We start from the raw sequence: 452,337 nt of genomic DNA on the forward strand, positions 1-452,337 counted from the left end.
GCCTCGGTGGCGCCGACGATGCTGGCGAACTCCAGCAGGAATCCGTCGCCGGTGTTCTTCACGACGCGGCCGCCGTGATTGAGGATGATGGGATGAATCGCGGCGCGATGGGCCTTGAAGACGGCATGGGTGCCGGCCTCGTCATGGCCCATCATGCGCGAATAGCCGGCGACGTCGGCGCAGACGATGGCGGCCAGGCGTCTTTCCATGATCTTGCGGCTCCAAGGGATCGAGGACCGGCCACGGCGTGGCGGTCGCCTCGAATCCGGCATTTCAAGAACCCCGCCTTTATAGAGCAGAAGAGGCCGAGCGGAAGTATGAACGTATTGCAAATTCGATACAAATCCTAAGCAATCCCGGCGGTGGACGCAGGCCGGCGAACCGATTAAGCCCGGGTTTCCCTCGTACTGTCTGGCTCGGGCCAGAGGGGATTTCAGGTATGCTCGGCATTCACGAACTCTGGCTCTTCATCCTGTCGGGTGTGTTGCTCAACATCACGCCGGGGCCGGATTCCGTCTATGTCATCGGCCGCAGCATGCAGATGGGATGGCGGGGCGGGGCTGCGGCCGCTTTTGGCATCAGTTTCGGCTGCTTATTCCACGTCACGGGCGCGGCGATCGGGCTGTCGGCGCTCCTGATGGCCTCATCCACCGCGTTCGCGATTCTGAAGCTGGTCGGCGCGGCCTATCTCGTGCTGACGGGCCTCACGATGCTGTGGTCGCGGCCGGCGCTCGCCGCGGCCGTGACAGACAAACCCGAGCGGAGCTCGCTGCGGCGGGTCTTTCTCCAGGGCGTCTTCACCAATGCGCTCAATCCCAAGGTGGCGCTGTTCTTCCTCGCCTTCCTGCCGCAATTCGTCGCAGCCGATTCGTCGCACAAGCCGCTCGCCTTCCTGACGCTCGGCCTGATCTTCATCTGCACGGGCACGCTGTGGTGCCTGTTCCTCGCGGCATTCGCGGCCGGGGCCGCACACCGACTGCGGCAGTCTGAAGGCGTGATCGCCTGGATCAACCGGGCGCTCGGTGGGCTCTTCGTCTATCTCGGCATCCGCGTCGCCATGCTGGAGACGCGCTGACTCTTTACGCGACTTCCTTGAGCAGCGCGCTGCCCGCCAGATAGAGGCCGAGCAGGATCATCGCGATCAGGAACCAGCGGCGAAATGCCTCGGCCGGCATCCGCGCCCGCAACGATTGGCCGATGAACATGCCGATAAAGGCGCAAGCCATCGCGATGGCGCCGGGCACGGCGTTGGCGGGGGTCAGCAGGCCACCCGCGGTGAGGTTGAAGGCGAGCGCCAGCGTTGCGACCGTGAAGAACACGCCGAGCGCCTGCACGAGTTCGTCCTTCTCCATGCCGATCGCCTGCATGAACGGCATCGACGGGATCACCTGCACGCCGGTCGAGGCGGAAATGACGCCGGTGATGACGCCGACCACGCCGCCGACCCATTTCTCGTTCTTCGGCGCGACGCGAAAGTGCAATTTGTTCAGCCCGATCACCGCGTAGATGATGAGCAGGACTCCGAGCACGACGGTGCCGTAGCGCGCATAGGGACCGGTGAGCGCGCCGGCATTGAGCCAGCATCCGATCACGGTGCCGACCATCAGCGGCCACAGGCGCTTGAGGATGTCGCGCAGATAAGGACCGACGAAGGTCTGCCAGAGGTTGGTGATGATGGCGGGCACGATGACGATGGCGATGGCGCGGCCGGGCGCCATGCTCACGGCGAGCAGGCCCATCGAGACGGTCGGCAAGCCGAGCCCAATCACGCCCTTGACGAATCCGGCGATCAGGAAGACGGCGGCGATGAGGATGAGGAACGGGTCGATCATGCCGTGCACATTGACCGAAGCCGCGCTCCGGCACAATCTGGAGGTTACGGAGACAGCCTTCGCTTGGGGCGAAGGCTGAGTGGAGGAGACAACGCCGTGCGTTTCGATCTTGTCGATCTCCAGCTTTTCATCGCGGTTGCCGACCAGCGCAGCATCACCCGCGGCGCCGAGCGGTCGCATCTGGCGCTGGCCTCGGCCAGCGCCAGGATCAAGGGGCTGGAGGACGCGCTCGGCGTTGCGCTGCTCAAGCGCGGGCGCCGTGGCGTCGAGCTGACGCCGGCCGGCGAGAGCCTGCTCGATCACGCCCGACTCGTCATCCACCAGATCGACGCCATGCGCGGCGATCTCGCGGGCTTTGCCAGCGGCGTGCGGGCGAGCGTGCATTTGCTCGCCAATACCTCCGGGCTGTCGGAGCATCTCCCCAAGGCGCTGGCCGGCTTCCTGCACGAGCACCGCGATGTCGCCGTCGACATCGAGGAGCGCGAGAGCACCGACATTGCGGCCGCGATCACCGCAGGTGCCGCCGATCTCGGCTTCGCCGCCGAACACGCGCTGCCCGACCACATCGAGCGTTTCGTCTTCAGCGAGGACCGCTTGACGCTGGTGACGTCGCGGCGCGGGCCGTTTGCCGGCCGCCGCCAGATCGATTTTCAGGAAGCGGCTAGTTGCGATTTCGTCGGGCTGACCAGTGCCACCGCGCTCCAGCTCCACATCTCGAAGCACGCCGCCCGGCTCGGCATGCGCCCGCATTATCGCGCGCGCCTGCGCGATTTCGATGCGATCTGCCAGATGGTTTCTGCCGATGTCGGCGTCGCTCTCGTGCCGGAATCCGCTGCCCGCCGCTGTGCCAAGCTGATGCCGCTCGCCATGGTCCGCCTGCGCGACACCTGGGCCAACCGCAGACTCGTGATCTGCGCGCGAAGTTTCCGCGCGCTGCCGCGGCCGGCCAAGATGCTGGTCGAGCATCTCAGAGCGGAGGCGATGTGAGGGCCAGTGTGGCCGTACGCTCTGCTCTGCCCCTCCCCCGCAAGGAGGGAGGGAACGCAGATGGGTTTGTGGTGAGGTCTGTCCTTCAGTCGTCCGCTACTTCGCGGTCTCCACCCCGGCGTCCTTGATCACCTTCGCCCATTTCGCGGTCTCATCCGCGATGAAGCTTCGAAAATGCTCGGGCGTGTCGCCGACAAGCGTTGCGCCTTGCGCGGCGAGTTTTTCCTTCACGGCGGGATCGGCCATCGCCTGCGTCGCGAGGCGGTGAAGCGCCGCCACGATCTCCTTCGGCGTGCCCTTCGGCGCCACCATGCCGTACCAGTTCTCGATGCGTAGGCTAGGCAAGCCCGCCTCCGCCATGGTCGGCACCTCAGGCGCGGTCGGGGCGCGTTCGGGCGAGCCGACCGCGATGGCGCGCAAGGCGCCGGCCTTGATCTGCGGCAACAGCACCGGCAAGTCGAGGAAGGTCATCTGCACCTGCTGGCCGAGGAGATCGTTCACCGCCGGGGCCGCGCCGCGATAGGGCACGTGCACGATGTCGATCTTGGCGGTCAGCTTGAACAATTCGCCGGCCAGATGCGGCAGGCTGCCCGGACCGGAGGAGGCGAAGTTGAGCTTTCCGGGCTGCGCCTTCGCCAGCGCAATCAGTTCGCCGAGGTCCTTGGCCGGCACGTTGGTGGCCACCACCAGCATTTCCGGCACGGTCGCGACCAGCGTCACCGGCGTCAAATCGGTCAGCGCGTCGTAGGCGACCTTCTCCATGCTCGGGCTGATCGCAAGCGCGCCGGCGCTGGAGATGGCGATGGTGTAGCCGTCGGGCTGGCTCTTTGCGACCGCATCGGTGCCGAGCACGCCGCCCTGTCCGCCGCGATTGTCGATCAGCACCGGCTGGCCGCTCAATTCGGACATGCGCTGGCCGATCACGCGGGCAATGATGTCCATTGGGGCCGCCGGCGGGGAACGGCACCACCAGCTTGATCGGCTTGGCCGGAAAATTCTGGGCGGACGCCAGCGTCGGCAGCAGCAGGAGAATTGCAAGGATGAGCTCGCGCCAGTTTTTCATGCAAGCTCCTCGCCCGCTTATCCGTTGAGCAGCCTCAAGGCTTCTTCATGCACGCGCGGATCGCCGGCGGCAATGATGCGGCCGCCGGCTTGCGCCGGCTTGCCTTCCCAGGTGGTGACGATCCCGCCGGCACCGGTGATGATCGGGATCAGTGCCGCAATGTCGTAAGGCTTCAGCTCGGTCTCGACCACGAGGTCGACATGGCCTGCGGCCAGCATGCAATAGGAATAGCAGTCGCCGCCGTAGCGCGACAGCCGCGCGCCCTGCTCGATGCGGCCGAAAACGGCGCGGTCGCTCTCGTTCATCAAGAGCGGGCTCGTCGTGTAGGTCGTCGCCTCGCTGAGCGATGCACAGCGGCGGACCTGGAGCCGGCGCTCGCCGGAGGGGCCTTTATAATTGGCCGAGCCGTTGTCGCCGGAAAAGCGTTCGCCGATGAACGGCTGGTGCATCATGCCGAACACCGGCGTGCCCTTGTGCAACAACGCGATCAGCGTGCCCCAGATCGGAAAGCCCCCAATGAAGGATTTGGTGCCGTCGATGGGATCGAGCACCCAGACATAGTCGGCGTCCTCGTGCTCGTTGCCGAACTCCTCGCCGACGATGCCGTGCTGGGGGAAGTTGGCCTTGATCAGCCGCCGCATCACCGCCTCCGCCGCGCGATCGGCTTCGGTGACGGGATCGAAATCCTTGGTCTTGCTCTTGTCGTCGATGGACAGCGAGGTGCGGAAGAACGGCAGGATGGTCTCGCCGGAGACGGTAGCGAGCCGCCCGATGAAGGCTGAGAAGTCGATCACCGTCACGGCGAATCCTCGAAACGAAAGTCGGGTGAAGCTCGCATCTGCCTAACTCAAATCGACCTCGGCGTGCAGCGTTGTCTTGATTTGCACCCTGGTATTTTGGATGCCACGCCGGGCTGCCCTATCCGAGCCATATGCTGGCCAAATATCGATCACAACGTTGAGAGCTTAGTTCCCCGGATGCCTTGTTTGTATGCAAATGACAATCAACCCATTGAAATCCCTTATCAAAGAAACTGAATCTGGATTTCGCTGGAAGCAAATGAGCCCTGTGTTTTTTGCATGGGAAATGGCTCAAAAGCCCTTGCACTTTGTGCGGCGCAGTCGCATATTGTTGCGGTGCGGTAGCGCTCTGCGTTACCGCTGCCCTCCTTGGGCGTTTCCTCCCTAGACTTGGGCCGCTTGTTCATCACAAGCGGCCCTTTTTTCTTGAGGCGCCTGTTTTCATTTCGACGCGCGTACGAAGGCTAAGCGAAAACCCGGACGCGCGACGCGTCCGTTGCGATGGCGTGACGGAGAATGCGAATCGCTATTCCGCGGCCGCCTGGAACGGGCCGAGATCAGCGAAGGAAATCGTCGTCGCCAGCACATCGGCGAGAACCGCGAAGTCGGCAGCGACCTGCGAAAAGCGCGGCCCGCGCTCGCGCCGCCGCTCGTCCATGTAGATCGCGCGGTTGAGCTCGAGCTGCACCGCATGCAGGCCGCTGGCCGGGTTGCCGTAGTGCTCGGTGATGAAGCCGCCGGCATAGGGCTTGTTGCGGCCGACAGAATAGCCGAGCCCGCTCATGGTTTCCTCGACCCGGTCGGGCAGGAGCGGCGTGCAGCTCGTGCCGTAACGGTCGCCGATCACCACGTCGGGCCGCCGCGGCTCGTCGCGGGAAACGCCGACCGACGGCATCGAGTGACAATCGACCAGCACCACCGTGCCGAACATCTGGTGCACCTTGTTGATCAGCCGGCGCAGCGCGCGGTGGTACGGCTTGTAGAGCGCCTCGATTCGCGCCAGCGCATCATCGACCAGGATGCGTTCGCGATAGATCTCCTGGCCGTCGCCGACTACGCGCGGGATGGTGCCGAGGCCGCCGGCAACGCGCATCGAGCGGGTGTTGGCGAAGCTCGGCAGCCTTCCTGAGAACATCCGAGGGTCGAGCTCGTAGGGCTCGCGATTGACGTCGACATAGGAGCGCGGGAAGTTGACACGCACGGTCGGAAAGCCGCGACCGCTGAGATGGCCGATCAGCTCGTCCATGAACGAGTCTTCCGAACGCCGCAGCGTCGGCAGGTCGATCCGGGAGGCCAGCAGAAATTCGTCCGGGTAGGTAGAGCCGGAATGGGGCGAGTTGAAGATGATCGGCGCCCGCCACTCGGTGGGCTCCAGGATCTCGAACGCTGGCGACACGTCGCCGTCAAACCGGGTCATCGGAGGGGCTTCGTCCCTTTGCAGCCGCAGGATCCGGCGAGGCTCGGATCGATTCGATTCGATTCGGCCGGTGAGCGGCTCTTATGTGCGTTCATTGTCTGGAATCGCAACCATTCTGCCAAGCGAAAAAGTATGAAAGCGCCCCTGGAACGTGTCTTAACCGTGCGAGGTTACCTCGCCCTACGGCTCAATTGATTCACGACCTATTCCGGTTCACAAATAGCCGGTGGCACGCGGGCCCAGGGTAAACTTTTTCACCTCAAATTTACCCTCTATCGGGCTTAGTGACCTCTGCTGATGTCCTCCTGAGGATTCGACGTTTCCTGCCATGCCAAAGATCCTGCTCGCCGAAGACGACAACGACATGCGCCGTTTCCTGGTCAAGGCGCTGGAAAACGCCGGTTTTCAGGTCTCTTCGCACGACAATGGCATGGCCGCCTATCAGCGGTTGCGCGAAGAGCCGTTCGAGATGCTGCTCACCGACATCGTGATGCCGGAGATGGACGGCATCGAACTCGCCCGCCGTGCCTCGGAACTCGACCCCGACATCAAGATCATGTTCATCACCGGCTTCGCCGCGGTGGCCCTGAACTCGGATTCGGACGCCCCCAAGAACGCCAAGGTGCTGTCCAAGCCCGTGCACCTGCGCGAATTGGTCAGCGAAGTAAACAAGATGCTGGCGGCCTGAATCGGCGCCGTTCCGTCCTTGCGCAGGCTCCCCTGAGCCGTTATAGGGACCCCACCCGATCTAGACGACCTCTAGGGCACGTAGCTCAGCGGGAGAGCACTACCTTGACATGGTAGGGGTCACAGGTTCGATCCCTGTCGTGCCCACCATCCTTCGCTCGCACAGCGAGAGAAGGATGCCGCGCCGAAGCCCAACCGGCGCAGGGGGCTTTTCGCCGCGAGCTACGGCTCGGCAAGCCACGATCTTACGTAGCGGCCGCCAATCCCATCAATGCGAAGCGTGTCTGGCGTAGCTCGAGCGTAGCGAAAGCGAGACGGACCTATCACGCCTCGATCAGGTCGAGGCATAGAGATCGGCAAAGCGTTCCCGCAAGAGGTTCTTTTGAACCTTACCCATGGTGTTGCGCGGAAGCGTCTCGACAAAGACGACGCGCTTGGGTTGCTTGAATTTTGCCAATCGTCCCGACAGCGCGGCGAGAATGGCGCGTTCATCCACCGTTGCGCCGGATGACCGCACGACCGCAGCCGTAACGCCCTCGCCGAAGTCGGCATGCGGCACGCCGACGACGGCGCTTTCGAAGACTCCCGGGATTGCGTCGATTTCCGTCTCGATCTCCTTCGGATAGACGTTGAAGCCGCCGGTGATGATGAGATCCTTGCCGCGGCCGACGATGTGCAGATAGCCGTTGGCATCGAGCTTGCCGAGATCGCCGGTGATGAAGAAGCTGTCGGCGCGGAATTCGGCGGCGGTCTTGTCAGGCATGTTCCAGTAGCCTGCGAATACGTTCGGTCCCTTCACTTCGATCATGCCGACTTCGTCCGCGGGCAGCCCGGCACCGCTCTCGGGATCGGTGATGCGAACCTCGACGGCGGGCAGGGGACGGCCCACCGAGCCCGGGATGCGCGGACCGTCATAGGGATTGGAGGCGATCATGCCGGTCTCGGTCATGCCGTAGCGCTCGAGGATCTCGTGTCCCGTCCGCTCCTTCCAGGCGCGGTGGGTCTCGGCCAGGAGCGGCGCCGAGCCGGCGACGAACAGCCTCATGTTGGCGGTGGTGCGCTCGCTCAAATTCGTGCTCTGGAGCAGGCGAACGTAGAAGGTCGGCACGCCCATCAGCACGCTCGCCCGCGCCATTGCGACCAGGATCCGTTCGGCGTCGAACTTCTGCATGAAGAGAATGCGCGAACGCGCGGCGAAGGTCACGTTGCCGGCCACGAACAGCCCGTGGATGTGATAGATCGGCAGGGCATGGATCAGGACATCCCGCTGCGAGTAGCGCCATTGCTCGACGAGCGTCAGGGCGTTCGAGACCAGATTGCCGTGCGTCAGCATGGCGCCTTTCGAACGGCCGGTCGTGCCTGACGTGTAGAGAATGGCCGCGAGGTCATCCTTCGCTCGGGGCACGGTGTCGAATTCTGCGGGAAAGCCCGCCGCGGCGTCGACGAGCGAGCCCTTGCCTTGCTCGTCGAGCGTCTCGACGCGTCCGCCGGCTTTTGCGGTGATGGCGCGCAGGTCAGCTTCCTCCCTCGGATCGCACACGATCAATGTCGGCCGGGCATCGCGGATGAAATACTCGGTTTCAGCCGGCGTATAAGCGGTGTTGAGCGGCAGATAGACCGCACCGGAGCGGAGTGTTGCCAAATACAGCGCGATCGCCTCGACGGACTTCTCGACCTTTGCAGCGACGCGGTGGTTCGGGCCGATGCCGCTCCTGGCAAGGAAGTTTGCAAACCTGCCGCTCAGCGCCGCGAGTTCGGCGTAGCTCAATGTCGCGCCGTTCTCCTTCTCGATGCAGATCGACTGGTCGGAATCCGCAGAAGCAAGCAGGCGGCCGTACAGGTTCCAGGTCATGACGAGATCTTCCGTTGGGAGTTGGTTTGGGGGCTGGGAACAAGTTCGCGCGACGACAGCCTTGCGCGGAGCGCCTTCTTCACCTTGTCGGACGTCACCACGGTGCCGTGCTCCGCAAAAGCTTCGTGGTTCGCCTCGATGTGATCGAGTGCGTAGAGATAGTTGACCATCAGGCCGTAGGATTGCTTGATGCCCTTGGCGGAAGCGTCGCCGAGGAAATTCAGCCGTTCCAGGCGCGCGCCGTTGCCGAGATGGAAGCGGGCGACCGGATCGGCCGGCTTGCCTGACGGCAGCTTCGCCTTCAGGAAGTAATAGGCGGCAAGAGCGGTGATGGCCTCTTTCGCCTGCGCGATGTCGCCGCCGCCATCGAGCGCGGTCATCGCGCGCCGCGTGTCCTCATCGACCGCACCGGAGGCCTCGGCCTTGAGTTCGCGCCGCACCCAGCCGGCAAAGCCGGGGACCGGCGACAGGGTGACGAAGGTCTTCAGGTTCGGGAGCTCGCGGGCGAGGTCCTGCACCACCTGCTTGATCAGGAAACTGCCGAACGAGACGCCGGCAAGGCCCTTTTGCGTGTTCGAGATCGAGTAGAACACGGCGGTCGTGGCTTCACGTGCGGCGATCGCCTGGCGGGATCTGTCGAGCAGCGGACCGATCGCGCCGGGAATCTCCTTCGCGAGTGCGACCTCGACGAAGATCAAGGGCTCGTCGACGAGCTGGGGATGAAAGAACGCGTAGCAGCGGCGGTCCGACGGCTCGAGCCGATTGCGCAGATCGTCCCAGTCTTGGATGGCGTGGACGGCTTCATACCTGATGATCTTCTCGAGGACGTTGGCCGACGTGGTCCAATCGATCGGTCGCAGCACGAGGAAGCCCCTGTTGAACCAGGACGAGAACAGATGGACGAAATCGTCGTCGACCGACTGGAGCTCGGGATGCTCACGTAGGAGCGAGAGCAGCACCTCCCGCATGCGCACCAGGGAGGCTGTCCCGCCGGGTGCCAGATTGAGACGTCGGATCAGCTCCTGCCGGCGCGGCTCCGCCGCGGCATGGAGCGCCTCGAGCTTGCTGCCGTCGCCGCCCTCCTTGCGCTGGTAGGCAGCAATCGCAAGCTCGATCGCGCGACGGTCGGGTCCGAACCGGTCGGCGAGCGAGGAGAGGAATTTCAGCCGCTGGGGCTCGCCCGCCCGCTCGAAGGCTGCGAGCAGCGATTGCGCGATCGCAACGCCGGAGGCTTCGCCGCGCCGGGACAGCAGCGCCTCGCCCAGAAGCTCGAGATCGCGACCCTCGCCTGCATCGTGTTCCGGCTTGATGCCCAGAACCGCGCGGCCACGTTGCGTCAACGTATCGATGAGCCCTTGCAGGAATTCGGGCGCCGTGATCCGTCCGGACCTCGTGTCGTTCAGCATGGTTCATGCCTCCTCGGTTAACGCGACGGGGCGCCCATCACCAGATTGGGCAGAAAAGTGGAGATCGAGGGCACCAGGCAAAGCAGGACGACCGCGAACGCCATCAGCAGCACGAAGGGCAGCGTTCCCCAGATCACGTCCCGCAACGGGATGTCGGGCGCGATGTTTCTGATGACGAAGATGTTGAGGCCGACCGGTGGATGGATCAGGCCCATCTCCATCACGATCGTCATCACCACGCCGAACCAGATCAGGTCGAAGCCTGCGTCCTTGAGCGGCGGCAGGATGATCGGCGCGGTCATCAGGATGATCGAGACCGGCGGCAGGAAGAAGCCGAGCACGACCACCAGCACCAGGATCGCTCCCAGCAGCACCCATCGCGAGAGCTCCATCGCCACGATCGCCTGCGCCGCCGCCTGGCTGATGTGGAGATAGCTCATCACGTAGGAGTAGAGCAGCGACATGCCGATGATCAGCATCAGCATGGTCGATTCCTTCAGCGTCGATTCCAGGATCGGGCTGAGATCCTTGGGGCGCCACACACCATAGATCGAGGCGATCAGAACGAGCGCCAGGATGCCGCCAAGGCCTGCGGTTTCCGACGGCGTGGCATAGCCGCCATAGAGCGCAATCATCACGCCGCTGAGCAGCACGACGAAGGGCAGGACGCGCGGCAGCGCGCCAAACCGCATCGCCATGGTGAAGCGCTCGTTCATAAGGATCGGATGCTGCACAGGGTCCGCGGCATAGGCCCGTTGCGCTGCTGCGTATTCAGCCTTGAACCTCAGCACCGCGTAGGTCGCAAACAGGACCACCAGGAGAAGACCCGGTCCGATGCCCGCGAGGAACAGACGCCCGAGCGACTGCTCCGCCGCAACCGCATACAGGATCATGGTGATCGAGGGCGGCAGCAGGATGCCCAGCGTGCCGCCGGCCGCGATGACGCCCGCAGCAAAGCCGCCGGAATATCCCCGCTTGCGCATTTCGGGAATGCCAGCCGAACCGATCGCCGAGCAGGTCGCCGGAGACGATCCGGCCATCGCCGCGAACAGCGCGCAGGCAAATACATTGGCGATGCCGAGTCCACCAGGGATGCGGCCCATCCAGACGTGCAGCGCGCTGTAGAGGTCCTGTCCCGCCTTCGACTTGCCGATCGCAGCGCCCTTGAGGATGAAGAGCGGGATGGCCAGCAGCGTGATCGAGGCCATCTCCTCATAGACGTTCTGCGTCACTGTATCGAGCGACGCGGCAGGCATGAAGAAATACATGAAGATCACCGCGACGGCGCCGAGCGCCAGCGCAATCGGCATCCCCGAGGCCATCACGGCAAGCGTGGCTCCGCCATACATCAGTCCGACGGCAAACGTGCTCATTTGCTCCTCCATCCGTCGATGCCTGAGGCGAGCTGAAGCGCGATCTGCAGCGTCAGCAGCGTCATGCCGAGCGCCATCATGCTGTAGGGAATCCACAGTGGCGGTGCCCAGGTCGAGCCGGACACCTGTCCGTCGACCCATGCCTCGTGGAACAGCGTCCATGATTTCCAGGCGAAGAAGCAGCAGAACAACAAGCTTGCCGCGTCGACCGCGAGGATGCGGATCGCGTTGCCGCGCTTCGTGAGATAGCCCGTGAGGGCTTCGATGCCGATGTGGCCGCGGCCGGCCTGCACGAACGCGGTGGACAGGAACGTAGCGCCGACCAGCAGGAAAACTGCGGCCTCGTCCTGCCAATAGGTTGCGGCGTTGAAGAAGTAGCGCGCTGCCACGCTGTAGCTCAGGATCGCGCTCGCGATGATGAGCGCGATCGAGCAGAGGACGACGATCGTCCTGTTGAGCAGGGTCATGGCGCGGTTGATCCGCCCGACCGGAGAGCCGGGCCGCGCTGCCGCCGTCACGACGACGGAATGGCCGAGATCGACGCCGTGCGCGCTCATGAGCCGGCCTCCATGGCAAGCTTGATCAAGCGGGCGCAGTTCTCGTTCTTGCTGGCGTAATCCTTCCAGGCCGTGTCGCGCGCGAGGTCTCGCCACGCCTGGACCGCCTTGGCGTCGAGATCGTGGACGGTCGCGCCGGCGGCTCCGTAGACCTTCGCCACGCGAACATCGTCCTCTACCGCCGCAGCGCGACCGAACTCTTCGAGCTCGGCGCCGACCGAAACGATGACGTCGCGTTCCTCGTTCGAAAGCCGGTCGAACACCGCCTTCGACATGACCAGCGGCTCGAGCATGAACCAATAGCTCTTGGCCCGCCCGGTCGTCAGATGCTTGGCGAGCTCCTCCAGGCGGAACGAGGTCAGGCTGGTGGACGAGGTGAGGGCGGCATCGCAGGCGCCGGTCTGCATCGCCGCATAGAGTTCGTTGGAAGGGAGCGACAGGACCGAGGCACCGGCGGCCTGAAGCACGAGATCCATCTCGCGCGAGCCGCCGCGGATCTTCATGCCCTTGGCATCGCCGACTTCGACCAGTGGACGCACGCGGCTGGCGGCACCGCCGGCCTGCCAGATCCAGGTGACGATGATGACGCCTTTGGCTGCAAGGTACTTGCTGAACTCCCGGCCGATCGCCTTGTTCTTCCAGCCGAGACCTTCGTCGTAGCCGGTCACGAGGCCCGGCATCAGACCGATGTTGAGTTCGGGAAGATCGCCGCCGGCGTAGGAGATCGGAATGAGGCTCATGTCGAGCGCGCCTTTGCGCATCGCCGAGAACTGGGCGTTGGTCTTCATCAGCGATGAGCCGGGATAGATCTCGGCGATCATCGCTCCCTTGCTGCGCTCCTGGATCAGGGCGGCAAAGCGTCGGCAGAGCCGGTCGCGGAAATCGCCCTCGGTCGCGGTGCCACCCGGAAACTGGTGCGAGATCTTCAGTGCCGTGGCAGCACGCGCCGCCCCGAACCGGAGCAGCGCCGGTGCGGCTATTCCGAGGGCCAGGGCTTGGCGTCTTGAGAACCTCATTCCATACCTCCCGTTCTAGATTGCATTTTTTAATAACAATATTGCATACAATCTGTAGGTCAACTGCATGCTGTATGTTTTGTCAAGGCCATGGTATGAAATTGGGCCGACGAGTGTATACAATGAGCCAGGCCTTCAGACTGAAACAGTCGATCGAAGACGCTGTAATTGCTGGGGAATTTCTGCCGGGCGATCGCCTTGACGAGGCGTCGCTGGCCGAGCGATTCGGGGTGTCCCGGACCCCCATCCGGGAGGCGCTGCTTCAGCTCGGCGCCGAAGGCTTCATCGATGTCCGCCCACGCCGCGGCGCGATTGTCAGTGTCCCGTCACCGACCCGGCTGTTCGAGATGTTCGAGACCATGGCCGAGATCGAAAGCGCCTGCGGCAGGCTGGCGGCGCGTCGCCTTACGCCGGAGAACGATGCGGCGATGGAAGCTGCGCATCGCGCGTGCGAAGTGGCTGCGCGGGAAGGCGACAGCGAGCAGTACTATGCCGACAATCGCAATTTTCACGAAGCGATCTACCGCGCGAGCCGCAACGGCTTTCTCGCCGATCAGGCCTTCGCGCTGCATAAGCGCTTGAGCGCCTATCGCCGCATCCAACTGCGAGCGCGCAATCGTCTGCTGCAATCGCTCCAGGAGCACGCCGGAATCCTCGAAGCGATCCGCGCCGGCGATGAGCAACTCGCGGCAACGCGGCTTCATGACCACGTGCTGGTGCAGGGCGAGCGGTTCTCGGACATGGTGCTCGGACTCGCAGGGGATCGACGATCAAGCACGGCCGGGAGCAGGAGCGGGACGGCGAAATAGAAGCGGACCTATCGCAATTGGGCGCGACCGCTGGAACGGCCCGGCCCCGGCCGGCATTGATGTTCCATGTCCAAGACGCCTGAAAAGACATTTAAGGTCGGCGACCACGTGAGCTGGAATTCCGAGGCCGGCCGTGTGCGCGGCCATATCCTGCGTGTGCACAAGAAGGATGTGGACTACAAGGGTTACGTCCACCACGCGAGCCCGGATGATCCGCAATACGAGATCAGGAGCGACAAGACCGACCACGTCGCCCTGCATAAGGGCCGAGCGCTGCGGCTGCTGCGGAGCTGAACGACCGCGGCCGAGCTGACAGGCAGGGTATCCCATGGCTCATCCGTTCTATACGCTTGGCCACGCCACCCGCCCGATCGACGATTTCGTCGCGTTGTTGCAGAGCGCCTCCGTCACGCGCGTTGTCGACGTTCGCACGGTGCCGCGTTCGCGCACCAATCCGCAGTACAACTCCGAGATCTTGCCGCAATCGCTCGCTGCGCATGCGATCGGCTATGAGCATATCGCCGCCCTCGGTGGCCTGCGCGGCCGCAAGCGCGAGGTGCCGCGCGCGACCAACGCCTTCTGGCAGAACGACAGCTTTCACAATTACGCCGACTATGCCATCAGCGACGCCTTTCGGATGGGCCTCGCGCATCTGCGCGAACTGGGGCACGCGCAGCGTTGCGCCATCGTTTGTGCGGAGACGGTGTGGTGGCGATGCCACCGGCGGATCATCACCGATTATCTCATCGCCGCCGGCGAGACCGTGTTTCACATCCTGGGACCCGGCAAAATTGAGCAGGCCGAGATCAATCCGGCCGCGCGCATCGAGCCTGACGGCCATCTGACCTACCCTGCGGAATCCTCGGTTAGCTAATCGTCTCGGGTCGGGATATGCTTGCCGCAGCGAAAACGAGGAGGCGTGGATGAGCGTTTCCGTGATCGAACAGGCGAAGATCCAGGCAGAGGTGCTGATCCCGCTGGTCAAGGCCTTGCAGGCCGAGCTTGGCGAAGCGCGGGCCAACGCGCTGGTGCGCAAGGCGCTCGGCGATCTCTATCGCCGCTATGGCGAGGAGTTTTGGAAAGCCAAGAACGAGACCAAGTCGGCAAGGCCGTCGCGTCGGCCTTCAAGACCTACGCCCATGATGATGCGCTCGCCTACGACGTGATCGAGCAGAGTGAGGACTCATTCGCCTTCGATGTGAAGCGGTGCGCTTACGCCGAGTTCTACAAGGCGCTTGGCGAGCCGGAGCTCGGCTTTCTCCTGATCTGCACCGCCGACTTTGCGACGGCGGCGGGATTCGGTTCCGACATCAAGCTGACGCGCACGCAGACGATCATGCAGGGCGCGACCCATTGTAACTTCCGCTACCGGCGCGACCCGGCCGGGCCGAAATAGAGGATGCTCCGGCCATGAAGGTGACCTGTCTTGCAACCGCGATGCTGGCGCTGATCGCCTCGAGCGCCCACGCGCGCATCATCGATTGGCAGGCCGAGCTCGATCGTTGCCGCGCATTGCGCGAGAATGTCGCGCCGCTGCTCCAGGCCGGCGAGGGCATCTCCGCCGTCGCACGCTCCGGCGCCACGGCGCGCCGCTGCGCCTGGATCGAGCGCAGGGCGGCCCGCAAGAAGATCTCCGGTGTGGAGGCGCGATAGAGGCGGCCGTCGCGCTTTTGCGGTGGCGACCCCGCATCGGGTGTGGGTGCGACCACGTTAGGCGCTGATGCCTTGGGCCTTCGCAAGAGCGGGCGGTGCGATGCCCAATGTCTGTGATGGGTGCTCGCCGAACATCATGAAATAATAGTGTGCGAAACGCCCGAGCTCGTAAAAGCCCTGCTGCATCGCGACCGCCGCCACGGTGGTTGAGCCGGGCGCGCTTTCGCGCAGAATGGAATAGATGGTGCAGAGGCGCTTGTGCCGCAGAAAGGTGACGGGCCCGAGGCCGAACACCTCCTGAAAGGCGCGATGCAAGGTGCGTCGCGAGACCCCCAGCTCCGCGCAGATCGCCGAAACGTGCACCGGGCGTGGGCCGGCCTCGTCCAGATAGTCTTCGACCCTGCGGATGAGCCGCCTTGCCGACGGCAGCCAACCGCTGTCATCGGGCGGAAGAGACGACATGACGTTGGCGGCCATGCATTCGGCGATCGACCGCTTCCAGAAATTCGCGTTCGACGGCATCAGCGCATATCTGTGGGTGCGCAGGTGAGACATGATCTGCACCAGACGGCGCGAAGCGAGCGCGCCGGTCGCGGTGTCCGCCCGGAAATGGCCCCGGCTGCGCCACATCTCAGGATCGCCCAGCCGCGTCTCGCCGCCGAACAGCGACGTCACCTCGTTGAGGTCGAGCCGCATGGCCGCGTAGGCCGATGCACCGTGAAAGACGCCGTCATGCTCGAGCAGGGGTGGAATCACGAGCACATCGTTGAGCTGCATGTCGAACGACCAATGCGCCACGCGCTGCTCCGCCCCCAGCAGCATGCCGATGATCAGCTTGTCGTCGCTGGAGATACGCTGCGTGCGCATGCCGACGTTGAAGGCGCCGATGCTGAGGGAAAAATCGCCGATCCCGATATGGGACAATGTCCCGCGCAGCCGACCGCGTCCGAGCTGCATGACGTCGACGTGCGAACCGTGAACGGCCTGGTGAAGGCCCTCGAAGCCATCAAGCTTCTGCGAATCAACCAGAAGGAATCGCCCCATGGTTGGACGGTCATACCGAAGCGCGACAATTGTGCGGCAAACTGCAGAATACTACCGCAACGGGAGGCGGGTGCGACAACGTGGCTTCGCATTTTGAGGTAAGTCATCGCCGAATTTGACGCGATATCCCCCCGTAACCACTGTCGGTTGAAGGGGTTTGCGCGTGCGTCGTCAAGGCTCGCCGGCCGTCGCGAGGTGCTGGCACAATCTGCACATCACAGCTAACCAATCTTCGGATACCGTTTGCAACCTAGGCGATATTTGCGTGGGACTTCGACGCCAGGAAGGGGGACCAGCCAATGTGTCCAGCGTACAGGGCGGACCGTCACCGTCGACGCTCCCTGAATTCCGCTCCGTAGCATCAGGTGGAATGCGCGTATCGGGGTTTCCACCATGCTGCGGGCGGGTCTGGATCGTTGCGAATGGTTGCCGGATGACGTGAAGACCGGCGAGATGGTCTTCATTCCCGGCGGCACCTTCCGGATGGGCTCCGACCATCATTATCCGGAAGAATCTCCGAGCCATCGCGTATCCGTCGACGGTTTCTGGATCGACCGCACGCCGGTGACCAACCGGCAGTTCAAGAAATTCGTCAATGCGACCGGCCACGTCACCGAGGCGCAGATCGTCCCTGATCCCAAGGACTATCCCGGCGCGCTCAAGGAGATGCTCTACGCCGGCTCGCTGGTGTTCTCGCCGCTGCCGCGCATCACCGATCTCTGCGATTGGAGCCAGTGGTGGAGCTTCATGCGCGGTGCCGATTGGCGCCATCCCTATGGCCCCGGCAGCAACATCAAGGGGCTCGACGATCACCCCGTCGTCCACGTGTCCCAGAGCGACGCGATCGCCTATGCGCGCTGGGCCGGCAAGGATCTGCCGACCGAAGCGGAGTGGGAGTTCGCCGCGCGCGGCGGCCTCGACGGCGAAGAGTTCGCCTGGGGCGATGCGCTGATGCCGGGTGGCAAGCACATGGCCAACATCTGGCAGGGAAACTTCCCTGTCCAGAATCTCTGCGAGGATGGGTTCGAGCGTACCTCGCCGGTCATGGCCTTTCCGCCGAACGGCTACGGCCTCTACGACATGATCGGCAACGTCTGGGAGTGGACCTCCGACTGGTGGTCGGCGCGGCACGAGGCGGACGCCAGATGCATCCCGCACAACCCGCGTGGCGGGCGCGAGGAGGCGAGCTTCGACCCAAGCGAGCCCAACATCAGAATTCCGCGCAAGGTTCTCAAGGGCGGCTCGCATCTCTGCGCACCGAACTATTGCCGGCGCTATCGTCCCGCCGCGCGACATGCCGAGCCGATCGACACCTCAACCAGCCATATCGGATTCAGGTGTGTGGTGCGGCTGCCGGGCCGGACAACTGATATGTCCAGAGCTGGCGCAGCGTGATCAGCATGGTCCGACGCGTGTCGCGCCGCCACGAACCATCCAGATAAAATCGTCAGGACTCCGCATCGCCGCGGATCGGCTGGAGGAAAAAACGCCTATCCTCCCAGCTCTATATGTGGCTCGCAACGGGCTTGCTTCAAGACCCCGGTCATCCCGTAGAACCCCCGGCCTCAGCCACAACCTTGGGGGGTCACGAGATGAGCGTATTGATGTCGACGGAGCGGACGCAGGCGGCCGGGCGGATCGCGGGAACGGCGATCATTGGCCATGCGGTGGTGATCGTCGGGGCAGGGCCGACAGGACTGATGCTCGCAGGCGAGCTGCGGCTTGCGGGCGTCGACGTCGCCATCGTCGAGCGGCGCGTCAGCCAGGACCTCGTCGGCATGCGTGCCGGCGGATTGCATGCGCGCAGCATCGAGATTCTCGATCAGCGCGGGCTCGCGGACCGCTTCCTTGGCGAGGGGCAGGTGGCCCAGGTCGCGGGCTTCGCCTGGAATCATCTCGATATCAGCGATCTCCCCACCCGGCACCCGTATGTACTCGCGCTGCGGCAGAGCCGCATCGAGCGCATTTTGGCCGACTGGGCCAGCGAACTCGGCGTACCGATCTATCGCGGGCGCGAGGTGAGGGCCATCTCGCAGGACGAGGCTGGCGTCGATATCGACGCGGCCGGTGGCCCGCCGCTCCGGGCGGACTATCTCGTCGGGTGCGACGGCGGACGAAGCCTGGTCCGCAAGGCTGCGGGCATCGACTTCCCCGGCTGGGATCCGACCATAAGTTGCCTGATCGCCGAGGCTGAGATCACCGAGGAGCCGGAATGGGGCCTTCGCCGCGACGACAAGGGCATCCACTCCTTCGCGCGCCTTGAGGATGGGCCGGTGCGGATCATGGTGACCGAACCGCTCGACGGAGCGACCGGACGGAGCGAGCCGTCCTTGCGCGATCTCAGCGACGCCCTCATCGCCGTCCACGGCACCGACTACGGGATCCACACGCCGACCTCGATCTCGCGATTCACCGATATGACCCGGCAGGCGGCCACCTATCGGGACAGGCGGGTGCTGCTGGCCGGCGACGCCGCGCATGTGCATTCGCCGGTCGGTGGGCAGGGCCTCAACACCGGCATGCAGGATGCGGTGAATCTCGGATGGAAGCTGGCGCAGGTCGTGAAGGGGACGTCGTCGGAAAGCCTGCTGGATAGCTACCACGCCGAGCGCCATCCGGTCGCCGCGTGCGTCCTGCGCAACACCATGGCACAAACCGCGCTGCTTCGCCACGACGATCGCATCGACGCCTTGCGCGACACCGTGTCCGGACTCTTGCGCATGGACGAGCCGCGCCGACGCTTCGGTGCGATGATGTCGGGCCTCGACATCCGCTATGACCTCGGCGAGGGACATCCGCTGCTTGGGCGCCGCATGCCCGATCTTGATCTCGTGACCCGCTTTGGTCCGCTCAGAATGTTCAGCCTGCTGCATGGCGGGCGCGCCGTGCTGCTCAATCTCGGCGCGCCCGGCAGCTTCGAGATCGCGCCTTGGGCGGATCGGGTGCAGTTGATGGATGCCGACTATGCCGGCTCGTGGGAGCTTCCCGCGCTGGGCGCGGTCGCTGCGCCGCGTGCCGTGCTGGTGCGGCCTGATGGCTATGTCGCGTGGGTAGGAGACACAGGCCGGAGCGGACTCACCGAGGCGCTCACCACCTGGTTCGGCCCGCCTGTTGCGGAAATATGAAGGTGTGCTTGCGATCGAGAGTGTGAGTTGGGCGAACTGTGACGCCACACCTTACTCCGTCATTGCGAGCGCAGCGAAGCAATCCAGACTGCGGCCGCGGAAAGACTCTGGATTGCTTCGCTGCGCTCGCAATGACGATATGGCAGCATTTCGCGCAACTGCTCCAACATCGATCGCGTCAGCGATCACGCAATGAAGTTTCACCCCGCCAGAACGCCGTTTGCAGTGGGAGCTGATGCCGGATCATGGCAACACCGTCGATGACCTTGAGGCCGCGCGCGGCGCTCGCCTCCATGAACTCGGTGCGGCGTGCGGCGATGATGTCGAACACCGCGCAATCGCGCGGTAACCTCATAGGATCCATCGGCAGTGCGTCGGTCGCATGCAGGCCGAGCGAGGTCGCATTCACGCAGAGGCCGGCGTCGTCGAAGCGCTCCTCGAGGTCGATAGCGAGATCGGGAAATTGTCCGCGCAGCCGTGTCGCGAGCGCTTCGACCGGGCCGGGCGCCTCGTTGAGGATGCGCAGCCGTTTCAGGCCGGCCGTCGCAAGCGCGTGGCAGATCGCGCGGCCGGCGCCGCCCGCGCCGATCACGACACAGCGACGGTTTGGATCGAAGATCCCGGCCTGGCGCGCCGCATTCAGAAAGCCGCCGCCGTCGAAGGACTCGCCGACCAGCCTGCCATTCGCCTCGATGCGGATGGTGTTGACCACGCCCTCGAACTTGGCGGCGGGGCCGACCTCGTCGCAGAGCTCGAACGCGGCCGGCTTGTGCGGCATGGTCAGGTTGAAGCCCGCAGTGCTCGGCGACTTCGCCAGCGCCCGGATCGTCTCGGCGAGATCTTTTGGCGTCACATCCATCGGCACCATGTGCCAGTCGAGCCCCTGCTCCCCAAAATAAGGCGTGTAGTAACGCGGTGCGCCGACATGGCCGGCGGGGTGGGCGAAGATGAAGACGACGCGCGAGGCGCCGGTCGGAAGCTTCATGATGTCACCCTTTGACCGCACCGGCCGTGAGACCGGAGACGAGATAGCGGCGCACTGCGAGCGAAAAGATCAGCACCGGCGCCATCACCAGCGAGCCGCCGGCGGCGATCTTGCCCCATTCCCAGCCCTCGTAGTTCATGAAGTTGACGACGGCGACCGGCGCGGTGCGCGCATTGGTGCGGGTCAGGATCAGCGCGAAGAAGAAATCGTTCCAGGCGTAGAGGAAGCAGAGGATCGCGGTCGCGGCGATGCCGGGCGTCACCATCGGCAGCACGATCTTCGTGAACACCGTGCGCGTCCGCGCCCCGTCGACGAGGGCAGCCTCCTCCAGCGAGATCGGCACCGTGTCGAAGAACGGCTGCATCATCCAGATCACCAGCGGCAGGTTGAAGCTGGTGTAGACCAGCACGAGACCTGTGATGGTGTCGAGCAGGCCGATCCACCGATAGAACAGGAAGAATGGGATCGTGAACGCGATCGGCGGCGCCATCCGCGTGACCAGGATCGCAAAGCTGAGGCCATGTTTGCCGCGCCCGGCCCAGCGCGACAGCGCGTAGGCCGCAGGGATCCCGAACAGCAGCGCGAGCGCTGTCGAGAGCGAGGCGCTGAGCAGGCTGTTGACGAAGGAGGCCGAGAACGCGCTGTGCCAGAGCGAGATGTAATTCTCCAGCGTCGGCGTGAAGATCAGCGGCGGCGGGAATTGCAGGATCTGGTCGTTCGACTTGAAGCTCATCTGCAGCAGCCACAGGAAGGGCGAGAGCAGGATGAGCAGCGTGATGGTGATCGCGACCAGCCGCCCCGGCGTCGCATGGCGTCCGGAATGTTCGCTCATGCCATCGCCTCCCGGCGGCGGCCCATCCAGACCAGGCCAAGGCTGATGCCGGCGACCAGCAGCAGCATCACGACCGTCACCGCGCTGGAATAGCCAATCTCGTTGGTGTCGAAGGCGAGCAGATACGCATAGTAATTCGTGACCTCGGTGACCGTGCCGGGACCGCCGCTGGTCAGGAGGAAGATCAGCGGAAACGCCTTCACGCTGTCGATTAGGCGGAACATGCCTGAGATCACCAGGATCGGGGTGATGAAGGGGAGCGTCACGTACCAGAAGATCTGCAGGCGGTTGGCGCCGTCGACGAGGGCGGCCTCCGAATATTCGTCCGGAATGGTCTGGAGCGCCGCCAGCACCATCAGGAAGGTGAAGGGCAGCCACTCCCAGGTGTCAGCGATGATGATCGCGGTCAGCGCGAAGTCGACGCTCGAGGTCAGCGCCGGCATGGTGAAATGCAAGGCCTGCGCGGCGTAGTAGAGCGGGCTGATGTCGGGCGTGTAGATCAGCTTCCAGATCACCGCGACCACGATCGGCGGCAGCACCATCGGAATCAGGAAGAAGGTGCGCGCGAATTCGACGAAGCGCGACTGCACGTTCAAGAGCAGCGCGAGCAGCATGCCTAGCAGCACCTGGAACAGCACGCCCCAGAACGACAGCTTGGCTTGCACGACGAGCGAATTGACGAAACGGGGATCGCCGGGCAACAGGCCATAGTTGCGCAACGGTGCGCTGAAATCGGTGGCCGAGCCCGGCGCCGTCAACTGGAACGGCGTCAGGCTCGTCACGACGAGGTAGATCGCCGGCAGCACGGCGACCGCGAACAGCACGATCAGGCTCGGCGTGAGCGCGAAGGCGATGAACCTGCGGCGCTCTTCGTCAATTCCACCCTGCTTCAAAGCTGGGTCCCGGCTCTGCGAAGTGCTGCGATCGCCTGGTCCTGGGCGGCGTTCATCGCGTCCTTGGCGGGGAGCTGGCCGGTCGCCACCTGCTCGAACGCCTTGTTGAGGACGTCGCCGACGATCGGAAACTCCTTCACGGTGCGATAGGCCATGTAGTTCTCGCCCTTGGCCGGCAATTCCAGCACTTCGAGATAGAGCGCGCCGAGGTCCTGGCCGTTCACCGTATTCAGCTTGCGATAGGCATCGCTGGTGATGATCGAGCGTCGGCAGACCGAGGAATGACCATGCTCCTTGACGAGCCGCATCGAGATGTCGGGGGAGAGCGCCCATTTGATGAATTCCCACGCCGCCTTCTTGTTCTTGGCGTTCTTGGGAATGCCGAGCCCTTGGCTGTTCGACGCCGGATGGTCGTGCACGGGGCCGGCCGGCATCCGCACCACGCGCGAGGTGTCCTTCACCTTGCTCTCCTCGGAGAGCAGGATCGGCGTCACCCAGGCGCTGGAATGGATGAAGATGTTGGAACGGCCGGTGAGCAGCGACTGCCGTGCCTGGTCTTCGGTATAGGTGAGGACGCCCTTCGGCGCGCTCTTCAGCAGCTTCGCGTAGAACTCGATACCCTCGATGGTCTCGGGCTTGTTCAGCGCAGGCATGATGTCGCCGGGCGGATTGCGGAAGATGTTGCCGCCGAAGCCCTGGATGTAGGGCGGCAGGTTCCAGTGGTGGAGCCGGAACGCGACGATGCCGCTCGCGCCGTCGGTGCCGTTGATCTCGGCGCAGACCTGCTGCAGCTCGGCAAAGGTTTTGGGGATCTTCAGCCCCTTCTTCTCCATCAGGTCCATCCGCGACAGCCCCATCACCATCGCGCCGCCTTCCCAGGAATAGCCGTAGGTGCCGCCCTTGGCGTCGCGATAGGGCACCTGCGCGCCCTCGACGAAGTCCTTCGGATTCCACTCGGCCGGCGTCAGGTTGGGATCGCCGGTGAACTCGTCGAGATTGGAAAGCAGCCCCGCCGCGACCCAGCGCGCCGCCAGGATGAAGGTGACGTTGACGAAATCATAGGCCGAGCCGCCTGAGGACAGTTCGAGATTGGCCTGCTGGTTGTAGACCGGAAAGGCGGAGAGCTGGAGATCGACCTTCATGCCGGTCTGCTCTTCGAATTCCGGAATGTATTTCTGCAGCAGCGTGAAGAAGCGATGCTGGAACGAGGCGCCATGCAACGTGACGCCGGCAAACGGCTTGGTCTGCGCGATCAGCGGCGCCGGAAATGCCGCGAGCGCCGCGCCCGCGGCGCTCGCTTTCAGCAATTTGCGGCGGGTGATTGCACGCGCGGGTTGGTCCGCCCTGTTCTTCATGATGTCCTCCCTCAATACGGCTTGGTTTTCAACGCGTCCGCTTGGAGCGGGCGCTATCATCCTCGGCGTCCTTCTTCCGTTGGCGCGACAAGGCCGAGATGATGTTCTGTTCGGTGAGATCCATGAGCTTGTGCATGGCCTGGCGCGCGGCGTCGGGATTGCGCGCCCATATCGCGTCGAGGACCGCGCGGTGATAGGGCAGACTCTTGCGCGGCGCGCCCGGGTTTTGGGTCGACATGTTGAACGACATGCGCAACGCCGCGGCGACGGTAGCGCCGAAGGCGATCAGGAAATCGTTTCCCGTCGCGATGAGAATGCCGCGGTGAAACTGCAGGTCCGGTTCGGCATAGGCGAGGCGGTCCATTCCGGCTGCGTCCATGCCGCGATAGGCGCGTTCGATCCGGGCGAAGTCCTCGTCAGTGCCGCGCACGGCGCAGATCGCGCAGGCCTCGGGCTCGACGATCCTGCGGATCTCCAAAAGCTGCTTGGCGAACTCCCGTGTCGGCAATTCGGACAAGGTCCAATTGAGCAGCTCCTCGTCGAGCATGTTCCAGTCGATGCGCGCCCGCACATGCGTGCCGGCCTTCTGCTTCGAGGCGATCAGGCCCTTCGCCTTGAGCAGCGAGAGCGCTTCGCGAATGGACGCGCGGCTGACGTCGAAGCGAGAGGCAAGCTCGATCTCGCGCGGCAAGGTCGTGCCCTCGCGCCACACGCCGGTCAGAATCAGCCTTGCCACCTCACGGGCGACCAGGGCGCTCGACTGCGGGCTGTCGTTGCTGTCGGGTTTTGCCACGTTGGTTGGGCCCTGCGAGTTCAAATGTCTGAGTTATTTCAGATGAATGGGAAAAGTTGGCTCTCGACGCAAGATAATCCGAACAGGCGAGGTTTGACAAGAATTATTATGTCAGACATATCCTCTGCTAACTCAACGCCGCGTAGGACAAAACAACCGTGACAAAGCCCCATATCGTCCTGGTCATGACCGATCAGCAGCGCTTCGACACGATCGCGGCGACGGGCCACCCCTATATGAAGACGCCGAATCTCGACCGCCTGGCGCACGAGGGCGTCTATTTCGACAATTGCTTCATCAATGCGCCGAGTTGCGTTCCCTCGCGCGCGGCGCTGTTTTCCGGCCTCTATCCGCACGCATCCGGCGTGCTGCGCAACGGACAGGCTTGGCAGAAGACCTGGGTCAGCAAGCTGGCGGAGGCCGGCTATCACTGTGTCAATGTCGGCAAGATGCACACCATCCCCTATGACGCCAAGGCAGGCTTCCACGAGCGCTTCGTGGTCGAGAACAAGGATCGCTTTTTCGAGGGACGATGGTTCGCCGATGAGCTCGATAAGGCGTTCGCTGCGCACAAGCTCACAAAGCCGTCGCGCGCCGGCTACCGCAGCCTGCCGGATTACGGCGACAGGATGGGCGCATTCACCTGGCAGATGCCGAAGTCGCTGCACCCGGACATTTTTGTCGCCGAGACCGCAATGTGGTGGTTGCAGACACGCCCCAAGCCCGATGCGCTGTTCATGCAGATCGGCCTGCCCGGACCGCATCCGCCCTATGACCCGTTGCCCGAATATCTGGAGCACTACCTTGGCCGCAACGACCTGCCGGTGCCGCAGCCGACAGAGGCCGAGATCGACGGGCTGCCGGCCTATCTGAAGGAGAAGCGGCGTCACGACACCGAGGTCGACCACGACGCCGTGTCATGGAAGCTTCAGCCGACGCATGAGGAAATGCGGCGTCTGCGCGCCCATTATTATGCGAACGTCACCATGATCGACGAGCAGATCGGCCGCCTGCTTCAAACGCTGGAGGAAAAGGGTTATCTCGACAACTGCGTCCTCATCTTCATGTCGGACCACGGCGACAATCTCGGCGAACACGGCCTCAGCCAGAAATGGTCGATGTACGAACCTGTCACCCGCGTACCGTTGCTGTTCTGGTCGCCGGGGCGGTTCACGGGCGGGCGGCGGATTGCCGGGAAGTGCCAGCTATTCGATCTCGGCCCGACCATCCTGGATCTCGCCGGCGCGCAGCATCCAAAGCCGTGCCAGGCCCGCAGCCTGCTTTCCCCGCTCGAGGGCGAAGACTGGACAGGTCGCGATTTCGTCTTCAGCGAGCAGGCCGGCGACGTCGCCATGACCGGCGCAAGGCTGATCACGATGGTGCGCGACGATAGGTGGAAGGCCGTCTTCATTCACGGCGCAGAGGATGGCCAGCTCTTCGATCTCGAGAATGATCCGCTCGAACAGCGCAATTTGTGGCATGCGCCCGAACACGCCGACGTCATCAGCCGCTTCAAGGATGCCTTCATCGACTGGCGCCAGAACAGCTTGCTGGAGACGATGGATCTGAATGCGGCGGTGCGCTGATTGAGCTGATTCTTCACCTCGCCCCGCTTGCGGGGAGAGGTCGAATTTGCGCGGAGCGCAAATTCGGGTGAGGGGGCTCCGCGAGTCTAACTGCTAGCGTCCCTGCGGAGGCTCCCCCTCACCCCAACCCTCTCCCCGCAAGCGGGGAGAGGGAGCGCATCTTCGCCGCGGATGCAGTGTAATGTCATCCCACTGAGCGATCACGCCACCAAGTACTTCCTCACCGCCGCTTCGTCCCATTCGATGCCGTTGCCGGGTGTCTCGTTCGGCAGTGCGAAGCCGTCCTTGATCGCGAGGCGTGTTGCCAGCACGGCGTCAGCCCAGTCGACATATTCCAGCCAATGCGCGGTCGGCGTCACGCACAGCAGATGCGCGCTCACCTCCGAGAACAGATGCGTCGACATCTCGATGCCGGCGGCATGGGCGAGCGAGGCGGCGCGCAGCCAGCCGGTGACGCCGCCGATACGCTGGACGTCCGGCATGACGAAGTCGCACGCCTCCGCGGCGAGTGCGGCCTGCATGGAAAAGGCGCTGTCGAAATTCTCGCCGATCTGGACCGGCGTGCGGAGCGCGTCCGCTATGCGGGCGCAGCCGGCATAGTCGTCGTGGCGGATCGGCTCCTCGATCCAGGTCAGCCCCTCGTCGTCGAGCATCTCGCCGCGGCGGATCGCTTCAGTGACCGTCAAGGCCTGATTGTAGTCACACATCAGCGTCACGTCGTCGCCGACGGCCTTGCGCACCGCGCGCACCACATTCAGGTCTTCACGCGCATCGGGCCGGCCGACGCGGATCTTGGCGGCGTGAAAACCTTCGGCGAGCAGCTTGTGCGCCTCGTCCACCGCGGCGGCGGCCGGCATGATGCCGAGCCCCTTCGAATTGTAGGCCCGCACCGGCTTTGGCGCGCCGCCGAGCAGGCGTGCCAGCGGCAAGCCGCGTGTACGCGCCAGCGCGTCCCACGCCGCCATGTCGATGCCGGATTGTGCCAGCCGCTGCAGGCCGGCAAGTCCCAGCAACGTGAAGCGCTGGGTCAGCTTGCGCTCGATCTCGAACGGCAACAGGTCGTCGCCGGCGATCATCTCTGACATCTCCGCGACCATCGCGGTCAGCGGCTTCAAGGCCGCCGGCGTGATCGAGAACAGATAGGCATGCCCCCGCGCACCCTGGTCCGTCTCGCAATCGACCAGCACCAGCGGCGCCTTGGCGACCGCACCGGTCGAGGTCTGGAGCGGCAGGTTCATAGGCACGATCACGGGGCGCACAGTGAAGCGCTTGATGCGGATGGTCTCGGTCATGGGGTGTCTCCCGGCGGAGCGAATGCAGGTCGGTGCCGATCTTAAACATTCGCCATGAAACGAAAAGGCGTTTGCCACGGCCACCATAAGATGCGGTTGCGCCGTTGGTGAAATCGGGTGCGTTCGCTGCTCGAAAGCGCGCTGGCCTCGCTCAAGCCTGCCCGAGGCGGCTCATCGCGCCGCGCCTTCCGTGAATGCGGTCTCGATCACCGCGCCGAATGGTTGCCAGGTGCGGCCGTCGAACTGGACAAGCCGCATCTGCTTGATCGGCAGATAGCTGTCGGGCGAGGTATTCATCCTGATGTTGGGCAACGCCACAGAGGGCTGATAGTCCCTGAGCGAAGCCGCGTGACGCATGATGTTCTCGCGCGACAGGTCGTCGCCGCATTGCTTCAGCACCTGCGTCAGCGCCTCGGCCGCAGCGTAGCCATACAGTGCAGCGTTGTTGTTCGTGCTTTCGACGTGATGGTACTTGTCCATGAAGGCGAACCAGTCCTTCATGCCAGGATCGTTTTTCCACGCAGGATCGCTTGGATCCTTCAGAAAGGCCGCCGAGATCACACCGGCCGAATTCTCCAATCCTGCGGGCGCCATCGCATTGGCGATCGAGGCGGAGGCATCGTTCACAATGACGACCGGGTGCCAATTGAGCGACGCCGCCAGCTTGATCGCTTTGGATGCCGTCGATGGCACGCCGAGAAAGACGAAAATGTCGGCGCCCGCGCGCTTGAGGATCGAGACGTGCCCTTCGAGATGCTCATCGGTAATGTCGAAGGCGATGTCGACGAGGACAAGACGGTTCAGATCGCCAAGACCTTCCTCGATGCCCTTGAAGACCATGCGCCCGAACTGGTCGTTCTGCCAGAGCACCACGATCTTGCGATGCGGATAATAGGCCTGAATGTAGTTGGCGTAGATGCGACCCTCGGCCCTGAACGAGGGCTGCCAGCCCATGGTCCAGGGAAACCGGTTGGGCCGGCTCAGCTCCTCGTCACCGGACGCAACGAAAAGCTGCGGAATCTTCCGCTCGTTGAGATACAAGCGCGTGGCGAGATTGCCGGGTGTGCCGAACGCGCCGAACATCAACAGCACGTCGTCCTGCTCGACCAGATTGCGGGTCAGCTCCAGCGCGGTCGATGGATCGGAGTTGTCGTCGCGCGTGATGAAGCGGATCTTGCGGCCGTTGATCCCGCCGCGATCGTTGATCATGTCGAAATAGGCGGCCTCTGCCTTGCCGATCGCGCCGAATTCCGAGAGCGGCCCCGAATACGGCATGACGTTGCCGATGCGGATTTCACTGTCGGTGACGGATTGCTCCGCATGTTGCTGCGACATCGCCCCGAGCGAGGCTAAGGCGACCAACACAACGAACAGCATTCTGCCGGTGACGCGCATGTTCGATACCTTGATGTTGGCCCCTCCCGAGGTCGGCTCACCCTGCACCAAGGCCGCTTGATCTAGGTCAAGCGTTTGTCAATCCTGTGGCTCGACGTGTCGTTTCGAGATCCGTGCCGTCGAGGCGAAACGGCAGGCGTGTTGACGCGCCGCAGTACGTTCGCTGCTCGAAGCGCGGTGACCTCGCTCAAGCCGGCTTAGGGATGCGCGGACTTTTGATTGAGAGAGTGTGCCGTGTGGCACCCCCTCCCTAACCCTCCCCCGCAAGGGGGGAGGGAACGCACCTTCATTTTGACGAATGACTCCATTCTTTGGCGCCATGGCATTGAGGCACAGCGCAGCCTCGCGCTACGCTCTGCTCCCTTCCCCCTTGCGGGGAGGGAGCAGGCGAGGGGGTTAGCCCAGCAAAAGGTGCGATTCAGTCGTCATGCTGCGGGCAACGCGCCGCTATGGCAGCCCTCGCGCCTCGAGCTGTCGCACGAGCAAAAGCGTCGGCCCGGCGAGGCTGTCGCCGGAGCCGTCGAGCCCGAACGCCGCGGCGATGCCGTCGCGGCTGTGTAGGATCGTGGTGCGCGGGCAGTGGCCGGCGGCGCAGAGCGCATGTTTCAGGGATTCGCCTTGCGCGACGAGATGTGCGGGATCGCCTGCCGCCCAGGCCAGCACGATCGGCTCATCAACCGTGAGGATGCCGGGAAAGATCGATCGCTTGTCATATTGGCTGGCATCGGTGCCGAAATAAGCCTTTTCGCTGTCGCTCGCGTCCTTGCCGGCGCGGTAGATCCCGGACACCAGTACGAGGCCGGCGACATCGGCCCGGTCGGCCTGGAGTTCGGGATGCGCCAGCAGGCTCGCGACATGGAAGGCGCCGGCGCCATAGCCGACCGCGACGATCTCGCGGGCATCGCCGTTGAACAGGTCGATGTTCTGGTGCAGCCAGGACAGCGCCGCCGCCACGTCGGTCGCGCCGGTCGGCCAGGTCGCCGCGGGTGCGAGGCGGTAGTTCACGCGCACGCCGATCATGCCGTTGCGCGCGGCAAAGCACATGGCCTGATCCTGGACCTCGCGCGACAGGTCCGGGGCGGCGGTATCGCCGGTGAAGGTATCGCCGGCCACGAACACCAGCACCGGCTGCGGCATATCCGCCTTGGTCTGGCTGGTGGCGACATCGAGCACGTTCTGCTCGCTCTCGCCGTAGCGCAGGCCGCGCGAGAAGGCGACCTGCTCGCACAGCCGGGCCGTGCCGCCGGCGCTGGTGTCGGCATCGGTGAGGCCCACGCGCACAAGATCGGAAGAACCTTGCGGCCGTACCGGCACGGGGCCATGGGCGGAGGCCGTCGTCATGATCAAAAGAAGGAAAAAAGCGAGACAATTCTTCATTGTTGTGGTGCCGCCTCGCGCGGACATCGCATTAAACGGGTTCAGAGATGAGCGTGCCTTGGGGCGATTTAACGGCAGGCGCGGCCGGCCCTGCAAGTCTTGTCCAAGTCTTGTCCAAGTCTTGGTCCAAGGCCAGCGCGCCCTGTGACCCTGTTGTCGGCCATGCCGTGGAAGGCGCACACGCAATCGAGCAGGCCATTGGAGGGCAAGCTTGCAAACCGCGCGATGATATATCGGTGCCGCTGTTTTGCCCGACGTGTCAACGACTTTGCAGCGCGCAATGCCTTGTGCCGGCAACACCCGGCTACTTTGCATGGGGTTGTTTTTCGGTTTTTTTGTGGGGCATGCGAACCGCTCCGCATCGCCCCCCGCGACTGCCGGCCGGCAGCCGGTCCTCGCATTTCCGTGATGGAACCTTATGGCGGCTGATGCGACTTACATAAGACGCGGGAAAAAACGCGCGAGGCTGTCATGGCAGAGCATTGGAAGCACACCGCCGATCCGGCCGAGATCATGCGGGCGACCGGTCACCCTGAACTGGAATATGCGGCGGGTTGGACCATCGCCGGTCTGGTCACGATCGGCACCATCATTGCTGCCTGGGTATTCGCGATCTAGCCCAATGGAAACCAGAGCTCGAAGGCCGCGCCCTCGTCGGTCGGCTTGAGCCTGATCGAGCCGCCATGGCTCGCCATTACCGCCCGCGCGATTGCGAGGCCCATTCCGGTCCCACCCTGGTCGCGGCGGGTGGTGAAGAAAGCGTCAAATATCCTGTCACGATTGGGCACTGAGATCGGCTCGCCGTCATTGCTGACCGTCAGCCGCAGGGTGGCGCGTTCGTCGACCGCCTCGAGCCTGATCGTCCTGGCCTTGTGCCGCATCGCATTGTCGGCGAGGTGCGACAACACGATCAGGGCTTTCTCGCCGGACATGCCGATCGGCCGGTCGAGGCTGCCGCAGGCCGAGATCGAGCCGCCGGAAACCGGGTCTTGAGGTCGGCAATGACGGGCGCGAGCTCCGTGCGTTCGTTCTGCGGCAGGCTTTCGGCGCGGGCCAGCTCGCGCAGCCGCTGTGCCATCGCTTCCAGCCGCTCGGTATCGGACAGGATGTTCGCCACGAATGTCTTCTGCTCGGCGGGCGTCAACGCATCGGATTTGCCCTGAAGCGAATCCTGCAACAGCTCGGCCGCGCCCTTGATCGAGGTCAGCGGCGATTTCAGCTCGTGAGTGAGGTGCGCCGAGAACGTCGCAATGTAGTCCGAGCGCCGCGCGAGCTGCTCGGCCATGCCGAGGAAGCTGTGCGAAAGCTGGGCGAACTCCCGCGTGCCGTAATGCCTGAGCGGCTGGAACGCCTCGCGGTCGCCGCGGCCGATCCGCGCCGCGCGGTCGATCAACTCGCGCATCGGCAGCGTGATGGTGCGGGAGAACACCAGCCCGATCGCGATCGTGCCGAGGATCACGGCGAGCCCCGCCAGCACGAACTTGCCGCGCGCCTGGTAGAGATGGTCGAAAATGTTGCTCGGCGTCCGCGTGGTGTAGATCACGCCGGCGACGCGGCTGTTGACGATGACGGGCATCGCCGAAAACACGTGCACGCCGAGGCCGCGGCTGAACGAATAGATCGGCGGCGGCGGCTTGTCTGGTACGCGGTTGCGCAGCGTGGCGCGATATTGGCCGTGTAGCGCGTCGGCGACTTCCTCGATATGAGCGAGCGACTGCCCGACCTCCTGGCGGCCGGCGATCACCACCCCTTGCGGATCGAGGATCCTGAATCCTGCCAGCGTCACCTTCTGGGTCTCGCGAATGATCGGCGTCAGTTTGGCGCCGATCTGGACATAGGCCTGCTCCGCGGGCCGGGCCGCGGCCTGAGCATCGGGGCGCCGCCGCAACAGGTCGTTGGCGGTCAGGTCGAGCGCAGGCCGGATCGGCGTGAACTGGTCGCCGGGATCGGGCAGCACGCCGGGCGGCACCTCGGCGCCGAGCGTCAGGTCGTTGCCCAGCCGCGCCTCGACCTCCTGCGCATAGATCGTCGCGAGCACGCGGCTCTGCGCGATCAGCTCGGCCTGGGTCTGGCGGATGAGCTGGTTGTCGTAGAGGCGGAAAAAGAACAGACCGACCAGCGGCAGCACGCCGACTGTGGTCAGCACCGCAAAAATGACGAGGCCGAGCGATGGCCGCCACTTGTCGGGCGCAGTGCTCATGCCTGCTTCTCGCAGCGGCCGAGCTTGAAGCCGACGCCGTGAATGGTCTCGATCACGTTGTCGCAGGCCAGCGCCGCGAGCTTGGCGCGGATGTTGCGGATATGGCTGTCGATGGTGCGGTCGGAGACCTGAATGTTGAGCTGATAGGCCGCCCGCATCAACTGCTCGCGGTTGAATACGGCAGTCGGTCGGGTCAGGAACGCGCGCAGGATGCCGAACTCGATCGCGGTCAGTTTCAGCGCGGTGCCGGCGAAGGATGCGACGTGCTGCTCGGGATCGATCAGGAGACTGCCCTGGATGAGCGCCGCTGGACCTGCCTTGGTCTCGCCGTTGCGCGGGCTGAGGCGGCGCAGGATGACGTTGACCCGCGCCACCAGCTCGCGCGGGCTGAACGGCTTCGTTACGTAATCGTCGCCGCCGATCTCCAGGCCAAGCACGCGGTCGATCTCCTCGTCGCGCGCCGACAGGAACAGGATCGGCACGTCGGAGTGTTTGCGCACTTCGCGGCAGACGTCGAGGCCGTCGAACTCGGGCATGCCGACGTCGAGTACGATCAGGTCGGGTTTGTCGGTGGCAAAGCGGCTGAGCGCCTCCTTGCCGTCGCGCGCCTCGATCACGTCCATGCCGGCCCTTTTGAGTGCAACCCGGATGACCTCGCGGATGTGGCCCTCGTCGTCGACGATGAGAATGCGATGCGCCAAAGATCTCTCCGCGTCCTCGTCAGCCTGCAGCCTTCGCCTGCGCATCGAGCCTGCGTTGCAGCCGCCAGCTTCGAAAGCTCCAGGCCCGCCAGGCCATGTCCTGGCGCTGCTGTTCTACAAGCCGATCGCGGCGTGAAACAAGGCAGCTATCGCCCGCCAGCGCCCGAAGCTGGATCGCCTTGCCGATCGCAGGCAGCGCCTACGGTCCGAGCGTGAGAAGGTAGTTGATGTCGATCTGCACGCCTTTGCCCGACATCTCGCGGCTGTGGGTCAGATTGTAGTCGGCGATGAACGCATCGAAGTTCACGAGCGAACAGGCATATAGCACGCTCGTTAACGCGATCAGATTGGCGCCGACGAGCCATCGGTTGGAACGGCTGAGCACGATGCGGGCCATGATCAGGATCAGCCCGAGCGCCACCAGCCCCATCCAGATGAAGGCCGCGATGCGCCAGTAGGTCAGCATGTAGATATCCACGTAGAGATCGAGGCGGAGGATGGAGGAGGCGACCAGGAGGACGTTCTGACCCACCCAGAGATAGACCAGCGGCCGGATCACCTTGGATTTCTCCGCCGGCCCGCCCGGGCGCATCGCGATCAGCACGAAAGCGGCGGCGAGCAGTGCGGTTGCGATCAAGGGGTAGGCGCCACGATGGGCGTAGGCCGCATAGGTGAGGCCCGTGGGCAGCGCCACATGGCCCCAGAGATAGATCCCATCGAGGATGGACTGCGCGGCGAACAGCACATTGAACAGGACCAGCGAGCGCAAAATCGTCGCTTGGCCCAGGAACTCGGCCGGCACGAAGGGCGCGAGGGGCTCCGGCTCCGCGACATCGGCCGCGGCAGTGGTAACGCTCATCTTGCGCCGCCAGCGCACATGGATGAACGGCCAGACCAGCGCCAGGATCGCCGTCCAGAACAGCACGCGCCAGAAGCTGACATATTCGAGAATGATCTTCGGATTGAGCAGGGATACCCATTGCTCGATTACCGGATTAGCCGCGGCGAACAGCGCGACGAAGACGGTGCCCAGCACCGCAGGCGCCAGCCAGAGCGCGACACCCCGGGTGAACGCCGACATGTTGAAGACCTGGAGTGCGTCGGGAAAGAATCTGAAAGGTCCGAACAGGACGAAGTTGCGCAAGGCGCGGGCGCGGTCCGCGAATTCGGTCGTCTCCGGATTGGTCGCAAGCAGCAGGCCGACCGCCAGCGCGAAAGTGAGGATCAGGAACGAGAGCGGGTTGAGCTCTTCGATGGCTGGCACGAGGCCGGCGGCGAGAATGGCTGCACAAGTCAGACCGCGCCGCAGGTCCAGCGTGGCACGATTGACGATCGACGCGACGCAAGCAATCGCGATGGCAAAGAGTGAGAACGACAACCCGATCCGCTCACCATAGAACAGCCAGTCGGCGAGCGCAGCCAGCGCCAGCGCGAGCCCGAGCTTGACCGGAATCGGGGAAGGCCTGATCGGTTGGATGTCCGTCGTCGACGTCGAAGCCAGGCTCGTCATGTCCAGAAGACCTTTTGTGGTTGATGGCGCCACGAAGTCTGGACGCTGCTTGTGCAGAAGCCGGGATCATCGTCTGCACGAGTTCAGGAGTTTCGTGCAGTTTTCGTGCAGGCGCGCTTTTGCCTCTCGCGCGACGTGAACCGCCTTGATAGGTGCGAGGCATTCGTCGCCTCGCACCTGTCGCAACCCCATGCAGCTCATTCGTCGTATCGGTCTCACCCTGCTCTGGCTGGCCGCGCCTGTCCTCGCCTTCGCTGCCGCGAACAAGAACGATCCCTATCTGGTCGTGCTGCGTGGTGCGGGAAACATCGCGCTTGTCGCCGTGAACATCGTCGTTGTCATCGTCCTCTTGCGCCGGGGGCGCTGGCGCGGCGTGGCCGGCAAGCTCCTCGTCCTTCTCTGGTGCCTGCCGCCGCTGCTGATGGCGGCGGCGCATCTGCGATTCGAGCTGCGCAAGCACGATGTCCTCAGCGCGAGCGCTGCAGAGGCGCGGCAGCTCGGGCCTCGCTTCACGGTCGGCTATTCGTCATTTCCCGAGGTCGCGCGACTTGCCGAGCAAGGCTTGATCGGCGGCATCTACGTAACCCGGCACAACATCAGGGACCGGACCGTCGATGCCCTGCGGGCCGAGATCGCGGCGCTGCAGGACAGGCGGCGCGCCGCCGGCCTGCCGCCGCTCATCGTCGCCGCCGATCAGGAAGGCGGTATCGTCGGCCATCTCTCTCCGCCGCTGACAAAGGTGCCGGCGCTGGCGACGCTCGTCGGACTCGCGCCGGATGGCCGCCGGGCTAAGGCGGAGGAGTTCGGCCGCATTCACGGGCGTGAGCTTGCAGGGCTCGGCGTCAATCTCAATCTCGCGCCGGTGCTCGATCTCAAGCCGAAGGTTCAGCGCAACCGCCTCGACTTCCACACGCTGATCGGCCAGCGCGCGATCGCGAGCGATCCGGCAGTGGTCGGCGAGATCGCGAGCGCCTATGTCCGCGGTCTCGAGTCTTTCGGCGTCGGCGCCACGCTCAAGCATTTTCCGGGCATCGGCCGGTTGCGAACCGACACGCACCATTTCAGCGCCAATCTCGATACGCCAGTCGAAGAGCTTGAAGCATCCGACTGGCGCCCGTTCCGGGAGGTGCTCGCGCAGTCGCACAGCGCGCTCATGATCGGTCATGTCACGCTGACCGCCATCGATGCCGGTCGCGCTGCCTCGCATTCCAAACGCGTCGTCGAGGGGATCATCCGCGACAAGTGGAATTATCAGGGCGTCGTGATGACCGACGACCTCGTCATGGGCGCGATCTACCAGCACGACGTCTGCAAGGCCGTGGTGGAGGCGATCAACGCCGGCGTCGATCTGCTCTTGGTCGCTTATGACGGCGCGCAATTCTACCGGATTTTTTCGTGCGCGCTCGATGGCGCGCGGAAGGGAAAGCTCGATGCAGATGCCTTGCGTGGAAGTGAAGCGCGCTTGGTTCGGGCGTTTCCGGCCGATTAATTGTCGGTTGCCATTTCAGTCCTCGCTGGCCTTAGGAGGTTACGGCGTCACCGCTCCGCGGCTCTCGGCGCGCGGGGCGGTCAGCTCCTTCCAGGTGGAGTTCGCAACGTGGACCGGCATCCGAGCCGACCGCGATCGAAATTTTAGTCATTTTGCCGCCCGCGATTTTGCGGCGTCTGCGCTGCGCATCGTCCCGCAATGGCTCACTTGATGGCGCTGTTGCCTCAGCTTGCCGATTGTGATTTCGACGCAGGTGCGATATGGCTCTCGCGCTTTCAGAGGCGGAGACGAGCTTTGTCGAAACAATCCCTGCGAGAGGAGGCCGAGCGCCTGATCCGCGAGTCGATGGAGAAGAAGACCATCGTCGTCAAGCAGGGCACGACCCGCATCGAGGCGGTCTGCGGCAAGTGCGGCGCGCCGAACCGGGTGCAGGCGCCCAAGGGTCAGTCGCGCGTCAAGTTTGCCTGCAAGCAGTGCGGGCACCAGCAAGAGACGCTGTAGGCATTCTCGACTGCACCCTCTCCCCTTGTTGTGGGAGAGGGTGGCGCGCCGCGGAGCGGCGAGCCGGGTGAGGGGTCTCTCTCCGCAAGTTGCTCTCTCAGTTGTATCCGCGGACGGAACCCCTCATCCGGCGCTTCGCGCCACCTTCTCCCACAAGGGGAGAAGGGAAGGCGTCTAGTTGCCCTCCACGAATCTCTTGAACGCCTCCGCATGGTCCGGGTGCCAGCGCGACAGTGGTGGGCGGTTCTCGATGATATCGCCGGCGGCCCAGAGCATGCGCTTCTCGTCGAGTGCGCGCGGCACGTCGTTGTCCGGACACAGAATATAGAAATCGCCGGCCTCAAGCCGCGTCAGCATGAAATCGACTGTCTGCTCCGGCGTCCAGGCGCCAGCCGGCTTTTCGGTGCGCCCCTTTGCGGTGAGACCGGTGAACACGAAACCGGGGATGAGCAGATGCGCGGTGATCCGGCAGCCCCTGGTGTTGCGCAGCTCGTGCTGGAGTGCCTCGGTGAATGCCTTCACGCCGGCCTTCGAGACGTTGTAGGCGGGATCGCCGGGTGGTGTGGTGATGCCCTGTTTCGAGCCGGTATTGATGATGATGCCGGCCTTGCCGCGCGCGATCATGCCGGGCGCGAAGATGCGCGAGCCGTGGATGATGCCCCACATGTTCACGCCGATGATGCGCTGCCAGTTGTCGGGCTCGCCGAAGAGCGTGCTGCCCGGCTGGATGCCGGCATTGTTCATGAGGATGTCGGCGCCGCCGAAGCGCTCGCGCACCGCACGCTCCAGTTCCGCCACGCTCTCAGGCTTGCTGACGTCGGTGACGGTCGTCATCACATTCGCGGCACCCGCGACCGATGACAGTTTTGTCGCGGCCTCCGTCAGTCGTGCCTGGTCCACATCGACGATGCAGAGTTTCATCCCGGCCTGCGCGAAGGCCATGGCGGCGGCAAGACCGATGCCGGACGCGCCGCCGGTGATCACGGCAACGTTGTCTTTGGCAATGGCGGCATGTGGCATGGATGGTCTCCGGGGCAGGGGCGTTGCACACGATCGACCCATAACATGGCGGTCTCGCGACCCTGCTCAACTGGGCATGGGAGGTCTTCGTTCCACGCCGACTTTACGCCCAATCCGCACCGCTGTAATCTTTCCGACCTAACGATCCCGCCCAGATCGAGCCAATCAATTACCTCACAGGGAGTGCAGCCATGGCTGTGTCGCAGGCTATTCCGATCACGCGCCATCCGTTCGCCAACGGGTCCTACAAGCAGATGCTGATCGACGGGGAGTGGGTGGATGCTGCTTCCGGCAAGCGCTTCGAGACGCGCAACCCTGCCACCGGCGAGCTGCTCGCAACCGTCGCCGAGGGCGATAAGGAAGACATCGATCGTGCGGTCGCCGCTGCCCGCCGCGCCTTCGAAGGTCCCTGGAGCAAGATCAAGCCGTTCGAGCGGCAGAACCTGCTGCTCAAACTCGCCGACCTCGTCGAGAAGAATTTTGACGAATTGTCGCAGCTCGACACGCTCGACATGGGCGCGCCCGTCAGCCGCACCCGCGCCTACCGGCTGCGCGCCATCGGCATGCTGCGCTACTATGCGGGCCAGACCACCGCGATCCACGGCGAGACCATCGAGAACTCGCTGCCCGGCGAGATCTTCTCCTACACGCTGAAGGAGCCGGTCGGCGTCGTCGGCGCCATCATTCCCTGGAACGGCCCGCTGACCGCGACGATCTGGAAGATCGGCCCGGCGATCGCGACCGGCTGCACCGTGGTGCTCAAGCCCGCCGAAGAAGCGCCGCTGACCTCGCTGCGCATCGCCGAGCTCGCGATGGAAGCGGGCGTGCCGCCCGGCGTCATCAACGTCGTTCCCGGCTATGGCGAGACCGCCGGCGCCGCACTCGCCTCGCATTACGATGTCGACAAGGTCGCCTTCACCGGCTCGCACGTCACCGGCCAGTCGATCATCCGCGCTTCGGCCGGCAACCTCAAGCGCGTCTCGCTCGAGCTCGGCGGCAAGTCGCCGGACATCGTGTTCGCCGATGCCGATCTCGATGCCGCCGTGCCGGGCGCGGCGATGGCGGTGTTCGCCAATTCGGGGCAGATCTGCAGCGCCGGCACGCGTCTGTTCGTCGAGCAGTCGATCTACGAGGAGTTCGTCGGCCGCGTCGCCGAGTTCGGCAAGAAGCTGCAGGTCGGCAACGGTCTCGATCCCAATGTGCAGATCGGCCCGCTCGTCTCCGAGCAGCAGCTCGAGCGCGTCACCGGCTATCTCGACATCGGCCAAAAGGAAGGTGCGCGCGCGCTCGCCGGCGGCGGCCGCGTCACCGAAGGCCCGCTGGCCAAGGGCTTCTTCGTCTCGCCGACGGTGTTCGCGGGCGTCCAGGACAACATGCGCATCGCGCAGGAGGAGATCTTCGGTCCCGTCATCTCCGCGATCGCCTTCAAGGACATGGACGAACTGGTCAAGCGCGCCAACGCCACCACGTTCGGCCTCGGCTCGGGCCTGTGGACGCGCGACGTCAGCAAGGCGCATGCGGTCGCGAAGTCGTTGCGCGCGGGTTCGGTCTGGGTGAACTGCTACCAGGCGATGGACCCGGCCGTGCCCTTCGGCGGCTACAAGATGAGCGGCTACGGCCGCGAGTCCGGCAAGCAGCACGTCGAGGAATATCTCAACGTGAAGGCCGTCTGGATCAAGACGGCGTAATACTCGCATTTCCTTCCGCGTTTCGCGGGAAGGAATATTGCCTAGCAGGGGCGGTGCCTTTTTCGGTAGCCGCCCCTCTTATATGATCCGCATCCTTCCGTAGCCATTTGGGGCAGACATGAAATCTCCGGCGTTGTTCAAACCGTTGCAGGTCGGTCCGTACAAGCTTGCGCATCGCGTCGCGATGGCGCCGTTGACGCGCATGCGGGCGGAGCGCGAGAGCTTCGCGCCGCGTCCGCTCAATGCCGAGTATTACGGCCAGCGCGCGACGCAAGGCGGCCTGATCATCGCCGAGGCTTCGCCGGTGCAGTCGAACGGCCGCGGCAATCCTGCCACGCCCGGCATCTATTCGGAGGCGCAAGTATCCGGCTGGCGTAAGGTGGTCGATGCCGTGCACGCCAAGGGCGGCGTCATCTTCCTTCAGCTCTGGCATGTCGGCCGCGTTTCGCACTCTTCCTTCCATGGCGGTGCGCTGCCGGTGGCGCCGTCCGCGATCCCGATCCGCGCCGAGGGCATGAGGGCGATGACGGCCGACGGCAAGGTCTCCGAGTACGAGACGCCGCGCGCGCTGGAGACGGACGAGGTCAATGACATCGTCAAGGCATTCCGCCAGGCCGCTAAGAACGCGCTCGCCGCGGGCTTCGACGGCGTCGAGATCCACGGCGCCAACGGCTATCTGCTCGAGCAGTTTTTGCAGTCGCGCAGCAACCAGCGCACCGACCAATATGGCGGTTCGATCGAGAACCGTGCGCGGCTGCTGCTGGAGGTCACGCAGGCCGCGATCGACGTCTGGGGCGCGAACCGCATCGGCGTGCGGCTGTCACCTTACGGCATCGCCAACGATTCCGGTGAGCCCGATCCGATGCCGCTCTACACGCATGTGGTGAAGGCGCTCGACAAGCTTGGCCTTGCCTATCTGCACTTCATCGAGCCGCGCTCGAGCGGCTCAGGCCGCGCCGAGGTCAACTGGCAGAACGTGCCGTCGGCGATGGTGCTGTTCCGCCCGCTCTATAGCGGCGTGCTGATCACCGCCGGCGGCTTCACGGGCGAGACCGCGAATGCAGCGATCGCCGATGGCCACGCGGATGCCATCGCCTTCGGCCGCATCTTCATCTCCAACCCCGACCTGCCGCGCCGCCTGCAGCATGATTATCCGATCACGCCCTACAATCGCGCGACGTTCTACGGCGGTGAGGAGAAGGGCTACACGGACTATCCGGTGTATGACGAACTGACCCCGGCGTAAGGTCGCTGCAGCCATCATAGCCGGCTGGAGCGCAGCGAAATCCGGTCCTGTTCAGGCGTGTCGGCTCCCGGATTGCGCTTCGCTTCATCCGGGCTGCGCGATTATTGTGTCGCTCCGACCGCAACAAGAATTCCGTCATTGGGAGCGCAGCGAAGCAATCCAGAAATGTGCCCGCGGAAAGATTCTGGATTGCTTCGCTGCGCTCGCAATGACGATTGAGGAAACACCATGGCAAAAGCCGCAGTCGCTGCAGGGATCGCCACCGGGCAATGCCTCTGCGGCAAGGTCACCTTCGAGATCGACGTTCCCGCGCGCTGGGCCTGGCACGATCACTCCGCCGCCAGCCGCCGCGCCCACGGGGCGGCTTACGCCACCTATGTCGGGAGCTGGAAGAAGCGGTTTCGCGTCACGTCTGGAAAAACGGCGCTGACCCGCTACGAGGACAGAGCGAGCAAGACCACGCGCAGCTTCTGCTCCAACTGCGGCACGCCGATCACCTATGAACGTCCGCGCGGACCGCACATGATCAACATTCCGCGCGCGCTGTTCAAGGAACGCACGGGCCGCCAGCCGCTCTATCACATTGCCATCGAAGAGCTGCAGGAATGGGCCTACACCGGCGAACCGCTGGTGCCCTTGAAGGGATTTCCCGGCGTGGTGTGGCAGCGCTCGAAAAAGAAGAAGCGCGCACGCGGCGAGGATCCGTTCGAACTGGGGCGCGAGGAAATGTAGCCATGTCGCTCTCCGCTCGTACGCAACGCAGCCATGAACGCGCTCCATTGCGCGCATCCCCGCACTTCGGCCATCATGCCGCCTGTCCTTGCGGCAACGTCCGCGAGGCCTGGAGGAAACGTGAAGAACAAGATCACCGGCCGTTCCGCCTTTCTCGCGCTGCTCAAGGACGAGGGCATCACCCATCTGTTCGGCAATCCCGGCACCACCGAGCTGCCGATCATGCATGCGCTGAAGGACCATCCTGACCTCACCTATGTGATGGCGATGCAGGAGAGCCTGGTGGTCGCGATCGCCGACGGCTACAGCCGCGCCTCCGGAAAACTCGTGGCCTGCAATGTCCATGTCGCGCCCGGTCTCGGCAATGCGATGGGCTCGCTCTACAACGCCCAGTTCACGGGCACGCCGATGATCCTCACCGCCGGCCAGCAGGAGCAAGGGCATGGCCTGATGGAACCGGTGCTGTATGGCCCGCTGGTGCGGATGGCCGAGCCGCTGGTGAAATGGGCGGTGGAAGTGACGCGGCTGGAGGACCTGCCGCGCATCGTGCGCCGCGCCGCCAAGATCGCGACCACGCCGCCGACCGGGCCGGTGTTCATCTCGTTGCCGGGCGACATCCTGAACAGCGAGGCCGGCATCGATCTCGGCCGCTCCACCCGCATCGATGCCCGCACCAAGCCGTCCGACGAGGCGCTCAGGGCCTTCGCCGCGCGGCTGCTCAAGGCCGAGCGCCCGGTGGTCGTGACCATGGACGAGGTGGTCAAGAGCGACGCGCTCAAGGAAGCCGCCGAACTCGCCGAGCTGCTGGGAGCTGCCGCCTATCAGTCCTCCACGCCCTATGGCGCGCATTTCCTCTCGGAGAGCCCGAGCTTCATGGGCACGCTGGCACGCGTGCAGAAGGTCGCGCGTGATACGCTCGCGCCCTACGATCTCCTGATCGCGCTCGGCGGCGATCCCCTGCGGATGTCGGTCTATAGCGAGGTCGATGCGCTGCCGGACGGCCTCGGCATCGTGCAGATCGGCCTCGTCGACCGGGAGATCGCCAAGAACTACGGCGCGGAGATCGCTCTGAAGGCAGATTTGAAGGAGACCCTGCACGCGCTGATCCCCGTGCTGAAAGAGATGGGCGGTGCTGCGCTGGCGCAGCGCGCCAAGCAGCGTCTCGCCGAACTCGTGCCGAAGAACTGGACCGCGCGGCGCCCCGCGCTGGTCGAGCAGATCGGCAAGAGCGCCGGCCGCACGCCGATCGATCCGGACTGGATGGTGCTGCAAATGGTCGAGGCCATGCCTGAGCATGCGATCCTCGTCGACGAAGGGCTCACCTCCGGACGCCAGATCACGAACCTGCATCCGCATCGCGACCGCTACGGCTATCACGGTCTTGCCTCCGGCGGCATCGGCTGGGGCCTGCCGGCTTCCGTCGGCGTCAGCCTCGCCAATCCGGATCGCCCCGTCGTGTGCTTTTCCGGCGACGGCAGCGCGATGTATTCGATCCAGTCGCTGTGGACCGCCGCGCACCACGAGCTGCCGCTATCAGTCGTCATCGCCAACAATGGCGGCTACCGCATCATCAAGCAGCGCCTGCTCGCCTTCCATGGCGACGACAATTACGTCGGCATGGATTTCGTCGACCCGCCGGTGGATTTCGCAGGGATCGCCAGGTCGCTGGGCTGCGAGGCGATCAAGGTGAGCGATCCCCGCGAGCTGAAGGCGACGCTGTCATCCGCGTTCAACCGGCCGGGGACGAAACTGATCGAGGTGATGGTGGACGGGAAGGTGTAGGCGGCGCGGCGCACTCCGCTCTGCTCCCTCCCCCCTTGCGGACCCTTGCGGGGGAGGGCAGGGAGGGGGAGGGGAGTAGCCCAGGAAAAAGTGTGGCCGTCGACGAGAATGAGGCCCGCCTCACTGCGAGAGTGTGCCGTGTGGCGCCCCCCTCCCCCGCAAGGGGGGAGGGAACGCAGTTGTATCTGCGGCGCTGACCGAACGAACCGACGACCTCCGCAAAATCAAAACAACACCTTGCAAAGAAGCGTCCTACCCCTTCTTTCCGACCCGATACCCCGCCGCCGGATGTGGCGCGCCGAGCCGCGCTCGGCCGGCGCCGAACAGCTTCTCCCGCAGCGTGCCCTTGGCGTAGTCCGGCTTGTACCTTCCGCGCTTGGTCAGCTCGGGAACCAGCATGTCGGCGATATCCTCGAAATCGCCGGGCGAAATCGCAAAGGCGACGTTGAGCCCGTCGACGTCGGTTGCCTCGAACCACTCCTCGATCTTGTCCGCGACCATCTCCGGTGTGCCGACCACGACCGGACCGGCGCCGCCGATGCCGACATGCTCGATGACGTCGCGTACGGTCCAGACGCGGTCGGGATCGGCGCGGGTGACGTTGTCCATCGCGCTGCGACCGGCATCATTCTGGACGTGGCGCACCTGCTGGTCGAGGTCGTAGCCGGAGAAGTCGACGCCGGTCCATCCCGACATCAGCGCCAGCGCGCCTTCGGGGCTGATGTGGCGGCGGTAGTCGGCGTATTTCTCCTTTGCTTCGGCTTCCGTCCGCCCGAGGATGATCGTCATCATCGAGAACATCAGGATCTCGGCCGGGTTGCGGCCGAGCGCAGCAGCCTCCTGGCGGATCGCGGAGACGCGAGGGCCTATCACCTTTGCCGAGGGTCCCGACATGAACACGCATTCGGCGTGGCGCGCTGCGAATTGCCGGCCGCGCGGCGAGGTGCCGGCCTGGTACAACACCGGCGTGCGCTGCGGTGACGGCTCGCTCAGATGGATGGTGTTGTTGATGCGGTAGTTCGCGCCCTCGTGGTTGACGCGATGAACTTTAGCCGGATCGGTGAAGATGCCGCGCGTGCGGTCGCGCACCACCGCGTCGTCCTCCCAGCTTCCTTCCCAGAGCTTATAGACCACCTCCATATATTCGTCGGCGATGTCGTAGCGGTCGTCATGCCCGGTCTGCTTGTCCTTGCCGGCGCCGCGCGCAGCGCTGTCGAGATAGCCGGTGACGACGTTCCAGCCGATCCGTCCCTCGGTGAGGTGATCGAGCGTCGACATCCGCCGCGCGAACGGGTAGGGCGGCTCGAAGGACAGGTTGCTGGTGACGCCGAAGCCGAGATCTTTCGTCACCGCGGCCATCGCCGACAGCAGCAGCAGCGGCTCGTTCGACGGCGTCTGTGCTGCATTGCGCAAAGCCGCGTCCGGACTGTTGCCATAGACGTCGTAGACGCCGAGCACGTCGGCCAGGAACAGCCCGTCGAACCGGCCGCGCTCCAATGTCCGGGCGAGATCGAGCCAGTAGGGCAGGCGATTATATTCGGCGGTGCGGTCGCGCGGATGGGTCCACAAGCCCGGCGATTGGTGTGCGACGCAATTCATCGCGAATGCATTGAGCCGGATTTGCTTGGCCATCGTTTTGTCCCTCGGCGCCCTTTGCCTGTCGCTCTTCGAATGCTAACAATGCGGGGCGAATTTGGCGAAGTTCTTGCATGGTCCCGCCATTGGCAAGGCCAAAATCGGAAAAGCACTCCTGCCTTGGCAAGCCAATCTCAAGAGCGCACAACCAGATCCCAACGCCCCGCCACTTCGAACGCCTGCCGATCTCGGCTAGGCTCCTTCGCCTCCAAACGTCGAAAAAAGCAAGTTCATGACCAGAGCCGACGCCATCGCCCGCGCCCGCAACGAGATTCAGTCCGGCGCGTTCCTCACCGAGCTCGACCGCCGTGTCGCGTACCGGACCGAGAGCCAGAATCCGGCGCGCGGTGCCGAGCTGTGCGCCTATCTGGAACAGGAGATGCGGCCCGCGTTCGCCGCGCTGGATTTCGAAAGCCGGCTGGTGGAATCCCCGAGCGGCAAGGCGCCGTTCCTCGTTGCCGAGCATCACGAGAGCGCCTCAGTGCCGACCGTGCTGATCTATGGCCATGGCGACGTCGTCGACGGCATGGAAGGCGAGTGGCGCGACAACCGCGATCCCTGGCGCACCACCACGGCCGGTGCGCGCGTCTATGGCCGCGGCACCGCCGACAACAAGGGCCAGCACAGCATCAACATGGCGGCGCTGCGCGCGGTGCGCGACGCCCGTGGTGGCAAGCTCGGCTTCAACGCCAAGTTCATCGTCGAGATGGGCGAGGAGATCGGCTCACCCGACCTCGGCAAGGTTTGCGATGCCAATCGCGACGCCCTGAAGGCCGACCTCTTCATGGCTTCCGACGGGCCGCGCCTGTCCGCCGACCGGCCGACGTTGTTCCTCGGTTGCCGCGGCGGCATCCGCATCCATCTCGACGTCAACTTGCGCGATGGCGGGCACCATTCCGGCAATTGGGGCGGCGTGCTCGCCAATCCCGCGACCATTCTGGTCAACGCCATTTCCACGCTGGTCGATGGTCACGGCCGCCTCCAGCTCGAAGCCCTGAAGCCGCCGCGGCTGACCAACCAGATCCGCAGCTATCTTGCGGACGTGCAGGTCGTGCCGACCGAGGACGAGCCGGCGCTCGCGGACAATTGGGGCGAGGAGGGGCTGTCGCCCGCCGAACGGCTCTATGCCTGGAATACGCTCGAAGTGCTGGCGATGTCGTCAGGCAATATCGAGAAGCCGGCGAACGCCATCCCCGGCCATGCCAACGCCGTGCTGCAACTGCGTTTCGTGGTCGGCACCAAGGTCGATGGGCTGGTCGAAGCCATCCGCGCCCACCTGGTCGCCAAGGGCTTTCCGATGGTCGAGGTGCGGGCGGCACAGAGCTTTGCCGCCTCGCGCACCGATTTCGACAGCCCCTGGATCAAATGGGCGGCGGACTCGGTTGAGAAGACCACCGGCAAGGCGCCGGCCGTACTGCCGAACTTTGGCGGGTCGTTGCCCAATGACGTGTTTTCCGAGATACTTGGCCTGCCGACGATCTGGGTGCCGCACTCCTATCCCGGCTGCTCCCAGCATGCGCCCAACGAGCACATCCTGCTTCCGCTGACCGAAGAGGCCTTGACGGTGATGGCCGGCCTGTTCTGGGATCTCGGCGAATTGCCGCGGCCGTTAACCTGAGCCGCTGGTCCAGTCGAAAGTTACATTCTATTTCGGCCCGATTTGTGCTTGCATCCGCCCGCATCATCCTGAAAGGGGAAGAAAAGTGAGACATTTCCGTAGCATCGGCCTCGCCCTCGCCGCGACCTTCGCCGTCAGCCAGGCCAGTGCCCAGGAGCTGACCGGCACGCTGAAGAACATCAAGGACACCGGCGCCATCACGCTCGGCTTCCGCGACTCCTCGATCCCGTTCTCCTATCTCGACGACAACCAGAAGCCCATCGGGTTTGCGATGGACATCTGCTACAAGATCGTCGACGCGGTGAAGAAGGAGCTCAAGCTCGACAAGCTCGAGGTCAAGCTCAACCCGGTGACCTCCGCGACCCGTATCCCGCTGATGGCCAACGGCACCATCGACCTCGAATGCGGCTCCACCACCAACAATGCCGAGCGCCAGAAGCAGGTGTGGTTCACCAACACCCATTTCCTCACCGCCAGCCGCTACGTGTTCAAGAAGTCGAGCGGCCTGAAGTCGATCGACGACCTCAAGGGCAAGACGGTGGTCTCGACCGCCGGTACCACCAACATCAAGCAGCTCACCGAAGCCAATGTCGCCCGTAGTCTCGGCGCCAACATCATCCCGGCCAAGGACCACGCCGAAGCCTTCCTGATGGTCGAGACCGACCGCGCCGTCGCTTTCGTGATGGACGACATCCTGCTCGCGAGCCTCGTCGCCGGCTCGAAGAATCCATCCGACTACGTGATCTCCAAGGACGCGTTCTCCAAGCCCGAGCCCTATGGCATCATGCTGCGCAAGGACGACACGGCCTTCAAGAAGGTGGTCGATGCGGCGACCGCGGCGCTCTACACCTCAGGCGAAGGCCAGAAGATCTACGACAAGTGGTTCACGCAGAAGATCCCGCCGAAGGGCCTGAACCTCAACACGCCGATTTCGGACGAGCTGAAGCACGAGTTCGCAAAGCCCTCGGACTCGCCGAACCCGGACGACTATAAGTAAGCATTGCTCGCCCGCCGCCGAGCAATGGCCCGATCATTGCATGAGCGGCGCCGCAACTTTCGCCTCTCCCCGCTCGCGGGGAGAGGCCGGATCGTGTTGTAAGATGCGATCCGGGTGAGGGACTCCGCAGCGGCTCGGCGGCGGAGATGTCCCGACGGGACTGAAACCCTCATGGTGAGGAGCCGCGAAGCGGCGTCTCGCGGACGATGCTCCGCATCGCCTGGAGAACCATGAGGCCCGAGCCGTGGCCTTCATCCTTCGAGACGCGGCGACGACGCCGCTCCTCAGGATGAGGATCAGCTTCGATCATTCTGGAGGAGAATGGTCGAAGACCTGAACAGTTCGTATCATCGACGCGCTCGCGCGGGGGACACGTGAACTACAACTGGAACTGGGGAATCTTTTTCCAGCCGAACCCGATGGGGACCGGCACTTATCTCGATTTGCTGTTGTCGGGACTGGTGCTGACCCTCGAGACCGCGGTGCTGGCCTGGATCATCGCGCTGATCACCGGCTCGATCGTCGGCGTGATGCGCACGCTGCCCTCAAAGGGCGCCTACTGGTTCGGCTTTGCCTACGTCGAATTCTTCCGCAACATGCCGCTGCTGGTGCAGCTCTTCCTGTGGTTCTTCGTGCTGCCGGAAATCCTGCCGAGGGCCGCCGGTCTGTGGCTGAAGCAATTGCCGAACGCGCCGTTCTGGACCGCCTCGATCGGCGTCGGCCTGTTCATGTCGGCGCGCGTGGCCGTGCAGTTGCAGGCCGGCATCGGCTCGCTGCCGCGCGGGCAGCGGCAGGCGGCCACCGCCTTGGGTCTCACCACCGTGCAGGGCTATCGCTATGTGCTGCTGCCGATGGCGTTCCGCATCATCCTGCCGCCGCTGACCTCCGAGTTCCTCAACACCATCAAGAACACCGCAGTGGCGATCACGATCGGCCTGCTCGAGCTGACCGGACAGGCGCGCTCGATGCAGGAGTTCTCATTCCAGGTATTCGAGGCCTTCACCGCCGCGACCATGCTCTACCTCCTCGTCAACGCCGTCGTCGTGACCGCCATGCGCATCCTCGAGCGCTATGTCGCGATCCCCGGCTACATCACGGGGAAATAGCGATGCTCGGCAGTTTCGATTTCGACGTCATCCGCCGCTCACTGCCCTACCTGTTCTACGAGGGCATGACGTTCACGCTGACGCTGACGGCGCTCTCCGCGCTCGGCGGCCTGATCTTTGGTACCGCGATCGCCCTGATGCGGCTGTCCGGCTACAAGCTCCTGGGACGCATCGCCGGCCTCTATGTCGACTTCATGCGCTCGCTGCCGCTGGTGCTGGTCATCTTCTGGTTCTACTTCCTGGTGCCTTATATCGGGCAGTGGCTGACCGGAGCCTCGCGCCCGATCAGCGTAGGCGCGTTCGCATCCTCTCTCATCACCTTCATCATGTTCGAGGCGGCGTATTTCTCCGAGATCATGCGTGCCGGCATCCAGTCGATCTCGCGCGGCCAGCCGGCAGCGGCAAACGCTCTCGGCCTGACCTATGCTCAGACCATGCGCTACGTCGTGCTGCCGCAGGCCTTCCGCAACATGCTGCCGGTGCTCCTGACCCAGACCATCGTGCTGTTCCAGGACACCTCGCTGGTCTACGTGCTCTCGATCCCGGATTTCCTCGGTGCTGCCAGCAAGGTCGCGCAGCGTGACGGCCGTCTGGTCGAGATGTATCTGTTCGCGGCCTTGGTCTATTTCACCATCTCCTGCGTTGCCTCGTTCGGCGTCCGCCGCCTGCAATCGCGCATCGCCATCATCCGCTAGAGCCCGTCATGATCCAGATCAGCCACGTCGACAAATGGTACAGCGCCGCATTTCAGGTGCTGAAGGATTGCACAACCCACGTCGCCAAGGGCGAGGTGGTGGTGGTCTGCGGCCCCTCGGGCTCGGGCAAGTCCACGCTGATCAAATGCGTCAACGCGCTAGAGCCGTTCCAGAAGGGCGACATCATCGTTGACGGCACCAAGGTCAACGACCCCAAGACCGATCTGCCGAAGCTGCGCGCCCGCGTCGGCATGGTGTTCCAGCACTTCGAGCTGTTCCCGCACCTGAAGATCATCGACAATCTCTGCCTCGCCCAGGAGAAGGTGCTGGGCCGCGCGCATGACAAGGCGGTTACTAAGGGCATGATGCTGCTGGAGCGCGTCGGCTTGAAGGAGCATGCGCAGAAATTCCCGGCGCAGCTCTCCGGCGGCCAGCAGCAGCGCGTCGCCATCGCACGCGCGCTGGCGATGGATCCCATCGCCATGCTGTTCGACGAGCCGACCTCGGCGCTCGATCCCGAGATGATCAGCGAGGTGCTCGACGTCATGGTCGACCTCGCCCGCGAGGGCATGACCATGATGGTGGTCACCCACGAGATGGGCTTTGCGCGCAAGGTCGCCAACCGCGTGATCTTCATGGACCGCGGCGAGATCGTCGAGGACGCGCCGAAGGACGACTTCTTCGGCAAGCCGCGCAGCGACCGCGCGCAGAAGTTCTTGTCGAAGATTTTGTCGCATTAACTCCCATCGTCATTCCACATTGCGCGCTTGCGCAATGGGGATGGCCCGAAAGGGCCAGGCCCGGAATCCATACCCCCGAGCGGTGGTTATGGATTCTCAGATGCGCAATTGCGCATCAGAGCTTGCCGCTTCGCGTCGCCCCATTGCGCGATTGCGCAATGTGGAATGACGGGTTGAGGGTTTCGTGGCATCAGCAAATCTCGTATAGAAGCTGCGAAATCCCCATTTCCCGCCAGGAGACCTGCCTTGGACTCGATCGCCTACGTCAACGGCTCATTCGTCCCGCTTTCGGACGCCAAGATCTCGATCCTCGACCGCGGCTTCCTCTTTGCCGACGGCATCTATGAGGTCGCGGCCGTGCTCGACGGCAAGCTGGTCGACAATGCCTCGCACCTGGCGCGGCTGGAGCGTTCGGTCGGCGAGATCAAGCTGAAGATGCCGGTGACGGTCGAGCGCATCACCGAGATCCAGAAAGAGCTCGTGGCGCGCAACAAGGTTGCCAACGGCCTCGTCTACCTCCAGGTCACGCGCGGCGCCGACAAGGGCCGCGACTTCGCGTTCCCCAAGGGCGACGTGGAGTCGAGCCTGGTGATGTTCACCTCGGAGAAGGACATCGTCGGCGCGTCCTCGGCCAAGACTGGAATCAACGTGATCACGGTGCCCGACATCCGCTGGGAGCGGCGCGACATCAAGAGCGTGGCGCTGCTCGCGCAGGTGCTGGCGAAGCAGGCCGCGGCGGAAGCCGGTGCCGGCGAAGCCTGGATGCTCGAAGACGGTTTCGTCACCGAGGGCGGCTCGTCGTCGGCGTTCATCCTGACCCAGGACGACGTCATCGTGACCCGCCAGAACTCCAACGCGATCCTGCCGGGCTGCACCCGCAAGGCCGTGGTCGCGCTCGCCGAAGAACGTCAGCTCCGCGTCGAGGAGCGCGCCTTCACGGTCGCCGAAGCGCTCGCCGCCAAGGAGGCTTTCATCACCTCGGCCTCGCTGTTCGTGCAGCCGGTGGTCGCGATCGACGGCAAGAAGGTCGGCGACGGCAAGCCCGGCCCGATCGCGACGCGACTGCGTGAGATCTACGTGGAGTTCGCCAAGGCGACGGCGGTGTAAGAGGGCGTCGCTAACCGGCGATGACGGTCGCCGCAGCCACACACTCCGCTGTCATCGCCCGCGAAGGCGGGCGATCCAGTACGCCGCGGCCGTGCATGAGACGTCAGGCGTCTCTGGAATACTGGATGCCCCGCTTTCGCGGGGTATGACAGTCGAGAGTGTGGCAGTGGCATCGTCACGCCACGGACGCCTTCACCTTCACCGGATGCACCGAGCGGAATGCGATCGCGAGCCTGTTCCAGGCGTTGATCGTCGCGATCAGCATGGTCAGGTTGACCGTCTCCTCGTCCGAGAATTGCGCGCGTACCTGCTCGTAGACGTCGTCGGGAGCGTGCGTTTCCGAGATCATCGTCACGGACTCGGTCCAGGCCAATGCGGCGCGCTCACGATCGGTATAGAGCGGGGATTCGCGCCAGGCGTTGAGCAGATAAATGCGCTGCTCGGTCTCGCCGCGCTTGCGCGCATCCTCGGTGTGCATGTTGATGCAGAACGCGCAGCCGTTGATTTGCGAGGCTCGGATCTTGACGAGCTCGATCAGCGATTTCTCGAGGCCGGTCGACTGGATCTGCTGTTCCAGCGCCGTCAGCGCCTTGAGCGTATCGGGTGCGGCCTGGTAGAAATTCATGCGGGGTTTCATAGTCGTTCTCCTTGCTTCTCGGGTTGATCTTAGTGGGCTTCCCCGGCCGAGATATGGCCGGGCTTCTTCAGGAAGAGGGCGGCGACCAGGGCCACGATCAATGCCATGCCGAGCAGATAGAAGGTGTCGCTGAAGGCGAGGATATAGGCCTGCTTCTGCACGATATGACCGATCGCGACAAAGGCGCGATGTGACGCGTCGGCGCGGTCGAGGACGCCGTGATTGACGAAATATTGCGTGAGCTGCTCGAGCCGCGTCCGGGTCGCCTGCTCGAACACCGAGACCGACTGCATCAGCACGTTGGAGTGATACTGTTCGCGTTTGGTCAGCACGGTCTGCAGCAGCGCGATGCCGACGGCGCCGCCGAGATTGCGCATCATGTTGAACAGGCCGGAGGCTGAGCCGGCATTTTCCGGCTCGATGCCGGCGGTCGCGACCGCCGACAGCGGTGCCATCACCAGCGCCTGACCGATCGCACGGACGATGTTGGGCCACAGGAGCTGGTCGGCCGCGTAGTCGCTGGTCATGTAGATGTTCATGAAGTTGGAGCCTGCGAACAGCACGAAGCCGACGCCGATGATGATCCGCGCATCGAATCTCTGCATGAGACGCGGCACCAGCGGGATCAGCACGAGCTGCGGCAGGCCGGTCCAGGCCAGCACCATGCCGATCTGCTCGGCATTGTAGCCCTGAATGCGGGACAGGTATTGCGGCAGGATGAAGACCGAGCCGTAGAGCGCGATGCCGAGCAGGAAATTCGCGAGCATGCCGAAGCCGAAATTGCGGCGAACCAGGAGGCGCAGGTTCAAAAGCGGCTTCTTCACCGTGAGCTCGATGATCAGGAAAGCAGTCAGTGCGACTGCCGCGATTACGGACAGCTTGACGATGAAGGGCGAACCGAACCAGTCGTCCTTGTTGCCTTCCTCGAGCACGGTCTGAAGTGCGGACAGCCCGATCGCCATGGTGATGATGCCCGCCCAGTCGCCGTCGCGCAGGAGTGACAGCTTCATGGGCTTGGCTTCCAGGGCGTACCAGAGCATGCCGACCATGACCGCACCGGGAACGAGGTTGACGTAGAAGATGTACTCCCAACCGAAATTCTCGGTGAGATAGCCGCCGATGGTCGGGCCGATTGCGGGGGCGAATGTCGCCGAGAGCGCGAACAGCGCAAGTCCGACCGGCTGCTTGGCGCGTGGCAACAGCGTGATGATCAGGGTGAATGCCATCGGGATCAGCACGCCGCCGGTAAAACCTTGCACCGCGCGCAGCACGATCATCTGCGGCAGGTCCTGCGCCAGCGCGCAGGCCGCGGACAGAGTCAGGAACAGGACCGCGTTGGTCAGCAGATAGATGCGGATCGAGAACACTTGCGCGAGCCAGCCGGAGAGCGGGATCACCACGATCTCGGCGATCAAATAGGAGGTCGAGATCCAGCCGCCATCGTCGATGCCGGCGCCGATCGCGCCCTGGATGTCGGCGAGCGAGGCGTTGACGATTTGGATGTTCAGCACCGCCATGAAGGCGCCGAGCGTGGCGCCGACCACCGCGATCCAGGTTTTTGCGGAGACTGCGGGCGTCGCGAGCGCGGTCGAGGCGGGAATGCTGGCGGCCGATGCGGCGTTGAGGGCGGGTTGGAGCGTGCTCATGGAAGCCTCGTCTCGGTTTCTCTGAGGCAGGATGCATTAGGCGGATCGTTTCGATAATCGGGGAAGCCTTGGAAAGATCGTCCGGCAGGACTTGATAATCCTGCCGCAAGCTATGGACGACCTCAGCTTCCGTTCGGGCGTGCGGCGTTGTCAGCGAGGCGCTTGGCCCTGTCGCGCTCGGCCAGCACCGTCGCCTTGGTGTTGACCGTCGGCACCGCCGACATGCCGGGCCGCAACAGGCCTGTCAGGCGGTGGTCATCGAGTACGATCTTCACCGGCACGCGCTGAACGATCTTGGTGAAATTGCCAGTGGCATTGTCGGGCGGCAGCAGCGCGAATTCGAGCCCGCTCGCCGGCGACAGGCTGTCGACATGGCCGCGCAAAGCCTCGCTGCGGAAGCTGTCGATGTGCAGCTCGACCGGCTGGCCCGGGCGCATATGGGTGAGCTGCGTCTCCTTGAAATTCGCGACCACGTAGACCGCATCGAGCGGCACCACCGCCATCAACTGCGTGCCGGCCTGCACATACTGGCCGACGCGCAACGATCGGGCGCCGACCGTGCCGTCGACCGGCGCGGTGATCTCGGTATAGGACAGGTTCAGCGAGGCCTGCTCGGCGACTGCACGGGCACGGTCGAGCTGGGCAGCGGCCTGGGCGCGCTGCGTGGTGAGCACGTCGACCTTGCGCTGTGCGGCCAAGAGGCCCGATTTCGCGTGCTGCAATTGCGCGTTGCTGGCGCGCAGCGCCGCATCGGTCTGCTGTGCGCGCTGGATCGTGCCGGAGCCCGACTTCATCAGGTCGTCATAGCGGGCGCGCTCCTCCTGCGCGAATTTCAGATTGGCTTCCGCGGCGCCAACGTCGGCCGTGCTTTGCTCGATGATCGGCTGCTGCAATTCGAGCTGGGCATCGATGTTGCGCACGGAGGCTTCCGCGGCGGCGACGTCGGCGCGGGCCTGCTCGAGCGCGGCCTTGAAGTCGCGGTCGTCGATCTTCGCCAGCACCTGGCCCGCCCTGACCTTCTCGTTGTCGCCGACCAGGACCTGGGCGATGTAGCCCGAGACTTTCGGCGCGATGATCGTGGAATCGGCCTTCACATAGGCGTCATCGGTGGATTCCAGGTAGCGACCGGTGGTCAGGTAGCTGTAGCCAAAGTCGCCGGCCGCGGCGACGCCAAGCACCAGCGCCAAGGCGAGGGCTGCTCGCTTGATTGCTTGCCGTGATGGGCGGAGGCTGATTTTGTCTTTTGTTTCAGTGACGTAAGAAGCGTTCGACATGACATCCTCCGGATCGCCAGACGTCCCGTTCCGAAGGGGCGCTGCTGTCGAGCGTGAAGATGCGCTGTCCTAGTGCTTGTGATAATCCCGGAAGGATTGGAAGCATTATCCAGCAATAGCGGATAATCGGAGCCTCACGAGATGGACCGCTTCACCAGCCTCACGGCCTTCGTCCGGGTGGTCGAGAATGGCGGCTTTTCCGCCGCCGCCCGCCGGCTCAACATGTCGACGACCATGGTGAGCAACCATGTGCAGGCACTGGAGGATCGGCTCGGGGTGAGGCTGCTCAACCGCACCACGCGCAAGGTGAGCCTGACCGAAATCGGCAAGGCCTATTACGACCGCTCCACGCAGATCCTCGCCGATCTTGAACAGGCGGACGACATCGCGAGCGAGTTGCAATCGGTGCCACGGGGCACGCTGCGCATCCACTCGGCCACGCATATGGTGCCGTTCGTCGCGCCGGTGGTGGCAAAGCTCCTGTCCACCTATCCGGAGATCAAGGTCGATCTGCGCATGGGCGAGGCCGAGGTCGATCTGATCGAGGACGGCTACGACGTTGCCCTGCGCATGACCTCGCCGCCGGATTCGAGCCTGATCGTCCGCAGCCTCGCCACCTGGCGTCACGTGCTGTGCTGCTCGCACGACTATATCGAGAAGCATGGTCGCGTGCAGAAGCTCGATGAGCTCACCGCGCATAATTGCGGTCGTCATCTGAATTACCCCTTTGGCGACGACTGGCGCTTCTTCGATCGCAAGGGAACGCCGACATCGGTGCGCATCTCCGGCAGCTTCGTCACCAACAGCGGCGAGGCGTTGCGGAAAGTGGCGCTGGAAGGCGGCGCCGTCTGCCTGATGGCCGGCTTCCTCGTTCGCGACGATCTCGAAGCCGGCCATCTGGTTCGGCTGTTGCCCGAATACCGGCCGGTCGAGATGTCAATGAATGCGGTCTACCCGCACCGGCATCATCTGTCCGCGAAGGTCAGGACCTTCATCGACATGCTGGTGCAGCACAGTGCGGAGCAGCAGAAGCTGATCAATCCTTATTCTTGATGCGCCGGATCCTTTTCCAACACGGCAGGTGTCCATTGTGGGGCCAGCCTTCCCCGCACGTTCGTGGTGCGAACGTGCCTGGCCTCATGGTTCGAAAAGCGCCGTAAGGCGGCGCTCCTCACCATGACGGTCTGGGATTTCGCCGCGAAACAAGACCTCATCCTGAGGAGCCCGCGACAGGCGGGCGTCTCGAAGGCTGGGCCGCAAGGAGGAGGCCGCCTGCCCCTCCTGCATGCAGGGGAGGGAGCGCCCCCTCCGCCGCGGTTCGCAACCAGACTTGATCTCACCATGCTCTAGCGCGCCGGCGGCGGCAGCCGCCCGAACACCTTCTCCATTGCCATTCCGATCGCCAGCAGCCTCCTGTCGCTTCCAGCGGGCCCATCGAGCTCGAGTCCGACCGGCAATTTGCTCGACGCGCCCAGCGCAACCGGAATCTGGATGCCGGGAATGCCGGCATTGCTGCCGGGGTCGGTGTTCTGGATGAAGAGCAGGAAATTCGGCAGGCTGCTGGAATCGGGGTTTGCGGCGATCGCGACTTTCGGTGTGGTCGGGAAGGCGATGGCATCGAGCCGGTTCTTGGCGAATGTGTCCCGATAGAGCGCCCGGAGCGCCGGCCGCCCGGCCTTCATGGCCGCATCATAGGCCGGCTTGGCGTCAACGACCGTGTTGTCGGGACCAGGCAATTTGCGTGGGATGACGAGGCCGTCATAGGTGCCCTTCACGTCAGGGCTCGCGATCTCCTTCGCGAGTGCCGCGATGGTGAGCCCGGTACCGGTGTGCCTGAGATAGGCGACCATGTCGTCGTTGGCCTCGAAGATCGCCACGGGGAAGCTCACCTTGCCGTTGAGCTCGGCGAGCTCCGGCATCTCGACATCGACCACGCTCGCGCCTTGCGCCCTCAGCTTGTCGATCGCTCCTTTGAAAGCGGCATCGGTATCGTCGTCGAGATTGGTGAGCATGGTCTTCACCACGCCGATGCGCACCTGCTTCAGATCGGCCGGTGCGATCGCGCCGCCGCCGACGATGATACGGTCGAGCGCCGCCACATCCGTCATCGTTGCGGCCATCGGGCCGGCGGTATCGCGGGTATGAGAGATCGGCGCGATGCCCGCTTGCGGGTAGCGGCCGACGGTCGGCCGCAGCGACGCGCAGCCATTGAGTGCGCAGGGAATCCGGACCGACCCGCCGGTGTCCGTGCCGAGGCCCGCGGTGACGATCCGCGCGCCGATCGCGGCGGCCGTTCCGGACGATGAGCCGCCGGCGATCTTGCTGGTGTCATAGACGTTGCGCACGCCGGGCTCGCCACCGGTCTTGAAGCCGGCATTGTAGCCGGAGATGCCGAAGGCGAGCTCGTGCATGTTGGTCTTGCCGATGATGATCGCACCGGCCGCGCGCAGCTTCGCCGCGACAGGAGCATCCTTCTTCGGCACGAAGTTCTTGAGGGCCGGCGTGCCGGCGCTGGAGGGCAGCCCCGCGACCTCGATATTGTCCTTGATCACAACCGGTACGCCGCCGAGCGGCCGGCACGCGCCCTTCCTGCGCCGCGCGTCGAAGGCCTCGGCGGCCTTTGTAGCGCCGGCCTCGTCCAGCGTGATGAAGGCGTTAAGGTTGGGGTTGGCCTTGGCGCGCGCCAGCACTGCCGAGGTCAGCGCCTTGCTGGTGATCTTGCCGGCACAGAGATCGGCCGCGGCCTGGGTCATGGTCAACTGGTCGAGATCGATCACCGGTTGGGCGAGGACGGATGCAGGTAGCGCGCCGGCGACAAGGATGAAGCTTGCGATGGCTGAATTCAGCGGAAATGGTCTGCGTTGCATGAGGCTCCCCATCGATGAAAGTGACGGGGCAGCTTACCTCGCCGCCATGGCGACGCGTGTCCCATTTTTGAGGAGGAAGCACGCTCCTCAGGCTGCCTTGGCGGCGGCGGGCCGGTCCAGCAAGGACGCGACCTCGGCTTTCACTTTCGCGATGGCGGCGTCCTTCACCGGGCCGTAGCCGCGGATTTCCATCGGCGCCCTGGCGATCACGACCATGTCGGATAGGCTGGTCGCATCAAGCCGGGCGAGCATCGTCTCGATCAAGCCTTCATACCAGCCGATCAGCTCGCGCTCGGCGCGCCGCTCGGCCGTGTAGCCGAACGGATCGAACGGCGTGCCGCGCAGCAGCTTGAGGCGAGCCAAGATTGCCAGCGGCGTCTGGATCCACTGGCCGAAGGCGCGCTTGCGCGGCCGACCACGTGCGTCGCGCTTTGAGGCGAGGAAGGGGGGCGCGAGATGGTATTTGATCTTGAAATCGCCGTCGAACTCGCGGTTCAGCGTGTCGAGGAAGCCCGTCTGCATGTGCAGGCGCGCCACTTCGTATTCGTCCTTGTAGGCCATCAGCTTGAACAAGGAGCGCGCAACCGCATCGGTCAGCGCCTCGCTGCCGAGCCTGGACTCGGCACGGCGCACCTTCGCGATCGCCCCACGATAGTGCGCGGCATAGGCCGCATGCTGATAGCCGGTCAGGAATTCGGCGCGACGATCGATCACCTGATCGAGTGTCTCGGCCACGGGATCATCTTCGGGTTTGGTGAGAAACTCCGGATCGGCGGCGGCGATCCGGCCCCAGGCAAAGGCCTGCTTGTTGCGCTCGACCGCGACGCCGTTGAGCTCGATCGCGCGCAGCAGCGCTTGCAGCGAGAGCGGCACCAGCCCGCGCTGCCAGGCAAAGCCAAGCATGATGATGTTGGCATAGACGGCATCGCCGAGCTGGCTTTCGGCCAGCGCGTTGGCGTTGATCGTGTCGAGATTGCCCTCGCCAATGACCCGACCGATGGCGCGCAGGCGGGCAGGCGAGGCGAGATCGGCGTCGCGGAAGCGCACGACGTCGCCGGTCGGCATTTCCGCGGTGTTGATCGCTGCGCGCGTGCCGTGGCGATAGGTGCCGGACGCCTTGGGCGAGGAGCTCACCACGAGATCGCAGCCGATCAGCGCATCGGCTGCACCCTGATCGATGCGGACCTGATGCAACGCCTGGGGGGACGCGGCCAGGCGGATGTAGCTCAGCACGGGGCCGAATTTTTGCGCAAAGCCCGTGAAGTCCAGCACCGAGACGCCACGGCGTTCGAGGTGCGCTGCCATGCCGATCAGCGCACCGACGGTGATCACGCCGGTGCCGCCGACGCCAGTTACGAGCAAATCGTAAGGACGCTCGAGCATTGCCGGGGTGGGCGGGGCAAGCGTGGCGGCACGGCCGATCGCGTCGATATTGCTTGCGGTCCTCGCCCGGCGCGTGGCGCCTTCGACGGTGACGAAGCTTGGGCAGAAGCCGTTGAGACAGGAGAAATCCTTGTTGCAGGCCGACAGATTGATCCGGCGCTTGCGGCCGAGCGGAGTCTCCTTCGGTTCGACGCTGAGGCAGTTGGATTCGACCGAGCAGTCGCCGCAGCCCTCGCAGACGAGATCATTGATATAGGCAAAGCGTTTCGGATCAGCCATCTGTCCGCGCTTGCGCTGCCGCCGCTTCTCGGTGGCGCAGGTCTGCTGGTAGATCAGCACGGAGACGCCGGGGACGTCGCGTAGCTCGCGCTGCACGGCGTCCATCTCCTCGCGCGGATGGATGGTGACGTCAATGGGCAGGTCCGCCAGCGAAAACTGCGAAGGCTCGTCCGACGCCAGCGCGATGCGCGAAACGCCTTCGGCGCGGACGCTGTGGGCGATGGCCTGCACGCTGACGGGGCCGTCGACCGGCTGGCCGCCGGTCATGGCGACGGCGTCGTTGAACAGGATCTTGTAGGTGATGTTCGCGCCTGCCGCGATCGCCTGCCGGATCGCCATCGAGCCGGAATGATAATAGGTACCTTCGCCGAGATTCTGGAACACGTGCTTGTCGCCGGTGAATCTCGACGAGGCCGCCCAGTTCACGCCTTCGCCGCCCATCTGGATCAGCGAGGACGTTTCGCGATCCATCCAGCTCGCCATGAAATGGCAGCCGATGCCGGCCAGCGCCTTCGATCCCTCCGGCACCTTTGTCGACGTGTTGTGCGGGCAGCCTGAGCAGAAGTACGGCGTGCGCGTTGCACCAGTGACGCTGATCGTGCGCTCTGGCTCCGGCACCAAGGCGGCCGCCCGCACGGCGAGATTGAGGCCCGGAAACATCGGATCGAGCCGGCGCGCGAGCACGCCTGCGAGCGCCCGCGGAGACAATTCGCCGATCCAGGAGATCAGCCGCGCGCCGGTCTCGTCATGCTTGCCGACCATGCGCTCGGGCTTCGCGCCGGGATAGTCATAGAAATACTCCTTGAACTGGCTCTCGATGATGCCGCGCTTCTCCTCGACCACGAGGATCTCGCGCTTGCCCTTCACGAATTCCATCGCGTCGTGCAGCGCCAGCGGCCAGACCATGCCGACCTTGTAGACGTCGATGCCGATGCTGCGGCACGCCGTTTCATCGAGGCCGATCAACCGCAGCGCCTCCATCAGGTCGAGATGGGCCTTGCCTGTCGTGACGATGCCGTAGGTGGCATTGGGAATGTCGTAGATGTGCCGATCAATCGGATTGGCTTTTGCGAAGGCATAGACCGCGTGCTTCTTCGCCTCCAGCCGCTCCTCGATCTGCGGGCCCGGCAGGTCGGGCCAGCGATAGTGCAGCCCTCCGGGCGGCGGCGTGAAGTCAGGCCTGCGGAAGAGGCGCGACGGGCGCAGTGCGACCGAGGCGCCGGATTCCACGATCTCCGAGATCGCCTTGAAGCCGACCCACATGCCGGAGAAGCGGCTCAGCGCGTAGCCATACTCGCCGAACTCGAGATACTCGCTGATGCTGGCCGGGTGCAGCGTCGGCATGAACCAGCTCATGAAGGCGACGTCGGACTGGTGCGGCATCGAGGAGGAAACGCAGCCATGGTCATCGCCGGCGACCACCAGCACCCCGCCATGCGGCGAGGAGCCATAGGCGTTGCCGTGCTTCAGCGCGTCGCCCGAGCGGTCGACGCCGGGGCCCTTGCCGTACCAGAGCCCGAACACGCCATCGACCTCGCGATCTGCCTGCGTCTCGACCTGCTGCGAGCCGAGCACTGCGGTTGCCGCGAGGTCTTCGTTCACAGCGGGGAGGAATTCGATGCGATCCCGCTTCAATTGCTCCTTGATGCGCCAGAGTTCGAGATCGATGCCGCCGAGTGGTGAGCCGCGATAGCCGGAGATGAAGCCGGCGGTGTTGAGCCCGCTCGCGCGGTCGCGCCTCGCCTGGTCGAGCGCGACGCGGACGATCGCCTGCGTGCCGGTGAGAAAGACGCGGCCCTCCGCGCGGTCGTAGCGGTCGGATAGTTCGTAGGCGTCGAGTGACGGAATGGCGTCCATGCGGACCTCCCGCGGCATCCCTGCCGGATCTGCGAAGGTTAAGCCCGGGCCGCTGGTAGGTTTTACCTATTTGTTCCGATATGATGCCGAAATCGGTAAATTTTTGTGCATTGTGGCCAAATGTGGTATAAACTACCGACCTGAGAGGTTTTCATGATCGAGGACCAGGACGCCCGGATACTCGCCCATCTTCAGAAGGATGGCCGCGCCACAAACCAGCAGCTTGCGGATGAGGTCGGCATGTCGACCTCGGCCTGCTGGCGCCGGGTGCGCGCGCTCGAGGAGAGCGGCGTCATCCAGGGCTATGCGGCGCTGGTTGCGCGCGAGCGGGCGGGGTTTGCGATGTCCGCCATCCTCCACGTCTCGCTGGAGCGGCACGACGCAAAATTCGTCGATGAGTTCGTTGCGCGGGTGACCAAGCGGCGGGAGGTGCTGGAATGCTTTGCGACCACCGGCGACGCCGACTATCACCTGCGCGTCGTGGTGCAGGACATGACCGCCTACAACAGGTTTCTCGACGAATTCATGTTCCGCATTCCCGGCATCCGCTACGTCCGCAGCAACGTGGTGCTGAAGGAGATCAAGACCGGAGTGGCGCTGCCATTTTGATTTCGCGGCGCTTGCAAGTCTATCCCCTCATCCTGAGGAGGCTGCGCAGCGGCCGTCTCGAAGGGCGAGGTCACCAGCGGGCCTTCATCCTTCGAGACGCTTGCTTCGCGAGCTCCTCAGGATGAGGATCAAGAGCTACCGCCCCTCCCGCACAAACCGATTGCGCAGCGTGCCGATGCCGGTGATGTCGATCTCCACGACGTCGCCATGCTTGATGTCGGGCGAGGCGCCGTCCGTGCCCATCCAGATCGCGTCGCCCGGCCATAGCGTAAAATACTTCGTCAGCTCGACCAGGAACGGAACCACGCCGAAGATCATGTCATTGGTGCGGAAGCGGTTGGTCTCCTTGCCGTTGACCCTGACGACGGTTTCCATGGCGCCGAGATCGGCCTCCGTCTCGATCCACGGTCCCATCGGCTTGAACGTGTCGGCGTTCTTCGACCGCCACAGGCCGCGATCGGCCTTCTGCCAGGTTCGCTCGCTGACGTCGTTACCGATGGTGTAGCCGAACACGCAATCCATCGCGTTCGCCTCGGTGAGGTGCTTCACCTTCTTGCCGATGACGACGACGAGCTCGGCTTCATAGTGGATCTTCTCGGTCGCGAATGAGGGGATCACGACGTCCTCGTCATGCGCGATCAGCGCATTCTGGGCGCGATAGCCGATCTCGGGTCTATCAGGGACGGCCGGAATCTCGCCGCGCTTGTAGGCGGCTTCCTTGAGATGCTTCAGGTAGTTCAACCCGACGCAATAGAAGGTGCGCGGCACCAGCGGCAGCTCGATCTTCACCTCCGACAGCGGATGCGTGAGCGAGGTGCGACGCCAGTCACTGAGGGGATCGCCATCGACCGCGATCACCTGGTCGCCTTCAATGACGCCCCAGGAGGTCTTGCCTGAGGCGGTGAATTTCAGCCAGCGCATAGTGTGTCCCCGTTTTATTCCGCGGCATCACGCGGCTGTGCCTTCCACGCACCCGCCGCCGGCCGCTTCAGCCCCAGATTCTCGCGCAGCGTCTTGCCGCGATAGTCCTTCTGGAACAATCCGCGCCGTTGCAGCTCCGGCACGACGTGGCGCACGAAATCGGCGTAGGAGCCGGGCACGTAGGTCGCGGCGATGACGAAGCCGTCGCAGCCGCGCTCGACGAACATCTCCTCGAGCTTGTCGGCGATCTCCTTGGGCCCGCCGACCATTGCGTCCTGCACCTGGCCGCGTCCGGAGAAGGTGACGAAATCGCGCGCGCTCGGATTGCTCTTGCCCGATGTTTTCAGCACGCCGTCGCGAATGCCCAGGATGCCCTGCATGCTCTTCAGTTCGTCTGTGGTCAGCGGTTCATCGAGCCCCTTGGACGCGAAATCGTAATTGAGGGCTTCGGCGAGCAGCGACAGCGCGTCGATCTGGAGCGGCAGCTTGTTGATCAGCGCCATCCTGTCCTCGGCCTCGGCTTTGGTCGCGGCGCAGACCGGCGTCGTCAGGTTGCAGAGGAACATCTGGTCGGGATCGCGGCCGGCCTTGGCGGCTTCGCTGCGCACGGCCGTGTAGCCGTCCTTGGCGCTCGCGAGGTTGCGTGCGGCGGTGAAGATGACCTCGCCCCAGCGGCCGGCAAAGCGCTGGCCGCGGCCGGATGCACCGGCCTGGATGATCACGGGATGGCCCTGGTCCGAGCGCGGCACGGTGAACGGCCCGCGCGATTTGAAGAACTCGCCCTTGTGGTCGAGCCGCTTCACCTTGGTCGGATCGGCAAAGCGGCCGCTCGTCTTGTCCATGATGAGCGCGCCATCTTCCCAGGTGTCCCAATGGCCGAGCACGACCTCCATGAACTCATCGGCACGATCGTAGCGGGAGTCGTGCTCGGGATGGGAGTCCTTGCCCATGTTGAGCGCCTCGCCGTCGTTCAGCGAGGTGACGACGTTCCAGCCCGCGCGTCCGCCCGACATCAGGTCGAGGGTCGCAAAGCGGCGAGCGACATCGAACGGTTCGTAATAGGTGGTCGAGCAAGTCGCCCCTAGCCCGAGCTTCTCGGTGACCATGCCCATCGTGGTCAGCACGACGATCGGGTCCATCTTCACACAGCGGATGCCGTATTCGACGGTGTGGGCGTGATCGTTGCCGTAACGGTCCGGCATCGCCAGGCGATCGTCGAAGAACGCCATGTGGAACTTACCGGCCTCCAAAATTCTGGCGATCTCCTGGTAGTAGTCCGCGGACATCGAATCGTCGCGCGAGTCCGGATGCCGCCAGGAGCTCGGCAAGTTGGTGCAGTTCTGTGCCTGGAGGAATCCGACCAGTGCCATCTGCCGCGTCATGCTGCTGCTCTCCAAAATTCGGTCAGGCCAGATCGAGCTCTTTGTCGAGCTTGTAGTCGCGCGCGAGCGCACGCAGTTTGTCCCAGGTCGCATCCTCGATCTCGATGCCGTCGCGCAGCCGCTGCTGCTCGCGCTGGTGCTCGATCTCGCCGGGGTAGAACACGCCCTTGCTTCCCTCGGACGGCGGCGTCGATTTCAAATAGCGCGCGAACTCGGCGACCTCGCGCTTGAACTCCTTTAGCGGCCGGAACGCCGCGACATTGAACACCGCCATGAAGCAGCCGTCATTGTGCCGGCCGGTCGGCTCGACACCGAAGCCGAGCCCCGTCAGCAGGCCGCAAAGCACTTCGACCATGGCGGCGAGGCCGCTGCCTTTGTAGCCCTCGGTGCCGCCGAGCGGCAGCAGCGCGCCGCCCTTGCGGTACTGCGTGGGATCGGTGGTGTGCCGCCCCTCCGCATCGATGATCCATCCTGTCGGGATCTGCTCGCTGCGGGCCACCGCAAGCTGGATCTTGCCCGCGGCCACCGCTGAGGTCGCCATGTCCAGATAAAATGGCGCGTCGAGATCCGAGGGGACCGCGATCGAGATCGGGTTGGTGCCGAGCCGCGCCTCCCGGCCGCCAAAGGGCGCCACGTGCTTTGGTGAGCGACCGGAGTCCGCCGTCGCAATCCCGATCATGCCCTCGCGCATCGCCATCATCGGATAGGCGGCGAGCCGGCCGACATGGCTCTGTCGGAACACGGTGCAGGCGGCGACATTGGCCGTCTTCGCCTTCTCGATCGTGAGCGCCATCGCCTTGGCGTTGACGTGGAAGCCAAAACCCCAATTCCCGTCGATCACGGTCGTGGTCGGCGATTCCTGGACGATGGTCCATTGCGCGCCGGGGACGATGTGCCCGGCCTTGATGCGGTCGATGTAGGTGGGAACAGCGATGACGCCGTGCGAGTCGTGCCCCGCGAGATTGGCATTGACGCAACCGATCGCGACCGCGTCGGCTTCCTCGGTGGATGCCCCGGCGGCGCTGAGCAGCGCGGCGCTGATGCGCGTGAGGCGCTCGGCCTTGACGATCGGCATGGCGTTCCCTCGGTTCTCGCCCTGTGGCGCTGGTTGTTGCACCATCGTCTCAAAGCGCAGGTGCGATATCAATCTCCCGTAAACCAATACAGGGCTGCAAATTCGTAAAGAGAACGCGCCTTTCGTCGTGAGGCTGCGCCCGTGCACATCCCGTGAGGCGGTATTTTCGACAGTTTGCTAAGGGCTGTTCGCAGCTCGTTCACTTTGATCAACGGTTTGCATCGCGCAATAACGACCACTTAGTTGATCGGCGGCGATAACGTCCCGGGAAAAAACGGCAGAAATGCCCGGGAGTTGAGACCTTGCAGACGACCCTCGCGCGCACATTTGCAGCGTTGAGCGCCATCAACGAAGCCATTCTGTATGCGAAATCGCCGGACGAGCTGTACCAGAAAGTCTGCGACGCCGGGTTTTCGAGCGGGGATTTTTTGGCTGTCTCGGTGTTCCTGGTCGAGCCCGACAGCCCGCGGCTTCGCTATGCGGCCGGCTGCGGCGAGGACGTTGCGCGGCTGAGGTCGATCGAGATTACGATCGAGGAGGGGACCCCGGAAGGATCGGGCGTCGGCGGCGAAGCGTTTCGCAGCCAGAAGCTATGCATCAGCAACGATTTTCTGAACGATCCGCGCTCGCAGGCGTGGCGCGAAGGCGCGGTCAAGGCGGGCGTCGGCGCAGCGGCGGCGCTGCCGCTGCTCTGCAACGGCAAGAGCGTCGGCGTGCTGTTCGTCATCCGCAGAGAGGCCGGCTCGCTGAACGAGCAGATGGTATCGCTGTTCGAGCGCATGTCGGCGAATATCTCTTATGCGCTGGACAATTTCGCGCGCGAGACCGCGCGGCAGACCGGCGAGCGGGCGACGCGGCGGCTCAATCGCATGTTCGGCGCGCTGAGCGCGACCAACGAGGCCATTCTGCGCGCCAAGACCGAACAGGAGCTGTACCAGCTCGTGTGCGATGCCTCCGTGCACGGCGGCAAGTCGCTGGCGACCTTCGTTCTGCTCAAGGAGCAGGATTCTCACTGGCTGAAGCCGGTCGCCGGCACCGGCCAGAACCTCGATCTGGTTGCCCAGACAAAGTACTCCGTCGATCCCGACAATCCCTATGGTCGCGGCATCTCCGGCAATGTCTTCCGCACGCAGAAGGCATACGTCGAAGAGGACCTCGCCCGCCGCACCAAGGGAACGCCGTGGGAGCAGGCCAACGTCAACACGGGCGTCGCGGCGTGCGTGGCGGCTCCGCTGATCAAGCGTGGCGAGAGCGTCGGTGTCATCCTGTCCTTCATCAGCCGATCCTGGGCGAAGGACGAAGAAGTCGTCGCACTCATGCTGCGCATGGCCGAGAACGTCTGCTTTGCGATCGAGAATTTCGACCGGGAGGCGGAAAAGGCGCGGATCGCCGACGAGGAGGACCGCCTGGCGCGCATGTATGCGGCGCTCAGCGCGACCAACGAGGCGATCCTGCGCGCGCGGTCGCGAAACGATCTGTTCGACCTCGTGTGCGAAGCGACGGTTCATGGCGCCAAGTTCGCCTCGACCTCGATTGCGCTGGTCGATCACGATGCCGAGCTGCTTCGCGTCGTCGCGAGCTACGGCCCGAACAAGGATGAGGTCCGCCGCTTCAAGCTTTCGACATCGGACAAGATTCCTGAGGGACGGGGGCTGGTCGGGACGGCGTTCCGCACGCGGCAGCCAAGCGTCAGCAACGATTTGTCGACTGATGAACGCATGACGTCATGGCGTGAAATCGCCCGGCGTGCCGGCATTTCGTCGGCGGCCGCCCTGCCGCTGTTCAACGGCAACAGGATCGAAGGCGTATTCCTGTTCCATGCGTTCCAACGCGACACCTTCACCCCCGAATTCATCGAGCTGTTGCAGCGATTGCAGGCGAACGTCGCCTTCGCGCTGGAAAACTTCGATCGTGCGGAGGAGAAGGCGCGGGCCGACAGGCAGCGCAACCGCCTGAGCGGCATGTTCGAGGCACTGAGCGCCACCAACGAAGCCATCATGCGCGCCAAGACGCGCGAGGAGCTGTTCGAGGCGGCGTGCCAGGCGGCGGTGCTGGGCGATGTGTTCGCCTCGGCAACGATTGGCATTCTGGACGAAAGACATGAGCTCGTTCGCGTCGTCGCTGTGAAGGGACGGCTTCAGGAGCGAATGGTCGGACGTACCTGCGCTGTTTCCGCCGATCACCCAGAGGGCCAGGGGATCATCGGGACATCGTTGCGGACCCGCCGGCCGAGCGTCATGAACGACTACATGAACGACCCGGGATCGGCGCACTGGCGCTCCAAGGCGTTCGAGGATGGAACCCGGGCCGCCGCGAGCTTCCCGCTTCTGCGGTCGGGCCAGGAGCCGATCGGCATTCTGCTTTTCCTTGCGCCAGAAGAAAACACGTTCACGCCCGATCTGGTCGAACTGCTGGGGCGCCTGGCCGAAAACGTCTCCTTCGCCCTCGACAATTTCGATCGCGCCGAGGAGAAGGCCCGCACCGAGGCGCAGAAGGAACGTCTGAGGCGCATGTTCGCGGCGCTCAGCGCCACCAATGAGGCGATCATGCGGGCCAAGTCCCGCGCTGAATTGTTCGATCTCGTCTGCCTCGCCGCATCGACCGGCGGCAAGTTCACCTCGACCACCGTTGCCCTCGCCGTGGCCGACAGCGACCTGCTCCAGATCGCCGCCGCCGCCGGCCCCGCCGCCGACACGACACGCAACGTCAGGCTTTCAGTCGACGCCGAGCGCCCCGAAGGCCGAGGCATGGCCGGCACGGCGTTCCGGACAAGGCAGCCGTGCATCAGCAACGACTATCTGAACGACAACCGCGTCAGTGCGTTTCATGCCATCGTCCACAAGGACGGAGCGAGGTCGGGCGCAGCGTTCCCGCTGATCGTCCACGACCAGCCGGTCGGCGTCATGATCTACATGTCGACCGAAAAGGACACCTTCACGGATGAATTCGTCGAGCTGTTGCAGCGCCTGGCCGACAACGTCTCGTTCGCGATGGAGAATTTCGATCGCGCCGATGAGAAGAACAAGGCGGACGAGCGGGTCGAATATCTCGCTTCGCATGATAGCCTGACCAACCTGCCGAACCGCGAGACCTTCAACGGCCTGTTGCGCGAAGCGATCGACGCGGCGCAGCGTCACGACCACTGCTTCGCGCTGCTGTTCATCGATCTCGACCGGTTCAAGGTCATCAACGATTCGCTCGGCCACGAGGCCGGCGACTTGCTCCTGCTCGAAGTCGCCGACCGCTTACGCAACGCGCTGCGGGCGAGCGACGTCGTGGCGCGGCTTGGCGGCGACGAGTTCGTCGTCATCCTCGACCAGTGCGGCGAGATCGACGCCGTCCAGCACATCGCGACCGAACTCTTGACGGCGCTCGGCAAGCCCATGGAGCTCGCCGGCCACGAGTGCCACACCACCGCCTCGATCGGCATCGCGATGTATCCGGCGAACGGCGCCGATGCGCAGACGCTGACCAAGAACGCCGACATGGCGATGTATCTCGCCAAGGAGGACGGCAAGAACGGCTATCGCTTCTTCTCCAAGGAGGTGAGGACGCAGTCGATCGAGCGACTGTCGCTCGAAAGCGCGCTGCGGCGCGCGCTGGAGCGCGACCAGTTCTCGTTGAACTACCAGCCCAAGGTCGACATGGAGACTGGGCAGATCACGGGCGTCGAGGCGCTGTTGCGCTGGACGCATCCCGATCTCGGCAGCGTCTCGCCGGCGCAGTTCATCCCGCTCGCCGAGGAGACCGGCCTGATCGTGCCGATCGGCCGCTGGGTGCTGAAGGAGGCGTGCGCGCAGGCGATGGCCTGGCAGCGCCGCGGCTTGTTGCCGCTGTCGATGGCGGTCAACCTGTCGCCGCGCCAGTTTGCCGACGAGCACCTGTTGCAGGACGTCGATGAGGCGCTTGCGGCGAGCGGCATGTCGCCGGTGCTGCTCCAGCTCGAAGTCACCGAGAGCATGATGATGCGCAATGTCGGGCGCGCGCTGAAGGTACTCGATGCCATCCAGAGCCGCGGCATTCGTCTGGCCATCGACGACTTCGGCACCGGCTACTCGTCGATGTCGCTGATGAAGCACTTCCCGATCGACACCATCAAGATCGACCGTTCCTTCGTGCGCGACCTGCCGCAGGATTCGGAGGATCAGGCGATCGCGCAGGCGATCATCAGCATGGGCAAGGCGCTCGGCATGACCGTGGTCGCCGAAGGCGTCGAGAATGCCGAGCAGGAAGCATTCCTGCGCACCCATGGCTGCGACGAGATGCAGGGCTATCTCATCTCCAAGCCGCTTCCGCCGCGGCAGATGGCCGAACTGCTGCGGCCGATGGTGCTGCCGGTCGCGCCGCCGCTTCTGCCGGAGCTTGATGCGGCCGCCGACGAAAGTGCGGAGTCACGGCTGAAACGCGCTGTCGTCTGACGGCTGCGGACGCAGATCGCGCACGTCGCGATCGCCGCTTTCCGCCTTGCTCGGAAAGTCGTGCGCCGGCGGCAGCGAGGTCTGCGTGGCGAACAGCGCAAGCAACCGGCGTGCGCCGTCGGCGAAGCTCGCCCCTTCGCTCAAGCCAAGCTCGGAGCACCATGTACTGCTCATCGGCTCATGGTCGTCGAACACGGCCATGGCAGGGCCCCACCACCAGGCCGGCGCCGCCGATCGTTCGTTCTCCGGCACCGACTGCCAGCGCGCGAACTCGTCCATCACGCGCTCGAACTCCAGGCGGACAGCCCGATGCATTCGCTCCATCCTCCTCGGCTTCCGCGCGTGAAAATGCGCGGGAAATCGGATCGTGGCCTCGACGCTCGAAAGAAAGCCGCCTCGCGCATTGGCGCCGCCAGGCTAGGCCGGCATCGTGCCAGCGCTGCAAAAAAAATTGGACGCCGGGACTCGTGCCGACGTCGACCGGGATTGCCGATTTTAGCCGTTCACGCGCCCAGTGGGCAAGATATCGGCGGGAAGTCGCCTAACGCGACCTTAGAGGATGCGCTTTCTGGTGCCAGCTCCAGGCGGTCCGGATCACGGTCGGCAAGTCGGAGTGACGCGGCACGAAGTTCAGCACCTTTCGCGCAGCGGAGGGGTCGGCGACCAGATAGGTCGGATCGCCGGCGCGCCGCGGCTTGATGGTGTGAGGCACCTCGCGTCCGGTCTCCTGCCTGATGGTGGTCAGGATTTCGCGCACCGAAAAGCCAGAGCCGGTACCGAGATTGAAGCTGGCGCCGGAATGACCCTGCTCGAGGAGCTTCAATGCCGCGACATGCGCCGCGGCGAGGTCGGTGACATGGATGTAGTCGCGGATCGCGGTGCCGTCGGGCGTGTCGTAGTCATCGCCGAACACGGCGAAGTCGACATGGCCCTGCAACGCCATCATGGCGCGGGGAATGAGATGTGTCTCGTTGTCGCGCAGCTCACCGATGCCGCCGGCGGGATCGGCGCCGCTGGCGTTGAAATAGCGCAGGCAGAACGCGCCGAAGCCGTAGGCCGAGCGATAATCGGCGAGCATGCGCTCGATCATCAGCTTCGAAGCACCGTAGGGATTGATCGGGTTGCACGGGAAATCCTCCGGCAGCGCCTTGGAATCGGCGTTGCCGTAGACGGCGCCGGTCGAGGAGAACACGATGCGCTGGCAGCCAGCGTTGCGCATCGCCTGCAACAGCGACAGCGTGCCCTGCACGTTGTTGATGTAGTATTTCTGTGGGGCGGTCATGGACTCGCCGACCAGGCTCGCTGCTGCAAAGTGCATCACCGCCGCGATCTCGTGCTCGTTAAAGGCGCGCGCGAGTGCCGCGCCGTCGAGCAGATCGCCGGTCACCAGCGGGCCGGTGACAAAGTCACGATGGCCTGTCGAAAGATTGTCATAAACCACCGGCTGATAACCGGCAGCGGCCAGCGCCCGGCACGCATGCGAGCCAATATAGCCCGCGCCTCCTGTGACGAGGACAGTCGGTCGGTCGGTCATGTCGTTACTCTACGTCTCTCTCAGCGATTGGATGGCCGGTTGCGGCTGAAGAGAAGATAGAGCGCGCGGGGGTTAGTGGTCAAATAGCGCCAGAACAGACGGCGTGGTTCGAGCCAGGTTCGCCAGGCCCATTCGAGTCCGATCTTCTGCATCCATTGCGGCGCGCGTGAGCGGCTGCCTGACAAAAAGTTGAACAGGCCACCGGAGGTCTTAATGACGCCAACATTGGTCAGCAGCGGCGTGTATTCCTCGACAAATGCCTGCTCGACCGGCACGCCGAGAGCGACCCACAGATAGTCGGGCGCGAGCGCATTGATCTCCTCGACCTTCGCGCGCAGCGCGTCGCCGCGCAGATAACCGTGGCTGCGTCCGACGATCCTAAGATTGGGATACAGCTTCTGGACATTCTCGACCGCAGTGGCGTTCTCGGCTTCGCTGGCGCCAAACATGTAGAAGGTGCGGCCGGCCGCTTCGGCCTTGCGCGCGACCACATGGAACAGATCCGTAGTTGCGACGCGCTCCGGCAGCGGGAACCAGGATTGCAGCTTCGAGGCCGCGACCAGCGGCTGGCCATCGGCGTTGATGAGATCGGCGGCGCGAAACAGACGCTCGGTCTGCGGCTCGGTCGAGCAGCGCGCCAGCACCTCGCCGTTGGCCGACGTCAGGAACAACGGACGGCCGATGCGATGACGCGGGTCGGTCGCCTCGATCATGAAATCGGCGGTTGCTTCGAGATCGAGCGCGGCCATGCGAAGGCCGCCGACGGTGATCCGTGGCACGTCGGCGGTCGCTTCCCGCCCGTCCAGATTGACGCGACGCTCAAGCATATTGCCTGCCTCGCTGGCGCGTTTGAGTTTCAGGGGTGAGCTCGTCGAGCACGACGCCCACGAGCTTGCGCTCGGCGCCGCCGAGCGCGCTCAGGATCTCTTCCAGACTGTCGTTGATGTCGAGGCTGGTCGGCAGCACCGCCACCACCGCATCAACGCCGTCGAGCAGCTTGCGGCCCGCGCCAGAGAGCGGCATCGCCGGACCATCGAGCACGACGAGATCATAGCCACCGGTGGAGCGCGCCTGCGCGACCGCTTTGCGGATGGCCTCGGCCGTCTTGCCGGCATCGCTCTCGGCGACCGGCAGCACCGAGATGCCATTGACGGTCTTGATCTCGCGCGCGCCCTTGCTGCCGATCGAGAGCCAACCGAGCTTGCTCGGCTCGCTCTTGCCGGGCCGGCTGAGCTTGCCCGACAGATTGTGCGCCTGATGGTCGGCGTCGATCATCAGCACGCGGCTGCCATCGCGCGCGGCCGCCAGCGCGAAATTCAGCGCGGTGACGCTGCGCTCGGTGGTTTCGCCGGCGCCGACCAGCGCGACGACCGGCATCGCCTTGGCGCCGGCGCGCCGTGCCACGGCGGTGCGCATGTCGCGCAACGCATTCAACAGCGTCGTCAGCGGAAATCCGGGACGCAGCGTCGGCCAGCCGAGCCGGGTGAGATCGGTGCCGCCTCCGGACGCGAGGATGGCGCCGAGCGTGCGGATGACGTCTGCCTCCTGGAGACGTGCGATCAAAGGCTTTTCGATTGGGATCAGAAGCGCGTCGACCGGTGCGAGCGGCGGCGCCTGCGGCACGGTTTCGATCGGATGGGACAGCGTCGTCTCAGACACAGCCGGCGACCGCGCCGGAGGCTCTCTCGTTGGAGGCACACTGGCGGTCTCCGGCTCAGGCGTCCGTTCACGACGTTTCGGCTCGGGCGCGGTGGTGGCGCCGGAGAACAGGTGCTTGGCGGCGACAAACCAGAAGGCGGCGAGGAGTCCGCCAAAGATGAAGCCGATCATGGCGAACAGGCTCATGGCCGGCGGGAACGAGCGCCGCTGCGGCACTGTGGCCTCGCCGATGACGCGGGCCGCCGACGTGTTCAGGCTCTCCTGCTCCTCGGTCTCGCGCGAGCGCTTGAGGAAGGATTGATAGACGTCGCGGCTTGCATCGGCTTCGCGCTCGAGCTCGCGCAGGCGCACGGCGGCTTGGCTAAGCTGGACGCTCTGCCGCTTCTGCGCTTCCAGCGCCCGGTTGAGCGATGCCTCGTAGTCGCGGGCACGCGTCAAGTCGTTCTTGGCCGACTGGGCGATGCGGTCGATCTCCTCGTTGATGGTGCGCTTGAGATCCTCGACCTGCTTTTCGGTCTGGCGCAGGGTCGGATGCCGCGGCCCGAGCTCGCCGGTCTGCTCCGCGTACTTCTTGCGGGCATCAGCATATTGCGCGCGCAGATTGGCGATCGTCGGCGATTGCAGGGCTTCGGGGATCGCACCTGCATCCGCCGCTGTGCGCCGGCTCGCTTCGATCTGGTCGAAGCGTGCCTGCGCATCCAGCGTCGCCGCGCGCGCCGCGGCCAGCCGCTGGTTGCTCGCGGAGAGCTGCTGGTCGCTGATCAGCGTGTCCTGCGTGCCGACGAAATTGTTCTGGGCTTTGTAGGTGGCAAGCGCGGTCTCGGCGTTGCGGAGCCGCTCGCGCAGCTCCTTCAGTCGGCCGGACAGGTCATTGGTGGCGCGCCGCGCTGCCAGGGCCTGCGAGTTGCGCGACTCCGTCAGGTACGCGTTGGTCAGCGTGTTGGCGAGCATTGCCGCCTTGGCGGGGTCGGTCGACCAGACCTCGATATCGACGATGAAGCTCTTCTCGGTCTTGCGGATCGTGATGTGCTTGTTCAGCGCATCGAGGGCTGCAAGCTGCACCTCCTTCTGCTCCCCAGCGGAGGGGGCGCGGGCCTGGAGACCGACGAGGCCGAGCAGCGACGACATCAACGTCTTGCCGTCGCCGCCGCCGAATTCCGGATCCTTGTCGAGATTGGCCTGCTGGATGACTTTCAGCAGCACGCTGTTGGACGTGATCAGGCGAGCCTGGCTCTCCACCACCATGGACATGCCGGACACGTCCTGCGCGCGCGGCGTGAGCTCGCGATCGACGAGCTGGAGCTCACGCGGATCGACATAGAGCTGGGCGGTGGCGGTGTAGCGGGGTGTCAGGCTCTTGCCGACGGTGACCGCGAGCGTTGCACCGAGGAGAGCCGCACCGACAATGGCAACCTTGCGCCGCCAGAGCAGGCTGACGAGCTCCAGCACATTGAAGCCGGCGTGCGGCCGCGGCTGCACCGCCTCCGACACGGCCCGATTTATCGGCTGGTTGTAGTCAAGCATGATCCCCAGCTTTCATTCCAATTGCCGCGGGCTGAGGGGTTACTCTTCGGGTCACGCCACGCACCAGGGATATGGGCGCCAAATCAACGCAACAGGGAAAATTAACCATACTCATTGAGGGACTATTCACCGAAATGGCAAACAAAGCGTTTAAACGCAGGGCACTCTTCGACGCGTCGTCGTGACGCTGCCGATGCGCAAGTTCCTCAGAGATTAACGGTTCGTTACTGGCGAGCAGCGCAGCGTCATGGAGCGGCGCCGCGTGTCCGGCGATTGACCGCGCGCTCACCATGTTCGTCAGCGCTTCCGCAGGATGACGTGATAGTCGCCGCGCCGGACGTCGGTGCCGCGCGGAAGCGCGGCATTCAGTACGGCCGCGCCGGCGTCGACGAGGGCGGCGAACAGCGGCTTGCGTTGGCGCATCTCGGGATAGCGCGGGCTCTCGACCTCGCGGCGGTAGATCATCTCGAGGCCGTGGCTCGCCGCAAATGCCTCGAGCTTGGCCAGCGTCACCAGCGGATGGAAGAAGGTCGGGAACGGCGGCTCGCCCGGTTCGCCCGCATTCTTGATGCCGCGGACGTGCCGGTAGAACCAGACGTGAAACCAGTGCGGCGAATATTTGGTGACGACGCCCGACAGCGAGTGCGGATTGGGTGCGCCAATCAGGATCATTCCGCCGCGCTTGAGCGCCTCGCCGAAGTTCAGGAGCGCGGCCTCGACGTCCGGCAAGTGCTCGATCACGTTGTAGCAGATCACGAGATCGAAGCTCTCCGGCGCGAAGCGATAGGTCTGCACGTCGCCGAGGATCGCCTCGTGCGCATAGCTGTTGTTGCGGACCTGGTCCTCGTCGATGTCGACGACGGTGACGTGGCTGCGGTTAAGCACGTCCAGCGGCAGGAAGCTGCACGAGCCGCCGCCGGCCTCGTAAGTGGCGAGCCGGCCCCTCGGCAGCTCACGGCGCAGGACCTCGTGGATGGCGAGCAGGCTGTCGCGCGCTTCACCGGCGACCATGTCGAGCAGCGGCTGGGTATGGGCGGGAGCGTCGATCTCGGTGGCTGTCGCGAAATCGATCGTGGCTGGCTTGTTCATGGTTCTTGACCGCGCTTGTTCGAGTCAAATTACAGCAAATATGTCACGTGCCCGAAGAGCAAATCCGATGCCGCGCCACCCGACCGGTTGCGGTGCTTTCGGTCGGGTTAATGCGAAGGCGCGTTAACTACGGCATTCTCCGCATTGCACCGTTCTCAGGGCAGTGGACCGCAAATTGCAGTATCACGCGCGCAAGGAATAACAGGAGAAGCGCGCCAAAGCGGTTAAGCGCATGGTGATGCGTCTGCATCGCTGAGACAGCGGCGGCGTGGCGACGTCTTCTTGCAGCTCGCTCATTTTTTGGGACGGATCTGTCCCGCGGCGCTGTGCCGGCGTGGGACGGAGGTGGATGCATGCGATTGACGCAGGGCTTTTTCAATAAATCTCGGACATCTAGGACGCCATGACTCTGATCCCGACAGACCTGTCCGCCAGCCGGATCCCGGACGCCGTGCGCGATCCCAACCGGGAGATCGCGGCGAGCTCGCGCGTTCTCGACCTGTCGGTCGGCATCGTTGTTTGCATTCCCTGCTTTCGTCGCCCCCAGCATCTGCGGCTGACGCTGGAGTCGCTCGTCCGCCAGCGCACCCCACGCTCCTTCGCCGTGGTCATGATCGAGAACGACGCCAACGGCCGTGAGAGCGCGCCGGTTGCCGCGGAGTTTCTCGCCAGCGGCAAGCTCCAGGGCGTCTGCCTCGTCGAGAAACGGCAGGGTAATTGCCAGGCGATCAACGCCGCGTTCGAGACGGCCCAGGCGCTGTTCCCTGCCGCGACCCGCTTCCTGATGATTGACGATGACGAGATCGCCTCGCCCGACTGGCTCGAGCTGATGGTGCGCACCTGCGAGGCAACCGGCGCGGACGTGGTCGGCGGGCCGGTGCTGCCGGCCTTCGACGACAACAGCAAGCCATGGCTGTCGCGTCATCCCGCCTTCTGTCCCGCTTATGACTATAGCGGTGCGGTGCCGCTGATCTATGGCTGCGGCAACTGCCTGATCACGCGCGCCGCGTTCGACCGGTTCGGCACTCCCGCCTTCGATCCGCGCTTCAATTTCCTCGGCGGCGGCGATACCGATTTCTTCGTGCGGTGCCGCGATGCCGGCATGACGTTCCACTGGACAGCGGAGGCCGTCATCACCGAGACCGTGCCGCACAGCCGCACCAGTCTCGGCTGGATCGCGCGACGTGGCCTGCGCATCGGCGCGATCAACTATCGCGTTCAGTACAAGGCTGCGCAGAGCGCGGCCGTGCGGGCGCGCGTGTTCGCGCAGATGCTCGTACGGCTGCCGCTGTCGCTGGTCCGCGCGGCCCGTCTGCTGACGACATCGAAGGCCGTCGTCGCGATGCACCCCGTGATGGTCGCGCTCGGCGCAGCGCTTGCCGCTTTCGGCATCGAGCCGAAGCCCTATGAAGCCTCGAAGATCGCGTCCTGACGAAGCAGTGACGGACTAGATTCCCAAATAGGCCAGGACGATCCTGATCGCGGACCGCGGCATCGCTTTGAGCGACCGCCGGCCGACCATCCCGAGATAGGCGAGGGCCTGGCGATATCTGCCGAAGCGGATCGCTTGCATCGCCGAATAGGTGACCAGATGAATCTCGGCGGCCTGACGCAGGCGGGCTGCGGCGCCCTGAGGCAGCCTCGCCAGGATCAGCCCATCGTCAAAGACCCGTGTGACCGCGGGGAGGAAATCCTGCGGCGTCCGCACCGTTGCGTTCATGGTGTTGGCGGTGTGCAAGCGATAGTCGAGCAGGAGTTTTGGCACGAACTCGAACTCGCCGATGGCGGCAAGGCGGCACCAGCAATGCCAGTCCTCGCAATATCTGAGGGTGACATCGAAACCGCCTACGGCGCGGAAGGCCTCGGCGCGCGTGAGCACGATGCCGCCATTGACGATGAAGTTACCGCTCGCGAGCCGCTCCAGCACGTCGCCGGACGGCTTGCGGCGTCCCTTGAGAAGCTCGCGTCGACCGATCTGCTGTCCTTCGCTATCGATCGTGTTGTAGTCGCCGTAGACGAGAACCGCGCGGGGAGCACCACGCGCTGCCGCGAGCAGCGTCGCCACCGCGCCGGGACGCAGACGGTCGTCGGCATCGAGAAAGACCAGCCAAACGCCTGCAGCATTTTGTGCGCCGAGATTGCGCGCGGCTGATACGCCGGAGGATTTGTTCGTCATCAGGCGCAATCGTGGATCGCGGATGGAGCGGACGATTGCGATCGTGTCGTCGGTCGAACCATCGTCAACGACAATGATCTCTCCGACGCTGCTTTGCATCAGCGCGCTGTCGATCGTTTCGCGGATATAGGCTGCGGCATTCTTGGCCGGAATGACGACGGAGACTGGCCCGACCGGTGAGGGCGCGCGGACGCCGGTCGACGGCAGCGCGGCGGTCGGCAAGTCGATAATGGCGTCGGCAGTGATCACGGTGCGGCTCGTCTTTAATGATCTGTTAACCAGGCCGTATCTCGAAGCCGGCAATCCCGGCGATCGCAGTCTCGGCGGTTGCGGATGATACCCGCCTAACGGTCAAATCGTTGTTGCGAAGGCCGGCGCGACGCCGGTTTCGTCAATTAGCGTTAAGCGTGTGGCGTTAAGTCTGTCGCGGATTCTTGATAGGTGCGACACCCGGCCTCATGCGAAATAGCGGCCTGATTGCGGCGGATGGACTGAAGTGCGCGCGAAGACGTTCGAATACGATCCCGATGAGATGATCCTCAACCTGTTCTACGAGGACAAGGACGATCGCTGGTTTCCTGGTGATCGGCACGTGCGGCGCATGGCGCGCAAGCTGCTGTTCGGCGAGCCGCGCATGAGCGGGCAGCTTCGGGTGTTCCTCAATCTTTGCGCGGGCTTGGACCGTCTCGGCATCCGCTATCGCGTCAACGACTATCGCCATATCGCCCAGCATCCCGACGAACTCGCCTGCATCATCGGTCGCACGTTCCTGCTCGACAAATTCGCGTGGAAGAACCCGATCCTGCTCGGGGTTGCCGCGCACAATCATCCGCTCGACGATCCCGACTTGTTCAAGCGCCTGCCGGTGAAGAAGGTCGTGGTGCCGGGCCAATGGTACGCCGACATGTACCGGCCGCATTGGCCCGAAACGGAAGCCTGGCCGATCGGCATCGATACAGATCTGTGGGCGCCGTCGGGCACCGCCGACAAGACCATCGATGTGCTGATCTACGACAAGGTCCACTGGGATCGCGAGCGCTACGCACCGGAGCTCATCGAGCCCATCCGCGCCCGGCTCGCCAGCGAAGGCCGCTCGTTCACCGAGCTGCGCTACGGCAGTTACAAGGAAGATGACTTTCAGGCGGCGCTGGCGCGTTCGCGCGCGATGATCTTCCTCTGCCAGAACGAGAGTCAGGGGATAGCCTACCAGCAGGCGCTGTCCTGTGGCGTGCCGGTGTTCGCCTGGGATCCCGGTGGCCCGTGGCGGGACCCAGACTATTATCCACACCGGGTCACGTTCGCGCCGGTGTCGTCGGTTCCCTATTGGGATGAGCGCTGCGGCATGAAGTTCATCGACCTCGCCGGCTTCGAGGCGGGTTGGGCGGATTTCTGGGCCGGGTGCACCGAGACGTCGTTCGATCCGCGTGGCTATGTGCTGGACAATCTCACGCTGGAGCAGCGGGCGCAGCAATATTACGACATCGCGCGGAGCGTGGCGCAACGGCATGCGGCATCTGCCGGGTCCGGCATGCTGGTTGACGGATGCTTAACAGGGATGGGTTAGAACCCAAGACTTCCCTACGCGTGCCATGTCGGCCTTCAGGAATGAATCGCAGCGCCGCAGACATGATTGACGTCGAGGCCCGGTCGCTGGGCGAGGGCCTACGCACCGTGCTGGTGAAGCTCAATGTCGTGAACGCGGCGCGCTGCCTGGTCGCCGTCGCAGCCCTGCTGCTCGTCCTGGTGACGCTCGATCCGTTCCCGGACCTGCGCAATCCCGACGTCGCCACCGTCGTCGGCGGACGCATGGCGCTGAACTACGTCTCGTTCGGATTGCTGGCTGCGGTGGCGGTGCTGCTCTGTGCCGCGAGTGACGCGCCCTCGCTGAAGACCCTGGTGACGCCGCTGCATCTTTGCCTCGTCGGCTGGATGCTGATCAACGTGGTCTTTTCCGAAAGCCGCGAAGTGTCCATCCAGCGGTTCGTGCTGGCGGCCAGCGTGACCTCGCTCGCGGTCCTCCTGCCGTTGCTGCCGCCGACGCAGCGGAGCTTCAACCTGTGCCTCGGCGGCGCCGCGCTCGTGCTGCTCGTGCTGTGCTATCTCGGCGTCTTCCTCGCGCCGCAATATTCGATCCACACCGCGCTCGACATCACCGAGCCGCAGCTCGCCGGCGACTGGCGCGGAAGCTTTGGCCACAAGAACGTCGCATCCCCGGTGATGACCATCCTGGTCTATGCCGGGATCTATCTGAGCGCTGTCGGCTCGTTCGTCATGGGGCCTGCGATCGCGGTTCTCGCCGGCATCTTCCTGGTCTTCACCGGCGGCAAGACGTCGACGGTGCTCTGCCTCTCCATCTACGCGCTGGCCTCCCTGGTCTATGTGACGCGGAGTTTGTGGTTGAAGCGGATGATCTGCTTCGTGCCGCTGATCGTGATGAACCTGCTGACGGTCGGCAGCGCCCTGAGCCCGGCTCTCGGCGCTATCACGCGGCAGCTTCCAATCGATCCGACCTTCACCGGCCGGTCCGACATCTGGGAATTCGCGCTCGCAGCCGTCGCGGAAAAGCCGATCGTCGGCCACGGCTATGCAGCGTTCTGGGACGACGTGACCGACCGGCAGACCGCCAAGGGCGCCGAATGGGCCGTGACCGCGGCGCACAGCCACAACAGCTATCTCGACCTTGCCGTTACCATCGGCCTGCCCGGGCTGTTGCTCGTCGCTCTCATCTTCGCGCTGGCGCCGCTGGTCAATTTCCAGGAGGCGCAGACTCACAGCCGCAGCGGAGTGCTCGCCAAGCTGTTTCTGACCGTCTGGCTGTTCGGCCTTTATTACGGGACAACCGAGACCTTCCTGCTCGAACGACAGAATCCGATCTGGTTCATGTTTGCTCTTGCCGTTGCCGGGCTGCATTTCCTCGCCAGGTTCCAATGCGTCGAGGCTGTGGAACCTGGCCGTCAATGACATCCTGTCGCAGGCTCACGTTTCATAAGGGGACAGAGCATCGTGCCGTGATGGGTATCACTTAACGATAAGCAGCTACGTCGCTTGTGAGCTGCGACAAAACATAATCTATCTGGAAACATTCAGTAACTGTATGCCCCGCGAATGGCGTCTCTCAGCGTCGAGCAATTAGATGGTCGGGTGTCCGGCACGTCGCAAATCTCAGTCGATTTCGTGCGTGACTGGTCGCAGGCCGCATTGCGCCTGAAAGCAGGGCACCGCACCCCCTTTCAGCACGGTTACTGGCTCGGCGCCTGGTACGAGGCGTTTGACGACCTCGCGCCGCTGATCGCCGTGATCTCCGATGCCGTCACCGGCAAGGACATTGCGGTGGTGCCGATGATCAGCCACGTCAGGCGTGGCATCCGCGTCGTCGAGTTCGCCGATCTCGGCGTATCCGACAACAATGCGCCGATCCTCGCGCTTGACGCCCCGATGGACGCGGCCGGTGCACGGGCCGTGGGCGCGGCCTTGGCCCGAGGCTTGCGCGCCCTGCCGGACCGCTTCGATCTCCTGCGCCTCAAGAAGATGCCGGCCCATGTCGGCGGCAAGCCGAACCCGCTGGTGACACTCGGCCGCATCGGCTCCTGCTCGCTCAATGGCAATCTCTTGCTGACCAGCGACGACTATGCGGACTATCAGGCCTCGATCAAGCGTATGCAGATGCCGCGCTGCTGGCGCGTCTTCAGCCGCCATGCCGGTGCGCGTTTCGAGATCGCCACCGATGTCGATCGCGCGCGCGAGTTGCTGGACGTGATGGACGTCCAACAGCAGGAGCGCATGAATCAACTCGGCTCGAAGTTCGTCCTGAACGACGACGCCTATGCGCATTTCTACCGCGCCGTGGCGCGGCGGGGCGTTGCGGAGGGTTACACGATCGTCTCGGCGCTCGTCTGCGACGAGGGCATCGTCGCGACCACGCTGGGCGTCCGATACGGCACGACCTACTTCCTGCTGCGCATCAGCCACGCCGGAAAGAATTGGTCGAACTGCTCGCCCGGGCTGCTCGTGACCGAGCGCACCATGGCGGCGTTGCATGCGCAGGGCGTGCGCCGCTTCGACCTCAGCATCGGCAATCAGGATTACAAGCGCCGCTTCGGCGCGGTGCCGGTGCCGCTCACCGATGTCAGCGTCGCGCTGTCGTGGCGCGGTCTGCCCTATGTCCTGCGCGACCACGCCGCGCAGGGCCTGCGCCGCCACCCGAGGCTTGCCGCCTTCGCGGCACGCGCTTTGCGCAGGGCACGTTGAAACGAACGGCGGCCCGCGATCACCGGCATCTCACGACCCCGTGCACCCGGCACAGCGCAGCCGGCCGCGCGAGGCGCGGAACAGGCTTCGGCAATACCATCGCCGAGCCAGCACCTGTACCGGTCTGCGGATGATCTGCGCGATCAAGAGAAGTTCGAAAGCCATACGCGTCGCTCCAAGCGCAACAGATGGGGCGGCATTCCCGCAAGGGGAATGCCGCCCGCATCACACCAGCCATGCAGTTCACCGCGGCGATCAGCCGCTACGTCTCGCTCTGAAGTTCAGCCGTGAAGCTTCCTGGCGGTTTCGGCGATCGCGCGCCCCTGATAGCGGGCGCCGGCGAGTTCGTTGGCGCTGGGTTGCCGGCTGCCGTCACCGCCGGTGATCGTGGTCGCGCCGTAGGGCGCGCCGCCCGTAATCTCGTCGAGCTTCATCTGGCCGGCAAAGCCGTAGTTCAGGCCGACTACCACCATGCCGAAATGCAGGAGGTTGGTGATGATCGAGAACAGCGTCGTCTCCTGGCCGCCATGCTGGGTCGCGCTCGAGGTGAAGGCGCCGCCGACCTTGCCGTGCAGCGCGCCCTTGGCCCAGAGCCCGCCGGCCTGATCCAGGAAGTTCGCCATCTGCGAGGACATGCGGCCGAAGCGGGTGCCGGTGCCGACAATGATCGCGTCGTAATTCGCAAGGTCCTTGATCTCGGCGATCGGCGCCGCCTGGTCGAGCTTGTAGTGGGAGGCCTTGGCAACTTCGGCCGGCACCAGCTCGGGCACGCGTTTGATGTCGACCGTCGCGCCGGTTTCGCGTGCGCCTTCGGCAACCGCATTCGCCATCGCTTCAATGTGGCCATAGGCGGAATAATAGAGGACGAGAACTTTGGTCATGGTGGTCTCCGTTGTGTGGATCTGATGGGCTAGTTGTTGGGGATGTCATGCCCGGGCATAGCCATCCGAAGGACGGCGTCGCTCACGCTCGCCTATGTCCCGGGCATCCACGTTCTTGTTCGCTCGCGCAGCGACGGGGTAGCCGGGACAAGTTACGCCGCGTCGACGAGCACGAGCTCTGAATCTTCCAGCGCCGTGATCTTCAGCCTGTCCTCGTCGCGAATCGCGGCGCCGTCGCGGGCATTGACGCGCACGCCGTTGATCTCGACTGAACCTGCCGCCGGCACCAGGTAAAGGTGACGGGCCTTTTGCGGCTCGTACTCCGCGCTCTCGCCGGCCTTCAGCGTGGTGGCGAGCACCCGCGCATCGGCGCGGATCGGCAGCGCGTCCGTGTCGGCCTCGAACCCGCTTGCGATGGTGACGAGCTTGCCCGAGCGGTCCGCCTTCGGAAACGGCTTTGAGCCCCAGGTCGGCTGACCGCCGCGCACCGTCGGCTCGATCCAGATCTGGAAGATCCGGGTATTCGTCGGCTCGAGATTGTACTCGGAGTGGCGGATGCCGCTTCCCGCGCTCATCACCTGCACGTCGCCCGCTTCGGTACGGCCCTCATTGCCGAGGCTGTCCTGATGGGTGATCGCGCCCTCGCGCACATAGGTGATGATTTCCATGTTGGCGTGGGGATGGGCGGGAAAGCCGGTGTTCGGCGCGATCTCGTCGTCATTCCACACCCGCAATGCGCCGTGACCCATGTTGTTCGGGTCATAATGGCTCGCGAAGGAGAAATGATGCTTGGCCTTGAGCCAGCCGTGGTCGGCGCTGCCGAGCTTTGCGAAAGGTCTTAGTTCGATCATCTGTGTATTCCCTGGTTGAACGGTTGAGGTCCGGATCAGGCGCCAAAACCCCCGTCGACATTGAGCACGGTGCCGGTGACGAAGGAGGCTTCGGGGCTCGCGAGGAACACGACGCCGGCGGCGACTTCCTCGGGGCGGCCGAAGCGCTGCAACGCGTGTTGCTTGCGCTGCGTCTCGGCAAACTCGCCGCCGTCCTTCGGGTTCATGTCGGTGTCGATCGAGCCGGGCTGCACCACGTTCACGGTGATGCCGCGCGGACCGAGGTCGCGCGCCGCGCCCTTGGTGTAGCCGACGACTGCCGCCTTGGTGGCGACGTAGTCGGCAAGTCCCGGGAACGAGGCGCGGTCGGCGAGCATCGAGCCGACGGTGACGATGCGGCCGCCTTCGCCCATCAATTGCGAAGCAGCGCGGATCGCCGCGATCACGCCATGCACGTTGATGGCATCCTGGCGCGCCAGCGCGTCCACATCGGCATTGGCGTCGTCGATCGCGCCGGCGGCGGCGACGCCGGCATTGTTGACGAGAATGTCGAGATGGCCGAACTCCTTCGCCACATCGTTGACGAGCTTGGTGACGTCCTTTGCGGAAGCCTGGTCGGCCTTGAAGGCGCGTGCCTTCACGCCCCTGGCCTTCAGCTCGGCAACGACCGCTTCCGCCTTTTCGGGCGAGGCGACATAGCTGATGGCGACGTCTGCACCTTCGTCGGCGAGCGCGCGGGCCGATGCTGCGCCGATGCCGCGCGAACCGCCGGTGACGAGGGCAACCTTGCCTGAGAGCTTCTTGGTCATTGGATTTCTCCAGTCCATGAAATTGCGATGGGCTATTGGATATGCGTTCGCCTGTGGTATAGAAATAGAAACTGTCGAAACGCATTGTTTCCTTAAGTTGAACGATTGGATCGTCCCCATGGCAAAACTCCCCGATTTCGAGGCGCTCGCGATCTTCGCAAAGGTCGTGGAATTACGGTCATTTGCGGCGGCGGCCGGCGAGCTCGCGATGTCCAAGGCGACGGTGTCCAAGGCCGTCACGCGGCTGGAGGAGCGGCTCGGCGCGCGGCTGTTCAACCGCACCTCGCGGCGGCTCGCGCTGACCGATGCAGGGCACAAGCTCGCCGAACGCGCGACGCGCCTGCTCGCCGACGGCGAGGCGGCCGAGAACGAGGCGCTGGCGCAATCGGTGGCGCCGCGCGGGCTGGTTCGGCTTGCTGTGCCCATGACGTTCGGGATCAAGGCGGTGGCGCCGCTGTTGCCGGAGTTCTTCCAGACCTATCCGGAGGTCTCGGTGGATCTGCACTTGAGCGACGCGACCATCGACCTGATCGGCGAGGGGTTCGACATGGCGGTGCGCATCGCGCGGCTGCCGGACTCCTCGCTGATCGCGCGGCGGCTGTTCACCATGCCACGCTTCACCGTGGCCGCGCCATCCTATCTCAAGCGTCACGGCCGGCCGACGCATCCGATGCATCTCGCCCAGCACAAGTGTTTCAGCTACGCCTATCTGTCGACGCCGAATGTCTGGCACTACACCAATGCAGCAGGTGAGCAGGCCAGCGTGCGGCCGGGCGGACAGCTCCGCGTCAACAATGGCGAAGCGGTGATGCCGTCGCTGATCGCCGGCCTCGGCATCGCCGAGCTTCCCGAATTCATCGTCGGCGACGCCATCTCCTCCGGCGAGGTCGAAGTGATCCTGAAGGACTGGAAGCAGGCCGAAGGCGCCGTGCATCTGGTGACGCCGCCCGGCGGTCCGCGCCCCGCGCGCGTCGAGGTGCTCGGCGATTTTCTCGCGGCGAAACTGCCGGGCACCTGCAAGCGGCGGGCGAGGAAAGGGGGGAAGGCGTTGTAGAGCGGACGCTGTATCATCGGGCTCGTCATTGCGAGCGAAGCGAAGCAATCCAATCGGTCCCTGCGGTTGTTTCGCTACGCTCGCAATGACGGAGACTGTTGAGACGGCATTTCCTCACAAGCCACTTTGCCGACTCGGCGAGAGCCGCTACTCTCCCCCCAATAACAAAATCATATTGGGGGAGCCGCCGATGAACCGCCGTGACTTGCTGCGCGCCGCCGCAGCATTGCCGCTTGCACAGACTGTGATCTCGCGTCCGGCTCTCGCCCAAGCCTATCCATCGCGCAACATCACCATGATCGTGCCGTTCCCGGCCGGCGGCCAGGCCGATCTTGCCGCGCGCCCGGTGGCCATGGCGCTGGAAAGAATCCTGGGCAAGCCGGTCATCGTCGACAACCGCGCCGGAGGCGGCGGCGGATCGGTCGGCAATGCTGCGGCCGCCCGCGCAGAGCCCGACGGCTATACCCTGCTGATGACGCTGTCCTCGCTCGCAGTGTTGCCGGAAGCCGACCGGCTGTTCGACCGTCCCGTCGCTTATGAAGTCTCGCAGTTCATGCCGATCGCGCGCGTGCTTGCCGATCCGACGCTGCTCGCTGTGCCGGCCTCCGCGCCGTGGAAGACTGCGCACGATTTTGTCGAGGATGCGAAGAAGCGCCCGGGCCAGATCACCTATGGCTCGTCCGGTCCTTACGGCACATTGCACGTGGCGATGGAGATGTTCACAAACAGCGCCGGGATCAAGCTGCTGCACGTGCCGTTTCGCGGCGCAGGGCCCGCACTGACCGCGATCCTCGGCGGCACCGTGCAGGCGATCGCGGCCGCGCCCGGCACGCTGAAGCCGCAGGTCGACGACGGCAAGCTGCGCGTCCTTGGCAATTGCGGCGCGCAGCGTATCGCCAGCTTTCCCGATGTGCCGACCTTCCAGGAGCTCGGCTACAGGGATGTCGAGATGTACATCTGGGCCGGCCTGTTCGCGCAGAGCGCGCTGCCGGCGCCGATCGCGACCCGGCTGCGCGAGGCGATGGCGCAGGTGATGACGCGCCCGGACGTACTCAAGTCGTTCGAGGCCTCGGGCAGTCTCGTCGCCTATCAGGACGCGCCGGCCTTCACACAGTTCGTGGCAACCGACAGCGCGCGGCTGATTGCGGCGGTCAAGAAGATCGGTCGGGTGGAATAGGTTCCAACGGCGCTTTCACGTTTTGTTGTTGGTCCAGAACCTGCCCGCGCCTCATTGATTGAAGACTATTTGAGGGAATCGGGAAGGATCGGGACATGCGAACAGAGCGGATGGCGCTGGGTGTGGCGCTTGCGATCGGCGGCATCGTCGCGCAGGGCGCAGCATTCGCACAAGAATATCGCGGCACAATGGAACAGCAGATGGCCTGCACGCCCGATGTGTGGCGCCTGTGCAGCGACCAGATTCCGGACACGAACCGCATCGTGGCCTGCCTGCAGCAGAACACGCAGCAGCTCTCGAGTGCATGTCGGGCGGTGTTCCAGTCCAACAACCAGACCCAGCCGCAGCAGCCGGTACCGCGCAATCGCGCCGCGCCGCAGCCGCGCTATAATAACTACAATAGTGCGCCTCCGCCGGCGCCACGATCTTATTACGATGAGGATGACTAGAGGCCTCTAGGGTCGGTGCTCGCAGACGTCGACCCATTCAGCCGCGACCAGCTCGGCCATCCGGTCGGGCGTGATGCGAACCGCGCTATGGGTCGAGCCCGCGGCCGGCACCACGACGTCGAACGCTTTCAGCGAGATATCGCAATAGACCGGCAGCGGTGCCTTCAGCCCGAACGGGCAGACGCCGCCGACCTCGTGGCCGGTGATGTCGGCGACCTCTTCCAGCCCCAGCATCTTCGGCTTGCCGCCGAACTGCGCTTTGACCTTCTTGTTGTCCATACGCGACGTGCCGGCGGCGACGATCAGGATCACGCGCTCGCCAATCCGCAAGGACAGTGTCTTGGCGATCCGTCCGGGCTCGACGCCATAGGCTTCGGCGGCCAGCGCCACCGTTGCGGAGCTGATCGGGGATTCGATGACGGCGATATCGGGGGCCTTCTCGGCGAAGAAGGCGCGAACGGATTGAAGGCTCATTCCAGACTGCTCATTCCGAACTTACCGGCGGGCAGCGATCCCGGGCAGCTCGGAAAGCGCGCGGATGCGGTGATCCGGCGCAAACCCAAGCTCATCCATCTGGGTCCGGATCGCCTTGAACATGGTGAGCGGTGCCACGAGTTCGTTCTCGACGCAAGCCAGCGCCATGGCCTCGGGCGTCACCCGTTCGATCCAGGCGACGTTCAGCCCGAACGCCTTCGCGCCCGCCACATCCCACGGGTTGGATGAGACGAACAGCACCTCGCCCGGCTCGGTGCCGAGCGTCTCGCCGATCAGCTCATAGGCCGCCGGGCTCGGCTTGAAGATCTTCTTCGCGTCGACGCTGATCGTGGCATCGAGCAGCCGGTCGAGGCCGGAGTTGCGCACCAGCGCGCCCAGCATGTCCGGGCTGCCGTTGGAGAGGATGGCGAGCTTGCACGGCTTGAGCGCTGCAAGCGCGGCCGCCGCATCCGGATAGAGGTCGAGATGCAGGTACTTCTCGATCACGCGCTCGAACGCCTCGCTGTCGTAGGCGAGGCCGAGCACGCGCAGCGTATAGGCGAGCGAGTCGCGTGTGACCGCGGTAAAATCCTGGTAGCGCCGCATCAGCGAGCGCAACCAGGTATATTCGAGCTGCTTGATGCGCCAGATTTGCGTGATGATCTCGCCGTAGCCCGGAAACGCATCTTCGGTGACCTCCGCGACCGACTGGATGTCGTAGAGCGTTCCGTAGGCGTCGAAGACGACGGCTTTGATCGTCACGTTGACTCCTTCGTTAGATCCCCAACAGCTTGCGCGCGTTGGCCTTGAGCACCTTCGGCCGGATCTCGTCGCGGATGTCGATCTTGGAGAAGTCCGACAGCCAGCGGTCCGGCGTGATCACCGGCCAGTCCGAGCCGAACAGCATCTTATCCTGAAGGATCGAGTTGATATAGCGCACCAGGATCGGCGGGAAATATTTCGGCGACCAGCCGGACAGGTCGATATAGACGTTCGGCTTGTGGGTCGCGACCGAGAGCGCTTCCTCCTGCCAGGGAAAGGAGGGGTGGGCGAGGATGATCTTGAGGTCGGGGAAATCCGCCGCGACGTCATCCATGTACATCGGGTTGGAGTATTTCAGCCGCATGCCCATCCCGCCGGGCATGCCAGAGCCGACGCCGGTCTGGCCGGTGTGGAACAGCGCGATTGCGCCGCCATTGTTGATCTCTTCATAGAGCGCATAGGCCATGCGGTCGTTGGCGTAGAAGCCCTGCATGGTCGGATGGAATTTGAAGCCGCGGACGCCGTACTCCTCGATCAGCTTGCGCGCCTCGCGCGCGCCGAGCTTGCCCTTGTGCGGGTCGATCGAGACGAAGGGAATGAGGACGTCGAGATGGTCGGAGGCGACCTCCAGCATCTCGTAGTTGTTGTAGCGGCGGAAGCCGGTCTCGCGCTCGGCGTCGACCGGGAAGATCACGGCGGCGATGTTCTTGGAGCGGTAATAGGCCGCGGTCTCCGGCACGGTCGGCGGATGCTTGTTTGGCGATTTGAAATACTCCGCCATCTGCGCCTGGAAGTCGTCATAGCCGTCATCGGGATGGCAACCGCAGGGCTCCTCGGCGTGAGTGTGGATGTCGATCGCCACAACGTCGTCGATATTGGGCAGCTTCAATTTCGGCATTGGTTTCCTCCCGAGGTCGCAAATTGATTATATGATATAACGAATTTGGCAAGCGTCGGTTCGGGACGCCGAAGCTGGTCGCGTTTTCGGCCGTGGGCGGGCCGATTGGGGCCGTTTCAGCCCAATTCCCCCGTTAATCACTCGCCGGCGGGCCGATCGCATTGACATCCGGTCCCGCCATGGCTTAGAAACCGCCCCGTCCCGGGCGGTCGGCCCGCCGGCGGGAAAAATCCCATTTTGCCACATTCGCGCGTGCCGAAACGGTAGTGCCGAAAACGGCCTTTCGAACGTTCAGGATTCTGCCATGAAGGTCCGTAACTCGCTGAAATCGCTGCGCGGTCGCCACCGCGCCAACCGCCTGGTTCGCCGCAAGGGCCGGGTTTATGTGATCAACAAGGTGCAGCGCCGCTTCAAGGCGCGCCAGGGCTGATTTTGCCCCGGACGCGCTTTCCGCGCGCCCCGCAAGACCCGGTCTCACAGGACTTTGACGCCGTCCTTGCTATGCAAGGGCGGCTTTGCGCGTTTACACTTTCACCATGGCTGTGAGATTCTCGTTCGCACGTACCTTGTGTCTGGCCGCCGTTCTGGCCGGAACCGCCATTCTCGCTCCCGCCGTCGCGCAGGATGATCTGGTCGGCCCGCCCGGAAAGCAGAAGAAGCTCCCTGAAGCGCCGGCGAAGCTTCCCAAGGTCGACCGCGGCAAGAATCTCGATTTCCTGTTCGGCGCACTGAAGGCCGCCCCCGACGATGTCAGCGCCAAGCATGTCGAAGCGCGGATCTGGGCCATCTGGCTGCAGACCCCGAGCGACACTGCCGCTTTGTTGATGACCCGGGCCAAGGCCGCGGTGGACGCACAAAAGATCGACGTTGCGATCAAGCTGCTGGATGCCGTCATCAAGCTCAGGCCCGACTATATCGAGGCCTGGAACCGGCGCGCCACGCTGTACTACATGCAGAACGACTACGGCCGTTCGCTCGCCGACATCCAGCAGGTGCTGATGCGGGAGCCCCGCCATTTCGGCGCGCTCGCGGGCCTCGGCATGATCATGCAGGAGATCGGCGACGAGAAGCGCGCGCTCGATGCCTATCGCAAAGCGCTCGCGATCAATCCGCACCTCGACAAGGTCCCTGAGCAGGTCAAGGCGCTGACCGAAAAAGTCGAGGGTCGCGACATCTAGCCGACAAATCGAGCCGTTCTCGAGCGATTGCGGCGCGCGGGCGTTAACTACGATTCCAGGGTGCGCTTCGTCAGGACTATTGTTGCTGACGCCGCGGGCGTACGTCCATGGCGGGAGCAAAAGCCATGAATCGTTTCATCTTGGCAGGTGCGTTGCTGCTGGCGTCAGGCATGGCAGGTCTGGCCGACGGTTTGTTCTGGGTGGTCGGTAACCGCGCCACCGGCAAATGCGACATCGTGACCAGTAACCCGGTCATCGCAGGCGACATCTGGTTCGGAGACGGTCCGTACACGTCCAAGGCCGACGCCAAGCTTGCGCGCTCGACCATTCGTGCCTGCCCCGCGGTCACTCCCGACGACGAAAAGGACGAGGACAGTACGAACTAGCCCGATTGTACGGTCTAGTGCAGGACGCTGGTGCCACGTTCGGCGAGGCTGCGATCGGCGGCTGCGGCATAGAGTTTTGCAAGCTCCGCCTCGAGATGTTCGTTGATCAGGAGAAGCGCCCGGACCGCGCCGCGCAGGTCGCCGTTGCAGCTCGCGACGATCTCGTCGATCGCGGTGTCGTTTGATCTAACGCTCATCGAAAATCCTCCGGTTCAAACCATGACAATCCTGCCGGTCTTTCCCGCGTCCCTGTGGATTGCGAGGAGGATCGGCGCCCATCCGTCGCTAGATGGCCGAACCGACCGTGGCGATTATATGGAAGTCGCCATGACGGACGCATGAAGCTGTCCCGAGGCTTGCGCGCGGGCGCCGAAGACCTCTGATTCTATTGGTTTTTTCCCGGCGGCAATTTTGCACATATCCACAGGCCCGGTATTTCGTGTGGAGGTCGCCGGCCACTCGGAGCGAAACTGCCGCGTCCAAGACCCGTAGCTGCCATGTGCCCAAGATTGCCCGGAATCTCTTCATGATCGTGCTTTCAGTCGTGGTGGCGCTGGCCGTGCTGGCGCTCGCCACGCAAGCCGGCGTCCTCGCCGTGCAGCGCGCCTTTCCGCCCCAGGGCCGGATGGTCGAGGTCGACGGTGCGACGCTTCACGTCGTCGATATCGGCCCGCGCGATGCCGGCCCGCCGATCGTGATGCTGCACGGGGCGAGCTCCAATCTCGAAGCGATGCGGCGCCCGCTCGGCGATCTCCTGGCGAAGGACCATCGCGTCATCCTGATCGACCGTCCCGGCCACGGCTGGAGCACGCGGGCGCGGCGGCGGGATTCGACGCCGGAGATCCAGGCCCGGATGATCGACGAGGCGCTGGCAAGGCTCGGCATCGCGCGCGCGATCTTCGTGGTGCATTCATGGAGCGGAGCGCTCGGCGCCCGCCTCGCGCTCGATCATCCGCAGCGCGTCGCCGGCCTCGTCATGCTGGCGCCGGTGACCCATCCCTGGCGCGGCGGCGTCGGCCGCTACAACGAGCTGATCGCAATGCCGGTGATCGGGCCGCTGCTCGCCTACACCATCACGCTGCCGCTCGGCTATGTCCTGGCCGATTCCGGTGCGCGCAACGTCTTCCTGCCGCAGGTGATGCCGGACGGCTTTGTCAGGGATTCCGCGACCCCGCTGCTGCTGCGCCCGCGCGAGTTCATCGCCAATGCCGTCGATCTGGTGACGCTGAAGGCGTCGGTGGCCGCGCAAGCCCCGCGTTATCGTGAGATCTCGGCGCCGACCGTGATCATCGCCGGCGAGCCAGACAAGACCGTGTCGACCAACATCCACGCGCGCCCGTTCGCCGCGATGGTGCCGAATGCGAAGCTGATCGTGCTGCCCGGTCTCGGCCACATGGTGCAGAACGCGGTGCCGGATCTCGTGAAGAGGGAAATCGAGACGATGATCGGTGCAATTGTCGCGATGCAGGCGGCCGCCGATTAGCGGCCGCCTCGCTACCTCAGCTACTTCTTGATTTTGCCGTCCTTGTCGAACTGCGACACATAGGCCCAGAGATCGTTGATCTCCTTCTCGTTCTTGATGCCGGCGAACGCCATCTTGGTGCCGGGGATCTTGGCCTTGGGATCCTTGATGTACTCCTTGAACTGCGCCTCACCCCATGTGATGCCGGAATTCTTGTTCGCATCCGAATAGTTGTAGTCGGGCGCGGTGCCCGACTTGCGGCCGTCGAGGCCGTTGAGCTCGGGGCCGACCTTGTTCTTGGCGCCTTCGCCGATCGCGTGGCAGGCCAAGCATTTGTTGAACGATGTCTTGCCGGCCGCGGCATCCTGCGCCATCGCGGCGGGCGCAGTGGCAGTCACGGTGAGGGTCAGCAGTGCGCCAAAAGTCAATTTTTTCATCGCGTGCTCTTCGTCTCTTCCCTGTGGTGGGGCTCATGGCTGGTCGGCGTCGTCGGGGCCTTTCCGGTTTTGGCATGGCCCGTGCGGCTTGGACAAGCCACGAAACCATGACAGGTTTCACGGTTCCCTACTTGTCTCAGAGCGAACTCGGTCGCAATTGCCGATCCAACTTTCGGATGGCCTACCCAAAACACCGCGGACGTGCTTGATTTGTCCCGATAAATCGATCGTACGGCGCGGAGCCGGAAGGAACGTCCAATGGCCATCATGATGCCGGCAGCCGACCAGGCCGTGCTCGCGCGACGCGCGGAGATCGTTGCCGCGCTGCGCGCAATCGTCCCCGGCGAGGGCGTGATCGACAGCACCGCCGAGATGCGGGCCTATGAATCCGACGGCCTGACCGCCTATCGGCAGCCGCCGATGGTGGTGGTGCTGCCGGATACGACCGAGCAGGTCTCGCAGATCCTGAAATATTGTGCAGCCCACGGCCTCAAGGTGGTGCCGCGCGGCTCCGGCACTTCGCTGTCCGGTGGCGCGCTGCCGCTCGAGGACGGCGTGCTGCTTGGCCTCGGCAAGTTCAAACGCATCCGCGAGATCGATTTCGACAATCGCGTCGTCGTCACCGAGCCCGGCGTCACCAATCTGGCAATCAGCCAGGCGGTCGCGCATGCCGGCTTCTACTATGCGCCCGATCCGTCGTCGCAGATCGCCTGCTCGATCGGCGGCAACGTCGCGGAGAATTCCGGCGGCGTGCACTGCCTGAAATACGGCATGACCACCAACAACGTGCTCGGCTGTGAGATCGTGTTGATGAGCGGCGAGATCCTGCGCATCGGCGGCAAGTCGGCGGAAAATCCCGGCTACGATCTGATGGGCGTCATCACCGGCTCCGAAGGGCTGCTCGGCGTCATCACCGAGATCACGGTGCGCATCCTGCAAAAGCCGGAGACGGCGCGCGCGCTGATGGTCGGCTTTGCGCAGGTCGAGGCGGCCGGCGAATGCGTGGCGCGGATCATCGGCGCCGGCATCATCCCCGGCGGCATGGAGATGATGGACAAGCCCGCAATCCACGCCGCGGAGGCCTTCGTCCATGCCGGCTATCCGCTCGATGTCGAGGCGCTGCTCATCATCGAGCTCGACGGCCCGTCCATCGAGGTCGACGAATTGATCGGCCGCGTCGAGGCGATCGCCAACGCTTGCGGCTCGACCACCTGCCAGATCTCGACCTCGGAGGCAGAGCGCAACCTGTTCTGGGCGGGCCGGAAAGCGGCATTCCCGGCCGTCGGCCGCATCTCGCCCGACTATCTCTGCATGGACGGCACCATCCCGCGCGGCGCGCTTCCAAAGGCCTTAGCGCGGATCCGGGAGCTCTCGGAAAAATACCAGCTCGGCTGCGCCAACGTATTCCACGCCGGCGATGGCAATCTGCATCCCCTGATCCTCTACGATGCCAACAAGCCGGGCGAGATCGAGCGCGCCGAGGCCTTCGGCGCCGACATCCTGCGCGCCTGTGTCGAGTTTGGCGGCGTGCTCACCGGCGAGCACGGCGTCGGCATCGAGAAGCGCGACCTTATGGGCGACATGTTCACCGAGATCGACCTCAACCAGCAGCAGCGGCTGAAATGCGCCTTCGACGCGCAGGGTCTGCTCAACCCCGGCAAGGTGTTTCCGACCCTGCATCGCTGCGCCGAGCTCGGCCGCATGCATGTCCATGCAGGCAAGCTGGCGTTTCCGGACATCCCGCGATTCTAGGGGATCTGCGGAGGGAAGGGCTCGCGACGCAAGCTCTTCCCTCCAAGGCACTTATAGCAGCCCGTATTGAGTCCGCTCCCGCTTCGCCAGCAGCGGCAGCGCTTCGCCGGCGATGTAGGTTTTGAAATGCGCGCTCTCCTGGTGGGCCTTGAAGGCCGCCTCGTCGCGGAACAGTTCGTAGAACAGGAACTGGGCCGGATTGTCCTTGGCGCGCGAGATCAGGAACAGTTTCACGCCTTCCTCGCGTTGCGCCTCCGGGAGGAAGCTGCGCAAGATCCCGGCGACCCGGTCGGCCTCCTCGGTCTTCGCTTCCCATTGCGCCACGACCAGAAGGCCGCCGCCGCTGGTCACGTCGTGGATGGTGTTCATTGTCTGTTGGCTCATGGTGGAACTCCTCGCTTGCAGGACCCCGCGGGCGTGGCGAACCCGGCAACCCGCAAGGGACAGTTCGACAGATAGCGAAGTCTGCGCGTCAATGATTCGATGTTGATCGAAGTGCGAATGTCCCAGCCAGGGCCAATGCGGGTTACCATCCAGATCCCCACGGTGAGGAGGCCGCCAACGGGTCCCGCGCGAAGCGCGGCCCGATGAAAGGCTCCGCGGTCATCTCGAACCACGAAAGCCCGGTGGTTGCAGTTCGGCCTTCATCCTTCGAGAGCCCTGTTCCGCGAGCTCCTCAGGATGAGGGGCGGCACCACCCCAGCCGCAACGCTCCGAGGCCCTGTTGCCATGCGTCGAATTGATTTCCGACGTAAATTTCGCTACCGCCTTTTCCCGTGGATACGCTCAAGGTCAGAGACGCCAAAGACGTCGAAGAGGCGGTGCGCGCGGCGATTGCCAACGAGCAGCCGCTCGAGATCATCGGTCATGGCACCAAGCGCGCCATCGGGCACACGATGGCGACCAATGCCGTGCTCGATGTGTCCGCGCTGAGCGCGGTGACCTCCTATGAGCCCAACGAGCTGATCATCACGCTTGCCGCCGGTGCGCCGGTCGCCGACGTGCTGTCGCTGATCGATTCCAAGAACCAGCAATTCGCCTTCGAGCCGATGAACACGGCCCCGCTCCTCGGCACGCCGGCGCTTGGCACCATCGGCGGGATGATCGCCACGGGCCTCGCCGGCCCGCGCCGCATCAGGGCAGGCGGGGCGCGCGATCACCTGTTGGGGGCGCACGCCGTCTCCGGCTTCGGCGACAGCTTCAAGACCGGCGGCAAGGTGGTGAAGAACGTCACCGGCTACGATCTCTGCAAGCTGCTCGCGGGCTCCTGGGGCACGCTGTCCGTCATGACCGAGGTCACGCTCAAGGTCATGCCGAAGCCGGAGGCCGAGCGGACCTTGTTGTTGCGCGGGCTCGACGATGCCGCCGCCAACAAGGCCATGACCGCGGCGCTCGGCTCGCCCTATGACGTCTCCGGTGCAGCGCATCTGCCGAAATCGGCGTTCCGCGGCAGGACAGAAGGGCTTGGCGACATTGCGAGCCAGGGCGAGCCGCTGACCGTGCTGCGGCTCGAGGGCATCAAGGCCTCTGCCGTTCACCGCGCAGGCTCGCTGCGCGAGTTGCTGGCGCCGTTTGGAGCCGCGACCCTCGTTGAGGATGCGGCGTCCTCGGCGCTGTGGGCCACGATCCGCGACGTCCTGCCGTTCGCGGCAGATGGCACGCTCGGCGCCTGGCCGGTCTGGCGGATCGTCTGCCCGCCGGCATCGGGGGGCGCGCTCGGCGCGCAATTGGGGCGCGAGACCGGTGGCGACGTGATCTACGACTGGGGCGGTGGGCTGATCTGGGCGGCGCTGCCGCCCAAGGGCGATGCGCACGCGCCGATCGTGCGTCACCGCGTCAATGCCTTCGGCGGGCACGCCACGCTGGTCCGGGCGGCCGACGACGTCAGGCGCAATGTCGACGTGTTCCATCCGCAACCGGCAGGCATCGCGGCCCTGAGCGAGCGGGTCCGCGCCAGCTTTGATCCGAAAGTCATCCTCAACCGTGGACGGCTGACGCGGGGCGCTGCAGCATGAAGACCGAATTCTCACTCGCGCAGCTCGCCGACCCCGACATTGCGGAAGCCGACAAGATCCTGCGCGCCTGCGTCCATTGCGGCTTCTGCACCGCGACCTGTCCGACCTATGTGCTGCTCGGCGACGAACTCGATAGCCCGCGCGGCCGCATCTACCTGATGAAGGAGATGCTGGAGAAGGACTTGGCGCCGACGGCGGAGGTGGTCAAGCATATCGACCGCTGCCTGTCGTGCCTCGCCTGCATGACCACCTGTCCGTCCGGGGTGCACTACATGCACCTGGTCGACCAGGCCCGGGTCAGGATCGAGCAGCGCTACCAGAGGCCGCTGGCCGAGCGGCTGTTGCGCGCGGTGCTCGCCTTTGTCCTGCCGGACCCGCAGCGCTTCCGCGCCAGCATGTGGCTGGCCCGGCTGGCGCGCCCCTTCACAGTGCTCCTGCCGACCCCGCGGCCGTCGCCCACGCCGGGACTGATCCAGCGGATCCAGGCGATGCTGGCGCTGGCCCCGAACCGCCTGCCGTCGCCGGGCCCTGCCGCCGGCAGCGTGTTCGCGCCTCTTGGCAAGAAACGGGGCCGGGTCGCGCTGTTGCAGGGCTGCGCGCAGCAAGTGCTGGCGCCACGCATCAACCAGGCCGCCATCAACCTTTTGACCCGGCACGGCATCGAGGTCGTCCTGGTCAAGGACGAGCAGTGCTGCGGCGCATTGACCCATCATCTCGGCCGCGACGACGATGCGCTCGCCCGCGCCCGAGCCAACGTCGCGGCATGGCGCGCGGAAGCGACGGGGGAGGGGCTCGACGCCATCCTGGTGACGACGTCCGGTTGCGGCACCGTCATCAAGGACTACGGCTATCTCCTGCGCGAGGATCGCGACTTCGCTGCCGACGCGGCGCAGATCTCCGCGCTGGCCAAGGACATCACTGAGTACGTCGCCGGCCTCGGCCTCGCGCCGACCATGCGAGCTGACAACATCGTCGTCGCCTATCACTCCGCTTGTTCATTGCAGCACGGCCAGAAAATCACTGGACTTCCGAAAGAATTGCTTTCCAAGAATGGATTCGTGGTGAAAGATGTGCCGGAGAGCCACTTGTGTTGCGGTTCGGCGGGGACCTACAACATTCTCCAGCCCGACCTTGCGGGCAGGTTGCGCGATCGCAAGGTCGCCAACATCGCGAGCGTCAAGCCGGACATGATTGCCGCGGGCAATATCGGCTGCATGGTGCAGATTGCCAGCGGCACGTCAGTTCCGGTCGTGCACACGATTGAGCTTCTCGATTGGGCTACGGGCGGTTCGCGGCCGGCATTGAACTAGTCGAGCGGCGCTGCGTCCCGAGGTGACGACTGAAGACGCCCGATCGACCATTGTTCGGCGGCAACAGGAGGACCACGATGGCGAAGGCGAAGAAGAAGAAAAGCAAGAAGGCCAAAAAGGCTAAGAAGGTTGTAGCGGCGAAGAAGAAGACCGCGAAGAGGGCGACGAAGAAAGCCGCCAAGAAATCAGCGAAGAAGTCTGCAAAGAAATCGGCCAGGAAGGCCGCCCCGAAGGCGGCAAAGAAGACTGCCAAGAAGGCCGCGAAGAAAGCTGCGCCCAAGAAGCGCGCGAAGGCTGCTCCGACTCCGAAGGCGCCGCCACCCACGGAGGCTCCGGCTCCCGAGCCCGCACCGGAAACAAGCTGGGCGATGCCTTCGTCAGGGGATTCGACGCCGGCCGAAGGTCAGGGGTAGTCCGTCCCGTATCCTCCGGAACGACGTGCAGACAGGAAGGCCGCAGCCAACGCTGCGGCCTTTTCGCATCGCAGGGAGCGGCGCCGAATCATGCTCCTGGTTGATCCGTGACCTTAAGTCCCCACAGCTTCGCGATGTCCGTAACCCCACGGGACCGGACGCAGGGCGGAATGCAAAAGCTGTGTTCGGGGTGCAACACATCGCAACAACCTTTCGTGGAAAGGCTTGAACGCCCAAAAAGTCAGCAGTTGCCCGTGATTTTTGCTTCCGGGTTAATTGCCCCCGCTCCAGATTGTGACTGTCATTTTTCGGTCAGGTATCGCGCCCTTGGGGGCTTTCGGACCTGACGGGGCTTAAGACTGGTGATGGGGATCGTAATGAAAAAAGTGACTTTGTTGGCAACGGCGCTGGCAATGGTGACGGGTTCGGCTCTGGCGGCAGATCTGCCGGTGAAGGCATTGAAGGCTCCGCCGCCGCCTGCCTTTGAACCGTGGGACGTCGCCTTCGGCGGCGGCATCATGAACGACTACATCTTCCGCGGTATTACGCAGTCGAACCACAAGCCGTCGGTCACGGCCTATTTCGAGCCGCGTTACAACGTCACCAAGGACCTCCAGCTCTACGTCGGCGTGTCCGGTGAGAGCATCTCCTTCCCGAACCGCGCCGCGGCCGAGATTGACGTCTATGGCGGTATCCGTCCGACCTTCGGCGCCTTCGCCTTCGACATCGGTGTCTGGGGTTACCTGTATCCGGGTGGGAGCTGCTTCTTCGGCGGCAACGGCTTCGACTTCGCGGGTAACTTCCAGGGCGCCGAGTGCGCTTCGCAGGCCCTGATCAACGGCAACGTGATCAAGAAGGACCTGAGCTTCTTCGAAGTCTACGGCAAGATGACCTACACGGTGAATGACAACTGGGCATTCGGCGTCAACGAATATTACACTCCGAGCTACCTGAACTCGGGCGCCTGGGGCAACTACACCTCGATTACCGGCAAGTACATCGCGCCCAGCACGATCTTCGGTTCGAGCGGCGTCGGCATGTATGTCTCGGGTGAGTTCGGCCGTCAGTGGCTGGGCACGTCCGACAGCTTCTACGGCACGGCTGCCTTCCCGAACGGGATCAAATATGCCGACTACAACACCTGGAACATCGGCATCGGCTTCACCTACAAGGTGTTCACGCTGGACCTGCGTTACTCCGACACCGATCTTTCCAAGGGTAACTGCAACGCCTTCACCAGCGACTTCTCCGCGCGCGGCAACATCACTGCGAGCTCCGGTACCGACCTGACCCCGATCAATCCTTCGGGCGTCGGCTCCAACTGGTGCGGCGCGGCCGGTATCGCCAAGCTGTCGTTCGACCTGACGGCGATGACCAACTTGAAGTAAGTTTCTTCCCGAGACTTGGCTGAAAGGGCGGCAGGACAACCTGCCGCCTTTTTGCTTTGGGGGTATCAGTTGCACACTCGTCATGGCCAGGCTTGTCTCGGCCATCCACGTAGCCGCGCAAAGAACGTGGATGCCGGGGACACAGGCGAGCGTAAGCGACGCCGTCCCTTGGACGGCTATGCCCGGGTATGACGACGTGGAAGCTTCAGCGCCCCAACTCTCAGCGCGCGGCGGTCGGCTCCGCCTCGACCGGCTCGCCGCTGCTGCCGAGAACGTGGAGCTCACCGCTTTCCACCATCGCCACTTTGCGCGTGTGGAAAGCGTCGAGCGTCGAACGGTGCCCGATCGAGACGATGGTCGCCTGCGGCAGCTTCTCGGCCAGCAACCGGTAAAGCCGGGCCTCGGACAGCTCGTCGAGCGAGGCGGTGGCCTCGTCGAGGAACAGATAGTCCGGCGCATGCAGCAGCGCGCGAGCCAGCCCCAGGCGCTGCTGCTCGCCCAGTGACAGCGTCCGGTTCCAGTGGCCTTCCTCGTCGAGCCGTCTCGACAGCCGCGGCATGCCGACCGCCGTTAGCGCCTCCTTGATCTTGTCCGGCGCGATCGTGCCGTGCTCGGCGGGGTAGATCACGGCGTCCCCGAGCGGGCCGACCGGGAAATACGGCCGCTGCGGCAGCATCATCAGCCGGGCCTTCTCGGGGATGGAAATCGTTCCGGTGCCGAACGGCCAAATGCCGGCGACGGCGCGGAATAGCGTCGACTTGCCGGAGCCCGACGGCCCGGTCACCAGCACCCGCTCAGACGGCTGGATCGTGAAAGCATCGGCCGTGACCAGAGGTGCGCCGTTCGGCAGCTTCACCAGCAAGTGCTGGAGCGCGACCGCCTTGCTTGCGCCGGATCGCACCACGCCGATGGTCGGCTCGTGCGCCGCGATGTTGGCGGCCGCGCCGACCGACATCTCGAAGCCGTCGAGACGGGCGACCACCGCGCGCCATTCGGCGAGCGAGCGATAGGCCGTGACGAAGAACGACAGCGCATCCTGCACGCTGCCGAACGCCGAGCCGGTCTGCATCATGTCGCCGAGCTGGATCCTCTTGGCGAAGAAGGCGGGCGCCACCATCACATAGGGGAAGACCACCGCCGCCTGCTGATAGCTCGCCGTGAACGCCGTGAGGCGCTTGGTCCGGCTCATGATCGCGTACCAGTTGCTGATGACGAATCCGAAGCGGTGCAACAGGCGCCCGCGCTCGGCCGCTTCGCCCTTCAACAGCGCGATCTGCTCGGAATTTTCGCGCACCCGGACCAGGTTGAAGCGGAAATCGGCTTCGAACCGCTGCTGCTCGAAATTGAGATTGACGAGCGGTACGCCGATCCAGTGCGTCAAGGCCGTGCCCAGGATCGCATAAACCAGCGCGCACCAGACCAGAAAACCGGGGACGACGAGATCGGTGCCGTAGATGTGCAGGGGCGCCTTGTTGGACAGGCCCCAAAGGATGACGATGAACGAGGCCAGCGTCACGATCGACGACAGCAAACCCAGGCCGATGGTGAGCGTCTGCTCGACGAACGTCTTGACGTCCTCGGTGATACGCTGGTCCGGGTTGTCGGCGGCCTCGCCCCTGAGCTGCATGCGATAGTGCGTGGCGCCGTCGAGCCATTCGCCGAGATAGTGTCGCGTCAGCCACCGCCGCCAGCGGATCTGCAGCCACTGGTTCAGGTAGAGCTTGTAGACCGCCAATGCGACGAAGGTGAAGGCGAGGCCGAGGAAAATCCATATCTCCTTGACGAACTCCTCCAGATCGTAGGCCTGGAGTGCACTGTAGAACCGGTTCTGCCACTGATTGACGAGGACGTTGATCGCGACCAGCGCCAGCTCCATCGCGATCACGGCGGCGAGCAGGCCGCGGCCGGCCCATTTGTCCTCCGATCGGAAATAGGGGATGGCGATTCGCCAAACGGTCGCGAGCGTGGCGCGGATGTTCTTCACAGAGTGGTCTCCTGCGGGGGTGTGCGCAACTGCCTGTAGCAACGGCGAAAATAAGCGCGCTTAGACTAAGGTTGTAAATCCTGCAATTCGCGTTGGCTTGTCCCGGCCCGCCAGTCGACCCTAGCATGGTCGAAACGGCGCGGGACGAGAGGTCTCCGGACTTCGCGAGGAAGTGAGCACCGCCCGGCTGGGCCGATTTTGCTCAGCCGCCATCGTCCGTGGAAGCCGTGAATAGCCGCTGATCCTAGTCTTAAGCGGCAAGAGAAACCGCCCATAAGGGCGGAATACGGCGACCATAAGGGAGGATGCCATGACCCACGGAACCACCAAGCCAAAGACCACCCGTCGCAAGTTTCTTGTCGCGGCCGGCACGGCTGCCGTCGCCGCGCCCTACATTCGCGACGCCGAAGCTGCCGAGACGACGACATGGAAGGTGCAGACCTCATGGCCGGCCGGTGTGGGGCTGGCCACGTTCAAGCAGTGGTGCGGTACCATCAAGGAAAAGACCGGTGGCGAACTCGAGTTCAAGCCATTCGCCGCGAAGGAGGTTGTTGGCGATTTCGAGCTGCTGGACGGCGTGAAAAACGGCGTGCTCGAAGCGATGAACTCGTTCACGCTCTATTGGGCCGGCAAGGTGCCTGCCACGGCATTCCTGTCGTCTTATCTGATGGGGCTGCGCTATCCCCATGAATGGGACGTTTTCTTCTACGGCAATGGCGGACTGAAGCTTGCGCGTGACGTATTTGCCAAGCAGGGGCTGATGTATGTCGGTCGCATTCACCACGGTCCCAATATCATTCACTCCAAAAAGCCGATCCGGTCGATCGAGGATTTCAAGGATCTGAAGCTGCGCGTGCCGGGCGGCATGATCGCCGAGGGCTTTGCCGCGATCGGCGCGAAGACAACCCTGCTGCCGGGCGGCGAAGTGTTTTCGGCCCTTGAGAAGGGCACAATCGAGGCGGCCGACTACACCGGCCCCGCGGTCAACTGGGACCTCGGCTTCCAACAGGTCGCGAAATACATCTGGATGGGTCCCCCCGGCCTGGAGTCGATCTATCAGCCGGTCGACCTGATGGACTTCTGCGTCGGCCTGAACCACTGGAACAAGCTGTCGCCGAAGATGCAGCTCTGGGTAGAGAACGAGATCGAGGCCTATTCGGCCCTCCACCATGGCGCGATTCAGAAGGCCGACATGGACGCCTGGGGCAAGTTCGAGAAGGCAGGTGTTCAGATCAATCGCCTTCCAGCGGAAGATCTTGAGGAATTCCAGAAAGTCGCGGTCCCGATCTGGTTCAAATGGGCCAACAAGGACAAGGACGCGGCGCGCATTTTCAAGGCGCAGCTTGAAGTCATGGAATCTCCGAGCTTCGGTTACGTCACCCCCGAGATGTACCAGGGCCAAAAGCTCGATCTTTGAGGTCTGCTCGATCTGATCGAAAAAAGCGGAAGGAGGCACTTTCGATGCCTCCTTCGACGGGGGTCGAAAAGGCTCTTTCCAATCGTCTCTTTGCCTTAGCCCACTCTTACCGAGGCCTCGATGCCAAGTCTGAATTTCGTGCTGCCCCATTGGCTCTATTGGGGCACCCTGATCGTATTCCCCTTGCTAGCCATGTACTTCGTCAAGCGCCAGAAGCAGCGCGGGACCCCGCAAGGTCCATCATTGTTCATCGCCTACATGTTCTGCCTGTGCGCCGGCTTCATGGGGCTGCACCGCCTCTATCTCCGCAACATGTGGGGCCTCATCTTCATTCCGGTCTTCCTTGCGATCCTCTATACGAATGATGAAATGCGCGACCGTCGCGAAGACGTCTCGCGCACTCGCGCCGCCGTCGAGAGATCGCATACCGCCATCAGGCGCGCGGAGATACCGCCGAATGTGTCGGCCACGCCGCGGATGACCGAAAGGCTGAAAAGAGCCCAGAGCGAAGGCTCTGCCGCCGAACAGCAATTCGCGCAAGCACAGGCCGATCTCGACCGGTGGCGCGGCTACTCGCGGTGGCTCGCGATTCTGATGGCGGCGATGCTGCTGACCGATGCGGTGCTGTTGCCGGGCACTGTGAGGCGTGCATCCGAAAGTGAGGCCGCCGAGCGCAGGCTCCATCCCCCTGCTGCGGAGGCTCCCCCACATCTCGATCAGCAGGGTACCGGAGAGGATCCCACCCTTGCCGTGCATACCCGGCTTACCGACAAGATTGAACTACTGAACATCCGGGTTGGCGAGTTCGCAGCCTACTGGGCCGTGATTTCGGTGTTCGTCTACTATTACGAGGTGATTGCGCGATTTGTGTTCAACTCGCCGACCAACTGGGTGCACGAAAGCATGTTCCTGATGTACGGCATGCAATACATGCTGGCCGGCGCTTACGCCTACCGCGAAGATCAGCACGTTCGCGTCGATGTGATCTACACCAAGTTCTCGCCGCGCGGCAAAGCCGCGGCCGACATCGTCACGTCCGTCTTTTTCTTCATCTTCATCGGGGTCCTGTTCTGGACGAGTTGGCGTTTTGCCGCAGACGCGATCAACAACAACGAGCACTCGTTCACCGAATGGGGCGTCCAGTACTGGTCGGTCAAGCTGATGATGCCCATCGGCGCGGGGCTGCTCTTCCTCCAGGGAATTTCGAAACTCATCAAGGACGTTGCGTTCCTCGCGCGCGGGAGAGCCTGACCCATGGGGTGGAATATCGATATTGCGTGGCTCACGCTCCTGATGTTCGGGTCGCTGGGCGTGCTGCTGGCGCTCGGGCTTCCGATGGCGTTCTGCACCGGAAGCCTTGCGGTGGTTTTCCTGTTCCTGTTCGGCAACTCCGCCGTCCTGAACATGACTCCGGCGCGCATCTTTCCGTTTATGACCGACTACCAGCTTTCGGCCGTGCCGCTGTTCATCTTCATGGCGGCGATGCTGGAAAAGGCCGGCATCATCGAAGAGCTGTTCGACGCCGTCTACAAGTGGCTGGGATCGATCAAGGGAGGGCTCGCCTCAGCGACCGTGCTGGCCTGTACGGCGCTTGCCGCCATGGTCGGTGTGGTCGGCGCGACCGAAGTCACGATGGGCATGATCGCCCTGCCGGCCATGATGAGGCGCGGCTACGATCAGAAGCTCGCTTGCGGCGCTCTGCTTGCCGGCGGCACCCTGGGCATTCTGATTCCGCCTTCGGTAATGGCCATCGTGTATGCAGTGGTGGCACAGCAATCGCTTGGCGAATTGCTGGTTGGCTCGATCCTGCCGGGCTTTCTGCTCTCGGGCATGTACATCGTCTACATCACGGTTCGCTGCTACATCAATCCCAAGCTCGGTCCGGCGCTTCCGCCGGAAGAGCGTGTCGATATGAAGGAGAAGCTGCGGCTGCTGAAGAATACGATCGCGCCGTTGCTTCTGATCGTTCTCGTGCTCGGCATCATCTTCTTCGGCATCGCGACACCGGTTGAAGCCGCCGGTATCGGAACGTTCGGCGCTTTGTTCGTCTCGGCGCTTCACCGGCGCTTGAACTGGCCGGCGGTGGAGGAAGCGGCCATTGCCACGCTGAAGGCGACGGCGATGGTGATGTGGATCTTCTTCGGCGCCACGATGTTCGTCGGGTTCTTCATCCTCAAGGGTGGTCAGGAATTTGTCGCCAATTCGATCCTGGGCACCGGTCTGCCGCCGTACGGAATCCTGGCTCTGATGATGGTGATCCTGTTTGTGCTCGGCATGTTCCTCGATTGGGTCGGCATCTTGCTGCTGACCGTGCCGATCTTCCTGCCGATCATGAAGAGCCTGAACTGGAGCGGCGTGCTCGGGATTCCCGGCGTGGAAGCCACCGACGTACCGCTCTGGTATGGCGTGATCTTCATGATCAATATGCAGATGGCGTTTCTCAGCCCGCCGTTTGGTTATTCGCTGTTCTATCTCAAGAGCGTCGCGCCGCCCGAAATCAGCATGGCCACGATCTTCAGGGCCTCAGTCAACTTCATGGTGCTGCAGGCGATCGGCGTCGGGCTCTGCATCATCTTTCCACAGATCATCCTTTGGCTGCCAAGCCTCGTATATGCTCGTTGAACGCAGCACATCACCGGCGCTGCGTGATGTATTCTGGCGCTCGTTCGCGCCATCGCCGGCCCTGAAGGAGCAGTACAGGCCGCACTTGCAATGAAATCTCCGCGAGCTTCAGCTCTCGCGGGAATTCCTGCATTCGGGCGCCAGCGAACCTTCTCAACGCCGTCGCCATCCTATAGAAGGTTCGGCAAGCCATGGCGCCTTCGGATTCGCGGGCCTGGGAGCGGGTGGGAGCCGCCGTGCATCGCAGGGGAATTCGCTTCCGGCTCAGGGGTTATCGCTACCAGCGTCAAGCAGGCTCGGCTCTCCACGCTGGCTGTCCTGCCACACGAATGCGTGGGGGGAGGAAGACATGTGGAATCAAATCTATAACCCGCTAAACAACGCGGCGCTGTCCACCATCGCGGCGGCCATTCCGGTCGTCTCGCTCTTGGTCATGATCGCGAGCGGGCGCGTGAAAGCGCATATCGCGGCCGTGATCGCAGTGATCATCACCAATCTGATCGCGATCTTCATCTTCACCATGCCGGCCGGCATGTCGCTCCGCGCGTCGGCGCTCGGCATCGTCACCGGCTTCTTCCCGATCGGCTGGATCGTCCTCAACGTCATCTTCCTCTACCAGGTGACGGTGAGCACTGGGCGCTTCGAATTGCTGAAGCGCGCGATCGGCGGCGTTACCGAGGACCGGCGCCTGCAGCTCTTGCTGGTCGCGTTCTCGTTCGGCGCCTTCTTCGAAGGCGCCTCGGGCTTCGGCACGCCGGTCGCGATCACCGGTGCCGTGCTGATCGGCCTCGGCTTCTCGCCGCTCGCGGCGTCAGGCCTGTCGCTGATCGCCAACACCGCGCCGGTCGCCTATGGCGCGCTTGGCACGCCGATCCAGGGCCTTGCGTCTGTCACCGGGCTCGATCCCTACATCCTCGGCGCGATGGTCGGCCGGCAATTGCCGTTCTTCTCGCTGATCGTGCCGTTCTGGGTGGTCTGGGCGTTCGCGGGCTGGCGCGGCATGAAGGACGTCTGGCCGGCGATCCTCGTCACCGGCGTGTCGTTCGCGGTCCCGCAATACGTGATCTCGAACCACATCAATCCATGGATCGTCGACATCGGGGCCTCGCTGATCTCGATGGGCGCGCTCATCCTGTTCCTGAAAGTGTGGCAGCCGAGGCAGCTCTGGCTGTCGCCGGAACTGCGCGGACACGACGAATCGGCCGCGCAAATGGAAAAGGCGACGCCGCTCGACAAGACTCCGCTCACCCAGTCCGAACTGTGGAGCGCGCTTTTGCCGTGGATCATCGTCTGCATCGTGATGCTGATCTGGGGCAATGGGGCGTTCAAGACCTGGGCGAATTCGATCTTCACCTGGAACTACGCTGTTCCCGACCTGCACCAGATGATCAACAAGATGCCGCCGGTGGCCGCCAAGCCGACGCCGGAAGGCGCGGTGTTCGCGTTCACCTATCTGTCGTTCACCGGCACCGGCATGCTGATCGCGGGGATCATCTCCGGCTTCCTGATGGGAGTAGGGCCCGGACGCTTGCTGGCGGAGTATGGCCGCACGATCCGGCTGTGCGCGATCTCGCTGATCACGATCTCGGCGATGCTTGCAATCGGCACGCTCACCCGCCTCTCCGGTGTCGACGCGACGCTCGGTCTCGCCTTCGCGGCAACCGGCGTGCTCTATCCCTTCTTCGGCACGCTGCTCGGCTGGTTGGGCGTGGCGTTGACGGGATCGGATACCGCTTCGAACATCCTGTTCGGCAACCTGCAGAAGATCACCTCCGAGCAGATCGGCCTGTCGCCGGTGCTGATGGCGGCGGCGAACTCCTCGGGCGGCGTGATGGGCAAGATGATCGACGCGCAGTCGATCGTGGTCGCCTCCACCGCGACGCGGTGGTACGGCCACGAGGGCTCGATCCTGCGCTTCGTATTCTGGCACTCGATCGTGCTGGCCTGCTTGGTCGGCGTGCTCGTGACGTTGCAGGCCTATGTCTGGCCGTTCACAGCGCTCATGCTGAAGTAGCCCGGAACGGTTTGCTCTGACGCAAATCCCCGCGGGATCGCTCCCGCGGGGATTTTGCGTCGAGGGTGCGCGAACCTTCTCATTGTCGCCGCGGTCTTATAGAAGGTGCGGCAAGTCAGGACGGTCGAGAGGTGTCATGGGTTCAGGTTTCGTGGGTTCAGGTGTCGTGGATTCAGGTGTCGTGGGTTCGCTCAAGCAGGTGATGTGTGCGGCGGTCGCGGTGCTGCTGATGTCGGGTATCGCGTACGGCGAGGAGGGGTTCCCGTTCGGCACCGAGATGACGCTCGAGGCGCTGCCGCAGCCCGGCTCGAAGCGGATTCCGAACATCGAGATCGGCGACAATGGCGAGGTCGTGCTGGAGCTCTGGTGCAAGGGCGGCAAGGGCCAGTTCTCCGTCGCCGGCAACACCGTGATCTTCGTCGCCGGCCAGATCCAGGACCGTTCCTGTCCGCCCGCCAAGGCTCAGGCCGACGACGATCTCGTCGCGGCGCTCGCCGCCACCGAGACCTGGAAGCGCCAGGGCGAGGTGCTCACGCTGATCGGCCCGAAGCCGCTGCGGTTTCGCGTGAACGGCAATTGAACCTCGCGGCGGCGGTTACGGCGTCGCAATCAATCCGTTGGCGGTCGCGACGATCCAGCGACTGCCCCAGCGCACGATGGAGTCTATTCGCCCAAGCCCGGGAATAATGTCGCCGCGCGCGGCCATCCGAACTCCGTCAGGGCCTTCGAGAACCGCGGTTCCGTCCCGAACGTCAACAACCGTCCAGCCGGGAATGGTGGTGGGCCTGGTTTCAGGTGCCGGCGCCAAAGGCTGCCTCATTGCGACCGCCGGCCCGGATGGGCTCGTATGTACTTGCGAGGCCGTCGACGGGCGTACGCCCGACGTGGCGGAAGTCTTGGGGATGCTTCCAACAAAGGCGGGTACGGTTGCTTGCTCGGAGGTAGAGGCCGTCTTTCGGATGCCTTCAATCTTGCCCGCGGACCTTGTTTCAGGACCTCGCGATGGGGGCGCTGCTTCCTGGGCAATTGGGCCGGCGTCGAACATGCTTGCGAACGCAGGCCAATTCAGACCTCCGGCCCAACCCAATCCAAAGCTTGCCACAAGTGCGATTGCGACCAGCAGAACGGTGCGCGCCCGAACACCATACGGGTCTCGTAGCACCAGCACGTCTTCGCGATCGTGGCTTAAGATATCCCACAGACTGGCCGGCGGCCTCGGCAGCTCGCCGCCAACCACATTCCCGGGCCGGATGTCTCCAAGGGTACTCAGCTCGTGGTCTTGCATGATGCGACCCACGTTCGGTTACCCGATGATGGCCGCTTAGACTGAATCGAATCTTAACAATCAGGCGAATGGCTGCGGCAGCTCAGCCTATTTCCACAGCGACTTGTCAGCGTCCCAGCGCTGGCCCTTGAGCTCCTTGGTGAGCGCCTCGACCGAGCCGTTGTCGTCGGGCTGGTCGCCTTCCTCGTCGGTCGCCGCCTCGTCCGACAGGTTGAGCTTCGCGCCGGTGCCCTCGTCGGTAGTTGTGGTCGAAGGGCTGCCGATCCAGAGCATCAGCTTGTCGGTCGAGCCCGGCTTGTCCGCAGAGACGAGGCCTGCGACCTCGATCGTATCGGTGAGCTCGAGCGCCGGGAAATCCTGGTTCGGCCGCTTGAAGACGAGCTTGAGCTTGCCGGTGATCGGGCTGAAGCTCTGCGCGACCGGCTTTGCCGCGAGCGTCCTGCCCAGGACGTTCGAGACCGCGCTTGCGAGCTTGTCACGGTTGATCCTGTCGCCATCGCGCCAGTCGGCGGCGGGGAAACGGATGGTGCGATCCATCTCGGTCATCCCCGCGGTCCAGCCTGCGGCGGTGACGCCCGGCATCGCCTTGAGCTTTGCGAGCAGCGCGGCGGCGCGCTCCGGGTCGACCGACATGTTGATGGTCTGCTCGCCGGCGCGCAGCGCGTCGCAGCCGACCGAGAGGCTCGCCAGCGTCACCTCGACGTCCTGGCCCTTCAGGCTCTTCAAGAGGTCGGTCGCCGCGTCGAGCTTGACCTTGACCGCGATCGCTTCGGGCGAGACTTCGGTAAAATCCTTCGGCTGCGGCGTGATGCCGTCGTCCGAGGTCTGGTTGTCGAGGAATTCCCTCTCGCTGAGATCGGAATTGTCGGGGGAGGCGACCTCGGTCACGACCTGGCCGATCGAGATCTGGCCGCGGAACTCGAAGGTGTCGCCGGTCGGCTTGCGCACCAGCTTGATGCTGACCGGCGCTTTCTCGCCGAGGCTCTGCGTCGTGCCGGTCAGAGTCTGGCCCGCGACCTGGAGGTTGGCGACGAAGCGGTCCTTGCGGTCGGAGTTCCTCGAGACGGGGTAGCAGACGTCGAGCACGGCCGCCGTAACCGCCTTGCCCTGCCGCGTCTCCTTCAGGATCACGTCGGCATTGCCCTCCATCAATCCGTCGATCGAAGTGAAATAACGCGTCTCCGCACCGCCCGGGGCGGCGGCCTTCGGTGACAGCTTCATCTGGCCGGATGCGACTTCAGGCGAAACGGCAAGCAGAGCCGCCAAGAAAACTGTCGGGCAGACCAGAAGCGCGCGCATCGACGAAATCCTCGAGCAATAGAATCGGCGCCACCGTAGTGGGTTTTGGCCGTCGGTTGAATTGGAAAGCGCAAGACAAAGCGCAAGACATCGTCGGCAAAAAAGAAGGCCGCCAGGAGGCGGCCTTCGCATCAATGTGTGGGAACGATGGGCTTAGAAGCCGCCCATGCCGCCGCCGGCCGGCATCGCCGGGGCCGCTTCCTTCTTCGGCAGTTCCGCGACCATTGCTTCGGTGGTGACCAGCAGGCCCGCCACCGAGGAGGCGTCCTGCAGCGCGGTGCGCACCACCTTGGCGGGATCGATGATGCCCTTCTCGACCATGTCGACATAGTCCTCGTTCTGGGCGTCGAAGCCGAAGGTCTCGGACTTGTTCTCCAGGATCTTGCCGACGACGACCGAGCCTTCCAGGCCCGCGTTCTCGGAGATCTGGCGGACCGGAGCTTCCAGCGCCTTCAGCACGATGTTGATGCCGGCCTGCACGTCGGCATTGTCGTTGGAGAGCCGGCCGACCGCCTTCTTGGCACGGAGCAGCGCGACGCCGCCGCCGGGGACGATGCCTTCCTGCACGGCGGCGCGGGTGGCGTTGAGCGCGTCCTCGACGCGGTCCTTCTTCTCCTTGACCTCGATCTCGGTCGCGCCGCCGACGCGGATCACCGCGACGCCGCCTGCGAGCTTGGCGAGACGCTCCTGCAGCTTCTCACGGTCGTAGTCCGAGGTGGTCTCCTCGATCTGCGCCTTGATCTGGCCGACGCGGGCTTCGATGTCGGGCTTCTTGCCCGCGCCGTTGACGATCGTGGTGTTCTCCTTGTCGATCACCACCTTGCGCGCGCGGCCCAGCATCTTCACCGTGACGTTCTCGAGCTTGATGCCGAGCTCTTCGGAGATGAGCTGGCCGCCGGTGAGGATCGCGATGTCCTCGAGCATGGCCTTGCGGCGGTCGCCGAAGCCCGGCGCCTTGACGGCGGCGACCTTCAAGCCGCCGCGCAGGCGGTTGACGACCAGCGTCGCCAGGGCCTCACCCTCGACGTCCTCGGCGACAATGACGAGCGGCTTGCCGGACTGCACCACGGCTTCCAGCACCGGCAGCATGGCCTGCAGGCCCGACAGCTTCTTCTCGTGCAGCAGGATGTAGGCGTCCTCGAGCTCGACGGTCATCTTCTCGGCGTTGGTGACGAAGTAGGGCGACAGATAGCCGCGGTCGAACTTCATGCCTTCGACGATGTCGACTTCGGTGTCGAGCGACTTGTTCTCCTCGACGGTGATGACACCCTCGTTGCCGACCTTCTGCATCGCCTGCGCGATCATCTTGCCAATGGCGGCATCGCCGTTGGCCGAGATGGTGCCGACCTGGGCGACCTCGGAGGAGGAGGCGACCGGCTTGGCGCGCTTTTCAATGTCCTTGATGACGGCCGCAACCGCGGTGTCGATGCCGCGCTTCAGATCCATCGGGTTCATCCCGGCGGCAACCGCCTTGGCGCCTTCGCGCACGATGGCCTGGGCCAGCACGGTCGCGGTGGTGGTGCCGTCGCCGGCGAGGTCGTTGGTCTTGGAAGCGACCTCACGCACCATCTGGGCGCCCATGTTCTCGAACTTGTCCTCGAGCTCGATCTCCTTGGCGACGGTGACGCCGTCCTTGGTGATGCGGGGCGCGCCGAACGACTTCTCGATGACGACATTGCGGCCCTTCGGGCCGAGCGTCACCTTGACGGCGTTGGCGAGAATGTCGACGCCGCGCAGCATGCGTTCGCGCGCGTCTCCGGAAAATTTGACGTCCTTGGCAGCCATGTTCTAACTCCTGAAAAAACTTGGATCGATGGGGCGCCGCGCTTGCCCTCGTCATTGCCGGACCTGGTCCGGCATCCATCATCATTCGAAGAACGATGGATGCCCGGGTCATCTAGCGCGAAGCCGCGCTTCGCGCTTCCGCCCGGGCATGACAGTGGAGCATTCAGCGGCTATTCAGGCGGGTGGCCTTAGGCCAGCACGCCCATGATGTCCGACTCCTTCATGATCAGGAGCTCTTCGTTGTCGATCTTGACCTCGGTGCCCGACCATTTGCCGAACAGCACGCGGTCGCCGGCCTTGAGGTCGATCGGAATCAGCTTGCCGGTCTCGTCGCGGCCGCCAGGGCCGACGGCGACTACCTCACCCTGGGACGGCTTTTCCTTGGCGGTGTCCGGAATGATGATGCCGCCCTTGGTCTTTTCCTCGGCTTCGATACGTTTGACCACGACACGGTCATGCAGCGGACGAAATTTGGATTTAGCCATGACGTTTCCCTTTGGAGGCTCGCTTTGTCGAAAGCAGCGGAAGTGGGTGAGGGCGGCGCTCCCGTCAACCCTCTCCCGAGGGTCAAGCGGCGCGCGCTTAGCAATCGGCCTTTCCGAGTGCTAATAGTGCGCCCGGAAATATGGCTTGGCCGCGATCCTGTCAAGCAAAGCTGGTTAAGCGATTGGTGAGGCGGATATAGGATGGTGGCACTGGAAACTCGTCCGGGGAGCTGGCGCATCAAAGGACGTCATTGCCCCGGCAGCGGTTTTGCGCTTGGCTGCGGGAGGGGTGTGGCCAAGGTCTTGTTCGGGGGAATGCCATGATCAGTTCAGCTCACGCGCGGACGGCTGCCAGTCTGGCCGCCGCCTCACTGTTGGCGCTGTTGCTGGGCGCCTGCGGCGGCGGCACGAGCCTGCCGTCGTTCTCCTCGTCCCAGCCGCCGCCCGAGGCCGAACCCGGCACCGGGCCGGAAATGCCGGCGACGATCCGCGCCGACGAGATCGTCGGCCGCTGGGGCCTCGCCTCGTTCCAGAACCCGGCCGACCGCGCCCGCACCGAGGCCGCCGCACGCGCGCAGTGCAAGAATCCCTACGTGATCGGCGCCGGTTCTTCCGGCGGCGTGATCATGCATCTGGCCGACCAGGCGACCCCGCAGGAACTGCGGCTCAAGGGCTCGCCCAGCGGCAAGAATTATATCGGACCGCCTGGTCCGACCCCCGGCGAGCAGGACCGCGAGATCGTCTCGTTCGACGGCCGCGTCATGATCACCCGCTTCATCGACAAGGACGCCGCCACCCGCTACGGCAACATGGTCTACGTCCGCTGCGCGCCGAGGGCGTAGACTCTCGCCTTCGTCATGCCCCGCGAAGGCGGGGCATCCAGTAATCACCGCCGCGGCTTGAGCCGAGACGCTTGCGTATACTGGATCGTCCGCCCCAGTGCGCAATTGCGCACAAGGCGGACGATGACAGCCGAGGGGATGGCCAAAACAAAAACGCCGGCTTCGCGCCGGCGTTTTGTTTTTTTTCGCAATCTCTGTCCAATCAGTCGAACAGCGCGTCGATGTCGTCCTGCGAGGCGTGGCCGACGTCGCCGGCGAGCTTCGGGCCGTTGAGCAGCTTGGCGTCCTCGTCGCGGGTGTCGACGATCGGCGGCGTATGCGCCTTGATGGCGTCGACGCCACCCCAGATGTCCATCATCGCATTGATGTGCTGCTCGATGAACTTCATCGTGCCCATCACCTTGCTGATGCGCTGGCCGGTGAGGTCCTGGAAGTTGCAGGCCTCGAAGATCGAGATGACGCGTTCCTGGATGTCGTCGGCGAGCCGCTTCTGCTGGTCGACCGAGTCGACCTTGGAGAGCGCGGATGCCGCCTGATCGATCGATTCGGCGGCTTCGAGGATCTGCTGGGTCGCCTGCTCGGTGCCGCCGACGACCGCGCCGAGCTCGCCGTTGACCTTGGCCATCTCCTCGCCGTTGAAGCTCTTGCCATGCAGCACCGCGATCTCGCGCTTGGTGCGGTTGATGGCGTCGTGAATGAGGTCGAGCTCGACCTTGAGCTTCTCGCACTGCTCGATCTGGGCGCGATAGGTTTCCAGCATCGCGCGCGTCTCGGCAACTTCCTGCGCCACGACGGATTCGCTCGGCGGCAGCGCGGCGTGCCCTGCATGACTGCCGCGGGCCATCTGTGCACGGATCGCGCGCAGCTCGGCCATGATCTCGCTATGCATCGGAAGAGCCTCGTCGATTACTTCAGGAATTGGCATCTCGCCGACGACAGCTTCCTCGACGCGAAAACGCTTGCGGTGAACAGCCATTAGGATACTCCCCCCACCTCACTCACGCGTCTTTGTAGGCAGAAGCGATTTAACACGAAGTTCACAGCAGGAACTGTGATGCGGCCGCGCGCGACGGCGCGCAAAGGGGCGATTAACCATGCGAGATCGCCGTTCATCGAAAATAAACGCTGATCGCCAAATTGCGCCTGTCTTGACGGCGTGGTGAATCGAAACGCGCTCTGCGTTTACCAAACCGATTTGCTTTTGATCTTTATTGACCACGTCGCGAGCGCGGATCAGCCAACCGCTCCACGACGAATGTGATCTAGACGAAACAGTACAGAGTACGTCGATGTTCAAGAGAATGTCTGTCGCGCTGCTCGGCAGCGCTTGCACCTTCATGACCGGCGCCGACCGCGCGATTGCCTTCGACAACAGCGTGCCTTCCGATCCGCCCGTGGTGCTCTATGCGCCGCAGGTCCCGCCGGCGCCGGTGCGCGTCGCCTCCAATTCGAACATGGGCGGGGGCTTCATCGAGTTTCTGTTCGGCGACGCCCCCGGCCGCGGCCAGACCTACTATCCGCAGCAACAGCAGCCGATGTATCAGCAGCAGCCCGGCTATTACGACCAGCGGCGGCTGCCGCCGATGGGCGAGCCGCAGATGCAGGGCGCCGGCGTGCAGCAGGATGCGGTCGATCCGCGGCAGCGTCCGTTCGATCCGAGATTCGAGAAACAGCTCGTTGATTATAGCGGCAAGGAAAGTGCCGGCACCATCGTGGTCGATACGCCGAATAAGTTCCTCTATCTCGTCGAGGGCAACGGCAAGGCGCTGCGCTACGGCATCGGTGTGGGGCGTCCCGGCTTCACCTGGTCCGGCGTCAAGACCATCTCGGCCAAGCGCGAATGGCCGGACTGGACGCCGCCGGCGGAAATGATCGCGCGCCGTCCCGACCTGCCGCGCCACATGGAAGGTGGTCCGGAAAATCCGCTCGGCGCGCGCGCGATGTATCTGGGCTCGACGCTCTACCGCATCCACGGCTCCAACGAGCCCTGGACCATCGGCACCAACGTCTCTTCCGGCTGCATCCGTATGCGCAACGACGACGTCATCGACCTCTACGGTCGCGTCAATGTCGGCACCAAGGTCGTGGTGATGTGAGTCCATGCGCTCGCCGCTTACCCTCTCCCCTTGTGGGAGAGGGTGGCTTCGCGGAACGCGAAGCCGGGTGAGGGGTCTCTATCCGCGAGTAGAACTGTATCCGCATGCGCGGAGAAAACCCCTCATCCGGCGCTTCGCGCCACCTTCTCCCACAAGGGGGGAAGGCAAGAATTCCGAGCAAGGGCGCGACATCAAACAAGAACGGCCGCCTCATTGGCGGCCGTTCTGTTTGGTGCAAGAAAGAGAGGTAGCGTCACGCGTAATCGTTGCCGCCATCGTCGCCGCCGCCGAAATCGCTGTCGTCGGCCATGTCCATGTTGTCGTCGTCGTGGTCATCGTCGTAGTTCTGATCGTTGTCGTTGCGATCGTCGTTCGATGCCTGGTCGACGAAGCCCTGGCGCGAATCATCGCCGCGGTCGCGGTTCGATCCGATATCGTTGATCCCTGCGTCGCGCGCGAGCGAGCCGCCGGACTGGTCGCCGCCGCCCCACGGGCTGCCGCTGCGGTCACCCAATGCGTTGGTGTCGCCAAAAGCCTGATGCGGTCCGCCCATCATGTTGCGGATGCTGGAGAGCAACAGCGAGCCGCCGACGACACCGGCGGCCGCAGCCGCGGCCGTGCCGAGGAAGGAGCCGCCGCCACCGCCGACCGGCGCAGCGCCATAGCCCTGACCTTGACCGTAAGCCTGTCCGTAAGGCGGCTGGCCGTAACCCGGCTGCGTCTGCTGCATTGCCTGGCCGCTGTTCCACACCGGCCGCGAGTCGCGCGGCGGCACGTTGGGAACCGAGCCGCGCGACGGGCTCGAGCCGAACAGGCTCTCGCGCATGGAATCCAGGAAGCCGCCGGACTGGGGCTGCTCCGGCGCGTGCGCCGCCTCCAGCTCCTCGATCCGGGCATTGGCGCGCTTCAGCGCTTCGTCCTGCAGCAGCGCGGTCTGCACCAGCGCATAGACCGCGCCGGGCGCCTTGCGCAGCCCGTCGGAGATCGCGGCGATCGCATCGGGATCGCGCGGTGCATTCTCAAGTTTCGAAAGCCGGTCAAAAAGCTCGTCGACGAGCTGGCGTTCCTGCGGCGTCATGATCAATCTCCTTTGCGCGAAACAAGCGCGCAGAAAATGTAGGGTTCCAATGTGGCCCCAACAGTGGCCTGCGGATTAAATTTCCGTATGCGACAAGCTGCCCGACCGGCCCGTCTCGGCCAGCTTCATTGGCCGGCTTCATCCCAATGTCACGTTTCCTGACGCAAGCAGGCGCGCGAACGCCTCGCTGGCGAGATAAGCGTGCTCGCGCTCGCGCACGTCGGTCATCGGATCGAGGCCGGTGAGGACATCGTCGACGAAGCCGGGGTGGCACATGATGAGGCCGCCATCCGGCAGGTCCTTGATGAATTGCTGCATCAGCGCGCCGTAATCGGTCGCCCGCGTGAAGTCATAGGCGCCGGCGAAACCGGGATTGAAGCTGAGGTCGGCACGGCGCGCGCGCTGGCGGAATTGCGCGCTGAGGATATCGAGCACCAGCGCCTTCGGCGAGGTGAGCCGCTGCGCCAGCGGCAGATCGCGGCCGCCCTGGCGCACCCAGGCCTTTGGCGCGACCTCGCTGACCGCATCGACGAAGCCGTCGCGCACCTGGGGATAGAGTTGGACATGCTGGTGCCCGTCGACGAAATCCGGCGCACGCGCGAAGGCCTCGGCAAAGGCCGCGAGCTGCGCCTTCACCTCATTGCGAAAGAATTCGCGGTCGAGCCGCCGCGCCAAACCCGCGCGCAGCAGTTTCGGGAACGGCAAGAACATGTCGCCGTCGAGCGGGCGGAAATGCATGGTGAGCGGCCGGAATGGCGCCGACAGCGTCACATGCAGTCCGATCGCGCAGCGCGGGCTTTGCTTTGCCGCAGCGTTCAACGCGTCGATCTCGCCGCGATCGATCGCGGGGCCGACCATCATCACCGAGGTAGCGTTGAGGCGGCCGCGTTCGATCAAATCGCGGATGGCGCGGTTGACGCCCGGGCTGATGCCGTAATCATCGGCGCAGAGCCAGATCCGCCGCGGCGTCGCGGCCTCGCTCATTCGGCCGCCGTCCTCTTCGAGGCGTCGTCGGCCGTGTCGGTCTCGAAACGCTTCTCGCTATGCTCGGCGACGAAGTAGATCGGACGCGCCTTCAGCTCGGAGAGGATCTTGCCGATATATTCGCCGACAATGCCGATCATGATGAGCTGCACGCCGCCGATCGTCATCAGGCCGACCACCAGCGAGGGATAGCCGGGAACCTGCTTGCCGGTGGTCCAGACCTCCCAGAGGATCGAGAGGCCGAACAGGAAAGCGCCGGCGGCAAGCAGCACACCGAGCAGGCTCGCGAAGCGCAAGGGCGCAACGGAGAACGAGGTCAGGCCCTCGATTGAAAGACCGAGCAGGCGTGCGGCATTGAACGTGGTCACGCCATGGGCGCGCGGCGCCGGCTCGTAGTCGACGCGGATCTGGCGGAAGCCGATCCAGCTCGCCAGCCCCTTGAAGAAGCGGTTGCGCTCCGGCAACTGGCGAAGCGCGGCGACCGCGCGCGGCGACAGCAGGCGGAAGTCGCCGGCGTCCTCGGGAATCTTCTGGCGCGCACCCCAGTTGATCAGCGCGTAGAAGCCGTGCACGGCAAGGCGCCGCATGAAGCTCTCGTTATCGCGATGCGCCTTGGCGGTATAGACGACATCATAGCCGTCCTCGATCCAGTGCCGCACGAGCTGCTCGACCAGCGCCGGCGGATGCTGGCCGTCGCCGTCCATGAACATCACGGCGCCGAGCCGTGCATGATCGAGGCCGGCCATCAGCGCCGCCTCCTTGCCGAAATTGCGCGACAGCGAAACCACCTGCACGTCGATCGCGTCGGCCGGCAGCGAGCGGGCGATCGACAGCGTCGCGTCCGCGCTGCCGTCATCGACATAGACGACCTCGCAAGCGAGGCGGTAGCGCTGCCGCAGCGACGCGGCGAGCTCGCAGATCCGCTGGTGCAGCGAGGCCAGTCCCGCCGCCTCATTGTAGACGGGGACGACAATCGACAGCCCTTTGGCCGCGGCGCTGGCCACGGTGGTCGTCAGGGCGGAAACGTCAGAGCCGAATGTCATCGATCAAGGTTCCAGAGACCTTCAATAGTTCCAAACGGCATATGGTAGCCGTCGCTTGCTGTCGCTACGCTGAACGGACCTGAGGTTCACCGCCGCAGGAACGCCTCGAGCTTGGCGAACAGCGGGTTCTCCCGGTCGAACACATAGTCGAGCGAGCCGACCGACACCGTCTCGGCGCCATGCTCGCGCAGGAAGCTCGCGAGCGCATAGAGCTGTCCCGGTGGGCAGTGCAGCGTAAGCATGCCCGACGAGGTTGGCCCGCCGAAAGGAGTCTCGACGCCGAAACGCTGGTGGGCTTCGCTGAGCAGGGCGGCGTCGCATTGCCGGAAACGGGTCCGCACCTCGCGGTACTTGTTGGCCCGCGCCCGCGCCGCGATGTGATCCAGGATGACGCGCGCGGTCTCCCGCGCCTGCGGCGACCAGTCAGCCTCTCTGGAGGCGACCAGATTGGCCTGGCTGCGCAGGATCACGCCGTCGTCCAGCACCCTCAGTCCGTTGGCAGCGAGCGTCGCGCCGGTCGTGGTGATGTCGACGATCAGCTCGGCGGCGCCGGCCGCCGGCGCGCCTTCCGTCGCACCAGCGCTTTCGACGATGCGGTAGTCGACGATGCCGTGGCTCGAGAAGAACGCGCGGGTGAGGTTGATGAACTTGGTCGCGACCCGCATCCGCATGTGATGCTGCTCGCGGAAGCCGGTGGTGACGTCGTCGAGGTCGGCCATGGTGCGGACGTCGATCCAGGCCTGCGGCACGGCGACGACCACGTCGGCGTAGCCGAAACCGAGCCCCTCGATCAGGGATACGCGCTTGTCGGCGTCCGCAATGTTCTCGCGCACCAGATCTTCCCCGGTGACGCCGAGATGCGCGAAGCCGCGGGCGAGCTGCGAGGCGATCTCGCTCGCCGACAGATAGGCGACCTCGACATTGTTGAGGCCTGCAATCGTGCCGCGATAGTCGCGGGCGCCGCCGGCCTTCGACAGCTTGAGGCCGGCACGGGCGAAAAAGGCTTCGGTGTTTTCCTGAAGACGGCCCTTGGAGGGAACGGCCAGGACGAATGGCGCGCTCATGACTTAAGCTCCCAGCTTGCGGCCGATCCGGGTCAGCGCATCGACCCAGACCGAGAAGCCGACGGCGGGGATCGGTTCGCTCGATCCGAGCTGGGTCATCAGCCCGTCATAGCGGCCGCCGGCGACCAGCGGTTCGGCGCCGTTGCCCCTGTGATGCAGTTCGAATTCGAAGCCGGTGTAGTAATCGAGCCCGCGCCCGAACGCGGTCGAGAAGCGCGTCTGCTTCACGTCGATGCCGCGTGCCGCCATGAAGCCGACCCGGCTTTCGAACTGGTCGATCGCAGCGGTGATGTCGAGCTTTGCGTCGATCGTGAGCGCGCGCAGCTCGGCAATGGCCTCATCGGGATTGCCCGAGATCGCCAGGAAGCGCTTCAGCACCGCAAGCGCCTCGCGCGGCAGCGCGCCGCCCTTCAGCGTCGATTGTTCGAGGAAGCGGTCGGCGATCTCCGCCGTGGTGCGGCCGCCGACATTGGTGGTGCCGGCGATCGACATCAGGTCGGTGACAAAGGCGAGCGCCGCCTTGCGGTCGGAGCCGGCGAGCGCGGCGAGCACGCCCTCATATTCGCTGCGGGTCGCGGTCGTGGCGAGCGCCAGCCGCTCCAGGTCCTGCTCCAGGCTGATCTTGCGGTTGAAGTCCTTGATCAGGCGGCGGCGCCAGACCGGATAGAGCTCGAGCGCGTCGAGCAGCGCGTTGAACAGCGCCACATCGCCGGTGCGGATTTCGACCTCCCGCACGCCGAAGGCGGCGGTCGCCTCCAGCGCCAGTGCCAGCATCTCGGCGTCGGCTGCGGCGCGGTCCTGGCGGCCAAAGGACTCGATGCCGGCTTGCAGGAATTCGCTGGCCTGTCCACCGCGGTAGCGGAACACCGCCCCGAGGTAGCTGAAGCCGGCCGGCTGGCCGGCGCGTCCGGAGGCCAGGTAGTCGCGCGCCACCGGAATGGTCAGGTCCGGGCGCAGGCAGAGCTCTTCGCCGGTCGGATCCGTCGTGAGATAGAGGCTCTTGCGGATGTCCTCACCGGAGAGATCCAGGAACGGCTCGGCCGGTTGCAGGATAGGCGGCTCGGCCCTGAGATAGCCGGCCTGCGCGAACGACAGGAGCAGCGTATCCGCCCAGGCGGAGCCGGCAGCGTTCGGGGTGGCAGTCGCGGTCATCTCAGGTCCCATGTCCCGGCGGAACCGGGCGAAAAAGGGGAAGGGGTGTTGGCGCAGCCCCTTAGCATGGCCGGAAGGCGGTTTCGACCTCCAAAGGATCAATCGCTTAACGGTCGGCCAATGTGGCGACTAGCCGGCCCGGCCGCCCCAATCGCCCAGCACCGCCTGGACCAGCGCCATGGCCGCGACCGCGGCCGTGTCGGCGCGCAGGATCCGGGGGCCAAGCGCCAGCCGCAGAATTTTGGATTGCCGCAGCAGCAGGGCCCGCTCCTCCTCGGCAAAACCGCCCTCGGGGCCGATCAGCACGTCGATGCCGTGCCCCGCCTCGTGCGCGCTCTGCAGGCTGCGAATCGGGTTCTCGACCTCGGTCGCCTCGTCACAGAACACCAGCAGGCGGTCGGTTGGGCGCTGGCTGAGGAAGCGCTCCAGCGGCACAGGTTCGGCCACCGCGGCGAGGCTCAGGATGCCGCATTGCTCGGCCGCCTCGATCACATTTGCGCGCATGCGTTCGCTGTTGACGCGGGACGTCTGGGTGAACCGGGTCAGGACCGGCTGCAGGGTGGCGGCGCCCATCTCCACGGCCTTCTGGACCATGTAATCGAGCCGGGCGTGCTTCAGCGGCGCGAAGACATAGGCGAGGTCGGGCAGGGTGTCCTGGGGGCGGGTCGGCTGTAGGATCACCAGACTGTCCGGGCGCTTCCGGCCCTCGATCGCGGCCTGCCACTCGCCGTCGCGCCCGTTGAACGCGAGGATCGAGGCACCGGCGCCGAGTCTCAATACATTGCCGAGATAGTTGCTCTGGTCGCGGTCGAGCGCGACCCTGCCGTCCTGGGCAAGCGGGGCGTCGACGAACAGGCGAGGGGCGCGAAAATCGTGAGAAGGCATTGCTTTGGGGTCCGTTTTGACGCCGTTCTTAACCGAAAGCAGCAGTTTCGGGGGTAATTATTGCCCCATCGGTGCGTCCCAGCGCCGCGCTCTTGCCCAATTCGACGGGTTGTTAAGCGGTGGCGGGAATCGTAAAAGCGCGAACACGCTGGTTGCGCTTCAATTGGGAAGGCGCCGAACCCCGTAGCTCCCGCCGGAGAGAGTGCCTTGATGATCCGTCGTTTGATGGTTCCGATCACTGTCGCCATGGTGACCATGGGCGCCGCAGGAGCTCATGCGCAAGGCGCGTTCCCGGCGCCGCTGCCCAACCAAGCCGCCAGCGATCCCGCCTTTCCGCCGGTCAACGGCTCGGCTCCGGTCGCCTCGGTGGGCGCGCCGCCGCAATCATCTTTCCCCGTGAACGGTGCGGCGCCCCTCGGCGGTGCAGGCGCGTTCAGCGCGGCGCCGCCGACGCAAAGCGGTCCCGGTGAGGAATGCATGAAGGCGTTCATTCCCCTGCGTGAGGAGGCGGAGAAGCGCGGCAAGCTGATCAAGGCCGCGAGCGATCGTCACGCCCCGCCGGACGAGGCCTGCAAGCTGATCGGGGCCTTCAGCCAGGCCGAATCCAAGATGATCAAGTACATCGACAGCCACGCGGCCAAATGCGGAATCCCGCCGCAGATCGGCGATCAGATGAAGGCCGGGCACAAGAATACCGAAGCCATGCAGAAGAAGGTCTGCAACGTGGCGCAGCAAATGCAGCAGCGCGGGCCAGCCGGCCCATCGCTGAGCGAGGTGCTCGGTTCGTCGGCTTCGGTACCGGAGGCCAATGCCGGCAAGAAGGGAGGCAGCACCTTCGATACGCTCAACGGCAACGTCCTGACCCGATGAGGCCACGTGCCGCCGATTTGAAGTTCCTACAGTGCTTGTCGCGAACTCCTCACAGGAACTTCAAATCGATAAGCGGCACGTGAGCTATGATTTCCAGATAGTGCCCTGTTATAGTTTTCGAAGTTCGTACCGGAATGTATTGCGATGGAATACGAACTTCGAAAACTGGGCACTAGCGCATCCGCCCGCGTTGCCGATTCTACCGGCAACTGGGTCGATACGCTCGCGCCGCAATGGGCGCGGCCCTATTTGCGGCTGTCGCGCTTCGATCGTCCGATCGGTTCCTGGCTTCTGTTGATGCCGTGCTGGTGGTCGGCGGCGCTCGCCGCCGGCATGGCACACGATGTCAGCCGCCTGCCGCTCACCATCGTCCTGTTCTTCATCGGCGCCTTCGTGATGCGCGGTGCCGGCTGCACCTGGAACGACATCACCGACCGTGACCTCGATGCCAGGGTCGAGCGCACGCGCTCGCGGCCGCTGCCCTCGGGTCAGGTGAGCGTGACGCAGGCATTTGCCTTTCTGGTCGCGCAGGCCCTGATCGGCCTCATCGTGCTGCTGCAGTTCAACCGCTTTGCGATCATGACCGGGATCGCCTCGCTCGTGATCGTTGCGATCTATCCCTTCATGAAGCGCATCACCTGGTGGCCGCAGATCGTGCTCGGCCTCGCCTTTTCCTGGGGCGCGCTGATGGGATTTGCCGTCACCTTCGCCCGCATCGATGTAACCGCGCTCGTGCTCTATGCCGGCGCGATCGCCTGGGTGATCGGTTACGACACCATTTATGCGCATCAGGACACCGAGGACGACGCGCTGATCGGCATCAAGTCCACCGCGCGCCTGTTCGGTGCGCACACGCATCAGGCGCTGATCATGTTCTATGGGCTCGCGGTGATGCTGATCGGCGTCGCGCTCGCATCGGGCGATGCGCGCTGGCCGGCCTGGCTCGGGCTGTTGGCCTTCGCCCTGCATATGGTCTGGCAGATCGCGCGGCTCAGGATCAACGATCCCGCGCTGTGCCTGCGCCTGTTCAAATCGAACCGCGATGCAGGTCTTCTGTTGTTCGCGGGATTGCTGGCCGACGCGGTGATGCGGGCGGCGTAGCGCTTGTAGGGGGATCGCCGAAGGCGTAACCCACTTCTTTGTTTTTCCGCGCGGATAGAAGCTGGTGGGTTACGCTTCGCTAACCCATCCTACGGAACCTCTCTCAATTCCGCGCGATGATCTCGCGCTCGCCGCGATGAACCGAAAGCTCGCGTGCGATGCCGGCGCGGCGGCGCATCAGGAATTTGGGACGGCGGGCGCGGATCGCATTGCGGCGGCGGCGCCGCGGCGCGGACTTGCGCGTGCCTTCGTCGAGCTGCGGCAGCGCGAAGATCTCGCTCCACCTCGCCCAGGCCTCCGTGATCTCGTCACCATCGGTGCTGACGAGCAGCGGAACGGACAGCGAGGGATCGCGGTGGACCAGGACGAGGGTCTTCGCCTCGTCGTCGCCGCGCAGCGCAATGCCGGCAAAATCACTGACGCGGACGTTGACCGCCATCTGCATGCCGCGGATCGCACGGCGCAGCACGACACGTTCGCGATGAAGCTCGATCTGCCGGGTGTGACCGTCGGCGCGCGGATCGTGCGCGTCGAAGCGGACGGGAAGAGAAAGAGGGTCGAGCCGCAATGCGCGGCTCGACCCGGCGGGAGCGACCCCGCATGTTACTGTTTGACGCCTCACGGCTTTAGTCTCCCCGCCGGGATTATGTTCCCGGTCGATGCGAAGACCTTAGCGCGGGAAGCTTCCGAAACCGCTTAAAAAGGCTGGTTAATCCCCCGTCACTGCCGCGCATGATTGACAAGACCTTGGCGCGCATGATTGACGAGACGTTGCCCGGATGCCGCGAATCTGAGCTTTTGGCAGACTGAAAGTGCTTGAAGTCCGTTCCAATCGGGCACATCTGGTGGGTTCGGCCCCTCGGCCCGCCCCCAACAGGATTTCCTTCGTGAACTCTTCACCATCCGCAAGCTCGACGCTTTCGTCCAAGGATTCGTCCAAGTCCGGCCGCGACCTGTTCGACCAGTCTCAACTGTCGGATCTCGCGCAGCGGCTGGTGGATGCGGCGAAGCGGGCCGGTGCGGATGCTGCAGATGCCGTCGCGGTGCGCGGCATCTCGCAGGGCGTCGAGGTACGCGACGGCCGCGTCGAGGAATCCGAGCGTTCCGAAGGTGACGATGTGGGCTTGCGCGTGCTGGTCGGCCAGCGCCAGGCGGTGGTGTCGACCAACGATGTCAGCGGTGATGCCGTCGCCAAGCTCGCCGAGCGTGCGGTGGCGATGGCGCGCGTTGCGCCGGTGGACAAATATGTCGGGCTCGCCGATCCCGCGCTGCTCGCGCGCGACTTCCCCGATCTCGACCTGCTCGATTCCAATGTGCCGGCGACTGCCGAACTCGAGCGCCGCGCGCTCGAAGCCGAGGCCGCGGCGCTCGCTGTGAAGGGCGTGACCAAGTCCGGCGGCGCATCGGCTTCCGCCGGCATCGGCGGCATGGTGCTCGTCACCAGCACCGGCTTCCACGGCTCTTACCTGCGCTCGAGCCAGGGCATCTCCGCGACCGCGATCTCCGGCGAAGGCACCGGCATGGAGCGCGACTATGATTTCACTTCGGCGCCGCATGCCGCCGATCTGCTGTCGCCCGAATACGTCGGCCGTTCCGCCGGCGAGCGCACGGTCAAGCGCTCCAATCCGCGCAAGGTCGAGACCTGCAAGGTGCCGGTCGTGTTTGATCCGCGCGTGTCGGGCTCGCTGGTCGGCCATCTCGTCGGCGCCATCAACGGCGCCTCGATCGCGCGCAAGACGAGCTTCCTGAAGGACAAGCTCGGCCAGCAGCTCTTCGCCAGGAACATCCGCATCATCGACGATCCCCTGCGCAAGCGCGGCCTGCGCTCGCAGACCTTCGATGCGGAAGGCGTCGCCGTGAAGCGGCAGGCGCTGGTCGACGAGGGCGTGCTGACGACCTGGCTGCTGGATTGCGCGACCGCGCGCGAGCTGGGGCTCACCACCACCGGCCACGCCCATCGCGGCGTGTCGTCCTCGCCATCGCCGGGGCCGTACAACCTGCACCTTGAGGCAGGCACGCCGACGCCGGCCGAACTGATCTCCGACATCAGCCAAGGCTTCTACGTCACCGACCTGATCGGTTCCGGCGTCAACGGCGTCACCGGCGACTACAGCCGCGGCGCCTCCGGCTTCTGGATCGAGAACGGCGAGATCACCTATCCGGTGAGCGAGGTCACGATCGCCGGCCATCTGTTCGAGATATTCAGGACGATGCAGCCCGCAAGCGATCTCGATTTCCGCTACGGCATCAATGCGCCGACGGTGCGCATCGAAGGTTTGACGCTTGGCGGACGCTGACGCGAACTCCCTGGACGAGACCATCCTCGTACGCGACGCGGCGCTGCTGAAAGACACGGTGCGGGAAGCAGGCGCGCTTGCGCAGTCGATGTTCCGCACCGAGCTGAAGAAGTGGATCAAGGGCGTGTCCTCGCCGGTCTCCGAGGCCGACATCGCCGTCAACGATCTCCTGGAGGCGCGCTTGCGTGCAGCGACGCCCGATTATGGCTGGCTGTCGGAGGAGAGCGCCGACGACGCGGCGCGGCTCGCGCGGCGCCTGGTCTGGGTCGTCGATCCCATCGACGGCACGCGCAACTATCTGGGCGGCCATGACGACTGGTGCGTCAGCGTCGCGCTGGTCGAGAATGCCTCACCCGTCCTCGCCGCGGTGTTCGCGCCGACGAGCGGCGAGTTCTTTTTCGCCGCGCGCGGGCAGGGCACGACCCTCAATGACGTGCCGGTGCGGACCACGCCGGGGGCCGAGCTCGACTTCTCCCGCGTGGCCGGTCCGAAGCCCCTGGTCGAGCGGCTCAAGCCGTCGCCGGGCGAGATCAAGCTGCATCCGCGAATCGGTTCGCTCGCGCTTCGGCTTTGCCGGGTCGCCCACGGCGCGCTGGATGCGGCTTTTGCGGGGGGCAATAGTCATGATTGGGATCTTGCGGCGGCGGATTTGATCGTGCAGGAAGCGGATGGTAGGATGAGCGACCTCTCCGGAGAACCCATCCTCTATAACCGCCGGGAAGTGGCGCACGGAGTGCTGGTGGCAGCGGGCCGCGATCGTCATGCGAGCATTGTCGCGCATTTTCGAAACCGCCCCTTGCCCTGAGCGCGTCCGCTGTGCTGTCGAACAATGTTTGCCGGGCAGCCTGTTAGGAAGAGAACCCATGCCAGATAACGCCCCGCAGCAACAACTGCTTCATCTCGTCATCGGCGGCGAGCTCGTCGACCTCGAGCACAACACCTTCAAGAACCTGGACGACGTCGATATCGTCGGCCTGTATCCGAATTATGCGACCGCCTACACCGCCTGGAAGGCCAAGGCGCAGATGACGGTCGACAACGCGCAGATGCGCTACTTCATCGTCCATCTCCACCGGCTGCTCGACCCGGGTCAAGAACCGAAGCCGGCACGTTGAAGAGACTGCTTCGCAATACGCTGCGAAGCAGCTTGTTTCAGCGTGCCGTCGGGATCCTGGCGGCCGAATATCTGCGGCTGGTCTGGCGGACCAACAAGTTCACGTTCGATCCGGCTGATGTCTATGAGCGCGTCGAGCCGCAGATCCCGGCGATCTTCGCCTTCTGGCATGGCCAGCATTTCCTCACCCCCTTCATCAAGAACAAGGACTGGTACAAGGCCAGGGTGCTGATCTCGCGCCACCGCGACGGCGAGTTCAACGCGATTGCCGCCGAGCGGCTCGGGATCGGCACCATCCGCGGTTCCGGCGATCATGGCGGAGCTTTCCACCGCAAAGGTGGGGTCGGCGCCTTCAAGGAGATGGTGCGAACGCTCCAGGACGGTTGTAATGTCGCTCTCACCGCCGATGTCCCGAAGCGCTCGCGCGTGGCCGGGCTCGGCATCATCATGCTGGCACGGGAATCGGGGCGGCCGATCATGCCTTTCGCGATGGCGACCAGTCGCTTCATCCGGCTGAAGAACTGGGACCGCACCACCATCAATTTGCCGTTCGGACGCGGCGCATTGGTCGGCATCAAGGAGATCCACGTTCCACCGGATGCCGACGCGGCCACCATGGAAGCGCTGCGGCAGGAGCTGGAAGACACGTTGAACGAAGCGACCCGTCGCGCCTATGCGCAACTCGGCCGGCCGGGACCCGAAGATGCCTAATTCGCTGCCGATGACGCTGCGGATGTATCAACGCCTCGCCAGCGGCCTGGTGCCGCTCGCGCCTGCATTGATCAAGCGGCGGCTGAAGCAGGGCAAGGAAGACCCCGCGCGCGTCGGCGAGCGGCGCGGCCTGTCCCAGGATGTGCGGCCGCACGGGCCGCTGGTCTGGATCCATGGCGCGAGCGTCGGCGAGGTCTTGGCCGCGGCCGCGCTGATCGAGCGCTTACGCGATTTCAATCTGCGCATCCTGCTCACCTCGGGCACCGTGACCTCCGCCGCCGTGGTGGCAAAGCGCTTTCCGCCCGACGTCATCCATCAATACGTGCCGTATGATTCCCCGCGCTATGTCGCGCGCTTCCTCGATCACTGGAAGCCGTCGCTGGCGCTGTTCATCGAATCCGACTTGTGGCCGAACCTGATCCTGGCGAGCGCGGCGCGCCGGCTGCCGATGGTGCTGATCAACGGGCGGATGTCACACCGCTCCTTCCCGCGCTGGCGGCGGATGCACGGCACCATCTCGGCGCTCTTGTCGCGCTTCGACATCTGTCTCGCGCAATCGAAGACCGATGCCGAGCGCTTTTCTGCGCTCGGCGGCCGTGACGTCGTCACCACGGGCAATCTGAAGCTCGATGTGCCGGCGCCGCCCGCCGACTTCGTCAAGCTCGAGCGTCTGATGGCAATGACGCGGGGCCGTCCGATCATCGTCGCGGCTTCGACCCATCCGGGCGAGGATGAGATGCTGGTGGCGGCGCATCGCAGCCTCGCTGGCTTCTTCCCGCAGCTCCTGACCGTGATCGTGCCGCGCCATCCGGACCGCGGCGAATCGATTGCGGGCCTGGTCACGGCCTCGCGCTTGACCCCGGCCCTGCGCTCGCACGAGGAGCTGCCGAGCGCCACAACCGACATCTACGTCGCCGACACCATGGGCGAGCTTGGCCTGTTCTACCGCCTCTCGAGCATCGTGTTCATGGGCGGATCGCTGATCCGACATGGCGGGCAAAATCCGATCGAGGCGATCAAGCTCGGTGCGGCGATCGTTCATGGTCCGCACGTCTTCAACTTCACCGACGTCTATGAGGCGCTCGACGGAAGCGGCGCGGCACGGCAGGCGGAGACGCAGGAAGCGCTGGTGAAGCAACTCGGCCAATTGCTGGCTGATCCCGCCGTGCGCGACAAGATGCAGCGCGCTGGCGCGGGCGTGGTCGAGCGGCTCGGCGGTGCGCTCGATCGCACCATGATCGCGCTCGAGCCGTATCTGATGCAATTGCGGATCGAGATGGGAGCCGCCAATGCGTGAGCCGGCCTTCTGGTACCGGCCACGTTCCGCGAAGTCGCATCTCCTCCAGCCGTTGGGCACGCTCTATGGCGCGATCGCGGCGCGACGCATGGCACGCAAGGGTTTTGACGCCGGCATCCCCGTGATCTGCGTCGGCAACTATCATGTCGGCGGCGCCGGCAAGACGCCGACCGTGCTGGCGCTGACGAACGTCTTGCGCGAGCTCGGCGAAACGCCGGTGGTGCTCAGCCGCGGCTATGGCGGGCGCCTGAAGGGTCCGGTGATGGTCGATCGCGAGCGGCACACTGCGGCCGATGTCGGCGACGAGCCTCTGATGATGGTGCGCGACGTGCCGGTTGCGGTCGCGCGCGACCGCCTCGACGGCGTGGCGCTCGCCAAATCGAAAGGCGCGACCGTCATCCTGATGGACGACGGCTTCCAGAACCCGCGCCTCATGAAGGATGTCTCGCTGGTCGTGATCGACAGTGAGCGGGGTCTCGGCAACGGCAAGGTGTTTCCCGCCGGTCCCCTTCGCGCGCCGCTGAAGGGCCAGCTTGCGCGCACCGACGCGCTGGTGCTGATCGGCGACGGCCATGCCGCCGAGGGTGTCGCGGCGGAGATCGCCGCGCGCGAGAGGCCGGTGCTGCGCGCCCGCCTGAAGCCGGACGCCGCCTCAATTGCGCGGCTCTTCGGCAAGCAGGTCTTGGCCTTCGCCGGCATCGGCGATCCCGAACGCTTCTTCCGCACGCTGCGGGCCAGCGGCATCGATGTCGCGCGGACGCGTCCCTTCGCCGATCATCACATGTTCTCGCAAGCCGAGATCGCCGCACTGGTGGCGGACGCCAGACGCGAGCAGCTCACGCTCGTGACCACCGAAAAGGATTTTTCACGCCTACGCGGCAGCGAGGGCGTGCCTGATGGCATCGTGCCGTTCGCGGTCAAGCTCGAGTTCGGCGACGCGGCGGCGCTCCCCCGCTTGATCAGCGACCATCTCTACAAGGCGCGCGAGCGACGATTCAGCGCGCGATGATCGCGCAAGCTGGGCAGGGCGACTTGTCCGCCGGCAGCTCAAAGAGCGAAGGCGGAAGCCTGTGTCCTCACATTCCGCAAGTCAGAAGAACATACCGCATCAACCGGATTGATGTGATGCATGCGGATGGTGCTCCGGCTGCGGTCCAGCGGCCCACGCGGGCTCTTCGCGCCGGCGCGCCACCAGATCCTGCCGCATTGGTTTGAGCACGAAGATGGCCATCAGGGCGGCAACGACATTGAAGAGCGCGGCGATGATAAAGGCGCTTCTCCAGCCTCCAGTCTCCATCACCAACACGTTGGCGAGCGGCACCAGCAACGAGGCCGTTCCTTTCGCGGTGTAGAGCAAGCCCGCATTCGTGGTGGCGTAGGCGGCGCCGAAGCAATCGGTGCAGGTGGCTGGGAAGAGGCTGTAGATCTCTCCCCAGGCGAAGAACACGACCCCGCTTAGAAGCACGAACCCCAGGGGGTTCTGCCCATAAACGTACAGAGCCCAAATGCCAGCGCCCTCCAGCAGGAAGGCGATGAACATGGTGTTTTCCCGCCCGAGGAAATCGGAAACCCAGCCAAAGAACGGTCGCGTCAATCCGTTGAGAACGCGATCGATCGTCAATGCAAATGTCAACGCGGGCAGAGTGATGCCAATGAGCGTGACCGGCACGGTGTCGAGATGGAAGTCCTTGGCGATGGGCTTGAGCTGCGCCGTTGCCATCAGCCCGCCCGCCGCCATCAGCACAAACATCGCATACATGACCCAGAACGTCGGCTCTCTGAGCACCTGCAGCGGTTCGTATTGAATGCGACTTTGCTGGACGAGCCCGCTGGTCGAGACCTCCGGAGTCTGTCCATGACGCGGTGCGAACAGCAACAACGACAGCACCACCACGATCAAGCCCTGACCGATACCGAAGGTGAAGAACGTGGCCTCGTACCCATGTGTGGAAATCATCTTTTGAATGGGAATGATCGTGAGAGCTGAACCAATGCCGAAGCCTGCGGCCGTCAGCCCGGCCGCGAGGCCGCGGCGGTCGGGAAACCATTTGAGTGCGTTGCCGATGCAGGTGCCGTAAACGGCGCCCGCGCCCAGGCCGCCGATGATCTGAGCGATGTACAACATAGCAAGCGAATCTGCGGCGGAGTTGAGAACCCAGGCGAGTCCGGTAAGGCACCCGCCTGCAAACACCACAATCCGCGGCCCGAAACGATCGACGAGGTAGCCCTCGGCTGGCACGAGCCAGGTTTCAAACAGCACAAAAAGCGTGAATGCCACCTGGATCGAGGCCAGGTTCCAGCCTTGCTTTTGACTGATGGGAATTGTGAACAGCGTCCAGCCGTATTGGAGATTGGCGATCATCACCATGCAGATGATGCCGACAATCAGTTGGCTCCAACGGATCGCTTCGGAGGCCCGCTCCGCGGGCCGATCGGTAGGTGACATTGCAGTCATTGGGGTGCTCCCTCGCCCCCCTGACTCTTTTAGTCTCGCTCAGGTTCGGCAGGATCGCCATTAGACGGAAGGATGAAGCGACGAGGCGTCCGCAAACGGATCATTCCACATGGCAACTCGGCAGTTCGTGCTCTTCGCAAAAACGGAACCTGCGAATCCGACAATGTGAGCAGACTGCTCTTGGCGCAAGACGAAGTGCGGCGGCAGGCGATGATCGCGTCGGGTGGGCAAGCGGCCTGTCCACGAGCTCAACTCGGAAAGCATGCCCGGGCAGTCAGCATCACTGGGGACAGATTGAGAATTTGCGGGAATTGAAACGAATAACTCGCGCTTACCTGGTTGCCGCATGTTGAGCTGGAATAGGTGAATGTCTCCGCTGGGAGCGTGAGGCCGAACGCCTGCTGGGCAGCATAATTCGTTATGGCGCTGCCGCTTGGGCAGAGCGTGCTGTTGACGGTTGCGCAACGCGCAGCCATCTCAGTTCCATGTTGAAGCCCGAGCTGGGTCCAAAACAGCAGTCCGAATTCGATGATCCCAAATATGAACAGGAAAAACACCGGAGCGGTCAGGGCAAATTCCAGCGCGGACGCTCCCCGAATGTCTTGCCATAACGCCGTGAGTTTCACTGCAGCCTCGCGGTGGACTGGGCGCTGTAAGAGTATGTCGCCGCCACGATCTGGTAGTTGATGAGCGTATAGTACGTCGCTTGCGCCGAAACCGTCGCATATGTTCCGGCCTGCGCGCCGCCGGTGCAAACCGCACCGCAACTGACAGCGCTAACTCCCGTACTCGTTGGGCATCCGCAAAATTTGACCGGCCCGGGTGAAGCAGTGATGGCTGTGGAATTCGTGGCGTTTGTTACGGCGCTGGAAATGCCATTCGTATCAAAGCCGCGCGCGATTGCGTATTGCGCTCCCGCTTGTGCGGCATCTTCAACCTGCATCTTGCGATAGAGTGCGAGCCCGATATCGGTCACTGAAACGACCATCAGAGACAGCAACGGGATCATAATGCCGAATTCGACGGCCGCAACCCCACGTCTGTCGCTGACGGCAGCGTGCAAGTGCCCCGCTAGAGACTCAAGCAATCGGCTGCGGCTCTGGGATGAGGACTTCTGGGTTTGCATTGGGGCTAACCTCATTCGATGAGTTGCGCGGTTTGCGAGCCGATCGTCGCGGTGCCGAGCGCGGTACAATTGACCTGAAGATTCGAGGTGCCACTGAACGTCAGCGTATCCGCGATGATCTTGGTGCAGGACGTGCTGGTGCCGTTACCGCCACTGAAGCTCAGGTTGGCCTTTGGCAGGTAGATGGCACCGCCGAAGTTCTGGGTGCTGCCACCGGTGAGATTAAAAGCAGTCCCGGCCGGCATATTGCGGTCGCCATACATGACGATGCCTTTCGTGGAGCCGGTAGTCGGTGCCGTCAAATTGATGGTCGCGTTGCTGCCGATTGAAGCGGTGCCCCAGTTGCTTCCCGAACCTGTAAAGACAAGGGTCACGTTGTTACCTGTGATCGTGGCATTGCCTGCCACGCTCAAGTTCGCGCCGTCGAGATAGTAGATCGCGGGATTAAGGTTTCCGGGGTTCAGATTTAATGTCGCACCAGCATTGACGGTGATGCTGCCGCTGTAACAGCCGGGATCAAGGGAGTTTGTCTTTCCATTGGCGTTGATCGTGTACTTCTTGTTATCGCAACTCGGCTCCGATGGAGGAGAGACGTTCGCATAGGGGTCAGCGACCGCCAGTATGTGCGTTTTAATGCCGTTGGTCGCCGTGATGCTGCTCGCGCCGGAGACGTCGCCAACCACTCCGACCTGATTGGCGGAGACCGACGCACTGCCGGCAACGTTGAGCGACGGGCTCGCGCTCGAGTTGCTATAGAGGTTGCACTTGATCAGGTTGAGCTGGTTGCCGCCGCTGACGTTGACGGCGGGACTCGCGCTCGCGTTCAGTGCAAGTACGCAGCCCGTCCCGGAATTGGGCAGGGCGACCGCGCGCGCGGTGATGAGTACGGGATCCGAGCCGAACAAAGCTGACAGCAGCCGCGGTTGCGGTTGACTCACGATGACTTCGACCGCCTGCGGGTTCGATGTGAAATTGCCTGTTTTCGGCGGTTGATTCACCGTAACCGTGACGTTGTTCACCGCGTTCGTATAACCGTAGTTTGCCGTAACCGCATTGGCTTCGGACAAAAGATCGGTGCCTGCACTTGCCGCTGTTGCAGCGCTTACGGCGCCAGAGTCAGCCGCGCTCTGCATATTTTTGTGTTTGTAGTACCACCATCCCACTTCAGTGCCGAGCCCTGCTGTGCCGACCAGGACCGGCATCAGCAGTGCTGAAATGATGACATAGCTGCCCGACTGGTCTCGAGCGAATTGCCGAAACAGGCCGGCCGTCCGTTCGTGCCTATGAGCATTACCCCATGGCCGGCACAATGGTGCATTGAATGAACGGCTGCAGAGTCTCCGGCGCTCCATGTCTTCTCCCTGGGAGGCTTGCTACTTTTTCCCGGACGCAGGTTGATGCAGGACGACTTAAGCTCGCCCCAACGCGAACGAGACAATTTTAGAGAAACTGTGCAGGAAGAAGGATTGAGGCCTCAGTCTGCCAAGACTTGCCGACGCCGCAGTCGATGAGGCCGGCGCGGCGGAAGAGCAGGGAAGCGATTAGGCTGGACAAAGGAATTCGCCGCAAACGGCAGTAGCAGCAGCTCAAGAGGGCGATCTGGCATGGACCAGGACACCGATGCAAGCAGGAGCGGGACGTGCTCACCCGGCAAACAGGTCGGGAGCTCCGGACCGTGGCGTCTCCTGGATGCTATTCCGCTCGGATCAATGGCGGTCGTTGAAGGCGCTTTGCCATTTTTGCCTTGGCTGATGGTGCGAGCTCTGGATTGAGGCGGGCCGGCTGATGTCTATGTCGGGGGCACAACCTGAAAGGCTTCGCGCATCACACCGTTCTCGTCGGGAAGCCAGAGGTTATGCTGTCGCTCACCCGGTAAACGTCGAATAGAAACTCCTAGATGACTCAGATGACAGCTCCGGCCAGCAAGAAGGCGCCGCCAAGCGCGACCATCACAAGTCCAGGCCAATTCGCTTTAATGCCGAAGTCGCTACCCGGTCTTGTAGGTTCCAGCGTGTCGCGCCCGGGAAGCCGCCTCGTGCTACTTAATCGGCCATGCCAGATCGGCTGAGACGCCATCTGGAGCACGCCGCCGAAAACAAGGAGCACACCAAGCCATACGAGGGTCATGCTCGCCTCCTGCACCGGTGAACGCCGACAAGTCGCTGCGCCGGAACCGTGACCCCAGAACACCTTACACCTTTTTCGGAAGGTCAGACACGGAATTGGCGGTCGCCCTACGGCACCTGGTATTCACCCGACATTCATCGCGCAGCTCCTATCGAGTTAAATTCGATCAGGAGAGTTCGATGAAACTGCCGTCCGCGACCGTTGTCGGCGCCCTTGTGTGTCTGATTGTTGCGTCCGCCCTTGCGCAGACGGCCTCGCCGCCTGCAGCCGCGCCGACTTCCCCGAGCGCTACGGTGCCGGTTCCCGCGACCAAGCGCGTGACGTGTCTCAGCTCGACGCAAAACCTGAAGGGACAGGACAAGCGGGACCAGATGCAGCTCTGCATGGCCCAGGCGCGGCTCGACTGCCTGAAGCAGGCGATCGATCAGAAGATCGTTGGTGAGCCCCGCAAGACTTTCGTCAAAACCTGTGTTGGCACCGATGGCGCGGAGCAATAGGCACCAGGCGCGATCCTTACGGCTGCGGCTTCAGCGCGCCGGGAAAATGCCGCTGCAGCACCGCGGCGGGAGTGGCGTAGGCCTCCTGCAGGTCCACGCTCCAATATTTCAACTCGTCGAGCGGGATCCGCGTGTCGGTTACGGCGCAGCGCACATAGGTCCCCGGCGAGATCACGCGGAAGTCGCCGTCGAGATATTGCACCTGCGCCTCGCCATGGCCCGAGGGACCGAACTTGTTCAGCACTGGTCGAAAGTCTCCGTGGAAGGCCCATTGTGGGCGAATGTGATGAGTCCGATTAGCACAAATAGGGTGCCTTGTCCGCCCGTTAAACCCACCGGTTTGTGATGTTTTGCCGCCGTTCCCGCATGATAGTGCTCACGCGAAGGATCGCTGGCCCCACTTACTCACGGCAAAGTCTGATGCGCCTTCCGTCAATCGCGCTGTTCCTGGCGCTTGTGCTGCCCGCCGCCCATGCGGCGCCGGCGCCCGTGCCGCAACAGGTTGATATTCCCGTTTCGAGCGGGATCCTGCATGCGCAGCTTTACAAGCCCGACGGTGCGGGACCATTTCCGACCGTGATTGCGCTGCATGGCTGCGACGGGCTCGGCGGCCATTCCGATCCAGTGCTGCCACGCTATCGCGACTGGGCCCTGCAATTGCTCAAGACAGGTAACGCGGTGCTGCTGCCCGACAGCTACGGCTCGCGCGAGGTCGGGGCGCAATGCCGGGTCAAGGAAGGGCACGTCAAGGCGCGGCGCGAGCGCGTCGCCGACATCGTGGCATCGCGTGCCTGGCTGATGAAGCAGACCTGGGTGGCGCATAATCGCGTCAGCCTGATCGGCTGGGCGAACGGCGCCAGCGCGTTGCTCTGGGCGGTGCGCCCGCAGAATGCGGCGCGCGACGCCGGGCCCGATTTTCGCGCCGCCGTCGCCTTCTATCCGGATTGTCGGATTTCGGCGGGCCTCGGCTGGAGTACCAGAGTGCCGACGCTGGTCCTGATCGGCGGCAATGACGACGTGTCGTCGCCGCCGGCCTGCCGTCAGATGGTCGACGGCGCGCATGGCCGCAGCGCGCTCGCGCGCATCGTGGTCTATCCCGGCGCCTATCACGATTTCGACCGCGCCAACCTGCCGGTGCACGCCCTCGCCGGCAGCACCGACGCCACCACGCCCGACCGCGGTCATCTCGGCACCGACACCGAAGCGCGCGCGGAAGCGCAGAAGGAAGTCGCGGAGTGGTTGGCGCGGTGAGCGCCTTTCGTAGCCCGGATGAGCGAAGCGACACCCGGGACCTCAATATGCGGCACGATCCTGCATATCGCTACGCTCATGCGGGCTACGCGTTCCTGCCCTTTCCGGCGAAGCGGGGCCACCCGAGGAACAATGTGAGGCGGGCGGCCCCGCATCGGCCACCGCCCTGCACGGAACATGATGGCCGACCGGGAATCTACGGATGGAACCAAGGCCTGTTTCAGCGCAAACGGTGACGCCATAGTTCGACCATGAAGTCGATTAAACGCAGATCCCATGCGCCACCGCGTCCTGCTCTTTTCCTCGGCACTGGTCGTCTTCAGCATCGCGATCTTCCTCTTCGAAGCCCGCGCCGGCGCGCCGCAACTCGCACCGGAACATTGCGGCTTCTGGACCACGATCGACGCGGGATTGTCCTGCCGCTGAGGCGACGCCCGGTCGCTGCCCCGCCTTCCGTCATTGCGAGCGCAGCGAAGCAATCCAGAATCCCTCCGCAGAGAGACTCTGGATTGCTTCGTCGCTGCGCTCCTCGCAATGACGGCGTTGAGAGACCGCAAAACACTGTCCTCAACGCTGTCCCGGCCTTCGCCGGGACGACAGGGAGTTTGTGGTATGCGCGTCCCACTCGCTGTCATCGCCCGACTTGATCGGGCGATCCAGTATTCCGAGACGTCCGTAGTTCATTGAGAAGCTGCGGGGTACTGGATTCCCCGCTTTCGCGGGGAATGACAGAGTGCGCCGCACTCAGAACAAGCTGCCCTGATCCACCGGCTTGGCCACGCGCTTCTGCGCCGGCTTTGACTCACGCGACGCCGGCTTCGGCTGTGCTGCTGGCGCCGGGTTTGCGGCCGGGGCGGGGCGATCGGCATCCGCTGTCGCGCCCACGCGTCCATCCCCAAACTCGATCTCGAGCCGTGCATTCGGCCCGACTGCGCCAGCCGAGTGCAGGGGATGGCCGGCCTCGTCGCGCACCAGGGCAAAGCCGCGCGCGAGCACGCTGCGATAGGACAAGGCGGAGAGCAGCTTGCCGCTGTGTTCGACGCGGGCATCGAGCCGCTGCAGCAGCGTCGCCAGCGCGCGGCCGGCGCGCTCGGCAAGCCGCTGCGTGCGTTCGCATTGCCGCGCGATCGCATTGCGCTGCGCCTGCGCGTTGGACAGGCGCGAGGCGCGCAGCCGCACCTCGAGCCCGCCGAAACGGTCGCGCCGCTGCCGCAGCAGCGAACGCGCGGACAGGCCGAGCCGCTCGCCGCAGACGGTGAGCCGATGATCGGCCTGCGCGATCTGGCCGTGCAGCACGCGCAGCGTCAGCCGCGCGCTGCTCGCGGCGAAGCGGCGGAAATGCGCATGGGTATTGGCCTTGAGCCCGCGCGGCAAGGCAGCACCGGCAGAGTCCAGCCGCTGCCGCGGAATGGCGAGGAGATCGCCTGCGGCCGGCAGCGCGCGTGCGGCGGCGCGCAGCTCGTTGCGGCGGCTTTCCTGGCCGCGTTGCCAGCAGGCGCGGGTGCGGCGGGCGAGGTCGGCGACCTCGACGAAGAGATCGCTGCGCACCGGCACGGCCATCTCCGCCGCCGCCGTCGGTGTCGGCGCGCGCTTGTCGGCGGCAAAATCGATCAGCGTGATGTCGGTCTCGTGCCCGACCGCCGAGATCAGCGGGATCATGCTCTCGGCCGCGGCACGCACCACGATCTCCTCGTTGAACGACCAGAGATCCTCCAGCGAGCCGCCGCCGCGCGCCACGATCAGCACATCGGGCCGCGGGATTTTCCCGCCCTCGGGCAGCGCATTGAAGCCGCGGATCGCGGCCGCGATCTGCTCGGCCGAGCCTTCGCCCTGCACGCGCACCGGCCATACCAGCACGCGACGGGGGAAGCGGTCCTCGAGCCGGTGCAGGATATCGCGGATGACGGCGCCGGTCGGCGAGGTCACGACGCCGATCACCTCGGGCAGCCAGGGCAAAAGCTGCTTGCGCGCTTCGTCGAACAGGCCCTCGGCGGCGAGTTTTTTCTTGCGCTCCTCCATCAGCGCCATCAGCGCGCCGATGCCGGCCGGCTCCAGCGCCTCGATCACGATCTGGTACTTCGAGGACCCCGGATAGGTGGTGAGCTTGCCGGTGGCGATGACCTCGAGCCCTTCCTGGGGCTTGAAGCGCATCCGGCTGTGCACACCCTTCCAGATCACTGCCTCGATCTTGGCGCTGTCGTCCTTGAGCGCGAAATAGCAGTGCCCGGAGGAATGGGCGCCGCGAAAGCCGGAGATCTCGCCGCGGACCCGGACATGGCCATAGGCGTCCTCGACCGTCCGTTTCAGGGACAGCGAGAGCTCGGAGACGGTGAATTCGGGCGCGTTGAGCAGTTGTTCCGCAGGCGGCATTCAGGCTCGATTCGGGCTGTTTGCGCAGGGTTACCGGCCCAGGGCTGCGCGGGCAACCATATATCCACACGGCGAGGCGGCAGCCTTGTTGCGGTGGAACGGGACCATGCTAAACCGCACTGCCGCATTGCGGCAACAACATCTGGGCCTATCATGCACATCCTTCTGCTCGGTTCTGGCGGCCGCGAACACGCCCTGGCGTGGAAAATCGCCGCCTCTCCCCTGGTGACCAAATTCTGGTGCGCGCCCGGCAATGCCGGCATCGCGCGCGAGGCTGAATGCGTGGCGCTGGATGTCGCCGACCATGCCGCCGTGATCGAGTTCTGCAAGAAGAACGGGGTCGAGCTCGTGGTGGTCGGCCCGGAGACGCCGCTTGCGGCCGGCATCATCGATGACCTCACCGCCGCCGGCATCAAGGCATTCGGGCCAAGCAAGGCGGCGGCGCAGCTCGAAAGCTCCAAGGGTTTTACCAAGGCGCTGTGCACTGAATTCGGCATTCCCACGGGCGCCTACAAGCGTTTCACCAAGGCCGCTGATGCGCTCGCTTACGTCCATAGCCAGGGCGCGCCGATCGTGGTGAAGGCCGACGGTCTTGCCGCCGGCAAGGGCGTCGTCGTGGCCAAGACCGTGCGCGAGGCGGAGGACGCCATCGCCATGATGTTCGAGGGCGCCTTTGGCGAAGCCGGCGCCGAGGTCGTCATCGAGGAATTCTTGCCGGGCCGCGAGATCAGCTTCTTCGCGCTGTGCGACGGCGAGACCGCGATACCCCTGGCCTCCGCCCAGGACCACAAGCGCGTGTTCGACCACGACGTCGGCCCGAACACGGGCGGCATGGGCGCCTATTCGCCGACGCCGCTGGTCACGCCTGCGATCCATGATGCGATCATGGCCAAGATCATCCTGCCGACGGTCGCCGGCATGAAGCAGCGCGGCACGCCGTTCCGTGGCGTGCTCTATGCCGGGATCATGCTGACCACGCAGGGCCCGAAACTGTTCGAGTTCAACGTGCGCTTCGGCGATCCCGAGTGCCAGGTGCTGATGCTGCGCATGATGTCGGACATCGTGCCGGCGTTCATCGCCGCCTGCGACGGGGAGTTGAAGCATTTTGATCTGCGCTGGTATCCGGAATCCGCGCTCACCGTGGTGATGGCCGCCAAGGGCTATCCCGGTGACTACCGGAAGGGTACGCGCATCGACGGGCTCGACGAGGCCGCCAAGGTCGACACCGTCGAGATCTTCCACGCCGGCACGGTCGCGAAGGACGGTGCGATCCTCGCCAATGGCGGCCGCGTGCTCAACGTCTGCGCGCTCGGCAAGACCGTAACGGAGGCGCAGGTGCGCGCCTATCAGGCCATCGACCGCATCAACTGGCCGGAAGGCTTCTGCCGCCGCGACATCGGCTGGCAGGCGGTGGAAGCGGAGAAGTCCAAGGGCTGACAGCCGTTTTTCCCATCGGCGCGCGATGCGCGCCGATCCGGAATCGGGATTTTCGGATGTCACCGTTCCGCCTCATCGACATTCCGAAAAAGCGCAATTAGGGATTGGGGTTAGCGTCCCTCGCCGGCGACCACCATGCTACTTTGCATGGGGTTGTTTTCGACATTTTGTTGGTTGGGGGCGCTCGCAAATGACCATTGGAAGGAACGAAGCCATGTCCGATCTTGCCGACCTCTATCCGGGCTTCGCCTCCGAGTGGATTAACACCTCCTTCGGCCGCGTCTTCGCGCGCATCGGCGGCAAGGGGCCGCCGCTCCTGCTGCTGCACGGCTTCTCCGAGACGCACGTGATGTGGCACCGCGTGGCGCCGCAGCTTGCGGACGCCTTCACGCTGATCATCGCCGACCTGCCGGGCTATGGCTGGTCCGACATGCCCGAGAGCGATGCGCTGCATATCCCCTACAGCAAGCGCGCGATGGCGAAGGCCATGGTGGAAGCGATGGAGCAGCTCGGCCATGTGCACTTTGCGCTGGCCGGCCACGATCGCGGCGGCCGCGTCTCGTACCGCCTCGCGCTCGATCATCCCGGCCGGCTGTCGCGGCTTGCCGTGCTCGATATCCTGCCGACCTATAATTACTGGGAGCGGATGAACCGGCAGTATGCGCTGAAGATCTATCACTGGACCTTCCTCGCGCAGCCCTATCCGCTGCCGGAGACGCTGATCTCAGGCAACGGCGAGTTCTTCCTGCGCTTCAAGATGGCGAGCCAGACCAAGTCGAAGACGCTGGACGCGATCGACAAGCGCGCGCTCGAGCACTACATCGCGCCGTTCCGCGATCCCGCCCGCGTGCACGCGATGTGCGAGGACTACCGCGCCGGCGCCTATTTCGATTACGACCTCGACAAGGCTGATTTCGCAGCCGGCAAGAAGATCACCGTCCCGATGCTGGCGCTGTGGGGCAATGCCGGCGTGGCGCAAGCCGCCGCCACCCCGCTCGACACCTGGAAACAATGGGCCACGAATGTCGAAGGCATGCCGGTGGATTCCGGACACTTCCTGACGGAGGAGAATCCGGAAGTCATCGCCAAGGCGTTGCGCGAGTTCTTCTCCGCTTGATCCACACTGGACGCCCGGCTTGACCGGGCGATCTAGTACTCCGAGACGGTAGTGATTGGTCGAGAGGCCGCGGCGTACTTCATGCCCCGGTCAAGCCGGGGCATGACAGCGGTGCGCGGGAGGGACTTACCGCCGCTCCCGAAAGAACTCCCGCAGCAGCCGCGCCGCCTCGCTCTCGCCGACCGCGGAGTAGACCTCCGGTGCATGGTGGCAGGTGGGCGAGGCGAAGAAGTGCACGCCGGACTCGATCGCGCCGCCCTTGGGGTCGGCGGCGCCGTAATAGAGTCGCCTGACCCTTGCAAACGAGATCGCGCCCGCACACATGGTGCAGGGCTCCAGCGTCACGTAGAGATCGCAGTCCACCAGGCGCTCGCTGCCGATCTTTTTCGCAGCCTCGCGCAGCGCGATGATCTCGGCATGGGCCGTGGGGTCGTGGTCGGTCAGCGTCCGGTTGGCCGCGGTGGCGATCACCTCGTGATTGCGGACCACCACGCAACCGATCGGAACTTCGCCCGATTTTCCGGCGTTTTCTGCCGTCTTGAGCGCCAAATCCATGAAAGAAGGGGCTTTCATGCCTCGTATCATCGCCAGAAACCTGCTACTAGCTCCGCCTTCAGCAAGAGTGGATACCGGTTTTGCCTGAGCATGCGGCTCGGAATGAGCGCGCATAATGCCCTTTGACCATTCCCTAAGTGAGACGATTCATGCCCCGCGACAGCGACAAACACAACGATTCCCCGCGCGGCCGGCGTGACCGAGGCGGGCCGAAGGGATCATTCAAGGGCCGCACCGGCAAGCCGAGGGGGCCGGAGAAGAAGTTCGCCAAGCGTGGCCTTGCCGGCAAGGGCGACCGCGACGAGCGCCCGTCCCGCGGCGACCGCGACAGCCGCCCGTTCCGCCGCCGCGAGGAGGGCGACGCGCCGCGCCGCGAGTTCGGCGACCGGCCGCGCTTCAAGCGTGACGACCGCGGGCGCGAGGATCGCGGCGAACGCAGCTTCAAGCCGCGTGGCGACCGTCCGTTCAAGGCGCACGGAGATCGGCCGAAATTCGCTTCCGACGAGCGGGCGCCGCGCGGCGAGCGTTCCGAGCGGCGATTCGAGGACCGCAAGTTTTCGCGAGGCGGCTCGGACCGGCCGCGCAAGGAGTTTGGCCGCGATCGCGACTTCGAGGGCAAAGATCGCAAACGCGACTTCGGCGATCGCAAGCGCAGCTTCGGCGACCGCCCGCGCGACCGGGACGATCGGCCTCGCAAGAATTTTGGCAAGAGCCTGGGCAAGGATTTTGGCGGCCGCGACCGCAGCGACGAAAAGCCCTGGCGTCAGCGCGACGACCGCCGCGAAGGCGGGCGCGGAGAGGACCGTCCGCGCTTCTCCCGGCGGCGCGACGAGGGTGGTGAGGATCGTCCACGCTTCCCGCGCTCGCGCGAGGAGCGTTTTGGCGACGACCGCCCGAGGTTCGGTCGCTCGCGCGAGGATCGCGCAGGAGGCCGCTCCGACTGGCACGAGCATCCGCGCAGCGAGGGCCGCTTCCGCGACCGTCCGCGCCGCGACAATGAGGACGACAGCCAGATCTTCACCAGGCGCCCGGCCTTTGGCGGCCGCGGCGCCTATCGCGAGCGCGATCGTGATTTCGAGGGTCGGCCGCGTCGCGACGAGGCGCCGAAGCCGAAGAAGGCCGGCGAGCGCATCGCCAAGGTGCTGGCGCGTGCAGGTCTCGCTTCGCGCCGCGATGCCGAGGAGATGGTCACGCAGGGCCGTGTCACCGTCAACGGGCGCGTCATCAACTCACCGGCGCTCGACGTCACGCAGAACGACGTCGTCGCCGTCGACGGCAAGCCGTTGCCGCCGCGCGAGCGCACCCGGCTGTTCCTCTATCACAAGCCGCGCGGACTGATGACGACGCATGACGATCCCGAGGGGCGTCCGACCGTGTTCGACAATCTGCCCGAAGGCCTCCCGCGGCTGATCTCGGTCGGCCGGCTCGACTTCAACACCGAAGGTCTCTTGCTGCTCACCAATGATGGCGGACTCGCGCGCACCCTCGAGTTGCCGGATACCGGCTGGCTGCGCCGCTATCGCGTCCGCGCCCATGGTGACGTCACGCAGGCACAGCTCGACGAGCTGAAGAACGGCATCGAGGTCGAGGGCGTCAAATACGGTCCGATCGAGGCGACGCTGGAGCGCGACCAGGGCGCCAATGTCTGGCTCGTGTTCGCGATCCGCGAGGGCAAGAACCGCGAGGTGCGCAACGTCTGCGCCCATCTCGGGCTCGAGGTGAACCGGCTGATCCGCGTCTCCTACGGCCCGTTCCAGCTCGGCGAGATCCCCGAAGGCCAGGTCGACGAGATCAAGTCCCGCGTGCTGCGCGAGCAGCTCGGCGACAAGGTGATCGAGAAGTCGGGCGCGCAGTTCGATGTGCCGCAGAAGTCTTCGTCGCGCGATCACGACGATGCACCGCGCGAGAAGAAGCCGGTGAGCAAGAGGGCGGTGATCAACGACCGCAAGGGCCGCCGCGTGCTGGTGCAGCGCACCGGCAGCGAGGAGGCACGGGAGCGCAACGAGTGGGAAGCCAGCGGCTACGGCCCGCCGCGCCGGCCCAAGCGCGGCTATCACGGCAAACGCGACCTGAAGCCGCGGGAGGATTGAGGTGAATTGCGCTCGTTCATTCGGCACTCTCTCATTCCCTCCCCCCTTGCGGGGGAGGGTTAGGGAGGAGGGTGCCCCGGGCGAGGTCTGCGCTTGTGGCACCTTCCCCAACGCCTCCCCGCAAGGGGGAGGGGAGCGCACCTTTCGTGTTGCCGCAGGGTGGCCCAGCTAATGCGCGTCGTCGGCGGCCGATTGAAGGGGCGCAATCTCGCCTCACCGTCCTCGCGCGACATCCGCCCGACCGCGGATCGCCTGCGCGAGTCCGTGTTCAACATCCTCGTGCATGCGTACGACGATCCGATTCAAGATGCGCGTGTGCTCGATCTCTTCGCCGGTACCGGCGCGCTCGGGATCGAGGCAGTCTCGCGTGGAGCGAAGTTCACGCTGTTCGTCGACAACGGTGCCGAGGCGCGTGCGCTCCTGCGCAACAATGTCGAAGCGCTCGGCCTCGGCGGGGTGACCAAGGTCTATCGTCGCGACGCGACCGATCTCGGTCCTGCGCATCCGGTCGAGCCGTTCTCGCTGGTGTTCCTCGATCCTCCCTATGGCAAGGGTTTTGCCGAGCAGGCGCTCGCGAGCTTGCGCGACGATGGCTGGCTCACGCCGGGCGCATTGCTGGTCGTCGAGGAGGCGAAAGCCGCACAGTTCGCTGCACCGGAAGGATACGAGGAGTTGGAGCGGCGCGCTTATGACGATACCGAGTTCGTGTTCCTGAAGAAATCGTAGGGTGGGCGAAGGCGCGCTCTTCGCGCGCCGTGCCCACCGCTTCTCTCGCAATCATGGAAAGATGGTGGGCACGGCGCAAGGCGCCTTTGCCCACCCTACGAGTTCGAGCGCTACCTTCGCCCGAACAGCTTCTCGACATCCGCAAGCTTCAGCTCGACGTAAGTCGGCCGGCCGTGATTGCACTGGCCGGAGTTCGGCGTCTCCTCCATCTCGCGGAGTAGCGCGTTCATCTCCTCCGGCTTGAGCCGGCGGCCGGCGCGCACCGAGCCGTGGCAGGCCATGGTGGCGGCGACGTGCATCAACCGGCGCTCCAGCGGCAGCGCCTCGTCCCATTCGGCCATGTGCTCGGCGAGGTCGCGCAACAGGCCGCCCGCGTTGGTCTTGCCAAGCAGCGACGGCGTCTCGCGCACCGCGACCGCGCCGGGGCCGAAGGATTCGATCGCTAGCCCGAACGAAGCAAGCTCGTCGCCGCGCGCTAGCAGCCGCTCGACCGTGGCTTCGTCCATCTCGACGATCTCGGGGATCAGCAGGATCTGCCGCTGCACGCCGTTCGCTGCCAGCGACGCCTTCAGCCGCTCATAGACGATGCGCTCATGCGCAGCATGCTGGTCGATGATGATCAACCCGTCGCGGGTCTGCGAGACGATGTAGGTCTCGTGGATCTGCGTGCGGGCGGCCCCGAGTGGGCGATCGACCAGATCTCCCACGGGCTGTGTCTCGATCCGCACGTCGGCCATCGGCGCGCCGACATCGAACGCGGCTTGCGCGCGTTCTGCGAAAGCGGGCGCGGCGGCGCCATCGAACGAGGGCAGCGGCGCCGTTGGTGCCGACGGCGACTGCCGCCAGTCCCAATTGCCGGGCCGCGGTGTGAAGGCCGGTCGGAACGAGGACAGCGCACTGCCGCCGCTGTTGGCGGCCGTGCGCCGGCCCTCGCGCGCGAGCCCTTCCTTCAATCCATGCACGATCAATGCGCGGACGAGACCCGCGTTGCGGAAGCGCACTTCGGTCTTGGCCGGATGCACGTTGGCGTCGACCTCGCGCGGGTCGAGCGTGACGAACAGCGCCACCACGGGATGGCGGTCACGCGGCAGATAATCGGAATAGGCCGCGCGCACCGCGCCGAGGATCAGCTTGTCGCGCACCGGACGGCCGTTGACGAAGAGATATTGCCCGAGCGCGTTGGCTTTCGTCAGCGCCGGCGCTGCGGCGTAGCCAGCCACCACCACGCCCTCGCGCTCGGCGTGAACCTCGATGGCATGGCTGCGAAACTCCGCCCCCAAAATATCGCCGAGCCGCGTCAGGCGGCCGGCCGCGCCGGGCAGCGCCGCGGCCCAGGTCACAGGCGCGCGCTCTTCACCGGCCAGCGTGAAGGCGATATCGGGCCGCGCCATCGCCAGCCGCCGCACCACCTCGCGGATAGCCTCGGCCTCGGTGCGGTCGGTCTTCAGAAATTTCAGCCGGGCCGGCGTCGCGTAGAAGAGGTCGTTGACCTCGACGCGGGTGCCGTGGGCCAGCGCCGCCGGCATGATCTCGGACTTGTCGCCGCCTTCAACCGATAGCGCCCAGGCGTGAGGCTCGCTCGCATGCCGCGTCGTGATCGAAAGTCGCGCGACCGAGCCGATCGAGGGCAGCGCCTCGCCGCGGAACCCGAGCGTGCGGATCTGCAGGAGGTCCTCATCATCGAGCTTGGACGTGGCATGGCGCTCGACCGCAAGCGACAGATCCCCCGCGGTCATGCCGCCGCCGTCGTCGGTGATGCCGATCCGCCGCCGTCCGCCGCCATCGGTGAACACGTCGATCCGGCTCGCGCCGGCATCGATCGCGTTCTCGATGAGTTCCTTGACCACGCTCGCCGGGCGCTCGACCACCTCGCCGGCGGCGATGCGGTTGACGACTTGCTCTGGAAGTTGGCGGACGGGCATGGCTCAGTGTTGGATTCGCGTGTCGCTGCTATCTTAAGCCGTGTTGCGTCAAAAGCATGTGTTGAGCAACAACATCGTGCCGGGCTGGGGAAGGAGGGTGTCTATCACATTGAAGACATTGGACGTTCGAACAAATCGCGCGCCGGCGATGGGCCGATCTCCTGCGGCGGGTCATGATTGTGAGGCGTCGGGCGCGGGTGTAGCATCGTGAAAAAATGGCAACAGGACGGGAGGACGCCATGTGCCATCTCTTCGCGCATCAGCCCCAACGCGACTACGAGTCCCAGACCCGCTCGCTACGAATAGACGGGCATTGCACCTCGATCCGCCTGGAGATGGCCTTCTGGGACACGCTGGAGGAGATCGCCGCCAAGGAGAGCATGAGCCTCGGCAAATTCCTGACGACGCTCTATAACGAGGTCCTCGACCACCATGGCGAAGTCAACAACTTCGCCTCGCTGCTGCGCTGCTCCTGCCTGATCTACCGTTCCAGAAGCGTGACGCCGGTGCAGGAATTCAAGGTCGCGGTGACGCCCATTCTCGATGCGGCCGAGTAGGCCGATCTGTCGACGGCTCGGGCGCTCCTTCGAAAGCAAAAGCGGCTCTGTCCGGCAGGACAGAGCCGCTTCGCTATATCGGGTCTCAGATCTCCTTCTTCTGCATCGCGCCGGCGATGTAGTCGGCCTGCCGGATCGCGAGCGCGACGATGGTCAGCGTCGGATTGCAGGCTGCACCGCTGGTGAACTGGCTGCCGTCCGAGACGAACAGATTCTTGATGTCGTGGGTCTGACCGAACTTGTTGACGACGCCATCGCGCGGCTTCTCGCTCATCCGGTTGGTGCCGAGATTGTGGGTGCTCGGATAAGGCGGCGTCGGATAAGTCACGGTGGCGCCGACGGCGTCGTAGACCGCCGCCCCTTGCTTGTAGGCGTGAGCGCGCATCGCAACGTCGTTGGGATGGTCGTCGAAATGCACGCTCGCGACCGGCAGTCCGAACTTGTCCTTCACGGCCGGATCGAGCGTGATGCGGTTGGTCTCTTGCGGCATGTCCTCACCGACCAGCCACATGCCGGCCATCCGCGAATAGCCGTCGAGGGCGGCGGTGAACGGTCGTCCCCAGGCGCCGGGATTGAGGAAAGCCGCCATGAAGGGCAGTCCGACGGACAGCGTCTCCATCTCGTAGCCGCCGACGAAACCGCGCTTCGGATCGTTGGCCGCCTCATCGCGGATGATGCCGGCCATGGTCGTACCGCGATACATGTGCACCGACTTCTCGAACACTGCGTAGACGCTGCCGGTCATGTGGCGCATGTAGTTGCGGCCGACCTGGCCGCTCGAATTGGCAAGGCCATCGGGGAACATGGTCGAGGCGCTGTTGAGGAGGAGCCGAGGGCTCTCGATCGAGTTGCCTGCCACCGCAACGATACGCGCCTTCTGGCGCTGCGTCGTGCCGGTCTCGTCGGCATAGACCACGCCGGTCACCTTGCCGCTCGCATCGTGCTCGATCTTGATCACCATGCTGCTCGGCCGGACCTCGAGATTGCCGGTCGCTTCGCCCTTCGGGATTTCGGTGTAGAGCGTCGACCATTTCGCGCCGGATTTGCAGCCCTGGAAGCAGAAGCCGATCTGCTGGCAGGAGCCGCGTCCGTCGCGCGGCTGGCTGTTGATCGCCATGTTGCCGGTGTGCACGGTCTTGTAGCCGAGCTTCCTGGCGCCGGCCTCGAGTACCTTGAAGTTATTGTTGCCGGGGAGGCCGGGAATGCCGTTGGTGCGGGTCACGCCCATCTTGTTCTCGGCCTTGGCGTACCACGGCTCCATTTCCGCGAGCGTGACCGGCCAGTCCAGAAGATTCGCGCCGGGAATGTTGCCGTAGGTGCTCTTCACCTTGAACTCGTGCTCGTCGAAGCGGAGCGAGGCGCCGGCCCAATGCACCGTGGAGCCGCCGACCGCCTTGACGATCCAGGCGGGAAGATTCGGGAAGTCCTTGGCGACGCGCCATGTGCCCGAGGTGGTGCGCGCGTCCGACCACGCGAGCTGGGAAAAACTGTCCCACTCATCGTTGATGAAGTCCTGGTTCTCGATGCGGGGACCTGCCTCGAGGATGACGACCTTGACGCCCTTCTGCGCGAGCTCGTTGCCCAGCGTGCCGCCTCCGGCACCCGAACCGACGATCACCACAACGCCGCTGTCGTTCAGATCGAATTTTGCCATATGCGTTCTCCTGAACCGTTGGGGTGCGACTTAAGCCTTCGGCAGCCAGTCGATGTCGGCGAAGCCGCGGTTGATGTAGCCGCCGTGCTCGGCGGAGGAGCCCTCGTAGCCAAACCGCGGCCAGACCGCTTTCTGGTTGTAGAGCGACACGATGAGGTCTCCGCGTACCTTCTGGAAGAAGTCGCTCTGCTCAATCTCCTTCAGCAGCACCACGCGGTCGGCTTCCCAGGGCACCTCGGCATAGGGCACCTTGTGGCGGTCGCGCGCATTCTGATCGAGCCTGGCGACGCCGTTGCTGATGAGGGACTTGACGGCGGGGTCCTTGGCCGCCTTGCCGTCCCACGGCTTGATCGCGATGATGTAGTAGCTGTCGCCGAGAACGTCGTGCGGGTAGATGTCGCGTGCGACCTTCAGCAGGGTCTTCATCGTCGCGGGTGAGAGCGCGCTCGCATCATCGGCCCAGGCGCTCTCGATGCTGACACTGAGGCTGGTTGCCACGGCCGCGACTGGCACGGCCGTCGCCGCGCCCTTGAGAAAGACGCGGCGGCTGTGCTTGCTTCGACGATCGACTTCTCTCATGGATTTCCTCCCTGGATATGTGATTTGGTCAGTTGAAACGTCCGCCCCGCTGGATCACCTCGATCTTGTAGCCCATCGGGATCACTGACGAAGAAGAAGCGCGCCAGTGTCCTGCCGTCGTGCTTGAAGTCGCGCAGCGGTCCCGGCGCGAGCTTCTCGCGCTCGAAGCGGGCATGCTCGGCGTCGAGATCCTCGACCACCACGGCGAGATGGCCGTAGCCGTCGCCGAGCGCATACGGTTCCTTGCGATCGAAATTCACGGTCAGCTCCACCTCGAAAGGTGAGGAGGGGTGACGCAGATAGATCAGGGCGAAGTCTGCGAACTTCAGGTGATCGGCGACTTCGAGGTCGAAGGCGCGCTTGTAGAAGTCGAGAGATCGCGCCTCGTCGAGCACGCGGATCATGGAGTGAACCGGTTTCGCCATTCAGTTCTGCTCCTTGAGATAGGCAATGATGGCAGCGCGCGTCTCCGGCCTCGCCTGCCGGTAGGTCATGACCGCGCCGGGAATGACGGCTTGCGGATTGGTCAGCCAGGCATCGAGCCTGGCCTCGTCCCAGACGAAGTCCGCGTTCCCGAGGTTCTGTGAATAGCGAAAGCCGTCGACTTTGCCGGCCGGTCGTCCGACGATCCTGACCAGTGGCGGGCCTTGCCGCATCGGTGCTGACGTGTCCATCGTGTGGCACACCGCGCATTGCTGCTTGAACAGCGTCGCGCCATCCGGCGGCGTTGCGGCGGGCAACGGCATTTGCGCGTCGGCGACCCGCACCACCAGCACCACCGCGGTGCACAATCCCAGCACGGCGCATCGCCAAGAGTCCGCTCATCCAGATCAACGTCGACTTGCGCGAACTCTAGGCGGCGTCAAATGAGCGGTGGTAGTAGCGGGCTGTTTCGCTGCAAGCGGAGGCGCTCGCGGTCTGCGTGTGTTCCGCGCTGCCGCATATGAGGAGCAGAATTCCGCGAAATAGCCCCGAAATCCCTAAACGATGACCACACGACGCGGATTGCATGACGACCGCGCCGTTCGAGCTCTCTACGCGATGAAATGGTCCGGTGCAGACGAGCGGCGCAGGAAGCAGCCGATCCGTTCATCGCGAAAAAATCCAGGAGAAATGGATGAAGTTGGTGAAGACCTCTGTGATCGCATGCGCTCTCTCGGCTCTCATTGCGACGCCCGTTTTTGCACAAGGTGCGTCACCCGGCGCGACTACACGCGGCACTGTGCAAAGCAAGCCCATGCAGGGCGGCGCGGTAGGCAGCGAGGATGACGATGTCGGCGCACAGCCGGGTGCTGCTGGCGAGAAGACTGGCATGAAGTCCACCAAGGGGACGAAGGGCGCGGCCGGCACCACGGGCAGCGCAGCGCCCAGAGGGTCGGTCGATGGTTCCGCTTCGGGCAATGCCGCCGGCGGCAAGCGCTACTAACGCCGAGACGCGAAACAGCAAACCTCCAGTCGCTTTGCGGCTGGAGGCCTTCTTGTCACTCAATCGTCGAAGCGCCCGCCGCGCTTCGCCTTGATGTCGCTGCGACGCTTCTTGCCTTCGAGCCGGCGTTGCTTGGAGGCGAATGTCGGCCGGGTCGCGCGCCGCGGCGTCGGCCGGACCATGGCCTCGGTCAGCATCCCGACGAGGCGGTCGACGGCGTCCTGCCGGTTGCGCTCCTGGGTGCGGAAGCGCTGCGCATGGATAACGATGACGCCGTCCTTGGTCATGCGCTGGCCGGCGATGCGGGCAAGGCGCAGGCTGGCGTCTTCCGGCAGGGTCAGCCTGCTTGTGTCGAAGCGCAGTTGGGCCGAGGTCGCGACCTTGTTGACGTTCTGCCCGCCCGGCCCGGAGGCACGGACGAAGCTGATCTCGATGTCGTCCTCGTCGATGGCAAGATCGCGGGATATCCGCAGCATGGTGGCACCAGGAAAAGATTCGGGTGCGCGCAACATAGCGGTTTTGGGTGAACTTGCCTTGCTGCGCTCTATCCGTTCCCTCCTCCCCTTGTGGGGGAGGGAGCGCAGTGTGTCATGTGTCTGAGCGCGGAGTACTACGACGCCGGCTCAGTTCGACTTCGTCACCGGTGCTGCCGCGGGCTGCGCGGCGGCCTGCGGGGCGCGGCCGACGACCACGGTCAGGAGCCCCTGACCCCACAGGCGCTTGGCGGCCGCCTTCGCGTCGTCCAGCGTCACCGCATCGACGATCGCGTTGCGCTTCTCGATATAGTCGATCGGCAACTTGTCCTGCTGATACTGCAGCAGCGCCTGCGCGAGCTTGGAGGAGGTGTCGAGCGCCAGCATCTGCGAGCCCTTGAGGTAGGACTTGGCCTCGTCGAGCTCCTTCTGCGTCGGGCCCTCCTCGGCGATGCGGCGCACCTCCTTCTCGATGGCGTCGATCGTCTCGCCGGCGCGGTCGGCGCGGGTGCCGGTATTGCCGATGAACAGCGCCGAATGCTCCATCCACAGCAGCGATTCGAACACCGAGTAGGCGAGACCCCGCTTCTCGCGGACCTCGCGATAGAGCCGCGAGGACAATCCGCCGCCGCCCAGGATATGGTTGACGACATAGGCCGCCATGAAGTTCGGATCGTTGCGCTTGAAGCCGGGCCCGCCGAAGGTGATCACGGTTTGCGGCACGTCGAGCGGTACGAAGGCGCGCTGCGGCGGCTTTGCGGCTTCGATGTCGGGGACCGGTGTAAGGTTGGCCTTGGCGGGCAGGCTGCCGAAGGTGTGGTCGAGCAGCTTGCCCAGGGTCGCGGGATCGACGTCGCCGACGACTGCGACCTTCAGCGTGTCCCTGGCAAGCACGCGGCCGACATAGTCCTTCAAGTCTGCGACCGTGATGGTCGGTACGCTGTCCAGCGTGCCGTTGGTCTGCCGCCCGTAGGGATGATCGCCAAAGGCGGTCTCCAGGAACTTGCGGCTTGCCAGCGACGTCGGGTTGGTGGTCTCGCGGCGCAGCCCCGAGATGACTTGCGAGCGGATCCGCTCGACATCGACGGTGTCGAAATGCGGCGAGGTCAATGCCATCCGCAACAGATCGAAGGCTTCGTCCTTGTTGTCGCGCAGCATGCGCAGGCTGCCGCGGAAAGTGTCGCGGCTGGCGCTGAAGCTGAGCTCGATGGCACGGCGGTCCAGCCGTTCGTGGAACGTCTTGGAGTCGAGGTCGCCTGAGCCTTCGTCGAGGAGGTCGCCGACGAGATTGGCGACGCCAGCCTTGTCCTTGGGATCCTGGGACGAGCCGCCCGCGAACGAATATTCCATGGCGATCAGCGGCACCGTCGCGTCCTGGACGAACCAGGCCTCGATGCCGCCCGGCGAGACGAGATGCTGGATCTTTGCGGCGGCCTCGGACGGCGAAATCGCAGCCAGCGCCAGCGCAGCGCCGGTGACGAAGGACAGGGCGATCTGTCGTGCGGCAAGGAAGGGATGGGTCACGAACGCTTCTCCTCGCGCTTGGCGGCAGCGGTGTCCTTGATCAGATAGCCCGTCACCGAGCGCTTCTTCTCGAGCCACTTCTGTGCGGCGGCGCGAACCTGCTCGGCGGTGACGGCGCGGATGCGGTCCGGCCAGCTCCGGATGTCTTCGATCGACAGGCCCGTGGTCAGCGCGCCGCCATACCAGCGCGCCAGCACAGCCTGGTTGTCCTGGGCGTAGATCGCTTCGGCAATGAGCTGGGTCTTGACCCGTTCCAGGTCTTCGGCGCGGATCGGGTTCCGCACGATATCGGCGATGACGCCGTCGACCACCTGCTCAACCTCGGCAAAGCTGACGCCGGGCTTCGGCGCGGCCGAGATCGAGAACTGCGTCGGATCGAGCGAGATGCTCGAGTAGCTGGCGCTGGCGGAGACTGCGAGCGGCCGATCGACGACAAGCGCGCGATAGAGATAGGAGTTGCTGCCGCTTCCCATCAACTGCGCGAGCACGTCGAGGGCTGCGCTCTCACCAAGCGCTGCCGTCGTCGCCGACGGCACCAGATAGTAGCGTCGCAGATTGGGCTGCTCGACGCGTGCGTCGGCGAGCGTGACAGTACGCGGGGCGCTCGGCTCCGGCTCCTGCGGACGGATGCGCCGCGCCGGGATAGCGGGCTGGGCCGGGATCGGTCCGAAATTGCGCTCGATGAGCGGACGGACATCGGCGAGCTCGACGTCGCCGGCGATCACCAGGATCGCGTTGTTCGGCGCGTAGAAGCGGCGGTAGAAGGCGAGCGCATCCTCGCGGTCGAGCTTCTCGATCTCCTGGTGCCAGCCGATCACCGGCCGGCCATAGGGATGGTTGAGATAGAGCGCAGCCATGATCTGCTCGTTGAGCCGGGCATCGGGATTGTTGGCGACGCGCATGTTGTACTCTTCGAGCACGACGTCACGCTCGGGCAGCACGTTCTCGTCCTTGAGGATGAGGCCGGTCATGCGGTCGGCCTCGAATTCCATCATGGTCGGCAACTGCTCGCGCGGCACGCGCTGGTAATAGTTGGTGTAGTCGACCGAGGTCGATGCGTTCTCGTTGCCGCCGACGCGGAGCACGGTCTGGGAGAACTCGCCGACCGGATGCTTCTGCGTACCCTTGAACATCAGATGCTCGAGGAAATGAGCAAGTCCGGACTTGCCCGGCGTCTCGTCGGCCGAGCCGACCTTGTACCAGATCATCTCCGTGACCACGGGCGTGCGGTGGTCCGGGATGACCACGACCTCGAGGCCGTTGCTGAGCGTGAAGCTCGCGGGCGGTGCAGATGTGACCGTGGTCTGGGCGAGCGCGCTGCCGGCCGAGAGGGCACATGTCGAGAGCAGCGCGGTGAGGAGGCAGGCAATCGATCGGTATGAGGGCATCACGATCCTTGTGAAAGCCCGGATCCTGATGTCCGGGCGTAAAAGCGCGGCATGCTACACCGCGCGGCTTTGAGCTTCGCGTCACGAAGCAGAGAACGCCGTCAAGTTGAACTTAAAAATAGGTCATCTGCCGCGTCCAACCTACACCGGACAATTGCGGCAGTTCCACGCGTCCAAGCGCGCGCAGGCAAGGAGCCTATTGCTCCTTCTCCTTGCCGGACATGATGTCGTAGTACATCCGTCGCGACTTGTCCGGCCCGGCGCCATAAGCGTAGTTCGGAGACGGCGTCTGATATCCCGGCGGTGGCTCGACCAGCGACTGACGCGGGGGTTCGGACGTAAACTGCTTCTCCTCGGAGCTGTTGCCCTTGAACATGCCCAAGAGGCCGCCGGAATAGCCGAGCTCGGCCGGCATGAGCGAGGGGTTGCCGTTGGTGCCGGGCTGGATCGGATCGTTGTTCTCGCGGGTGGGCGTGGCCGTCTTGGCGGCATTCATTTCGGCCGGCGTCAGCGGCCGGGCGGCCTCCCAGTTCTCCTTTGCCTTGCTCGCCTTCTTCCGCGCGGCGATAGCCTCCTTGCGGCGTTTCTCGTCGGGATCCTTCGGCCAGTTCGGCGCAACGCTGGCTTGGGTCGAGGCGGGCGGCGGCAGATCGAGCTTGGGCGGCACGACGAGCGGCGAGCGCTCGCGGTACTCGATGCCGGGCTTTTCCATGCTCTTGGCGCCGAGGCCGGACATCAGGTTGTCGATGAGCTTCTCTTCGAAGGTCATGTCGTCATCGTCGTCGTCATCGCCGGCGCGGGCCGCGCCCGTTGCCATGACGAGGCCGATGCCAAGTGCGACGGCAGACAATTTCAGCACCCGCCAGATCCCCTGCTTGGGGTCTCGAACCATCGAACCGCTGGTCTCGGAGCTGCGCATTACTGTACCTGTTCCATATTGTGGCAGATCGCCGCGCCAGGCACGGCCGACCCTCGCAAGCACGGTTCCACCCCCGGCCGTATCGGCCGGGATCAGGGCGCTTTTGCGGCGGGTACCCCCAGGAAGGAATCATACAATAGGGCCGCCACCCCAGCAACGATGGCCACGTCCGCCAGGTTGAAAACGTACCAATTATAGATCGTTTCGCCGATCTGGATGTGAAACAGGGCAAAATCGACCACCGCGCCGTAGGCCAGGCGGTCGATGCCGTTGCCGATGGCGCCGCCGATGATGAGCCCCAGTGCCACCGTCGCGAGCCGGGTGTGCGACCGGGCCATCCAGACCGCCAGCGCGACCACGGCGACCGCCTTCACGACCATCAGCGCGATCTGTGCCGCCTGACCGTCGTTCTGGAGCCAGCCGAAGCTGATCCCGATATTCCAGGCCAGCACCAGGTCGAAAAACGGCGTGAGGCGCACCACACCGCGATGGGCGAGGTCGAAGATGTTCAGCAGCCAGAGCTTTGAAGCCTGGTCGAGCACGACCGTGGCCACGGCCGAGATGATGCCGGCGCGGAGTGGGGTCATGCGGAGGTGCTCACTCCCGTGGCCAGAAACTCCGCCATCGTCCCGGCGAAGGCCGGGACCCCCGCGCGAGCGCTCTGCGCTCGTCGCGGTAACCCCGGGTGATAGTTGTTTGGAAGACTCGGGGTCATCGACCTTCGCTACGTTGGACAGCGGTGGTAATGGGTCCTGGCTTTCGCAAGGACGGCGGGTGGAGATTTAGACCGCTACCCCCAGCGCCTTCCACTCGCGCAGCGCCTTGGCGTCGCGCGGGGTGACATCGGGATATTCAGGATCTTCGCCAACCGTCGGTGAGATCTTCCAGGAGCGGGCGCATTTGGTGCCGACCGCCTTTTCGACCACGACGGCGACGCCGGGAACGGCATCAAGGCGGAACGCAGTAGCGGGCGCCTCGCCCTCACGCACCTCATAGCTCGAGGTGATGCAGACCTCGGCGAGATCGGTGTCGAACAGCGTCATCATCGTGTTCCGGTCAGCCACGTAGATCACCGGCGAGGCCTCGAGCGACGAGCCGATATTCTTGGCGGCGCGCTCGAGCTCCAATGCGCCGGTGACGACGCGGCGAACGTTGCGGATCGTCTCCCATTTCGCGGCGAGCTTGTCGTCGCGGAGTTTTTCCAGACCTTCCGGGAACAGCGTCAGATGCACAGAGGGCTCGGCATCCGGTCTGTACATCCGCCAGGCTTCCTCCGCGGTAAAGCTCAGGATCGGCGCCAGCCATTTCAGGATCGCGTTGCAGAGCAGGTCGATCGTGGTCAGCGCCGCCTTGCGCGTCAGCGAGGACGGCGGATCGCAATAGAGCGTGTCCTTGCGGATGTCGAAATAGAACGCGGAGAGCTCGCTGTTGAGGAAGGCCGACAGGATCGCGACCACTGTCTTGTAGTCGAACTCCCGGTAGGCCTTGCGGACTGCGCTGGCGCGCACCGCGAGCTCGTGCAGCATCAGCCGTTCGAGCTCGGGCATCTCGGCCGGCGCGACCGCGTAGGCCGGCTTGTAGTGATGCAGCGTGCCGAGCATCCAGCGCACGGTGTTGCGCAGCTTGCGATAGGTCTCGACCGTGTTCTTCAGGATCTCGGGGCCGATGCGCTGGTCGTCGGTGTAGTCGCAGGCGGCGACCCAGAGCCGCAAAATGTCGGCGCCGGATTCCTTGATGACCGCTTGCGGCTCGATCGTGTTGCCGAGCGACTTCGACATTTTGCGGCCGTGCTCGTCCTGGGTGAAGCCGTGCGTCAGCACGATGTCGTAGGGCGCGCGCCCCCGCGTTCCGCAGCTTTCCAGCAGCGAGGAGTGGAACCAGCCGCGATGCTGGTCCGAGCCCTCCAGATACATCACGGTGTCCTTGCCGCCGTCGACCTTGCGCTTGATGCCGGCAAGGCCGGGGAAATGCACGGGGTCTTCGAGCACGAAGGCGTGCGTCGAGCCGGAATCGAACCAGACGTCGAGAATGTCGTCGACCTTCTGCCAGTCCTCGCTCGCGCGCGGGCCGAGGAAGCGTTCGCGCGCGCCCTGCGCGTACCAGGCGTCGGCGCCTTCCTTCTCGAAGGCCTCGCCGATCCGGACGTTGACCGCGTCGTCCTGGAGGATCTCGGCGGACCCGTCGCCCTTCTCGCGCACGAATACGGCGATCGGCACGCCCCAGGCGCGCTGGCGCGAGATCACCCAGTCAGGCCGCGCCTCGATCATGCCGTTGATGCGGTTCTCGCCCGATGGCGGCACCCATTGCGTCACCGAGATCGCCTGCAGCGCGCGGGCGCGCAGCGTGTCGCCGGATTTGGTCTTGCCGTTTACCGCGACGTCCTTGTCCATCGCGATGAACCATTGCGGCGTGTTGCGGAAGATCACCGGCTTCTTGGAACGCCAGGAATGCGGATACTGGTGCTTCAGCCGGCCGCGTGCGAGCAGCATGCCCCTGTCGACCAGCGCCTTGATCACGGCGTCGTTGGCGTCGCCCTTCTCGCCCTTGTCGTTGATGACGCGTTTGCCAACAAAACCCGGCGCATGATCGGTGTAGGCGCCGTTCTCGTCGACGGTGTAGGGGATCGCCGTGTTGATGCCGCGCGCATCCAAATCGCGCGCCTGCGCCATCCAGGCATCGAAGTCCTCGCGGCCATGGCCGGGCGCCGTGTGCACGAAGCCGGTGCCGGTGTCGTCGGTGACGTGGTCGCCCGGCAGCAGCGGCACGATGAACTCGTAGCCGCCGGCAAGGCCCTTCAGCGGATGGGCGCATTCGATCGCGTCCATGGTGTCGCCGGGAATGTCGCGCACCTTTTCATAGGCGTTCACGCGTGCCTGCTTGAACACCTCTTCGGCGAGCGCATCGGCGAGGATCAGGAGATCGCCTGTTTTGGCCCAGTTATCCGCCGGCGCATCCGTGACCTTGTAAAGGCCGTAGGCGATCTTGGGCGAGAACGAGATGGCGCGGTTGCCCGGCAGCGTCCAGGGTGTGGTGGTCCAGATCACGACACTTGCGGAGGCAAGCGCACCGTGTGCCGGAGAGATCACCGGGAATTTCACCCAGACCATGTCGGACGTGTAGTCCTCGTATTCGACCTCGGCTTCCGCCAGCGCCGTCTTCTCGACCACGCTCCACATCACCGGCTTGGAGCCGCGATAGAGCGTGCCGTTGGCGGCGAACTTCATCAGCTCGCGCGCGATCTGGGCTTCCGCCGGATAGTTCATGGTGGCGTAGGGATGCGCCCAGTCGCCGATCACGCCGAGACGCTTGAATTCCTCGCGCTGCACGTTGAGCCAGTGCGTCGCATAGGCGCGGCATTCCCTGCGGAAGTCGATCATCGCGGCACTGTCGCGAAAATCCGGCTTCTGCTTGCCCTTCTTGCGATAGTTCTCCTCCTCGACCTTCCACTCGATCGGCAGGCCGTGGCAGTCCCAGCCCGGCACGTAGTTGGAATCGAAGCCGAGCATCTGCTGGCTCTTGGTGACGAGATCCTTCAGGATCTTGTTCAGCGCGGTGCCGATATGGATGTTGCCGTTGGCATAGGGCGGGCCGTCATGCAGCACGAATTTTTCGCGGCCGCGTGCGGCGGCCCGCAGCTTCTCGTAGAGGCCGATCTCGTACCAGCGCTTGAGGATCTCCGGCTCGCGCTGCGGCAGGCCTGCGCGCATCGGGAATTCCGTCTGGGGCAGGAACAGCGTCTTGGAATAGTCTTTGGCGTCGGACTTTTGCGGCTTTTCGGACATGAGGATGACTGGCTCGGAAGGGCGCGGGAACGGATGGCGACTGGAATCGCGGGGGTGAAACGACAAAATCCCGGTCTTGCGCCGAGCCGAAAGGCTCAGGCGGAAGCCGGGCCGCTAATCCCTATGATGCGCCGCGCAAACATGGGCTCTCCATAGCAGGCGGGCCGGGGAAGCGCAAAGGGGGCGGGCAGCAGGCCGTGGGCCCCTCAATCGATCGTTCCCAGCCTCGGAAATGCGTCCGGGGCGGCGGCCAGCATGGCGCGGGCGCGGGCGGAATCGTCGTCCATCTGACGGATCAGGGTCTCGATGCTGTCGAATTTCAGCTCTTCGCGGATGAAGCCTATGAAGGCACAGTCCAGCACCTGCCCGTAGAGGTCGCCCTTGAAGTCGAACAGGAATATCTCCAGGAGCGGTGCGCCGTTGTCGAAGGTCGGGCGTCGGCCGAAGCTCGCCACCCCATCCAGGCGCTCGGTGCCGCGTCCGATCCGCACTGCGTAGATTCCGTGCTTCAGGCCGCAATTGTCATCCAGGCGGATGTTGGCCGTGGGATAGCCGAGGTCCCGGCCGCGTTTTTCGCCATGGACGACCTCGCCGGTCACGAACCAGGGGGCGCCGAGCATGGCGGTGGCCTCGTTGAGCTGCCCCTCCGCGAGCGCGATCCGGATAGCGCTGGAGGAGACCGGCCGCTCGTCGATATCGACATGCGGCTGCACGTCGACCTCGATGCCGAGCCGGGGCGCCTCGTTGACCAGCAGGCCCGGCGAGCCGACCCGGCCCTTGCCGAAATGGAAGTCGTAACCGACCGCGATCCCGCTGACGCCGAGACGGCCGATCAGGTCATGGTGAATGAAATCTTGCGCGCTGGTCCCGGCGCGGGCCTTGTCGAAGGTCATGACCACGGCGCCGGCAAGCCCGGTGCCGGCCAGCAGCCGCAGTTTTGCCGCCTCATCGGTCAGGCGGAATTGCGGGGTGTTAGGGCTGAAAAACCGCCGCGGATGCGGCTCGAAGGTCAACGCCAGCGCCGGACGGCCATGCGTCCTGCCCATTTCCAGCGCCGCGGCAATCACGGCGCGATGTCCGAGATGAACCCCGTCGAAATTGCCCATGGCGACCACTGCGCCCCTCGGAATCGCGGAGGCCGGTGTGGTGTCGCGGATAACGGTAAAATGCGGGGCCATCAGGGGAATTCTCGAGGCGGCGGGACCGGTCCGGACCGTGGCTTGACCCGCCGGATGAAGTCAAGCGGGGGATACGGCCGCGTTGGAGACGATTTCAGACCTTGGTCGATAGGCCCAGTTAACGCGCTGTTTAACGCCTTGATGCTAGTCCTTGAAACGTGGAACTGCGGGATCTTCGGTCCGGCGGGTCCGATCATAATATTCCTGGGTATGCGTTGGGGGAGTCGAGATGGCGGTTGATTTGTCGATGCCGGTCCTGGTGGTGGATGACTACAGCACCATGATCCGTATCATCAGAAATCTGCTGAAGCAGCTTGGCTTCGAGAATATCGATGATGCCAGCGACGGTTCGGCGGCGCTGAACAAGATGCGCGGCAAGAAGTACGGGCTCGTGATCTCCGACTGGAATATGGAGCCGATGACGGGTTACGACCTGCTGCGCGAAGTGCGCGCGGATCCCAACCTCGCCACCACGCCCTTCATCATGATCACGGCGGAATCCAAGACCGAGAACGTGATCGCGGCCAAGAAGGCCGGCGTGAACAACTACATCGTCAAGCCGTTCAACGCGGCGACGCTGAAGACCAAGATCGAGGCGGTCTTCCCGGATATGGCGAGCGCGTAAGCGCCCCATCGTCATCAGAGAGAAGAGAGATTTGGATGCCCGGGCTTGTCCCGGGCATTTGCGTTTCTCGATGTCATTCCGGGTTGCGCTTCGCGCGTCCGGAACGATGACGAAAGGCTAGATGTTCACCACTTCAATTCGCGGATCAGCGCCTTCGGCGGGTGGCCGAACAACTCCATCACGGAGGCCGGGTCGAGCTGGTCGAGACCCTCGAACTCCTCGGAATGGATGCCGCGGGTGACGAACAGGCAATCGATGCCGAACTCGCGCGCCCCGGTGAGGTCGGTGCGGACGGAATCGCCGATTGCCAGCACCTTCTTCCGGTCGATCTGGTGACCCTGGCGTTCGCCGGCGAGCGACATCGCGCGCTCGTAGATCGGCCGGTGCGGCTTGCCGTAGAAGATCACCTCGCCGCCGAGCTCGCGATAGAGTTCGGCGATCGCACCCGCGCAATAGATCAGACGGTCGCCGCGCTCCACCACGATATCGGGGTTGGCGCAGACCAGCGTCAGCTTGCGCTCGCGCGCCTGCAGCATCATGCCGCGATAGTCTTCCGCCGTTTCGGTCTCGTCGTCATAGAGGCCGGTGCAGACGATGTAGTCGGCCTCCTCCAGCGGCGCGAGCACCGCGTCGAGACCGCGATAGATCGAGTTGTCACGCTCGGGGCCGAGCCAGAACATCTTGCGGCCGGGATGGTCGGCGACATAGAGCCGCGTCAGATCGCCCGAAGAGACGATCGCGTCATAGGTCTCGTCGGCGACGCCGAGCTTGCGCAGTTGCCGCTGCACGGAATCGGCGGGGCGGGGCGCGTTGGTGATCAAAATCACCGTACCGCCGCGGCTGCGATAGGTGTGCAGCGCCTCGCACGCCTCGGGGAAGGATTCCAGGCCGTTATGGACCACGCCCCAGATATCGCTGAGCACGACGTCCACGCCGCCCACGAGATCGCGCAGGCTTTCGACGAAATGCAGCGTGGTCATGATGCGCGCGGCCGATCAGATGCGGCGCGCGAGTGCCGCATTGCCGGTGATACGTTGTGACGGAGGCGCGGCAGGCGTCGCCACGGGGCTGGGGGTACCGGAGACATTGGATCCCTGAATGTCCTGCGCCGGGTTCGGCGAGGCTCCGGCCGTAGCAGATGCACCCTCCGGCCGCAATGGCCGGGGCGGCGCGAACAGGAAACCCTGGCCGAACCGTACGTCATAGTCGAGCAGATCAACCACCGCGCGCTCGCCCTCGATCCGCTCGGCGATCAGGTCGATGCCGAAACGGCCGAGCAGGTCGGACAGGTCGGACGGGTGGATGTCCGAGGCCGAGGCCTGCTTCGGGTCGAGCAGAAGGGCGGCCGGCACCTTGATGAAGCGCACGCCGCGGTCGGCCAGCTCGCGCGGCTCGATCCGCAAGTCCGTGACATGGTCGATCGAGAAGCGGAAGCCGCGCTGGGCGAGCGCCGCGAGATTTTCGGTCTCGGCCGGGCCGAGGTTGCGGAGCGTCGACTGCTTGAACTCCAGCACCAGCGAGGGCGCGAGTGCCCGGTTGGCTTCGAGGAAGTCGAGGCATTGCGCGAAGGTGGTGGAGTTGCTGAGCGTGGAGGCGGCGACGTTGCAGAACACGCCGACATCCCTGTTGCGCACCATGAGCCGGCGCAGCACCTGCACGCAGCGCAGCATCACCATGTTGTCGATGCGTCCGATCAGCCCCGAGGTTTCGGCAATGCTGATGAACTCCTCCGCCGCGATGAGCTGGTCGCGCTCGTCGCGCACCCGCGTCACCGCCTCGTAGAAGCGGACCTTGCGTTGCGGCAGCGTCACCATCGGCTGGAGGAAGATGTCGATGCGGTTCTCGTCGATCGCGCTCCGCAGCGTGGCCAAAAGCTGGGTCTGGCTGCGCCCGCCTGCGGTCTGCAGGGCTGCCGTCGGTCGTGGCGCGGCCGGCGGCAGGGGCGGAGCGACGGGCTTCTCCTCGCTCGTCGCGACAAATTCGAGCGGTGCGCCCGGTTCCGGCTTGGCAACCGGGGTGGCAGCAACCGGCGGGGCGCTGGTCAGCAGGTCCTCATGGGCCGATACGGTCGCGGCGAGCTGCTTGACCAGCCCGCCGAGCTCATTGATCTCGCCGACGACGGACTGGATCCGGTCGGAGTTGGTCGAGTTGGCCGAAGCGATGCGCCCTTCGATTGCCGCGAGCCGGCGCCCGAACTCGGCGACCTGGCGAGCAAGGTCGGCGGTGCCGCGCGACAGGTCGGCGATCTGGGTGCCGACGTCGCTGCGGTCGCGCAGCCGCATCGAGACCGCATTGTAGAGGATCAGGAAAGTCAGCGCGGTCAGCGCCACGATGGCTGACTCCGTGCCGCTGATGCCGGCGACCGAATACAGTACGAGCCCGAGCGAGGCCGCGACCAGAACCATGCAGATGGCGATGAAGATCGTCGAAATGCGAATCATGCCGCGCGTCACGCCCCAAGAGCTGATTGCCTCTTCCGGGAAAGCACGGGCTGCCGTTCCGACCCGTCACGCCGCATGCTCCCCCAAGCGGGGTGAGCTTAACATCATTGTTGATTCGAGGGGATAGCGGCCTCGTTGCGGCTCACGTCAGGCCGGCACGGCGGAAGCCTTCCAGGTAACGCTCGCGATCCGGGGCGAGCTTGATCGGCATGAACTCGGCGATCCAGGCGAGTGAGACATTCGGCTGGGCGCGGCGGAGTTCCAGCAGTGCCGCACGGGCGATCTCGGTATGTCCCGCCATGCCGGCGGCGGAGGTCAGTACCCTGTGCGCGCCGACGAAGTCGCCGCGCTGGCGTAAGGACTCCTGCGCCAGCCGGATCGCCTCCTCGTAGTCGGCGCCGAGGAAGCGGGCATAGGCTTTGATGCCGAAATAGACCGGCGCATAGGGGTCGCGTGGGCTGAGGCGGATCGCGCGGCGCGCAGCGGTGTCGGCGTCCTGCCAGCGGCCGCAATAGCTGAGGGCCAGCCCGTAATAGCCCTGCGCCAGCGCGAAGTTCGGATTGAGCCGCAGCGCGGTCTCGAATTCGGCGAGGCAGTCGTCGAACCGCCGCGCGAACAGATGGACGTGGCCGAGCGCGTTGTGCGCCCAGGCGTCCTCGTCGTCGGCGTGGATCGCGGCACGCGCGGCGCGTTCGGCGGCCGACATTGCCGATGCCATCTCCATCCAGCCCATATGGGCCGTGAACATGTAGCTGGTGCCGAGCAGCCCGAGTGCCTTGCCGTAATTCGGGTCGAGCGCGATGGCCTTTTCGAGCAGCGCCTGCGCGACCACATGATCCTGTCGCGTCACCCGCCAGTAATGCGACAGCGCCCGCATCAACAGATCCCAGGCGTCCATGCTGTCGGTCGGCTTGCGCTGGGCGCGGAAGCTTTCGGCGGCATAGAGCTGCGGCTCGATCGCGGCGACGATCGCCTCCGTGATCTCGTCCTGCACGGCGAACACATCGGCAAGCTCGCGATCGTAGCGTTCGGCCCAGAGATGACTGCCGCTGGCGACGTCGTTGAGCTGGGCCGTGATGCGGACGCGGCCGCCGCCCTTGCGGACGCTGCCTTCGACGACGTAACGCACGCCGAGTTCCTTGGCGATCTGCCGCAGATGAACGGTGCGGCCCTTATAGATGAAGGAGGAGTTGCGCGCGATAACGAAGAACCAGCGCAACTTCGACAGCGCCGTGATGATGTCCTCGCTGATGCCGTCGGAGAAATAGTCCTGCTCGGCCTCGCCGCTCATGTTGGTGAAGGGCAGCACCGCGATCGCAGGGCGATCGGGCAGCGGCAGGCCGGCCGGAGCCGCCTCGACCGGCTGTATCGGGATGGCGGGACTGCCGGCGATGGCGGCTTCACGCACCTCGCCGACGAAGCGTACGCCCTTGCGCGCCACGGTGCGGATCAGCCGCTGCTCCTCGCCGGAATCATTCACCGCGCGCCGCGCCGCGTTGATCCGGCTCGTCAGCGTGGAATCCGAGACGACGCGGCCGTTCCAGACCGCATCGAGCAGATTGTCCCGCGTCACCACACGCTCGCGGTTGCGGACCAGATAGATCAGGAGATCGAACACCTGGGGCTCGAGCGCAATCAGCGTGTCCGCCCGCCGCAGTTCGCGGCGCGCGGGGTCAAGTACGAAGTCCTCGAACCGGAACGCCACCTTCGCCTCGGCTCCCGCTCGGAAATAAAGCGGCTCTCAGGGTAAAATAACGAGCCTCTCAAGGCCAGCCGATCGCGTGCGCCCTATCGTCCCGGCACTCTCAACCACAGGAGATGGCCATGTCGACATCCGCAGCGCTCAGCAACAAGATCGAAACCCAACCCGACCTTGCCGCCGTCAAGCAGCGTCAGCACGGCGCCTGGTCGTCCGGCGATTATGCCATTGTCGGCACGACCTTGCAGATCGTCGGCGAGCAGCTCTGCGAGGCGCTCGACCTGCGCGCCGGTAGCAGAGTGCTCGACGTCGCCGCTGGCAACGGCAATGCCACGCTGGCCGCGGCGCGGCGCTGGTGCGAGGTCACATCCACAGATTACGTGCCGTCGCTGCTCAGGCGCGGCCGTGAACGGGCCGCGGCGGAGCATCTGATGGTCGAATTCCGCGAGGCGGACGCCGAAGCGCTGCCGTTTGCCGATGCGAGCTTCGATGTGGTGGTCTCGACATTCGGCGTCATGTTCACGCCGGACCAGGACAAGGCGGCGTCCGAACTCGCGCGGGTCTGCAAACCCGGCGGCAAGATCGGACTCGCCAACTGGACGCCGCAGGGCTTCATCGGACAGCTCTTCAAGACGATCGGCAAGCACCTGCCGCCGCCGGCCGGCGTGAAGTCGCCCGCCCTATGGGGCACCGCGGCGCGGCTCGACGAGATGTTCGGCAGCCAGGCGTCCGAGATCGCCGCCGAGCCCAGGATGTTCGTGTTCCGCTATCGCTCGCCCATGCACTGGCTCGAGATATTCAAGTCGTTCTATGGCCCGATGCTCAAAGCCTTCGCCGCGCTCGATGAGACCGGCCAGGCCGCGCTGCGGCGCGATCTGTTGAGCCTGCTCGGCGAGTTCAACCACGCCGACGACGGCACGGTGGTCGTGCACAGCGAATATCTGGAGGCGGTGATCAGTAAGCGCTGAACTGAGCGCGGCGGTGGTCAGATCGTCATCATGTTCGGTCTGACCATCGAACTAGGATGGTGCGGCGGCCCCGACCGTATCGGCCGATACCGCTTCGCTGCTGCCGAGAGGCTTGGGCTGCCCGGTGGTCCGCCGCGTCTGCCGTTCGATTTCCGAGTTCAGCTCAGCCCCGAACATGATGACGATGGCGGACACCCACATCCACATCATCAAGCCGATCGCTGCACCGAGCGAGCCGTAGGTGGCACTGTAGTTGACGAATTCCGACAGATACCAGGACAGCAGCGCCGAGCCGGCGATCCAGAGCACGGCGGCCATCACTGCGCCGATGCTCAGCCATTGCCAGCGTGGCGGGTCCCGGCTGGGGGCGAAGCGGTAGAGGACGGCAAGTGCGATCAGCAGAATGACGAACAATAGCGGCCACCGCGCGAGCGCAACGATCAGCTTGCTCTCGGGGGCGAGGCCCAGATGATTGAGCGCGAGCGGGAAGGCGACCACCGCGCCCACCATCACCAGGAGTGCCATGATGCTTCCGACCGTGAAGGCAAGGGACACCAGATTGAGCCGTATGAAGCTGCGCTTCTCGCGCTCCTCATAGGCGACATTGAGGGCGTCAAAGATTGACTTGACACCGGCGTTGGCGCTCCAGATCGCCAGCACGAGGCCGAACAGGAAGGTGGCGCCGAGCGCCGTGTTGCCTTTCGAGACCACGCGCGCGACTTGATCCTCGACGATCTGGAACGAGCCCTCGGGCAGCATCGTCGCCAGCGTCTGCAGATTGGCGCTGATCGTCGAGGGGTCGGCAAACAGGCCGTATGACGACACGAGCGCGGTCACGGCGGGAAAGATCGCGAGCAGCCCGAAGAAGACGACGCCTCCGGCGGTCGCGAGCAGGCGATCGTCACTGATGCGCTGATAGGTGCGCCAGCCGATATCCTTCCACCCCGCCCAGCGGATCGCGAACGGGCTTTTGGACCGGCGGCCGCGGCCCGTCTGCGCGGCTGCGCGCGCGGCGTTCGTCTCGGGCGAACTTGTCTCGCTGTTGCGGCGATCCGGCACAGGCTCCGATTGCATGAAGCCGGACGCCTTGAGGTAGCGCTCGGCGGTCAGGACCAGGATGGTGGTGGCCGCGACCAGAAGCCAGCTATCGAGCTGCTCGGAGCGCCGGGCCAGCATCATGCATCCGGTCGGCGGCTGTAGCGCCTGCGACGCGCCGCCGTCATGCCCAACAGCCCGATGGCTGCGAGCATCAAGCCAAGTTGCACCGAGCGGTTGCTGCCGAAAGGCGAGGGTTGACCTCTTTGCCTCTCGCCCGGTGCGAGCGGCACCAGAGGTATCGTGGTCGCGACCTCCTTGACGGCCTGCGTTACCGTCCCACGGGGGATCCGGGGCGTGGTGACCGCCACCCGCAATCGGCTCGCGAGAGGCACGACGGATTTGGCGGGACGGCGCATCTGGATCATGGCCATGCCGGCGCAGATCGCCGCGACCGCCAGCAGGACCGCGCCGACCGCGCCGAAGGCCCAGAATTGCCCGTAATAGAGCTCGATCCAGCGGAACAGGGCCATCAAGCCGACGAAACAGGCCGCGACGACGAGCAGGCCCGCGACCGCGAACAATCCGGCGGCGATCGCGTACGAGGTCATCCGGCCGGTCGTCTGGTTGGCGCGGTCGCGCAGGTAGGATTGGGTCGCGCGCTTGAGGTGGTTGGCCTTGAGCGTCAACCCCGTGCGCAGCAATTCGCCCGACGGCGCAAGCATACGGACATCCTCCGGCAGCCGAGACGTTCTTTCGGGGATGAACGTGGCGGTGTTTGACTTGTTCCGATGCTGCGCGGGCGTGCGCTGCCGGGGATCAGCCGAGGTCGGCGGCGGCGATCCAGAACACCTCGCCCTCGGACTCCTCGGTATCGAGCCAGAGCAGCGGCAGTTCCGGGAAGGCTTCGTCGAGCAACTCGCGGCCGCGTCCGATCTCGCAAAGCAGGCCGCCTTGCGGCGCAAGGTGTTTGGGCGCATCGCGCAGGATTCGACGCACCACGTCGAGACCGTCGAACCCGCCGTCGAAGGCGAGCTTCGGCTCGGCCCGACACTCCGGCGGCAGCGCGGCCATGCCTTCCGCGTCGACATAGGGCGGATTGGAGATGATCAGGTCGTAGCTGTCGTCGCCAAGGGGCGTGAAAAGATCGCCGCGATGAAGCGTGACGCGATGCTCGAGCCCGTGCTCTCTGACATTGCGCGCGGCAACCTCGAGCGCGCCTTTGGAGATGTCGACGGCATCGATCACGGCGTTCGGGAAATGATGCGCAGCGAGGATCGCAAGGCATCCCGAGCCGGTGCAGAGGTCGAGCACCCGTCCGACGGCCGAGGGATCGTCGAGGAGGGAGCCGGCTTCGCCGTCGCCGCCGAAATGCGACTCCAGCAGTTCGCCAATGAACGAGCGCGGAACGATCACGCGTTCGTCGACATAGAAGGGCAGGCCGCGCATGTAGATCTTGTTGACGAGATAGGCGGCCGGCTTGCGGGTGGTGACGCGCTTGTTGATGAGGTCGAGGATGATCTTGCCCTCCGCCGCGGTGACCCTGGCATTGGCAAAGACTTCGAACTGGTCGGGGCGGAGGTGAAGCGCCTCGCTGACCAGGAAGGCGGCCTCCGCCACGGGATCGGTGGTGCCATGCGCGAAGGCGAGCTTGGCCTCGACGAAACGGCTCACCCCATAGCGCACGTAATCGAGCAGCGTGACGAGCTCGCCGGCTCCGACTTTCGCAAGTTTTGGGATGGCGCGGCCGCGCGGTGTCTTCTTCGATGTTCTTGCCATTAGGATTTGGTCCAGCGTGCGGCGGCCGCGTCGTCACGGGCGTGGGCCTCGACCCAGCCGGTGCCGCTGCCGCTCTCTTCCTTCTTCCAGAACGGGGCGCTGGTCTTGAGGTAGTCCATCAGAAACTCTGCCGCCTGGAACGCCGCCTGGCGGTGCTGCGAGGCCGTCACCACCAGTACGATGTTTTCGCCGGGCGTGATCCGGCCGACGCGATGGATGATCGTGACGCCGTTCAATGGCCAGCGCGAGGTCGCCTCGTCGACATGGCGCCGGATCTCTTCCTCCGCCATGCCCGGATAGTGCTCGAGCGTGAGCGCCGAAATCTTCGCGCTGTCCTCGTCGCCGCGGCAGATGCCGGAGAAGCTCACGACCGCGCCGACGTCGGTGCGGCCCTTCGTCAGGCCCGCGATCTCGCGCGCGACGTCGAAATCGTCCTCTTGGATGCGGATGGTGACGGGGCCGGTCATACCGATGCCGCTAGCCGCCGGTCATCGGCGGAAAGAATGCGATCTCGCGTGCGCCCGCGATCGTGGCGTCCGGCCTGACATGGGCGTGGTCGATCGCGGCGCGGATCACCTTCGGCTTCTCGAAGGCATAGGCATGGGCCTCGCTCCGGCCGGACAGCCAGGCGATCAGCTCCTCTACGGTGCGTACGCTCGCTGGCGGCTCGACGGTTTCCTCGGCCTTGCCGATCCGCTCGCGCACCCAGGCGAAGTATTTCAGCTTCATCCCTCATCCTCCCTGATGAGGTGATGGATGCCGGCGCGGAAATAATCGTAACCGGTGTAGATCGTGAAGATCGCCGAGATCCACAACAGCAAGAGGCCGATCTGCGTGACCACCGGCACCACCTGGTCGCCGGCTTCGCCCGCGAGCAGGAAGCCGATCGCGACGAGCTGGATCGTGGTCTTCCACTTGGCAAGCTTGGTCACGGGCACGCTGACCCGCAGTGCCGCCAGATATTCGCGCAGGCCCGACACCAGGATCTCGCGGCACAGGATGACGATGGCGGCCCATAGCGACCAGCCATGGATGATGCCGTCGGCGGCCAGCATCAAGAGGCACGAGGAGACCAGGAGCTTGTCGGCGATCGGGTCGAGCATCCGCCCGAACGCCGATTGCTGATTCCAGATGCGGGCGTAATAGCCGTCGAGGTAATCGGTCACGCCTGCCGCGATGAAGATGGCGACCGCCACCCAGCGCAACCAGAGCGGCTGGTCCATGATCGACTGGGCATAGATGCACCCGACGACGACCGGGACCGCGGCGATCCGGGCGTAGGTCAGGATGTTCGGGAGGGACATCGAGCTCTTGGCGGCCCCTCGTGTCGTGGCGATGTTCATCCGCTCTACCAATACCGCTGTGGCATGAAGGTCAACCGTCCGCCCCCAAATGGGACGGGGACACGACGACCATATGACTACGATCCCCTTTAGTTCACCCCGGTTGGGGATGGAAATACTCGAAAATCCTGCGTGCGCTCTCGGCGCTCACCCCCGGAACCTTGCCGAGATCGGCGATCGAGGCCCGCTCGATCTCCTTCAACGTTCCGAAATGATGCAACAAGGCACGTTTGCGTGACGGGCCGATGCCCGGGATCTCCTGCAAACCGGCCTCACGGATGTCCTTCTTGCGCAGCTTGCGGTGCGAGCCGATGACGAAGCGGTGGGCCTCGTCTCGCAGGCGCTGGATGAAATAGAGCACGGGATCGCGCGGCTCGAGCTTGATCGCCTCGCGGTCCGGCATGAACAGGGTCTCGCGGCCGGCATCCCGGTCCGGGCCCTTGGCGACCGACATCAGCGAGACCTGGGTGAGACCGAGACTCTCGAAGATCTCGCGCACGGCGTTGAGCTGGCCACGGCCGCCGTCGATGATGACGAGGTCCGGCCATTGCGGGAAGTCGTCGTCCTTGGCCTTGGCCGCACTCTCTTCCGGCGGGCTGAGCAGGCGTTTGAACCGGCGCTGCAGCACCTCGCGCATCATGGCGTAGTCGTCGCCGGGCGTGAGGCCCTCGGACTTGATGTTGAACTTGCGGTACTGGTTCTTCACGAAGCCGTCGGGGCCGGCGACGATCATCGCGCCGACCGCATTGGTACCCTGGATGTGGCTGTTGTCGTAGACCTCGATCCGCTTTGGCGGATGCGGCAGGCTCAGCGTTCCCGCCATCGCCTCGAGCAGTCGGCTCTGCGTCGCGGTATCGGCGAGCTTGCGCCCCAGCGCCTCGCGCGCATTGGTCAGCGCGTGGCTGACGAGCTCCTTCTTCTCGCCGCGCTTGGGCGCGGTGACCTCGACCTTGTGGCCGGCCTTGATCGACAGCGCATTCGCAAGCAGCTCGCTCTCCTCGATCTCATGCGAGAGCAGGATAAGCTTCGGCGGCGGTTTGTCGTCGTAGAACTGCGCAAGGAAGGAGCCGAGCACTTCCTCCGGCGTGAAGGTCTTCTCCGCGCGCGGAAAATAGGCGCGGTTGCCCCAGTTCTGCCCGGTGCGGAAGAAGAACACCTCGACGCAGGAGAAGCCGCCTTCCTGGTGGATGGCGAACACGTCGGCTTCCTCCACCGTGCGCGGATTGATGCCCTGCTGCGACTGGATCGCGGAGAGTGCAGCGAGGCGGTCGCGGTAGAGCGCGGCGCGCTCGAATTCGAGCTCGCCGGACGCCTTCTCCATCTCGGCGGCGAGCTCCTGCTTCACCGCTTGGCTCTTGCCGGACAGGAAGTCGGTCGCCTCGCGCACCAGGGTCGTATAGCCCGTAAAGTCGATCTCGCGGGTGCAGGGGCCGGCGCAGCGGCGGATCTGGTAGAGCAGGCAGGGCCGGCTGCGGCTCTCGAAAAACGAATCGGTGCAGGAGCGGATCAGGAACGCGCGCTGCAAGGCGGTGATGGTGCGGTTGACGGCGCCGGCGGAGGCGAATGGCCCGAAGTACCGCCCCGGTCGGGTCTGCGCGCCCCGGTGCTTCAGGATCTGCGGCGCCCAATGGTCGCCGGTGATCAGGATGTAGGGAAACGACTTGTCGTCGCGAAGCTGCACGTTGAAGCGCGGCCGGAGCTGCTTGATGAGGTTGGCCTCGAGCAGCAGCGCTTCCGTTTCGGTGTTGGTCGAGACGATCTCGACGGTGACCGTGGCTGCGATCATGCGCAGGATCCGCGCCGGCTGCGGCGCGCCCACGCGGGCGTAGTTGGACAGGCGCTTTTTGACGTTCTTGGCCTTGCCGACATAGAGCACGTCGGCGTTCGCATTCAGCATGCGATAGACGCCGGCCGAGGTAGGGGCGAGCCGGACGGCGCGCTCGATCGCCTCATGGCCTGTCGCGAGCGGGCCTTCGCCGATCGCGCCGCTCTCTTCCAGCATGTCCGGCAGCCGCGCGTCGTCTTCGTCCTCGCCGCTTGCCGCGGCGGGGTCGACGTCCGGGGGCACCAGTTCCTCGGTCGGGGCACCCGGCGCCGCGCCGCGCCGAGCCTTGCGCGCGCGCGCAGTCTCGGGGTTATCGGTGGAATCGTGATCCATGGGGCAAATTTAGGCGCTGGGGGCACCGATTTGAAGTTCCGCCACCGCGGCACGCAACAGGGCGCGCGCAGTTCCCGGTAACGCTTCCTTAAGTCTGTTAAGTGCGCGGTAACCGGCCTTAACAGCCCTTTAACTTAAAACTCTCGATAAATCCCACGCGAAAGCTTTTTGGTTCCGTAACCATCGGGCAGGGCGTAGCGCGGCGGCGCTCGCCTCGCACGCGTGGCGGCAGTTGCGTTGGAGAGTGTGATGAAGAGGTTCATTGTGGGCGCAGCCGCGTTGGTTGCAGCCGGCTGGACAGCTTCGGCAGAGGCCGCCGATCTCAATTACGGGCAGCGCGCGCCCTACACCGTCAATCAACCGCTCAATGCCTATAGCTGGGCCGGACCCTATCTCGGCGGCAACATCGGCTATGAATGGGGCTCGGTGAGCAACAATCCGACCAAGCCCTCCGGCTTCGTCGGCGGCGTGCAGGCGGGCTACAATTTCCAGAACGGTCCGTGGGTGTTCGGCATCGAGGGCGACATCCAGGCGACCGGCGCCGACGACACCTTCGCGCCGTGGAAGTTCTCCAATCCCTGGTTCGGAACGTTGCGCGGCCGCGCCGGCTACGCCTTCAGCAACGTGCTGTTCTACGGCACCGCCGGTCTCGCCTTCGGCGAGCTGAAGGGACAGACGTTCGGCTTGACCGAATCGCACACCACCGCGGGCTGGACTGCGGGTGTCGGCGCCGAAGTCGGGCTTGCGCCGAACTGGAGCGCAAAGCTCGAATATCTCTACATCGATCTGTCGACGAGTCAGTTCGCAATTACTGGCGTGTCAAACGGCTATAGCGCCAGCGTTGTGCGCGCGGGCGTGAACTATCACTTCTGATAGCAACAAGAAAAGACCGGACATTAACCCTCCCGGCCGCTTGCGGCCGGGAATTTTTTCGTCAGGCTTGCTAGGACAGGATCACCAAGTTGACCGCCTTGGGTCCCTTGCCCTTCTTGTCCGGTTCGACTTCGAATGTAATCCGCTGTCCTTCGGCAAGGTCCTTCAAACCAGCTCGCTCCACAGCAGTGATATGAACGAAAACATCGCGACCGCCGTCGTCCGGCTTGATGAAGCCGTAGCCGCGCTCGCCGTTGAAGAACTTGACCGTTCCCGTCATGGCCATCGGGAAACTCCTCCCCCGCAATGCTCCTCCGTCGCAACGCAGACTCACGTCACGACGTGACCGGGCTTCACGAAGCCCGGGAGCTGGCCATCCTTGGACGGACATCTCTGTCCGTTCGGATCTTTCTTAGGCCTTCACTCCGCCGCAACCATTCGCGGAAGCGGAACGCAAAGCCAGTCACGAACACAGCATAATACGGTTCTTTGCAGATTGACTACCATTCATGCATCTTTTTCCCAAAGATGCCGGGGCTTTACGGCTTCGGCACTTCGAGGCGGAAGCGCGCCGCGCCGCCTTGGCCGAGCGGCTTCTCCAGCTCCGGTAAGATGGTCCTGAGCTCGCCTTGCAGCATGTAGGGAGGATTGACGATCAGGAGGCCGGTAGTCGTGAGTGCACCATCGACCTGCGGAGCGACGCTGAATTCGAGCCGCAGGCATTTTCCGGGCGGCTTTGCCGCGGCTGCGGCCCGCGCGACAATTTGCGCCAGCGTGTCGGTGGCGCGCCGGCTCTTGGCCGGATACCAGATTACATAGATACCGGTCGGCCATTTCGCGAAGGCGCTCGAGAAGGCCTCACCCAGCCGCTCGAACTCGTCCTTTGCTTCGAAGGGCGGGTCGATCAGCACGAGGCCGCGCCGCTCTTTCGGCGGCACAAAGGCAGGTAGCGCCACCCAGCCGTCGAGATCGACCACGCGGGCCTGTTCGTCGCGCCGCAGCACATCGATCAGCGCCTTGCGCGCCTTCGGCTCCAGCTCGCAGGCGACGAGGCGGTCCTGCGGACGTAGCAGGCCGCGCGCGATCAGCGGCGAGCCGGGATAGGCCTTGAGCTCGCCCTTCGGATTGAAGGCGCGGACGATGTCGAGATAGGGCTTGGTCAGCACTGCGGTCTCGTTCGAGAGCCGCGCCTGCATGAGCCGCGCAATGCCGGTCAGCCATTCGCCGCTGCGGCGTGCCTCGTCGCTTTCGAGATCGTAGAGGCCGGCCCCCGCATGGGTGTCGATGACGCGGAACGCGCCCGGCTTCTCCTGCAGATAGGTCAGGATGCGCGCCAGCACGATGTGCTTGATGACATCGGCAAAGTTGCCGGCGTGAAAGGCGTGACGGTAGTTCATGGCGGGGCTACGTTGTCTTACGCGGTCCCAACCCCTTGTCATTGCGAGCGCAGCGAAGCAATCCAGAATCTATCCGCGGTGGCAGTCTGGATTTGCTTCGCTGCGCTCGCAATGACGGACGCGGGGCCTAACCGCCCCGGATCGGCGGCATGGTGACCTGGTCGCGGCGGCAGGCGCGGCGTTCGATCTCCTCGCAGGCCCGGAATTGCAGATCCTTGCTGAGGCAGATGCGGACCTCGGACAGCCGTGTCCGGTTACAGGTGACCGAAACGGCCGCATTGCTCAGGCCCGGATTGGCCTTGATGAAGGCTTCCTCGACCTCGGCCGGCGCCACGGTCTTGGTCTGCGACAGGTCGAGATATTCGGCCGGAATCTTGATTGCAGCGCGTGCTTTCCGGATCGTCTCGAAATAATTGCGGTCGGTGAGCCCAGAGCAGGTGCCGTGCTTGTCCCACTCGTTGAAGATCAGGCCCGGCGCCGGCATCAGGTCCAGCATCGAAGAGACGATGCTGCGATTCAGCCGCGGCGCCGGCCGTTGGCAGTATTCCGGGAAGCCGTTCTCATATTGCGGCCAGAGCCCATGCACCACGAAGGAATAGGGCCGCCCGTCGCATTGCATCTGGGAGCGTCCGCCGCCGCGGCCGCGCTCTGCGGTCTCTTCGCAGAAGGATGGCGACCATGACAGCGACAGGACGTAGAAATCGAATTCGCCGGGTGCATTCTGCCGCTTGTCCTGCGCCATCGCAGCGCCGGCGAGCGACATCAGCACGGCGGCAAACGTGAGCGAGATCATCAAGCGGGAAAACGACTGCAATCTGGAATGAAACATGGCAACGCCCCTCAACTAGACTGCGCGAAGCCTAGCAGGCGATAGGAACATTTCAAGAACAAAATTCGTCAGGCCACGCGCGTCGGGGCGCCGTCGATCCGAATCAGGGCTTGGCGCCGCGGCAGGCGGGGTTGTAAGCCCAGTTGCGGTCGAGCCCGACCACGCACCATTCCACACCTTGCCCGAAACCGGCGAAGCCGCCGTCCTCGATGATCGAGAAATGCACCCTGCGCACCTTGCCATCGTTCAGCATGGCCTCGCCGGTGCAGTAGCGGCGCGGAATGTTGTCGGACTGCCAGGGCCGGAATGCGATCTCGTGGACGCTGGAAAAGCCGGTGATCTTCAGCGGGGAATTCCAGAATGAGCTTTCTTTTTCCCAGAACTGGGTGGCGATCGTCGGCAGGGCCTTGTCGCAATCGGCGACGCGGCCGTCATAGCGCGGCCCGCTCAGCCAGAAGTTCAGCTCCAGTGGATTGGCGGCCTTGGCCTCGCCGAGCGACAGCGCTCCGAACAGGAGGCCGAGCCCCGCGGCAAGGCGGAGCGATTTCAGGGAGGTCGAAAGGGCGCGCATGGGCAATCCAAAAGGCGTGGTCTGCGAAGGTCGGACGGTGCCGCGAAGGCTGAAGGAGGTCAAGTGCAGCGCGGCAACACTTGCCGACGAGTTGACGGTCACGGCGCGGCAGGCGGGCCTTCCGTTCTTTTCAGCGTCTCGCAGGCGCCGTAAACTGGGACCAGCCAAATGGAGTGACGGGAATGCGAATCATTGCGGCCGCGGGCCTTCTTGTCTTGGGAATGCTGGCGAGCCAGCCGGCACGCGCCGACATCCTGCCGGTGCCGCCGTTCAAGGGCAACGACACCGGCGGCATCATCGCGTATTCGATGGCGACCCAGACCGATGCGCGACAGGTCGCGGTCAATCACTGCGCGCAGTACGGCAAGGTGGTGAAATTCCTCGCCGTGCAGGCTTATGAGGGCGGCTACATCTCGTTTGCCTGCCGCTGGGTGCCCTATGGCACCGCTGACCGGCCGATCCGCACGCTCTACTGAGCCGTTGCTCGTCACGCCACGACAGATTCGGGGGCCTCTCGCATGACGCGGCAGCTTGCTTTGCTTGGTTCGGCCGTTTGCCTCGTGTTGTCGGCAGGCGCCGCCTGTGCGGACGATCTGCCGACGCGCAAGGCCGGCCTGTGGGAGATGAAGATGGTCAGTGCCGGCTCGCCGATACCGGAAATGACCATGCAGCACTGCACCGACGAGACCGTCGACAAGGAGATGAGCAACAACCTCTCCCCGATGGCCAAGCAGCTCTGCTCCAAGCAGGACATCAAGAAGACGGCGACCGGATATGTCAGCGATTCCGAATGCAGCGTCGCCGGCGTGACCACGACCGCGCATGCCGAGGTATCAGGCGATTTCAATTCGGCCTACACGGTGAAGACTTCGTCGCACGCGCAAGGTGGTGTGGCCGGCGTGGCGGGGCGCGATTCCACGATGACGATCGAAGCCAAGTGGCTCGGGGCCTGCAAGCCGGATCAGAAGCCCGGCGACATCGTAATGCCCGGCGGCTTCAAGATGAACATGCGCGACGCCGACAAGCTGAAGAACCTGCTGCCGAAGTAGCAGGGGTTGTAATCCGGACGGAGCGCCGCGAAATCCGGTTTCCGCGCCTCGGATTCTAGTCACGCGGCGCGATGCGCTCCCTTGCCCCGTTCTTACGGGAGAGGATTGGGGTGACCTCTCCCCGCAAGCGGGGCGAGGTAAGGCAACGGCTACACCGGTATCCGCACGCTCGCCCGCAAGCCGCCCATCGGGCTGTCGCCGAGCGTAATGTCGCCGCCATGGGAGCGGGCGATATCGCGGGCGATCGCAAGGCCAAGGCCCGTGCCGCCTTCGTCCTGGTTGCGGGCATTGTCCAGGCGCAGGAACGGCTTAAACACCTCTTCGCGCAGATGGAGTGGAATGCCCGGTCCGTCGTCATCGACCGTGACGGTCAAGTAACGGTGATCGCGCTGGCCGGCGATGGCGATGGTCTTGCCGTAGCGGGCCGCGTTGGTGACGAGGTTGGCGAGGCAGCGCTTGAACGAGGCCGGCTTCACCGTCACCACCGGCAGTCCGTGGAACGTCACGGTCGCGGTGTGGCCGTGGCGTTCGGCGTCGCTGCGCAGCTCTTCGAGCGCCTGCGCCATGTCGGTCGGTTGCGCCTGCTCACCGGAATCGCCGCGGGCAAAGGCAAGGTAGTCTTCCAGCATCATCGACATCTCGTCGACGTCCTTGCGCATGCCCTCGAGCTCGGGGCTGTCGCCGATCAGCGCCAGCTCGAGCTTGAAGCGGGTCAAGATCGTGCGCAGGTCGTGGCTGACGCCGGCCAGCATCGCGGTGCGCTGCTCCATCGCGCGCTCGATGCGCGATTTCATCTCTAGGAAGGCAACGGCGGCGCGCCGCACCTCGCGCGCGCCGCGCGGTCTGAAATTCGGTGCCTCGCGGCCTTTGCCAAAACTTTCGGCGGCGTCGGCAAGGCGCAGGATCGGCCTGATCTGGTTGCGCAGGAACAGCACCGCGACGATCAGCAAGATCGAGGACGTGCCGACCATCCAGAACAGGAAGATCTCCGAGTTCGAGGCATAGGCGGCGCTGCGCTGTGCGAACACCCGCATCACGGCGTCGTCGAGCTGAATGCGGATCTCGACGAGGTTGGAGCGACCGACGGTATCGATCCAGAACGAGCGCCCGATCTGGCGGCCGAGCTGCACCGAGAGCGTCTGGTCGAGCAGCGAGAAGAACGGTTTCGGTCCCGGCGGCGGCATATCGCCGGCAGGCAGGAAATCCACCACCAGCCCCAAGCGCTGCTGCGCGATGCGGCGGATCTGGTCGCGGTCCTTGTCCTGCGGATAGCCCTTGTAGACGTCGATCAGGGCGGCGATGTCCTGCACCACCGCAGCGGACAGCCTTCGCGTCACCGTGTTCCAGTGACGCTCCATGAACACGAAGGCGACGACCGATTGCAGCACCACCATCGGCACGATCATGATGAGCAGTGCGCGGGCGTAGAGGCCGGTCGGCATCCAGCCCTTGAACGCGTTGCCCATCCAGCCATTGGCGGCGGAGACGCGGCCGGCGGCGCTCCTTAGCAGCGTCAGCCCGGTATCGATCGTGCTCATCGGTCGCGCTTCACTGCTCTGGACTTACGGCGTCGCCACCAGCCGGTAGCCGATGCCGCGCACCGCCTGGAGGAACAGCGGATTGGCGGGGTCGGTCTCGATCTTGCGCCGTAGGCGATTGATCTGCACGTCGACGGCGCGCTCGTTGACGCTGCCGTTTCCGGTCAGCGCGCTGCGCGGCACGGTTTCACCGGGGGTCTCCGAGAGGATCCGCAGCATCTCGCGCTCGCGGTCGGTCAGGTGAATGACCTCTTCGCCCTGACGCAATTCGCCGCGATCGAGGTGGAAGACGTATGGCCCGAACGCGATCTTCTCGACCGTCGCGGCCTGCGGCGGCGGTGCGGCACGCTTGAGAATGTTGATGATGCGCAGCGCGAGCTCGCGCGGCTCGAACGGCTTTGCCACGTAGTCGTCGGCGCCGATCTGAAGACCCTCGATCCGAGCTTCCGCCTCGTGCCGCGCCGTCAGCATCACGATCGGCACCGACGAGGACTGGCGGATGAAGCGGGCGAGGTCGAAGCCAGTCTCGCCGGGCATCATGACGTCGAGGATCAACAGGTCGAAATGCAGTCCCATGAGCTTTGCGCGGGCGTCCGACGCGCTCGCGGCGGTGGTGACGCGGTAGCCTTCGCCGGCGAGAAAGCGCGACAAGAGATCGCGGATGCGGCGGTCGTCGTCGACCAAGAGGAGATGCGGGGCATCGTCGGCCGGGCGCGCCGGCGGACGTGCGAGAGTGGCAGCGAGCGGCACGTTCACTCCTTTGCGTCAGGGTTGCCCGAGGCGAAGATCGTCTCGAGCACCTTGTCCGGATCGTCGCGGTCGATCATCGCGCGCAGGAAGCGCTTGACGGTCTCCGCATCCTGCGGGCCCATTTCGGCGAGCGCCTTGGTGATCCGCGTGGTCTGGAGCCCGGCGAGCTTCTGCACCAGCGCCTCGCCCTTTGGCGTCGCATATAGCAGGCGCTGGCGGCGGTCGTTGTCTCCGGTCTTCTGCACGATGTAGCCCTCGTCCAGGAGCTGCTTGAGCACGCGGCCGAGCGACTGCTTGGTGATGCGCAGGACGTCCAGGAGGTCGGCGACCTTCAGGCCGGGGTAGCGGTAGACGAAGTGCATGACCCGGTGATGCGCCCGGCCGAAGCCGAAAGCCTCCAGCTCCTGGTCGGGATCACCGACGAAATCGCGATAGGCGAAGAACAGGAGCTCGATGATATCCCAGCGCAAATTGCCTCCATCGGACGCGGCCGGCCTGGGCTCGGCGGCGTCATGAGAGGATGTCGCGAAATTTATGTCAGGCATATTGACGTATCTTGGGTTCAATGTTACAAAACGATCAGCCCGCACGAAATTTTAGATCGCTTCGCGTCGGGTGGCTTCGTCCAAGTCGGCCGGGGATAGCCGGACAGACGGCGACGGCCGGATGAGATCTACCGTGCGATTGTCGAGCGGCATTTCGGCAAAACATACTGGACTTCCGCCTTCCGCAAAAGCATGTCCTCCGCGGCATGCTGGCCACGGAAACCGGCCGTAAAAAGGCTGGCGGTGGTCCGGTTCAAATTCAATCGAGCCAGCCGGGCCCGAAACAGACAGGCCGGCGCCGGAATGGCGCCGATACCGACAGCGGGAGGCAAGGAAATGAGCATGAAATTCGACATCCAGCCCGCCGCAAATCCGACCTCCGAGAAGGACCGCATGGCCAAGCTCGTGGACCCCGGCTTCGGGCGGATTTTCACCGATCATATGGCGATCGTCCGCTATAGCCAGGCCAAAGGCGGTTGGCACGATGCGCACATCGAGGCGCGCGCCAATTTTCAGCTCGATCCCGCCGGTGCCGTGCTGCACTACGCGCAGGAGATTTTCGAAGGCCTCAAGGCCTACAGGCGCGACGACGGCGGCGTGAACCTGTTCCGCCCCGACGCCAATGCGCGGCGCTTCAAGGCTTCGGCCGAGCGCATGGCGATGGCGCCGTTGCCCGAAGACGTCTTCATCGAAGCGGTCGAGCAGGTCGTGCGCATCGACCGCGCCTGGATCCCGGGCGGCGAGGGCAGCCTCTATCTTCGTCCCTTCATGATTGCGAGCGAGACCTTCCTCGGCGTGAAGCCGTCCTCCGAATACATCTTCGCGGTCATCGCTTCGCCGGTCGGCTCCTATTTCAAGGGCGGCCCTGCGCCGGTGTCGATCTGGGTGTCGGAGAATTACACGCGTGCCGCGGTCGGCGGCACCGGCGCCGTCAAATGCGGCGGCAACTACGCCGCGAGCCTGCGGGCGCAGGCTGAGGCCATCACGCATGGGTGCGATCAGGTCGTCTTCCTCGACGCGATCGAGCGCCGCTACATTGAGGAGCTCGGTGGCATGAACGTCTTCTTCGTCTTCGACGACGGCTCGCTCTCGACGCCGCCGCTCGGCACGATCCTGCCGGGCATCACCCGCGACTCGATCATCGCGCTCGCCAGGGACGCCGGCAAGACGGTGCGCGAGGAGCTCTATTCGATCGATCAGTGGCGCAAGGATGCAGCGAGCGGCAAGCTGAAGGAAGCGTTCGCTTGCGGCACCGCCGCCGTGATCTCGCCGATCGGCAAGGTACGCTCGGTGAGTGGCGACTTCGAGATCGGTGGCGGTGTGGCAGGCCCGGTCGCCATGGGACTGCGCAAGCAGCTCGTCGACATCCAGTACGGCCGGACCAACGATCCGCACAACTGGATCAGACAGGTCGTCTGAACCGGCGGCGGAATTACTCCGCCGCGTCTGCGACAGACTGAGATTTCCTGACTGAAGCACGGACGGCACGCGTCTCGCCGGGACGCGCGCGGCCGCGTGCGCGCAAAATTCAACGGCACCGGGAGAGAGCCATGGGAGTTTCATTCGACAAGATCGACGGCGTCATCTGGTTCGACGGCAAGCTCGTGCCGTGGACGGAGGCCAATGTCCATGTGCTGACCCACGGCCTGCATTACGCGAGCTGCGTGTTCGAGGGCGAGCGCGCCTATGGCGGCAGGGTGTTCAGGAGCACCGCGCATTCCGAGCGGCTGAAGGCGTCGGCGGGCATCCTCGATTTCGAGATTCCCTATTCGGTCGCCGAGATCGATGCCGCAAAACAGCTCGTGATCGACGGCAACGGCCTGCCAAATGCCTACCTGCGCCCGATCGCCTGGCGCGGCTCGGAGATGATGGGCGTCTCGGCGCCGAACAACACCATTCATCTGGCGATCGCCGCCTGGACCTGGCCGAGCTATTTCGATCCCGCGGAGAGGCTGAAGGGCATCCGCATCGATCTTGCCGAGTACCGCCGGCCCGATCCGCGCACGATCCCCGCGCTTGCCAAGGCGAGCGGTCTCTACATGATCTGCACCATCTCCAAGCATAGGGCCGAACGGAAGGGCTACGCCGATGCGATGATGCTGGACTGGGAGGGCCGGGTCGCCGAATGCACCGGCGCCAACATCTTCTTCGTCCGCGACGGCAAGCTGCACACACCGATCGCCGATTGCTTTCTGCCCGGCATCACGCGCGCGACCGCGATCGAACTGGCGCAGCGCCGCGGCATCGAGGTGGTCGAGCGCCGCATCATGCCGGAGGAGCTCGACGGATTCACCGAGTGCTTCATCACCGGCTCCGCCGCCGAGATAACTCCGGTCTCCGAGATTGCGGCGTGGAAATTCACCCCGGGCGCAATCTGCGAGCAGTTGATGCGGGACTACGCCGCGGAGGTGCAGCCCAAGGGCAAGCAGGCGGCGGCGTAGGAAGCTCTCGTGTCCCGGACGCGGTACAGCGCCGCTTCAGCGCTGTGCCGCAGAGCCGGGACCCATCCCGCCGCGTCTGGACCCCGGATCAGCAGCGCACCACGCCGCAAGCGCGGCGTGCTGCGCAGCATCCGGGGAACGCCACAGGCAGTCGAGGCGCCATGAACTCCCCCGCAAGCGTGGCTAGGTGAAGAGAACTCCGGTTGCCGCCTTGCGCGTCGGCTGGTAAACGCCGCGCATGGCCGAGAAACCCAAAAAACCCCAGAAACTGAAGGCGCGCCTGCCGCGCGGGCTCGAGGATCGCGATCCCGCCGCGATCAAGGCGACGCGCCAGATGGTCGAGAAGATCCGCGCCGTCTACGAGCTCTACGGGTTCGAGCCAGTGGAGACGCCGGCGATGGAATTCACCGATGCGCTCGGCAAGTTCCTGCCCGACCAGGACCGCCCGAACGAGGGCGTGTTCTCGTTCCAGGACGATGACGAGCAGTGGATTTCGCTCCGCTACGACCTGACCGCGCCGCTGGCCCGCTACGTCGCCGAGAATTTCGACACGTTGCCAAAGCCCTATCGCAGCTACCGCGCCGGCTACGTCTTCCGCAACGAAAAGCCCGGCCCCGGCCGCTTCCGCCAGTTCATGCAGTTCGATGCCGACACGGTGGGCTCCGCGACGCCGGCGGCCGATGCCGAGATCTGCATGATGGCCGCCGATACGATGGAGGCGCTGGGCGTCAAGCGTGGCCAGTATGTGGTCAAGGTGAACAACCGCAAGGTGCTCGATGGTGTGCGCGATGCGCTCAGCATCGCCGATGACGGTCAGTGGCTCACCGTCATGCGCGCGATCGACAAGCTCGACCGGCTCGGCCTTGACGGCGTCCGGCAGTTGCTCGGCACGGGTCGCAAGGATGAGTCCGGCGACTTCACCAAAGGGGCAGGGCTGAACGAGGATGACATCACGCTGGTCGTTTCCGCCATCGAACAGAACAAAGATGCTCCGATCGATCCGCGCCTCGGTGCAAGCGCGATCGGACAGCAGGGGCGCGACGAGCTAGAAGAGATCCGCAGGCTCGTGACCGCCGCGGGGTATGGCGAGGACCGCATCAAGATCGATCCGTCGGTCGTGCGCGGCCTCGAATACTACACCGGCCCCGTCTATGAGGTCGAACTCCTGCTCGACACCAAGGACGAGAAGGGCCGCCCAGTGCGATTCGGCTCGGTCGGCGGCGGCGGCCGTTATGACGGCCTGGTCTCGCGCTTCCGCGGCGAGCCGGTGCCGGCGACCGGCTTCTCCATCGGAGTGTCGCGGCTGCAGGCCGCGCTGACGCTGCTCGGCAAGCTCGACACGCGGCCCGAGTTCGGGCCCGTCGTCGTTACAGTATTCGATCGCGACCGCGTCGCAGACTATCAGAAGATGGTCGCGACCTTGCGAGGCACCGGCATCCGCGCCGAGCTCTATCTCGGCAATCCCAAGAACATGGGCAACCAGCTCAAATATGCCGACCGCCGCAATGCGCCTTGCGTGATCATCCAGGGGTCTGATGAGAAGGCCCGCGGCGAGGTGCAGATCAAGGATCTGATCGAAGGCGCGAAGGCGGCCGCTGCGATTGCCTCCAACCAGGAATGGCGCGAGAGCCGCCCGGCGCAGTTCTCATGCAGCGAAGCCGAGCTCGTCGCGAAGGTGCGCGAGGTGCTGGCGCGCCATGACGTGAGCTGGGGCTAGCCATTCGCAAGCGACGTCGTGCCCGGGCTTGTCCCGGGCATCCGCGTCCTGTTTGATGGCGGCCGTCAATGGCCGGTGTTCGGCCGCAAGGGAGAGAAAGATGCCTGAGATCACCATCAGCATGGCCGAAGGCCGCACCGACGAACAGAAGGCCGGCATGATGCGCGACATCACTCAGGCGCTGGTGAAGAATCTCGGCGTCGACGCCGAAGCCGTCGTCATCCAGATCAACGAAGCTCCGCTTCGCCACAAGATGAAGGGCGGCAAGACGTTTGTAGAACGCGCAGCCGCGGCGAAGAAATAGTTTCGACCACAGCGATAAGCCCGGCTGCTGAAGCAATCACAGCCGTCGTCCCGGCGAAGGCCGGGACCCATAACCCCAGGGAGCGGTTGTGGGCGTGAGCTATGAGTTGCGAGTCTTCGCCAAACTCAAGCTTGTGGTTATGGGTCCCGGATCCTCCGCTTCGCTTGTCCGGGACGACGATTTGGATGGAGCAAGCATGGACGCACGCGACTTCATCAAAATCGGCATGAGCGCCGAGCGCACGCTGGTGGTCCCGGCGGAGCGCACGGTCGGGCATTTCGTGCCCGGCATGCCGATGGTCTATGCGACGCCGATGATGATCCTGGAGATGGAGATGACCTCGGGCGACGCGATCCGCAGCGTGTTGAGGCCGGGTTGGGTCACGGTCGGCACCGAGGTCGATATCCGCCATCTCGCAGCAGCCCTCGTCGGCGCGACGGTGCGGACCACCGCGAAGGTGGTCGCGGTCGAGCGCCGCGTCATCCGCTTCGAGGTCGAGGCGTTCGAGGGCACGCGCAAGCTCGGCGAGGGCCGCCACGCTCGCGGTCTCGTCAATGTCGAGCTGTTCAACAAGCGATTGGGCGCATAGCCGCGGGCTCGAAACCGTAGGGTGGGTTAGCCGAAGGCGTAACCCACCACGGTCTGTTCCAGCGGAAGCTAAAGTGTGGGTTACGCCGAGCGGACCGCGCTTGGCGCAGCCGCCGGGCTAACCCACCCTACGAAACTTAGCTACTTCGCCAGCTCCTTCGATCGCTTCGTCGCTGCGGCGATTGCGCGGATCATCAGATCGCGCAGGCCGGGCTCGCCCATCAGCACTTCGAGAGCCGCAGCGGTGGTGCCGCCGGGCGAGGTCACGTTCTGGCGCAGCGTGCTTGTCGCAAGCTCCGAGCGGTGCAAGAGCTCGCCGGCGCCGGCGGCCGTTTCGCGTGCGAGCTTGGTCGCGAGCGCCTCGGGCAGGCCGGCTTCCACGCCGGCGCGGGCAAGCTCTTCGGCGAGCAGGAAGACGTAAGCCGGGCCCGAGCCGGAGACGGCGGTCACCGCATCCATCAGGGTTTCGTCGTCAACCCATTCCACCGAGCCGGTGGCGCGCAGCAATGCATCGGCCACCGCGCGCTGCTGCGTGCTGACATTGCTCGCCGCGACCGCAACGGTGATGCCGCGGCCGATCGCGGCCGGAGTGTTCGGCATCGCGCGCACCACCGCGCCGCCGCAGACCTCCTGAAGCGAGGCGATCGTGGTGCCCGCCATGATCGACACCACCGAGGTCTTGTCCGAGACGAACGGCTTCAGCCTGGCGCCGGCCTCGCGGAAGGATTGCGGCTTCACCGCGACGACCAGCGTCTCGACCGTGCCGGCCGCCGTCACATCGGGGTTGAGCGCAACGCCCTTTGCCGCGAGCGCGCTGATCTCCGGCGAGAGGTGCGGATCGATCACCGCAATGCGGCGCGGGTCGAGCCCGCCCGCCAGCCACCCGCTCAGCATCGCGCCGCCCATCTTGCCGGCGCCGGCGAGGAGGATGGTGCCGGTGACGTTTTGAAGAGTGCTGTCGTTCGCCATCGCTGTTGCCACACGTAAAACCGTCGTCCTGGCGAAAGCCAGGACCCATTACCCCAAGGGGTTCTAGTGGATGAAGGGCAGAGCAACAAGGCGTGCCACAAGCGGCATCACGCGGTATGGGTCCCGGGCTCGCGCGGAGCCTGTCATCGGGTCCCGCTTCGCGCGGACCCGTTGGCGCGTCCCGGGACGACGAGGGCCTTACGCCTCTCCCACCGTATCGAACATCGCCGCGTCCATCGCTTCAGTCGTGGTCTTGCCTGCCCACACTACGAACTGGAACGCGGGAAAATAGCGCTCGCAGGCATGGATGGCGCCGGCGAGCATGGTCTCGCATTGCGCGGTCGAGGCGGTCAGGCCGGCGGGCAGCACCAGGGCCTGACGATGCATGATCATGCCGGTGTTGGTCCAAAGATCGAAATGCCCGATCCACAATTGCTCGTTGACGGCAGCGACGAGCCGCTGCACCTCCGGTCGGCGCGCGAGCGGAATCTTCATGTCGAACGCGCAGGCCAGATGCAGCGCCTCGATGTCGCCCATCCACGTGAAGGAGAGCTGATAGTCGGTCCACTGTCCCTTGGAGACGATGGTGAGCTCGTCCTCGCCGGAACGTTCGAACGGCCAGTTGTTGCTGGCGGCGATGTCCTCGACCACCGCGAGCGGATGGTTTCGGGAATCGATAGTGCCTTCGAGCAGGGACATGCCGTCTCGACCTCTTGCCTTCTTGTTGTCTTTGATACGCACGCGGTTGGCCCGGCGCACGCTCCCTCAACGTCGCTACGCGATCCCCTCGGAGTCGCTGTTGCGATCCCTCGGATCAACGCGGGCCTGTCGCGATCAAGTGATGTGATTTGCGGAATCTGCGCAACTGGGTCCCGAGTCCGTCCACAACCTCGGACTCGTTCGTCCACAGCTCATCTCCGCCACAATTCTTAACGGGAAGAACAAACCGGAATCGGATTCCCGAAAGGGCAACCGCTCACGAATTCCGCCCTGCGGGGCGGGACCGACATGGCGGCATGGGACCATGCGGTTTGCCTATGCGGAACGCACTTGCTGCGGCCGCGCACCCGCGTCATATTTCCGTTCAGGTCGCTCATCCCGGGCGGCCGATGTTCTCAGGGCGGGGTGAAAGTCCCCACCGGCGGTAAGGGCCCAAAAGGCCTAAGCCCGCGAGCGCCTTCCAGCCGGGTTTTCGCCGAATGGAAGGGTCAGCAGATTCGGTGCAACTCCGAAGCCGACGGTCAAAGTCCGGATGAAAGAGAACGGTCGGTGGCAGACGCATCGCAAGATGCGGCTGTTTGTCGTTCCGTGTGCCCTGATTCTGGTCCTTAACCGAGGAAAGCCATGAATCAGATGTTGCAAGACCCGCAAGTCGAAGCTTCGCAAGCCCAAACTTCCGAACAAGCCCAAACGCAACCGCCGCCGGTTCCACAGGATCTGCCGCCGGTGCTCGAGCATCCACGCTTCGCCAGGCCGCAACGCGTGGCCTTCGTGCAGGCCTGCTGGCATCGCGAGGTGGTCGAGGAGGCCCGCATCGCCTTCCTGAAGGAGGCGGAGGCACGCCACCTCAATCATGTCGACGTGTTCGAGGTGCCCGGTTCGTTCGAGATTCCGCTGCATGCACAGATACTCGCCAAGACGCGGCGCTATACCGCGATCGTGGCAGCCGGCCTCGTCGTCGACGGCGGCATCTACCGTCACGAGTTCGTGGCCGACACCGTGATCAAGGCGCTGATGGACGTGCAGCTCCGCACCGAGGTGCCTGTGTTCTCGGCCGTGCTGACGCCGCAGCAATTCCATGAGACCGAGGTGCATTACGACTTCTTCCGCAAGCACTTCGCCATCAAGGGCACCGAAGTCGCGCAAGCCTGCGCCAACACGCTGCTCGGTCTCGAGCGCCTGCGCGGCCAGGTCGCGGCGGGAATCGTGGGGTAAGCTGCTTGATCGGTGAGGGACGGGACGGGAGGACCGCGCTCTCCCTCGCCCCGCTTGCGGGGTCGCGACGAGCTTCGCTCGCGCTGAGAGGGTGGGGTGAGGGGAGTCTCCGCAACGTCGGTGAGGGCGGGACTCGCGGAAGCTCCCCCTCACCCGGAATTCAAGCTTCGCTCGAATTCCGGCCTCTCCCCGCAAGCGGGGAGAGGCAAAGAAAAAACTAGTCGAACAGGCTCGAAACCGACTCTTCCGCGGCGGTGCGCGTGATCGCGTCCGAGATCAGGCTGGCGATCGGCAGCGTGCGGATGTTGGCCGACTTGAGCACGGCCTCGGTCGGCTGGATCGAGTCGGTGATCACGAGCTCCTTGAGCTGCGAGGAGGCGATGCGTGCCGCCGCGCCGCCGGAGAGCACGCCGTGGGTGATGTAGGCGTAGACTTCCTTGGCGCCCTTGGCGAGCAGCGCGCCGGCCGCGTTCACCAGCGTGCCGCCGGAATCGACGATGTCGTCGACCAGGATGCAGGTATATCCGGAGACGTCGCCGATCACGTTCATGACCTCGGACTCGCCGGGACGCTCGCGCCGCTTGTCGACGATCGCGAGCGGGGTGTTGATGCGCTTGGCAAGACCGCGCGCACGCGCGACGCCGCCGACGTCGGGCGAGATCACCATCACCTTGGAGAGGTCGAACCGCTCCTTGATGTCGCGTACCATCAGCGGTGCGGCGTAGAGGTTGTCGGTCGGGATGTCGAAGAAGCCCTGGATCTGGCCGGCATGCAGGTCGAGCGTCATGACGCGGTCGACGCCGGCCTGCGTGATCAGATTGGCAACGAGCTTGGCGGAGATCGGCGTACGCGAACCCGATTTACGGTCCTGGCGGGCGTAGCCGAAATAGGGGATCACCGCCGTGATACGGCGCGCCGAGGAGCGGCGCAGCGCATCGGTGATGATCAGCAATTCCATTAGATGGTCGTTCGCCGGAAACGAGGTCGATTGCAGGATGAAGGCGTCCGAGCCGCGGACGTTCTCCTGGATCTCGACGAAGATTTCCATGTCGGCAAAGCGCCGCACCACCGCTTTGGTCAGCGGCAGATCCAGGCCTTGCGCGATGGCTTGTGCGAGGGCCGGATTGGAGTTGCCGGCGACAAGCTTGATTGAGCCGTTCTTGGCCGACATAGACGTTTCCTCCCGCGCTTTGCTGGATACGACTTTCAACATCTCAGACCCACTGGAAGCACGGTTTACGACGGGCGAGGAAATATCAGGCCCAAGGCCGCACTGGCAACCCGGGATGCTACGTTTTCCATGCGAAAATCCCGAGTCGGGCCAACGGTTTGGCCGGGACTTCTGAAAATACCTGGGGGCGTGGTTTAGCGCTGGTTATCGCTGGCATAGCCGAGTGCGGAGGCGGGCATGTCCGGCGCTATGGCGCCCGGCAGCACACCCGCCACCGCCGGTCCCCTCAGCCCCGGGGCAGCCCCCGGCACATCCGGCGAAGTCCCGTTGATCATATTGGAAAGTCCGCTGAATCCGGCCTGGGCGATCTTCCGCAGGACGAGGTCGTCGGCGGCTAACCAGGGGTCGCGCCCGCCCTTGGCCGAGGCCGGTTCCTCGCCCGACAGCCGCAGCGCGCGCTGCTGATTGGCGTCGTAGACGTCCCAGACCCAGGCGATCACGGTCTTGCCGCGCACGACCTGGGCGGAGAGGTAGCTGCGCACGCGGTAGGCGGCCGCCCCTTCGCGGGAGACGATCGACAGGCTGCGCAGCTTGGATTCGCTGTCGAGCACGCCCACCATGCGGTCGAACACCTGCGGCGGCGGCCCGTCGATGGATTCGAAGGCCACGGTCGCGCCGCTGCCCGCGCTCGGCGCCATCGCATACGAGTTGCTCGGCGCCCCGCCGCCGGCACAGCCGCCGAGCGCGCAAGCAATCGCGACCGATGCGGCCGCGATTGCGGCGCGCACGGTTGTCCCGGTTTGGCGCAGACGGGTTGACGCTTCCCTCATTGCGCCTTGCGATATCGTTAAAATACCTTAACGTCTAGGGCAGGCGGGACACAGGGCTTAACTGATCAAGCCAGTGCGCATGGGGACGGTCGGATGAGGGGCTTGGCGTTCGGCGTGATCGTCGCGTGCCTTGGGTTGGTGCCGGCTGCCGCTGAGGAGAGTGCGGCGGAAGTCATTCGATCCTTTGGATTGATCGGGACGTGGTCGGTCGATTGCAAACGGGATCCAAATCAGGTTTGCACGAACAACGGTTGCGGCGCGCGACTGACCTACGTTGTACCCTTCTCCGGACCGCCGACGATCAGAAACGTCATCGGCACGTTTTCACCAGGGCAGGTCAGGACATTCGTCAGCACGATCTATTCCGCAACTCGGGTCGCGGACGACAAGATCAAGATCGTGTCGGTTCAAGACCCTCCACCTAGCACGACGCTGGTGTGGTGGCGGCAACCTGGCGAGGTCTGGGAGATCGTCCTGCTCAAGGTCGGCGACAAATATCGCACATTTTCCGCACATCGCGAGGATCGGAAGAAGATTGACGTCGAAGAGGGTTTTGAGGTCCGGCCGCCACCGCCACCTCCACCCGCCAAGGCCTACGATGTGCTGCTGACGCAATGGGTGCGCACGCAGCGGCAAATGCCGCTATTCGAGAAGTGCAGCGACCAATGAGGGATGAGACGCGGTGGCGATTTGGCCTAACGTCATCGTCGTCTCTGGAGGCTCTTACCCTTCCAGCGCGATGGCGTGGATGTGCCGGCCGTAATCCGGCTCCTTGCGATGCACTGAGCGGCGGTAGCTGAAGAAGCGTTCGTCGGCATAGGTGTCGAGACCGAGATCGTCGATCATCAAGATGCCGGCGGCCTCCAGTCGCATCCGGATGAAGCCGGCGAGATCGAACATCGCATGGCCGTCGCGCACCGAGGGGATGAAGAACATCGCGTTGTCTGCATCCGCCTCGATGAAGCGCGCGACGAACTCGTTGCCGACTTCATAGCTCTCCTGGCGGATCAGCGGGCCGACCGCGGCGATGATGCTGCTGCGCGCAGCGCCGAGCTTCTCCATCGCCGCTATCGTCTGTTCCAGCACGCCGGTCAGCGCGCCTTTCCAGCCGGCATGCGCGCCGCCGATGACGCGCGCATGGGGATCGACGAACAGCACGGGCCCGCAATCGGCGGTGGAGACACCGAGCGCGATGCCGGGCGTCCTGGTGACGAGCGCATCGCCCTTGGGTCGCGGCCCGCTCGGCCACGCGCTTTCGGCGACGAGGACGTCGGGCGAATGGATCTGGTGCAGGCTGAGAAAGCGCTCCGGCGCGACGCCGACATGCTCGGCCATGCGGCGGCGATTCTCCGCGACGTGGGCCGGATCGTCGTTGGAGCCGAGCCCGCCGTTGAGCGCGGCATAGATGCCGCCGGAGACGCCGCCCTCGCGGGTGAAGAAGGCGTGGCGCAGGCCAGGCACTGCCGACAGCAGCGACGAAGCAATGGTCATGAGGCCCCTCCAGCCTGTTCGAGATCGCTAAGCCCCGCAATTCCGGTCAGCCGCGGCTCGGAGATGCCGAGCACCTTGAACATCGAGCCCATGCCGCCGCGTCCGGTGTCGGTCAGACGCTTCAGCGCCACCGAAATGTCGCTGGCGATGTCCGGCGTCGCCTTCTGCATCAAGGCGGCCGCGCGGGTTTCGATGCCGATGCGCTTGAGGAAATCGCCCTGCGTCACCGGGCCGTGTACGCGGGCGCCGACGTCCTCGGCCGCGCGCGCCAGCGCCTGGAAGTCGACATGGGCGGTGACGTCGGCCCGGCCCGGCGCTTTCAAGGGATCGGCGAAGGAGTGGCGTGCGATCGCCTGGAACGTGTCGCCGGCGTCGCTGCGCAAGTGGCCGTAGTCGATGATCAGCGCCGCGCCGTCCTGCTCGCGCACCCGCCTCGCGAGCTTCATGACCTCGGTGTCGGGGCGCCATTCGAACACGGCGCCGACGGGCGCGGCGCGCACCAAGCCCGGCAGCAGCACGTCGAAGCGCGGCGTCGGGTCGGCCGCCGCGCCGAACTGAAGCCTGCCGTTGTCGTCGATCTCGATCACGCGCTCATGCCAGCCGTTCTCGTGCCGGACCATCTGGTGGATCGGCAGCACGTCGAAATATTCGTTGGCGAGGATGATGCTCGGGCCTTCGGGCACGTCGTCGATGGTCTCGTGCCAGGTGATGTTGCGCATGCCAGAGAGCGTCGCCCTCTGCCGTTCGCGCAGCACCGGGTTGACTTCGACCATGTGGATATGAAGCGCCTGGAAGAGCGGCGGCAGCACGCGAAGCGCGCGCAGCGCATCCGCCATCATGGTGCCGCGGCCCGGGCCGAGCTCGATCAGCCGCAGCATCTGCGGCGAGCCCATCTGCCTCCACACCGACGCGCTCCACAGGCCGAGTAGCTCGCCGAACATCTGGCTGACTTCGGGCGCGGTGGTGAAGTCGCCCTCGCGGCCGAGCGGATCGCGCGAGACGTAATAGCCGTAGCGCGGATGCATCAGGCACAGTTCCATGTAGCGCCAGACCGGCATCGGGCCCGACGATTTGATCAGTGCCTTGATCTCGTTCAACAGCGGCGAGTCGGTCACGGCCTGCCTTCTCGAAAGGAACTAACGAACGGCCTCTGCCGGCCTCGGCGCCCCGCGCCGCACAGCCCATACAATAAGTATGCCGCCGACAATAAGCATCGGGATCGACAGCAGCATGCCCATGGTTAATCCGCCCCACAGGAAGCCGAGCTGGACGTCCGGCTCGCGGAAATGCTCACCGGCGATCCGGGTCAGGCCATAGATCAGGATGAAACTGCCGAGGATCATGCCCGGTCGTTTCAGCGCGCCGAGGCGGATCATGACCGCGAGCACGGTGAACAGCAGGATACCCTCCATTCCAGCCTCATAGAGCTGACTCGGATGGCGCGGCAAATGCGTGGGATCGTTGGGGAAGATCATAGCCCAGGGCAGGTCCGGGTCGGTGGCGCGGCCCCACAATTCGCCATTGATGAAATTGGCGATGCGGCCGAGCAGCAGCCCGACCGGGGCGACCGCGGTGGTGATGTCGCCAAGCGACAGGATCGAGATGCCGTTGCGATAGGCAAACCACATCACCGCGACGACGCAGCCGAGGAAGCCGCCATGGAAGGACATGCCGCCCTCCCACAACCGGAAGATCGCGGCGGGATGCTCGATGAAGAAGGGCAGGTTGTAGAACAGCACGTAGCCGGTGCGGCCGCCCAGGATGATGCCGAGCGTGACCCACAGGATGAAGTCATCGATCTGCACCAGCGAGATCGGCGCTGGCCCGCTCCACAGTTTCTCGTTCTTCAGCAGCGAGCGCGCATAGAGCCAGCCAAATACGATGCCGCAGATATAGGCCAGAGCATACCAGCGGATGGCGAACGGTCCGATCGCGATTGCGATCGGATCGAAGGACGGGAAGTCGATGAGCAGGAGGGGCATCGCGCCTTCTGTATCTAGACGAGATTGCGGCGATAGAGTGCGAGCAGCCGCTCCCAGTGCCGCTCGGCCGCGTCGCGGTCATAGACCGGACGCTTGGGGAAGGCGAAGCCGTGATGGGTGCCAGGATAGATCTCGACCTCGGCCTTCGCACCGCTCATACCCTGCTTCACCTTCTCGATGATCTCGGCCGGCGCATAGATGTCGGTCTCGGCGCAGGCGAAATAGAGTTCGGCCTTGGTCTTGCCGGCGGCGAGATGCGGGCTGTCGTCCTGGTCCGTCGCAAGCTGCGTGCCGTAGATCGAGGCGGCCGCTTTCACGCGATCGGGAAAATGCGTGGCGGCGTTGACCGCGTAGCGGCCGCTCATGCAATAGCCGACGGTGCCGACGATCTTCGTGTTCGCGGCGGCCTGGCCCTCCGCATAGGCGAGCAGGGCTTTGCTGTCCTCCATGATCATGGGAATGCTGAGCGAGCTCATGAGCTGGAACATGCGCTTGCGTTCCGGCGCATTCGGGTCGGCCGGTAGCGCTCCGAGCTCCATTACGCCGGAGCGGTAGTAGAGATTCGGCAGCATCACGTAATAGCCCGATGTCGCGAGCCGGCGCGCCATGTCGCGCAGCTCCTCGCGGATCGCCGGCGCATCCATGTAGAACAGGATGACCGGAAACGGCCCGCCGCGTTCGGGATGGGAGATGAAGGTTGCGGTGTGGCCGTCCTTGGTGGGAATTGCGATCTGCTGGTCGATCATCTCTTGCGCCTTGTGATTCTTCTTATGCAGGGACGTTGAATACGATTGCAAGGAAACCAGGGCATGACAAGGATACCTCCGGGCCGGGCAAAGGCCCTTGAACCGTCCTGTCCGGATTGCCATTGTTCCTTGAGCTGTTCGCGCAAAGTTTATCGGAGGCCGCCATGACCCAGACCACCAATCGGTTTTTCGACGAGATCGGCCGTCTGATGAACGACGCCGCCGGTGCCGCCCAGGGCGTCAAGCGCGAGTTCGATACCGTGATGCGCAGCCAGGCCGAAAAATTCCTGCGCGACATGGATCTGGTCAAGCGCGAGGAGTTCGAGGCGGTCAAGGACATGGCGCGCCTCGCCCGCGAGGAGAACGAGGCGCTGAAGGCACGGATTGCGGCGCTGGAGGCCAAGCTGGGCGGAACATCGACGGCTTGAGGGGCTCATCAATTGCCCGTACCCGGATCCAGCGCAGCGCAATCCGGGAGCCGCGTTCCACCCGGATTTCGCTGCGCTCCATCCGGCCTACCCGGTACTGGTCGGCGGCCCATTCTCCTTGTCATTTCCGCATCTTCCGGGTAAAAGCCCGCCACGTCCGCGGCCCCCGCACCCCTGGAGGCTTGCTGTGGACAGCACCATGGGCCGCCTTGCGGCCCATTAACTTTTGCAAAAACAAGGACTTAACGTTATGGCGACCGTCAAGGAATTGAAGGCGACTGCACGTCCGAAGAGCGGCAAGGGGGCCGCCCGGGCTGAGCGTCGCGCCGGGAGAGTGCCCGGAGTGATCTATGGCAACAACCAGCCCCCGCTCCCGATCTCGGTTGACCATCGCGAACTGCGCCAGCGCATCCTCGCCGGCCGGTTCCTGACCACGCTGGTCGACATCGACCTCGACGGCAAGAAGCACCGCGTGATTCCGCGCGACTTCCACCTCGATCCGGTCAAGGACTTCCCGATCCATGTCGACTTCATGCGGCTTGGCGAAGGCGCCACCATCCGCATCAGCGTGCCGCTGCATGTGGTGAAGGCGGAAGGCTCGCCCGGCGTGAAGCGCGGCGGCACGGTCAACATCGTTGCCCACGCAGTCGAGCTCGAATGCGGTGTCGAGAACATCCCGCAGTTCATCGAGGTCGATGTCGGCTCGCTCGAGATCGGTCACTCGCTCCATTTGTCGGACGTCAAGCTGCCGAAGGGCGTGAGGGCGCTGACCCGCGAGGACGCGACCCTCGTCACCATCGTGCCGCCGTCCGGCTATGCCGAAGAGCAGAAGGCGGCGGCTGCGGCTGCGGCCGGTGCTGCGGCTCCGGGTGCTGCGGCGGCTGCTCCGGCGGCTGGCGCGGCTGCGCCGGCTCCGGGTGCTGCGGCTCCGGCGGCGGCTGCCAAGGCTCCCGCCGGCGGCGACAAGAAGAAGTAATCTCTCAAAGCCGGCGCGCGGTCCTGATCGCGCGCCGAGCGAGGGGCGCGCCGCGTCATGCGACTCTTTGTTGGGCTCGGCAATCCCGGCGCACGATACGCACGCAACCGGCACAATATCGGCTTCATGGCCGTCGACGAGATCGCGCGGCGTCATGGTTTCTCGCCATGGCGCCGTCGCTTTCAGGGCGAGACCTCGGAAGGCGTACTCGGACCTGAGCGCGTCATCCTGCTCAAGCCCACGACCTACATGAACGAGTCGGGCCGCAGCGTTCAGGAGGCGGCAAGCTTCTTCAAGATCGCACCTGGCGACGTCACCGTGTTCCAGGACGAGCTCGAACTGCCGCCGGGCAAGGTGCGGGTCAAGATCGGCGGCGGCATCGCCGGCCACAACGGTCTGCGCTCGATCTCTGCCCATATCGGCAATGAGTACCGCCGGGTGCGGCTCGGCATCGGTCATCCCGGCGTCAAGGAACTGGTGCACGGCCACGTGCTGTCGGACTTCTCGAAGGCCGACGGCGAATGGGTGGCGACGCTCTGCGATGCGGTTGCCGAGCACGCCGCGCTCCTTGCCAAGGGCACGGACGCGACGTTCGCGAACAAGGTGCATCTCGCCATGCAGGCGAAGGGGTTTTTGACCAAGGACGACAACGGCAAAGAGTAGGGTGGGTTAGTCGATCGCGTTCGCCGAAGCTTCAACAAGCGAAGGCGGAAGGCGTAACCCACCATGCCACGGCGGGAAAAGTGGTGGGTTACGCTACGCTAACCCACCCTACGATTGCACTGCGCTAGAGGACACGATGGGATTCAAATGCGGAATTGTCGGGTTGCCCAACGTCGGCAAGTCGACCTTGTTCAACGCGCTGACCGAGACGGCTGCAGCGCAAGCTGCGAACTATCCGTTCTGCACGATCGAGCCGAATGTCGGTGAGGTCGCCGTGCCCGATCCGCGGCTGGAGAAGCTGTCGGCGGCCGCGAAGTCGGCCCAGATCATCCCGACCCGGCTGACCTTCGTCGACATCGCCGGTCTCGTGCGCGGCGCCTCCAAGGGCGAAGGCCTCGGCAACCAGTTTCTCGCCAACATCCGCGAGGTCGATGCGATCGCCCATGTCGTGCGCTGCTTTGAAGACTCCGACATCACCCATGTCGAGGGCAAGATCGCGCCGCTCGCCGACATCGAGACCATCGAGACCGAGCTGATGCTCGCCGATCTCGACAGCCTCGAGAAGCGCGTCGACAACCTCACCAAGAAGGCCAAGGGCAACGACAAGGAAGCCAAGGAGCAGCTCGACCTCGTCAACCGCACGCTGGTGCTGCTGCGCGACGGCAAGCCGGCGCGCCTCGTCGAACGCAAGGCGGAGGAGGAGCGCGCCTTCTCGATGCTCGGCCTGTTGTCGTCGAAGCCCGTGCTTTACGTCTGCAATGTCGAGGAAGGCTCCGCCGCCACCGGCAACGCTTTTTCCAAAGCGGTCGAAGAGCAGGCTGCCAAGGAGGGGGCGGTCGCCGTCGTCATCTCCGCCAAGATCGAATCCGAGATCGCGACGCTCTCACGTGAGGAGCGCGTCGATTTCCTTCAGACCCTCGGCCTCGAAGAGGCCGGCCTCGACCGCCTGATCCGCGCCGGCTACAAGCTGCTCGACCTCATCACCTACTTCACCGTGGGGCCGAAGGAGACACGCGCCTGGACCATCCATCGCGGCACCAAGGCGCCGGCGGCGGCCGGCGTGATCCACACCGATTTCGAAAAGGGCTTTATCCGCGCCGAGACCATCGCCTATGACGACTATGTCGCGCTTGGCGGTGAAGCCGGCGCCCGCGATGCCGGCAAGCTGCGCCTCGAAGGCAAGGACTATACCGTCGCCGACGGCGATGTGATGCATTTCCGGTTTAATACGTGAGTTCTTGCGGGATTCGTAGGGTGGGTTAGCGAAGCGTAACCCACCACTTCTCCCGCGGCGATGAAAGCGGTGGGTTACGCCTTCGGCTAACCCACCCTACGGCGCCGGTGCCTGCCTCACTTCATCCCGCCGCCCTGGTCGCGGATCGCGCCGAGATGCTCGTTGATGCGGAAGACGATCAGGATCAGCTCGGCGGCGATGCGCGAGAACACGATGCCGACGACGACGCTTGCGATCGACGACAGCAGCACCAGGAAACCGCCGAACGGGCTGATCGCCATCGTAGCGAGACCGGAGAAGACGCCGGAGAGGCCGAACAGGCAGATCAGCGCGATCACCAGCCAGTAGAAGGTCTTGATGATCGTCGGCGTGATGAAGCGGTCCCATTGAAACAGATCGCTGAATGAAAACATTACTCCCCCCAGGGCAAATCGGGCCTCGGCCCTTGGTTGATCCGACTCAAAACCAAACGACTCGGACCCAGGCCGCCGCGTCGAATGTAGCACGAGCCATGCGGGCCGGCGGGTTGAGATTGCCGCAAAGTGCGGCCACAATCTGTCAATTCCGCAAAGCTTTCCCAAGATGACCCTGACCTTCGAAGACTTCCCGCCCGGCCGGTTCGGCACGTTCGGCCCGCGCCATGTCACCCGCGACGAGATTCTGGCCTTTGCCGCCGAGTTCGATCCGCAGCCCATGCACCTGGACGAGGAGGCGGCAGCTAGAAGCATGCTGTGCGGCCTGTCCGGCTCGGGCTGGCACCTCTGCTCGCTGATGATGCGGATGATGGCCGATGGCTTCATCACCCGCGCCGCCTCGCTCGGCTCGCCCGGCGTCGACGAGGTGCGCTGGCTCTCGCCATTGCGGCCCGGCGATGACCTCACGCTCGACGTCGACGTCGTGGAAGCGCGCACCTCGAAGAGCCGGCCCGCACTCGGCATCGTCAAGTTCAAATGCGTCGCGCGCAACGCCAAGGGCGAGGTGCTGTGCGAGATGACCTCGCCGATCCTGATCAAGCGGCGCGAGGGGGCGGTCTGATGTGGTTCTTCGAAGAGATCGAGATCGGCCAGCGCCGCGAGATCGGCGCCTATACGTTCACGGCCGAATCCATCAAGACGTTCGCCGCGAAGTTCGACCCGCAGCGCTTCCATCTCGACGAGGAGGAGGGCAAGAACTCGCTGTTCGGCGGGCTCGCAGCATCCGGCTGGCACGTCGGCTCCGCCTGCATGAGCCTGCTCGTCGCGGACGGCCAGCGGCTGGCGAAACAGGCGGCCGCGCGCGGCGAGGAGGTCGCTGTGTGGGGGCCGTCGCCGGGATTCCGCGATCTGCGCTGGATCAAGCCGGTGCTGGCCGGCGACACCGTCAGCTACGTCAGCGTCATCATCGACAAGCGCGCATCTGGCTCGCGTCCCGGCTGGGGTATCCTGACGGCCCGCACCACTGGCACCAACCAGCGCGGCGAAGAGGTCTACTCCATCACCGCCACTGCGTTCGTGCCGATGCGCGAGAAGGGCGGTTAGACCAGTTCCAATCTCAACGGCGGAAATGAATGGCGGAGTGTTGCTCGCGCGCTATGGACGCGATTCAGGCCGGCTGCCATAAGCCTTTTCGAAACGGCGCCGCCCGCGAAGCATCCGGCGGAACCACCAGTTGCTAACCAATTATGAACCTGTCGCAGCCTATTTGAACGAATAGGCAGAGGACAGGGGACGAGAACAATGGCAGACCGCGGCGCACTTAAGCTGGTCGGATTTATCTTCGCTACCGCGACGCTGGCAGTGATGCTGGTCGCCGGCATGGTGGTGAAGGGCTATGCCGACGGTGGCTACACTCTCGAAGCCTCGACCGTCGAAGCGAGCGACTAAGACTTCGTTAACGCTGTCGAGCCGGATTCCCCGGCATCGCCGCTCAGCGGCTGTAGACGAACGCCAGCACCGCAATCGCGATGGCCAATAGTCCGACGAAGCGCAGCATGATCGTGCCGAACTGGGTCGGCGCGGGCCGCAGCGGAATCGGGTCCGTGTTGTCGGGCCGAATGCTTTCCATGTGTCTTGTCCCCTGGCCCGGCCGCAAAGGCTGCGGGCGCTTGGCATTGGTCGTCGGGGCGTTGGGGAAAGTTCAAAGCGGGCGGGGGCCGGTCTGACTGCGTGGCCGGTGCCGCAATCTCCGCCGTCATGCCCCGGCTTGACCGGGGCATCCAGTACGCCGCGGCTTCTCGGCTCCAGCCTCGTTGTCTCTGGAATACTGGATCATCCGCCTGCGCGGGTGATGACACCGACTGTGGGGCGCCAGCGTGCCCCACGCATCCCCCCAAAATCAAAACCGCCGCGCCCGTTGCGGGAGCGCGGCGGTCCATGACGTGTGAAGCGTGATCAGCTATTGCGCAGACCGTCGGCGGCGCGCTTCCATTGGGAAACGTTGTCGGCGATCATGCGGGTCGACTTCATCGCGGCCTGGCTGAGCTGGGCGTAGCCGGAGATCTCGCGCTGGACGCGCTGGCCTTCGGCGTGGAGCAGGTCACGCAGGCTCTCGAGCTCGGAGATCAGGTTCTCGATCTCGGCGAGCGAGGTGCCGGCGACGCGCTGGATCAGCGAGTTGACGTTGTTGACGGTGGCCTCCGCGTTGGGATCGAGCGCAGGCTCGCTGCCGGATGCCGGCCGGCGCAGATAGGCAATATCGTTGCGCACGAAATCGCGGATGCCGGCCTCGACCTCCGTCACGGCGGCAAGGTTGGTGTCGACCGTCTCGGTCTCGGTGGATTCAATCTTTTCCGGGCGAGTGGCGTTCATCGTTGTTCCCCTGTTCGCGTTGAGCGCAGCGCGAGTCTCCCCCGCACGACGACGTCTGTGAGGCGACCTCCATCAAGGCGTCCGATTTTGACAGCAACTAGGCCAAGATGCGGCAAGGGCGGACCATTCGGGGGCTTTGCCGTGGCGTAAGGTTACGAATGTCTGAAGGCTTGCCGCCGGCGGGGAGGGGCGAAGAGGACTCACCAGCTCGTCTTGAAGCCCGCGGTGAGGCTCTTGTTGATCGCACCTTGCGAGGTCTCGCCGACGGAGCCGGAGACGGTGACGTTGTCGAACAGCTTCTGCTCGGCGCCGAACTTGCGCAGCCATTTGTCGTCGGTGGTCGACAGCGTCTGGCCGGCGGTGATGCTGGTGCCGGTGTCGGTGATCGTGACCTTGGCGGACTGGTCGGTCTCGTAATTGCGGATGGTGTGCCCGCCGATGCCGGGGAGCGCCGTCGTGCCCTGCTGGTTCACGCTGTAGCCGTTCTGAAGCGTTAGCGAATAGTCGCTCGAGAGCGGCACCGACTTGGTCAGGGAGGCACCGAGCCGGCTCTGCTCGGCGCCGGGATCGACCCGGGCTTCCACCGCGGTCTTGTCCCAGATCGAACCCGCGCCCGGCGCGGTCGCTTTCGCCCAGGCGCTGCCGGAGGATTGCGGCAGGCTGCCGCCATTGGCGGCCTTTTCCGCCAAAAGCTCGGACATCGTGGTCGGCTCGCTCGCCACCGTCATATCGGCGCCGATCCGCGTGTCCCAGAACGAAAACACCGACCGCTTCACGGTGACGGCGGAGGAGCCGTTCGCGTTGGGGTTCGACGACCAGTCCAACCCGTCCTTGGCTGCCGCCTGCGCGCGCTTCTTCGCGGCGATGATATCGTTGAGCGTGCCGGCGTCGACTGCGAGCTGGCTCCAGTCGAGCTTGTCGACGTCGATCCCCTTGAGCACGTCGGTGTCGTTGACATCAGGCGTCGCCGCAGCCTCCGCCTCGTCGTCAGGCGCAGCGGCGGCCTGTGGAATGATCTGGGCCGAGGCCGTCAGCACCGAGCCGAAAATCAACGCGGCCGCCAGCACTGGCAGCCTCCAGCCAAAACCTGTCGAGAATTCCATCGTCCTGCCCGCGAGCCCCGGCGCATGCTTTCAGAACCAATATAGAGCGGCATTCCGCGAAGACCATGCGCCATTCGGTCCGTGTCGAACATGCGGTTATATCATTGCGAAATTGTGGCGGCAGTTATTGAGGCCGCGAACCAACGGGCCGCGCGGCAGGCGCGCGCCCGATGACGAACTCTGCGCGACGGCATCCGGCGGGGCTGGAGGCCAGGACATCGCGAGCGTCGCCATCGGTCCCGAAAGCGGGGCCCGTTGGCGTCCCCCTCACCCCACGCTGGTCATCTTGGGCAGATGAATGGCGCGGCCAAGTGCCTGCTCCACGAGGTCGAAGGTGTCGATCAGCACGCGCATGTTGACGAGGCGGCCCGCTTTGAACTGGGCGAACTGCGCCACCCGCAGCGAGAGCGGCTTGTCGGAATCGAGTGCGGTCAGCGAATAGCGCAGCATCGAGGCGGCGGAATCGATGCCCAGCATGATGCTTTCGCGATCGAAGCGGCGGACATGGAAGTTGTCGGCGAGCTGGCGGATGACGTCGAGCACCGCCTGCTTGCCGTGGCGCGCGCCGAAGAACGGAAACATGTCGATCGGGCCATAGAGTGCCCAGTCGACGTCCTCGTCGATCAAGGCCTCGATGTCAGCGAAATGCCGGTCGTTGATCGCGCGATGCAACGCGCGCGAGAAACGCCAGAGGCTGTGCTCTGTCATTTTGGGCAGTCCTGAAGCTGGCTTGCAAAAAAATGGAAAACAGCCCCATGCAGTGCCGCCGGGCCCGTCAACTCATTGGTGCGCGAACAAATACGGGATTTCGGCCAAAACGCAATTCACGTTTTTGCAATGCACAATTGTGCGTAGTTTGTGAGATTTGCAATAGAACCCCGTATTTTGCCGGTCGCCACCGCGCGTCGGCCCGGGCGCGGGCGCCACGCATTCCGTGTCGTCCTGGCGAAAGCCAATACAACGTCAGCAAATTACTCCACCCTCGCGCCCACGATCAGCGGTCCGATGTCGCGCTCCAGCACCTGCTGCACCAAATCGTAGGAATCGATGATCTCGCGGATCTCTGCCACCAGCCCGCCCCGGAAGGTGTAGAACACGGCCATGTCGAACTGCACGATGCGCTCGTTGCTGCGCTTCTTGAAATAGGTGTGCATGTAGGTCGCGACCTCCTCGCCCTCGGTGACGATGTGCGGCGTCTTGTAGCGAATTTCGGAATAGCGCGACCAGATCGTCTGCCAGAGCTCGCGCAGCTCCTCCTTGCCGTGCCGCGGCACCATGTGCGGCAGCACGTCGATCGGCGCGTGGGTGAGGAAGTCGACATCCTCGGTGCAGCACGACAGCGCCGCGTCGAGATCGCCGCGCGCAAAACTGTCGAGCAGATGGAGCACGCGCTGTCTGTTCAACGATTCAACCGTCATGCTACGTCCGCCTTCGTCGGCCGTCGATCGCAAACGCTATCGCGCAGTCCGTGCGCCCATCAATCCGCAAAACCACAGGGGATGATTGCAGATTGTATGACGCACAAACGCAATGCCAGGTTCATGGGGTGCAGCGATGGGTTGCGCATGCGGCTGCGCGCACGCATTCGGCCCGGCGGCCGTCGCCGCACGCACATTGCCCGGCGCGTCCCGCCGGTGACGGCGAGCCGCTCTCCTCACGCAGCGAGCAATCTACCTCTTCTTCCACCCACCCCGTCGCCCCGGCGCACCGCCCGTCGACTTGGGCGCCGGTCCGAACTCCGGCCCCGACTGCCGCGAGTCGGTCGGCTGGATGATGCGGCTGCTTCCGCCGAACGGCTTTGACGGCCGGGCGCGGCTTGCCCGATAGGGCAACGACTCCGGGCCGTGCATTTCGTCGAGATGCGGCTTGTGCACCTTCGAGCCGCTGCCGCCGCCGCTGGCCTTGAGCGCGGAGCCCACGGTCCTTTTCTTCATGGCGCTGACAGGAAGGTTGGCAGCGTCGCCGTATTTCCTTGTACCGGCATAGGCGCCGGCCTTGCTCTGGACCGCGCGCTGCTTGGCGGTGGGGTCGTCGACCACGGCGAGCTCGGTCGCACGCAGGCGCTTGACCTCGTCGCGCAGGCGCGCGGCTTCCTCGAAGTTCAGATCGGCGGCGGCCTCGCGCATCCTCGTTTCGAGATCGGCGAGCACGGCCTCGAAATTGTGGCCGATCGAGATGACGTCGTCGGTCATGTCGTGGCCGCCGACCTCCACCAGCACGTGGTCGCGCTCGTAGACGGAGTTGAGGATGTCGCCGATCTGCTTCTTCACGCTCTCCGGCGTGATGCCGTTGGCGTTGTTGTACTCGACCTGCTTCTCGCGGCGGCGATTGGTCTCGGCGATCGCGCGCTCCATCGAGCCGGTCATGCTGTCGGCATAGAGGATCACCTTGCCGTCGACGTTGCGCGCGGCGCGGCCGATGGTCTGGATCAGCGAGGTCTCGCTGCGCAGAAAGCCTTCCTTGTCGGCGTCGAGGATGGCGACCAGTGCGCATTCGGGAATGTCGAGGCCTTCGCGCAACAGGTTGATGCCGACCAGCGCGTCGAACGCGCCGAGGCGCAGGTCGCGAATGATCTCGATGCGTTCGATGGTGTCGATGTCCGAGTGCATGTAGCGCACGCGAATGCCCTGCTCGTGCAGATATTCGGTGAGGTCCTCCGCCATGCGTTTTGTCAAAACCGTGATCAGCGAACGGTAGCCCGCCGCAGCGGTCGCGCGGACCTCACCGACGAGGTCATCGACCTGCGTGCGCGCGGGACGGATGTCCACGGGAGGATCAATGAGTCCGGTCGGACGGATCACCTGCTCGACGAAAACGCCGCCGCTCTCGTTCAGCTCCCAGCCGCTCGGCGTTGCGGACACCGCGATGGTCTGCGGCCGCATCATGTCCCATTCCTCGAAGCGCAAGGGACGGTTGTCCATGCAGGAGGGCAGGCGGAAACCGTATTCGGCGAGCGTCGCCTTGCGGCGGAAGTCGCCGCGGAACATGGCGCCGATCTGCGGGATGGTGACGTGGCTCTCGTCGGCGAAGATCAGCGCGTTGTCGGGCACGTATTCGAACAATGTCGGCGGCGGCTCGCCGGGGCGGCGGCCGGTCAGGTAGCGCGAATAGTTCTCGATGCCGGCGCAGCTTCCCGTCGCCTCCATCATCTCGAGGTCGAACATCGTACGCTGCTCCAGCCGCTGCGCCTCCAAAAGGCGCCCCTGATCGTGGAGCTGGTCGAGCCGCTGCTTCAATTCGAACTTGATCGACTTGATTGCCTGCACCAGCGTCGGGCGCGGCGTCACATAGTGCGAGTTGGCGTAGATCTTGATAAATTCGAGCTCGTCCTGCTTGTGGCCGGTGAGCGGATCGAACTCCTCGATGTTCTCGACGGTGTCGCCGAACAGGTTCACGCGCCAGGCGCGGTCCTCATAGTGCGCCGGGAAGATGTCGATGATGTCGCCGCGCACCCGGAACGTGCCGCGGGTGAAATCGGCCTGCGTGCGTTTGTATTGCAAGGCGACGAGGTCGGCGATGAGCTGGCGCTGGTCGATGCGCTCGCCCTTCTTCAGCGCGAAGGTCATCGCGGTATAGGTCTCGACCGAGCCGATACCGTAGATGCAGGACACCGAGGCGACGATGATGACGTCGTCGCGTTCGAGCAGCGCGCGCGTCGCCGAGTGGCGCATGCGGTCGATCTGCTCGTTGATGGACGAGTCCTTCTCGATATAGGTGTCGGTGCGCGGCACGTAGGCTTCGGGCTGGTAGTAGTCGTAATACGAGACGAAGTACTCGACCGCATTGTCGGGGAAGAAGTTCTTGAACTCGCCATAGAGCTGGGCGGCGAGCGTCTTGTTCGGCGCCAGGATCAGGGCAGGGCGCTGCGTCGCCTCGATCACCTTGGCCATGGTGTAGGTCTTGCCCGAGCCGGTGACGCCGAGCAGAACCTGCGAACGGTCGTTACGCTCAATGCCTTCGACGAGCTCGGCGATCGCGGTGGGCTGGTCGCCCTTGGGCTGGTACTCCGACTTGATCTCGAAGCGCACGCCGCCTTCGGACTTCTCCGGGCGCGGCGGCCGGTGCGGCGTCCACACTTTCATGGAGCCGTCGTCCTTGCGGAACTCGGGGCGGCCCTCTCGGATCAGCGTCTCCAGCGCGTCCGCGGTCGCCTTCACGCCGAGCGCTTCGGTCCTCGAACGTGGCGGCCGCGCCAGCGCCTCGGCATCGTCCTCTTCGGTCGGCAGTCCGAGCTGCTTTGCCAGTTCCGGGTCGAGGAACGGCACCGTCGCGCTCGTGCCGTAATTGGCTTGCGGCGCCTCTTCCAAACCACCAGTCTCTCCGCTCCCTCCCCCCTTGCGGGGGAGGGCCGGGGAGGGGGGTGAGCCGCGAGTCGGCTGACGAGAGTCCTGCGGAAAATCCTTCGGCGTCGAGGCCCGCGCGCGATGCGCAGCGGCCTCGCCGCCGGCGCGGCGGTCACGCGAATTGTCCGGCGGTGGCTGCAGGCCGGTGCCCGATCCAAGCCCGGCATCGCCGCGATTGATGGCGGGATTGAGCAGCTCGGCCAGCGCCGGCGCGATCGGCTGCACGTCAGGCCGTGACGCGCGAGAATTTGGCGCCTTCGAGTTGGGCGTCTTGGTTTTGGGGGATTTGCCGGATTTTTCGGAGGGTGCAGGTTTCTTCGCCATGCTCCGAATATGGGACGAGTTCGCCCGGCAGAAAAGGGCGAATGCCCTGTCCGGCTCGGCCTGCTGACAGCAGGTTGGCAGCAGGCGCGGGCGTCACGCCGCCGGCAGCGGCCCGTCGTCGTCCTCGCGCACACTGCGCGGTTGGAGGATGTCGAGATGGATCCCGCCGCAACTAGTGCAACGCATGGTCCAGTATTCGCATCCGGCGCGGCCGCCGATCACGCGGAGCACCGCGAGATCCTCGTCGCACTCAGGACATTTCGCCAGCACGGACCGCGCGTAGGATCGTGCCAGCGGCTGTGTCTCTTCGATTTCGATGTACGACATCCCCGGTTCCTCGTTTCCCGCCGCGTTGTCGCTGCGGTCCTTCGCCATCCCGCTTGCTTACTCGTCGTCGTTCTCGGCGCGGCGGCGGAAGCGGTCGATGTGGTGCTTGGCATCGGCGATCGCAGCGTCGGGATCGGGCCAGGCGAAGCCGACTTCCATGGCCGGAAACAGCACGCCGTCGATGGCAACAGGGCTGAAGTCGGCGCGCCGGATCCGGGCGTGCCACAGTCCCTTGCCTGCCTCGAAGGATTCGATGTCAAAGCCGTCGTAAAGGGTCGTCATAGTGGTCCCCCACGTTTCTTGTTGGGAAATTAGGGGACCACGTTTCCAGATTTGCGTATGTGAAACGGTTCACAAGCCGCCGGCTTTTTCGCCCAAGATTCGCCCAAGAGCAGATTGACCCCTTCAGTTCCGTGCGGCGGCGCGGCCGATCCGCCTGGCCGGACGCGCCGCGGGCTCGGCCGCGGCACGCATGATCCAGCGCCGGAACGCGGCAAAGTCGCGCTGTTCGGTCTGGAAGCTGCGATACACCAGGTACCAGCGCATGCCCTTGGGCACCGAGATGTCGAACGGCGCCACCAGCCGGCCGGCGGCGAGATCGTCGTCGATATAGGGCCGGATGCCCATGGCGATGCCGAGCCCGTCGGCAGCGGCCTGCAGCGACTGGCCGTAGAACTCGAATTCAGGGCCGCGTGCGTTGATCCGGGTGAGGCTGGCCGCCTTCAGCCAGATCGGCCAGTCCTCTGGCGAATGCGCGACGCGGATCAGGCTCGGGCCTTTCAGGTCGGCCGGCCGTCTCAGGCTGGCGGCGAGGCGCGGCACGCAGACCGGTGTGAGGTCGCCGGCGAACAGCGGCTCGGCGACGAGGCCGGGCCAGTCGCCGGTGCCGAGCTTGATGCCGCAGCTCCAGTCCTCTCCGAACGGCACCGCCGCACCGCCGGTGGTGAAGCGCACCTCGATGTCGGGCTCTTCGTTGCGAAACTCCGACAGCCGCGGGATCAGCCAGCGCATCGCAAAGGTGTGTCCGACGCCGATGGTGAGCACGCGGACGCTCGAGGACGCCGTCACCTGGGCGGTGAGGCTTGCGAGCGCGTCGAAGATCGGCGTCAGCCCGCTCTGATAGGCGCGTCCTGCCTGCGTCAGCACGAGGCGGTTGGCCTTGCGCTCGAATAGCGCGACGCCGAGGCGCTTTTCCAGAAGATGCACCATGCGGCTGACGGCGGCGGCCGACACGTTCAGCTCGACGCCGGCGGAGGCAAAGCTGCCGGTCCGCGCCGCCGCCTCGAACGCCTTGATGCCGTTGAGAAAGAGCAGCCGCCGCAAATGCCGTACCCTCAGGAAAGCTGATGCCAGGCCAAGATAACTCAGTTTGCGCGAGGGGAACAAGCGAGGCACAACTTGCAGCGTAAATTTGTGCTGATCTGTTGAAGCGAGGATGGCGGCCTTCGCCTCTCCCCGCCTGCGGGGAGAGGCCGACGCGCAAGGCGCGCCGGGTGAGGGGGAGCTTCCGCGAGTCCAACTGTCACCGTGATCGCGGACGCAGCCCCTCACCCCAACCCTCTCCCCGTAAGAACAGGGAGAGGGAGAATGGACAGCCTGCGTCCCTCACTTGCCACAGGAGACCTTCGTGACGCCCATCATGATCGCTGCCCTCGGATTGCTGATGGTCGGCACCGCATTCCTGTCGGGGCTGTTCGGCATGGCGGGCGGGCTGATTCTGATCGGCGTGCTACTGGCCTTGATGTCGCTGCCGACCGCGATGGTGCTGCATGCGATCACCCAGATGGCGTCGAACGGCTGGCGCGCCTTGCTGTGGCGTGCGCATATCCGGTGGCGGCCGGTGTTCGTCTATCTGATCGGCTGCGCGCTGGCCCTGGCGCTATGGTCGATCACGCGCTACGTGCCGGACAAGCCGGTCGCGCTCCTGATGCTTGGCGTCACGCCGTTCATGGCGCGGATGATGCCCGCGGGCATCAAGCCGAATCCGGACAGCATCTGGCAGGGCGCCTTCTACGGCTCGGTCTGCATGGGTCTGATGCTGATGACCGGCGTTTCGGGTCCGCTGATGGACACGTTCTTCCTCGGCGGCAAGTTCGGCCGGCGCGAGATCGTGGCGACGAAAGCGACCTGCCAGGTCGCGAGCCATTTCACCAAGCTGCTCTATTTCGGCGGCATCGTCGACCAGGCCGCCTCGCTCGATCCGGTGCTGGCTGCGGTTGCGATCGCCGCCTCGATGCTCGGCACTAGCCTCGCCCGCCGCCTGCTCGAGGCGATGAGCGACCAGCAATACCGTGTCTGGGCGACGCGTCTGATCACCACCATCGCCTGCTATTACATCGCCTATGGAGGCTGGCTGCTGGTCCGCACACCGGTGCTGGCGGCCTTCGACAAGGGAGGACTGCAATGAGCGAGATGGCCGATCCGCTGGTGCTTGATTTCGTCGAGTGGATCGCGCGCGAGCCGCGCGCCTACGCCGAGGTGGTCTCGACCTGGAAAACATCCTGCCCGCGCCTCACCATCTGGGAAGACGCCGCTGATCGCGGCTACGTCGCACGCGAGACCGTTGCCGGCGTCGGGTTGATCATCGCGGTGACCGAAGACGGCGAAAGCTTTTTGCGCGCGAACGGGCGGTGACATCCTCGCCTCTCCCCGTCAGAACGGACAGGGGAGAAGAAAGCGCGCTCCTGCAATCACGCGGCCGTCATTGCCGGAACCATTGACACAGGCCGGGCTTGGCGCGAAGTTCATGCAATCGCATCTATTTGCGATCGCTTTTCCTTCCAGCCCGGGACATCCAGCCATGATCGACCTGCACTACTGGACCACGCCGAACGGCCACAAGATAACGATGTTCCTCGAAGAGACCGGGCTGAAGTACAAGATCATTCCGGTCAACATCGGCAAGGGCGAGCAGTTCAAGCCGGAGTTCTTGGCGGTAGCGCCCAACAACCGCATTCCCGCGATCGTCGACCACGCGCCGAAAGGCGGGACCAAGCCGCTGTCGGTCTTCGAATCCGGCGCCATCCTGCTTTATCTGGCCGAGAAGACCGAAAAATTCCTGCCGGCCGATCTCTATGGCCGCTATGACGTGATCCAATGGACGTTCTGGCAGATGGGCGGCCTCGGCCCGATGGCGGGCCAGAACCACCATTTCCGCAACTACGCGCAGGACAAGATTCCGTATGCGATCGACCGCTACGTCAATGAGACCAACCGTCTCTATGGTGTGCTCAACAAGCGCCTCGCCGATCGCGAATTCATCGCCGGCGAATATTCGATCGCCGACATGGCGTCCTATCCCTGGGTGGTCGGTTATGCGAACCAGGGCCAGAACATCGACGACTTCCCGCATCTGAAGCGCTGGCTCGAAACCATCCGCGCACGCCCCGCCACCGAGCGCGCCTATGCGCTCGCGAAAGACGTCAATCCGAACTTCGGCAAGCCGGCCATCCGCACCGAAGAGGAGCGCAAGATCCTGTTCGGGCAGACGGCGTCGGTGGTGCGGTAGGATTTCCGTCGTCATCATCCGCGAAGGCGGATGATTCAGTAATCACAAGCGGCAGTGGGTCATTCGACCGCCGCGGCGTACTGGATGCCCGCCTGCCGCCTTCGCTAAAGCTTCGGCGGCCCAGGAGCGTAAGCCCCGGCGAAGCCTTGGCGTAGCCGGGTCGCGAGGACATGACGACGGAAATTGGTGTACGCACTTCTCTCCACATCGTCATTGCGAGCGCCGGCGAAGCAATCCAGAATGTTTCCGCGGCGATAGTCCGGATTGCTTCGCTTCGCTCGCAATGACGGAGACTGTGGAGCCTGCCATGTCACTCAAACTGTACGAACTCGTCGGCACCGACGCCAGCCGCCCCTTCAGCCCGTATTGCTGGCGCACGCGCATGGCACTCGCGCACAAAGGCCTCTCTGCGGAATCGCTGCCCTGGCGTTTCACCGAGAAGAGCGCGATCGCGCCGCATGGCTCGGAAAAGGTTCCGGTGCTGCTGCATCACGACAAGCCGGTGGTCGATTCCTGGACGATCGCGAACTATCTCGAAGAGACCTTTCCGGATCGTCCGTCGCTGTTCGGCGGTGAGGGCGGCCGCGCCATGGCGCGGATGCTCAACGCGTGGGGCGACATCGCGATCGTCGGCGGCATCTTCCCGCTGATCATCGCCGACATCCCGAACAATCTCGCCAAGGCCGATGCCGCCTATTTCCGCGAGTCGCGCGAAGCGCGCTTCGGCGGCAAGGCGCTGGAAGACATCATGGCAAGCCGCGACACCGGTGTGGTTGCCTTCCGCAAGTCGCTGGAAGTGCTGCGCCAGACGTTCAAGACGCAAGCCTATCTCGGCGGCAGCGCGCCGAACTATGCCGACTACATCGTGTTCGGAGGCTTCCAATGGGCGCGCGTCGTCAGCCCGTTCAAGCTGCTCGAGGCGGATGATCCCGTGTATGCGTGGCGCGAAAAACTGCTGGACGCGTTCGACGGCATGGCGCGCAAGTCGCCGGGGCATGCGGTTTGAATGTAGGCTCTCTCCCTAACGTCGTCCGGGCGAAAGCCAGGGCCCATACCGCGTGATCTATCGAGCGCGAATGGTCGTAGTACCGAACCACGAGCCTTCGCCAAACCTCTCCCTGGGGTAATCGCGACGAGCGCAAAAGCGCTCGCGCGGGGCTCCTGGCTTTCGCCAGGACGACACCGGAGGCCTGGCGGCTGCTAGCGTCTAATTTAGCGCGCAACGATCGCAAGCTATTTCGTCCCCTCCGCCGCCAGCTTCCGCAAACACTCCCTGCACAAACAATCCTCAGCCTCGACCGGCATCGGCAGGCGCGCCGTCTCTTCGACGCACCAGCAGGTGCCCGAGAGGTCGCAGCCGAATTCGGTGCCGCAACGGGAACAGGCGAGGCGGCGAGCCGGCGAATCCTGCAGGGTCAATTCTTTCGGATTTGTCATGATCTACGCCGAAGCTTCGCCGTCATTTTCATGTCGGGTTCATCCCCCACCGCGATATATTAAACGTCGCGCATACGCCCGGAAAGCGTTGGGCGAGGCGCAGAGGACAAATCGATGGCCCGCGATTCGCATGCCGCCCTTGTTGCGCTCAACCGGTTCGGCTTTGGCGCGCGGGGCGGGGCCTCCGGCGATCTCATCAACGCGGCTTCCGATCCGCGCGGTTTCGTGAAGGCGGAACTCAGCCGGCCCAACGGTGTGCTGCTAGAGGCGCCAGGCCTGCAATCGACGCCGCAGCTCGGGCAGGCCGTGTTCGCCTATCAGGACCAGGTCAGGCAGGCGCGCGAGGCCGCAAAGACGGCTGCGCCCGCCGAAGCGCCGCCTCCGCAGGCGCCGGCCGATCCGAAGTCCGATACCAAACTGCGCCGCAACCCGTCGCTCAACGCCGTGATGACCGAGATCGCCGGCCAGATGGCCAAGACGAAGCCGGCGGACAATGCGGCCAAGCCTGATACCATGCAGCCCGATGCGGCCGCGCCGACGCCCACAAAGCCCGCGCCGCAGCCGCTCAACGTCATCCAGAAGACCTTCCGCGCCGAAGCGCTGGCGCGGTTGCAGCGCGCGACGCTGGCCGACTGCGGCTTTACCGAGCGGCTGGTCGTGTTCTGGTCCAACCATTTCTGCATCTCCGCCAGCAAGGGCGAATTGGCGCGGATGTGGGCCGGCGCGTTCGAGCGCGAGGCGATCCGCCCGCATGTGCTCGGGCGTTTCGCCGACATGCTGAAGGCGGTCGAGCAGCACCCGGCGATGCTGTTCTTTCTCGACAACCAGCAATCGCTCGGTCCGGACTCGCGCGCGGGCCAAAATCGCAAGCGCGGGCTGAACGAGAACCTCGCGCGCGAGATCATGGAGCTGCATACGCTCGGCGTCGGCGGCGGCTATACCCAGGAGGACGTCACCTCGCTCGCGCGCATCATCACGGGTTGGACCTTTGCCGGCCGGCAGGGGCAGCTAGGGGTGCCCGGCTCGTTCGTGTTCAATAGCAATGCGCACCAGCCGGGGCCGCAGGTGCTGCTCGGCAAGACCTATCAGCCGACCGGCCTCGCGCAGGGCGAGGCCGCGCTCGCCGACATCGCGCGGCATCCCTCGACGGCAAACTTCATCGCCACCAAATTCGTTCGTCATTTCGTCGCCGATGACCCGCCGCCCGCTCTGGTCGCGCGATTGCGCGACGTCTTCGTCAGGACCGACGGCGATCTGAAGGCGCTTGCGACCGTGCTGGTTGATTCGGACGAGGCCTGGAAGGCGCCGCTGACCAAGATGCGCTCGCCTTACGATTTCCTGGTCGCGAGCGGCAGGCTGCTCGCGCGTGTGCCGGAAGACCCCGGTCCATATCTCAACAGTCTCAATCTGCTCGGCCAGCCGCTATGGTCGCCGGCGGGGCCCAATGGTTTCCCGGACACCAGTGCCGCCTGGGCCGCGCCCGAAGGCATCAAGCTCCGGCTCGATATCGCCTCGCAGATGGGTGCGCGGCTCGGCAACAACATCGACCCGCTCGACCTTCTGGAATTCGCGGCGGCCGATGCGGCCTCCATCGAGACGCGGCGGACCATCGAGCGCGCGGAATCGCGCCAGCAGGCCTTGGCGCTGCTGTTGATGTCGCCGGAAATGCAGAGGAGATGATGTGATGGATTGCACCGAGAACCGGCTCCTCACCTCGCGTCGCGGCCTCTTGCTCGGCGGCGCCTGCTTCGCGGCGTGGGCTTACTTGCCGAAATTTGCGCGCGCGGCGGACGGGCGCGATCCCCGGCTGGTCGTGGTGATCCTGCGCGGCGCGCTGGATGGGCTCTCAACCGTCGCGCCGATCGGCGATCCCGACTATGCGGGCCTGCACGGCTCGATCGCGCTCGCGGCGGATGGCGCACACCCCGCGATCATGCTCGACACCTTCTTTGCGCTGCATCCGGCGATGCCGGAATTCGCACGCATGTATCGCGACAAGCGTGCCGCGGTGATCCACGCCGTCGCGACGCCCTATCGTGACCGATCGCATTTCGATGGCCAGGACGTGCTCGAAAGCGGCTACGCGGGTCCCGGCCGCGTGCAGTCCGGCTGGCTCAACCGTGCGCTCGAGGCGCTGCCGCGTGGCGAGCGCGTGTCCAGCGGGCTTGCGGTCGGCCCCACCACGCCGCTGGTGCTGCGCGGCGCTGCTCCGACCGTTGGCTGGGCGCCGGTTGCGCTGCCGCAGGCCGATGACGACACCGCAATGCGGCTCGTCGATCTCTACCGCCATCGCGATCCCGCGCTGGCGTCGGCACTGTCGCAAGGTCTCCAGCTCGAAAAGGCCGCGAGCGGCGACGACATGAAGCGCAAGCCCGGCAATGTGGTCGCGCAGATGCGGCAAGTGGCGCGCGGCGCCGCCAAGCTGATGGCCGCCGCCGACGGCCCGCGCATCGCGGCGCTTGCCTTCGACGGCTGGGACACGCACGCCAATGAAGGCGGCCCGGTCGGTCGCCTGGCGTTCCTGCTCGGCGGGCTCGACGGCGCGCTCGGCGAATTCGAAAGCGGCCTCGGCGAGCGCTGGCGCGACACCGTCATCGTGGTCGCAACCGAGTTCGGCCGCACCGCGCGCATCAACGGCACCGACGGCACCGACCACGGCACGGCTACCGTCGCGCTGCTCGCCGGCGGCGCCGTGAAGGGTGGCCGGGTGATCTCCGACTGGCCTGGCCTCAAGCTCGCCAACCTCTACGAAGGCCGCGACCTCAAGCCCACCACCGATTTGCGTTCGGTGATCAAGGGCGTGCTGCAAGACCAGTTCGGCCTGTCCGATCGCGTGCTGGCCGAGACGGTGTTTCCCGACAGCGCCGCGGCGCGGCCGATGAAGGGGTTGATCATCTAACCAACACTGTCATTCCGGGGCGCGCGTCAGCGCGAACCCGGAATCCATTCATCCGCGGAGCGATGGCTTCCGGGCCTGCGCCTTGCGGCGCATCCCGGAATGACGAAATATTTGACCGAACATCAGGAGACCTTCCGCAATGTACATCGCCATGAATCGCTTTCGCGTTGCCAAGGGTTCGGACGCTGCTTTCGAGCAGGTCTGGCTCAGCCGCGACACCCATCTCGACAAGGTGCCGGGCTTCATCGAATTTCATCTGCTCAGGGGACCCGAGCTCGAGGATCATACGCTCTATGCCTCCCACACCGTGTGGGCCAACCACGCGGCGTTCGAGGCCTGGACCAAGTCGGAGGCGTTTCGCGCGGCGCATCAACGGGCCGGCGACAACAAGCCGCTCTATCTCGGCCATCCGCAGTTCGAGGGTTTTGAGGTGATGCAGACGGTGGCACGCGGCGCGAAATAGCGCCGCGCTGCAGGCATCAGGCCTTGGTGATCCCATCGATCTCGGCCAGATCATCCGCGCCGAGCTGCCAGGCGATCGCCTTGACGTTCTCCTCGACCTGCTCGACGCGGGTGGCGCCTGCGATCACGCTCGACACTTGCGGGCGCGCCGCGAGCCAGGAAAAGGCCAGCTCGAGCATGGTGTGGCCGCGCGCCTTGGCGAAGGACTGGAGCTTTTCGACGATGTCTTCGTTGCGCGGCGTGACATAGCGGTCGCGCAGCGCCGGCGCCTTGGCAAAGCGCGTGTCGGCGGGCGCTGCTGCGCCACGCTGGTATTTGCCGGTGAGCAGGCCGCTTGCCAGCGGGAAGAATGGTAAGAGGCCCAGCCTGTATTCCTGCGCGGCGGGCAACAGGTCCTTCTCGATGTCGCGGACGAGGAGGCTGTATTCGTCCTGGCAGGAGACGAAACGGCTGACGTTCATCGCGCGGGCGGTGAACTCGGCTTCCGCGATGCGCCAGGCCGGGAAGTTGGAATTGCCGATGTAGCGGACCTTGCCCTGGCGAATGAGATCGTCGAGTGCGCGCAGCGTCTCTTCCATCGGCGTCAGCGGGTCGTAGTCATGCTGCTGGTAGAGATCGATGTAGTCGGTCTTGAGCCGCGTCAAGCTCGCCTCGACCGCGTTCATGATGTAGCGGCGCGAGGCGCCCTGCTTGGTGCCGTCGGTCGCCATCGGTTTCGAATATTTGGTGGCGAGCACGATGTCCTTGCGGCGATCGCCGAGCACAATGCCGAGCACGGTCTCCGATCCGCCCATGCCCGCATAGATGTCGGCGGTGTCGAACAGCGTGATGCCGAGGTCGAGGGCGCGATGGATCACCTTGCGCGAGGTCTCCAGATCCGTGCGCTGGCCGAAATTGTTGCAGCCGAGCCCGACCGCAGAGACGCGCAGGCCGGAGGCGCCGAGATTGCGAATTTCCATGGGAGATCCTGTCAGAAGCAAGCAGCGATGGCATTGTGGCCCGCCATGCGCCGCACCGGCAAGGCGGCGAATGCGTTGCTGCCATGCTGACATGAGAATTGCAGGCAAAAAACGCGGCCCCTGTCAGACGCGGCGACTGACGGGGACCGCTTCGAGGCGCTTGATCGGTGACGGGGGCCTGATCAGACGCAGGCGCGAGCCTAGCCCTCTACTGTAACGTGCGGGTGACAGGCCAAGTTATCCACAGGGCGTCTAGGCCGCAGCGATCAGAACAGCTTGCGGTAGACGATGAAGCCGGAGCGTTCCGCGACCTTGTCGTAGAGGCTCTGCGCCGTGAGGTTGGTCTCGTGCGTCTGCCAATAGACGCGCGGCGAACCTGCGAGTTTTGCCCGCTCATAGACGCCGTAGATCAGCGCCGAGGCGACGCCCTTGCCGCGCGCGGCTTCGAGCGTGAACAGGTCCTGCAAATAGCAGGACGGCTCGATCGCAGTCGTGCTGCGGTGGAACAGATAGTGCGTCAGCCCGAGCAAACGGCCCTCGCTCTCGGCCACCAGCGCATGCACCGGCTCGTAGGCATCGAAGAAGCGCTGCCACGTCATGCGCGTGATCTCGGGCGCGAGCGCGGTCGGGCCGGAGCGGCCGTAGAAGGCATTGTAGCCGTCCCACAGCGGGAGCCACTGATCGTAATCCTGCCGTGTGACGGAGCGAACGGTGAGCGACATCTGGAAATTTCCCGATCTCGGAGGACGCAAGGCGAAGTGCCGGTGTGGCGTCCTTCATACGTGATGACGGGCGGGCCGATCAATCGCTACTCCGCAACGCGCAGATACCGGATCAGCTTGCGGTTCGATGGATCGCGCAGCGAACGGTAGTAGTCGGCCTGTGCCGGCGTGTCGGTGTGACGCACGAGGTCGGTCACCGGCGTGTAGCTCAGCATGCGCCCGCCATCAGGCAGCACGGTGCAGACGAAGCGCAGCACTTCGCCATTGGCGAGGTTGATGTTGATCGGCGTGGCGTCGCCGATCCGCACCATCTCCATGCGCTGCGCGATGAAAGTGCTGAGCTCGTCCTCCGGCAGTTCGAATGCGCCGGTGTCGCGGCCGTGATACATCAGCGCGATGAAGGGCGGCTTGCCGTCGGCCTTCGCATCGGGCAGCGCAAAATAATCGCGGAAGGCGCGGTTGATGAACTCGGCGCGGGTCTCGGCATCGAGCAGCACGATGCCGATATCGACCTGGTCAAGCGCCGCCGACAGGCGGGCGGCGGTGGCGTGGTTGCGACGCTCGGCGGCGAACGCCTCGAGCAGGCGCTCGCGCATCAGCCCGGTGATGGCGGCGGTGCCGGCAGCCGTCATTGCCAGAAGGCCGAGCCGGCCCAGATCGATCGCAGTGATGCCGGGAACGGCGCCATGATAGAAGCGGAACAGCGCCGCGCCGATCACCGCGATGGCCGCGCTGGCCGCGGCGGAGGCGAAGCCCGACAGCGAGCCGGCAACGGCCACGATGCAGACGAACAGCGGCGCGGGTGAGGGGACAGTAAGGGATTGGTCGAGCAGGGTCGCCAGCAGCGCGACCGCTGCCGTCAGCGCCGGACCGGAGATCGCACGCCATCCGAATCGCATGGCCCGTCTCGCTGCTCCACGAACGAGTAAGGCCGTCAGACTGACCGATCGTTGCACAAAGGCGACGGAATTCGTGCGTCGCGCTTAAGAAGGACTTGCGCGCAAGCGCAAAGCTTATCGATGATTTTAGAGCAAATGTGCGGGCATGACGTGCCGCTGCAGCGTGGGCGCGTTCAGCGTCAAGGTTCCGGTGTTCTTGCGCGTGCCCGCAAAAATCAAGAGCGACGCCGCGACCAGGATGGCCGCAGTCAGGGTAATTGCAACGACTATCACCGGTGACTTCATCGATGTCCTGTAGCGGTGCCGATCGGCGCGGGTGCTCACAGGGCGCCCTGAAGGCTGGTCCAGGATGAGACGGGATCAGACCGGAAGACCCATTGCCATGGTCGCCTTTGTCGACAGCACCGTCAGGGTGACGATCAGGCAGAGCGAAAGCGCAGCGATCGCGAGCGAGGCCGCGACAGCGTTGGTCAACCGGGAAGAGGCGGCGATGACGGGGCGGCCCTGAAAGCCTGCCGTGCCGGACGCCCGAATCATGGTCTAAATCCTTCAACGCGCGAGCGAATCACCCGCGACGCGGAGAATTTCACAACTTCAACCGGCAACATTGGGGCGGCTGCCGCGCCGATTACGGCGAGATTGCGGCAGCGGCTTTCGTTATGCCCGCTATTTCCCCCAACCCTGGCGGCGGGCCGTCAGGCGCCGGCCGCAATGCTGGCAGGGTCGTCGATATCGGCCGGCCGCCAGTCCATCGTGACAAAGCCGGGCGTCTCTTCGACCCGCTTCAGCCAGTTCCGGATCGCCGGGAAGGTCGAGAGGTCGAAGTCGCACCGATCGGCGAGATGGGTGTAGCCGTAGAGCGCGATGTCGGCGACCGTGAGCTGGCGCGCAGCGAAGTAGGCGTTGGTCCTGAGGTGATTTTCCATCACCTGCAGCGCGCCATAGCCGCGCTCCATCCAGTCCTCCAGCGCGTGGGTCTGCAGATCGCGCCCGCCCTTGACCAACGACAGCCAGAAATAGGCCGCGCCGAGGTTCGGCTCGAGCGCGTGCTGCTCGAAGAACATCCATTGCAGCGCCTCGGCGCGTTCGATGCGGTTCTCGGGCGCGAGCGGCGTGCCGACCGCGACGTACCAGAGGATGGCGTTGGACTCGGCGATGTAGCGGTTGTCGCCGACCTCGAGCAGCGGCACCTGTCCGGACGGATTCTTCGCCAGAAACTCCGGCGTGCGGCTCTCGCCGCGCAGAATGTCCACCTCGATCGCTTCGTAGGGCACATTCAGCAGCGCCAGCGCAAGGCGGACCTTGTAGCTGTTGCCGGAGCGTTGCATCGAGTAGAGCTTGTACATTCTTAAGAATTCAATTCCAGCGACGGGAAGGCGCGGCGCTTGTTGCCCCGCAACGCGGCTAAACAATGATGCCGTTGCGAATCCGCCGCAAGGCCTGACCAATAGAAAAACTCGAAAAGCCTACCGCACTGCAGCGCTGCGGAAAATCATTTCCGCGGCGCTGATGCAAACCGGATCACGCTTGCGTCAACATGCGAACGCTCGCCCGCGCGCGATCGTGTGCGAGGATCTTGGGCTGTGCTCTCATCAGCCGGTGTCGATCGGGCGCCGGCTCGCACCGTCAGCCCGGCGTCAGTCTCTTGGCAGTCTCTTGGCGCTTTGGAAGCGTAAATTGCTCCGAGGACAGGCCTTGCCGGATATGAGGGATTCCGGCGGCAAAGTTGCGCAATATTGCGTTCCGCCGTACGCGAAGCGCGCCAAATTCGTAAACTTTTCGAAGATCGGGCCGAAGTTTCTTGCGGTGCAGCGGCGCACGTTTTAGGGTGGCGCATTCCCACAATCAGAGTCGTGAGGCCCCAAGGGTTCACGACGCTTGCCAGGAGATGATGATGTCCTTCCTTGCCGCTGCGCTCGACCGTGTGAAGCCGTCCGCGACCATCGCGGTCACGGATAAAGCACGCGCGCTGAAAGCGGCGGGCCGCAACGTCATCGGCCTCGGCGCCGGCGAGCCCGACTTCGACACGCCCGCCAACATCAAGCTGGCGGCGATCCGCGCCATCGAAGCCGGCAAGACCAAGTACACCGCGGTCGACGGCATCCCCGAGCTGAAGGACGCCATCATCGCGAAATTCCAGCGCGAGAACGGCATCAGCTACAAGCCGAACCAGGTGATCGTCGGCACCGGCGGCAAGCAGGTGCTCTACAATGCGTTGATGGCGACCATCAATCCGGGCGACGAGGTGATCATCCCGGCGCCCTACTGGGTCAGCTATCCCGAGATGGTGGCGCTCGCCGGCGGCGAGCCGGTGCCGGTGGTCTGCACCGCCGCGACCGGCTTCAAGCTCCAGGCCGAGGCGCTGGAACGCGCGATCACGCCGAAGACCAAATGGGTCATCCTGTGCTCGCCCTCGAACCCGACCGGCGCGGCTTACACCAAGGCCGAGCTGAAGGCGCTCACCGACGTGCTGGTCAAGCATCCCCATGTCTGGGTGATGACCGACGACATGTACGAGCATCTCGTCTACGACGACTTCCAGTTCACCACCGTCGCCCAGGTCGAGCCGAAGCTGTATGACCGCACGCTGACCGTGAACGGCGTGTCGAAGGCCTATTGCATGACCGGCTGGCGCATCGGCTACGCCGGCGGTCCGGCGCAGCTCATCAAGGCGATGGCGACCATCCAGTCGCAGTCGACCTCGAACCCGTGCTCGATCGCGCAGTGGGCGTCGGTGGAGGCGCTGAGCGGTCCGCAGGACTTCATCCCCGCCAACAACAAGGTGTTCAAGGAGCGCCGCGATCTCGTCGTCTCCATGCTCAACCAGGCGAACGGCATCGAGTGCCCGCGGCCGGAGGGCGCGTTCTATGTCTATCCGTCCTGCGCCGGCACCATCGGCAAGACCGCGCCGTCGGGCAATGTGATCTCCAACGACGAGCAGTTCGTCACCGAGCTTTTGGAGACCGAAGGCGTCGCCGTCGTGCAGGGCTCGGCCTTCGGCCTCGGTCCGGCCTTCCGCATCTCCTATGCGACCAAGACCTCGGACCTCGAAGACGCCTGCAAGCGCATCCAGCGCTTCTGCGGCAATCTGCGCTAAGCTGACGGTAACGATGTGACATGAAAGGGCCCGCATCCTGCGGGCCCTTTTTCTTTCACGTCCGCGCGAACTGGTACCACCGGGACGATTGTGGCATAGAACGTCCCGCGCTTGTGCCGCCCCCTCCATCCTCGCATCACATCATAGCCGGAGACATTTCATGCGCCGCTCATTCCTCCTCGCCGGCCTCACTGTCGCGAGCCTCGTTGCCTCCATCGCTTGTGCCGGCGCGCAGCAGCGGATGGCGCGGGTCGGCGTGCTCGAATGCCGCGGCGGCGCCAGCGTCGGCTTCGTGGTGGGATCGGTGACCCATCTCGGCTGCGTCCTGCGCGCCGACGGCGTGCCCGAGGACCGCTACGTCGCGACGATCCGTAAAGTCGGCCTCGACATCGGCATCACGCAGGAGACTGCGCTCGCCTGGGGCGTGTTCGCGCCGGTCGACCGGCTCGGCCCCGGCGATCTCTCCGGTAACTATGCGGGCGCGCAGGGCAGCGCGTCGGTCGGCGTCGGCTTAGGGGGCAATGTGCTCGTCGGCGGCTCCAACAATTCGATCGCACTTCAACCGCTTAGCGTGCAGGGCCAGGTCGGCCTCAACGTCGCCGCCGGTCTCGAGAGCCTGGAACTGCGCCCGGGTCGCTGAATCAATTGTAGGTTGAGTGAGTGCCAGCGGAGGAGCTCTCCCTTCACCTCTCCCGAAGAGGTAAATGCCCCTGGGGCAATAGGTCGTACCTGATCTCATTTAGTCGCTAAGACTTGATCTAACTGACGACGCACCGCAGCGACGTTTGATGCTTGCCAAACCGTGAGGACGGGCAGAGCATCAACGTTTGCCGACCCAATCACGGGCCGAGCTCCAGATGAAGGAGGCGGCGAATGGGACAAGACGTCAGAAGTCCCCGAGGTCCACGGTGCATTGCGCTGGTGGGCCCTTTCCAAAGCGGTAAAACCACTCTTCTTGAAGCAATACTGGCGCGAACGGGCGCAATCCCGCGCGCTGGAAGCGTCGACGCCGGAACTTCCGTCGGCGACGCCAGTCCCGAGGCCCGTCATCACAAGATGACCGTCGGGCTGACTGCTGCCACCACGAGTTTCATGGGCGACAGCTACACCTTTCTCGACTGTCCCGGTTCCGTCGAATTCGCCAACGACATGCGCGCCGCGTTGCCCGCGGTCGATGCCGCGGTCGTGGTCTGCGAGGCCGACGAGAAGAAGCTGCCGCAGCTTCAGATCATCCTGCGCGAGCTGGAGGAGCTGAAGATTCCGCGTTTCCTGTTCCTCAACAAGATCGACCGCGCCAACGAACGCATCCGCGAGACGCTTGCGATGCTCCAGCCGGCCTCCCGCGTGCCGCTGGTGCTGCGCCAGATCCCGATCTGGAATGGCGAGCTGATCGAGGGCTTCGTCGATCTCGCGCTGGAGCGCGCGTTCGTCTATCGCGAGCACAAGGCGTCCGAGGTGATCGCGCTTGAAGGCGGCAATCTCGACCGCGAGAAGGAAGCCCGCTTCTCGATGCTGGAGAAGCTCGCCGATCACGATGACGCGCTGATGGAGCAGTTGCTTGAGGACATCCAGCCGCCGCGCGATGCCGTGTTCGACGATCTTGCCCGCGAATTGCGCGAGGGCCTCATCTGTCCCGTGCTGATAGGCGCCGCCGCGCGCGAGAACGGCGTGCTGCGCCTGATGAAGGCGCTGCGCCATGAGGCGCCCGGTATTGCCGAGACTGCCAAGCGTCTCGGTACGCCGGAAGCCAAGGACGCGCTCGGCTACGTCTTCAAGACGCTGCACTCCCAGCACGGCGGCAAGCTGTCGCTGACGCGGCTCATCGCCGGCCATCTCGATGACGGCGCCACGCTGCAGTCCTCTTCCGGAGGCGCGGGCCGCATCTCCGGCATTCTCGCCGTCAACGGCGCCTACGACACCAAGCGTGCCGCGGCGGAAGCCGGCGACACGGTGGCGCTCGGCAAGCTCGATCCGGTCAAGACCGGCGACATGGTCTCGAGCGGAAAGACCCAGCCGCCGGCCCTGGTCGCCGCAGAACCGACGCCGCCGGTGCTCGCGGCCTCGATCGCGGCGAGCGATCGCAAGGACGATGTGAAGCTCGGACAGGCGCTGGCGCGGCTGCACGAGGAAGATCCCTCGCTCGTCATCGTGATGAACGCCCAGACCCACGACACCGTGCTGTGGGGACAGGGCGAGATGCATTTGCGTGTTGCGGTCGAGCGGCTGCGCGACCGCTTCGGCGTCAACGTGAAGTCGCATCCACCCGCGATCGGCTATCAGGAGACCATCCGCAAGCCGATCACCCAGCGTGGCCGGCACAAGAAGCAGTCCGGCGGCCACGGGCAGTTCGGCGACGTCGTGCTCGACATCAGGCCGCTGCCGCGCGGCGATGGCTTCAAGTTCGCCGAGAAGGTGGTGGGTGGCGCCGTGCCGCGCAATTACATCCCGGCGGTGGAAGAAGGCGTCATCGACGGACTCGCGCGCGGGCCGCTCGGCTTCCCCGTCACCGACGTGCAGGTGACGCTGACCGACGGCTCCTTTCACAGCGTCGATTCCTCCGACCTCGCGTTTCGCACGGCGGCCCGGATCGGGCTCAACGAAGGCCTGCCGCTATGCCAGCCGGTGCTGCTGGAGCCGATCCACGTGGTCGAGATCGTCTGTCCGACCGACGCCACCGCCAAGATCAATGCGATCCTGTCGGCGCGGCGCGGGCAGATCCTCGGCTTCGACACCCGCGACGGCTGGAGCGGCTGGGACTGCGTCCGCGCCATGATGCCGGAGGCCGAGATCGGCGAGCTGATCGTGGAGCTGCGCTCGGCCACCGCCGGCGCCGGCAGCTTTACCCGTACCTTCGACCACATGGCCGAGGTGACCGGGCGCGCGGCCGACCAGATCATTGCCGCACACGCGGCGTGAGCCAACTCTCGCGGTAAGAGACGCACCGCCCTCTCACACCCGCTCCCCGTCTTTTCGGGGAGAGGGTGCGGTGAGGGGCTGCTCAGGCTGTTCGTCACCGGCGCCTCGCCCACGGTCCGCCGGGCGCTGCTCACCCATGGCGTGTTGCCGCCACGCGCGCGTTACCGCGAGACGATCGAGCGCGCGATCGCCGACATCAAGGGCGCTCGGGCCGCGACCGCGTCCGCGGCCGCCGCCATTATCGCCGCCGCCTCGTGGCGCGCGCTTGACAGGGCTGGCGGGACGCGAAATGGATCGCCGCGACAGCACCGGGGAGGGGACCATGCAGGCCTGCGGCTTGAGAGGACGATCGTGACCAAGGCTCCCGCAGCTTGCCTGATCGGATGGCCGGCGGCGCATTCGCGCTCACCGCTGATCCACCATTACTGGTTGCGCACGCTCGGCATCGCCGGTGGCTATGTCATCGAGGCCGTTCCCCCTGAGGATCTGCGCGACTTCGTGCTGCGGCTGTCGCTGCGAGGTTTCGTCGGCGCCAACGTCACCATTCCGCACAAGGAAGGCGTGCTGGCGCTGTCCACGCCCGACGCACGTGCCGCGGCGGTCGGTGCCGCCAACACGCTGTGGTTCGAGGGCGGCGAGTTGCGTTCGACCAACACCGATGTCGAGGGCTTCATCAACAATCTCGATGCCAGCGCACCCGGTTGGGATGCCGCCGAGGAGGCGCTGGTGTTGGGCGCCGGCGGTTCCTCGCGCGCGGTCGTGTTCGGCCTGCTGGAACGCGGCATCAGTCGCGTTCATCTCGCCAATCGCACCGTTGTTCGGGCCGAGGCGCTTGCGAAGCAGTTCGGGCCGAACGTCCATCCCATCGCATGGGATGGGATCAACGACGTTCTGCCGCGAGCGAAATTGCTGGTGAACACCACCTCGCTCGGCATGCACGGCCAGGCTTCACTCGATGTCGATGTGACACGCCTGCCGCAGGCCGCCGTGGTCGCGGATCTCGTCTATGTTCCGCTGGTCACGCCGCTGCTCGCGGCTGCCCAGGCGCGCGGGCTGAGGACCGCGGACGGGCTCGGCATGCTGCTGCACCAGGCCGTGCGCGGCTTCGAGCTGTGGTTCGGTCAAAGGCCGCGAGTGACGGCGGAACTGCGCGCGCTGGTCGAGACCGATCTCACAAAGACTTGAGGGAAGAGCGGGCGATCTCCGGAGTTCTGTCCCTGTGGGGTAATCGGAGATCGTCAATGACTGTTCAACGTGTAACTTTCGCACGCCCGCTTCTCGCCGTGGCCATGGTGGCCGTCTCGACCCTTTACGCATTCGCGCAGAAACCGCCGGTGCCGACGCGCGTGCGCGGCACGATCGAAAGCCTTAATGGTGATACGCTTTCCGTGAAGTCTCGCAGTGGCGAGGACGTCAAGCTGCACATCCCTTCCGATCTGATGGTGTCCGGGATCACGAAGATTTCGCTCTCGGATATCAAGGTCGGCTCCTTCGTCGGCGCGACCACGGTGCCGGGTCCGGATGGTGGCCAGAACGCGGTCGAGGTCCACGTCTTTCCGGAGAGCATGCGCGGCACCGGCGAGGGCTCGCGTCCCTGGGATCTGAAGCCGAACTCGAGCATGACCAATGCGACGGTCGCCGAGAGCGTGGTCGGCAATGACGGTCACACCCTGCTGGTCAAATACAAGGACGGCGAGAAGAAGGTTTTCGTGTCCCCGGAAACGCCGGTGGTCACCTACGTGCCCGGCGAAAAGTCCGACCTGAAGGCCGGCGCCAAGATCATCGCCTTCGTCAAGCCGCTGCCGGACGGTTCGCTCGAAGCCAACCGCGTCAGCGTCGGCCGTGACGGCCTGACGCCGCCGATGTGACGTCTAACGTCGTCCTGGCGAAAGCCAGGACCCATTACCCCAGGGAGAAGTTTGGCGCGAGCAGGCAACCCCGAGTCCTCGCCAAACGACTTTGGTTATTGGAGCGCGGGCCTTCTGAAGCCTCGGGGCCGCCCGCGCCTCACACCGCAATGATGTGATCGTCGATCTCGTCGATCCTGTTGACGCCGCACAGGCCCATGGTCGTGAGCAGCTCCTTCTGGATGATGTCGATCGCCTTGGCGACGCCGGCCTGGCCGCCGGCACCTAAGCCATAGGCGTAGGCGCGGCCGATCATGCAGGACTTTGCGCCGAGCGCGAGTGCGCGCATCACGTCCTGCCCGGAGCGGATGCCGCCGTCGAACATGATCTCCATCTTCGAGCCCACGGCGTCGACGATCTCGGGCAGCACCTCGATCGAGGACGGCGCACCGTCGAGCTGGCGGCCGCCATGGTTCGACACGACCAGTGCCTGTGCGCCGGTCTTGGCGGCTTCCTCGGCGTCCTCGACGTCGAGGATGCCCTTGATGATGAGCTTGCCCGGCCAGATGCTGCGGACCCACTCGACGTCCTTCCAGTTCAACGAAGTGTCGAACTGCGACGCCGTCCATTCGGCGAGGCGGTTGAGGTCCTCGGTGTTCTTCACGTGGCCGGCGATGTTGCCGAAGGTGCGGCGCTTGCCGCGCAGCACGCCGGAGACCCAGGCCGGCTTGCTGGCGAAATCCAAGAGCTTCGACAGCGACCATTCCGGCGGCACGGTCATGCCGTTCTTGATGTCGGCGTGGCGCTGGCCGATCACCTGGAGATCGACGGTCAGGACCAGCGCGCTGCACTTCGCTGTGATCGCGCGCTGGACCAGATCTTTGATGAAGCCGCGGTCCCTCATCACGTAGAGCTGGAACCAGAACGGCTTGTCGACATTGGCGGCGATATCCTCGATCGAGCAGATCGACATCGTCGACTGCGTGAACGGGATGCCGGCAGCCTGCGCGGCGCGGCAGGCGTAAATTTCGCCGTCGCCATGCTGCATGCCCAAAAGGCCCACCGGCGCCAGGATCAGCGGCATGGTCGAGGGCTCGCCGAGTATCGTGGTCGAGGTGTCGCGCTTGGAGACGTCGACCAGGATGCGCTGGCGGAACTTGATCGCCTGCATATCCTCGCGATTGGCGCGCAGCGTTTCCTCGGCATAGGAGCCACGGTCGCAATAGTCGAAGAAGGCTTTCGGCACGCGGCGCATATGCAGCGCGCGTAGATCGTCGATACAGGTGATATGCTTCATGAACGTTCCCCGGCCCATCTTGCGTCAGAAGATTTCAGGGGTCATCTACCATGGTTGGATGCACAGCCAAATCATTTGCCGGATCGTTTTCTAGGGAGGCCGCCATGAGCAAGCCGCGCGGTGAAGCGACGTCGGAAGCGACCAAGGAAAAGCACCGTCTCGAAGAGGCGCTGGAGGAGGGTCTGGAAGAGACCTTTCCGGCCTCGGATCCCGTCAATGTCACCCAGCCGCCGCCGTCCCGCGAGGATGGCCACGTCAAGCGCACGGACTAGCGGGCCGGTTCCATTCCGCTCCCCCGCCTCAGCGGGAATTTCAACGTTAACATGTGGTTACCGGGGTACCGGCGCGCCCGGTTCCGTAACGATTCATCATATTTTTTGAAGCCAAGTTAGCCCTGTTGGCTTTATAAGGCAGAAAGCAAATCAGGGATGCGGGGCCCGTTCGGGCACCCGATGGTTGTAGCGGGGATCCCTGATAGTTGCGTGGGGGATCATATGAGCCGCAAATATTTTGGGACGGACGGGATTCGGGGCCGCGCTAACGGACTGATCACGCCGGAGCTCGCGCTCAAGGTCGGTCAGGCGGCCGGCCTTGCGTTTCAGCGCGGCGAACACCGCCATCGCGTCGTGATCGGCAAGGACACCCGCCTGTCCGGCTACATGATCGAGTATGCCATGGTCGCGGGCTTCACCTCCGTCGGCATGGACGTGCTGCTGGTCGGCCCGATGCCGACGCCGGCGGTGGCGATGCTGACCAAGTCGATGCGCGCCGATCTTGGCGTGATGATTTCGGCCTCGCACAATTTGTTCGAAGACAACGGCATCAAGCTGTTCGGGCCGCAAGGCTTCAAGCTCTCCGACGACGTCGAGAAGCAGATCGAGCAACTTCTCGACGAATCCCTCGACAAGCGGCTGGCCCAGAGCGCGAGCCTCGGCCGCGCCCGCCGTATCGACGGCGTGCATGACCGCTACATCGAATTCGCCAAGCGCACGCTGCCGCGCGACCTGTCGTTGGACGGCCTGCGCGTCGTCATCGATTGCGCCAATGGCGCCGCCTACAAGGTCGTGCCGGAAGCGCTGTGGGAGCTCGGTGCCGACGTGGTGCCGATCGGCGTCGAGCCCGACGGCTTCAACATCAACAAGGAATGTGGCTCGACCTCGCCGGAAGCGCTGGCGAAGAAGGTGCGTGAGATGCGCGCCGACATCGGCATCGCGCTGGACGGCGATGCTGACCGCGTCATCCTGGTCGACGAACGCGGCCATCTCGTCGATGGTGATCAGCTCCTCGCCGTGATCGCGCAGAGCTGGAAGGAAGATGGACGGCTGTCGCGGCCCGGCATCGTCGCGACCGTGATGTCCAATCTCGGGCTCGAGCGCTTCCTGAAAGGGCAGGGGCTCGATCTCGTGCGTACGCCGGTCGGTGACCGCTACGTGCTCGAGCAGATGCTGAGCGGCGGCTACAATCTCGGCGGCGAGCAGTCCGGCCACATCATCCTGTCCGACTATGCGACGACGGGCGACGGCTTCGTCGCGGCATTGCAGGTGCTGGCGGTGGTGCAGAGGCTGCGCCGGCCGGTCTCGGAAGTCTGCCACCGCTTCGATCCGCTGCCGCAGATCCTGAAGAACGTCCGCTACAAGAGCGGCAAGCCGCTCGACGATTCCGACGTCAAATCGGCGATCTCCGACGGTGAGAAGCGCCTCAACGGCCACGGCCGCCTCCTGATCCGCTCCTCCGGCACCGAGCCGGTGATCCGTGTGATGGGCGAGGGCGAGGACCGCGTCCTGGTCGAGGATATCGTCGACACCATCGTCTCCGCGCTTGGGCACGCGGCCGCCTGAGCTTATAGCCATCCTTCGAGACGCCCGCCTTCGCGGGCTCCTCAGGATGAGGTCGTGCTTCTCGATGAGATCTAGGACCCTCATGGTGAGGAGCCCGCCAGAGGCGGGCGTCTCGAAGGATGCAGGCCGCTCTGCTTCGAAGTGAAACCGGGCAAGCGCATCCCAGCCATCGGCGATTGGCGCTGGTTCCACCGCCATGGGCGTCGTATCTAGCGGATGTGGCGGTTCGCCGCGCCTGCCGGGATTCCTCCATTGAACAAGCCAGTCGTCGTACCTGAGGAAACGCTGACCGAGCCAGTCGTCGTGGATGATATGGCGTCCGCAGCAGTGAGGCCGAGCGCGGGGCCGGCCTACATCGTGCTTGCCGGCATCAGCTTCTCGCATTTCCTCAACGACACCATGCAGTCGTTGATCGCCTCGGTGTATCCGATCCTGAAGGACACCTACGCGCTCGACTTCGCGCAGATCGGCATGATCACGCTGGCCTTCCAGTTCACAGCCTCGCTGCTTCAGCCGGTCGTCGGGCACTACACCGACAAGAAGGCGCAGCCCTATTCGCTCGCGATCGGCATGGCGTCGACCTTCTTCGGCCTGCTGCTGCTCAGCATCGCGCATCAGTATCTTGTCATCCTCGTTGCCGCCGCGCTGGTCGGCCTCGGCTCGGCGGTATTCCACCCGGAATCCGCGCGCATCGCGCGGCTCGCCTCCGGCGGCCGCTACGGCTTCGCGCAATCGGTGTTCCAGCTCGGCGGCAGCTTCGGTACCTCGATGGGGCCGGTGCTCGCCGCGCTCATCGTCGTGCCGTTCGGACAGGGCAGCATCGCCTGGTTCTCCTCGATCGCGTTCCTTGCGATCCTCATCCTCTGGCGCATCGGCCGCTGGTATGCACCGCAGATCACGACGAAGAAGGTGGCACCGGCGCACGCCCAGCCCGGCGGGCCGAGCTCGCGCCGCGTCGCGGTTGCGCTTCTCGTGCTGGTGGCGCTGTTGTTCTCCAAGCAGCTCTACGTCTCGAGCCTGTCGAGCTACTACATCTTTTATCTGATCGACCGCTTCGGCGTGTCGACACAGGCGGCGCAGATCTATCTCTTCGTCTTCCTGGCGGCGAACGCGGTCGGTGCGTTCCTCGGCGGGCCGCTGGGCGACCGCTTCGGCCGCAAGATCGTGATCTGGATCTCGATCGTCGGCGCGTTGCCGTTCACGCTGGCGCTGCCCTATGCGGGTCTCGTCGGCAGCGCGGTGCTCTCCGTGATCATCGGACTCATCATCTCCTCGACGACGTCGTCGATCATCGTGTTTGCGCAGGAATTGGTACCGCATCGCTTCGGCATGATCTCCGGCGTGTTCTTCGGCGTCGCCTTCGGCATCGGCGGCTTGGGGGCGGCGGTGCTCGGCAAGCTCGCAGATCACACCTCGATCGAGTTCGTCTACCAGGTCTGCGCCTATTTGCCGGCGATCGGCTTGCTCGCGGTATTCCTGCCGAAACTGCCGCGGCACGCGCGTTAACGCATCCTCTCCTTCGGTCTCGCGCTTTCATACATCGTTAGCAATTGGGCCCCGTGGGCATCGCATTTTTGCAACGCTCGTACGGCGGCTGCGTGTGTAGTGGGAAAAAATCAACCTTAAAAATTAGGGTTAAGTGGCGCTTAAGCATTTAGTGCCATCGTCCGTCCGTGAGTTTCCAGAACGTGAGGCCTGCGTATTTTGCCTCACCGGCCAAAAGGACGAAGCCAAATGCGTAGCGTTAAGTCTCTCCTTGCCGCGGGTGCGGCAACCCTGATCTCGTCGGTGGCGTTTGCTGCCGATATGCCGATCGCGGCGCCCCCTATGTACGCGCCGGCTCCGCCCGCCGACTTCGGCGGCTGGTATCTGCGCGGCGATATCGGCATGACGAACCAGAGCGCGAACCGGATCGACAGCGCGACCGCGCGGGCGTTCCCGACCACGACGGTGGGCCTCGGTTTCGACTCCTCGCCGCTGTTCGACCTCGGCGTCGGCTACCGCTTCAACAACTGGTTTCGCGCGGACTTGATCGGCCAGTATCGCGGCAAGGCCAACCTGCACGGCTCCGACAACGTCATCCTCGGCCCCGCCGACGTCGAAGCCGACAACTACAGCGGCAGCAAGTCCGAGTGGGTCGTCATGGCCAATGCCTATGTCGATCTCGGCACCTGGTGGTGCATCACGCCGTTCATCGGCGCCGGCGTCGGCGGCTCCTTCAACAAGCTCAGCGGCTTCCGCGATGACGGCGTCCGCTACACCGCCGGTGCGCTGTCGAACAGCGTCACCTACTTCGGCGACAACGGAAAGTGGAATTTCGCCTGGGCCGCGCATGCCGGTCTCGCTTACAAGGTCAATCCCGGCTTCACCGTCGAACTGGCCTACAGCTACATGAATCTCGGCGATGCGGCGCCCGGCAACTACCGTGCGTTCGACAACAGCATCTCGGGCCCATCCACGATCCAGATCAAGGACATCACCTCGCACGACGTGAAGCTCGGCGTGCGCTGGGATCTCAGCAGCCCGCCGGTTTATGCGCCGCCGCCGCTCGTCACCAAGGGCTGATCGGCAACTCAGGTCGCTTTAAAATTTCTTAACGGCGCGGGATCATCTCGCGCCGTTTTGCTTTGCGTATTTTTCACGGCTGGGCGTGACGAAATTGCCTAGTTCAACCATTGGTTAAGGTTAACGCGCGATGATTACAGCGAAAGTTCGAGTTTGATGGAGCGTTGCAATGCGTAGGCTTTGGTTGGCGGCGGCGATGGCGGCGGCAGCGTCTGCGGCACAGGCGGCCGATATGCCGGATCTGCCCGTCCTGCGCGGCGGCTTCACCGACGGCCTGTCGAAGACGACCCACAATTGGGACGGCGTCTATGTCGGTGGTCATGTCGGCTACACCAGCGACTCGACGGATTTCAGCCAGAGCGTCGTCGGCCTGACGAACTACATCTTCCGCGACAGCGTGCTGCAGCAGCCGACGTCGACGTGGTCGCTGATGAACAAGACCACCACGCAAGGCACCAATTTCAGCGCCTTCATCGGGCGCAACTGGCAATGGTACGATGCCATTCTCGGTCTCGAGGGCACCTACAGCTATTTCAACAACATGGCGACCGCGACGAGAGGCACCAACGCGCTCGACATCATCAACCCGCCAGGCGACACCCCGCCCGCCAACACGATCGACCACTGGAACGTGTCGTTGACCGGTGCCGCGACGGCGCAGGTCAAGGACATGATCACGCTTCGCGGGCGCATGGGTTGGGATGGGGGCGACTTCATGCCCTACATGTTCGCCGGCGCCGCCGTCGGCCGCATGGACGTCTCGCGCACGGTGACGAGCAACGTGACCCTGCGCCAGGATACGACGACAACGGACATCTTCGGCAACACGACGGTCACCTCGGTCGGACCGAACCCCGTTCCGGCGCAGTCGCAGACGCAGGGCCAGCATAGAACCAACGCCTTCGCGGTCGGTTGGGTCGCCGGCCTCGGGCTGGAATACTGCCTGTGGGAAGGGTTGTTCGCGCGGGTGGAGTACGAGTATGTAAAATTCTCTCCCGTCATGAACACCTCGGTGACGCTGAACAATGCGCGCGTCGGGCTCGGTTACAAGTTCTGACGCGGCTGCGCGGCGCCGTGGTTGACAGGCTCGCGCCGTCCTGATGCTCTGTCGCGCGAAGCGGGGCGGCAGCGATGAAGATCTACGGCGACAGCAATTCCGGCAATTGTCTGAAGGTGAGGTGGGTCTGCGACAGGCTCGCGCTGCCCTATCGCTGGATCGAGATCGACACGCGCAAGGGCGAAACCCGCACGCCGCAATTTTTGAAGCTGAACGGCGCCGGCCAGGTGCCGACCGTCGAATTCGACGACGGCCGCACGCTGGCGCAGTCCAACGCCATCATCCGCTATCTCGCTCGCGACAGCGCGCTCGTTCCGCGCGATGCCTTCACGGCCGCCAAGATGGACGAATGGCTGTTCTGGGAGCAGTACAGCCACGAGCCCTATATCGCGGTGTGCCGCTTCCTTATCGTCTATCTCGGCAAGTCCGCGTCCGAGCTCGATCCGGAGAAAGTCAAGCGCGGCTATGCGGCGCTCGACCGCATGGAGCAGCATCTTGCGGCAAGCCGCTTCTTCGTTGGCGATGCCGTTTCGCTCGCCGACGTCGCGCTGCTCGCCTATACGCGCCTCGCGCATGAAGGCGGCTTCGACCTCGACCGTCACGCGGCGATCCGCCGCTGGATCGGCGAGGCCGAGGCCGGTCTCGACCTTCCGCCGGCGCGCTGACTCTGGAGTTCTAAGCATGAATGCGAAATCCGTCTCCATCCGCCGCGCGCGCCGCGACGATGTCGCGGCGATCGTGGCGATGCTCGCCGACGACCATCTCGGGCGCGCCCGCGAGCGGCTCGAGGATCCCTTGCCCGCCTCCTATTACGAGGCGTTCGAGCGGGTCGAGCGCGATCCCAATCTCCAGCTCGTGGTCGCGGAGAGCGAGGGCAAGGTGGTCGGCTGCCTGCAACTCGCCATCCTGCCCGGCCTCAGCTCGCAAGGCGGCGTGCGCGGTTTGCTTGAGGATGTCCGCGTGGCTTCCGACTGCCGCAGCCGCGGCATCGGCGAGCAACTCGTGCAATGGGCGGTGACGGAAGCGAAGGCGCGCGGTTGCAATCTCGTCGAGCTGCTGACGCACGCGAGCCGCGTCGATGCACAGCGCTTCTACAAGCGGCTTGGATTTGAACCGAGTCATGTCGGCATGACTGTCCGCTTTTGAGGACGCCGCCGCGACCGTTGCGTTGCTTGCAAAATCGGATCGCGCATTCGTTCGTGTTAAGAGCTGATAAACTACCGGGCCGTCGTTCACGTTTGCCGGCGGGCGAACGGTGCTACGCAGCGTCGAACACCGGGCTCGGTTGGTTCGGGGATTTCGATGACAAGCTATTCTCTGATCAAGGTCGGCAACGACTATGTCGTGCAGGCCGGCGACAAAAGCATTTTGAAAGTCGGTAGCCGCCGCCGGGCCGCGCAATTGATCAGCGAGGCAACGGATTTGCTGAATGCGCTGGCCGCAGTCGAAGCCCCGGAAACTGCACCGGAATCGCCATCACTCCAGCGTGAGCCACCCGAACTTCCTTGACGATGCTACCCGTTTCCCGTATGAGCCGCGGCGGGACACCTCCCCCCAACGGGAGGCTTACTATCTGGAAGGGTAGATTATGACTGTTGCGAAGCCCGCTTCGCGGCCGAACGTGCCGCATTTCTCCTCCGGCCCCTGTGCCAAGCGCCCCGGCTGGAACGCCCAAAATCTCAAAGACGCAGCTCTCGGCCGCTCGCATCGCGCGAAGATCGGCAAGACCAAGCTCAAGCTCGCGATCGATCTGACGCGCGAAGTGCTCGAGGTGCCCGCCGATTATCGCATCGGCATCGTGCCGGCGTCCGATACCGGCGCGGTCGAGATGGCGCTATGGTCGCTGCTCGGAGCAAAGCCCGTCACCACGCTCGCCTGGGAATCTTTCGGCGAAGGTTGGGTCAGCGACATCGTCAAGGAATTGAAGCTCAAGGACGTCACCAAGCTCAATGCGGCCTATGGTGAAATCCCCGATCTGTCCAAGGTTGATCCGAACAGCGATATCGTCTTCACCTGGAACGGCACCACCTCCGGCGTGCGCGTGCCGAACGCCGACTGGATCAGCGCGACGCGCGCAGGCCTGACCATCTGCGACGCCACCTCGGCAGCGTTCGCGCAGCCGCTCGACTGGGCAAAGCTCGACGTCGTCACCTTCTCCTGGCAGAAGGCGCTCGGCGGCGAAGCCGCGCACGGCATGCTGATCCTCTCGCCCCGCGCCGTGGAGCGGCTCGAGACCTACAAGCCGGCCTGGCCGCTGCCCAAGATCTTCCGCATGACCAAGGGCGGCAAGATCAACGAAGGCATCTTCGTCGGCGAGACCATCAACACGCCCTCGATGCTCTGCGTCGAGGACTATCTCGATGCGCTGAACTGGGCGAAGTCGATCGGCGGCCTCAAGGCGTTGATCGCGCGCGCCGACGCCAACACCAAGGTGCTCGCCGACTGGAAGGCGAAGACGCCCTGGATCGATTTCCTGGCCAAGGACGCCTCGATCCGCTCCAACACCTCGGTGTGCCTGAAGTTCACCGACCCGGCGATCACCTCGCTTCCCGCGGACGCGCAGGCCGACTTCTGCAAGAAGCTGGTCGCGCTGGTCGAGAAGGAAGGCGCCGGCTTCGACTTCGCGTACTACCGCGATGCCCCGGCGGGCCTGCGCATCTGGTGCGGCGCCACGGTCGAGGCCAAGGACGTCGAGCTCCTGACCCAGTGGATCGACTGGGCCTTCGCCGAGACCAAGGCCGCGCTGGCGAAGGCGGCGTAACTTTTTCACCTCTCCCCGCTTTTACGGGAGAGGCCGGATTGCACCTGGCGACGCGAAGCATCGTCCAGCGCAAATCCGGGTGAGGGGCTCTCACCGCCTGCGCTGGTGCTTGTGGCTGCCCCTCACCCCAGCCCTCTCCCCGTAAGGACGGGGAGAGGGAGAGAACGAACTTCCGCGACACTCACCCATTCCGGCCCTCGTAGGCCGATCCTCTCCTCAGGGAAGGTGAAGGACTATTCCCATGACCAAACCCAAAGTTCTCATTTCCGACGCGCTCTCTCCCGCTGCCGTGCAGATCTTCAGGGATCGCGGCGTCGAGGTCGACTTCCAGCCCAATCTCGGCAAGGACAAGGACAAGCTGGCCGAGATCATCGGCAACTATGACGGCCTAGCGATCCGTTCCGCGACCAAGGCGACCGCCAAGATCATCGAGAAGGCGACGAAGCTGAAGGTGATCGGCCGCGCCGGTATCGGCGTCGACAACGTCGAGATTCCCGCGGCGACCGCCAAGGGCATCATCGTGATGAACACGCCGTTCGGCAATTCGATCACGACCGCCGAGCACGCCATCACGCTGATGCTGGCGCTGGCGCGCGAGATTCCGCAGGCCGATATCTCGACCCAGGCCGGCAAGTGGGAGAAGAACCGCTTCATGGGCGTCGAGATCACCGGCAAGGTGCTCGGCGTGGTCGGCTGCGGCAACATCGGCTCGATCGTCGCCGACCGCGCGCTCGGCCTGCGCATGAAGGTCATCGCCTATGATCCGTTCCTGTCGCCGGAGCGGGCCAAGGACATCGGCGTCGAGAAGGTCGAGCTCGACGACCTCTTGAGGCGCGCCGACTTCATCACGCTGCACACCCCGCTCACCGACAAGACGAAGAACATCATCGACGCAGCCGCGATCGCCAAGATGAAGAAGGGCGTGCGCCTCATCAACTGCGCCCGTGGCGGCCTGGTCGACGAGCAGGCGGTGGTCGAGGCGCTCAATTCCAAGCACATCGCCGGCGCCGCCTTCGACGTCTTCGTCGAGGAGCCCGCCACCTCGAACGTGCTGTTCGGCCATCCCAACGTGATCTGCACGCCGCATCTCGGCGCCTCCACCACCGAGGCGCAGGAGAATGTCGCGCTCCAGGTCGCCGAGCAGATGTCGGACTATCTCATCTCCGGCGCGATCTCCAACGCGATCAACTTCCCGTCCATCACCGCGGAAGAAGCGCCGAAGCTGAGGCCGTTCATCGCGCTTGCCGAGAAGCTCGGCTCTTTCGCCGGCCAGCTCACCGAAACCGGAATCTCGAAGGTCACGATCACCTATGAGGGCCACGTCGCCGAGATGAAGATCAAGGCGCTGACCTCCGCGGTGCTGTCGGGCCTGCTGCGGCCGATGCTGGGCGAGGTCAACGTCGTGTCCGCACCCGTCGTCGCCAAGGAGCGCGGCATGGTGGTCGACGAGGTGACCCGCGCCGCGCAGAGCGACTATGAGAGCCTGATCACCGTCACGGTCGCGACCGAACGCCAGGAGCGTTCGGTCTCCGGCACCGTCTATCACGACGGCAAGCCGCGCCTGGTCGACATCAAGGGCATCCGCGTCGACGCCGAGTTCGGCAAGTCGATGATCTATGTCACCAACGAGGACAAGCCGGGTTTCATCGGCAAGTTCGCGGGGCTGTTGGGCGACGCCAAGATCAACATCGCGACCTTCCATCTCGGCCGTGTCGAGCAGGGCGGCGATGCCATCGCGCTCGTCGAGGTCGACGGCGCGGTGCCGGCGGACGTGCTCGCCAAGGTGCAGGCCCTGCCGCAGGTCAAGCAGGTCAAGGCGCTGACGTTCTGATCGACGATTTTGTCATTCCGGAGCGCTTCGCGCGTCCCGGAATGACGGATATCATATCATATATTCCGACCTACGGAACAAACGCCGCTCTCCTGCGAGGGCGGCGTTTTTGTTTGATCAGGCCGGCGCTTTATTTTCCCCGCGACCTCCAAACTTTGTGTACCAATGGCGCGAGGATGCGACCTCCAAGTCGCTAGCTCCAAATCGTTCGAAAAGGGAGAAACCAATGCGTGAAGCCGTCATCGTTTCCTATGCGCGCACGGGCCTGGCGAAGTCCGCCCGCGGCGGATTCAACATCACGCCGCCGATGTCTCTCGCGGCCCACGCCATCCACCATGCGGTCGATCGCGCCGGTGTCGAGAAGGACTATGTCGAGGACTGCTATCTCGGCAATTGCGCCCATGGCGCGCCGAACATCGGCCGGCAGGCCGCACTGCTCGCAGGCCTGCCGAAGACCACCGCCGGCGTGTCGGTGAACCGCTTCTGCTCCTCGGGGCTGCAGACCATCGCGATGGCCGCCAACTCGATCCGCTCCGACGGCGCCGATTGCATCGTCGCCGGCGGCGTCGAGAGCATCTCGATTCCCGGCGGCGGCTCGCCGAAGGAATCGATCGATCCGGAACTGCTCAAGGTCGCGCCCGACATCTTCATGGCGATGATCGACACCGCCGACATCGTCGCCGAGCGCTACAAGCTCAGCCGCGAATATCAGGACGAGTTCTCGCTGGAGTCGCAGCGCCGCATGGCGGCGGCGCAGCAGGCGAACAAGTTCAAGGACGAGATCGTCCCGATGAAGACCAAGATGAAGGTCGTCGACAAGCAGACCAAGGCGGAGAGCATCGTTGACTACATCGTCGACCGCGACGAGTGCAACCGCCCCGAGACCACGATGGAAGGTCTCGCCAAGCTCGAGCCGGTCAAGGGCCCCGGCAAGTTCGTCACCGCCGGCAATGCCAGCCAGCTTTCCGACGGCGCCGCGGCCGTGGTGCTGATGGAAGCCAAGGACGCCGAGAAGCGCGGCCTCAAGCCGCTCGGCCGCTTCGTCGCCTGGGCGACCGCCGGCTGCGAGCCTGACGAGATGGGCATCGGTCCGGTGTTCGCGATCCCGAAGCTGTTGAAGCGCACCGGCCTGAAGATCGACGACATCGATCTCTGGGAGCTCAACGAAGCCTTCGCCAGCCAGTGCCTGTACTGCCGCGACAAGCTCGGCATCGATCCGGCCAAGTACAATGTCAACGGCGGCTCGATCGCGATCGGCCATCCCTTCGGCATGACCGGCGCACGCCTGACCGGCCACCTGCTCCAGGAAGGCGCGCGCCGCAAGGCCAAGTGGGGCGTCGTGACGATGTGCATCGGCGGCGGCCAGGGCGGCGCCGGCCTGTTCGAGATCTATAGCTGATCAAGGCCGTAAGAATGCAAAAGGCACGGCGCCGCAAGCGCCGTGCCTTTTTGTTTGGGGCCGGCCAAACGCTCGGTTCGGTCATAGGTTCGTGGCGTGATTCTGGTCAGACCTTCTTCGATCAGAGTCGCTCGAACAAGATGTCGAAATAGGCGCCACCGGATGCGCGCTTCGCAAACCGATCCTCGCGGTTCACCTGAAATCCGAAGGGTTTCAGATACGAGCATAGTTGGTCAACGGTCGCACAATTTCGGTACGACTCGAAGTCCGCCGCTTCGGCCTTGATGAATCGGAACTGCCGCAAGATGTCCTCCGCACCTCGCAGGACCAGCAACTCCGAGCCCTGAGTGTCCAACACAAGGGCATTGTATCGACCCGGATCGATCCCCGACATCTCAAGAGCCGTTTTCAAGGTTGACGAATGAATCGTTATGTCGCGGACGTAGTGCACATCTGGCCAAATGTCCTTGTGGCCGCGCAAATCCAGAATAGATGACGACAGGCCATCATTGTTCGAGACATGGAAGGTGTAGGGCTTGCCATCGCTATCTGCGATCAGCGCATTGATTGCTCGCTGGTCGGGCAGGGAACGGATGTTTTGCTGAAGCTTCTCGAATTGTTCCGGGATAGGCTCTATCCACGCCACCTTGAGCTTGTGTCGAGCATAGAGGTCTCGTTCTTGGCCAGCATTTGCGCCGACATGAATCACACCGGAACATAGTTGCAGATAGTTGTCCGGATCGCCGTAAACGCGGCGATAGAGATAGCGGCGCAATCGACCGGCAATGTGTAGCGGCGCCCTAAGCATAGCGAATTCGCCTGTGTTCTTGTCGCCCGAACAGCCCACCGGAAAATTAAACCTAACGATGATGGCAACGCGGTGACATCGTGGAACTCGATGGCGCGAGCCACCTCTTTGCAAATCTCAATGAGCGATGGGCTTGACGTTCTGCGGCGGCATGGCGCAGCCTTCTGCGAGTGACCGGAGGTATTGATATGGCGAATTCTGTAGCCGGGCATTACGGGGCGCAGTTCTACAGGGAGCAATCCGGCGGGTCTTTCGAATCTGCGTCGGTCATCGTCCCGCTGGTGCTTCGACTTTTCAGGGTGAATTCGGTCGTCGACGTCGGTTGCGGCGTCGGCGCCTGGTTACATGAATTCGCCACGAACGGTGTTGGCGACTATCTCGGAATTGACGGCGACTATGTGCCTCGGGATCAGCTCAGGATTCCGTCAGAAAGGTTCAAATCCATGGACCTTCGATACATCACCGATGTCGGCCGCAAATTCGATTTGGCGTGCTCGTTGGAAGTCGCGGAGCATTTGCCCGAGAGTAGTGCCGATGATTTCGTTTCCGCGCTCGTGGTCGCTGCACCGGTCGTGCTGTTCTCTGCTGCCGTCAAAGGACAAGGCGGAAGAAACCACCTGAACGAACAGTGGCCATCCTATTGGGCAAGACGTTTCAGTAGCCACGGTTACCACGCCGTCGATTGCATCCGGCCGCAGATCTACGACGATCGCCGGATTCGGCCCTGGTATCGACAGAACCTTCTCGTCTTTTGTCGAGGCGATTATTGCCCCCAAGGCTATTCCCCGACGACCGGAGCCTTCGATCTGGATCGTGTCTTGCCGGACTACTTCGAGTACAAGCTACAGGAAGTCACCGAAGGCAAGAGTGCGGCGATAGCGGCAAGGCATCTTCTCGGAAACATGGGGGTCTTGATGAGAGCGGCAAGACGTCGGTCCGGTCTCTGACGCGTCGTTCCCTCACTCGCGCCTCGCATGGCGAGCGCGGCGGAGCGCACCTCACCCTTGGCAGCAATCAACCTGATCTCGCTTTAAGCCCGCGCCAGCGCCGGCGCGAACACGACCTCGATCAGCGTGCCGGAATTGGCGGCGCTCTTGATGTTGAACTGGGCGCGGTTGGCTTCGACCAGCGCCTTGGTCAAGGACAGGCTGAGCGCTGAATTGTCCGAGGCATCGCCGGGCGGCGGCGTGCGGAACGGCTCCATCGCGGCCGCGACCTCCTTCTCGCTGAGGCCATGGCCGGTGTCGCGGATGCGAAGGGCAACCTCGCCGCGATCGGTCAGCGCGGTCGAGACGATGACCTGGCCGCCGGCGCTGGCGAGCCGGATCGAGTTGGAGATCAGGTTCATGGTGATCTGCCGCACCGCGCGTGCATCGGCCATGACCTGCGGCAGCGCGTGCGCGAGCGAGGTGCGGATGATGATGCGCTCGCGGTTGGCCTGCGGCTGCATCACCGTCACGCAGGCTTCGACGAGATCGTTGAGGTGGAGCTTGGCGAAGTTGAGGTCGAGCTTGCCGGTCTCGATGCGCGAAAGCTCGAGGAGATCGTCGATGATCGCGATCACGCGCTCGCCGGAGGCGCGGATGTCCTTCATATATTCGCCGTAGCGCTCGTTGCCGAGCGCGCCGAAGCGTTCGGAGATCATCACCTCGGCAAAGCCGATGATGGCGTTCAGCGGCGCTCGGATCTCGTGGCTGATCCGCGCCAGCATGTCGGCCTTGGCACTGGCGGCGCCGTCGGCGAGCCGCCGCGCCTGCTTCAATTCGCTCTCGCCCTTCTTGCTCTGCGACAGGTCGCGGAACACGGCGAAGAAGTTCGGGCCGTCGGGCCTGGTGCGGCCCATGATCATGGCAAGCGGAATGACGCCGCCCTTCTTCTCGCGTCCCAGCACCTCGCGGCCGTGGTCGAGCAGGCTCGAGATGTCCTGGCTCCTCAGGCTTTCCAGATAATCGGTGACGACACGCTGGCTCTCGGGCGCGAACAGGGTCAGCAGGTTCTGCTGCAACAGCGCCTCGCCGTCATAGCCGAACAGCGCCTCGGCGCTGCGGTTGCAGGCGTGGATGTTGCCTTCGGCATCGAACATGACGATGCCTTCGGCTGTCGTGTCGAGGATCGCCGCAAGGTCCTCGGCATCCGCCTCGCCGGCATCCAGCTCCGGCTCGGGCGCATCGGCGATCATCACCACACCCTCCGCAACCGCGGGCTCGGCAGCAACAGCGGCGGCCTGCGGCAGCGCGCAGATCAGCGCATGCGCGGTGTCGCCGTCCCAGGCGATTGCGTGCAGATGCGCCTCGGTGGCGGCGAGCGGCTGATCGCCATTCGTCATGCTCGTGCTGATCGTGACCGGCGTGCCGGCTTGCGATGTGCTGCTCGCCGCAGAGACGCCCGCCTCGATGTAGAGCGCGTCCAGTCCGCCGGCATTCTCCAGCGCGCTCAGGCTGTCATAGGCGATGCGCGCGAGAAAGGCGGGGTTGGCGTAGAGCAGGCGGTCGAGGCGATAGATCAGGATGCCTGTCGGCAACAGGTCGAGCAGCGTGCGGTCGCGCCCGCTGTCGCCATGCGCCGGCGGCTCGGGCTCGATCAGCCATCCCGCAGGCAAGCGCGGCGGCTCCGGCTCCGGCGGCGATGGCTCGGCGGCGACCTCGCCCGTCGGCGGCTCGGACGGTGCGCTCCCCATCGCCTCCCGCTCGCGTTCGAGCCGCTCCGACAATTGCCGGGCAAGCTCGTTGAACGCGCTGTTCTCGACCGGCGTGAGCGTCGGCGATTTGGCATCGCCGAGCGGGCGGAACGGCACAACGTTGGGAGGCGTTTCCACGGGCGGAGGCGTTTCCACTGATGTTTCCAGATCGGTTGGGTGTGAATTCGCGTCGGTTGCAGGCTCGGGCAGCTCGGCTTCGTTCGGTTCAGGCTCGGATGGTTCAGGTTCTGGCAGTTCGGGTGCGGACGAGATCGGCTCGAGCGGCGGAGGCGGCCCCTCCGGTTCGGGCTCAGGCCCAGGCTCGACGATGTCGGCGGAATGGCGCTGCGGCGTCGGAGATTCCGTGAACAGCTCGAACCGCCGCAGCGCGTCGAGCCGGTTGAGGCGGTCGAGATCGCGGCATACGCCAAAGCCCTTGAAGCCGGCGAAGTTGCGCATCCGGTCATAGACCGGCAGGCCGGCGAGCTCGACCGGGATTCGTTCGTCGCCGTCGACCGGCCAGTTCACCGTGATCCCGGCCCAGGTGTCGCGGCTCGCCAGCGCCTCCGCGACGCGGCCGTCCGGATCGAGCGAAAGCTCCTGCGCGATTTCGTGCCAGGACCGGCCGAAGCTGGCCGCCGTGTGCGCGCCCATCAGGCGGATGAACTCGTCGGAGCCGAGCACGAAGCGTCCCTGCGCATCCATCTGCCACACGAAGCGCAGCGGCTGATGGCGCGGTGCAGGCGGCTCCGCATGTGCTGACGGCGGCTCGACCATGACAGCCGTGATCGGCTCGGCTTGGGGCGAGACAATGGCCTCTGCCAAGCTATCAACCGGAGAATCGATTGCAGCCTGCGCCAGCGCCGCGTTGGACGCGGGCGGCTCCGGCTCGGTCGGCACGGGCGCCGGCATCTCGACGGGCTCGGCGAACGCGTCGAACAGCGCAAATTCGGCAGGCGCCTCGTTCGACAGCGCCGGCTGCTCATAGTCCGGCACCCCGGCCGGCTCGCGCCCGGTGTCTTCAGTGGCCCCAGCCGTCGTCTCAGGCGGCACTTGCCTGGTGTCCGGCGCGAGCAGCGCGATGAGACCGACATCGGCCCCCAGGCCGACCCGTTGCAGCACCATGTGGCCGATACCGATCGGCGCCTCGACGCGGCCCTGCCCCAGCGCCTCGCTGCGAGCCTGTTCGAGCCCGGCCTCGCCGAGATCGCGAAAGCCGAGCAGGGGGCGGGCGGCTTCGCTTGCGCCGATGAAAAGCCCGTCGGGCGCGAACGCGGCCATCGGCAGGTGGACACCTTCGACCAGGCGCTGGAGGCGCTCCACCAGCGGCATGGTGCGGCCGGTCGGGTCCATCGCGGTGACGAGCACGCCGCGGCCGCCGTCGGGAAAGTCGAGCCGTGCGCAGGCGCAGGTCATCAGCGTGCCGAGCCGGGCGCCGAAGCCGCGCAGCCGCTCGAGCCGGACCGCGCCGCTCGCCGCAAGCTGGCGCGCGAGACGGGCAACCTGGCGGCGATGCGGATCCGCAGGTCCGAACGTCCTTGCCGCGAGCGCTGCGGCATTGGGCGCGCCGAACAGCCTTGCGCCAACGGGATTGGCCCAGAGCACGTGCGTGCCGTCGGTCGACCAGAGCCACGCAGGCAGCGGAGAGGTCGCATGCACGGCCAGCCGCGGATCGCCCACGCCTCGCAACTGGAAATCCGAACTAGTCATCCAACCGGCTTGCTTTTCACTCTCACGCGTCGCTCTCACGCGTCTTGGGCGTCGGGTTGCGGGGACTGCCGGAATGACAGCCTTAAGAAAGGGTTAGTATCGCGCGCGGGCGCGGGCAGGTCCACGCCGCTAGGCCAAAGGAGGAGCCGAAAGCCGCGATAACCTTAATCTGGATGAACCCGCAAGGGTGGGCCTGCGTTGCTTCCCCTGAGATTCGCGAGGGGCCGGGTGCTGCGTCATACCGGCAATATCCCCGCTGCTAGTCTCATCGCGGGCAGGTCAGGGACGGCCCGGGCGCGTCGGGGGACGGGCGCAAAGGCCGACAGCAACATTGACAGGAGTAGCAGGCATGACCCAGCAGGCGCATGAACGTTTTGAGATTCCGGCGGAGATGCGATCCATGGCGGAAACGAACTTCAAGCGGGCGCGCGAGACGTTCGAGAAGCTGTTCGCCGGCGCGCAGGCCGCGGCCGGCTCGATGGAGGAGCGCGGCGCGACCATGCGCGCAGGCGCCAGGGACATCGGCGCGAAGGCTAGCGCCTTCGCGGAAACCAATGTGCAGGCTTCCCTCGACTACGCCCAGTCGCTGGCCCACGCCAGGGACCTCTCCGAGGTGATGCGGCTGCACGGCGAATATGTGCAGGCTCAGATGCATACGCTTGCCGAACAGGCCAGCGAAATGAGCCAGGTCGTCAGCCGCGCCGCGATCGACGCGACCAAGCCCAAGCACTAGGAAAACGTCATTCCGGGGCGCGCCACTTGGCGTGCGCCCGGAATCGATTCATCCACGTTCGCTGCGGCCCGATGGATTTCGGGCTCCCGCGCTCCGCTCGGGCCCCGGAATGACAGAGGAGCTGCCGCAACCAAGAGTTCCCCCGGCGAGGAACCGCATCCTGGCCGGGTTAAATTTTCGCGACGCACCTCCGATCACATTGCATTGCACAATGTTGACATGATAGGCGTGGAGAATGCTGGCGCTGGGCGAGCCATCTCTCGTTTGAAGCGTTAGCAGTTTTCGTACCCGCCGATCTTGGCCGGCGGGCGCGCCGGACGGCTCACTCGATTTTCAACTTAATCGTGAGGGACAATCATGACAGGTGCGACTGATCCATTCTCCGCCTCGATCATTCCGTTCGAGGTTCCGGAACAGATGCGGGCGTTCGCCGAGAAGGGCGTTTCGCAGGCCCGCGAAAGCTACGCCAAGTTCAAGGACGCGGCCGAAAGCCAGAACGGCACCATCGAGGCGGTGTTCACCACCGCCAGCAAGGGCGCGAGCGAGTACACCGCCAAGCTGATGGAGTTCATGAAGGCCAACACCAGCGCCCATCTGGACTTCGCCCAGGAGCTGCTCGGCGTCAAATCGCCGTCGGAAGCGATGGAGCTGTGGACCAGCCACACCCGCAAGCAGCTCGAGACCTTCCAGAGCCAGGCCAAGGAGCTCGTCGAGATCAGCCAGCGCGTCGCCGCCGAGACCGCCGAGCCGATCAAGGCCAGCGCCGCGAAATTCGGCAGGCCCGCCGCCTGATCGATTTGGCCCGTTTTAGTTAAGAAACCCGGGCCCAGTGGCCCGGGTTTTGTTTTGGAAATAACGTCGTTTGAAGGGGCGATTCGCGGGGATTGCGGCCTTGCCAAAAACCCCCGTTGCACCTAGTTTCCGCCCCGTCCAGCCCCCTTGGCCCGGCCTGCTCAAGGCGCCCAAAGCGGCTCGCAAGGATGCAGTTGTAGCTCAGTTGGTTAGAGCGCCTGTCTGTGGAACAGGAGGTCGGTGGTTCGAGCCCACCCAACTGTACCAATGATTTCAGATCAGCCTGCAGTTCTTTATCGTACTGACAAGCTTAACTTTTTTCGCCTTGAAGACATGTGCGGGGCGCGTTGCGCGTGGTCGCGGTAGATCGAGCGATGGGGCCGCAAGAGGTAAGGCGTACGCCTCGTCAGAACCGGAAGGTAAGCTGCGTATCTGAGTCAGATGGCTCATCGCGCTCGACAAGCCGAATGCCGTCGCGGGTACGCTTGGGGGCGCAGTGAAAACCTCAGGCGGCTTCGCGGGCGCGCTCAATGGCAAAACAGTCGACTGTTCGCTCGATGTGCTCATAGTGCGGCCACTCTCGGTAGTTCCATCTATTCGGAATGCCACTTAGGGCCGCCAGATGCTTACGGAAGTACTGCGATTCCGGCTTTGTGGGGATGCCTACGTACGCTGTCGTTGAGGTCGCAATCAGGTAGTACTCGGCGTCAGGGCGGACCGTGGCCCAAGGATCGACACTGTCAACTTCTGTCCATCCCACCGACTTGTCAGCCAAAACGAACTCCAAGAGCTTTAGCGGCGTAGGCACGATGTGCAGGTGCGCTTGATCGACCCCACAACCGACAACGCTCTTCCTCGTACTGGGACCGTGCTCGAAGTAATGGACGTTCGGGTTAAAGCCAGAAAGCGAGTCCGCGACCGCTTCGCAGGACCTCAGAAATGCCGTTCGTTCATTGGTCGGAAGCTGGCGAATCGAGAGGAGCGGCTTTCTCGGGATGGCCAAGACCCAGCCCGGGCAAAGAGAACCAAGGCTCGGAACGACGGCGAACGGACCGCCGGGCAAGAGGTCTACGTCGCATTTTAGGTCTGGCCCCACGGTTTGTCCTTGGATGATCCAGTCAAAGCGGCTTCTCATGTTGATCGTTTCTTTCGAGGGTAGGCGCACAAATGTATTGATAGGATAGCTGATTTCCAGTGTCTCGGACAGAGAGCCAAAACTACTTGGAGCAATCCTTAACGCGTGTGGTCGCCTCTACACAGCCCCACAATGAATTTGCCCTCGCGGGTTCTTCCGATACAAAATCCGCTACAAAGCAAAGGCGTCTTTTCCGAAAATCTGCAGTAAAATCAATAGCAAGGTGGCGGTAAGGCAGCCCCACCAACTGTACCAGTGCTCTCAATGACTTAAGCCGAGCTCACGCAGCGTTCCCCGGAAGGCGATGCGCCTAGCCCTGCCGGCCGCCCCACGTCAATTGCCGCAGGCAGCGACCCGTAGCGCATGGAGATCCTGTTCGAACTCGTTTTCGACGGTGCGGAGTTCATATTCGGTCTGCTGATCGATCTGATCGAGATCGTTGGCCGTCTGATCGGATGGCTGCTCAAGTGCTTTCGCCGCTGGCCGGACATTCAGCCGGATGTGTCGTGGCGCAAGCGCGCGCGGTTGTCTCTCGGCGTTGGCTTGAGCCTCTGCGTCCTGGCGCCGCTGCTCTGGCTGATCTGGCGTTGACCAGCTCTATTGCGCGGAGTGTACCGCTCTCCGATCCTCGCTTCGCGTGAATGGCCCGAGCGTAGGCCTCCGCTCAGGAAGCTACTTCATCCCAGCCACCACCACCGGCAACGTCACCGCCGCCAGCAGTGTCCCCAGCGCAACCGCGCCCGACACCGTTCGCCAGCCGCTCATACTGAACCGCAAAGATATACGCGTTCGCGCCGGCTGGCATCGCCGCGAACAGCACGACCAGGCCGGCCGCTAGCGGCTGCAGGTTCAAGAGCGTTGCCAGCAGGAAGGCGTCCGCCAGAGCCAGCCGCTCAATGCGGTCGCAGCAGCGGCGGCCAAGAGCTGAGCGATGATGAAGGGGATAACGCCCGCGGGCGCAATTCCGGCGAATGTATCGGATAGTGATCTTGCTATCGTCACGGCAGGGTTGGCGAACGATGTCGAGGCCGTGAACCAGTAGGCCGACGTGATGTAAAGGCCGACCGCATAAGGGATCGCGCTCGGCGATTTGGCAGCGCAGCCGAAGATCGTGAGCACAAGGCCAAAGGTCGCCACGCCCTCCGCCAGCCATTGAGCGCCGCCCGTCCGCTGCGTCATCGAGACTTGCCACAGGGGAAGCTCGAACATCAGATGGGCGATCCAGACCCCCGCGATAGCACCAGCAAGCTGGGCCACGATGTAGGCTGGCGACAGTCGCCAAGGCAGTTCGCCGCGTGCAGCCAGAGCCAGGGTGACGGCTGGATTGAAGTGAGCGCCGGAAACGGGTCCGAAGATCAAGATGAGTACGACGAGGATTGCGCCGGTCGGGATGGTGTTGCCGAGCAGCGCAATCGCTACATTCCCACCGGCGAGCTTTTGGGCCATGATCCCTGAGCCGACGACTGCGGCCAAAAGGAATGACGTCCCTAGCCATTCGGCAAATAGTCGCCGCCCCAGCGACTGCATCTATGTCGCGCCCTTCGTTCTCTTGTCGATGACTCGCTCGCCGTCTTCCTTGACGAATTCGCCCTGCTGGGGCGGAAGAAGGTCAATGACGGCCTCCGACGGCCGGCAAAGCCGCACGCCGAGCGGTGATACGACAATCGGTCGATTGATGAGAATTGGGTGCGCCATCATGGCGTCGAGCAGCGCATCGTCGCTCAAGCTCTCGTCGTCCAGCCCCAAGTCTTGGTAGGGCGTGCCCTTTTCGCGGAGGAGCTCGCGTGCGCTGATGCCCATGCGAGCGATCAGCGCCTGCAGCATCGCCCGAGATGGCGGTGTCTTGAGATACTCGACGACATGCGGCTCCACGCCCGCATTGCGGATCAGCGCGAGCGTGTTCCGGGAGGTCCCGCAATCGGGATTATGGTAGATGATGACATCCATCAGCAGCACGCCGAATTGGGCTTGGCGGCGGCTTGCGGAGCACAGCAAGCACCCTGCTTCTCATGAGCCACGCGTGCACCGTTCTCGCCGGAGCCATCGCCATAGGTCGTGCTTTCGCCTGTGGTGTGGAAAGTCTCCCAGGCGATCCCGGCCGGATCGTCGATCCACGATTTCTCCGACTTCGCGTAACAGCATGCCGTCTGGCCTTGCTCGATGATATTGCCGCCAGCTTGCCGAAGCCGCTCGTAGACTTCGTGCAACTCCTCGGTGCTCTCCACTTGGATGCCGAGATGGTCGAGGCCGGGCTGACGGCCACGCGTAGAGATCGCGAAATTGACGCGGGGATCTTCCAGCATCCACTTCGCATAGTCCGGCTTCACGACCGTGGGCTTGGACGCGAAGAGCGCCGAATAAAAGCCGATGGAGTGCGTGATGTCTTCGACGGAGACGTGAACGTGAAGGCGCTTCATGGCGTGTCCTTTCAAGCTGGCACTTTGGTCTTGCGCGTAGGCTTGCACGCGGTCGCTGGGGCGCATGGTGCGCCGCCGCAGCAATTCTCGGTCAGGAAGGCGAGCAGAGCGTTCATCTGCTCGAATTGCGCGGCGTAGATCATCGAGCGGCCGTCGCGGCGGACGGTCACGAGGCCGGCCATGCGCAGGCGGTCGAAATGGAAGGTCAGCGTATTCGGCGCAACATCAAGCGTAGCCGCGATGGCGCCCGCGGCCATGCCTTCCGGTCCGGCCTGCACGAGGAGCCGAAAGGCATCGAGCCGGTTTTCCTGGGCCAGCGCAGAAAGGGCCGCGACAGCATCTGTCTTTTCCATAATTCAACGATTATCGAAATGACTAGGGACAGTCAAGGGGGCCTCAAGCACCGCTTTCCGGAGCTAACCCATCCCCACCACGATCACCACCACCGGCAGCGTCACCGCAGCCAGCAGCGTGCCCAGCGCCACCGCGCCCGACACCGGGTTCACCAGCCGCTGATACTGGACCGCAAAGATATACGCGTTCGCGCCGGTCGGCATCGCCGCGAACAGCACGACCACGCCGGCCGCCAGCGGCGGCAGCTCCAATAGTTTTGCCAGCAGGAAGGCGACTGCCGGCATCGCCAGCAGCTTGAGCGCGCACATGACGGTGATGCCGAGCTTCTCGCCCTTGATCTCGAAGCGGAACAGCGTGATGCCGAGCGCGATCAGCGCCGCCGGCGATCCCGCCTGTGCGAGCAGCTCGATCGTCCTGTCGACGACGGGATGGAGGCCGAGTCCGGCAAGGCGCCAGACCAGGCCGAAGCCGATCGCCAGCATGATCGGGTTGCGCGAAAGATCCAGGAGCACCGGCAGGATGACGGACAAGGCCGGGCCTTTCTGCTTGCGACCGGTCCATTCCATCTGCAGCGTGCCGCAGAGCCAGAGCAGCGGCGTGTTCACCGACAGGATCAGCGCCATCGGTCCTGCCGCCTCGTTTCCCAGCGCCGAGAGCGTTAGCGGAATGCCGAGCATCACGATGTTGCCGTAGACCGAGCCGATCGCGAACACGACGCGGTCCGCGCGGTCCTCGCGCTGCTCGCGCAGCAGGGTCGACAGCGCGAGCGCGGCGATCCAGGTGATGGCGAGGGCGCCGTAATAGGCGCCCCACATCCGGAAAGGACTCAGATGCGGGAATTCCGAGACGACGATGGTGCGAAACAGCAGCGCAGGGATGGCGATGCTGAAGGCGAATTCGGAGATGCCCTTGTGCGCGGTCTCGGAGACGAAGCGAAACAGTACCGCGGCATAGCCGGCCGCGATCAGGGCAAAGACCGGCGCGACGATCAACACGGTGGCCATGCGGCCCTCACTTTACGGGGATATCCGCTGAGACCACCCCACACCCTCGATGATGGCATCATGCCGCTGTTTTGCCCGACGTGTCAAACGGGTTTCGTAAAATCAGCAATCGGCCGCTTCAGCCCCATCGGCTACTTTGCATGGGGTTGTTTTCGCGTTTTTTTGTCGGACCGTCACCGGAGCCTCAGGCCGTGGGCTGACCGCTCTGTTGCCGAGAGCGCACAGCTTGCGGTTTTCGCATCTCGGCTCGGTTGCCAACGAATGAGCGTTCACCCACTATCCCCTCCAACTTGACGATTGGAGGGGATCGATGGCGTTTCGCTCTAGGAAGTCCTTGGCTGCAATCTGTGGGATTGCCCTGGCCATCCTCGTCCAGCCTGGCGCTGGCTTCGCCTACACTCCGGAGCAGCAGCAGGCCTGCACGCCGGACGCGATGCGGCTGTGTGGCGAGTTCGTTCCGAACGTCGATGCCATCACCGCCTGCATGATCCAGAAGAAGGCGCAGCTCTCGCCGCCGTGCCGGGTGTTCTTCCGGCAGGGACCGGAGCCGGGCGAAGTCCGCGCCCGGCGGCCGACCGAGATCAAGCCGCATACGGCGAAGAAGAGCACCAAGCCGACCTCGAAGCCGACTTCCAAGGCGAGCAAGAAGAGAAAGACCGACGAGGGCTGATCTGCCTTGAGTCAAAATGGCTGGCGGCATCAGCTTCGCGAAAGCCAGCGGACTCCTTTTGTTCACCCATCGCGCGCACGCGACTGCAGCGAACAGCGTCGCGATTGGCGGAAAAGAGCCGGAATAGGATTTGCGCGGCGAGGTTGCATCCGTCATTTTCCCGGCTCGCTGCTCAAAGAGCGCACGGTATGCTGGTCTGACAGGCGTTTTGTTACAGTTCGCGTCTGCGTCGCGCGCTGCAGTGTGACTCAAAAGCCAACACGTCTTGTTATTTCGTGGCCGCAACGCAACTCCCGGTAAATTTTTCTTTCACGAATCAGCGTGGTGATTCATTTTCGCGACCTGGGGTCAATCTGGAGGCCAAGGTATGAACGTTATTGTTTTTGCATCGCGTAAAGGCGGCTCGGGCAAGAGTACCCTGGCTGCACATCTCGCCGCGCAGATCAAGGCGACCAAGCCCGTTCTGCTCGTCGACGCCGATCCACAAGGGTCGCTCACGCTGTGGCACAAGCTGCGTGGCACCAACGAGCCGCAGATCAAGGCTGCGGTGAACTCCGTCAGCGGCATCGTCTCCGCTGCCAGGCGCGACGGCTATGAATGGGTGTTGATCGACACGCCGCCGAACCTGTCGGCCGTCGTCGACGATGCCATCAGGAACGCGACCATGGTGATCATTCCAGCGCGTCCCGGCGTGTTCGACGTCAACGCGGTGCAGGAAACGATCCAGATGTGCCGCGCGGCGCGCAAGCCCTATGCGGTCGTGCTGAACGGTGCGCCGGCTCGTCGCGACGAGGCCGAAAGCCCGATCGTCACCATCGCGCGCGAGGCGCTGGCGAAATTCCGTGCGCCGGTGTGGGGCGGCCAGATCACCAACCGTTCCGATCTCTTGATGGCGCTGAGCCACGGCGAAGGCGCGCGGGAATATCAGGCCGAGAGCCGCGCGGCTCAGGAAATCGCAAGGCTGTGGGCGGCGATCGAGCGTTCAGTGAAGGCTATTCGCGGCACGGCGTCGGCATCCGGCGCAATGCACAAGCAGGCGGCTTAATTTCTTTGTTCATTGCTGGCTTACGAAAAACGCGCGGGCGAGCCGCGCGTTTTGCGTTTCGGAAGAGCTGGTAGAAGCGCCTTACGCCACCATCAGCATGTAGAACACGATCACCGGCGACAGGGTCAGGATCACCGACCAGATGCCGACGGCCCAGAGAATGTCCTCGGTGCTAAAGCCTTGGTCGGCAAAGTCCTGATTGGCCAAGTCTTGGTTGGCCAAGTCCTGGTTGGTAAAGCCTTGCCGTCCGGCGTCGTAATGCGACGCCATATCATTCTGACTATTCACAAACGCCCCCGCGATTTCTTCGCTGATGGGCTTAAGTGATAAGCGTGATGTTTTAAGATCCGGGTCGCAACTCCGCTCGCATTTGAACACAGGTGCTACCGCGGATTAACCATCCGCGCTCGACCAGCGTCAGCCCAGGAGCCAGACGCGGAAGAGCAGCACCGGCATCAGGCCGAGCATCACGGCCCAGAAGCCGAACGACGATACCACCAGGATTCCCTGCAAGAGATCGGCGGGCGCGAATTGGCGCGCGGCCGTAGGCCGGGTTCGATGTCCCATGGCTTTCCCCCTTTGGAAGATCTTAGGACGACGATAGGCGCGATTGCGTAAACGAGACGTGGATGCGCTATGCGGCGCCTGCGAAGACGATTGGGGCGGGGTTAACCAAGGATGCCGGTCTCTCGCTCCCTCTCCCCGTTCTTACGGGGAGAGGGTGGGGTGAGGGGCTCTATCCGCGATCACGGTGAGAGCTGGACTCGCGGAGAGTCCCCCTCACCCGGATTGCATCTTCGATGCAATCCGGCCTCTCCCCGCGAGCGGGGAGAGGCAAGAAGCAGCTACGCCGCGACTTTCACGCGTCGCTCGATCTCGCGATCGAGTGTGGCGGCGAGCTCGCTGCTTACCTCCACCATCGGCAGCCGCACTTCGGGGCTGTCGATCAGGCCGCTGCGCCACAGCCAGTACTTCGCCGGCGCGGGACTTGGCTCGGCGAACAACAGGCGCGTCAGCTCCTTTACCTCCTGCCAGTGCGCCAGCGCCGCGCTTGAGTTGCCGCGCTTCAGCTCCGTGTAGACGGCGGCGAAAGTCGCGGTCTCGATATGGGCGGAGAGCAGGATGCCGCCGTCGGCGCCATCGGTGAGCGCATCGTGATAGTTGGCGTCCTCGCCGGTGAGCACGCGGAAATTCTTCGGACGATCACGCAGCAGCGCGATCGATTGCTCGCGGCTCGCGCCGCAATCCTTCAGGCCGACGATGTTCGGATGCTCGGCAAGACGCAGCAGCGTCTGATTGGTGATGTTGACCGAGGTGCGATAGGGAATGTTGTAGAGCGCGAGCGGCCAGGCGGCGTGATCGGCGAGCGCCTCGAAATGCGCCAGCATTCCGCGCTGCGACGGCCGCACATAGTAGGGGCTTGCGATCAGGTAGCCGTCGATCGGCCAGTCCGCGGTCTCGTCGAGACGATCCTTGAGCCGCGACGTGTCGGCACCGGAAAGGCCGAGGCAGATCGGCACTGTGCGGCGGCCGGCTGCCATCTCGTCACGCACGATGGCGACGAGGCGTTCGAGCTCCGCGTCTCTCAGCGTCATGCCTTCACCGGAGGTCGCACCCAGGATGAAGCCGTCGATGGCTTGCGCGGTGTAGTGCCGTGTCAATCGCCGCAGCGACATCTCGTCGAGGCGGCCGTCGCGAAACGGTGTCACCAGCGGCAGCCAGAGTCCGTGCAGATGATGTCGTAGACCGGTCATGTTCCATCTCCTTCAGATTTGACCTGAGACGGAGGGCACATGAAAAAACCCCGTCCAGGTGGCGGGGTTTTCGGGATTGCGACGATGACGAAGCTTTACCTAGCGCGCGCAAATATCCCTGGTCCCCGGATGGGGGCCTTTTTTCGAGATAGGTGCGCACGACTTCGTGATCATTGGCAAATGATGCGGGGTATGCCTGGAACTGTCAATACACGCGGAGCGCGAAGGCCAAAATCGACGAAAAAAAGCCGGACCCGAAGGGCCCGGCTTAGGTATTGGCCACGTGAGGCCGACACAATCACCTTCCAAGAGGGATTACTGAACTCCCGCGCCACTGGAGGAGGGGGACAAATGCGCAACGCGAAGGCTCAGCGTGCAAATATTATGGGCTCGCCCCGCGCCCTGCAGCAACCGTTGAGGTCGCATGTCAGTCATGCGGAAATCAGGACGGCCAGCGCTGCGCCTTGCTCACCACGAAGTCGCGGAACACCTGCACGCGCGCGACCGTCTTCAACTCCTCGGGATAGACGAAATACGTGTCGAGTTGGATCGAATCCGATTCGCCGAAGAGCTGCACCAGACGGCTTTGCTCCTCGACGAGGTAATCGGGGAGCGCGGCGATGCCGAGGCCCTGCTGACAGGCGCGCACGAGCCCTAAGATGTTGTTGACCTTGAAGTAGGCTTCGCGCGGACCGCTGCCATTGCGCCCGGCCTCGATCAGCCAGTTGCGGTTCTGAAGATGCGCAGCGAAGTTGCCGTCCGAGAGCGTGATGATGCGGTGCGAGTCGAGCTCCTCCAGCGTGCGCGGCGTGCCGAAGCGCTTGATGTATTCCGGCGAGCAATACGCGTGGAAGCCCATCGCGAACAGCTTGCGCTGGATGAGGTCGGGTTGCGTCGGCTTGCGGGTGCGGATCGCGACGTCGGCCTCGCGCATCGACAGGTCCAGCTCCTCGTCGGTGACGATCAGCGAGATACGGATCTCCGGATAGAGCGCGGTGAATTCGCCGAGCCGCGGGATCAGCCAGTTGATGCCGACGCCGGGCGTGGTGGTGATCTTTAGGTCGCCGCTCGGCCGCTCGCGGCTGTCGGTCAATTTCGCGCGTGCCGCCTGGAGCTGCATGAAGACGTCATGCGCGGTGCGGAACAAGAGGTCGCCCTGCTCGGTGAGGATCAGGCCGCGGGCGTGGCGGTGGAACAGCGAGACCGACAGCTCCTGCTCCAGCGCGCTGACCTGGCGTGAGACCGCCGATTGCGACAGGCCGAGCTGTTCGCCCGCATGCGTGAAGCTGCCCGCCTCCGCCGCCGCGTGAAACACCTTCAGCTTGTCCCAGTCCATATCCGTGAATCCGTCGCGTGTTCGTGCCATGGTCTTCATTCCGCTGCCGCGCGCTCGCTGGCGCGCAGGGCCAAGAAACGTTCGGCTTCGAGAGCTGCCATGCAGCCGAGGCCGGCGGCCGTGACGGCCTGGCGATAGGTCTCGTCGGCGACGTCGCCGGCGGCGAACAGGCCGGGCACCGAGGTGGCGGTCGAGTTCGGGGCGACCTCGACATAGCCCGACGGTTTGAGCTTGACCTGATCCTTCACGAGTTCGGTTGCCGGCGCGTGTCCGATGGCGATGAACACGCCGTCGGCTTTCAGCTCGGTGAGCTTGCCGGTCTTGACGTTCTTCAGGCGGACGTGGGTGACCTTGCTCGGATTGGTCTCGCCGCGGATTTCGTCGATGACGCTCTCCCAGACCACCTTGATCTTGGGATGCTTGAACAGGCGCTCCTGAAGGATGCGCTCGGCGCGGAAATGGTCGCGGCGGTGAACGAGGGTGACCTGTGAGGCGAAATTGGTCAGGAACAGTGCCTCCTCGACCGCGGTGTTGCCGCCGCCGACCACGATCACTTCCTTGCCGCGATAGAAGAAGCCGTCGCAGGTGGCGCAGGCGGAGACGCCGAACCCCTTGAAGGTTTCCTCCGAGGGGATCCCGAGCCAGCGGGCCTGGGCGCCGGTGGCCAGGATGACGGTGTCGGCGAGATAGACATCGCCAGAGTCGCAGGTGAGGCGGAACGGACGCTGCGAAGTCTCCAGCTTGGTCACCAGATCGGTCTTGATCTGGGTGCCCATGTGCAGCGCCTGCTTCTCCATCTGCTCCATCAGCCAGGGGCCCTGGATCACGTCGGCGAAGCCGGGATAGTTCTCCACGTCGGTGGTGATGGTGAGCTGGCCGCCCGGCTGGATCCCCTGGATCAGGATCGGCTCGAGCATCGCGCGCGCGGCATAGATCGCCGCCGTGTAGCCGGCGGGGCCGGAGCCGATGATGACGACCTTTGCATGGACGGGAGTTGGCATTTTCTTGGGACGCCTTTCTCGGGGGAATCGCAGCGCGGGCGCGGAACGTGCCAAGGAAGGCTTGCGGAGGCGCTGGAATATCAGAGCTAATCTAAGCCTTCTGGTGAGCTATGCAAGAATTGCATTCCCTCTCGGCGGATTTTTCCAACAAGGAACAAAAGTCGATTGCGCTGCACGCGCAATAAAATTGCGCACCCGGTGCGGACTCGGCTATGAGGATTGCGACAGACCCATCCGATATCGCCGCAAGGCCAGGAGTTCCAATCACGTGTCGCGGAACCTAGACGAGATCGATCTCAAAATTCTCGCCGAGATCCAGGCCGACGGTCGAATCACCAATGTCGAGCTGGCCAAGCGCGTCGGGATTTCGCCGCCGCCCTGCCTGCGCCGCGTCCGCGCGCTGGAGGAGGAGGGCTATATCCACGGCTACCGCGGCCTGCTCGATGCGCGAAAGCTCGGCTTCGATGTCACGGTATTCGCCGCGGTGCATCTCTCCAGCCAGGCCGAGGCCGACTTAAGGGCGTTCGAGGAGTTCGTCCGCGCCGAGCCCCTGGTGCGGGAGTGCTGGATGCTGTCGGGCGAGGTCGACTTCATCCTCAAATGCGTCGCGCCCGACATGGCGACCTTCCAGGATTTCGTCACACATCTCACCGCGGCTCCCCACGTGCGCAACGTGCGGACCTCGCTTGTGCTGCACAATTCGAAATACGAAGCCGCCGTGCCGCTCGATGTGAGGGGGCGGCGTTAAGCCCATCCTTGGTGACGAGTCATCCATCTTCTCCGTCATTGCGAGCGAAGCGAAGCAATCCAGACTGTCGCCGCGGGAAGATTCTGGATTGCTTCGCTGCGCTCGCAATGACGGGTGGTGAGCCTGCGAGCCCACCTTCCGCGCCAAACAACACGCCGAAACAAAAAGGCCGCGCGAGGCGCGGCCTTTTCAAAACATTGTCAGATGTGGCGCTGACTACCGCCACTCCACCTTGGTGATCTCATAGGCCTTGGCGCCGCCGGGCGTGTTGACCTCGACGGAGGCGCCCTTCTTCTTGCCGATCAGCGCGCGCGCGAGCGGCGAGGTGATGGAGATGCGGCCCTTCTTGGCGTCGGCCTCGACCTCGCCGACGATCTGCCACACCGTCTTCTTCTCGGTGTCCTCGTCGATCAGCGTCACGGTGGCGCCGAACTTGATGGTGTCACCGGATAGCTTGGTGATGTCGATGATGTCGGCGCGCGCGAGCTTGTCCTCAAGTTCGGCGATGCGGCCCTCATTGTGGGACTGCTCTTCCTTCGCGGCATGATATTCCGCGTTTTCCGACAGGTCTCCGTGCGAGCGCGCCTCCGCGATATGCTCGATGATCCGCGGACGGTCCACGGACTGGCGCTGCTTCAATTCTTCCCCGAGCGCGGTAAAACCGGCCAGAGTCATCGGAACCTTTTCCATCGCTTCTCTCGTTCTCCGGTCGCGGGTCCCCAAAAAGAAAGGGCGCCGCGACCATGATTCGTCTCTGTTTCCGGAGGCGGAACACGCGGCCACCGGAACGTTATGTGGGTCTGGCGCCGGAACAGAACAACCACATGGCCGGACAGTTCCTCCGGCCATTGTAGCTTCATTGCCAATCACTTAGCGAAAGGCTGGCCTCCGCCAACGATCAGGTTTCCGAAAAATAGCTCTGCAGGGTACGAACCTCAAGGTCCCCGCCCAGATAGGCGCGGATGCCCTGCGCGGCCGCCACGGCCCCGGAAAGAGTGGTGTAATACGGCACTTTATGCAAGAGGGCCGCGCGCCGCAGCGAACGGCTGTCGGCGAGCGCCTGCGGGCCTTCGGTGGTATTGAAGACGAGCTGGATATCGCCGTTGGTGATGGCGTCGACGATGTGCGGCCGGCCCTCCAGCACCTTGTTGACCTTCTCGGTCGGGATGCCCTGGTCGGTGAGGAAGCGCTGCGTGCCCGACGTCGCCAGCACCTTGAAGCCGAGCGAATGCAATAGGCGCACCGCTTCGGTGATGCGGAGCTTGTCGCTTTCGCGCACCGAGACGAACACCGTGCCCTTGCCCGGCACCCGCGTACCGCCGCCGAGCTGGCTCTTGGCGAATGCGACCTCGAAGGAGCTGTCGATGCCCATGACCTCGCCGGTCGAGCGCATCTCGGGGCCAAGCACCGTGTCGACGCCCGGGAAGCGCGCGAACGGGAACACGGACTCCTTGACGCCGACATGCTTGAGCTCGCGCTTCTTCAGCTTGAAGTCGGCAAGCTTTTCGCCGGCCATGACGCGCGCGGCGATCTTCGCGACCGGCGTGCCGATCACCTTGGCGACGAACGGCACCGTGCGCGAGGCGCGCGGGTTGACCTCGAGGACGTAGATCTCGTCGTCCTTGATGGCGTATTGCACGTTCATCAGGCCGACGACGTCGAGGCCAAGCGCCAGTTCACGCGTCTGTCGCTCCAGCTCATCGATCATCTTGTCATCGAGCGAATAGGGCGGCAGCGAGCAGGCAGAGTCGCCGGAGTGGATGCCGGCTTCCTCGATGTGCTCCATGATGCCGACGATAAAGACGTCCTTGCCGTCGCTGAGGCAGTCGACATCGACCTCGGTGGCATCGGTGAGATAGCGGTCGAATAGTAGCGGGTTTTTGCCGAGCACGGTGTTGATCTGCCCGGTCTTGTCGTTCGGATAGCGCGCCTTGACGTCGGCCGGCACCAGCTCCGGCAGCGTGCCGAGCAGATAGTCGTTGAGCTGGTTCTCCTCGCGGATGATCTGCATCGCGCGGCCGCCGAGCACGTAGGACGGGCGTACCACCAGCGGCAGGCCGAGATCGGCGGCGACGAGGCGGGCCTGCTCGACCGAATAGGCGATGCCGTTCTTGGGCTGCTTCAGCCGCAGCTTGTCGAGCACGCGCTTGAAGCGGTCGCGGTCTTCGGCGAGATCGATGGCGTCGGGCGAGGTGCCGAGGATCGGCACTTCCGCCGCCTCGAGCGCGCGCGCGAGCTTCAGCGGGGTCTGGCCGCCGAATTGCACGATCACGCCATGCAGCGTTCCGTTCTTGCGCTCGGTCGCGATGATCTCAAGCACGTCCTCGGCCGTGAGCGGCTCGAAATAGAGCCGGTCGGCGGTATCGTAGTCGGTCGACACCGTCTCCGGATTGCAGTTGACCATGATGGTCTCGTAGCCGGCGTCGTCCAGCGCGAAGCAGGCGTGACAGCAGCAATAGTCGAACTCGATGCCCTGTCCGATCCGGTTCGGGCCGCCGCCGAGGATGATGACTTTCTTCTTGTCCGACGGCGCGCTCTCATCCGCGAGGGCACCCGCGAACGGCGCCTCATAGGTCGAGTACATGTAGGCGGTGGGCGAGGCGAACTCGGCGGCGCAGGTGTCGATGCGCTTGAACACGGGACGGACGGCGAGCGCGTGGCGTTTCGCCGCGACCTCCGCCTCAGTGGTTTGCGAAAGTACCGCGAGCCGCGAGTCGGAGAAGCCCATGGCCTTCAGTGTGCGCATGCCGAAGGCATTGGATGGAAGCCCGTTCTTCTTGACCTTCTCCTCCATCTCGACGATGCCGCGCATCTCGGCGAGGAACCACGGATCGATCTTGCAGGAGTTGAAGATTTCCTCGTCGGACCAGCCGAGCCGCATCGCCTGCGCGACCTGCAACAGCCGGTTCGGCGTCGGCGTGCCGAGCGCCGCGCGGATCGCGTTCTTGTCGTCGCCATGGCCGAGGCCCTCGATCTCGATCTCGTCGAGGCCGGTGAGCCCGGTCTCGAGCCCGCGCAGGGCCTTCTGCAGGCTTTCCTGGAAGGTGCGGCCGATCGCCATGACCTCGCCGACCGATTTCATCGAGGTCGTCAGCGTGGCCGAGGCGCCCGGGAATTTCTCGAAGGCGAAACGCGGGATCTTGGTCACCACGTAGTCGATCGTCGGCTCGAACGAGGCCGGCGTCGCGCCTCCGGTGATGTCGTTGGCGACCTCGTCCAGCGTGTAGCCGATCGCGAGCTTGGCCGCGACCTTCGCGATCGGGAAGCCCGTGGCTTTCGAGGCCAGCGCCGAGGAACGCGACACGCGCGGATTCATCTCGATCACGACCATGCGGCCGTCGACCGGATTGATGCCGAACTGCACGTTGGAGCCGCCGGTTTCCACCCCGATCTCGCGCAGCACCGCGATCGAAGCGTCGCGCATGATCTGGTATTCCTTGTCCGTCAGCGTCAGCGCCGGCGCGACCGTGATGGAGTCGCCGGTGTGCACGCCCATCGGATCGAAGTTCTCGATCGAGCAGATGATGATGCAATTGTCCTTCTTGTCGCGCACCACCTCCATCTCGAACTCTTTCCAGCCGAGAACGGATTCCTCGATCAGGACTTCGTTGGTGGGGGACGCGTCAAGGCCGCGCTCGATGATGTCGAGGAACTCTTCCTTGTTGTAGGCGATGCCGCCGCCGGTGCCGCCGAGCGTGAAGGAGGGGCGGATGATCGCGGGCAGTCCGATCTCGGACAGCGCCATCATCGCTTCGCCGAGCGCGTGCTCTTGATAGCGCTTGCGGCGCTCGTTCTCGCCCAGCGACCACTGCCGGTCGAGCTCTTCCAGCGCGGCGCCGGACAGTTTCTCGCGTTCGGCGAGGTATTTGTCGCGATAGGATTTCTTCAGCGCCGAGGCGTTGGCGAGCCGCGACTTCGGCGTCTGCAGCCCGATCTTCTCCATGGCGTTGCGGAAGAGCTGGCGATCCTCCGCCTTGTCGATCGCATCCGCGGTCGCGCCGATCATCTCGACGTCGAACTTGTCCAGCGTGCCCTGCTTGCGCAGTGAGAGCGCGCAGTTCAGCGCGGTCTGGCCGCCCATGGTCGGCAGCAGCGCGAAGCCGCCGGGGATGACGTGGCGTTCCTTCTCGATGATCTTGGCGACGATCTCGGGCGTGATCGGCTCGATATAGGTTGCATCGGCCAATTCCGGGTCGGTCATGATGGTGGCCGGGTTGGAATTGACGAGGACGATGCGATAGCCCTCTTCCTTCAGCGTCTTGCAGGCCTGGGTGCCGGAATAGTCGAACTCGCAGGCCTGGCCGATCACGATGGGACCGGCGCCGATGATCAGGATGGTCGAGATGTCGGTTCGTTTGGGCATCACCGCTCGCGGGCTGGAATTTGGGCACAAAAAAAGGGCGCGCTCGCCGCGCGTCCCCTTTAGCCGAGAGCGCGGGTTTCCCTCGCGCGCGGGTGGGTCTTAGACCAGTTTTCGGGGCGGCGAAACCCCGAAAAATGCCCATCAACCGGCAATTTTCACGGGTTTTGGTCGAGCTTGCCAGCCGCGGGCAAGGTGCACCAGGAGCGAGGCCGTGACGCTCGATCCGCCGACCCAGCCGAGGTCGGTTGGCGAGAGCGTCGTCAGCACAGCGCCTCCCAGCGCGCCGCCGATCGCGAAGCCGAGGTACATCGCCGAGGCGTTGAGCGAGAGCGCGATCATCGAGGCCTGCGGCTCGATCCGGATGATGCTGGCCAATTGGGCCGGGTAGAATGCCCAGCCCGAGATGCCCCAGAGCAAGATCGCGCCAAGCACCGCGTAATGCGGCTGGCCCGGCATCAGCTTCAGCACCAGCGAATGCAGGATTAGGGCTGTCGCCATACCGGCAAGGCCGAGCGCGGCGGTGGCCAGCGTGCCGAGCCGGTCGGCGAGGACGCCGCCGAGCATGTTCCCGATTGCGGCGGCGCCGCCGAAGACCAGGAGCGCAAGGCTGATCCTGGAGGCATCGAACCCGAGGCTTTTCAGCGGGACCGCAAAATAGGTGAAGACGGTGAAGCCGCCGAGCGCCCACAGGATGGTGATGAGAAGCGCGATCAGGACGTTGCCGTGCCGGGCCACGGCCAGCCGCTCGGCAAGCGAAGCCGTATTGCGCGGCAAGCCGCGGGGCAGGCCGAACAAGAGGCCGGCGAGCGCAACGGTGCCGAGCAGGGCGACCATGGCAAAGGTCGCGCGCCAGCCGAACAGGCTGCCGACGAAGTTGCCGAGCGGGACACCGACGACGGTCGCAACCGTAATGCCCGACGTGACCAGCGCCACCGCGCGGCCGCGCCGCTCGGGCGAGGCGACCGCCACCGAGACGCCGAGCGCTGTCGGCATGCAAAGTCCGGCGCCAAGCGCCATCAGCATGCGCGAAGCCAGCAGAAGCATATAGCCCGAGGTCATCATCGCCACGAGATTGCCGGCGATGAAGGTCGACAGCGCCAGCGCCAGCACGGTGCGGCGGTCGACGTTGTTCAGCGTCACCGCCAGGATGGGCGAGCCCACCGCGTAGGTGAGGGCGTAGGCCGTCACGAGTTGCCCGGCTGCCGACACCGAGATCTGCAGGTCGGCGGCGATCCCAGGCAAAAGTCCTGCAATCACAAAGCCTTCCGTGCCGATCGCAAAGGCTGCCAGGGCCAGCCAGAACACGCTCATTCGAAGCATCCCTATGTTCAATGTTTATTGAACTATTGTTTGTCGGGTTTCCCATGTCAATTGGTTCAAGAACTATTGAACATTGGCCTCGCCGCGCTATCATCCAGATATGAGCCGCACCCCACTGCATCCCACCCGAGAGCAGATCGAACTCCCGATGGTTCTGGATTGCCTGGGCGATCCGATCCGGCTTGCGATCGTCTATCAGCTCGCCCAGCAAGAACGTGGCAGCAGCGAGCTGCGCTGCGGCGATTTCAGCGGCCTCGGGGCAAAGTCGAATCTTGCCTATCACTTCGCTAAGCTGCGCGAATGCGGATTGACGCAGACCCGCATCGTCGGCACCAGCCGGCTGACGAAGCTCCGCCGCGCGGATCTGGAGGCGCGCTTCCCAGGTCTGCTCGATGCCGTGATCAACTCCGCCGCCAAAGACGCCGATCGGCTTCTGCTTCTGTCCGAGTGCGACGTGGTGGAGGTTGACTGAAGATGAGAGGCACCGCGGCGCCCGGTCTGCCCGACGCGTCAATGCTTTCGCAAAAATGCAGCCAAGCATCGCGCCGGAATCACCGGCTATTTTGCATGGGGTGTTTTCGATATTTTGGTTCGGCTGGCTTGCCGAGCGGAAGCGGCGTTAGCCGCGAAGGCTGGAGACCCGGCCTGGACTTGAACCAGGATAAAGAGCGATGCACCGCTCTCGCGTGGAGCTTCCGCCACCGGGCCGTCGCGATCATGGCTGATCGGGATACCGCAAGCCACCTCAGCTAAGTTTTAACCCTAACCGCGCACTAACGGCGGCCGTGCGATGAAGGTCATGCGCCAGCGGTTGTGGCCGATATTGGCAGGGGCGCGCTGGACCGCGAACCCGGCTGCGGTCAGCTTGGCGGTGATCTCACCCTCGCTGTAGCGCTGCAGCCCAATGCGCGTACGCAGGTGACGATAATCCGACAGCGCGGTGCTGATCAGCCCGATCAGCGCGTCCTTGAGGAAGCCGTGACGCAGGCCGAAGCTGAGCAGCGCCATCACGTCGCGGCCCATGCCGACGTTCGGCTGGAGGATGTCGCCGAGCACCAGCTTGCCGGACGGTCTGAGCAACCGGCGGATGTTGCGAAGCGCGGAATCGAGCTCGTCCGCCGTCATGTATTGCGCGACCGAATTCATCACGACGAGATCGACGGACTGCTCCTGCATTTTCCTGACGTCCTCGAGCGAGCGGACGCGGATTTTCGTGTTCGGGGCAAACCGCGCGATCAGCCGGCCGCGGACTCCGGGCGCAGGCTCGGCAAGGATCAGCTTGCCGCAGGCCGTCGCCACCTCGCCCGCCGACAGCGCCTCGCCGCAGGCATAGTCCAGCACCGTCGCGTCGGGCGACGGGATATAACTGATGATGTCCCGCGCGATGATCTGGAAGTGCAAGTCGCGATGCAGCTTGCTGACATAGATCGTGTGCGTGGAGTCGTAATAATCGATCCAATCGTCCATGGTACTCGAGGGTCCCGGCCAAACAGTTCCTGTGCAGGAACCGGCGCTGCCCGCCTTGCGTTAGGGGTGCGACGGCGCGCCGTCAATGTCCGCGTCCTAACAGGAAGGTTTCCCGTGAGCAAAGCCAACAACAAGGTCTCGCCCGACCTAGACACCCCCACCGATCTGTCGCCCCAGGCGGTCAACAAGGTTTCGGAGGCACTCAATGTGCTTCTGGCCGACGCGTTCGCGCTCTATCTCAAGACCAAGAATTTCCACTGGCACATCAGCGGGCGGCACTTCCGCGACTACCACCTGCTGCTCGACGAGCAGTCGGACCAGATCTTCGCCACCACCGACCAGCTCGCCGAGCGGGTCCGCAAGATCGGCGGTACGACGCTAAAGTCGATCGGACAGGTCGCCAAGCTCCAGACCATCAAGGACAACAACGAGCCTTACGTACCGCCGCGTGAGATGCTGCGCGAACTGATGCAGGACAACAAGCACGTCGCTAGCGCGATGCGCAAGGCGCACGAGGTGTGCGACGAGGCCGGCGATGTCGCGAGCGCGAGTATCCTCGAGGTCTTCATCGACGAGACCGAGCGCCGCACGTGGTTCCTGTTCGAAGCCTCCCGCCAGGAAGGCAGCAACGCGGCGTAAGGCGCTTTGCTGTAGGGTGGGTTAGCGAAGCGTAACCCACCTCTTTTATTTCCGCGTCGATAGACGTGGTGGGTTACGCCTTCGGCTAACCCACCTACAGCACCGTGTTGACGGCTATCGCCACAGCCGCATCAGCGCTCCCTCTTTGCCAGTCACCGGATCGGCCGGCGGCATCGCGACCTGCGGAATCGTCTTCAGCGCCTTGGCGTGGTTCCCGGGCGTTGCCCGCGTGATCTCCATCTTCGCGCCGGGCGGATAGGCGCCGATCACGCTGAAATCGTCGCTGGCCCTGATGCATTGATGTCCGGTGCCGGCGGGAAGGATCGCGACGTCGCCGGCCGCAATCTCCAGCTCCTGGCCGTGATCGCCGCCGAAGCGGACGCGGGCATGGCCGCGCGCGACCCCGAGCACCTCATGCACGGTCGAATGATAATGTAGATAGTCGTAGACACCGTTGCGCCACGTGCCGCCCCAGCCGTTAGCGCCGAACAACGTCTCGATCGTTTCCTCCGGGGTCTTCGGGTCGAGCGTGAGTGCGCCCTGATAGACCAGGAAGGGAAGGATATTGTTCGGCACGAGACCGTCGTCCTCGAAGACGATGGCGAGCGGCTCGGCATTGTCGCGGACGACGGACATGAGGGGCTCCAGCGTCAGAGTAGCAGGGATCAACGAGGGGCGTGAAGCGACGTTCCTTTGTCGTAGCCTCCGTCATTCCGGGCTCGAGCCAAGTGGCGCGCCCCAGAATGACGGGCTGCAGCCAAAAACGAAAATGCCCGGGACCAAGCCCGGGCAAGATGTTGTGGAAATGCGAGAGAGCGCCTCAGGCGCTCTTCTTCTGCCGCATCAGGTCCGCAAAGCGCTGGAACAGATAATGCGAGTCGCGCGGGCCCGGCGAGGCCTCGGGGTGGTACTGCACCGAGAACACCGGCTTGCCGTCGAGCTGGATGCCGCAATTGGAGCCGTCGAACAGCGAGATATGAGTCTGCGTCGCGCCCTTCGGCAGCGTCGCCTGGTCAACGGCAAAGCCGTGGTTCATCGAGGTGATCTCGACCTTGCCGGTGGTCTCGTCCTTGACGGGATGGTTGGCGCCGTGATGGCCCTGATGCATCTTCTTCGTCTTGGCACCGACGGCAAGGCCCAGCATCTGGTGGCCGAGGCAGATGCCGAATGTCGGCGTGCCGGACTTGATCACGTCCTGGATCACCGGCACCGCATATTTGCCGGTCGCGGCCGGATCGCCCGGACCATTGGACAGGAACACGCCGTCGGGCTTCATCGCCAGGATGTCTTCGGCCGAGGTCGTTGCCGGCACCACCGTCACCTTGCAGCCGACGCCGGCGAGCAGGCGCAGAATGTTGCGCTTGATGCCGTAGTCGATGGCGACGACGTTGAACTCCGGCTTGTCCTGCCGGCCAAAGCCGTTGTTCCACGCCCAGGGCGTCTCGTCCCAAGTGAAGCGCTGGCCCGAGGTAACCATCGGCACGAGGTCCATGCCCTCCAGGCCGGGCCATTCGCGTGCCTGTTCCTTCAGGCCGTGCAGGTCGAACTCGCCGTTCTTCGAATGCGCGATCACCGCATTCGGCATGCCCTTGGAGCGGATAAGCGCGGTCAGGGCGCGGGTGTCGATGCCGGAGAGCCCTATGATGCCGCGCGCCTTGAGCCAGGCGTCGAGGTGCCTGGTCGCGCGGTAATTCGAGGGGTCGGTGATCGCGGTGCGCAGGATCACGCCGCGCGCGCCGGGCGTCGCGGCCATGTTCACCGTCTCGATGTCTTCCTCGTTGGTGCCGACGTTGCCGATATGCGGGAAGGTGAAGGTGATGATCTGTCCGGCATAGGAGGGATCGGTCAAGATCTCCTCATAGCCGGTCATCGCGGTGTTGAAGCAGACTTCACCGACGGCGTGGTCTTCGGCGCCGAGACCAAAGCCCTCGAGCACCGTACCATCGGCGAGCACGAGGAGCGCGGTCGGTTTGTGGTCCGGCCAAGCGGGATCGTTGTCATGTTGTGTCATGAGCCCGCTTCATAGTCCGGCAAGTGGCGCCCGTCAAAGCGGGAGAGGCCGGATTCACATGCGTTTTTGCATATTTGACAGGCCCACCCGGGCACTTAGGCTGGAACTGGCAATTTTGAGCAATTTCCGCGGTCGACGGGGAAACAATGAACCAGAGACAGCCTGGTGTCCGGTATGGCCTCTTGCCAGCGAACGGCTTAGATCAGGCGCGATAGATTGAGAGGATCACGGCCATGTTGCGCGACGACATCAACAATGCGGTCAAGGAGGCCATGAAGGCCAAGGACGAGCGCAAGCTCTCGACGCTGCGCATGGTCAACTCGACCATCAAGAACGCCGACATCGAGGCGCGCGGCAGCGGCAAGCCGCCGCTGTCGGATGCCGACCTGCTCGGCGTGCTCCAGAAGATGATCAAGCAGCGCCAGGAGGCGGTCGAGCTCTACGACAAGGGTGGCCGCGCCGAGCTCGCCGCGCAGGAGCGCGCGGAGATTGCGGTGATCTCGGTGTACCTGCCGAAGCAGATGTCGGACGACGACGTGAAGAAGGCGATTTCGGACGTCATCGCCGAGACCGGCGCGGCCGGTATGAAGGACATGGGCAAGGTGATCGCGGCGCTGAAGGCGAAGTACACCGGACAGATGGACTTCGGCAAAGCCTCTGGTCTCGTGAAGGCTGCGCTCACCGGATAGGTGTCATTCCGGGCGACGCGAAGCGTCGAACCGGGATGCGGAGTTGCGCATCCGAGAAACCATGGCGCCGGCGAATCCGTTGATCAATGGATTCCGAGGCGAGACGTTTCCCTATCGTCATGCCCGGGCTTGTCCCGGGCATTCACGGCCTTAAACTGGCGGTTAAGCAAGAAGCACGTGGATGGAGGAAACTCCGGCTGTCCACGCCAGAGGGAAACGCCCGCAGCCATGCTGACCGAAGCCGCAACTTACGATGAGCTCTACCGCAACTTCCGCTGGGACATCCCGGCGCGATTCAACATGGCGGAGGCCTGTTGCGATCGCCACGCCGACGGCACCGGCCGCCTCGCGCTGGTCTATGTCGACGAGAACGGCACGACGAGCCGCACCTCGTTCGACGAGATCGCGGAGCTGTCGCGCCGCTTCGCCAATGTGCTGAAGGCCGACGGGCTGACGCGCGGTGACCGCGTCGCGGTATTCTTGTCGCAGTCGCTGGAACTGCCGATCGCGCATATGGCCGCGTTCCGTTCCGGCATGATCTCGATCCCGCTGTTCGCCCTGTTCGGCGAGGACGCGCTGGAATTCCGCCTGTCGAATTCGCAAGCAAGAGCCATCATCACCGATGAGGCGGGCTGGGAGAAACTCACGAAGATCCGCGATCGGCTGCCTTATTTGCAGGACATCTATGTCACGAGCGGCGCCGTCCACGCCGGCGCAAAACCGTTCTGGTCAGCGATCGAAACCGCATCCGAGGACTTTGCGCCCGTCGACACCTCCGCCGACGATCCCGCGCTGATCATCTACACCTCCGGCACGACCGGCAATCCCAAGGGCGCGCTGCATGCCCATCGCGTCGTGCTCGGCCATCTGCCGAACGTCGAGATGTGTCACAACTTCCTGCCGCGTCCCGGCGATCTGATGTGGACGCCGGCGGACTGGGCCTGGATCGGCGGACTCGTGAATGGCCTGTTCGCGTTCTGGTATCACGGCATTCCCTTGGTCGGTCACCGCGCGCGCAAATTCGAGCCGCAGGCGGCGATGCAGATGATGGCTGACCTCGGCGTGCGCAACGTCTTCCTGCCGCCGACGGCGCTGAAGCTGATGCGGCAGGCCGGCGTGAAGCATCCCGGGGTGAAGCTGTGCAGCATCTTCACCGGCGGTGAATCCCTTGGCGGCGAGCTTTTGGGCTGGGTGCACGAAACCTTCGGCATCGACGCCCATGAGGTGTTCGGCCAGACCGAGTGCAATCTCGTGATCGGCAGCAACTCCAATCTGTTTCCGATCCGCCCCGGCTCGATGGGCAAGGCGACGCCGGGCTTCGATGTCCGCATCGTCAACGACAAGGGCGAGGAAATGCCGCGCGGCCAGCGCGGCATCATCGGCGTGCGCCAGCCGTGCCCTGTCACGATGATCGAATATTGGCGCAATCCTGAGGCGACGGCGAAGAAATATGCCGGCGAATTCCTGCTCACCGGCGATCTCGGCGTGCAGGATGAGGACGGCTATTTCTGGTACGTCAGCCGCGAGGACGACGTCATTACCACCGCCGGCTATCGCGTCGGCCCCTCGGAGATCGAGCACACGCTGATGAAGCATCCATCGGTAGCGATGGCGGCGGTGGTCGGCATTCCCGATCCGATCCGCACCGAATCGATCAAGGCCTGGATCGTGCTGCGCCCCGGCTTTGCCGCAAGCGATACGCTCGCGCGCGAGATCCAGGAATTCGTCAAGGTGCAGCTCGCCGCCCACGAATATCCGCGCTTCGTGGAATTCGCGGAGACGCTGCCGATGACCGCCACCGGCAAGGTGCTGCGGCGCGAGCTGCGGGCGAGGGGATAAGGTCAGGTCATTCACTGGCGGCGCTACGGCGTCTTGATTCCCATCGCCTTGAGCGCATCGAGCATCCGCTGCGGCGGGCCCAGCTTGATGACCAGTGGCTTGCCGGTTTCGAGTACGCTCTTGAGGCTGGACAGGATCGCCGGCCAGCCCGAGCGGCCGCCGGCCAGAATGTCGTCGCTGAGCGGCCGGTCGTGGCCTTCGCTCATGGTGAGCCGGACCGCGTCGCCGACCTGTTCGATCTCGTAGGTCACGAGCGTCGGTCCGAGCTTCTCGACCAGCTCCGGCCAGTTGACGTTGAAGGTGACGGAGAGCTTTCGCGGAGGGTCGTAGGCGAGGACCTCGCCGCTGATGTGCAGCGCCCCGTCCGGCGTGCGCACGGTGAAGGCGCCGCCGAGCCGCGGCTCGACCTCGACCGCATTGCCGAAGAAATACTTCCGACTGAACTCGGCGGTGGTCAGCGCCTCCCACACCTTCTCGGGCGTGGAGGCGATGTAGATGGTGTAGACCGTCAGCGGCTTGAACTGATCGAGGTTCATCATTCAAATCCTTCGATGCCAAGCGCCGCGGGCGGGATCGTCGGTGCCTTGCCGGTTTCAAGTAAGCTCTTGAGCCCGGACAGGATCGCCGGCCAGCCCTTGGAAATGCCATCGAGCAGCTTGCTGCCTGCGGCGAAGCCTTCGTGGGTTACGGTCAGCTTCACAAGGCTGCCCCAAGGCTCGAGCGTGAAAACCACCTTGGTCGGTCCTTCGTTCCGCATCTCCTCATTCACTTCGTGCTTGAACGTGTACGACAACCGTCGCGGCCGGTCGGCCTCGAGGATCTCGCCGGTGTCGGTGGTCGTGCCGCTCATCACCAGCGCAAAGGACGAGCCGACCTTCCAGTCGGACCTGACCTCGGTGTCGAACCAGTATTGCCGGGTGAACTCGCTCTTGGTGAGCGCGTCCCACAGCTTTTCCGGCGTGGTCTCGATATAGGTGACATAGATGAATTCGGGCCGGGCCATCACGCAGCGTCCTTCGAGTAGCTGGGCGGGACGATTCCGATCGTATGCCCGGTCTCGAGCAGGCTCTTCAGGTTCGACAGCACCATCGGCCAGCCGCCGGAGATATCGCGCAGGGTCTTGCCGTCTTCGCCGAGCTCGTCATGAGTGACGGTCAGCTTGACGACCTTGCCGCGTGGCTCGAGATCGAAGCTGACGCGCGAGATTCCCTCGCCCGCGGCTTCGGGCTTGCGATTGTACCAGCTATAGGCGAGTCGCCGCGTCGGATCGAAAGTGATGACCTCGCCCTCGACCGTTGGATTGCCGTTATTGGTGAAGCGGTACGGCGCGCCTTCCTTCCAGTCGGAGGCGATGCGGTGGCCGAACCAGTAACGTTCGGTGAAATCGCCGTCGGTCAGGGCCTGCCACAGCGCCTCGGGCGAGGTCTCGATGTAGGTCACGTAGACATAGCTCGGCTTACTCATCGCGTTTCTCCAACTGACGTTTCAACTCGCTGAGAGCGGCAAGCTTGCCGCGCTCGAATTTCCTGATCCAGCGTTCGCCGATCTGATGGATCGGCACCGGGTTGAGGTAATGCAGCTTCTCGCGGCCATGCTTGAAGGTCGTGACCAGATTGGCCTCTTCGAGGATGGCAAGGTGCTTGGTGACGGCCTGGCGCGTCATCTCCAGGCCCTCGCAGAGTTCGTTCAACGTCTGACCGTTCTTGGTGTGAAGTCTGTCAAGGAGTAACCGTCGTGACGCGTCGGCCAGCGCTTTGAAGACTTCATCCATGGCGGAGATAATAGGCAACCAAATGGTTGCATGTCAAGATGGTGTCTTTGGCGGGCGCGAACCCCTGTGTTAGCCTTGCATCTCAGCCAACGCAGATTGGTTCCGGGAGGATCAATGATCAGCCGCGTTCAACTTGCTGCTTGCCTTGTCCTTTTCGCCGGCAGCACATGCCTCCATGCGCAGAAGCAGCAGGTGATCGGCGCGCCGCCGGAAGCTTCCAACATGAAGCTGGTCGGCACGAACGACCTGCAGGCGCGCAGCGCCTATCAGCCGACCATCCATCACCAGGGCGATCGCTGGATCGCCTATATCGGACATCACGGCGGCACCGACGCGGTGCCGAGCCCTGTCAATCCGATGACGGGACAGGCCGAGCCCAACGGCACCTCGATCGTCGACGTCACCGATCCCGCGCATCCCAAGTACCTGCGGCACCTGCCGGGGCAGGAGGGCAAGTACGAATCCGGCGGCGCGCAGATGGTGCGGGTCTGCGACGGCAAGGCGTTGCCGAAGGGCGATCCCAACGCGGTCTACATGCTCCGTACCTTCGGCAGCGAGGCGCACGAAATCTGGAGCGTTGCCGATCCCGCCAATCCCGCGCTCGTCACCCGCATCGCTGGCCTGAAGGACACGCACAAGAGCTGGTGGGAATGCGACACCGGCATTGCCTATCTCGTCTCGGGCGCGCCGGACTGGCGCACGCGCCGCATGACACAAGTCTATGATCTCTCCGATCCCGCGCATCCGCAGAAGATCCGCGACTTCGGCCTGCCCGGCCAGGAGCCTGGCGCGACCGGCGCGGTGCCGACCGAATTGCACGGGCCGATCTCGACCGGCCCCACAGGCAACCGCGTCTATTTCGGCTACGGCACCAATAAGGGCGGCATTCTGCAGATCGTCGATCGCGAAAAGCTCTTGAACGGGCCGAAGGAGCCGACGCCGGACAATCTGCGCTATCCCGAGATTGCGCGACTGCCGATGTCGGCCTTCAACGGCGCGCACACGACGTTTCCGATGCTGGACATGCCCATCGCCGAATTCGCCGAGGACAAGGACGGCAAGACCCGCGACATCGTCATGATCGTGGACGAGGCGATTCTGAATGAATGCGGCGAGGCGCGGCAGATGGTGTGGTTCGCCGATGTCACCACCGAGACGCGGCCGATGATGATCTCCAGTTACACCGTGCCCGAGGCGAGCGGGCAGTTCTGCCAGCGCGGCGGCCGCTTCGGCTCGCATTCCTCGAACGAGAGCATGGCGCCGGTCTATTACAAGAAGATGGCCTTCATCGCCTTCTTCAATGCCGGCGTGCGTGCGCTCGACATCCGAGATCCCTATCATCCCAAGGAAGTCGGCTACTTCATTCCTTCGATCACGAGCGCGACCGACAAGCGCTGCATTCCGGTCGAGGGTGGCGAGCGCTGCAAGGTCGCGATCCAGACCAACAATGTCGAGACCGATGATCGCGGCTACATCTACATCGTCGATCGCGCCAATACCGGCCTGCATATCCTCGAGCTGACCGGGCCCGCGCGCGCCGTCGCCGGCCTGCCGAAGAACTGACGATGCGCCGTGCGGTGACGATAGCGCTCGCGCTGATCGCGCTGGGTGCGTCGGGCGTCGGAGCCAATCAACTCGCGCCGGCGCCGACGGACGGGCCGACGCATTGGCGCGAGATCGCCTGGCCGTTCCCGCGCGACGGCTGGCCCGCCGGCCGCGCATTTCGTTGCGATGGGGCCTGTGAGGGTGTCGAGCTCTACATCCGCGCCAAGCTCGGCTTCTGCAACTGCGACCGCGGCGTCGCCGATGACGACGAGGTCGATCAGGTCACCGACATCGACTTGATCAGCCCGCGTTTTGTGGCGATGGCGCCGGGCGAGGAAGCGCGCGTCGGCGAGTTGCGCGGCCGTACCCGGCCCTACGATCTCGACATGCCCGACGGCGCGCGCCGCGCCGCCACCGGCATCGCTCTCTCGCGCCGCTGCGATCTGCTGGTCGCGGTCGTGCAAGGGGCGGGTGAGGTGGTGGCTGTGAAGCACGCGGCGCTGGAGTTTTTGGAGACGCAGGAAATGAAGCGATGGATTACGGCAGCATTGGACGGAAGGTGATGCAGGCCTTATCGCGCCACTTTTTCCGCCGTCGTCACCCGCGAAAGCGGGTGATCCAGTATTCCAGAGACGGTCGTGGGATACGGAGAGGGCGCGGCCCACTGGATACCCCGCTTGCCGCCTACGCCAAAGCTTCGGCGGCCCAAGAGCGTGCGCCCCGGCGAAGCCTTGGCGTAGCCGGGTCGCGGGGTATGACGACGGCGTTTGTGACCCGTGCGTGCGACACACGTCGAGCTTTCGTCCACGCGCCAAACATGCATTAATTGCACCCAAACGCCTTCAGCGAGCCTTCCCCATGATGTCCTTGCAAGCTTATCTCGCCTTCGTCGCCGCCTGCATTGCGCTGGCGCTGCTGCCTGGTCCGATCGTCACGCTCGTGATTGCCAATGGCTTGCGCCACGGCACCCGGGCGGCGCTGACCAATGTCGCGGGCGCGCAGGCCGGACTCGCGATCGTGATCGGCGTCGTCGCGATCGGCCTGACCTCGCTGATGGCGACGATGGGCTATTGGTTCGACTGGGTGCGCTTTGCCGGCGCTGCCTACCTGATCTGGCTCGGCATCAAGCTGATCTGGGCGCCGGTCGAAGGCGTCCATGTGGATGAGCCGCCGGCGCCGCCGCGCGGCGGCTTCTTCCTGCAAGGCTTTCTGGTGCTGCTGTCGAACCCGAAGGTGCTGGTATTCTTCGGCGCCTTCATCCCGCAGTTCATGGACATGAACCGCGACCACTTTCCGCAGGTCGCGCTGTTGGGAGCGACCTTCATGGTGACGGCGGCGATGACCGATGCGCTCTACGCCACGCTTGCTGGCCGTGCGCGAAAATTCTTTTCCGCGCGCCGCACCCGGATGCTGTCGCGCGTCTCCGGCGGCTTCATGATCGGCGGCGGAATCTGGCTGGCGCTGACCCGGGCGAAGTAGCCCTGGTTGAAGCTGTCAGGCGTAGATTGATCCGCGCGTTCCGCTCTGCTCCCTCCCCCCTTGCGGGGGGGGGGGCCGGGGAGGGGGTAGCCGAGGAAACGGTGCAGCCGTGGTCGAGATCGGGTGTGCGATGGGGCTGTAGCGTTTGATGCGTCGAGACGGACTGCATCGCGGCGGTTGGGACGCAAGCCGCTTACACCAATCCCTCTGCGCGCAGCTCCGCTTCGATCTGGCCGAGGATCCGCGACAGCCGTTCGGCCCATTGCTGCTGGCCGGATTGATCGGTGATCAGGTCCTGGCGGATTTCGATTCCGGTGTTGATCAGGCCGCGGGCTTCGCCGTGTACGGGGATGGTGTAGTCGGTGATATCGCTCACGGCATAGGGCTGGTTGTCGCCGACGACGAGATCGCCCTCGCTGCGCAAATGCTTCAACAAGAGGCGCGGCAGCACCGTGTCGCGGTGATAGAGCGTGCCGATGTGCCAGGGCCGGGCGACGCCGGCGTAGACCGCCGTGAAGCTGTGCAGCGACACCAGCACCGTCGGCCGCTTGGCGTGCACGCGGCCGCTGACGACGGCATCGATGCGGCTGTGATAGGGATCAAAGATCTCGCGGCGCCGCGCCTCGCGCTCCTCCGCCGAAAGCCCCTCATTGCGCGGGATGGCGGTGGCTTCCGAGATCGCCGGGATCGAGCTTGCGACGCTCGGCGGACGGTTGCAGTCGATCACGAGCCGCGAATAGCGCTGCGCGATCAGATGCGCGTCGAGCATATCGGCCAATCGTTCGGCAACGCCGGCAATGCCGATGTCCCAGGCGATGTGCCGCGTCAGCTCGCTTCCGGCTACGCCGAGGTCGCCGAGCGCGTGCGGCAGGAGCCGCCCGTAATGGTCGGAGGTGAGCAGGAACGGAGATCGCCCCGCTCGATTGGCCTCATGAACCGGATCGGCGTCGTTCGTGCCCAGCAGTCGAGCCGGCGCGCTCGTTGCGTCTGAAGTCATTCGGATTGCCTATCGAAGCAGCACTCTGGTCGAGATCGGACAACGCTATAGAGGAGGCGGCCTCAAAGCACCATCGTCAAGACGAGATGGCTTGCAAGACGACTTGAATCGACGCGTGCGCGCAGGATAACAAGCGCACATGAGCTCCGATCTTCTCTTCGTCTACGGCACCTTGATGCGCGGCTTCGATCATCCGATGGCGCGGCTGTTGTCGATGCATGCGGATTTCCTGGGGGAGGCGACCTGTCGCGGCCGGCTCGTTCTCGTGAAGCATTATCCGGGGCTGCTGTTGTCGGACACGTCGTCGGACCTCGTCCATGGCGAGCTGTTCCGCCTGCGCGCGCCCGACGAGCTGCTGCGCGAGCTCGACATGTACGAAGCCTGTGGCGAGAGCTTTCCGGAGCCGACCGAATATCTGCGTAAGCTGATCGACGTGATGATTGCGGACGGCGTGGCCACTCAAGCCTGGACCTACATCTACAATTGGCCCGTGACCGACTTGCCGCTGATCGAGTCGGGCCGCTTTCTCGATCATTAGGCTGAGAGCACCTCCCGCACCAGGCGCACGTCGACCTCGCGCTCGACGTAAGTCCACTCCTCGGTCCGCCGCAGCATCGCGACCAGCTCCTCGAACATCGAGGCATCCGCCGGCGTGAACTCGAACCAGGTGAGGAAGTCGAAGGGCTCGCCGAGGTCGCGAGAGTGATAGAGCTGCCGCGCGATTGCGGGAAGGAAGCGCAGGCTGCTTGCGATGTGGTGCGACTTGTCCTCGAAGATCTTGCGCCGCTCCTCGGGCGCGAGCTCCCACCAGGCTTGCGACTTGCGGATCGGGATCAGCGCCGCGCTGGTTGCCTCGGGTCGGCCGAGCCCGGCCTGCGCGGCCGTGAGCTGCTCCCTCTCGGCGCGCGTGGTGTAGCGCGGATGGCTCGCAACACCGACCAGCCGCCACGCATTGCGCGAAGGCACCAACGGCAACGAGACCGCATCGCTGTCCGTCACCGACAGCGCCGGCACGAAGGGCAGGGGGTCGCCCGTCACTGATGACATCGAGGTGACACGCCAACCCCCGCTATGGCCGCCTCGAAACGTCATGAACATGGCGCTATGGAAGCGCGGAACCGGCCGGGGTTCAAGGCTGCTTTTTTCGCCGCTCCGTCATTCCGGGCGCCTCGAACAGGCTAGCCCGGAATCCATTGCGCCGCCGGTATGTTGGGAGGAATGGAATCCGGGCTCGCGCTAGCGCGCCCCGGAATGATAGAGAAATGACGGAAAGGACTGTGAACAGCGCGGATAACCCGGATAAGCCTGACAATCCTGACTTTTCGGCGAGCCGCACCTATATCCGTAACCCTTCGTCCGACTCACACGATTTCGCGCTAAACACAGGCCCATGCGCTTCACGCCCCAATTCCTCGATGAATTGCGTGCCCGGCTTCCGGTCTCGGAAGTCGTGGGCCGGCGCGTGAAGCTGAAGAAGGCCGGCAGGGAGTGGAAGGGGCTGTCGCCGTTCCAGCAGGAGAAGACGCCGTCCTTCTATGTCAACGACCAGAAGGGCTTTTATCACGACTTCTCGTCCGGCAAGCATGGCGACATCATCACCTTCGTGATGGAGACCGACGGCGTCCCGTTCAGCGAAGCCGTGGAGCGGCTTGCCAACATGGCGGGCCTGCCGCTACCGGCGGTGACGCCCGATGCGGCGCGACATGAGCAGCGGCGCAAGTCGCTGCATGACGTGATGGATCTCGCGGCAAAATTCTTCGCGGAAACGCTGGCCTCGCGCGTCGGCGCAAAAGCGCGCGGCTATCTCGCCGATCGCGCGATCTCGCCGGCGACGCAATTGCAGTTTCGCCTCGGCTATGCGCCGCCCGATCGCTTTGCGCTGAAGGAGCATCTCGGCAAACAAGGCGTCTCCGTCGACGACATGGTCGAGACCGGTCTCCTGATCGGCGGCAACGACATTCCCGTTCCCTACGACCGCTTCCGCGACCGCGTGATGTTTCCGATCACGGACTTGCGCGGCCGTGTTATCGCCTTCGGTGGCCGCGCGTTGGAGAAGGACGTTCCAGCAAAATACCTGAACTCGCCGGAGACGCCGCTCTTCCACAAAGGCGATAATCTCTACAACCACCAGACCGCACGCGCGGCCTCCCACGATGGTGCGCCGCTGATTGTTGTCGAAGGCTATGTCGATGTCATCGCGATGGTGACCGCCGGCTTTGCCGGTACGGTGGCGCCGCTCGGCACCGCGCTCACCGAAAGCCAGCTCGCGCTGCTCTGGAAGATGGCGGATGAGCCGATCCTCTGCTTCGACGGCGATCGGGCCGGACAGAAGGCCGCTTATCGTGCCGCCGACCTCGCGCTGCCGTTCCTCGCGCCGGGAAAGAGCCTGCGCTTCGCCTTGCTGCCGGAGGGGCAGGATCCCGACGACCTCGCACGGTCTGGTGGCCGCGGCGCGATCGAGGAGGTGATCGCCGCGGCGCGTCCGCTCGCCGACATGATCTGGTCGCGCGAACTCGAAGGCGGCAGCTTCGTCACGCCCGAGCGCCGTGCCGCGCTGGAGGCGCGTATCAAGGAGCTCTCCAACGGCATCCGCGACGAAGTGGTGCGGCGCTATTATCGCGACGATTTTGTCCAGCGGCTCCAGCGCGCCTTTGCACCCGAGGGCGGAGGTGGCGGCTTCGCCGGCCGCGGCAATTTCCGGGGCGGCTCCGGCCGTCCGTTCCAGCCGCGCGGCGCCGGCGGTGCGAATCGATTCGCTGGATCAGGTCGCCGTGGCGGGCCCGTTCCGACCCTGCTCCCGTCCGGCCCCTACCAGGCGGCGAGCCCGCAGCTCGCGGCTAGCCCGATTATGCGCGGCCAGCGCAGCGCCATCTCGCGCCGCGAGGCGCTGATCCTGCAATGCCTGATCAACCACCCCTGGCTGCTGCATGAGCACCTGGAGGAGATAGCGGCACTGGAGCTCGCCCATCCCGAGGCCCACAAACTGAGGGCCGGCATCATCGCCGCCTTTGCCCACGACCACCACCACAGCCCCGACCCCACCGAGCAGGCTGAGAAGATGCGCGCCGATCTTGAGAAGGGAGGATTTATCCCGTTACTTCAAAGGGTTGAGCGCGCGATCACGACCCAGGCGGTATGGGGCGCGCGGGAGGGCGCGGCGCGGGATGATGTTCTCGCCACCTGGCACCAGCTCGTTGCCTTGCATCGGCAGTGGCATTCACTACTTAGGGAGTTGAAAGACGCTGAGCTGGCCTTGGGGGAGGACCCTAGCGAGGCCAATTTGGCGTGGCTGCGTGACGTCAAGGCCCGGATGGGTGAGGTCGATGGCACCGAGGCTCTGATCGAGGGTTTTGGCGAGCTGTCGGGCCGGTTCCAGAAGAGCGTTTGATGAAGAATCATGCGGACGGCCGGGGCCGGAACCGCTAAAAGACTCGCCAAATCCAAGGTTTGGCGGCAGAAACAGGGTTAATCGAGGCTTAACGGAATTGTAGCACTTTGGCCCACAGGCGGCCGCAGGCAGAACAGACGCGTCAGGGATGAATCCGCGCAGGACTGTTGACATTACACCTGCATCCGCCGCGACAAAGGTGCTCACGAAGCGTTAGGCAAATCCGGCGAGAGAAGTTTTGGGGTGGCGAAAGAGGTTTGCGCCGCCCTTTCCGTGTCGAGAGCCGACGAAGCGAGAGCGTCGAGCAACAGGTTCAGGTGAATTCAGGCAGGCGCGGCGAACGTCTGTGTGAAGCGCGTTTAGGAGCAATGGATGGCCACCAAGGCAAAGACGCTGCAGGCGAAGGACAAGGAAAAGGACGACAAGGCAGCGGACGCTCCCGAGAAAGATTCACAGGACGCGCCTTCGCCCTTGCTCGACCTGTCCGACGCGGCAGTGAAGAAGATGATCAAGCAGGCCAAGAAGCGCGGCTTCGTGACCTTCGATCAGCTCAATGAAGTCCTGCCGTCCGACCAGACTTCGCCCGAGCAGATCGAGGACATCATGTCGATGCTCTCGGACATGGGCATCAACGTCACCGAAGCCGACGACAGCGAAGGTGAGGACGAGAAGGACGATGGCGAGGACGAGACCGACAACGAACTCGTCGAGGTCACGCAGAAGGCCGTCACCGAAGTCAAGAAGAGCGAACCGGGCGAGCGCACCGACGATCCCGTGCGCATGTATCTGCGCGAGATGGGCACGGTCGAGCTGCTCTCCCGCGAAGGCGAAATCGCGATCGCCAAACGCATCGAGGCCGGCCGCGAGGCGATGATCGCGGGCCTCTGCGAAAGCCCGCTGACCTTCCAGGCCATCATCATTTGGCGCGACGAGCTCAACGAAGGAAAGATCTTCCTCCGCGACATCATCGATCTCGAAGCGACCTATGCCGGCCCCGACGCCAAGGGCGGCATGAACACCGCGATGATCGGCGGTCCCGCTGGCGAGAACGGCGAAGCGACGGCCGAGGGCGGCGAGGCCGCTCCGGCCGCAGCCGCGCCCGCGCATGTCGCTCCGCCCGCGGCACCGCCGTCGCCAACCCCGTTCCGTCCCGCGCCCGCTGCCGGTAACGGCGAAGGTGGCGAGGAGAAGGATCCGGGCGAGGCCGCAGCCGAAGCCGACATGGACGATGACGAGTTCGAAAACCAGATGTCGCTCGCGGCGATCGAGGCCGAGCTCAAGCCGAAGGTCGTCGAGATCTTCGACAAGATCGCCGAAAACTACAAGAAGCTGCGCAAGCTTCAGGAGCAGGACATTGCCAACCAGCTCCAGAACGAGTCGCTCTCGCCGCACCAGGAGCGCAAGTACAAGAAGCTGAAGGACGAGATCATCGTCGAGGTGAAGTCGCTGCGCCTCAACCAGGCCCGCATCGACTCGCTGGTCGAGCAGCTCTACGACATCAACAAGCGCCTCGTCTCGCATGAAGGCCGCCTGATGCGCCTTGCCGACAGCCATGGCGTGGCGCGCGACGACTTCCTGCGCAACTACACCGGCTCGGAGCTCGATCCGCGCTGGCTCAACCGGGTGTCCAAGCTTTCGGCCAAGGGCTGGAAGAACTTCGTCCACCACGAGAAGGACCGCATCAAGGACCTCCGCCACGAGGTGCATCAGCTCGCAGCTCTCACCGGTCTCGAGATCGGCGAATTCCGCAAGATCGTGCACTCCGTGCAGAAGGGCGAGCGCGAAGCGCGCCAGGCCAAGAAGGAGATGGTGGAAGCCAACCTCCGCCTCGTCATCTCGATCGCCAAGAAGTACACCAACCGCGGCTTGCAGTTCCTCGACCTGATCCAGGAAGGCAACATCGGCCTGATGAAGGCGGTCGACAAGTTCGAGTACCGCCGCGGCTACAAGTTCTCGACCTACGCCACGTGGTGGATCCGGCAGGCGATCACCCGCTCGATCGCCGACCAGGCGCGCACCATCCGTATCCCCGTGCACATGATCGAGACAATCAACAAGATCGTGCGCACCTCGCGTCAGATGCTCAACGAGATCGGCCGCGAGCCGACGCCCGAAGAGCTCGCCGAGAAGCTCGGCATGCCCTTGGAGAAGGTGCGCAAGGTCCTGAAGATCGCCAAGGAGCCGTTGTCGCTGGAGACGCCCGTCGGTGACGAAGAGGATTCACACCTCGGCGATTTCATCGAGGACAAGAACGCGATCCTCCCCATCGATGCCGCGATCCAGTCGAACCTGCGCGAGACCACCACGCGCGTGCTCGCCTCGCTCACCCCGCGCGAAGAGCGCGTGCTGCGCATGCGCTTCGGCATCGGCATGAACACCGACCACACGCTGGAAGAAGTCGGCCAGCAGTTCTCGGTCACCCGCGAACGCATCCGCCAGATCGAAGCCAAGGCGCTGCGCAAGCTGAAGCATCCGTCAAGGAGCCGGAAGCTGCGCTCGTTCCTGGATAACTGATCGGGATTGATTTGGCCGGCGAGGTCCGGCTTCTGACTCAATAAACGGCGGGCCGAAAAGCCCGCCGTTTATTTTTGGTCTTCAGCGTCGCCCGGGGCTGGCAGGGCAACAACCTAGAATAGAATACTATAGCTCGCGCTCTACGATGGCAAGGCCAATCATTGCGGCGTCGATGTCGCAGCAGGCGGAACAGATGTGCGTTGATTGCGAGTTCTGGTTCCAACCTGTTCCTGAATCAAATGGTTTGGATGGTCGAAGCATTTGCCCATCATTGTCTGCTCTGTGCCGCAACGAGAGCTGCGTGCCTTGCTCGGGAGTGCGTAGAGCTGCACGTCTTACGTCTTGTGCGCAGATGTCCGGATCCGACGCACGCTGAGAGTTCCATCTCGCAGCGCACACCTCGCGTTTCCCGCGCCCAAATTGTTAGCGCCGGACGAAACTCAATTCTATGGCGCGCACTGTCCTCTCGTCATTCCGGGGCGCGACGAGTCGCGAGCCCGGATTCCATTGTGCCACCGACACTGCCGTACGATGGAATCCGGGTTCGCGCTGACGCGCGCCCCGACAGGAGGGCGCGTGTGTCTCGCGTAGCGCGGTATCGATGTCGGCGTGGTCGGCGATGACGACCGTTGAGCTGTGGCTGACTTGCGAGCAACTTTGCGATCTGCTCCCGCGTCGCAGGGCCGTTGGCGAGGGTTTGCCGCTTTGACGGGACTCCTGTTCCCGGGCATGATCGCCCGCCGCGAATTGGGGGATCATTCCATATGCTGAGATTTGCTCTGGCCGTCGCTTCCATGGTTTGTCTGGCTGGCGGCTCCGCTGAGGCTGCGCGCTGTGGCGGCGATTTCAACAGCTTCATTGCCGGCATGTCTGCGGAGGCGCAGGCCGCCGGCGTCTCGGCGAGCGTGACGAGCGCGGCGTTCAGCGGCGTGACGCCGGACGGCGCCGTGCTCGCCTTCGACCGGCGCCAGCGCTACACCTTCAAGAAGAGCTTTGAGCAGTATGTCTCGACACGCGTCGGCCCGGGTCGCATCAATGGCGGTCGTGCGCTGCTCCAGCGTCACGCCGCGCTGCTGTCGCGCATTGAGCAGCAGTTCGGCGTGCCCCGGCAGATCCTGGTCGCGATCTGGGGCTTGGAGAGCGATTTCGGCAAGGGCGACATGGGCAAGCTGCCGGTGATCCGTACGCTCGCCACGCTCGCGCATGATTGCCGCCGCACCGAGCTGTTCCAGGGCGAACTGCTGGCCGCGCTCAAGATTGTGCAGCGTGGCGACCTGCCGCAGCGCGACCTCATCGGCGCCTATGCCGGCGAGATCGGCCAGACCCAGTTCCTGCCGTCGTCCTACATCAAATACGGTGTCGACTTCGACGGCGACGGCCGCGTCGACTTGCGCCACAGCGCCGCCGACGTGCTCGCCTCCACCGCGAACCTGCTCCACACCAACGGCTTCAAGATGGGCCAGCCCTACGGCGAAGGCACCGCTAATTTCGAAGCCATGCGCGAGTGGAACAGGGCGCTGATCTACCGCAAGACGATCGGGTATTTTGCCGATCGGCTGATGGCGCAGTGATCTCGCACGGCTGAGAGAAGGAGCGCTCACGCCACACACTCTGCGTCATCACCCGCGAAAGCGGGTGAACCAGTATTCCCGAAGCAGTGACGCGATAGGGAGGAGCCGCGGTGTACTGGATGCCCCGGTCAAGCCGGGGCATGACCGCAGAGATATTGGCGAAGACTCTCTCCAACGTCGTCCTGGCGAAAGCCAGGACCTATTACCCCGGGGAGGAGTCGTTACGACGACTCGCAATCAACTTCTATTGGCTGAGCACTAGCAGCCTCCGCCAAACTGAATTCGGTGGTTATGGGTCGCCAGGGCGACCACACCAAATTCGGAAGAAGGAACTTACATGTACATTTTTTCAGTTTGGAACTGAACCATATCGCGAAAGCGCCCTTAACATACGTTACTTCAGCAAGGACGATCATTTTTTGGAGCGGCCACATGGGACAGGCAGAACCATATCGGGCGACCGCGCTGATTGTCGAAGACGATGCCATGCAGCGTGCGATGCTGTGCCTCCTTTTGGAGGAAAGCGGCTACGAAGTGATCCAGTGCGAGAGTGCCGAGGCGGCCGCGCGCGTCCTGGACAAGGATGCCGGTGCGCTATGCCTGATGCTGACCGACGTGCAGCTTGCCGGCCGCATGAACGGAGTCGAGCTCGCCTATGTCGCAAAGGATCGCAATCCGAAGCTCGACGTCGTCGTCACCTCGGGCCGTCCCCTGGCGCAGCCCCTGCCTGACGGCGCAAAATTCTGGGCCAAGCCCTGGGCGCCCCTCGACGTGCTGCGCGAGGCCGAGATCGCGCAATTGTCCTGACGGTACGTTCCGGGAGCTCGCTTTCTCGGCGCGAGAGGCAGTGATAGGGTCCATCCATGACCTTATCCTTCCTGCTCACCTCACTGATCGTGGTCGCTTCGCCGGGTACCGGCGTCCTCTACACGCTGGCGGCGGCGCTGACGCGCGGCTCGCGCGCAAGTATCGCCGCAGCTTTTGGCTGTACGCTCGGGATCGTTCCACACATGACGGCGGCGATGCTCGGCCTTGCCGCGGTGCTGCACACCAGCGCGCTGGCTTTTGCCGCGCTAAAGTGGTGCGGCGTGGCCTATCTGCTCTACATGTCATGGCAGGCACTGCGCGAGACCGGCGCGCTGGCGGTCGAGGGCGAGATCAAGGAACGCTCGAGTAGCCGCGTCATCATGACCGGCTTCCTGATCAACATCCTCAATCCAAAACTGTCGATCTTCTTCCTCGCCTTCCTGCCGCAGTTCATCGCGGTCGACGAGCCCCATGTGCTGGCGCGGATGCTGGAACTGAGCGGCGTCTTCATGGCGATGACGTTTGCGGTGTTCGTCGTCTACGGGCTCTCTGCGGCCTCGGTGCGCGCGCGCGTCATCTCCCGCCCCGGCGTCATGGCCTGGCTGCGCCGCAGTTTTGCAGCCGGCTTTGCGCTGCTCGGCGCGAAGCTGGCGTTTGCGGAGCGATAGAAAGAGCGCTGCGATCTTCCCTTCACCTCTCCCCGCAAGAGCGGGGCGAGAGAGTGAGAGAGCTAAGCGCCGGTCAACAAAAAAGCGGGCCCCGCGCCCGCCACCTTCAAACTCTCTCAACCCTACCCGACGCCCGGGCGGAGCGAGGCCCCACCCGGGCAAAGAAAAAGAAGCCGCGTTACTTCTTCTTCGCCTTCTTGGCCTTTTTCGCCTTCTTCTTCGCCGCCTTCTTCGCTTTCTTAGCCATAGTATCCTCTCAAGGGTTAATGGTGAAACGCGACACGAGGGATGCTCGGCGGAGGGCCAGCCTCGCAACATCCTCAATGGCAAGCTCAGCAGATTCGCGGGCAACTGCCTCGCGCCGTCACATCTCCGTCATTGCGTTATCCACAGCTCAGAAGCATTTTTGGATGATTTTTGCCTGCGAATCCGCATCGCGACGGCGCGGCACGGTCAGCGCCTGGGCATCAGGCTTTGCTTAACGAAGCGGGTATCCGCCTCCACGATTCATCAATCCAAAACCAAACGTCGTGTTTGCGCGATTGCGGTGAGACTCCATTAAGCGCACCACGCGCATGGTCCTCCGCAAGAACACGGGGGCGGGTTATGGACGGGCGGTTGCCAAATGAAGGGAGCGGGACGCTGCGTGTCCTGCGGTCGCCATGCTGAGCGTGCCGACACTCTGGACGGTCATCGTCATCAACTTCCTGGCGCTGGGCCTGATCTGGGCCTACGTGACGCGCTCCTATCCGAAATTCCAGGCGGCCCGATACTGGATGGCGGCGGCCGTGCTCCAGGCCGTCGGCGCAGGCATCTCCATGCTGCGCGATGTCATGGATCCAGCGTTTCCGCTGATCGCCGGCGGCGGGCTGATGATCTTCGCGTCCTGCCTCGCCTGCATGGGCGTGATGCGCTTCTACCACCGGCCGGTGTCCTGGCCCGCCGCGATCGCCGTTTCGCTCCTGAGCTGCGCCGGCCTCACCTGGTTTCTGGTCGTCGTCGATAACATGCCGATGCGGGTGTTGATCTATTCTGTGGGACAGTCGACCCCGATCCTGATGGTGCTGCAGCGCCTCCTAGGTAGGCAGGACGGACGCGAAAATCCCGGCGCGCGCCTCGCTGCGATCGTGGCGTTCATGATCCTTGGCGTGCACGTGGTCCGCTCCGGCGCGGCGCTCACCGGGCTGGGCGGCGGCATCACCGCGGTCAATTTCAACGGGCTGCAGGCGCTGCTGATCCTGATCCTGGTCTTCCTGGCAATGGCCTGGAATTTCGGCTGCCTGCTGATGGCGATCGAACGGCTGCGCAACGAGGTCGCCGACCTCGCGCTGCTCGACGATCTCACCGGCGTCGCCAACCGGCGGCATCTGTTGCAGCGCCTCGCCGAGGAATGCGCCCGCTCGGAGCGCAGCGGCCAGCCCTTCGCGTTGCTGCTGATCGACATCGACGGCTTCAAGACGATCAACGACACCCACGGACACGCCGCGGGCGATGCTTGCCTGCAGCACTTCACCCTGATGGCGCAGACACGGCTTCGGCCGGGCGACATGCTCGCCCGCACCGGCGGCGACGAGTTTTGCGTCGTGCTGCCGTCCTCATCCCTGCACGAGGGCGCGCTGATCGCCCGCCGCGTGCTGGAGGTCTGCCGCCAGGATGCCGCCGCCTGCACCGGCAACGATATTCCGATCGCGATCTCGATCGGCGTGGCGCAATGGGATCGTGCCATCGGCCAATTCCCGGACCGCCTGATGGCCCGGGCCGACGAGGCGCTCTATGCCGCCAAGAAGAACGGCAAGAACGATTTTGCGCTCTATGATCCGGCGCCGCCGCTCTCGCCCGAGCTGACCGCTCCGGCCGCGCGCAAATTCGCTTGAAGCAAGCGCGATCGTCGTCGCGCTCAAACTTGTTGTTTGAGCATGACCTCCGCGCAAACGCGTCCCGCGTTTGTCGCGCGGGAAAACCGGTGCACACTTTTCCGGATCATGCTGTAGGCTCGGGTCCGCATTTGGACCCGCATGATGATGTCTCGCCTGCTCGCGGCCGTTCTCGCCGCCCTTGCTTTGACCATTCACGCCGCTGCAACGGATGCCGACCTCGCCAGGCTCGCGCATGTCGCCGGCACGCCCGACATTCCCGGCCTGAAGATCGTCTGGCTCGCACCGTGGGGTGACGTCGCGCAGGCCCACGCCTGGCGCAACATCATCGTGCATCAGACCGAGGGGCCTGCGGGCTCGGCACGCGGCGGCGCGCAGGAGCAGTCGAAGAATCCGACCCGGCGGGGCGTCACTGTCTGGGTCGAGACTGACGGCACGGTCTATTGGGCGGTCGCGGAAAATCTGGTGCCGACCCATGGCGACGGTGCCAACCGCAACGACAACAAGTACATCGACAACAAAGCGACCTATCGCCAGGTTGTGCGCGACAACTCGATCGGCGTCGAGTTCGCCGGCAACTATCCGGACGTCGCGGCGGGGCCGACCGAGGCGCAGGTCGCGGCCTGGCGGATCCTCGTCCGCGTCCTGCGCGCGCGCTACGACATCCCGCTCGACCACGTCTATGCGCACAACTGGATCGACTACAAGGACGCGCGCTATTGCGAAGGCTGCTGGCTCGCGACGCTGGCGCGGGTGTGGGGAGAGTAAAGCCCCGTCGCGCCCCGGAATGACAAGAGGGATTAAACCGCCGCCGTCATCCAGCCGAACAATCGCGCGTTTTATTAGGCTGCAACCACGGCCGTCATCGCCCGGCTTGACCGGGCGATCCAGTGTTCCAGAGACCTGTGTTGGGATCTCGCTCTCGCAATTGACATCGCGGAGTACTGGATGCCCCGGTCAAGCCGGGGCATGACACCGAAAGTGTAGCCGCATCTTCTTCAAGGCAAGAAAAAAGCCGGCGTTGCCGCCGGCTTTTCTGTCTTTTCGATCCGCCAATCTCTGGGGCCGAAAGTCGCGCTTAGTGCGCGGCTTCCAGCGCAGCCTGTTCCTGCTTCGCGATCGCGCCCTTGACCGCGGTCTGCACCTTTTCGAAGGCGCGGACCTCGATCTGGCGGACGCGTTCACGCGACACGCCGAACTCGGCCGCAAGGTCTTCCAGCGTCATCGGCTCATCGGCGAGGCGGCGCGCCTCGAAGATGCGGCGTTCGCGCGGGTTGAGCACGCCCATGGCGCCGTTGAGGGCGTCACGGCGGTGATCATACTCCTCGTGCTCGGCCATCATGGCTTCCTGGTTGGGCGAATTATCGACCAGCCAGTCCTGCCATTCGCCGGCTTCTCCGTCGTCCCGGATCGGCGCGTTGAGCGACGCGTCGCCACCGAGGCGGCGGTTCATGTCGATCACGTCCTGATCGGTGACGCCGAGGCGCTTTGCAATCATTTTCACCTGGTCGGGGCGAAGATCACCCTCGTCCAGCGCGTTGATCTTGCTCTTCGCCTTGCGCAGGTTGAAGAACAGCTTCTTCTGGTTCGCGGTGGTGCCCATCTTCACGAGCGACCAGGAACGCAGGATGTACTCTTGAATCGACGCCTTGATCCACCACATGGCGTAGGTGGCGAGGCGGAAGCCCTTCTCGGGCTCGAAACGCTTTACCGCCTGCATCAGGCCGACGTTGCCTTCCGACACGACCTCGGAAATCGGAAGGCCGTAGCCGCGATAGCCCATGGCGATCTTGGCCACGAGCCGGAGGTGGCTGGTGACGAGTTGATGTGCCGCGTCGCGATCGTCGTGCTCGCGCCAACGCTTGGCGAGCATGTATTCCTGCTGGGGTTCCAGCATCGGAAATTTACGGATCTCGGCGAGGTAGCGGGAGAGGCCGGATTCTCCATTGAGGACCGGCAAAGCAGCGGTACGGGCCATAGTGCGCCCTCCAAAGGTTCAGGCCCCCGATAGCGGCGGGCCAGGCAGACGACCGCTTGGTTAAAGCCGGCCGGACTGCGATGTTCCGCGTTGGTCTTCCAACGCACGCGCAATATACCCCATCGAGGGTCATTTAGGGAAGGATTGCTGACGTCACGTCCCCGTGTGGCAGCTATAACTTTTTGTAAGGTAAGGGCTTTCTGAAGCCGCCTGCGTCATAGCGCCGCTTTCAGGGCACTCTCGAGGAGAAGCAAATCCTCCGGCAGAGGCGCCTCCCAGTGGAGTAATTCTCCTGTCCTCGGGTGCTCCAATACCAGCAGATAAGCATGCAAGGCCTGTCGTCCAAGGGCCGCCAAAGCTGCCTGCGACTCAGGGCCGAGCTGGTTCGCCTTCGTCTTGAAATGCGGCCCATAGACGGCGTCGCCCAGCAGGGGATGGCCGATATGGGCGAGATGGACGCGGATCTGGTGGGTGCGTCCGGTCTCGAGCTCGCACGCGAGCAGCGCCGCCACGCCCTTGCCGTCGCGCCCCGCAAAGCTCTCCAGGATCTCCCAGTGGGTGATGGCCTCGCGGCCGCTCTGGCGCACCGCCATCTTCTCCCGCGCATACGGATGGCGGTCGATCGGCGCGTCGACCGTGCCGCGCTGGCGGTTCGGCAGCCCCCAGGCAAAGGCCATGTAGCCGCGCCGCATCGCGCCCGTCCGGCCGTGATCGGCGAATTGCGCCGTCAGCGACTGGTGGGCGAGGTCGTTCTTGGCGACCACCATCAAGCCGGTCGTGTCCTTGTCGAGCCGGTGCACGATGCCGGGCCGGCGCACCCCGCCGATGCCCGACAGCGAAGAACCGCAATGGGCGACCAACGCATTTACCAGCGTCCCGGTCTCGTGGCCGGCCGCCGGGTGCACGACCAGCCCCTTCGGCTTGTTGATGACGATGATGTCGTCGTCCTCGAACACGATATCGAGGGCGATGTCCTCGCCTTGGGGCTCGGCGGGCGCTGCCTCCGGCACGTCGATTATGATCGTATCGCCCGCGGCGACGTGATAAGCGGGGTCGCGGACCGCGGCGCCCCTTTGGCTCACCGCGCCCGCCAGAATCAGGGCTTTCAGCCTTGATCGCGACAGGTCCGGCAGGCGCGCGGCCAGCACCCGGTCGAGCCGGGCCGAACCCTCGTCGCCGGCAACGACAACCTCCAACCTTTGCGCTGAACCAGAGCCCTGCATGACGACCGAAACCGCTGTTCCCGAACCGACCCCCGAGCAGGCCGCGTTGTTCGCGCGGGTGCGGCGGATGATGCTGATCGCGGGGTTGACCACGGCGCTGGCGATCTGCGCCGTGCTGATCGCGGTGGGCTACCGCCTTTTCAAGTCGGAGGGAAGGCCGGCCGAGGCCTTGAGCGACGTCACCGCCACCCTGCCGAAGGGCGCCAGGATCGTCTCGACCGGGGTTGCGGGGGACCGCCTGGTGGTGACGCTCGACGTCGGCGGGGCGATCGAGATCCGCACCTTCGACGCCCACACCTTGAGGCCGGCCGGCAAGCTGAAATTTGCCAATGAGCCATAAAAGGCAGGTTCGGTCCTTGCGGCGGACAAATTTCGAGGCTATTGGCTAGCCCTCACGCTCCCTTCGTCTAGCGGTTAGGACGCGGCCCTCTCAAGGCTGAAACAGGGGTTCGATTCCCCTAGGGAGCGCCATTTTTCAAGTACTTGGCTGGATTGCTGGGGCAAGTGTCCAGTTGGTGTCTCGCCTGCGCAAATGGCTTCGTCATCATTCGACTCCTTGAAGCCGCTTGCCTTCGGTCATGCCGCATTATCAGCTTCAGCTCGCCAGCTTCCCCTACCTCGTTCCTGTGGAATTTGAGGGGACAATTCGATCGGGTAAACGTCGCAGACTCCTGAAGCTCACGCGCGGCGATTTTGCTCTTCAGCAAGTATTCGTTTGCCGGAGGAAACCAAGAGGCTGCGGTGCTACCGTTTGGCAGCCGGATGCTTCGTCACCAGAAAGAGCTCGGAACAATAAGTGCAACTTTGGCGATGCGGGTCGGTGACTTCGCGATTTGCTGAAACATTGAATTGATGCGGACAAGAGCAGCTGACTCTTAATCAGCGGGTCCCAGATTCGAGCCCTGGTGCGCCCACCAAAATCAAGCGTAAATCAATCATCTTAGAAGGCACTCAGAACTTACGTCGATTGGCGTCACGACTTGGGTCACGCCTGGATCACGCGAAAAAAGCGAGACCCTGGGCGGTTTCGATCCGGGTATCGAATCCTTGGATCGGTTGAATCGAAAAAGAAGCTTTGATCGCGACCGAATAGTTGATTTCTTGCGTTGTCTTTTGGGGCAGCCATTTTCCGAACCTCGGTCTAGTACGCAATGTGAGCGAACAGCATTTCAAGGCGCATGCGCTCGATGACTTCCTGATCATCGCTGCGCACTACGGTGATTTGAAAGGCTCGGCTCAAGACGGTGCCATCCGCAATCACCTCGCCGAGGTCGAGCAGAGCTATCGCGTGTTGGCGAAGAGCAGGAAACTGCTGTCGAGTTCGACGGCCAGTGTCGCACCCGCGATGCGTTCAAGGCCCATGCCGTAGACATGTCCCTCCTCACCCGCAGGGCAATCGACCACGCAGGAAGCAAGCCCGTCTGGAGGGTCTTGGATTGTTCCGCGATCCGGCATAGTGCGACCGCCGTCGCGAGCAGCGTGTCTGCCTCGGCAAGCAGCCGATGAGCGTCCTTTATGGCATCCTCCGCCCGTGCAAGCAGAGGGTCGCGGTTTGTGCCGTGCATGGTTCGCAACTCACGCTGCACCACGAACCATTGCCGACCAACTTTGTTCCGTGGAGCGTTCTCCACGCTTGCGAGGCAGAGTGCGGCAGATGCTTCACACCGCGCCGGACACGACTACCAAACCGCTTACGGCATTATAGGTCGCGCCACTTGATGGACCGCAAGTAAGCGATGCAATCTGTCCGGCCCCGTTGAATGTCAACACGGCACTGACCACGCCGTCTGGCGCGACATACGCGATTATTGTCCCGCCTTCCGATGGTTGGAGGTTATCCAGGTCGGATGCGGGGTATTCCCGAAGGCGCTTCACCCAATAGGCCCGCAGACCTTCCTTCCCAGTGATCGTTTTGATCCCTCCGCAGCCACAATGGACCACCGCATCATCCGCGTACATCTCAAGAAGTGCATCGACGTCGCCAGCGCGGTAGGCATCAAGCCAGTTAACCGCAGCGGCCATTGGGTCAAAGGACATATTCCTACCTACATGCCGTTTCGAGCGGCAACCGTTAGGATGAATGCGAAAGAAAACAAAACGGCCCCGTGCTTCCATCCGGCAGCGGGACCGTTCCGGGACAACCATTGAAGGTTGCATTTCCGCACTCCCGTGATGTTCCCGCCATAACATAGGACAGGTTTTCGCCGGCCTGCCTCCCCAACCCGCTAGGCGGAAGCACGTTTCGCCATCCTGCTTAATCGACTTGGTAGTTCCGCCACTACATCATTCGGGAAAAGTGGCATCGGAGGCTACCGATGAAGGACTATCAGGCACAGCTTGAGAAGCTGCGCAAGGATGCGGCGGAATGTGCCCTCGTTCGCGATCTGGCGACTGACAAAGCCAAGCGCGAATTGACGGTGCTTGCAGACAAAGTCGAGCAAAAGATGCTGGAGCGAAGGAAGACCACCGGTTGAACTGATGTCGTCAGGTAATCTCTGTGCCACATCAGCGACATCATTCGATTCGTCAGATGGACAGGCGGTCGGCCACGTACGCCGTGCCGGCGCAGTGCGAATGTCATTGAAGGGCGATGTTGGTTTTGGAGACGAAGCATCTACCCATCCATCTCTCGTGATCGCCTTCTGAGACCCTTGCCGGACATAGGCAGCGGCGGATACGATAATCGCTACCTAGCTCGCGATCCTCTCGTCTTTCTTGAGCCCGAGGTGGGTCGCAATCTCGACCAGCTCCGAGGCCGCGAGCGAACCGGTACGATCGCCGGTGGCGATGGAGGGGCTTCTCATGCCAATGCTCCAGCACCGCCCCCACGCGCGGGCAATCACAATGTGCACGAAACTGCGGACAAGTCCTATCAGTCCAGAGCCACAAGCGCGCGAACGCGGACGGAGCGGCGCTTCAAGACCGAGCGCGGCTTTTCTGATGCTCGCGCATCGTAGGCCTGGCAAGCTCGAAAGGGCAGAAAAGTTGCCGATTCTCGACCGTTCTCGGCATCGGCCGGATGCGGCGGGAACGGTCGCAATCCGTATTTGTTGGCGGGGGAGCAAAGATTTAGGAGCCGTTAGAATGATCGAAACGGACACCCTACTGGTGAAGTGTCCCAATTGAGGGGCTTGGCCGATGGCCGCCAACGTACTGAGACCGACGTCCGCGCAGCCCGAGCTCCGTCTCAAGTGCCCAAGGTGCCATGGCGGAGGCCGGCCGGCTGCGCCTAGGCGCGGTCCTGCAGGCGGATTTGCTTCGGGATCTGGACGCAGCCTAACGCGATGAAAATCAGCTCCCATTCCGAGAGTCACGTCGTCGAGCTCGATGACGGCTCACGATGGCGGATCTTTCCCGGAGAATCGATCTCTCGCTGAACTGGAAGCCCGAAACGGATCTGACGGTTGTCCAGGCCGACGATGACCTCAGTTCTCCTCATGCGTTGCTCGGCGGCGGCGTGAAGGTGCGCGTGATGCCCATCGGCGAGAGCTGGCCAGTGCGCGAGGTCAAGGACGCGCTGAAGGTCGGTCGAGCCACGCTGTGGCTCCACGGGATCACTCGGGCGGTTGGACCTTCTGAGCGACAACACGACCTGACCGCTCGTCGAGCGCGAAGTGCGAAAGGGCGTGGTGCTGCCACGACGCCCGGGAAGCGGCGGTCCAGCCGCGAGCGGGAACGAAAGAGGCCGCAAGCACCGCCTGCAGCCTCCATCCGGTACCATGAAATCGTGCTCAAATGCCTTCCGGTGCAATGACACTATCGCTACCAGCGACAATGTCCGACTCCGGGAATCTACGGAACGGAACCAGCTACGATGCAGGCGTGCCGCTCAACGCTCGAATTCGTCGGACTCGTCGCTTGGCCTTGGCGAGGCGGCGCTCTGCGCATTCTGCGCGCGCGTCTCGCTTTGGTGACGTACGGCTTGGCGCTCCCGGGGCGCGGCCGATCTTGGCCTGCAACTCTGCCGGACATCAACCAACCGATGACCATCGCCGAATCCGTCGAAAGCGACCCTGGCTGTTCTCCAATTCCGGGCATGCGGTTAAGACTCTCCAGATACATCTTGCCGGGTTCATGGTTCTCTCCGCGGTAGGGGCATGCCCTCCGCATGATGTCGTAGGATGACGCTGATGGATCAATGTGTGAAGCGCGCTTGCTCTTTTTGAACATCGCAAAGTCAGGGGCGATCGCACCAACGCCAGCGTCCCGGCAGGGACATTGGTTCCCGCCGTCGTCGGCGGGGTTCGATAGTCTTACGCTGTTTGGTCGGCAGTCTCCTTTGACGACCATGTGAAGTTGATCCCGTCAACCCACATCCGGTGCAGAATGACGGCAAGTTTTCGGCCAACGGCAACGTTGGCTTTGCGCAGTCCGCTTCGTTTCGCGAGCCGAATGACCCGGGCTTTGAGCGTCGACCATTTTGCTACGCGGGTGAGCAGTACGTTGGCTGCCTCGTAGAGGTAGCTGCGCAACATCTTGTCGCCGCACTTCGAGATTCGACCCTTCCAGTCGAGCTCGCCGGAAGCATACCGTCGGGTCGTTAATCCGACATAGGCTCCGACGCTTCTTGACCTTCTAAAGCGCCTAGCGTCGTCGATCGTTGCAAGAAAGCAAAGAGCCGTAACAGGGCCGATTCCGGCGCCGTCATGAACTGTCGCACTTGAGCATTGTTGCGCGCGAGCTTTAGCTTCGCCGGTCTCTTCGCGGCCGCGCCATCGGTCGCGCTCGCCACGCTCGGAATCGCTGTGTACCAGCTTGGAGCCCACTATCCTGCGAACTCAAGCGATTGATCGCGCTCGCCCTCTACAGTGTCGTCGTTTGTCAAATCCTCGCTCGCGCGCGGCTGCAGGCCTTACCCGCCACTTTGCTATCCCGCGTCGTAGGCTTTTCCTCGGCCCTTCCGGCGATCTTGTGCGCCAGTATCATGTTGATCGCGACGGACGAAATCCGCGGCGAGCGGGAGGCCCGGCTTCGTCGGCGAGCCGCAGGCAAATGGCAGCCGCGGTCGACTTCGCTGGCACCGCGCTCGGCATGCTGGCCTTTGCGGTCGTCTTTTCGTTGACGGCGGAAAGTAGCCTCGCGGCTGACTTCATGAGCGCGTCGCTCGCCTGGTTGATCCTCCGTCGCGGCTTGATATGTGCGGCACAAGACGTGCACAGTGCGAAAAGCGTGGACCGTACAACAAGGGCAGCGGCTCCGCGGTTCGGCGAAGCGGCTAAGAGAGTTCGACTCCGGCATCAAACCGCGGTCGAAGCCTTGGCGTTGACGCCCTTGCGCAACGCCACCGTGTTGAGCTTGGTGTTGGCCGCCTTTTCCTCGTTCAAGTTGGTCGTGAGGAAACGGACGATCTCGTCGTGGCCGAGCTGCTCGGTCCAAGCGATCAGCGTGCCATAGCGGCAGATCTCGTAGTGCTCGACGGCCTGAGTGGCAGCGACGATGGCGGCATCGAGTACGGCCTTGTCCTCGACCTCGCTGGCGATCTCGTCGGCCTCCTTGATGAGGCCGTCGATCGCCGGACACTGCGTCCCGCTGGGCTGCTTGCCGAGCTTCTCGAACACCTTCTGAAGCCGCTCCACCTGCTTGTTTGTCTCCTCGAGATGGCCTTTCAGGCCGGCGACAAGGTCGCGGTTGGTTGCCTTTTCGATCATGTTGGGCAGCGATTTGATGATCTGCTGCTCCGCGTAGTACATGTCCTGAAGACCGTGGATCAGCAGGTCTTCCATCGATTTTATGTCCTTGGTGAAGAGTCCCATTCAACGGCTCCTTTCGCAATGTTGGCAATGGAACGCCGCCGACCAGCCGCCGTTCCCGCCGACATGGATGGATCGGAACGCTTCGCCCAACCTGCTGGGATGGGCGGCGATGGACGTATGGGGCGATATGCCGCGCGACATCCAGGAAGCGCTATTTGAGATCGCGGTAAAGGGGCGTGAGACGGAGTGCGAGGATCTCGCGCCTGCTGCACGACCGTCAACCCGGCCCTGCACCGCGGCAAAGCCGGACTGAGGAACCGGCGTCGCGAACGCGTGTTGACGCAAGCCGCCCGTTGCCTGCAGCTTGTTCAAGGTTCAAGATGGCTGACGAGACGATCACGACCACCGGCATCGCTGCTCATGGCGCTTCCCGCCTTCCGTCAGTGGATGTCGACAGCTTCAACATTGAACTGAAGGATGAGGACGGATTTCTTGGGGACCGTGCCAGCAAGGGCGCCTTCCGGGACACCCTCGAAAAGTGGCGGAAGCCGTTGCGTAGATCCGGCGAAGATCCGTTCGGCAAGGAGCTTTCCGAAGAAATCAGCAAGAAGGAACTCGACGCCATCCTGATCGGCGAAGATACCGACGCTTGGGCAGTTGTGCAGAGCGCGATCGAGGACTTCGCACAGGAGCTCGCCCACGTGACGCGTCGCTTCCTCAAGACCAAAGCCTGGGAGAAGACTGAGCGCATCGTAGTGGGCGGCGGCTTTAGCAATAGCCGCCTCGGCGAACTCGCCATCGCGCGCGCCGAAATCATCCTGAAGTCCGAGAACTTCAAGATCGAGATGCTGCCGATCCATCAGCACCCCGACGACGCAGGCCTAATTGGCGCGCTGCATCTTGCTCCTTCCTGGATCTTCGAAGCTCATGATTCCATCCTTGCCGTCGACATCGGAGGCGCCAACATCCGCTGTGGCGTCGTCGAAACGCGTCGCAAGAAGGCGCCGGACCTCACGAAGGCGTGCGTCTGGAAGTCCGAGCTATGGCGTCATGCCGACGACGATCCGAGCCGTAAGAACGCCGTGAAGAGGCTCGTCAAGATGCTCACGGACCTAATCGCGAAGGCGCAGGAGGAAGGGTTCAAGCTCGCGCCGTTCATCGGCATCGCGTGTCCTGGCGTCATCGAGAGCAACGGCTCGATCGCGAAGGGCGCGCAGAACCTGTCCGGCAATTGGGAGAGCAGCAAGTTCAATCTGCCGGCAACTTTGGTCGAAGCCATCCCTCAGATCGGAGAACACGACACAACGATCGTCATGCATAACGACGGCGTGGTGCAGGGCCTGTACGAGGTCCCGTTCATGCAGGACGTGAAACGTTGGGGCGTGCTGACGATCGGCACCGGCCTCGGCAATGCCCGCTTCACCAACCGCAACGGCAAGGGCGAACGCTGAGCCTAACCCTCTTTCGGTGTAGGCCGACACAGCAAGAATATCGGAGATGGAGGAACGTCGCGCCCCGCCGCCTGTTTGCTTCAAGCATTGCGGAGCATAGGAGGAGCATCCATGCCTACGCAGATCGTTTTGGACCATAGCGGTGACACGCCGCACGCATTTGATGCGGCAAATCCGGAAGCATTGGCCAAGGCGGAGCAGCGCTTCAAGAAATTGACCGGCAAGGGATTCACTGCGGCAACGCGGACGAGGCCCGGCGAAGTTGCCATAGTGCGGGCGTTCGATCCGACAGTCCAGGAGACGTTATTCTACCCGCGTCTCGTCGGCGGCTAGGTGAGCGCTGGGCCATGATTCTGCTCGGTGCTCGACGCCGGGCGGGTTCGCGGCTGCAAACGCTCCGCGAGCTCTATGCCAGCGTCATCGGAGAAAACTCGCCAGAGGCCCGCGGCCGCCATCTGCTGCGCGCGTGGCTGTCACCGGCTCAACTCGCGCAGTTCGACGAATATCGGTATTTCGATGTGGTCGGCTGCGATACCGGCAAGCGGTACCGCATCAACTATGGGACGGCCGCGAACGTCCACGAGCTCGACGGGGCCGGAACGCCGAGGGTGGGTTGGTGCTTCGTGCCTTCAGCGCGCCTGGTGCCCGGCGACGTGATGCTCGCGCAGAAAATTGCGCTGGAAACCAACGAGAATGCCGCGCTCGCGGTGGCCAACGAGTTTCCGCCACGGATGCCGTTTAACTGATGATCATAGGGAGAAATGCCATGCTCGATTATCCGCGCCCGCCTTATCCCAGCCAACAGCAACCGATGCCCGGCTCGACGTCGGCGATGAAGCCACGTCCGGACCATGGCGAGGAGAGCTACAATGGATCGGGCCGTCTTGCAGGCAAGAAGGCCGTCATTACCGGAGGAGACAGCGGCATCGGGCGAGCGGTGGCAATTGCATATGCCCGTGAGGGGGCCGACGTGCTCATTTCTTATCTCGACGAACATCAAGATGCAGAGGAGGTGAAGGCTCTCGTCGAGCAGGAAGGCCGCAAGGTTGTCTTGTTTCCCGGAGACCTGCGAAAGCCAGATTACTGCCGCGCCGTCATCAAGCGTGCCGTCGATGAGCTCGGCGGGATCGATATCCTCGTCAACAATGCGGCCCACCAGGCCACGTTTAAGGATATCGCGGATATCAGTGATGACGAATGGCAGAGCACGTTCGAGGTCAACATCCATGCGATGTTCTATCTCGCCAAGGCGGCCGTTGCGCATATGAAGTCGGGGGCCGCCATCATCAACACCGCTTCGGTGAATGCCGACATGCCAAACCCCATCCTGCTGGCCTATGCGACCACCAAGGGTGCGATCCAGAATTTCACGGGCGGTCTTGCCCAGATGCTTGCCGAAAAGGGCATACGCGTTAATGCCGTCGCGCCGGGCCCGATCTGGACGCCGCTGATCCCGTCGACCATGCCGTCGGACACGGTAATGAACTTCGGCAAGCAGGTGCCGATGAAACGAGCCGGGCAGCCAGCTGAGCTCGCAACCGCCTATGTCATGCTGGCCGATCCGCTCTCGAGCTATACGTCTGGTGCGACCCTCGCTGTAACAGGCGGGAAACCTTTCATCTGATCGGAGGGCGACGAGACGGAAGCTTAGCGTGGCGTAGCATCCAGCGCGCCGGTGATGCGAAGCCCGCCATTGAAACCGACAACCGTCACGGACTGGTCTTCTAGCTTCCTGGTTTATCGGCTCACCATAAAATCCTGCCGGGCAGATTTTGAGCGCTTATGAAGAAGCCATCAGCGGATCGCCATCCATACTCCCGGCTACCCGGCGCCAAGCGCAGAGTAATTGCAGGACGCAGAACGGTACCTGACCGCCTCCGTTCAAGAGACGGTTCGCCCAATAGTTTCCCGCAACATGGTCGGTATAATTTGTTCGACTGATTGCGGCGGGATTTCAAGCTCGGAAAAACCTGGCATCCCCACCGACGCTACGTTGTCGATCTGCATCAACTCCACCTGATTCCGTGTGATGGGTGGCCGTGGAAACAGCTCCGAAAGCCATCCCGCTAGGTGCCAAGCAGCAAACGGCACGGGAACGAGCATGGGTCTGCGGCCGGCTGCGTGGGCGATGGTTCTGAGAAGCTCTTCGTATGTGTAGATGCGGGGACCGGCACATTCATACGTGATTGCATTCGTTTCGGTCTTCAGAAGCGCTCTTGTGATCGCGTCGGCCACATCGTCAACATAGGCCGGCTGCAATCTCGTCAATCCGCGGCCGAACATCGGATAGATCGGATATTGGCGCAGCAGTTTGAGGATGGTGGTGAGAAACGCGTCATCCGGACCGAACATTACCGCCGGTCGAACCAGCGTGGCCTCAGAAAATATTGCGCGGACTGCCGCCTCGCCTTCGCCACGCTTGCGAATATAGAGGGACGGCGAAGTGACGTCAGAGCCGATTCCGGAAACGTGGATGAGCCGCTTGACGCCGGCTCGATGTGCTTGGCCCGCCAGTCGCCGGGCGGATTCCACATGCACGGCGTGAAACGTCTCCTGCCCATGTTCAACATAGAGACTGACCGCATTGATGGCGCCGTATACGCCATCAAGAGCAGCGGCGATCGACCCTTCGTCGTGTAGATCGACTTGCACAGATTGAAGGCGCGGGTCGTCATAACCAAAAAGCTGTCTGCCTCGTTCCGGATGTCGTGATGCGATCCGAACTGAAAACTCAGGCGCCTGGAGAAGGCATCGAACTACGCGGCGCCCGAGAAACCCGGTTCCACCGAACACCGTAACAAGGCGATGATTTGCGGCCGCCATGGCGCAACTCATGTCTGAAACTGTCTCAAGCAAGACACGGCCAGCGGAGAACGCCAGGCTCGCCGATCGTCTGTTCTAGCGACTGGACGTCTATAGGTCTGCGTATCTTTGGACCATCTCTCCTTCAAATTAGTTCGCTCGGCAGCGGCTTGGCGAGGGCTTTACAGGAGCGCGATGCGCAAGTTGCGGAACTGGACCGCGGAGCCCTCATGATGATTTTGCAGTCCAATATGACCGCGCGGCTCACGTGACGCATTTCCAAGCAAGGAGACGTGTTCGCTGTTAAGCCTGACCGCTAGCATTTGCCCGTGTGCGGTGATCTCAAATTCATTCCACTCGCCGACCGGCCTTGAGAGGCGACGGACGGCCGGAGCCAGCCGATAGATCGCCCCCGTCAGATGAAGTGCACTGCCGAGAACGTTGGCATCCGGATCAAGTCCCCGGTCGTCGATTTGCACTTCGTAGCCGCGCTCAATCGCTGGCTGCTGAGTGGTGCCCAGCGGCGGGGCTCGAAGGAATACTCCGGAATTGTCTTCCGGGCGCGCGATCCGCCACTCGATCGTAAGGACGAAGTCTTCGAAGGCTTCGTGCGCATACCAGAAAAGGCCAGGCCCGCCATAACTCTCGATGATGCCATCCGAGAGCTGGCGAAATCCGCCGAGCCCGGCCATACGCCAACCATCAAGATCGCATAGCGACGGCAGCATCCGTGTCAGCTCAGCCTACCGCGCTTGTCGCCGGAATTCCTACAACACGATCGCGGAGGTCGGTCACGCCTTCCTTTTGGGCGCAGTGGTCGCAATAGTAGGTGCCGTTCGTTTCCAAGCCGCGTCCGCGATGCGCGTTCCGCAATGCTTGCACGTCGGCGCCAAGGCATGAATTGCGCACTCAAAGCTGTCGTACGTGTGCGCCTGCCGTTCATCAGCACCTGAAAAGCTTTGTCATAGTCATTGCCGCAGGTTTCACATGTCGGCATTGTGCCTCCTTTACGCCGCACGGCGCTTGCGGGTTTGAGCAGCCTTCTTGGCTGACCTTGAACGTTCAGCGGCTGGGCGGCTGGCGACCGCTTTTCCGCCAAGACTGCCGCCCTTGCGGGACGATGAACGGTCTTCTTCGGTGTCTCTGCCGGACCCGCGCTTTTTGCCGCCGTGGGTTTCTTTGTTTACGGTCGCCCAGGCCCGTCGTTCGGCTTCCTTGTCGGGAACACCTCGGTTTTCGTAGCCTTCCTCAATGTGTTCGGCCTGTCGCTTTTGCTTGTCGGTGTAGCTTCGCTTGTCTCCGCGTGGCATTCACGGTCTCCCTTGATAAGTATCGCGTTCTCCTGCTCCTATTCGCCCGCCCTCTTGCGCAATCGCCTTGGTGAGGTCCTTGCGGCGCGTGAAGGGTTAGTGTGCTTGTTCTGACAGGGTCTGCACATAGGACGCCTGAGCGGTCATCGGCTCGTCCCTGACCGGGTCCTTTTGACTATTGGTAGCGCTTTCCTTGGTGCTCATGGCCGTCTTCTCGCGCAAAGAACGATGGAATTCACCAATTGTTCCTATTCCACCTTGGGCGAACCAGCCGCATCCATTTACGTGAATCTTAATCCTGCAAATGAAAGTCAGTATGGCGGCGTGGCTGAGGCCGATGTTTGCAACTGGGCTTGGCAATAACAGCCGGCTTTACCGTACGCCAACATTGGGTCAGACCGCACCCCCGATAACCTCTAGATGAACAAGAATTGCCCTATCTGCTTCGGCACCGGCTGGGTTTGTGAAAACATCCGCAGCTGGCTTGAACCCAAGATCCAATGGGCCGTCAGTACAGCGCGGGATGCCACGTAATTGTCAGCACGGAGGATGCGATCTTGGCGTCAGCTCATCGAGAGGCGAGCCTGCCCCTTAGCGACGCGAACGCCTCTTCGTTGCGCGCCGGTTGTAGGGTGAACGGTTGATGGGCTTCAGGGAAATCCCTTCGCGCTGCGCCTTGCTGCGGATAGCCGCGACGGGACGTTGAAGTTTGACGCTCATGACTCCGGCCGGCGTGTTGCCCTTCGCGAGCTGCTTGAGCATTTTCACATCTGCGCTCGACCACAGTTCACGCTTACGACGCTTGTATGAGGGATTTGCCTTGCGCGGGCCCTTCTTGCCGATCGGCGAGCCGGGCCGCTTCCATGATGCTCTTGCCATTAAAGTCCTCCTGTAAGTCGTTCTTGAACGAAGGAATCAGCAATTCGGTTCCGATGAACAGGAATCGTAGGATCGACGGGATGTTCTGTGCGCGTCCGACTGGCGTCGATGCGTCTTGTGCTGTCCGGTGGATTGGCGATTGCACAGCCTGCCAGGCCGGCGGACGACCTTAGCGCGCCGACCGGGCGTTCGGTGCCCGAAGACAAAGGTCAGTTGCAGCCGCAGGAATGGACAGGGCCTGCCGACACCGGTTCAGGTGGTGCGCCTCCCGAAAGTCCCCAAGGGCAAAGCCCGCCAGGGATGCAGCCGGCGCCGGACGGATCGATAAAGACCACGGTCGAGCCTCCCAAGTAGCCCTATGGAGCTATTGCGCGTCGGCGCGGGTAACGCTGGCGCGGCGCGAAGGCGAGGAACAAACGATTCACGTTGCCGTTTCAAAGGCCAGACAACGCAGCGCCTGCAGCCCCATGACGAACCTGAGCAAGCTCCCGACATGGGCCGACGAGAAAAACATCTACGCCGTGATCGAAGCGCGGAGCTGAAGGCCTTTACGCTTGCGAAGCCCCTAATGGTGGGGCTTCATCCCCTCGACACAAGCCGAAGATGGGGACGCGCTGGACGTCCTCATCATCCACGTATCCCAGACGTATCCGGGCGTCGTGCTCCGATGCCGGCCGATCGGAATCCTCGAAATCCTCCAGAAGTGCAAGGCAAGGAGGAGCGCAACGATCGCATCTTCGATAGCAAGCAGATTGGAACGTCGCGTGGATCCTTTTGGCGGAAGCTCTAGCCACCCGTCGCAATTGATAGCTGCTTGATGGCCTTTTCGGCGGCTCCGGCGCCGCGCCACCACAGGAATTCAAGCTCCTTGTCTTCGAGCGCGTTCGTCGGACGGAAGAACTGTTCGAGCTCCTCGACATTGCGCCGGAGCGCTCACCGTTGGAGAGCAATCTTGAAGACATCATGAATTTGCCGTCTCGCGCTGCCGATTTGTAGATTCCAACTCTAGCAACTCCTGCGGCCGAGGCGTCATTCTTTGCTCTTATCACGTGAGAACACGCCTCAATTGGGCGGCCGGCCCGTCACATCCTTGAACGAGTACTATTGATTCATCCAATTGGAAACGACCGGTAGATGTTCGCCTGGGCGCAGCCTGCAGACCATGTGACAAACTGCGCATTCGAGAAAACCAATGTCTGAGCCACGGTTCCTGCCAACGAGTTCTTCTTCACCGTATGGGAGGCGCCGATCGCGGCTGAGGAACAAAAGGCAACATCCGGCCGTAATTAGGGGTGAGCTGAGCAGAACCGAAACCGAGTCTTTGAGATATGCCGGGCCCATCCCGCCTGTGGACCTTGCCTGGAAGTAACATCGCGAGCTCTCTCTTGCCTGCGGTAGTCGCGAGCAATCTCTTCATCGGCCTGGCTCTTGTGGCCCTGCTGTATTTCGGGCGTGAGCTCTTCGTGCCGGTTGTCCTTGCGCTGCTGTTGAGCTTCGTGCTCGCTCCGGTCGTTCGGCTTTTTCGTCGCTTATATGCCGGCCACGTGGGCTCAGTTCTTGCTGCGGTGGCGCTCGCATTTCTGCTGATTTTCGGGCTCAGCGCCATTATGACCCAGCAGGTCGCACAACTCGCCGAGAACCTGCCCCGCTATCAGCTGACGATCAGCGATAAGATTCATTCGGTCCAAGACGTTGCGCTCAGTCCGGGAATCTTCAATCGGCTAAAGGATATGCTCGGAGATCTGCGCCAGGAAATCTCCAAGCCGCAGGAGCAAGGACGGAAGAATGCAAGTTCTCCTGAATCCGCCCCAACTGCTGCAGGAGAACCCCAGGCTAAGCCAATCCCAGTGGAAATCCAACAGCCGCCGCCTAAACCGTTCGATGTCGTGCAAACAATCGTCGGGCCGCTGTTGGCGCCTCTGGCGACGACGGGCATTGTTATCGTTTTCGTGATTTTTATGCTGCTTTTTCGTGAGGATCTACGGGGACGTTTTGTCCGACTAGCGGGCGCGCATGATTTGGGGCGCACGTCCGAAGCAATCGACGACGCCGGTCGGCGACTGAGCCGGTATTTCCTGACGCAAACCTGCATCAATGCAACGTTCGGGATTGTCATCGGGATCAGTCTTGCAGTGATCGGCATTCCCAACCCAGTGTTGTGGGGCATCTTCGCAGCTCTAATGCGCTTCGTTCCTTATATCGGCGCATTCATCGCCGCCGCAGTTCCTGCGGCGCTTGCCATAGCGGTTGATCCAGGGTGGTCCATGCTCTTATGGACGGTGGCATTGTTCGTGATCGTAGAACCGATCCTCAGCCAAATTGTGGAACCCATGCTGTATGGCCACAACACAGGGCTCTCGCCGGTAGCTGTCGTGGTGGCTGCAGCCTTCTGGACCTGGTTATGGGGGCCAATTGGACTTTTGCTTTCGACACCCCTGACTGTGTGTCTGGTGGTATTGGGCCGTCACGTCGAGCGATTGGAGTTCTTGGATGTGATCCTCGGTGACCAGCCGGCCCTCACGCCAGAACAGAATTTTTTTCAACGTATGTTGGCCGGCGATCCCGACGAGGCCGCGGACCAAGCCGAGAAGTTTATGAAGGAGAAATCCCTCTGCGCCTACTACGACGAGATTGCAATCCCTGGGTTACTGCTGGCGCGGGCCGACGCGCGACGCGGCGCTCTGGACCTGGAGCGCCTGCACCGGATTAAGGAAACTGTCGAGGGCGTTATCGACGATCTTTCCGATCACGATGACTGCGCTCCACCTGTCAAAAGCAACAAGGACCTCCATGACTCCAACACACTTGAAATCGAGGTGGTCGACAATCCCGATCTATCGCCGCCCGTTGTACCCACTGGAACGTCAAGATCCGATTGGCGAGAGAGAAAGCCTGTATTGTGCATCGGCGCGCGAGATCCCCTTGACGAAGCGACGGCGAACATGATTGCGCAACTTCTCGAAAAACATGGCATCGGCGCCCGCATCGAGCCTTCGACGGCTACCTCGGCTTCCAACATCTTTGGGCTTGATACAGCCAACATAGGGATGGTGTGCGTATCTTGCCTTGGAAGCGGAAGTCCGGTGCATCTACGCTTCCTTCTTCGGCGTCTGCGGCGCAAAATGCCACACGCCACGCTCCTTGTCGGCCTATGGGGGTCGACCAAAGACTCGGAGGATGAAGACAGTCTGGATGACGAGACGATCGGCGCGGATTTCTTTGCGAAGTCGCTCCGCAAGGCGGTAGAGCTTTGCATCGAAGCAGCACACCGCTCGACCGCCGCACCCGAAGGAGAAGCAAAACGAACCGAAGCTCACCGGTCTCGAGCACCGCGATCTGCAGGTAGGAGAAGGAGGCGCAATTAAGGACGCCTCTTACCCTCAACGCGCGTTCTCGCAAGAGCCGCAGCGAGCGGCCCTCCGGAGTTTTCTCGGCGCTGTGTCGCTGAGGAGAGCCCGGATGGCTCTCCATGCGCGAGCTTTCACGCGGGCGAGACGGCCCGAAGCCGAACATGGCGCAGACCGATCACCCGCCGACCAGACTGGGGAAGAACACGGTTTCCTCCGCGTTTGGATCGAACGACAGGATCTGCGAGACCTGACCCGGACCCGTTCGGACCGCCGCGGTGAAGCCGGCATTGGTGAGCTCGTAGAACCGCCGCTCCGCCTTCGCCAACTCTCGTTCGTCGCCCGGATCGAAAAGGTGACGGCTGTCGCCGGTACGGTCCATCACGATCTGGATTGCGATGATCGTCCTCCTCGGAATGCTGCTGGCCAAGGATCCGATCCAGTATCCGGCCGAAGTCGCGGAGTTTCAACTGAAGAAGATCGTCGGGAATGTTGGTGATCAGCCCAAAGGGCGACGCTCTTAATGACCCCGATCGCGGAGCCGACTTTGGCGGAAAAGTGAGAAACCGTCGCCGCGAGTTGCTGAGCCAGCGCGCCAGTCAGGACCGCATCGAAAATCTCACTGAGCGCTTCGTGGCGCCGAGGAGGTGAATTATGCCGGAAGACACAGTGAGCACTCCAAAGCCTCACGCTGGCGAACGCGTCACCACTGCGCTCTTGTGCGCAGTCCTCGACGAGGTCTGCGAGAACTCAATCGCGGTGCTGGAGCCGACGACGGTCGCCATCACCCGGTTCTCGCAGCGGCCGCATTCGGCCGCGCGAGGAGAAAGCCGATGTAGAAGAATGACACTGGAAATCCTAGGAAGATAAACCCATGAACGTCGTGGCGACCATGCGGACGATGCAAACGGCCATCGCGGCTGTCGAAGCCCAGCCAAACCAGTAGAGTGGGCCGGTCACGACCAGCTCGCCCATGACTTTGGGCCGTCGCACCAGCACCATCAGAATGACCATCACAGGTGCTGCGAGGACGCCGTTGACGACCGCACTCCAGTAGAGCGCTTTGATCGGATCAATCGGGGTGAAGTTCAGACCTATGACACATAGACCGGGGAGGCTGAGCACCGCATAGAACGCAATTGCTTTCGTGGGCTTATGCGATAGAACTTCCTTCCAGCGGCGCCCTTCGCCGATGGCGTAGGCGGTCGATCCCCGCAAGGACAGGGATGGCGAGTAGTCCGGTGCCAATGATCCCCAGCGCGAACATATCGCGCCGAACAGCACTACAGGCGATACTGGGCCCACCGATGAGAAGCTTCAGACTGTCCGCCATTGCGCCCAGGTCGGCGGCGAAGTTGACGGTCTTGGCGACGAAAAGCAGGAGCACCAAGCTCCAGATGTAGAAGGGACCGAAGTTGCGGCTGACATTGCCAGCGATTCCGTGACCGGTCACGCGTCCGATGCGTGCCGAAATCTCCTGATCGAGAGGCGCGGACTGAGTAGTATCAAGCTAAGTTCCAAAACCGCCTGCCGTCTATTCGTGAACCCCTGTATCACCGGCAATGGAAATCCCGGACGCCGCTGGCTAGGAAGCAACAGCGCGCTCTCGTCCGACAATCGGACCGACCGATGCACCGTAGCGATCAAGCCCTCATGCGTTCGATGAACGCTTATCCGAAAAAGCGAGGCTGAAGGAGCGACCGAGGAAGACGAGCCAAGAACAACAACGAATTGATCGAGCAAAAACCGCGGCAGATCGAAACCGCGTTTCGGATAACCAGGTGGATTGGATCGGGCGTATGCAGTTGCCAAAGTAAGCCGGTCTCGGCGTCTCGGGCACTAAACAGCGGCTCGAAGTCCCCGCTGGTTGGGGTTATCGATCCTGCGCGAGCCCGATGGTATCAGCCATCGTGGCTTGCCGAGCCCCAAGGGGCTTGGGTTGGCCCGTTGTCGTGTCTCGCGCCGTCTGATGCTCCATCTCGGCATCGATTTCAGCGCCGACCAGAATCACGATCGCCGAGAGCCAGATCCACATCATGAAGCCGATCACGGCGCCGAGCGATCCATAAGTCTTGTTGAAGCTCCCGAAATTCTCCGCGTACCACGAGAACAGGACCGACGCGACGAGCCAACCGAGCGCGGCGAACGCGCTTCCCCAGGTGATCCAGCGCCATTTCGGCCTCTCGCGAGAAGCCCCGTATCGATAGACGAACGCCAGTCCCAGCGCGACCACGGCGAACAGAGCTGGCCACCTACAGACCCGCACCAGCAACTCGGTCAGATCCGACAAGCCCAGATATTTGAGCGCCGGCGGGAGCGCGACCATCGCGCCAATCGCGGTCAGCGCGAAGGCGATCCCCGCGACGGTGAAGGAGAGCGAGATGACATTGAGCTTGACGAAACTGCGCTTTTCGCGTTCGGCGTAGACGATGTTGAGCGTATCGAAGATTGATTTGATGGCCGCGTTAGCACTCCACAGGGAAACGGCCAAGCCGACGATGAACGTAACGCCGAGCGTGCTGCCGCGCTGGGAAGCTACTCGCATCAACTGATCACGGGCGACGTCGATGGCGCCTCCCGGCAGGAGACCCGATAATTGCTCCAGATGCCCCGTCAGCGTGCCAGGATCTGCGAACACTCCGTAGATGGCGACGAGAGCGGCAATCGCTGGGAAGATCGCGAGCAGAGTGTAGAAAGTGATTCCGGCAGCCAGAGCCACGACGCGGTGCTCAGAGATGTTCTGATAGACCCGCAGTAAGATGTCGTTCCAGCCACGCGCCGGAATCTCGGAGGGCGTGGTCGCCAGACGTCCGCGGCCTTCATCCGATTTTGGCTCTCTGGTCTTGACTTCGGCCGTCGGCCCCGAGAATTTCCGCGGACGAAAGCCAGCGGCGAGTAGAGTTAGCGTGGCGGCGGCGGCCCACAGTGGGTCGCGCTGGCCGCTCTGCTCAGAGCGGTGCATTGTCAGCGGTCCACGGCTGTCCTCGCGTCTCACGTTCGGACGTCTCTGAGCGAGGCACCAAGGTGGCGTCGTTAGCGGTCGCCTCTTGAGCCGCGCCTTCCTCTTTGGCCGCTTGATGCAAGGTCTCGTCCGCCGCCGCATCGAGCGCGCGCTCGCCAACCTTCTTGGCATCCTCGACCTGGTCCGATGCCAGATCCTGGGCGCGTTCCTTGAGGCTGTCGCTTGTCTCTCCCATGAGACGATTTTCAGCTTCAGTCGCCGGCAGCAAAGCTCCCACCAGCGCCCCGACCGCGATCCCCAGCCCGGTCAGGAGCATTGGCTGTTCGCGGCAGAAGTCGAGGAAAGTGTTGCCCGTCTGCAGCGTTCGTTGCCCGGCGACTTTGGTTGATTTCGTAATCGAAGATGCCGTCCGCCGCGCTGTGTCCGTGAGTGCCTCATAGCTGGCCGCTGTACTCCGTTGTACGGAATCCTTCGCCGACCCAGCCGTGTCCCGCACTGCTTCGCCGGTCTCGGAGGCGGTCTTCTGAGCGGAATCCGTCATTGAACCTGCCGTGTCACGCAGCCGGTCTCCCGCCTGGGAGACCGCTCGTTTGGCATCCTCCACGGTCGAGCTCATGCTTTCGGCGGTATCGCTTCCGACCCTAGAGGCCTGATCGCTCCATTCCCTGCTTTTATCTGCCGCCGCCTTGCCGACCTGATCGGCCGCGTCACGCATGCTCTCAGCGGTATCGCTGGCGTCGTCGCGAAGACGCTCGCCCGCGCGGCGAATGCCCCCCTCGGTTGACCTGCCACTCAGCATCAGCCAGGCCAGGCTTGCTCCCATAAGGGCAAGCGGCATCGGATTGCGGACGGCCTGGTCCTTCAGATTGCGGGCGAACGCCGCGGCGGCACCTTCGCTCATCCTGTTTGCCAATTGATCGACGACGTGCCCGGGCGTCACGCAGGCGCGCAATTCGTCCAGCGTGCTCGCAATCTGCGCACGTGTCTGTTCGGCCTCTCGTTCAAGCTGCTCGGCGTGACTCATGGTCCTGGCTCACTTGTTCCTTCGCCACCGAGGCGTCCCGCTGGAGCTGGTGGATGGTTTTGCTGGGCTTGATGTTTTCGATCTTGAGGTGGCTGACGCCGACCAGAAGAAGGATGATTCCGACTATCAGGACGACCCCGCCGACCAGCAGCGCTGACCAGTAGTTGGCCATCCCGTAGCGCTCCGTGAGAGCCGCAACGCCAGCCTGGAGCAGGATGACGAGAGCGGGTATCAGCAGCACCGCGCCGCCGACGATCAATCCGAGGCCTCTGCCGATGCCGGCCATATTCTCGGAGACCTCCACGCGCGCAAGCTGCGCTTCCTTGCGCAAGAGAACTGTGAGTTGGGAGAAGAGATCACTGATGATCTCGGGCACGGAGCGTGGCTGTGTGGGGGTCATGGCGTGCTTTCCCCGCGCTTTTTGTCCGGAGAACTCTTGAGAAACCGGGAGATCGCAAATCCGGCGAGTGCCGCGCCTCCGAAGAGGGCCAGCGGCTCCTTGCGTCCGAGATCGTTGAATGTGCTCATAAGGTCCCGCAGGCTGCGATCGCGAAGCGCATCCGCTCCTTCTTCGATACGGGAAGCGGCCGCGTGCGCGAATTCGGCGGCCTTGGGCATTTGCTGTTGAAGTTCGTCCGCGGCCCCGTGGACGGCCTGCGCCACTTGGTCGATCTGGTTTGCACCGGCCTGTTTTTGCCGCTCTGCTAGTCGTTCTGTTTTTTCTTCTGCTTGGGTGATCGGGTCTTGCATGTTCGAGAAATCCCTCTTACGCAGTCGCACCTTGGCGGCACGGCTCCGGTCGCATGGTCCCATTTCCGCTTCCGCAGAATCCAACATGATTGGACGATCGATGTTCCTGGATCGAAGGAAAACGGCTAGAAATCGTACGTAACTCACAGCCTGAGGGCGTACGGAAGTGATGCCGGTGCCGGATGGTCCGGCCACCGTGCCATCGATTGGGCCTCGCTGCGAAAGTAGCGGATTGGCATCGGTGCGGAGCGCAACAGTTTGAATCAGAGGCAATGCCGGTCGGCGTCAACGTCGACCGGTCTAGCAGATCCGAAGCCGCGGTTTCGCCGGCCGTCATAACGCGCACCTTGCGCCCAAACCGAACGGCATGGCGAAATCGGACATCCGCAACGGAATGCCCTCCATCGAACTTATCGCGTGAGGAATTCGAGCATCGATTTAAGACCAGTTCGTCGATCCGATATTTGCTCCGTTGGGGCGCGGGCTGATGCCGTCGTCGCTGCGACGTGGGACGTCTATAGCCATTCGCGCAAGGCGCGGAGCAGGCTTTGCTGATCCAGACTATGGCATCGCGGTCGGGTGGCTTGCGGCGCGCGAGGCCGACCTGGAAGCATAGCGCCCGCGTCCGTACTACGGGTTGGTCCCCGAGGCGCTATCGGGCCACTCAGACCTATCGAGATGGGGTGGCTCATGCCTCATACGGCGCACCGCCCTTATTGCCGCTGCACCGATCCCGCGCGCTTCATTTTGGCCACCGAAGCCACGAGCCGCCATTCCTGTCAGCCCAGCGTTCGGGCCTGAGTAATCGAACATTCTGGAATTCGGTCATCGCAGCACGATTGCTTCGTCGGTCTTGGAGCCGAACCGAGTGAAGAGCTTCGATCGCCGCAAATTCCTGGAGGCTTCGGTGCTGCTGCCGCTGACGGCCGCTTTCCGCACCGCAGCAACGTGCCGCAACAACTCCGGCGGAGGTGCCCTTCAGCGCTTCCTATATGTGCGAGAGCTCGCACGCAATCTGTCCGCGAAGTCCTTCGAAGCAGCCGACGAGAAATTGCCGGACGGTACTGATCGCAATCGATGTCTTCAGCCACGCTCAATCCGCTTCCAGCCAGAGCGTGCCCTCTAGCGCAGCGAGAAACTGCCGTTCGAGCGCAGTTCTTCCACCGCGGTTTCTTCTACAAGAAAAAGGTCGTGCTCTATGAGGGGCGCCAACTGACGTGCGTTCCGATCCGGTACCGGCGCGACGATTTCAGGTTTGGGGAAAAGATCGGCCAGGTTGCCGACGCAAATCTGGGCTTTGCCGGTTTTCGCATTCACGCGCCGCTCAACCGGCCAGGCTACTACGATGAGGTCTGCGTATTTCTCGGCGCCAGTTACTTCCGCGCCGTGGCCAGAAACGAGATCTACGGCCTGTCGCGCGAGCCTTTAAACGGTGGCCGAGCCTCTGGTTCGAGCCGATCGGAGACTGAGGAGAGGGCGGTGTCATGCTCTTCGAGATCCCGAGCAAAGAAGAGATTCACGACAACATCGCAGCGTTCTGGCGTCCGAAGCCGGCGCTGCCAAGGGCAGCGCACGTTCAATCCTTTCCTGCCAGGACGCATCGTCCTGATCCAGCGCCTGATGAGTGCTGGCGCAAGGCTCCATGTAACCGATACGGCCCGTCGGCCGATGCGGCCCGCAGATCTTAGCGACATATTGGTCACGAGCGGCGCCTCGTCTCCGCGCCGACGCTGTCGCCGCGAACATTGAACCCGAAACGTCGCCCGGCCCGATGCCGCGGAATAGGGATCGGCGAGCTTGACCAACCGCCAATTTTTCGATCTCGCCGGGGCGAGCGCTGTGCGCAGAGACATTGATGACGAGAATGGGCTGTATTTCGCTGCATCGTCGTGGCGGCGCTGCCCCGCTAGAATGGCCTCGCGCGCGGTCAACCCATCAACCTAGATTTCGTAATCGGGATCGGCGAATTCGGGGACGGTCACGGATGAACGTTGTGTGACATATAGCGTTATCAACATTACAGCCGGAGATCGGGTTTCAGGCTCGGATGGGAGGAGCTCGACATCGATGTCGGAAGAGCTGGATCGCAAGGTCAAAACGGCACTCGACGAAACTCGCCTGCTCATTCTTGGCATCCAGGTTCTGCTCGGAGTTCAGTTCCAGGCCTTCTTCCAGAACGGCTTTCCGCAGCTATCGTCAACCTCGAAAGCCATTTGCGCCGCAGGTCTTGCAATGCAGACCTTATCGCTAGGACTGCTGATTATCCCATCCATGGAGCATCGGTTCGTAGAAAAGGGTTCATCGTCGAAACGGCTCGTTCGCGCGACATCATTCTACGCGACCTCCGGGCTGATGCCGTTTTCGCTCAGCCTCGGTCTTGCCGGCTATGTGGTGCTCGAGCAGCATTTTGGCTGGCTCACCGGTATCATGTGCGGCGCTGCGCTGACGCTGATCTCGGCGTTCGCCTGGTTCGGGTTAGAGATGTTGCATCAGGAGAAGGTCGCCATGCCAGAGGTGAAAGCGAATACACCGCTCGCCACCAAGGTCGAGCAGGTCCTGACCGAAGCACGGGTCATCATCCCCGGGGCACAGGCGCTGTTCGGGTTTCAGTTCATTGCCATGCTAACCGCAGGATTTGCCGAGCTTCCGCAGGGCGCAAAGATCGTGCACGCGATCGCGCTCGGCTTTGTCGCTCTCAACGTCATACTGTTGATGACGCCGGCGGCGTTGCATCGCCTCTCCTTCGACGGCGCGGACTCCGAAAGCTTTCTTCGCGCCGCATCAGCTTTCGTGGCGACGGCACCATTGTTCCTGGCGGCCGGCATCGCCGCGGAAAGCTATGTCGTGCTCGGCAAGATCACCGAGGACAAGTTCGCCAGCGTAGCTTATGCGGCGGCGAGCTTCGCCGTGTTGATCGGCTTCTGGTACGCCCTACCCCTGGCGGTGCGATGGACCGGCGCGATGCGGAAGACTTGATGCTTCCAGTTCTTGTCCATCGCCTGGAACCATCACGAGGGGATGCTCCAGCGTGCGCAACCTCTTACCGGCCCATTCCTTCGTTGTCACCTTACGTCGCGCTCGAACAGCGATGGCGCGTCATTGTGCAAAGTGGAGGTGAGGGCGATGGCCAACGCCGTCACTAGGGTCGATGTGTTCATGGGCTTGTCTCTTGTCGCGATCAGGCAATCGCCAAACAGCAGGCTGGCAGGTTCGAAACGCTGGAACGATCGCCGCTCATTCAAGGTTTATTGTTCGTCGAAGGAGTGTTGCTGATGGCACTGTATCGGGTGCAGCCGACCCGGGTAGACATTGAAATCGCACATGCCGTCTCGGAACACACCAACCCAAAGGCCGAAGCGGTTGCGCAAGCCCTCACTTATGGCGCCGACGAACATGTCCTCTGTGCGCTTGCGACAGGTTGGTGGCTGTATTGTCGAACCAAGGACTCGCGCACCCGCAGCGACAGCGACCACATCCTGCTGGTCACCATTTCCGCGACCATCATTCCCCATCTGTTGAAAACCATCTTCGATCAGGAACGGCCCGATCGCGTGATGGTCCGCGGCCACCTTCACGGCGTGCCGGTCTCCGGCAAGCGCTTGGATGCTTTTCCCTCCGGCCACGCCGTCCACGTCGGTGCTTTGGCCTCGGCTGCGACCGTGCTGCCGCCTGCCAAACGCAATCTGGTCTGGGCAGGTGGCGTCGGACTTGTGCTTACGCGCGTCGTACTGCTCGCACATTGGATGAGCGACGTCGTGACCGGCCTTGCCATCGGCGCGCTCACCGAACGATTGCTGCGGTTCTGGACCGGCTACGGCGCAGGCCGCCAAACCCAGCAGCATCGCTTTAGATTACCGCAACAGGCGCAGTTCAAGTAGCGCCGACCGCTACGTCTCCCGCAGCCAGCATCTCGCGGATCCTCCTTTGAGGGCGCGCTTGGTGAAAGGATACCCCTGCGCAGCTGTAACATCTGCACGGTGTCGCGCCTCCTTCTCGGCCTGGAACGCACGAATCATCTTTTTCGCTCAGGCCTTGCTTCCTCGGCGCCATCCGGCCGATGCCGCGTTTTCGCATCTTTGGAGATCGTGAGACCATGATGCTCACGCGGAATCGCTCGACCTGCTCATGGTCTTCTACTTGTCGATATCACTGCGCTTCAGCAGATAGTCCAAGCCTCCGACACGGAACCAGCGGTAGCCGTAGGGTTCGAGGACGAGCCGGTGACGCCCGTGCCCATCGGCTTGGCTGTGGTCCTCGGCCAGAAGATTGACCAAGAGTTTTCCGGTGTGGCGGGCAAGCCCGGTCGAAAAAGAGATTTCGCGCGGTGTCTCGTCGAGGTTATGCACGAATAGCACCGAGTTGTTGCGCCAGTCATAGCGGATCACCAGCACGGAAGAATCGCGCGTCGCGATCACCTTGAAATCGCCCCAACCGACCTCTGGGACTTCCTTGCGCATCCGGATGATGCGCTCCATCCAGTTCAGCATCGAGTTGGGGTCGCGGCGTTGCTTGGCGGCATTGACGTGCCCGTAGCCGTAGGGGCCAGTATCGATGACAGGCACGCACGGCCGGTCGCTTTCGGTGAAGCCGGCATGTGGTTCGGTCGACCATTGCATCGGGGTGCGGGCGCAGCCGCGCTGAGGCAGGTCGAGATTGTCTCCCATCGCGAGCTCGTCGCCGTAGCGGATCACCGGCGTCCCCGGCAGCGTGCACATCAGGCTGTAGGCAAGCTCCAGCCTCCGCCGGTCGCCGCCGAGCATTGGCGCGAGCCGGCGCCGGATGCCGCGGTCGTAAAGCTGCATGCTCTTGTCGGGGCCGAACGCCTTGAACACGGCGTCGCGCTGCGCTTTGGTCAGCCGTCCCAGATCGAGTTCGTCATGGTTGCGCAGGAACAGCCCCCATTGCGCGGTCGCGGGCCGAGGCTTGGTCGCAGCCAGCGCCTTAGCCAGCGGGCCGCTATCCGCGGACGCCAGTGCGTAGAATAGATGCTGGTTGACGTGAAAATTGAACATCATGTGCATGCGGTCGCCGTCGCGTCCGAAATATTCCATGTCGGTTTTCGGCAGCACATTGGCTTCCGCAAGGATGATGGCGTTTCCCTGCCGCCATTGCAGGAATTCGCGGAACGCGCGCAGCATGTCATACTGCTCGACGGGTTTTCGCACCTTTGGTCCTTTGGTCGCGATCACGAACGGAACGGCGTCCATGCGGAAGCCGGAGACGCCAAGCTGAATCCAGAAGCCCATGATCTTTAGGATCTCGGCCTGCACATACGGGTTCGAGGTGTTGAGATCGGGCTGGAAATCGTAGAAGCGGTGGAAGTACCAGGCGCCAGCTTCCTTATCGCGCGTCCAGGTTGATTTCTGCACGCCGGGAAACACCATGCCCTTGCCAGCATTTGCAGGTTTCTTGTCGGACCAGATGTACCAGTCGCGATAGGGCGAATGCTTGTGATGCCGCGCCTCGTGAAACCATGAATGTTGATCGGACGTGTGGTTGACAACAAGATCGATGATGACGCGGATGCCGCGTTGCCGGCAGCCATGGGTGAACTCGACGAAGTCGCCGAGCGTACCGTAGCGCGGATCGACGCCGTAGTAGTCCGAGATGTCGTAGCCGTCGTCTCGGCCGGGCGAAGGTTGGAATGGCATCAGCCAGATTGCGGTGATGCCTAGCCCGTGCAGATAATCTAGCCGTCGCAACAGACCCTTGAAATCGCCGACGCCGTCGCCATTGGCATCCATATAGGTGCCGACGGAAAGGCAATAGAAAACGCCGTTCTTGTACCAGAGGTCGTCGATCATGGTGAGTAGCTCTCATCGGCTCGTGGCGCTCAAGAATAAGCGGAAAAAGGAAGATAGGGTTCCGGGCCATGGCGGCCGCCGACTGAGACGGCCTTATGGCCGGCTGCAAATCTGGAAAAGCCAATCCACTTGACGATGTCTAAGAGGGTTGCGCTTTGCTAGGATTATTGCTTCGGGAGTCCCAGCCTCCGCCCGGCGAGCCAGGCCACGCTCTGGTGGGGCCGCAGCGCGATAGGTCAAGCGGCGCGTTCTCAAAGCGAAGGAGCAACCTAGCCGAGGCCGCAAACAAGACCCGCGCCCTCGGCGCCGGCAGCTACGAAGTCCGCTATGAGACCAAGAAAGACCGGCTGCTCGCGCAGACAGCATGCCGGCAAACGGCGGGGGAATCGGCATTCACGCAATGCGAAAATCGAAACTTCGTTTCCTATTGAGATGATCTGATGCGCATTGCGCCCAGCGTGGCGGCGGCCCCCTTTGCCCGACGCCCGCGGCTTACGATCGAGTGGCTATTCCAACTTGCGAAAAGATCGGAGCTCTACACTTCGAGTGAGCCTGCGTGCGAAAGCGACCAGGAAAGCGGCACCTTTATCCGAGGGGGGAGGCTTTAGACCCAGTGAGCAGCCAGTCGGCCAGGCAAGACGTATTTTCATTCTGGGAGGCTTTCCTAAGCAGACTGTCTCGCTTGTGTCCTGGTGGATGGGTCTCGGCTTCGTCGCGCAACTGACGTGCTTCTTGGGCAAGCCGAGCCCTAAGTGAAGCTTTTGGTTTGAACCGGCGCCTCATGGACAAATTCCCATTCATGAACCTGCTCCATTATTAAAATTCGGTCTGACTAGGAAGGTTCAAGAGGTAGTCAACCAATTTGTCAATGAGACTGGTAGATCCCCGTCGCGTTGCGCCAAGGCAAAGAGGGCACCATGGCAAATCCAAGAAAAGCAGACCGGGCGCAGCGGCCATGCGCTACGTTGTTACCGTCCGTCACCGTACCGTTTCCTTGACAGCTTGGCTCGTGGTCGCCATTCCGGCGGCATAGGCCGCTCCTGCACCAAGAAGAAGCGCGCAGAAGCTTGCAAACATCACATATGCGAAATGTTTGCGGGCTTCATCAATCTGGGCGGGCGTTACAGGTCTCGTCGTCGATCCGACGGTCTCGCGCCCCGTATTGTTCGACCAGTACGCGACGCGGGCGCTCGCTGCATTTGACGGGCCAACCAGGTTGCTGGCAATGCTGGTAGCTGAGGCTGGCATCATGGCTGCCGCGGCCGCCACGACGACGGTCGCGACTGCCCAAGCGGCCAATGCATGTCCGACCCGACCGAGGCCCGTCTGGTCTGGCGAATTAGCTGCGGCGACGGCGCCACCAATGAATGCGGCGATGATCCCCGACACCGCCCACCACACGAAGGCGGCCCAGCCTGCACCAGCGGGCGCCGAGGAAGCCGTGGGAATGTCGATCGCGAGCAGACCAATGCCAAAGCCGAGCATCGTCAGCAAAATTTGGACCACCAACGAAGTAAACACGCCGGCCAGTACGGCCGACCATGTCCAACCGAAGAACACGTTGGGTACTGTACGAGAGGCCATAGCGAGCTCCTCCATGACTTACATCGCTGTTGCAACGCGCCGTCAAATCTTCCGTTCCTGCTGTAGGAACCCTCGGTGGCTTCTGGGTTTTGGTTCGTAGAAAGGCTATAGGAAGGCTAGACGCCATGACATTTGGCAGAGGCGTTCTATTGTGGTTGCTGGGTATTCCTCTTCCGGTCATCCTTCTGCTCGCGCTATTCTGGCGTTAACGGTGGATGGGAGAGACCGTGCCAAGATCGGCCCTCGCATGGGACCAAGTATAGCCCGTAGTGTGCCGAGGTAGACCGGCAATCCCAAAGCAAAGAGGGCGATCAGCGCAGATCGACCGCTCGATGGTTGAGTTCGTCTTTCGCGGCGCGTAATCTGTCAGTTGCAATCTGCCGGCAGCCGATCTCGACGAGCTTGAAAAAGCGCCTGATGCGTGCTCGCCGCAATGTGGCGTCCGTCGGGAGCAGGCCGACTTCTACCCGATTTTGATGCGGGGTAGAGATTGCTGAATTCCATTTCGCTGGCCCGCGTCCGCTCGCCGTGTTTCTCAGAACATTTTCGAGAGAAAGAAGTTATTCTCGCGAAGGAAATGTTAGAGGGAGACAACAACGGCCTCCATCGCCGTGGGAGCATCCGCTCGAAAGATGACGCACATTCTGGTTAGGCGCGATCAGTTCAACATAACGCCGGACGGCATTCTACATAAGCCCACCGACTCGCGCTTCGTGCCAAGCCCAATTAACAGGTACACGGGAACGTTTCGCCAAGGCCGCCTGTGCGCTCCGCAGGGCGACATGGACGCTTATGACGCCGACGAGGTGAAGAAAATGATGCTGCAGCTCTGGGCGGAGTATGTGGCCGAGAGTTCTGGAACGGTAGGCCGCGCGCCCTCTCATTCCGAACATAACGGAATAACGAGTGACCACAACGGCACCAACTCAGCTGTGGATGCCGTTACCGGTGAGAAGCGCCGTTAGAGCCGCCCTTCATCAGCCAATTGCCGATCTACCGTGGCCCCGCACCAAAGTCTTGAAGCAGAGCGGGTCGCTACGAGGCTAAGTACAAGCTTGCCGTCTCGACCAAGGAGCCGTAGGAGCCGCCGTTCGCGGAGCGGTCCTGGCTAGAGAACTATCATGGGCTTGCAAGGCCGAGCCGCAGATAACGTTCCTATCGGTCACATTGTGGACTGATGTCGCGTTACGCAACGGAGGGAGGAGTTCGACATGGCACGATCGGAAAAGCAGACGATCCGAGGGCGCAACCAGGACCGTGCGCTAGTAGCGGGGAGAGAGGACTATGAGGTTCGGTACGAAGCGAAGAAAACTCGCAAGTCCGGGGCAGCGGTGAAGAAGGCGGTCAAGAAGGTTGGCAGTAGTCGGAAGCGAGTCGAGAAGCGGCTCGGGCGTTGAAGCGCTGCAGGCTGGATCAACCGGCTACGACCGCCGTGTCGGGTCTACCACGACAAAGCTGACGGCACGAGGAAATCTCTCTCCTCTTTTCGACGCGGGCAGCGCGGACTGAGGAGTCAATCAGATGACCAACCGCCTGTTGATTACAGTCGCGGCTGCAGCCCTGTTTGCCGGAACGGGCCTTGCGAAGGCGCAAGTCGCCGGCATCAGCAAGGAGCAGCCCGGCGCCACGACACAGCACAGCACACCCTCCGGGGGCGCTTCGTCCGGCGCCATGGACCGTGATAGCGGCAGCATGAAGGGTACTGAGCATCCCATCAAGGGTGAAGCATCCGGCATGAAGGGTGCGGAATCCGACAAGATGAAAGGCGCGGAATCCAAGAAAGGACAGCCGGACACGAAGGGGCCGGAATCCGATAACATGAAGGCGAGGAACGCGAGAAGGGACAGCCGAGCGCCAGCGGCAAGAGTGCGCAAGACACTGCCCCGGGTCAGAAGTCCAAGAGCGTACCGAGCATGAGACCAAGGGCAAGGACATGAAGACCGAGGGTCGCGAGAAGGGCGGCACCGTCGGTGAAACACGCGAGAAGAGCGGCGGCACCGCCACCGAAAGCCGCGAGAAGGGCGGCATGGAAACGCGGAAAGGCGCACCGACACCAGCCGGTCGCAGACAACGACGGGCGCAGCGACCGCTGGCCCGCGGCCGAAAAGCCCACCGAGATTCTCAGCGATCAAGTCGGAAGAGATCGAGAAAGCCAGCAACGTGAACGTCAGCCTTTCGGTGGCGCGGCTATGAGGTCATCCTGGTCAAAGGCGAGTACATAGTAGTGAAGCCGGAGACGCACGAAATTTGTTTACATCATTGAGGGCTAAACCAAGCTGAGGGCTAAACCGAGCTCCCGTGCGAGGGCAGACTCTAAGCTGCCTTTTGCGGGATCTTTTAAGGCTAACCGGGGGCGCATAAACCTTGGCCAGTCATTGCCACAGGCGCAGCTATCGGCCGGCGTACCTGCGCCTGAGCTTTGCCTCCCGAAATGACCTCACTCGCGCCGAAGAAGCCAAATAAACGGTATTCCGGGGACATTCCTCTGAGGCCGAGGAGGACGTTTCTGTGCGGCGCGCGCCGTTCCGGCAATGCCCGCCCCGGCCTGCCTTCGGTCAGCGAACGGCGGGTGTGGGCTCGCAGCAGCCAAGTATTCAAATGCGCCCAGCGAGCGCTAAAACGACCACGATAATGAGGATCAAGCCAATTCCGCCGCCGGGATAGTAGCCCCAGCCAGCGCTGTAAGGCCACGTTGGCAATGCTCCAATCAACAACAGGATCAAAATGATAACGAGGATTGTTGACAACATCGCGCGCCTCGCGCCGTTGTTTGGGGTACGAGCTAACGCGGCGAATTGCGAGCAGTTCCTGCCGTGCGACATCAGACGTCGCTGGCTCTCGAAGGTCGGGCGCTGTGCCTGCGGTGCATGTCACCGCGCTTCTCATCCGGGATAGATGCGGGCAGCGCAATTGCCATGGCGCACTATTGACTCGATTGGCGGCGCGCAAGCCAAATGCCGCCGACCCCGGACATCGCCGTATTAGAGCAACCAGCTCTCCCGCGGTCGCGGCGGCAGTCAGTGTGGGCACGGGCCGGTCGGCCATGGCTCGGCCGCTGACCCCTAAGGCTGGCCAGCGCCGCCAACTGTTCTTCGGCACTTGTTCTTCGGCATTCGGTTTTCCTCGAAAGAACGAGAGGGTCTTCGACCGCGCTGAGGAGGAATCTTCCTAACACAGTGCCAATTGTCTTCGGCGCAGGGACCCGACGAGGAGGGTTCGTATGTACCAGCTGATTTATCTTATCGGCCTGATCGTCGTCACCTCGGCCATTCTTTCGTTCTTCGGTCTTCGCTAGGGACGGCTGACATGACCGTGGAAACCATCTTTTCGTCCAGTGAAGATGGGCGCTATGTTCGATGGACGCCTGTTGTCGTCGGTGCGCTTACCGCTGCCGCTCTTTCATTCATTCTTGTCAGTTTCGGTGTTGCGGTTGGGCTTGGTGTCACCTCGATCTCGCCGACGTGGCGTGGTGCATCGGCCGCGCTCGCGCTACTTTCGGGCATCAATCTGAGCCTGCAGGCAATGATCAGCTTCGGCTTGGGCGGCTATATCGCAGGCCGCGCCGGCGCAACGGCAGCAAGCGAAGAGGTGGAACGACGTGATGGGCTGCACGGTCTCGCTTCCTGGGCGCTGGCGGTACTACTTGGCGGCCCTGGCGTCATTGATCGGAGCCTCGACCGTCAATTGGTTGGCGACGCAAACGCGGACCGCAAATACCACCGTCGCCGAACCGCTCTTGAGCTATGAGCTCGATAAGCTGTTTCGTTCTGCGCGACGGCCCAATGTCGACATGGGTGCAGAACGCGCAGAAGCGGAGCGCATTCTAATGATGTCGTCGAGCCATAATGGCGTCAGCAATGACGACCGGGCCTATCTGGTCCAACAGGTCGCCGCGACCGCCGGGCTGTCGCTACAAGAGTCCGAGCGGCGGGTCGATGCATCATTGCGGACTCCAAGGCGGCCATTGCCCGCTCGCGTCGCAGCTCGATCATAGTGGCTTTTTCGATCGCGGCTGCCACGCTGCTGGAGCAGCCGCTGCGTGGGCTGCGGCCTCCGCAGGCGGCAGGCATCGCGACGGGGCGCCGCTACCAGATTGGATGGTGAGTTCGAGCAAGATGAACCGCGACGAGCGGCAATTTCCGTCCAACCAACGACCGGATTACTAGCGGATGCAGGTGTAGACAGCCAGTCGGACCTCATGCGGCCACCAATCGACGGACGGTGCTACGTTATGGCTGCACTTGTAGTCTAAAGCCGCAATTGCAGTGACTTCGACATGAAAAGCCGCGGCGTTGAGCCGCGGCTTTTCGAGCATAGCCGCTAGTGTAGCGACTTGAGCCAGTCATCGACGTCCTTACGGATCTGGTCCTTGGCCATGCCGTAACGTTGTTGCAGCTTGCCCTCCAGCTGTTCGCGGTGACCCTCGATCGTGTCGAGGTCGTCGTCAGTAAGCTTGCCCCATTTCTCCCTGGCCGCACCTTTGAATTGCTTCCAATTGCCTTCGATTCGGTTCCAGTCCATGACTATCTCCTGGAAGTTCTGATGTCCCGTCAACGATCGCAAGGGACGGCCGTTCCTTAACCGCGCGCGGTGACGATTGTTCGCGTCGATTGGATGCTTCACTACGGAGTACATCTCCGCGCAGTCCGCCAAGATGCTGCTCATCCTGGGCCGTAAAGCCGACTTCGTTGGACCTCATCGGCATGGTCGGGATTTTTGGGGCCGCCGCAAGCGAACTGTCAATCGCGCATGTCGCTGAAATTTATAGCCGGGGTGAGCGAAGGAAGTTGGCATTAGCGAATTTCGCCATCGCGGCTATCGAGCGCGAGGATCAAGCCGGCCGCGGTGCACTTCAGAGCCTGCAGAACTTCCATTTTAGAACTGTTGATTAGGTGCGCCCACGCCCCTGGCACATCTCTCCGCCGGAGACCGTGGGATTTCCCCGTCGTCGGCAACGCGCTACAATAAGCTTACCGGAACGAAATACGGGCAACCCCGAGTTTGATAGCCGCTATGGTCAAGCCCTCGCCCGGAATGCGCAAAGTGTTAAGGCAGGCGCACCTGTACGGCCGTCTGATTGCGCACAATGGCAATCTGTATTCCCCCGGCAGCACCCACCGTTTATGCAGTGAGGAGATAGCCATTGCGATGGTCAAGGCAGGCTGGCTCAGGCATCGCGGCGAGGACTACGAGGTTACACCCGACGGCGTCAGGGCTGATGCGCGGCGCGAATAGCTTTCGTCTGTTGCTGCAGGAACGGCGCGCCGACCGCGCATGTGGAGGCGGTCATTGCAGAAGTAATTGAACTTCACAACGCCCAGATCGTCCGGAACATCGCCGATTTCGGATCGCTTTTTTGACTTGCCAGAATCGCCGGTGGCGAGACCGACCGAGCGGCCGAAGGTAAGCAAAGCGCCGCAGGCTGGCTGAATTCGAGCCGGGATCCCGGTTCCAGGCCAGAATGAATCTCAGCGTTGCCGGATTTGAGTCGCATTGCGACCCAGAACGCGGCCAAAGGTCGTGGCTGGGCGGGGCGCAACGCCGGGGGTTTCATGTCCGGTCCTTTGTGATTTTGCTTCGCCGCTTTTCTCCTTCTCACAGGTGGCTCGACGTCGCCTGCGTCTTCGAATCCCTTCGCCGCCTTCTTTGGCCAAGCCGCTCCTGTGGAAGCCACCGCGCCGGCGCCCGCCGAAAAGGAATGTTTGCCGCAGCCCGGGAAATCGCCGGCCGAGGGCCAGCACTGGGTCTATCGTTTCGATGGCAACCGCAAATGCTGGTTCCTGGCCGCCGAGGGGACCCCGATGGCAAAGAAGTCGGTTCGTCACCGCGCTGCGAAACAGGTCGCCGCTCCCAAGGAAAACGGCGCCACGCCGCGCAAAAGGCGGTCGTGGATGCGCGCGCGGAGTTGTTGCGCTCCGCGTCGGCGGAAACGCCCCGGCCGACGCCGCCCGCGCTCGAACTCAAGGTGGTCGATGCCAGTCCCGTCCCCGCTTCGGGGGCCACGGCGCTCGTGCCACCGGCACCCGATATCACCAAACCCGCGACCGATCAGCTCACGCGCGACAATCCCACGCCGCACCAAGTCGACGTGGAGACGCTTCTGGCGGCCGCGCCGACCGCCAGCGACGCGGTTGCCGCCTCTGTACCTCCGGCGACCGCGGTCGCCGTTCCCATCGCCGAGGCGGGCGACGACGGGCCGGGGTGGACGGCAACCTGGCTCGGCGTGCTGCTGCTGGCGCCGGGCGTCGGTTGTCTTCTCAGCTCGAGCCGGACCCTTCGGGGCGTGCTGGCCGGCTGACCGGTCGGGCGATTTCTCGGTCGGAGGATGGGGCGGCAGCCATCGCAGACGAACGATCCGCAACCGTCTTTCGCGGTGGCGCGGGATACGTTCCGATACGAGCGGCCGAGCCTGGAGCCGTCGTCGACGGCTCGACTGGCCGGATCGGTTCGGAAGGTCGGGCGTCCGCGCGAGTTCGCACGGTCAGGTTTCCGCAAGAGCGCCTCCACGCGCCCCACTGAGGGGTTTGATGGGCACCGGATTCATTTTCCAAGCTTTGCTGAAGCTCGGTCGATCGCGTCGAACTCGGTCTCATACAGGCGCGTGAATCGAGATTGGTCCTGGCGTGATGAGGTTTGGTCGCGCCGGGGATGGGGATCACGTGACTGTCGCGCGCCAACAGCCAGTTCAGGGCGACCTGGCTGATGCTGCCATCGTGCGCGGGCAATCTCGGCAAGACACGTCAGTAGCGCATTCGTTTCTATGCTGTTCGACGGCTGCGTGAGGCAGCCGGACCGGAGCCGACGAAGGAGCTCTCCGGGAACAGCGCATGGGCAAGTCGCGGCGCGGACAATTCCTGGCAGGACATGCGATCGATCCTGCGCGGACCTCGACGAAGTCGCGCCGGTCGGACCTGATGGCCACGCTGCGCGAAGCTTGCTCATCGTCAGCGTCACCGTCGTCTGCCGCACCCCGAGCAATTGGGCAAGTGCCTCCTGCGTCAGCGGAAGCACGTCGTCAGGAACCTACAGCTCGCTTCCGGCACTGATCCGCATCAGTCTCAAGAGCTTGTTCTCGATGACCCGCGAGTGATTGAGGAGGGTCTGGAACAATTCTGATCGCCTGGGACGTTACCCGACAACTAGTGGCGCTGAATTTTCACATTTGTGAGGGGGCCGCGCTGAGGCTAGCAAATGGCGCCCTCGCCGCAAGCACAAGACCGCAAAGTCTCCTGCGGCCGCGTCGCGACAAACAGTAGCGCCGCTCGAACTCTGGAAGTGTTGGGCATCGACCTTGCGCTCATGTGTAGCTGGATGTGGCGCGCCATACAGGAACGATCGTGGCGGGGCTCGGTTTGCATGCAAACTTCAGCAAGGAGACACGACATGAAAATTGCAAAGATTGTCTTGGCAGCTGCCTTGGTGTTTGGGTCCATTGCTGCGGCGTCGGCGCAAGGCGGAGGAGCCGGCGCTGGTGCTGGCGGCGCCGGCGGCGCGGGTGGCGCCGGCGCGGGAGCTGGCTCGGGTGACGGCGGAGCGGGAGGAGCCGGCGGCGCTGCCGGAGCCGGAGGCGGCGGTGATTCGCCAGCTGCTACCACTGGTCAGGGTGCGTCTAGCAGCCCAAGTTCGGCAAGTCCCGGGGCGACTGTGAACGATCCAAAAGCCAAGAAGGGGCGTTAGCAGACGGCAAGCCTGCCTCAGTCCGACCGAATTGACATCGCCAGTGTGCTCGAACGACCAGAACGGTGCCCTAAGGTGTGAATAGGCTCGAAGCGCTTGGCTCTGTGCCAGAGATCAAGCACCTCCAGGGAGCGGCCCCGGCCTCACTCTCCTCTCTTAATCCTCAGCCGGCTGGGGCCGCTCTAGCCCGCGCGCTATTCCGCCAGGATGCGGATGCCACCAGGGGGGCGATAGCCGCATAGGACAAGCAGAAATTAGCTTAGCGGCATTCGTCATCAACCCCTGCTCGGCAGGATGATCGGTTCGTCGAAAGGCCACGCTAGTTCGCTAGTTCGTCGCGCAAGATTTTGCTGTTTCTGATCATAAAAATAGGCAATGTCTAGAAGCGAACAGAAGATTGCTTTCAGCCGGGTATGTTCACAATTGCTTGGCCCGCCCAAAGGGCCAAGCACCTCCAAGCGGCCCCGGCCTCCCACCTCCTACCCAGGAAACCCCAAGGCCGGGGCCCATTCTTTGGTCGCTAATTGCATGGCGGCATCCCGCAGCCCCAGTCCGGAGAGGTCGCTTCGTGTGGGAATGCTCGACGAAGCCTTTGATGCGCTGCATCCGATCGGCTTTGGTCCAAACCCCTCCCGGCAGATATCAGGACAGGTCGCGCCCGAGGCGAGCGAACGGAAGCAATTCTATTTGCCTGCTACTTCTTTCCGCACCGACTTCAACTCAGGTTCGGGCTTCTCTTCGATTCCGATGACATCTCTCGGCGAGTTAGTGGATTTGATCAGCTCGTCTAACTTCAGTTGAAGTGCTTCACTATCTCTGTTTTGCGCGTTCTGAATGAGGAACACCATCAAGAATGTGACGATGCTGCTCAGGGTGTTCATCACCAACTGCCAAGTATCGGAAAAGCGAAACACTGGACCAGAGATCAGCCAAACCAACACGAACGCGGCCGCCAATGCGAACGCCCACGGGCGCCCGGCTTGCGTCGCGGTTTCGCGTGCAAGTCGGGAAAAGCGATATTCGTTCTGGCGTCGCATCTGCTGCTAGCGTTCTACAATACCTCCTCAATACGAAGACCCAAATTCGGTTCCATTACGGAGGCCTCTTGGTGCATCGTATCATTCTCACCGCGGCCTCGGCGCCTCAGCCAACTCTGATTTCGGCAGCCGGATGAACGTCCCGCTTTCATGCAGATCAAGCCAGCCCCGTTCGACAGCATGGCTTATGCCGCGCCGACCGGCTCTATGCTCTCTGCGAGCTCCACCAGCTTGCGGGCCGCGGCCTCCGGGTTCGCGTGTGGACGTTCGCCTGTCAGTTTCATTCGTTAGCGTTCTCCAGGCCACCAATGCGAGGCCGGATCGCTGACTGAGATCTTGGTGGCCCGCAAGGCGACCAAGTGGCTGCGCTTGAAAGGATAGCCCTGTAGTTCCGAGTATTGCCGGCAGCGCAAGTGCCGCTCAAGTTCGTGGACAGGAGTGCTCGGAGCGATCCACACTATGCCGGTGTGCAGATCCAAACCCCAGACCCCCGGGATCGGAGACAAGGATGAACACGAAACGGCTGGACGCCAAGAACCTGCATCTGCTCGCCAAGGGCAAGGAGCACAATGACGGCGGCGGCCTCGGGCTGCAGATCACGCCCAAGGGCTCGATGTGCTGGAAGTTTAAGTTCACCTATGGCGGCAAGGCCGAGAAGATGGGGCTCGGCGGCATCGGGGCGCGCTCGATCCACGAGGCCCGGGAGCTGGCCGCCAAGTATGGCCGGCTGGTGCGCGACGGCCACGACCCAGCAACGACCGCCCCGACGGCGTCACCGGCAATGGCCGCTCCTCGCCGCTGTTCAAGGACTTTGCCCAAATGGTGTGCGACGCCGCCTGCAAGGGCATGAAGAACGCCAAGGCCAAGGAGAAGTGGCAGCTCAACGTCACCGCCTATTTCGCGCCGCTGCACCATAAGCAGGTCCACGAGATCACCACGCAGGACGTCCTCGACGTGCTGCTGGCGATCTGGCTGTCCATCCCGTTCGCGGCCGGCGAGGCGCGCGGGCGGCTCCAGAAGATTTTTGACACTGCCGCCGCGCTCGGCCACCGCCCCAAGAACGAGCGCAACATCGCCGAGCTGGCGCTCTTGAAGCCGCTGCTGCCGAAGCAGCCGAAGAAGGGCAAGGTGCGCGGCGCGCACCCCGCGCTGCCGTTCAAGCTGCTACCGGCGTTCTGAGTCGAGCTGCGCAAGATCAACACCATGGTGTCCAAGACCCTGCAGATGGTCATTCTGACCTGCGTGCGCGCCGACGAGGGCCAGCATGTGTCGTTTGACCAGATCAAGCCCGCCGACGATGGCGGCATGCGCTGGGTGATCCCGGGCAAGGTGATGAAGAACAACCTTGAGGCCGACGTGCCGCTGACCGCGACGGCGCTCAAGCTGCTCGACGACATGCGCGAGCTGAACGCCCAGTTGTCGGGCGGCAAGGAGACGCTGGTGTTCCCTGGCGAGAGCCGCCCCGGCGTCTACGGCGTCACGCAGTCGGAGAACACGCTGCGCAAGCTGATCCAGACCCAGATGGGCTATGACGGCGGCGACAAGCCGAAGGCGACCACGCACGGCTTCCGCACCACCTTCCGCTCATGGGGCACACTGATCTCGGCCCTCTTGCTCCTGACAGGCAGCGAGTGGCGCAACTCGCTCAACCGCTTTGCCGAGACGATGACGTTGTTTGCCGTGGTTTGCGCGGGCATCTACCCGATCCTGCATCTTGGGCGGCCTTGGTACGTCTACTGGATGTTTCCATATCCAGCCACCATGGGCGTGTGGCCGCAATTCCGCAGCCCGCTCGAATGGGATATCTGGGCGGTGCTGACCTACCTGACGGTCTCGCTGGCATTCTGGTATACCGGCCTGATCCCCGACCTCGCCGCGGCGCGCGACCGAGCAACTCGTCGCGGCTGGCAGATCTTCTTCGGCATCACGGCACTCGGATGGCGCGGCTCGGCCAGGCATTGGCTGCGCTGGTCACAGGCGTACCGGCTGACAGCAGCCCTTGCCGTGCCGCTGGTCGTATCCGTCCACAGCGAGGTGTCGCTGCTGTTCGCGGTGGGACAGATCCCGGGTTGGCACTCGACAATTTTTCCACCCTACTTCGTGCTGGGGGCTGCCTTTTCCGGCTTTGCCATCGTTTCCATCATCGCCGTGGCGCTGCGCTCGTGGTTCGGGCTCGAGAACCTTGTAACCGACGATCATCTCGATGTGCTCGGAAAGGTCCTGCTCGCGACCGGCCTGATGACGGGGTATGGCTATGTCTTCGAAGTGTTCGACGCCGTTTATTCCGGGGAGGCTCATGAGCTCCAGACGCTGGCGGATCGTTTCGCCGGCGCTTACGCCTGGACCTATTGGAGCGCGGTCGTCTTCAACTTCATTCCGCTTCAGGCGTTGTGGTTGCGCACGGTACGACGAAGCGGATGGATGCTGCTGCTGATCTCCGTGTCTGTCGCGATTGGAATGTGGCTCGAGCGCTACATGATCCTGGTCACCAGTCTCTATCGCGACTTTCTCGTCTCGTCCTGGAGCCACTTCACGCCGACCTTTTGGGACTGGTCGACCTATTTCGGCACGATCGGGCTTTTCCTCGTGCCATTCCTCATCGCTATCAGGCTCATTCCCATGATCTCGATCTTCGAGAGCAAGGAGCTTCTCTACGAAGAGAAAGAGGAGCAGCAGCATGGCTGAGCCGCTCTACGGCGCACTGGCGGAGTTCAGGAGCCCTGACGATCTGCTGGCGGCCACGCGGAAGACGAGGGAAGCCGGCTACCGCCTTCTCGACGCCTTTACGCCCTTCCCGGTCGAGGGATTGGACCGCATGCTGCGGCTTCCGCGCCCCACCGTCTCGTTCGTCGGCCTGGCAGGAGCCATCGCCGGAGCGGGGACAGCGCTCATCCTGCAGTTCTATGTCAACTATGACTACCCGCTCAACGTTGGCGGCCGACCCATCTACGCGATCTCGGCATTCGCTGTCGTGACATTCGAGCTGACGATACTGTTTTCGGCGCTCGCCATGCTGATCGGGATGCTATGGCAGAACGGCTTACCGCGGCTCAACTATCCCGTGTTCGGCACCGGGCGATTTCACCGTGCCAGCAAGGATCGTTTCTTCCTTTGTGTGAGCGCGGACGACGCGATGTTCGAGGCGGGTAACACCCTGGCATTCCTGAGCGACGCGGGCGCGTTGTCGGTGGAGCTTGTGCCGGGATGAGCAGGGTGCTTCTCATTGTTGCGCTTGCAACTCTGCTCGCCGCCTGCGACCAGAACATGGACGTGCAACCCAGCTATAGCGAATACTCGAGCGCACCGTCGTTTCGTGGTAGCGTGCTGCGCCGGCCGCCGGCGAACACCGTGGCTCGTGATGATCTCGAACGGGAGAAGGTTGCCACCGCGAAGCCGGCGCTCTCGGCTCAACTGTTGGCGCGGGGACGACAGCGTTTCAGCATTTTCTGCTCGCCATGTCATGGCGCCGGCGGGGACGGGACCGGCATCATCGTCCAGCGCGGCATGCCGCGCCCGACGAGCTATCACAACGATCGGCTGCTTGCCGCGGACGACCAATACTTTTTTGATGTGATCACCAACGGCCATGGCGCGATGTATTCCTATGCCGCGCGTGTGCAGCCGGCAGATCGCTGGGCAATCGTCGCCTATATCCGTGCACTCCAGCTCAGCCGTCACGCGTCGCTCGACGACGTGCCGTCGGACGAGCGCGCCAAGCTCGAGAGCTCGCCATGAGAGTGCGTAGCGGCATAAGAGGCGGGGTGGCGGTGGTGTCGGGCCTGGTCCTGATCGCCGGATTTGTCGTCGACGCGCGGTCGGCCGTTGCCGCCTATCTCGTCGCTTGGATTGCCTGGGGCGCCGTTCCAATCGGCGCGCTGATTATCTTCATGACCAGCTATCTGGTGCGGCGACGCTGGACCGAGGCGTTGCATCCTATCTTCGTCGCGGCCACCGGCATTCTGCCGGTTGTCGCGCTGACGTTCATTCCGGTCCTTCTCTTCCTGAAGGATATCTATCCGGCCATCGCCGATGCGGCGTCATTGCCGCCATTCAAGGCGCGCTGGCTTGTGCCTTGGTTTTTCGTTTTGCGGACCGTGTTCTACTTCGTGGTCTGGATCGGGCTGGCCGAATGGCTACGGCGAGCCTGGCGCAATGACGAAGCCATGGTGCGTGCGGCATCGATCGGATCGATCGTGTGGACCCTAACCGTCTCATTCGCCGGGATCGACTGGATGGAATCGCTGGAGCCCGAATTTCACTCCTCGATCTATGGATTGATCTATCTCAGTTTCGTGCTGACGAATGGAACGGCCTTCGTCATCGGTGCCAGCCTGCTGTCGATGCGAAGGATCGGTCCGAGCCGCAGCTATAGCGGCCTGCTGCTCTCGGTTCTCCTGCTCTGGTGCTATCTCCACGCCATGCAGTACATCGTCATCTGGTCGGGAAACATCCCCAAGGAAGTCACCTGGTCTCTGGCGCGATCGGAAGGCGGCTGGCAGTTCGTGCTGGCGGCGCTCTCTTTCGGGCAGTTCGTGTTCCCATTCTGCGCGATGTTGAGCGCGAGGGTGCGATCGGACCCGTATTGGCTCTTGGCCTTGTGCGGGCTGACGCTGGCGATGCGGTGGCTCGAATCAGCGATCCTCATCCTGCCGGCAATTCGGGGGCTTTCCGTCGCCATGACCGGCGCAATGCTGATCGCCGCGGCGCTCTTTCTTGGCGCGGTGTTGTGGCTGGCGTTCGATGCTGCGCTCGTCGGGAAGGCGGAGGAGAGGGCGCCGACCGGCACTATCTGGTGGCGCACTCGCGCCGAAGCAGAAGCCAAATCAGCACAGCAAGAACGATCACGCTGATCGAGGAGGCAGCGAACAGCAGCCGCCGTGCCGCGAGCGTATAGGTGCCGCTCGTGGGATCGAAGCCGTAGCAGAGCAGGTGGACTTGGTCGGTCCAGCGCCCGATATGTCCTTGGCCCGCTTCGACCACGGCCAGACGCAGGCTCGTGGCATCGACCGCGAGAGCCGAGAGTGTGCGCGAGATCCGCCCGTCAGGCGTGACCACGAAGGCGGCGGCAGGATGGGCGAATTGGTCATGCTCGCGATCGCAGATCGTCCGAACTCCAAACGCGTCGGTCAACGAACTAACGTCCGTTGCTGCCGCCCGCAGGAAATAGCTCTGCCCGGGCAGGCCGCACCTTGTGCTGAGTTGCGCATTCTTCATGACGAGCGCTTGAGCGACGGTGTCCTTGGGATCAAGGCCGGCGACGATGAGCCGAAAGTCCTCGCCTGCTCTCAGGCCCGTATCGGCCAGGGCGTTCGACACGATCGATATCGCCGGCCCGCAAAGCGTTTCGCAGGTGTAGTCGGCGAGGATCCAGACGGTCGGGATGCCTGCAAGCCAGCTTTGCAGCGGCGCGGTGCGACCGTCCAAATCGTTCATTAGGGTCGAAAGTGGCAGTTGCGCGTTGTCGCGGGGCACGAGCGCGACTTGCTCAAGCTGCGAGGCGGTGACGGCCGCCTGCGCCATTAAAGGCATCGTGATGCAAAACATAAGGGTAGTGAGCCACCCCGCGACCAGAACGCGAGGTCGTTTTGCGGATGCATCAATCGATGGTTGGACGAGCAAGGGGGGCGCACGACGTCCAACCATCCCGCAATGCTCCGCCGCGCTCTGAAGCAAGCAGATAATCCCGCGACTGCTCGCTTCGCGGACGCGCTCGGCTGCGCTAGGGAGGGCCATGGCGAGGTCGCTTCGGTGTTTGCTGAGGAAATGGATATCAAACTCATCGCGCGATCGCGTGTTCCTCGGGGCGCCGGCTGGGCCTGAGGAACCGCGGCCGGACGCGGCACGTTGGTGCAACGAATACATGACCCCTCAGGAGAGACTATGGGGAAACCGGACATTCGCAAGGGCATGCCGCCCGTCAGACTGTCGCGCGGCGAGTTCGAAAGCCGCTACCGGAGCCAGTTCATCGATCCCGTTTTCGCGCCACTGAAGTGCGAACTTGATGCAATCGTTGCCGCCGCCTGGGACGCCTACAGCGATTCGCGCAAGGCGCCGGTGACGAGAAAGGCGGGCGCCGGCTTTGCCGATCCCGACTACAATCTCGCGGTGGACTGGCTCGACGCGCGCGCCGCGGTCCTCGAGGCACAGCGGCGGCACGACGATGCGGACGCCCCGCCGCGCATCCTGATCATCAATGGCTCGGCTCGCAGCGAGCACACCTGTCCCGGCGAGATGTCAAAGACCTGGCGGATCGTGAAACTCGCCGAGCCTGTGTTCGCCGAGATGGGTTTCGTTGTCGATATTCTTGATCTCTCCAGGCTGGCCTCGGAGTTCGGCAAGGCCATCCACCCCTGCAAATCCTGCGTCGCGACCTCGGTGACGCTCTGCCACTGGCCGTGCAGTTGCTATCCGAACTATGCGTTGGGACAGAGCGCAGATTGGATGAACGAGATCTATCCGCTCTGGGTGGCCGCGCACGGCATCCTGATCGTGACACCGGTGAACTGGTATCACGTGCCGGGCGGGCTCAAGGCGATGATGGATCGCCTGGTCTGCGCCGACGGCGGCAATCCTGATCCGACGTCGACGCACGGCAAGAGGGCCGACGAAGCCAAAGCGCTGGAGCTGAAGGGCTGGCCCTATCCGCGTCATCTCGCCGGCCGTCACTTCGGCTTAATCGTCCACGGCGACAGCGTCGGCGTCGAAGGCGTCCGCCGGACGTTGTCGGACTGGCTGACGGACATGCGCCTGATCTCGGCCGGCCGCTTCGCCGAGCTCGACGGTTATGTCGGCTATATGGAGCCGTACGCCACATCGCACCAGGCGCTGGACCATGATCGCGAGTTTCAGCAGGAGGTGACCAATACGGCCCGCGCGCTGGGCCGCGCCGTGAAGCTCGCGCGAAGCGGACGGTTTGAGGATCCGGGAGCAGGCCTTTCGGATCCGACTCCGAAGTGAGAAAGTGCAAAGCCGGTATGATCGTCGCGGCACAGGTTCGTCGATGCGAAGCGAGATCTCGGTGAGAGCGGCGGCACAAGGATCGTCGAAGACCATCGTCCGTGCTGCGCTCATCGGCAACATGCTTGTCGCGGCTACGAAGACTGCCGCCGCTTTCTGGACGGGCAGCTCGGCGATGATGAGCGAGGCCGTGCACTCGGTGGTCGATACCAGCAATGAGGTGCTGCTGCTCTATGGCTACCATCGTGCAAGCCGCCCGCCCGACGAATCCCACCCGCTCGGCTATGGGCGCGAGCTGTATTTCTGGAGTTTCATCGTCGCGCTGCTGATCTTCGCGCTCGGCTCCGGCGTCTCGCTTTATCAGGGATTGCTGCACGTCGCCGCACCCGAGCCGATTGAGGATCCCATCGTCAGCTTTGTCGTGCTCGGGCTCTCGTTCCTGTTCGAAGGTGCATCGTGGCTTTTCGCCCTGCGCCGCTTCCGCTCGGAGAGCGAGCGGTTTGGCTATTACCAGGCCTTCGTCCGCAGCAAGGATCCTCCAGCCTTTATGGTGCTGCTCGAGGACAGCGCGGCGCTGGTTGGCATCGCCATTGCGGCCGGAGCCACTGCGGCGGCGGTGTGGCTGGCCCAACCGGTCTGGGATGGTGTCGGCTCGATCCTGATCGGCATTCTCCTCGGAATTGCATCGATCGGACTCGCCCGCGAAAGCAAGAGTCTCCTGATCGGCGAGCCGGCGCATCCCGAGCTCGCGCGATCGATCCTCGCCATCGCGCGACGCTCACCCGGCGTGCTTCAGGCCAATGGCCTCCTGACGGCACAACTGTCGCCATCCGAGGTCGTCGCAGCGCTGAGCGTCGAGTATGCGGACGACAAGCGCGCCGACGACATTGAGCAGTGCGTGATCTCGATCGAGACCGAGATCCGCAAGCAACATCCGAGCGTCGCGGCCCTTTTCATCAAGCCGCAAACCGACGCGCGCTACCGTACCGTTCGCGGCAGGCGCTTGGGCCTCTGGTCGTAGCGCATGAGCGGCTCCTTCTCCGGAGCGGATGACCATTGCCGATAGATTGGAGCCGAGGAGAAGGGCAGTACCATAGGCGACGTTCAGACTAACGATCGAACCTGAACGCCAAAGCTAAACGATCGGCCGCTTGTCCTTGCGCAATTGCTCAAGCACACTGCGATCGATGTCCAGGTGCGCCGCGACCAGCTCAGGCGGCGTCAGTGCCATCCATTGCGCGAGGGAAACGTCGATGAAGCGTGGCGCCTTGAACAGCTCGAGGAACCGCAGCGGCTCGCTGCCGGTGTTCTCGATGAAATGGCTCATCGACATCGGCACGTAGCCGACGTCGCCCGCCCGGTAGTCGAATGTCCGCGCCCGCGCCTCGGCCGCGAATACGGTCATTCTCGCCTGGCCGGAGATGTAGTACTGCCACTCGCAGTGCAGTTCACGCATGTGGCCGGGGTTGACCTCGAGCAATGCCGCAGCAACATCGGTCGAAATGGGAAAGTTGCGGGTATCGGCGATGCGGACGTTGCCGCCAGGCGACTGGGTCGGAGGCTGCTGCATCAGCCTGAAGACCATATCGAGCGGCACTCCGCCAAGGGGATTGCGAACAGCGTCCGCCTGTAGCTGTAGCGGCGGTGGTTCGGCTTGAAAGATGAAGCGTTCTTGCTTCGGAATGCGGTCGAGCGCCTTGACGTCGACGGCCAGATTTCTTGCCAGCACTTCGCGCTCATTGTGTGCGAATAAGTCGGTGATAGCAAAAGTGCTATCTTCCGAGAACTCGCCGTCCGGAAACGCCAGCAGGAACTCGCAGCCGTCGTCGGGCAGCCCTTGAATCGAGTGCGGAATGCCTGAGGGGAAGTACCAGAGGTCGCCCGGGCCAACATCGGCGATGAAATTGTGACCATCGTTGTCGACCGCCGTGATGCGCGCCTTGCCGGCCAGCATGAAAGCCCATTCGGCCTGCTTGTGCCAGTGCAACTCGCGGACACCGCCGGAAGTGAGGCGCATGTTCACACCGGCCATTGTGGTCGAGAACGCGAGTTCGCGCTGAGTGACTTCGCGCGACCAGCCGCTTTCGCGGATCTTCATGTGGGCATCTGCAAACGAGGACCGGAGGTTTGGCAGCGAACCATGGTCGGTGGACGGCGGTCGCAGGATATCTGGATTCTGACGCTCCCGGTCCGGGTTACGGGGGCCGATGATCGGAGCGCCCTTGCTGCCGGACACGGGCTCATTGCCTTGTTGCGCCGAGGCGGCCGCGGTAGCGCCAAGTGCGGCTGCGGCGGCCAGCAAAAATCGTCGGTTCGGAGAGTTCATGGCGTGATTCTCCTCAACCGCAAATCAGCACGATCTTGCCGGCGGTGTGGCCTTGCTCCACGGTGGCCAGAGCCTGCTTCGCCTGCTCAAGAGGGAATGTGGTCTGGATATGCGGCTTCAGCTTGCCGGCATCCACCAGTCGTCCAATCTCGGCCAACTCCTCGCCGTCGGGCTCGACAGTGTAGCGCATGGCGGTCACGCCGAGCGCATTCGCCCGATCTCGCGACGGCTCGGTCAATGTGGAGATCAGGCGTCCGCCCTTTCTGAGCAGCGCCCAGGAGCGTTCGCGTGTCTTTCCATCGATCAAGTCGAAGACCATATCGAGATCTGTGGCGACTTCTTCGAAGCGCTGGGTCTTGTAGTCGATGACAACGTCGGCGCCGAGCGTTCGCGCGAGATCGACATGTTCTGTGGAAACGGTTGTCAGCACACGGGCGCCCTTTGCCTTGGCGAACTGAATCGCGAAATGGCCGACGCCGCCCGAGCCGCCGTGGATCAGAACGGACTCTCCCGCTTTCAGCTTGCCGTATCGGAATAGGCCTTGATGCGCCGTTTGTCCCGCCAGCGGGACCGCCGCCGCATGGACATGATCAAGCCCGGCCGGCTTAGAGGCGACCGCTCGCTCTTCCAGGACCACCTGCTCGGCGTAGCCGCCGCCGAACACCGGAACCATTCCGAAGACCTCGTCGCCCGCTTGAAAGCGCGTTACTTGGGCGCCGCACCTCTCCACGATGCCGGAGACGTCTCTGCCAGGAGTGTAGGGCAGGCGATCCTCCTTCACGGAGGGATACTTGCCCGACCTGATCTTGAAATCGACGGGATTGACGCTTGCCGCACGGACCGAGACAAGGATCTGACGCGCGTCGGGGCCGGACTGTTCGAGGCGATCGACGCCGAGCGCGTCATTGTTGCCGAAATGATGAAATCGGATTTTGATGAGCTTTGCCATATCGGCTGACGCATCAGGGCGGAGCGCGTTCCTATTTGTGCAGCCGCGGGTATCATCTTTTCGAGAGGATAGATAAAGCAACCGCGGAGGTCGCGCTCATGCTCAACAGTCGGTCCCAGATGTTCGACTCTTGCCTCAAATGACACACTCGCTCCCAGGACGACCGTTGCCCAACAGGCGTCCAGCCAAGCGTCTTCATTCCAGGTGGCGTTCACTTCTTCTCGCATCAACTGTCGGTTGAGAGTTGCGATGAACAAGTTGGATGCTCGACGTTTGATGCGGTGGCCGCGCGGGGGGCGGTGCAAGAACAAATCCTGCTGGCCGGCGTTTCATGGCAAATAGCCCGACAATGGCGGACGCCGTTGTTCCACCTTTCCAGCGAGGGAGGAGCCAATGAGCGCAAGCCGCACCAGAACTAGCGACACCGAGGCGCAAGCGACCACCAGCCACGATATCATCCGCAAATGGGCGGAGGAGCGCGGCGTAAGCCTGCGACCGTCAAGGCAACAGTGGACGACGGTCATGCCGGCATCTTGCGTTTCGACTTTGATCGCAAAGACGAAGGGCTCGACCGGATCAGTTGGGACCAGTTCTTCCAAAAATTCGACGAGACCGGCATCGCGTTCCTTCATCAGGACCGCACCAAGGACGGTAAATTGAGCCGGTTCCACAAGTTCATGCGGCGCTAGGCAGGTCGCGGACAGGCGGCCGGGGCCGACGGCCGGACCGATGCAATGCATGTCGGCGATTTCCAGCGCGCTGTTACCGGCGGCCAGCGAGCGCGTCCGGTTGAGCCGGGAACGGCCAGCCGAAGGAACAGTGACGAACGCTGCCTGTTAGTCCGGTTGGGCAGGCTGTCGAGGAAAAAGCAAGTGGATGCGCGGCTGGGTCTGGGCGATGACCGGAGTTGGATCGGCCGCGCTGATCGCCGGCGTCATCTGGATGATCACCGCGCCCGATCTTTTCGCGAACGCTGATCTCAGCGGGATTTTCGAGGGCGCGGGCAACGCGGAAAGAGGCAAGCTCGTCTTTGCGGCCGGCGACTGCTCGTCCTGTCATGCCTCCCCAGGACAACCGGACCGTTTGCATCTCGGCGGAGGGCTGGCGCTCGCCTCTCCTTACGGAACGTTTCGCGCGCCGAACATTTCGATGGATCCCATCGATGGGATCGGCACGTGGACGACCAGAGATCTCGCCAACGCGCTCCTGAACGGTGTCTCGCCAGATGGAAGCCACTACTATCCGGTATTTCCATATGCGAGTTTCACGCATATGAGCGCCGCGGACGTGGAGGATTTGATGGCCTACTTGCGGACACTCGCGGTGGTGAGGGGCCGTCCTCCGGAACACGAGCTCAATCCGGTGTTCGGCATTCGCCGCTTTGTCGGTTTCTGGAAACTTCTCTACTTCAAGCCCGGTCCGCTTTCGCGGGACGCTGCGCGTGACGAGAAATGGAATCGCGGGCGCTATCTGAGCGAGGCGCTCGCCCATTGCGCCGAGTGCCACTCATCGCGCGACACGTTCGGCGGCATCGCATCGGCAACGCGCTACGCAGGTGGGCAGGATCCCGAAGGCGCGGGCTTCTACCCCAATATCACGCCCGAGCGCATCGGTGACTGGTCGGAGCAGCAATTGGCGAACATGCTGAAAACCGGCACCACGCCGAACCACGGGCGCGTCGGCTCGTCGATGGCCGATGTGGTCACGAACACGGCCATGCTGCCGCAGAGCGATCGCGAGGCGATCGCAATGTTCATCAAATCACTGCCATCTCGGCCGACTGCCGCACCCTGAGCGCCTCGGCGCTATTGCGCATAGAGGTAGGCTGCAATGTCACGCGCCTCGGACTCGCTGATCCCGGTCACCGGCATGGCCGTTCGCGGCGAAAAGGTTTGCGGTGCGACGATCCATTGCACGAGATTGTCGGGCGAGTTGGTCGTGACGCCGGCGATATAGACGCGCCCCCGAATGCCGGAGAGCGAGCTGCCGACCTGCCCGTTCCCGCCGGGAACGCCGGGGATCGTATGGCACCCCACGCAGCCGTAGCGGCGCATGAGTACCGGTGCGCGGGATGGATCGCCCCCGGTGATGGCGCGGGCAACGCGATCGGCCTGCACTCGGGACTTCCAAGCGAAGCCACCGGCGCCAGCCGCAGCGATCAGGAGTCCGGCCACAGCGACGACTGAGCCACGCTTCCTAGACAACAAGGGCATCGGCTTGCTCGCGGTGTTTGCTGGCTCGCCTGATCCACAGCGCAATCAGCGCCAGGGCGGCGCCGGCATAGATCGTTCCCGCCGGCACCCACATGATGATGCCGGCCATCTGCTGGTCTTCGAGCGGCGTCAGGCCCCAGGCGGCCGCCGCAGCCACCTGCTCCTGATAGAGCAGGCGCGGCGCCAGCGCCATCAGGGCGCCCAGGATGGTCGTGTGCAGCATGGTCACGAACACGTGCCAGGCGGCCGTACCGGTCTCGCTGCGCCGAAATACAGACCACCAGAACAGGACAGCCGTCAGGAAGAAACTCAGATGCTGCAGTCGATGCATGGTGACATTGGTGATCGCTGCATCGAACAGGGGCGGAGCATGCCAGGTCCAGATCGCAACTGCATGCAGGAGTGTGGCATTGCGGCCAGCGCTTAGGAAGGACCAGGCTGCATCGATGGCCGAAAATCGCATCCAACGGCCGATCCGCACCCGCGCGCAGCGGGGCATGGACCAGAGCAAGATTCCGACCGGTCGTGCGATCACGATCAATGGCGCAGACACCGCCAGCAGGATCTCGTGTTCGATCATGTGAAAGCTGAGCAGCCGCTCGCCGAGCCAGTGCAGCGGCGAGGCCAGCGCCGCGATCAGAGACAACCAACCGGCCCAGCAGGCGGCAATCTGCCATATCCGGGCCGCGACGATTTGCGCCCGCCGTTTCAGCAGCACCAGCGCACCCATGCTGTACATCAGTCCGAACGCGAGGAGGGGGACGACGATCCATGGATCAAACGTCCAGCTTGGGCGCAACAGCTCTTGCGCGGGCCCATGCGCGTGCGCCGGACTCGCCAGCAGCAGGATCATCGTCGCCGCTATTTTTCGCATCCGCTCAGCACCATCGCGGCAATTCCCTGCATCAGGAGTGCAAAGGTGAAGATCGTGGCGGAGAGGGCACTGACCCCGCCTCCGAAGGAAACTGTGTTCGGCCTGGAGGAGGCGTCCGCCCCTAGTCGCCCCGCGCATCGCCATGAGACTATGCCGGACAGACTCGTGATGGCGGCTCCGAGAAACGACGTGATCGCCGCCGCATGCAGCGAGCGGCGGCAGTCGGTGTAGGGCAGGACCTGCCCTAGCTGCATGTTCACGGCCCAGATGAGCGGCGCAAGCCAAAGTCCGGCCCAGATCAGGAGGTGTGCGAGAGGTTTTGACATGCTCATAGCCGTGCGAGCCAATAGATGCAGCCATAGATCGGAAGCCAGGTCGCGACGACAAAGTTCCAATACATCGCGCTATCCTGGACGTCGCCGAGCCGCCGCGGATTGCGGCCGTGCCGCGTGAACATCAGCGCCGCGAGAACCAAGGTGTCGACGAGCTCCGTGATGATGTGCGTGGTGTGGAGGCCGAGCAGCGTCCAGACCACCGAGCCGTAGGCGTTGGTATCCCAACTGACCCTGAGCGCCGGGAACTCGAAGACACGCACGACCAGTGGCGCGATGCCGAAGATCGACATGATGACGATACCGGTCCTGACCTTGCGCAGGTCCTGCTGCCCGGCCCAGCGCGAGATCAGGATATTCGGGATGAGGCTGGCCAGGAGGATGAGCGTCAGCAGCGTGCCAGGAAGCAGGTCCGGCGGCGGCGCGTTGATCGGCCAGGTTGCAGCCAGGCTCATCAGATAGAGATAGACGGCGATGACCAGCGCGAAGCCAGTACCTTCGATCAGCATGAACGCGAGGGTGCCCCACCAGGTGACGCTGGCTGTGCCCAGGCCATGGAGCGGCAGCTTGCCGAGATCGAGCATGATCCGCTCCCTCATGCCTCGTCCTCCGGCGTGCCTTTGGGCCAGAACCAGCCGATCAGTGCAATCGCGACGGGGATCGAGCCCCAGACCACGGCCCAGGGCGAGAAGATCGACCAGATCAGCATCACGGTTGTGGCGAGCGCGGCCCAGAGCGGCCAGATCGAATGCTGCGGCGAGGCTTCGCGCACCTGCGGCTCGGAGGTCGCGAGCGAGGTCACAAGCAGTTCGCGGCGATCGCTGCGCAGGCCATCGGCGACGGAGAGCGTGTCGCGGTTTTCCCAGACCGGGTGCAGTCCGCCGACGACCGGGATCAACGCGAAATTGTAACTCGGGGGCGGCGAGGTTGTTGCCCATTCGAGGGTTGGTGCATCCCAGGGATTGTCCGACGCGGTCACGCCACCGCGCAGGCTGCTAATCGCGTTGACGAAGAAGAGCAGGAAGCCGATCGTCAGGAAGATTGCGCTCAGGCTGACAAACAGGTTCAGGCCATGCCACGGCAGGTCAGGCTGATAGGTGTAGATCCGGCGCGGCATGCCTTGAAGGCCGAGGATGTGCATCGGGAAGAAGGTCGCGTTGAAGCCGATGAAGATCAGCCAGAACGACGATCGCCCGAGGCTTTCGCTCATCATCTTCCCAGTAATCTTGGGAAACCAGTAGTGGATCGCACCGAGCAGCGGAAACACAGCGCCGCCAATCAGCACGTAGTGGAAGTGTGCGACGACGAAATAGGTGTCGTGGACCTGTGTGTCGAACGGCACGGAAGCCACCATGACGCCCGTGAGCCCGCCGATCACGAAAGTAACGATGAAGCCGATGATGAAGAGGAGCGGTGCCTTGAACACGGGCTTGCCGTCCCATAGCGTCGCCAGCCAGCAGAACACTTGGATGCTGGCGGGAATGGCGATGGCCATGCTGGATGCAGTGAAAAAGCTGTCGCCGAGCCGCGGCAGCCCGACGACGAACATGTGATGCACCCACAGGCCGAAGGCGAGAATACCGGTCGCGATCAGAGCCATCACCAGGGGGAGGTAGCCGAAGGCTGGCCGCCTCGCGAAGGGCTCGATCATGGTCGAGACCATGCCGGCGGCAGGCAGAAAGATGATGTAGACCTCAGGATGGCCGAAGAACCAGAACAGATGCTGCCAGAGCAGCACGTCGCCCCCTTCGGCCGGATTATAGAAGTGCGTGCCGACGAGCCGGTCCAGGATCAGGCTGCTGCTCGCGACGACGATCGCCGGCATCGCCATGATGACGAGAAATGACGTCACCAGCATCGCCCATACGAATACCGGAATGCGGTCGAGCGTCATGCCCGGCGCACGCTGCTTGAAGATGGTGACGATGAGTTCGACCGCGACGGCGAGCGCAGACAGCTCTGTGAAGGTGATCATCTGCGCCCAGATATCGGCGCGTTTGCCGGCGCCATATTGCGGGCCGGACAGCGGCACATAGGCGAACCAGCCGACATCCGGGGCCATGTCGAGCGCGAAGGCGATCCAGAGCAGCATGCCGCCGGCGAGATAGATCCAGTAGGAGAAGGCGTTGAGCCGCGGAAAGGCGATGTTGCGGGTGCCAACCATCAGCGGGACAAGATAGACCGCGACGGCCTCCATCACCGGGACAGCGAACAGGAACATCATGTTCGCGCCGTGCATGGTGAAGATCTGATTGTAGCGATCAGGCCCGAGCAGGCGCGCTTCGGGTTGCGCGAGCTGGATTCGCATTAGGGCCGCCAATACGCCGCCAAGCGAAAGGAAGATGAATGCCGTGAAGATGTAGCGCCGGCCAATGATCTTGTGATCAACGGTTGCGAGCGCGCCCAAGAAGCCGGACGGTGTCCTCCAAGTCTCGGCGAGCGCGCTGGTCAAGCGCGAACGTTCGAGCTCGATGTCGCGCGCATCGGGTGCCGTCGCGGGACCGCTCATTTGAGGCTCGCCAGATAGGCGGAGACGGCGCGCAGCTCGTCCGGCGTAAGCGGCACCATAGGCATATTGTTGCCGGGCTTGATCGTCTGGGGATCAGCAGTCCAGGCGGAGAGCGAGCCGCGCGTGGTCTCGAACAGCCCGGCTGCGATGGTGCGGCGGCTGCCGACATGGGTCAGGTCGGGTCCCGTGGTGCCGCCCGCCGCGGTACCACGAATGGTGTGGCAGGCCGCGCAGGGTTTTGCCAAGAATGTCTGCAAGCCCGCGGCGATCTCCTCTGCCGCCGGTTGGATCGCGTCCCGCCGCTGCGCATTCGCCCATCTATCGAAATCGTCCTGCGTCTCTACAAATACGAGCAGCGCCATATGAGCGTGCTGCATGCCGCAAAATTCGGCGCATTGACCGCGGTAGACGCCGGCGCGTTCGGCGCGAATTGTCAGCTCGTTCGGGCGACCCGGAATAAGGTCCTGCTTGCCCGCGAGGCTCGGCACCCAGAACGAGTGGATCACGTCGAGCCCTTCGAGCTTGAGACGCACGTTGCGGCCGACGGGAATATGAATTTCGTTCGCGGTTTCGAATCGCTGCGATGGATCGGGGCCGATGTATTCTGCGTCCCACCACCATTGCAGGCCGCGCACCCGGATGGTCAGATCGTCCGGTCCTGCGACGCTGAGCGCGCGCGTCGCGAAGAAGCTCATGATAGTGAAGGTGGAGATCATGAGCACGGTGGCGATGGCAGCGCCGGTGACTGCGATCGTCATACGGCGCTCGTTTTGCGGACCGGGTGACGCCGGGCTGTTGTCGCGATTGCGCCAGAGCGCAGCGATCAATGCGATCATCACGAGCATCCAGACCACGGAGCAGACGGCAACAATCAGGATGATGAGATGTCTCAGGCTGATTGCGGAGACGCCATGCGGTTCGAGCACGGATTGCCAGCCGCCGCATCCAGCGAGCAGTGCCGCAAGCACGGCGCAGTGACAGGCTGTTCGAACGTGCCGGATCACGGCGTCGGCCCCTGATCCGGATGGAGCGGCGTCGGCCCCTGATCGAAGAGGATCTTCGCCGGCGCGCGATTCTCGGCAGGTCGCGTCTGTTTCTCGTCGTTGCGGCTGGGCGCCGCCGTCTTGCCTTCATAGGATCCGATGGTCTGGACATAGCCTGCGAGCCGCCAGATCTCCTCGGTCGTCATCTTGTCGCGAAAGGCCGGCATGCCGTGCGGCCGGCCGTCGCGGATCGAGGCGAAGATCGAAACCATCTCGGGACCGTAGTACCACCAGCCGTCGAGGAAGCCCGGCCCGCTGCCGCCCTTGCCGTCGCCATGGCAGGCCTTGCAGCCAAACCAGGAATACAGCCGCTTGCCTTGGCTGAGATTGTAGGCGTTGACCTCGTAAGGTCGGCCGAGCGCGTAATAGACATTCGGTGGCGCGCCGCTGATGCCGTTCGGCATCAGCGCAATCTTGTCCAGCGCATCCGCGACCGGCGGATCGAGCCGCAATTGCCGTTCTTCGCGCTGGCATCCCGCCAAAGCGGTCGCAAGACCAAGGAGAAGGCCGGTCATCCGCTTCATCTGGTCGTCTAGGGGGCAGGCGAGCTATAAACGTCAATCGACATGTCCGGCCGAAGTTCCTGCCGGCTAATTGACATTGTCGTCCAGCATGTTGCGGAAGGCGGTCGCGACCGCGGCCGTGCCGGTTGCGCATCAGAGCAATCTCGCCTTGCTGCTCATGGCGGATGGCATGCGCCATGATGCGCAGGCGCGGGTCACCCCGGCTGTGCCACATCTGGTCAGCCATTTTCACCGCGCCCTTGTGAAGACGGCTCATCGTCTCGATGAAGACCGCGTCGAAGTGCTCGGGCGGCGCGCTCTTGCGGCATCTCGGCCGGCGTCAGAAAGGCCGGCATGACAGCGCGCTCCTCGGCGCTGCAATCCGGCGTCTCCGTATCGAAACCAGCTCAGCCACCAAGTCTCGAAAAATCCGTTCTTGCCGGTCTGGCTTGCGACCATCAGCATGGCGAGCTTCTGCAAATGCGGTGTGCGCGCTCGGCCGCGATCCGTACAAGCTCGATGCCTTGCGCATGATGTGGGGTCATGTGCCGGATTAGGCTTGGTCCGTGTCCGCTGGGGGAGCGCCAAGGCGCTAACTATCTGCACCGGCTAGACAATCTTCTTTTCGAAGACTTCGCAGGCTCTCGTGAGCCACCTTCAATGTACCCATCCGGTAAAGACCCTGGCTAGATCTGTCGTTTCCGTTTGGTCTGGATCTGGCCGCAAAATGGTTCTGGTGTTCAGTCCGGGGTTAGTGGTTCCCTTGGGGGGTCAGTTTGGGTCAATTCGAGCCGGATAGCTGTGATCGTGTCTCCATCGGGGTCCTTTGAGGTGATCGCGCAAGCGACCCCCGCGGGTTCGGCAGCGTGTTTTCCGAATTGTTCGTCAGGCCGGGAAAGATTGACGTCTATAGGGCCATAAGGACATTGAACCCGTTGCCAAATCTCTATTTTCCAAGCAGGAGATCTATCATTTTGAAGTCGACCCGCGAGAGTCCAAGCGGACCGGGACAGCCGAACGTCAGGCGGCGTGCGGTTCTGGAAACGGCACGGAAACTTGGTCTGCTCGGTAGCGAAAACCGTCGGATAGGCGGCCGCGTTTGCCGAGATCTGGTGGCAGCTGCGAAGAAAAAATCCGGCATAACGTCCGACACCGAGCTTGTCGAGTACGCGCTGGCGGAGGTGGCGCTCGAAGACGACTTCGGCACGAGACTCATCCGTCGCAAAGGTAGAGTCCCGAACGACGTCGATCTCGAGTTTTGATCCGCTCCGTGCGCTGCGGCGGATCAAGCCGCACCGCGACCGCGATTCACCGTCGCCATGCGAGTCGTGGAGACGACGCATCTCTGCGTGCGCCGAACTGCTCTTAGATATGTGCGTCTGCATCGATGTGCTTCGAAGTCGCCCTCGGCGTAGTATCCTGCCTTGCTGGCTGGCCGTGCGATGCAGCGGGGCGCACCTGCGGCCGAGCAGGCAGGGAATAATCGACCGCTGCGGGCGCTAGCCTATTGTTCTCCTCCAGGATGCATGCAGTATCCGGCTTTGGGCAAAATCATTTTCTGGGGGGCACGATGTGGCAGGGCATCCAGCGCCGCTTTTATTCGATGATGTACTATTTCGGTCGGACGCCGCCGACGTCCGCCGAGATTGATGCGGCTTTCGAAAAAATCGAAGCAGAAGCGACAGTCTCGGCTGATGATGATCCATGGTGCGATTGCCAGGTGAAGGCAGGCTCCACCACCATTCAATGCAAGACCAGACGGACGTCGGCTTGCGAGGCGATGGGCGAGGTCAGGCGCGACGTGAACGCGATTCCGCACAAGGTGGGCTTCTGCAGAAGTGTGTCGGAGGGGTCGAGATGAGGGAGGCTGTGCGACAATGGAGCGGCTGGCTCTGGATCTCGCTTTCTGGCGTTTTGCTTTCCGGATGTGCGACGGTCGTTCCTAACTTCGATATTCCGGCCGATCAGAACGGACCGACCATCCATTCGATTTCGCGACGGGTGAGCTGCGAACTGGTGCAGTTGATCGAGCGGGGTGACGCGATGTCGGAGACCTTGCTCGGCGACGACATGGTCGTTGCCGTCCAGCTCAATCTGACGGTCAACGATACAGGAGGCCTCAGCCCATCTCTGACTTACGTCAACGCGCCCTTTGCGTTCGGTTTGGGCGGGGCGCTCAGCCAATCGCGCGAGCAAAACTTCACGCAGAAGTACTATTATTCGGTGCGGGCTCTGCGAAAGGAGGCGGCGGAGGTGAGAAAGCTGGGTGGCAATCTGGCGGAATGCTGGCCGACCGATACAAATCTCGCAGGCGAACTCGGTCTCAAACGAACCGTCGAGCTCGCCCTGACTGCGCAGCACGTGGCTTGGGACAAGAAGCTTTCCGACGACGGTGGCGTCTTCGGGGGGTACGTCAATTTCGTCGTCACGAAAAATGTAAATGGTGGTCCGATCTGGACGCTCACCAGTTTCGTCGGACCCGGAAGCACTCTTGGATCGTTCTCGGAGGTCAACACGGACAAGCTGACTTTCGCGTTTGCGCGCGGCGACAAGGCCGGCACGCTGTTCCGGGAGTCCGGTCGGGTGAAGGCGGATCGGCTCATCGAGCAGATCAATATCAATCAGCTGACGACCCAGTTGTCAGGAGTTCGTCCATTGAGATGATCGTGGTGATCGAGATCGAGCGATGAACGACATCTTTTTCACCTCGTTAGGGCCACGCCGAGGATCGCAGATTCGGCGGGTTGCGGGCGGAACGCGCCGCGGCAGAGCGACCGTGGCTGGGAGATCCAGGCGCTCGGGACCGACGCATGGACATCGATCGACCATGCGCCGAAAACCGGCGTGGCGGCGGCATGAGGAGGCTGGCAATCCTGGTCCAGATGGACGAACCGAACTTCAAATCCGATCGTCTCATTCGTCGCGGAGTGGACGGTCCCGGTCCCGCCCGCCGTCGCGGAACACCGGACCTGTATCATAGATTGCGCAGGCTGACATGTGAGATGGGTTACGATTCAAGGTTTTGCTGTGAGTGACATGGAGTTTGCGCCACGGACAACGCGGCGTCTGGCCGATCACAGATCGCCGGGATCCATGGAGCCCGGCCCGATGCCGGCGGTCGGCTCAGGCCTTGCGGAGCAGGTCTCGGCCTTGTTGCCGCTGCCGCCGCTTCGCCGGCGGTGAGGCGGGTTTGCGGCGAGATCTCGCGGCGGTCGTGCCACGATCCTGCGAACCGAGCGAGGGGCGCAGCCGCGCATCAGGGATCCGCGGCAGCTTCGGCTGGGGCCAGTTCAGCTTCTCCTTGTCGTTCTCGTCGACTTCGTGCGGCATGGGCAAGGTGCCTCCGGCCCTGACATAGGCGTCGAGCACGGCGTCGCTCCACAGCTTCATCGCCTGGGTCTTCAAGGGCATCTCTTGGCTGGTGAGGTAGAACTCCCGCGTGACGGCCGACATCTCGTCGTCCGCCTCGTTGCGGTCGCGCGGCAGAACGTGGCCGAGCAGGGCCGACACGGCGGCCCCGGACACCTTGTCGGGTTGCGCCTTCATGAAGTCCGTCGCAATGGTTCTCACGAGGTGCGGCCAGAAGCGCGGCAAGCCTTCGAGATAGTTCTTCGTGCGCTCGCCTTTGCGGGTCTTCTTCCGGCCGCCCATGGCGCGCAGATGTCCGTTGAGGCTGCTCGGAAACAGTCCAGGATCCGAGTTGTCAGGGTGTCCGCGGCGACTCTTCCTGCGCGAGGAGGCAAACAGCCAGCCGCTGATGCTGCGCAGGCCGCGCTTCCTGGTGACGATCACCTCAAAGTCGCGCTGGCAACACCGCACGATGTGAAGCAAGAACGGCGGGATCGGGAGCATGAAGCGGCGCTTGTTCTTGACGCCCTCGGCCGGCCATTCCGCCGTGCCCCATGGTTGAGCGGCCGTGGACAAAGGGTTGAGCGGATCTTGGTACTTCAAGTCGTCGCGCTTGAGCTGGCTGCAGGTAAACTTCCGGTTCAGCGTGAAGATCAGCCACCAGAGGCCGGCCCGGACCGCGGGCGAGACCTTCCGGTTTCCGCTCCGCTCGGCGCAGTACCGTTCGTGGATCACGAGCAGCTTGCCGAGCGCGTCGATCTTGAACGCTTCCCGGGCAGCGTTGAAATCGCGGTCGCGTTGCTCCATCTGCTCGATTTCAGCGGCCGACGGCTGCGGGGGCCTGATCTCCTCCCACCACGGCACGACGCCGACGAGTCCGCTCTCGATGGTTCGTTCGGAACGGGCCCAGGTCAGCGTGGCCCGAACCCAGGCGAGCGTCTTGCAGCAGGCGCCGTGCCCTCGCTCGCGGTGGACGGCATCGAGCAGCTCGATCAGGTCGACGTCGGTCAGATTGGAGAGCCTCTTGGCCCGCCAGGCGGCGAACTGGGGCTTGTCGAAGCAGCCCGCGATGTCCTTCAGGGTGGCTGGCGCCGGCGGCCTGACGCGCTTGCCTTTCTTGCGCTTGACCTGGCGCGAGGCCTGGAATTCGCGGTCAAGGTCGGCCCAGCTCCACCCCTTTGTGTGCGGACGTCTGCCCGATCGCATCGCATAGTAGCGCGCGCCGGCGCTGTCTCGGGCCTTCGTCACAGTGAGATAACTGTCGTCGCCGGGCTCGCGTTTGGCGTTGCCGATCCGCTTCATCTGGCCGTTGACGCGGACGAACCAGCCGACGCGGGACCCGCGCTGGCGCAGGACCAGGTAGCGCAACTGTGTGTCGCAGTAGTCGTAGAACTCATTCGAGTCCTTGGCGCGCGCCGCACGGGCCAGCGCCTCGGCCACGATCTCGGCGGTGATCAGAACCCGCGTCGACTTCTCAGGCGATTTGCGTGAGCGTGACATGGCCCACCTCCGTGGCCCCGTAGCATTATCGTAGCATGGAGGGGCGGCGAGGGGACGGAAAATCGCCCCTGCAAGTGCCTGACCGGGTGGGGGTTTCCCGGGCATTTCGGCCCGGGTCGGCGCAAAAGTCCCGCGCCAAGGACTCAAACCGTTAGAGCACGGGAATCATAATCCTGGGGTCGGGGGTTCGAGTCCCTCCCCCGCTACCACCTTTCCCCACACTCCTTTGACTTGGTTGGGATAGGCCATTTCCCCGAGCAGGGCATTTAGCCGGCCTGCTATCTCCACGGCTACACCACCTGGGCGCGCTGGATCGCGGAACACAGTGACCGTCTCGACCAGGTCTCTGATGGCTTCGGCGGCCTCTCCGTCGCCTGCACTGGCACCTTTTGCTAGCGCTTCTTCAAGCCGACCGAGTTGCTCCTCGTATCGTTTGAGGATGGCCGGATGCAGCGCGACTTCCTTCGGGGCGAGCGGTTCACTCTGCAACTCCTCGGATATCCGCTTTCGTTCGGCATCCAGTGCGGTTGATCGCGGTCCGAGAACAGACGGATCGCCATGTCCTTTTGCAATCGCATCCACCAGTCGTTCGATTTCCCGGTTTAATTGCCCTAGCTGCTGCTCAAGGCGCTGCCGTTTTGCATTTGATGTAGCTGCGAGGCGCTTCCGCTCCTCTAGATATGTGCGCACGTACTCCGAAAGAACCTTCGGCGCGCGCAATTCGGTCTTTAGCCCGCTGAGGACTGCACTCTCGACCGTGTCTAAATAGAACGTCTTGGCGTCAGGACACATGCCACTTTCGGTGGCCGCCGAGCAGCGAATCCGAACGCGCCCCGATTTGTCCCGTCCATTCGTTGCCATACCCGAGCCGCATGAACCGCAACAAGCCAGATAGCATCCGACGGGCCCGACGTTGATGGCTGGGGTGGCCGTGGCTGCGCTCCCCTTTGCGTTGCTGGGCAGCTGTGAACAACTCTGGACTGACAATTGCAAGATGCGGCACTTCAGCAATCTGCCAGTCACTCCTCGGATTCGGTCGTGACAGGCGCTTTCCCGAGTCGGGATCTTTCACCATCCTGACCTTGTTCCAGACGAGGCGCCCTACATAAAGCTCGTTCTGCAGAATTCCGGCGCCACGCTCAACGTTGCCATTGATAGTTGAAGCATTCCATGCGCGCCCTCGCGGAGGTGATACCCTTTCCTTGTTGAGATCGTGTGCGATCTCGCGAGGCGTTCGACCGTCCACGTATTCCTGAAAGATGCGCCGGATCACTTGTGCCTCGGCCTCGAGGACGACCCGTTCGCCGCTTTTTCCGGCAACCGCGGCGTATCCGTATGTCAGGCCACCTCCAGCCAAACCTTGCTTGACCCGCCCTGCTTGGCCACGACGTACCTTGTGAGCGTTGTCTTCACGATAGAGTTGTCCGACCAAGCCGCGAAGGCCGACCAGCACGGTGTTGACAACACCTTCGTGAACCGCCCGGATCTCGATTCCGAGAAAAGACAGCCGCTTATGGATGCCTGCGAGATCTTCCATGTCGCGAGAAAGACGATCGAGCGCTTCGACGATTATTACGTCAAAGGATCTCTCCCGCGCTTGGTCCAAATCCGAAGAAGGCCTTCGCGTCCCATGACTGAGCCACCCGAACGGGCCCGATCCTCATAGGTGCTGATAACGGTTAAGCCTTCCCGTTCGGCATAGCTTTGACAAAGCGAAAGCTGATCTTCAATCGAACGTTCATTCTGAAGATCGGATGAGAATCGAGCATAGATCGTCGCTCTCTTCCTTGTCGTCTCTTCGATTGGCGAGCTCTCTTTCATGATCTTCCCTCGCGGCCACACGAGCAAGTACGCGCGCGAGGCGTAAGATCGCCTTGTCTGGATTCGTCTGCAAGGACAATTTGCGATGTGTGTCCCGCACGATTGAACCTCTAGGCCATTGCGCAGCTCAACGAGGTGCACGCACCAGCGCTGGCGGCAATCGATAAGAGGTGGGGGGAAGTGATCATTTCTAGCATCATGCTCGGATGGTGCCTAAGCGCAACTGTCGCTACGAACTCGTCGTGCAATCGGGTGCCCCGGCGAACAAAAGAGAGGAGCCAACGGCTTCGCTCCCGCCGAAGTGATGCTGTTGGGCGGCACACCCTTTGCATCTGGCGATTACCTGGATCGAAACCGCCGGGCCCGTCACGAGGAGGACTCCAAGTTATCGATTTCGCTGCCAGTTCGTCCTGAATGGAATCCGTAGTTAGCCCGTATGATCGAGGCGGTGTTGGAGGACTCAAGTGTCCCTGGACAGGTGGTCGATCCAGGCGAGCGGGACATGGTCTCGGCGGTTCTGGCGACGACCAGACTGACCAAAGCATGCTTTTTGCCTGTGTGACCGCTATGGCTCCGACCTATGCGCCTGGAGATTGCGTAAAGCCGGCGGAACCGGAGGAGAGCAGGCAGCCTGGCCGCGGAGATCTTGCTCGCTTCGTTGCAAATCAGTCTTTAGACATGGATCCGTCCGAGCGGCGACCCCGTGGTTTCGGTCGGTTCTTCCTGTAGGCGCTGGGCGTCTCCAGCCTCGCCGAGCCGTCGCGCCCGAAGCTTTCGCCTAACCTGGCAGTTCCGCCAGTACGTGATGGAGTCAAGCTCGGATCCGGAACGATACCATGCGGTCCGGTTACAGCTTCCAAACGGCATCTTGCTCTATGGACCGGACCCACGCGGTCGACACGCTCGTCGCCGTCCTCCGGAGACCACTTCAGGTTTGACCTGAGCGAATTCGGAGGCCCCCTTCGCCATCAGACGACTGTTTCGATGAGACTGGCGTCGGACCAAGCGAAGCGCAGCGCGTCGTCGCTGCTGATCTTGGAGCAGATCGATGCCTTTCGCCGGTGCGCGGACCCTTGGCTCACGACCGAAAGGTGGAGGAACTGACGGAGATCCACCGGATGGACAGTACAATCCTCTTGCCCTCGTAGCTGCTGAAGGGATCGCAGGCCACATATGAGTAGCGTCCGAGTAATGAGTGTTTTGCTGCGCTGTCGAGAGCTTGATGTGCGAGACGTCGCATCGCCGTGACCGGCTCGACCAGCGCAATTCGCGGACGTGCATCAGGCTTACGAGCCGACATCCCCAACGCCGCGAACCGAAGCTCTCGCATTGGTCGTACCCGCTCGATCGATTCTTTGCAAAGATCGTGCGCCCTTATGGGCGAGCTCAGCATCATTCTCGAATTCATCGCAAACAACGGGTCGATGTCATTACCAAGCTGATCGGCCTTGCGGTTGCGCGCGATCTCGAGCCGGCGTGCATGTGGACGCGTAAGAACGGAGAGTCTTGTTCTTGGCTGTGAATAGGACGATGCGGCGAACCATGGCTGGCTATGGCTCGTGTGAGATGAAGGCTGATCGCAGGGCTATCATGGCGAATGCGTAGCCAAACCGTGCGCAGCATATTCAGCTGGAAGAAGTGCTCAAGGCAACTTTTCCGGCAGACCTATCGAGCTGGTAGCAAAGGCCGAACTCCGATCCGACGTTGTTCAGCGGGTTAGCGATGCAATAGGGGGTGCTTGCGGAATATTGTGGGACCGAGAACTTTGCGTCTGGTAACCTCACAAGTTTCGCGCGGCTGCGACCAGCGCCCATTTCGACAAACCTTAGTATAGGTTTTGCAGCCCATACCATATTGCCCAATTACCTTTGTAGGGTTGAGCACTCGTCAGGTTGTTTGTACTTTCGATCGACCCTGATCGATGGGGCGGCGCGAGGCCTGAACTGATGCCTTGCTTGAAGTCGTTGCGTTCCAATCAGGTGTGAAGGCGAACATCCTGAGTCGGACCTTTGGCCGATTGCAAAAGGGCAGGGGCTTTATCTTAAGACACTATTCGAGATCGCGATCAGCGATCAGAACGGCGGAGCCAATATTCATTCGAGCGACGAGGATGGAGAAGCGGAGGATTGGGCGCGTTATGCTCAGGAACGCGTGAGCTCTTAGAGTAGCCGATAACGCTTCCCTCATACTACGGGCTTTAGCGCAGTCGCCGCATTGACGATCATTGCCGTAGCGCAAGTTGCTGGCGAATTTGCATCCCCCTCTTGAAATGCGAGTCGAGATGGCATTTACCGAGCTTTTCATCAAACGTCCGGTATTGTCGATCGTCGTCAGTTGCCTGATCTTACTGATCGGCTTTCGCGCGGCCACCGTACTGCCGATCCGGCAATATCCCAAACTATCTAATACGGTCGTCAATATCACGACTTCCTATCCTGGGGCCTCCGCTGACATGATCCAGGGGTTCATCACCACTCCCCTGGAGCAGGCAGTCGCTTCCGCCGAGGGCGTCGACTACATTAGTTCCTCATCGGTGCTCGGTACCTCCACGATTCAAGTCTACATCAAGCTCAATTTTGATCCCAACGAAGCGCTCACCGAGGTGCTCTCCAAGGTCAACTCAGTCAAATACTTAATCCCGAAGGAATCAAACGATCCGGTCGTCACTAAGTCGACCGGTCAGGCCACCGCTGTCATGTATATCGCCTTTTCCAGCGAGGAACTGGCGGCCAGCGCGATCTCCGACTACCTCTCGCGCGTTGTGCAACCCGTTATGTCAACCGTCGACGGCGTCGCAGCGGCAGACATCCTGGGCGGCCAGAGTTTTGCGATGCGGCTATGGCTCGATACCGCGAAAATGGCAGGGCACGGCGTGTCGCCGGCTGAAGTTTCGGCTGCAATCGCCGCTAACAACTTCCAGGCCGCGGCCGGCCAGACCAAGGGCTATTTCACTATCTCCGATGTCACGGCAAACACGGATCTGCGGAGTGTCGATGACTTCAAGCGCATGATCGTCAAATCCAATGACGGGGGCTTTGTGCGCATGGAGGACATTGCGATAGTCGAGCTTGCCGCGCAGACCACAGACACTAGCGTCGCAATGAACGGCGAGCACGCGGTCTTTATCGGCGTTCGGGCAAGCCCGCAAGGCAATCCGCTAAACATAGCGCGAGGCGTTCGGGCGCTGTTTCCAGAAATGGAGCGTAACCTGCCGCCGTCACTGAAGATGAAAGTGGCCTACGACTCCACCAAATTCATTCAATCGTCGCTCGATGAAGTGGAGAAGACGCTCATCGAGGCCGTAGTGATCGTTGTGGTGGTAATCTTCCTATTCCTGGCCTCGCTGCGGTCGGTCATCATTCCTGTGGTCACTATTCCGTTCTCGCTCGTTGGTGTCTGCAGCATGATGCTGGCGCTGGGGTTTTCATTCAATCTCCTGACTTTCCTTGCGATGGTTCTCGCAATCGGTCTCGTGGTCGATGACGCGATCGTTGTGGTAGAGAACATTCATCGCCATTTAGAAGAAGGTGCGCCGCCTCTACAGGCTGCTATAAGGGGCGCGCGCGAGATCGTCGGCCCTGTTGTCTCCATGACGATTACCTTGGCTGCGGTATATGCCCCAGTCGGGTTTCTCGGCGGCCTCACTGGTGCGCTGTTCCGCGAGTTCGCGTTTACGCTAGCGGGAGCGGTGATCGTGTCGGGCGTGATCGCTTTGACGCTGTCGCCGATGATGTGCTCGGTCTTCCTGAGGCGCGCTGAGGAGGGGCGGTTTGCAAGATTTGTGAACCGCGGCTTCAGCACCATGACACGATGGTACGGCCGCAAGCTCGACCGCTCGCTCGACTATCGTCCGATTACCGGCCTGTTTGCGCTGACCATGCTGGGCCTCGTCGGCTTTCTCTATATGAACACTTCCAAGGAACTCGCACCCGAGGAGGATCAAGGTATCGTATTCGCTCTAACCAAGGCGCCGAGATACGCCAATATCGACTACCTCAACTATTACGGCGCCAAGCTCGAACACGCGTTGCAGAAATTTCCAGAGACTGATTTGAGCTTTGTGCTCAATGGCGTTGGCGGCCAGCAGAGTGGCATGGCCGGAATGTTGCTCAAGGCATGGGACGAGCGCAAGCGATCATCGATCGTGCTAAAGTCCCTTGTCCAGGCCGAGCTGTCCAAAATCGAAGGCATCAACGCGTTTGCCTTTAGCTTGCCGCCACTTCCGGGCGGTTCGGATGGCCTACCAGTGCAAATGGTGATCAATTCGACGCTTGGCTTCCAATCCATCTACGAGCAGATGTCGAAGCTGAAGGAAGCCGCGCGGAAGAGCGGTCTGTTCATGGTGAGCGACTCCGACCTCGAGTTCAACCAGCCGGTGGTACGAATCAAGGTTGATCGATCCAAGGCCAACGAGCTTGGCATCACCATGCAGACCATCGGAAACGCGCTCGCCACCTTACTTGGCGGAAACTACGTCAACCGCTTCAATTTGCAGGGCCGCTCCTACCAGGTGATCCCCCAGGTGCCACGCGAGGAACGCCTGGCGCCGCAAGCAATCGGGAGCTATTATGTGAAGACTGCGGCGGGCTCGATGCTCCCGCTGTCCACCGTAGTCTCCATCGAGACTGCAACCGATCCGAACGCGCTCACCCACTACAACCAGCTCAACTGCGCGACCTTTCAGGCTGTGCCGATGCCCGGCGTCACAATCGGTCAGGCTGTGGACTTCCTGGAAGCGGAGGCGAAGAAACTGCCCGCAGGCTTCAGCCACGACTTCCTTGCCGACGCGCGCCAATATGTGCACGAGGGCAACCAACTGGCCATTGCCTTTGCATTTGCACTTATAATCATATTCTTGGTGCTCGCGGCACAGTTCGAAAGTCTGCGCGATCCCCTCATCATCCTAATCAGCGTGCCGATGGCAATCGTCGGCGCCTTGATCCCGCCATTCTTTGGCTGGGCGACGATGAACATCTACACCCAGATCGGACTGTTGACACTGGTCGGGTTGATTTCCAAGCACGGCATCCTGATGGTTGAATTCGCCAATGAGCTGCAGCTCAAGGAGAGACTTGACCGTCGCTCGGCTATAGAGATGGCGGCGCGTGTCCGACTGCGTCCAATCTTGATGACCACTGCGGCGATGATCACGGGCTTCATACCCTTGATGACCGCAACGGGAGCTGGCGCCGCGAGTCGCTTCTCGATCGGGCTCGTGCTCGTCGCGGGCATGTCTGTGGGCACGCTGTTCACGCTCTTCGTGCTGCCGGCGGTCTATGTCGCGATCGCGTCCGATCATCGTGCCGATGCGAGCTCCGGCCGCGCGAAGATCGCTGCCGAGCTCGACCTCAGCGGCGCTGCTGATGCCCAGATGGCCAAGCAATGATGAAAAAATCAATCCAGGTTCGCTCAGTGTGGTACGCGAAGGAGCCTGCGACCGCTTCACGCTCCCTTACGCATCGAGATCTTCACGCCGGTGGTGCCGAGCTTGGCGACCATCAGGTGCTCGGCGAAGAGCAACGTCGGTGATACGCGGCTGCTAAGGTGAATTGTACCGGACTTCACGGCAGCGGAGCGCGAAAGCTCGACCTCGCCGGGGGAAGTAGAATTCATACTCTCCTGTAAGAGATGGCGTTGCCACTTATGCCAAGGGCTCTTGAAGGACAGCTATTTGCTTCCGTCTGACGCGCGTCCGCGTTGCTACCTAAAAAAGGTAACGCTGGTTTGAACCGCCTTAGGATTGATCGACACGAGTTCAATTCCGTGGACGAACGCGTCGAGGACGGTCGTTGTCATGAACCCCCCGCATACATGACCGACGCACTTACGGCTTTCGACACGAAAAACCATTGATCGACAAACCGAACAACAGACTGACACGTAATGGCTGAGTGATCGTAGTCAGGTACTGGGAAAAGCAGCACCGCTTCTATTGTACGACCGAAGTTGAGAGTAGGACCAACTGCTGAACCTCTGCAGTTGGGGACGGCCACTGCCGTTGTGACGGCGGTGGAGCTGGTAAGCGAATGGTCAGACTCTGCCGCAATCCTGATGACCAATGGCGACGCTGGTTCCCTGACGCGTGACCCGACGCCTCCGGCGTGGGAAACTTAAGGAAATGCCTGGGTTTGAGGCTGCTATGCGGTTCTGGCCGCAACGACGTGTTTTGCGGCCTTTGTAAATGGAGCCATCGACAACGGCTTTTCGTCGCTCACTGTATCCCTTCCGCTGGTGTTCTACATCAATCGGATTCTCAACTCCGCCATTGTGATCATTGCTTCCCGTTTACGTCCTCCTCGTCAATCTGAAGGCGTGCCGATGGTTGGAGACGAGTGTTTCCCGTGTTGCCTGTCTTGCCAGGCGTTGCGCCCGGCGGCCATGCCTTGACCTCGCTCCAGCCGGACTGGATCAAATTCGCCACCTACACGATCATTTTGCCCGGTGATCCTGCTGCAAGCTGCGGGTTGACGCCGCCCTATCGAAGCAAGTTGGCTGATCCGCCTGCCATTCGGGTGGATGCTGGGTATCCTCTCGTTCGGTGACGACTACCTCCGGGCCGTCCGTTAGCGATGCGGTTTGACAATCAGGGCCTGGTTAAACACGAATTTCGCGCCGGCCTAGCCCTGGTTCGCGTGGCGGAATCCAGCGTGACCGCCTTCGTCTATTATCACCTCGGCTTGTTCCCGAATGCGGCAGCTCGCTCTATGTTTTTATACGTAGTGTCACGCTCGACATCGTGCTGGGGGCATACCGCATGCGCCAGCTTGATCCGGACATATTTTGACGCATCTGCATGAGCTTTGATGCGGGCGTCGGTTCACTGGTGCTGATCGAGCTCGATCTAGTGCAGAGCGCCTGGGCTTTTAACGTGAGGGGGCGGCGATACTGATGGATCTGTGCCTGCTACACTTGCTCCTTACCACCCAAAGTCCGATTTGGTCATCGCGACGGTCTCGGCGAACTGGGAAGATAAGCGCTTGAACGATGCCGGCGGGCACCTCGGTATCGAATGCGCGCGCGCAGTGGACCTAAGCGACGCCGCCCTCTTCCGCGGCGCTAATAATGGCATAGAAATCTGGTTGATTGCTCCAAGACAGCCCAGCGCACCGGCGCCCGGAATTCGGGATCCCAGGACAGCCCTAAACTTTTGAAATTGTCGCCAAGTCACTCGCCGCAGCTGTGGTTGCCGCGGCAAGCGCTAGTTCAGACAAACGGATGACTCGAGACACGGCACAGCGAGCGCGGCGCAGGGAGCTTTCTGGCCGCCGGAAACCAGGAATAATTCAATATAAAGGTATCGGGCCACATTGACGGCTTGCGCGTGATAACGGTCTTGTATTGATCTCGTGAGTCAGCGCCGTTACTTGCGATGAGAACTCCCGATTTTGCAAAAGCTGTCGGAAAACCTAGAGCGGTGTTCGCGCCAAGTACACAGTGGCGTCGGGGGTGCCGTTGGCTTTGCAGGGTTTGTAGGCTTTGCGACAAAGCCATAGTGAGCGTTGCGCCTCCGGTTGTCGCAGACCAGCAAAAGTTGTCGCCCCTCTTATGGCTAGCTCATCCGGGAAGGATCACCCGAAACACCGAATCCACGGGCTCGACGATCACCCCAATTTGTCGCTCGCCCTGTGACGTAGTCCAGTTTTTGTGACGGCATTGCATTTGCAGGGATACAGAATGTCAACTTGAGGCCAACATCGTCGAGCCGTGGGCCGCTTGCAGCCGACGCACGCAGGATGAGGGGCGCCGCGCTCACGAGCCCGTTCTCTCAGGAGCGCCCGTGATACCATCTGCCAATTGGTCTGCCGGCCTGCTTGGGACGCGGCTCGCATTTTTTGTGGCCGGATTCGGCCTCGCGGCATGGGCGCCTTTGGTGCCACTCGCCAAGGAGCGGCTCGCGGTGGATGACCGCATGCTTGGTCTTCTTCTGCTCTGTCTCGGAACGGGATCCGTCGTCGCTATGCTTTTGACCAGCGTGTCGAATGCGCGGTACGGCAGCAGGCCCATTATCCTCGCGGGTGGACTTGGACTCGCGATCATCCTGCCGTGGCTTGCAATTGCCGACACACCTCTCGGGCTCGGTGCCACGCTGTTTGCTTTCGGCGTTTCACTCGGCTCGATCGATGTAGCCATGAACATTCATGCGATTGACTTGGAGCGCGCCACCGGCCGTCCATTGATGTCTGGCTTCCACGCCCAGTACAGCATTGGGGAATTCACCGGCTCTGCCGCCGTGACCTCGTTCCTCTCGCTACAGCTTGGCGCGCGTTCTTCGACGTTGGTCTGCTCAGCGGTAATGACGATCGCGATTGTGTCGGCCTGGCCGGGCTTGCTCGCGACGGGTTCGAGGCAGCAGGGGCCATTGTTTGTCTTGCCTCATCGCAGTGTGTTGCTAATAGCTGTGCTCGCGGCTATTACCTTTCTTGTCGAAGGTGCAATGCTCGATTGGAGCGCTTTGCTTCTCGTTGGGCGAAATCTTCTCGCGGAGGCGCACGGGGGCATCGGTTGTATGCTCTTTTCAATCGCAATGACCGCAGGGCGTCTCAGCGGAGATGCCGTGGTGGCGCGAATCGGGGACCGTGCCACATTGATGCTTGGGACACTGCCGATCGTGACAGGCTTCTTGGCTGTGGTGGCCGCGCCCGTCGCGTTGATTGCTATGGTGGGGTTCCTGCTTATTGGATTGGGTATTTCAAATGTTGTACCCGTACTGTGTCGCTGTGCCGGCAAACAGAAAGTGATGCCAGCAGGCGTTGCGATCGCGGTCATCACGACAGGCGGCTACGCGGGTATACTCGTCGGGCCCGCTGGCGTCGGGCTCGTCGCCTACATCTTTGGCTTGCCCTTGGCGTTCGCGATGTTAGGCGCGCTCATGTCCATCGTTACGCTGTCGGCGAGGATGATAATGACAGACCATCGTTAACCCTTTGTCGAGAGGAAAGGGACACCAGCACGATTCCGGCTAATGACGGTCCCCGGTCGGCGTTTAGCGGCTTAGAGTCGATGAGCTCTCAACTTGGTGGCAGCAAGTTTCGATCATGGCCATTCTCCTTTTCCTGCAAGTGGTTGGCCACCTCGTAGCTAGGATACGGCGCGTCACTCGGGTTCTTGACGTCCGACTGAGCTTGGTTGTTGACAATGAACGCTTGTCACGTGCGAAGCAAAGTAGGTCGTTACGTGAGCGGCAAGTCCGCTAGGCTGGACATTCACCGCCGATTGATACCTAGGATTGGCCGTTATCCCGAAACAGGCAGATCACTCTGGTGCCGTCCATCGCTGTCGGCGCGATACGCCCGGTATGCCAGCTGAATGCCGTCCTCAAGCGAGGTCGTGGCGCGCCAGCCGAGCCCGGACAGCCGCGCGACGTCGAGTAGCTTGCGCGGCGTGCCGTCAGGGCGCGACGTGTCGAAGCTGATCTCACCGCGAAAACCGATGGCGGCCGCGACCATGAGTGCTAACTCGGCGATGGTGATGTCCTCGCCGGTGCCGATATTGATCAGCTCGGCCCCCGAGTAGGTCTTCATCAGGTGCACGCAGGCATCGGCCATGTCGTCGACATAGAGGAACTCGCGGCGCGGCGTGCCGGTGCCCCAGACCACCACGCTTCTCGCGCCCGCGAGCTTGGCCTCGTGGAAGCGCCGGATCAGGGCGGCGACCACGTGACTGTACTCGGGATGATAATTGTCGCCGGGCCCGTAGAGATTGGTCGGCATCACGCTGATGAAGTCGCTGCCATACTGGCTGCGATAGGCCTCCGCCATCTTGATGCCGGCAATCTTGGCAATCGCATAGGGCTCGTTGGTGGGCTCGAGCGGGCCGGTCAGCATCGAGTCCTCGCGCAGCGGCTGGCTCGCGAGCTTCGGATAGATGCAGGAGGAGCCCAAAAACATCAGCTTCTCGGCGCCGCTTTGATGCGCGGCGTGGATCACGTTGGCCGCGATCGCGATGTTGTCGTAGATGAACTCGGCGCGCAGCGTGTCGTTGGCGGCGATGCCGCCGACCTTGGCGGCGGCGAGGAACACCACCTGCGGCCGCATTTTCGCGAACCAGTCGAACACGGCGGCCTGGTTGCAGAGATCGACCTCGCGCCGGTCCACCGTGACCAGCTTGACGTCCTCCCGCGCCAGCCGGCGCACCAGCGCGCTGCCGACCATGCCGCGATGGCCGGCGACGTAGACGCTCTTGCCCTTCAGTTCAAACGGTGCGTTTGCCATTGGCGACGTCCCGTTTGGCCTCGGCCAGATCGCTCGCCATCATCTCCTCGACGAGCTGGGCAAACGTCCGCTTCGGCTTCCAGCCGAGCTTGTCGCGGGCCTTGCTGGCATCGCCGATCAGGAGCTCGACCTCGGTGGGACGGAAGTAGGTCGGATCGATCCGCACCACAATCTTGCTGCTCTTGGCATCGACGCCGGTCTCCTCGACGCCCTTGCCGCGCCATTCGATGCGGCGGCCGACCTGCGCGAAGCAAAGCTCGACCATCTCGCGCACCGAGCGCATCTCGCCGGTGGCGAGCACGAAATCGTCGGGCGCATCGGCCTGCAGGATCATGTGCATGCCCTCGACATAATCCTTGGCATGGCCCCAGTCGCGCTTGGCCTCGAGATTGCCGAGATAGAGCGTGTCCTCGAGCCCGAGCTCGATGCGGGCGACGCCGCGGGTGATCTTGCGGGTGACGAAGGTCTCGCCGCGGATCGGGCTCTCGTGGTTGAACAGGATACCGTTGGAGGCGAACATGCCATAGGCCTCGCGGTAGTTCACCGTGATCCAGTAGCCGTAGAGCTTGGCGACGCCGTAGGGCGAGCGCGGATAGAACGGCGTGGTCTCCTTCTGCGGGATCTCCTGCACAAGGCCATAGAGCTCCGAGGTCGAGGCCTGGTAGAACCGCGTCTCCTTCTCCATGCCGAGGATGCGGATTGCCTCCAACAGGCGCAGCACGCCGACGGCGTCGGCGTTGGCGGTGTATTCGGGGCTCTCGAAGCTGACCGCGACGTGGCTCTGGGCGGCGAGATTGTAGATCTCGGTCGGCCGGATCTGCTGCACCAGGCGGATCAGATTGGTCGAATCGGTCATGTCGCCGTAGTGCATCATGAATGGAACCTCGCCGACATGCGGGTCCTGGTAGAGATGGTCGACACGCGCGGTGTTGAACGAGGACGACCGCCGTTTGATGCCGTGAACCGCGTAGCCGAGCGACAGCAGATGTTCGGCGAGATAGGCGCCGTCCTGCCCGGTGACGCCGGTAACCAGCGCAACGCGCCGCTTTGAGTCCTGAGCCGCCATGGTCTCCCTTGGTTGCGCCGCAAAGAGCCTCGCTTTGAAACACAATTGCGAAGCCATTTCTCGAAAAATCTAGATGCGCACGCGCGCTCCACCCGCAATTAAAGGAAAGCGATCGTTAGCTCCAGTCATACAGATCGTGCAGGAATGCACACTATATACATTGATTTATATTTGTACTGAAGGATGCCAACACATTGAGCCTCAAAAATGAAGCCCACTAACCCTGGCAATGCGATAATCCTAAGCAGGCGAGATGGATGGCAAAACGCCGTTACGCGCGCCCGGGGTGCGCTTGCCCCTGGGCGATATTTCCAATGAGATAGAAGCGACGGTCTGTGCTCCTTATCTATCCTCAGGCGCATGTGTGCATTCGCGTGGTCTCGTCATGGCGTGGGAGAGCGACGAGCTGAGGCCGCATTCGTCAATGCATTTGTCGGAATGAGACATGCAAGCCAGCACACGGCCAAGCCTGCTCATAGAGCCTAGTCTACAAAGCGCTGTTAACTTCCGAACAGAACACGCAGTCTTGCAGGTCGACTCATCAACCATGATCAGCGCCGTTGCCAATATCCAACTCGCGGCAGGCAGTGGATGGTCGACGCGAGACAAAGTGAGAAAGAGTAGCAAACGTTGGTATAGTTCGTCGAACGTTTCGATATCGAGAGCTTACTTTCGTACAATGGAGCTTCGACGCTAATCCTTTAACCTTGACCGAGCGTAAGTTGCCTCGGTTCGAGTATGATAAGTCTCTTAAACCCGCGCCGGAAAAATGTCTCCAGTAAGACAGGACAATTCAAGCTAGAGCTGCTGCGCGGTTTGTACTCGATCGGCAGCCAAAAGCGGAATGTAGCCGGGCGAAGCGATATGGCTGAAAGAGATCTAACTCACGCTTGTGAATGCGGCGGCGATACAGGCGGCCGCGAAAAATCCCGAACTTGACACCTGTTAGCATCGGGCAAGCGAATTTCATGACCGGGTTCCTGTAGGGGGACGTCGGAATCCTTAAACTTGGGCTGCATTGATCGATATGTGTGGAATTGTTGGCATTCTTGGGCGTGGTCCGGTCGTTGGGCAGTTGGTCGCGTCGCTCAAGCGATTGGAATATCGCGGCTACGACTCCGCAGGCCTCGCGACTCTCGAAGGTCTCCGTATCGAGCGCCGCCGCGCTGAAGGTAAGCTGAGAAACCTTGAGGAGCAGCTGCGCTATTATCCTCCGTCGGGTCATACCGGCATCGGTCATACCCGCTGGGCGACACATGGAAAGCCGACCGAGAGCAATGCTCACCCGCATGCGACGGAGAACGTCGCGGTCGTTCATAACGGGATCATTGAGAATTTCCGCGAGCTGCGAGCCGAACTGGAGCGGAATGGGGCCCATTTTAACTCAGAGACAGACACGGAGGTGGTGGCGCATCTCGTCGAATCTTATCTCAAGAAGGGCTACTCGCCGCAGGATGCGGTACAAGCGTCGCTGCCGCGGCTGCGCGGTGCCTTCGCACTGGCATTCCTTTTCAAGGCCCACGACGACCTTTTGATCGGTGCGCGTAAGGGGTCGCCCCTTGCGATTGGACATGGTAACGGCGAAGTGTATCTAGGATCGGACGCGATCGCGCTCGCGCCTTTGACCGACACCATCACCTATCTTGAGGACGGCGACTGGGCCGTGCTTACGCGCACGATGTGCGTGATTTATAGCTCAGACGGATCTGTCGTCCAGCGGGAAACATCAAAGTCTGGCGTATCGTCACTCCTTGTAGACAAAGCGAATTATCGCCACTTCATGGCGAAGGAAATCCACGAGCAGCCGACAGTGGCCGGCAAGACATTGGCGCATTATCTCGACATGGCGGCCAAGCGCGTCGCCCTGCCGCTCACATTGCCGTTCGACTTTAAATCCATTCAGCGCATCTCTATTACCGCGTGCGGCACTGCAAGCTATGCCGGACACATCGCCAAATACTGGTTCGAGCGGCTGGCGCGCTTGCCTGTCGAGATCGATGTAGCGTCCGAGTTCCGCTACAGGGAGGCACCTTTGCGCCGGGGCGATCTCGCGATCGTCATCTCGCAGTCGGGCGAAACCGCTGACACGCTAGCTGCGTTGCGATACGCCAAGGACCAGGGCGTGCACACGATATCTGTGGTCAACGTCCCGACGTCGACGATTGCGCGGGAGAGCGAATCCGTTCTGCCGACGCTGGCGGGGCCAGAAATCGGCGTCGCCTCCACCAAGGCGTTCATCTGCCAGCTGATGGTATTGGCGGCGCTTGCCGTCGCAGCGGGAAAAGAGCGCGGTAAGCTGTCTGAGATCGATGAATCGAAGCTTGTGCGTGAGCTTATCGAAGTGCCGCGGTTGATTGCTGCGGCGCTGTTGATCGAGCCGCAGATCGAGAAGCTCGCGCGTTATATCGCCGATACAAGGGACGTGCTCTATCTCGGTCGTGGCACATCGGCCCCCCTGGCGTTGGAGGGCGCACTCAAGCTGAAGGAAATTGCCTATATCCACTCAGAAGGTTATGCCGCCGGCGAGCTCAAGCACGGACCGATCGCACTGATAGATGAGGCAGTGCCTGTTGTGGTGATCGCGCCTTATGACAAGGTCTTCGAGAAGACCGTCTCGAATATGCAAGAAGTTGCGGCTCGGGGCGGCAAGATCATCCTGATCACCGATTCGAAGGGTGCTTTGGAAGCGACGGTGGACACACTCATGACCATTGTGCTGCCGGAGATGGTCGCAAGCTTTACGCCGATGGTCTATGCCATTCCGGTTCAGCTCTTGGCTTACCATACCGCCCTCGTAAGGGGCGCGGACGTGGATCAGCCGCGTAATCTAGCAAAATCGGTGACTGTGGAATAAGGCGGCAGTGTTATATCGGAGCATTGAGGCCACTAATGGAGTGGGCGAGCTCAAGGAGGGCGATCGCAGTATCAACAGGTCAATCATAGGCCGATCCAGCTCGATGAGCAGAGTCAGTCTTGCTTGCGTCATCATCGTCAACCGACTAACGCCAATGGGAGCGAGCGTTACCTTCCTGTCGTCAAGCGGACCGGTCGATAACAAGTGGGAATCACGGACAATTGGGAGATCCAAGTCGGCTCTAGGTTACCCAGCCTGCTATCTGCTTTGCAGGGCCAAATCAGCCTGAAGCTCGATGCACAAAAGATATTCTCTAACTCATCCTCCCACCTTGCCGAAGCCGACGAGCAAGTCGGTGCACACAACAGCTTCGGGTCGCTCCGTCGTGGCTTATTCACTGGGAGCGCATACGCGCGACAACTGACTTTTCTTGATTGCCAGCATCCGCCCCATGTCGGGCACGTTGAGCATGCACTTCGACCCCCCGGGGACGATAGCTTAGGATTAGCAGTTCGGTTTGTCGCTTAGATCGCGCGTAGCAGCGGCTCACGCAATCCGGTTGGACCATACGCGCTACCGCGGCCCTCCCAGCTGCTACGTGTCATCAAATGGATTGTTAGAAACCTGACATTCCCGCGCAAGTTCGAGGGCCTAAAACTGAGTGCAGGGCGGCGCCGCACCGGAAGGACGCGGCGCCCCCGGCTGTAGCGGCAGGAGAGTACTATTAGTCATTATATACTCCAGCGGCCGACCCGCTCGTATAGCAGGATCTACCAGCCTAGCTGGCGACGCGGGATTTAGCGCGACTGGCAACTCCGGTTGGTGGGCCAGCGATCGCATCCGGTTCCTACCGAGGAGCCGCAGATCTGGTTGACCAGAATAACCGCTCCTCATTCTGGGCACGGGATTTGCTGTCCCGCTCCTCGAACGTGCTGTCAACGCATGTCTGGGAGGACCGCGCCTTAGGGCAGCCTCTCCATTTCTATCGTTTTGAAGCCTCGCACCGAGAGTACGAGTGTGCAGCCGCAAATCTCAGGGCGACAAGCTCAACAACGCAATCGTGGTGAGGTGGCTTGGCAGGCTAGGTCTCCGCTCGCCACACTCCAAGGAGGAACGCGATGAATGATCGCAATGTGGCCGAAGTCGATCTTCACAACCTACAGGTCTCGGATCCACTGATTGGGCAATGCCAGCAGTTGGTCAGGGAAGTGGCAATTCCCTACCAATGGGAGGTACTAAACGATCGCAATCCCGAGGTGATACCGAGTCACGCGGTAGAGAACTTCCGCCTTGCTGCAGGACGTGCGAGGGGCGAGTTCCATGGCACGGTTTTTCAGGACAGTGACGTCGCAAAATGGCTTGAGGCGGCTGCATGGTCGCTGTGCCAGGCACCAAATCCAGACCTGGAGAAAGCCGTCGATGAGCTGATTGAATTGATTGCGGCCGCCCAAGGCGGCGACGGTTATCTCAACACTTATTTCATACTGAACGCGCCTCAGGAGCGCTGGACCAACCTAACGGAGTGCCACGAGCTTTATTGCGCTGGCCACTTGATTGAAGCGGGTGTCGCATTCTTTCAGGGGACTGGCAAACGGCGATTGCTGGAGGTCGTTTGCAGGCTTGCTGACCACCTCTGCACAGTTTTCGGCCCAGAGCGCGATCAGTTGCACGGCTATGATGGCCATCCGGAAATCGAACTTGCGTTGGCACGCCTCTACGAAGCGACAAAGGAGCAGCGATATCTCACGCTAGCCAATTATTTCTTGGAGCAACGTGGCACGGAGCCACACTTCTACGACATTGAGTACGAGAAGCGCCAGCAATCCTGCGTGCCCAAATCCGATGGCACGCCTTGGATGATAAAGAACAAAGCGTATAGCCAAGCGCACTTGCCCCTTTCGGAGCAGCGGACTGCAACCGGTCACGCGGTTCGTTTTGTATACCTCATGACGGCAGTAGCTCATCTCGCGCGTCTGCGCCAGAACGAGGAGCAGCGCAAAACTTGCCTACGGCTATGGCAAAACATGGTCCAGCGCCAGATCTATATTACCGGAGCCATCGGCTCGCAAGGCGCCGGCGAAGCGTTCAGCAGCGATTACGATTTGCCAAATGACACGGCATACGCGGAAAGTTGCGCGTCGATTGGCCTGATGATGTTCGCGCGCCGTATGCTGGAGATGGAACTGGACGGTCGCTATGCCGACGTGATGGAGCGTGCGCTCTACAATACCGTTCTCGGCAGTATCGCGTTCGACGGGCGTCACTATTTCTATGTTAACCCGCTCGAAGTGCATCCCAAAACGCTGAGGTCTAATGGCATCTACAATCACGTCTCGCCGGTGCGACGACGCTGGTTTGGCTGCGCGTGCTGTCCACCGAACATCGCACGCCTTTTCACATCGATTGGTCATTACATCTACACGCCCAGCACCGACGCGCTCTATGTAAATCTCTACGTTGGTAATAGGGTGGCAATATCCGTCGACGGACATGCGCTGCGGTTGCTCATAAGCGGCAGCTATCCCTGGAGAGACGAGGTGGAAATCGCCGTCGAATCTGCGCCGCCAATTGCCCACACGCTCGCCCTGCGCCTGCCGGAATGGTGCAGCGCGCCGCAGGCGAGCGTGAACGGCGAGCCTGTGAATTGCGAGCCGCGCAAGGGCTATTTGCACATTCACCGAACCTGGCGGCAGGGAGATCGCGTCAAACTATCGCTGCCAATGCAAGTGCGTCGCGTATACGGCCATCCACAACTTCGCAATTTGGCCGGCAAGGTGGCCATCCAGCGTGGCCCCTTAATTTATTGTCTGGAGGAGGCCGACAACGGGAACGAGTTGCACAACGTTTGGCTTGGTGCAGACAGTCAGTTTTCCCTTATCGAAGGAACTGGTCTCTTTAGTGGCAAGATCTTGCTGCAGGCCGGCGGGGCGCGGTTGCAACACACGCATTCTGAAGAAGCGGCGCTTTATCAATACGACAAAATGCCTGGACAGCTAGAACCGCAGCGGCTGACATTCATTCCGTGGTTCAGCTGGGCTAACCGCGGCGAAGGCGAAATGCGGATTTGGGTAAATGAGCGTTGACGCCGAACGCGCGGTCGCGCTTCCACGAGTCGACGTTAGGCTATGTTTCTGGGGCAGGCGATATCGTTGCTCAAAGTCTGGAAATCGGCCAATCTATGGAAGGCGGTCCGCGAGCTCCACTGGAACGTTGAAAAGAAAACCTGGATATGAGGCGGCCGCGGCGGAACTCCGAAAAGAGTACGATCCGATTGGCGTCAGCAGGTCAATCAGCGATCAACCAAATTCCTAATAGAGGCGCTTCCTCGGAGCTGTTCGCGGCCTCTCATCAAAACCTGATGAATGCCAATGGCACGAGCGTGTGCCGCCGTGTCGTTCAGAAGGAAGCCCTATGACAAGCCAACGTGAGGGCGGCCACGTCAGGTTTTGGTAAGCCAAGCTCCCTATCAGCGCCGCTGGGCTTAACAAGCCTAAGCTAGATGCGGAAATGTATGTCCGACGGGAGCACCAATCGCCATGTATAATCGGATCAATGGCTCGTCCTACTTCCAATCCTCTCACTTTGCCGAAACTGATGAGCAAATGGACGCAGACAACTTTGCGGATGCGTTCGCCAATATGCGCTTAGCCGAATCTGGCTCGAGTGGCAGTTCATCTTCGGCAACAAGACCGTATTCGCTCGTTTCAACCCCTCCCATCATAGAGTTCAGGGATCGTCAGTCATTCCGAAAAGCCGCGGAGGCCTATCACGGCGACGAAATCAATTACATCGCCGACAACCCCCAAGAGTACTCCGACTTCGTGTCCGCCAAGGCAAGGCGAACTGCAGAAGTTGCCAAAGACTACGGGACAACCCGAGATTCCGAGAATGCGCGATACTTCAGCTACCAATTGGGCAACAAGAGTGTCGGACTTCTAAGAATGGAAGGCGGTGACAGCATGACCGAGTTCGACGTCAAAAGGTGGAAGAAGCTATTTCCTGGACGCCACGGGACTACCTCTACTGTGGATCTTCAAGTCGTTCATCCGCTTGTCGAGAACGCTGGCGATATCCTCCTCGAGCATCAGCTTCGAATAGACGGCGAACAGCCGCTGCTGAATTTGCGTCCGGCCAATCCCGAAGCAAGAGCCCGTGCGGCAAAGATGGGATTCGTCGAGGTTGACGCCGACAACATGGTTCTCGACCCAGAGAAGTCAGACAAGTGGGTAAGGAATAGCGACGGCGACTGGCAGCGAAAAGGCACTGCCGCGCGGTATCTTTCCAAAGCTGACGACAGTGAAGGTAGTGATACCGAGATCCCAGCGAGCCCCTCAACGTACGATTATGAGGATGATTTTATGTGACCATGGGATCACCGGTGATTGGGCCCGATGGAGTAGACTAATCTAGCCTGCTCCGGGCTCCTCTGTGTTTATAGCCTTTTCGGCTGAGAGTTCCTCTGAGTTGGCTCAGAAGACTGCCAGTGCTCCTTGGCTTAGCGGTTGCTGAGTTGTTTGAGCGTTGGAAGTAGGGGCTCACTGCGCAAGCAATTGCGACAATGCTCGCTGCGGCGAGGACCCGCATCGGGTGCCACCAAAGTGCGCCCGGCCGCCGAGGGGCCGGGCGTGTTGCGCCGAGCACGTTGGACGGCTTGGAGGCAGAAGTCTCCTACAGATGACGGCCTACGAAGTGGTAAGGGCATGGGAGCCTGCCGTGAGTCGGTGGGCAAGGAAATGCACCGCGAAGCGGCGCCCGATGGACAAGACGACCGGCATGCGTTAACGGACATAGCGACGCCGTGAGCACGAGCGTCGTGCAGAGCTCTTTCGCCAGAATAGCCTCAACACAAGACGCGAGGCGGTTGTGCTGGGCGAAGCTGCGTTATCATCGTCACTGCAGTCGGGCTGCGAACAGCCACTCTCTTGTTTTGTCGAGGGCTCTCGCGCCAGCTCCATTCTGGAATGGAGCATATAGCCGTGATCCAGACGAGTTAAGAAGTGCTTAGGGTCGTCGATTGCTTTGGGTGAGCATTACCTTGAACGTCGACCTACAGTATGAGTCGAGCTGACTGCCCTTCCGGCCCTCGCAGCGATAAAGTTGTTCTGCACCACGGTAGCCGCCCGGCGATAGTCGGTAAAGCATCGATCAGGCAACAATTGGCAATTGGCCTCTCGCTCGCGTTTTCGAGCAAGTAGCGTGTTTGACTGCGAAAAGCTAGACCGGCGGCGAGATCGACGCGTGGACCGTTTAGATCGGACATCAACTCAAGCCGCAGGTTGATTGCATCAGATGCCGCCTCGGCCGTCATACGCGTTCAGCGCGGTGTCGAGGCACTCGATTAACGCTCGTCCGGCAAAGGGCTTGGCGAGGAAGCCAATGGCGCCGGCGCCCAGCGCTGATGCGCGCACGCGGTCGTTGGGGAAAGCCGTAATGAAAATGAATGGTGCATCGTAACCACGTGTCCGCATCTCTGCCAACAGCTCCAGACCGCTCATAGCCGACATCTGCACATCGGTAATGACACAGGATGTCTCATTCAATTGCGGGGACCTCAGGAGTTCCTCGGCCGACGCAAATATTTGGGCGATGTAGCCACGCGATTTCAAAAGATTCTCTGTCGCCGCACGGACTGAGGCGTCATCGTCAACGACGGAAATCAAAGGCGTGGGCAAGACGAGCCCTCCTGAAGGGGGAATAGCGGCTGCAAGCATTAGCCACCTTCGGCGAAAAGTGGGCTCGACCGATGAAATTGTAAAATCATACTTGGGTTTGTTCAGGACGATTGGCGCGAATTCCCAACGTCTCAGTCATTCTGATCAAGTCGGCCAGCGACCGTGCACGCATCTTCTTCATTACGTGTCCCCGGTAGATCTTGACCGTAATCTCGGCGAGCCCAAGCTCGGCGGCGACCTGCTTATTCATCAGGCCGGCAGCGACCAGTTTCATCACCCCCTGCTCGCGCGGGCTTAAGCTCTCAAATCGAGACTGTAGGTTCGCGACGATCTGCTGAGCCTCCCGTCTTTTGCGATCGCGTTCGGTCGCCGCAACCACGGCATCAAGCAGTTCCTGATCGCGAAACGGTTTGCTGAGAAAATCGACCGCTCCTTCCTTCATGGCCCTGACAGTCATTGGAATGTCGCCATGGCCGGTAATGAAAATGATCGGAATATGTATGTTCAACCTTGCGAGCTCGGTCTGGTAGTCAAGGCCGCTCAAGCCCGGCAGCCGGACATCAAGAACCAGACAGCTAATAACGTCCGGAATTGTGCTCTGCAGCATTTCGCGCGCCGATCCGAATGCAATGACGTCTAATCCTACCGATTGAAAAAGGTTCGTAAGCGAGCGACGCATGGAGATGTCATCCTCGACGACGAAGACGATCGCCTTTGTCGAGGCCTCGGCATTGCTGGCTTCACCTGGCGAGTCAAATCGTCCTGTCACGAGACGGCTTCCTTATGCAGCGGCAGGGCAAACTCGAAGGTCGCGCCCGGTCCATTTTTGTGGACCATTGACAGCCGTCCTCCGTGAGCTTCCACGATCGACCGGCAGATCGAAAGACCCATTCCAAGGCCACTCGATTTGGTGGTGAAGAAAGGATCCAAGACGCGGTCCGCGTCGTCCTCGGCGATGCCGACGCCGCAATCGGTCACGGCAAGCTGGACGTGCCCCACATCGTCCTTTGATGATTGAATCAGCAGTTCGCGCGTCCGATCGGTAACCGCGTCCATGGCTTCGATTCCGTTCATCACCAGATTGATGATTACCTGTTGTAGCTGAATCCGATCGCCGAGGATCGTAGGCAGCCCTGCCGTCAACTCGGTTCGTAACGTCACTCGGTGGCTCACCAGCTCTCGTGTTACCAGCGCAATGACCTCCTTAACGACCTCATTGATGTCGAGCGGCACCATCTCAATCTCGCCTTTCTTCGCGAGCGCGCGAATACGACGGATCACCTCGCTTGCCCGGATTGCGTCTTCGATGATCCACTCCACCGAAGAGCGCGCAGCGGAAAGATTAGGAGCTTCCCGCCCCATCCAACCGAGGCACGCATCGGCGTTGCTGATAATAGCGGCGAGTGGCTGGTTTATTTCGTGGGCGATGGAAGTTGTCAGCTCTCCTAAGGTCGTTACACGCGTTACATGCGCAAGCTCCGCTTGTGCCTTTCGTAGCTCTTGTTCGGCTTGATCGGCGCGAATGGTAGCGGTGATGTCAGTGCTGACGCCACGATAGCCGAGAAAATTGCCCTTTCCATCGAAAAAAGGCTTGCCACTCGTGCGGACATAGATCGGAGATCCTGTCCGATTCACGGTGCGGTAGACGAGATCCCGAAATGGAAGATGGGCCTCCAACGTCGCCCGATGCTGCCGCCACTTCTCGGGCTCCTCTTCGACGTCGCACGCAATGTCCCAGCGAAGCAGGCCCATCAATCCTGTCGCCAAAATTCCCGCAGCGCTGGTGTGCTCGGATAAGTGAGTGACCTGATGATCCGGCCCGGTCTCCCAGAGCCAGTCGGAAGCTGTTTCGGCGTAGTCGCGAAAGCGCTGTTCGCTTTCGCGCAGCGCGGCAAGTGTGTTTTCCAGGCGTTCCCTAGCTGCGTGTTGCTCGGTGACATCCATATGTGTTCCGATCAGCTCGCTGACGTTACCATCGCTGCCGACCACCACATGTGCAACGGAGTGTATGCGTCTTATCCCGCCATCCGGTAGAAGGATACGAAAATCATATTCGAACCGCCCCTCCTTGTGTTCAATCGCTTGGCGCTGCACCTCCTGTAGCCGCGGCAAGTCGTCCGGATGGATGCGCGATCGAATGGTCTCGATCGATACCGGCTCTCGTGGGCTAAAGCCAAACAGACGATCGACCTCGGCGGAGCGATACACGAAATCTAGACCGTAGACGTCCCAGGACCAGCTGCCCGTGTGACTGAGATGCTGGGCTTCGGCCAGATAGGCCTCGCTGCGGCGCAGCTGCTGTTCTGCTCGCCTCGCCGCCGTAATATCCGTAGCTGCCCCAACAAACTCGATGTCACCAGAGGCTGTTTTCGTCGCTCGTGCCTGCGCATGGATGTGCTTTACCGAGCCGTCCGGTAGCAGAAGCCGGTATTCGTGCTCGAAATCGCTCGGGTCTCGCATCGCGCGATCGATAATCTCTTTAACCGAAGCCCTATCATCTGGATGAGTGCGCTCAACGACGAGCTGCGGCCCCGGCGCCACTGTCTGAGGATCTAATTGGAAAATGCGAAATGTTTCCTTTGACCAGAAGGCCTCGCCCGTAGTGGTGTTCCAGCTGAAGCTGCCTGTGTGACTCAACTCCTGCGCCTGGGCCAAATGTGCTTCGCTCCGCTGCAGGGCAAGTTCGGTCCGCCTTCGCTCCGTGATATCTTCGCAGGCGATAAGGACAATGGGCTGCTCATCGGCCCAGAGCATGGCTTTGGCGTTTTCACGTACCCACAACACCGAGCCGTCCTTCCTGACTTTCTGGACGTCCCACGTGCGCGTTTGTCCGACATCCTCAAGGCACGTCCGAACGCATTCGCGAACGAACGCGCGATCCTCCTCGAGAAATACGTCCAGCACGGATCGACCGATCAGTTCAGCACAAGCATAGCCGAGTTGTGTGGCGCCGAATGTATTGACGTTGAGGACAGTGCCGGCTTCATCGACCATGAAGTACATGGCCGGATTGTGCTCGAAGATGGCGCGCCACCGTTTTTCGCGATCCTCCAAATCGGCCGCACTCCGCTGAAGCTTGGCCGCAGCCACACGCGCAGCCTCTCTTTCCTGGCGGAGCTTTCCGATCAGGTGCGCTCCCACAATCGAGGCAATAAAGAATGCAACAACCACCGGCAGATCTTGGGGGTCACCGATTCGTAGGCTGAATGCCGGCGGCGCAAAGTAGTAAGCGAGAGCAGCGATGGCTACGATGCAAAGCGCGGACGACGCGATGAAGCTGCCCATCACAGAAAGCAGCAATACCACTAACAAATAGGCGAACGCCGTCGCGGCGAAATGCGCGTGAAGGTACAAGCAAGCCAGTGTTACCACGGCCAGCGTTATGCTGCCGAAGGTAAACTGAAGGGCAGAATGTTCTAAACTGCTGATTTGGCTACGCATTCTGATACCGTCCGGCCTGTTCTCCGGCGGGAGAGCTATAACATTTTAGGCAAAAATAGGGCGATACTCGGCACCAGCACCCGCTGGCGAGCGCTTCCGAGATCGATTGCTTGGTGCTGAACTGAGCACGCGCGGAGAAAAAATGCATCACAGACCTACGTATAGTTGTCCTAAACCTTTCAATATGGCGTGCTGACACGAGGGCAATCGAAGCTCAGATGTCTGCTTTCTTCCGCTGGCGATTACTCCGGTTTCTTCCGCTGGCGATTACTCCGGGCAGGCGCTCGAGGCTGCTGCCGAGGACAACGCCCTTACGCCAGCCGCACGAGGACAGCGGCTGCAGTTCAGTCAAGACATTGAGCCGGAACAATCAGGCGCGCCTCGCCGAACCGGAAACAAAGACAAGCTGCCGGACCACTCATCTCGCCGGTACGATCGGTCACGCGGAAGAAAGCGCAATGGTCATGTGCCGAGATACGAAGGCGAAGTTGCGCGACTGCTTTGTATGCCCTAGGGCCATCACGCCTAAGTGCGAAGGACTTGTCTCCGAGTCGTTGGCCGGAATCGAGCGCGCGCAGCGACGCCGAACCGACACTAGCCGTGTGCGAGCCGCCACGGCTCTGTCGAGGCGCCATCTTATCCGTGCTGATCACACCCATCACGATCTGAGGCGGCAGCGCGGACCGTAACAAGGGATGACGAGTTGCGTCAGCAAGATCGCTACCACGTCGTTGGTCGGACGAGGCAAACGCAGTGACCGCGCACATGGGCAATTGTGGGCGGACCAACGCCTAGGTCCGTCCGGCTAAACACGTTCTGTCGCAGTCCTGTTATCTGGCCCGGCAAAATGTTGCAGAAGCGTTCAGATGGCCAGGAGCGAGGCGACGAAAGACGCGCTTGAAAATGACTGTTAAAAACTCCTACTCTTTTGCTAGGCTAGCATGTTTTTGAGGGCGGCTGCCGGGGGGCGACGCGGGGCAAGGGTTGCCCACTGGAGATCGCGCGAGAAAGTTCCGGCTCCTGTCAAGTCGGCTGTGTCGATTCGAACCACGAGAAATGTGGCTGCGCTTGCATTCGATGCGTCTTCGAACGGCGGCGGTTAACATCCGGGGCCTATCTCATCGTGTGTCGATAGTGTTGGAAACAGTGGGCTGGTTGAGCCGAGCCTGCAGCGTCGCGTGCTCGAGCTCGTCCTCCCACCAGGATACGAACACGGCGGCGATGCCATTGCCGGTGATGTTAGTAAGGGCGCGCACCTCGCTCATGAACTTGTCGATCGAAAACACGATTGCCATGCCCGGCACCAGCGCTGGGTTGACCACCGATAACGTCGCAGCGAGCGTGATGAAGCCCGCGCCGGTGACGCCGCTTGCTCCCTTCGACGTTAGCATTGCCACGAGCAGGATCGTGAGCTGCTGGCCAAAGGTGAGATCGACCCCGAGTGCCTGGGCAATGAACAATGTCGCAAGTGTCATATAGATATTGGTGCCGTCGAGGTTGAAGGAGTAGCCAGTTGGCACCACCAGGCCGACCACGGGCTTGGAGCAGCCCAGCCGTTCGAGCTTCTCCATTAATTGCGGCAGCGCGCTTTCAGAGGACGATGTGCCGAGCACGATCAGAATCTCGTCCTTGATATAGACAATGAATTTGAAGATTGAAAAGCCGACGAGGCGCGCGATCAAACCGAGCACCACCAAGACAAATAACGCCGCCGTCGCGTAAAACAGCGCGATCAGACCGATCAAATTGCCGAGTGCTGCCGGCCCGAACTTGCCTATAGTGAAGGCCATGGCGGCGAAGGCACCGATCGGAGCCGCTTTCATGATGATAGCGATCACGCCGAACACCGCGTGCGCGACGTCGTCAATCATGCCTCGCAGCCGCTCCCCACGGTTTCCCAACGCCATCAGCGAAAAGCCGAATAGGATCGCGAACAGGAGAACCTGCAGAACATCGCCGCGGGCGAAGGCGCCGACCACGCTATCGGGAATGATGTTGAGAAAGAAATCGACGGTCTTCGAGGCTTCCGCCTGCTTGACGTAATTGGCGACCGCCGCAGCATCCGGCTTGACAGCAAGGCCATGACCGATTTGGACCAGATTGCCCATAAGAAGGCCCAACACCAAGGCAAAGCTGGAGACGATCTCGAAATAGACCAGCGCCTTGACGCCGACGCGCCCGACTTTCTTCGCATCCTGAATATGCGCAATACCAGATGTGACGGTGCAGAAAATAATCGGCGCGATCACCATCTTGATGAGCTTGATAAACCCGTCACCGAGCGCCTTGACCCAGTCGTTGGTCGCGACAGACGGCCATAAGCAACCGACCATGGCGCCAATCAAGATCGCGATCAGCACCTGCACGTAGAGAATCTTATACCAAGCTTGCGACGCGCGTGCGGGCGCCGCAGTTGCCATGGTGGTCATGACGCTTCCTTCCCGAATATACTCGAATGTGAGCCGCCGCGTCGTGAGAGACGACAGCGTCATACGAGACTCATCATTTTAGCCATGTCCGATTGAAGGACGGTTCCGAGAGCCGGCGCGTCGTTCCAAAGGCAGGCGTTCAGTTGCGTTATCCTTTCTCGTTAAGCAAGATATGCACCAGATGCCCAAAGTGCGCCCGATTAGGCAGTCTCGGACAATCCGTCTGTCTCCGGGCGGCATCGGTTTGAGTGCTCGGGCCGCGTTCGCAAGGTCGAACAAAAAGTTGCAGCGAGACGCGTAACTTGATCGCTGGGCGCATTAGCGGAGTCACGTCTCGGGATGGAGGCCCGAGCGTGATCGATATGCGCCGACTGCTGAGATGGATGCAACAGTAGGTGACATTGGTAAAATTGATAGTTTGGATTGTACTCATCCACGCGATGGAAGCCTGGTTTAGGAGCTCGATTGCGCGGCAATAATCTTGAATCGATGCACTGCGTTGTCGCTAGCGGCAAAGCTCGTTCGTGCACGGGGCATTTGTCGCCAGGCCTGTGCTAACGATGCGCATTAGGCAGATTGGTCGAGAGGCGGCCTTCGCTCTCGGCTCCTCGCGCCTTTTGCCGCGTCGCAGAAGCAGCGTTACGATGATTGCTCAGCTAGATCGTTCGTTGCTGCCAAAGAGCAGGGTTCCTACGATCCGTTCCATTACCGGCGCGGCGAGTGCGGCGTTTGAGTCGCCGACAAACCAAATAGGCATCTCTCGCGGCGTCAAATTCTGCCGTTTCGTTGCGCGGCTTCGCTGTCTGCTCGGCAACAAAGATGCCAGAAATCTGACACAGCGTTAGGTCCACGCCACAGCGACGTCGACGTGTATGCGAATTTCTCTCACGTTGAGCATAGAGCGCCACAGTTCGCGCGCGGCACAGGAATTGCTGATGACGAACGAGGAGGTGCCGCCGTCAGATGGATGCAAGCGGCCCTGTCACAGGAGTTGCCGATGAGACTTGCGATGCTGCTCTTGCTCGCAGAAACGACGCGCGAGAATGTGGCGGCCGCCACGAAGTGCGGCGCGACTAAAGGTCGATCCGCGCCACATACCTGGACGAGTCGGACGTGCAGGCGATCACTGGGCCCGTAAGGCGACCTGCTTTCACTTCTAGGCTGACGCACATGGATGTCTTTTCGGCAGAGATCTCGCAATCCGTTGCGCTCACGATTGAGCTTGCCAGCGTGACGACCGTGATCCTCCTCGTGATTGGTGTGCCCCTCGCTTGGTGGCTAGCGCGCTCAAAGACTCTTTTGAGCGAGGCGGTGGCGACGATGATCGCCCTACCGCTAGTGTTACCGCCGGCGGCTCTCGGTTTTTGCGTACTCGTGTTGCTCGGCCCCAACGGGCCGGGTGGCGTTCTCGCCTCTTTGTGGGGCGAGCGCACGCTCGCTTTTACCTTCGCAGGAATCGTGATCGGATCGGTCCTATCGGCGCTGCCGTTGGTGGTGCAGCCGATCCGTAACGCCTTTGTTGCAATAGGCGATCGCCCGTTGAAAACTACGGGGCGCGTTTCGTCGTTGTATGCCTTCATTACCATCAGCGGGCCGCTGGCGCGATTGGAGTTTGTCAAAGCCGCCGTGGTTGGCTTTTCTCATACGATCGGCACATTCGGCGTCGTGATGATGATCGGCGGCAACATTCCTGGGCGCACCAAGGTGTTGTCAGCTTACGTCGTAGACTACGTCCAAGCATCGCGCTGGCGCGAGGCGAGTGTGGTTGCCGGCGGTATGGTGATGTTCGCCTTTGCGGCAATCTTCACCCTAGCCCTCATCGACAGACACTGTGCCAGGAGAGGCACCGAACCGTCTTAGGCTTGCCGGCCGGACATATCCGATCACGACCGAGCAGCAGTATTGCAAGCCGGATCCATCCATTCTTGCGAGGCTACAATGAACAAGCTTGTTATGGCCGTGGCGGTTGCTGGAATCGGCTTCAATTCAGTGCACTCCTCGCCTCTGCCCGAAGCGACGGCCGATGACGTCGGCGTTTCTCAGCAGCGCCTCACCAAGCTAGACGAGTTCTTCGCTCGCGAAATCGCGAGTAAACGCGTGCCGGGTGCGGTGGTTGCAATCGCCAGAGACGGCAAGCTGATTCACTACAAGGCGTACGGGCAACTCGATCCTGCAAAAGGAAAGTCGATGCGGCTCGACGCGATGTTCGCGCTTGCGTCTATGACCAAGCCGATGGTGGCCGTTGCGGGGCTTATCCTCATGGAGCAAGGTCGCCTGCCTCTACAGGCCAAGCTTACGGATTACTACCCGGAATTCGCAAACATGAAGGTGGGAGTGCCACAGCATGACGGCTCATTGGAATTTCAAACGCAGAGTTCTCCGATCTACATTCACGATCTATATCGCCACACATCCGGGCTCACCTATGGCGCGCCCCCCGACAGCTCAGACCAAGTGGCGCGTCTCTATCCCGATTTCGCCGCTCCGCCACTAAGGGGCGATAAGCAGGCGTTCATCGAAGCCATTACCAAGCTGCCGCTGGCGCACCAACCGGGGACGGAATTCGAATACGGCTTCTCGACCGATGTGCTGGGAGCTGTCGTGGAACAGGTCAGCGAACAGCGATTGGGCGACTATCTTGCCAGCAACCTGTGGAAGCCCATCGAAATGCAGGATGCCACTTTCCATTTGTCGGAATCACAACGCGAGCGCCTCGCGCATCCATTTCCAGACGACCCGCTGACAGGAAAGCCACAAGGCATCGAACTCCTCGAAAGTCCGACGAAGTTTGACTGCGGGGGAGCCTGCGCATTTGCGACAGTCGGTGACTACGTGCGCTTTGGACAAATGCTGCTCAACGGCGGGGAGCTCGATGGGCAGCGCATTCTCGGTCCGAAGACGGTGCGCCACATGATCTCCGACCACCTCGGGCCAGAGATCAAAAATAAGGTCGCCAATGTGGAGGCGCACCGTGCCGGCTTCGGCTTCGGGCTCGGAGTGGCTGTACGCATAAACGAGGGTTTCTCGGCGGTTCCGGGCAATCCTGGTGAGTTCACCTGGACCGGCGCCTACGGGACACAATTTTTCTGCGACCCAAAGGAGCGTCTCGTCGTGGTGGTCGGAACGGCGGCGCCCGGAGAAATCCGGAAGTATTACCGCGAACAAGTCCAATATATCGTCTATGCTGCAATAATCCGATAATCCGCTTTCCGTCGAAAGTCTCGTCAACCGTTTTGGGTGGTAGGCAGACAGTGTTGCTAGTACGCATCGATGTCGACTGAAAGTCGGCGCCGTCACCTGCTATCCGCGTTGGCCGGATCGCGCCAGTGCTTCAACAACGAGATCGCCTCCGCTATCGCGAAGAAGCTCTCGCAAGCGGGTTTGGTGTCGCGATGCGCCAAGACGATCGCGCATTGCTATCGATCGGCTCGCGCGATGAACGCTCCTGTGATAGCTCTGCACGTCTAGGCTCACGCCCACGATCCTGTAGCGATGCCATGCGGCGAGCCGCTTTGAATCAAAGGCGGTCGGATCGATCAGACCTAAAAAGAAGGCAGTGTGGCATCCCGGCTCACATTGCGGCTTCTCTTCGTCGCTCGCTTGCGCAGTTGCGACTATGAGCGGCTTTAACGCTCCATTTGGTCAGCAATCGGCAAGTCTGATTAAGACTGGAGGGCAGTCCGGACGCCCGTCAACTGCACCAATTCTATTCAACAATCGGCATGACGCGTCAGTGTCGCGCTCGTGCAAGAGCGGGCATGACGTAGTCGCCGTTCAGTAGTGAACCATCGTTCTGCTCTGTTGAAGTGCTCACATCGACGTCCAAAACCGGACACCATTAGCATGACAGATCAATGGCGCAGCTCGTGGCTCGCTGGCTGGTTTCGACAGTCCGCAAATCCCCAAGCGGTGGCTTGGTATTTATCAAGTGTTTCGCTTCGGTGGCTTGTTTCTTGCTGAACGTCAGTAATTCGTTACGGCCGACGACAACTCACATGGAAGGCTTCATGGGTGGTGCAACGGAAACGTTCTACAGCGTGATCAGACGTCAGGGTATGACGCGTCGTAGTTTCCACAAATTCTGCAGTTTGACTGCCGCGAGCTTGGGACTTGGTCCGCTCGCCGCAAGCAGTATTGCCAACGCTCTGGAGACAAAACCGCGTGTGCCCGTCATCTGGCTGCACGGGCTCGAGTGTACCTGCTGCTCGGAAAGCTTTATCCGCTCGGCCCATCCCTTGATCAAGGACGCGCTGCTCTCGATGATTTCGCTCGACTATGACGATACGATCATGGCGGCAGCGGGACACCAGGCCGAAGCCATCCTGGAGGAAACTCGTGCCAAGTATAAAGGCAGGTATGTGCTCGCCGTCGAAGGCAATCCGCCGCTGAACGAGGGGGGTATGTTCTGCATTGACGGCGGCAAGCCGTTCGTTGAAAAGCTCAGGTCCATGGCGGAAGAGTCCATGGCGATCATCGCTTGGGGCACGTGTGCGTCATGGGGATGCGTGCAAGCGGCCAAGCCAAATCCGACTGGCGCGGCGCCGATCGATAAGGTGATCACCAACAAGCCGATCATCAAGGTGCCCGGGTGCCCGCCTATCGCAGAGGTCATGAGTGGCCTCGTGACTTTCATCACCACGTTCGGAAAGCTTCCGGAGCTCGATCGCCAAGGGCGTCCAAGTATGTTCTATTCCGAGCGCATTCACGACAAGTGCTATCGGCGTTCCCATTTCGACGCTGGCCAATTCGTCGAAGAGTGGGACGATAAGTACGCACGCAAGGGCTATTGCCTGTACAAGATGGGCTGCAAGGGGCCAACCACCTACAATGCCTGTTCGGCCCTTCGGTGGAACGGCGGCGTTTCATTTCCGATTCAATCCGGCCACGGCTGCTTCGGCTGCTCCGAAGACGGCTTCTGGGATAAGGGGTCGTTTTACGACCGACTTACAACCATCAAGCAGTTCGGCATCGAGGAGAACGCCGACCAGATCGGCATGGCCGCTGCCGGCGTAGTTGGGCTAACCGTCGCTGCCCATGCGGCGGTCACCGCCGTGAAGCGGTTGACCCACAAGCCGGATCGCTCAGCCCACAAAAGCGAACCGAGTTGAGGAGGGGCGACGGTGGCCGTCCAGACACCGAATGGGTTCAATCTCGATCGTTCAGGCAGGCGAATCGTCATCGATCCGCTGACGCGGATCGAAGGCCACCTGCGTGTCGAAGCCAATCTCGATTCCGACAATGTGATCCGCAATGCGGTCTCAAGCGGGACGATGTGGCGTGGCATCGAAGTCATCCTGCGCGGGCGCGATCCGCGCGACGCCTGGGCGTTCACCGAGCGGATTTGCGGGGTCTGCACCGGCACCCATGCGCTCACCTCCGTGCGCGCGGTTGAAAATGCACTAGGAATTGCGATTCCGCAGAATGCCAATTCGATCCGCAACATCATGCAGCTGTGCCTGCTCGTGCATGATCACCTCGTACATTTCTATCACCTGCACGCGCTGGATTGGGTCGACGTGGTCTCCGCGCTCAAGGCCGATCCCAAGTCGACCTCCGCGCTCGCGCAGTCTATCTCGCCCTGGCCCCTGTCGTCCCCTGGCTATTTTAAGGATTTGCAGATCCGGCTCACCAAATTCTTCGGATCAGGGCAACTCGGTCCGTTCAAGAATGGCTATTGGGGGCATCCGGCCTACAAGCTGCCACCGGAAGCGAACCTGATGGCTGTAGCGCATTATCTGGAAGCGCTGGACTTCCAGAAGGAGATCGTCAAGATCCAAGCTATCTATGGTGGCAAGAACCCGCATCCGAACTGGCTGGTCGGCGGCGTGCCCTGCGCGATCAACATCGACGGAACTGGTGCGGTGGGTGCGATCAATATGGAGCGACTGAACATCGTCTCCTCGATCATCGACCGTTCGATCGAGTTTGTCGAGCAGGTCTACCTGCCCGACATTGTCGCGATCTGCTCGTTCTATAAGGACTGGCTCCATGGCGGCGGACTTTCGAGCAAGAGCGTCATGTCCTATGGCGACATCCCCGAAAACGCAAATGACTGTTCCGCCAAAAGCTTCAAGCTGCCGCGCGGGGTCATTCTTGGTGGCAATCTCAGGGAGATACTGCCGATCGACCATGGTGATCCCGAGCAGATCCAGGAATTCGTCTCGCATGCATGGTATAAATACCCCAGCGATTGCTGTGGACTGCATCCCTGGGACGGTATCACCGAGCCGCGTTTCGAACTTGGGCCGAAACTCAAAGGCAGCAAGACAGATATCAAGGAACTCGACGAAGGCGGCAAGTATTCCTGGATCAAAGCGCCGCGCTGGCGCGGCCACGCCGTGGAGGTCGGGCCGTTGGCGCGATACATCATCGGTTATGCGCAAGGCAAAGCCGAGTTCAGGGAGCCGGCCGAGAGACTGCTCAAGGGGCTCAATCTTCCCCTGACTGCGCTGTTCTCGACGCTTGGCCGTACTGCGGCGCGGGCGCTCGAATGCCAGTGGGCGGCGCGTCAGATGCGTTATTTCCAGGATAAGCTGGTAATCCACATCAAGGCAGGCAATACGGCAACTGCCGATGTCAGCAGGTGGAAGCCGGAAAGCTGGCACAAGGAGGCCAAGGGCTACGGGTTCAGTGAGGCCCCGCGCGGTGCGCTTGGGCACTGGATCAAGATCAAGGGCGCCAAGATCGACAATTATCAATGTGTCGTGCCGACGACGTGGAACGGATCTCCTCGCGATCCCAAGGGCAATATTGGCGCTTTTGAAGCCTCGCTGATCGGTACCCCGATGGCCGATCCGCAGCGGCCCCTGGAGATCTTGCGCACGATCCATTCCTTTGATCCGTGCTTGGCTTGCTCGACCCACGTGATGAGTCCCGACGGCCAGGAGATGGCTTCAGTCAATGTTCGTTAACGACATGCTGGACAGAGCTCGGAAGCTCCTTGCCGCCGTCGATGCGGAACCGACTGAACGGAGCATCGGCGCTGGCATCGCCTACGCGCCGGTGCGACTGTGGCATTGGGTTAATGCGGCGGCCATTCTGATGCTGAGTTTAACCGGCTATGTCATTGGAACCGGGACACCGGCGATGTCGGGAGAGGCAAGCGGCAATTTCCTGTTCGGCTATATCCGCTTTGCTCATTTCTCGGCGGGATATGTGCTCAGTATCGGCTTTCTTCTGCGGATCTACTGGGCGTTAATTGGAAACGCGCATGCCATGCAGATCTTTTGGGTGCCGCTCTGGCGCAGGTGCTTTTGGCGCGAAGTGTACCACGAGATTCGCTGGTATGCGTTCCTTACAGTTGAGCCCGAGAGGCGCGTCGGGCACAACCGTCTTGCTCAGCTCGCAATGTTCTTCATGTTTACGCAGACGATCACGTTCATGGTCGTCACAGGCTTTGCACTTTATGGGCAAGGTGCCGGTACTGACAGCTGGCAGCACAAGCTATTCGGCTGGGCATTTTCAATTTGGCCGAACAGTCAGGACGTCCATACCTGGCATCATCTCGGCCTGTGGGTGATCGTGACTTTTGCGCTGGTCCACATCTACGCGGTGGTCCGGGAAGACTCATGTCGCGCCGGAGCATCTCTTCTATGATATCGGGTGAGCGCGGGTTTCGCGATTGACTGGGAAACGGATGCTGAATCCGGAAAACAAGAAAAGGATCCTGGTGCTCGGCATCGGCAATATCCTGTGGGCCGATGAGGGATTCGGCGTGCGGGTGGTCGAGGAGTTTCATCGCCGCTACGCCATCGATGACAACGTAACCGTCCTCGATGGCGGCACACAGGGGCTCTACCTCGTCAGTTTTCTTGAGCAGGCCGATTGCCTGATCGTGTTCGATGCCATCGACTATGGATTGCTGCCCGGGCAGTTGAAGCTTGTGCGAGATGACGAAGTGCCAAAATTTACCGCCGCCAAGAAGGTGAGCCTGCATCAGACCGGCTTTCAGGAGGTCTTGAGTGCGGCCGACCTGCTTGGCCGCCGCCCGCGAGAGCTCGCTCTCATCGGGTGTCAGCCGCTGGACCTGGAGCATTGGGGCGGTCCGCTGACCGCCCCGGTACGCTTTCAGATTGCGCCTGCGATTGAACTGGCTTGCAAACTTCTGGCGCAGTGGGACTCGCCGGCAAAGGCGCGGACCGCGCCGCTGCCTGCATCAGAACGGCTGTTGGCGAACAATATCGACCATGCAAATTATGAGATGAGGGCGCAGCCGATCTAGCGGCCCGCGACTGACCATGTGCCTTGGCTTGCCAATGACGATTGTCGAGACCGACGGCATCACGGCGCTGTGCGAGTATGGCAATGAACAGCGGCGCGTCTCGGTCGTGCTGCTCTCCGACGCCTCGGTCGGTGCCAAGGTGCTCGTTCATATCGACAGCGCGGTGCGGCTTTTGGACGAAAATGAAGCAAGGCTGATCTCGGAAGCACTTGACGGGCTTGAGGCCAGCCTCAACGGCCAGGACTGCGATCGCTTCTTTGCGGACTTGATCGGTCATGAGCCGCAATTGCCGGAGCACCTACGCTAGCAGTTCCGCTCGCGGGTTGCGCCGACCAGGCTTGCTCACAAATCGAATTCCAGCCGCACGTAACCTTTGCATGGAAAATGTCAGGCGCTTCGAGCCGTTGGTTCGAGCAGAAGTCGCGGCCAGACGGTGATTGGCATGCGCCTTGCTATTACCCTGCCAGCAGAACCGAACATTATCAGAAAGGCGTGTGATGAAGCTGCAGCCGGCGCAGCATCGTCTGGCGCGGCCCGCTCCGTCCGACGTGGAGAGCGTCGGCGTCGATGCGCGCCTGGTCGCGCACGCTCCCGTGAGGGCGGCCGTGATGCCGCAGTCGGCAGCCGATCCCCTATATTTGCTCCGGATCATCCAGCCCGCGTTCTTCCGTCCTGAAATGGTCAAGGCGTTTCGGCGGCGCATGCAAGGTGCAGTGCCTGCACGCGGCGTAGGTGGCGAACTGGTTGAGTGGCTCGGCCTGCCTGGCCCGTCGACGCCGATCCTGTGCCATCGGCACGATAAACTCCGCCTGATCGGCAAGAGACCGGTTCGTTTGGTCACCATCAATCGCATCTCGGTACCGATGGTTCGGCCACATGCCGGCAGCGCTTGTGTTGGCAAGTGCATTGCCTCTCGATACAGCCAACGGAACATCGCATCATGAAAACAGCGATCCGCGTTGTGTCCGACGCCGCCGACTGGGCGGCGAGTGATCTTGCCACGGGCTCTGGAAGTCTCGATGTATTCCATAGCGGGTTGACGAGTGCGCTCGCCAAGCGCGCCTGGCGCGATGGCGACGAGCTTGCAAGGAACTATCCGAATGCCACCGCGCTGTTATCGAATGCCGCTGCTGCCGTTGGCAGCCAGAGAAGCGGCGCTCGGACGCAGCTGTACGGACTCGCGAATCTCAGCGATCCCGAGCGCAAGCTGATTGGCGAAGTGCTCGGAGAAGGTGAGGTCGGCGGAGCGGTTGCGCTGCCAGATGGTTCTTTGGCGCAAATCCGGGAGTCCGTGCTTGCGGGAATCTGGCGCGTGCGCATCGGGAGCGATCCGGCGCACGAATATCTTGAGGTCGGGGCGATTCCGCAGATTGTCCGGCGCGCCGCAACTGACCTGACGTCCGCCGATATTGTGATCGGCGCGGCGCCGGACGGCGCGATGAACGTGCAACCAGTGCTCGCCGAAATACGCGAGCGGGCGCGCGTCTGGCGCTTTGGCATGCGCGCGCATGTCATCAATCTCACCTTGCTTCCGATGAGCGTTATTGACCTGGCATTCCTGCAGCAAAGCGTGGGCAATGGCCCGGTCCAACTCATCTTCCGCGGCTACGGCACGTGCCGAGTGCAGGCGACCGGGATCAGGAACGTCTGGTCGGTGCAGTTCTTCAATTCTACGGACAATATCATCCTTGATACGCTGGAGGTCGGCAGCGTGCCGATTTTTGCGTTGGCTGCCGACGAGGATTTTCAGGACTCTGCCGAGCGCATGCAGGAAATTATTAAGGTGTACTTCACATGAAGAGCCTGGAGAACACTCGGCGTCAGATGGGATGCCGTAGACGGCGCGTGCGCAGCGACCGCCGGCATACCTTGCGCAGGATGTTGGCGGAGCGGTGCGCATGAGCCTCGCTGCCCGCAACAAAATCGATGTCACCGTATCGCTAGCTGCCGACGTAGTCGCCGCGGTCGAGATCCTGCCGCGAGTCCGGCCGCCGCTGGCGCGGCTGTTCGCTGGCAAACAAGCCTCGTCGCTGCTCAAGGTTCTGCCGCGGCTCTTCGCGTTGTGTGCCGCTGCGCAGCAAACCGCACTGCTGTCCGCGGTCGAGGCGGCGCGCGACGAAGTGATCACCCGCACAACAAAACAGCATCGTATTGCGCTTATCGTTACCGAGCGCATCGCGGATTTGCTACGGGGCCTCTTTGTCGGACATCTTGCGCAAGACATCGCCAGTGCGGCGGCAATCCGCTCCCTAATGCGGGGAATGTCAGCGCTTCTCGGCAGCGCACAGCCAGCCTGGGGCTCCGCTCAATGCGAAGCAACAGCGCGGATTGTGGCTGCGCTGACCTCGCTCGGCATGTCAAATGAGGGGGACGCGTTGAGGTCCGGTAGCCCATTGGCGCTTCGCATTGCAGCGCTTGATGAGATCGGCCTGAAGTCAATTCCGGCGGAGCACTCGTTCCTGTCCGTTGCTGACGACCTCAACATCATTAAACGGCTGCTCGTGGATGGCGCGACATTTTGCTATTGTCCGGATCTTGACGGACATGTGCCCGAGACGGGTCCATGGGCGCGCCAAATGACGCGTGATCGGCTCTCGCCGAGCCCCTCCGGTGCGGCCGAGCGGCTGAGGGCCAGAATTGCTGAAACCTTCCGGCTATGCGCCTGGCTCAAGGCCGGTGCTCAGATTGACTCGGCGGAGCATGGGATTATCGAAAGATATAAGTTGGGGCCCGGCCGTGCGGCGGCCGCGGTCGAATGTGCCAGGGGGCGTCTCTACCACGCGGTTGAGCTTGATCCTCAGGGCCGGATATCCCGCTTCGAAGTCCTTGCGCCGACGGAGTGGAATTTCCACCCGCGCGGACCGCTTGTCCGCAGCCTGCAGGGCGCGGTGCTGACGGCTAGACGACGTCGGGATGCAGTCCATGCGGTGATTGCATCGCTCGATCCCTGCGTCGGGTTCACTCTCAATTTTCGCGAAGTTGGCGATGCATGAAATGGCGATTTGTCTTGGCATCATTCAAATCGTCGAGGAGGAGGTACGTCACCGATCGTTTTCGCGGGTGCGGAGCGTCTGTCTAGAGATGGGAGCGCTGAGTCATGCCGCGCCTGAAGCGATCAGGTTCTGCTTTGCTCTCGTTGCAAGGCGGACCGTTGCCGAGGGCGCAGTCCTTAATATCGTCGAACTGCCAGGCGTTGCGTGGTGCATGAGCTGTTCGAAGAGCGTCGAAATTGCGCGGCGCGGTGAGTGCTGTCCTTGCTGCGGCAGCTATCAGTTGCAGGAAACCGCGGGCGAACAGATGCGCGTGAAAGAGCTGGAGATCGATTGATGTGTACCGTTTGCGGCTGCACCAAAGGGACGCCGTCGACCAAAGGCGCCAAGGCGCATGATGCGGAGAGCCATGAGCGATACGATGCCCATGTGCAGGACGATTGCGATCGCCATTATGCCCATCCGCATGGCGACCAAGGCCCGCAGCGTTCAAACCATGCTGGCGATAGTCATAGTCGCCATCGTCGCTCTGCCCATCAAAAGGCTCATGGCGTGCAGGCGCTTCTGAGCGGCGGCGCCGGGCCGGCTGGCTTGAAGGTCGCGGGCGTGAGCAGAGAGCGGGTCATTCAGATCGAGCGCGATATTCTTGGCAAGAATAATGGGATTGCGGCGGACAACCGCGCGCTCTTCGTCGCCGATGACCTGCTTGTATTTAATCTTTTGTCCAGTCCCGGTGCAGGTAAAACGACGCTGCTCGTCCGCGCCGTGTCCGAGCTCAAGCGTAGCCGGCCGGTCGGGGTCATCGAAGGCGACCAGCAGACCTCGAACGATGCCGAACGCATTCGAGCCGCCGGCGTGCCAGCCATTCAAATCAACACCGGCAACGGTTGCCATCTCGACGCTGCGATGATTGGCGAGGCTTATCGTCGCTTGCCGCTGCTCACGGGCGGTATTCTCTTCATCGAGAACGTCGGTAATCTGATCTGTCCCGCAGCGTTCGATCTTGGCGAAGCCTGCAAGATCGTAGTGCTGTCGATTACCGAAGGTGAAGATAAGCCGCTCAAATATCCTGATATGTTTGCCGCTTCTTCGCTCATGGTTATCAACAAGATTGATCTGGCCCCGCTGCTTGAGTTCGATTTCGGCAAGACGATCGAATACGCCAGACGCGTCAATCCAAAGATCGACGTGCTTGTAGTTTCGGCTCGTACGGGCGAGGGTTTTGGCGCGCTCTACGCCTGGATCGATAGACAGGCGGGGCATCAGAGGCGCGCCGTAGAGGACACAAGGCGATGAGCGCCGCAACCACCTGCGACCGAACACGGCTGCGCGTGCGCGTGAGTGGGGCCGTGCAAGGGGTCGGCTTTCGTCCTTACGTCTATGGACTCGCCATGCGGTACGGATTGGTGGGGTTTGTCATCAATGGCCCCGAGGGCGTTACGATCGAGGTCGAGGGCCACCGTGCGTCGGAGTTTGTCGCGACGTTGCCGCTCGAGGCGCCTCCATTGGCACGCATCGACCACATCTGCGTTCGGGAGACTGCGGCGCTCGCGGCGAAAGACTTTTCGATCGGTACGAGCGAAGGCGGCAAATTGTCAACGCAGATCGTCGCTGATGCTGCGGTCTGCCAGCAATGCCTCAGTGAGCTGTTCGATCCAGAAAATCGGCATTACCTTTACCCCTTCATCAGTTGCTGCCATTGCGGCCCACGCTACACCATCGCCGAACGGCTTCCGTACGATCGCCGCAACACCGTGATGAGGGCTTTTAGACTGTGCGCCGCCTGCGCGGCCGAATATGCCGATCCGGCGAGCCGCAGGTTTCATGCGGAGGCGATCGCGTGTCCGACATGCGGTCCTCAGCTCAGCCATGAGATCAGCGCCATTGTCGCGGCAATCGCGAGGGGCCAAATCGTGGCGATTAAGGGGCTGGGCGGATACCAGCTGCTTTGCGATGCGCGTAACCAGGACGCCGTGCAGCGTTTGCGCAGGAGAAAGCAGCGCCTTCAGAAGCCGTTCGCGGTTATGGTCGATTCCATAGAGTGCGTCAGCGACATCGCGGAGGCGAACGCGCCCGAGCTTGCGCTGCTCGAATCTGTAGCACGTCCCATCGTCCTTCTGCGTTCGCGCAATAATCTGTCGCCTGCCATAGCTCCTGGCTTATCGCGCGTGGGTGTCATGCTGCCTGTAGTACCGCTGCATCACCTCATCTTTCATGCGCTTCGCTCGGCAGGAGCATGTGCGGGGGCCGGCCCGGTCATCGTCGCCACCAGTGCCAATCTTTGCGGCGAACCGCTCCTGATCGACAACGCGCAGGCGCTGCAGCGGCTCAAGGGGATCGCCGACCTTATCGTGACCCATGATCGCGATATCCTGACGCGTGCTGATGACTCCGTGGTGTCGGTGGTGGCTGGCCGGCCGCAATTCATTCGTCGTGCCCGTGGCTATGTTCCCGAACCGATCAGGCTTGCGAAGTCTGTGCCGCCCGTGCTCGCCGTCGGCGGCGCACTGAAATCGACCGTCACCATCACGCGGGACAACCAAGCGTTCGTCTCCCAGCATATTGGCGATCTGGATACGGCCGAAGGCATCCGTGCGTTCGAGGAGACGATCCGACACCTCACATCGAGCCTTGATGTGGAGCCTGTCGCCGTCGCCCATGATCTGCATCCCGATATGGCTTCTACCCGGTTTGCGCAAGCAAATGGCCGCGCGCTGGTCGCTGTCCAGCATCACCACGCACACGCTGCCGCAGTGATCGCCGAGCACGGCCATGCGGGACCTGCGCTTGCCCTGGTGCTCGATGGCCATGGCCTTGGCTCCGAGGGCGATAACTGGGGTGGCGAACTATTGTTGTGCGAAGGGACGAGGTGCCGACGCATCGGGCACTTAGGGCCCCTGCAAATGCCTGGGGGAGATCGTGCAACCCGCGAGCCGTGGCGTATGGCAAGCGCAGTATTACACGGGCTCGGCCGGGGTAACGAAATCGGGCAGCGCTTTGCGGCGCAACGGCAGGCTGGATGTGTGTCGGCCTTGCTCGATCAGCCGGGCGGGGCCACCACGACCAGTGCGGGCCGATTGTTCGACGCGGCAGCGGCGCTGCTGGGGATTGCGAGTTTGCAGAGCTATGAGGGCGAAGCAGCGATGAAGCTCGAGGCGCTGGTGCGGCGGACTGCGATTGTCGAAGCCGGCTGGACGATCGATGGCGGCGTGCTGTCGCTTCGTCCGCTGTTTGCGCGGTTGATTGCAGATGACATTGACGCCGTGGGCGGAGCCGGGCTGTTTCATGGCACCTTCGCCGCCGCCTGCGTTGACTGGGTCACGCGCTCTGCGCGGACAACGGGCGTTAGTACCGTCGTTCTGAGCGGCGGCTGCTTCCTGAACGCGGTGCTGGCGGATGAAATCCCGCGCGGTTGCAGCGCTGCCGGCCTTAGCCCGCTCATGCCACGGCGGGTGCCGCCCAATGATGGCGGTTTGAGCCTTGGCCAGGCCTGGATTGCCGCTCTGCAGATGGCTCAACAGTCGTCCGCCAGGGGAGGAACAGCCTGATATGTGTCTTTCGGTTCCGGCAAAGATTGCGAAAATTCTTCCCAACGACATGGCCATAGTGTCCATCGATGGCATCAGCCTGGAGATATCGATTGCTCTCATCGACGAGCTCGAGGTCGGCGATTGCGTCCTTGTCCATGTCGGCTATGCGCTGGCCAAGATCGATCCGACGGAAGCCAAGCGCACGCTGGAGCTGCTGCAGGAGCTAGGCAGGGCAGGGGAACGCCGATCATGAAATATGCCGACGGATTTCGCGACAAGGCCATCGCGCAGGGAATTGCGCGTGCGATTAGCGCCGAGGTCAGTTCGCAAAGAGCCTATCGGTTCATGGAATTCTGCGGCGGACACACTCACGCGATCTCCCGCTACGGCCTGGAGGATCTGCTGCCCGCGAACGTCCGCATGATCCACGGGCCCGGTTGTCCCGTCTGCGTTCTGCCCGCCAGCCGAATCGATATGGCGATCCGGCTCGTCGACCGACCAGAGGTCACTCTGTGCGTCTACGGCGACCTGATGCGCGCGCCTGGGTCGCAAGGACAGTCCCTGTTGCGAGCCAAAGCGCTCGGCGCCGACATTCGGATGGTCTACTCGACGCTCGACGCTATCCGGCTCGCCGAACAGGCGCCGAGCCGCGAGGTGGTCTTCTTTGCCATCGGATTTGAGACCACGACGCCCCCGACGGCGGTGATGATCCGAATTGCCGAGAAGAAGCGGCTGAAGGGCCTCAGCGTGTTCTGCAACCACGTGCTTACACCCTCTGCGATGCACAGCATTCTCGAGACCCCGAAGATCCGCAACACCGGCGGGGTTCCAATTGACGGCTTCATCGGGCCTGCACATGTCAGCACCATTATCGGTACGCGGCCTTACGAGCCCCTGGCGGAACAATTCGGCAAGCCGATCGTGATCGCGGGATTTGAACCGCTCGATGTGATGCAGGCGATCCTGATGCTGGTGCGGCAGGTGAACGAAGATCGCTACGAGGTGGAGAACCAATACAGTCGTGCGGTGACGCGTGAAGGCAATCGGCGCGCCAAGGAGGAGGTATCGCAGATATTCGAACTGCGCGAGCAGTTTGAATGGCGTGGGCTCGGACTCGTACCCAACAGCGGACTGAAGCTGAGGCGGGCTTACGCGCAATTCGACGCCGAGACGCGTTTTGCGATCCACGACCTGCGTGTCGCAGACAATCCGGCGTGCGAGTGCTGCGCGATCCTGCGTGGCGCCAAGCGGCCAGTCGAGTGTAAGCTGTTTGGAACCGTCTGCACGCCGGAAACTCCCATAGGGTCCTGCATGGTATCATCGGAAGGCGCTTGTGCGGCGTATTGGACCTATGGCCGAGTTCGCGATGAACCGTTGAGGCAGACGTCATGAGCGTAAAGGCCTATCAACGCAAGCTCGACGTCGAGAACGGACGCGTTGATCTTTCCCACGGATCCGGGGGCCGTGCCATGGCACAGCTGATCTCCGGCCTTTTTCACCAAGCCTTTGGTAATGAATGGCTCGCCCGCTGCAATGATCAGTCGGCGTTTGACGTTGCTGCAGGCAGGATGGTGATGACGACCGACGGCTATGTGGTCTCGCCGCTGTTCTTTCCCGGCGGCAATATCGGGTCACTGGCTGTGCACGGCACGATCAATGATGTCGCGATGTCCGGCGCGCGTCCCCTCTATCTGTCGGCCAGTTTTATCATCGAGGAGGGCTTCCGGTTTTCTGATCTGAAGGCGATCGCGGATTCCATGGGCGCGGCAGCGCGCGGGGCCGGCGTTTACATCATTGCCGGAGACACCAAGGTCGTCGAGCGCGGCAAGGCGGATGGTCTGTTCATCTCTACGACCGGGATCGGGATTGTGGCCGATGGGCTCGATCTCTCCGCCGACAAGGCAAGGGTCGGGGACCGTGTGCTGGTGTCCGGTAGCCTCGGCGATCATGGGGTGGCGATCATGTCAAAACGTCAGAACGTCGCTTTTCAAACCGAGGTCGTCTCGGATTCCGCAGCGTTGCATAACCTCGTAGCGGTCATGGTTGCCGCCGGCGGTAGCGGCATCAGGGTGATGCGCGACCCCACGCGCGGTGGGCTTGCCGCGACCCTCAACGAGATTGCGCATCAATCCGAGCTCGGGTTCCGTCTGCAGGAAGCATCCATTCCGGTGAAGCCGGCGGTTGCGGCTACTTGCGAACTCCTTGGACTCGATCCCATCCATGTCGCCAACGAAGGCAAGCTCGTTGCGATCGTCGCGCCTGATTTGGCCGATGCCGTGCTTGCAGCCATGAAGGCGCACCCGCTCGGGTCCGATGCAGCTGATATTGGCGAGGCGGTGGCTGACGATCGGAAATTTGTGCAGATGGCGACCGGTTTCGGCGGTCGACGAATCGTCGACTGGTTGTGGGGCGAACAATTGCCTCGGATCTGTTGAACACGCTGCGCATCATCCAGTTTTTGGAAACCAAATTTATGATCAATGGTCATCAGCCATCAGCCATCAGCTCTGCAAACGATCCCTTCTATGGGCAATCCTGCCCAACCGGCAGACTGCGACTTCGCTCTTTAAGAAGTTTCGGCGAGGCGGAATTTCGGTTGTTAGCCTTTCCACGAGCCGAGAGCGCAATTCGAAACGATTCATCGCCATCGCGCAGTTTTCGACGGTTAAGCTCAGCGAGCATGGTCACACGATCCGCTCGGCACAAGTGGGGCTGAAATCCTGCGAAGCTTGCCAAATATCGTTGAATTTCTGCGCCATTTTGACGGCTGCGTCGCAATATCGCTGCTCGCTTCCGATTAGAAAGGCGCTCCAGGCAGGGAGTTTTCAAATGAAGGTCGGAGTGCCCAAGGAAATCAAGGCGCACGAATATCGCGTGGGCCTTACCCCGGGAGCTGTCCGCGAATATGTGGCAGCGGGCCACCGCGTGATGATCGAGACCAATGCAGGCGCTGGCATTGGTGCAACCGATGACGATTATCGCAATGCTGGCGCAACGATTCTAACTTCCGCAGCTGAGGTATTCGCATCGAGCGAGATGATCGTAAAGGTTAAGGAACCTCAGCCGTCCGAATGGTGTCAGCTGCGGGAAAATCAGATCCTGTTCACTTATCTGCATCTGGCCCCCGACCCGGATCAGGCCAAGGGCCTCCTGAAATCTGGATGCACTGCGATCGCCTATGAGACCGTAACTGATGCGCATGGTGGTCTTCCGCTGCTGGCGCCGATGAGCGAGGTCGCGGGTAGGCTTGCGATCGAAGCGGCGGGTAGCGCCCTGAAGCGGAGTGCAGGCGGACGAGGGCTGTTAATCGGTGGGGTGCCCGGTGTTCAGCCGGCCCGAATCGTGGTGATCGGAGGTGGCGTCGTTGGTACGCACGCGGCACGCATGGCGGTCGGTCTGGGCGCAGAGGTGACCATCATCGACCGTTCTATACCCCGGCTCCGCGAATTGGACGAGCTATTCGAAGGACGCGTTCGCACCAGGTTTTCGACCATCGACTCCGTGGAGGAAGAGGTATTTGCGGCGGATGTGGTGATTGGTGCCGTGCTCGTTCCAGGTGCGAGCGCGCCGAAGCTGGTCCGCCGGAGCATGCTGAACTCGATGCGCAAGAGGGCGGTGCTCGTGGACGTCGCTATCGATCAGGGCGGCTGCTTTGAGACATCGCACCCAACCACTCACGCTGATCCAACTTACGAAGTGGATGACGTCATTCATTATTGCGTGGCCAATATGCCCGGCGCCGTGCCGCTGACCTCGAGCCAGGCACTGAACAACGCGACGCTGCCGTTTGGTTTGGCTCTGGCCAACAAGGGTTTTTCCGCCGTGCTCGAAAATCCGCATTTGCGCGCAGGCCTCAACGTCCATCGGGGCCGGCTAACTTACAAAGCGGTGGCCGAAAGCCTCGGGCTGCCCTTCTCACCGATCGAACAGGCTGCGGCCTGATCCCAGAGGCCCTTATGGGCGTTTCCTCCCTGACTTAGGCCACCCTTCGGGGTGGCTTTTTTTCGGCTCCATCGATCTGCTGGCCGCCGCCGGCATTTATTTGGAACGCGGAGCGAAGCGGAGGATCACCAGACGAACGCCTGGCTTCAGTCGCCCGCACGATGCGAGACAATGTACTTTCGCTCCATACAGCGCATATGAATGCCGGTTTTGCCAGGTAATCGAAGGCAATTGAGAATGCGTCCCGCGGGTCCGCAGGGGACCTGCCATCACCGGAGCGACTTTATCTGGCGCGATCGCCGCGACGCTTTCTGACTGGGTGAGACGCCGACTGGACCGGTGATGACTGCGCGGGTTGTTCATCGGGGTGCTGTCGCCGAATCCGCCGCCGTCCCGGTGAGTGGAACCAACAAGATGCGGCTCGGGGTCGACCTGACACACCGGTGGAGAACTTTGTGAAGTCGCGCGGCGCATCGATCATAGCCGCGGCACGGCCGCCTTGGGAAGGATCGCAGATCGTTCCCTGAGGCTGGCGAACGCGGTTCACCTGATCGGCCGACTGCCGTGAGATCGACCATGCGTAAACCACGGCATCGAGATCAAGCTGCTGTCATGCCCGTTGTAGGATTTGCGACACCGTGTCGAGGCGGCTTGCGTTATCGAAAATAGCCCAGACAAATCAAGGTTAGACTGTCTGGCACAAGACTTGAAAGCAAGAAACTGTCCCGCACCTTTTGCTTATGGAATCGCAGTGATGGCCTACAAGATAATCGCATCCCAGTGCACCGTCTGCGGTGCGTGTGAGTTCGAATGTCCCAATGCCGCGATCAGCTTGAAGAACGACATATATGTGATCAATCCGACCCAGTGTACCCAATGTGAGGGGCATTTTGACGCGCCGCAATGCGCCGTCGTTTGCCCGGTGCCCGATACCTGCGTGCCGGCATAGCTGGAGTAGCCGATGAGAGGAGCTCCGGCGCGAAACATGATGAAGACGCTATCGCCAGCCGCCGCCTTTTGGATCCGTCTCCTGTTTCTCTCACTCGCTGGCCCCGAGTTGGCGGCGACTTGCGCGATCCGCTCAGAGAGATCGCGGCGCAATCCTCGCCGGCGGGAGTTGTCGTTGCGCGAGTGGAGCGGGCAATGGTAGCTGTACAAGAGACGGTCGAGCGCGTCCGGCGCATCGACGTCGACCAGTATCGATATGGCTTTGAGACGCTGATCGAGTCCGACAAGGCTCCGAAGGGGCTGTCGGAAGATACCGTCCGCTTCATCTCCGCAAAGAAGAGTGAACCGGCCTGGATGCTGGAATGGCGCCTGGAGGCGTATCGCCGCTGGCTGACCATGACCGAGCCGACCTGGGCGCGCGTCGACTATCCGAAGATCGAGTACCAGGACATCTACTACTACGCGGCGCCGAAGCCGAAGAAGACGCTGTCCTCGATCGACGAGATCGATCCGGAGATTCTGAAAACCTACGAGAAGCTCGGCATCCCGCTGCGCGAGGTCGCGACGCTCGAGGGCGTCGAGCCGCCACCCGGCGGCGAGCTGACGCCGAACCGCAAGATTGCGGTCGACGCCGTGTTCGATTCGGTTTCGGTTGCGACCACCTTCAAGGCAGAGCTGAAGGCGGCCGGCGTGATCTTCATGCCGATCTCGGAGGCGATCCGCGAGCATCCTGAACTGGTGCAGAAATATCTCGGCTCCGTGGTGCCGACCTCGGACAATTTCTATGCGACGCTGAACTCGGCGGTGTTCTCCGACGGCTCGTTCGTCTACGTGCCGCCGGGCGTGCGCTGCCCGATGGAGCTGTCGACCTATTTCCGCATCAACGAGCGCAACACCGGCCAGTTCGAACGCACGCTGATTATCGCTGACAAGGGCTCCTACGTCTCCTATCTCGAAGGCTGCACCGCGCCGCAGCGCGACGAGAACCAGCTTCACGCCGCCGTGGTCGAGCTCGTCGCGCTCGATGATGCCGAGATCAAATATTCGACGGTGCAAAACTGGTATCCCGGCAACTCGGAAGGCAAGGGCGGCATCTACAATTTCGTCACCAAGCGTGGCGACTGCCGCGGCGCCCACTCCAAGATCTCCTGGACCCAGGTCGAGACCGGCTCCGCCATCACCTGGAAGTATCCGAGCTGCATTCTCCGCGGCGACAACTCCCGCGGCGAGTTCTACTCGATCGCGATCTCGAACGGCTTCCAGCAGGTCGATTCCGGCACCAAGATGATCCACCTCGGCAAAAACACGTCGAGCCGGATCATCTCCAAGGGCATCGCGGCCGGAAAATCGCAGAACACCTATCGCGGCCTCGTCACCGCGCACCGCAAGGCGACCGGCGCGCGCAACTTCACGGCCTGTGACTCACTTCTGATCGGCGACAAGTGCGGCGCGCACACCGTGCCGTATATCGAGGCGAAGAACTCCTCGGCGACGTTCGAGCACGAAGCGACGACCTCAAAGATCTCCGAGGACGTGCTGTTCTATTGCATCCAGCGCGGCCTTTCGCAGGAAGAGGCCGTCGGCCTCGTCGTCAACGGCTTCGTCAAGCAAGTTCTGCAAAAACTGCCGATGGAGTTCGCGGTGGAGGCGCAGAGGCTAATCTCGATCTCGCTCGAGGGATCTGTTGGATAACCAAACCTCCCGCGAGCCCCCTCGAATGCGGCTCGCCAGATGATGCATTTCAGGGATCAGATCAGAATGGCGCTACTCGAAATCCGAGATTTGCATGTTGGTGTCGAAGACCGCGAAATCATTCGCGGCCTGCATCTTAACGTCAATGCTGGTGAGGTGCACGCGATCATGGGGCCGAACGGCTCCGGCAAATCGACGCTCTCGCACGTCATCGCCGGCAAGCCGGGCTATGAGATCACCGGCGGACAAATCCAGTTCAGGGGCGAGAACCTGTTGCGGATGGAGCCAAATGAACGCGCCGCCAAGGGCGTGTTCCTGGCATTCCAGTATCCGGTCGAGATCCCCGGCGTGACCACCATGAACTTCCTGCGGGCGGCACTGAACGCCCAGCGCAAGGCGCGCGACCAAAAGGAATTCTCCATCCCCGAAGTTCTGAAAAGAGTCCGCGAGGTGGCCGGTTCGCTCAACATTCCCCAGGACATGCTCAAGCGCGGCGTCAATGTCGGCTTCTCCGGCGGCGAGAAGAAGCGCAACGAAATTTTGCAGATGGCGTTGCTCGAGCCGAGTCTGTGCATCCTTGACGAGATCGATTCCGGTCTCGACATCGACGCGCTGCGTATCGTCGCCAGCGGCATCAACGCCTTGCGTTCGCCGGAACGAGCGATGATCGTGATCACCCACTATCGGCGGCTTCTCGACCATATCGTGCCGGACGTTGTGCACGTGATGTCGAAAGGGCGGGTCATGAAGAGCGGCGGCAAGGAACTCGCGCTCGAGCTCGAGGCTTGTGGCTACGCCCAATTCGAAGACGCGGCCTGACGGCTCTAGGGACTCCCCGATGAAGCAGGTTTTGCCGAAAGCCGACGCCGAACGCGCAATTGGCAATGTTTTCGCTGCGGCGCGTGGACGGCTGCCTGGTGCAGGCCTTGTCCCCCAAATCCGGGCGAGCGCATTCGAGGTCTACGAGCGTGCCGGCCTTCCGCATCGGTGCATGGAGGATTGGAAATACACAGATCTGCGCGCCCTGATCGGCGAGGTGCTGCCACTCGCTCCGCGACCGGATGCGGAGGCGCTGGTGCGCGCAAAGGTGTCGGTCAAGCAAGTGGCTGCCGATCAGGCGGTCAAACTGGTTTTGGTGGATGGCATATTCGCGCCGGAGCTATCCGATCTCGGCAGGCTGGAAAATGAAGTCGTTGTGCGGTCGCTGCGAGAGATTCTGGAGAATTCGGCCACTGGGGCCTTGGCCGGTCTGGTGCTGTCGACGACGAGCGATCCGGCGATCTCGCTCAATGCCGCAATGGCGACAGATGGTCTGGTGATTACGGTCGCCGACGGCAATGCGGTGAAGCGTCCAATTCAAATCGTTCACGTCGCAACCGGAGCGTCGGTGTCCACCTTTACACGCTCCTATCTGCAGCTCGGTAAAGGAGCGCATGCGGCTATCGTGGAAAGTTTCGTCCCGGCTGAAGGCGCGAGCGGCTATCAAGCCAACGATGCGATAATCGCCCTGGTTGGTGACGAGGCGAGCCTTTCGCACATCCGCGTGGCAGCCGATGCCTCTGACGCCGTGAACATCTCGTCGGCGATCATCGCAGTCGGCGCCAGGGCTAAGCTCGACCTCTTCAGCATGACCTGCAGCGGCTCCATCAGCCGCTATCAGGGATTCATCACGCTGGCCGGCGAGGAAACCAAGCTCTCGGCGAATGGGGTTAATCTCATCAGGGGCAAGCTCCACGCGGACACAACGATCGTGGTCGACCACGCCGTGCCACATTGCACCAGTCGGGAGAAGTTCCGCGCGGTCATCGACGATTGCGGCCGCTCGGTGTTTCAGGGCCGAATCGTCGTTCGTCCCGCCGCCCGGAAGACGGACGCCACCCTGACGACGCGAGCGCTGCTCCTATCCGACCAGGCCGAGGCCGACAATAAGCCGGAACTTGAAATCTTGGCTGACGACGTGACCTGCGGCCACGGAGCGACATCGGGTGCGCTCGACGACACTCTCGTATTCTATCTGCGCGCTCGGGGGCTATCCGAGAAGGATGCGCAGATGTTGCTGATTAAAGCGTTCCTTGGCCAGTCGATTGAGGAGATCACTTCCGAGAATCTGCGCGATTTTGTGACAGCGCAAGTTGAACACTGGCTGCAGGCGGGACGATGAGCGCACATCCGGCCGTGAGCAATGGCAGTTACGAGGTCAACCGTCTGCGTACGGACTTTCCTGCGCTCGCCATGACGGTGTACGGCAAGCCGCTTGTTTATCTCGACAACGCTGCATCCGCGCAAAAGCCCAACGCGGTGCTTGACCGTATGATGCAGGTGTACTCCAGCGAATACGCCAACGTTCATCGCGGCTTGCACTACCTCGCTAACGCGGCGACCGAGGCGTATGAAGGCGCCCGTACCAAGGTGGCGCAGTTTGTGAACGCGCGCTTAAACGAAGAGATCATCTTCACTCGGAGCGCCACGGAGGCAATCAATCTGGTCGCCCAGACTTTTGGCCGTGAACGCATTACCCCGGGTGATGAGATCGTTCTCTCGATTATGGAACACCACTCCAACATTGTGCCATGGCACCTTCTCAGGGAACGACTCGGTGCAGTGATCAAATGGGCGCCAGTGGATGATGACGGAAACTTCTTGCTCGATGATTTTGAGCGACTGCTGACCCCGCGTACCAAGATGGTTGCAATCACACAAATGTCGAACGTGCTCGGCACGGTATTGCCGGTGAAAGACGTGGTGAGGATCGCGCATGCTCGTGGTATCCCGGTGCTGGTCGACGGCTCGCAAGCTTGCGTCCATCTGAGCGCCGACGTCTGCGACATTGATTGCGATTTCTACGTCATGACGGGCCACAAACTCTATGGTCCGACTGGGATCGGCATGCTTTACGGCAAGTCTGAGCATCTGGCATCGATGCCGCCCTTCAATGGCGGCGGGGAGATGATCCGCGAGGTCTCGCGTTCTGGCGTCATTTATGGTGATCCGCCACACCGGTTCGAAGCGGGTACGCCGCCTATCGTCGAAGCCATCGGTTTAGGGGCGGCTATCGATTACATCAATTCAATAGGCAAGGTGCAGATCCGCAGGCACGAGAGCGTACTGCTCGCTTACGCGCAGGAGAGGCTGGCGGAGATCAATTTCGTGCGCATGATCGGGACCCCGGCCGACAAGGGACCGATCATTTCCTTTGATGTGAAGGGTGCGCATGCGCATGATATTGCCACCGTCATCGACCGCGCCGGTGTAGCGGTGCGGGCGGGGACCCATTGTGCGATGCCGCTGCTCAAGCGCTTCGGCGTGCTGGCGACGTGCCGTGCGTCCCTCGGACTTTACAATACACGTGAAGAGATTGATGTGCTCGTGCGTGCGCTTATCAAGGCGCGGCAGCTGTTCTCGTGATTCCGCGAGCCTACGATGTCCAGGTGGCGAGGCAGCTGGCATTGAGGTCTGGAGGATGAGGTCATGCACCTCATCGTCATCGCAGCAGGTAAGCACCTGTAGGTCTCAGCAAGCATAGATAGCATTTTCAAGCCTGTGTCGGCTAGCCGGCCTTGGAGCCGGTCTTGCTGTACTGGCGCCTTCGGCGAGCGCGATGGCAGAGTACTGCGATCGCGGACACGCTCGAGAATTGGGCGCGCAATTTCACGCATAACCAGCCCCTGTTCCATTTCGAACAGGGCCAAACCAAGAGTTCTCTGCCCAAAGCGTGATGTCGGGTTCGCAACAACACCCCCTGTCACCGCACGAGGCGCGCTAAGCGATTTTGATTGCTCTGTTTTTTGTGCTCACGAGGCGCTGGCATGCTGGTTGCAGAAGTCTTGCTCAAGAAGCCGCCCTCGCAACAGCTAACCTTTGAAGGACATCAGATGAGTCTCGCTACGACCCAGAGCATCGCAGAAATCAGGGCTCGCAACAAAGAGCTGATCGAGGAGGTGCTGAAGGTCTATCCGGAGAAAACCGCGAAACGGCGTGCCAAGCACCTCAACGTTCACCAAGCCGGCAAGTCAGATTGCGGGGTGAAGTCCAACATCAAATCCATACCTGGCGTGATGACGATCAGAGGCTGCGCCTATGCAGGGTCAAAGGGGGTGGTCTGGGGACCGATCAAGGACATGGTCCATATCAGCCACGGCCCGGTCGGCTGCGGTCAGTATTCGTGGGGCTCGCGACGCAATTATTACGTTGGCACGACGGGCATCGATAGCTTCGTGACCCTGCAGTTCACCTCCGACTTTCAGGAAAAGGATATCGTATTCGGTGGCGACAAAAAGCTGGTCAAAATTCTTGACGAAATCCAGGAGCTGTTTCCGCTCAACAACGGCATCACGATCCAATCGGAATGCCCGATCGGACTGATCGGTGACGACATCGAGGCCGTGTCGAGAGCGAAATCCAAGGAATACGGCGGCAAGACCATCGTGCCGGTCCGTTGTGAGGGCTTTCGGGGTGTATCGCAGTCACTAGGCCATCACATTGCCAACGACGCGGTGCGCGATTGGATTTTCGACCAGCTCGAGTCCGATGGCAAACCAAAGTTTGAGCCGACGCCGTACGATGTTGCGATCATCGGAGACTACAATATCGGCGGCGACGCCTGGTCATCGCGAATTCTGCTGGAGGAGATGGGCCTGCGGGTGATCGCGCAGTGGTCCGGCGACGGTTCACTGGCTGAGCTCGAGGCAACGCCGAAGGCAAAGCTCAACATTCTGCATTGCTACCGTTCCATGAACTACATCTCACGCCACATGGAAGAGAAGTTCGGTATCCCCTGGTGCGAGTACAACTTCTTCGGTCCTTCAAAGATCGCAGAGTCGCTGCGTAAGATTGCGGGCTATTTCGACGACAAGATTAAGGAAGGCGCCGAGCGGGTGATTGAAAAGTACCAACCTCTGGTGAACGCTGTGATCGCAAAATATCGCCCGCGCCTGGAGGGCAAGACGGTGATGCTGTACGTCGGCGGGCTCCGTCCGCGTCATGTGATTGGCGCATACGAGGACCTCGGGATGGAAGTTATTGGCACCGGATACGAGTTCGGTCACAACGACGACTATCAGCGCACAGCTCAGCATTACGTAAAGGACAGCACGCTCATCTACGATGACGTCAATGGCTATGAGTTCGAGCGCTTCGTCGAAAAGCTCCAGCCTGACCTCGTCGGCTCGGGCATCAAAGAAAAATACGTTTTTCAAAAGATGGGTGTGCCGTTCCGGCAGATGCACTCCTGGGATTATTCGGGCCCATATCACGGCTATGACGGCTTTGCGATCTTTGCGCGCGACATGGACATGGCCATCAACTCGCCGGTCTGGAAGAAAACGAAGGCACCCTGGAAGGAAGCTTCGAGAGCCAAGCTCCTAGCTGCAGAATAAACCAACTCATCTCGCTCTGTGGGAACGCCGGGCGACACCAATCTCGATAGTGAAGGATTTCAACAATGGTGCAGAGTGCCGAACACGTGCTCGATCATCTCGAGCTGTTCCGCGGTCCAGAATACCAGCAGATGCTGGCCAAGAAGAAGATATTCGAGAATCCTCGCGATCCCGCCGAGGTCGAACGCATCAAGGAATGGACGAAGACGGCCGAATATCGCGAAAAGAACTTTGCGCGGGAGGCGCTAGCGGTAAATCCGGCCAAGGCATGCCAGCCGCTCGGCGCCGTATTCGCCTCCGTTGGCTTTGAGGGCACGCTGCCTTTCGTCCACGGCTCGCAAGGATGCGTGGCTTATTACCGCAGCCACCTGTCGCGGCACTTCAAGGAGCCTTCCTCCTGCGTCTCTTCGTCTATGACGGAAGACGCTGCCGTATTCGGCGGCCTGAACAACATGATCGACGGGCTCGCGAACAGCTATAACATGTACAAACCCAAGATGATTGCGGTCTCGACGACCTGCATGGCCGAGGTGATCGGCGATGACCTCAACGCCTTCATTAAAACGTCGAAAGAAAAAGGCTCGGTTCCGGCGGACTTCGACGTGCCATTCGCCCATACGCCGGCGTTCGTCGGCAGCCACGTCACCGGTTATGACAATGCGCTCAAGGGCATTCTGGAGCATTTTTGGGACGGTAAGGCCGGAACAGCGCCGAAGCTGGAGCGCAAGCAGAACGGGGCGATCAACATCATTGGTGGGTTCGATGGCTATACCGTCGGGAACCTTCGCGAGATCAAGCGCATCTTGGCGTTGATGGGCATCCAGCACACGATTCTCGCCGATAATTCTGAAGTCTTCGATACTCCGACAGACGGCGAATTCCGGATGTATGACGGAGGCACGACGCTGGAAGATGCGGCCAACGCGGTTCACGCCAAGGCGACAATCTCCATGCAGCAGTGGTGCACCGAAAAAACGCTGCCATTCGTGGCTGAGCATGGGCAGGACGTCGTATCCTTCAACTACCCGGTGGGCTTATCCGCAACGGATGACTTTATCGTGGCGCTGTCACGCATCAGCGGCAAGGAGATTCCCGAGCAACTCGCGCGAGAACGTGGCCGCCTGGTCGACGCCATCGCTGACTCCAGCGCGCATATCCATGGCAAGAAGTTCGCGATCTATGGCGATCCGGATCTTTGCTATGGGTTGGCTGCGTTTCTGCTCGAACTCGGCGCCGAACCGACCCATGTGCTGTCCACGAACGGCAACAAGGCATGGCACGAAAAAATGCAGGTGCTGCTTGCAAGCTCGCCATTTGGGCAGGGCTGCCAAGCCTATCCGGGCCGAGACCTCTGGCACATGCGTTCACTCTTGTTCACCGAGCCAGTCGATTTTCTGATTGGCAACACCTATGGCAAGTATCTGGAGCGCGATACTGGAACGCCACTGATCCGCATCGGCTTTCCGGTTTTTGATCGGCATCACCATCACCGCTCCCCCCTATGGGGCTATCAGGGCGGCCTGAATGTGCTGGTGAAGATCCTGGACAAGATCTTCGATGAGATCGACAAGAAGACAAACGTTCTTGGAAAAACTGACTACAGCTTCGACATCATTCGTTGATGAGCGACCGTGCGCGTGCCATCGCCCAAACACTCGACGATGGCACAAGCACACGACGGTTGACCATGCAATTAGTTTGCGCTGAGAGGAAAAAGGGATGAGTTCACTAGCGGCCACGGTCCAGAATATTTTCGACGAGCCGGGCTGCGCCAAGAATGGCAGTAAGTCGGAGGCTGAACGCAAGAACGGCTGCACCAAACAGCTGCAGCCGGGTAGCGCTGCCGGCGGCTGTGCTTTCGATGGCGCCAAGGTTGCGCTGCAGCCGTTCACCGATGTCGCTCACTTGGTGCATGGTCCGATCGCGTGCGAAGGTAATTCCTGGGACAATCGCGGCGCGGCCTCGTCAGGCTCCAATCTGTGGCGCACCGCGTTCACAACCGATTTGAGCGAAACCGATATTGTATTCGGAGGCGAGAAGCGGCTCTGCAAAGCGATCAAGGAGATCATCGACAAGTGCGACCCGCCCGCCATCTTCGTCTATCAAACCTGCATCCCGGCGATGATCGGCGACGACATCAACGCAGTCTGTAAGGCAGCATCTCAAAGGTTCGCAAAGCCGGTGATCCCGATCAATTCCCCGGGCTTCGTCGGCTCGAAGAACCTCGGTAACAAGCTCGCCGGCGAGGCGTTGCTCGACTATGTGATCGGGACGCAAGAGCCGGACTACACCACCCCGTACGATATCAACCTAATCGGGGAATACAATCTTTCGGGAGAGCTCTGGCAAGTAAAGCCATTGCTAGACGAGCTTGGGGTACGGATTCTCTCCTGCATCTCCGGCGATGGCAAATATCGCGAAGTCGCTTCATCTCATCGCGCGCGGGCGGCGATGTTGGTGTGCTCAAAGTCCATGATCAACGTCGCACGCAAAATGGAGCAACGCTACGGGATCCCGTTCTTCGAGGGGTCGTTCTACGGTATTCAAGATTCGAGCGAATCGCTGCGTCAGCTTGCCCGCCTATTGGTTAAACGCGGCGCGCCGACAGATCTGCTCGGACGCACTGAAGCGGTGATCGCGCGCGAGGAAGCGTGGGCCTGGGCTGCGATAGAGCCGTACAAGCCTCGATTCGAAGGCAAGAAGGCCTTGTTGATTACCGGCGGCGTCAAGTCATGGTCGGTCGTTGCGGCACTTCAGGAAGCCGGGCTTGAGTTAGTCGGAACCAGCGTCAAGAAATCAACCAGCAAAGACAAGGAGCGCATCAAGGAGCTCATGGGGCAGGATGCCCACATGATCGAGGACATGACGCCGCGCGAGCTGTACAAGATGTTGAAGGACGCAAAAGCGGACATCATGCTATCGGGCGGCAAGTCGCAGTTCGTCGCGCTGAAAGCGGCGATGCCCTGGCTCGATATCAACCAGGAGCGTTGCCACGCCTATATGGGCTATGTCGGAATGGTCAAGCTGGTGGAGGAGATCGATAAATCGCTCTCCAGTCCCATGTGGGAGCAGCTACGTCGACCCGCACCATGGCAGGCATTGGCCAAGGCGATGGAGCAGATGCAATCGCCGGTGGCCGCGATCGCCTGCGATCCGGCGCTCGCCGAAACCGCGCGCCGCGCGAGGAAGATCTGCGTGTGTAACGCGGTCGATCTGGGCACGATTGAGGATGCAATCTACGCGCACGGCCTGAGGAGCGTCGCAGCGGTCAGAGAGCATACCAATGCGGTCGGTGGCTGCTGCCAAAGACGCATCGAAGCTATCTTGGTGTCCGAGCCATCTGCCATGCGACAGGCCGCAGAATAGGGAGGCGTCATGGCCATCGTCACGGCGCCGACGAAAGCCTGCGCTGTCAACCCGCTGAAGATGAGTCAGCCGATCGGCGGCGCATTCGCCTTCATGGGGCTGCGTGGGGCGATGCCGCTTCTGCACGGCTCCCAGGGATGCACATCCTTCGGGCTCACGCTCTTTGTCCGGCATTTCAAAGAGGCAGTACCGCTACAGACCACCGCGATGAGCGAGGTCGCGACCGTATTCGGCGGTTATGAGAATCTCGAGCAGGCGATACTGAACATCTACAACCGTGCCAAGCCAAAGATCATCGGAATCTGCTCGACCGGGGTCACCGAGACCAACGGCGACGATGTGGATGCCTACCTCAAGCTAATCCGGAGCAAGCAACCGCAACTCGCAAAGTTGCCACTGGTGTATGTCTCGACGCCTGATTTCAAGGGCGCGTTCCAGGACGGCTGGGAGAAGGCTGTGGCCCGCATTGTGGAGGTGCTGGTGGAAGGGCCCAGCGCCAGTGGCCTGCGGGACCCATCGAAAGTGAATATTCTGCCGGGATGTCACCTCACGCCCGGCGACCTTGATGAACTCCGCGTCATAGTGGAGGATTTTGGATTGTGCCCGTCCTTCCTCCCTGACCTGGCGGGATCGCTCGATGGGCATATCCCCGATGAGTATACGCCAACGACCATCGGCGGCATCGGCGTCGACGAAATTGCGAGCATGGGCTGCGCCGGATGGACGATTGCAATTGGGGCGCAGATGCAGCGTGCGGCAGAGGTCATGCAGGTCAAGACCGGCGTGCCTTTTCGCGTCTTCGAGCGGCTGTGTGGTCTCTGTCCGAACGACGAATTCATGACGTTCTTGAGCGAGATCAGCGGCCGCCCCATACCCTTGAAATATCGGCGCCAGCGCAGTCAGCTCGCCGATGCAATGCTGGACGCGCACTTCCATATTGGCGGTCGCAAAGTTGCTATCGGCGCTGAGCCAGACCTTCTGTTCGATTTGTCCGGCATGCTGCACGACATGGGCGCGCAGGTGACAGCGGCCGTGACGACCACCCAGTCGGAGGTGATCGAGCGGATCAAGACCAAGGAGGTACTCATTGGCGATCTCGAGGATCTGGAGGGGCTTGCCAAAACACACCATTGCGACCTGCTGATCACGCATTCGCATGGCAGGCAAGCGGCGGCTCGGCTGAAATTGCCGTTCTATCGTACGGGTTTTCCGATGTTCGATCGACTTGGCGCGGGACACCAACTATCCGTGGGCTATCGTGGTACCCGCAATCTGATCTTCGAAATCGCCAACCTCGTGATCGCGCACCGCGAGGAAAACGATCAGCCTACGCCCGATAGATGGCGGACTACGACCGGACTGCCACGATGCTCGGGGTATCGCAGCTCCACCGGCGCGGCTGAGAGGTCAATCGCATGAAGGTCGCGTTTGCCACTCAGGACCTGAGACGAGTCGATGCCCATTTTGGTTGGGCAAAGAATATAGCAATTTACGATGTCGCGCCTGGCGGGCACGTGTTTCTCAAAGCGATTGAGTTTGAGGGCGATCTTAAGGAGGACGGCAAGGACGATAAGTTGGCGCCGAAGATCGAGGCGATCAAGGATTGCGCGATTCTTTACGTCGCCGCCATTGGCGGTGCCGGGGCCGCGCGAGTGGTGGCCAACAAGATCCATCCTATCAAGGTGAACAAGCCAGAAAGCATTCTGGTGTTGCTCGAAAAACTCGAGCGCGTACTGAAGGGCACGCCACCTCCATGGCTACGCAAGGCTATGGCAAAAGACCAACGGCGAACGTTCGAGTTCGACGAATGAGGTGATATGACGGCAAAAATGGAGCAGCAGGGCAGCGCGGTCAATGCGCCATTCCTCATCGAATTGGTCAAGATTTGGCGTGCTCAAGATGCCAACGGAGCTTGGGACGGGAAGGGCGATTTTGATCTGCTCGAACCCTATATCCTGGACAAGAAGAAACGGCGCGCATTGCCGATTATCGGTGATCCCGATCCCGATACACTGTGGCGGCTTGAGCTGTTCTTCGATGCGGTCGCGCTGTCGATCGAGAGGGAGACCGGCGTTATGATTCAGCCGATTCTGAAGATGCATCATGAAGGCTTCGGACGGATAGTACTCATCGCAGGCCGGCTGATCGCCGTGAACAAGCAGCTGCGCGACGTGCATCGCTTCGGATTCGATAATTTCGTCAATCTGGCTCAGGAGGGGGATAAATATGTCAGCGACGGAATTGACCTGATTCGGAAATTCCCAGACGTGGCGAACTATTGAGGATACTCACTCATGGCGATCGTGAAACACTGAAGGCCGAGCTAAGGAAAGTGTCGGCCAAGGCGACGCAAGCCAAGATGGATTTGCACGACCTTTCGGAAGAATTGCCCATCAATTGGACCTCGATCATGGTGGTGGCGCAGAAGGCGTACGATGCCTATGCCGAACTTGAGCGCAAGGGCCGCGACTTGAAGGCGCTTGAAAAGACTTAAAGGGGCAATGCATGTCGTTTCAAACACGAGACGGGCGCGACTGGACGCCGCAATACCTGATCTCGATCGATGCCAAGAAGTGCATCGGCTGTGGCCGCTGTTTCAAGGTTTGCGGCCGAGATGTCATGACGTTGAAAGGAATCAGCGAGGATGGCGAATTTGTCAACCTCGATGACGACGACGATGAGATCGAAAAGAAGATTATGGTTCTGAATGATCAAGGCGCCTGCATTGGCTGCGGTGCATGCGCCAGGGTGTGCCCGGCCAACTGCCAGACTCACACTTCAGTCGTACCTGAAGCGGCGTGAGCGAACACACTCGTCCTGTCGCGGCAGGCGAGATATAGGTGAGGAAAGGTGCAATTTTGATCAGGTGAACTCATGGTGAGGACGGCGCGCCAGAAGGATCTCGATTAAACATCGAATAGCAAGATCGAGCGAGCTAAAGCGCAAGCATTGCCCGGTGATGGTTGGGCGCCCGCTATGTTATGCCGATACAATGGCCGTTGCTCACAAACCACTCGTCTCCAAGGTCAGCCTATTCGTAGAAGGCGAGCCGCGCCTCCCGCAGCGCTAAGTAGATCGAAGTGCCTGTCATGATGGAGTCCGAAGAGCATAGTTCAAGGCAGGTAGCCACTACGTCGGGCGATTTGATCCGAGGGGATGCTGTGCATGTCTGCTTACGATCAGGAGAAGCTTACTTGTCCGCCGCGCCGCCGATCGTGGACAATGATGTCTGCCTAGATGGTCGATTCTATAGAGAACGTGATGTGCCGGGAACACCTTAGTTCGTCTTTTTGCGCACGCCCGGTGGCGGACGACATTTCGCTGCCCAGTACACAGTCGTTGCAATAGAGCAGGTGGACATCGAGAGCACATCGCCAATCAGGACACGGAACACTTCGCGCGCGGGTTTCTAATTGTCGTTGCGCGGGTGCCTGGTCGGACCGGGTACCCATCTGCTGATAGGAACCTGCGAGTCATTATCATTAGACGTCGGTCTCTTTGACGGATCGGCAGCCGGCGATCTTACGTGCGCTACCAACAGATCGCGGCTTGTCGCAGCGACTATCTGTAACTCACGCGCAGAGTGCGTCGGGTAGTCACGCCGAAGCGCGCAGAGTGCTTTGGTCAGGTTGTGGTCAGCTAGGAATTCTATCCTAGCCGAGGGCTTGCACGGCACGAGCTCAATTGCGTGCAACTTTGCCGATAGGAGAGCGCTCTCATGTATGGCAGAAGCGTCGGCTCATCCAGCCAGTTCACAACCGGTAACCAAACTGACGATTCGTCAGAAGCGGGAGATAGTCCCCGTTTTGCGGAAACAGTTGCAGGAATGGAACGAGGTGGGTCGTCATCCGAACCAGCGGCGTCATACTCTCTCGTTTCCGAACCGCCCATTAGAGAGATCGACCGAGAGTCCTTCTTGCGCGGAGTTGAGAGATTCTTACGCAATGATATCAGGCACATCGCCGAGAACCCAGAAGAGTACTCGGACTTCGTCTCCCAGAAGGCTGAGCGCGCAGCGACGGTTGCTGGAAGTTACGCCAACACCTACGACGATCCAAATAAGCCAGCACGATTTTATAGCTACCGGTTGGGCGACGAAATTGTGGGGCTTCTAAGAGCAGGAGGCCCGGCTCGGATTAAAGGAGACCATTTTCAGCAGCAGTTTGGGCGCAACGATATCACATCCGTCGTAGATCTTAGGGTGACTCATCCGCTTGTCGAGAACGCTGGCGATATCTTGCTAGAACATCAACTGCGAGAGGACGGGGACCATCCGCTGATCTTGTCGCGGCCGGCCCTAGCGGGCATGGAACCTCGTCTAGCGGACATGGGTTTTGTTAACGTGGGTCGTAACCACTGGGTGCTTGATCCTCACCAGCGCCCCGATGTGTGGGCGAAGAATGAGAACGACGAGTGGCAGCGGGTAGGCAAGCCTACGAAGTATCTTTCCAAAGATGGGGGCAGTGATGTCGGCCCTCAGAGAAGCTACGAAACGGATTCGTCGGACGATGACCCTTCATTTTACTTGGAGCGCGCTCTTAGGGGGATGCACATGGAGTAAATTGGCCGCAATCGCAGCAGTGGGCCTGAAATGACGGACATTTGACCGTCTATCCCGGGCTCAACGGTCTTGCTTCAAAGGGGGGCGCACGCTCGCTGCGTCGCCCCCGCCGGCTGAAACGTCCGTTCAACCTTTCTCCGAAGGCGCTGACGAAGCTGCGGTTGGATGCGATCCGAGGGGGCGTAACGGGGGCTCCCTACGGAGTGACCATCAACGAGCAGCAACGACCAGCCACCGCAGGCAGCTATCCGGCAAATGGTGTAGAGGGCTTGGACCCGAAAGCTGCAGCTGCACGGCCTTCATGGAAACGGCAGCAAGCCCCAAATTGTCGAATTGATTGGTCTGAATTATGCGTCGGGTGATTGGGTGAGCCAGCAATGGCGGCTTGCGCGTTGGATCACCACAGACACTATCAGCCCGGCACGTGTACGGTTCTTGCAGGTTGATTGCACAGCGACAATGAAAAAGCGTCTTGCAATGAATGGGCGATAAATGAAGCCAAATCCCATCTACGCGATCTGCAGGTTTAACGACATTCCGAGCCGCCAGGCCATGGGATTCCACCTTATGGTCGTCGATGATCACGGCAATCACCGGCCGTGGTCCATCATTGTGGTGCGCTGGGGCAAAAAGGTGCTTGGATACGTCAACAAATGCCCGCACAACGGCGTCAATTTGGACTGGGAGCGGAACGAATTCCTCGATCCATACGGTATCCGGCTGATGTGCGGCAAGCATGGTTCGACCTTCGAACTCGGCACCGGCCGGTGCGTCGAAGGTCCATGTCAAGGTAGAGCGCTCACGCCGATCGCGTTGGCAGTTCTGGATGGTGATATCTGCGTCGTTGGTGTGCATCTTGTCGAAGACGATGCATCGGCCAACAACTGAAGCCGCGCTCAGACCGGCCGGTTCTCGTTGCGGTTTTTCACGGGCTCCATCCTCTTTAGCCCGTCATCGTACGAGATCTCCTCATAGGATAGGTCGAGATCCTTTGCGGCATCGAGGAGGTAATCAAGCTTGCCGCCCGGATCGAGCTTCTTGATTTCGTCCTTGTTGAGCCCGACCAGGTCCATCATCTCCTTCCAAACCGTGGATTCATCGCACGGTAGGACGTGGAAGCTAATATCACCGAACTTCACTCGGTACTTCGCCAGTAAATCAATGTTGTTGCAGAACATGAAGTAGCTGCCGGCTGGGCTCAAGGCGCCGTCAAGGACGGTCGCGACGTCAGCAAGATAGGCGAAGGAATGCAGGTAGCCGGCCAGCACCGGAATAGTGCGTTCGTCGTCCTGCGCGATCGCCAACACCTGCTCAATCGAATAGTCTGGCGGCCGTTTCTCGTCCGCGACCTGAGTCTGGAATTTTAGTGCCACGTCGCCGCGAAAGCCGAACCGGCCCGGCTTGGTAGTCCCGCCCTTGAGTACGGCATTGAGCAAGCGGCCCTCCTTCTCAAGTCTGCCGAGTGCGGTGTTCTCGATTGCAGTCATTAAATTCTTCCTCGATCTAAGCTCTTCACCGACGCCTTGGCCGGTGCCAGATGCGATGCAAATTGCTTGCCGTCGCATGAGCAGGGGCCTTCGCCGTAGCTTAGAAAGAAATCGCGTCAGTGGCTGCGATCGCGTCAAGGAGTCTTGTCGGGAACGCGACACCGATTCCAAAGCCAACAGGCGCGATCCGAAAAAGTGAGCATCATCAAACGTCTGCGCGCTGGCACGTGACTTGCCCTTGGCAGCTAGATCCAAGTTGATGAGGGAAAGCCGTGATCAACCTGACGGATAGCGCAGTGAATGCAATCAAGAGCGCGATTTCATCGTCGACGCATCCGACCGGCGGTCTGCGCGTCATGATCGAAGCAGGCGGCTGCAATGGATTCAAATACAAGATGGGTCTGGTCGAAGAACCGAAGCCTGACGACACCGTGATCGAATGCGACGGTCTGAAGGTGTTCGTCGATAACAAGAGCTGTGAGCATCTGATCGGCACGACCATCGATTTCGTGATGGCACTGGAGAGCTCTGGCTTTACCTTTCACAACCCGAACGCCACCGCGAACTGCTCATGCGGAAAATCGTTCAGCTGATGAAACAAATCGTTCAGCTGCTGAGGAGAAGACATCGAAGCATGCCGGCCGAACCAGGACAACGGAGGCAATCGTCGTCCACTGCGACAGACCGAGAGCGTCGCATTCGCGGCGCAATCGAAGAGATCCGATCTAATCTGCAGCGCGACGTTGGCGACTGTCACCTGATCGGGATCGATGGCAGCAGGGTCATGGTCAGGCTGACCGGTGCCTGCACGTTGTGTAAGCTTTCGAGCGTGACGCTGAAAGGCATTCAGGCGCGGCTGGTCGATAAACTAGGCGAATTGGTTCGCCTGATCCCCGTCGCTGCTGCAGGCGAGGCAGTGAATTGAGCGAAAATCGAGTGCCGATTTACCTCGATAACAATGCAACGACGCGGACCGATCCATCCGTCGTGAAAGCCATGTTGCCGTTCTTCACCGAGCAGTTCGGCAATGCCTCGTCCACGCATGCCTTTGGCAGCGAGGTCGCAGTCGCTGTGAGACAGGCCCGGCGTAGCTTGCGCATCCTGCTAGGGAACGCTTACGATCATGAAATCGTTTTCACCTCGGGAGGGACCGAGGCCAATAATGCCGCGGTCCTCTCTGCGCTTGCGACGCAGGAAGACCGCGACGAGATCGTCACCACCTCGGTAGAGCACTCCGCCGTTCTTGCGCTAACCGAGCAATTGGCGACAAGAGGAGTCAAGACGCACATCGTACCCGTAGATTCTCGCGGCCGGCTCGACATCGAGGCGTTTCGTTGCGCACTCGGGCCACGCACAGCGATTGCCTCGGTTATGTGGGCCAACAACGAGACCGGAACGATGTTTCCTGTGGAGTTTCTAGCCGGGTTGACTCGGGAGGCGGGCGCGCTGTTTCACACTGATGCGGTCCAGGCCATCGGTAAGGTGCGCGTGAACCTAAAGGACAGTGCGATCGACATGCTGTCGCTATCCGCGCACAAACTGCACGGCCCCAAGGGGGTCGGCGCGCTATATTTGCGCAAAGGGACTAAATTCCGGCCGCTGATCTGCGGCGGATCACAGGAACGAGGGCGCCGCGGCGGGACTGAGAATATTCCCGGCATTGTCGGCCTGGGAAAGGCCGCCGAGCTTGCGGCGGAGCAGCTTGAACCCGAGCGCGATCGCATTGGCGCGTTGCGCGACCGCCTTGAGCAGGGAATTTTGCACAATGGCGAGTGCGTTGCGCTTGGCGATATCAGCAATCGATTAGCGAACACGGCCAATATTGCCTTCGATCGTCTCGAAGGCGAAGCCATCGCCCACCATCTCAATAGGGCGGGCATTGCCGTGTCGCTCGGATCAGCCTGCAACGCCGGCTCAATGCAGCCATCGCATGTTCTGCGTGCCATGCAGGTGCCGGCGTGGCGGATGCGTGGCGCGGTGCGCTTTTCTCTGTCGCGTGAAACCTCCGTCGCGGAGGTCGATGAGGTCGTGTGCGCAGTGTCCGACGTCGTGGCTCGCCTGCGCGCCACCTCCCCCGTCGCAGTCAGGGAGTAGACCTCGTGAAAATCATGATCCGCCGGTCTCCGGACGCGGGCCTGTCGATCTACGTGCCAAAAAAGGATCTCGAAGAGCCAATCGTGGAATCCGAGTACGAGACGCTATGGGGCGGCTGGATCAAAGTAGCTAATGGCTGGGTGCTCGATTTGCCCGAGATGCCGAGCGACACACGGTTACCGATCACAATCAACGCCAAAAAACGGGGCGAGAACGGGGACGATCCGTGAAGGCGCCCCCGCAGATCGACTTTGTCGATGCTGCCGATGCAAAGGCGACGCTCGTGGACATCGCTGCCGGCCTGAGGGCCGCGAGCGTCATTCCCTATCTCGGTCCTGGCCTCGCCGAATTGTGCAGATCCGATATGCCGACCACGCCAGAGGCGTTGGCCAGCTTCTTCGCGAGCAAGGTTGCGCTGCCGCGGCGGGCTAAGGGCAATGCATGGGCGTCGGCGCAGCATATCGAGATCAGCAAACACCGGTCCGCCGTGACGGCATTGATGACGCAGGCCTTCGCTCGGCCAGTCGAGCCGACGCGGTTGCACCATCATCTTGCGTCCCTGTCGCTGCCCGTCATAGTCGACGCGTGGTATGATGCCGCCATGCGCGCGGCGCTGGGTAAGCGCGATGGATGGGGCGAAGTGCAGGGTATCACCCGCATCGGCATTGGCGAGAATCGCTGGTATCGCTTTTACGATTCACGTGGCCAAGAGGTCGACAGTGCCGTGGCCGGCAGCTGGGCGACGGTGTTGTACAAGCCGCATGGCAGCGTGCAGCCGGCCAACAACTTCCTTATCTCCGACGCTGACTATGTCGAGGCGTTGACCGAAATCGACATTCAGACGCCAATTCCAGACATCATCAAGGAAAGGCGAACCGGACAGACCTTTCTCTTCATCGGCTGTCGCTTCAACGACCAGCTGTTGCGTAGCTATGCGCGGCAGATCATCAAGCGCTCGGCCGACACCCACTATGCGATCGTTGATCCGGACGCGCTCTCTCGCAACGAGCTCCGCTTTCTACTCGAGCAAGGTCTGACGCCGCTTGCGATTGGGCTCCCTTGCGCGGTTGAGATACTGCTCACCCATTAGTGGCCTTGCGAAGCCCGGATACTCCAGCTCGTATCGGCATATTGTGAGAGCCGCAACGCGAGAATGAATGCCAAGCCATGGAGCTCTGCGTGAGAATGACGACGTATCTGTCGCATCGTCAACAAGCGCATCATTGCTGTTCTTCCATGCGCCAGCGACGATCGTTTCCGCTAACTCGTTGGCGTATGGCTGCAATTTCATCGTCTCCGCCATGGCATGCAAGTTGCTACTCAGCTTCTTGAGGCTCGCTCACGGATGGTCCTGGGGGGCCGATGATGCCTGCAGGGAAAAATGAAAATGAACGCGGTCGTCGAACGCGAAAAATATGTCAAAGCTGCAGTGGATAGCGGCAAGATGATGCAGTCCGCCGCCTGCCGCGCTTCGGCCAAGACCGGGCAGGCGAGCTGCGGCTCGCAGGCAGGTCAAGGCGATCTGCCGACCGAAATCTGGGAAAAGGTCAAGAACCATCCCTGCTACAGCGAAGAAGCGCATCATCATTACGCCCGCATGCATGTCGCTGTCGCGCCTGCCTGCAACATGCAGTGCAATTACTGCAACCGAAAATACGACTGCGCTAATGAATCGCGTCCGGGTGTGGTGAGCGAGAAGCTCACCCCTGAGCAGGCGGTAAGAAAAGTGCTCGCGGTCGCAACCACCATTCCGCAGATGACGGTGCTTGGCATCGCTGGTCCCGGCGATCCCCTGGCCAATCCAGCAAAGACGTTCAAGACGTTCGAGCTGGTCGCCAAGGCGGCTCCCGACATCAAGCTGTGTCTGTCAACCAACGGACTGACTCTGCCGGACCATATTGATACCATCGCCAGGTCCAAAATTGACCACGTCACCATCACCATCAACATGATCGATCCCGAAATCGGCGCCAAGATCTATCCGTGGATCTTCTTCAACTACAAGCGCTACACCGGCATCGACGCGGCAAGGATACTCACCTCTCGCCAGCTGCAAGGCCTCGAGATGCTCAGCGAACGGGGTATCCTGTGCAAGGTCAACTCGGTGATGATCCCAAACATCAACGACGACCACCTGGTCGAGGTCAACAAGGCGGTGAAGTCGCGCGGTGCCTTCCTTCACAATATCATGCCGCTGATCTCCGCGCCCGAGCACGGCACAGTATTTGGTCTCAACGGTCAGCGCGGACCGACGGCGCAGGAATTGAAGGCGCTGCAAGATGCTTGCGAAGGAGAGATAAAAATGATGCGGCATTGCCGCCAGTGCCGCGCCGATGCGGTCGGTCTACTCGGGCAGAATCGCAGCGCAGAGTTCACCACCGATCAGGTCATGAAGATGGACGTCCAATATGACTTAGAGATGCGCAAGGCATATCAGGGCAGGGTAGAGGATGAGCGTGCCGCCAAAGTCGCGGCTGCCCAAAAGGAGCTTGCGGAATTTGCCGGAGAGATGAGCGCGATCACTCTTCTAGTGGCCGTCGCAACCAAGGGCTCGGGGTTGATCAACGAGCACTTTGGGCATGCAAAGGAATTCCAGGTGTACGAACTTTCTACATCCGGCGCCAAATTCGTCGGCCACCGCCGCGTGGACGTTTACTGCCTGGGCGGTTATGGCGAGGAGGACAGGCTTTCCGCCATCATGCGTGGCATCCATGACTGCCATGCGGTCTTCGTGTCCAAGATCGGCGGCTGCCCGAAAAGCAATCTGATCAAGGCGGGGATCGAGCCGGTCGATCAATACGCCCATGAGTTCATTGAGAAGTCGGCGATCGCCTGGTTCAAATCCTATCTGGACAAGGTCAAACGCGGGGAGATCCAGCACGTGCAGCGCGGCGACGCCGCGATCCGGCAAGGATCTCTGATCTCTGCAGCGTAAGGGGGAATATGTGCCATTCAAGATCATTGCCTCGCAGTGTACGAGCTGCTCAGCCTGCGAACCCTTATGCCCGAACGTTGCTATCTCGGAGAAGGGGGGAAGCTTTGTCATTGAAGCGGCGAAATGCACTGAATGTGTAGGCTATTTCGACGAGCCGCAATGTGTCGCAGCCTGTCCGGTCGACAATACATGCGTAGTTGACACGTCCTTGCCTCGCTACCAGGCGCCAGCCTAAAGCGTGAACCCCATGAGCGGCATGCCAAGAGCTGGTGCTGAAAACGTCGCAAGCTTCGTGCTGCGCGTTGGCGGCGGCGCAGGCGCCGACGTTCGGTCCTCCATCACGGACGACGACTGCGCTGCATTGTCCTGCGATCGTGCTGTTGCTGGTCGGCAGCACGGCCCTGGTGGGCATTTCATTCCGCGCGACGGTCCAAAGGCGCTTCGCGATGCCGAGAGCGGCCTTCTAGGCAGCGCTGCCATCGTCAATGTGACTGACGATGCCGCGCGAGGATGAAGTGATCCAGGATCTCGCCTGGGCGAGGCGGCCCCCGCATCTCTAAAGGAGCGATGCATGAGGCGCGGTACATGAACAGCATCGTTCGCGACAGCGACGTCGTCGAGCTCAGCGAGCCGCCTGTCTTCAGCTTTGGCCAAAAGGTGCGAGCCAATCGCACCATCCGCAACGATGGCACCTATCCCGGCAAGGAGATTGGCGACGTTTTAGTCAAGAAGGGAGAGGTGGGTTACGTCGTCTCGATCGGCACATTCCTGCAGCAATTCTACATCTACGGCGTCGAGTTTTTGGAAAGCGGTTACCGCGTTGGCATGAAGCGCAAGGAACTAGAGCCGGTGGACGCCTGCGAGGAGATCGATGATCTGCCATTGCCGGAGGAGTCATGACGCAGCCCGGCTTTCCGAAATATCGGCGGGGCCAGCGGGTCAAAACCGCAGTCGACCTCATCAACGACCACTCATTTCCCGATACGGAGCCCGAGGGAGTCTTGCTCGCCGCCGGAGCGACCGGCGAGATCATCAACGTCGCGATCCATACCGAAGCGAACATGCCGATCTATATTGTCGATTTTGGTGAGCAGCTGCTCATCGGCTGTCTTGAAGAAGAAATCACAATGCTTTGAATGGAGGCTTTCGCCATGAATGCTGCGCTGATGAGAAAGGTAAAGGCCGGGCTGGTGCCTCACCCCAACGAGCTCGATCGCAAACGGATCGAGCGCGGCTTGAGCTCGCGCAAGCGCTATCTCTACGTCTCGCCGAACGTGACGCCGGTGAGGGGCGGCTACCTCGTCGAGAGCCCCTGTTGCTCGCGCAACATCGACAAGGATGGCGCTCTCATCGATGTCGCGCTGATTCTTTATGATGCCGTGAGCGGGATCTGGAAGCTGTTTCGCAAGAACCACGCGCGAGGAATCTGGGAATTTTACAGCCTTTACCATCGGTTGACTTCTGCAATCGACGAATTGAATGCGGATCCGGAGCGTCTGTTCTGGCAATGACGCCCCGCCTTTCACGAGTCATAGAGGAGCCACGATGGCGCTCACCGCGGAGGAATTGATCGAAATCGAGCGGTTGCTTGCAGCCGATGGCGCCGAGATGGGTCCGTTTGTCGAGCTGCGGCGCCGCTTTCCTCAGTTTGCTTGGGTGTGCTGTGATGCGTCGGATGTGGCGGATCAGCCGTTCCGGCAGTTTCCGCGTTTCGACCTTCATCTGATCGATGGATCGGATCACTGCGTGCAGATTACGGCCGATCCGACGCGGGCGACCGGCATCGTATTGGCCAAAAGGAATGTTGGACGGTGACCACTGAACTAGCAGAGTATCGGCTTGATGGCGCGCACACTGTGGAGGAGAATGCATCATTCATTCCACTGTCCGATCCTGATATCACCTTCGCCGAGCTCTCTGCCGTGAAAACGCTGATGTGTTCGCCGCAAATCTCCAACGGGCGGATCACTGAGGCGTTTGAGCACGCTTTCGCCGCCTATCTTGGCCGCAAGTATGCCGTTGCGGTCTCGAGTGGTACCATCGGGCTCCTCCTTGCGCTGAGGGCGCTCGGCATTGGCCCGGGGCAGGAGGTTATCGCCTCGCCCTACTCCTTTCGTGAGACCGCGCATGCCATCAGTCTCGCAGGCGCACGAGCGGTATTTGCAGATATCGACTATTGGTCGGGAGCATTAGTCCCAGCGAAGGCCGAAGAGCGCATCACGGCCAACACGCGGGCGATTGTTGCCGGCAATCCCAACGGTCATCCAGCGCCATGGTCGGAGCTGCGCGCGGTCGCGCAGCGCCATCAGCTGCTGCTTTTGGAGGATTCCACCGAGGCGATCGGATCGAGCTATAAGGGTGAGCTCGCCGGCCGGTTTGGCGACATCGCGGTGTTCGACTTTGCTCAGCCGGTGGCCCTAACCTGTGGCGAAGGCGCAATGGTGGTGACCGACGATATCGACATCGCGGTCGGCTTGCGTCGCCATCGCGCCCATCGCCTGGACGAGCGATCCTCCGTTGTTGTCGGTAGCACGGCACCTTATCAGGCCGGCATGAGCGATCTCACGGCTGCCTTGGGTCTAGCGCAACTCAAGCGTCTCGATGAAATTCTGGAGCGGCGTCGGTTGGTCGAGCAGCTTTATAACGCGCATATGCAATCATTTGAGGGCATCAAGCCGCCTTATGTTGGCCCCGATGTGACCGAGGTGAACTGGTTGCTTTATCTCGTTCATCTGGGGACACGCTTTACGCGATCGGGGCGCGACGCCATTATCGATGATCTGCGCGGCGCAAAGGTTGAATGCGCCGCCTATAGCCAGCCGCTGCACTTGCAACGCCACTACTTTGACTTCGGCTATCGGCGTGGCGATTTCCTGGTTGCGGAAAAAATATCCGATCGCGCTCTGGCGCTTCCGTTTCACACCCATCTCACGAACAAGCAGATCGAATTTATCGTCGAGACCATGAAAGATGCGTCGATCAACGTGGGAGCGGGTGCAGCGATTTACTGAGATGCTCGTCATCCACGACACGGAAGAGCGAGGATTGAACTGCGATGATCGTAGTTTTTCTCATCGCGAGAGATGAGCCAACGGACCGAGGATATGTCGTTTGTGGCAGCGTTGCCGGGCACACATCGTGATCCACATGGCGGGAGCGCGCCGGATCCCGCTGGAGGCATGCACTCGTCTTAAGGCCGCAAGAGAAATGCTCAAAAAGTGCCTGAAACCAAGCACATCACAGTCGAGATTCTCGGTGTCCGCTCAGGATCTTTCGAGTTACCAAAACAGGGGATCGGTATGAACTCGCAACAAGTCATCATCCACGTCCGCTTCGGTCCGAACGGGAGGGTGATCCAAATCAGCGAGCGTCCGGCGAAGCTCACGCCGAACCAGTGGTTTGATGTCCTCAACGCCCGTGCCAGCTCGGCTTATCGGCCGCTCGCTCGTGGCCGTGGGATTTTTCAGCTGAGCCGGACTGCGATCGAAGCCTTCAAGCAGGAAACTGCGAGGCTGGGATGAGCGAACCAATAATCGGCAACCTGATGAGCGATCACATCGAGGTTTTTGTCGTCTGTCCGGCCGATGCCATCGAGCGGAGTGGGGCCATGGGCTTTAGCCTGTCGCGGATCGATGATAGGGGCGAGAGCCGGCCGTTTCCAATTATTGTGGTGCGCACCTTCGGCAACGACTATTTTGGTTACGTCAATCGTTGTCCGCATGAGAGCGTCTGGCTCAACATCGGCTGCGGTGCGTTTTTCTCGGCGGACCGCTCCTTTCTCAGATGCGGCCGGCACGGTGCAAGATTCGAGATCGACACTGGGATGTGCATCGACGGCCCCTGCGATGGACAATCGCTTGAGCCGCTAGCGCTCGCCGTGATCGAAGGTGACGTCTGCCTGTGCGGCGTCAAGCTCCTGGAGGACGATCGGTTTGCCGACCCGTTCGGGGACAGCGACGAAACCATGGATATCACGATCCATCCGGACTAACGGCCCTATCGCATTGTTGTGCTCAAGCTGCATGAGGCGCTTTGCCGTCGGACGAGGCCATCGTACTCGTGAGCGTTGGCAGATGCGTGTCACGGCTTTTGATTTGTGAAAAAAAGCGGGCACCTCGCCGGATTGCGGCCTTGCACTCCGCGACCTCCGCCGCACCAACAAGCTGCTCTTGCGCTGGCTCGTCAAATCGAGCCGGCAGGCGGGACATGCTTCCTACCGCCGGCGATATGTTTGAGCGGGAAATGCCCCCGGCGGCTGGAAGTTCGCCGAGGGCATCGTCTGGGCTGAGAGAATGGCGGGACCCAGACTGACAGGACCGTTTGGGCAGGAGGAATGACGATCCTGTGTCAGAAGGCCGGCCGGCGCGGCTGGCGTTACTGCCGGCGGTGCAACTGCCATGCCAAACCTCCGTTCGTGCGACGCCCTTAGCGAATGGCGTCACCATCGTCAGCTAGGGCCGGTTAGGAGCAAATGCATTAATGAGCACGTGCTCGTTGTTCCGCATTTGCCGCTGCAAGCGCGTCTTGACGTGTATCGAGCGAAGCGTGGGCCAAATCTGGGGCCGCTGTGTTGCCGGTTTAACGTTGCTGCCGATGGGGATTGCGACCGGCTTGGTCTGCAGCCTCAAAGCTGGCTCGGCGATCGTCCCTGCCTCGTTGGGCTCTCGCGACAGGCGATATCTGTTGAGTAAACGATAGATGAGCAGCGGCGGAACGCAGCGTCCAGCTTCAGGGCGAAAAAGATGCTGTGGGCTCGCGTCGGTCAATGCGGCTAGCCGATCATCCATGGCAGAACAGAGCGCTCGATTCACCGCGCGATCGTCGAGCTCCTCGCTAGGCGGCTCGAGGGTCATGAAGATCGCTGATCATTCCAAGATATGGTAGCGCAAGAGCTGGGCAAAATAACCGAGACTCTCGGTTATTCTGCATACGAACTGCAGAAGGTTGAAGCGGGAGGTCAAACGCTATGCGAGGTTTGTCGTGTCCGAAACAGAAGCGAACGACATTGTCGCAACCTCGGCAATAATTGTGAGTCGCGCAAAGCAAGGGATCGTTGCAGAAACGAACGTTACGCATCTGGTGTGCAACTTGCTTTGGAGAAGTTGGATGGTGAGCAAGTGATGCAGGAGTAGAAAGATCGCGATGAGGGCAGAAGAGGTTGGAATTGATCAAGGAGGCTGCTCCGGACGCGAAGGTATCTATCGCTGATCTTCAGCGACGACAATCACGATGGCGCCCGCTCATTTCGCCTGCTTTGGCAAGCGCGAGTGGGAATCAGTAGCATCAATTGGTCGATGCCGCGTTTAATCGTAAGAGATTGTCGGGGCGATGTGCTCGCACCTTGTCTCTTCTCAGATGAAGCCCCTTGATCACAGGATAGGCGCATGAACTCAGAAACCGAATTCGAGCTTCCTCAACTTTATAGGCATCATGTCTTTGCCTGCAACACGCAGCGTCCGCCAACTCATCCGCACGGCAGCTGTGGCGCCTCCGGCGCGCAAGCCCTGTGGGATCGAATGGGCAAGGCGATCGAAGCGCAAGGCCTCAACGATATTGGCTTCACGATGGCAGGCTGCCTTGGCTTTTGTAACTCTGGTCCCTTGATGGTCGTCTATCCCGATGGAGTGTGGTATCGCGCGACCACGCCTGAGGATGTTGACGAAATCGTAAACTCCCACCTCAAGCAGGGCAAACGTGTGGACCGCCTTGTGATGGTGCTAAAGCGAAGCTAGAGGTTTCGATTAACGGCCACTGGCCCGGGCTAGCAAGCATCGACGGATTGTCCGGCAACGAGCTGGCCGCTCGGAGCTCGGATCGTCTGAGGTTGAGCGTAGCCCTCACGCCCCGGATCTGCGAACGGCAGGTCATTGACGTTGCCGCCCTTCTTCTCCGGCCCAATATGCAAATGGCGCCTTTGCAACGCGCGACGAAACAGCAATATGATCATATGCTGGGTCGATCTGTTGTGTACCGTCACTCCATGCCGCGCGATACGCAGCTCACAGCGAGAGCAATGCTGCGAATGGCTCCCCGCGTCTCGCGAGATGACGCGTCCTTGACGCGTCATCTCGCTCTGCTTGCACTGCGGTGAGGTTAGGGGACGCGCTCGATAAGCTCGCCGCGTCCGGGTTGATCAAAGGGATTCCCCTTTCTGGTCCTGTTCTAGCGTCAGAACTTGTAAGTGACGCCGCCGCTGACGAGCCATGGGTCGATGTTGGCGCGCCCGGTGACGGCAATCGCGTTGTTTACGGTCGCGGAGTACTCCGGCCGCAGCCATAGCTTCTTCACGTCAAAGTTGAGGCCCCAGTTACGATCAAGCATGTAATCGAAGCCGAATTGGACCGCCGCGCCGAATTGGTTGCTGATGCGCAAATCCGTCACGGCAAGACCGGCGAGCGACGTGTTGGCTGCCGATTGGTTGAAGAATGCGGTGTAGTTGATGCCCGCGCCGATATAGGGCTTGAGCGCGCCGAAATCGGTGAAGTGATATTGCAGGGTCAGTGTTGGCGGCAACAGCCAGGCTTGGCCGATATCGAGGCCAGTGAGCGCGCCATTGCCGCTGATGTGATGGCTGGTCACGCCTAGAATGAGTTCGGCGGCAACGTTTTTTGTGAAGAAATAGGTGATATCGAGCTCGGGTATGGCTTGATCGCTGATCGAAAGCCCAGAACTTGGTGAGGACAGCGAGGGCGCCCCGACGACGCTGACCGAGCTGCCTGCGGTATCCGGCAAAACGCCAAGCACGCGCAGGCGGATCATCCATGGATTGAAGGGTTCGATCGGGGGCGCTTTATAGTAGATCGGCGCCCGACCCAGATCCGCAGCCTGTACCGGGATGCTGGCCAACGAAGTCGCTAGCGCGAGGAGCGATGCCCTCGTCAGAACTGTCTTTGTTCTCATCGAATTCTCCATTCCAAAGTCCGCGCGAAGAGCCGCGCGAGATCTCTGTCACACACGGGGAATGGCGGAGGATTTGATACCGATCAAAATGGGAGCGGTCATAGCGCAATTATGTCGCTAAGTTGCATAAGGATCACGGCCGCGAAGCGTGGTGATCTGTTCTGATCGTTATTCAATTTGAGAGAGCCGAGTCTCTTCAAGAAACCGCCTCTCGGCTTGGTGCTCTGATCCAATCCAGGCCGCGGACGTCATGCGCGATAAGGCGGCAACTGTCGCGGCCTCTCACAAGGTCGAGAAGCGCGGCATTCGAGCGCAATATAGGCGATGCCCATTACGGAGCCGCCACTCGCGCGGGCCGTCTCAGCGAAGGTCCCGTCGTCTATTGCCCGTGAAGGAAGCCGGAAGTGGGAAACGTCATCTTTGCCTCGTTTGATGGGCTGGGGGTGCGCTCCGCCGTTTCCTCACGTCTGGGGACAACGCGTGCGGTTTGCTTCGTGCAAGCATCCCTCGAGATCATCTTGCGTCTTGCGGCTAAGCAGCGACAGCACGGGCTCATGATCGAGTCCGGCACATCGTGCCCCGTCTACGTCGATCAGCGGTCGTCGTATCAGGAGCGGATCGCCCACCATCAATGCGAGTGCGCTTGCCGCGTCGATAGTATCGGGATTGACTTCGCCTGATTTGATACGGGGCGCAGCTCGGTTGAACCAGGAGTCGACGGGCATGTTGCCGAAGAACCCGCGCAATTCCTCCGCATCCCATAGCTTCTTTAGGATGTCTTGGGCGATCACGTCGTGGCCGGCGGACTTTAGCGCTTGAATCTGACGCGCGTTAGTGGCGCAGCCGGGCTTCTGATAAAAGATGATTGTCGCCACGATATACCTATGTAGGCGCGCTGAGCTGAACGATTGGCACGGCGCTGCTGCTTTCGGGAGCCCATTCGAATTTCTTCCCGATCATCTCCAATGTCAAAGCACCAAGCGCCGTACCGTATTTGCAACACTCGCCGCTGGGCCGCCAGGTTTCGAGCCCGACCGACATATTCACTCTCCTCAAATCGCCCGGCTTGCAAGAAGAGCAGCAAGTTACGTTCCACACCTGAACGCATCGGAACAGGTCCCGCCAAACCGGCTTTTCGCGTTGATGGTTGTGGTCGTTGTTCGATTTCTGACAGCCGCAGATCCTGTCAGATCCAAAACAGCCGGGATCACTCAGCGGCTGGTTGGTTTTATGAAACGTAATCAGAAGCTTAAGGAGCGCGGTCAAGCGTTGGCACGGCGGTTGCTAATAAGCGGCAGCAACACTGAGTGAGGGCTGAGTGCACGCCGACGCGTAAGGCGAGCGATGCGCTCCTTCCCTCGATCCCGTGTGCCCCCGTTTCTGAGAGAGAAACAAGCTCGCGCGCAAGAAGCGCGCAACTTTTGGCAAATCGGTTGATGGAGAGCAACATGTCTTCACTGAGACAAATCGCGTTCTACGGGAAGGGCGGCATCGGCAAGTCGACCACTTCGCAGAACACGCTGGCGGCGCTGGCCGAGATGGGTCAGAAAATCCTGATTGTAGGGTGCGATCCGAAAGCGGACTCGACCCGCCTGATTCTGCACGCCAAGGCGCAAGATACGATTTTGAGCCTTGCAGCGAGCGCCGGCAGCGTTGAGGACCTCGAGCTCGAGGACGTAATGAAGGTCGGCTACAAGGACATTCGCTGCGTGGAGTCCGGTGGTCCTGAGCCGGGTGTCGGCTGCGCCGGCCGCGGCGTCATCACCTCAATCAATTTCCTGGAGGAGAACGGCGCCTACGAGAACATTGACTATGTCTCATACGACGTGCTCGGCGACGTCGTTTGCGGTGGCTTTGCGATGCCAATCCGCGAGAACAAGGCGCAGGAAATCTATATCGTGATGTCCGGTGAAATGATGGCGATGTATGCCGCGAACAACATTTCCAAGGGCATCCTGAAATACGCGAACTCTGGCGGCGTGCGGCTGGGCGGTCTGATCTGCAACGAGCGGCAGACCGACAAGGAGCTAGAACTGGCGGAAGCGTTGGCCAAGAAGCTAGGCACTCAGCTGATCTACTTCGTGCCGCGCGACAACGTGGTGCAGCATGCCGAGTTACGCCGCATGACGGTGCTCGAATATGCACCCGATTCCAAGCAGGCAGATCACTATCGCAATCTTGCGACCAAGGTTCACAACAATGGCGGCAAAGGCATCATCCCGACCCCAATCTCCATGGACGAGCTCGAGGACATGCTCATGGAGCATGGCATTATGAAACCCGTGGATGAATCCATCATCGGCAAGACCGCCGCCGAACTCGCGGCCTCGTAAAGGTCGCGAGTCGCGGCCTTGTGAAGGCGCGCGACGGATGCCGGTCTCCCTCACCGCCCATCCCGGGAGGCCGGCATTCTGACGATCGACCCAGATCAAAACCAGGATGCGGCAGCGCAAACGTGACCACTGTGGAAACCCGCAAAATTACGTCCGAAGCGCACTTCCTTCCGTTGATGGCTGCTTGTGCCGTTAATGCCAACAGCCAGATGCACAGGGGAATTGCAACCTACCGCCTGCTCACCGGTGTGCCTCCTGCAGATGCCGATATTGCCATTGACAGCAACCTCGATCGCCATGTCCTGGCGTCTATCCTGGCGGCTGCCACAATGGATGGTGGCTCCCTTCCCGAGAAGGCCGGCCTGTCCGGCCTTGAACTGGCGGCCTTGCTGGAGCAGTACTTTCCCTCGCTTGAGATCAAGCTCGCGGAGCAGCTCTCGGCTTTCAAGTGCGAAGAGGACGACGAGATCGGAATGCTGCGCGATCTCTTACTCAAGCAACGCTCGACGGAAGGGGATATCGGCCGCTGGCTGGCTGCGATGATCGCGCGCCGCGCCATTGAGCCAGGCCATCTTTGGGAAGCTCTTGGCTTGCGCAATCGCGGCGAACTCTCTCGGCTGCTGAGCCGCCATTTCGCGCCGCTCGCCGCGCGCAATGTCAACAATATGCGCTGGAAGCGCTTCTTCTACCGCATGCTTTGCGAGAATGAAGGCCTCGTGATGTGCACAACGCCCGTGTGCAAGCAATGTGACGACTTCAACCTCTGCTTCGGCGAAGAAAGCGGTGAGAGCCGGATGGCCGAGCGCCGGCGCGATTTTCTGTTGCAGGCGCCTCGGCCGGTTGTTGCCGGCGACTGGCCATCTGAACTGCCACAAGGGTCCGCTATCGCCCAGTCATCCGAGAAACCTCGCCGGATTTGGTAAGCCGCGCGGGAGGTTGAGGGCGCGGCTGACGCCGTTTCGATGCGAGTGAGTGACCATGTGTCCAAGACGGCGGCGGGCCCCAAATGCTCCGCGACAATTCTCACTCCTGGCGCGCCGCAATTGCATTAACGTTCGAACTCGGCGTAGCAGCAGGCAAGGCGTCCGCTTCATGAGCCTGTCGCATTTGCGACAATCGATTTGCAAGAAGGTCGAGGACAGAAGCGTTAGTTTCGTCATGCAGCTCGTCGTCCCAGGCAACCCATTATGCTGGTTGCTGAAGCTTAGGTAGGTCAAACAATGAGGAGCTCTCGCGTGATTGCCGCCAGCACCGCCGCCAAAACGTCTTGGTCCACCGTGCTCAACGACACGACGTTACGCGACGGCGAGCAGGCACCTGGCGTTGCGTTCACCACAGAGGAAAAGCTCGCGATCGCGCAGGCGCTGGCGCGGGCCGGAGTCACGGAAATCGAGGCGGGAACGCCGGCGATGGGCAACGAGGAGATCGCCGCCATCCGCGCCATTGTCGAAGCAGATCTTCCGCTGACCACCATAGGCTGGTGCCGGATGCGGGAATCGGATGTCGACGCGGCGATCGAAGCAAAGGTGTCCATGATCAATATGTCGATCCCGACCTCCGATGTCCAGATCGCGGCCAAGCTAGGTGGTCATCGCGACCTGGCGCTGGAACGGGTGAAGCGAGTGGTAGGCTATGCCTGTGAGCGCGGATTTGATGTCGCCGTCGGTGGTGAGGACTCCTCCCGCGCCGACACCGATTTTCTCATCAGACTGATGGCAACCGCAAAGGCCGCGGGCGCGCGTCGCTTTCGCATTGCAGATACGCTTAGCGTGCTCGATCCCGACGCAACCTACGCGCTGGTCAGGAATTTGCGTGCGACCACCGATCTCGAACTCGAATTTCACGGTCACGATGATCTCGGACTCGCAACCGCCAACACGCTCTCCGCCATCAAGGCTGGCGCGAGCCACGCCTCAGTGACCGTCATCGGGCTGGGCGAGCGGGCCGGAAATGCACCGCTCGAGGAAATCGCGGTCGCACTCAAGCAGCTCTACGGGCGCGAGACCGGCATCATACTCCCGGAGCTCGAGAACGTCGCCGCGGTGGTAGCAGCCGCGGCCGCACGTGCGATTCCTATGAACAAGGCGATCGTCGGCGAGCATGTATTTACGCACGAATCCGGCATTCATGTCGATGGCCTTTTGAAGGATCAACGCACCTATCAATCGCTTGATCCCGTTTTGCTTGGCCGCTGCAACCGCTTTGTGATCGGCAAGCATTCCGGACTTGCGGCGATCACCGCGTTACTCGATGAACTGCAGCTCGTCGCCAGCACCGATCAAGCCAGACAGATCCTGTCGCGAGTCCGCAAATATGCCATCGAGCACAAGCTGCCGGTCGAGCGCGAAACCGTGGCGGCGATCTGGCGCGACGTGTGCGGATGCCTAGCAACCCACCCCGCGTGAAAAGCCGTGTCCAGCAGCGTTTGCGTCGACCATTCGCAAACAGACGCGCCGCAAGGAGGGCGTTTGATGTCGCTGATGGGGACGAACGGCGCCCAGCTTTCGTACGGCAGATCCCGGGCGCGATGTCACCTCCAGATCTTACTTATCGTTGCGCCATACATGCTGTGATCTCCTATCCAATGGCGAGCCGTCCCCGGACTGCCAATCGGCGTCTTCTCGCGCGGCTGATTTCCGGTCCGGCGACCGTCCTGACGAGCGTCAACCTCGATCGTGGTCTCGCCATTGATCCCGGATCTTCATCGGGACTGACGTCGTCACCGGCGGGCCTGCCGATCTGGGCAGCGAAGTTGAGGGCATCGCTTTCCGGCGTCAGGCTTTGGCGATGCGCACCAGCTGTGCGAGGCAGGACGGCAGCAGTGAACGGGCGCGACCCCATCTCATTGACCGTCCAGAGCTAATCCGAAGGAGAATTTTCGATGCTCAACTCATCCCCGGCAGCCGGTATCCTGGATCGGCTCAGCAAGGCCTCGTCGGCAGAGGATTTTTTTTCGCTGCTTGGCGTCGATTACGACCCTAAAATCGTGAATGTCGCGCGCCTTCACATCTTAAAGCGCATGGGACAATATTTTGCCAAAGAGCAATTTACTGGTGCGGCAGAGCCGGAAATCAGAGCTCGGTGCAAGGCGATGCTGGAGCAGGCCTATGCCGATTTCGTGGCATCGACACCGATCGACCAGCGAGTGTTCAAGGTTTTGAAGGATGCCGTCGCAGAGCCTAAGAAGGCCGCGGCCTTTGTCCCGTTGAGCGAGCTGAAGTGATCTCTCGCTCCACTGCAAGCAAGGTTTGCCCGACGGGGCGCCGTGGCAACCCGATGTGGGGCCTTCGTCTTCATCCGGGTCAACTCTCTGCCGCCATGACCCGAGCGGCGCCTGTCGTATTCCCGACCCATGTCTGGACTGGTCGTGTCCACGGTATCAGCGGCTATTTCAAGTGTCTGCCAAACCAATGCTTTGGACCGACTTTCAGCGGTTTTTGCAACTGGTACGACACTTGCTGTTGTCCTGCCGATCCGATCATCGATGTCGACAGATGGTAGTCGTCCGAGATGAGATTGAAGGAAGACCCATGATGCTGCTTTTACTGCCTGCCGAGCGCTGCGCCATCATCTCGTGGCCTACGATCGCGCCAGGTCCGTTCGAAACGGTCTTTGACGCGATCGAAGTTCCGTATCGACGGTGAGATGGTGGTCAATGGATAAGTAGCCCCTTCGCGCTACACCTGGAGAGGGTATGCACAGCGTCGTCCGCAAATCGGCCCCCGATTCCGCTCAGATTCGTATCCATCTCATGGCGAATAGCAACATGCGTCAGGAAGAGGGCCAACGTCGGCCCATACGGGTTTTCGGTGCTGGAGGCTCGGCATGGATTGCGTGACAGGTGCGTTGCCGGGATCGCTCTCGTCGTCACCGTCAATGTGGAGCCGCCGGGCCGAAAGTGAGGCGCAGGTATTGCGCAGCGAACGGACTCGCCAACTCAGGCATGGCAGCAACCGGTCAGAATCACCGCGGCGCCCTGGCCGCCGCGGTAGCGCTCGTCGAACCTGGCGCGCAAGGGTCCAGTTTGGAAGACCTCTCCAAATCCGGCCAGACCGGTACGTCTATCGCGACGACGCGTCTTGTTGTGCGGCCGGTCGGACTAAGCAGACGGGGCAGAGCAGCCGGCCCCTTGCTGACCAAAAGTGATCTTCAGTTAACGAAGCTAAAAAGCAAAAACTGTGGCGCGGGCGCGCCTATCTTTGAGGGGTTTTAGAGTATGAGCAATGTCACCAGAACGGCCATGCCGACGGCGGCCGGCCGCGCAGCAGCCAAAAAAGAACTGCCGGAGCACTTTAAGGCGTACAAGCACGTCTGGGTCTTCGTCGAGCTGGAGCGCGGCCAGGTGCATCCGGTTTCGTGGGAGCTCATGGGTGCGGGGCGCAGGCTTGCCGACAGGCTAAAGGTGAATCTTGCCGCTGTCGTTATCGGTCCGGAGGGGCAGCACACACGTAACGCCGCGCTTGACGCCTTTTGCTATGGCGCCGATCTGGCCTATCTCGTGAGCGACAATGTTTTGTCGGATTACCGCAACGAATCCTATACCAAAGCGCTAACCGAACTCGTCAACACCTACAAGCCCGAGATCCTGCTGTTGGGGGCGACGACGCTCGGTCGCGATCTCGCAGGTTCCGTGGCGACGACTCTGTCGACAGGGCTCACTGCCGACTGCACCGCGCTGGACGTCGACGCCGATGGTTCGCTTGCGGCGACGCGTCCGACCTTTGGCGGCTCGCTGCTCTGCACGATCTATACCTTGAATTATCGTCCGCAGATGGCAACCGTCCGCCCGCGGGTCATGCCGATGCCTGAGCGCGTCGTACGCGATGCCGCTCGTATCATCGTCCATCCGCTTGGCCTTCTCGAAGATGATATTGTCACAAAAGTATTGTCGTTCCTACCCGACCGCGATGCAGAAACCTCCAATCTGGCCTATGCCGATGTCGTAGTTGCGGGCGGCCTGGGACTGGGATCGCCTGAGAACTTTCGGTTGGTGCGCGAGCTCGCAACTCTGCTTGGCGCTGAATATGGCTGCTCGCGTCCTCTGGTACAAAAAGGGTGGGTTACGTCTGACCGGCAAATCGGTCAGACGGGGAAAACCATCCGGCCAAAGCTCTATATTGCCGCCGGCATTTCCGGCGCGATCCAGCACCGTGTTGGCGTGGAGGGCGCGGATCTGATCGTCGCCGTCAATACTGACAAGAACGCTCCGATCTTCGACTTCGCCCATCTCGCGATCGTCAGTGACGCCATCCAATTGCTACCGGCGCTAACGGCCGCATTTCGCGCCCGGCTTTTGCCGAATTCGCGCGCCCGGATCGCGGTATAGAGGAGATGATGATGATTGAAGAGAGATTCGATGCGATCGTGGTCGGAGCCGGTATGGCCGGCAACGCGGCGGCATTGACCATGGCCAAACGCGGCATGAAGGTGCTGCAGCTCGAGCGGGGCGAATATCCTGGATCGAAGAATGTGCAGGGCGCGATCCTCTATGCCGACATGATGGAAAAGCTGGTCCCCGAATTTCGAGAGGAGGCGCCGCTCGAACGTCACCTGATCGAGCAGCGGTTCTGGATGATGGACGATCGCTCCCATGTCGGCATGCATTACCGCTCGGACGACTTCAACGAGGAGCGGCCGAACCGCTACACGATTATACGCGCGCAGTTTGACAAATGGTTCTCTTCCAAGGTGCGGGAGGCTGGCGCGACCGTGCTGTGCGAGACGACCGTCACCGAGCTCGCACGGGACGAGCGTGAAAGGATCGTCGGTGTTCGTACAGATCGCCGAGACGGCGAAATACATGCCGATGTCGTCGTGCTGGCCGAGGGGGTCAATGGCCTGCTCGGGACCCGCGCGGGCCTGCGCGCGCGGCCGACACCTGATAACGTTGCGCTCGCGGTGAAGGAGATGCATTTCTTGCCTCGCGAAACTATCGAGGCGCGCTTCAATCTCAAGGGCGATGAAGGCGTCGTGATCGAGGCGGCCGGTACCATTTCCCGCGGCATGACCGGAATGGGTTTCATCTATGCCAACAAAGAGTGCATTTCGCTCGGCATCGGTTGTCTCGTCGCCGACTTCCAGCGCACGGGCCAGACGCCCTATGGCCTGCTCGATCAATTCAAGAGGCATCCCTCTGTGGCGCCCCTGATAGCAGGGTCCGAAGTCAAGGAATATTCGGCGCATCTCATTCCTGAAGGCGGTTACAAGTCGATCCCGCAGCTTTATGGGGAAGGCTGGGTCGTAGTGGGCGATGCGGCCCAACTCAACAATGCCATTCATCGTGAGGGCTCCAATCTCGCGATGACTTCCGGCCGCATCGCCGCTGAAGCGATAGGTCTGGTGAAATCGCGCGGCGAGCCGATGAGTGCAACAAATCTGTCGATCTACAAGAAGATGCTGGACGATTCCTTCGTCATCAAAGATCTAAAGAAGTACAAGGATTTTCCGCCCCTGATGCATACCCACTCACCAAACTTCTTTCTCACCTATCCGCAGCTCATCTCCAAGGCGATGCAAAACTTTGTGCGCGTCGATGGTACGCCCAAGGCTGAGAAGGAGAAGGCGACCCTGAAATCCTTTGTCAAGGCGCGGTCATGGACAGGTCTGTTCGGCGATGCTTGTCGTTTTGCCCGGGCCTGGCGATGACCGCGACAGTGTGCAGCCCAACAATGGAAGGTCAAAGCATGAATGTCGAACCCCCAGTGCGCGTCGAAGACAAGCTGTATTACAACCGCTATCTTGTCGACATCGGTCACCCTCACGTCAAGGTCCGTGCGCACACGACGCCGTCGCCGCAGCTACTTGCACTCTTGAAAGCCTGCCCCGCGCGATGCTACGAGCTCAACGACGACGGCCAGGTCGAGATAACCGTTGACGGCTGCATCGAGTGCGGTACCTGCCGCGTGATTGCCGAGCCCACCGGCGACATCGAATGGAGCCATCCGCGCGGCGGATATGGAGTGCTGTTCAAGTTTGGGTGATCGTGGAACGAAGGGCCGCGGTGCGACCGACGTTAGGCGACAGGGTCTCACCGCATCTGTGGCGCATTCCGCGTCACTTCCACGGCGCCTGGAATTCGAGCAAGACACTCTTCATGGGGACGCTGCGCAAGACATGACTTGCAGATGTCCCGCTCGTTCGAGGGCCGCGAAGGACTGGCTGTGGCGCCACTGGAGTGGCGCCACAACGCAGTCGATCGGATGGCAGAGGAAGGATCAGCCTCTCGCCTGAGAGGGGTTGGGCCCAGCGGCCTCGATTGCGATCGCCACTGACTGCATGATAGCGGCAAAGCGCACGGCGGTCTGGATCGCTTCGGAATTGACGCCCGCGGCTCTCAGTGTCTTCTCATGGGCATCGATGCACGCACCGCAGCCGTTTATCGCGGAGACCGCAAGCGACCACAGCTCGAAATCGGACTTGTCCACGCCGGGATTGCCGATCACGTTCATACGCAGCCGTGGCGGCATCGTCTTGTATTCCGGGTTGGAAACGAGGTGAGCGAAGCGGTAGTAGACGTTGTTCATTGCCATCAGGGAGGCTGCGGCTTTCGCTGCGGCAACCGCCACAGATGTCATCATAGCGGACGCAGCCGATTCCATCGCGGCAATCAGGGCTGCATTGCGGGTGGCAATCGCGCTCGCCAGCAGCAGCCCGTATTTTCGTTGCGGCGAAAGCGTCTCATCGGCCACCAAGGAGGTCAAGTTGAGCCTGACATCCTTCGCGAAATCGGGAATCCTGTCGCTTAGTTGTTCGATCGACGACATGCTGCCTCAAGCAACCTTCAAGGTTGCGCCGCCGATTTCGCGGTTGCAGGGACAGAGCTCGTCGGTTTGCAGCGCGTCCAGAACGCGGAGCGTGTCCTTAGGACTGCGCCCGACACTGAGATTGGTCGCATAGACGTGCTGGATCGTATTTTGGGGGTCAACAATAAAGGTGTAACGATAGGCAACCCCTTCGGGTGAACGCACGCCAAGACCGTCGACGAGCGTTCCCTTTGTGTCGGCAAACTGCCAGATTGGAAGTTTGTGCAGGTCGACATGTGAGCGCCGCCAAGCGAGCTTGCAGAACTCATTGTCAGTCGAACCACCCAGTACAACCGCATCGCGGTCGGCGAATTCATTGGAAAGCCGGGCAAACTCAGCGATCTCTGTCGGGCAGACGAAGGTAAAATCCTTGGGATAGAAGAAGATGATCTTCCATTTTCCTGGAAAGCTCGCTTCGCTCAGCGTCTCGAATGCACTCTGTCCTCCTTCTTCCTGCGCTTGAAAACCGGGCTTCACGCCTGTGATTTCGAACGGCGGCAACTGACTTCCAATCCCGAGCATGCTTGTCCTCACAAATTTGCTTTCTGTAGATGGTGGCTTCACTGTTGAAGCAAGCTATGTGCCATCCGTTCTCAGGAGTGGAGTCCAGCGGCTTTGATATAGGCATGCCCGCGCGCTTGGAGCGTCGATCTGGGAAAAATCTGTAGCCAAGCGCTTCCTTGCCAAGGTTCATGAAAACAGTCTTGCTTTGCGCGACCGCCGGAGATGTTCGCCTGCAAGCGTCTGGTCAAAGCCCGTTCTGCGTCCCTCAATAGCAAACTGCATCATCTCGCCATCAATGTGATGAATGACTGTCGGCCTGCCGACATCGAATGGAAATACCGAACCTGACGAAGCGCGAGGTTCGTAGCATCTAGCGCAAACAAGAGCGGCTGTATCGCCGCGACAACAGATTGCGCTAGTAAGGCCAGATGCTCGCGGCTGCCAAACAAGGTGCGAGTGATCATAGGCTACGGCGCTTTGCGCATTAAGGCGCTTGAAGCGGCGGTAGATCACCATGCTCGAGGGTTTGCCGGATCCTGAACGTTTGAAAGTCAAGCAGGCTCGCCGTCGGCGGCGATTGGGGCTTGAACTCTACGTAGCGTCAGGTTGTACAGTCTGGATCATACATGCGGCGATCACTCTGAAGCTCCATGATCAGAAGGAGAGACCTCAATGTCTCAAGATCTTAGGTGCGTTAGGTATGTGGCTGTGCAGGCACGACCCGATTTGTCGCGGATGTGAGGGCATTGGCGAAGAATTGACTGAGAAGCAAAACTTTCAGTCGCAAGTATCAAATGCCGGTAGGTCTTCCAATGGCAATGGATCAGCCCAATTTCGATCCCGATGTGCCGCACGCGACCTTGCCGGGGGGGAGTAGTACGCGAAGGGCCGTTGCTCTTCCGATGAGGCAAGTTGGCTTTCGTTTCTCTTGGACTGTTTTCGGTTTTAGCGATGCCACTCAGGAGCGGGCGCTCTGCTGCAGCTGGCAAGGTTGGGCCGGTGTGAGTAATGCACGAGCTCGGAGCGGCGTGCGATGGGGTCTCTTTTGTTCAGGCATCGATCTCGTCGGCCGGCTTTTTTGAGCGGGAATCTACATGGTCGGCGCACCGGAGTGTGACTCTGGGTCGGCTATGAAGAGTTACGTCATCTAGGGAGAGTGGTGTGGAGCCGGGTTATAACGATCCGAACTATTGGATGCGCTGGTATGCCGAGCAACAAGAGCTGCAGCGAGCGCGGCAAGAGGCCGCTGCCGAGCCTGCAGATCAAGCTGGCTTCGAGCAGCAGTTGGACGAGCTGCAACTCCACTCTTCTGAGGAGAGTTCGCCTGAGGCGAGTTCCCCCGAGGCTCCAGCCGCCCGGTCGCATGAAAATATCCAGCGTACGGATATTGGTGGTTCGATGCGGATGCCGCCCAGGTCCAACCTGCGGGACAGTTCCTTCAGCAGCACGCGTTATAGCGTCGATGTTCCGCACGCTCATCTTGGCTCGGCCGCAACCAATTACCAATCTGACTTGCGGGACAGACCATTCAGCAGCATGCGCTACACAGCGCCGTCGGAAGTACAACCGGAGGCGCGGACCAAGGAGAGCAAGTCCCGTGGACTGTTCTCGCGGGTCAAATCAGGGCTCGGCAAGGTCTTTGGAGGAAGTCGCCGGGAGAAGTCCTCCGGGGGCTCGTCCTCCGACGCCGTCTATTCAGAGCTCCGCATGGATTTCGCAAAGCGCAGTCGACCGTCCGAAGAGGACTTGGAGCTGATTGAAGAGTTCAAGACGGCATTGGGTAGCGCGAACCGTAAGACCAAGACCATCGAGAACTACGTGACGGCTCTTCGAATGTTCAGCGAGTTCCTCCGACCCAAAGGCATCACGCTAAAGGACCTGCTTGGCAACGCTGATCGGCTAGCCGCCTATAAAGATGAATTCATGAAGGTGGCCAGCGCCAATAGCAGGAACTATGTGGGTGGAGCATTGGAAACACTCCAGAATTTCCTGGCTGGAAATCCCATTCCGGCCCCAGCTTTTGTGAATACGCGAGAGCAACCGATGCATCCCCAGGACGAGCGGATGATCCGCCAGTTCGTGGAAAACGTCAAAGACTACAGAATTACTCCCGATGGTACCAGAGGCCGCGGGACTGGAAAGGTCCCGGCTGCTACGATCAAGTCCAATGTGCAGGCGCTCAACACGTTCGCTCGTTGGCTCCGAGCCCAGAATAAGGGGCCATTGGCTCTTCGGGCGTTCAATGAACCAAGGTCGCTAGCCGCCGACATCGACGAATACGTCGAAGCTGGTGGCGATGATCGTGACCGCCTCAGCGCGGCACTGTCTCACCTGCGCAGGATCGGGGCTGACGGGCTCCAAGCTGTCGGTGCCGGGGCCCGCCTGATGGGGCGCGAAACATTGTCGGCTCATCCGGAGGACATCTCCACGATCGATGACTTTTTGACCGACGCTCTGTCCAAGCTTGGATCTGACGCGACCAAGAAAGAGAAAGCCGCCGTTTCGACGATGGTTTCCCGGCTACGCTCTTTTAGTGATTGGCTTCAAAGGGAGGGCAGGCCGAGCATCATGGACCGAATCGGCGGCAATCCTGCGCAGCAATCGTCATTGAACGCAGATTATGCGGCGTTCAGTAAAGCCACAAAGCGGACGGCCCCACTCGATCCATTTAGAGAATACCTAGGTCTCGAGCCCCAACAAGGATTTCGCCCTTACGACGACGACGCCCGCCTCATCGCGGGCCTCGCCAACGAAGAGCTGAGCAAGCTCGACCCGAGTTCCCAGCACAGAAGAAAAACCATTCAAGGTACTGCCTCGGCGCAACGCAAGTTCAGCGACTGGCTCCGCACAGAGGGTAGGGAGAGCATCGCGAGCCGAATCAACGGCAACAATGAGCAGCAACGCTCGCTGGATGCAGACTACCGGGCTTACGCCGAAGCCAAAGGGAAATCTGGCGTGACTCTCAAGAAGCTCAGGCAGTATGCGCAAGTCGTCGAGGCAAACAGAGCGCTGGGTGTACCCTCTCCTCAGCAAAGAGCAGGCTCGGATTCAACCTCCATCCCGACCTGGATGCGAGATTTGCCGACGCCGCCGTCCGAAAGTGAGTGGCCGCCGGTGTTAGGCCCGTTTGGTCAGGCCGGCTTGCAGGAGCAGGCTGGGTCGAGCTCGACCTCGTCCTGGCTGCGAGATTTGCCGACGCCGCCGTCCGAAAGTGAGTGGCCGCCGATCGTAGGCCCGTTTCGGCAGGCCGGCTTGCAGGAGCCGGCTGGGTCGAGCTCGACTTGGTCCCCACAACTGCCGACCTATTTCGACTTTCCAACGCCGAAGGGTGAGCCAGCTCGGTCCTCAGACATCTATCGGGGTCTCGGTTCTTTGGTTGACCTGCCGTCCACACCGCAGGACATGCGTGACGATGCTCAGTCAGGGCCGGTGCAGAGCCCTGCCGGCAGACCTCCGTTCTTCATCGGGCCATCAGGCGTACCTCAAGAGCTGGAGGATATCGGATATCTCGTCGGCGAGGATTGGCAGCATGGCTCACAGCCGGTGCCGGATTTTCTGCTCGATGTACTGGACAATAAAATGCTGTTGCCGAGTTCGCGAATGGCTCCCCAGCCGGTCTCCATCAACGGGGAGGCCTACTCCATCACGTTGGGTCCGCGAGGACGCCGCGACGCTCAGCTGATCCATCATGCTGGCCCATCCTCGGCTCCTAAGGCCAGGGTCGGCGGTTCGGCTGCGAGCGCCTCTGCCGGCGACCGCAGCGGGCGGGTGCTCGGAGCCAGGGACTGGCTGGGCGACGAGCATATCCAGCGGGACTACGAACTCCTGGCGCACGAGTTGTGGGCGAGCAATCCAAATCTTGCCGCCCGGACCCGGTTTGTAGACCCTCTCATGGCCTTTCGGGTGGGCCAGGGTACCAACGCCGACGCGCTATCCGCATTCCATCAGATTGTCGATGATCCCAATGGTAACGACACAGCCGACTTTCTGTTCTTGCCGGTGAATGACGCCAGCACCATGGACCTCGATGACCGCGGGTCCCATTGGTCGTTGCTGCTGGTGGACCGCCGCGATCGCAACAATCCGGTCGCCTACCACTACGACTCCGCCCGGGGACGCAATGACAGACCCGCAGCAATGCTCGCAGCGCGGGTGGGAGCCGGAGACAACCTACAAAACGCCCCCATACGCCAGCAGAGGAACGGCTACGATTGCGGTGTCTTTGTGCTCGACGGTACGCGGGCGCTGGCCAGGCGGTTAGCGGGAAGACGTCAGCCAGACCTGAACCTAAGTAATCTCGTCGTCGACCGGCAGGCACTGCAGAACCGACTGAGGGGTTGATATCGGCGGAACCGGCAGCTGGTTGAACTCTCGCCATAGAAGGTCCGCAATCGGCACGTTCGCAAGGCATCGCGGTGGCGCAGAGCGTGGGAGCGGGCGCAAGGGCTAAGGCTGTTTTCGGAGGCGGCGAAAGAGCCCGACGGGCGATTTCGGAGACGACGTGGTCGACAGTCTCACTGTCGTCATCAAGCGATCCGGTATCGTCGTCCCCAAATAACCGCAGCTGGGGCTGAAGGCCCCGCTGCGCGCCAGGCGCGTTGAGATCTCGCACCACCACTGCTCCAAGGATTGACGATCACAAGGCAGCAGCGTGCCAACGCCCGCGGTGAAGGTTCGCCAGTCGGCAAGGCATTTTTTCGGAACGGCTGTCAGGACTGGTACGCCTCGGGTGATCGCGTCAACGAATTCGGCGCGCAGGCCCCGGCCAGCGGCTTCTTGTTTGGCGAATTTGTTGATCACAAGAAGATCGATCTTGTTGCGAAGTGCCTGGGAAACGACAGCTGCGGCCTCGGCAAGCCCATTTGTATCGAGATTACAGGACATAGCTCCGCTGCCGAGTGGCTGGGAAATCGAGATCTCTTGTCCTGTCGCAACGTCGATTGCGAGCATGACGTGCGTGCCGTTTGCGCACCTCGCGTGTCGCTGCACGATGCCGCCGATGCGTACGCCTTGCTGCGCGATGTCCTGCGCGAAATCGGCGAGTAGCCTATCCACATCATCTTTTGGACGGTAGAGAATAGCCCCCACACTATTCGGATCTATCTCATCCAGATTATCGATCATGGCCGGGTTCCTGTTGATGTGTTTCTCGTATCGGGGCATAGCTGTCGAACGCTCTCATGCGGATCGTGGCAGGCGTTGCAAGCACCGCTCGGCAGCCGCGAGCGGAACGGCGCGCGCGACCTCCGCAAAAACGTTCGCTCCATTGCTGAGCCGTAGCGCGTCAAAGGAGCGGCGCGTGATGCGCGCCAAAAGCGGCACGCTAGAACGGCCAGTTTCAAGAGCCAGAACCAAGGTGACCTCCGCCTCGTCGAACGGCAGAGAGGCTTTGATGCGTGCCGGAAATACATTGAGGATAGAGCTTGCCCGTGGGGGCTCGCACGCGATGCTGACATCGCCGGCTGCGATGCGCAGCCGCAGTTGCGCGCCCGGTCTAAGCGGCACTCCAGGTATCAGAAGGCGCGCCCCGTTGAGGCGGAGCATGATCAGCCCATAGCGTCCATCATAGCCGCCGACCAAGGTATCAAGGCAGACTGCCGCTTCGCCGCGCCTGGCAAGCGCCGGATCGCTCTGAACGACATTAAGCGGCCCGGCCGCAGTCACGACGCCATCTTTCATCATGACAAGATGATCGGCAAAACGCTCGATATCAGCGATATCATGGGTGATGTAGATCATCGGCAATGGGAGCTTTTCCCGCATGCGCTCGAGAAATGGCAGGATCTCGCATTTGGCGGAGCGGTCGAGCACAATGAGTGGATCGTCCAGCAAAAGTAGCTGAGGTTGGCCCAACAGCGCGCTGCCAAGGGCAAGTCGCTGTCGCTCGGCCGCGGAAAGATGTGATGGCGAACGCTCGAGCAGCGGCGACAAGGCGAGCAATTCGACCACTCCATCAAAATCGATTAGTGCTGGTGTCGATTTTGACGCCTTGTATAGGAGGGTGTGCCGTACAGACCAATGAGAAAGAGGAATTGGTGGTCGGAATACATATGCGACGGGACGCAGATGAGGCGGTCGAAACGTCGTCTCATCCTGCCAAATCTCTCCATCGACCGCACAAAATCCAGTCGGCACATGCTGCACGCCAGCGATGCAGCGCGCGAGTGTGGTCTTGCCGCACCCGGGCGGACCAAAAATTGCTGTGACGCCTTTGGCCGGCAGGCTGAATTGCGCATCTAGCGGAATGTTTGCGAGAGAGCCATTGAAGGCAACCTCAATATAGCCCGTTTTTGCTTCTCTCATGAACCTGCGCCTGTGCTGTATCGTCCCGTCCAAGTCACGAGCACAATCGCTGCAATGCAGATGATGGCCATGCCTGCGACAATCCAGTCTGTGCCGCTCCAGCACGGCGTCTCTGCTGGCGTGAGGGCATCAGCTGCGGCGGCGGAATCGGTGTTAAGACCAGAGGCTTATTGAGTATCCCTGCGCCGCGAGGATTGTGACAATCGGACGCTGCCCAGTGCGCTTGCCAATGAGAGGCAAAGTGCCTGTCCAGCAGCGGGAGGTTCTCAGCCTGCTTGGCCGGGCCGAGGGCTTCTGCTGAATGTCCAAATCGCGCGGCTTGAGAGGTTTGGCGGTAAACATGTCGGCTTACGCCAGAGCTGAATACTGGCTCGGAGCCGGAAATCCTCATCAACGATCCCAAAGCTTTGGTAGCCGATTTGAAGTTTGCGCCGGTCGCCATCGCCTCTGCATTCTCCGGTGCGAGCAGCATCAAAGCCAGATCGATCAGGATGAATCGAATAAGCCTCATTGGACCTCCGGCTCCGCCGCGACCGCTTCCTTCGCGGCAACTGGGTCAACCTTACCCAGCAATCCGCGTGCCGCTTCAAGGAATATCCGCGCGGCTAGCGGCAACGGAGACTTTGTATGGGTCTTCACCCGGCGTCTTAAATCAGGGCATCTTATTGTATGGCTTTGGACGCTCGCGTCACCAATCGCACATGCGAAAGTTACGAGATGGAAACCGAGGATGATCCATCGCCTCTCGCATTGGAGATGGTGCTTTGGCGAATATGCGGCCGTAAAACTCGTCAATAATGCACAACTCCATGCCATCCGATTTGCCGCACCTTCCGATCTGCGCGGAGGAGAAGGTCGGCGGCCGGGCGCTTGGAAAAAGGGCTGATGTGAGATGATATGCGGTGCCCGTGAGCTACGGCAGAGCGTCTTCCTAGCAGCACCGGTTGCGGGCGGATTTCAGGGCGCGCGCGCGGACCTTCGTTGCAATGCCAGGTGACCAAGGATTGAGCTGCCAAAGATGGATAATTTGAAGGTCCCTAAGGAATTCTTGCGTCAGCGACGGACGGGTTGAGCGAAGCTCGCGATTTGGCCCTGCTGAATGATCCAGCTTGGACGGCGACATCGCCTGATTTCGTTGCGGCAGTGCTATCTTCCTCGCTAATCACAACGTAGCGTGTCGCTATCGTGAAGGCCTATTTGTCTAAGGAGGGCTTTGGGGTTGCAGTGGTGCGCGTGGGCAGTATCGGGTAATCGATCTTTGGCAGCTGCCCGGTGAGCGAATTCAGAAAGGCGACAATTTCGTCAGCTTCTTCATCGCTGAGCTTTGCGCCAAGCTGAACCTCACTCATCACGCCAACCGCTTGCTTAAGACTCCAAACCTGACCAGAATGGAAATAGGGCGGGCGCAATGCGACGTTGCGCAGCGGCGCCGAGCGGAAAACATACTCGTCGCCGAGATCCTTGGTGACGGCAAAACGACCCTTGTCCTCCCTCGGAAGCAGGCTTTCGGCTGGCTTTTCAATCATGCCGAACGGGAAGTAATCCTGTCCACCGACGTTGATTCCGTTGTGGCAAGAGGAGCATCCCTTTTCGATGAATAGCTTTAGCCCGGCTTTCTGCTGATCGCTGAGAGCATATTCATCGCCATCGAGGTACTGATCGAAGGGGGCGGCGGGAGTAATCAAGGTCGCCTCGAAAGCCTCGAGGGCCTTGGCGAAATTTTCAAACGTAACGGGCGCCGCATCGTTGGGAAAAGCCTTACGGAACATAACCACATAATCGGTCATTGAATTCAATGTTCTGAGCACGCGATCGGGCGTCGCATTCATTTCGACGCTGGCCTGGACAGGGCCTGCGGCCTGCGCCTTAAGATCCGCCGCCCGCCCATCCCAGAACTGCGCTACGTTGAAGACCGCGTTATAGACTGTTGGCGCACGACGTGACCCCAGCTGCCAGCGATGACCAATCGACGTCGGGCCGGCATCTACCCCGCCCGTCCCAAGGTTATGACACGTGTTGCAGCTAATAACCCCGCTCGCCGATAGCCTCGGATCGAAAAACAAGGATTTGCCAAGTGTGACCTTTTCATGGGTGATAGGATTGTCCTTCACCGCTGGAACGACTGAGGGAATCGGCTTGAAAATCCGCTTGGCGGCGCGCATCAAATCCTCATTGGCGCCTGCTGCTGGCGAAACCAGAATCGCTGTGGCCACAACACTTAACCTGCCGGCCATGGAAAGCTCGCGTACCGCTAATTTCCTCATGTGAAGTCTCGGTTTTTCTCCTAGACCGTGGAGTCGCGAACATAGCGCGCGGTCCGCGTCCGTCCGCAGAAAGACCTGCAGCAGTCAACGACGAATGGTGTCTTCCGTGTTTCGGCTAGGCTGCACCCAGCCTGACGCTCTGCCGGTGTTAGTAGCAACCGGCGTGCCAGCGAGGCTCAAGGTCGAAGCTGCTGAGCTGGTTTCAAGCAATTGCGCACCGTGAATAGCAGCAGGCGGCTTGACGCTGTCGAATCGCGGTACGTGACAATTGCAACAATCACCGTCCAGCCACGGTATCCTGGCCTGTCGGTCCAAACCTCTGTGCTTCTCGTAAACCCATCGTACCGAACTTTGACTCTGCAGGTCAGCCGGTTGGGACCGCGAACAAAGCGAGCTGCGCCGACGCGGCTTGTCGCTGATCGTCTCGATGCCTGCCCTTTGAGCCTTCAAGCCCCACACTAGGTTGACCGTCATCCACCAACATCGGTGACGTTCCTACCCGCGGGTAGTTGGTCAGGCGTGCAGTTGTCGGGAGTGCGTCCTACTGCCCCCAATGTGGGTATGCCCGTCTCAGGACGTATTCATACATGCCGGACGCTCAAAGTGCTTGAATCGACCGTAGCGTCAGGTTGTAGGCATTGCGAAGCTGAACACCATATTGGGAACCAGCATCGCCACACAAGCGCTAAACGGCGGATCTCTGTTGTATCTAGGTCTTCGCAAGGAGCGTGTTGCGCGTGGCACGACGATGATTCTGGGGACCGTAATCATTGCGGCTGCCCCGCAACAGCGCGACCGCGGCTGCCGACCCAATCCGGTAAACAGATTACGCTCGCGGGGCAAAGAATTATAGTGAAGGATATGCGGCTTAAGACAGGTTTGGTGAATCAAGAGCGGCGAATGAGCCGGGTTTGCAATACGCATCGCTGTGCAGCCGCTCTCGCTGTGATCGTGATCGCGATCGCAGCCACGTGGTGCGCAGGACACGCTCGTGCGCGAGATCGGCGGGCCGAGCAAGTTTTGACGTCGTGCAGACCAGACGTGATGCGCTTCTGTGACCGCTTTACAGGGCGTGGCGATGTGGACGTAGCCATGTTTTGTCTTAGGGACAATTTCAAGAACTTGCGCGGCGAATGCCGCCGCATGATGCCAACCGCGGCGGAGAGAAGCGACGGACCGAGACGACGTCTCAACAGGCTTCCGGTCGTCCTCCATCGAGAGTGAGGCGTCCGAGCGGCAGTTGCAGAAATCGAGCGACAGTGAGGTGTTCAGACCGACGGGCGCCGAAGTTTGACCAGCTTGGTGGCCGAAAGTCGATTGGGCTGGAAGTATCAGCCAGCCGAGCCGCAGTTCATCTATCAGGGGGGCTGAGCTCCGTGAATCGATTGGCCTCGATCACCGATCGACAGTGCGCCCACGCGTGTTACGAGGCTGTAATGCGCTCTGAACGTCGATTTCGTACTGCAGCAGTTGCGCTCTATTCAGCGCTGCAGCCATTCGCCGACTTTGAGGCCGTCGTGAGATTGCCATCGGCTCGCTGTAACTGGTCGGGAGGACAATCTGCGTAAACTGTGGTGGTTACGGCCGGACATATGCAGGAATCCGTGCTGCCCATCAATCTATAGCGTTGTGGTCGGCAACCAAGTATTTTCCGGCAGGTGGCTAACTCGGCTATATCTGGCAAAGATCGCCGGAATGTTAGCGTTGGAGGTGTGTTCGATCGCGGTCTTCCTCAGATTTCTCAGCTGGGGATTAGCTTGGTCTCGACTGCCGGGCTCAAGCTACCGATAGAGCTAGGAAACCTCCGTTAGCCGTCCATCAACTTCCCGAAGGAACCGCTCGATGCCATTGCGGCGTTCTCGATGGGCGCTTCAGGGGGGTCGCTTCGCCCGATCGTGGTGCTCTTGGTCGAATACACTTTAGGGCTCAAGGTCAAAGGAAACGCCGTCGACAAGAGCCGTTCAAAGGCAGAAAGCTGTTCAAGCAGACGCTTCTCAACGGCCTTGCGCTCCGCGCCAGGTAGGTCCCTTCTAAGTAATCGACGGCAGCGCCAGATTTCACTCCGCAGCCATCTGATCTCACTTAATGTATCATCAATTGAAGTCATCACAGATGTAGTTCACTTCGTCCCTGGAGTATCAAGCATGGCGATCGTCATCGAGCAGCCATTCCTTCGCTCCGCATTCCTGCTGAATAATTGCATCCGAGGACTTGCGACTTCCCGCCCGTTCTTTCGGCGAGTCGTTCGATGTATGCAACTCAACCCTTATCATCAATATCACCCTACACCGCGCGTGTGACGAGAAATCGCGGTAGATCCTCGCGTTTTCACGGCGCTGCGATCGTGTGCCTTGCACAATTCCTGCGCTCCACAGGATTGATTGGTGCGCGAACAAAAACCGAGAACCGGAGAGCGGTTAAATCCATGTCCGGACACGCAGACGGCTCAAGCAGGACGCTCAACGCATATCCCCATGCTCGATGGCAGTGGAATTGCAAGCGTTTGACGGTTTTGTTGCCTGTTCAGGCGCTGGACCTGACTTGGGCCACAGCTCGCGACTCGAAACGTAGCGATGTCGAGCTCTAGCGGCCCAAGCGGCGGAAAGCGGTGGCGGCTTCATGCAATCGCCTCCTCTCTGATCCTGATCAGTCCCGCGCTGCTACCGGGCATTCGCAATCGCTTACCCAAAAAATAATTTATAGGCGAGGTGGACCTCATCAACGACATGGGAAAGCCATGGGGGCGATTGTTTGAGGAAGGCGAGCCAGCCTGACTGCGATCCCCGGCACGCGCTACCCAATCGCCGGGATTGGGATCTTGGCAATCCGACGCAAATGTCGGCTAGACGCAGCGTCGCGCCAAATGAGCATTCCACGGACAATCATTGCTATCGACATCCTCTGTGCACACTCGGCCTCAGAAGACCGATTTAATGGCTTGAATCTCACGCTGCGACAGGTTGTAGGCTTGCTGATGAGTAAAAGATAAAGGCCCGCTTGGCAGGCGTTGATGGCGCGTCGCAAATGGAGATCGAGGGGGGTGGCCTGCTGATTGCCACTTTTTTCGCTTGCGGGCGATGGCCAGGAAAGCCATTTGCATCGTCGGCACGGGGCGCCGGGCCAGCCATTGTCAAGTACACTGACCAGTTGGAGCCGCGAGATGGCATGGATGATGGAATGATACAGGCAGCAGAATATGGCTGACCCCACCTGTAATCGGGTTTTTAGCGGTCCAGCGAAAGCGCGCTGGGTGAACAGCCCGCGCTCGCAAGCAAGTACTCCAACGGAATAGACGGTTCATTATCTGGCCAGAGGCGATGACCGGCAGCACTGATGGCCGCACAGAGCGCTGCGGTGAAAGCTCGGAAGGTTTTATGTCCTTTCAAACCAGCCTCACGAGGGCGCCAGGCGAAATCGATCGCGCCAGCGACATCGTTGAATTCTCAACAGTGGTGGTCACGCGCGACAAGCAACTGCGCAACGTCGATCATTCGGTGTTCCAGCAAAAGGCGGCGGTTGAGTTTCAATCTAGATTTCTGCCGAGGTTCGAGGAAAGCATCCGCGCCGGAAGATCGTGGGGCTACGCCACGACATGCAACGCGTTGAGTCGAAAGGCTGGACGCCGGCCGGGACGTTTGCGAGAGAATAGCTTCTCGTGTGTCGCAACTTGACGACGTTCTGATTGGGAAGGTCGGAATTAAGGCCTTTCCATATTTGCAGCATCATTCGGTCGGCACTCCAAAAGAGCGGAATGCCGCTGTGGAGCTATCAGAATCGCGCAACTCACGCTTTCTGAAGCCGTACGCCTGTGCTGAGGAGAAGCGGTCTGAGCTGTGAGGTAACCGACCAAATAAATCTCTCGATAGCAGCTTTCAACGGGCATGAAGCTGCAGTGTCGAAGATGACTATCCTTCGCAGCGACACTCTCGCGATGTGGCGGCCAAAAATTACAGAACTGAACAAAAAGTCAGAAGGACTATGTCTTGAGCCAGGCGGAGAATGACGTCGTCGAGCACATGCTCTCGTCATTGACGACCAGCTTGTTGCAGAATCGTATCGCGCCCTCTGACGAGCAGGTGATGCATCATTTTGGGTTAGCCTGCGAGAGAGCGGGACTGATCGCGACGGAGGAGATAGCAATACGAATATTGAAACGTGTTTCACGCGAGATCAACGAGGCGCAGTCGATGCTCGAGTTCATTGGTCGCGGTGCAGATCAACTACATTGAGGTCGACATACAGAAACTCTGTGTCGCACCAGTGCGGATGCGGCTGTTCGATCATTCAGTCGAACGCGTAAGGATTAAGTGCCGCCTCATCAGCGCTTGCCCGTCGAGATCTGCGACGGTGAGAGCCGAGGGGGAGGGCCGGTCTTCGTGGCGGATGTCAAAATGGCTGAGAACTCGTCATCGGAGAAATTTAGCGAACCCGTGTTAACGTCGGGTGCGCGCCTTCTCGTAGATAAGGCCGAGCGGCGTTAGGCGCGATGGGCTGTACACTTTTTAGCTCAGCTATTTACATGAGCGCTTGAACGCAGGGGGAAGTGAGGCCGCCTCGCCGCAAGCGACAGCAAAGTTGCCGGCCTAAGCGTCCCGCTGCCGGCGTGCCGGCACCCGGCACCAGTCGGCCCAGCTCGAAGTGATTCGTCTGCGGAGCGCTGAGCCTAAGATTGAGAAATTGATTGGGGCCGTCCAGTTTCGTCGCTCCGCGGTCCGTCAGCTTATCGACAGCTGGCTCTCCTATCACCGATACTCGCTGGCAGGCCCGGCTCAACGGGCGCAGATCTGGCAGGGGACACCGGGATAGACTCCAATATCAACCGATCCACCAGCGAGACTTCGCCTGGATTCGCTGCACCGTCTGAAGTTACTCGGTAGCACTCGCAGCAGCGTATTCGCGCCAGCCGTGCGTGACGGCCCCGCTGTGTCACCTCATTGCAGTTAGCGGGTGGAGCGTCATCCATGGTGGGGGATTACCGGTTCCGCCCCGGCGCGTTCGCTTCATTTTGCTAAGGAAGAGACGACATCGATGAATACAGAACAGCTCGGCACTGGTACGCCTTCCGCAACTTCCGATTCGGAAAGCTCCGAACCGGGCTCTCCGGCCGTATCGCGTGGGGAGAGGCCTTGACGGACGTGCAGGCGTCCGCTGCCGAGGCGGCTGCCTCGCAGGACGAGGTGTTGACGGACTGGGCTGCCGAAGACGGGCAGGGGCAACATGAGGATCGGCAACAGGCGGTAAGTCGAACGAGGGCTTGGCGGGGCACGGGCGATCTCAATGAGCCGCTAGATCTGTCGTCTCTGTCCTTGACCGCCTTGTCGGCGTCCATTCTGGTCGGGTTGCGACGCCTGAATGTCGACGACAATCAGCTCAACAGCCTGCCCGAGACCATTCCGGTCAGCATCCAACGGCTCTACGCTAGCAATCGGCTCACCAGCCTACCCGAGCTTCCACCTGGCCTGCGCCGGCTCGATGCCATCACTTGGCAGCACTTCGCCCATGAAGCGGGGGCCGCGGACTATGCACGCTTCCTCGACAGGCTCCGGGGCACCGTGAACTAGGCAGCCAGCCGTCAGGCCGCGTGTGCGCGAGCAATATTTCGGGTTGGCTTCGGGAGCGAACGCGAGCTGCGAAGATCGCATTACTTTGGTCTGGAACGGCATGCAGACCGCACGCCTAAACGCTGATGTCGAGGACGGCTTCTATGACGGGCGACTGGGCGAACTGCTCCAGCACGGCCGCGTCATGTTTCGCTTGGAAGCGCTGGAGGGGATCGCGCGCGAGAGGGGCAACTCGCTTCGTCGTGCCGATCCCGACGCGGACGTCGATGAAATCGAAGTCTACCTTGCCTACCAGACCCAGCTGCGCGAGCCGCTCGAGCTGCGGCACATCGCTCCGGACATGCGGTTCATGAATGTCTCTCACGTGACCAAGGACGATGTGGCCAGCGCTGAGGCATCGGTGCGGAATCAGCAAGCGGTGGAATTTCCGGACTATCTGGCAACGCGCTGGCAACCGTGGGAAAGCGTGACGAGGCGCATCGCGCCCGAAGATTATGCTGCCATGCAGGAGTGGCTCGTCGACGCGATGGGCGAAGAGTCTCAAACCCGTCTGAATCTCCGACTGGCCCAGCAAGGTTTGACAGGCGACGCCGATACCGATGCCGAGCGGGTGCCCAGATCTCGAAACGAGATCGCCCGCGAGATCGAATGCGCGGTCATGCACCAGGTGCTCGGGAAACTCGGCCTTGATCTATGAGCGCTCTCTGATGGAAGGGATCGTCGATCCGCCTGCCGCTCACAAGGTGAAGACAGTCATCGATCCTTTCGAGGACGGGCGTGCCTGCATGAGCCATTCGGCGAATGAGCTGCCGTCAATTGCCGGTCGCGTTGTTCGTGCGGACGATCACGGTAAAGATGCGCAATCCACTGAAGAGTCGTATACCGCAATTCATGCGTTCGCGTCTCGTTGAGAACGCCATTGAAGACTACTCATAGGCCGGACGAACAGATGGCGAGCCTATCGGAATCTCAAGTAGCCCTTGTGCAACGTAGACTGTCGATATCCGTCCCTCGAGATCGATAGGACTTTCGCAGCATCACACTCGAATCCAGGTCGCGAAACATGCTGTAATTCCGTCGGATCCATTGATGCAGCTCGGTGGACCAGTCCTTCTCGTTGCGCAGATATCCAGTGAACGAAAAGCTAACCCGGTCTATATATCTCTTGAGGAACAGCGGAAGTGCGGGAATTCGAAGCACCCGCTCGCCATCCATCGCTTCAGGTAATCCGCCACGCAGCACGAATTCATTGTGGACGGTGACCAGCGACGCCGGTGGAATTCGCCGCCGCAGCATTTCATAACCGCGAAAGGAGATGCGGTCAGCGCCCGCGACGAAGAGGATGATGGGGGCGACATAGCAGCGCGCCGTCTCCTTCATGAAGCCGATCTCTTCGCACATCCTGAAGAATTCGTCGAAGGCGTGAAAGCCGAGATCGATCACCTTGGCTACCCGGTCGTGGATAATAAGAGGGTCCATCAGCTGCATCTTGCCATAAGTGTCGATCACATCCGCGGTCTCCGTGATGTTGGGGAGGTAGTCGAGCAACGACGGCTCTTTCAAGTTGACGTCAAACGACAGTGCTGTGCCGTTTTTCAGCAACAAGAACTCGCTCATGGCCCGAGCGATGAGAGTTTTACCGACCTGCGGGCTAGGAGAGCAAATGATGTAGATGGGGGTTGCTAACATAGCCAGCAGATCAATTTCGTTTCGTACGTGGGCCCGACCTGGGCTCGCCGAATATGCGACTACTTCTCGCCGGCTCGGGTGGCGGACTTGGCGCCGGCCAATTCCGTCAAGTTGATGCGATCAAATTCGCTCCAGACATTTGCCAGCCAGTGCCGGACATAGCCGCGCAGCACGAAGGAGTTGTTCGCGGGTTCATCGTTCCGCCCCTTGTTTGCAACGAAGTCTATGAATGGGACGGATGCGACTTCCACCTGCTCATAAGCCATCTCGTTAAGCTTCGGTATGACCAACTCAGTCGCATGTTTGATGCGGTGAAAATAGGAATTATAGGTCGCTTGATCCCACTGGAAGAATTGAGTGTCGTTGATGAAGTTCTTGACTAGGTAGTACTTTGCGCCGCTCATGAAGGTCGCGGTCTCCGCGATCTCGTCTAGCGAAGCGATGGATGATCCCAGGATATGGAACACGGCGAATGTTATCTGGCCAGACCGCGCCGTGTCCAGAAATCCGATGTCGCGCAAGGAAGCCAGGGCAGAGGACAGTAAGCCTGCGCGAGCATCAATGACAGTGACGGACAGCCCTGAGTTCAGGGTATCGAAGATCTTCATCTGGTCCGCTGTCGTCGTCATGTCAACGATCTCGGTGATCTCGGGATAAAAGCGCTTCAGCGTTCCCCGCGGCGACTCCGTGTCGAATGCGCGTGTTTGCACGTTGTTGACGCTGAAGTAGTCCAGTAGCGTTCGTGATACGGTCGTTTTGCCGACTCCTCCCTTGTCCGCACCTACCACAATTACAACTGGCTTCACCATGGAAATCTCCTGAGACACTCGCTATTGCCGCGCGCAAACTGCGCAACCGGCGCGTCACTGCTTTGGGTGCGAACATGGCAGAAAGAAGGGGCAATGAACCTTCGATGCGAGAGCTGTGCAACCGATGAACGTTTTCAACATCAAGCGAATGAGCACGCAACGACGATGCAGGCCGAGGTGGGGAGTAAATCACTTGTGCTGGTGATCTACGTGAGGTTTGTAGGCGGCTGGAATGCGCGCCGCCAAGAACCAACGGTCTGCCTGTGGTGATCGTTACGATTGCCATATCTATTGCGCCGCTATCTAGATTGGCATGAAGCGACCGATTCTTACGTAGCGTCAGATTGCGAGCTCGGCGAAGCACAATCGAGCCGGTGCTAAGCGGTCCGACTATGGCTTGGCAAATCATCAAACGTCTGCTGGATCAGATCGTTGTCTGTTCGGCGGACAAGTACTGAGAGATGTGCCTGAACGACCGATCTCTCGCTCTGCTGAAGAATATTGAGATATGCGAGCGTTGAAACGGGTTGCTGACGCAAATGGCAAGCATGCATCTGTTCAAGCTGAGGCGAGATTATCGTGTCATGGAGAACGAGATCGAAGGGTGAGCGGGACGAAGCCCGACGGAGCAACATCGGTGGCGAAGCGACAGCGAGGACGCTCCGTCAAAAGAAGCCGGCGTCGAGCGAATGCGACCGGCGATCTTTCTCTTGGGCACAGATTTCGCCGATGACGCTACGTGGTGCGGGTCGAGAAGAATCTGCAGGGAATGAACGATGGCCTGGCGCGCGTGCGCTCTCGCTGGGCCGCTTCCTTGAGTGCGGCGGACGGTGTACATTACCGTTTTAAACCGTCCACTCTGACCACCCTTTCGTTTACTAGGCAAGCCCGCCCTGAAATGGGATGCGAGGTGCGCGTCCAGTTCTCGTTTCTTCTGGTCGGTCGCGCTTTAGATAGTTGGTCGGCATAGTCGGCCTCGGCGTAAAGCTACGCCATGCTTGCCTTCATATGGGGCAACCACCGAATCGTTGCCAGACGCTCCCCTAGAGTTTGCGCTTGAGGGGCATCGATCCCGCTGGCGCCACGGTACATAACGCCACCCCGTAACGCGGCCCGAGCACAACTGAACGCGACTAAGGCGGATACCTACTGCAACAATGGAGGGAAGCGTGGAAAACAGGAAGCGTCGACCTCATAGCTGCCGCCGAAGGCCGCCGAAAGTAGCGATCCTCTGGCGCTGCGAAGAGCTCCGATCCGGGCATCGCTGGTTAGGCTGGAAATGAAAAGAATTAGGGGCAAGCCATTTGGTAAGCGGTTATCTCTACGTCTGAGCTATTGCCCATTGGCACGACGACAGCGCCTCAACTTAGTGTTCGCTGGGGCCGTTTTCTATCTTGCATTTGGTTACCCTGAAGAGTTCAACCCGGACTGCTTGTTTGGCAACGCGTTTGAACAAAAACGGCGCTCAGGCCGCATGGTAACTGTCGGCGAGCGAATATCTCCCCGAGCTAAAGGCGGGTGGCTGGACGCACTCTGCGCGCAACAGCCAGGCGCTTGTTAAGCGCCTGGGCTGCTAGAAAGTCAATTCGGTGGCGCCGTCGGGGCGGCGTCTGGCTGCTGGGCGCCTGGCGGGGGTGTGGTCGCCGACGGCATGGTGGTCGGCTGCGCTGCGTCCTTTGGGGAGCGGCCGACGATAATTGTGAGCAGACCCTCGCCCCACAGCCGCTGCGCTGCTCTCTTGGCGTCCTCCAACGTCACAGCATCGATCACGGCGTCGTGCTTTTCGAAATAGTCCATGGGCAGCTTGTCAAGCTGATGCTGCAACAGCGTTCGCGCAAGCTTTGATGATGTGTTGAGAGCCAGCATTTGCGAGCCCTTCAGGTAGGACTTTGCATCATTGAGTTCCTGCTGAGTCGGTCCTTCCTCGGCGATGTGGCGGACCTGCTTCTCGATTTCTTCGACCGTTTGGTGGGCACGATCGGCGCAGGTGCCGCTATTGCCGAGAAACACGGCTGAATGATCCAACCAGACCAGGTTCTCACGAACCGAATAGGCCAGTCCGCGCTTCTCGCGGACTTCGCGGAACAGGCGCGACGTCAGGCCGGCGCCGCCGAGGATGTGGTTGACGACATAGGCGGCCATGAAATCGGGCTCGCTGCGACGGACGGCTGGACCGCCAAAAGTCACAACTGTCTGCGGCACGTCGAGCGGAATAAAGACTCGCTGCGGCGGCTTTGCTGCGACGACTTCGGGAACCGGCGTCGCTTCCGCCTTGGTCGGCAGGTTGCCAAAGGTCTTGTCGAGCAGTTTGCAGAGGACCCCTGGATCGACGTCGCCGACCACCGCGATTGTGAGCGTGTCTTTTGCGATCACGCGTCGGACATAGCCCTTGAGATCCGCGACCTCGATTTTCGGCACGCTTTCCAGCGAGCCGCCGGCTGGGCGAGCATAAGCATGATCGCTAAAGGCGACTTCGAGGAACTTGTGATGGGCCAGAGACGAAGGGTCGGTCGAGTCGTGCCGAAGGCGCGCAAGCACAGTGGCACGGATCCGTTCGACATCGGCCGCATCGAAACGGGGCGAGGTTAGCGCCATCCGTAAAAGGTCGAAGGCTTCGTCTGCGCTGTCCTCGAGCGTGCGCAAGGAACCGCGGAAGTGATCATGGGTCGACTGAAAATGCAGATCAATGGCACGATGGTCGAGCCGCTCATGAAAGGTCTTGAAGTCAAGCCCGGCGGAACCTTCCTTGAGCAGGCCAGCAACCATGTGGCTTACGCCAGGTTTTTGAGCGGGGTCCTGAGTCGCGCCGCCGGTGAAGGCAAATTCCATCGCGATCAACGGGACAGTGGAATCCTGTACGAACCAGGCTTCTATACCGCAAGACGAAACCAGGCGCTTGATCCTGGTCCGGGCAAGCGTCCTCGTGGCGCCGAGCGAATTTGGCGAAGCGAGCATCGCGATTGAGAGCGAGGCTCCCCCGAGGAGGATCTCACGTCGTGTGCAGGGATGGATCATTAGAGCTTCTCCCCGTGTTTTGGGGTGGAATCTTTGATCAGATAGCCGGTCACAGACCGTTTCTTGTCGAGCCATTTCCGCACGACCTCGTGCACCTGCTGTGCACCGACCGCGCGGATACCGTCCGGCCAGCCCCGAATAT

The 452,337-nt window shown here is 62.6% G+C and carries 427 protein-coding genes, 3 tRNA genes, 11 pseudogenes and 1 riboswitch (2 of these 442 only partly in view); of the genes and pseudogenes, 236 read left to right on the forward strand and 205 right to left on the reverse strand.

What is annotated here, in order from left to right:
- Positions 1-209, reverse strand: the start of a protein-coding gene (locus tag MTX21_RS30445; RefSeq protein WP_280968303.1) for a tetratricopeptide repeat protein. The gene continues 1,588 nt to the left of window position 1, outside the view; only the first 209 of its 1,797 coding nucleotides appear in the window; it begins with the start codon at positions 207-209; the stop codon falls past the left edge of the window.
- A 230-nt stretch (positions 210-439) separates the two neighbouring features.
- On the opposite strand from MTX21_RS30445, the gene MTX21_RS30450 reads away from it, so the two are divergent.
- Complete coding sequence (locus tag MTX21_RS30450; RefSeq protein ID WP_280968304.1) at positions 440-1,075, forward strand: LysE family translocator; 636 nt, start codon at positions 440-442, stop codon at positions 1,073-1,075.
- Between the two features lie 4 nt (positions 1,076-1,079).
- Here MTX21_RS30450 and MTX21_RS30455 read toward each other — a convergent pair whose 3' ends face one another.
- The gene (locus tag MTX21_RS30455; RefSeq protein ID WP_280968305.1) at positions 1,080-1,832 is read right to left on the reverse strand and encodes a sulfite exporter TauE/SafE family protein; all 753 of its coding nucleotides are present in this window, start codon (positions 1,830-1,832) and stop codon (positions 1,080-1,082) included.
- A 96-nt stretch (positions 1,833-1,928) separates the two neighbouring features.
- Between MTX21_RS30455 and MTX21_RS30460 the strand changes: the two genes are divergently transcribed.
- The gene (locus MTX21_RS30460; RefSeq protein WP_280968306.1) at positions 1,929-2,819 is read left to right on the forward strand and encodes a LysR substrate-binding domain-containing protein; all 891 of its coding nucleotides are present in this window, start codon (positions 1,929-1,931) and stop codon (positions 2,817-2,819) included.
- Positions 2,820-2,915: 96 nt separating this feature from the next.
- Here MTX21_RS30460 and MTX21_RS30465 read toward each other — a convergent pair.
- The 3 genes and pseudogenes from MTX21_RS30465 to MTX21_RS30475 form a co-directional block, all read right to left on the reverse strand.
- Positions 2,916-3,882: pseudogene (locus MTX21_RS30465) on the reverse strand (tripartite tricarboxylate transporter substrate binding protein).
- A gap of 17 nt (positions 3,883-3,899) precedes the next feature.
- A complete protein-coding gene (hisN, locus tag MTX21_RS30470) occupies positions 3,900-4,682 on the reverse strand; it encodes a histidinol-phosphatase (RefSeq protein ID WP_280968307.1) in 783 nt (260 codons plus the stop codon).
- A 526-nt stretch (positions 4,683-5,208) separates the two neighbouring features.
- A complete protein-coding gene (locus tag MTX21_RS30475) occupies positions 5,209-6,099 on the reverse strand; it encodes an N-formylglutamate amidohydrolase (protein ID WP_280968308.1) in 891 nt (296 codons plus the stop codon).
- 328 nt (positions 6,100-6,427) lie between these two features.
- Between MTX21_RS30475 and MTX21_RS30480 the strand changes: the two genes are divergently transcribed.
- Together MTX21_RS30480 and MTX21_RS30485 are read left to right on the forward strand one after the other, a co-directional pair.
- Positions 6,428-6,787 carry a response regulator gene (locus MTX21_RS30480; protein ID WP_007597092.1) on the forward strand — a complete coding sequence of 120 codons (360 nt, stop codon included), beginning with the start codon at positions 6,428-6,430 and terminating at the stop codon, positions 6,785-6,787.
- A gap of 74 nt (positions 6,788-6,861) precedes the next feature.
- A tRNA-Val gene (locus MTX21_RS30485) sits at positions 6,862-6,936 on the forward strand.
- Between the two features lie 184 nt (positions 6,937-7,120).
- On the opposite strand, the gene MTX21_RS30490 is transcribed toward MTX21_RS30485, so the two are convergent.
- The 5 genes from MTX21_RS30490 to dctP (MTX21_RS30510) are packed head-to-tail and all read right to left on the reverse strand — an operon-like array spanning position 7,121 to position 12,990.
- Positions 7,121-8,638 (reverse strand): malonyl-CoA synthase, encoded by a 1,518-nt coding sequence (locus tag MTX21_RS30490; RefSeq protein WP_280968309.1) that lies wholly within the window; start codon positions 8,636-8,638, stop codon positions 7,121-7,123.
- A complete protein-coding gene (locus MTX21_RS30495) occupies positions 8,635-10,044 on the reverse strand; it encodes a malonyl-CoA decarboxylase (protein WP_280968310.1) in 1,410 nt (469 codons plus the stop codon). Before MTX21_RS30495 ends, MTX21_RS30490 begins: the two co-directional genes overlap by 4 nt.
- Positions 10,045-10,061: 17 nt before the next feature.
- Positions 10,062-11,417 carry a TRAP transporter large permease gene (locus MTX21_RS30500; RefSeq protein WP_280968311.1) on the reverse strand — a complete coding sequence of 452 codons (1,356 nt, stop codon included), beginning with the start codon at positions 11,415-11,417 and terminating at the stop codon, positions 10,062-10,064.
- Positions 11,414-11,974, reverse strand: a complete 561-nt coding sequence (locus MTX21_RS30505; protein WP_280968312.1) for a TRAP transporter small permease — start codon at positions 11,972-11,974, stop codon at positions 11,414-11,416. Before MTX21_RS30505 ends, MTX21_RS30500 begins: the two co-directional genes overlap by 4 nt.
- Positions 11,971-12,990, reverse strand: coding sequence for a TRAP transporter substrate-binding protein DctP (gene dctP, locus MTX21_RS30510; protein WP_280968313.1), 1,020 nt, complete (start codon positions 12,988-12,990; stop codon positions 11,971-11,973). Before dctP (MTX21_RS30510) ends, MTX21_RS30505 begins: the two co-directional genes overlap by 4 nt.
- A 122-nt stretch (positions 12,991-13,112) precedes the next feature.
- Here dctP (MTX21_RS30510) and MTX21_RS30515 point away from each other — a divergent pair, with 122 nt between their 5' ends.
- From MTX21_RS30515 to MTX21_RS30535, 5 genes and pseudogenes are all read left to right on the forward strand, one after another.
- Positions 13,113-13,799, forward strand: coding sequence for a GntR family transcriptional regulator (locus tag MTX21_RS30515; protein WP_280968314.1), 687 nt, complete (start codon positions 13,113-13,115; stop codon positions 13,797-13,799).
- Between the two features lie 66 nt (positions 13,800-13,865).
- Positions 13,866-14,093, forward strand: coding sequence for a DUF2945 domain-containing protein (locus MTX21_RS30520; protein WP_280968315.1), 228 nt, complete (start codon positions 13,866-13,868; stop codon positions 14,091-14,093).
- A gap of 34 nt (positions 14,094-14,127) precedes the next feature.
- A complete protein-coding gene (locus MTX21_RS30525; RefSeq protein ID WP_280968316.1) occupies positions 14,128-14,673 on the forward strand; it encodes a DUF488 domain-containing protein in 546 nt (181 codons plus the stop codon).
- 49 nt (positions 14,674-14,722) lie between these two features.
- Positions 14,723-15,195: pseudogene (locus MTX21_RS30530) on the forward strand (L-2-amino-thiazoline-4-carboxylic acid hydrolase).
- 14 nt (positions 15,196-15,209) lie between these two features.
- Positions 15,210-15,452 carry a hypothetical protein gene (locus MTX21_RS30535; RefSeq protein WP_280968317.1) on the forward strand — a complete coding sequence of 81 codons (243 nt, stop codon included), beginning with the start codon at positions 15,210-15,212 and terminating at the stop codon, positions 15,450-15,452.
- Between the two features lie 57 nt (positions 15,453-15,509).
- Here MTX21_RS30535 and MTX21_RS30540 read toward each other — a convergent pair whose 3' ends face one another.
- Entirely contained in the window at positions 15,510-16,496 is a 987-nt protein-coding gene (locus MTX21_RS30540) for a helix-turn-helix domain-containing protein (RefSeq protein WP_280968318.1), read from the reverse strand.
- A 393-nt stretch (positions 16,497-16,889) separates the two neighbouring features.
- Here MTX21_RS30540 and MTX21_RS30545 point away from each other — a divergent pair, with 393 nt between their 5' ends.
- Together MTX21_RS30545 and MTX21_RS30550 are read left to right on the forward strand one after the other, a co-directional pair.
- Positions 16,890-17,891, forward strand: a complete 1,002-nt coding sequence (locus tag MTX21_RS30545; protein WP_280968319.1) for a formylglycine-generating enzyme family protein — start codon at positions 16,890-16,892, stop codon at positions 17,889-17,891.
- Between the two features lie 197 nt (positions 17,892-18,088).
- Positions 18,089-19,621: an FAD-dependent monooxygenase gene (locus MTX21_RS30550; protein ID WP_280968320.1), complete on the forward strand. Its 1,533-nt coding sequence runs from the start codon at positions 18,089-18,091 to the stop codon at positions 19,619-19,621.
- Between the two features lie 178 nt (positions 19,622-19,799).
- Here the strand turns inward: MTX21_RS30550 and MTX21_RS30555 are convergent, their stop codons facing one another.
- From MTX21_RS30555 to MTX21_RS30575, 5 genes are read right to left on the reverse strand one after another with little or no spacing between them, the layout of a single operon-like run.
- Positions 19,800-20,606, reverse strand: coding sequence for a shikimate dehydrogenase (locus MTX21_RS30555; RefSeq protein WP_280968321.1), 807 nt, complete (start codon positions 20,604-20,606; stop codon positions 19,800-19,802).
- A gap of 4 nt (positions 20,607-20,610) precedes the next feature.
- Positions 20,611-21,438 carry a carbohydrate ABC transporter permease gene (locus MTX21_RS30560; protein WP_280968322.1) on the reverse strand — a complete coding sequence of 276 codons (828 nt, stop codon included), beginning with the start codon at positions 21,436-21,438 and terminating at the stop codon, positions 20,611-20,613.
- The gene (locus tag MTX21_RS30565) at positions 21,435-22,331 is read right to left on the reverse strand and encodes a sugar ABC transporter permease (RefSeq protein WP_280968323.1); all 897 of its coding nucleotides are present in this window, start codon (positions 22,329-22,331) and stop codon (positions 21,435-21,437) included. The genes MTX21_RS30560 and MTX21_RS30565 overlap by 4 nt, the downstream gene beginning before the upstream one ends.
- Positions 22,328-23,686 carry an extracellular solute-binding protein gene (locus MTX21_RS30570; protein WP_280968324.1) on the reverse strand — a complete coding sequence of 453 codons (1,359 nt, stop codon included), beginning with the start codon at positions 23,684-23,686 and terminating at the stop codon, positions 22,328-22,330. Before MTX21_RS30570 ends, MTX21_RS30565 begins: the two co-directional genes overlap by 4 nt.
- 28 nt (positions 23,687-23,714) lie before the next feature.
- Positions 23,715-24,479 carry a FadR/GntR family transcriptional regulator gene (locus tag MTX21_RS30575; RefSeq protein ID WP_280968325.1) on the reverse strand — a complete coding sequence of 255 codons (765 nt, stop codon included), beginning with the start codon at positions 24,477-24,479 and terminating at the stop codon, positions 23,715-23,717.
- A 158-nt stretch (positions 24,480-24,637) separates the two neighbouring features.
- On the opposite strand from MTX21_RS30575, the gene MTX21_RS30580 reads away from it, so the two are divergent.
- Positions 24,638-26,065: a sulfatase-like hydrolase/transferase gene (locus MTX21_RS30580; RefSeq protein ID WP_280968326.1), complete on the forward strand. Its 1,428-nt coding sequence runs from the start codon at positions 24,638-24,640 to the stop codon at positions 26,063-26,065.
- Positions 26,066-26,265: 200 nt separating this feature from the next.
- Here the strand turns inward: MTX21_RS30580 and MTX21_RS30585 are convergent, their stop codons facing one another.
- The 3 genes from MTX21_RS30585 to MTX21_RS30595 all read right to left on the reverse strand — a co-directional run bounded on the left by MTX21_RS30585 (position 26,266) and on the right by MTX21_RS30595 (position 30,129).
- On the reverse strand, positions 26,266-27,357 hold the full coding sequence (locus MTX21_RS30585; RefSeq protein WP_280968327.1) for an enolase C-terminal domain-like protein: 1,092 nt from the start codon (positions 27,355-27,357) through the stop codon (positions 26,266-26,268).
- A 171-nt stretch (positions 27,358-27,528) separates the two neighbouring features.
- A complete protein-coding gene (locus tag MTX21_RS30590; RefSeq protein WP_280970839.1) occupies positions 27,529-28,752 on the reverse strand; it encodes an ABC transporter substrate-binding protein in 1,224 nt (407 codons plus the stop codon).
- Between the two features lie 447 nt (positions 28,753-29,199).
- On the reverse strand, positions 29,200-30,129 hold the full coding sequence (locus tag MTX21_RS30595) for a carboxylesterase family protein (RefSeq protein WP_348637452.1): 930 nt from the start codon (positions 30,127-30,129) through the stop codon (positions 29,200-29,202).
- Positions 30,130-30,600: 471 nt separating this feature from the next.
- Here MTX21_RS30595 and MTX21_RS30600 point away from each other — a divergent pair, with 471 nt between their 5' ends.
- Positions 30,601-30,747, forward strand: a complete 147-nt coding sequence (locus tag MTX21_RS30600) for a hypothetical protein (RefSeq protein ID WP_280968329.1) — start codon at positions 30,601-30,603, stop codon at positions 30,745-30,747.
- On the opposite strand, the pseudogene MTX21_RS30605 reads toward MTX21_RS30600, so the two are convergent.
- The 3 genes and pseudogenes from MTX21_RS30605 to MTX21_RS30615 all read right to left on the reverse strand — a co-directional run bounded on the left by MTX21_RS30605 (position 30,744) and on the right by MTX21_RS30615 (position 34,540).
- Positions 30,744-32,329 (reverse strand): annotated as a pseudogene (locus tag MTX21_RS30605) (ATP-binding protein). The gene MTX21_RS30600 and the pseudogene MTX21_RS30605 overlap by 4 nt on opposite strands.
- Entirely contained in the window at positions 32,326-33,030 is a 705-nt protein-coding gene (locus MTX21_RS30610) for a response regulator transcription factor (RefSeq protein ID WP_280968330.1), read from the reverse strand. The pseudogene MTX21_RS30605 and the gene MTX21_RS30610 overlap by 4 nt, the downstream one beginning before the upstream one ends.
- A gap of 199 nt (positions 33,031-33,229) precedes the next feature.
- Positions 33,230-34,540 carry a DUF4173 domain-containing protein gene (locus MTX21_RS30615; protein ID WP_348637453.1) on the reverse strand — a complete coding sequence of 437 codons (1,311 nt, stop codon included), beginning with the start codon at positions 34,538-34,540 and terminating at the stop codon, positions 33,230-33,232.
- A 190-nt stretch (positions 34,541-34,730) separates the two neighbouring features.
- On the opposite strand from MTX21_RS30615, the gene MTX21_RS30620 reads away from it, so the two are divergent.
- On the forward strand, positions 34,731-36,029 hold the full coding sequence (locus tag MTX21_RS30620; protein WP_280968331.1) for a glycoside hydrolase family 3 N-terminal domain-containing protein: 1,299 nt from the start codon (positions 34,731-34,733) through the stop codon (positions 36,027-36,029).
- Between the two features lie 294 nt (positions 36,030-36,323).
- Positions 36,324-36,530, forward strand: coding sequence for a hypothetical protein (locus MTX21_RS30625; RefSeq protein ID WP_027552016.1), 207 nt, complete (start codon positions 36,324-36,326; stop codon positions 36,528-36,530).
- A 174-nt stretch (positions 36,531-36,704) separates the two neighbouring features.
- Here MTX21_RS30625 and MTX21_RS30630 read toward each other — a convergent pair whose 3' ends face one another.
- A complete protein-coding gene (locus MTX21_RS30630) occupies positions 36,705-37,550 on the reverse strand; it encodes an SDR family NAD(P)-dependent oxidoreductase (protein ID WP_280968332.1) in 846 nt (281 codons plus the stop codon).
- A gap of 191 nt (positions 37,551-37,741) precedes the next feature.
- On the opposite strand from MTX21_RS30630, the gene MTX21_RS30635 reads away from it, so the two are divergent.
- The 4 genes from MTX21_RS30635 to MTX21_RS30650 all read left to right on the forward strand — a co-directional run bounded on the left by MTX21_RS30635 (position 37,742) and on the right by MTX21_RS30650 (position 42,998).
- A complete protein-coding gene (locus MTX21_RS30635) occupies positions 37,742-39,238 on the forward strand; it encodes an aldehyde dehydrogenase family protein (RefSeq protein ID WP_280968333.1) in 1,497 nt (498 codons plus the stop codon).
- A gap of 118 nt (positions 39,239-39,356) precedes the next feature.
- Positions 39,357-40,484, forward strand: a complete 1,128-nt coding sequence (locus MTX21_RS30640; protein WP_280968334.1) for an alkene reductase — start codon at positions 39,357-39,359, stop codon at positions 40,482-40,484.
- A gap of 228 nt (positions 40,485-40,712) precedes the next feature.
- On the forward strand, positions 40,713-41,216 hold the full coding sequence (locus MTX21_RS30645) for a GFA family protein (RefSeq protein WP_280968335.1): 504 nt from the start codon (positions 40,713-40,715) through the stop codon (positions 41,214-41,216).
- 120 nt (positions 41,217-41,336) lie between these two features.
- On the forward strand, positions 41,337-42,998 hold the full coding sequence (locus MTX21_RS30650) for a thiamine pyrophosphate-binding protein (protein ID WP_280968336.1): 1,662 nt from the start codon (positions 41,337-41,339) through the stop codon (positions 42,996-42,998).
- A gap of 252 nt (positions 42,999-43,250) precedes the next feature.
- On the opposite strand, the gene MTX21_RS30655 is transcribed toward MTX21_RS30650, so the two are convergent.
- Positions 43,251-44,630: an LLM class flavin-dependent oxidoreductase gene (locus tag MTX21_RS30655; RefSeq protein ID WP_280968337.1), complete on the reverse strand. Its 1,380-nt coding sequence runs from the start codon at positions 44,628-44,630 to the stop codon at positions 43,251-43,253.
- 235 nt (positions 44,631-44,865) lie between these two features.
- Between MTX21_RS30655 and MTX21_RS30660 the strand changes: the two genes are divergently transcribed.
- The 6 genes from MTX21_RS30660 to MTX21_RS30685 all read left to right on the forward strand — a co-directional run bounded on the left by MTX21_RS30660 (position 44,866) and on the right by MTX21_RS30685 (position 50,896).
- The gene (locus MTX21_RS30660) at positions 44,866-46,251 is read left to right on the forward strand and encodes a M20 family metallopeptidase (RefSeq protein ID WP_280968338.1); all 1,386 of its coding nucleotides are present in this window, start codon (positions 44,866-44,868) and stop codon (positions 46,249-46,251) included.
- Positions 46,252-46,336: 85 nt separating this feature from the next.
- Positions 46,337-47,248: an amino acid ABC transporter substrate-binding protein gene (locus tag MTX21_RS30665; RefSeq protein ID WP_280968339.1), complete on the forward strand. Its 912-nt coding sequence runs from the start codon at positions 46,337-46,339 to the stop codon at positions 47,246-47,248.
- Between the two features lie 374 nt (positions 47,249-47,622).
- Positions 47,623-48,354: an amino acid ABC transporter permease gene (locus MTX21_RS30670; RefSeq protein ID WP_280968340.1), complete on the forward strand. Its 732-nt coding sequence runs from the start codon at positions 47,623-47,625 to the stop codon at positions 48,352-48,354.
- A gap of 2 nt (positions 48,355-48,356) precedes the next feature.
- Positions 48,357-49,049, forward strand: a complete 693-nt coding sequence (locus MTX21_RS30675) for an ABC transporter permease subunit (RefSeq protein WP_280968341.1) — start codon at positions 48,357-48,359, stop codon at positions 49,047-49,049.
- 8 nt (positions 49,050-49,057) lie between these two features.
- A complete protein-coding gene (locus MTX21_RS30680; protein ID WP_280968342.1) occupies positions 49,058-49,789 on the forward strand; it encodes an amino acid ABC transporter ATP-binding protein in 732 nt (243 codons plus the stop codon).
- Positions 49,790-50,035: 246 nt separating this feature from the next.
- A complete protein-coding gene (locus MTX21_RS30685; RefSeq protein ID WP_280968343.1) occupies positions 50,036-50,896 on the forward strand; it encodes a D-amino-acid transaminase in 861 nt (286 codons plus the stop codon).
- A 175-nt stretch (positions 50,897-51,071) separates the two neighbouring features.
- Here the strand turns inward: MTX21_RS30685 and MTX21_RS30690 are convergent, their stop codons facing one another.
- From MTX21_RS30690 to MTX21_RS30700, 3 genes are all read right to left on the reverse strand, one after another.
- Positions 51,072-51,533 (reverse strand): carboxymuconolactone decarboxylase family protein, encoded by a 462-nt coding sequence (locus tag MTX21_RS30690; protein ID WP_280968344.1) that lies wholly within the window; start codon positions 51,531-51,533, stop codon positions 51,072-51,074.
- 29 nt (positions 51,534-51,562) lie between these two features.
- Positions 51,563-53,179: an MDR family MFS transporter gene (locus tag MTX21_RS30695; RefSeq protein WP_280968345.1), complete on the reverse strand. Its 1,617-nt coding sequence runs from the start codon at positions 53,177-53,179 to the stop codon at positions 51,563-51,565.
- Positions 53,180-53,301: 122 nt separating this feature from the next.
- Entirely contained in the window at positions 53,302-54,453 is a 1,152-nt protein-coding gene (locus MTX21_RS30700; protein ID WP_280968346.1) for an HlyD family secretion protein, read from the reverse strand.
- 141 nt (positions 54,454-54,594) lie between these two features.
- On the opposite strand from MTX21_RS30700, the gene MTX21_RS30705 reads away from it, so the two are divergent.
- Positions 54,595-55,506: a LysR family transcriptional regulator gene (locus MTX21_RS30705; RefSeq protein ID WP_280968347.1), complete on the forward strand. Its 912-nt coding sequence runs from the start codon at positions 54,595-54,597 to the stop codon at positions 55,504-55,506.
- 293 nt (positions 55,507-55,799) lie between these two features.
- Here MTX21_RS30705 and iaaH read toward each other — a convergent pair whose 3' ends face one another.
- Together iaaH and MTX21_RS30715 are read right to left on the reverse strand one after the other, a co-directional pair.
- Positions 55,800-57,227, reverse strand: coding sequence for an indoleacetamide hydrolase (iaaH, locus tag MTX21_RS30710; RefSeq protein WP_280970840.1), 1,428 nt, complete (start codon positions 57,225-57,227; stop codon positions 55,800-55,802).
- A gap of 180 nt (positions 57,228-57,407) precedes the next feature.
- Positions 57,408-60,839, reverse strand: coding sequence for an indolepyruvate ferredoxin oxidoreductase family protein (locus tag MTX21_RS30715; protein ID WP_280968348.1), 3,432 nt, complete (start codon positions 60,837-60,839; stop codon positions 57,408-57,410).
- A gap of 153 nt (positions 60,840-60,992) precedes the next feature.
- Here MTX21_RS30715 and MTX21_RS30720 point away from each other — a divergent pair, with 153 nt between their 5' ends.
- Positions 60,993-61,448 carry an Lrp/AsnC family transcriptional regulator gene (locus MTX21_RS30720; protein WP_280968349.1) on the forward strand — a complete coding sequence of 152 codons (456 nt, stop codon included), beginning with the start codon at positions 60,993-60,995 and terminating at the stop codon, positions 61,446-61,448.
- A 135-nt stretch (positions 61,449-61,583) separates the two neighbouring features.
- On the opposite strand, the gene MTX21_RS30725 is transcribed toward MTX21_RS30720, so the two are convergent.
- From MTX21_RS30725 to MTX21_RS30735, 3 genes are read right to left on the reverse strand one after another with little or no spacing between them, the layout of a single operon-like run.
- Positions 61,584-62,369, reverse strand: coding sequence for a fumarylacetoacetate hydrolase family protein (locus MTX21_RS30725; RefSeq protein ID WP_280968350.1), 786 nt, complete (start codon positions 62,367-62,369; stop codon positions 61,584-61,586).
- A 14-nt stretch (positions 62,370-62,383) separates the two neighbouring features.
- Complete coding sequence (locus tag MTX21_RS30730; RefSeq protein ID WP_280968351.1) at positions 62,384-63,751, reverse strand: LLM class flavin-dependent oxidoreductase; 1,368 nt, start codon at positions 63,749-63,751, stop codon at positions 62,384-62,386.
- A 22-nt stretch (positions 63,752-63,773) separates the two neighbouring features.
- Entirely contained in the window at positions 63,774-64,826 is a 1,053-nt protein-coding gene (locus MTX21_RS30735; RefSeq protein WP_280968352.1) for an Ldh family oxidoreductase, read from the reverse strand.
- A gap of 302 nt (positions 64,827-65,128) precedes the next feature.
- On the opposite strand from MTX21_RS30735, the gene MTX21_RS30740 reads away from it, so the two are divergent.
- The gene (locus tag MTX21_RS30740; RefSeq protein ID WP_280968353.1) at positions 65,129-69,244 is read left to right on the forward strand and encodes a GAF domain-containing protein; all 4,116 of its coding nucleotides are present in this window, start codon (positions 65,129-65,131) and stop codon (positions 69,242-69,244) included.
- Here the strand turns inward: MTX21_RS30740 and MTX21_RS30745 are convergent.
- From MTX21_RS30745 to MTX21_RS30765, 5 genes are all read right to left on the reverse strand, one after another.
- Complete coding sequence (locus tag MTX21_RS30745) at positions 69,218-69,559, reverse strand: hypothetical protein (RefSeq protein ID WP_280968354.1); 342 nt, start codon at positions 69,557-69,559, stop codon at positions 69,218-69,220. The two genes, MTX21_RS30740 and MTX21_RS30745, sit on opposite strands and share 27 nt — an antisense overlap.
- Before the next feature lie 226 nt (positions 69,560-69,785).
- A complete protein-coding gene (gene galE / locus MTX21_RS30750; protein WP_280968355.1) occupies positions 69,786-70,778 on the reverse strand; it encodes a UDP-glucose 4-epimerase GalE in 993 nt (330 codons plus the stop codon).
- A 20-nt stretch (positions 70,779-70,798) separates the two neighbouring features.
- A complete protein-coding gene (locus MTX21_RS30755) occupies positions 70,799-71,605 on the reverse strand; it encodes a WecB/TagA/CpsF family glycosyltransferase (protein ID WP_280968356.1) in 807 nt (268 codons plus the stop codon).
- Complete coding sequence (locus tag MTX21_RS30760; protein ID WP_280968357.1) at positions 71,598-73,961, reverse strand: Wzz/FepE/Etk N-terminal domain-containing protein; 2,364 nt, start codon at positions 73,959-73,961, stop codon at positions 71,598-71,600. The genes MTX21_RS30755 and MTX21_RS30760 overlap by 8 nt, the downstream gene beginning before the upstream one ends.
- A 297-nt stretch (positions 73,962-74,258) precedes the next feature.
- Positions 74,259-75,050, reverse strand: a complete 792-nt coding sequence (locus tag MTX21_RS30765) for a class I SAM-dependent methyltransferase (RefSeq protein WP_280968358.1) — start codon at positions 75,048-75,050, stop codon at positions 74,259-74,261.
- Between the two features lie 403 nt (positions 75,051-75,453).
- On the opposite strand from MTX21_RS30765, the gene MTX21_RS30770 reads away from it, so the two are divergent.
- The gene (locus tag MTX21_RS30770; RefSeq protein WP_280968359.1) at positions 75,454-76,482 is read left to right on the forward strand and encodes a glycosyltransferase; all 1,029 of its coding nucleotides are present in this window, start codon (positions 75,454-75,456) and stop codon (positions 76,480-76,482) included.
- Positions 76,483-76,497: 15 nt separating this feature from the next.
- Here MTX21_RS30770 and MTX21_RS30775 read toward each other — a convergent pair whose 3' ends face one another.
- Positions 76,498-77,448: a glycosyltransferase gene (locus tag MTX21_RS30775; protein WP_280970841.1), complete on the reverse strand. Its 951-nt coding sequence runs from the start codon at positions 77,446-77,448 to the stop codon at positions 76,498-76,500.
- A gap of 274 nt (positions 77,449-77,722) precedes the next feature.
- Between MTX21_RS30775 and MTX21_RS30780 the strand changes: the two genes are divergently transcribed.
- From MTX21_RS30780 to MTX21_RS30790, 3 genes are all read left to right on the forward strand, one after another.
- On the forward strand, positions 77,723-78,790 hold the full coding sequence (locus MTX21_RS30780; protein ID WP_280968360.1) for a glycosyltransferase family 1 protein: 1,068 nt from the start codon (positions 77,723-77,725) through the stop codon (positions 78,788-78,790).
- Between the two features lie 41 nt (positions 78,791-78,831).
- Entirely contained in the window at positions 78,832-80,187 is a 1,356-nt protein-coding gene (locus MTX21_RS30785) for an O-antigen ligase (RefSeq protein WP_280968361.1), read from the forward strand.
- 144 nt (positions 80,188-80,331) lie between these two features.
- Positions 80,332-81,474: a GNAT family N-acetyltransferase gene (locus MTX21_RS30790; protein WP_280968362.1), complete on the forward strand. Its 1,143-nt coding sequence runs from the start codon at positions 80,332-80,334 to the stop codon at positions 81,472-81,474.
- A 281-nt stretch (positions 81,475-81,755) separates the two neighbouring features.
- On the opposite strand, the gene wrbA is transcribed toward MTX21_RS30790, so the two are convergent.
- The 3 genes from wrbA to MTX21_RS30805 all read right to left on the reverse strand — a co-directional run bounded on the left by wrbA (position 81,756) and on the right by MTX21_RS30805 (position 83,994).
- Positions 81,756-82,355 carry an NAD(P)H:quinone oxidoreductase gene (wrbA, locus tag MTX21_RS30795; protein WP_280968363.1) on the reverse strand — a complete coding sequence of 200 codons (600 nt, stop codon included), beginning with the start codon at positions 82,353-82,355 and terminating at the stop codon, positions 81,756-81,758.
- 152 nt (positions 82,356-82,507) lie between these two features.
- The gene (locus MTX21_RS30800) at positions 82,508-83,206 is read right to left on the reverse strand and encodes a pirin family protein (protein WP_280968364.1); all 699 of its coding nucleotides are present in this window, start codon (positions 83,204-83,206) and stop codon (positions 82,508-82,510) included.
- A 35-nt stretch (positions 83,207-83,241) separates the two neighbouring features.
- Positions 83,242-83,994 (reverse strand): SDR family oxidoreductase, encoded by a 753-nt coding sequence (locus MTX21_RS30805; RefSeq protein WP_280968365.1) that lies wholly within the window; start codon positions 83,992-83,994, stop codon positions 83,242-83,244.
- 118 nt (positions 83,995-84,112) lie between these two features.
- Between MTX21_RS30805 and MTX21_RS30810 the strand changes: the two genes are divergently transcribed.
- The 3 genes from MTX21_RS30810 to MTX21_RS30820 all read left to right on the forward strand — a co-directional run bounded on the left by MTX21_RS30810 (position 84,113) and on the right by MTX21_RS30820 (position 86,674).
- Positions 84,113-85,048, forward strand: a complete 936-nt coding sequence (locus tag MTX21_RS30810) for a LysR family transcriptional regulator (RefSeq protein ID WP_280968366.1) — start codon at positions 84,113-84,115, stop codon at positions 85,046-85,048.
- A gap of 190 nt (positions 85,049-85,238) precedes the next feature.
- Entirely contained in the window at positions 85,239-86,225 is a 987-nt protein-coding gene (locus MTX21_RS30815) for a tripartite tricarboxylate transporter substrate binding protein (protein WP_280968367.1), read from the forward strand.
- A gap of 95 nt (positions 86,226-86,320) precedes the next feature.
- A complete protein-coding gene (locus tag MTX21_RS30820) occupies positions 86,321-86,674 on the forward strand; it encodes a hypothetical protein (RefSeq protein WP_280968368.1) in 354 nt (117 codons plus the stop codon).
- Between the two features lie 6 nt (positions 86,675-86,680).
- Here MTX21_RS30820 and MTX21_RS30825 read toward each other — a convergent pair whose 3' ends face one another.
- The 3 genes from MTX21_RS30825 to MTX21_RS30835 are packed head-to-tail and all read right to left on the reverse strand — an operon-like array spanning position 86,681 to position 88,808.
- Positions 86,681-87,148 (reverse strand): YbaK/EbsC family protein, encoded by a 468-nt coding sequence (locus MTX21_RS30825; protein WP_280968369.1) that lies wholly within the window; start codon positions 87,146-87,148, stop codon positions 86,681-86,683.
- A 21-nt stretch (positions 87,149-87,169) separates the two neighbouring features.
- A complete protein-coding gene (locus MTX21_RS30830; RefSeq protein WP_280968370.1) occupies positions 87,170-87,910 on the reverse strand; it encodes a haloacid dehalogenase type II in 741 nt (246 codons plus the stop codon).
- Between the two features lie 13 nt (positions 87,911-87,923).
- Positions 87,924-88,808, reverse strand: a complete 885-nt coding sequence (locus tag MTX21_RS30835) for an amidohydrolase family protein (protein ID WP_280968371.1) — start codon at positions 88,806-88,808, stop codon at positions 87,924-87,926.
- Between the two features lie 304 nt (positions 88,809-89,112).
- Here MTX21_RS30835 and ykgO point away from each other — a divergent pair, with 304 nt between their 5' ends.
- The 3 genes from ykgO to MTX21_RS30850 all read left to right on the forward strand — a co-directional run bounded on the left by ykgO (position 89,113) and on the right by MTX21_RS30850 (position 90,372).
- Complete coding sequence (gene ykgO, locus MTX21_RS30840) at positions 89,113-89,238, forward strand: type B 50S ribosomal protein L36 (RefSeq protein WP_006611362.1); 126 nt, start codon at positions 89,113-89,115, stop codon at positions 89,236-89,238.
- 106 nt (positions 89,239-89,344) lie between these two features.
- Entirely contained in the window at positions 89,345-89,986 is a 642-nt protein-coding gene (locus MTX21_RS30845; RefSeq protein ID WP_280968372.1) for a tetratricopeptide repeat protein, read from the forward strand.
- Between the two features lie 125 nt (positions 89,987-90,111).
- Positions 90,112-90,372: a hypothetical protein gene (locus tag MTX21_RS30850; protein WP_280968373.1), complete on the forward strand. Its 261-nt coding sequence runs from the start codon at positions 90,112-90,114 to the stop codon at positions 90,370-90,372.
- Between the two features lie 14 nt (positions 90,373-90,386).
- On the opposite strand, the gene MTX21_RS30855 is transcribed toward MTX21_RS30850, so the two are convergent.
- Positions 90,387-90,569, reverse strand: coding sequence for a hypothetical protein (locus MTX21_RS30855; protein WP_063704591.1), 183 nt, complete (start codon positions 90,567-90,569; stop codon positions 90,387-90,389).
- Positions 90,570-90,898: 329 nt separating this feature from the next.
- On the opposite strand from MTX21_RS30855, the gene MTX21_RS30860 reads away from it, so the two are divergent.
- Entirely contained in the window at positions 90,899-91,855 is a 957-nt protein-coding gene (locus MTX21_RS30860) for an alpha/beta hydrolase (RefSeq protein ID WP_280968374.1), read from the forward strand.
- A 20-nt stretch (positions 91,856-91,875) separates the two neighbouring features.
- Here the strand turns inward: MTX21_RS30860 and cycA are convergent, their stop codons facing one another.
- Positions 91,876-92,271 carry a cytochrome c-550 CycA gene (gene cycA / locus MTX21_RS30865; protein WP_280968375.1) on the reverse strand — a complete coding sequence of 132 codons (396 nt, stop codon included), beginning with the start codon at positions 92,269-92,271 and terminating at the stop codon, positions 91,876-91,878.
- A 258-nt stretch (positions 92,272-92,529) separates the two neighbouring features.
- On the opposite strand from cycA, the gene MTX21_RS30870 reads away from it, so the two are divergent.
- Positions 92,530-94,023, forward strand: coding sequence for an FAD-linked oxidase C-terminal domain-containing protein (locus MTX21_RS30870; RefSeq protein ID WP_280968376.1), 1,494 nt, complete (start codon positions 92,530-92,532; stop codon positions 94,021-94,023).
- Between the two features lie 51 nt (positions 94,024-94,074).
- Here the strand turns inward: MTX21_RS30870 and MTX21_RS30875 are convergent, their stop codons facing one another.
- Complete coding sequence (locus MTX21_RS30875) at positions 94,075-94,407, reverse strand: putative quinol monooxygenase (protein ID WP_280968377.1); 333 nt, start codon at positions 94,405-94,407, stop codon at positions 94,075-94,077.
- Between the two features lie 392 nt (positions 94,408-94,799).
- Here MTX21_RS30875 and MTX21_RS30880 point away from each other — a divergent pair, with 392 nt between their 5' ends.
- From MTX21_RS30880 to MTX21_RS30895, 4 genes are all read left to right on the forward strand, one after another.
- A complete protein-coding gene (locus tag MTX21_RS30880) occupies positions 94,800-96,038 on the forward strand; it encodes an FAD-binding protein (RefSeq protein WP_280968378.1) in 1,239 nt (412 codons plus the stop codon).
- Positions 96,035-97,348, forward strand: coding sequence for a glycolate oxidase subunit GlcF (gene glcF / locus MTX21_RS30885; RefSeq protein ID WP_280968379.1), 1,314 nt, complete (start codon positions 96,035-96,037; stop codon positions 97,346-97,348). The genes MTX21_RS30880 and glcF overlap by 4 nt, the downstream gene beginning before the upstream one ends.
- A 77-nt stretch (positions 97,349-97,425) precedes the next feature.
- On the forward strand, positions 97,426-97,761 hold the full coding sequence (locus tag MTX21_RS30890) for a hypothetical protein (protein ID WP_280968380.1): 336 nt from the start codon (positions 97,426-97,428) through the stop codon (positions 97,759-97,761).
- Between the two features lie 377 nt (positions 97,762-98,138).
- On the forward strand, positions 98,139-99,149 hold the full coding sequence (locus MTX21_RS30895) for a TorF family putative porin (protein ID WP_280968381.1): 1,011 nt from the start codon (positions 98,139-98,141) through the stop codon (positions 99,147-99,149).
- A gap of 220 nt (positions 99,150-99,369) precedes the next feature.
- Here the strand turns inward: MTX21_RS30895 and MTX21_RS30900 are convergent, their stop codons facing one another.
- Positions 99,370-101,133 (reverse strand): ABC transporter ATP-binding protein/permease, encoded by a 1,764-nt coding sequence (locus MTX21_RS30900; RefSeq protein ID WP_280968382.1) that lies wholly within the window; start codon positions 101,131-101,133, stop codon positions 99,370-99,372.
- Between the two features lie 310 nt (positions 101,134-101,443).
- Here MTX21_RS30900 and dctP (MTX21_RS30905) point away from each other — a divergent pair, with 310 nt between their 5' ends.
- From dctP (MTX21_RS30905) to MTX21_RS30925, 5 genes are all read left to right on the forward strand, one after another.
- Complete coding sequence (gene dctP, locus MTX21_RS30905) at positions 101,444-102,550, forward strand: TRAP transporter substrate-binding protein DctP (RefSeq protein WP_280968383.1); 1,107 nt, start codon at positions 101,444-101,446, stop codon at positions 102,548-102,550.
- Between the two features lie 120 nt (positions 102,551-102,670).
- Positions 102,671-103,801, forward strand: a complete 1,131-nt coding sequence (locus MTX21_RS30910) for a TRAP transporter small permease subunit (RefSeq protein WP_280968384.1) — start codon at positions 102,671-102,673, stop codon at positions 103,799-103,801.
- A 3-nt stretch (positions 103,802-103,804) separates the two neighbouring features.
- Entirely contained in the window at positions 103,805-105,172 is a 1,368-nt protein-coding gene (locus tag MTX21_RS30915) for a TRAP transporter large permease subunit (RefSeq protein WP_280968385.1), read from the forward strand.
- Between the two features lie 349 nt (positions 105,173-105,521).
- Positions 105,522-107,186, forward strand: a complete 1,665-nt coding sequence (locus tag MTX21_RS30920) for an L-lactate permease (RefSeq protein WP_280968386.1) — start codon at positions 105,522-105,524, stop codon at positions 107,184-107,186.
- Between the two features lie 181 nt (positions 107,187-107,367).
- Positions 107,368-107,766 (forward strand): META domain-containing protein, encoded by a 399-nt coding sequence (locus MTX21_RS30925; RefSeq protein WP_280968387.1) that lies wholly within the window; start codon positions 107,368-107,370, stop codon positions 107,764-107,766.
- Positions 107,767-108,558: 792 nt separating this feature from the next.
- Here the strand turns inward: MTX21_RS30925 and MTX21_RS30930 are convergent.
- The 3 genes from MTX21_RS30930 to MTX21_RS30940 form a co-directional block, all read right to left on the reverse strand.
- Positions 108,559-109,770, reverse strand: a complete 1,212-nt coding sequence (locus MTX21_RS30930) for a hypothetical protein (RefSeq protein WP_280968388.1) — start codon at positions 109,768-109,770, stop codon at positions 108,559-108,561.
- Positions 109,771-109,923: 153 nt separating this feature from the next.
- Positions 109,924-111,555 (reverse strand): chaperonin GroEL, encoded by a 1,632-nt coding sequence (groL, locus tag MTX21_RS30935; RefSeq protein ID WP_280968389.1) that lies wholly within the window; start codon positions 111,553-111,555, stop codon positions 109,924-109,926.
- A gap of 188 nt (positions 111,556-111,743) precedes the next feature.
- The gene (locus MTX21_RS30940) at positions 111,744-112,040 is read right to left on the reverse strand and encodes a co-chaperone GroES (RefSeq protein ID WP_280968390.1); all 297 of its coding nucleotides are present in this window, start codon (positions 112,038-112,040) and stop codon (positions 111,744-111,746) included.
- A gap of 320 nt (positions 112,041-112,360) precedes the next feature.
- On the opposite strand from MTX21_RS30940, the gene MTX21_RS30945 reads away from it, so the two are divergent.
- Complete coding sequence (locus MTX21_RS30945) at positions 112,361-112,882, forward strand: hypothetical protein (protein ID WP_280968391.1); 522 nt, start codon at positions 112,361-112,363, stop codon at positions 112,880-112,882.
- A gap of 202 nt (positions 112,883-113,084) precedes the next feature.
- On the opposite strand, the gene MTX21_RS30950 is transcribed toward MTX21_RS30945, so the two are convergent.
- Positions 113,085-113,858, reverse strand: a complete 774-nt coding sequence (locus MTX21_RS30950; protein WP_280968392.1) for a protein phosphatase CheZ — start codon at positions 113,856-113,858, stop codon at positions 113,085-113,087.
- 313 nt (positions 113,859-114,171) lie between these two features.
- Here MTX21_RS30950 and MTX21_RS30955 point away from each other — a divergent pair, with 313 nt between their 5' ends.
- A complete protein-coding gene (locus MTX21_RS30955) occupies positions 114,172-114,978 on the forward strand; it encodes a L,D-transpeptidase (RefSeq protein ID WP_280968393.1) in 807 nt (268 codons plus the stop codon).
- A gap of 253 nt (positions 114,979-115,231) precedes the next feature.
- Here the strand turns inward: MTX21_RS30955 and MTX21_RS30960 are convergent, their stop codons facing one another.
- The 6 genes from MTX21_RS30960 to MTX21_RS30985 all read right to left on the reverse strand — a co-directional run bounded on the left by MTX21_RS30960 (position 115,232) and on the right by MTX21_RS30985 (position 121,184).
- Complete coding sequence (locus MTX21_RS30960; RefSeq protein WP_280968394.1) at positions 115,232-116,056, reverse strand: DUF2076 domain-containing protein; 825 nt, start codon at positions 116,054-116,056, stop codon at positions 115,232-115,234.
- A 138-nt stretch (positions 116,057-116,194) separates the two neighbouring features.
- Positions 116,195-117,040, reverse strand: coding sequence for a ChbG/HpnK family deacetylase (locus tag MTX21_RS30965; RefSeq protein ID WP_280968395.1), 846 nt, complete (start codon positions 117,038-117,040; stop codon positions 116,195-116,197).
- Complete coding sequence (locus MTX21_RS30970) at positions 117,037-118,083, reverse strand: glycosyltransferase family 2 protein (RefSeq protein WP_280968396.1); 1,047 nt, start codon at positions 118,081-118,083, stop codon at positions 117,037-117,039. The genes MTX21_RS30965 and MTX21_RS30970 overlap by 4 nt, the downstream gene beginning before the upstream one ends.
- 86 nt (positions 118,084-118,169) lie before the next feature.
- Positions 118,170-119,147, reverse strand: a complete 978-nt coding sequence (hisG, locus tag MTX21_RS30975) for an ATP phosphoribosyltransferase (protein WP_280968397.1) — start codon at positions 119,145-119,147, stop codon at positions 118,170-118,172.
- 3 nt (positions 119,148-119,150) lie between these two features.
- Entirely contained in the window at positions 119,151-120,299 is a 1,149-nt protein-coding gene (locus MTX21_RS30980) for an ATP phosphoribosyltransferase regulatory subunit (RefSeq protein WP_280968398.1), read from the reverse strand.
- Between the two features lie 129 nt (positions 120,300-120,428).
- Complete coding sequence (locus MTX21_RS30985) at positions 120,429-121,184, reverse strand: 16S rRNA (uracil(1498)-N(3))-methyltransferase (protein ID WP_280968399.1); 756 nt, start codon at positions 121,182-121,184, stop codon at positions 120,429-120,431.
- A 210-nt stretch (positions 121,185-121,394) separates the two neighbouring features.
- Between MTX21_RS30985 and MTX21_RS30990 the strand changes: the two genes are divergently transcribed.
- Positions 121,395-122,054, forward strand: a complete 660-nt coding sequence (locus tag MTX21_RS30990; RefSeq protein WP_280968400.1) for a hypothetical protein — start codon at positions 121,395-121,397, stop codon at positions 122,052-122,054.
- Positions 122,055-122,198: 144 nt separating this feature from the next.
- The gene (gene ubiA / locus MTX21_RS30995) at positions 122,199-123,155 is read left to right on the forward strand and encodes a 4-hydroxybenzoate octaprenyltransferase (protein WP_280968401.1); all 957 of its coding nucleotides are present in this window, start codon (positions 122,199-122,201) and stop codon (positions 123,153-123,155) included.
- A 103-nt stretch (positions 123,156-123,258) separates the two neighbouring features.
- Here the strand turns inward: ubiA and MTX21_RS31000 are convergent, their stop codons facing one another.
- Positions 123,259-123,777 (reverse strand): DUF6101 family protein, encoded by a 519-nt coding sequence (locus tag MTX21_RS31000; protein ID WP_280968402.1) that lies wholly within the window; start codon positions 123,775-123,777, stop codon positions 123,259-123,261.
- Positions 123,778-124,042: 265 nt separating this feature from the next.
- Here MTX21_RS31000 and MTX21_RS31005 point away from each other — a divergent pair, with 265 nt between their 5' ends.
- Genes MTX21_RS31005 through lpxK form a run of 6 tightly spaced genes read left to right on the forward strand, consistent with a single transcriptional unit; the run spans position 124,043 to position 129,583 of the window.
- The gene (locus tag MTX21_RS31005; protein WP_280968403.1) at positions 124,043-125,452 is read left to right on the forward strand and encodes a metallopeptidase TldD-related protein; all 1,410 of its coding nucleotides are present in this window, start codon (positions 124,043-124,045) and stop codon (positions 125,450-125,452) included.
- Entirely contained in the window at positions 125,439-126,257 is an 819-nt protein-coding gene (locus MTX21_RS31010; protein WP_280968404.1) for a 3'(2'),5'-bisphosphate nucleotidase CysQ, read from the forward strand. The genes MTX21_RS31005 and MTX21_RS31010 overlap by 14 nt, the downstream gene beginning before the upstream one ends.
- Positions 126,258-126,315: 58 nt before the next feature.
- Positions 126,316-126,567, forward strand: a complete 252-nt coding sequence (locus MTX21_RS31015; protein ID WP_280968405.1) for a DUF4170 domain-containing protein — start codon at positions 126,316-126,318, stop codon at positions 126,565-126,567.
- Entirely contained in the window at positions 126,564-127,277 is a 714-nt protein-coding gene (locus MTX21_RS31020) for a lysophospholipid acyltransferase family protein (RefSeq protein WP_280968406.1), read from the forward strand. The genes MTX21_RS31015 and MTX21_RS31020 overlap by 4 nt, the downstream gene beginning before the upstream one ends.
- The gene (locus MTX21_RS31025) at positions 127,240-128,574 is read left to right on the forward strand and encodes a 3-deoxy-D-manno-octulosonic acid transferase (protein WP_280968407.1); all 1,335 of its coding nucleotides are present in this window, start codon (positions 127,240-127,242) and stop codon (positions 128,572-128,574) included. Before MTX21_RS31020 ends, MTX21_RS31025 begins: the two co-directional genes overlap by 38 nt.
- A complete protein-coding gene (gene lpxK, locus MTX21_RS31030) occupies positions 128,567-129,583 on the forward strand; it encodes a tetraacyldisaccharide 4'-kinase (RefSeq protein WP_280968408.1) in 1,017 nt (338 codons plus the stop codon). The genes MTX21_RS31025 and lpxK overlap by 8 nt, the downstream gene beginning before the upstream one ends.
- 99 nt (positions 129,584-129,682) lie before the next feature.
- Here lpxK and oxlT read toward each other — a convergent pair whose 3' ends face one another.
- From oxlT to MTX21_RS31055, 5 genes are all read right to left on the reverse strand, one after another.
- Entirely contained in the window at positions 129,683-131,020 is a 1,338-nt protein-coding gene (gene oxlT / locus MTX21_RS31035; RefSeq protein ID WP_280970842.1) for an oxalate/formate MFS antiporter, read from the reverse strand.
- Positions 131,021-131,277: 257 nt separating this feature from the next.
- Positions 131,278-131,655 (reverse strand): TadE/TadG family type IV pilus assembly protein, encoded by a 378-nt coding sequence (locus MTX21_RS31040; protein WP_280968409.1) that lies wholly within the window; start codon positions 131,653-131,655, stop codon positions 131,278-131,280.
- Positions 131,652-132,155: a TadE/TadG family type IV pilus assembly protein gene (locus MTX21_RS31045; protein ID WP_280968410.1), complete on the reverse strand. Its 504-nt coding sequence runs from the start codon at positions 132,153-132,155 to the stop codon at positions 131,652-131,654. The genes MTX21_RS31040 and MTX21_RS31045 overlap by 4 nt, the downstream gene beginning before the upstream one ends.
- A gap of 11 nt (positions 132,156-132,166) precedes the next feature.
- A complete protein-coding gene (locus tag MTX21_RS31050) occupies positions 132,167-133,507 on the reverse strand; it encodes a pilus assembly protein TadG-related protein (protein ID WP_280968411.1) in 1,341 nt (446 codons plus the stop codon).
- Positions 133,508-134,057: 550 nt separating this feature from the next.
- Positions 134,058-134,282 (reverse strand): hypothetical protein, encoded by a 225-nt coding sequence (locus MTX21_RS31055; RefSeq protein WP_280968412.1) that lies wholly within the window; start codon positions 134,280-134,282, stop codon positions 134,058-134,060.
- A 179-nt stretch (positions 134,283-134,461) separates the two neighbouring features.
- Between MTX21_RS31055 and MTX21_RS31060 the strand changes: the two genes are divergently transcribed.
- Positions 134,462-134,779, forward strand: coding sequence for a hypothetical protein (locus tag MTX21_RS31060; protein WP_280968413.1), 318 nt, complete (start codon positions 134,462-134,464; stop codon positions 134,777-134,779).
- 16 nt (positions 134,780-134,795) lie between these two features.
- On the opposite strand, the gene MTX21_RS31065 is transcribed toward MTX21_RS31060, so the two are convergent.
- The gene (locus MTX21_RS31065) at positions 134,796-135,023 is read right to left on the reverse strand and encodes a DUF2093 domain-containing protein (RefSeq protein ID WP_027551939.1); all 228 of its coding nucleotides are present in this window, start codon (positions 135,021-135,023) and stop codon (positions 134,796-134,798) included.
- Between the two features lie 176 nt (positions 135,024-135,199).
- Here MTX21_RS31065 and MTX21_RS31070 point away from each other — a divergent pair, with 176 nt between their 5' ends.
- Together MTX21_RS31070 and MTX21_RS31075 are read left to right on the forward strand one after the other, a co-directional pair.
- Positions 135,200-136,030 (forward strand): dienelactone hydrolase family protein, encoded by an 831-nt coding sequence (locus MTX21_RS31070; RefSeq protein ID WP_280968414.1) that lies wholly within the window; start codon positions 135,200-135,202, stop codon positions 136,028-136,030.
- A 276-nt stretch (positions 136,031-136,306) separates the two neighbouring features.
- Positions 136,307-136,456, forward strand: a complete 150-nt coding sequence (locus tag MTX21_RS31075) for a hypothetical protein (RefSeq protein ID WP_279375094.1) — start codon at positions 136,307-136,309, stop codon at positions 136,454-136,456.
- A gap of 318 nt (positions 136,457-136,774) precedes the next feature.
- On the opposite strand, the gene xseA is transcribed toward MTX21_RS31075, so the two are convergent.
- Positions 136,775-138,400, reverse strand: a complete 1,626-nt coding sequence (xseA, locus tag MTX21_RS31080) for an exodeoxyribonuclease VII large subunit (protein WP_280968415.1) — start codon at positions 138,398-138,400, stop codon at positions 136,775-136,777.
- 153 nt (positions 138,401-138,553) lie between these two features.
- Between xseA and purD the strand changes: the two genes are divergently transcribed.
- Positions 138,554-139,837 (forward strand): phosphoribosylamine--glycine ligase, encoded by a 1,284-nt coding sequence (gene purD, locus MTX21_RS31085; protein ID WP_280968416.1) that lies wholly within the window; start codon positions 138,554-138,556, stop codon positions 139,835-139,837.
- A 214-nt stretch (positions 139,838-140,051) separates the two neighbouring features.
- Entirely contained in the window at positions 140,052-140,954 is a 903-nt protein-coding gene (locus tag MTX21_RS31090) for an alpha/beta hydrolase (protein ID WP_280968417.1), read from the forward strand.
- 126 nt (positions 140,955-141,080) lie between these two features.
- Here the strand turns inward: MTX21_RS31090 and MTX21_RS31095 are convergent, their stop codons facing one another.
- On the reverse strand, positions 141,081-141,539 hold the full coding sequence (locus MTX21_RS31095) for a nucleoside deaminase (RefSeq protein WP_280970843.1): 459 nt from the start codon (positions 141,537-141,539) through the stop codon (positions 141,081-141,083).
- A 119-nt stretch (positions 141,540-141,658) separates the two neighbouring features.
- Here MTX21_RS31095 and MTX21_RS31100 point away from each other — a divergent pair, with 119 nt between their 5' ends.
- Complete coding sequence (locus MTX21_RS31100; protein ID WP_280968418.1) at positions 141,659-143,599, forward strand: pseudouridine synthase; 1,941 nt, start codon at positions 141,659-141,661, stop codon at positions 143,597-143,599.
- Positions 143,600-143,770: 171 nt separating this feature from the next.
- On the forward strand, positions 143,771-144,325 hold the full coding sequence (gene rsmD / locus MTX21_RS31105; protein ID WP_280968419.1) for a 16S rRNA (guanine(966)-N(2))-methyltransferase RsmD: 555 nt from the start codon (positions 143,771-143,773) through the stop codon (positions 144,323-144,325).
- A 110-nt stretch (positions 144,326-144,435) separates the two neighbouring features.
- Here the strand turns inward: rsmD and mutL are convergent, their stop codons facing one another.
- Complete coding sequence (gene mutL / locus MTX21_RS31110) at positions 144,436-146,247, reverse strand: DNA mismatch repair endonuclease MutL (RefSeq protein WP_280968420.1); 1,812 nt, start codon at positions 146,245-146,247, stop codon at positions 144,436-144,438.
- A gap of 239 nt (positions 146,248-146,486) precedes the next feature.
- Here mutL and MTX21_RS31115 point away from each other — a divergent pair, with 239 nt between their 5' ends.
- Positions 146,487-146,804, forward strand: coding sequence for a ribbon-helix-helix domain-containing protein (locus MTX21_RS31115; protein WP_280968421.1), 318 nt, complete (start codon positions 146,487-146,489; stop codon positions 146,802-146,804).
- An 85-nt stretch (positions 146,805-146,889) separates the two neighbouring features.
- On the opposite strand, the gene MTX21_RS31120 is transcribed toward MTX21_RS31115, so the two are convergent.
- The 4 genes and pseudogenes from MTX21_RS31120 to MTX21_RS31135 form a co-directional block, all read right to left on the reverse strand.
- On the reverse strand, positions 146,890-148,458 hold the full coding sequence (locus tag MTX21_RS31120; RefSeq protein ID WP_280968422.1) for a GMC family oxidoreductase: 1,569 nt from the start codon (positions 148,456-148,458) through the stop codon (positions 146,890-146,892).
- Between the two features lie 30 nt (positions 148,459-148,488).
- A complete protein-coding gene (locus tag MTX21_RS31125; RefSeq protein WP_280968423.1) occupies positions 148,489-149,037 on the reverse strand; it encodes a gluconate 2-dehydrogenase subunit 3 family protein in 549 nt (182 codons plus the stop codon).
- A 28-nt stretch (positions 149,038-149,065) separates the two neighbouring features.
- Positions 149,066-149,462 (reverse strand): annotated as a pseudogene (locus MTX21_RS31130) (VOC family protein).
- A complete protein-coding gene (locus tag MTX21_RS31135) occupies positions 149,463-149,783 on the reverse strand; it encodes a c-type cytochrome (protein ID WP_280970844.1) in 321 nt (106 codons plus the stop codon).
- A gap of 371 nt (positions 149,784-150,154) precedes the next feature.
- Between MTX21_RS31135 and MTX21_RS31140 the strand changes: the two genes are divergently transcribed.
- On the forward strand, positions 150,155-150,463 hold the full coding sequence (locus tag MTX21_RS31140; RefSeq protein ID WP_280968424.1) for a hypothetical protein: 309 nt from the start codon (positions 150,155-150,157) through the stop codon (positions 150,461-150,463).
- A gap of 59 nt (positions 150,464-150,522) precedes the next feature.
- Here the strand turns inward: MTX21_RS31140 and arfB are convergent, their stop codons facing one another.
- The 7 genes from arfB to MTX21_RS31175 form a co-directional block, all read right to left on the reverse strand.
- Positions 150,523-150,939, reverse strand: a complete 417-nt coding sequence (arfB, locus tag MTX21_RS31145) for an alternative ribosome rescue aminoacyl-tRNA hydrolase ArfB (protein ID WP_280968425.1) — start codon at positions 150,937-150,939, stop codon at positions 150,523-150,525.
- A 147-nt stretch (positions 150,940-151,086) separates the two neighbouring features.
- On the reverse strand, positions 151,087-152,460 hold the full coding sequence (locus tag MTX21_RS31150; protein ID WP_280968426.1) for a pitrilysin family protein: 1,374 nt from the start codon (positions 152,458-152,460) through the stop codon (positions 151,087-151,089).
- A complete protein-coding gene (locus tag MTX21_RS31155) occupies positions 152,457-153,848 on the reverse strand; it encodes a pitrilysin family protein (protein WP_280968427.1) in 1,392 nt (463 codons plus the stop codon). The genes MTX21_RS31150 and MTX21_RS31155 overlap by 4 nt, the downstream gene beginning before the upstream one ends.
- A gap of 196 nt (positions 153,849-154,044) precedes the next feature.
- Positions 154,045-154,767, reverse strand: coding sequence for a hypothetical protein (locus MTX21_RS31160; protein WP_280968428.1), 723 nt, complete (start codon positions 154,765-154,767; stop codon positions 154,045-154,047).
- 92 nt (positions 154,768-154,859) lie between these two features.
- Complete coding sequence (lspA, locus tag MTX21_RS31165) at positions 154,860-155,354, reverse strand: signal peptidase II (protein ID WP_280968429.1); 495 nt, start codon at positions 155,352-155,354, stop codon at positions 154,860-154,862.
- Between the two features lie 195 nt (positions 155,355-155,549).
- On the reverse strand, positions 155,550-158,549 hold the full coding sequence (gene ileS, locus MTX21_RS31170) for an isoleucine--tRNA ligase (RefSeq protein ID WP_280968430.1): 3,000 nt from the start codon (positions 158,547-158,549) through the stop codon (positions 155,550-155,552).
- 206 nt (positions 158,550-158,755) lie between these two features.
- Complete coding sequence (locus tag MTX21_RS31175; protein WP_280968431.1) at positions 158,756-159,727, reverse strand: bifunctional riboflavin kinase/FAD synthetase; 972 nt, start codon at positions 159,725-159,727, stop codon at positions 158,756-158,758.
- Between the two features lie 229 nt (positions 159,728-159,956).
- On the opposite strand from MTX21_RS31175, the gene MTX21_RS31180 reads away from it, so the two are divergent.
- Positions 159,957-160,352: a response regulator gene (locus tag MTX21_RS31180; RefSeq protein ID WP_008567674.1), complete on the forward strand. Its 396-nt coding sequence runs from the start codon at positions 159,957-159,959 to the stop codon at positions 160,350-160,352.
- A 125-nt stretch (positions 160,353-160,477) separates the two neighbouring features.
- On the opposite strand, the gene MTX21_RS31185 is transcribed toward MTX21_RS31180, so the two are convergent.
- The 3 genes from MTX21_RS31185 to MTX21_RS31195 all read right to left on the reverse strand — a co-directional run bounded on the left by MTX21_RS31185 (position 160,478) and on the right by MTX21_RS31195 (position 164,498).
- On the reverse strand, positions 160,478-161,332 hold the full coding sequence (locus tag MTX21_RS31185) for a TIGR01459 family HAD-type hydrolase (protein WP_280968432.1): 855 nt from the start codon (positions 161,330-161,332) through the stop codon (positions 160,478-160,480).
- A 15-nt stretch (positions 161,333-161,347) separates the two neighbouring features.
- Positions 161,348-162,793: an EAL domain-containing protein gene (locus tag MTX21_RS31190; protein WP_280968433.1), complete on the reverse strand. Its 1,446-nt coding sequence runs from the start codon at positions 162,791-162,793 to the stop codon at positions 161,348-161,350.
- A 142-nt stretch (positions 162,794-162,935) separates the two neighbouring features.
- Positions 162,936-164,498, reverse strand: a complete 1,563-nt coding sequence (locus MTX21_RS31195) for a winged helix-turn-helix domain-containing protein (protein ID WP_280968434.1) — start codon at positions 164,496-164,498, stop codon at positions 162,936-162,938.
- A 119-nt stretch (positions 164,499-164,617) separates the two neighbouring features.
- Here MTX21_RS31195 and MTX21_RS31200 point away from each other — a divergent pair, with 119 nt between their 5' ends.
- Positions 164,618-165,460, forward strand: coding sequence for a class I SAM-dependent methyltransferase (locus MTX21_RS31200; protein WP_280968435.1), 843 nt, complete (start codon positions 164,618-164,620; stop codon positions 165,458-165,460).
- A gap of 51 nt (positions 165,461-165,511) precedes the next feature.
- Here the strand turns inward: MTX21_RS31200 and MTX21_RS31205 are convergent, their stop codons facing one another.
- The 7 genes from MTX21_RS31205 to uvrC form a co-directional block, all read right to left on the reverse strand.
- A complete protein-coding gene (locus MTX21_RS31205) occupies positions 165,512-166,636 on the reverse strand; it encodes a YihY/virulence factor BrkB family protein (protein WP_280968436.1) in 1,125 nt (374 codons plus the stop codon).
- Positions 166,636-167,220, reverse strand: a complete 585-nt coding sequence (locus tag MTX21_RS31210) for a phage holin family protein (RefSeq protein ID WP_280968437.1) — start codon at positions 167,218-167,220, stop codon at positions 166,636-166,638. Before MTX21_RS31210 ends, MTX21_RS31205 begins: the two co-directional genes overlap by 1 nt.
- 94 nt (positions 167,221-167,314) lie before the next feature.
- Positions 167,315-168,274, reverse strand: a complete 960-nt coding sequence (gene prmB, locus MTX21_RS31215) for a 50S ribosomal protein L3 N(5)-glutamine methyltransferase (protein ID WP_280968438.1) — start codon at positions 168,272-168,274, stop codon at positions 167,315-167,317.
- Positions 168,274-168,741, reverse strand: a complete 468-nt coding sequence (locus tag MTX21_RS31220; protein ID WP_280968439.1) for a molybdenum cofactor biosynthesis protein MoaE — start codon at positions 168,739-168,741, stop codon at positions 168,274-168,276. The genes prmB and MTX21_RS31220 overlap by 1 nt, the downstream gene beginning before the upstream one ends.
- 10 nt (positions 168,742-168,751) lie before the next feature.
- Complete coding sequence (gene moaD / locus MTX21_RS31225) at positions 168,752-169,003, reverse strand: molybdopterin converting factor subunit 1 (protein WP_280968440.1); 252 nt, start codon at positions 169,001-169,003, stop codon at positions 168,752-168,754.
- Positions 169,000-169,617 carry a CDP-diacylglycerol--glycerol-3-phosphate 3-phosphatidyltransferase gene (gene pgsA / locus MTX21_RS31230; protein ID WP_280968441.1) on the reverse strand — a complete coding sequence of 206 codons (618 nt, stop codon included), beginning with the start codon at positions 169,615-169,617 and terminating at the stop codon, positions 169,000-169,002. The genes moaD and pgsA overlap by 4 nt, the downstream gene beginning before the upstream one ends.
- Positions 169,618-169,711: 94 nt before the next feature.
- On the reverse strand, positions 169,712-171,775 hold the full coding sequence (gene uvrC, locus MTX21_RS31235; protein WP_280968442.1) for an excinuclease ABC subunit UvrC: 2,064 nt from the start codon (positions 171,773-171,775) through the stop codon (positions 169,712-169,714).
- Between the two features lie 249 nt (positions 171,776-172,024).
- On the opposite strand from uvrC, the gene MTX21_RS31240 reads away from it, so the two are divergent.
- Complete coding sequence (locus MTX21_RS31240; protein ID WP_280968443.1) at positions 172,025-172,648, forward strand: outer membrane protein; 624 nt, start codon at positions 172,025-172,027, stop codon at positions 172,646-172,648.
- 70 nt (positions 172,649-172,718) lie between these two features.
- Here MTX21_RS31240 and MTX21_RS31245 read toward each other — a convergent pair whose 3' ends face one another.
- From MTX21_RS31245 to MTX21_RS31260, 4 genes are all read right to left on the reverse strand, one after another.
- On the reverse strand, positions 172,719-172,934 hold the full coding sequence (locus tag MTX21_RS31245; protein ID WP_008544396.1) for a cold-shock protein: 216 nt from the start codon (positions 172,932-172,934) through the stop codon (positions 172,719-172,721).
- A 253-nt stretch (positions 172,935-173,187) separates the two neighbouring features.
- A complete protein-coding gene (gene rlmJ / locus MTX21_RS31250; RefSeq protein WP_280968444.1) occupies positions 173,188-174,045 on the reverse strand; it encodes a 23S rRNA (adenine(2030)-N(6))-methyltransferase RlmJ in 858 nt (285 codons plus the stop codon).
- Positions 174,046-174,172: 127 nt separating this feature from the next.
- Positions 174,173-174,874, reverse strand: coding sequence for a ribonuclease T2 (locus MTX21_RS31255; RefSeq protein ID WP_280968445.1), 702 nt, complete (start codon positions 174,872-174,874; stop codon positions 174,173-174,175).
- Between the two features lie 103 nt (positions 174,875-174,977).
- On the reverse strand, positions 174,978-175,445 hold the full coding sequence (locus MTX21_RS31260) for a hypothetical protein (protein ID WP_280968446.1): 468 nt from the start codon (positions 175,443-175,445) through the stop codon (positions 174,978-174,980).
- 182 nt (positions 175,446-175,627) lie between these two features.
- Here MTX21_RS31260 and MTX21_RS31265 point away from each other — a divergent pair, with 182 nt between their 5' ends.
- Together MTX21_RS31265 and MTX21_RS31270 are read left to right on the forward strand one after the other, a co-directional pair.
- Complete coding sequence (locus MTX21_RS31265; RefSeq protein ID WP_280968447.1) at positions 175,628-175,921, forward strand: hypothetical protein; 294 nt, start codon at positions 175,628-175,630, stop codon at positions 175,919-175,921.
- A gap of 42 nt (positions 175,922-175,963) precedes the next feature.
- Positions 175,964-176,494 carry a DUF3617 family protein gene (locus MTX21_RS31270; protein ID WP_280968448.1) on the forward strand — a complete coding sequence of 177 codons (531 nt, stop codon included), beginning with the start codon at positions 175,964-175,966 and terminating at the stop codon, positions 176,492-176,494.
- 149 nt (positions 176,495-176,643) lie between these two features.
- Here the strand turns inward: MTX21_RS31270 and MTX21_RS31275 are convergent, their stop codons facing one another.
- The 4 genes from MTX21_RS31275 to MTX21_RS31290 form a co-directional block, all read right to left on the reverse strand.
- Positions 176,644-178,032 (reverse strand): ATP-binding protein, encoded by a 1,389-nt coding sequence (locus MTX21_RS31275; protein ID WP_280968449.1) that lies wholly within the window; start codon positions 178,030-178,032, stop codon positions 176,644-176,646.
- Between the two features lie 24 nt (positions 178,033-178,056).
- A complete protein-coding gene (locus MTX21_RS31280) occupies positions 178,057-178,788 on the reverse strand; it encodes a response regulator transcription factor (RefSeq protein ID WP_280968450.1) in 732 nt (243 codons plus the stop codon).
- Complete coding sequence (locus MTX21_RS31285) at positions 178,785-179,327, reverse strand: MarR family transcriptional regulator (protein ID WP_280968451.1); 543 nt, start codon at positions 179,325-179,327, stop codon at positions 178,785-178,787. Before MTX21_RS31285 ends, MTX21_RS31280 begins: the two co-directional genes overlap by 4 nt.
- A 128-nt stretch (positions 179,328-179,455) precedes the next feature.
- Positions 179,456-179,683 carry a hypothetical protein gene (locus tag MTX21_RS31290; protein ID WP_280971190.1) on the reverse strand — a complete coding sequence of 76 codons (228 nt, stop codon included), beginning with the start codon at positions 179,681-179,683 and terminating at the stop codon, positions 179,456-179,458.
- Between MTX21_RS31290 and MTX21_RS31295 the strand changes: the two genes are divergently transcribed.
- The 5 genes from MTX21_RS31295 (at position 179,664) to MTX21_RS31315 (ending at position 184,378) form a co-directional block, all read left to right on the forward strand.
- Entirely contained in the window at positions 179,664-180,746 is a 1,083-nt protein-coding gene (locus MTX21_RS31295; protein WP_280968452.1) for a branched-chain amino acid aminotransferase, read from the forward strand. The genes MTX21_RS31290 and MTX21_RS31295 overlap by 20 nt on opposite strands.
- A gap of 131 nt (positions 180,747-180,877) precedes the next feature.
- Positions 180,878-181,768, forward strand: coding sequence for a branched-chain amino acid aminotransferase (locus MTX21_RS31300; RefSeq protein ID WP_280968453.1), 891 nt, complete (start codon positions 180,878-180,880; stop codon positions 181,766-181,768).
- A 238-nt stretch (positions 181,769-182,006) separates the two neighbouring features.
- Positions 182,007-183,485 carry a histidine--tRNA ligase gene (gene hisS, locus MTX21_RS31305; protein ID WP_280968454.1) on the forward strand — a complete coding sequence of 493 codons (1,479 nt, stop codon included), beginning with the start codon at positions 182,007-182,009 and terminating at the stop codon, positions 183,483-183,485.
- Positions 183,486-183,540: 55 nt separating this feature from the next.
- Positions 183,541-183,789 (forward strand): tautomerase family protein, encoded by a 249-nt coding sequence (locus MTX21_RS31310; RefSeq protein WP_280971319.1) that lies wholly within the window; start codon positions 183,541-183,543, stop codon positions 183,787-183,789.
- Positions 183,790-183,985: 196 nt separating this feature from the next.
- Positions 183,986-184,378, forward strand: a complete 393-nt coding sequence (locus tag MTX21_RS31315; RefSeq protein ID WP_280968455.1) for a hotdog domain-containing protein — start codon at positions 183,986-183,988, stop codon at positions 184,376-184,378.
- A gap of 140 nt (positions 184,379-184,518) precedes the next feature.
- On the opposite strand, the gene proC is transcribed toward MTX21_RS31315, so the two are convergent.
- Complete coding sequence (gene proC, locus MTX21_RS31320) at positions 184,519-185,346, reverse strand: pyrroline-5-carboxylate reductase (RefSeq protein WP_280968456.1); 828 nt, start codon at positions 185,344-185,346, stop codon at positions 184,519-184,521.
- Between the two features lie 198 nt (positions 185,347-185,544).
- Positions 185,545-186,045: a YbjN domain-containing protein gene (locus MTX21_RS31325; protein WP_280968457.1), complete on the reverse strand. Its 501-nt coding sequence runs from the start codon at positions 186,043-186,045 to the stop codon at positions 185,545-185,547.
- Between the two features lie 408 nt (positions 186,046-186,453).
- A riboswitch (FMN riboswitch) is annotated at positions 186,454-186,614 on the forward strand.
- A gap of 76 nt (positions 186,615-186,690) precedes the next feature.
- On the opposite strand from MTX21_RS31325, the gene MTX21_RS31330 reads away from it, so the two are divergent.
- A complete protein-coding gene (locus tag MTX21_RS31330) occupies positions 186,691-187,281 on the forward strand; it encodes a 6,7-dimethyl-8-ribityllumazine synthase (protein ID WP_280968458.1) in 591 nt (196 codons plus the stop codon).
- A 217-nt stretch (positions 187,282-187,498) separates the two neighbouring features.
- Here MTX21_RS31330 and MTX21_RS31335 read toward each other — a convergent pair whose 3' ends face one another.
- Together MTX21_RS31335 and MTX21_RS31340 are read right to left on the reverse strand one after the other, a co-directional pair.
- Positions 187,499-188,452: a ribose-phosphate pyrophosphokinase gene (locus tag MTX21_RS31335; RefSeq protein ID WP_280968459.1), complete on the reverse strand. Its 954-nt coding sequence runs from the start codon at positions 188,450-188,452 to the stop codon at positions 187,499-187,501.
- A 194-nt stretch (positions 188,453-188,646) separates the two neighbouring features.
- Positions 188,647-189,282 carry a hypothetical protein gene (locus tag MTX21_RS31340; protein ID WP_280968460.1) on the reverse strand — a complete coding sequence of 212 codons (636 nt, stop codon included), beginning with the start codon at positions 189,280-189,282 and terminating at the stop codon, positions 188,647-188,649.
- 93 nt (positions 189,283-189,375) lie between these two features.
- Here MTX21_RS31340 and MTX21_RS31345 point away from each other — a divergent pair, with 93 nt between their 5' ends.
- Entirely contained in the window at positions 189,376-189,951 is a 576-nt protein-coding gene (locus MTX21_RS31345; RefSeq protein ID WP_280968461.1) for a hypothetical protein, read from the forward strand.
- Positions 189,952-190,005: 54 nt separating this feature from the next.
- Here MTX21_RS31345 and pgeF read toward each other — a convergent pair whose 3' ends face one another.
- From pgeF to MTX21_RS31365, 4 genes are read right to left on the reverse strand one after another with little or no spacing between them, the layout of a single operon-like run.
- Positions 190,006-190,773, reverse strand: a complete 768-nt coding sequence (gene pgeF, locus MTX21_RS31350; protein ID WP_280968462.1) for a peptidoglycan editing factor PgeF — start codon at positions 190,771-190,773, stop codon at positions 190,006-190,008.
- Positions 190,770-191,888: an SAM-dependent methyltransferase gene (locus MTX21_RS31355; protein ID WP_280968463.1), complete on the reverse strand. Its 1,119-nt coding sequence runs from the start codon at positions 191,886-191,888 to the stop codon at positions 190,770-190,772. Before MTX21_RS31355 ends, pgeF begins: the two co-directional genes overlap by 4 nt.
- Before the next feature lie 21 nt (positions 191,889-191,909).
- Positions 191,910-192,755, reverse strand: coding sequence for a prolipoprotein diacylglyceryl transferase (gene lgt, locus MTX21_RS31360; RefSeq protein WP_280968464.1), 846 nt, complete (start codon positions 192,753-192,755; stop codon positions 191,910-191,912).
- Positions 192,756-192,769: 14 nt separating this feature from the next.
- Entirely contained in the window at positions 192,770-193,501 is a 732-nt protein-coding gene (locus MTX21_RS31365; RefSeq protein WP_280968465.1) for a dienelactone hydrolase family protein, read from the reverse strand.
- Between the two features lie 164 nt (positions 193,502-193,665).
- Here MTX21_RS31365 and MTX21_RS31370 point away from each other — a divergent pair, with 164 nt between their 5' ends.
- The 4 genes from MTX21_RS31370 (at position 193,666) to ychF (ending at position 196,802) form a co-directional block, all read left to right on the forward strand.
- A complete protein-coding gene (locus MTX21_RS31370; protein ID WP_280968466.1) occupies positions 193,666-193,929 on the forward strand; it encodes an accessory factor UbiK family protein in 264 nt (87 codons plus the stop codon).
- A 250-nt stretch (positions 193,930-194,179) separates the two neighbouring features.
- Positions 194,180-194,905, forward strand: a complete 726-nt coding sequence (locus MTX21_RS31375) for a 50S ribosomal protein L25/general stress protein Ctc (RefSeq protein WP_280968467.1) — start codon at positions 194,180-194,182, stop codon at positions 194,903-194,905.
- Positions 194,906-194,962: 57 nt separating this feature from the next.
- Positions 194,963-195,568, forward strand: coding sequence for an aminoacyl-tRNA hydrolase (gene pth / locus MTX21_RS31380; protein ID WP_280968468.1), 606 nt, complete (start codon positions 194,963-194,965; stop codon positions 195,566-195,568).
- A gap of 136 nt (positions 195,569-195,704) precedes the next feature.
- The gene (ychF, locus tag MTX21_RS31385; protein ID WP_280968469.1) at positions 195,705-196,802 is read left to right on the forward strand and encodes a redox-regulated ATPase YchF; all 1,098 of its coding nucleotides are present in this window, start codon (positions 195,705-195,707) and stop codon (positions 196,800-196,802) included.
- A 116-nt stretch (positions 196,803-196,918) separates the two neighbouring features.
- Here the strand turns inward: ychF and MTX21_RS31390 are convergent, their stop codons facing one another.
- The gene (locus tag MTX21_RS31390) at positions 196,919-197,215 is read right to left on the reverse strand and encodes a DUF4282 domain-containing protein (RefSeq protein WP_280968470.1); all 297 of its coding nucleotides are present in this window, start codon (positions 197,213-197,215) and stop codon (positions 196,919-196,921) included.
- A 169-nt stretch (positions 197,216-197,384) separates the two neighbouring features.
- Between MTX21_RS31390 and MTX21_RS31395 the strand changes: the two genes are divergently transcribed.
- The 3 genes from MTX21_RS31395 to MTX21_RS31405 all read left to right on the forward strand — a co-directional run bounded on the left by MTX21_RS31395 (position 197,385) and on the right by MTX21_RS31405 (position 198,664).
- Positions 197,385-197,837: a MaoC family dehydratase gene (locus MTX21_RS31395; RefSeq protein WP_280968471.1), complete on the forward strand. Its 453-nt coding sequence runs from the start codon at positions 197,385-197,387 to the stop codon at positions 197,835-197,837.
- Positions 197,837-198,319: a MaoC family dehydratase gene (locus tag MTX21_RS31400; RefSeq protein ID WP_280968472.1), complete on the forward strand. Its 483-nt coding sequence runs from the start codon at positions 197,837-197,839 to the stop codon at positions 198,317-198,319. The genes MTX21_RS31395 and MTX21_RS31400 overlap by 1 nt, the downstream gene beginning before the upstream one ends.
- 198 nt (positions 198,320-198,517) lie before the next feature.
- The gene (locus MTX21_RS31405; protein ID WP_280968473.1) at positions 198,518-198,664 is read left to right on the forward strand and encodes a hypothetical protein; all 147 of its coding nucleotides are present in this window, start codon (positions 198,518-198,520) and stop codon (positions 198,662-198,664) included.
- 43 nt (positions 198,665-198,707) lie between these two features.
- Here the strand turns inward: MTX21_RS31405 and MTX21_RS31410 are convergent, their stop codons facing one another.
- From MTX21_RS31410 to MTX21_RS31450, 9 genes are all read right to left on the reverse strand, one after another.
- Positions 198,708-198,845, reverse strand: coding sequence for a hypothetical protein (locus MTX21_RS31410; protein WP_280968474.1), 138 nt, complete (start codon positions 198,843-198,845; stop codon positions 198,708-198,710).
- Positions 198,846-199,171: 326 nt separating this feature from the next.
- Positions 199,172-199,588 (reverse strand): hypothetical protein, encoded by a 417-nt coding sequence (locus tag MTX21_RS31415; RefSeq protein ID WP_280968475.1) that lies wholly within the window; start codon positions 199,586-199,588, stop codon positions 199,172-199,174.
- A gap of 200 nt (positions 199,589-199,788) precedes the next feature.
- Positions 199,789-200,691 (reverse strand): hypothetical protein, encoded by a 903-nt coding sequence (locus tag MTX21_RS31420; protein WP_280968476.1) that lies wholly within the window; start codon positions 200,689-200,691, stop codon positions 199,789-199,791.
- Positions 200,692-200,958: 267 nt separating this feature from the next.
- Positions 200,959-201,399, reverse strand: coding sequence for a nuclear transport factor 2 family protein (locus tag MTX21_RS31425; RefSeq protein WP_280968477.1), 441 nt, complete (start codon positions 201,397-201,399; stop codon positions 200,959-200,961).
- A 263-nt stretch (positions 201,400-201,662) separates the two neighbouring features.
- Positions 201,663-202,109, reverse strand: coding sequence for a nuclear transport factor 2 family protein (locus MTX21_RS31430; RefSeq protein ID WP_280968478.1), 447 nt, complete (start codon positions 202,107-202,109; stop codon positions 201,663-201,665).
- A 252-nt stretch (positions 202,110-202,361) separates the two neighbouring features.
- A complete protein-coding gene (gene uvrB / locus MTX21_RS31435) occupies positions 202,362-205,358 on the reverse strand; it encodes an excinuclease ABC subunit UvrB (protein ID WP_280968479.1) in 2,997 nt (998 codons plus the stop codon).
- A gap of 93 nt (positions 205,359-205,451) precedes the next feature.
- Positions 205,452-205,685 (reverse strand): hypothetical protein, encoded by a 234-nt coding sequence (locus MTX21_RS31440; RefSeq protein WP_280970845.1) that lies wholly within the window; start codon positions 205,683-205,685, stop codon positions 205,452-205,454.
- A gap of 57 nt (positions 205,686-205,742) precedes the next feature.
- Positions 205,743-205,967, reverse strand: coding sequence for a hypothetical protein (locus MTX21_RS31445; protein WP_280968480.1), 225 nt, complete (start codon positions 205,965-205,967; stop codon positions 205,743-205,745).
- 123 nt (positions 205,968-206,090) lie between these two features.
- Entirely contained in the window at positions 206,091-207,008 is a 918-nt protein-coding gene (locus tag MTX21_RS31450; RefSeq protein WP_280968481.1) for a LysR substrate-binding domain-containing protein, read from the reverse strand.
- Between the two features lie 304 nt (positions 207,009-207,312).
- Here MTX21_RS31450 and MTX21_RS31455 point away from each other — a divergent pair, with 304 nt between their 5' ends.
- From MTX21_RS31455 to MTX21_RS31470, 4 genes are all read left to right on the forward strand, one after another.
- Positions 207,313-208,092, forward strand: coding sequence for a sulfite exporter TauE/SafE family protein (locus MTX21_RS31455; protein WP_280968482.1), 780 nt, complete (start codon positions 207,313-207,315; stop codon positions 208,090-208,092).
- The gene (locus tag MTX21_RS31460) at positions 208,089-208,319 is read left to right on the forward strand and encodes a hypothetical protein (protein WP_280968483.1); all 231 of its coding nucleotides are present in this window, start codon (positions 208,089-208,091) and stop codon (positions 208,317-208,319) included. The genes MTX21_RS31455 and MTX21_RS31460 overlap by 4 nt, the downstream gene beginning before the upstream one ends.
- 166 nt (positions 208,320-208,485) lie before the next feature.
- Positions 208,486-209,193: a glutathione binding-like protein gene (locus MTX21_RS31465; protein WP_280968484.1), complete on the forward strand. Its 708-nt coding sequence runs from the start codon at positions 208,486-208,488 to the stop codon at positions 209,191-209,193.
- Between the two features lie 307 nt (positions 209,194-209,500).
- Positions 209,501-210,199 carry a glutathione S-transferase family protein gene (locus MTX21_RS31470; RefSeq protein WP_280968485.1) on the forward strand — a complete coding sequence of 233 codons (699 nt, stop codon included), beginning with the start codon at positions 209,501-209,503 and terminating at the stop codon, positions 210,197-210,199.
- Positions 210,200-210,426: 227 nt separating this feature from the next.
- On the opposite strand, the gene MTX21_RS31475 is transcribed toward MTX21_RS31470, so the two are convergent.
- Positions 210,427-210,630, reverse strand: coding sequence for a cysteine-rich CWC family protein (locus MTX21_RS31475; protein ID WP_280968486.1), 204 nt, complete (start codon positions 210,628-210,630; stop codon positions 210,427-210,429).
- A 114-nt stretch (positions 210,631-210,744) separates the two neighbouring features.
- Here MTX21_RS31475 and MTX21_RS31480 point away from each other — a divergent pair, with 114 nt between their 5' ends.
- From MTX21_RS31480 to MTX21_RS31490, 3 genes are all read left to right on the forward strand, one after another.
- Complete coding sequence (locus MTX21_RS31480) at positions 210,745-212,310, forward strand: DUF1800 family protein (protein ID WP_280968487.1); 1,566 nt, start codon at positions 210,745-210,747, stop codon at positions 212,308-212,310.
- A 4-nt stretch (positions 212,311-212,314) separates the two neighbouring features.
- On the forward strand, positions 212,315-213,529 hold the full coding sequence (locus MTX21_RS31485) for a DUF1501 domain-containing protein (protein ID WP_280968488.1): 1,215 nt from the start codon (positions 212,315-212,317) through the stop codon (positions 213,527-213,529).
- Between the two features lie 139 nt (positions 213,530-213,668).
- A complete protein-coding gene (locus MTX21_RS31490; protein WP_280968489.1) occupies positions 213,669-213,992 on the forward strand; it encodes an antibiotic biosynthesis monooxygenase in 324 nt (107 codons plus the stop codon).
- A gap of 16 nt (positions 213,993-214,008) precedes the next feature.
- Here the strand turns inward: MTX21_RS31490 and MTX21_RS31495 are convergent, their stop codons facing one another.
- The 6 genes from MTX21_RS31495 to MTX21_RS31520 all read right to left on the reverse strand — a co-directional run bounded on the left by MTX21_RS31495 (position 214,009) and on the right by MTX21_RS31520 (position 217,917).
- Positions 214,009-214,950: an aldo/keto reductase gene (locus tag MTX21_RS31495; RefSeq protein WP_280968490.1), complete on the reverse strand. Its 942-nt coding sequence runs from the start codon at positions 214,948-214,950 to the stop codon at positions 214,009-214,011.
- A gap of 266 nt (positions 214,951-215,216) precedes the next feature.
- Positions 215,217-215,672 carry a GNAT family N-acetyltransferase gene (locus MTX21_RS31500; protein ID WP_280968491.1) on the reverse strand — a complete coding sequence of 152 codons (456 nt, stop codon included), beginning with the start codon at positions 215,670-215,672 and terminating at the stop codon, positions 215,217-215,219.
- 86 nt (positions 215,673-215,758) lie between these two features.
- The gene (locus tag MTX21_RS31505; RefSeq protein WP_280968492.1) at positions 215,759-216,571 is read right to left on the reverse strand and encodes a PAS-domain containing protein; all 813 of its coding nucleotides are present in this window, start codon (positions 216,569-216,571) and stop codon (positions 215,759-215,761) included.
- A 126-nt stretch (positions 216,572-216,697) separates the two neighbouring features.
- Entirely contained in the window at positions 216,698-216,856 is a 159-nt protein-coding gene (locus MTX21_RS31510) for a hypothetical protein (RefSeq protein ID WP_280968493.1), read from the reverse strand.
- 75 nt (positions 216,857-216,931) lie between these two features.
- Positions 216,932-217,108, reverse strand: a complete 177-nt coding sequence (locus MTX21_RS31515; RefSeq protein WP_198024695.1) for a hypothetical protein — start codon at positions 217,106-217,108, stop codon at positions 216,932-216,934.
- 158 nt (positions 217,109-217,266) lie between these two features.
- Positions 217,267-217,917 carry a glutathione S-transferase family protein gene (locus tag MTX21_RS31520; RefSeq protein ID WP_280968494.1) on the reverse strand — a complete coding sequence of 217 codons (651 nt, stop codon included), beginning with the start codon at positions 217,915-217,917 and terminating at the stop codon, positions 217,267-217,269.
- Between MTX21_RS31520 and MTX21_RS31525 the strand changes: the two genes are divergently transcribed.
- From MTX21_RS31525 to MTX21_RS31550, 6 genes are all read left to right on the forward strand, one after another.
- Complete coding sequence (locus MTX21_RS31525; protein ID WP_280968495.1) at positions 217,910-218,398, forward strand: hypothetical protein; 489 nt, start codon at positions 217,910-217,912, stop codon at positions 218,396-218,398. The two genes, MTX21_RS31520 and MTX21_RS31525, sit on opposite strands and share 8 nt — an antisense overlap.
- 67 nt (positions 218,399-218,465) lie before the next feature.
- Positions 218,466-219,668 (forward strand): pyridoxal phosphate-dependent aminotransferase, encoded by a 1,203-nt coding sequence (locus MTX21_RS31530; protein ID WP_280968496.1) that lies wholly within the window; start codon positions 218,466-218,468, stop codon positions 219,666-219,668.
- A gap of 160 nt (positions 219,669-219,828) precedes the next feature.
- On the forward strand, positions 219,829-220,308 hold the full coding sequence (locus MTX21_RS31535) for a DUF992 domain-containing protein (RefSeq protein ID WP_280968497.1): 480 nt from the start codon (positions 219,829-219,831) through the stop codon (positions 220,306-220,308).
- A gap of 233 nt (positions 220,309-220,541) precedes the next feature.
- Entirely contained in the window at positions 220,542-222,584 is a 2,043-nt protein-coding gene (locus MTX21_RS31540) for an elongation factor G (RefSeq protein ID WP_280968498.1), read from the forward strand.
- A 351-nt stretch (positions 222,585-222,935) separates the two neighbouring features.
- Complete coding sequence (locus MTX21_RS31545) at positions 222,936-223,769, forward strand: shikimate dehydrogenase (RefSeq protein ID WP_280968499.1); 834 nt, start codon at positions 222,936-222,938, stop codon at positions 223,767-223,769.
- Positions 223,770-223,825: 56 nt separating this feature from the next.
- Positions 223,826-224,452, forward strand: a complete 627-nt coding sequence (locus tag MTX21_RS31550; RefSeq protein ID WP_280968500.1) for a hypothetical protein — start codon at positions 223,826-223,828, stop codon at positions 224,450-224,452.
- A 139-nt stretch (positions 224,453-224,591) separates the two neighbouring features.
- Here MTX21_RS31550 and MTX21_RS31555 read toward each other — a convergent pair whose 3' ends face one another.
- Complete coding sequence (locus MTX21_RS31555) at positions 224,592-225,728, reverse strand: alpha-hydroxy acid oxidase (RefSeq protein WP_280968501.1); 1,137 nt, start codon at positions 225,726-225,728, stop codon at positions 224,592-224,594.
- A 104-nt stretch (positions 225,729-225,832) separates the two neighbouring features.
- Here MTX21_RS31555 and MTX21_RS31560 point away from each other — a divergent pair, with 104 nt between their 5' ends.
- From MTX21_RS31560 to MTX21_RS31610, 11 genes are all read left to right on the forward strand, one after another.
- On the forward strand, positions 225,833-226,000 hold the full coding sequence (locus tag MTX21_RS31560) for a hypothetical protein (RefSeq protein ID WP_280968502.1): 168 nt from the start codon (positions 225,833-225,835) through the stop codon (positions 225,998-226,000).
- 222 nt (positions 226,001-226,222) lie between these two features.
- Complete coding sequence (gene glmM / locus MTX21_RS31565) at positions 226,223-227,566, forward strand: phosphoglucosamine mutase (RefSeq protein ID WP_280968503.1); 1,344 nt, start codon at positions 226,223-226,225, stop codon at positions 227,564-227,566.
- 252 nt (positions 227,567-227,818) lie between these two features.
- Positions 227,819-229,072 (forward strand): MFS transporter, encoded by a 1,254-nt coding sequence (locus tag MTX21_RS31570; RefSeq protein ID WP_280968504.1) that lies wholly within the window; start codon positions 227,819-227,821, stop codon positions 229,070-229,072.
- A gap of 228 nt (positions 229,073-229,300) precedes the next feature.
- The gene (locus MTX21_RS31575) at positions 229,301-230,131 is read left to right on the forward strand and encodes an outer membrane beta-barrel protein (protein ID WP_280968505.1); all 831 of its coding nucleotides are present in this window, start codon (positions 229,301-229,303) and stop codon (positions 230,129-230,131) included.
- Between the two features lie 169 nt (positions 230,132-230,300).
- Positions 230,301-231,188: an outer membrane beta-barrel protein gene (locus MTX21_RS31580; protein ID WP_280968506.1), complete on the forward strand. Its 888-nt coding sequence runs from the start codon at positions 230,301-230,303 to the stop codon at positions 231,186-231,188.
- Between the two features lie 74 nt (positions 231,189-231,262).
- Positions 231,263-231,853, forward strand: a complete 591-nt coding sequence (locus tag MTX21_RS31585; protein ID WP_280968507.1) for a glutathione S-transferase family protein — start codon at positions 231,263-231,265, stop codon at positions 231,851-231,853.
- 16 nt (positions 231,854-231,869) lie between these two features.
- The gene (locus MTX21_RS31590) at positions 231,870-232,334 is read left to right on the forward strand and encodes a GNAT family N-acetyltransferase (RefSeq protein ID WP_280968508.1); all 465 of its coding nucleotides are present in this window, start codon (positions 231,870-231,872) and stop codon (positions 232,332-232,334) included.
- Positions 232,335-232,490: 156 nt separating this feature from the next.
- Positions 232,491-232,697 carry a hypothetical protein gene (locus MTX21_RS31595; RefSeq protein ID WP_280968509.1) on the forward strand — a complete coding sequence of 69 codons (207 nt, stop codon included), beginning with the start codon at positions 232,491-232,493 and terminating at the stop codon, positions 232,695-232,697.
- 79 nt (positions 232,698-232,776) lie between these two features.
- A complete protein-coding gene (locus tag MTX21_RS31600) occupies positions 232,777-233,949 on the forward strand; it encodes a phosphoserine transaminase (RefSeq protein ID WP_280968510.1) in 1,173 nt (390 codons plus the stop codon).
- A gap of 241 nt (positions 233,950-234,190) precedes the next feature.
- Complete coding sequence (serA, locus tag MTX21_RS31605) at positions 234,191-235,780, forward strand: phosphoglycerate dehydrogenase (protein WP_280968511.1); 1,590 nt, start codon at positions 234,191-234,193, stop codon at positions 235,778-235,780.
- Positions 235,781-236,006: 226 nt separating this feature from the next.
- On the forward strand, positions 236,007-237,179 hold the full coding sequence (locus tag MTX21_RS31610; protein WP_280968512.1) for an acetyl-CoA C-acyltransferase: 1,173 nt from the start codon (positions 236,007-236,009) through the stop codon (positions 237,177-237,179).
- A gap of 121 nt (positions 237,180-237,300) precedes the next feature.
- On the opposite strand, the gene MTX21_RS31615 is transcribed toward MTX21_RS31610, so the two are convergent.
- Positions 237,301-237,987, reverse strand: a complete 687-nt coding sequence (locus MTX21_RS31615; RefSeq protein ID WP_280968513.1) for an FkbM family methyltransferase — start codon at positions 237,985-237,987, stop codon at positions 237,301-237,303.
- A 188-nt stretch (positions 237,988-238,175) separates the two neighbouring features.
- On the opposite strand from MTX21_RS31615, the gene MTX21_RS31620 reads away from it, so the two are divergent.
- Positions 238,176-238,934: a methyltransferase domain-containing protein gene (locus tag MTX21_RS31620; RefSeq protein ID WP_280968514.1), complete on the forward strand. Its 759-nt coding sequence runs from the start codon at positions 238,176-238,178 to the stop codon at positions 238,932-238,934.
- 83 nt (positions 238,935-239,017) lie between these two features.
- Here MTX21_RS31620 and MTX21_RS31625 read toward each other — a convergent pair whose 3' ends face one another.
- The gene (locus tag MTX21_RS31625; RefSeq protein WP_280968515.1) at positions 239,018-242,374 is read right to left on the reverse strand and encodes a PAS domain-containing protein; all 3,357 of its coding nucleotides are present in this window, start codon (positions 242,372-242,374) and stop codon (positions 239,018-239,020) included.
- 349 nt (positions 242,375-242,723) lie between these two features.
- On the opposite strand from MTX21_RS31625, the gene MTX21_RS31630 reads away from it, so the two are divergent.
- From MTX21_RS31630 to MTX21_RS31640, 3 genes are all read left to right on the forward strand, one after another.
- Positions 242,724-243,107 (forward strand): phasin family protein, encoded by a 384-nt coding sequence (locus tag MTX21_RS31630; protein ID WP_280968516.1) that lies wholly within the window; start codon positions 242,724-242,726, stop codon positions 243,105-243,107.
- Between the two features lie 357 nt (positions 243,108-243,464).
- Positions 243,465-243,899: a phasin gene (locus MTX21_RS31635; RefSeq protein ID WP_280968517.1), complete on the forward strand. Its 435-nt coding sequence runs from the start codon at positions 243,465-243,467 to the stop codon at positions 243,897-243,899.
- 190 nt (positions 243,900-244,089) lie between these two features.
- A tRNA-His gene (locus tag MTX21_RS31640) sits at positions 244,090-244,166 on the forward strand.
- Between the two features lie 238 nt (positions 244,167-244,404).
- Here the strand turns inward: MTX21_RS31640 and MTX21_RS31645 are convergent.
- Positions 244,405-245,034 carry a hypothetical protein gene (locus tag MTX21_RS31645; RefSeq protein ID WP_280968518.1) on the reverse strand — a complete coding sequence of 210 codons (630 nt, stop codon included), beginning with the start codon at positions 245,032-245,034 and terminating at the stop codon, positions 244,405-244,407.
- 363 nt (positions 245,035-245,397) lie between these two features.
- Here MTX21_RS31645 and MTX21_RS31650 point away from each other — a divergent pair, with 363 nt between their 5' ends.
- Entirely contained in the window at positions 245,398-245,625 is a 228-nt protein-coding gene (locus tag MTX21_RS31650) for a hypothetical protein (protein WP_280968519.1), read from the forward strand.
- 258 nt (positions 245,626-245,883) lie between these two features.
- On the opposite strand, the gene MTX21_RS31655 is transcribed toward MTX21_RS31650, so the two are convergent.
- From MTX21_RS31655 to MTX21_RS31675, 5 genes are all read right to left on the reverse strand, one after another.
- Positions 245,884-246,561, reverse strand: a complete 678-nt coding sequence (locus tag MTX21_RS31655; RefSeq protein ID WP_280968520.1) for an MIP/aquaporin family protein — start codon at positions 246,559-246,561, stop codon at positions 245,884-245,886.
- On the reverse strand, positions 246,562-246,981 hold the full coding sequence (gene arsC / locus MTX21_RS31660) for an arsenate reductase (glutaredoxin) (protein ID WP_280968521.1): 420 nt from the start codon (positions 246,979-246,981) through the stop codon (positions 246,562-246,564). It lies immediately after the preceding gene.
- Positions 246,981-247,451, reverse strand: a complete 471-nt coding sequence (locus MTX21_RS31665) for an ArsI/CadI family heavy metal resistance metalloenzyme (protein ID WP_280968522.1) — start codon at positions 247,449-247,451, stop codon at positions 246,981-246,983. Before MTX21_RS31665 ends, arsC begins: the two co-directional genes overlap by 1 nt.
- 11 nt (positions 247,452-247,462) lie before the next feature.
- Entirely contained in the window at positions 247,463-247,804 is a 342-nt protein-coding gene (locus tag MTX21_RS31670; protein ID WP_280968523.1) for a metalloregulator ArsR/SmtB family transcription factor, read from the reverse strand.
- Positions 247,805-247,867: 63 nt separating this feature from the next.
- Positions 247,868-248,809: an AEC family transporter gene (locus tag MTX21_RS31675; protein WP_280968524.1), complete on the reverse strand. Its 942-nt coding sequence runs from the start codon at positions 248,807-248,809 to the stop codon at positions 247,868-247,870.
- A gap of 310 nt (positions 248,810-249,119) precedes the next feature.
- Here MTX21_RS31675 and MTX21_RS31680 point away from each other — a divergent pair, with 310 nt between their 5' ends.
- The gene (locus tag MTX21_RS31680; RefSeq protein ID WP_280968525.1) at positions 249,120-249,479 is read left to right on the forward strand and encodes a hypothetical protein; all 360 of its coding nucleotides are present in this window, start codon (positions 249,120-249,122) and stop codon (positions 249,477-249,479) included.
- A gap of 367 nt (positions 249,480-249,846) precedes the next feature.
- Entirely contained in the window at positions 249,847-250,524 is a 678-nt protein-coding gene (locus MTX21_RS31685) for a ParA family protein (protein ID WP_280968526.1), read from the forward strand.
- Positions 250,525-250,605: 81 nt separating this feature from the next.
- Here the strand turns inward: MTX21_RS31685 and MTX21_RS31690 are convergent, their stop codons facing one another.
- The 5 genes from MTX21_RS31690 to trxB form a co-directional block, all read right to left on the reverse strand.
- Entirely contained in the window at positions 250,606-250,794 is a 189-nt protein-coding gene (locus MTX21_RS31690) for a hypothetical protein (RefSeq protein WP_280968527.1), read from the reverse strand.
- A 147-nt stretch (positions 250,795-250,941) separates the two neighbouring features.
- Positions 250,942-251,091, reverse strand: a complete 150-nt coding sequence (locus MTX21_RS31695) for a hypothetical protein (protein WP_280968528.1) — start codon at positions 251,089-251,091, stop codon at positions 250,942-250,944.
- A 278-nt stretch (positions 251,092-251,369) separates the two neighbouring features.
- Positions 251,370-252,278 (reverse strand): 4-hydroxy-tetrahydrodipicolinate synthase, encoded by a 909-nt coding sequence (locus tag MTX21_RS31700; protein ID WP_280968529.1) that lies wholly within the window; start codon positions 252,276-252,278, stop codon positions 251,370-251,372.
- 442 nt (positions 252,279-252,720) lie between these two features.
- Complete coding sequence (locus MTX21_RS31705) at positions 252,721-253,644, reverse strand: LysR family transcriptional regulator (protein WP_280968530.1); 924 nt, start codon at positions 253,642-253,644, stop codon at positions 252,721-252,723.
- A 5-nt stretch (positions 253,645-253,649) separates the two neighbouring features.
- Positions 253,650-254,615, reverse strand: coding sequence for a thioredoxin-disulfide reductase (trxB, locus tag MTX21_RS31710; protein ID WP_280968531.1), 966 nt, complete (start codon positions 254,613-254,615; stop codon positions 253,650-253,652).
- 268 nt (positions 254,616-254,883) lie between these two features.
- On the opposite strand from trxB, the gene MTX21_RS31715 reads away from it, so the two are divergent.
- Positions 254,884-255,363 carry an Lrp/AsnC family transcriptional regulator gene (locus MTX21_RS31715; RefSeq protein WP_280968532.1) on the forward strand — a complete coding sequence of 160 codons (480 nt, stop codon included), beginning with the start codon at positions 254,884-254,886 and terminating at the stop codon, positions 255,361-255,363.
- A gap of 216 nt (positions 255,364-255,579) precedes the next feature.
- Here the strand turns inward: MTX21_RS31715 and greA are convergent, their stop codons facing one another.
- The 3 genes from greA to MTX21_RS31730 all read right to left on the reverse strand — a co-directional run bounded on the left by greA (position 255,580) and on the right by MTX21_RS31730 (position 261,037).
- Complete coding sequence (gene greA / locus MTX21_RS31720) at positions 255,580-256,053, reverse strand: transcription elongation factor GreA (protein WP_280968533.1); 474 nt, start codon at positions 256,051-256,053, stop codon at positions 255,580-255,582.
- 208 nt (positions 256,054-256,261) lie between these two features.
- On the reverse strand, positions 256,262-259,726 hold the full coding sequence (carB, locus tag MTX21_RS31725) for a carbamoyl-phosphate synthase large subunit (protein ID WP_280968534.1): 3,465 nt from the start codon (positions 259,724-259,726) through the stop codon (positions 256,262-256,264).
- A gap of 141 nt (positions 259,727-259,867) precedes the next feature.
- Positions 259,868-261,037, reverse strand: coding sequence for an MFS transporter (locus tag MTX21_RS31730; protein WP_280968535.1), 1,170 nt, complete (start codon positions 261,035-261,037; stop codon positions 259,868-259,870).
- Positions 261,038-261,146: 109 nt separating this feature from the next.
- On the opposite strand from MTX21_RS31730, the gene MTX21_RS31735 reads away from it, so the two are divergent.
- Complete coding sequence (locus tag MTX21_RS31735) at positions 261,147-261,518, forward strand: transcriptional regulator (protein ID WP_280970846.1); 372 nt, start codon at positions 261,147-261,149, stop codon at positions 261,516-261,518.
- 290 nt (positions 261,519-261,808) lie between these two features.
- Here the strand turns inward: MTX21_RS31735 and MTX21_RS31740 are convergent, their stop codons facing one another.
- Positions 261,809-262,513 (reverse strand): class I SAM-dependent methyltransferase, encoded by a 705-nt coding sequence (locus MTX21_RS31740; protein ID WP_280968536.1) that lies wholly within the window; start codon positions 262,511-262,513, stop codon positions 261,809-261,811.
- Between the two features lie 114 nt (positions 262,514-262,627).
- Between MTX21_RS31740 and MTX21_RS31745 the strand changes: the two genes are divergently transcribed.
- Positions 262,628-263,152, forward strand: coding sequence for a DNA starvation/stationary phase protection protein (locus tag MTX21_RS31745; RefSeq protein WP_280968537.1), 525 nt, complete (start codon positions 262,628-262,630; stop codon positions 263,150-263,152).
- Positions 263,153-263,266: 114 nt separating this feature from the next.
- On the opposite strand, the gene MTX21_RS31750 is transcribed toward MTX21_RS31745, so the two are convergent.
- Both MTX21_RS31750 and carA read right to left on the reverse strand, forming a co-directional pair.
- On the reverse strand, positions 263,267-263,788 hold the full coding sequence (locus MTX21_RS31750) for a hypothetical protein (protein WP_280968538.1): 522 nt from the start codon (positions 263,786-263,788) through the stop codon (positions 263,267-263,269).
- A gap of 184 nt (positions 263,789-263,972) precedes the next feature.
- Positions 263,973-265,163 carry a glutamine-hydrolyzing carbamoyl-phosphate synthase small subunit gene (gene carA / locus MTX21_RS31755; RefSeq protein ID WP_280968539.1) on the reverse strand — a complete coding sequence of 397 codons (1,191 nt, stop codon included), beginning with the start codon at positions 265,161-265,163 and terminating at the stop codon, positions 263,973-263,975.
- Between the two features lie 233 nt (positions 265,164-265,396).
- On the opposite strand from carA, the gene MTX21_RS31760 reads away from it, so the two are divergent.
- A complete protein-coding gene (locus MTX21_RS31760; protein ID WP_280968540.1) occupies positions 265,397-265,852 on the forward strand; it encodes a GatB/YqeY domain-containing protein in 456 nt (151 codons plus the stop codon).
- A gap of 228 nt (positions 265,853-266,080) precedes the next feature.
- Positions 266,081-267,691: an acyl-CoA synthetase gene (locus tag MTX21_RS31765; RefSeq protein ID WP_280968541.1), complete on the forward strand. Its 1,611-nt coding sequence runs from the start codon at positions 266,081-266,083 to the stop codon at positions 267,689-267,691.
- Between the two features lie 23 nt (positions 267,692-267,714).
- On the opposite strand, the gene MTX21_RS31770 is transcribed toward MTX21_RS31765, so the two are convergent.
- The 4 genes from MTX21_RS31770 to MTX21_RS31785 are packed head-to-tail and all read right to left on the reverse strand — an operon-like array spanning position 267,715 to position 269,462.
- Entirely contained in the window at positions 267,715-268,227 is a 513-nt protein-coding gene (locus MTX21_RS31770; RefSeq protein ID WP_280968542.1) for an SRPBCC family protein, read from the reverse strand.
- Positions 268,227-268,694: an SRPBCC family protein gene (locus MTX21_RS31775; RefSeq protein WP_280968543.1), complete on the reverse strand. Its 468-nt coding sequence runs from the start codon at positions 268,692-268,694 to the stop codon at positions 268,227-268,229. Before MTX21_RS31775 ends, MTX21_RS31770 begins: the two co-directional genes overlap by 1 nt.
- Positions 268,694-269,155, reverse strand: coding sequence for an SRPBCC family protein (locus tag MTX21_RS31780; protein ID WP_280968544.1), 462 nt, complete (start codon positions 269,153-269,155; stop codon positions 268,694-268,696). The genes MTX21_RS31775 and MTX21_RS31780 overlap by 1 nt, the downstream gene beginning before the upstream one ends.
- The gene (locus tag MTX21_RS31785) at positions 269,148-269,462 is read right to left on the reverse strand and encodes a metalloregulator ArsR/SmtB family transcription factor (RefSeq protein WP_280970847.1); all 315 of its coding nucleotides are present in this window, start codon (positions 269,460-269,462) and stop codon (positions 269,148-269,150) included. The genes MTX21_RS31780 and MTX21_RS31785 overlap by 8 nt, the downstream gene beginning before the upstream one ends.
- A gap of 114 nt (positions 269,463-269,576) precedes the next feature.
- Here MTX21_RS31785 and MTX21_RS31790 point away from each other — a divergent pair, with 114 nt between their 5' ends.
- The 3 genes from MTX21_RS31790 (at position 269,577) to MTX21_RS31800 (ending at position 272,486) form a co-directional block, all read left to right on the forward strand.
- Complete coding sequence (locus tag MTX21_RS31790; protein ID WP_280968545.1) at positions 269,577-271,025, forward strand: hypothetical protein; 1,449 nt, start codon at positions 269,577-269,579, stop codon at positions 271,023-271,025.
- Positions 271,026-271,027: 2 nt separating this feature from the next.
- Entirely contained in the window at positions 271,028-271,570 is a 543-nt protein-coding gene (locus tag MTX21_RS31795; RefSeq protein ID WP_280968546.1) for a hypothetical protein, read from the forward strand.
- Positions 271,571-271,868: 298 nt separating this feature from the next.
- Complete coding sequence (locus tag MTX21_RS31800) at positions 271,869-272,486, forward strand: LysE family translocator (protein ID WP_280970848.1); 618 nt, start codon at positions 271,869-271,871, stop codon at positions 272,484-272,486.
- A gap of 193 nt (positions 272,487-272,679) precedes the next feature.
- Here MTX21_RS31800 and MTX21_RS31805 read toward each other — a convergent pair whose 3' ends face one another.
- Complete coding sequence (locus MTX21_RS31805; protein ID WP_280968547.1) at positions 272,680-273,483, reverse strand: N-formylglutamate amidohydrolase; 804 nt, start codon at positions 273,481-273,483, stop codon at positions 272,680-272,682.
- 139 nt (positions 273,484-273,622) lie between these two features.
- Between MTX21_RS31805 and MTX21_RS31810 the strand changes: the two genes are divergently transcribed.
- Positions 273,623-274,021 carry a gamma-glutamylcyclotransferase family protein gene (locus tag MTX21_RS31810; protein WP_280968548.1) on the forward strand — a complete coding sequence of 133 codons (399 nt, stop codon included), beginning with the start codon at positions 273,623-273,625 and terminating at the stop codon, positions 274,019-274,021.
- Here MTX21_RS31810 and MTX21_RS31815 read toward each other — a convergent pair.
- The gene (locus MTX21_RS31815) at positions 274,018-274,581 is read right to left on the reverse strand and encodes a chlorite dismutase family protein (RefSeq protein WP_280968549.1); all 564 of its coding nucleotides are present in this window, start codon (positions 274,579-274,581) and stop codon (positions 274,018-274,020) included. The genes MTX21_RS31810 and MTX21_RS31815 overlap by 4 nt on opposite strands.
- 292 nt (positions 274,582-274,873) lie before the next feature.
- Here MTX21_RS31815 and dnaG point away from each other — a divergent pair, with 292 nt between their 5' ends.
- From dnaG to MTX21_RS31850, 7 genes are all read left to right on the forward strand, one after another.
- Positions 274,874-276,871: a DNA primase gene (gene dnaG, locus MTX21_RS31820; RefSeq protein WP_280968550.1), complete on the forward strand. Its 1,998-nt coding sequence runs from the start codon at positions 274,874-274,876 to the stop codon at positions 276,869-276,871.
- Positions 276,872-277,243: 372 nt separating this feature from the next.
- The gene (rpoD, locus tag MTX21_RS31825; RefSeq protein WP_280968551.1) at positions 277,244-279,385 is read left to right on the forward strand and encodes an RNA polymerase sigma factor RpoD; all 2,142 of its coding nucleotides are present in this window, start codon (positions 277,244-277,246) and stop codon (positions 279,383-279,385) included.
- Positions 279,386-280,149: 764 nt separating this feature from the next.
- Positions 280,150-280,956, forward strand: coding sequence for a lytic murein transglycosylase (locus tag MTX21_RS31830; RefSeq protein ID WP_280968552.1), 807 nt, complete (start codon positions 280,150-280,152; stop codon positions 280,954-280,956).
- A gap of 432 nt (positions 280,957-281,388) precedes the next feature.
- Positions 281,389-281,763, forward strand: a complete 375-nt coding sequence (locus tag MTX21_RS31835; RefSeq protein WP_280968553.1) for a response regulator — start codon at positions 281,389-281,391, stop codon at positions 281,761-281,763.
- 56 nt (positions 281,764-281,819) lie between these two features.
- Positions 281,820-282,431, forward strand: a complete 612-nt coding sequence (locus tag MTX21_RS31840; RefSeq protein ID WP_280968554.1) for a LysE family translocator — start codon at positions 281,820-281,822, stop codon at positions 282,429-282,431.
- 662 nt (positions 282,432-283,093) lie between these two features.
- Positions 283,094-284,305 carry a GGDEF domain-containing protein gene (locus MTX21_RS31845; RefSeq protein ID WP_280968555.1) on the forward strand — a complete coding sequence of 404 codons (1,212 nt, stop codon included), beginning with the start codon at positions 283,094-283,096 and terminating at the stop codon, positions 284,303-284,305.
- Between the two features lie 141 nt (positions 284,306-284,446).
- On the forward strand, positions 284,447-285,073 hold the full coding sequence (locus tag MTX21_RS31850) for an N-acetylmuramoyl-L-alanine amidase (RefSeq protein WP_280968556.1): 627 nt from the start codon (positions 284,447-284,449) through the stop codon (positions 285,071-285,073).
- A 310-nt stretch (positions 285,074-285,383) separates the two neighbouring features.
- On the opposite strand, the gene rpoH is transcribed toward MTX21_RS31850, so the two are convergent.
- A complete protein-coding gene (gene rpoH / locus MTX21_RS31855; protein ID WP_280968557.1) occupies positions 285,384-286,283 on the reverse strand; it encodes an RNA polymerase sigma factor RpoH in 900 nt (299 codons plus the stop codon).
- A 215-nt stretch (positions 286,284-286,498) separates the two neighbouring features.
- A complete protein-coding gene (locus tag MTX21_RS31860; RefSeq protein WP_280968558.1) occupies positions 286,499-287,506 on the reverse strand; it encodes an RluA family pseudouridine synthase in 1,008 nt (335 codons plus the stop codon).
- On the opposite strand from MTX21_RS31860, the gene MTX21_RS31865 reads away from it, so the two are divergent.
- The 3 genes from MTX21_RS31865 (at position 287,505) to MTX21_RS31875 (ending at position 288,875) form a co-directional block, all read left to right on the forward strand.
- Entirely contained in the window at positions 287,505-287,846 is a 342-nt protein-coding gene (locus tag MTX21_RS31865) for a hypothetical protein (RefSeq protein WP_280968559.1), read from the forward strand. The genes MTX21_RS31860 and MTX21_RS31865 overlap by 2 nt on opposite strands.
- Positions 287,847-287,902: 56 nt before the next feature.
- Positions 287,903-287,977, forward strand: a tRNA-Glu gene (locus MTX21_RS31870).
- Positions 287,978-288,659: 682 nt separating this feature from the next.
- Positions 288,660-288,875, forward strand: a complete 216-nt coding sequence (locus MTX21_RS31875; protein WP_280968560.1) for a hypothetical protein — start codon at positions 288,660-288,662, stop codon at positions 288,873-288,875.
- 290 nt (positions 288,876-289,165) lie between these two features.
- On the opposite strand, the gene MTX21_RS31880 is transcribed toward MTX21_RS31875, so the two are convergent.
- Complete coding sequence (locus tag MTX21_RS31880; protein ID WP_280968561.1) at positions 289,166-289,663, reverse strand: nuclear transport factor 2 family protein; 498 nt, start codon at positions 289,661-289,663, stop codon at positions 289,166-289,168.
- Between the two features lie 158 nt (positions 289,664-289,821).
- On the opposite strand from MTX21_RS31880, the gene MTX21_RS31885 reads away from it, so the two are divergent.
- Positions 289,822-289,980 carry a hypothetical protein gene (locus tag MTX21_RS31885; RefSeq protein ID WP_280968562.1) on the forward strand — a complete coding sequence of 53 codons (159 nt, stop codon included), beginning with the start codon at positions 289,822-289,824 and terminating at the stop codon, positions 289,978-289,980.
- A gap of 866 nt (positions 289,981-290,846) precedes the next feature.
- Positions 290,847-291,260, forward strand: coding sequence for a hypothetical protein (locus tag MTX21_RS31890; protein ID WP_280968563.1), 414 nt, complete (start codon positions 290,847-290,849; stop codon positions 291,258-291,260).
- 499 nt (positions 291,261-291,759) lie between these two features.
- Here MTX21_RS31890 and MTX21_RS31895 read toward each other — a convergent pair.
- Positions 291,760-292,163 (reverse strand): annotated as a pseudogene (locus MTX21_RS31895) (transposase); the annotation flags it as partial.
- Positions 292,164-292,191: 28 nt separating this feature from the next.
- On the opposite strand from MTX21_RS31895, the pseudogene MTX21_RS31900 reads away from it, so the two are divergent.
- A pseudogene (locus MTX21_RS31900) lies at positions 292,192-292,388 on the forward strand (hypothetical protein); the annotation flags it as partial.
- Between the two features lie 355 nt (positions 292,389-292,743).
- On the opposite strand, the gene MTX21_RS31905 reads toward MTX21_RS31900, so the two are convergent.
- Complete coding sequence (locus tag MTX21_RS31905) at positions 292,744-293,259, reverse strand: ferritin-like domain-containing protein (RefSeq protein ID WP_280968564.1); 516 nt, start codon at positions 293,257-293,259, stop codon at positions 292,744-292,746.
- A 67-nt stretch (positions 293,260-293,326) separates the two neighbouring features.
- On the opposite strand from MTX21_RS31905, the gene MTX21_RS31910 reads away from it, so the two are divergent.
- The 5 genes from MTX21_RS31910 (at position 293,327) to MTX21_RS31930 (ending at position 296,274) form a co-directional block, all read left to right on the forward strand.
- Positions 293,327-293,512: a hypothetical protein gene (locus MTX21_RS31910; RefSeq protein WP_280971191.1), complete on the forward strand. Its 186-nt coding sequence runs from the start codon at positions 293,327-293,329 to the stop codon at positions 293,510-293,512.
- Between the two features lie 67 nt (positions 293,513-293,579).
- Positions 293,580-294,650: an ROK family protein gene (locus tag MTX21_RS31915; RefSeq protein WP_280970849.1), complete on the forward strand. Its 1,071-nt coding sequence runs from the start codon at positions 293,580-293,582 to the stop codon at positions 294,648-294,650.
- 111 nt (positions 294,651-294,761) lie between these two features.
- Positions 294,762-294,983, forward strand: coding sequence for a hypothetical protein (locus MTX21_RS31920; RefSeq protein WP_280968565.1), 222 nt, complete (start codon positions 294,762-294,764; stop codon positions 294,981-294,983).
- A gap of 14 nt (positions 294,984-294,997) precedes the next feature.
- Positions 294,998-295,396, forward strand: a complete 399-nt coding sequence (locus MTX21_RS31925; protein ID WP_280968566.1) for a hypothetical protein — start codon at positions 294,998-295,000, stop codon at positions 295,394-295,396.
- A gap of 20 nt (positions 295,397-295,416) precedes the next feature.
- A complete protein-coding gene (locus MTX21_RS31930; protein ID WP_280968567.1) occupies positions 295,417-296,274 on the forward strand; it encodes an SDR family oxidoreductase in 858 nt (285 codons plus the stop codon).
- A 257-nt stretch (positions 296,275-296,531) separates the two neighbouring features.
- On the opposite strand, the gene MTX21_RS31935 is transcribed toward MTX21_RS31930, so the two are convergent.
- From MTX21_RS31935 to MTX21_RS31950, 4 genes are all read right to left on the reverse strand, one after another.
- Entirely contained in the window at positions 296,532-297,473 is a 942-nt protein-coding gene (locus MTX21_RS31935; protein ID WP_280968568.1) for a complex I NDUFA9 subunit family protein, read from the reverse strand.
- Positions 297,474-297,634: 161 nt separating this feature from the next.
- Complete coding sequence (locus MTX21_RS31940; RefSeq protein WP_280971320.1) at positions 297,635-298,180, reverse strand: DUF1080 domain-containing protein; 546 nt, start codon at positions 298,178-298,180, stop codon at positions 297,635-297,637.
- A 279-nt stretch (positions 298,181-298,459) separates the two neighbouring features.
- Positions 298,460-298,762 carry a plasmid stabilization protein gene (locus tag MTX21_RS31945; protein WP_280968570.1) on the reverse strand — a complete coding sequence of 101 codons (303 nt, stop codon included), beginning with the start codon at positions 298,760-298,762 and terminating at the stop codon, positions 298,460-298,462.
- 591 nt (positions 298,763-299,353) lie between these two features.
- Positions 299,354-299,641, reverse strand: coding sequence for a hypothetical protein (locus MTX21_RS31950; protein WP_280968571.1), 288 nt, complete (start codon positions 299,639-299,641; stop codon positions 299,354-299,356).
- Positions 299,642-300,270: 629 nt separating this feature from the next.
- Here MTX21_RS31950 and MTX21_RS31955 point away from each other — a divergent pair.
- Both MTX21_RS31955 and MTX21_RS31960 read left to right on the forward strand, forming a co-directional pair.
- Positions 300,271-300,459 carry a hypothetical protein gene (locus tag MTX21_RS31955; RefSeq protein ID WP_280970850.1) on the forward strand — a complete coding sequence of 63 codons (189 nt, stop codon included), beginning with the start codon at positions 300,271-300,273 and terminating at the stop codon, positions 300,457-300,459.
- Positions 300,460-301,026: 567 nt separating this feature from the next.
- Entirely contained in the window at positions 301,027-303,006 is a 1,980-nt protein-coding gene (locus MTX21_RS31960) for an AI-2E family transporter (protein ID WP_280968572.1), read from the forward strand.
- Positions 303,007-303,166: 160 nt separating this feature from the next.
- Here MTX21_RS31960 and MTX21_RS31965 read toward each other — a convergent pair whose 3' ends face one another.
- The 6 genes and pseudogenes from MTX21_RS31965 to MTX21_RS31990 form a co-directional block, all read right to left on the reverse strand.
- The gene (locus MTX21_RS31965) at positions 303,167-303,388 is read right to left on the reverse strand and encodes a hypothetical protein (RefSeq protein ID WP_280970851.1); all 222 of its coding nucleotides are present in this window, start codon (positions 303,386-303,388) and stop codon (positions 303,167-303,169) included.
- 458 nt (positions 303,389-303,846) lie between these two features.
- Positions 303,847-304,468 (reverse strand): annotated as a pseudogene (locus MTX21_RS31970) (divalent metal cation transporter); the annotation flags it as partial.
- 393 nt (positions 304,469-304,861) lie between these two features.
- A complete protein-coding gene (locus MTX21_RS31975) occupies positions 304,862-305,950 on the reverse strand; it encodes a YihY/virulence factor BrkB family protein (RefSeq protein WP_280968573.1) in 1,089 nt (362 codons plus the stop codon).
- Entirely contained in the window at positions 305,937-306,974 is a 1,038-nt protein-coding gene (locus MTX21_RS31980; protein WP_280968574.1) for a DUF3618 domain-containing protein, read from the reverse strand. The genes MTX21_RS31975 and MTX21_RS31980 overlap by 14 nt, the downstream gene beginning before the upstream one ends.
- Positions 306,952-307,374 carry a phage holin family protein gene (locus MTX21_RS31985; protein WP_280968575.1) on the reverse strand — a complete coding sequence of 141 codons (423 nt, stop codon included), beginning with the start codon at positions 307,372-307,374 and terminating at the stop codon, positions 306,952-306,954. Before MTX21_RS31985 ends, MTX21_RS31980 begins: the two co-directional genes overlap by 23 nt.
- Positions 307,371-307,724 (reverse strand): hypothetical protein, encoded by a 354-nt coding sequence (locus MTX21_RS31990; RefSeq protein ID WP_280968576.1) that lies wholly within the window; start codon positions 307,722-307,724, stop codon positions 307,371-307,373. The genes MTX21_RS31985 and MTX21_RS31990 overlap by 4 nt, the downstream gene beginning before the upstream one ends.
- A gap of 994 nt (positions 307,725-308,718) precedes the next feature.
- Here MTX21_RS31990 and MTX21_RS31995 point away from each other — a divergent pair.
- From MTX21_RS31995 to MTX21_RS32005, 3 genes and pseudogenes are all read left to right on the forward strand, one after another.
- Positions 308,719-309,274, forward strand: a pseudogene (locus MTX21_RS31995) (glucan biosynthesis protein); the annotation flags it as partial.
- A 517-nt stretch (positions 309,275-309,791) separates the two neighbouring features.
- Positions 309,792-310,700 (forward strand): DUF6328 family protein, encoded by a 909-nt coding sequence (locus MTX21_RS32000; RefSeq protein ID WP_280968577.1) that lies wholly within the window; start codon positions 309,792-309,794, stop codon positions 310,698-310,700.
- 296 nt (positions 310,701-310,996) lie between these two features.
- Positions 310,997-311,602 (forward strand): phosphatase PAP2 family protein, encoded by a 606-nt coding sequence (locus MTX21_RS32005; RefSeq protein ID WP_280970852.1) that lies wholly within the window; start codon positions 310,997-310,999, stop codon positions 311,600-311,602.
- A 255-nt stretch (positions 311,603-311,857) separates the two neighbouring features.
- Here the strand turns inward: MTX21_RS32005 and MTX21_RS32010 are convergent, their stop codons facing one another.
- Both MTX21_RS32010 and MTX21_RS32020 read right to left on the reverse strand, forming a co-directional pair.
- Positions 311,858-313,528 (reverse strand): alpha-amylase family protein, encoded by a 1,671-nt coding sequence (locus tag MTX21_RS32010; RefSeq protein WP_280968578.1) that lies wholly within the window; start codon positions 313,526-313,528, stop codon positions 311,858-311,860.
- A gap of 978 nt (positions 313,529-314,506) precedes the next feature.
- Positions 314,507-315,112: a hypothetical protein gene (locus MTX21_RS32020; RefSeq protein ID WP_280968579.1), complete on the reverse strand. Its 606-nt coding sequence runs from the start codon at positions 315,110-315,112 to the stop codon at positions 314,507-314,509.
- 632 nt (positions 315,113-315,744) lie between these two features.
- Here MTX21_RS32020 and MTX21_RS32025 point away from each other — a divergent pair.
- The 3 genes from MTX21_RS32025 to MTX21_RS32035 all read left to right on the forward strand — a co-directional run bounded on the left by MTX21_RS32025 (position 315,745) and on the right by MTX21_RS32035 (position 317,029).
- Complete coding sequence (locus MTX21_RS32025; protein ID WP_280968580.1) at positions 315,745-316,077, forward strand: hypothetical protein; 333 nt, start codon at positions 315,745-315,747, stop codon at positions 316,075-316,077.
- Between the two features lie 246 nt (positions 316,078-316,323).
- Positions 316,324-316,509: a DUF3606 domain-containing protein gene (locus tag MTX21_RS32030; RefSeq protein ID WP_280968581.1), complete on the forward strand. Its 186-nt coding sequence runs from the start codon at positions 316,324-316,326 to the stop codon at positions 316,507-316,509.
- A gap of 124 nt (positions 316,510-316,633) precedes the next feature.
- A complete protein-coding gene (locus MTX21_RS32035; RefSeq protein WP_280968582.1) occupies positions 316,634-317,029 on the forward strand; it encodes a hypothetical protein in 396 nt (131 codons plus the stop codon).
- A 677-nt stretch (positions 317,030-317,706) separates the two neighbouring features.
- Here the strand turns inward: MTX21_RS32035 and MTX21_RS32040 are convergent.
- Positions 317,707-317,862 carry a DUF3309 family protein gene (locus MTX21_RS32040; RefSeq protein ID WP_280968583.1) on the reverse strand — a complete coding sequence of 52 codons (156 nt, stop codon included), beginning with the start codon at positions 317,860-317,862 and terminating at the stop codon, positions 317,707-317,709.
- Between the two features lie 556 nt (positions 317,863-318,418).
- Here MTX21_RS32040 and MTX21_RS40125 point away from each other — a divergent pair.
- Positions 318,419-318,859 carry a hypothetical protein gene (locus MTX21_RS40125; RefSeq protein ID WP_341512304.1) on the forward strand — a complete coding sequence of 147 codons (441 nt, stop codon included), beginning with the start codon at positions 318,419-318,421 and terminating at the stop codon, positions 318,857-318,859.
- A gap of 573 nt (positions 318,860-319,432) precedes the next feature.
- On the opposite strand, the gene MTX21_RS32050 is transcribed toward MTX21_RS40125, so the two are convergent.
- Positions 319,433-319,633, reverse strand: a complete 201-nt coding sequence (locus MTX21_RS32050) for a CsbD family protein (protein WP_280968584.1) — start codon at positions 319,631-319,633, stop codon at positions 319,433-319,435.
- Between the two features lie 167 nt (positions 319,634-319,800).
- Here MTX21_RS32050 and MTX21_RS32055 point away from each other — a divergent pair, with 167 nt between their 5' ends.
- From MTX21_RS32055 to MTX21_RS32065, 3 genes are all read left to right on the forward strand, one after another.
- Positions 319,801-320,004: a hypothetical protein gene (locus MTX21_RS32055; protein ID WP_280968585.1), complete on the forward strand. Its 204-nt coding sequence runs from the start codon at positions 319,801-319,803 to the stop codon at positions 320,002-320,004.
- Positions 320,005-320,125: 121 nt separating this feature from the next.
- Positions 320,126-320,347: a hypothetical protein gene (locus tag MTX21_RS32060; RefSeq protein ID WP_280968586.1), complete on the forward strand. Its 222-nt coding sequence runs from the start codon at positions 320,126-320,128 to the stop codon at positions 320,345-320,347.
- 535 nt (positions 320,348-320,882) lie between these two features.
- Positions 320,883-321,410: a hypothetical protein gene (locus tag MTX21_RS32065; RefSeq protein WP_280968587.1), complete on the forward strand. Its 528-nt coding sequence runs from the start codon at positions 320,883-320,885 to the stop codon at positions 321,408-321,410.
- A 2,062-nt stretch (positions 321,411-323,472) separates the two neighbouring features.
- Here the strand turns inward: MTX21_RS32065 and MTX21_RS32075 are convergent.
- Positions 323,473-323,826: a low affinity iron permease family protein gene (locus MTX21_RS32075; RefSeq protein ID WP_280968588.1), complete on the reverse strand. Its 354-nt coding sequence runs from the start codon at positions 323,824-323,826 to the stop codon at positions 323,473-323,475.
- 508 nt (positions 323,827-324,334) lie between these two features.
- Here MTX21_RS32075 and MTX21_RS32085 point away from each other — a divergent pair.
- The 6 genes from MTX21_RS32085 to MTX21_RS32110 are packed head-to-tail and all read left to right on the forward strand — an operon-like array spanning position 324,335 to position 328,676.
- Entirely contained in the window at positions 324,335-324,676 is a 342-nt protein-coding gene (locus MTX21_RS32085; RefSeq protein WP_280968589.1) for an Arm DNA-binding domain-containing protein, read from the forward strand.
- Positions 324,646-325,005 (forward strand): hypothetical protein, encoded by a 360-nt coding sequence (locus MTX21_RS32090; protein ID WP_280968590.1) that lies wholly within the window; start codon positions 324,646-324,648, stop codon positions 325,003-325,005. Before MTX21_RS32085 ends, MTX21_RS32090 begins: the two co-directional genes overlap by 31 nt.
- Positions 325,006-325,029: 24 nt before the next feature.
- Positions 325,030-326,511 carry an NrfD/PsrC family molybdoenzyme membrane anchor subunit gene (gene nrfD / locus MTX21_RS32095; RefSeq protein ID WP_280968591.1) on the forward strand — a complete coding sequence of 494 codons (1,482 nt, stop codon included), beginning with the start codon at positions 325,030-325,032 and terminating at the stop codon, positions 326,509-326,511.
- On the forward strand, positions 326,504-327,034 hold the full coding sequence (locus MTX21_RS32100; protein ID WP_280968592.1) for a DUF3341 domain-containing protein: 531 nt from the start codon (positions 326,504-326,506) through the stop codon (positions 327,032-327,034). Before nrfD ends, MTX21_RS32100 begins: the two co-directional genes overlap by 8 nt.
- Complete coding sequence (locus tag MTX21_RS32105) at positions 327,031-327,561, forward strand: cytochrome c (protein ID WP_280968593.1); 531 nt, start codon at positions 327,031-327,033, stop codon at positions 327,559-327,561. The genes MTX21_RS32100 and MTX21_RS32105 overlap by 4 nt, the downstream gene beginning before the upstream one ends.
- A complete protein-coding gene (locus MTX21_RS32110) occupies positions 327,558-328,676 on the forward strand; it encodes a hypothetical protein (RefSeq protein ID WP_280968594.1) in 1,119 nt (372 codons plus the stop codon). The genes MTX21_RS32105 and MTX21_RS32110 overlap by 4 nt, the downstream gene beginning before the upstream one ends.
- Here the strand turns inward: MTX21_RS32110 and MTX21_RS32115 are convergent.
- A complete protein-coding gene (locus tag MTX21_RS32115; protein WP_280968595.1) occupies positions 328,612-329,499 on the reverse strand; it encodes an SCO family protein in 888 nt (295 codons plus the stop codon). The two genes, MTX21_RS32110 and MTX21_RS32115, sit on opposite strands and share 65 nt — an antisense overlap.
- A gap of 207 nt (positions 329,500-329,706) precedes the next feature.
- Between MTX21_RS32115 and MTX21_RS32120 the strand changes: the two genes are divergently transcribed.
- Positions 329,707-330,783 carry a flavodoxin family protein gene (locus tag MTX21_RS32120; protein WP_280968596.1) on the forward strand — a complete coding sequence of 359 codons (1,077 nt, stop codon included), beginning with the start codon at positions 329,707-329,709 and terminating at the stop codon, positions 330,781-330,783.
- Positions 330,784-330,826: 43 nt separating this feature from the next.
- Positions 330,827-331,804 carry a cation diffusion facilitator family transporter gene (locus MTX21_RS32125; RefSeq protein WP_280968597.1) on the forward strand — a complete coding sequence of 326 codons (978 nt, stop codon included), beginning with the start codon at positions 330,827-330,829 and terminating at the stop codon, positions 331,802-331,804.
- A 114-nt stretch (positions 331,805-331,918) separates the two neighbouring features.
- On the opposite strand, the gene MTX21_RS32130 is transcribed toward MTX21_RS32125, so the two are convergent.
- A complete protein-coding gene (locus MTX21_RS32130; RefSeq protein WP_280968598.1) occupies positions 331,919-333,109 on the reverse strand; it encodes a cupin domain-containing protein in 1,191 nt (396 codons plus the stop codon).
- Positions 333,110-333,122: 13 nt separating this feature from the next.
- Entirely contained in the window at positions 333,123-333,914 is a 792-nt protein-coding gene (locus MTX21_RS32135; RefSeq protein ID WP_280970854.1) for an NADP-dependent oxidoreductase, read from the reverse strand.
- Between MTX21_RS32135 and MTX21_RS32140 the strand changes: the two genes are divergently transcribed.
- From MTX21_RS32140 to MTX21_RS32150, 3 genes and pseudogenes are all read left to right on the forward strand, one after another.
- The gene (locus MTX21_RS32140; protein ID WP_280971192.1) at positions 333,804-334,067 is read left to right on the forward strand and encodes a hypothetical protein; all 264 of its coding nucleotides are present in this window, start codon (positions 333,804-333,806) and stop codon (positions 334,065-334,067) included. The two genes, MTX21_RS32135 and MTX21_RS32140, sit on opposite strands and share 111 nt — an antisense overlap.
- A 384-nt stretch (positions 334,068-334,451) precedes the next feature.
- Positions 334,452-334,747: pseudogene (locus MTX21_RS32145) on the forward strand (hypothetical protein).
- Positions 334,748-334,934: 187 nt separating this feature from the next.
- Positions 334,935-335,852 (forward strand): cytochrome c, encoded by a 918-nt coding sequence (locus MTX21_RS32150; protein WP_280968599.1) that lies wholly within the window; start codon positions 334,935-334,937, stop codon positions 335,850-335,852.
- A gap of 11 nt (positions 335,853-335,863) precedes the next feature.
- Here the strand turns inward: MTX21_RS32150 and MTX21_RS32155 are convergent, their stop codons facing one another.
- From MTX21_RS32155 to MTX21_RS32190, 8 genes and pseudogenes are all read right to left on the reverse strand, one after another.
- Positions 335,864-336,271, reverse strand: a complete 408-nt coding sequence (locus tag MTX21_RS32155; RefSeq protein ID WP_280968600.1) for a c-type cytochrome — start codon at positions 336,269-336,271, stop codon at positions 335,864-335,866.
- Positions 336,255-337,124 carry a cytochrome c oxidase assembly protein gene (locus MTX21_RS32160; protein WP_341512207.1) on the reverse strand — a complete coding sequence of 290 codons (870 nt, stop codon included), beginning with the start codon at positions 337,122-337,124 and terminating at the stop codon, positions 336,255-336,257. Before MTX21_RS32160 ends, MTX21_RS32155 begins: the two co-directional genes overlap by 17 nt.
- 8 nt (positions 337,125-337,132) lie before the next feature.
- Positions 337,133-337,471: a hypothetical protein gene (locus MTX21_RS32165; protein WP_280971193.1), complete on the reverse strand. Its 339-nt coding sequence runs from the start codon at positions 337,469-337,471 to the stop codon at positions 337,133-337,135.
- Positions 337,472-337,473: 2 nt separating this feature from the next.
- On the reverse strand, positions 337,474-338,076 hold the full coding sequence (locus MTX21_RS32170; RefSeq protein ID WP_280968601.1) for a cytochrome c oxidase subunit 3: 603 nt from the start codon (positions 338,074-338,076) through the stop codon (positions 337,474-337,476).
- Positions 338,073-339,986: a cytochrome c oxidase subunit I gene (ctaD, locus tag MTX21_RS32175; RefSeq protein ID WP_280968602.1), complete on the reverse strand. Its 1,914-nt coding sequence runs from the start codon at positions 339,984-339,986 to the stop codon at positions 338,073-338,075. Before ctaD ends, MTX21_RS32170 begins: the two co-directional genes overlap by 4 nt.
- Positions 339,983-340,990, reverse strand: coding sequence for a cytochrome c oxidase subunit II (gene coxB / locus MTX21_RS32180; RefSeq protein ID WP_280968603.1), 1,008 nt, complete (start codon positions 340,988-340,990; stop codon positions 339,983-339,985). The genes ctaD and coxB overlap by 4 nt, the downstream gene beginning before the upstream one ends.
- Positions 340,987-341,544, reverse strand: a complete 558-nt coding sequence (locus MTX21_RS32185) for a cytochrome c (RefSeq protein WP_280968604.1) — start codon at positions 341,542-341,544, stop codon at positions 340,987-340,989. The genes coxB and MTX21_RS32185 overlap by 4 nt, the downstream gene beginning before the upstream one ends.
- A gap of 193 nt (positions 341,545-341,737) precedes the next feature.
- Positions 341,738-341,809, reverse strand: a pseudogene (locus MTX21_RS32190) (hypothetical protein); the annotation flags it as partial.
- 697 nt (positions 341,810-342,506) lie between these two features.
- Here MTX21_RS32190 and MTX21_RS32195 point away from each other — a divergent pair.
- From MTX21_RS32195 to MTX21_RS32205, 3 genes are all read left to right on the forward strand, one after another.
- Positions 342,507-342,794, forward strand: coding sequence for a hypothetical protein (locus MTX21_RS32195; protein WP_280968605.1), 288 nt, complete (start codon positions 342,507-342,509; stop codon positions 342,792-342,794).
- Positions 342,795-343,102: 308 nt separating this feature from the next.
- Complete coding sequence (locus tag MTX21_RS32200) at positions 343,103-343,393, forward strand: hypothetical protein (protein ID WP_280968606.1); 291 nt, start codon at positions 343,103-343,105, stop codon at positions 343,391-343,393.
- A complete protein-coding gene (locus tag MTX21_RS32205; RefSeq protein ID WP_280968607.1) occupies positions 343,390-344,196 on the forward strand; it encodes a hypothetical protein in 807 nt (268 codons plus the stop codon). The genes MTX21_RS32200 and MTX21_RS32205 overlap by 4 nt, the downstream gene beginning before the upstream one ends.
- Positions 344,197-344,655: 459 nt before the next feature.
- Here MTX21_RS32205 and MTX21_RS32210 read toward each other — a convergent pair whose 3' ends face one another.
- The 4 genes from MTX21_RS32210 to MTX21_RS40140 form a co-directional block, all read right to left on the reverse strand.
- On the reverse strand, positions 344,656-346,380 hold the full coding sequence (locus MTX21_RS32210) for a hypothetical protein (protein ID WP_280968608.1): 1,725 nt from the start codon (positions 346,378-346,380) through the stop codon (positions 344,656-344,658).
- 165 nt (positions 346,381-346,545) lie between these two features.
- Complete coding sequence (locus MTX21_RS40130; RefSeq protein ID WP_348637454.1) at positions 346,546-347,241, reverse strand: hypothetical protein; 696 nt, start codon at positions 347,239-347,241, stop codon at positions 346,546-346,548.
- Positions 347,162-347,986: a recombinase family protein gene (locus tag MTX21_RS40135; RefSeq protein WP_348637455.1), complete on the reverse strand. Its 825-nt coding sequence runs from the start codon at positions 347,984-347,986 to the stop codon at positions 347,162-347,164. Before MTX21_RS40135 ends, MTX21_RS40130 begins: the two co-directional genes overlap by 80 nt.
- Positions 347,953-348,201, reverse strand: coding sequence for a recombinase family protein (locus tag MTX21_RS40140; protein ID WP_348637456.1), 249 nt, complete (start codon positions 348,199-348,201; stop codon positions 347,953-347,955). Before MTX21_RS40140 ends, MTX21_RS40135 begins: the two co-directional genes overlap by 34 nt.
- Positions 348,202-350,482: 2,281 nt before the next feature.
- Between MTX21_RS40140 and MTX21_RS32225 the strand changes: the two genes are divergently transcribed.
- Positions 350,483-353,587 (forward strand): efflux RND transporter permease subunit, encoded by a 3,105-nt coding sequence (locus MTX21_RS32225; protein WP_280968609.1) that lies wholly within the window; start codon positions 350,483-350,485, stop codon positions 353,585-353,587.
- A gap of 56 nt (positions 353,588-353,643) precedes the next feature.
- Here the strand turns inward: MTX21_RS32225 and MTX21_RS32230 are convergent, their stop codons facing one another.
- Positions 353,644-353,814: a hypothetical protein gene (locus MTX21_RS32230; RefSeq protein WP_280968610.1), complete on the reverse strand. Its 171-nt coding sequence runs from the start codon at positions 353,812-353,814 to the stop codon at positions 353,644-353,646.
- 2,167 nt (positions 353,815-355,981) lie between these two features.
- Between MTX21_RS32230 and MTX21_RS32235 the strand changes: the two genes are divergently transcribed.
- On the forward strand, positions 355,982-357,121 hold the full coding sequence (locus MTX21_RS32235) for an MFS transporter (protein ID WP_280970856.1): 1,140 nt from the start codon (positions 355,982-355,984) through the stop codon (positions 357,119-357,121).
- A 313-nt stretch (positions 357,122-357,434) separates the two neighbouring features.
- Here MTX21_RS32235 and MTX21_RS32240 read toward each other — a convergent pair whose 3' ends face one another.
- Both MTX21_RS32240 and gmd read right to left on the reverse strand, forming a co-directional pair.
- Entirely contained in the window at positions 357,435-358,412 is a 978-nt protein-coding gene (locus MTX21_RS32240; RefSeq protein ID WP_280968611.1) for a GDP-L-fucose synthase, read from the reverse strand.
- Positions 358,393-359,478 (reverse strand): GDP-mannose 4,6-dehydratase, encoded by a 1,086-nt coding sequence (gene gmd, locus MTX21_RS32245; protein ID WP_280968612.1) that lies wholly within the window; start codon positions 359,476-359,478, stop codon positions 358,393-358,395. Before gmd ends, MTX21_RS32240 begins: the two co-directional genes overlap by 20 nt.
- 1,027 nt (positions 359,479-360,505) lie before the next feature.
- Here gmd and glmS point away from each other — a divergent pair.
- From glmS to MTX21_RS32260, 3 genes are all read left to right on the forward strand, one after another.
- Positions 360,506-362,332 carry a glutamine--fructose-6-phosphate transaminase (isomerizing) gene (gene glmS / locus MTX21_RS32250; protein ID WP_280968613.1) on the forward strand — a complete coding sequence of 609 codons (1,827 nt, stop codon included), beginning with the start codon at positions 360,506-360,508 and terminating at the stop codon, positions 362,330-362,332.
- 1,118 nt (positions 362,333-363,450) lie between these two features.
- Positions 363,451-365,415 carry a beta-L-arabinofuranosidase domain-containing protein gene (locus tag MTX21_RS32255; RefSeq protein ID WP_280968614.1) on the forward strand — a complete coding sequence of 655 codons (1,965 nt, stop codon included), beginning with the start codon at positions 363,451-363,453 and terminating at the stop codon, positions 365,413-365,415.
- Positions 365,416-365,868: 453 nt separating this feature from the next.
- On the forward strand, positions 365,869-366,696 hold the full coding sequence (locus MTX21_RS32260) for an Effector protein NopP (protein ID WP_280968615.1): 828 nt from the start codon (positions 365,869-365,871) through the stop codon (positions 366,694-366,696).
- A gap of 921 nt (positions 366,697-367,617) precedes the next feature.
- Here MTX21_RS32260 and MTX21_RS32265 read toward each other — a convergent pair.
- From MTX21_RS32265 to dctA, 4 genes are all read right to left on the reverse strand, one after another.
- Positions 367,618-368,004 (reverse strand): response regulator, encoded by a 387-nt coding sequence (locus MTX21_RS32265; protein ID WP_280968616.1) that lies wholly within the window; start codon positions 368,002-368,004, stop codon positions 367,618-367,620.
- Positions 368,005-368,089: 85 nt separating this feature from the next.
- Positions 368,090-368,773 (reverse strand): response regulator transcription factor, encoded by a 684-nt coding sequence (locus MTX21_RS32270; protein WP_280971321.1) that lies wholly within the window; start codon positions 368,771-368,773, stop codon positions 368,090-368,092.
- On the reverse strand, positions 368,770-371,445 hold the full coding sequence (locus tag MTX21_RS32275; protein ID WP_280971322.1) for a PAS domain S-box protein: 2,676 nt from the start codon (positions 371,443-371,445) through the stop codon (positions 368,770-368,772). Before MTX21_RS32275 ends, MTX21_RS32270 begins: the two co-directional genes overlap by 4 nt.
- A gap of 1,118 nt (positions 371,446-372,563) precedes the next feature.
- Positions 372,564-373,874, reverse strand: coding sequence for a C4-dicarboxylate transporter DctA (gene dctA / locus MTX21_RS32280; protein WP_280968619.1), 1,311 nt, complete (start codon positions 373,872-373,874; stop codon positions 372,564-372,566).
- Positions 373,875-375,044: 1,170 nt separating this feature from the next.
- On the opposite strand from dctA, the gene MTX21_RS32285 reads away from it, so the two are divergent.
- From MTX21_RS32285 to MTX21_RS32440, 32 genes and pseudogenes are all read left to right on the forward strand, one after another.
- Positions 375,045-375,734 carry a molybdenum ABC transporter permease gene (locus MTX21_RS32285; protein ID WP_280968620.1) on the forward strand — a complete coding sequence of 230 codons (690 nt, stop codon included), beginning with the start codon at positions 375,045-375,047 and terminating at the stop codon, positions 375,732-375,734.
- Between the two features lie 78 nt (positions 375,735-375,812).
- Positions 375,813-377,075, forward strand: a complete 1,263-nt coding sequence (locus MTX21_RS32290) for a serine hydrolase domain-containing protein (RefSeq protein WP_280968621.1) — start codon at positions 375,813-375,815, stop codon at positions 377,073-377,075.
- A gap of 806 nt (positions 377,076-377,881) precedes the next feature.
- A complete protein-coding gene (locus tag MTX21_RS32295; protein WP_280970857.1) occupies positions 377,882-378,982 on the forward strand; it encodes a hydrogenase small subunit in 1,101 nt (366 codons plus the stop codon).
- A gap of 12 nt (positions 378,983-378,994) precedes the next feature.
- Entirely contained in the window at positions 378,995-380,785 is a 1,791-nt protein-coding gene (locus tag MTX21_RS32300) for a nickel-dependent hydrogenase large subunit (RefSeq protein WP_280968622.1), read from the forward strand.
- A 4-nt stretch (positions 380,786-380,789) separates the two neighbouring features.
- Positions 380,790-381,499: pseudogene (gene cybH, locus MTX21_RS32305) on the forward strand (Ni/Fe-hydrogenase, b-type cytochrome subunit).
- Between the two features lie 11 nt (positions 381,500-381,510).
- Positions 381,511-382,095, forward strand: a complete 585-nt coding sequence (locus MTX21_RS32310) for a HyaD/HybD family hydrogenase maturation endopeptidase (RefSeq protein ID WP_280968623.1) — start codon at positions 381,511-381,513, stop codon at positions 382,093-382,095.
- Positions 382,096-382,111: 16 nt separating this feature from the next.
- Positions 382,112-382,402: a HypC/HybG/HupF family hydrogenase formation chaperone gene (locus MTX21_RS32315; RefSeq protein WP_280968624.1), complete on the forward strand. Its 291-nt coding sequence runs from the start codon at positions 382,112-382,114 to the stop codon at positions 382,400-382,402.
- Positions 382,403-382,592: 190 nt separating this feature from the next.
- The gene (locus tag MTX21_RS32320; RefSeq protein ID WP_280968625.1) at positions 382,593-383,039 is read left to right on the forward strand and encodes a hypothetical protein; all 447 of its coding nucleotides are present in this window, start codon (positions 382,593-382,595) and stop codon (positions 383,037-383,039) included.
- Positions 383,036-383,893 (forward strand): hydrogenase expression/formation protein, encoded by an 858-nt coding sequence (locus MTX21_RS32325; protein ID WP_280968626.1) that lies wholly within the window; start codon positions 383,036-383,038, stop codon positions 383,891-383,893. The genes MTX21_RS32320 and MTX21_RS32325 overlap by 4 nt, the downstream gene beginning before the upstream one ends.
- Before the next feature lie 100 nt (positions 383,894-383,993).
- On the forward strand, positions 383,994-385,088 hold the full coding sequence (locus tag MTX21_RS32330) for a nickel-dependent hydrogenase large subunit (RefSeq protein WP_280968627.1): 1,095 nt from the start codon (positions 383,994-383,996) through the stop codon (positions 385,086-385,088).
- Positions 385,081-385,422 (forward strand): hydrogenase maturation nickel metallochaperone HypA, encoded by a 342-nt coding sequence (locus MTX21_RS32335; protein WP_280968628.1) that lies wholly within the window; start codon positions 385,081-385,083, stop codon positions 385,420-385,422. Before MTX21_RS32330 ends, MTX21_RS32335 begins: the two co-directional genes overlap by 8 nt.
- Entirely contained in the window at positions 385,422-386,381 is a 960-nt protein-coding gene (gene hypB / locus MTX21_RS32340) for a hydrogenase nickel incorporation protein HypB (RefSeq protein WP_280968629.1), read from the forward strand. Before MTX21_RS32335 ends, hypB begins: the two co-directional genes overlap by 1 nt.
- A complete protein-coding gene (gene hypF, locus MTX21_RS32345) occupies positions 386,378-388,633 on the forward strand; it encodes a carbamoyltransferase HypF (protein ID WP_280968630.1) in 2,256 nt (751 codons plus the stop codon). Before hypB ends, hypF begins: the two co-directional genes overlap by 4 nt.
- A gap of 49 nt (positions 388,634-388,682) precedes the next feature.
- On the forward strand, positions 388,683-388,868 hold the full coding sequence (locus MTX21_RS32350; RefSeq protein ID WP_341510906.1) for a HypC/HybG/HupF family hydrogenase formation chaperone: 186 nt from the start codon (positions 388,683-388,685) through the stop codon (positions 388,866-388,868).
- Positions 388,865-390,007, forward strand: a complete 1,143-nt coding sequence (hypD, locus tag MTX21_RS32355) for a hydrogenase formation protein HypD (RefSeq protein WP_280968632.1) — start codon at positions 388,865-388,867, stop codon at positions 390,005-390,007. The genes MTX21_RS32350 and hypD overlap by 4 nt, the downstream gene beginning before the upstream one ends.
- Entirely contained in the window at positions 390,004-391,050 is a 1,047-nt protein-coding gene (hypE, locus tag MTX21_RS32360) for a hydrogenase expression/formation protein HypE (RefSeq protein ID WP_280968633.1), read from the forward strand. Before hypD ends, hypE begins: the two co-directional genes overlap by 4 nt.
- A 394-nt stretch (positions 391,051-391,444) precedes the next feature.
- Complete coding sequence (gene ald, locus MTX21_RS32365) at positions 391,445-392,557, forward strand: alanine dehydrogenase (RefSeq protein WP_280968634.1); 1,113 nt, start codon at positions 391,445-391,447, stop codon at positions 392,555-392,557.
- A 754-nt stretch (positions 392,558-393,311) separates the two neighbouring features.
- Positions 393,312-393,506: a 4Fe-4S binding protein gene (locus MTX21_RS32370; protein WP_035730311.1), complete on the forward strand. Its 195-nt coding sequence runs from the start codon at positions 393,312-393,314 to the stop codon at positions 393,504-393,506.
- A 194-nt stretch (positions 393,507-393,700) separates the two neighbouring features.
- Entirely contained in the window at positions 393,701-395,197 is a 1,497-nt protein-coding gene (gene sufB / locus MTX21_RS32375) for a Fe-S cluster assembly protein SufB (RefSeq protein WP_280968635.1), read from the forward strand.
- A 66-nt stretch (positions 395,198-395,263) separates the two neighbouring features.
- On the forward strand, positions 395,264-396,016 hold the full coding sequence (sufC, locus tag MTX21_RS32380) for a Fe-S cluster assembly ATPase SufC (protein ID WP_280968636.1): 753 nt from the start codon (positions 395,264-395,266) through the stop codon (positions 396,014-396,016).
- A gap of 19 nt (positions 396,017-396,035) precedes the next feature.
- Positions 396,036-397,358 (forward strand): Fe-S cluster assembly protein SufD, encoded by a 1,323-nt coding sequence (sufD, locus tag MTX21_RS32385; RefSeq protein WP_280968637.1) that lies wholly within the window; start codon positions 396,036-396,038, stop codon positions 397,356-397,358.
- Entirely contained in the window at positions 397,355-398,602 is a 1,248-nt protein-coding gene (locus tag MTX21_RS32390) for a cysteine desulfurase (protein WP_280968638.1), read from the forward strand. Before sufD ends, MTX21_RS32390 begins: the two co-directional genes overlap by 4 nt.
- A 467-nt stretch (positions 398,603-399,069) precedes the next feature.
- Positions 399,070-400,572, forward strand: a complete 1,503-nt coding sequence (gene nifD, locus MTX21_RS32395; protein WP_280970858.1) for a nitrogenase molybdenum-iron protein alpha chain — start codon at positions 399,070-399,072, stop codon at positions 400,570-400,572.
- Between the two features lie 65 nt (positions 400,573-400,637).
- Positions 400,638-402,194 carry a nitrogenase molybdenum-iron protein subunit beta gene (gene nifK, locus MTX21_RS32400; RefSeq protein ID WP_280968639.1) on the forward strand — a complete coding sequence of 519 codons (1,557 nt, stop codon included), beginning with the start codon at positions 400,638-400,640 and terminating at the stop codon, positions 402,192-402,194.
- 97 nt (positions 402,195-402,291) lie between these two features.
- A complete protein-coding gene (gene nifE / locus MTX21_RS32405; protein ID WP_280968640.1) occupies positions 402,292-403,938 on the forward strand; it encodes a nitrogenase iron-molybdenum cofactor biosynthesis protein NifE in 1,647 nt (548 codons plus the stop codon).
- A gap of 9 nt (positions 403,939-403,947) precedes the next feature.
- Entirely contained in the window at positions 403,948-405,357 is a 1,410-nt protein-coding gene (nifN, locus tag MTX21_RS32410) for a nitrogenase iron-molybdenum cofactor biosynthesis protein NifN (protein ID WP_280968641.1), read from the forward strand.
- A complete protein-coding gene (gene nifX / locus MTX21_RS32415; RefSeq protein ID WP_280968642.1) occupies positions 405,354-405,749 on the forward strand; it encodes a nitrogen fixation protein NifX in 396 nt (131 codons plus the stop codon). The genes nifN and nifX overlap by 4 nt, the downstream gene beginning before the upstream one ends.
- Before the next feature lie 6 nt (positions 405,750-405,755).
- Positions 405,756-406,220 carry a NifX-associated nitrogen fixation protein gene (locus MTX21_RS32420; protein WP_280968643.1) on the forward strand — a complete coding sequence of 155 codons (465 nt, stop codon included), beginning with the start codon at positions 405,756-405,758 and terminating at the stop codon, positions 406,218-406,220.
- Positions 406,221-406,222: 2 nt separating this feature from the next.
- Positions 406,223-406,432: a CCE_0567 family metalloprotein gene (locus tag MTX21_RS32425; RefSeq protein ID WP_280971416.1), complete on the forward strand. Its 210-nt coding sequence runs from the start codon at positions 406,223-406,225 to the stop codon at positions 406,430-406,432.
- An 11-nt stretch (positions 406,433-406,443) separates the two neighbouring features.
- Positions 406,444-406,740 (forward strand): ferredoxin III, nif-specific, encoded by a 297-nt coding sequence (gene fdxB, locus MTX21_RS32430; RefSeq protein ID WP_280968645.1) that lies wholly within the window; start codon positions 406,444-406,446, stop codon positions 406,738-406,740.
- A gap of 916 nt (positions 406,741-407,656) precedes the next feature.
- Complete coding sequence (locus tag MTX21_RS32435) at positions 407,657-408,499, forward strand: host specificity protein (protein ID WP_280971323.1); 843 nt, start codon at positions 407,657-407,659, stop codon at positions 408,497-408,499.
- Between the two features lie 492 nt (positions 408,500-408,991).
- On the forward strand, positions 408,992-409,387 hold the full coding sequence (locus MTX21_RS32440) for a Rieske 2Fe-2S domain-containing protein (protein ID WP_280968647.1): 396 nt from the start codon (positions 408,992-408,994) through the stop codon (positions 409,385-409,387).
- Positions 409,388-409,395: 8 nt separating this feature from the next.
- Here the strand turns inward: MTX21_RS32440 and MTX21_RS32445 are convergent, their stop codons facing one another.
- Positions 409,396-409,986 (reverse strand): hypothetical protein, encoded by a 591-nt coding sequence (locus tag MTX21_RS32445; RefSeq protein ID WP_280970859.1) that lies wholly within the window; start codon positions 409,984-409,986, stop codon positions 409,396-409,398.
- 272 nt (positions 409,987-410,258) lie between these two features.
- On the opposite strand from MTX21_RS32445, the gene MTX21_RS32450 reads away from it, so the two are divergent.
- From MTX21_RS32450 to MTX21_RS32515, 14 genes are all read left to right on the forward strand, one after another.
- Entirely contained in the window at positions 410,259-410,579 is a 321-nt protein-coding gene (locus MTX21_RS32450; protein ID WP_280968648.1) for an iron-sulfur cluster assembly accessory protein, read from the forward strand.
- Positions 410,580-410,620: 41 nt separating this feature from the next.
- Positions 410,621-410,911 carry a NifU family protein gene (locus MTX21_RS32455; protein ID WP_280970860.1) on the forward strand — a complete coding sequence of 97 codons (291 nt, stop codon included), beginning with the start codon at positions 410,621-410,623 and terminating at the stop codon, positions 410,909-410,911.
- Positions 410,908-412,080 carry a cysteine desulfurase NifS gene (nifS, locus tag MTX21_RS32460; protein ID WP_280968649.1) on the forward strand — a complete coding sequence of 391 codons (1,173 nt, stop codon included), beginning with the start codon at positions 410,908-410,910 and terminating at the stop codon, positions 412,078-412,080. The genes MTX21_RS32455 and nifS overlap by 4 nt, the downstream gene beginning before the upstream one ends.
- Positions 412,081-412,085: 5 nt before the next feature.
- Positions 412,086-412,310, forward strand: coding sequence for a putative nitrogen fixation protein NifT (gene nifT / locus MTX21_RS32465; protein ID WP_280968650.1), 225 nt, complete (start codon positions 412,086-412,088; stop codon positions 412,308-412,310).
- The gene (locus tag MTX21_RS32470) at positions 412,307-413,170 is read left to right on the forward strand and encodes an SIR2 family protein (RefSeq protein WP_280968651.1); all 864 of its coding nucleotides are present in this window, start codon (positions 412,307-412,309) and stop codon (positions 413,168-413,170) included. The genes nifT and MTX21_RS32470 overlap by 4 nt, the downstream gene beginning before the upstream one ends.
- 354 nt (positions 413,171-413,524) lie before the next feature.
- Positions 413,525-415,015 (forward strand): nitrogenase cofactor biosynthesis protein NifB, encoded by a 1,491-nt coding sequence (nifB, locus tag MTX21_RS32475; RefSeq protein ID WP_280970861.1) that lies wholly within the window; start codon positions 413,525-413,527, stop codon positions 415,013-415,015.
- A gap of 10 nt (positions 415,016-415,025) precedes the next feature.
- Positions 415,026-415,250 carry a 4Fe-4S binding protein gene (locus tag MTX21_RS32480; protein WP_091881697.1) on the forward strand — a complete coding sequence of 75 codons (225 nt, stop codon included), beginning with the start codon at positions 415,026-415,028 and terminating at the stop codon, positions 415,248-415,250.
- Positions 415,251-415,600: 350 nt separating this feature from the next.
- Positions 415,601-415,915 (forward strand): nitrogen fixation protein NifZ, encoded by a 315-nt coding sequence (locus MTX21_RS32485; RefSeq protein ID WP_280968652.1) that lies wholly within the window; start codon positions 415,601-415,603, stop codon positions 415,913-415,915.
- Positions 415,912-416,151, forward strand: a complete 240-nt coding sequence (locus MTX21_RS32490; protein WP_280968653.1) for a nitrogen fixation protein NifZ — start codon at positions 415,912-415,914, stop codon at positions 416,149-416,151. Before MTX21_RS32485 ends, MTX21_RS32490 begins: the two co-directional genes overlap by 4 nt.
- A 15-nt stretch (positions 416,152-416,166) precedes the next feature.
- Positions 416,167-416,526, forward strand: coding sequence for a DUF3024 domain-containing protein (locus tag MTX21_RS32495; protein ID WP_280968654.1), 360 nt, complete (start codon positions 416,167-416,169; stop codon positions 416,524-416,526).
- Between the two features lie 34 nt (positions 416,527-416,560).
- A complete protein-coding gene (locus MTX21_RS32500; RefSeq protein WP_280968655.1) occupies positions 416,561-416,830 on the forward strand; it encodes a hypothetical protein in 270 nt (89 codons plus the stop codon).
- 41 nt (positions 416,831-416,871) lie between these two features.
- Positions 416,872-418,026, forward strand: a complete 1,155-nt coding sequence (locus MTX21_RS32505) for a DegT/DnrJ/EryC1/StrS family aminotransferase (RefSeq protein ID WP_280970862.1) — start codon at positions 416,872-416,874, stop codon at positions 418,024-418,026.
- 207 nt (positions 418,027-418,233) lie between these two features.
- On the forward strand, positions 418,234-418,536 hold the full coding sequence (locus MTX21_RS32510) for a hypothetical protein (protein ID WP_341510918.1): 303 nt from the start codon (positions 418,234-418,236) through the stop codon (positions 418,534-418,536).
- The gene (locus tag MTX21_RS32515; RefSeq protein WP_280968656.1) at positions 418,533-419,006 is read left to right on the forward strand and encodes a Rieske 2Fe-2S domain-containing protein; all 474 of its coding nucleotides are present in this window, start codon (positions 418,533-418,535) and stop codon (positions 419,004-419,006) included. The genes MTX21_RS32510 and MTX21_RS32515 overlap by 4 nt, the downstream gene beginning before the upstream one ends.
- A 460-nt stretch (positions 419,007-419,466) precedes the next feature.
- On the opposite strand, the gene MTX21_RS32520 is transcribed toward MTX21_RS32515, so the two are convergent.
- On the reverse strand, positions 419,467-419,868 hold the full coding sequence (locus MTX21_RS32520; protein ID WP_280968657.1) for a hypothetical protein: 402 nt from the start codon (positions 419,866-419,868) through the stop codon (positions 419,467-419,469).
- 531 nt (positions 419,869-420,399) lie between these two features.
- Between MTX21_RS32520 and MTX21_RS32525 the strand changes: the two genes are divergently transcribed.
- Positions 420,400-420,747 carry a (2Fe-2S) ferredoxin domain-containing protein gene (locus MTX21_RS32525; RefSeq protein ID WP_018319601.1) on the forward strand — a complete coding sequence of 116 codons (348 nt, stop codon included), beginning with the start codon at positions 420,400-420,402 and terminating at the stop codon, positions 420,745-420,747.
- Between the two features lie 436 nt (positions 420,748-421,183).
- On the opposite strand, the gene MTX21_RS32530 is transcribed toward MTX21_RS32525, so the two are convergent.
- Both MTX21_RS32530 and MTX21_RS32535 read right to left on the reverse strand, forming a co-directional pair.
- Positions 421,184-421,927, reverse strand: a complete 744-nt coding sequence (locus MTX21_RS32530; RefSeq protein WP_280968658.1) for an OmpW family outer membrane protein — start codon at positions 421,925-421,927, stop codon at positions 421,184-421,186.
- A 449-nt stretch (positions 421,928-422,376) separates the two neighbouring features.
- A complete protein-coding gene (locus tag MTX21_RS32535) occupies positions 422,377-422,790 on the reverse strand; it encodes an ArsC/Spx/MgsR family protein (protein WP_280968659.1) in 414 nt (137 codons plus the stop codon).
- A gap of 573 nt (positions 422,791-423,363) precedes the next feature.
- Between MTX21_RS32535 and nifH the strand changes: the two genes are divergently transcribed.
- The 7 genes from nifH to MTX21_RS32570 all read left to right on the forward strand — a co-directional run bounded on the left by nifH (position 423,364) and on the right by MTX21_RS32570 (position 431,228).
- Positions 423,364-424,248: a nitrogenase iron protein gene (nifH, locus tag MTX21_RS32540; RefSeq protein WP_027571409.1), complete on the forward strand. Its 885-nt coding sequence runs from the start codon at positions 423,364-423,366 to the stop codon at positions 424,246-424,248.
- A 176-nt stretch (positions 424,249-424,424) separates the two neighbouring features.
- The gene (locus MTX21_RS32545; RefSeq protein WP_280970864.1) at positions 424,425-425,171 is read left to right on the forward strand and encodes a nitrogen fixation protein NifQ; all 747 of its coding nucleotides are present in this window, start codon (positions 424,425-424,427) and stop codon (positions 425,169-425,171) included.
- A 297-nt stretch (positions 425,172-425,468) separates the two neighbouring features.
- Positions 425,469-426,653, forward strand: a complete 1,185-nt coding sequence (nifV, locus tag MTX21_RS32550) for a homocitrate synthase (RefSeq protein WP_280968660.1) — start codon at positions 425,469-425,471, stop codon at positions 426,651-426,653.
- Between the two features lie 476 nt (positions 426,654-427,129).
- Positions 427,130-427,471 carry a nitrogenase stabilizing/protective protein NifW gene (gene nifW / locus MTX21_RS32555; protein WP_280968661.1) on the forward strand — a complete coding sequence of 114 codons (342 nt, stop codon included), beginning with the start codon at positions 427,130-427,132 and terminating at the stop codon, positions 427,469-427,471.
- Positions 427,472-428,464: 993 nt separating this feature from the next.
- On the forward strand, positions 428,465-429,574 hold the full coding sequence (locus tag MTX21_RS32560) for an electron transfer flavoprotein subunit alpha/FixB family protein (protein WP_280968662.1): 1,110 nt from the start codon (positions 428,465-428,467) through the stop codon (positions 429,572-429,574).
- Between the two features lie 11 nt (positions 429,575-429,585).
- Positions 429,586-430,893: an FAD-dependent oxidoreductase gene (locus tag MTX21_RS32565; protein ID WP_280968663.1), complete on the forward strand. Its 1,308-nt coding sequence runs from the start codon at positions 429,586-429,588 to the stop codon at positions 430,891-430,893.
- A gap of 38 nt (positions 430,894-430,931) precedes the next feature.
- Positions 430,932-431,228, forward strand: coding sequence for a ferredoxin family protein (locus tag MTX21_RS32570; RefSeq protein WP_027571403.1), 297 nt, complete (start codon positions 430,932-430,934; stop codon positions 431,226-431,228).
- A 234-nt stretch (positions 431,229-431,462) separates the two neighbouring features.
- Here MTX21_RS32570 and MTX21_RS32575 read toward each other — a convergent pair whose 3' ends face one another.
- Together MTX21_RS32575 and MTX21_RS32580 are read right to left on the reverse strand one after the other, a co-directional pair.
- Positions 431,463-432,011 carry a carboxymuconolactone decarboxylase family protein gene (locus tag MTX21_RS32575; RefSeq protein WP_280968664.1) on the reverse strand — a complete coding sequence of 183 codons (549 nt, stop codon included), beginning with the start codon at positions 432,009-432,011 and terminating at the stop codon, positions 431,463-431,465.
- 6 nt (positions 432,012-432,017) lie between these two features.
- Positions 432,018-432,572: a peroxiredoxin gene (locus MTX21_RS32580; protein ID WP_280968665.1), complete on the reverse strand. Its 555-nt coding sequence runs from the start codon at positions 432,570-432,572 to the stop codon at positions 432,018-432,020.
- Positions 432,573-433,715: 1,143 nt separating this feature from the next.
- Between MTX21_RS32580 and MTX21_RS32585 the strand changes: the two genes are divergently transcribed.
- Positions 433,716-436,895, forward strand: coding sequence for a Ulp1 family isopeptidase (locus MTX21_RS32585; RefSeq protein ID WP_280968666.1), 3,180 nt, complete (start codon positions 433,716-433,718; stop codon positions 436,893-436,895).
- Positions 436,896-437,000: 105 nt separating this feature from the next.
- Here MTX21_RS32585 and MTX21_RS32590 read toward each other — a convergent pair whose 3' ends face one another.
- From MTX21_RS32590 to MTX21_RS32610, 5 genes are all read right to left on the reverse strand, one after another.
- Positions 437,001-437,678, reverse strand: coding sequence for a DUF2478 domain-containing protein (locus MTX21_RS32590; RefSeq protein WP_348637457.1), 678 nt, complete (start codon positions 437,676-437,678; stop codon positions 437,001-437,003).
- A gap of 54 nt (positions 437,679-437,732) precedes the next feature.
- On the reverse strand, positions 437,733-438,857 hold the full coding sequence (modC, locus tag MTX21_RS32595) for a molybdenum ABC transporter ATP-binding protein (protein ID WP_280968667.1): 1,125 nt from the start codon (positions 438,855-438,857) through the stop codon (positions 437,733-437,735).
- 34 nt (positions 438,858-438,891) lie between these two features.
- Positions 438,892-439,368 carry a hypothetical protein gene (locus MTX21_RS32600; RefSeq protein WP_280968668.1) on the reverse strand — a complete coding sequence of 159 codons (477 nt, stop codon included), beginning with the start codon at positions 439,366-439,368 and terminating at the stop codon, positions 438,892-438,894.
- Between the two features lie 682 nt (positions 439,369-440,050).
- A complete protein-coding gene (locus MTX21_RS32605) occupies positions 440,051-441,121 on the reverse strand; it encodes a cytochrome-c peroxidase (RefSeq protein ID WP_280968669.1) in 1,071 nt (356 codons plus the stop codon).
- 2,917 nt (positions 441,122-444,038) lie between these two features.
- On the reverse strand, positions 444,039-444,215 hold the full coding sequence (locus MTX21_RS32610; RefSeq protein ID WP_280971324.1) for a hypothetical protein: 177 nt from the start codon (positions 444,213-444,215) through the stop codon (positions 444,039-444,041).
- 223 nt (positions 444,216-444,438) lie between these two features.
- Between MTX21_RS32610 and MTX21_RS32615 the strand changes: the two genes are divergently transcribed.
- The 5 genes from MTX21_RS32615 (at position 444,439) to MTX21_RS32635 (ending at position 447,593) form a co-directional block, all read left to right on the forward strand.
- Positions 444,439-444,792 (forward strand): hypothetical protein, encoded by a 354-nt coding sequence (locus tag MTX21_RS32615; protein ID WP_280968670.1) that lies wholly within the window; start codon positions 444,439-444,441, stop codon positions 444,790-444,792.
- Between the two features lie 312 nt (positions 444,793-445,104).
- Positions 445,105-445,350 carry a hypothetical protein gene (locus tag MTX21_RS32620; protein WP_280968671.1) on the forward strand — a complete coding sequence of 82 codons (246 nt, stop codon included), beginning with the start codon at positions 445,105-445,107 and terminating at the stop codon, positions 445,348-445,350.
- Between the two features lie 897 nt (positions 445,351-446,247).
- Positions 446,248-446,682 (forward strand): hypothetical protein, encoded by a 435-nt coding sequence (locus MTX21_RS32625; protein ID WP_280968672.1) that lies wholly within the window; start codon positions 446,248-446,250, stop codon positions 446,680-446,682.
- Positions 446,683-446,704: 22 nt separating this feature from the next.
- Positions 446,705-447,379 carry an NEL-type E3 ubiquitin ligase domain-containing protein gene (locus MTX21_RS32630; protein WP_280968673.1) on the forward strand — a complete coding sequence of 225 codons (675 nt, stop codon included), beginning with the start codon at positions 446,705-446,707 and terminating at the stop codon, positions 447,377-447,379.
- A gap of 10 nt (positions 447,380-447,389) precedes the next feature.
- On the forward strand, positions 447,390-447,593 hold the full coding sequence (locus tag MTX21_RS32635; protein WP_280968674.1) for a hypothetical protein: 204 nt from the start codon (positions 447,390-447,392) through the stop codon (positions 447,591-447,593).
- Between the two features lie 58 nt (positions 447,594-447,651).
- Here the strand turns inward: MTX21_RS32635 and MTX21_RS32640 are convergent, their stop codons facing one another.
- The 4 genes from MTX21_RS32640 to MTX21_RS32655 all read right to left on the reverse strand — a co-directional run.
- Positions 447,652-448,371, reverse strand: a complete 720-nt coding sequence (locus tag MTX21_RS32640) for a hypothetical protein (RefSeq protein WP_280968675.1) — start codon at positions 448,369-448,371, stop codon at positions 447,652-447,654.
- A 59-nt stretch (positions 448,372-448,430) separates the two neighbouring features.
- A complete protein-coding gene (locus MTX21_RS32645) occupies positions 448,431-449,180 on the reverse strand; it encodes a hypothetical protein (protein ID WP_280968676.1) in 750 nt (249 codons plus the stop codon).
- Positions 449,181-450,761: 1,581 nt separating this feature from the next.
- Positions 450,762-452,135: a pitrilysin family protein gene (locus MTX21_RS32650; protein ID WP_280970865.1), complete on the reverse strand. Its 1,374-nt coding sequence runs from the start codon at positions 452,133-452,135 to the stop codon at positions 450,762-450,764.
- Between the two features lie 59 nt (positions 452,136-452,194).
- Positions 452,195-452,337, reverse strand: partial view of a pitrilysin family protein gene (locus MTX21_RS32655; protein ID WP_280970866.1) — the end only. It continues 1,210 nt past the right edge of the window; the window shows 143 of its 1,353 coding nt (coding positions 1,211-1,353); the start codon falls outside the window, past its right edge — the gene reads right to left on this strand; it ends in the stop codon at positions 452,195-452,197.

It is taken from the genome of Bradyrhizobium sp. ISRA430 (genome assembly GCF_029909975.1).
Lineage (GTDB): Bacteria > Pseudomonadota > Alphaproteobacteria > Rhizobiales > Xanthobacteraceae > Bradyrhizobium.

Bases quoted from the DNA above. Each gene is read 5' to 3' on its own strand.
- MTX21_RS30450 (WP_280968304.1), top strand. From the start codon at position 440: ATGCTCGGCATTCACGAACTCTGGCTCTTCATCCTGTCGGGTGTGTTG.
- MTX21_RS30455 (WP_280968305.1), bottom strand. From the start codon at position 1,832: ATGATCGACCCGTTCCTCATCCTCATCGCCGCCGTCTTCCTGATCGCC.
- MTX21_RS30475 (WP_280968308.1), bottom strand. From the start codon at position 6,099: ATGACCCGGTTTGACGGCGACGTGTCGCCAGCGTTCGAGATCCTGGAG.
- MTX21_RS30480 (WP_007597092.1), top strand. From the start codon at position 6,428: ATGCCAAAGATCCTGCTCGCCGAAGACGACAACGACATGCGCCGTTTC.
- MTX21_RS30490 (WP_280968309.1), bottom strand. From the start codon at position 8,638: ATGACCTGGAACCTGTACGGCCGCCTGCTTGCTTCTGCGGATTCCGAC.
- MTX21_RS30495 (WP_280968310.1), bottom strand. From the start codon at position 10,044: ATGCTGAACGACACGAGGTCCGGACGGATCACGGCGCCCGAATTCCTG.
- MTX21_RS30500 (WP_280968311.1), bottom strand. From the start codon at position 11,417: ATGAGCACGTTTGCCGTCGGACTGATGTATGGCGGAGCCACGCTTGCC.
- MTX21_RS30505 (WP_280968312.1), bottom strand. From the start codon at position 11,974: ATGAGCGCGCACGGCGTCGATCTCGGCCATTCCGTCGTCGTGACGGCG.
- dctP (WP_280968313.1), bottom strand. From the start codon at position 12,990: ATGAGGTTCTCAAGACGCCAAGCCCTGGCCCTCGGAATAGCCGCACCG.
- MTX21_RS30515 (WP_280968314.1), top strand. From the start codon at position 13,113: ATGAGCCAGGCCTTCAGACTGAAACAGTCGATCGAAGACGCTGTAATT.
- MTX21_RS30520 (WP_280968315.1), top strand. From the start codon at position 13,866: ATGTCCAAGACGCCTGAAAAGACATTTAAGGTCGGCGACCACGTGAGC.
- MTX21_RS30525 (WP_280968316.1), top strand. From the start codon at position 14,128: ATGGCTCATCCGTTCTATACGCTTGGCCACGCCACCCGCCCGATCGAC.
- MTX21_RS30535 (WP_280968317.1), top strand. From the start codon at position 15,210: ATGAAGGTGACCTGTCTTGCAACCGCGATGCTGGCGCTGATCGCCTCG.
- MTX21_RS30540 (WP_280968318.1), bottom strand. From the start codon at position 16,496: ATGGGGCGATTCCTTCTGGTTGATTCGCAGAAGCTTGATGGCTTCGAG.
- MTX21_RS30545 (WP_280968319.1), top strand. From the start codon at position 16,890: ATGCTGCGGGCGGGTCTGGATCGTTGCGAATGGTTGCCGGATGACGTG.
- MTX21_RS30550 (WP_280968320.1), top strand. From the start codon at position 18,089: ATGAGCGTATTGATGTCGACGGAGCGGACGCAGGCGGCCGGGCGGATC.
- MTX21_RS30555 (WP_280968321.1), bottom strand. From the start codon at position 20,606: ATGAAGCTTCCGACCGGCGCCTCGCGCGTCGTCTTCATCTTCGCCCAC.
- MTX21_RS30560 (WP_280968322.1), bottom strand. From the start codon at position 21,438: ATGAGCGAACATTCCGGACGCCATGCGACGCCGGGGCGGCTGGTCGCG.
- MTX21_RS30570 (WP_280968324.1), bottom strand. From the start codon at position 23,686: ATGAAGAACAGGGCGGACCAACCCGCGCGTGCAATCACCCGCCGCAAA.
- MTX21_RS30585 (WP_280968327.1), bottom strand. From the start codon at position 27,357: ATGACCGAGACCATCCGCATCAAGCGCTTCACTGTGCGCCCCGTGATC.
- MTX21_RS30590 (WP_280970839.1), bottom strand. From the start codon at position 28,752: ATGCGCGTCACCGGCAGAATGCTGTTCGTTGTGTTGGTCGCCTTAGCC.
- MTX21_RS30595 (WP_348637452.1), bottom strand. From the start codon at position 30,129: ATGAAGAATTGTCTCGCTTTTTTCCTTCTTTTGATCATGACGACGGCC.
- MTX21_RS30600 (WP_280968329.1), top strand. From the start codon at position 30,601: ATGGCAGAGCATTGGAAGCACACCGCCGATCCGGCCGAGATCATGCGG.
- MTX21_RS30615 (WP_348637453.1), bottom strand. From the start codon at position 34,540: ATGACGAGCCTGGCTTCGACGTCGACGACGGACATCCAACCGATCAGG.
- MTX21_RS30620 (WP_280968331.1), top strand. From the start codon at position 34,731: ATGCAGCTCATTCGTCGTATCGGTCTCACCCTGCTCTGGCTGGCCGCG.
- MTX21_RS30630 (WP_280968332.1), bottom strand. From the start codon at position 37,550: ATGCCACATGCCGCCATTGCCAAAGACAACGTTGCCGTGATCACCGGC.
- MTX21_RS30635 (WP_280968333.1), top strand. From the start codon at position 37,742: ATGGCTGTGTCGCAGGCTATTCCGATCACGCGCCATCCGTTCGCCAAC.
- MTX21_RS30640 (WP_280968334.1), top strand. From the start codon at position 39,357: ATGAAATCTCCGGCGTTGTTCAAACCGTTGCAGGTCGGTCCGTACAAG.
- MTX21_RS30645 (WP_280968335.1), top strand. From the start codon at position 40,713: ATGGCAAAAGCCGCAGTCGCTGCAGGGATCGCCACCGGGCAATGCCTC.
- MTX21_RS30655 (WP_280968337.1), bottom strand. From the start codon at position 44,630: ATGGCCAAGCAAATCCGGCTCAATGCATTCGCGATGAATTGCGTCGCA.
- MTX21_RS30660 (WP_280968338.1), top strand. From the start codon at position 44,866: ATGACCAGAGCCGACGCCATCGCCCGCGCCCGCAACGAGATTCAGTCC.
- MTX21_RS30675 (WP_280968341.1), top strand. From the start codon at position 48,357: ATGCTCGGCAGTTTCGATTTCGACGTCATCCGCCGCTCACTGCCCTAC.
- MTX21_RS30680 (WP_280968342.1), top strand. From the start codon at position 49,058: ATGATCCAGATCAGCCACGTCGACAAATGGTACAGCGCCGCATTTCAG.
- MTX21_RS30690 (WP_280968344.1), bottom strand. From the start codon at position 51,533: ATGAAACCCCGCATGAATTTCTACCAGGCCGCACCCGATACGCTCAAG.
- MTX21_RS30695 (WP_280968345.1), bottom strand. From the start codon at position 53,179: ATGAGCACGCTCCAACCCGCCCTCAACGCCGCATCGGCCGCCAGCATT.
- MTX21_RS30700 (WP_280968346.1), bottom strand. From the start codon at position 54,453: ATGTCGAACGCTTCTTACGTCACTGAAACAAAAGACAAAATCAGCCTC.
- MTX21_RS30705 (WP_280968347.1), top strand. From the start codon at position 54,595: ATGGACCGCTTCACCAGCCTCACGGCCTTCGTCCGGGTGGTCGAGAAT.
- MTX21_RS30715 (WP_280968348.1), bottom strand. From the start codon at position 60,839: ATGGACGCCATTCCGTCACTCGACGCCTACGAACTATCCGACCGCTAC.
- MTX21_RS30720 (WP_280968349.1), top strand. From the start codon at position 60,993: ATGATCGAGGACCAGGACGCCCGGATACTCGCCCATCTTCAGAAGGAT.
- MTX21_RS30725 (WP_280968350.1), bottom strand. From the start codon at position 62,369: ATGCGCTGGCTGAAATTCACCGCCTCAGGCAAGACCTCCTGGGGCGTC.
- MTX21_RS30730 (WP_280968351.1), bottom strand. From the start codon at position 63,751: ATGACGCGGCAGATGGCACTGGTCGGATTCCTCCAGGCACAGAACTGC.
- MTX21_RS30735 (WP_280968352.1), bottom strand. From the start codon at position 64,826: ATGCCGATCGTCAAGGCCGAGCGCCTCACGCGCATCAGCGCCGCGCTG.
- MTX21_RS30745 (WP_280968354.1), bottom strand. From the start codon at position 69,559: ATGCATCGGGCTGTCCGCCTGGAGTTCGAGCGCGTGATGGACGAGTTC.
- galE (WP_280968355.1), bottom strand. From the start codon at position 70,778: ATGACCGACCGACCGACTGTCCTCGTCACAGGAGGCGCGGGCTATATT.
- MTX21_RS30755 (WP_280968356.1), bottom strand. From the start codon at position 71,605: ATGCTTGAGCGTCGCGTCAATCTGGACGGGCGGGAAGCGACCGCCGAC.
- MTX21_RS30760 (WP_280968357.1), bottom strand. From the start codon at position 73,961: ATGCTTGACTACAACCAGCCGATAAATCGGGCCGTGTCGGAGGCGGTG.
- MTX21_RS30765 (WP_280968358.1), bottom strand. From the start codon at position 75,050: ATGAACAAGCCAGCCACGATCGATTTCGCGACAGCCACCGAGATCGAC.
- MTX21_RS30770 (WP_280968359.1), top strand. From the start codon at position 75,454: ATGACTCTGATCCCGACAGACCTGTCCGCCAGCCGGATCCCGGACGCC.
- MTX21_RS30785 (WP_280968361.1), top strand. From the start codon at position 78,832: ATGAATCGCAGCGCCGCAGACATGATTGACGTCGAGGCCCGGTCGCTG.
- MTX21_RS30790 (WP_280968362.1), top strand. From the start codon at position 80,332: ATGGCGTCTCTCAGCGTCGAGCAATTAGATGGTCGGGTGTCCGGCACG.
- wrbA (WP_280968363.1), bottom strand. From the start codon at position 82,355: ATGACCAAAGTTCTCGTCCTCTATTATTCCGCCTATGGCCACATTGAA.
- MTX21_RS30800 (WP_280968364.1), bottom strand. From the start codon at position 83,206: ATGATCGAACTAAGACCTTTCGCAAAGCTCGGCAGCGCCGACCACGGC.
- MTX21_RS30805 (WP_280968365.1), bottom strand. From the start codon at position 83,994: ATGACCAAGAAGCTCTCAGGCAAGGTTGCCCTCGTCACCGGCGGTTCG.
- MTX21_RS30810 (WP_280968366.1), top strand. From the start codon at position 84,113: ATGGCAAAACTCCCCGATTTCGAGGCGCTCGCGATCTTCGCAAAGGTC.
- MTX21_RS30815 (WP_280968367.1), top strand. From the start codon at position 85,239: ATGAACCGCCGTGACTTGCTGCGCGCCGCCGCAGCATTGCCGCTTGCA.
- MTX21_RS30820 (WP_280968368.1), top strand. From the start codon at position 86,321: ATGCGAACAGAGCGGATGGCGCTGGGTGTGGCGCTTGCGATCGGCGGC.
- MTX21_RS30825 (WP_280968369.1), bottom strand. From the start codon at position 87,148: ATGAGCCTTCAATCCGTTCGCGCCTTCTTCGCCGAGAAGGCCCCCGAT.
- MTX21_RS30835 (WP_280968371.1), bottom strand. From the start codon at position 88,808: ATGCCGAAATTGAAGCTGCCCAATATCGACGACGTTGTGGCGATCGAC.
- ykgO (WP_006611362.1), top strand. From the start codon at position 89,113: ATGAAGGTCCGTAACTCGCTGAAATCGCTGCGCGGTCGCCACCGCGCC.
- MTX21_RS30845 (WP_280968372.1), top strand. From the start codon at position 89,345: ATGGCTGTGAGATTCTCGTTCGCACGTACCTTGTGTCTGGCCGCCGTT.
- MTX21_RS30850 (WP_280968373.1), top strand. From the start codon at position 90,112: ATGAATCGTTTCATCTTGGCAGGTGCGTTGCTGCTGGCGTCAGGCATG.
- MTX21_RS30855 (WP_063704591.1), bottom strand. From the start codon at position 90,569: ATGAGCGTTAGATCAAACGACACCGCGATCGACGAGATCGTCGCGAGC.
- MTX21_RS30860 (WP_280968374.1), top strand. From the start codon at position 90,899: ATGATCGTGCTTTCAGTCGTGGTGGCGCTGGCCGTGCTGGCGCTCGCC.
- cycA (WP_280968375.1), bottom strand. From the start codon at position 92,271: ATGAAAAAATTGACTTTTGGCGCACTGCTGACCCTCACCGTGACTGCC.
- MTX21_RS30870 (WP_280968376.1), top strand. From the start codon at position 92,530: ATGGCCATCATGATGCCGGCAGCCGACCAGGCCGTGCTCGCGCGACGC.
- MTX21_RS30875 (WP_280968377.1), bottom strand. From the start codon at position 94,407: ATGAGCCAACAGACAATGAACACCATCCACGACGTGACCAGCGGCGGC.
- glcF (WP_280968379.1), top strand. From the start codon at position 96,035: ATGAAGACCGAATTCTCACTCGCGCAGCTCGCCGACCCCGACATTGCG.
- MTX21_RS30890 (WP_280968380.1), top strand. From the start codon at position 97,426: ATGGCGAAGGCGAAGAAGAAGAAAAGCAAGAAGGCCAAAAAGGCTAAG.
- MTX21_RS30895 (WP_280968381.1), top strand. From the start codon at position 98,139: ATGAAAAAAGTGACTTTGTTGGCAACGGCGCTGGCAATGGTGACGGGT.
- dctP (WP_280968383.1), top strand. From the start codon at position 101,444: ATGACCCACGGAACCACCAAGCCAAAGACCACCCGTCGCAAGTTTCTT.
- MTX21_RS30910 (WP_280968384.1), top strand. From the start codon at position 102,671: ATGCCAAGTCTGAATTTCGTGCTGCCCCATTGGCTCTATTGGGGCACC.
- MTX21_RS30915 (WP_280968385.1), top strand. From the start codon at position 103,805: ATGGGGTGGAATATCGATATTGCGTGGCTCACGCTCCTGATGTTCGGG.
- MTX21_RS30920 (WP_280968386.1), top strand. From the start codon at position 105,522: ATGTGGAATCAAATCTATAACCCGCTAAACAACGCGGCGCTGTCCACC.
- MTX21_RS30930 (WP_280968388.1), bottom strand. From the start codon at position 109,770: ATGCGCGCGCTTCTGGTCTGCCCGACAGTTTTCTTGGCGGCTCTGCTT.
- groL (WP_280968389.1), bottom strand. From the start codon at position 111,555: ATGGCTGCCAAGGACGTCAAATTTTCCGGAGACGCGCGCGAACGCATG.
- MTX21_RS30940 (WP_280968390.1), bottom strand. From the start codon at position 112,040: ATGGCTAAATCCAAATTTCGTCCGCTGCATGACCGTGTCGTGGTCAAA.
- MTX21_RS30945 (WP_280968391.1), top strand. From the start codon at position 112,361: ATGATCAGTTCAGCTCACGCGCGGACGGCTGCCAGTCTGGCCGCCGCC.
- MTX21_RS30950 (WP_280968392.1), bottom strand. From the start codon at position 113,858: ATGGCTGTTCACCGCAAGCGTTTTCGCGTCGAGGAAGCTGTCGTCGGC.
- MTX21_RS30955 (WP_280968393.1), top strand. From the start codon at position 114,172: ATGTTCAAGAGAATGTCTGTCGCGCTGCTCGGCAGCGCTTGCACCTTC.
- MTX21_RS30960 (WP_280968394.1), bottom strand. From the start codon at position 116,056: ATGACGCCGCAGGAACGCCAGCTCGTCGACGAGCTTTTTGACCGGCTT.
- MTX21_RS30965 (WP_280968395.1), bottom strand. From the start codon at position 117,040: ATGAGCGAGGCCGCGACGCCGCGGCGGATCTGGCTCTGCGCCGATGAT.
- MTX21_RS30970 (WP_280968396.1), bottom strand. From the start codon at position 118,083: ATGACATTCGGCTCTGACGTTTCCGCCCTGACGACCACCGTGGCCAGC.
- hisG (WP_280968397.1), bottom strand. From the start codon at position 119,147: ATGAGCGCGCCATTCGTCCTGGCCGTTCCCTCCAAGGGCCGTCTTCAG.
- MTX21_RS30980 (WP_280968398.1), bottom strand. From the start codon at position 120,299: ATGACCGCGACTGCCACCCCGAACGCTGCCGGCTCCGCCTGGGCGGAT.
- MTX21_RS30985 (WP_280968399.1), bottom strand. From the start codon at position 121,184: ATGCCTTCTCACGATTTTCGCGCCCCTCGCCTGTTCGTCGACGCCCCG.
- MTX21_RS30990 (WP_280968400.1), top strand. From the start codon at position 121,395: ATGATCCGTCGTTTGATGGTTCCGATCACTGTCGCCATGGTGACCATG.
- ubiA (WP_280968401.1), top strand. From the start codon at position 122,199: ATGGAATACGAACTTCGAAAACTGGGCACTAGCGCATCCGCCCGCGTT.
- MTX21_RS31015 (WP_280968405.1), top strand. From the start codon at position 126,316: ATGCCAGATAACGCCCCGCAGCAACAACTGCTTCATCTCGTCATCGGC.
- MTX21_RS31025 (WP_280968407.1), top strand. From the start codon at position 127,240: ATGCGCAACTCGGCCGGCCGGGACCCGAAGATGCCTAATTCGCTGCCG.
- lpxK (WP_280968408.1), top strand. From the start codon at position 128,567: ATGCGTGAGCCGGCCTTCTGGTACCGGCCACGTTCCGCGAAGTCGCAT.
- oxlT (WP_280970842.1), bottom strand. From the start codon at position 131,020: ATGTCACCTACCGATCGGCCCGCGGAGCGGGCCTCCGAAGCGATCCGT.
- MTX21_RS31045 (WP_280968410.1), bottom strand. From the start codon at position 132,155: ATGCAAACCCAGAAGTCCTCATCCCAGAGCCGCAGCCGATTGCTTGAG.
- MTX21_RS31050 (WP_280968411.1), bottom strand. From the start codon at position 133,507: ATGGAGCGCCGGAGACTCTGCAGCCGTTCATTCAATGCACCATTGTGC.
- MTX21_RS31055 (WP_280968412.1), bottom strand. From the start codon at position 134,282: ATGACCCTCGTATGGCTTGGTGTGCTCCTTGTTTTCGGCGGCGTGCTC.
- MTX21_RS31060 (WP_280968413.1), top strand. From the start codon at position 134,462: ATGAAACTGCCGTCCGCGACCGTTGTCGGCGCCCTTGTGTGTCTGATT.
- MTX21_RS31070 (WP_280968414.1), top strand. From the start codon at position 135,200: ATGCGCCTTCCGTCAATCGCGCTGTTCCTGGCGCTTGTGCTGCCCGCC.
- MTX21_RS31075 (WP_279375094.1), top strand. From the start codon at position 136,307: ATGCGCCACCGCGTCCTGCTCTTTTCCTCGGCACTGGTCGTCTTCAGC.
- xseA (WP_280968415.1), bottom strand. From the start codon at position 138,400: ATGCCGCCTGCGGAACAACTGCTCAACGCGCCCGAATTCACCGTCTCC.
- purD (WP_280968416.1), top strand. From the start codon at position 138,554: ATGCACATCCTTCTGCTCGGTTCTGGCGGCCGCGAACACGCCCTGGCG.
- MTX21_RS31090 (WP_280968417.1), top strand. From the start codon at position 140,052: ATGTCCGATCTTGCCGACCTCTATCCGGGCTTCGCCTCCGAGTGGATT.
- MTX21_RS31095 (WP_280970843.1), bottom strand. From the start codon at position 141,539: ATGATACGAGGCATGAAAGCCCCTTCTTTCATGGATTTGGCGCTCAAG.
- MTX21_RS31100 (WP_280968418.1), top strand. From the start codon at position 141,659: ATGCCCCGCGACAGCGACAAACACAACGATTCCCCGCGCGGCCGGCGT.
- rsmD (WP_280968419.1), top strand. From the start codon at position 143,771: ATGCGCGTCGTCGGCGGCCGATTGAAGGGGCGCAATCTCGCCTCACCG.
- mutL (WP_280968420.1), bottom strand. From the start codon at position 146,247: ATGCCCGTCCGCCAACTTCCAGAGCAAGTCGTCAACCGCATCGCCGCC.
- MTX21_RS31115 (WP_280968421.1), top strand. From the start codon at position 146,487: ATGTGCCATCTCTTCGCGCATCAGCCCCAACGCGACTACGAGTCCCAG.
- MTX21_RS31120 (WP_280968422.1), bottom strand. From the start codon at position 148,458: ATGGCAAAATTCGATCTGAACGACAGCGGCGTTGTGGTGATCGTCGGT.
- MTX21_RS31125 (WP_280968423.1), bottom strand. From the start codon at position 149,037: ATGAGAGAAGTCGATCGTCGAAGCAAGCACAGCCGCCGCGTCTTTCTC.
- MTX21_RS31135 (WP_280970844.1), bottom strand. From the start codon at position 149,783: ATGCCGTTGCCCGCCGCAACGCCGCCGGATGGCGCGACGCTGTTCAAG.
- MTX21_RS31140 (WP_280968424.1), top strand. From the start codon at position 150,155: ATGAAGTTGGTGAAGACCTCTGTGATCGCATGCGCTCTCTCGGCTCTC.
- arfB (WP_280968425.1), bottom strand. From the start codon at position 150,939: ATGCTGCGGATATCCCGCGATCTTGCCATCGACGAGGACGACATCGAG.
- MTX21_RS31155 (WP_280968427.1), bottom strand. From the start codon at position 153,848: ATGCCCTCATACCGATCGATTGCCTGCCTCCTCACCGCGCTGCTCTCG.
- MTX21_RS31160 (WP_280968428.1), bottom strand. From the start codon at position 154,767: ATGCGCAGCTCCGAGACCAGCGGTTCGATGGTTCGAGACCCCAAGCAG.
- lspA (WP_280968429.1), bottom strand. From the start codon at position 155,354: ATGACCCCACTCCGCGCCGGCATCATCTCGGCCGTGGCCACGGTCGTG.
- ileS (WP_280968430.1), bottom strand. From the start codon at position 158,549: ATGTCCGAAAAGCCGCAAAAGTCCGACGCCAAAGACTATTCCAAGACG.
- MTX21_RS31175 (WP_280968431.1), bottom strand. From the start codon at position 159,727: ATGGCCCCGCATTTTACCGTTATCCGCGACACCACACCGGCCTCCGCG.
- MTX21_RS31180 (WP_008567674.1), top strand. From the start codon at position 159,957: ATGGCGGTTGATTTGTCGATGCCGGTCCTGGTGGTGGATGACTACAGC.
- MTX21_RS31185 (WP_280968432.1), bottom strand. From the start codon at position 161,332: ATGACCACGCTGCATTTCGTCGAAAGCCTGCGCGATCTCGTGGGCGGC.
- MTX21_RS31190 (WP_280968433.1), bottom strand. From the start codon at position 162,793: ATGATTCGCATTTCGACGATCTTCATCGCCATCTGCATGGTTCTGGTC.
- MTX21_RS31200 (WP_280968435.1), top strand. From the start codon at position 164,618: ATGTCGACATCCGCAGCGCTCAGCAACAAGATCGAAACCCAACCCGAC.
- MTX21_RS31205 (WP_280968436.1), bottom strand. From the start codon at position 166,636: ATGCTGGCCCGGCGCTCCGAGCAGCTCGATAGCTGGCTTCTGGTCGCG.
- MTX21_RS31210 (WP_280968437.1), bottom strand. From the start codon at position 167,220: ATGCTTGCGCCGTCGGGCGAATTGCTGCGCACGGGGTTGACGCTCAAG.
- prmB (WP_280968438.1), bottom strand. From the start codon at position 168,274: ATGGCAAGAACATCGAAGAAGACACCGCGCGGCCGCGCCATCCCAAAA.
- MTX21_RS31220 (WP_280968439.1), bottom strand. From the start codon at position 168,741: ATGACCGGCCCCGTCACCATCCGCATCCAAGAGGACGATTTCGACGTC.
- moaD (WP_280968440.1), bottom strand. From the start codon at position 169,003: ATGAAGCTGAAATACTTCGCCTGGGTGCGCGAGCGGATCGGCAAGGCC.
- pgsA (WP_280968441.1), bottom strand. From the start codon at position 169,617: ATGAACATCGCCACGACACGAGGGGCCGCCAAGAGCTCGATGTCCCTC.
- uvrC (WP_280968442.1), bottom strand. From the start codon at position 171,775: ATGGATCACGATTCCACCGATAACCCCGAGACTGCGCGCGCGCGCAAG.
- MTX21_RS31240 (WP_280968443.1), top strand. From the start codon at position 172,025: ATGAAGAGGTTCATTGTGGGCGCAGCCGCGTTGGTTGCAGCCGGCTGG.
- MTX21_RS31245 (WP_008544396.1), bottom strand. From the start codon at position 172,934: ATGGCCATGACGGGAACGGTCAAGTTCTTCAACGGCGAGCGCGGCTAC.
- rlmJ (WP_280968444.1), bottom strand. From the start codon at position 174,045: ATGAACTACCGTCACGCCTTTCACGCCGGCAACTTTGCCGATGTCATC.
- MTX21_RS31255 (WP_280968445.1), bottom strand. From the start codon at position 174,874: ATGTTTCATTCCAGATTGCAGTCGTTTTCCCGCTTGATGATCTCGCTC.
- MTX21_RS31260 (WP_280968446.1), bottom strand. From the start codon at position 175,445: ATGCGCGCCCTTTCGACCTCCCTGAAATCGCTCCGCCTTGCCGCGGGG.
- MTX21_RS31265 (WP_280968447.1), top strand. From the start codon at position 175,628: ATGCGAATCATTGCGGCCGCGGGCCTTCTTGTCTTGGGAATGCTGGCG.
- MTX21_RS31270 (WP_280968448.1), top strand. From the start codon at position 175,964: ATGACGCGGCAGCTTGCTTTGCTTGGTTCGGCCGTTTGCCTCGTGTTG.
- MTX21_RS31275 (WP_280968449.1), bottom strand. From the start codon at position 178,032: ATGAGCACGATCGATACCGGGCTGACGCTGCTAAGGAGCGCCGCCGGC.
- MTX21_RS31285 (WP_280968451.1), bottom strand. From the start codon at position 179,327: ATGCCTGACATAAATTTCGCGACATCCTCTCATGACGCCGCCGAGCCC.
- MTX21_RS31295 (WP_280968452.1), top strand. From the start codon at position 179,664: ATGAGCATGAAATTCGACATCCAGCCCGCCGCAAATCCGACCTCCGAG.
- MTX21_RS31290 (WP_280971190.1), bottom strand. From the start codon at position 179,683: ATGTCGAATTTCATGCTCATTTCCTTGCCTCCCGCTGTCGGTATCGGC.
- MTX21_RS31300 (WP_280968453.1), top strand. From the start codon at position 180,878: ATGGGAGTTTCATTCGACAAGATCGACGGCGTCATCTGGTTCGACGGC.
- hisS (WP_280968454.1), top strand. From the start codon at position 182,007: ATGGCCGAGAAACCCAAAAAACCCCAGAAACTGAAGGCGCGCCTGCCG.
- MTX21_RS31310 (WP_280971319.1), top strand. From the start codon at position 183,541: ATGGCGGCCGTCAATGGCCGGTGTTCGGCCGCAAGGGAGAGAAAGATG.
- MTX21_RS31315 (WP_280968455.1), top strand. From the start codon at position 183,986: ATGGACGCACGCGACTTCATCAAAATCGGCATGAGCGCCGAGCGCACG.
- proC (WP_280968456.1), bottom strand. From the start codon at position 185,346: ATGGCGAACGACAGCACTCTTCAAAACGTCACCGGCACCATCCTCCTC.
- MTX21_RS31325 (WP_280968457.1), bottom strand. From the start codon at position 186,045: ATGTCCCTGCTCGAAGGCACTATCGATTCCCGAAACCATCCGCTCGCG.
- MTX21_RS31330 (WP_280968458.1), top strand. From the start codon at position 186,691: ATGAATCAGATGTTGCAAGACCCGCAAGTCGAAGCTTCGCAAGCCCAA.
- MTX21_RS31335 (WP_280968459.1), bottom strand. From the start codon at position 188,452: ATGTCGGCCAAGAACGGCTCAATCAAGCTTGTCGCCGGCAACTCCAAT.
- MTX21_RS31340 (WP_280968460.1), bottom strand. From the start codon at position 189,282: ATGAGGGAAGCGTCAACCCGTCTGCGCCAAACCGGGACAACCGTGCGC.
- MTX21_RS31345 (WP_280968461.1), top strand. From the start codon at position 189,376: ATGAGGGGCTTGGCGTTCGGCGTGATCGTCGCGTGCCTTGGGTTGGTG.
- pgeF (WP_280968462.1), bottom strand. From the start codon at position 190,773: ATGACCATTGCTTCGTCGCTGCTGTCGGCAGTGCCTGGCCTGCGCCAC.
- lgt (WP_280968464.1), bottom strand. From the start codon at position 192,755: ATGCCCCTCCTGCTCATCGACTTCCCGTCCTTCGATCCGATCGCAATC.
- MTX21_RS31365 (WP_280968465.1), bottom strand. From the start codon at position 193,501: ATGATCGACCAGCAGATCGCAATTCCCACCAAGGACGGCCACACCGCA.
- MTX21_RS31370 (WP_280968466.1), top strand. From the start codon at position 193,666: ATGACCCAGACCACCAATCGGTTTTTCGACGAGATCGGCCGTCTGATG.
- MTX21_RS31375 (WP_280968467.1), top strand. From the start codon at position 194,180: ATGGCGACCGTCAAGGAATTGAAGGCGACTGCACGTCCGAAGAGCGGC.
- pth (WP_280968468.1), top strand. From the start codon at position 194,963: ATGCGACTCTTTGTTGGGCTCGGCAATCCCGGCGCACGATACGCACGC.
- ychF (WP_280968469.1), top strand. From the start codon at position 195,705: ATGGGATTCAAATGCGGAATTGTCGGGTTGCCCAACGTCGGCAAGTCG.
- MTX21_RS31390 (WP_280968470.1), bottom strand. From the start codon at position 197,215: ATGTTTTCATTCAGCGATCTGTTTCAATGGGACCGCTTCATCACGCCG.
- MTX21_RS31395 (WP_280968471.1), top strand. From the start codon at position 197,385: ATGACCCTGACCTTCGAAGACTTCCCGCCCGGCCGGTTCGGCACGTTC.
- MTX21_RS31400 (WP_280968472.1), top strand. From the start codon at position 197,837: ATGTGGTTCTTCGAAGAGATCGAGATCGGCCAGCGCCGCGAGATCGGC.
- MTX21_RS31405 (WP_280968473.1), top strand. From the start codon at position 198,518: ATGGCAGACCGCGGCGCACTTAAGCTGGTCGGATTTATCTTCGCTACC.
- MTX21_RS31410 (WP_280968474.1), bottom strand. From the start codon at position 198,845: ATGGAAAGCATTCGGCCCGACAACACGGACCCGATTCCGCTGCGGCCC.
- MTX21_RS31415 (WP_280968475.1), bottom strand. From the start codon at position 199,588: ATGAACGCCACTCGCCCGGAAAAGATTGAATCCACCGAGACCGAGACG.
- MTX21_RS31420 (WP_280968476.1), bottom strand. From the start codon at position 200,691: ATGGAATTCTCGACAGGTTTTGGCTGGAGGCTGCCAGTGCTGGCGGCC.
- MTX21_RS31425 (WP_280968477.1), bottom strand. From the start codon at position 201,399: ATGACAGAGCACAGCCTCTGGCGTTTCTCGCGCGCGTTGCATCGCGCG.
- MTX21_RS31430 (WP_280968478.1), bottom strand. From the start codon at position 202,109: ATGACGGTTGAATCGTTGAACAGACAGCGCGTGCTCCATCTGCTCGAC.
- uvrB (WP_280968479.1), bottom strand. From the start codon at position 205,358: ATGGCGAAGAAACCTGCACCCTCCGAAAAATCCGGCAAATCCCCCAAA.
- MTX21_RS31440 (WP_280970845.1), bottom strand. From the start codon at position 205,685: ATGTCGTACATCGAAATCGAAGAGACACAGCCGCTGGCACGATCCTAC.
- MTX21_RS31445 (WP_280968480.1), bottom strand. From the start codon at position 205,967: ATGACGACCCTTTACGACGGCTTTGACATCGAATCCTTCGAGGCAGGC.
- MTX21_RS31460 (WP_280968483.1), top strand. From the start codon at position 208,089: ATGAGCGAGATGGCCGATCCGCTGGTGCTTGATTTCGTCGAGTGGATC.
- MTX21_RS31465 (WP_280968484.1), top strand. From the start codon at position 208,486: ATGATCGACCTGCACTACTGGACCACGCCGAACGGCCACAAGATAACG.
- MTX21_RS31470 (WP_280968485.1), top strand. From the start codon at position 209,501: ATGTCACTCAAACTGTACGAACTCGTCGGCACCGACGCCAGCCGCCCC.
- MTX21_RS31475 (WP_280968486.1), bottom strand. From the start codon at position 210,630: ATGACAAATCCGAAAGAATTGACCCTGCAGGATTCGCCGGCTCGCCGC.
- MTX21_RS31480 (WP_280968487.1), top strand. From the start codon at position 210,745: ATGGCCCGCGATTCGCATGCCGCCCTTGTTGCGCTCAACCGGTTCGGC.
- MTX21_RS31485 (WP_280968488.1), top strand. From the start codon at position 212,315: ATGGATTGCACCGAGAACCGGCTCCTCACCTCGCGTCGCGGCCTCTTG.
- MTX21_RS31490 (WP_280968489.1), top strand. From the start codon at position 213,669: ATGTACATCGCCATGAATCGCTTTCGCGTTGCCAAGGGTTCGGACGCT.
- MTX21_RS31495 (WP_280968490.1), bottom strand. From the start codon at position 214,950: ATGGAAATTCGCAATCTCGGCGCCTCCGGCCTGCGCGTCTCTGCGGTC.
- MTX21_RS31500 (WP_280968491.1), bottom strand. From the start codon at position 215,672: ATGTCGCTCACCGTTCGCTCCGTCACACGGCAGGATTACGATCAGTGG.
- MTX21_RS31505 (WP_280968492.1), bottom strand. From the start codon at position 216,571: ATGCGATTCGGATGGCGTGCGATCTCCGGTCCGGCGCTGACGGCAGCG.
- MTX21_RS31510 (WP_280968493.1), bottom strand. From the start codon at position 216,856: ATGAAGTCACCGGTGATAGTCGTTGCAATTACCCTGACTGCGGCCATC.
- MTX21_RS31515 (WP_198024695.1), bottom strand. From the start codon at position 217,108: ATGATTCGGGCGTCCGGCACGGCAGGCTTTCAGGGCCGCCCCGTCATC.
- MTX21_RS31520 (WP_280968494.1), bottom strand. From the start codon at position 217,917: ATGTACAAGCTCTACTCGATGCAACGCTCCGGCAACAGCTACAAGGTC.
- MTX21_RS31530 (WP_280968496.1), top strand. From the start codon at position 218,466: ATGTCCTTCCTTGCCGCTGCGCTCGACCGTGTGAAGCCGTCCGCGACC.
- MTX21_RS31535 (WP_280968497.1), top strand. From the start codon at position 219,829: ATGCGCCGCTCATTCCTCCTCGCCGGCCTCACTGTCGCGAGCCTCGTT.
- MTX21_RS31540 (WP_280968498.1), top strand. From the start codon at position 220,542: ATGGGACAAGACGTCAGAAGTCCCCGAGGTCCACGGTGCATTGCGCTG.
- MTX21_RS31550 (WP_280968500.1), top strand. From the start codon at position 223,826: ATGACTGTTCAACGTGTAACTTTCGCACGCCCGCTTCTCGCCGTGGCC.
- MTX21_RS31555 (WP_280968501.1), bottom strand. From the start codon at position 225,728: ATGAAGCATATCACCTGTATCGACGATCTACGCGCGCTGCATATGCGC.
- MTX21_RS31560 (WP_280968502.1), top strand. From the start codon at position 225,833: ATGAGCAAGCCGCGCGGTGAAGCGACGTCGGAAGCGACCAAGGAAAAG.
- glmM (WP_280968503.1), top strand. From the start codon at position 226,223: ATGAGCCGCAAATATTTTGGGACGGACGGGATTCGGGGCCGCGCTAAC.
- MTX21_RS31575 (WP_280968505.1), top strand. From the start codon at position 229,301: ATGCGTAGCGTTAAGTCTCTCCTTGCCGCGGGTGCGGCAACCCTGATC.
- MTX21_RS31580 (WP_280968506.1), top strand. From the start codon at position 230,301: ATGCGTAGGCTTTGGTTGGCGGCGGCGATGGCGGCGGCAGCGTCTGCG.
- MTX21_RS31585 (WP_280968507.1), top strand. From the start codon at position 231,263: ATGAAGATCTACGGCGACAGCAATTCCGGCAATTGTCTGAAGGTGAGG.
- MTX21_RS31590 (WP_280968508.1), top strand. From the start codon at position 231,870: ATGAATGCGAAATCCGTCTCCATCCGCCGCGCGCGCCGCGACGATGTC.
- MTX21_RS31595 (WP_280968509.1), top strand. From the start codon at position 232,491: ATGACAAGCTATTCTCTGATCAAGGTCGGCAACGACTATGTCGTGCAG.
- MTX21_RS31600 (WP_280968510.1), top strand. From the start codon at position 232,777: ATGACTGTTGCGAAGCCCGCTTCGCGGCCGAACGTGCCGCATTTCTCC.
- serA (WP_280968511.1), top strand. From the start codon at position 234,191: ATGACCAAACCCAAAGTTCTCATTTCCGACGCGCTCTCTCCCGCTGCC.
- MTX21_RS31610 (WP_280968512.1), top strand. From the start codon at position 236,007: ATGCGTGAAGCCGTCATCGTTTCCTATGCGCGCACGGGCCTGGCGAAG.
- MTX21_RS31615 (WP_280968513.1), bottom strand. From the start codon at position 237,987: ATGCTTAGGGCGCCGCTACACATTGCCGGTCGATTGCGCCGCTATCTC.
- MTX21_RS31620 (WP_280968514.1), top strand. From the start codon at position 238,176: ATGGCGAATTCTGTAGCCGGGCATTACGGGGCGCAGTTCTACAGGGAG.
- MTX21_RS31625 (WP_280968515.1), bottom strand. From the start codon at position 242,374: ATGACTAGTTCGGATTTCCAGTTGCGAGGCGTGGGCGATCCGCGGCTG.
- MTX21_RS31630 (WP_280968516.1), top strand. From the start codon at position 242,724: ATGACCCAGCAGGCGCATGAACGTTTTGAGATTCCGGCGGAGATGCGA.
- MTX21_RS31635 (WP_280968517.1), top strand. From the start codon at position 243,465: ATGACAGGTGCGACTGATCCATTCTCCGCCTCGATCATTCCGTTCGAG.
- MTX21_RS31645 (WP_280968518.1), bottom strand. From the start codon at position 245,034: ATGAGAAGCCGCTTTGACTGGATCATCCAAGGACAAACCGTGGGGCCA.
- MTX21_RS31650 (WP_280968519.1), top strand. From the start codon at position 245,398: ATGGAGATCCTGTTCGAACTCGTTTTCGACGGTGCGGAGTTCATATTC.
- MTX21_RS31655 (WP_280968520.1), bottom strand. From the start codon at position 246,561: ATGCAGTCGCTGGGGCGGCGACTATTTGCCGAATGGCTAGGGACGTCA.
- arsC (WP_280968521.1), bottom strand. From the start codon at position 246,981: ATGGATGTCATCATCTACCATAATCCCGATTGCGGGACCTCCCGGAAC.
- MTX21_RS31665 (WP_280968522.1), bottom strand. From the start codon at position 247,451: ATGAAGCGCCTTCACGTTCACGTCTCCGTCGAAGACATCACGCACTCC.
- MTX21_RS31670 (WP_280968523.1), bottom strand. From the start codon at position 247,804: ATGGAAAAGACAGATGCTGTCGCGGCCCTTTCTGCGCTGGCCCAGGAA.
- MTX21_RS31675 (WP_280968524.1), bottom strand. From the start codon at position 248,809: ATGGCCACCGTGTTGATCGTCGCGCCGGTCTTTGCCCTGATCGCGGCC.
- MTX21_RS31680 (WP_280968525.1), top strand. From the start codon at position 249,120: ATGGCGTTTCGCTCTAGGAAGTCCTTGGCTGCAATCTGTGGGATTGCC.
- MTX21_RS31685 (WP_280968526.1), top strand. From the start codon at position 249,847: ATGAACGTTATTGTTTTTGCATCGCGTAAAGGCGGCTCGGGCAAGAGT.
- MTX21_RS31690 (WP_280968527.1), bottom strand. From the start codon at position 250,794: ATGGCGTCGCATTACGACGCCGGACGGCAAGGCTTTACCAACCAGGAC.
- MTX21_RS31695 (WP_280968528.1), bottom strand. From the start codon at position 251,091: ATGGGACATCGAACCCGGCCTACGGCCGCGCGCCAATTCGCGCCCGCC.
- MTX21_RS31700 (WP_280968529.1), bottom strand. From the start codon at position 252,278: ATGACCGGTCTACGACATCATCTGCACGGACTCTGGCTGCCGCTGGTG.
- MTX21_RS31705 (WP_280968530.1), bottom strand. From the start codon at position 253,644: ATGGCACGAACACGCGACGGATTCACGGATATGGACTGGGACAAGCTG.
- trxB (WP_280968531.1), bottom strand. From the start codon at position 254,615: ATGCCAACTCCCGTCCATGCAAAGGTCGTCATCATCGGCTCCGGCCCC.
- greA (WP_280968533.1), bottom strand. From the start codon at position 256,053: ATGGAAAAGGTTCCGATGACTCTGGCCGGTTTTACCGCGCTCGGGGAA.
- carB (WP_280968534.1), bottom strand. From the start codon at position 259,726: ATGCCCAAACGAACCGACATCTCGACCATCCTGATCATCGGCGCCGGT.
- MTX21_RS31730 (WP_280968535.1), bottom strand. From the start codon at position 261,037: ATGAGCGTGTTCTGGCTGGCCCTGGCAGCCTTTGCGATCGGCACGGAA.
- MTX21_RS31735 (WP_280970846.1), top strand. From the start codon at position 261,147: ATGAGCCGCACCCCACTGCATCCCACCCGAGAGCAGATCGAACTCCCG.
- MTX21_RS31740 (WP_280968536.1), bottom strand. From the start codon at position 262,513: ATGGACGATTGGATCGATTATTACGACTCCACGCACACGATCTATGTC.
- MTX21_RS31750 (WP_280968538.1), bottom strand. From the start codon at position 263,788: ATGTCCGTCGTCCGCGACAATGCCGAGCCGCTCGCCATCGTCTTCGAG.
- carA (WP_280968539.1), bottom strand. From the start codon at position 265,163: ATGACACAACATGACAACGATCCCGCTTGGCCGGACCACAAACCGACC.
- MTX21_RS31760 (WP_280968540.1), top strand. From the start codon at position 265,397: ATGTTGCGCGACGACATCAACAATGCGGTCAAGGAGGCCATGAAGGCC.
- MTX21_RS31765 (WP_280968541.1), top strand. From the start codon at position 266,081: ATGCTGACCGAAGCCGCAACTTACGATGAGCTCTACCGCAACTTCCGC.
- MTX21_RS31770 (WP_280968542.1), bottom strand. From the start codon at position 268,227: ATGAACCTCGATCAGTTCAAGCCGCTGACGGTCTACACCATCTACATC.
- MTX21_RS31775 (WP_280968543.1), bottom strand. From the start codon at position 268,694: ATGGCCCGGCCCGAATTCATCTATGTCACCTATATCGAGACCACGCCG.
- MTX21_RS31780 (WP_280968544.1), bottom strand. From the start codon at position 269,155: ATGAGTAAGCCGAGCTATGTCTACGTGACCTACATCGAGACCTCGCCC.
- MTX21_RS31785 (WP_280970847.1), bottom strand. From the start codon at position 269,462: ATGGATGAAGTCTTCAAAGCGCTGGCCGACGCGTCACGACGGTTACTC.
- MTX21_RS31790 (WP_280968545.1), top strand. From the start codon at position 269,577: ATGATCAGCCGCGTTCAACTTGCTGCTTGCCTTGTCCTTTTCGCCGGC.
- MTX21_RS31795 (WP_280968546.1), top strand. From the start codon at position 271,028: ATGCGCCGTGCGGTGACGATAGCGCTCGCGCTGATCGCGCTGGGTGCG.
- MTX21_RS31800 (WP_280970848.1), top strand. From the start codon at position 271,869: ATGTCCTTGCAAGCTTATCTCGCCTTCGTCGCCGCCTGCATTGCGCTG.
- MTX21_RS31805 (WP_280968547.1), bottom strand. From the start codon at position 273,483: ATGACTTCAGACGCAACGAGCGCGCCGGCTCGACTGCTGGGCACGAAC.
- MTX21_RS31810 (WP_280968548.1), top strand. From the start codon at position 273,623: ATGAGCTCCGATCTTCTCTTCGTCTACGGCACCTTGATGCGCGGCTTC.
- MTX21_RS31815 (WP_280968549.1), bottom strand. From the start codon at position 274,581: ATGTTCATGACGTTTCGAGGCGGCCATAGCGGGGGTTGGCGTGTCACC.
- dnaG (WP_280968550.1), top strand. From the start codon at position 274,874: ATGCGCTTCACGCCCCAATTCCTCGATGAATTGCGTGCCCGGCTTCCG.
- rpoD (WP_280968551.1), top strand. From the start codon at position 277,244: ATGGCCACCAAGGCAAAGACGCTGCAGGCGAAGGACAAGGAAAAGGAC.
- MTX21_RS31830 (WP_280968552.1), top strand. From the start codon at position 280,150: ATGCTGAGATTTGCTCTGGCCGTCGCTTCCATGGTTTGTCTGGCTGGC.
- MTX21_RS31835 (WP_280968553.1), top strand. From the start codon at position 281,389: ATGGGACAGGCAGAACCATATCGGGCGACCGCGCTGATTGTCGAAGAC.
- MTX21_RS31840 (WP_280968554.1), top strand. From the start codon at position 281,820: ATGACCTTATCCTTCCTGCTCACCTCACTGATCGTGGTCGCTTCGCCG.
- MTX21_RS31845 (WP_280968555.1), top strand. From the start codon at position 283,094: ATGCTGAGCGTGCCGACACTCTGGACGGTCATCGTCATCAACTTCCTG.
- MTX21_RS31850 (WP_280968556.1), top strand. From the start codon at position 284,447: ATGATGATGTCTCGCCTGCTCGCGGCCGTTCTCGCCGCCCTTGCTTTG.
- rpoH (WP_280968557.1), bottom strand. From the start codon at position 286,283: ATGGCCCGTACCGCTGCTTTGCCGGTCCTCAATGGAGAATCCGGCCTC.
- MTX21_RS31865 (WP_280968559.1), top strand. From the start codon at position 287,505: ATGACGACCGAAACCGCTGTTCCCGAACCGACCCCCGAGCAGGCCGCG.
- MTX21_RS31860 (WP_280968558.1), bottom strand. From the start codon at position 287,506: ATGCAGGGCTCTGGTTCAGCGCAAAGGTTGGAGGTTGTCGTTGCCGGC.
- MTX21_RS31880 (WP_280968561.1), bottom strand. From the start codon at position 289,663: ATGCAACCTTCAATGGTTGTCCCGGAACGGTCCCGCTGCCGGATGGAA.
- MTX21_RS31885 (WP_280968562.1), top strand. From the start codon at position 289,822: ATGAAGGACTATCAGGCACAGCTTGAGAAGCTGCGCAAGGATGCGGCG.
- MTX21_RS31890 (WP_280968563.1), top strand. From the start codon at position 290,847: ATGGCGGATCTTTCCCGGAGAATCGATCTCTCGCTGAACTGGAAGCCC.
- MTX21_RS31905 (WP_280968564.1), bottom strand. From the start codon at position 293,259: ATGGGACTCTTCACCAAGGACATAAAATCGATGGAAGACCTGCTGATC.
- MTX21_RS31910 (WP_280971191.1), top strand. From the start codon at position 293,327: ATGGATCGGAACGCTTCGCCCAACCTGCTGGGATGGGCGGCGATGGAC.
- MTX21_RS31915 (WP_280970849.1), top strand. From the start codon at position 293,580: ATGGCTGACGAGACGATCACGACCACCGGCATCGCTGCTCATGGCGCT.
- MTX21_RS31920 (WP_280968565.1), top strand. From the start codon at position 294,762: ATGCCTACGCAGATCGTTTTGGACCATAGCGGTGACACGCCGCACGCA.
- MTX21_RS31925 (WP_280968566.1), top strand. From the start codon at position 294,998: ATGATTCTGCTCGGTGCTCGACGCCGGGCGGGTTCGCGGCTGCAAACG.
- MTX21_RS31930 (WP_280968567.1), top strand. From the start codon at position 295,417: ATGCTCGATTATCCGCGCCCGCCTTATCCCAGCCAACAGCAACCGATG.
- MTX21_RS31935 (WP_280968568.1), bottom strand. From the start codon at position 297,473: ATGGCGGCCGCAAATCATCGCCTTGTTACGGTGTTCGGTGGAACCGGG.
- MTX21_RS31940 (WP_280971320.1), bottom strand. From the start codon at position 298,180: ATGCTGCCGTCGCTATGCGATCTTGATGGTTGGCGTATGGCCGGGCTC.
- MTX21_RS31945 (WP_280968570.1), bottom strand. From the start codon at position 298,762: ATGCCACGCGGAGACAAGCGAAGCTACACCGACAAGCAAAAGCGACAG.
- MTX21_RS31950 (WP_280968571.1), bottom strand. From the start codon at position 299,641: ATGGCAAGAGCATCATGGAAGCGGCCCGGCTCGCCGATCGGCAAGAAG.
- MTX21_RS31975 (WP_280968573.1), bottom strand. From the start codon at position 305,950: ATGCACCGCTCTGAGCAGAGCGGCCAGCGCGACCCACTGTGGGCCGCC.
- MTX21_RS31980 (WP_280968574.1), bottom strand. From the start codon at position 306,974: ATGAGTCACGCCGAGCAGCTTGAACGAGAGGCCGAACAGACACGTGCG.
- MTX21_RS31985 (WP_280968575.1), bottom strand. From the start codon at position 307,374: ATGACCCCCACACAGCCACGCTCCGTGCCCGAGATCATCAGTGATCTC.
- MTX21_RS31990 (WP_280968576.1), bottom strand. From the start codon at position 307,724: ATGCAAGACCCGATCACCCAAGCAGAAGAAAAAACAGAACGACTAGCA.
- MTX21_RS32000 (WP_280968577.1), top strand. From the start codon at position 309,792: ATGTCGGAAGAGCTGGATCGCAAGGTCAAAACGGCACTCGACGAAACT.
- MTX21_RS32005 (WP_280970852.1), top strand. From the start codon at position 310,997: ATGGCACTGTATCGGGTGCAGCCGACCCGGGTAGACATTGAAATCGCA.
- MTX21_RS32010 (WP_280968578.1), bottom strand. From the start codon at position 313,528: ATGATCGACGACCTCTGGTACAAGAACGGCGTTTTCTATTGCCTTTCC.
- MTX21_RS32020 (WP_280968579.1), bottom strand. From the start codon at position 315,112: ATGGCCTCTCGTACAGTACCCAACGTGTTCTTCGGTTGGACATGGTCG.
- MTX21_RS32025 (WP_280968580.1), top strand. From the start codon at position 315,745: ATGACGCACATTCTGGTTAGGCGCGATCAGTTCAACATAACGCCGGAC.
- MTX21_RS32030 (WP_280968581.1), top strand. From the start codon at position 316,324: ATGGCACGATCGGAAAAGCAGACGATCCGAGGGCGCAACCAGGACCGT.
- MTX21_RS32035 (WP_280968582.1), top strand. From the start codon at position 316,634: ATGACCAACCGCCTGTTGATTACAGTCGCGGCTGCAGCCCTGTTTGCC.
- MTX21_RS32040 (WP_280968583.1), bottom strand. From the start codon at position 317,862: ATGTTGTCAACAATCCTCGTTATCATTTTGATCCTGTTGTTGATTGGA.
- MTX21_RS40125 (WP_341512304.1), top strand. From the start codon at position 318,419: ATGACCGTGGAAACCATCTTTTCGTCCAGTGAAGATGGGCGCTATGTT.
- MTX21_RS32050 (WP_280968584.1), bottom strand. From the start codon at position 319,633: ATGGACTGGAACCGAATCGAAGGCAATTGGAAGCAATTCAAAGGTGCG.
- MTX21_RS32060 (WP_280968586.1), top strand. From the start codon at position 320,126: ATGGTCAAGCCCTCGCCCGGAATGCGCAAAGTGTTAAGGCAGGCGCAC.
- MTX21_RS32065 (WP_280968587.1), top strand. From the start codon at position 320,883: ATGCTGGTTCCTGGCCGCCGAGGGGACCCCGATGGCAAAGAAGTCGGT.
- MTX21_RS32075 (WP_280968588.1), bottom strand. From the start codon at position 323,826: ATGCGACGCCAGAACGAATATCGCTTTTCCCGACTTGCACGCGAAACC.
- MTX21_RS32085 (WP_280968589.1), top strand. From the start codon at position 324,335: ATGAACACGAAACGGCTGGACGCCAAGAACCTGCATCTGCTCGCCAAG.
- MTX21_RS32090 (WP_280968590.1), top strand. From the start codon at position 324,646: ATGGTGTGCGACGCCGCCTGCAAGGGCATGAAGAACGCCAAGGCCAAG.
- nrfD (WP_280968591.1), top strand. From the start codon at position 325,030: ATGGTGTCCAAGACCCTGCAGATGGTCATTCTGACCTGCGTGCGCGCC.
- MTX21_RS32100 (WP_280968592.1), top strand. From the start codon at position 326,504: ATGGCTGAGCCGCTCTACGGCGCACTGGCGGAGTTCAGGAGCCCTGAC.
- MTX21_RS32105 (WP_280968593.1), top strand. From the start codon at position 327,031: ATGAGCAGGGTGCTTCTCATTGTTGCGCTTGCAACTCTGCTCGCCGCC.
- MTX21_RS32110 (WP_280968594.1), top strand. From the start codon at position 327,558: ATGAGAGTGCGTAGCGGCATAAGAGGCGGGGTGGCGGTGGTGTCGGGC.
- MTX21_RS32120 (WP_280968596.1), top strand. From the start codon at position 329,707: ATGGGGAAACCGGACATTCGCAAGGGCATGCCGCCCGTCAGACTGTCG.
- MTX21_RS32125 (WP_280968597.1), top strand. From the start codon at position 330,827: ATGCGAAGCGAGATCTCGGTGAGAGCGGCGGCACAAGGATCGTCGAAG.
- MTX21_RS32130 (WP_280968598.1), bottom strand. From the start codon at position 333,109: ATGAACTCTCCGAACCGACGATTTTTGCTGGCCGCCGCAGCCGCACTT.
- MTX21_RS32150 (WP_280968599.1), top strand. From the start codon at position 334,935: ATGCGCGGCTGGGTCTGGGCGATGACCGGAGTTGGATCGGCCGCGCTG.
- MTX21_RS32155 (WP_280968600.1), bottom strand. From the start codon at position 336,271: ATGCCCTTGTTGTCTAGGAAGCGTGGCTCAGTCGTCGCTGTGGCCGGA.
- MTX21_RS32160 (WP_341512207.1), bottom strand. From the start codon at position 337,124: ATGATCCTGCTGCTGGCGAGTCCGGCGCACGCGCATGGGCCCGCGCAA.
- MTX21_RS32165 (WP_280971193.1), bottom strand. From the start codon at position 337,471: ATGTCAAAACCTCTCGCACACCTCCTGATCTGGGCCGGACTTTGGCTT.
- MTX21_RS32170 (WP_280968601.1), bottom strand. From the start codon at position 338,076: ATGAGGGAGCGGATCATGCTCGATCTCGGCAAGCTGCCGCTCCATGGC.
- ctaD (WP_280968602.1), bottom strand. From the start codon at position 339,986: ATGAGCGGTCCCGCGACGGCACCCGATGCGCGCGACATCGAGCTCGAA.
- MTX21_RS32185 (WP_280968604.1), bottom strand. From the start codon at position 341,544: ATGACCGGCCTTCTCCTTGGTCTTGCGACCGCTTTGGCGGGATGCCAG.
- MTX21_RS32200 (WP_280968606.1), top strand. From the start codon at position 343,103: ATGTGGCAGGGCATCCAGCGCCGCTTTTATTCGATGATGTACTATTTC.
- MTX21_RS32205 (WP_280968607.1), top strand. From the start codon at position 343,390: ATGAGGGAGGCTGTGCGACAATGGAGCGGCTGGCTCTGGATCTCGCTT.
- MTX21_RS32210 (WP_280968608.1), bottom strand. From the start codon at position 346,380: ATGTCACGCTCACGCAAATCGCCTGAGAAGTCGACGCGGGTTCTGATC.
- MTX21_RS40130 (WP_348637454.1), bottom strand. From the start codon at position 347,241: ATGGCAACGAATGGACGGGACAAATCGGGGCGCGTTCGGATTCGCTGC.
- MTX21_RS40140 (WP_348637456.1), bottom strand. From the start codon at position 348,201: ATGAAAGAGAGCTCGCCAATCGAAGAGACGACAAGGAAGAGAGCGACG.
- MTX21_RS32225 (WP_280968609.1), top strand. From the start codon at position 350,483: ATGGCATTTACCGAGCTTTTCATCAAACGTCCGGTATTGTCGATCGTC.
- MTX21_RS32230 (WP_280968610.1), bottom strand. From the start codon at position 353,814: ATGAATTCTACTTCCCCCGGCGAGGTCGAGCTTTCGCGCTCCGCTGCC.
- MTX21_RS32240 (WP_280968611.1), bottom strand. From the start codon at position 358,412: ATGGCAAACGCACCGTTTGAACTGAAGGGCAAGAGCGTCTACGTCGCC.
- gmd (WP_280968612.1), bottom strand. From the start codon at position 359,478: ATGGCGGCTCAGGACTCAAAGCGGCGCGTTGCGCTGGTTACCGGCGTC.
- glmS (WP_280968613.1), top strand. From the start codon at position 360,506: ATGTGTGGAATTGTTGGCATTCTTGGGCGTGGTCCGGTCGTTGGGCAG.
- MTX21_RS32255 (WP_280968614.1), top strand. From the start codon at position 363,451: ATGAATGATCGCAATGTGGCCGAAGTCGATCTTCACAACCTACAGGTC.
- MTX21_RS32260 (WP_280968615.1), top strand. From the start codon at position 365,869: ATGTATAATCGGATCAATGGCTCGTCCTACTTCCAATCCTCTCACTTT.
- MTX21_RS32275 (WP_280971322.1), bottom strand. From the start codon at position 371,445: ATGCGTAGCCAAATCAGCAGTTTAGAACATTCTGCCCTTCAGTTTACC.
- dctA (WP_280968619.1), bottom strand. From the start codon at position 373,874: ATGACCACCATGGCAACTGCGGCGCCCGCACGCGCGTCGCAAGCTTGG.
- MTX21_RS32285 (WP_280968620.1), top strand. From the start codon at position 375,045: ATGGATGTCTTTTCGGCAGAGATCTCGCAATCCGTTGCGCTCACGATT.
- MTX21_RS32290 (WP_280968621.1), top strand. From the start codon at position 375,813: ATGAACAAGCTTGTTATGGCCGTGGCGGTTGCTGGAATCGGCTTCAAT.
- MTX21_RS32295 (WP_280970857.1), top strand. From the start codon at position 377,882: ATGGGTGGTGCAACGGAAACGTTCTACAGCGTGATCAGACGTCAGGGT.
- MTX21_RS32310 (WP_280968623.1), top strand. From the start codon at position 381,511: ATGCTGAATCCGGAAAACAAGAAAAGGATCCTGGTGCTCGGCATCGGC.
- MTX21_RS32315 (WP_280968624.1), top strand. From the start codon at position 382,112: ATGTGCCTTGGCTTGCCAATGACGATTGTCGAGACCGACGGCATCACG.
- MTX21_RS32320 (WP_280968625.1), top strand. From the start codon at position 382,593: ATGAAGCTGCAGCCGGCGCAGCATCGTCTGGCGCGGCCCGCTCCGTCC.
- MTX21_RS32325 (WP_280968626.1), top strand. From the start codon at position 383,036: ATGAAAACAGCGATCCGCGTTGTGTCCGACGCCGCCGACTGGGCGGCG.
- MTX21_RS32330 (WP_280968627.1), top strand. From the start codon at position 383,994: ATGAGCCTCGCTGCCCGCAACAAAATCGATGTCACCGTATCGCTAGCT.
- MTX21_RS32335 (WP_280968628.1), top strand. From the start codon at position 385,081: ATGCATGAAATGGCGATTTGTCTTGGCATCATTCAAATCGTCGAGGAG.
- hypB (WP_280968629.1), top strand. From the start codon at position 385,422: ATGTGTACCGTTTGCGGCTGCACCAAAGGGACGCCGTCGACCAAAGGC.
- hypF (WP_280968630.1), top strand. From the start codon at position 386,378: ATGAGCGCCGCAACCACCTGCGACCGAACACGGCTGCGCGTGCGCGTG.
- MTX21_RS32350 (WP_341510906.1), top strand. From the start codon at position 388,683: ATGGCCATAGTGTCCATCGATGGCATCAGCCTGGAGATATCGATTGCT.
- hypD (WP_280968632.1), top strand. From the start codon at position 388,865: ATGAAATATGCCGACGGATTTCGCGACAAGGCCATCGCGCAGGGAATT.
- hypE (WP_280968633.1), top strand. From the start codon at position 390,004: ATGAGCGTAAAGGCCTATCAACGCAAGCTCGACGTCGAGAACGGACGC.
- ald (WP_280968634.1), top strand. From the start codon at position 391,445: ATGAAGGTCGGAGTGCCCAAGGAAATCAAGGCGCACGAATATCGCGTG.
- MTX21_RS32370 (WP_035730311.1), top strand. From the start codon at position 393,312: ATGGCCTACAAGATAATCGCATCCCAGTGCACCGTCTGCGGTGCGTGT.
- sufB (WP_280968635.1), top strand. From the start codon at position 393,701: ATGGTAGCTGTACAAGAGACGGTCGAGCGCGTCCGGCGCATCGACGTC.
- sufC (WP_280968636.1), top strand. From the start codon at position 395,264: ATGGCGCTACTCGAAATCCGAGATTTGCATGTTGGTGTCGAAGACCGC.
- sufD (WP_280968637.1), top strand. From the start codon at position 396,036: ATGAAGCAGGTTTTGCCGAAAGCCGACGCCGAACGCGCAATTGGCAAT.
- MTX21_RS32390 (WP_280968638.1), top strand. From the start codon at position 397,355: ATGAGCGCACATCCGGCCGTGAGCAATGGCAGTTACGAGGTCAACCGT.
- nifD (WP_280970858.1), top strand. From the start codon at position 399,070: ATGAGTCTCGCTACGACCCAGAGCATCGCAGAAATCAGGGCTCGCAAC.
- nifK (WP_280968639.1), top strand. From the start codon at position 400,638: ATGGTGCAGAGTGCCGAACACGTGCTCGATCATCTCGAGCTGTTCCGC.
- nifE (WP_280968640.1), top strand. From the start codon at position 402,292: ATGAGTTCACTAGCGGCCACGGTCCAGAATATTTTCGACGAGCCGGGC.
- nifN (WP_280968641.1), top strand. From the start codon at position 403,948: ATGGCCATCGTCACGGCGCCGACGAAAGCCTGCGCTGTCAACCCGCTG.
- nifX (WP_280968642.1), top strand. From the start codon at position 405,354: ATGAAGGTCGCGTTTGCCACTCAGGACCTGAGACGAGTCGATGCCCAT.
- MTX21_RS32420 (WP_280968643.1), top strand. From the start codon at position 405,756: ATGACGGCAAAAATGGAGCAGCAGGGCAGCGCGGTCAATGCGCCATTC.
- fdxB (WP_280968645.1), top strand. From the start codon at position 406,444: ATGTCGTTTCAAACACGAGACGGGCGCGACTGGACGCCGCAATACCTG.
- MTX21_RS32435 (WP_280971323.1), top strand. From the start codon at position 407,657: ATGTATGGCAGAAGCGTCGGCTCATCCAGCCAGTTCACAACCGGTAAC.
- MTX21_RS32440 (WP_280968647.1), top strand. From the start codon at position 408,992: ATGAAGCCAAATCCCATCTACGCGATCTGCAGGTTTAACGACATTCCG.
- MTX21_RS32445 (WP_280970859.1), bottom strand. From the start codon at position 409,986: ATGACTGCAATCGAGAACACCGCACTCGGCAGACTTGAGAAGGAGGGC.
- MTX21_RS32455 (WP_280970860.1), top strand. From the start codon at position 410,621: ATGCCGGCCGAACCAGGACAACGGAGGCAATCGTCGTCCACTGCGACA.
- nifB (WP_280970861.1), top strand. From the start codon at position 413,525: ATGATGCAGTCCGCCGCCTGCCGCGCTTCGGCCAAGACCGGGCAGGCG.
- MTX21_RS32485 (WP_280968652.1), top strand. From the start codon at position 415,601: ATGAACAGCATCGTTCGCGACAGCGACGTCGTCGAGCTCAGCGAGCCG.
- MTX21_RS32490 (WP_280968653.1), top strand. From the start codon at position 415,912: ATGACGCAGCCCGGCTTTCCGAAATATCGGCGGGGCCAGCGGGTCAAA.
- MTX21_RS32495 (WP_280968654.1), top strand. From the start codon at position 416,167: ATGAATGCTGCGCTGATGAGAAAGGTAAAGGCCGGGCTGGTGCCTCAC.
- MTX21_RS32500 (WP_280968655.1), top strand. From the start codon at position 416,561: ATGGCGCTCACCGCGGAGGAATTGATCGAAATCGAGCGGTTGCTTGCA.
- MTX21_RS32515 (WP_280968656.1), top strand. From the start codon at position 418,533: ATGAGCGAACCAATAATCGGCAACCTGATGAGCGATCACATCGAGGTT.
- MTX21_RS32520 (WP_280968657.1), bottom strand. From the start codon at position 419,868: ATGACCCTCGAGCCGCCTAGCGAGGAGCTCGACGATCGCGCGGTGAAT.
- MTX21_RS32525 (WP_018319601.1), top strand. From the start codon at position 420,400: ATGAACTCAGAAACCGAATTCGAGCTTCCTCAACTTTATAGGCATCAT.
- MTX21_RS32530 (WP_280968658.1), bottom strand. From the start codon at position 421,927: ATGGAGAATTCGATGAGAACAAAGACAGTTCTGACGAGGGCATCGCTC.
- nifH (WP_027571409.1), top strand. From the start codon at position 423,364: ATGTCTTCACTGAGACAAATCGCGTTCTACGGGAAGGGCGGCATCGGC.
- MTX21_RS32545 (WP_280970864.1), top strand. From the start codon at position 424,425: ATGGCTGCTTGTGCCGTTAATGCCAACAGCCAGATGCACAGGGGAATT.
- nifV (WP_280968660.1), top strand. From the start codon at position 425,469: ATGAGGAGCTCTCGCGTGATTGCCGCCAGCACCGCCGCCAAAACGTCT.
- nifW (WP_280968661.1), top strand. From the start codon at position 427,130: ATGCTCAACTCATCCCCGGCAGCCGGTATCCTGGATCGGCTCAGCAAG.
- MTX21_RS32560 (WP_280968662.1), top strand. From the start codon at position 428,465: ATGAGCAATGTCACCAGAACGGCCATGCCGACGGCGGCCGGCCGCGCA.
- MTX21_RS32565 (WP_280968663.1), top strand. From the start codon at position 429,586: ATGATTGAAGAGAGATTCGATGCGATCGTGGTCGGAGCCGGTATGGCC.
- MTX21_RS32570 (WP_027571403.1), top strand. From the start codon at position 430,932: ATGAATGTCGAACCCCCAGTGCGCGTCGAAGACAAGCTGTATTACAAC.
- MTX21_RS32575 (WP_280968664.1), bottom strand. From the start codon at position 432,011: ATGTCGTCGATCGAACAACTAAGCGACAGGATTCCCGATTTCGCGAAG.
- MTX21_RS32580 (WP_280968665.1), bottom strand. From the start codon at position 432,572: ATGCTCGGGATTGGAAGTCAGTTGCCGCCGTTCGAAATCACAGGCGTG.
- MTX21_RS32590 (WP_348637457.1), bottom strand. From the start codon at position 437,678: ATGATCGATAATCTGGATGAGATAGATCCGAATAGTGTGGGGGCTATT.
- modC (WP_280968667.1), bottom strand. From the start codon at position 438,857: ATGAGAGAAGCAAAAACGGGCTATATTGAGGTTGCCTTCAATGGCTCT.
- MTX21_RS32600 (WP_280968668.1), bottom strand. From the start codon at position 439,368: ATGAGGCTTATTCGATTCATCCTGATCGATCTGGCTTTGATGCTGCTC.
- MTX21_RS32605 (WP_280968669.1), bottom strand. From the start codon at position 441,121: ATGAGGAAATTAGCGGTACGCGAGCTTTCCATGGCCGGCAGGTTAAGT.
- MTX21_RS32610 (WP_280971324.1), bottom strand. From the start codon at position 444,215: ATGGCTTTCCTGGCCATCGCCCGCAAGCGAAAAAAGTGGCAATCAGCA.
- MTX21_RS32615 (WP_280968670.1), top strand. From the start codon at position 444,439: ATGACCGGCAGCACTGATGGCCGCACAGAGCGCTGCGGTGAAAGCTCG.
- MTX21_RS32635 (WP_280968674.1), top strand. From the start codon at position 447,390: ATGGAAGGGATCGTCGATCCGCCTGCCGCTCACAAGGTGAAGACAGTC.
- MTX21_RS32640 (WP_280968675.1), bottom strand. From the start codon at position 448,371: ATGTTAGCAACCCCCATCTACATCATTTGCTCTCCTAGCCCGCAGGTC.
- MTX21_RS32645 (WP_280968676.1), bottom strand. From the start codon at position 449,180: ATGGTGAAGCCAGTTGTAATTGTGGTAGGTGCGGACAAGGGAGGAGTC.
- MTX21_RS32650 (WP_280970865.1), bottom strand. From the start codon at position 452,135: ATGCTCGCTTCGCCAAATTCGCTCGGCGCCACGAGGACGCTTGCCCGG.